A 339,182-nucleotide genomic window follows, 5' to 3' on the forward strand; every position below is an offset into this window, starting at 1 on the left:
GCACCGAGCGGCAGTGCCCCCGGCGACGCGGGCTCGGTCAAGGGCATCAACGGGAGCACCGTGGCGCTGCCGTTCGGCCTGGATGCGGCGCGCACGCCGATCCTGGGCAGCTACGCGACCGGACAGCGGCAGCCCGCCGGCCTTACCACGCAGTGGTATCGCTTGGATCTGGCTGCCGCGCAGCAGGATTCCGCGTACCGGGTGCTGGTGCTGACCGTGGCGGGCAAGACCGCACCGGCCGAGGACGACGGCGATGCGGCCGTGGCCCCGCCGTTGCGCGTCGAATTCGCGCACCGCGCGGACGACGGCACCGTCCAGCCCCTCGGCGATATGACCCCGCCGAATGTCGGCGGCGCACCGATGTGGCGCGACCTGCCGATCGCCCTCGATCGAATGCCCGCCGAGACCAACGCGATTCGATTGGTGGCGAGGGCCGACGACCCGACCGGCAAGCAGTGGCTGGCCCTCACCCCGCCCCGTCTCCCCCGGCTCGAGACGCTCAACACCGTGGTGGGCAACACCGACCCCGTCCTCACGGATTTCCATGTGGGCCTTGCCTTCCCCTGCCAGCGTCCCTTCGACCACCACGACGGCGTAGCCGAACTCCCCACCTGGCGAATCGAACCCGACAAGCTCAATGCCCAGGTGGCGCACACCTGGCAGGGCGACACCGGCGGCGGCCCGCTCGGCTGGATCGATCTGCTGACCCAGCCCCACACCGTCCCCGCCTACCTGGACAACGACTGGACCCGCGACTGGGGCGAACTCCAGCGCCTCACCCCCGTCACCGAAGCGCCCGCCGCCACCCTCACCGTCGAGGTCGAAAACCGTTGGGGCTGGCGGAACGACACCCCGATCAAGACCCGCTAGGCGGCGGTTGCCGCCGCGTCGGCCCGGCGCACCCGGTCGGAGCCTTCGTGGCGCGGCCACCGCTGATCGCATGCGCCGCAACAAGGCCTGTATCCGCAACCGAGTGCTGCCTGCCCCGCTCCGGCCTTCCCGGGTGCGGCTCTCTCACGCCACGTGGTCGTGGGAGCCGAGCCGGAACGCGGCTCCGCCCCTGTCCGGAAGTCCGGGCAGGGGCGGAGCTTTCAGGTGTCGGCGCACTGGATGTTCAGTGTGACAACGGCTTCGGTGGAGACCTCAGTTCTGCGGAGGAGGGGCCTGGCCGGCCGCGGGGGCCTGGCCGTCGCCCGGAGGGCCGCCCGCACCCGGGGGCGGGCCCGCGGGGGCCTGACCGGCGGGCAGGGGTGTGCCGATGTGCTGGGCGAGGTCGGGCATCAGGCGGTTGGCGACCTGTTCCCAATTGCCCCAGTTGTGCACGCCGATGCTGGGGTAGTCGTAGGTGACGTTGTCGTAGTTCTGACCGTCCAGCTTGGACTGGAAGGCGCGGGTATTCGCGAGCGCGATGCCCTCCAGCGGCATGCCGAGGGTGATGGCATCGGTGTTGGACAGGTCCTGCTGCGCCGGGACGGCACTGCCCGCGGCGATGTACAGCCGGGTGTGGTTGGCGATCAACTGCGGAATGAATCCGTAGGGATCCATCCGCGCCCACTTCTCGCTGCCGGCCGCCGCCATCGAGTCGATGTTGTAGCCGCCCGCGGCGAGCATGGCCAGGCGCAGCGCCTCGCGCATACCGGGGGCCGAGGTGTAGAGGTAGCCGGAGAGCGAACCGGCGTAGGTGAACTGGTCGGCGTGGTACGCGGCCAGCATCAGCGCCGCACTGCCGCCCATGGACAGCCCGAACACGCCGTTGCGGCTGGTGCTGAAGCCCAACCGATCACGCAGCGCGTCCCGCAGGGTCTGGGTGAGGAACGTTTCCCACTGGTACGTGTTGGTCTTGCCGATGGTCTCGTCGAACCCGGCGATCGCCGAACCGGAGTCCGCACCGGGCAGACCGTTCGCATCGGGGTTGTAGCCGGCGAAGCTGCTCGGCTCGTTCCAGTCGGCATAGAAGCTGGACATGCCGCCGACCGGCATCACCACATTGATATTGAACTTGGTCAGCGCCGCCGGAATGGCGGTGTGCAATTCCCAGCCGTTGAGCGTGCTCAGCGCGCGCTCGCCGTCGAGCAGGTACACCACGCGGTCGGTATTACCGTCCGCGGCGCGGAAGACCCGCGACTTGATCGATCCCATGCTGGAGTCGACGAAGAAATCGAAGCCGGACGGGTCGTACCCGCCGGAAGGTCCATCGGCCACTGCCACCGACGCCCCGAACGGCAGCAATGCGACAACGACGGCGCCGATCACGCCGCGCCTGAAGCGCCCACCCCGAGATCTGTGTCGGCGCTCCTGCGCCTGTCGCACAGCCACGCCACGCATATCGATTTTCGGCCTTTCCGTTGTGCGGCCGACTCGGCCGCGTCCCCACGACGATCCACGCAGCCTCGAACGGGCGCGACGGATCTCGCCGTGCAGCATATCCGCATCCGACGTGGGGGTCTGCCTGAACGGGCATGCGGGACAGGCTGGTTCGCCGCCCGATCCGGACAACAGTGACGAGGCTCACCATCGCGGCACGACCGGAGTGAAATCACCTGGTGAGGACCCGCTTCGGCCGCCGAGGGGCGATGTTCGAGGCAGAAAACTGGATGATTCCTGTCACCGTCGACCGGAATACTGACGCGCGACCGATGAGTTGAGCGAACGGTTTCCGTCCTGTCTGGTGTAGCACCCGGATAAAGAACGCCGTCCCGGCCACGGTCCACGACTTACGACACCTGGGCTGCTCGACAGCTCGCGAACCGCCCGACAGCCCACGAATTGCCCCGGAGGTACCCCGATGTCCGCCGTTAGATCCGACAGTCCCACGGGGCAGCGGACCCCGACAGTCATCCGCCTGTTGGTGCTCGCGACCTTCGTGGTGATTCTCAACGAGACCATCATGATCAACGCGATCCCGCGTCTGATGACCGATCTGGACGTCACCGAGCGCTCCGCGCAGTGGGTGTCCACCGCGTTCATGCTCACCATGGCCGCGATCATTCCGGTCACCGGCTGGTTCCTGCAGCGGGTCAGCACCCGCCGCGCGTACTCGGTCGCGATGGGCGTCTTCCTCGCGGGCACCGCGGTGTCGGCCATCGCGCCGACCTTCGCGGTGCTGCTCGCGGGCCGCGTCATCCAGGCCGGCGGCACCGCGGTGATGATGCCGCTGCTGATGACCACGCTGATGACGGTGGTCCCGGAGAGCGATCGCGGCAAGGTGATGGGCAATGTCACGCTCGCCATCTCGGTCGCGCCCGCCATGGGCCCGGTCATCTCGGGTCTGGTGCTCCAGATCGGTTCGTGGCGCTGGCTGTTCGTGCTGGTGCTGCCGATCGCCGGTGTCGTCACCTGGCTGGGTCTGCGTCAGCTGGAGAACGTCGGCGAACCGCAGTCCGGCGCCATCGACTGGCTCAGCGTAGTGCTGGCCGGCTTCGGTTTCGGCAGCCTGGTCTACGGCCTGAGCCACTTCGAGATCGACTCGATCGCCACACCCGCGCTGATCGTCGCGGTCGGCGTGCTGCTGATCGGCCTGTTCGTGTTCCGCCAGATTCGACTGCAGCGCAACGGGACTCCGCTGCTGGATCTGCGCGTGCTGCTGGCCGGTGCGTACGCCAAGGCGCTGGTCCTGATGTCGGTCGCGTTCCTGGCGATGATGGGGTCGATGATCCTGCTGCCGCTGTACCTGCAGAACCTGCGCCACCTGAGCCCGCTGCAGACCGGTCTGCTGGTCATGCCCGGCGGTCTGGCGATGGGCCTGCTCGGCCCGACGGTCGGCAAACTGTTCGACCGCTTCGGCGGCCGGGTGCTGGTGATTCCGGGTGCGCTCGGCATCACCGCCGCACTGGCCGGGTTCACCCAGATCTCGATGTCCATGCCGTACATCGCGCTGATCGCCCTGCACGTGCTGCTGATGGTGTCGCTGGCCGCGACGTTCACCCCGGTCTTCACGCTGGGGCTGGGCGCGCTGCCGCCGCAGCTGTACTCGCACGGCAGCTCGATGCTGGGCACGCTGCAGCAGGTGGCGGCCGCGTTCGGCACCGCGCTGGTGGTGACGGTGATGTCCTCGCGCAGCACCTCGCTGATCAAGGACGGCACCGAACCGCTCACCGCACACCTGGACGGTATGAAGTTGGCGTTCGCGGTCTCGGCCGGGCTGTCGCTGATCGTGATCGTGATGGCGGTTCTGCTGCCCGCACGATCCACCGCGCCCGCGCACGAGGATCTCGACGCCGAGTTCGAGGCGTACTCACCGGTTCTGGCCAAGGACTGAGCAGGCGGGCCGGAACCTCGGCCCGAACGCACGAAAGGGCCCGGCATGTCGCCGGGCCCTTTTTCGTCTGCCGGTCAGCGGCCGATTCCCGCTTCCCCGGCGATCGTGAACGGATCGCTGCGCCCATGTGCCTCGAGCCGCCCGTCGCCCCAGCTCGAGCTGCCGTACGCGTCGACTTCGATCGTGTACTCCCCCGCGATCACGGTCTCGGGCAGGCGCAGCGCGACCGAGGGCCGCCCGTCCACGATGTCCAGGTACATCCGCCGCACTCCGGTTCGCGTGCCGGCCAGGAAGATTCGCGCGCACTCCAGCCGCCGGTGCGCAGCCGTTTCGGCATCCATGGACCATTCGACACCGAGCGCCCGATGTCCGTCATCGGTGAACTCGACAGTGACCACCAGTGCCGCCACGCCGTCGAGCCCTGGCCGGTGCCTCACGATTCCTCCTCGAGTATTCGCTCGTCCCCGCACCGATCGTGCGTACCGGCGAGCCACTGCCCTCGAACCAGGCTGGCACGCGCATCCCGGCGAGGCAATGCGGCGATCCGACATCACGCGTGCCCGCGCCGCCCCGGTGCGCGACGCCGAGGTCTCCGAGCGGCGAGGCCCTCACACGTACGCTGGCATATGGAGTTTTCTCGGCGGCAGTTGCTGCGGTTCGGCGGTGCGGGGTCGGCCGCCGTGCTGGTGGGGACGGCCGCGGTGAGCAGCGCGCGGTTCGCCGCACCACGCAGGCTGGGCGATGATCCGTTCACGCTGGGCGTCGCCTCGGGGGATCCCACCTCCGACGGCGTGGTGCTCTGGACCCGGCTCGCACCCGATCCCCTCGCACCGGACGGACGCGGCGGGATGATGTGGGATCCGGTCTCGGTGGACTACGAGGTCGCGCACGACGAACGGTTCCGGCAGGTGGTGGCGCGCGGCAGCGCCGTCGCGACCCGGGAGCTGGGGCACAGCGTGCATCCGGAGATCAGCGGGCTGGAACCCGATCGCTGGTATTTCTATCGCTTCCGCGCCGGATCGGCGATCTCGCCGACCGGACGCACCCGGACCACGCCCGAGCCCGGAAGACCCACCGCGCGAATGCGTTTCGCGTTCGCCTCCTGCCAGTCGTTCCCGTCGGGGTACTTCACCGCCTACGACCACATGAGCGCCGAGGACCTGGATCTCGTGGTGCATCTGGGCGATTACATCTACGAGCGCGGCTGGCAGTGGGGACGACTCGAATCACCGCTGGACCCCGCCTATCGTGACGAAGTCACCGATCTGGCGGGCTACCGACTGCGCTACGCCCAGGCCAAGAGCGAAAGTCCTTTGCGCGCGGCCCATGCCGCGTTCCCGTGGCTGATCACCATGGACGATCACGAGGTCGACAACAACTGGGCCGGTGATCATCCCGGCGCCGGCATCGACATCTACCGCGTTCCGGCGCTGTTCCGCCGGCGCCGCGCGGCCGCGTTCCAGGCCATGTATGAACATCAGCCGCTGCGACTGACGCAATTGCCGTCCGGATCGCACATCACGCTGCATCGCCGCTACGCGTACGGCGACCTCGGTGAGATCACCATGATCGACACCCGGCAGTACCGCAACGAACCGGCCTGCGAAGACGGTATTCTCGGCGGCGGCTGCGATCGCGATTCGGCCGATCGGACGATTCTGGGTGCGCGGCAGCGGAATTGGCTGCTGGACGGCTTCTCCTCCTCGCCCGCCCGGTGGCAGATCATCGGCAATCAGGTCGCCATGGCGCGCTCGGACTACGACCCGGGCCCGGGTGTCGACCTGAGTGGTGACGCCTGGGACGGGTACGTCGCCGACCGCGATCTCGTGCTGGGCGGCGCGGCGGATCGGGGCGTGCGGAACCTGGTGGTGATCACCGGCGACCGGCATCACAATTACGCCGCCGATCTGCGCCGTGACTACTCCCGGCCCGACTCCCCCGTCGTGGCAACCGAATTCACCGGCACCTCGATCACTTCCGGCGGGGACGGCTCCGATATGACCGACACCGGCCGCGCTCTGCTCGCCGCCAATCCGGACCTGAAATTCTTCAACGGCCAGCGCGGGTACGTCCGCGTCGAACTCGATCAGCAGTTGTTGCGCAGCGACTTCCGGGTCGTGCCCTATATCCGGCAGCGTGGAGCACCCATTCGGACCCGGGCGAGCTACGTCGTGCAGGATCGGATCCCCGGGGTGATCGAGGCCTCGCATCCGGAGACCCCCTCCGACGCCCGGCCTGGCAGTCCGCCGCCGGGCTCCGGGCCGCGGTGACTTCGAGATCGCCTGTGCGAGAAGCCCAGCCGCCTCGACATCAGTCGGGCAAGGTCACGCACGAGGACGCGGGCGGGAGATCCTCGGCCAGGAAAACGGTCTGGGCCATCATCTTGAAGTCGGACATCTGCTCCCGGAAAACTTCGATCGACTCCTCGGGGTGCACCGAATCGATGACCGCGTGCGGGCCGATGGCATTGAACTGGTGGCTCACCCCGCGCGGAATCTGCATGTCGACGAAGGAGCAGGGCGGCACGATCAGGTTGTATCTGGTGCGCTGCACGCCCGGCGGCGTGTCGGGCAGGTCGTCGGTGAATTGCTTCGGCGCGAAAGGGGTTATGCCGGGCACGGCGGTCACCGCGAACGGGGACAGGCTGCCGACCCGGATGTGGGTGCCGGGTCCGGTCATCATGCGAACGAACCGGAGGCCGGTGTGCAGGTGCATGCGGGAGCAGATACCGCGTTCGCGCGCATCGTAGAAGTCCATGATGTAGCGGTCTGCGTGGAAGCCCTCGAAGGGGGTTTCGATCATGTAGACGTCACCCTCCTCGAAGGTCTGGGCGCGCACCATGCCCTCGGCGTCCGGGGTGGTGGCGACTCGACTCGCCTTCGCGGTCCGCACGATTCGGGCGAAGGTCTGCACGATGATCAGCGCGACCTCCGGGGGAAACCGGGCCACCGGGGTGACGACGTTCCGGTTCGCGTCCTGGAAGGTCGCCAGATCGTGCACCTCGTTCTCGTCGTCGGCACTGATCTTGATGCGTAGGTCGGACATTCGGTGCGGGCTCCTCGATACAGCGCTACGGGAACGTCTGCGCTACTGGCGGATCGGACGGTCTCACGGTGCCACTCCGAAGGAGCGCAGCCACAACTCCAGCGACAGCACCAGCCACAGCTTGCCGCCCTGCCGGGGCAGCAGTGCGCCGTCACCGCGCAGCCAGGCGCGGATCGTGTCCTCGCGGAACAGCCCTCGCGCCCGGGCGGATTCGCCGAGCAGCAGGTCGTGGCCGAGCTCGCGCAGCGGGCCGGAGAGCCACTGCTGCACCGGAACTCGCATGCCGCTCTTGGGCCGATCGACGATCGTCGAGGGAAGCAGGTCGCGCACCGCCTGCTTGAGAATCCACTTCTCGTCGACGCCCGAGAGTTTGTGGCGGGGCGGGATGCGGAAGGAATGGTCGATGACGGCGCGGTCGAACAGCGGCGATCGCCCTTCGAGTCCGGTTGCGGCGGTGAGACGTTCGACCTTGGTGAGTATGTGGTGAGCACCCTTGGTGCGCAGGTTCGTGTGCAGCAGTTGATTGAGCAGGCTGGTCATCTGCCCCTGGCGCAGGTACGGCGCGACCAGATCGGTCACCGGGTCCGCACCGGCGAGCTCGGCGAGTGTCGCGGGGGTGAGCAGCATCGGCAGATCGCCGTGACACTTGCGATAGCTGTCGATGTAGGCCGCGGCCCGGGCCCGCGGATCCGGATCGTCGCGGGTCAGTTCGAAGATGAGCATCGGCAGATTCTTGGGGCCGCCGAACACCGGATCGCCACCCTCACCGTTGAGGACGACGTCTATGCCGTCGGCCCGGACGGCTTCGGCGAGAAGGAGATTCGGCACCGTGAGCGGGTCACCCACCGGGCAGTCCAGTAGTGCGACCGTCTCCGCGAGCCGCGCCGCGACGGTCTCACCCGGCACCGTGAGCACCCGGTGCTCGGTACCGCAGTGGGCGGCGACGAGTCCGGAGTAGGCCAGCTCGTTCGGCGTGGTCCCGCCGAAACCGATGGAGTAGGAACGGACGGGGTGATCGTGGCGCTTCGCCGCCAGTGCGGTGACCAGACTGCTGTCGACACCGCCGGACAGCAGCACCCCGGCCGGTCCGCCGCTCGGCAGCCGCCGGCTCACGGCATCCTCCAGCAGCGCGCGCAGTTCGAGAACATGCTCGGCCTCCGAGCGCGGATCATCGATTTCCGCGGGCTCCCAATAGGTTTCCTCCGTCATGGTGCCGTCGGCGCGCAGCCGGACGATCCGCCCGGGCAGCACCTCGTGAATGCCGCGCAACAGCGTCTCCCGGCCCGGGAGGTAGGCGAAGGTGAGGAAGGAGCGCACGGCGGGCAGATGCAATCCGGTCCGCAATGCGGGCCATCTCCGCAGGGCGCGCAGCGATGTCGATGCCGCCCAGGTGTTTCCGGCGCGCGTGTGGAACAGCGTGCGGGTGCCGACGTGATCGCGAATCAGCACCAAGTCCGGTCCGTCCGCGATGGCCAGCGCGAACATGCCGTCGGCCGCGGCGATACCCGCCGGTCCGAACCGGGCGTAACTGCACAGCAGCAGCTCCCCGTCCGGGCATCCCCTCTCCGGCGCGTCCCCACCGAGCCGCGCCCGCAGCAGATCGGCGTTGAACAGCGTGACTTCGCCGACCGCGGCGATCCGGTCGTCGGTCTCGAAAAGCGCTGCGATGCCGGGACCGTCGACCACGCCGAGGGCACAGTCCGCCGTGACCGCCATCGGTCGGCCACCCACCGACCGGAGGTGAGCCTCCGGGGCATCCGGGGTCAGGAACGCACACCAGCGCGACATCTGTTGCCCCTCAGCCGAAATCGCCGTCGTCGTCCCCGCCGTCGCCGTCCCACCCGCCGTAGTCGGAGGAACCGCCACTGCCGGAGGAGGACTGGCTCATCGCCTGGGTGCGCAGCTCCTCCTCCTGCGCGTGGGTCAGGAATTCCGGCGGCGAGATCAGGCCGCCGAGCAGCGCGCCCCCGGCGATCGCGGCGAGAATGCCGCCGATGCGGCCACCGAACGAGGACCGATTCACCGTGAGCACACCGTCGCTCCACAGGGTGCGCCCGAAGCCGCCTTCGCGGCCGTATACGGTGCGCCCGTTGCGGTATACCCGCTTGACGATGTGGCGGCCGAGCGGCTCGTCGACGCCGGTGTATCCGCGCTCGTCACGCCAGTGCACCAGGCCGTCACCGCCGCGTGTGCGCCATTCCTGCCGACCATCGGAGTATCGCCTGTGCACCGTGCCGTCGGCGAGCAGTTCGTCGCCGTAGTTCACGTGCCGCTGCGGCGCCGGTGTCCCCCTCATGCGGCGGGCCAGGTGAGGAAACCCGCTGTGCGTACGCGTCGCAACTCGGCCACCGCCGATCGGGTCGGCGGCACCTCCCGCACCAGCCGATGCACCGTCCGCAACAGCGCGGCCGGGCGCACCGCCTCCAACTCCACGACCCGCCCCCTGTGCAGCCATACGGCCTCGCTCGAATCCACCCGGCCCCCTTCGACAATTCCGTGTTCGAGCGTTCGCTCCGGCGAGATATGTTGTGCAGCAGTAGCTGTCGGCGCTACGGAGCGCTGATGAGTCAGGTGCAGAGCGCGGACTTGGCGCGGGCGCAGGCCGAGCGGCACCACTCGGATTCCCGGCGGGATGTCGGTGAGTTCGCGCAGGCGGGCGGGGAAGGTCAGTCCCTCGGTGCTCGCGTCGTGCAGCAGGTACACGGCCGATCTTCCGGTTCGGGTGAGCATGCGCGTGATGCCCGGATCGAGTGGGAGTTCGGACGCGCTCAGGACCGGGCAGGCCGATTCCATGGGTAAACCGTTGGCGCGCAGCATCTGTGCGACGGCCTCCGATTCGCAGACGAGCAGGCGCGGCAGGCCGTAATCGAACAGATCGGGTTCGGGGGTGTGCCGACCGGCCGGACGAATTCGGGGTGGGGTGAGGGTGAGCAGGCCCGGCAGCTCACCGCAACGGCGCAGCGCGGCTTCGAAAGCCGGATAGCTCACCGGCGCGGGCAGCGTGCCCGGGAGCCTCGACGGCATGCGGTGCAGCGGCGATACCGTGCGGCAGAGTTCGTAGTAGAGCTGGCGTTCGGTGAAACGGATACCGCTCGGCGCGCCCGCGCGGTCGGCGGCGATGCGCAGCAACCGATCCAGCATGCGGCGCCTCACTCGGTCGGCCATGTCAGAAAACCTACCTGGCGGGCCGCCTGCTGGTCCGGATCGTCGGCCTTCGGGAGGCGGCCGAGCGCCCGGTTCAGCGCCGCGACGAGTTTCGCGGGCGGTACCGCCGCGATCGGCGACCACCAACCGGCGGCGAGCCAGTCGATCTCTTCCTGCGACAGCGCTTCTCGCCGCAGGAAATCCAGCTCCTGTGCTGCCGGTCGCGGCTCACGCAATCGCAGGATCGACGCGTTGGCGAGCACGACGCGCGGCAGCAGACCCACCGTGACCGCGCGCTTGCCGAGCACCGATCGCGCCTTCGCGGCGAAGGCGATTCCGGCGAGACTGGCATCGTGCAACACGAACACCGGAATGTCCGGCGGCAGCGCACCGGTCCGATTCGTCGCCATCATCGCCCAGATGACCGGTGAGTTGTTCGCCTCGAGGCAGGCGATCACCCCGGGGTCCGAGCAGAGCACGGCGAATTGCGGTGCACCGTGGAACGAGCGGGCCACGGTGCCGTCCACCGCGCCGGACGGCAGTCCGCCGTAGATCCCCGGCCAGCGATCGAGCAGTTCGCGACGGAACACCTCGTACGGCGCCGGCATCCGGATCCGCGATCGAGCCTCGAACCACGGCCGCGCGGCCATGAGCCCCACATTGACCAGCACCAGCAGCACGACGGCGACCGCGACGCCCGGCCCGGGCGACACCGCCCCGCCGACCATGAGAACGAAGGAGAACAGGACGATCGTGATCGAGGCGCCGATTCGGGCCGCGCGATAGGACCCCATGCCGTCGGAGAGTTTGCGGCGGCCAGAGGCGTACCAGAGCTGAGCGAGCGTGTACCGCAACCCCCGGCCGTCCCCGAGGCGTTCGACCAGTCGGTGTATCCGCAGGTCGTGCAGGCCGTGTGGGCTCTCTTTCGGTTCGAGCGCGAACTCTCGCCGACATTTCGAGCACGTCCGCCCGGTGCGCTCACGACGTAGCAGGTTCTGGTCGCAATGCGGACAGATCACGATTCACCGCCCCCTGGAAGGCGTGGAACCGCGCGTTCGCAGCGGTAGTCGAACCTTCACATCTATGGAATACCGGATTCGGACCCGCGACGCGACCCCGTATCGCCGTTGTTCATCGCTCATGCACCCCGGCGATTCCGGCGGAACCGGTTCGAGTGCGGCGAACCCGCCGCGATCGGCCCCCGCTGATGGCACGATCGTCGAATGACCGCCGATTACTACGATCTCGGCACGTACACCAGGCCCGTCACGACCGCGTCGCCCGCCGCGCAGCTATGGTTCGACCGGGGATTGATCTGGACCTACGCCTTCAATCACGAAGAGGCCGTGCGCTGTTTCCGCCGCGCGGCGGCCGCGGACCCGGAACTCGCCATGGCGCACTGGGGTGTGGCGTACGCCCTGGGACCGAACTACAACAAGCCGTGGGAATTCTTCGACGAGACGGAATTGGCGAGCACCGTGCTGGGCGCCCACGAGGCGGTGCGGCAGGCGCTCGCACTGGCCGAGTCGGCGTCACCGGTCGAGCGCGCCCTGATCGAGGCGCTCACCGCCCGGTATCCGCGGCGCGAGCCCGAAGCCGATGTCTCGCACTGGAATCAGGCGTACGCGAGCGCGATGTGCACTGTGTACCAGCAGTTTCCGGACGATCTGGATGTCGCGACGCTCGCCGCCGATGCGCTGATGAACCTCGCCCCGTGGTCGCTGTGGGATCAGCACACCGGTGAACCGTCCGCCGACGCGCACACCGTCGAGGCCGAGGCGATTCTGGAGCGAGCGCTGAGAACGCACGAGAGCCGCACACACCCCGGTGTGCTGCACCTCTACATCCACCTGATGGAGATGTCCGCGACGCCGGAAGCCGCTCTGGTCGTGGCGGATCGGCTGCGCGGCCTGGTGCCCGATGCCGGTCACCTCGAACACATGCCCTCGCATCTGGATGTGCTGTGCGGGGACTATCGCGGTGTGGTGGCGGCGAATTCGGCCGCCATCATCGCGGACCGCAAGTTCGTGCTGCGCGAGGGCGAGCTCAATTTCTACACGCTCTATCGCGCCCACAACTATCACTTCAAGATCTACGGCGCGATGTTCCTCGGCCAGTGCGCCACTGCGCTGGAAACCGTTGCGCAACTGGAGGACTCCATTCCCGAAGCGCTGCTACGGGTGCAGTCACCGCCCATGGCCGATTGGCTCGAGGGCTTCGTGTCCATGCGGGTGCACGCGTACATCCGATTCGGAAAGTGGCAGGAGCTCATCGACCTGACGCCGCCGAAGGATCCGGACCTCTACTGCGTCACCACCGCGATGCTGCACTACGCCAAGGGCGTCGCGTACTCGGCCACCGACCGCATCGAACAGGCTCTCGCGGAACAGCGTCGGTTCACCGCCGCCGTCGCACGCGTTCCCGAATCGCGAACCCTGTTCAACAACACCTGCCGCGACATCCTGGCCATCGCCGCCGCCATGCTGGAGGGCGAACTGCGCTATCGACGTGGTGACTACGACCGGGCTTTCGAGGCGCTGCGGCACTCCATCGAGCTGGACGACAATCTCCCCTACGACGAACCGTGGGGCTGGATGCAGCCGACTCGCCACGCCTACGGCGCGCTTCTGCTCGAGCAGGGACACCTCGCCGAGGCCGAGGCCGTCTACCGCGCGGATCTGGGTCTGGACCACACGCTGCCGCGCGCGTCGCAGCACCCGGGCAATGTGTGGAGTCTGCACGGCTATCACGAATCCCTCACCCGCCTCGGCAAATCCGAAGCGGCGCAGATCGTCGGGCAGCAGCTCGAGCTCGCCGCCGCGGTGGCGGACATCCCCATCCACTCCTCCTGCTTCTGCAGGCAGGGCCCCGCCACGCCCTGCTGCTCCTGAGCTCTAGGCCGGTCCGCGGCAGATCTTCATCGCGCCGAGCGCGGATCCGCGGCGGGCGAGCACGGGTTGCCGTGCGACGACCGCTCCGTAGATCAGGGCCACGAGGTAGACGATGACGTGGGAGTTCTCCAGGATCGGCTCGGTGTGCCAGGGCTTCGGGAGCAGGAAAAGTCCTATGGAGAGGTAGTTTTCGCTCCACTGGTAGGCCCAGGCTCCGGTCGAGACGAACAGCGCGGCCGCCGCGAGCCACCAGCGGCGGTCGGACTGGGCGCGGTGCACCAGGTACACCAGCAGCGGGACATACCAGACCCAGTGGTGCCCCCAGGCGAACGGAGACACCGCGCACGCCGTCATTCCGGCCAGGGTTACCGCCAGCAGCCGCTCGCCACAGCGCTCCAGCGCCGACGTGATCACCATGCTCGCCCCGGCGACCATGCCCGCCAAGACCATCCACAGCCACAGCGGCGCTCGGCCGCCGCTGAGGTGGGCGAGCATGCCGCGCACCGACTGATTGGCCGGATTGGTGTCGAGCGCGATGCGATCGGAGTGGAAGAACGTGGACAGCCAGTACTCGCGCGAATCGTCCGGCAGCACGATCCAGGCCAGCACGACCGTCGCGAGCAACACCATCGCGGCGACGAATGCCGAACGCCATTGGCGCAGCACGAGATACTGCACGATGAAGTAGCCGGGAACGAGTTTGATCCCCGCCGCCAATCCGACGCCGACGCCCCGCGTCCGGCTGCCCTCGGGGCGGGAGAAATCCCACATCACCAGCAGCATCAGCACCAGATTGATCTGCCCGAAGAACATGGTGGTCCGCACCGGCTCCAGAAACAGGGACGTAATCGCCAGCAGGGCACTGAGTCCCAGGAGTCGCGGAGTGATGCGGTAGCCGATCATCTTCCAGGACAGCAGGATGCAGGCGTAGAGCACGCTGATGTTCAGCAGCAGTGCGCCGTTGGTCAACCACGACCACGGCAGCAGGGCGACCGGAATGAACGCGAGCGCGGAAAACGGTGTGTACGTGTACAGCAACCCGAAGAAGGTCGGATCCTGATAGAGCGGTACCCCGTGCAACGCCCGCTCCGCTCCGTCGCGGTACACGTGGGCATCGAGGCCCCCGGTGAGCAGGTCAGACCAGGGGTCGACCGTCGCGAAAAGCAAAATCATGGCCACCACCGCACCTGCCGACAGCGCGAAAAGCGTTGACCTCGAACGTCTGACCTCCATCGAACGCACATCACCCACGGGTTGTTACCCTAGTTAATGATTTCCGGTGGGGCACGACCCCACATCCGGGGTGCCGGGGTGTGGTTGCTCACGTGCGGCCGGAGGAACTCCCGCTCACGCCCGGGCGGGGTGGGTTAGATTCTCCCGGGGCCACAGCGCGGCGTCGGGGCACTCGGCCCGCTGCGTGCCGGGGAGGATCGTCGTGAATTTGCAGTCGGGGGCGCAATTCGCCGGGTTCACCATCGAGCGCCGGCTCGGCGCGGGCGGCATGGGCACGGTGTATCTGGCCGCGCATCCGCGCCTGCGCAAGCAGGTGGCGCTGAAGGTGCTGGCCGAGCCGTTCACCGCCGACCCGAAGACGCGCGCCGCGTTCGATCGGGAGGCGACACTCGCGGCGGCGCTGGATCATCCCAACATCGTCTCGGTGTACGACCGCAGCGCGACCGATGATCCGGCGCTGTGGCTGGCGATGCGGTACATCGGCGGCGGGGACGCATCGGCGCTGTTGCGCGAACATCCCTCGGGACTCGATCCCGAACGTGCGGTCCGGCTGCTCACCGATGCCGCGCACGCACTCGATCACGCGCACGCGCACGGAGTTCTGCACCGCGACGTGAAACCGGCCAACCTGCTCATCGAGAACGACCTGCGGCACGGGGAACGCGCGGTGCTCACCGATTTCGGGATCGCCCGCACTCTCGACGACACCGTCACGCTCTCGGGTATCGCGGCCACCTTCGCCTATGCCGCACCCGAGAGGTTCAGCGATATGCCCGCCGATCATCGGGCCGACATCTATTCGCTGGGCTGCACGCTGTTTCAATTGCTGACCGGGCAACAGCCGTTCCCTCGCAAGGATCAGGCGGCGGTGATCGGTGCGCACCTGGTCGTGCCGCCGCCTTCGCCGCGCGACGTGCGGGCCGAACTCTCCGCGGACTTCGACGCCGTGATCGCCACCGCCATGGCGAAGTCACCGCAGGACCGGTACGCCAGCTGCGCCGCCCTCGCCGAGGCGGCGGCCCGCGCCCTGCCCGCGCCGCCGACGGTCGTGTGGCGAACCGAATCGCCTTTACCGCAGCCTGTTTCGAACGATCGCGCACCCGATGATGCTCGGTCCGGCGGCGATCACCCGGTGGCGGCGGAGACGACCGTTGCTCACCCGGCAGCACCGGACGACCGCGCCGCGGACGCAGAACCACCGGCCGATCCCCTCGAGGCCGGGCCCGCCCCCGAGCCTGCGGTCGATCTCCGCAAGGCCGGTTCGGTCGCGGAGCCACCCGATCACGCGGACGTGCCGATCGTGATCACCGATTCGACGTCGCCGCCGGATGTTCCGGCCGCGCATGGATCCACCGGAACCCGTCGACGCCGGTTGGCGGGGGTGTCCGCACTGATCGTGGCCGGGGTCGGCGTCATCGTCGGCGCGGCGTTCACCATGGGCGGGGATATCGGATCCTCCGGAACGACGCCGGATACGCCACCGGCGACCACGTCCACATCGCAGCGGCTCACGCAGACCACCACACCGGTCCCGACCACCACCTCGACTCCGCCGCCTGCCCCGATTCCGGCTCCGGACACCGAGGCCGAAATCGCGGAGCAGCCGCCGGTCGAGCAGCCGGTGGCCACGGTTCCGGTGTACCGGCCGCCCGCGAACACCGTCCCGCCCGCGAACACCGTCCCGCAGCAGGCGCCCGTGATCCCGCAGACGCGCTCGCATCAGTTCGGTGAGTGAGCGGAAACACTTCCGAGGCGTCGAGCGCAACACCACTACCAGCGTCGTGGCACGGATCTGCGGCCGAGGCTAACCTCGGTTTCGGGACAATTACGGCGCTCCCCCGTCGCTACACCTGCGACAAGCTGCCGCCCACGTCACTCATCGGCGCGTGACTTGTGTTCGAAAGGCCTTAGTACACAAAGCTTTTGGAGTTCATCGGATGACGGCACCGCAGCAGCTCGTACCCACGGCGACCTTCCACCCCCAGCCCTACACGCCGCCCGGCGCGCCCAGCACCTGGCATTCCGGCTCGCTGTGGTGGGACGCGAAGTCGGTCCTCGTCACCCGCCCCCTCGCCCCCGGCCGCATCGCCACCACGCCGCATCTGGTCGTGCCGTCCGAGCGTGGTCAACTGGCCTTCCTGCTCTCCACCCATTCCGCCGAGGCGCAGCAACTCGACCAGGACCCCCGCGTGGTCGTCCAGGCCGGGGATTGGCGAGGCCGCCCCGCGCTGGGCTCACGCCAGCACTACGGGACCGCCCGCATCATCTGCAACGACTACCTCTCGGCCCAGATCCGCGACGGCATGCGCATCAAATACGGCGCGAAAACCGTCTTCGCGCGGATGGCGCATCGCATGGCCCACGGCGCGGTGCCCTACGGCGACCTGGTCGCCATCGTGGAACTGCACCCCCAGGGCCCGCTGATGATCGGGTCCTGAGCGCCCGCCGCGGCGATCGTGGCGCACCCCCGAACGCACGGTGCCCCCGATCGCCGAATCCGGATCGGGGGCACCGCGGGTGCTCAGTTGTTCGGGCAGAGCTTGAGCGCATCCCCGGCGGGCACGCCCTTCTCGATGCAGTTCAGCGAACTGCCGAGGTCCACCGGCTTCCATCCACCGTCGGTCGCCACGTAGTGGAACAGCACCTGGGCGCGGGTGATGGTGTTGTTGTGGGTTCCGGTGCGAGCCAGCGCCCAGTCACCGACACAGCCGATGCTGTCCTCGAGTTCGACCGGCTTCGCGATCCGCGCCTCGACGTCCGTGCCCTTCAGTGCCGCGAGCAGGACGGACTTGGATACCGGGCACTTGGACGGGGTTCCACCCGAGCTGGGATCCGTTGCCTGCGAGGGGAAATCGCGATCCGGTGTCACCGTGCGGCCGTCGGAACCCAGGGTGAGCGTGACGGTCACCGGTCCGCCCGAGGGGCAGCAGCTGGCATCTTCGCCCGCCAGCCACTTGTACTGCACCTGAACCGTCCGATCGGACGAGCCGACCACCGAGGTGTAGGCGGTCGAGTTCTTGGTCGCGGTGCCCAGATAGCCGGCGTGATTGAACAGCATCACCTGCCAGGGCGAGCTCGCGGTGCCGCGCGGCGTGCCCGCGAGCACCCACATCAGGCTCGGGCAGGAGCCGACCGCGGCCTCGGTCCCGCTGTCCGCGTAGAAACCGTCCCCGCCCACATTCGCTCCGAGCCTGCCCAGCGCCGCGGTGACCACACCCGAGGTCAGATCCATGCATTTGCCGTTGCCCGCGGTGGCGGGGGCGGTGTTGCCGTCGGGCTTCGTGGTGTCCGTCGCCTGCGGCGAGTCGCTCTGCCCACCCGAGGGCGCACCCGGTCCGGGCGCGACCGTGACGGTTGACGACGCCGACGACCCCCCGGCCGCAGGCGTGGTCGCGTCGTCCTGACAGGCCGTCGCCAGACTCATGACGGCAAGCGCCGCCATGATGCCGATTAGTCGTTTCACTGATGTCCTTCCGTTCGGTACTACCGGGTAAGTCGCGCTCCGACCGGAAACCGTTCCGCCCCCGGTTCCTGGGGCATGCCGAACACCTCACCGGCGGGTACAACAGGCGACCTACCGCCCTCGCCACGGTCGGAGTTCGGGTCCGGCCCACCAGGATTCGACGGGATCGCCGGCGTGGAACTCGGGCGAGGGCCGGTAGCCGCCGGGAAGATCGAAGGTGGTCGCGCCGGTTCGCACCGCGATCGCGTGGAAATCGGTCAGGGCGGGGATATCCCGGGGATCCGCCATCAGCGGGATGTCGTGAATGACGGTGTATCCCAGGGCGTGCCAGATCGCGATCGTCTCGATATCACCGGAGCGTTCCGCGGCGCGTGCGACATCGCGGACGACGTCGGCCAGCGGTGGCCGGCGCAGGGGTTCGGCGGCGGCGCCGGTGAGGCGGCCCGCGTCGATCATGTTCTGCCACAGCGTGGTTCCGGCATCGCAGTACAGGTGCGGCGGGTCCACGTAGCCGCGCTCGAGCCAGGCGAGGTCGTCGAGGTGGTCCTGCTCGGGATCGGCGCCACCGGAATCGGGTTCGGCCTCCGACAGCGCGGTGAAGGTGTCCAGGCCGTCGAAGTAGCACGAGCGCGCCGCGTAATCGGGGTGTTCGGCGAGCTCGAAACGATGGCTGAAGCCGCGCTCCAGCAGGATGTGCATCACCCGGAAGTGGGTGAAGGAGCAGTCGTACCCCGATTGGAAGGTGTACAGCGCGGCGATCCGGTCCCGCACCCCTCGATCCCCGGGTTCGGCCGAATCGTGCAGCAGTCGGATCGAGTACTCGACCAGATCCTCGATCTCGTGCATGGACACCGGGGTCTCCTGTTCCTCGGTCCGCGACCGAACCCTGTCGATAGCCTCGAGATCGCCGCGTGAGTTCGGCGACAGTGTCAGCTATCCCCGCGGCGACCGCTCGGTCATTCTGGAGTGTGGACCGTTCGCCTGCTCGTTCCCGGTCACAGTGCGGGTTCGGCGCACCTGATCGGGGTAGGAAACCATAGGGACGATCCTGAGGGAGAATACGGACATGTGCGACACGATCAGAAAGAAGTTCAGACATCGGCCCGAGGTATCCGCGGTGGTAGAACCGTCGGGTACCGCCTCTTCTGACGGCGACTAGTTCGATGCCCAACCGAGAAGAGCCCGGGCCCGAGTCGCTGCCGGGACCAGGCCAGAAGCGGTTCGACGCCGTGGAGAGGCTGCGCAAGAAGCTCGAGAGCATGAAGCCCCCCGAGGCCGCCCCCGCGCCCGGCACCGACGAACCGAAGGTCATCCGGCTCCCCCGCGCGCCGCGCCGCGCCCTCGACGAGGACGCCGAGCGCCCCGCGAAACCGTGGTGGCCCGAGGGCGGGTCCATCTACGACCCCGCCCCGACCCGACCCGTCACCCGATCGGAACTGCAGCGCGAAACCGGCTGGTGGCTGGCGGACCCCCGCCCCGAGCTACCCGCGTCCGACGACAGCGGACCCGAGCACGGCGCGAACGTCCTGGACTTCGGCGCCCAGCGCCGACAACGAGCCGGTGCGGACACCCCGGCCAGATCCGGTCGCCGCATGGCCCGCCCGCGCAGAGTCGGACCCACCCCCGCCGAGGGCTCCGACACCGCACGGGAACCGAAAACCGACCGCGACGACACGCCCGACTCCCCGGGACCGAAGGGACCCACCCGGAAATCCTGAGACCGCGGCGGGCTCCACCGACCACCGCGGCAATCTCGCGGCAGCGGCCGCGTTCCCGGCGCGACGGCACGAACACACCTGCCGAGACCGCCAGGGAACTGGAGCGGGTCATCCCCCATGCCCGCACGACGCCCCGCCGCCGGCCGCCCGCACCGCCGAGCCCGCGCGCCCGGCTAATCGGCAGCGCATCGAGACGGAATCGCGCTGTCGGACATGCGATTCCACGCCTGAATCACGATGTGACCAACCATGTCTTGACTTGGGTGAATCGAGATGATTCTATCTGAATCATTATGAATCAACCGGCAGAGGGCGCGACCGCGGCGGAGGCATCCGTCGCGAATTCGGTTGCGCACCAGTCGCGCCCGCGCCAGCAGTTGGCGGCGGAGCTGCGCCGGTTGCGAGATCTGGCCGGAATCTCCGGGCGGGAGCTGGCCAAACGGGTCGGAATCAGTCAGTCGACGCTGTCCCGGATCGAATCGGGTCAGGTGGTTCCCCCACTGCCGCAGGTGCTCGACTGGGCCGAAGCGGTTGGGGCGCAAGCCGATTCCCAGCAGTCCCTGCGCGCGCTCACCGAAGCGGCGCACTCGCCCGAGGTTCAGGACTGGGCGGCCTCGCTCGCCGAGCGCCCCCATCTGCAGGACGACGTACGGGCCTTCGAGCAGGATGCGCACCTGGTGCTGAACTTTCAGCCCGCACTGGTACCGGGCCTGCTACAGACCGCCGATTACGCCCGCCGGGTTTTCGCCACGTTCGATCCGCCGTACGCACCGGACGCCCTGGCTGCCGCGCTCGCCGCGCGCCTGGACCGCCAGCGGGTGCTGTACGACCCCGCGAAGCGCTTCGAGTTCCTGATCACCGAAGCGGCCCTGCGCTTTCGCCCCGGACCACATCGCGTGCTGCTCGCCCAACTGGACCGGATCATCTCGATCGAGACCCTCGAGTCGGTCTTCATCGGCGTGATTCCCCAGGATATCGAGGCGAGCACCACGATCCCGCACGGTTTCGTCATCTACGAGAACGAGGACCACGCACTCGCCTCCGCGGAACCGATCCCGGGCAGCATGGTGACCCGCGGCCCCGAACTCGTCGAGGCTCATCGCCGCCGCTGGGTGGCTTTGACTCGAATGGCCCTGTTCGACAACGATGCCCGTGAATTTCTCGCCGCGCTCCGCGACGAGATTCACCGCGTCACAACCCAATGACCATTTTCCAGCGGCCGTCGAGGGGTCGGCCGCACGTGGGGGTGGTGGTGTCGCAGCGAATTCGCTGCGACACCACCACAGCACGTCAGTCCCCGAAATCGAATTCGCCGGCGCGCACACCCGAAGTGAACGCTCTCCATTCGGATTTCGTGAACCACAGCGTCGGGCTGTTTCGATCCTTGGAGTCACGCACCGCGATCTGATCGTCGTGGTACGCGACCTCGACGCAATCGCCGCCGCCGTAGCTGAAACTGGCCTTGCGGAACCGCGGACCGCGGTTCTCCTCGCGAAACGTAGTGCAGTTCATGACATTCATTCCTTCCCCCCGGAGGGTCACTCCCCATGACCCTGCTCGTGAATCGCTTACGCCCAACACAGTGCTATCCGAACCACCAGCCGCGCAACTGATTTCATCCGGCCCCGCGCGCCGGCACATCGAAATGCTCATAAGCGCACTCTACGGCGACCCACCGACAAATACGCGAGCCCGGACGCGGCCCCATCCCCGCCGCCACCAGGCGATCCAGGCCCCTGCGGACACCCGCGAAGCATCCACAAGCGTTCCCCAAGGTTTCGTTAACGCGCACCTGCCAGAGTGGTCTCACGAGACTGTGAATGGGAAACCGACGGAATAGCGAACGATGTACTCGAAGCCCGGCACGGACCCGCTCGACGGGTCACTTTCGAATGCCTCGGCCGAATTCACGACCACGCCGTTTCGCGGCGCGGATAAATCAGTATCGCATTCGAGCGCAATGCCTTTTCGGCGCTGTGGAGAGATTCGGGCGGCCGCGATGAGGAGCCCGGAGCCGGAGACCCGGCCTTCGAAATGGGTGGAGCTAAGGGGATTCGAACCCCTGACCCCCTCACTGCCAGTGAGGTGCGCTACCAGCTGCGCCATAGCCCCTGGTGGTTGCGGACGGTTTCCCGAGCGCGCAACAGAAGTTACACAGGGGTGGGCGCCGAGGGCAAATCGGGGTCGCATCGCGGGTGGGCACGGCGGTGTTAACAGCTGCGGGATGTGTTGTGGGGGACGGAAATATCAGGGTTGCCCGGGTTCGGGCGGGCGTACACTCGGCAGGGATTTCGCTGTCGTCCGGGGTGGTTGAGGCAAGTGATTTCCCGGCTGGAAGGATCGCGCGGGTTGAGGCTGATCAATGGCCGGTACGAGCTCAGAGAGCTGGTCGGCAAAGGCGGTATGGCCGAGGTCTGGGGCTCCTGGGATCTGCAGTTGCGCAGGCAGGTTGCGGTCAAGGTGCTGGATTCGGGAAGTTTGCTGCCGTTGGAGAAGGATGCGCGGCTGCAACAGGAACGGTTCATGCGCGAGGCCCATATCGCGGCGCAGATGTACTGCACGAATATCGTGATGGTGCACGACGCGGGCGTATTCCTGGAGAACGGGCGCCGATCACCGTTCCTGGTAATGGAATTCATTCATGGTGAGAATCTGCGCCAGCATATGCGTGATCCGGACAATTGGTCGCTGCCGCGAATCGCCGGCATCCTGGAGGACGCGCTCAACGGGCTGGTGTACGCGCACTCCAAGCAGGTTGTGCACCGCGATATCAAGCCCGAGAACATCATGATCTGCGCGGACGGCACCGCGAAACTCGCCGACTTCGGCATCGCCATCGAGATGCGCGAGACCATCCAGCGCCTCACCCATGATCAGCGCGCACTGGGCACCCAGCGGTACGCCGCCCCCGAGTATCTGCGCTCGGGTCAGATCACCCACCTCAGCGATGTCTACTCCTTCGCGGTGGTGTGCGCCGAGGCACTGGAGACGGTGTGCGCACCCGAACCCGTTCCACCGCAGCTCAGAACCGTACTGGATCAGGCCCTTTCACCCGATCCCGCACTGCGCCACCAGTCCGCGGAGACCTTCCGCTTCTACTTCCACACCGCGCTGGAGGACTGCTTGCGGACCACCCGGGCCTTCCGCCCCGCGAACAACACCCAGGGCCTGCATCACACCAGCGTCATGACGCCGGGCCCGGACCAGCACGACACCCAGTTCCGGCGCGCTCCGCAGCAGACCCGCTCCACGTGGGAGTTCTACCTCGCGCCGGTCATCGACTCGCGCCAGCGCATGCTGGCCGGGCTGGATCGGAACGAACCGCGCTACATCGCCGGCCTGCTGGCCACCACCGCACTGCTCGGAATCGTGCTGGGCGGCTTGGCATTCCTGGTGATCACCTGGCTGATCGTCGAAATCGCGAAATTCGTCTGAGGGGACTAGATGAGAGACCGGCCCGTGGGCATGGCATGGCAGCAGTACGTGTATCCGGGATCGCAGGCCTCGAAGTGGCTGCTGCGCGCGATCCGGGTCGGGCAGGGTTTCTTCGTCGCCACGGTGGTGCTGCTCGCCATCGCGGTCCTGACCTGAGGCCGCCGGAAATGCGCACCGTCTGCCTGAACTGCCTGTCGGAGTTGAAATTCGACCGCGCCAGCAAGAATTGGATCTGGGTGATCCGCCAGCCCAACGGTCATGCCGCGACGAAGGTTGCCGGATATACGGCGAAGCTGAGTCAGCGCTGCCCGAACGGCTGCGATATCGACGAGGAGACGCTCAACCACCCGACGAAGGTGATCGGCTTCGTCGGCGAATCCGCCTCGTCCAAAACACATCTCATCGCGTCGATGATCTACTCCATGATGAACGATCCGGTGATGAGCCAGGATTGGTCGATCATCCCGTCGCGCAAATCGGTGAAACAGTGGTCGGCACTGGAGAATCTGCTGATCAACCGGCGCGCGATCGGCGCCACCGAGAAGCGGCAGTTCACCGGCGGGCAATTGCAGCGCATGGACGCCGTCGCGGCCAACGCGATGCAGCGCCCGATGCCGCCGCGCCCGTCCACGCCGGTCCACCCGTGGAGCGGTCTGGAACAGCGCGCGCCGATTCTGGTGAAGGCGTCCTCCGTGCACACCAGGCGCACGGTCAATCTGGCCTTCGTCGACGTCGCGGGCGAGGACGTCGCGGACGGCAAGACCGCGGCACAGGTCAGCCCGCATCTCGCGGTGGCGGATTTCCTGTGGTTCGTGGTGCCCTCGACGCTGAACAAGCAGTACCTGGCGATCATGCGCGAGCATGCGAACGACGCCAACGAGGAAAGCCTGGGCAACGACGTCGAGCACTCCCAGACCGTAGGGCGCACGGTCCCGATGATCGATCAGATCGCCACGCTGTGGCGCGAGGCCAACAGCTACCCGGTCGATCTGCCGATCGAACCGCCGCGCCTGCACGTCTCGTCGATCGTGGCGAAGTCGGATCTGTTGTCGCTGCTGAACTTTCCCGAGGTGAGCGTGGTCGCGCCGCCGGCGAACTGGGCGGATTCGCCGTACAGCACCAACGGTTCGGGCAACCTCTACAGTCGTGACCAGATCGACTACCGCTCCGACGCCACCCGCAGCCTGGTGCGAAAACTGTTCCCGCAGATAGACAACACGCTGGCGCTGCACTTTCCGTGGAATCGGTATTTCCCGGTCTCCGCGGTCGGCTGCGGCAAGCGAGCCGACAATTCCTACCCGGTGTTCAAGCCGTACGGCGCGGTCGATCCGATGCTCTACATGCTGAGCCTGTTCGAAGAATTATGGATCGACAGATGACACGATTTCCGCAATTGCTGTGCGGCTGGGCCCTGGTCAACCTCGAGGATTCCGGCACCGGCGTGGGTGTGGTCTCCCGCTCCGAGAACTGGCCCGCGGCAGTGGGATCCACCGCGCGAGAGCTGGGACCGCTGGTGACCATGGCCGGGGACAACCAGCCGGGTGAGGTGTTCGCGCTGGACTTCACCCTCGTGCGCGGAACCGCGATCGCGAGCCTCAAGACCCCGTCGAGCGCGCGCCCGGGCACCTGCATCACCCACCTGATCGCGGGTGAGCCGGGTCAGCTGGACGGCTCCGCGGCTCTGTGGCTCTTCGCCTCCGGCGATTTCCTGACCGCCCTGGACAGCAAGGCCGCCCCGAACGACCGCTGGGAGCCCGTCGTCTCCGACGAGCCCGCCGACCACGACGCCTACGCCACCGCGCTGCTGGATGAGATCTGGCTGCCGGTGCTGATCGGCCGCACCCTCGCGCACCTGTCCGGACAGGGGCCGGCGATCGCCCTGCACGTCAACAATGCCGAGGACGCGATCACCATGCTCCGCGCGCTGTACGGCAGTCTGCCCCGCAATGCGCTGCGGGAGTTGACCTTCTCCACCTACGCCGAGCAGGCGCCGGATCTGCCCGCGATCGTCGCGGTGCTGGGCGCGGACGCCGTGCCGTCCGACGCGCGCCACGTCGTGACGCCCAGCAGCCGCGCCGAGGGCAGCACCGACCCGTATCTGAGTCTGGGTCTCGCCATCGTGGAGCAGCGCAAAGCCGGTCTCGCACCCCCGGATTCGCTCACCGGCGTGCACGAGATCCGGGAGTGGCTGCATCAGCAGCAGCTGCGCACGGTCGAGCCCGCGCTGCTGGACGATGCCCAGCTGGCGAAGGTGCTCACCGGTCACGAGCTGAGCCCGGACTGGTTCACCGATGAGGTGGTGGCCCGCCGGGCGATCCACCTCGCGCTCGAAAAGCCCAGCGTGGCACGAGCACTCGCGCGAATCGAACACAAGCCCGAGACCCGCGCTACCTTCGAGAAGACCTTGACCGAGCACGTCATGTCCGACGAGCACGGCCCCGGCCGCGCCACCCAGGTGGCGGCGCAGCTCGGCGTGGACATCAGTGACGTGGTCGCCGCGGCGGCATGGCAGCGGGTCGATTCCGGCACGCTCTCGGCGAGCGATGCCAGATCGGTGTGGCCGCGGATCAAGAAGGAGTGGGCCACCGGCGATTCCGCGCGCCGCGGCGTGGTGATCGAACGGCTGCGCCGCCACCGCGTGCTGCGCGAGTACGCCGCCGACTCCCGGGATCGATTCCTGGTCTACGAGACGGTGCTCGCCGAGATCGAGGATCCGGCGGTGCGCACCGGGGCCAGCGCGCTGGTGCGGAACGCCGTGTTCGCCAATCTCCCGATCGTGGCGCAACTGGTGGTGAACATGTCCGGCGCGGGCCGGGATCACCGTGCGCTGGAGGAGATCATGGCGTGCGCACCGGGTGATCGGCTCGGCACGCTGCTGGCCGAGTGCGCGCGATATCCGGCCGTGGACGCGACCGAGTTGCTCCGGGCGGCCGCCGCCGTGCGCCCGGAACAGGCGCAATTGGTGGCCGCGCTCACACCCGCCTGGCCCGCACTGCGCGGTTGTCTCGGACTGCCGGAACCGATCGAGATCCTGGTGGCGCTGGACGCCACCGCGACGGACCCGCTCGCCGACCAGGATCGCAAGGGCGGATTCCGGTTGCCCCGCAAGCCGTTCCGGCGACGGGACAACCAGGCGCGCAACGAGGTGGCCGCGATCGTGCGCCTCGCGCTCGAGGATCCCAGAGCCATCGAGGAGGCGCGCGACGTGCTGGCCGCTGCCGTCGAGTCCGACACCGAGTTCGTCGCATCCTGCATGGCCGACATCTCCCGGCTGCCCGGCGGCGCGTCGGTGCTGCTGCGGATCCTGGGAAACGCACCGCGCGAACAGGTTCCGGCGCTGATCGCGGCGTGCGCGCAGCAGCCCGAGGTGGAAACCCCTGTGCTGCTGCGGGCCACGGCCGCGCTGCGACTGGATCCCACCGAACTGGCGGGCCTGCTGGCCGGTGGCTGGCCGTGGCTCCGCGCCGGTCTGGGTCTGCCGGACCGTGTTGCCGCCCTGCTGGTTCTGGACCCGTCCGCGACCGAACCCCGCCGACTGCGACCGCTCAGCGCGGCGCAGAAACAACAGCAGACCCGTTGGCAGTTCTGGCGATGACGCGCGAGTTCCCGGCCCGGCGCACGGCCGCACCGCGCACTTCGCCACGGCCGCTGCCGAATTCCTCGTCCGGACGGCACCGCGGACTCGTCGCGACACACCCGATTTCGCCGCACGACCGGGCGCGTCCGCGGTGGACTTCGCCGCGACCCCGCGGCCCCGTCCCGATCCGCGCTACTTTGGTCGGGTGAGCGGATTTCGGCACCCTCCTCCCGCGGCGCAGTCCGGTGGGCGGGTTCCGCGCAATGCCGAGTTGCTCCTGTGCGTGGCGGCGCTGGGTCTGATCGCCTTCGCATACATGGCGATGACCTCCGCGACCGGCGGCGGGATCGACGGCCGGGCACTGCGCGCATTGGGCGTATTCACGGTTTTCGTGCTGGTCACCCATCTGGCCGTGCGCCGGTGGGCGGCGGCGGCTGATCCGGTGCTGCTGCCGTGCGCGGTGCTGTTGAACGGGCTCGGCCTGCTCATCATCGACCGGCTCGATCGCGCCGAGGCCGCGCTGGCCGCCAATTCCGGTACCGCGGCGCCCTCCTCCGATGCCCCGCATCAGCTGGTCTGGACCGGCCTGGGCATGGCGCTGTTCATCGGAGTGCTGGTGGGGGTGCGCGATCACACCCGGCCCGCGAAATTCGGTTACACCTGCGGGCTGGGCGGTGTGGTGGCACTGCTGATTCCGGCGCTGCTGCCCTCGCGATTCAGCGAGGTCAACGGCGGCAAGAGCTGGATCATGTTCAGCGGGTTCTCGATTCAGCCCGGCGAATTCGCCAAGGTGCTGCTGATCATCTTCATCGCGGCCTTCCTGGTCGCCAATCGCGACCTGTTCACCACCGCGGGCAAGCGGGTGCTGGGCATGACGCTGCCCCGGCTGCGCGATCTCGGACCGCTGATCCTGGTCACCTTCGTCGCGGTGCTGGTGCTGGTGTACGAGAAGAACCTCGGTTTCTCGCTGCTGGTGTTCGGCACCGTGCTGGCCATGATGTACATCGGCACCGGGCGGGCGAGTTGGCTGCTGATCGGCGTGGCCATGTTCGCGGTCGGCGCGATCATCGCGTATCAGCTGTTCGGTCACGTCCGGGTCCGGGTCGAGGTCTGGCAGGACCCGCTGGCCACGTATTACACGACCGGATACCAGATATCGCAGGCGCTGTTCGGCATGGCCACCGGCGGTATCGGCGGCACCGGGCTCGGTGGTGGCCGGCCGCAGGACGTGCCGTTCGCCAAGACCGACTTCATCATCTCCACCATCGGTGAGGAGATGGGTCTGATCGGGCTCGCCGCGGTGCTGACGCTGTTCCTGATCATCACCGTGCGCGGTTTCAGCGCCGCCCTCACCACCCGGGACGCGTTCGGCAAACTGCTCGGCGGCGGACTCGCCTTCTCACTGGGCTGGCAGCTGTTCGTGGTGGTCGGCGGCGTCACCAAACTGATTCCGCTGACCGGTCTGACCACGCCGTTCATGTCGTACGGTGGATCGTCGCTGCTGGCCAACTACATCATTCTGGCGCTGCTGCTGCGGATCTCGCACGATGCGCGCAGTGCCCCGCCGCCGCCTCCGCGACCGGTGACGCCCATTGCCGAGGACATGACCCAGCACGTCTCCCGCAAGTCCCTGCCCGGCCACTGAGCGGAACCGGGTTGCGGCGCGATCCGACACCACCCGGTCCGGGGTTCAGGGTTCCGGATCGGCGGCGTTCAGGCGGTCGGCCAGCGGTCGCAGATACGGGCGCAGGGTCAGGCACAGGGCGAGCCAGCAGCCGCCGATCAGCCAGCCGCCCAGCAGGTCGCTCGGCCAGTGCACGCCCAGATACGAACGCGACAGGCTCACCGCCAGGATGAAGCCGATGCCGATCGTCAGGACCGCGACGCGCGCGAGGGTGCGCAGGGGCGGCACGGCCAAGGCGAGCAGGATGCCGAGCACGACCGTGACGCCGAGCGTGTGGCCGGATGGGTAGGAGTAGCTGGACTCGGTGACCAGGTGATCCACGACGGGCGGTCGATCCCGGCCGACGAGTCGTTTGCCGCCCAGCACCAGGACTGCCGCGCCCATCGAGGTGATCGCCACCAGCAGCAACTGTTCCCAGCGCCGCCACCATGCCAGCAACAGGCAGGCAATCACCGCGACGGCCGTCATCGACTGGGTGTCGCCGATATCGCTGACCGCTTTCGCGAGGGTCGTCATGGTGCTCGTGCGATGGTCGACGATCGTTTGCAGCCATGCGGTATCGGGTCCGATCGGACCGTCTATCCAGACGACGTTGCAGGTCAGGATGAGTGCGGCGGCGGCCAGCACCAAGGTGCTCAGGACGCCGGACACGGGGAGATCGGGGAGACGGGGACGCCGCGTGGTCGGTGGCGTCCGGTCCTGCTGCACGGGCGACTGCGGAGTGGACAGCATCCTTCGACCCTCGCACAAGGTCGCTGAGAGGACGTTGAGAGACGGCATCGGCGCGTCGCGGCGGCAGTCCGATACGGCATGCTGATCCGGTGCGAGTGCTGGTGATCGAGGACGAGACGCGACTGGCGCAGACCATCCGGCGCGGGCTGGAGCTGGAAGGTTTCGTGGTGCAGCTCGCGCACACCGGAACCGACGGGCTGTGGCACGCGACCGAGGACAGCTTCGATGTGATCCTGCTCGACATCATGCTGCCCGGACTGAGCGGATACGAGGTGCTGCGGCGACTGCGCGAACGCGACGTGCTGACACCGGTGCTCATGCTGACCGCCAAGGACGGCGATTACGAACAGGCCGACGCGCTCGATCTGGGGGCGGACGACTATCTCACCAAACCGTTCTCCTTCGTGGTGCTGATCGCGCGGGTGCGGGCGCTGCTGCGCCGCCGCGCGCCACAGCGGCCCGCGCTGCTGAAGGTCGGTGACCTGGAATTGGATCCGGCCCGGCGATCGGTCCGGCGCGGCGCGCGGGCGATCACCCTGACGCCCCGCGAATTCGGGCTGCTGGAATTTCTGATGCGGCATCGGGAGATCGCGCTCACCAAGCCCGAGATCCTGCGCAATGTGTGGGACGCGCACTACGACGGACCGGAGAACGTGGTCGAGGTGTACGTGGGCTATCTGCGCAAGAAGATCGATACGCCGTTCGGGCGCACCAGCATCGAGACGCTACGCGGGGTCGGGTACCGGCTGGTCGAGGACGCCGGGTCCGGCGATCGGCAGGTCGATGACGAATCGGGCTCCGCCCCAGGGTGATTCGCCGATGGTGACGGAACCGCCGTGCGCGGAAACGATTTCCGCGACGATGGCCAGCCCCAGCCCCGCCCCGCCGGTGGCCCGGCCACGACCGGGATCGAGCCGGACGAAGCGGCCGAACACCCGCTCTCTGTCGGCCGGCGGTATTCCGGAACCGTCGTCGTCCACGATCACCCGAGCGCGAGTGCCGCTGTCCTCGAGCGTGATCGCCACCGCCGAACCGGCATGGGCGGCGGCGTTCTCGACGACATTGCGCAGCGCCCGGGCCAGCCGGGGCCGATCGCCGATCACCCGCACCGGACGGATGTCGGTCCGCACCGCGCAACCGCCGCGTGCCCGCAGCGCGGCTGCCGCCTCCTCGGCGAGGTCGTCGAGATCCACATCGCCCGTGCGCAATTCGAGTCCGTTCTCATCGGCCGCGGCGAGCGTGAGCAGATCGGCGATGAGGGTGCGCATGCGCTCGGCCTCGGGCAGCAGTGTCCCGGTGACGAGTTCGGCGTCGAGCACCTCGGGGCGGTCGCGCGCCAGTTCCAGGGCCGCGGTCAATGCCGCGAGCGGACTGCGCAATTCGTGGGAGGCGTCGCCCACGAAGCGACGCTGCGCCACATGCCCCGCCTCGATCCGCGCGAGCATGTCGTTCATGGTCTCGGCGAGGCGGGCGATCTCGTCCCGGGCCACCGGCACCGGCACCCGCCGTGAGAGCCGTGCCGCGCCGATGCTCGCCACCTGGCTGCGGATCGCCTCCACCGAGCGCAGCGACCGCCCCACCAGCAGGTACGTCGCCATCGCGGCCGCGGCCACCACCACGGGTCCGCCCAGTGCGATCAGGACCGCCACCCGCCGCACCGCGTGCTCCGCGGCCTCGTCGTCCGACGCCACGGCCACGGTGAACGGGCCCTCGCGGGTCGCGACCGTGCGCGCGGAGACCCGCAGATCGTCGTCGTAGTCCCCGTTCGGCTCCACGCCCGACACCTGGTTCCCCACCGTGCCCGGATCCAGCAGTGGCAGCACCAGTTTCGGGTCCGAGGCGCGAACCACCCGCCCCTGCCCGTCGATCACCTGCACCGCGTCGACCTGTCCATCGGTGCTCAACAGCGATCCCGGCAACTCCCCCGCCGAGGTCCGCGTCAGCTCTCCCGCGATGGTGTCCACCCGGGCCATGGTCGCGGAATCCATCTCCCGTTCCAGCGAGCGATCCAGGAACCACAGCATTGCCCCGGACGCGACCAGCAGCACCGCACCGAGCACCAGCGCGGCCACGATCGCCGACCACGTCCGCACACCCCACCGAGAAGGCGGCAACCACCGCGAGAGCCGATTCACGCCCTCATCATGGGCTATCGGCCGGGCGCGAACGCGTGCGACGCTCGCGCCACTGCATCGGGGGCGGGACGGCATCGCGGGCGGGACGGCATCGGGGGCGGGACGGCGCGAATTCCGTTCTTCTCGGTCCAGCCCACGTCGACGCGCGATGTCGCCGACTCCGCCCGGTTCGTATGGTCCCAGCCGCGCAACGCCCCTCCGCCCCGACGCAGCTGTGAGCCGGGACCCTTCGACGATCTGCCGGACAGGATCGGGTCGGGCAGGGCCGAGCCGGGTTCAGTGGGAGGTGGTGCGGTAGCGCGGGGTTCGGCGAGGGCGGCGGCGAGGAGTGTGGGAGATCAGCGGGGCGATCGGGCCGTCGTAGCCCGATGCGATGAGTTCGACGGTGGCGGTGAACTTTTCGACGAAGCGCACGGCGGTGTCGCGGTCGAAGCGGGCCATCGGATAGAGGAACGGGCCGGTGATGCCCGCGGGTTCGCCGGTGTGGTCGTAGTTTTCGGTGAGGCCGAATTCGAGGTCGTGCTTGGCCCGGACCACACCGGTGGGGATTTCGGCGATGCTCAGACCGCCGGGTTCGGCGCCGGGCGGGGCGGCGTCGGCGCGCTGCAGGATCAGGGTGGCCTGGAACAGGGGGTGCGAGGGGTCCTGCGGGAGGCTGCGCTGCAGGCGCGGATTGGAGGTGTCGGGATTCGCGAAGGCGGCCAGGGCAACTCGGCGCACCTGGTCGATCAGATCGGTCATGTCGGTGGCGCGATCGAGGCGAATCCGCATCAGGACGTCGTCGGCGAGGTTGCCGACCAGATCGGCGAGCAGCGGATCGTCGCGACCGGAGACGGCGGTGGCGACGGTGACGTCGGGGGAACTGGCGAAGGCCGCGACGCCGATCGCGAACGCGGTCTGCAGCAGCATGAACATGCTGGCCCCGGCCTTGCGGGCACGCTGGTGCAGAGCGCGGTGCAGCGCCGGATCGAGGTGCACCTGGATCAGGTCACCGGCCGCATCCGGCGTCGGCCCGGATGATTTCGTGCCACAGGAGGATTCGGCGCGATGGTCGTAGGGCAGTTCCATCGGCGTCGGGCGACCCACCAGATTGTTGGCCCAGTAACGCAATTGCGCGTTGGCGCGACTGCCGGGATCGTCGTACGCGCCGAGATATTCGTGCTTCCACAGCGTGTAGTCGATGTAGTCCACCGCCAGCGGCGTCCAGACCGGGGCCTGGCGGGCGGCGCGAGCCAGGTACGCGGTCACCAGATCTCGCATGAGCGGTCCGATCGACTGCCCGTCGAGGGAGATGTGATGCACGACGAGTGCCAACACCACATCGCGCGCCCCGAGCCGGTACACCCGAGCCCGGATCGGCAGATCGGTGGCGAGGTCGAAGGCGTCCGCGCTGAACTCGGCGATCCGATCCTCGAGCTCACCGGCGAAGCTGTCCACCACGTGCACCTCGACACGGGCGACGTCGGCATCGAACACCACTTGGATGGGGCCGTTGGCAGTGGCCGGATAGCAGGTGCGCAGCGGTGCGTGCCGACGCACGACGTCCTCGATAGCGGTCGACAATGCCGAGATATTCACCGCAGCGCCACGAATTCGAAACGCGCGAGCAACATTCCAGTCAGCTGAATTGCCTAGCGCCGCGGCGTGCCACATTCGTTCTTGCGCGGGAGCCAGCGGAATCCGAGGCGAGCGGGTCATGCGGCGCAGGGGTCGTGGCTCCGCCACGATCTGGAGGAATTCGTCCATGTCAGAGGGCCGTCGACGGTCCATCGGGCTCGTCCAGGTAGCGACCGGTACGAGCATCGAGGCCAACCTTTCAGCTGCCGCAACCACACGAAAAGAACCGCCGCCCAAGGATCCGGCAGCGCTGCGGGACGACAGTGCGGCAACCGTAGCAAAGCGATGGCAATGCCGCTGACCCTACGAAGGAGAGCCAGGTCACCCGTCCAGGAACGACGACAGGGCCCTCGCTGCGGTATCGGCCCCGGAACGAGAGGCGCGATACGACGGCGAGGGCCTGAAGGTTGTTCCGATATTCAGCGGGTGTTCAGAAACGGCGCCGCGCCTCAGCGCGTGGTGACCGTGGTCGGCAGACTCGCGAACCCGCGGTTGTTGGAGGAGTGGATGCGCTTGGCCTTGTCCAGGTCGATCTCGAAGTCGCCGACCTTGTCCGCGATCTCGGTCAGGGCGATACGCAGTTCCAGCAGCGCCAGATTCGAGCCGAGGCAATGGTGCCTGCCGCTGCCGAAACTCAGTGAGGCTCCGGTGTCACGATCCAGATCGAAGGTGTCCGGATCGGTGAAGACCTCCGGATCGCGGTTGGCCGCACCGGTGAGCAGCAGGATGCGCTCCCCCGCCGGAATCGTGACGCCGTGCAGTCGGACCGCCTCGGTGGTGGTGCGCAGGTTGCTCTGGGTGGACGGATCCCAGCGCATGGCCTCGCCGATCCACTCGTCGATGCGCCCGCCCAGCGCCTGCTCGCGCTGCGCCGGGTGCAGGGCCGCCGCGTTCCAGGCATTGCCGAAGGTGAGCATGGCGGTTTCGATGCCCGCGCCGACCAGCAGGATCAGCACGCCCACGATTTCCTCGGGGGTCAGCCGGTCCGTGCCCTCGGCCGCACCGAGCAGCCCGGACAGCAGATCGTCCTGCGGATCGCCGGCCCGCGCGATGGTCAACTCGGTGTAGTAGCCCACGAGCGCGCCGATCGCCTGCATGGCCTCGGGCCGCAGATCGGTGGACTCCTCCTCGGTGTACATGATCTCCATGCCGAGCTTGCGGATCATGCCGCGATCGCTCTCGGGCACGCCGACCAGCTCCGAGATCACCTCGGTCGGGAACGGACCCGCGAAATCGGTCATCAGGTCGAAGCTCTTGCGCTCGAGCAGCGGCTCGAGCAGCCCGCGTGCGATCTCCCGCAGCCGCGGCGCCAGCCCCTGCACGCGGTGGGCGGTGAAGGCCCGCATGACCAATCCGCGCAGCCGGGTGTGCTTGGGGGGGTCCATGGCGACGAAGGAGAAGAAACGCTCGGCCTGCGGACCCCAGAACGCCGGTTCCATGCGAATGCCGTTCACGCTGGAGAAGCGCTCGGAGTCCCGCAGTGCGGCCAGCACGTCCGCATGCCGGGACAACGCCCAGAAGTCGTCGGTCTCGTTGCGGTAGACGGGGGCCTGTTCACGCAGCCTGGCATAGTAGGCATACGGGTCGGCGTGCACTTCGAAGTCGTAGGGGCTGTAGCGCAACTGCATGACGGGACCTTCCAGGCGGTGCGTCGCGGCCGGGCTGTGCCGCGCATGTGAAACAGTAGTCGAGAAGAATTGGGGGCGTTGTGAACTCGGATTCCGCGGCAGCGCGCATAGATACCACGAAGCCGCATCCGGCCCGTCGATACGACTACTGGCTGGGTGGGAAGGACAACTTCCCCGCCGATCGGGAATCCGCGGACGCGGTCGCGGAGGCCTTCCCCACCGTGCGCATGGCCGCGGTGGAGAATCGCAGCTTCCTGCGCCGGGCGACGGCCTATCTGGCCGGTGAGGCGGGAATCCGTCAGTTCCTCGATATCGGGACCGGATTGCCCACGGCCGGAAACGTGCACGAGATCGCGCAGGGCATCGCCCCCGAATCGCGCATCGTCTACGTGGACAACGACCCCATCGTGCTGGTCCACGCGCGCGATCTGCTCGACAGCTCCCCCGAAGGCGCGACGGCCTATCTCGACGCCGATCTACACGACCCCGAGCGCATCCTCACCCATCCGGATCTGCTCGCGACGCTCGACCTGACCCAGCCGGTCGCGCTCATGCTGGTGGCCGTCATGCACTTCATCACCGATGACCAGCAGCCGTACGAACTGGTGCGGCGACTGTGCGCGGCCCTGCCGTCCGGCAGCCACCTGGTGATGACCCACGCGACCAGCGACTATCTCGAGGCCGAGGACGTGGCCCGGACCACCGAGGCCAACCAGCGCAGCGGCGTCCCCTTCCGGCTCCGCTCGGGCGCCGAATTCGCGCGGTTCTTCAGCGGTTTGACCATGGTCGCGCCGGGCGTCACCTCGGTGACCGCGTGGCGGCCCGAGGAGTGGCGTCCGCATCCCCGCGCGGAGGCGGTGTCCATGCTCGGCGCGGTGGCGCGAATCCCCTAGGGGCGTAGGACAATCGAACTCACAACGTGACAATCGGATTCACAACGTGCCGATGTCCTTCAGCACCCGGCGGGTCTGCGCGAAAAGCATGCCGACGTTCACCGCCTTGCGGCAGACCACCACGATCACCACATCGTCGCGACTCTCGGTGCGGACGAACAGGTGCGTCAGGTTGTCACTGTTGACCAGGATTTCCTGAAAGTAGTGGCTCTCCTGCTGGACTCCGCGACGCTCCTTCCAGATGTCTTCGATCATCACCACATTGCGCCCCTGGAAAAGATCCAGGGTGGCCGCGGCGAGCAGATCGAGCACCTCCTGCGGATGGTTGTCGACGGTCTCCACCGCCAGCAGCATTCCGGTGGACATATCGATCGCACCGGCCGCCAGACATTCGGGCACGTCGGCGCGCAGTGCTTTGACCAGCACCGCGATTCTGTCGGTCAGGCTGGCAGACCCCATAGGGCTGGATGTGTTCATTGTGTCCTTTCCGATGTCCGCACGAGGGCGGTGCGCTGGGTGCCGCGGGCGGCGGGCTGCGCGGCCCGCGGCGGGATGGTGTCGTTGATGCCGCTGGCGCCACGACGCCGGCGCGGCAGCATGGAGCGCGGCGCGGCATTGCGCGCGGGACCGTCCGGTTCTTCCGGCCCGCCGGACGCGCGTTCGGGCGGGACGACCCGCAGCAGGTCGGCGTCCAGCATGCGGACGACCTCGACGGTCACCGCGTAGAGACTGCGGCTCAACAGCATCGCGATATCGCGGCAGCTGCGCCGCCCGTTCACCCACACCAGGATCTCCTGTTGCTGCGAGGAACTCGGAACGCTCAGCGCCATCCGTCCGGAATCGTTGAGCACCAAAAGATTTCGGTGCGGAGACACCCGGCCGTGCGCCAAGGCGCGCAAACGCCGCTCGGTCTCGAGCAGCAGCCAACCCGGATCGATGCCCGGAACCCGGGGCGCGGGGTCGCCGGTCCCGCTGGGCCCCGCGGGCGGATCCTGCCAGAAACAGCTGCCGATCCAGCCCACCGTGATGGCGAACAGGCCGTCCATCGCCGCCATCATCGCGACCACGCGCAGATCCGCCGCGCCGGTGCTGGTGCGCCCGGGACGCGAAAGCAGTTCGCGCACACCGGGTGCGCCGGGTGAGTCCACCGCGACGATGCGGCCGTGCTCCACATGCAGATCCCCACCGGGTTCTCCGGTGACCCGCAGCACGCCGCTGCGAGCGGTGGCGTCCGCGTCCGCCAATTCCCGGATCAGCTCCTGGGCCGATTCGCGCCCGAGTGCCGGCAATCGCCCCGGATCGGTGAGGGATTCGGTCGTCATGCTCGAACTCCTGAAAATAGGCGTGCGGAAGCAAACGTTTTCGCGGTCGGGAGCGCACAACGGGTGAGACGGGGCCGGTTTCGGAAAACGACACGCCTGGTGCGCATTTCAGCGACGGACCCGTTCATCGGAGTTCGCCGTGCGGGAATATCCTGACAGCACAGCAGTTTTGGAGCAACAGTTTCCGGGCAATTGATTACCTAAGTCCCAATGGGAACCGGCCGGTCGACATTGCCGCCCGGAAACTTCTGGCGACCGACCGATTCCTCGGTCGGCGATCGCGATCGATGTCGCGGTCCGCGAGCGCCGCCGATCCGGCGAGGCGAGCCGGATCACCCCGAATGCCGATGATGCCGTCGACCAGCCGCAGGACGTTTCCGATCTCGCGCCCGAACCGCTCCACGGCCGCTGTCGTCGCGTTCGAGCGACCACGGATCCCGCACCCGCGCTAGCCTGTGCGGTGCGCCGATCGGCGCCGCGAGTGGACCAGCGCCACTCCCGGCCCGGCCCCGGCCCCGAGTCCGAAACCACCTGCAGGAGGCCCGTCCATGCCGCGTCCCGACCTCGACCGCACCTCGATCCTGCGCCGCCTCGGCGAGCGTGGCGAGGTCCGTGTGATCGTCGCCGGCGGCGGCACCGGCGGGCACACCTACCCGGCCGTGGCGGCCGTGCGCGCGCTGCGTGACCTGGTCGCCGAGGCGGGGGCCGGCGCGGAGGTGCTGTGGGCGGGCGTGCCGGACAGCCTCGAGCAGCGCGTGGCGGCGGAGAACGACGTCGAGTTCACCGCAATCAAGGCGGGCAAGCTGCGCCGCGATCGCAACCCGCTCAAGATGCTCAATGCCGCCAATGCCCGCGATGCCCTGCGCGTGCCGGTCAGCGTGCTGGCCGCCCAGGGTGTGGTCCGGCGGTTCCGCCCGGACGCCGTGCTGTGCACCGGCGGGTACGTGTGCGCGCCGATCGGCATGGCGGCCGCGCTGCGGCGGCGGCCGCTGGTGATTCACGAGCAGACCACCGGCATCGGCAAGGCGAACCTGCTGCTGGCCCGGATGGCCGATCGCATCGCCCTCAGCTCGGAGGCGTCGGTCGATCTGCTGCCCGCACGGGTTCGCGAGCGCGCGGTCGTCACCGGCAATCCCATTCGTCCCGCGCTGACCTCCGGTGATCCGGCCGCCGCCGTCAAGGCGCTGGAATGGTCGGGCTACGTTCCGGGACTGCCGACGGTGTACATCACCGGCGGCGCCCAGGGCGCGGTGCAGATCAACGAGCTCATCGCGGAGCTGCTGCCCGAACTCCTCAACGCCGCCAACGTGATCCACCAGTGCGGCAAGCTGTCCTACGGGCGCGTCAGCGAGCAGGCGGCGGCCCTTCCGGCCGAAGTCCGGGACCGCTACCTGGTGCGCGAATTCCTCGGCGCCGAACTTCCGGACGTGCTCGCGCTCGCCGATGTTGTCGTATCACGTTCCGGCGCGGGCACTCTCGCCGAACTCACCACCCTCGGCAAGCCCTCGGTCCTGATTCCCTATCCGCATTCGGTGGGCGGTGAGCAGATCCGCAATGCCCGCATCCTGGCCGACCACGGCGGCGCGCGCGCCCTCGTCGGCCAGGACGCCACCGCCTCGAATCTGAACACCGCACTGAGTGAGCTGCTCACCGAACCCGCCACCCGCGCACAGGTTTCCGAGGCCGCGCGCGCGATGGGACATCCCGAGGCCGCCGAAGAACTCGCCCTGACCGTCCTGGATCTGGCAGTGCGCTGACGACCCCGTGTTTGCCACCGGATCGCGCGGGCATACCACGGGTCACACGGGTGACGGGGTGAGCTTTCCGACCCCACACCGCCCGTGAATACGGGTAGTGTCGAATTTGCCAGCTAGTCCTCGGCAATTCCGAGAGAATGGAGATGCCATGCAAATCCAGGTCTTCGCCGACAAGCACATCGGTGGCGGCGCGGCGTTCATCGAACACGCACAGGACACCATCGGTTCCGTGCTCGATCGATTCGCCGAGCACCTCACCCGGGTCGAGGCCCACGTCACCGACGTGAACGGTCACAAGGGCGGCCCGGACGACAAGCACTGCAACCTGGAGGCGCGCCCCAAGGGCCAGCCACCGGTCGCCACCACCCACAAGGCCCCCACTGCGGAAGAGGCCTACATCGGCGCCGCGGAAAGCATGGCCAACCTGCTCGACAGCCGCTTCGGCAAGCTGCACCACGCCAAGGGCGGCGAATCGATCCGGCATCTACCGGTCGAGGAATCCGTCCAGCAGCTACCGGTCGAGTGAACCGGGGGGCCCGCCGTGACCGCACGGCGGGCCGGCCCCGGGTCCCGTACTCAACCTGTGCCACAGCCTGATTCGTGAATGTCCGAGCCTGAGTCGTGAACAACCGACCCCATGCCGCACACCCGGCGAGTTACGGGAGCAGGCCGAGTTACGGGAGCAACCCGAGGCGGCGAGCCCGGGCCACGGCTTCGTGCCTGGTGTGTGCGCCCAGCTTGATCATCGCACTGCGCAGGTAGCTCTTGACGGTTTCGGCGCGAAGCGAAAGTCGCTGCGCGGCTTCCATATTCGTGCAGCCCAGGGCGATCTGCGACAGCACGTCCAGTTCACGCGGGGCCAGGACGATGGATTCGTCCGGAAACGGAGTACCGGAGATCAGCCGGGCGAGCTTGTCGGACACCTCGCGCAGCCGCAGCCGTGACTGCGCGTCCGACAGCGATTGGCCGATCCCCCGCAGTTCCGCGTGCAGGTCCCGCAGTTGTTCGGTGAGCACCGCGTCGATCGGGGCCCGGGCCTCACGGGGAGCCTCGAGCCGGAGCCGTCGATCCACCTCGTCGCGCACGGCGAGTTCCACCCCGAGCCGATGCCCGGCCCGCACCATCTCCTCGGCGATGCGATCCCCGAGCGGCCCGGTTTCCCGATTGGCGACGTACAGCACCGCCCGGGCCTCACCGCTCACCACCACCGGGACCGCGACCACCGCGCGCAGACCCTCGCCCAGCACGGGAGTGTCGTAGTGGTGGGTGATGGTGGAGGCCGAGCGGTAGTCGGCCACCGAGCGAGGCGCGCGCGTCGCGACGGCGGCCCCGCCGAGCCCCGAACTGGGCGCGACGATCAGACCGCGCATGCCGTTGGTGCGGGTGCCCACGAATTCGCTCAGGACCAGCGATCCCCGGCTCACCTCCCCACCGAACACCACCTGGGCCCTGGATACCGTGGCGATATGGCGCAGCTCGGCCCGCAGCGCGTCGGCGTCGCGGGGACGCAACAGGCCGTCGGGGGCCGGGGTCATCAGGTACCCCTTTCCGGGGGTGGCGGTCGGGAACTGTGACGTAGATCCTATCGAAGTGAGCATAAGCACGGGTCGGCCTCGGCCGGCAAGCTATTCCTTCGGGGTCTGGAACGCTCCCCTGCTCGGTGACACCATCGGAGCGAATCTGGACCGCAGCGCCGCCGCACATCCGGATCGGGACGCGCTGATCGACTACACCACCGGGCTCCGATGGACCTATCGGGAGTTCGTCGCGGAGGTGGACGCGCTCGCACTGGGAATGCTCGCAGCGGGACTCGGCAAGGGCGACCGGGTGGGCATGTGGGCCCCGAACTGCCCGCAGTGGACCCTCACCCAGTACGCGACCGCCAAGATCGGCGCGATCCTGGTGAACATCAATCCGGCCTATCGCGCGCACGAGTTGCGATATGTGCTGCGCCAGGCCGGGATTCGAGCGCTGATCGCCGCGCCGTTCTTCAAGACCTCGAACTACGCGGCCATGATCGAGGAGGTGTCGCCGGACTGCCCGGACCTCGAACAGGTGGTGCTGCTGGACAGCACCGCGTGGCGGCGGCTCTTCGAATCCGGTCACGCCGCTGACCCCGAGCAGCTGGCCATGGCGCAGGCGGGACTCTCGGCCGACGACCCGATCAACATCCAATACACCTCCGGCACGACCGGATTCCCCAAGGGCGCGACCCTGAGCCACCACAACATCCTCAACAACGGCTGGTTCGTCGGTGAGCTGTGTGGATACACCGAGCTGGACCGCATCTGCATACCGGTGCCGTTCTATCACTGCTTCGGAATGGTCATGGGCAATCTGGCCGCCACCAGCCACGCCGCGGCCATGGTCATCCCCGCACCGGCCTTCGACGCTCGTACGACCCTGGAAGCCGTTGCCGCCGAACGCTGTACGTCGCTGTACGGGGTGCCGACCATGTTCATCGCGGAACTGGCCGAGCCGGAATTCGACTCCTACGACCTGTCGAGCCTGCGCACCGGGATCATGGCCGGATCACCGTGTCCGGCCGAGGTGATGAAGCAGGTCATCGAGCGAATGGGCATGCGGGAGGTGAGCATCTGCTACGGCATGACCGAGACCTCACCGGTGTCCACGCAGACCCGCGCCGACGACACGATCGCGCAGCGCACGGCCACCGTCGGGCGGGCCGGGCCGCATATCGAGATCAAGATCGCCGATCCGGTCACCGGGCTGACCGTGTCGCGCGGCGAACCCGGCGAACTGTGCACACGGGGCTACTCGGTCATGCTCGGCTACTGGGGCGAGGCCGAGAAGACCGCCGAGGCAATCGATTCCGCTCGATGGATGCATACCGGCGATCTGGGCACCATGGACGAGGACGGCTATGTCGCCATCACCGGCCGGATCAAGGACATGGTGATCCGCGGCGGGGAGAACATCTACCCGCGCGAGATCGAGGAATTCCTCTACACCCATCCGGACATTCTGGACGCACAGGTCATCGGGGTTCCCGATCCGAAATTCGGTGAGGAACTCATGGCATGGATTCGTATGCGAGCGGGTACGAAAGCACTGACCGCGGCGTCTCTGCGTGAGTTCTGCTCCGGACAGCTCGCCCATTTCAAGATCCCGCGTTACGTACACATCGTCGACGAGTTCCCCATGACGGTGACCGGAAAGATCCGCAAGGTCGAGATGCGCGAGACCGCCGCGCGCCTGCTCGGCCTGTCCGCCCAGGAGGATGCATGACCAGCGTTGCCCGCGGCAGCAATACCGAGCGCTACCGTGCCGCGCGTGATCACCTGCTCGCGACCGCCACCGACTACGACGCCGCCGCGCGCACCTTCACCTGGCCGGAGCTCACCGGCGTGTTCAATTGGGCCACGGATTGGTTCGACGTCATCGCCCGGGGCAACGATCGCCCGGCGCTGTGGATCGTCGAGGAGGGCGGCGGACAGCAGCGAATCAGCTTCGACGACATGGCCACTCGCTCGGATCGCGTCGCGACCTGGCTCTCGGGCCTCGATGTCGGCAAGGGCGACCGCGTCATGCTCATGCTGGGCAATCAGGTCGAGCTGTGGGAGGCCATGCTGGCGGTCGCCAAGCTCGGCGCCGTCATCATGCCGACCACGGGCGCACTGGGTTCGGCCGATCTGATCGACCGAATCGAGCGCGGCGGCGCGGTGTACGTCATCGCGAACACCGCCGACATCCCGAAGTTCGACGATGTGCCGGGCGACTACACCCGAATCGCGGTGGGAGAGAACATTCCCGAAGGCTGGCATACCTACCGCGACGCCGCCCGCGTCGAATCGGCCGGGCCGTTCGCCGCGGTGACCGACGTGAGCGATCCGCTGCTCGTCTATTTCACCTCCGGCACGACCAGCAAACCGAAAATGGTGCAGCATTCGCAGACCAGCTACCCGGTCGGACACTTGTCCACGATGTACTGGATCGGCTTGCGCCCCGGCGATATTCACCTCGCGATCAGCGCGCCGGGCTGGGCCAAACATGCGTGGAGTTGCTTCTTCGCCCCGTGGCTGGGCGAGGCGACGGTATTCGTCTACAACTACACCCGTTTCGACCCCGAGGCCTTGCTCCAGCAGCTACGCTCCGCAGAGATCAACACCTTCTGCGCCCCACCTACGGTGTGGCGCATGCTCATTCAGGCCGACCTCGGCGACCGCCCCGCCGGTCTGCGCGAGATCCTCGGCGCTGGTGAGCCGCTCAACCCCGATGTCATCGCCCAGGTCGAGAAGGCATGGGGGCTCACCATCCGCGATGGTTTCGGACAGACGGAAACCACTCTGCAGGTGGGGAATACGCCCGGCCAAGCCGTCAAACCAGGGTCGATGGGCCGTCCCGCGCCCGGCGTACCGGTGGTACTCGTCGATCCGCTTACCGGGGAACTGTCCGACGAGGGTGAGATCTGCCTCGACCTGGCGGCGTCCCCGGTCAATCTGATGACCGGCTACCTCGGCGATCCCGAGCGCAACGCCGCGGTCATGGACGGCGGCTACTACCACACCGGCGATGTGGCCAACCGGGATTCGGACGGCTACATCAGCTACATCGGCCGCACCGACGACGTCTTCAAATCCTCCGACTACAAGGTGTCGCCGTTCGAACTGGAGAGCGTGCTGATCGAGCATCCCGCCGTGGTGGAAGCCGCGGTCGTACCCCAGCCCGACGACACCCGGCTGGCGGTGCCCAAGGCGTACATCACCCTGGCCGCTGGATGGGAGCCGAACCGCGAAACCGCCCGCAGCATCCTGGAATACGCTCGCGATCAGCTGGCGCCGTACCTGCGCGTACGACGGATCGAGTTCGCCGAGCTACCCAAGACCATCTCCGGAAAGATCCGCCGGGTGGACCTGCGCCGGCAAGAGGAACAGGCGCACGCCACCGGCGACCCGCGCTCCACCGAGTACCGCTACGAGGATGTTCTCACCGATAAGTAGACCTGAGCCCACCGCACCTACCACGACAGACCGGAGCCCGAGAGTGCCACACACCCTGGAGACCGCCACCGCTTACGTGATCGATGCCCTGGAAGCCAAGGGCACGGCGAGCCGTGAGGATTTCGATGTTCGCGGCATCGTCAGCGCGACGCACAACCTCGCGGAGACCTGGGATTTCCGAGCGGTCTGTCACAGCAGGTTCTGGGGCATAGCGGCCACCTTCCTCCGGCCCTGATACCCGAAGCAAGCAACCGATCGGGTCGGAGCCAGCAAACTCGAGCGGACATTCGAGCGGGCTAGTGAAGCGAATTCCTGGCGTTAGCCAGGGATTTCGCCGCACCATTGCTTATGCCCACCTCCGACACCGTCCTGATGTCCGGACTCATCCTGTCTCGCGCGGCGGCGGCAGGTATCGACCCGAATCGCCTGGCGGGCGAGGCAGGGATGACGCCGGCGACGATCCACGCCCCCGGGCACCCGCTACGATGATCTTCCGGCCCGAGTGTGCCGACAGTATTCTGCTGCCCCGCTTCGTACTTCGGCGCGCGGAGCAGGCGGGACTCGATCCGGATCGGCTGGCCGGCCTGGCCGGGGTACCCGGCTGGCGGGAGGGTGGTGAGGCCACCCGGGTGTCGAGCAGGTGCTGCACCCGCGTCTGGGAGTTGTTCGAGCAGGCGACCGGTGATCCGAATCTCGCCCTGCACAGCGCCGAGAGCACCGTCGGGGAGCTCGGGCTGCTGGAGTATCTGTTCCTGGCCTCGGGCACGCTCGAGGCCGCTCTCGCCGGGGTGGTCCGTCATTGCGGCACTCTCACAACGGGTTACAGCCTGCGAATCAGCGAGAGCGTCGAGACCGAGGCCACCTACGAGATCCGATCCGGCGTCGAGGAGGGTCGCGGGCGAGATTTGATCATGCAGGCCTTCTTCGCCCTGCTCGTCGGGCGGACCCGCTGGGCCACCCGCTCCCCGGTGGATCCGGTGCGGCTGAGCTTCCGGCAGGCCGCGCCCGACTCCAGGCACGCCTTCGAGCGGTTGTTCCGCAGCAAGACAATCGATTTCGGCGCACCGGTGGACTCCATCACGCTGCGCCGCTGCGATCTGGGGCTGCCGCTGAAGACCGCGGATGCGGATCTGGCCAGGGTGCTGCACGACTACGCGGCCACCCTGCCCGGACCCGCCACCTTCGCCATCACCTGGACCGACCGGCTGGCGCCGCTGCTGGACGCGGGTTTGGCGGACGGCACCGCCACCCTCGACGCCGTCGCGCGGCGGCTGCTCATGTCGCCGCGCTCGTTGCAACGGCGGCTGGCGGAGGCGGGAACCAGTTGGCGGCGCGAGATAGAACTCGCCCGACGGCGCAGGCTCGAGCGCGCCGGGCATCTTCCCCGAACCCAGCAGGCGGAGTACCTCGGGTACGCCGATCCGGCCAGCCTGCGGCGTGCGGTGCATCGCTGGCGAGAGAGCGGGGATCAGTGAAAGTCTCATGCCGCGGCCTCGTTTCGCAACCCCGCGGCGAGAGTTGGCGTGTGGGTGGCGGAGTTGGCGTATTCGGAACTCCCGGCGGCCGGGCACGAAAACAAAACTGGGCGGAAAGGCCGTAACGCCCTGGCGCGTTCGCCCAGCTCTACCCACCTCGCCCAGCTCTGCTCAACCCCCAACTCTGCTCAACTTCATCTGGCCTCCGACACTCTCCGCACCACACCGCTCGACCCTGCCCGGCTCGGTACTCGATTGGAGCTCAACCCATGCCCCACAGCGCCGCCACCGCCACCGCCTTCGTCATCACGGCTCTCGAGGCGAAGGGCACGGCCACCCGCGACGACTTCGACATCCCGGCCATCGTGACCACCACGTACAACCTCACCCAGACCTGGGATTTCCATCACGTCGATCGGACGCTGTTCTGGAATATCGCGGCCACGTTCCTCGAACACTGACAATTCGAATTCGCTCGGCTATCGAGCAATTGACAATCGCGTGCGCCTTCTCTAGGTTGGAACCGCACCTCGATAGGCGAGGCTCCTGCACGAACACAGGCCACTGATCTGACGACGTCGAGAGACGCCCAAGGTTAGGACAGATATCTCCGGATTAAGGGGTTATCCAAGGTGGCTTTCCGACGCCGTCGGAACACGTCGTGCAGTGCCGAAGCTTTGACGAGAGGGGTGTTCGTGGCCCGCTTCCGCCGGGCGACCTCCCCCGCGTGCGCTGGTACACAGTTCGCAGCAGTCGATTCGGCAGGAGGTGAGGGCGCTCTCATGACATCAGAGGACAATCCGGAGCCTCCCGGATCCACCCCTGCCCTCCTGTCCGATCCGCCGCATTCGCGCTGACGGCAGGACCTCATCCCGACGCGACGCCCGATAATTCGGCGCGCGTAATTCCACGATAATTCGGCAGCTCGGCGCTGCCGAATATTCGCGTGTGCAATTCCGGATGACATTCGGCAATTCGCGATAACGGTACCGTCCGCACGACCGTGCGAGTCGGCAATCGATGCTGCCCGCAGAATCTGCGTGTGCGGCCGTTTCCACAGTCATGACCGCCCCGCCGTCCCCCGAGGCGGCCGCGCAGAACGACCGAGCCTCGGCGGCGACGCCGCCCGGTCAGAGGAACTACAGCAATGACTCTCGAACTGGCAATTCCGAACAGCCCCAAGACGACTCCGCGAGCCCGCACCGGCCTCCGCCCGGCGGACTATCTGCTGATCACGGCCGGTGTGGTGCTGATCATCGTGGTACTGCGTCTCTTTCGCGACATGTCCGTGCCGTGGACGCCCGGCGCCGGATCGGACACGGTGTCCACCGATCCGTCCGACCTGCCCTACTACGCGGCCCGCACCCTCATGCGCATGTTCCTCGGACTGGTCGCCTCCCTCGTGTTCACCCTGATCGTCGGTCAGTGGGCGGCACGGTCGCGGCGTGCGGAAAAGGTGCTCATCCCGATGGTCGACATTCTCCAGTCGGTGCCCGTGCTGGCTCTGGTCTCGATCACGGTGAGCGCGTTCGTGGCCATGTTCCCGGGCTCCTACCTGGGCGCGGAGGCGGCGTGCGTGTTCGCCATCTTCACCGCGATGGCCTGGAACATGACCTTCGCGTACTACCAGGCGCTGCGCAATATGCCACGTGAGCTGGACGAGACGGCTCGCGTCATGCGGCTCACGCGCTGGCAGCGACTGTGGCACTTGGAGATTCCCACCTCCGTGGTGCCGATGATCTGGAACGGCATGATGAGTTTCGGCGGAGCCTGGTTCATGCTGGCCTCCTCCGAGGTGATCAGTGTGGCGGGCAAGGATCAGGCGCTGCCCGGGATGGGCAGCTTCATCGCCGCCGCCACCGCCGACGCCCAGGTGGGCACGCTCATGCTGGGCGCGCTCGTCATGGTGGTGACCATCGTGCTGGTGAACGTGCTGTTCTGGCGGCCGCTCACCGCGTGGTCGGAGCGGTTCCGGGTGGAGAACACCGAAAGTGCGCTGACCCCACGCAGTCTGGTGCTCGATCTGCTGCGGCGGGCCACCATCCCGTCCCGGATCGGGCGGCGGCTGCGGCCCGTCGGCGAGAGGATCGATCACCTGATGCGGGTGTTCGGGCGCAGCACCCGGTCCGCGTACGACGAGAGCCGCGACAGCCGCCTCGGCGACATCGTGTTCTTCGGACTGGTGTTCGGGGCGGTCGGCGGGCTGATCTGGGCGCTGGCCAGCTACTTCGAGCGCACCGTCGGATTCGCGGAATTCGGTCCGGCCTCACTGATGGGCCTGGCGAGCCTGAGCCGCGTCATCGTGCTGCTGATCTTCTCCACCATCGTGTGGGTGCCGATCGGGGTGTGGATCGGCATGAACCCGCGCATCTGCCGGTTCGCCCAGCCCGTCGTGCAGGTGCTGGCGAGCTTCCCGGCGCAGTTCCTGTACATATTCGTGATCGCCGCGCTCACCTACACCGGCATCTCGCTCGATATCGGCGGCACGGTGCTGATGGCGCTGGGCGCGCAGTGGTACGTGCTGTTCAACGTGATCGCGGCGGCCGGGCAGATTCCGACCGATCTGCGCGAGGCCATGGACGATCTGGGCGTGCGCGGCCGGGAACGCTGGACCGCGCTGATCCTGCCCGCGATCGCACCCGGCTACGTGGTCGGCGCGATCACCGCCTTCGGCGGCGCGTGGAATGCCACGCTGGTCGGCGAGGTGGTCGATTCCGGCGGAACCCATCTGGAGGCGTTCGGGCTCGGCGCGTACATCACCAACGCCACCGTGGACAACGACTTCGCCAAGGTGCTGCTCGGCACGGTCGTCATGAGCGTGGTGACCGTGGCCATCAACCGGCTGGTGTGGCGACGACTGCAGGTCCGGGCCGAGAGCCGATTCTCGCTGACCTGATTCACCGAATCTCCTGATTTACACCACTTTTCGAATGGAGGACACGACATGTCCGCTCCCGTCATCACCGTCGACCGCGTCACCAAGACCTTCACCAACCCGTCGGGCGAACAGCTTCCGGTGCTCTCGGAGGTCTGCCTGGAGCTGCGCGACGGCGAAATCGTCGCACTGCTGGGCAAATCCGGCTCCGGCAAGTCCACGCTGCTGCGCATCATCGCCGGGCTGGTGCGGCCCTCGGCGGGCACCGCCCGGCACGGCGACGACCCGATCACCGAGCCGAGCGCCGGCACCGCCATGGTCTTCCAGACTTTCGCGCTGCTGCCGTGGCTCACCGTGCGCCAGAACGTCGAACTCGGGCTGCGCGCCCAGGGCGTTCCGGTCGCCGAACACGACGAGCGCGTGCTGCGGGCGATCGACATGATCGGCCTGGACGGCTTCGAGAACGCCTATCCCAAGGAACTTTCCGGTGGTATGCGCCAGCGGGTCGGGTTCGCCCGCGCGCTGGTGGTGCAGCCGGAGGTGCTGCTCATGGACGAGCCCTTCTCCGCGCTGGACGTGCTGACCGCCGAGAACCTGCGCGGTGAGTTGATCCGGCTCTGGGCACAGGCGGCGTTCCCCACCAAGACCGTGCTCATGGTCACCCACAATATCGAGGAGGCGGTTCAGCTCGCGGACCGAATCCTGGTGCTGGACAACAATCCGGGCCGGATCAAGGGCGAGATCAGGGTGAATCTCGAGCATCCGCGCGACACCCGCGGGCGGCACTTCCTCGCCGTGGTGGATCAGGCGTATCGGCTGCTCACCGACGCCGGCTTCGACGGGGACCGCCGGGGGATCTCGCCCACCCCCACCACCCTGCCGCTGCCCGCGGCCGGCGTGGACGGCATCGGCGGCATGCTCGATCTGGTCGCCGCGATGGGCGGGCGGGCCGATCTGCCCGAACTGGCCGGTGGACTGCGCTTCGAACTCGACGACATCATGCCGCTGGTCGACGCCGCCGCCCTGCTCGGATTGGCCACCGCCGCGGGCGGGGATCTCGAACTCACTCTCGACGGTCGCGATTTCGCCGAGGCCGATATCGATACGGCCAAGCGGATCTTCGCCCGCGCGGCCCGGTCCAGGGCGCCGCTGGTCGCCGCAATCGATCACGCGCTCGAGAGCGCGAAAGGTCATCGGATACGGGACGGGTTCTTCCTGGACCTGCTGCGACGCGGCTTCACCGAGGACGCGGCCCGGCAACAGCTGCGCACCGCCATCGACTGGGGGCGCTACGCGGAACTCTACGAATACGACGCCGGCGAACACCTGCTGATGCGCGCACCCGCGTCGGTCTGACCGGTTTCCGGGAAATCGGGCGAACTGATTTTCCGGAATCATCGGCCGATCCCGTCAAAACGCAAGCCTCTACGCTGCCGGACAAGGAAATTCACAGCCCGTTAACCGAAATCCCACCGAACGCACGCCTCCGCGGTGAAACGCGATTACCGTTCCGCAACAATAGTTTTCGCATATCGGTCGCATCGTCGGCGTAGAATGGGCGAGACTCGAAGCCCGCTGACCCCCTCCTATTCGCGGATGGATCTATCGATTTCGAGTTCCACGCCGCTTCAGACCCCGGCGGTGCGTTCGAGTGAAGAACCCAGCGCAGGGGGCAAAGGTGAGCGAGGAAATGACTCGGTCCATGGCCGAGTCCGAAATCGACGACTCGATCACGCCATGGTTGCGCCGGTCGAATGCCGAGTGCGGCAGCGGCACAGTCGATTCCGTACGGCTGCGAAATCCGGGCCGTGATCAGGTCCCGCAGCAATGGATGGTGCGCGCCGTGGCCCTGCTGGACACCGACGCGGTCGTGGCCCTCCCGGCGGGGGTGGTGGTCGCGGCGGATCTCGATCTGGCGGCCGCGCAGGTGTACGACCGGCTCCCCGAACCCGTGCGGGTGAGGGGTCACTGCTATCTGGTCGCCACTCCGAGTACGGTGCGAGTCGATCCGGAATCGGGGCGGCTCATCACCGAGACGAGCCCCGACTGGGTGCAGCACCTGTGGCACACCGACGGCGGGTGGACCAGCGGCAGCTGGGTTCCGGCACACAGTGTTCCACGCATCGCGGATCCGGATCCGGGGTGATCGATCCCTGTGCGCGGCGGGTCGCGTGCCGGATCGGGGCGTCGGCAACGGCGCGCCGCGCCTGTCCGACGGGCGCGCCCATCACAGCCCGGCGACAGACGCCTGACGCGCGAATTCCCGGCGTACCATGGAGTTCCTGTCCTGTGTGAGTCCGGTCCCCCCTGACTCTCGGCCTGCGACAGCGGTTCTTCGGGGAGGACATCTGATGGCACGGGTATTCGATCTGGTTGCTTCCGATCCCGGATGATCACGGCCGCCGGGAAGACGCATGCCACCCTTCGTGGATCGCAATGACGCGGGACAGCAGTTGGCACAGCTGCTGGCGGCCTTTCGCGGGGACGACGTGGTGGTACTCGGATTGCCCGGCAACGGAGTTCGGGTCGCCCACGGCATAGCCGTCCGGCTACGGGTGCGCGTCGATGTTGTGCTGATCCGGCCACTCACCGTGACCCGGCCGACCGAGATGACCTACGGAATCCTGGGCGAGGACGGCGCGCGGATCATCGATTCCACCGCGATCGCGCACTGCGCGGTGCACGCCACCGAACTGGCCGATGCCGAACTCGATCACGCGGAGTCGTTGCGCAGCAGCGCGATCGCATGCCGCGGTGAACGCGCACGGGTGGATCTGTACGGCCGCACGGTCGTCATCACCGACGACGGACTCACCGATATGCGGGCCATTCGCGACGCCTGCATGGTCGCGACGCAACTCGGGGCCATCCGCGTCGTGATCGCCGTCCCCGTCGCCAGCCATCAGACCCTGGGCGCGCTGCGCACCTACGCCGACAAGGTGGTGTGCCCGAACCCGACGCCGTCCGCGCCCGTCGCCGAGAACTGGTACCAGCGCATCGACGCCACCACCGAGTCCGATATCGCCTGCCTGCTCAACACGAAACCCGAACCGGCGCAGGGCTGTTCGGAGGTATCCGGCTAGTCGGTGCGGTCGGCGTAGCCGAGGGGAAGTTTGTTCGGCGGGCGATCGATGACGGTGTCGTCGTCCTGCGCGCGGGAGGCGAGGAAGGTGATCCGGCCGGTCGAGGCGACCAGGGTCAGCGGGTAGGTCGGGCCCGCGTCGCGTGCGCGCAGGATCTCCTCGAGGCTGTCCTCGTACCGGACCAGCGTGAACTCCGGATGATCGAGCATCCACTGCGGATAGCTGATCGTGGTGTGCACGCGCCGCTCGCCCAGCCACGCGATGACGACGGTGGTCGTGCCCGTCGGCTCCACCCATGCGAGCTTGAACAGATCGTCGCGCAGCTGGACGATCTTCGCGGCCTGACCGGTGGACCAGCGGCCGAACATGGGGCCCATCAGGCAGCGGAAGGCGATGGTCTGCGAATTGCGTACGTAGAGCTCGTACTTCCAGCCGTTCTCGTAGGCATAGATGAGATGCATGCCGACTATTCCGGTCAGATCCCCATACAGGGCCGTGCTCATTCAGTCACTCCCGTCGGTCACACCGTGTCGGTCAAGCCCTGAGATACATCGGCACTCGATGAGCGCATGATCAGACTAGTGGAAAAGGCCAGGCCAGGTGGTCACCTCACCCAGTTGACGCCGGTCCGGGTCGGTGAGTTGATCGACGATGAGCGTCGGCATTCCGACCTGTGCGGCGGCCCCGTCCCGGGACGGACGGTCGCCCACCATGAGCGTCTCGCCGGGTTCGGTGCCGAGCCGGCGCACCATCTCCAGGAAGATTCGCGGGTCGGGTTTCTGCATCCCCACCTCGTGGGACAGGACGAAGGCGCCGATCGCGTCGAACGGCGGCACGCGGAAGCTCGGCCGGATGTCGAAATGGATATTGCTCAGGACGCCGATCGCGCACTCGCGTTCCCGCAGGACGGAGACGACGTCGGCGGCATCGGCGGCGAACCTGTTGTGGCTCATGTCCGAATCCACATCCCAGAGTGCGTGCGCCAGCTCGTCATCGAGACCGGCGTCCCGGAACACCCCGAAATAGGTCGAGCGGTGCCGAGCGGCGCTGGTATTGCCGTCCGGAGCCTGCAACCGGCTCAGCAGTTCGGGGGTGTGGATCGCCCGGAGCACGGCATCGACCGCCGGCCCGTCACATTCGCGCCGCGCCAGGCGCAGGGCCTCCCGGACCCAGCCCCGCGAGTCCAGTTCGGTGACCAGGGTGCCGCGCCAGTCGAAAACGACCGCGGCGATCCTGGGCGCGCGCGAGCTGTGCGATGTCGACATGATGGCCCCAGCGTAGATGCGTGGGCGAAGGGGAATCCCTTGCCGTCGGCCCACTCTCGCATTTGACCAAACGACATCGCGAATTATCGGCAATTCGCATATGGCATCGCCGGTCGCGGCACTGGAAGCTGAATCATCATGAACAGTGTGGTTCGGTCGGCGCTGCGCCGACGTGGTTCTATCGCGATGCTCACCTCGGCATTACTCACGGCCGGGCTGACGCATCCGGGGATGGCCGCGGCCGATCCCGAACCGTCCAGCGCGGCAACCGATCGTCAAGAGCAAGTCCTGTCCACTCGCGACGGGGTCATCACCTCCTATGTCAGCTATGCGCTGCCGCTCGCCGCCGATGCGGCTCCACACCCGGCGAGCTGCGATCGCGTCGGGCTGCTGCGGTATCGGCCGGTGGACGGGCCCGCCGCGTCGGCGGACGCGGAGCACATCGTCATCCAGCAGCAGGGACTCGGCGGCGGAGCGGAGAACTCCGACAGCGTCGCGTTCAATACCGTGCACTCCGCGCGGGCGATGGGACAGAAGATCGAATTCTGGGCCCTGGCGCGCCGCAGCGCCTGCCTGGACGAGACCGAGGGCTTCGATTTCGCGCTGAAGAGCGGCAACTACCTCGACGCGGTCGACTACTACTTCAACGGAAAACCGCTCGACGGCAAGGTGTTTCCCGGCTTCAAGAATTCGAACGACCTCACGATCCTCGACTCCATGGGGCTCGAACGCGTCGTGCGCGACCAGTACGAGGTCATGCTGCACGAGGTGCCCACACAGGCCGAGCGTGCACGCCGGTTCGTCTGCACCGGGATCTCGCTGGGCGGACTGGTCACCGGACTCTTCTCGGACTGGGACTTCGACGGTCGCCCCGGCTCGGATCAGTGTGCCGCCTTCGCCGCGCAGGATTCGATGGTGTCCTCGGATCCGGCGGCCATTCAGAACACTCCGATCCTGCACGACCTCACCAATGCCCTGGTGGCTCCGGCGGATACGGTGGTGCAGGCCGGATTCCGGGCCGGAGTCCTGCCGCGCACCCTCGGTTCCCTGCCGGTGCTGGGCACCAAGGGGTTCATGCTGCTGCGGCTGGCCGGACTCGCCGCGCATCTCGATCCGGACGGGGAGAGTCAGGTGCTCGCCCATATTCCGCACGATTTCGAGATGGACGCGACGCTGAACTATCTGTTCGCGCACAGTGCGAGCGCGTTCGCGACGAACGGCGCGGACGGCTCGGGCACCATGCGCGACTACCGATTCACCAATACCGCGCTGCTCGGCGAACTCATCGACAACAACTCCTCCAATTTCGAACTGTTCCAACAGGGATTGGGCGCGCTGAGCGGTGGACCCGTGCGGGAGAAGACCTTTCCCACTCCCGGTTCCGTCACGCAGATCCCGTTCATCGGCAGCTTCCTGCGACTCAGCGCCGGTCCGCAGACCCGGGTCGCGCCCAGCGACCGCAACGTCCTGTACACCTGGCGCAATTACGACGACGTGGCCGGGATCCCCTACACCTCGGCCGGCCACGAGGTCGCCGACATCCACGACGCCGCCCGCCAGCTGGCCATGGGAGCGCCGTACGCGTACTGGGAGACCTACTTTCCGCTGCGCGTCGTGGTGGACATCGGCGCCGGTTACGGCGGCGCGCGCAGCGGCGAGATGGCCGGACTGCGGTATCACGGGATGAGCCGCACCAAGCCCAACTACGTCGCCTTCGCCGCCGACAGCGTCGTGAAGGCGGGCGTCGGCACCTTCTTCCCCGCCCCGGCCTCGGCGACGGTCGTCGAACTGCCCGGATACAACCACGTCGACACCATCGGGGCGGCGCCCGTGCAGAACGACGGAAGCCCCGACTACAGCGGCGAGACGCTGGCTCGATTCATCCGGACGCTCGGCTGAGGCACGCCGCACCGGCAATTCCGTGAGAGGACGCGCGGACCACGCATCACGCCCGGTACATGGTGGTGCGTGGTCGCGCGAGGACTGTGGGCTCGACCCGTCCACGTAGCATCACCGATTCGCCGAGGCACCAGTGCTCGCCTTCCTCCGAATGCGCGGCGCCGAGGATCGCGGCGGAGGCCAGCACTCGACTCCGGTCGTGTTTGGCCAGTTCACACAGACGTGCGGCCTCGTTGACCGCGTCGCCGATCACCGTGAACTCGTAGCGGTTCCTGGCACCGATATTGCCGGCCACCACACGGCCTGCGGCGACGCCGATACCCGCGGTGAAGTCCGTGGCCGATGCGCTCAACCGCCGCTGAATGGCACGGGCACAGGCCAGCGCCGCGTTTTCGGCGCACTCCAGCGGCGCGGGTGCGCCGAAGATCGCCAGGGCCGCATCGCCCTCGAATTTGTTGAGCAGTCCGCCGTGCCGTTCGACCTCATCCACCACCAGATCGAAGAAGCGGTTCAGAATCTCCACGACCTCGGTCGCGGGCCGAGTCGCGGTCATCGTGGTCGACCCGATGATGTCGACGAACAACGCGGCGGCCGAGCACTCCTGACCACCGAGTTCCGGTTCCTGGGTGATGGCCGCCGCGGCGACATCGTGACCGACATGCCTGCCGAACAGGTCCTGGATTCGATCGCGATCGCGAACCCGCTGCACCATTCGATTGAATCCGTTCTGCAGCTCCCCCAGCTCGGTGCCGTCGAACACGGTGACGCGTGCGGTGAGATCGCCGTCCTCGACCCGATGCAGCGCCCTGCGCACGCTCCGGATCGGCGCCAGCGCGGCGGACAGTGCCTGGGTCATCAGGACAATGCCGAACACGAGGGTCGTCGCGCCGAGGACCAGCACGCAGGCGGCGAGCCGGGCGGTGCTCACCGTCGGTTCGAGCAGGGCCAGGACCGCCACGATCATCGACAGCGTGACCGGGGCGGCGGTGCCGAGTATCCAGGCCAGCACCGAGCGCCCGAAGACACCGATCCCCTGATGACGCTGGGACTCCGCCGCGTCCAGCACCCGGGCGGTCACCGGTCGCAGCGCGAACTCGGCGGCGAGGAAACTGTTCGCGCAGACGACGATCGCACCGAAAACGATGCCGAGTATCACCTTCGCGATCAGTCCCCGGTCCGCGTGCCCGTACAGCGGCGTCATCAGCACCAGGCCCCCGAACCACAGGGCCGCCTCCACGATCACCAGATGCGCCGGGACCGATGTCGTCGCGGCCTGTTCGGCCTCGTCCGGCACCCGATCAGGATCGATCGCCCAGTGCAGCGTGCGCAGACACCATCCGGTGCCCCAGACGACGCCGATCACGACAGCCAGGAAGGCGTAGAGCGGAAAGACCACGAAATTCAGCGTCAGCAACTCTTTGGTGAACAGCGGTGGACCGGGCAGCACGAACCCGACCAGCACCACGACCAGCGCAATGCCGAAACAGTTGGTCACCACGATCGAGCTGGTGAGCAACAGCTGAATTCGAATGCGCCGGACCCCGGACTGCTCTGCCGTCGTTCCCAGCAGCCGCGAGCCCCACGGTGTCGGATCCAGCGCCTCACGTGCGACGTCGAGGTCGACCATGGGTTGCAGCGTACGCCTGGCTATTCAGGGCCTGCGATGGCGAAGTCCTTACCCGCGGCATCGAGCGGGCGTCCGGTATCGCCCGGATCACCGTCGCCAGAACAAGTGGTGCGTGACGCCGCTGGGGCTCGGGACCACCTCGAGGTGGAAGCGGTCACGAAGCTCGTCGGGTGAGTCCCACAGCCGCAGACCGGACCCGAGTTCCACCGGCGCGACCGCCACATGCAGGGTGTCGACGAGATCGGCATCGAGGAACTGCCGGACCGTCGTGACCCCGCCACCCAACCGCACGTCCTTGCCCCCGGCCGCCGCGCGCGCCTGCGCGAGAACCGCTTCGGGCTTCCCCTCGACGAAGTGAAAGGTGGTGTCGGACAGCGTGAACGACGGACGCGGGTGGTGAGTCATGACGAACACCGGCGTGCGGAACGGGGGTTCCTGCCCCCACCACCCCTGCCACTCATGGTCCTGCCAGGGACCGCGCTGAGGTCCGAACTTGTTCCGACCCATGATCTCGGCGCCGATATCGCGCGCGAAATCCCGGGTGAAGTAATCGTCGAGCCCCCGGCTCCCGCCCGGATCGGTCCGATTGGGCCAGCTCGCCGTTGCCCCGGCCCACCCGAACAGCCGCTCCGGATTGTCACACCCGAACGGCCTCTCGAAGCTCTGCTCCTCCCCCGCCCCGATCCCGTCACTCGAGACATTGAAATTCATCACTCGCAGTAGTTGTTCCATCTGCTCTCACCCCTAGGGTTCGACCTGCTCATCGTGGTGGAGCGACGCCCCACACCATCACCTCGAACGAGCAGCGGATGAATCGACACCCGAACGCCGATGAAAATCCGCGCCGGACCGCACAACGCGAAAGCCGGGTCTGACGTGATGTCGAACCCGGCGTTCGTGGGAGTGGACGCTTGGCGGAGCGGCCCGCGCGATGACGGCCGCGATCTCGCTATCTCGTTCCGTCCCGAGGTTGCGCATCGAGGTCGAAGATCTGCTCGGCAGATTCCACGACCAGGGCCAGATCCAGCCAGCGGGTCAACTGATCCAGATCCGAGCAGTCGGTGACGCCTATCCGGACGGCGTCGGCGACCACGAGTCCCCGGCGATCCAGAATTCGCAGGACAGACCCGGCCAGCGCCTGTGCCCGACCTTCAGCCAAACCCTCGGATCGGCCGATGGCCTGGTGTTCGTGCGCGAAGTCGCTTTCCCAGTGGTAGTTCTCGATTGCCATGGCCACGAGTTCCTCCCACTCCTTCCGGTACCGGACAGGTACGCATTTGCTGATGTAGTCATGGTAGTGGACGCGCAGGTCAGGCTCGAGGTGTTGCAACGGTGCTCAATGTCTCTGAGCCGGTGTCGTATTCGAGGAAGAACCGCACGGCGTGGCCGCCGTGCTCCCAGCATCCGGGACCCGTCGGGACGGATCTGGGGGTCGCGATCGATCGGTGAAGTCCAAAACTGTTCTGCACGTTGCTTTTCCGACCACCACTGCGTCAAACCCTCCAAGGTAGTGGCGGCACCGTGGCGGGCTGGGTTGCAGGGTGCGGCCAGGGCGCAGGAGAAGCCGTTGACGCCCAGCCGGTGTCCAAGGGTCGGTGAGCATGCCAGGCGCTCGAGGGATAGTGCGTGGGCGGCCGGGGTGGGTGGTTTCTGGGCGCGCTGGGCGCGATCAGGCGTGCGCCGGCCCGCCTATGTCACCCATGTACGCCAACGGTTGGGCTGTCCGGTCGTTCTGCTGGCATTCTGTCCCGACGAACGAACCGCCCGCATCGTCTCGGTTCCTATCGAAACCGGGCACCCCGAATTCGTGTTCCGGCCGCGCACCTACCTGCCCACCACAGCACCCCCAACCGGGTGCTCCCTCGAAAACCCTTATCCAACTAGCGATAACGACATCGAGATCGAAACCCCGCGCAAAACAGCGAATATTCCATTGACGTGAGCAAGCTGATAGACCAGCCAGGTGGCGCCCGCCACCCGGAACGAAGACCTTGTCCCTCCGCGCACCCACGTCGATTGCCGGATACTGCGAACCGAGGCCCTAGGCTCAGCCCAGCAGTTCTCCACCCTGAATTCTGTCGAGAACCGCATTCGACTGCAGTTCGTAGCGATCATCAGGATGTTGTTGATAGAACCGCACCAGGTACAGCAGTAACGCGGGGTCGACGCCGAAGGCCAGTGCGGGAAGGTCCATCCATCGATCGGTTCGCTGCCGCCCCCAGCGCGCCATTCTGCTGTTGCCGGTGTCGACGTGGAAGGCCGATCCGGTCGTGGGGACGATTCGTACCATTGCCATCTCGTTCGCCACGCGCGGTGAGACGAGGGCGATATCATCCCAGGATATCGATTTCGTGACCGGTCCGGACACGCGCACAACACCCCCATGGCCAAGAGTCACGTGGTTGTCGCGGTGTCCGGCAAAGAGATACACGATGAGGAAAGCGAACGCGACGATAACAGCAAGAGCGACAACCAATTGCAGGACGTCGAGCCCCACGCGGGGGTCGTCTCCCGTGAACAAGTCCTCACTGACCATCACCGCACGAGCGGCTATGAAGGCGATACCCACAACCAGCCACACGGCCAAGGTTGCACGCGAGTATCGGACTAATGAGAATCGCAGCCCTGCTGCACCATCGAGGATGATTTGTTCCGGAAGGCGCTTGCGGCGTACGCGCAGACTTGGCAGTGCAATCCCTACGAAGGTGAGGCCGACGAGAACGCCAAGTACGCCGTAGACGGCCCGGGTGGTGTTTCCCGATGCGGCAGCATCGACGGTGAACGGCACGAAGACCAGCGACGCGATTCCGAAGAAGATCACGATGGCGACCGTGGCTGGTCGTGGACGCGAGCTGCCCCATTCGTCTGGCCATGGCAGCAGCCGGGTTTCGACCCCCTCGGTTATCGATCTCTGGTTGTCCCCACTCTGCTGCATCTCATCCTCTAATTCTTGAATGGCTGCTCGGCAGCGTAAGCGCCGGCGGATCCACCGAGGAAGCCGCCGATCGCCGCGCCACCAGCAGCGCACAGCACGGGCACGATCCCTGTTTCCACGAACGGTGCACATGCCAACGCGCCCGCTTTCGCGCCCAACAACGCGCCGCCCATCCCGCCGAAGGTTCCGCCAGCTGCGTTGGCGATGGCTTCGCCGCCCGGTTTGTCGTGGTACTTGAAGTCGTCCCAGTTTGCCCAGGCATTCACACCGATCGTCGCGGGCCAGCCGAGCAGCTTGCCGCCCGTCTTCAGAACGTTTGCCCCACCGTACTTGCTCGCGGCATCGCTGGATGCGTCGAGTGCCTCGATGGCAAGGCGATTCGCCCCTGGAGTGCCTCCGTCGATCATCGCGTTGGCGAGGATCTGCTTGGCGGCCGCTTCTCCGGCTGCTCCGGCGGCTTGGCTCGCCATAGTCTGTCCAAGACGGGATGCTGCCTCACTGCCCGCGCTGGCCGTCATGCCATCCGCAGTCAAGATTGGATGCCCGTCCATAGTGCTGAGAGTCGAGGAGACGAAGCCAGTGGCATGGTCGCCGCTCCAGGACTTCACCATCTCCCACGGAGATTGCGCATCGACGCCTTCCGCAGCCCTGCCGGGATCGTAGGAGAATATCGAGCCGTCCTCGAACTTCGTGACCACCCGACCATCTGTTAGCTGGACAGTCTCGGCGGTACGGCCGTCGGGATAGGTTGTCTGGATACTGCCATCGGGCTGCAGTTCCGACCGCATTCCTGCCGAGTTCGAAGTGCCGATCGTTTGCTGTTGTCCGTCCGGTCCGATAGCGAAACGCTCGTTGGAGGTGAATCCGTCGGGACGCTGCGATTGCCGGTCAAGTACGCCGTCACCGTAGACGTCGGTGACGACCCACCCGCTGTCGTCCCGGTATGTCTCCGACAGCTTGCCCCCCAGCGATCCGTCGGCGTTCACAGCGAAGGTGGCGCTCCGGTTATTGCCTTGGGGAATGGTCTGTAATTGCTGGGTCTTGCCGTCCGGGCCAGTTACCTTCAAGTCGATGATGCCTGAACCGTCGGTTCGAGGAGTTGACTCAGTGGTGGTTGGCGACCCGCCGTTGGTGGTCGAGGTGGTGATGGTCGACCCGTCGGGTTGTTTCGTCGTAGAGCTGACGGTGAGCGTGCCGTCGGGGTTGGGGGTGATCGTTTGGGTGGATCCGTCGGGCAAGGTGGTGGTGACCGGAACCCCGTTCTGCAACAACATCATCGCGCCAAGTGGGCTGAACTCTGGAGGCAGCTCAGATGGTTGCGCCGTCTCCGGGTTCAGCAATCCGGGAAACAGCGTCCGCACGACCTTGTTGGGTGCCTCGGTCAACACCAGTCGCGACATTTGGGAGGTCGCCAGATCGATGGCAGCCTTGGCGGTGACTGCGACGTTGCCAGCGTTCTGCAGCGCCCCTTTCATGACTGGACGTTGCTCTGCGGCAGCGTAATCCAGCTGCAGGATGGCGGCGGCCACGTACGCGGGAACTCCGTCGTTGTTTCCGTTGTCCTTGGCGGTCGCGATGAGCGCGTTGCGCATCGTGTTGGCGTTGACGTTGCCGTCGTCGTAGACGTCGAACCCCATGTTCTTGATGTTCGTGCGCGTGTTGAGGACATTGTCCTTGGCGGTGGACAGCTGGGTCTTGTGCGTCGAGTAGAGCTGTTGAATTCCCTCGATCTTGTCCACGATGTGAGTCCCGGCGGTGTTCTCCTTCACCACCCGCGCGGCGGCGGCACTGGAACCGGGGCCGTTCCAGGACTCGGCCAGATCGTCCTGTTCGGTGAGCATCGACTGCAGCAGCGACCGTCCCTCGGTTACGACCGTGGTCAGGTTGGTGGCGTCGGTGCCGAGCGCGTCGGGGTTCCACTGCTCGACTTGCGAGATCAGCAGAGCACCGCTCACTGCAAGCCGCCCATCGCCCTGAATCCGGCGGCGAGTTCGTCGTCGGTGATTTCGTAGGTGTCGCTCGCGCCGCGGGCGAGTTCGGCCATCTCGTCCGGGCGGGACGCGAAACTCCTCAACGCCGACTGCACCCCGTCTCGAGAGCTGGTCACGCTGGTACCCAGTTCCGTACCGGGAAATGCCTCACTGGCGTCGGCCGTCGCCTTGCCCGCGACATCGATGACATCGTCGGCAAGCCCTTCCAGCCATTTCGCCCAGGACCGCAAGGCATCTGGATCAACTTTGAACGACACGACTCCCCCTACGAGATGACGATCTTGGGCCGACTATAGCCGGTCACCGAACCGATTCCCGGCCGACAACTCGTCGCTGAACGCCATCGTGGCTTCTACCACTCAGGGGCGGCGATTCGGGACCTGCCGTGGAGATACTCGATGTCGGGGTCGTACTCCGGGTCGGCGGGTGCGGTCGTTCCAGATACTTCTAGGTCCGGCGCATCGTGAATCTGCTCGACCATGCGTGCCACGCGGGGATCGGACTCGACTTCGCGCGCAATGTCGCCGACCTGAGCCTGTGCCTGTTCGCGCGCTCTGTTGATCATGTCAGCGAGCACGGTGCCAAGTCGGCTGTCTCCGGGGAGGACATGATCGTCGAGTCGGATCGCGACTACATGACCACTGGCTTTCACATCCACGGCAATGCCATTCTCGTGAATGACCGCGTGACTGTCGGTCACCGCTTTCGCAAGCCGATCGACCCGCACAACGAGCGACTCCGAGCGCAGTTGCGAAGGCGACAGGTGCTCTTGCCTCGTAGCCGGTGACGCGGCAGACAGCGGCGACGAGTCGTCATCGTCGTCGAATCTTCCGAATTGCGCGTGATTGATCACCATTGCAGTGGATAACACCCCCTACCACCGATTTTGGTCAGTGCAGTGGACGTTATCAGCAATCGAACGGTCGGCCAATCTCAAACAAGGCTGCGCATTACGCGCGGCGTGCTTCAGGGGCCGCGATGGCAGATCGCCTGAGCCGCCGATCGGAAGCATGGCGATTACGGCCTGCGCAGCGCTTTGGGCCGGGCGATTCAGTTGGCGAGGTCGCCGAATTCGCCTGCCTTGCATCCTTTCACCCATGTGCTGAATTCATCGCGGGTGAACGCGACGGTTCCGGCGTCGCGGGCGTTGCTGTTGCGGACCAGCACACCGTCCGGGGTCGCGGCGACCTCCACGCATGTGCCGTTGTCGGTGAAGCTCGAGGTCCGCCAGATCGGTTCGTTCATCGTACACTCCATGCTTCTGCTAGTTCTTGTATGAATTCTCGAGATTCATTCGGGGACAGCGCGATCCGGCAGGCGTGATCGAATGCGGCGGCGAAGTACGCGACGTCGTCCGCGTCGGCGACGAAGCGCCCACCGCCGCATCCCTCGACATGCACCCGAGGATTTCCCCACGGGCGTTCCATGGTCGCGAAGTCGCCGAGCCGCCACGCTTCGTACTGGCCTGCGTCGTAGGTGGTGACACGGACCGTGACGTTAGGCAGCTGCGAGAGTTCGACCACCGTGCGCAATTGCTCGACCATAACCGCACCGTCGCCGACGCGTAGGTGCAGCGACGATTCCGGCTGAATGACATCGAGGGTCATGTCCCCGTTGCGGACTCGTTTCTGTCGGTGCATCCGCTGATTGACCGCGCTTTGCAGATATGTGTCGGATACCCCGGAGATACCCACCCGGCTGACGAGGTGCTCCACGTATCGGGCCGCATCCCCCAACCCGGAAACGACATTGGGGCTGGTACCGCTTCCGCGGTACCAGCCCCAATGGAGTCGGTTCGTGCAATGACACGATCGGTGGAGCTAAGGGGATTCGAACCCCTGACCCCCTCACTGCCAGTGAGGTGCGCTACCAGCTGCGCCATAGCCCCGTGCTTGTTTTCGCTTGCGGGGTGTGCCCCGCTTGCTTGAACGAAGTTACACGACTGCGTTCTAACAAACCAAATCGCCTGGATGGAGGCTGGCGTCCGCGATCTTCGGGGCGTAGTGTCGAACGTATGTTCGACAGGCGAGAGGTGGAGGCGATGGGCGAAGAAGAGCTGGTCGACGCGCTGCGGCGGGCACATGGCGCGGCGGCGTTCGCGCAGGCGGCGGAGGTCACCGCGATCCGGGAGCTGTATCGCCGGCATCGCGCCGCGAACGCCGCGCCCGGGGTCGGCGGGGTGCGCGCCGGAGAGTTCGCCGCGGCGGAGATCTCGGTGGCCGTGCATGTCTCGGAGGGCGTTGCCGCCGCCCTCATAGATATCGGCCTCGCGCTCGACTCGCTACCCCGGACCAAGCTGGCCTTCGCGGCGGGACGGATCGATCTGTCTCGCGTTCAGGTCATCGCCGACAGCATGCGCGGTCTCACCCGGGAGCTACGAGAAGCGCTGGAGCCCCGGCTCATCGACGCCGCGCAGCGCTCGGATCCGGCGCGGCTGCGTCAGACCGCGCAGCGCTGGGTGACGCGGCTGGATCCGCACGGCGAACAGCGTCGTCGCGAGGAACGCGAAACCGATCGCGATGTCCGCATTCGCGCCGTGCAGGACGGCATGGCGGTCTTCGACGGACTGCTGCCCGCCGCCGGTGCCCAGACCCTTGCCATGCGCCTGCGCGAAATGAGCCTGCAGGTCTGCGACGACGACCCGCGCACCATGCCTCAGCGTCGCGCGGACGCCCTCATCGCCCTCGCCGACGGGTCCGCCCGCCTGCACTGCGGGTGCTCGCACGGTCCCGCCTGCCCCAAAGCCGATGTACCCGCCACTCCGCGCCGCCCGCTCATTCAGGTGGGCGTCTCCGCCGAAACCCTCCTCGGCCTGCGCGATGACCCGGCCTACCTCTCCGGGTACGGGCCGATCGACGCCGCGCTCGCCCGGACTATCGCCGAACATGCTCGGTTCCAAGTGATTCCGGAGTACTTCGCCGCGAGTGATGCTCCGGCCTCGGAGGCCCCTCGGCCGGAAAGCGTCCATCCGGAGGAACTCGGCACCCCCGGTAAGACGTCTATTTCGACCTCGCCCGGAGCTCCGGACCCCGAGATCCCGGATTCGACGAAACCGGATACACCGGACGCCGCAGCGACAACTCCCGCCTCCCGGGATCGCGGCCCCACGACTCCCGACTCGCGGACCACGCGTTCCAGCGTGACTCGGCATCGCGGCGCTGGGACCCGTCAGAAGCGCACCTCCGGCGCATCCGGCAGTAGCTCTGGGACAGCCTGCCCCGCCCCCGAGGTGCAGCCGCCCGCCGGCGCTCCGAGGCCAGGCTTCTCCTCCAGCGCCACAGGTTCCGGAGCACCGGGCGCCGCGCCCTGGGAACGATCGATCGCACGAGCAGCGAACCAGCGGGTGCCGGGCCCCGGCACATCGGATCCGGCCAGCGCCGGAGCGACGTTCTCCGAATATTCGAATTCGGTTGTGGTGGAGTCTGTCTCAACTCCCGCGGGAGCGGATTTCGTCGGTGTGGTGCCGACCGTCGTTCCCGAGGACGCCGAACTCGTGCGGGGCATCGCGGTGCGGCCGTTCACCGCGGCGCCGGCGCGCGAGGTGCGTGCCATCGACGGAATGTGCCGCTTCCCGGGATGCACCGTCCCCGCGTCCGAAACCGTTGTCGCCCACTTCGACCCCTCCGAAACCAGCCGTGCGAACCCCGCTACGCCGGGTCCCCGCGCCGCGCTCTGCAGCCATCACCACCGCCTGAAGACACTGGCGGACAATGGAAAACACCCGTGGCGGGTATACCTGGCCCAAGCCGACCGCATGCGCTGGGTGGACCCCACGGGCGAACCTCATGAGACCCGCCCCGAGGGCGCGCGATACCTCTTCCCCCACACCGATATCGACGCCCCCGCCCGCCCGCGCCTCTCCCAGAACAGGCCGTTGCGCCCCGTTCCCACCGGGGCCGACCCGGGCCCGCTGTCCCGCGCGTACCCCGCAGACCTCGCCTACCCGGTCGACAGCCACATCCTCATCCACCCCCAGCTCTCGCACTCCACCCCGGACAACGACATCCCCGAATCCCCCGTGCGAGCCGCAACCCGCTGATCCCCACCCCCTATCCAAGGAGCCGTACGTCCAGTACGGCTCCTCGCCAGGGGTGCGGCTCACTACCGGAGCCCCCGACGGGCCGCACCCCGCCCACACTCCCAGCACAATCCGCCGTATCGGTGAATCGGCGGCCGAACTCGACACGGCGACATTCAGGCGGCCGCACCTCGATCAGAGGCAATCCACCGTTTCCCGCCGACGATGTCCGCTGAAGCCTGATGTGCCGCATTGTGTTCGTCTCCGACGAATCGTCATCGACAGTGCAGGGCGGTGAAGTCGGACTCCACTGCTACAGGGTCAGCACACAGCAATCCAGCCGCGCAACCGAGAGAAGGATGATGGCCGTCCTGGGCGCCCCCGCTCGTCCTGGGCTTCGACCTCACCGACGCCGTGCATCCTCTGCCGCAGGCGGAGTCCTTCCCTCGTCAGGCCCGCGATCAGCAGTCGTTCGCGGTGAAGCCGATCGGGAGCAGATCACCCTTGCCGCCGGACGCGGCACGGGCGAGCAGAGCGAGAGTGTCGGCGCCGAAGGGGGTGCTGTATTCCACATCCGGGGCGCACCCGCCCTGTTCGGGACCGCCGATGACGCCGACGAGCCGGCCGTCCTGGACCCACGGGCCGCCGCTGGTTCCGTCACCGAAACCGTTGCAGTGGATGGCGGAACCGTCGGGGATGGTCTCCAGGGGCGCGGTGCAGGTGAGGGGCCGGCCGCGGGTTCCGATCGGGTAGCCGCTGACGGTGACGGGCTCACCGGCGCGCGGGAGGCCGAGCGGGATGCCGGGGACCACGTCCTCGATCTTCTTGCCGTCGCGCGGGGCGATGCGAAGCAAGGCCAGGTCGTGGCGGGGATCGAAGGACTTCTGCCAGGACGGGTCGATGTACATCTCGGTCACCGTCCAGACACCCTTCGGCAGTTCGTCATCGTGCAGCAGCGGCGCGAATTCGATGAAGGCGCCGGGACCGAGGACGCAGTGCGCCGCGGTCGCCAGCAGGTCACGCGAGGGTGAGTCGACGACGCTCGCCGAGCAGAAGTGCGGTCCGCCGAGTCGGGGAAGCAGACCGAACGCACTGGGGTAGAAAAGCGCACCGGCGGACGGCACCGTCTCGACCTGCTGTGCCGTCGGCACGTCCGCGTACGCCGCCTGGGGCGCCACGAAACCGAGAAGAACACCGAATACCAGAGCCGCAGTCCGTCGCACCTGTCGGACCGTAGCGAAAAGTGCGGGAATCGTGAAGCTTTCGCGGTATTTGTCTCCGGGGGTGTCGCGAGGACGGGGATCGCGGTACGGAACCGGTGAATTCGCTGTACCGCAGCGCGATAACGGTCAGCTCCGCACGCCGGAGTCCGGCGGCCCCTCCGGAACCGAGCGGGCATCCCGAGTGTCGATGGCCGCCTGGACGAAAGCCCCTATCCCCTGCGTGAATCCGGTAGTCAGCCAGCCGAGCCCGAATTCCAGTGGCGGAGCGTCGGGAACCGGAACATAGCTGATATCGGAGCGCAGATAGAACTTCGGAGCTTGTTCGGTGGTCAGGTAGACGCCCCTGCCCGCACCGACGAGCGCCAGGATTTCCTGGAAGGTCGAGCCGACGGGTCCGAGCGCGACGGGCCTGCCGGACGGGGTTTTCTTGGGGTGGTGATAGTCGTCGAATTCGACCGGAAGCTCCGGAGGGTTCTGAATCATCGTGACCTCGGCCAGATCCTCGAGCGAGAGCCAGGAGCGGTTCGCGAAAGGGTGCGTGGCGGGGACGGCCAGCATTTTCGCCTCGCCGTACAGGGCCGGGCTGATGGTCAGGTCGGGTTCGAGCATCGGAAAGCAGCACATTTGCAGGTCGATATCGCCGTCGCGAAGCCGGAACGCGCCGTCGCTGAGTTGCAGTTCCCGGATCCGGACGGTGCAGTCGGGGTAGCGCGCGTGGAATATCTCGCTGACCCGAAGCGTGAATTGTCCACCGGCGGAACCGAAATAGCCGACCCGCAGGGTGCCGTGGATTCCACGCCCGGCGTCTTTCGCGTTACGCACACTCTGCTGAACCTGGTCGTAGGCTGGGCGAAGTTCGGCGCGCAATTGCGAACCGACCGCGGTCAGCGCGACCCGGCGGCTCGTTCGCTCGAAGAGCGGGACGCCCACCCGGCGCTCGATTTTCTTGATGGTCTTGCTGATGTGCGCGGTGGACACGCGCAGTCGATCCGCGGTGCGGCCGAAATGCAGTTCTTCGGCGAGGGTCAGGAACGCCTCGATCTCGTATCGCTCCACATCCGCCTTCATCATCGTCAACCACCGGTTAACGAAGCGTGGGTGATTCGTCGTTGATCTTGCCCGGCGGACGGCTGAGCATAGTCGGCGCAGGTGAACGCGTATCGGAAAGGTCGGGGACGTCATGGCGGTTGTCAATGTTCCGCACGTCAGGCACAGGTTCGCGGAGGTGGACGGTGTGCGGGTGTTCTATCGGGAGACGGGGCCCGCGCATGCTCCGGTGCTGCTTCTGCTGCACGGATTCCCCTCGGCGTCGCACCAATTCCGGCGGTTGATGGACGCGCTGGGCGGGCGGTATCGCATGATCGCACCCGACTACCCGGGCTTCGGGCACACCGAGGCGCCGGAGGGATTCGTCTATTCCTTCGACCGCCTCGCCGACATCGTCGAAGGCTTCGTGGAATCGCTCGAGTTGAACGGTTTCGTGCTGTACGCCTTCGATTTCGGGGGGCCCGTGGGCTTTCGGCTCGCGACCCGGCATCCGGAATGGATCGCCGGGCTGATCATCCAGAACGCCAACGCCTATGACGACGGCATGTCCGAGATGGCGCGCGGCATGGCGGCCAATATGCCGGGAGTCGCCGGCGCAGCGGAGAACGTGCGGCAGATCCTCGAATTGCCGGTCACCCGAAGCCAATACGAGGGCGGCACCTCCGATCCCGAACTCATCGCCCCGGACGGGTGGACGCTGGATCAGCATTTCCTGGATGCGTTGGGCCGCAAGGACGCTCAGGTCGAGCTGGCGCTGAACTATCACAGCAACGTGGAGCTCTATCCGGTCTGGCAGCAGTGGTTGCGCGATCATCGGCCGCCCACGCTCGTTCTCTGGGGACGCAATGACGCGTTCTTCCCGGAACCCGGCGCGCACGCCTACCGCCGCGACCTCCCGGACGCGAGGGTTCACCTCTTCGACACCGGGCACTTCGCGCTCGAGGAAAATCTGCCCGAAATCGCCCCGCTCATAGCGGATTTCGTCGATTCACTGCCGCAGGAGAAGACCATGAAAATCGCCGTCATCGGTGCGCGCGGGAACCTCGGCAGTGTCGTCGCCCGCGCGGCGCTGGCCCGTGGATTCGAGGTCACCGCGTTGGATCGCGGCACCGTGGACGTCACCGATCCGGCCTCGGTGAAGGATGCCGTCGCCGGACACGATGCCGTGGTCGTGGCCATCAAGGGCGCGGATCGGCTGGTGCCCCGGGGCGCGGCCGCTCTGCTCGACGCGCTTCCGCTCGCCGGGGTGGATCGACTGGTCTTCCTCGGCGGCGGTGGCAGCCTGCAATACGCTCCCGGACAGCGCTTCGTGGACTCCCCCGACTTCCCGGACCAGTATCTGGAGACCGCGCGCGATCAGTCCGAGGCGCTGGAGATCTTCCGCGCCTCCGATGCCCCGGTGCGGTGGTCGTATGTGAGCCCGCCCCCGGTGCACCTGGTCCCGGGCGAGGCGACGGGAAGCTATCGGGCCGAGGCTCGCGACACCCCGATCACCGACGGCGACGGCGAAAGTCGGATCAGCGTAGGCGATTACGCGCACGCCATCGTGGACGCACTGGAGCGCGGGTCCTTCATCCGCGAACGGTTCACCGTCGCGTACTGAGCCGGAACGATCACCGCCGGCGGGCGCGCCTCCTTGCGGTTCGTAAGGCAATGTGGTTGAGTCGCAAGGACTTCAAGCAGGTGCTCCCGGAGAATTACGTCGCGAATGGGAGCCCGCATCTCGGGTCGGCGGGGTGGTGAAGGGGCGGCAGTTCAATTGCGCACCCTATGGAGGTTTCCTCATGCACTTCGGCATCGGTCTGCCGATTTCCACTCCCACTACACTGCTCGACTGGGCTCGGCGCGCTGAAGCGGGCCCGTTCGACACACTCGGACTACTCGATCGTCTCGTCTACGACAATCCTGAGCCACTGATCGCGCTCGCCATGATCGCCGGAGCCACCAACCGGGTCCGGCTACAGACAGAGGTGTTGATCGCACCCCTGCGGGATCCGGCGCTGCTGGCCAAACAGGCCGCGACGTTCGATGTCATGTCGGGCGGGCGGCTGGCACTCGGACTCGGGGTCGGTGGGCGCGAGGACGATCACATCGCCTCCGGCACCGATCTGCGCACCCGGGGCAAGCGCCTGGACGAACAACTGGAGATCATGCGACGGCTGTGGGCGGGAAAGCCCTTCAACGAGGAATGCGGGCCCATCGGTCCTGCACCCCGGCACGCCGAGGGTCCGGAAATCCTGTTCGGCGGTTTCCAGCCCGCCGCCATCGACCGCGTCGGACGCTGGGGTGGCGGGTTCCTCGCCGCCGCCGCGCCGTCGTGGGCGGGCAAACTCTTCGATACCGCCCGGGCTTCCTGGACTGCCCACGGCCGCAGCGGTTCTCCGCGCATCGTCGCCCAGGTCAATGTCGTCCTCGGCGACCAGGATCTGATCGACGACGCCCGCGCGTCCATCGGCGCCTACTACGAATTCTCCGGTCGCGCCGACTACATGGTCGACGGGATGCTCACCGACAAAGACCAAATCCGCACCACCATCACACAATTCGATGATCTGGGCGCGGACGAGATCATCTTCTACTGCTACGGCCGCGACGCCGACCAGGTGGACCGACTGGCCGACACGATCGGCTGAGAATATCCGTGCCTACCGATGCGGATGATGCGCTGGGGCGAGCCGGGGATTACACGACTCGCCTCAGACGGCCCGCTTTCGATTGAGCGGAAGCGGGCGGTCGGCGTCTTCGGTGTGGTTGCGGGCGAAAGGGATCGTCCGCAACCCTCGGACCGACGTCAGGACATCGCTGCGCAGCTGGCGATTTCGGCGAAGCCGTTGACGATTTGTTCGTCCTTCACCACTCCGTCGACGGTGATGCGGCAGGAGAGCGCACCGGATCCGGTGTTCTGAACGTTCATGTTCCATACGGGGATCGAATAGGTCGAGGTGATCGACTTCGACCAGGGGAGTGCGACTTTGGTGTCCTGCTGGACATCGACGTCCGCACCCACGTAGGTGACGGCATCGGTCGTGGCGGCGGGGCCGCCCCACACCTCGTAGAGAACCTGGTGCGATTCGTCCGCCCCCGAGATCCCGGCGCCGACGCTCAGGAGCGCGGCCCCTGCGAACGCCACGGTCGCGATCTGCCGAATCAATGTCATCGAATGTCCTTGTCTCACACAGGCGAGCGAATTTCCCCCGCCGAATTCGGACATTAACCGAGTACACCGACAGGCGTGAAATCCACACCCCAGGTGCGAATCGGCGCATTGCGTGGCGTCATCGCGATGGGTAGCGTGTCCGTTCGGGCGGGGGATCGCCGGGAATCATCGAGTCCGTCGGTGGCGCGTCCCGAAATCATTGTGAGCTCGGAACTCATTGCGCTCCTTGGCTATTCACCCACCTTATGCTGCGACCATCTCCGCGCGCCGATCGGCGCGCGGTGCTGTCGGCAGTACCCCGGCTCGAGATCGATCAGGAGTGTATCCAGTGGCTTTGTCCCGCACCGTTCGTACCGTGACGACCAGCGTCGTCCTCATGTCCGCCGTGATGGCGACCGCGGCCGCCCCCGCGACCGCCGAAGCGCCCGCCGCACCGGTGGCGAGCACGCCGGACTCCGGCTCGGCATCGGGCAGCGCGAGCGCCGTGCAGACCCTGTTGGATGCCCTCACGTGCCCGTTCGTCAAGATCCACTGCTGAACCGAACCGCGCCGCGCCGGACCACCCGCACCGACAGCTCTGGCACCCAGCCCGATCCGGTGAGACGGGGCGGAGTGCCAGAGGTGTTGTGGTCGAGGCGATTTCGCTGACCAGGGTCAGGCTGCGGCCTTCTGGACCCAATCGTTGTCGTTCACGTCGACCTTCTTGCCGTCGAGGAAGACCGAGGGGGTCGCGGCGCGGTCGCCGAGGGCGGTGCTGAGAGCCTTGTTGGCCGCTTCGGCGTGATTGCGGGCCGAATCGAGGCGGTCGCCGGTGGTGATGCACTGGACGGCGTCGGCGGGGGCGCCGGCGTCCTTGGCGATGGCGCCGAGTTCCTTGTTGTCGTGGTCGGAGCCACCCTCGCTGGGCTGCTCGGTGGTGAACAGCAGCGAATGGAACTTGGCGTAGACGGGTCCGTCACCGGCCTGGGCCACGCATTCGTTGGCGGCAATCGCGCGGGTGGAGTAGTCCTTGCTCCCGGAGCGGGGGTCGAGGAAGTTCACCAGGCGGTAGCGGACCGCGAGCTTGCCCTCATCGACCTTCTGGGCGATCTCCTGGCCGTAGGTCTTCTCCAGCTGACCGCACGCGGGGCACAGCGGGTCCTCGTACACCTCGATGGTCTTGGGGGCGTCCGGCTTGCCGAGCACGATCGCGCCGTCCGAATCGAGCGCGACGCTCACGGACGGATCGTGGGAGGAGCCGTAGCCGTCGTTGCGGACCTCGTCTCCGCCACCGCGATTCCACTGGAACACCGCGAACACGATCAATGCCACCACGACCACGGCCACCCCTCCCAGGGCGTAGGTGGTCTTGCTCGAAACCGGCTGCGGAGTGTGCTTCGAAGTCGAATTGCTCACATCGCACACTCTGCCTGAACCACCCACGCCGCGCCCTGGCGGGGCCGGAATTCCAGCGTGCCGCAGCGCCGTACCGGGTAACGCCCGAGGTGGCCCGCACACCGGATACGGCCGGTCAGCCCACCTGAACCACGGCTTCTTTGCGGCGCAACGTTTCCGGCGCGATCATCCACGCGACGGAGGCCGAAGCCAGCAGCACGCCGGTCACCCCGAGCGCCAATCCGTACGACACCTGATCGGCGAGCAGGCCGATCAGATACGGACCCAGAAAGGTGCCGAGGTCGGCCGACATCTGATACCCCGCCAGGACCGGTCCACCACGCGTGCCGGGCCCGACGATATCCGCGACGGCGGCTTGCAATGCGGGCGAGAACATCCCCGAACCCACACCGGCGACAGCGGACGCGACCAGCAACCAGGGCAGGTTGGGAGCCAGCCCGAGACCCGCGGTGCCGATCGCGCAGATCAGCGTCCCGGAGATCAGGAAGGGTCTGCGCCCCAGGGTGTCCGACCATCGTCCGGACAGGAACAGCACCGCGGCATTACCCGCCGCGAACACGGTCAGCGCGACACCGGCCACGGCGGCGTCCCGGTGCAGGACCTCCACGACGATCAGCGGAACCAACGCCATGCGAACCCCGAAAACCGCCGCGCCGTTACCGAAGTTGGACCACAGCGCCGCCCGATAGGACGGCCGCGCCAGCCCCTGCCGGAAGGTCATCACCGGCATGCCCGTGGCCGATTCGGGCACCACCAGCGGTGAATCCCGCAGCGCGACATACACGATCAGGCTCGCGATCAGCAGCGCCACGCAGTAGATGAGGAACGGCGCGCGCAGACCCAGGAAGGACAGCGCGCCACCCACCAGCGGACCCATGATCGAACCGATCAAAAAACTCGTGCTGTACACACCCGATACCCGCCCCCGCTCGGTCGGCGGCGACATGCGGATCACCAGCGCCAGCGAGGACACCGTGAACATTGTCGACCCGACACCGCCGAGCGACCGCAATACCAGCAGCTGCCAGTAGGTCTGGGCGAACGCGCACGCACCGGTGGACACCGCGACGATGACCAATCCGGTCAGGTAGACCGGCCGCTCCCCCAGCTTCTGCATCAGTCGACCGCTCACGGGCGCGAAGAGCAACCGCATCAACGCGAACGCGCTCACGATGAACGAGGCCGCCGCCACCCCCACCCCGAAGCTGCGGGCGAACTGCGGCAGTGCCGGTGCGACGAGACCGAATCCGATGGCGATCGTGAACGCCGACCCCACCAGCACCCAGATCTCGGCCGGCAGGGCTTTGGACCTATTCACCGGATAGAGCCCGTCCCACCATTTCCTCCGCGGCCGCCTGCACCTGGGCGAGATGCTCGGGGCCCTCGAACGATTCCGCGTAGATCTTGTACTTGTCCTCGGTGCCCGAGGGCCGCGCCGCGAACCACGCGTTCTCGGTGGTCACCTTGACCCCGCCCAGCGTCGCCCCGTTGCCTCGCGCCCGGGTCTGGATGCCCGTGATGGGCTCCCCGGCGATCTCCTTCGCGGTAATCATGTCCGGCGTCAACGCCGCCAGACGCGCTTTCTGTTCCGGAGTCGCCGTGGCGTCCACCCGGTTGTACGCCGGAGAGCCGTAACGCTTTTCCAGCTCGCTGTACCGCGTGGACGGACTCTGCCCGGTGACGGCGGTGATCTCCGCGGCCAGCAGGGCGAGCAGAATGCCGTCCTTGTCGGTGGTCCACACGGTGCCGTCCATCCGCAGGAAGGACGCGCCCGCGCTCTCCTCACCACCGAAAGCCAGGCTGCCGCTGAACAATCCGGGCACGAACCATTTGAACCCGACCGGCACCTCGTAGACGTCGCGGCCGAGCACGCCGACCACCCGGTCGATCATGGACGAGGTCACCACCGTCTTGCCGATCTTGGTGAGCGCGTCCCAGCCCATCCGGTTGGCGATCAGATACTCGATCGCGACCGCCAGGTAATGGTTCGGATTCATCAGTCCCCCATCGGGAGTGACGATGCCGTGCCGATCCGCGTCGGCGTCGTTGCCGGTGGAGATGTCGTAGTCGTCGCGAATGGCGACCAGCGAGGCCATGGCATACCGCGAGGACGGATCCATCCGGATCTTGCCGTCGGCGTCCAGGGTCATGAACCGCCAGGTGGGATCGACGAACGGGTTGACCACCTCGAGTTCGAGGTCGTATCGCAGCCCGATCTCCTCCCAGTAGTCCACGCTCGCCCCGCCCATGGGGTCCGCGCCCAGGCGGATCCCGGCGCCCCGAATGGCGTCCAGATTCAGCACATTGGGCAGATCGGAGATGTAGCGGTCCAGATAGTCGTAGCGCTCGACCTTGGTGGCCAGCGCGTTCGTGAGGCTGGTGCGCCGGACGTCGGCGAGGCCACCGCGCAGCAGTTCGTTGGCGCGCGCGGCGATCGCGTCCGTGGCGACGGTGTCGGCGGGTCCACCGTGCGGCGGGTTGTATTTGAAGCCACCGTCGCGCGGCGGATTGTGCGATGGCGTCACCACGATGCCATCGGCCTGATGGCGGGTGCTGTCCCGATTGTGGCGCAGCACGGCGTGACTCAAAGCCGGTGTGGGCGTATATCTGTCGCGGGCGTCGATCATGGCGGTGACATCGTTGGCGGCGAGCACCTCGAGGGCGGTCGTCCAGGCCGGTTCGGACAAAGCGTGTGTGTCACGGGCCAGATACACCGGACCGGTGATGCCGCGAGAAGCGCGGTACTCCACGATCGCCTGCGTGATGGCGAGGATGTGTGATTCGTTGAACGCGCAGTCCAGACTGGAGCCGCGATGCCCGGACGTCCCGAACGCCACCTGCTGCGCGGGATCCGACGGATCCGGGATCTGGCTGTAGTACGCCGTCACCAGATGCGCGATGTCCTCGAGGTCCGCGGGCCGCGCCGGACGCCCGGCACGATCGTGAGCCAAGTTCGTGCCTCCCTTACGAATCGCCTGTGCCCGGCTGGTCATGAGGATCATGACCGCACCCATTGTTCGAGGCAGACACCGGAATACGCCGGGGCCTGGTGTGCAACGCCGCCGATCACGAGGTTCGCCACCACATAGCTGTCAGCGCCCTCCTCAGCGAGTCGAACCGTGCCATAGCCGAACGTGGCCAGTGGGAACACCGTATCTAATGGACCGGGCACAGCGCGATCCACCAGATAGCGGGCGGGGATGCCGACCGCGCCACCATCGATCATCGGCCGCGCCGTCACCGCCGCACCGCATCACTCATCGTCTACCCCCGTCCGTCCTGCCGTACACGAAATCCACCGCGCCGCGCCCACCCCGGAGCACGAGTCCCGCACGCGATGCCGGCATGGTCCCCCCGTGGCGGCCGCTTTCGGAAACCGTCCGGCCCGATTCGAGCAGTGTACGAACTTCCGGGGCCGCTGGGGAGGCGGTAGTCGAGCCGATCGACTCCATCACACCTCCGCGCCAAAGTTTGCCAATAAGTAGCCGTTCGGCGTGTTGCTAGGCCTGAACCGCACCCCGGAACTGCGAGGATAGGGCCGCTTGCCCGGTGTTGTCCCATCGGCCTCGAGGAGCCAAGTTGGCGATCAGCCAATCGATCAGAAGGATGCTGGTCCGGAGCGCCGGGGCGGCCGCGGTGATCATCGCCGCATGTTCGACCGCACCCGCCGCGCACGCGGGAGCGGTCTACCCGATTCCGGAACAGGACGGGTTCTACTTCGCACCAGGGAATCTGGCCGCCGCCGCTCCCGGCGACGTGCTCAATTCCCGCATCGTGCCCGCGCATCAGTTTCCGGGAGCGACGGTCTGGCAGTTGCTGTTCCGCTCGACCGATTCCCAGGGCGGCCCCATCGCCGCCGTCACCACCCTCATCTCGCCCGGACCCGGTGCGCGACCACTGGTCTCGTATCAGCCGTTCGTGAATTCGCTTGGCGTGCAATGCGCGCCGTCGCACACGCTGTTCAACGGCGGCGTCAAGGAAGCCGCCGCGTTCCCGCTGATGCTCGCCCGCGGCTGGGCGATCTCGGTACCCGACCACCTCGGACCGAGCAGCGCGTACGGTGCGGCCCGGTTGGGCGGGCAGATCACGCTGGACGGTGTGCGCGCGGTGAAGCGCTTCGCGCCCGCCGGTCTCGCGGACGGCCCGGTCGGCCTGGCCGGATACTCCGGCGGTGCGATGTCCACCGGATTCGCGGCCGCACTGGCCCCGTCCTACGCGCCCGAGTTGCCGATCGTCGGCGTCGCCCAGGGCGGCGTCCCGGTGAACCCCGGCAAGATCGCCATCCAGGCCGGTGACACCCCGCAGGCGCTGTTCGGACTCGGCTTCGCGGTCGGCGTCGGCCTGCAGCGTGAATACCCCGCCCAGCTGCCGCTGGATCAGGCACTGACCCCGGCGGGCTTCGCACTGCGTGACCGCATCGCGAATTCCTGTGTGGACGACATCATTTCGGCCGGAGCGAACCATCGCATCGGCGAGATGTTCAATCCCGGCATGGAGAACGATCCGGCGCTGGTCGCCACGTTCCACGAGAACGCGCTGGAGATCGCGCCCGAGCTCATCCGGGCGCCGCTGTACCAGTGGCACGGCGGCAGCGATCAGGTGCCGCTGGATCTGGCTCTGAACACGGCGGGCCGCTACTGCGCCGCCGGAACCCCGGTGCAGTTCGACATCATTCCGGGCGCGGATCACCTCGGTGCGATCCTGCCCGGATCGATCAACGCTTTCGGGTACCTCGGTGATCGGTTCGCCGGTCTCCCGGCGCCGTCCAACTGCCGCTAGATAATTCGCTCGGCTGACGCGAAGGGCCCTTCACCTGATGGTGAAGGGCCCTTCGCGTGCGAACTCAGTGCGCCAGAACGGGTTCGCCCTCCGACGGCACCGGCGCCTTGTTCGGCATGACCACACCGGTCAGGATCGCGCCGACCAGGAAGATGGCGGCCGCCCACCAGAAGGTGGTGGTGTAGCTCTCGACCGCGGCCTCGGCCAGCGTCTGCGGCGACGGGGCTCCGGCGGAGTGGTCGCTCACGTAGTCACCGAAGGCGGTGGCGGCCAGCGTGCTCAGCAGCGCGGTGCCGATCGAGCCGCCGACCTGCTGGCTGGTGTTCACCATCGCCGAGGCGACGCCGGCGTCGGTGTGATGCACCCCGGAGGTCGCGCCGATGAACGCGGTCGACATCGCGGTACCCAGGCCGAGACCCATCAGGATGAGGCTGGGCAGGATGTGCGAGGCGTAGGCGGTGTCCACGCCGATCCGGGTCAGCAGCGCCATACCCAGTGTGGCGAGCAGGAATCCGGACACCACGGTCACCTTCGGACCGACCCGCGGCACCAGCAGCGACGGCACCGTCGTGGAGGAGGCCACCATGCCCGCGACCATCGGCAGGAAGGCCACGCCGGTGATGATCGGCGAGTATCCCAGCGACTGCTGCATGTAGTAGGTCAGGAACAGGAACATCGCGAACATGCCGATGGCGGTGGTGAACACGGCGATGTAGGACGCACCGCGCGTGCGGTCCAGCACGACGCGCAGCGGCAGCAGCGGATGCGCGACCCGCTGTTCGAGCACCACGAACGCGGCCAGCAGCACGACGCCGCCGATGAGGAAGCTCAGCGTGGTCGAGTCGCCCCAGCCGTCGGACTCGGCCTTGGAGAAGCCGTACACGATGGCGAACAGCGCCGCGGTGACCGTCAGCGTGCCGGGGATATCGAGTTTGGGACGCTGCGTGCCGGTGTGCTTGGCCAGCAACAGGATCGCGCCGACCAGTGCGATGGCCGCGAAGACCAGGTTCACGTACATGACCCAGCGCCACGACGCCCACTCGGTGAGCGCGCCGCCCAGCAGCAGGCCGAGCGCACCGCCCGCACCGGCGATGGCGCCGAAGATGCCGAAGGCCTTGGCTCGCTCGCCGGGTTCGGTGAAGGTGACGGTCAGCAGCGAGAGTGCGGCGGGTGCGAGCAACGCACCGAACACACCCTGCGCGACACGCGCACCGACGAGAACCTCGAAGTTGGCGGCGGCGCCGCCGACCGCGGAGGCGAGCGCGAAACCGATCAGACCCACGATGAAAGTGGTCCGGCGGCCGAAGAGATCGGAGAGTCGTCCGCCCAGCAGCAGCAGGCTGCCGAAGGCGAGGGCGTATCCGGTGACCACCCATTGGCGGTCCGCATTGGAGAAGCCCAGGTCGAGCTGGGCTTCGGGTAGCGCGATGTTCACCACGGTCGCGTCGAGAACGACCATCAACTGTGCGACACCGAGTACGGCGAGCACCCACCAGCGCATCGCATGCGACCCGCGCCGACCGGCAGCGGCCGACGGGGTCACCTCTTTCTCCAGAGCTGTGGTCATGGTGTTTTCCTCGTCCCCTAGGATTAGCGGAGAAGCAGCCTCCGCATTGCGATTCAAGCTATCATCTAAACGGAGCTATCTCCTCCAGTTAATCCCGAATACTGCTAGGATTACCGTGTGAATCCCGTCACCACCGCTCCCCCACCTCGGCGTCTGCGCGCGGACGCCGCACGCAACCAGCAACGGATCATCGCTGCCGCCCGGGAGCTTTTCGCCGACCGCGGCCTCGAGGTCACCCTCGACGACGTGGCCGAGCGGGCCGGCGTCGGCGTCGGCACCGTCTACCGCCGATTCGCCAACAAGCAGGAGCTGATCCTCGAGGTCTTCGACCAGATGGTCACCGAACTGGCCCAGGCCGTCGAGACCGCACTGCACCATCCGGACCCCTGGCAGGGCCTGGTGGACCTGTTCGAGTACTCCTGCATGCACATGGCGGGCAATCGTGGCTTCGGTGAGGTCATCCTCGAAATGCACGACAGCATGGACAGATTCGTCTGCATGCGCGAGCGGGTCCAGCCCGGCATGCAGGCTGTGATCAATCGCGCCAAGGACGTCGGCGCGCTGCAGCCGGATATCGAGAACGGCGATTTCTTCGCCATGGTCAACATGGTCGATGCGGTCGCGGGTTTCGCCCGGCCGGTCAACACCACGGTCTGGCGGCGCTACATGACGCTGATCCTCAACGGCGTGCGCGGCGACGGGGTGGCGCGCATGCCGCTGACGGAACCCGCCTTGACCGAGCAGGAAGTGGAACAGGCCAAGTCAGCGATGTCGGCGTGCCGGAAACGGTAGCGCGGCTCACACTCATGTCCTAAAGTTGGTCGCATGACCAACTCTTGGGCGAACTGGGCCGGGGATCAACGCTGCGCCCCGGCATCCATCGCCGAACCCGGCACGCCCGAGGAAGTCGCCACCGTGCTCGCCGAAGCCGAGGCGAAAGGCCATACCGTCCGGGTCGCCGGCTCGGGCCACTCGTTCACCGATACCGTCCTGACCGACGGCACGCTGATGCGCCTGAACAAGCTCGACCGCATCCTGTCGGTGGACAGCGAGAGCGGGCTGGTCCGCGTCGAAGCCGGGCTCACACTCAACGCCGCGAGCAATGCGCTGCATCCGCTCGGGCTGGCCTTTCCCAACCTCGGTGACATCGACGTGCAGTCCATCGCGGGCGCGACCGCCACGGGCACCCACGGCACCGGCTCGAAACTGCAGAACCTCTCGGCCGCACTGCAATCGGTGGAGTTGATGCTGGCCGACGGCAGCCGTGTGGAGCTCAACGAGCAGACCGATCCGGACGGCTGGCGCGCCGCGCGCGTGAACATCGGCGCCCTGGGCGTGGTCACCGCGGTCACGCTGCAGATGGTGCCGTCCTTCGTACTCGAGGGCGTCGAGCGCCCGGCTCCCGTCGAGGAGGTCCTCACGGACCTGGACGCCCTGGTGGACGGCAACGAGCACTACGAGTTCTACATGTTCGCGCACAGTCCGCTGGCCATGACCAAGCGCAACAACACCGTGACGCTGCCCGAACAGCCGCGCGGCGCGGCCGTGGACTGGTTCTCCGACGTATTGATGACCAACTACATGTTCGACGGCCTGTGCCGCCTCACCCGCCGCTACCCGGGGGCCATTCCCTGGGTGCAGCGCGGCGCGGCCTACGCGGGCAGCTACCGGCGTCAGGTCGAGCGCAGTTACCGAGTGTTCGCCAGCCCCCGCCTGTTCCGCTTCACGGAGATGGAATACGCCATCCCGCGCGAACATTCGGCCGACGCCATCCGCGAGATCAAGGACGTGGCCAAGCACTTCGACACGGCCATGCCGATCGAGGTGCGCTGGGTCGCGCAGGATGACGCGTTCCTGTCCCCGGCCGGCGGCCGCGACACCTGCTACATCGCGGTGCACCAGTACACGGGCATGAGCTACGAACCCTACTTCCGCGCCTGCGAGCGGGTTTTCGATCGCTACAACGGCCGCCCGCACTGGGGTAAGCGGCACTTCCAGTCCGCCGAGACGCTGGCGGAGCGGTATCCCGAGTGGGACAAATTCGCCCAGGTGCGCAAGCGCTTGGACCCCAAGGGGCGCTTCACCAACGCCTATATCGAGAACGTGCTCGGCCCGGTCGGCTGAGTCCGGCGTCGAATTGCGCACCGCGGGCCGAGGGTCTCCCCCGGCCCGCTTTCGCATGCTGGGCACCCTCGCACCGGACGGCTATGATCGGTTGCTGATAGTTCGCTGAATCTGCGTTTCTGCTCGTCGGACTGCCCTGGATACGCGCCCGGACCCGGGCGCGGCCCTATGCGAGGAGGATTCGATGTCTTCTTTCGGTGACAACATCAACGACGCGGCCGACAAGGCCGAGCACGATGCCAAGGACGCCGGCGACAAGGCGCGCGGTGCGGCCGAGCGGATGGAAGACAAGTTCGAGCACGCGGCGGACGACGTCAAGGAGAAGGTCGGCGGCTTCGTCGACAAGATGAAGGACCGGCTCGGCGGCGCGAAGTAGGAGCGCCCGATGCCGACCAACGACTCGACACCGTCAGAGAACATCGGAGACTCCGCCGAACGACTGGCCGACGACGTGGGCAGCACCGCGGGCGATCTGGCCGGCAGGGCCGGTAGCGCGGCGGGACAGCTCGCGGAGAAGGCCAGTGCCGCCTCCGCCGAACTCGCGGACCGGGCCACCAATGCCGCCGCGGATCTGGCCGATATGGCCAAGGCGTTCGCGGACCGGTTCAACACCGAGGACATGCAGGGCACCGTCGAACAGGTCCGGGCGAATCTGGAACACGCCGCCCAGGACGTGATGGCGGCGGTCAACGAGATCATCACCGCGCTCAAGGACAGGGTCGGCGGAAAGTAGTTCGGGCGACCCCGATTCCGGATCCACGGTCCGGAATCGGGGTCGTTCCGCATGTCGGCCCGCACCACTCTCCTACGACAGCGACATACCTCCGACACCGCAGCGGACGACCTGTCTCCCACACCGCAGAGGACATAGCCCGTGAGCGCACCGAGCACGCCGCCCGCCGGGCAGGTTCCGGATCATCACCGAAGTGCCGTGGCGCCCAGGGTTTTCTGGCCCGCCGCCATCGTGGTGACGGCATTCACGGTGTACGCCATCGTTTTTCGTGATCTGGCGTATCGGCAGGCGCGGGCGCTGCAGGACCATGTGATCGGCGGGCTGGGCTGGTACTACATCGTCATCGTGACGCTGTTCGTGGTGTTCGCGATCTGGCTCGGGCTCGGCCGCTTCGGCGATATCACCCTGGGCGAGGACGGCGAGCGGGCCGAATACACCATCGGCGCATGGCTTTCCATGCTGTTCGCGGCCGGCATGGGCATCGGCCTGGTGTTCTGGGGCGTGGCCGAACCGCTGTTCCACTACGACGATCCGCGCCCCGGGGTCGGCATCACCTCCGCACAGCGCGCCGACGCCGCCATGGTGCAGACCTTCCTGCACTGGGGCATCCATCCGTGGGCCATCTATGTGGTGGTCGGATTGGCCATCGCGTACTCGATTCATCGCAAGGGCCGGCCGGTGTCGATTCGCTGGTCGCTGGAATCGCTGGTGGGCGAGAAGATTCGAGGCTGGCGCGGTGATGTGATCGACGTGGTGGCGGTGATCGGAACGGTGTTCGGTGTCGCGACCTCGCTGGGCCTGGGGATTCTGCAGATCTCGGCCGGGCTGAACTACCAAGGCTGGCTGCATGAACCGGGCAAGGGCCTGCAGGTGGTGCTGATCCTCTCGGTGACCGTGCTGGCGACCATCTCGGTGGTGACCGGGGTGGACAAGGGCATCAAGGTGCTGTCGCAGACGAACATGGGCGTGGCCGGACTGCTGCTGCTTTTCGTCCTGATCGCCGGGCCGACGCTGTTCATCGTCAACGACCTGGTCCAGAATCTGGGCGCGTACCTGCAGACCCTGCCCAAGATCAGCCTCTATACCGGCGCGACCGAGGGCCCGAACGGCACGGCCTGGACCCAGCAGTGGACCGTTTTCTACTGGGGCTGGTGGATCTCCTGGGCCCCGTTCGTCGGCGTCTTCATCGCGCGCATCTCGCGCGGGCGCACCGTGCGCGAATTCGTGGCGGGCGTGCTGCTGGTGCCGACACTGCTCACCTTCGTCTGGTTCGCGGTGTTCGGCGGCGCGGGCCTGCATCGCGAGATGTTCGGCGGCGGCGGACTCGTCGGCCCGGACGGCCCCGATCGCGACAGCGCGCTGTTCGCCCTCCTGGACACACTGCCCGGCGGCGCGATCACCGCGGGTCTGGCAATCCTGGTCATCGTGCTGTTCTTCGTCACCTCCGCCGATTCGGGCGCGCTGGTGGTGAGCATGCTGACCTCCGGCGGCAATCCGAACCCGCCGACCTCCAGCCGCGCGTTCTGGACCTTCATGCAGGGCGCGGTGGCGGTCGCGCTGCTGGTGGCCAGCGGTACCGGCACCGCGGCGCTGACCACCGTGCAGACCGTGGCCATCCTGGTGGCGCTGCCGTTCAGCGTCGTGATGCTCGGCATGTGCGCCGCGCTGGTGCGCACCTTCCGGGCCGAACGCGCCGCCTCGACGACCCGCCGATCAGTCACCAGAAATTAGCTGAACAGGGCGTACGCCACCCCGGCGCGCCCGTGTGACGGTGATCAAGCCTGGTGCGCCGGGTTCCGCGAGCCGCGCCACCAGCCCCTAGACTCCGACGCGAACCAATAACGGAATCGTCTCGGATTGGATTTTTCAGCGCCATGTTCAAGGGCTTCAAAGATTTCCTGATGAAGGGCAACGTCCTGGATCTCGCGGTGGCCGTGGTGATGGGCACGGCCTTCACCGCCATCGTGACCTCGATAACGAAGGGCCTGCTGGAGCCGCTGCTCGCGGTCCTCGGCGGCAACAGCGAGTTCGGATTCGGTGTGCAGCTGATGGCCGGCAAGCCGTCCACGTTCATCGCTCTGGGCCCGATCATCACCGCCTGCATCAACTTCGTGACGGTCGCGGCGGTGCTGTACTTCGTTCTCATCCTGCCGATGAAGACGCTGCAGGCGCGGCTGGTCAAGCCCACCGCGGTGAAGGCCGACCCGACCGAGCTCGAGCTGCTGACCGAGATCCGCGATCTGCTCGCTCGCCAGCACATCGCCGATATTCAGGCCAGGGCCGAGACCTCCGGTATCGGCAAGCCGGACGATGCGGTGCCGGGCAACTCACAGGCCATCCGCCCGAACAACGCCGCCAACCAGCGCACCGGGGCCTGATTCCCGAATTGCTCCGCCCGGCGGGCGACCGCTCCGGCGGACTCGCCCGATACGGCCGCGCCCACCGCGAACCATGCGGCGAGCGCGGCTTTCGCCTATCGGCCGGTACGCTTGCCAACTGATTGCTGCGCACCGTGATCGCGAGCCAAGGAGGCGGAACGTGGGCTCGATTCCACCCGGGGAGGGCTCCGGCCCGCGAGCACTCGGCACCGCTCCACAGCCCGCGAGCCGCTGGGTGATGCTCGCGGTGCTGTGCGCGAGTCTGCTGCTGGTCGCGATGGACGCCACCATCCTCAATGTCGCGCTGCCCTCGCTGATCGATCACATGGATCCCAGCCCGATGGAGCAGCTGTGGATCGTCGACCTCTACGGTCTGGTGCTCGGCGGCCTGCTCATCACCTGCGGTGCGATCGGCGATCGATACGGCCGCAAGCGCCTGTTCATCGCCGGGTTCGTCCTGTTCGGCCTGGCCTCGGTGGTCGCGGCCACCGCCCACGATCCGGCGCAGCTGATCGTGGGCCGGGCACTGCTCGGCGTCGGCGGCGCGATGGTGATGCCCTCGACGCTCTCGCTCATCCGCAATATCTTCCTCGACGATCACGAGCGGACCATGGCCATCGGCATCTGGGCCTCGGTCGCGGGCGCGGGCGCGGCCATCGGGCCGCTGATCGGCGGACATCTGGTCGAGGCCTTCGGGTGGTCGGCGGCTTTCTGGCTGAACGTTCCGGTCGTCCTGCTGACCGTGACCGCCGGGCTTTGGCTGCTGCCGGAGTACCGGTCGCCGCACAGCGGGCGACTGGACTGGTTCAGCGCGGCGCTGTCGGTGCTGGGCATCGTGGCACTGGCGTGGGGAATCAAACACGTGGCCAAGGGCGCTCCGGCGGCGATCGATCTGCTCGTTCTAGTGGCGTCGGCGGTGCTGCTGGGCCTGTTCGCCTACCGTCAGCTGCGCTCGCCCGATCCGCTGCTGGATGTGCGGCTCTTTCGCAATCGCGCCTTCAGCGCGGCGGCGCTGGCGACCCTGGTGGCCATGCTCGCCATCGGTGCGGCACTGTTCCTGATCTCGTTGTGGCTGCAGTACATTCACGGCTACACGCCGTCGGAGGCGGGGTTGCGCACGGTGCCCGCCGCCATCGCGACCCTCGTCGGCTCGCTCGCGACGCCGTGGCTGATGCGGCACGTGGGCGTGCGGATTCTGATGACGGCCGGATTGACCGCTCTCGCAACGGGTTTCCTCGTGCTGGCCGCCGTGCCGGCCACCACCTACCCGGTGGTGGCGCTGGTGCTGGTGTCACTCGGTATCGGCGACGGGATCGCGATCACCACCGCGGCGGCCGTACTGGTCTCGGCCGTGCCCGCCGAGCGGGCGGGTATGGCGGGCGCGGTGGAGGAAACCAATTACGAACTCGGCATCGGGCTCGGCGTCGCATTGCTCGGCAGCATTCACGGCCGATTGTTCGTGAGCCACATGACGAATCTGCCCCTGGACGGCGAACAGCTCGATACCGCACGGGGTTCGGTCGGCGGGGCCGCGTATGTGGCGGATCGCCTCGGCGGCGCGACCGGTGCGCACGTCCTCGACATTGCCCAGCACGCCTACGATTCCGCGCTCACCACGACATCGTGGATCTCCGCGGCGCTGGTGGGCACGATCGCCGTGCTGACAGCCGTGCTCGTTCCGCGAGATTTCACGGCAACCTCAGCGCACTGAGCCCGGTCGGCCCACGATGCGCTATTTCGCGTCCACCGCGACGGCGGGCTCGCTCCGGTGCGGCACCCCGAGGCGGTACAGCCCGCGCAGGTCGTAGGTGTGGGTGGCGACGGCACCCAGCAGCAGTCCCAGCGCCAACCCGAACACCGTCATCCAGAGTCCGGTTCCCAGGCCCGATTCCAGGTGACCGTCGAAGAACAGGATGGCGCGCACCGCCAGATAGATCTGATGCATCGGCTCGAAGTGCGCCAGGTTCGCGATGTAGCGGGGCGTCGCCTCGATCGGAATGGTGCCCGAGGAGGACGGCAGTCCGAGGATCACGAACACGATCATGTTGATCAGCAGTCCGGCGGTGCCGAAGGCGGCCAGGATCGAGAGCCCGGTCACGCAGACCGCCGCCACGGCGAGCGTGCCGTAGAGGAACAGCGTCAGCGTGTGGTCGATCGGCATGTCCAGCAGGGTCGCGATGCCCAGGAATATCGCGGACACGATCGGCGCGGTCACCACCGCCATCGCCCACTTCACCAGCAGCGTTCGCCAGCGGCTGATGGCCACGGGCTGGATGTGCCGATACCAGGGGCCGTATTCGGCCGGAACATAGCCCAGCGCGTTGTCGACCATGGCGTGGATGATCATCGCGCCGCTGAATCCCGCGAACAGCAGGATGAGGGTGTAGAAGAAGGCCGAGAGGCCTTGCCCGGTGCCCTCGGGCAGCGGGTGGTACGGACTCACCACGATGTCGATCGGCGTGGCCAGTTGCAGGCGCGCCGCGCCGGACAGCTCGGTGGGAGCCACCCCGGGCGCGGGTTGCAGTTTGGCCCTGACCTGATCGGTCAGCTGCGTGCCGACGTTCGAATTGACCTGCGCCATAGCGCGATCGGAGACGCGCTGCACGATCTGCGCGGCGTAGGTCCCGGCGCGCGGGTTGGTGTGCACGGTGATGAACGGCCGCTCGACATCGCCGGGCACCACCGAGGCGGCGGCGAGGATGGAGAGTCGCTTGCTGAAATCGCTCGGGATGACGATCGCGCCGTAGACCTGACCGTCCTGCAGCAGGCGGCGAGCCTCGCTGTATCCGACCGTGCGCAGATCGATCTTGTCGGCGGGGATCTTCTCGGTCAGCGCGGCGCTGATCTGATCGCCGATATTGATCGCACGCCCGTCGAGGCTGTCCCCGTCGTCCTGATTGACCAGCGCGATCGGGAAGTCGTGCAGATTCTTCTCGGGATCGGAGGTGTAGCCCAGGTACATGGTGCCCAGCAGGGCCGCGAGCAGGGTGACCACGAAGACGGGCGCGATCCACCTGCGCAGTGGCACACCGGTTCGACTGATCTTCCCGCCGGTGGTCGCGGTGCCCGTCGGGATGCCCGAGGACGCAGTGTCTTTCACCATGCAGGTCAATGTAGGCATCGACAACAAAGTAGTCAATGCCAACATAAGGCGGTGTGTCCGATATCCTGCAAAGACCATGACCATCATCAAGCGCCGAGAAGTGGAGCGGCCGCGGTCGTACCATCACGGCGACCTGCGTGCGGAGCTGCTGCGCCGGGCCGAGGCCACCCTGCGCAGCTCCGGGGCGGACGGTCTCTCGCTGCGCCAGCTCGCCCGGGACACCGGCGTCAGCCACGCCGCGCCCAGCCGGCACTTCCGCGACAAGCAGGCGCTGCTGGACGCCCTGGCCGTGGCCGGATTCGAGCGACTCGGCGGCGCGTTCGAAACCGCCGCGGCCACCGGCGATTTCCTGGATCGGCTACGGGCCATGGCGCGCGGCTATCTGCGCTTCGCCATCGACAATCCGGAACTGCTGGCGCTCATGTTCGTCCGCAAACACCGCCAGACGCCCGAGATCGAAGCGGCCGTGACGAACGCCTTCGCGACGCCGTTCCGCATGATCGCCGACGGCCAGACCCGCGGTGAAGTAGTTCCGGGCGACCCGCGCCGCATCTGCCTCTCGGCCGTGGCGGCCCTGCAGGGCCTGGCCGCTTTCGTGAGTTCCGGCTTCGTGCCCGCCGAGGAAGCCGACGGTCTTTTCGAGGACACGGTGACCCATATGCTGGACGGTTTGCGTCCCCGTCGCTGAATCTCGCGGCGACTCCCGATAACGTGGAGCCGTGACGTTCGAGGGCAGACAGTGACGATCGCGGGCACACGGTGACCATCGCAGGCAGGCAATACGGCGGCCGGGCCGTCACCGAACGCAAAGCCGAACGCCGACAGCGGTTTCTCGATGCCGCCATTCGCATCTTCGGCGAACTCGGTTATGCCAACTGTTCGCTCGCGGACGTGTGTGCGGCCGCCGGGCTGTCCAAGCGCCAGTTCTACGAGGAGTTCGAGACGCGCGAGGACATCCTCGTCGCGGCCTACGACATGATCCAGGACGAGGCCTCGGCCGCGCTGGCGGCGGCCCTCGCGAACGTGGGGTCGGATCCGGATCCCACTCGGACCGTCACCCTGGTGCTGTCCGCGTTCCTGTCCTCGATCGGGTCCGACCCGCACCGCGCCAAGGTCGCCTTCGTCGAGGTGGTCGGGGTCAGCGAGCGCATGGAGCAGCATCGGCGCGAGCGCCGCCACCGCTGGACCGCGATCATCCTGATGTCGGTCGAACCGCTCGCAGGCGCGGGCGCACACGCCCGGGTCAACCCGGAACTGGCCATCAGCGCCCTGATCGGCGCGGTCAACGGCCTGGCCCACGAGTGGCTGCTGTCCGCTCCCCGGCCGCCGGTGTCGGATCTGGTGGAACTGCTGGTGCCGATGGCACTGTCGCTGATCACCCGGCCCTGAATCCGCCACGGCGAACCCGGCGCGGGCCTCGGAACCGCCGCCGCGCCCGCGGGATCGCCGTCGCCCCTTGCCCGCCAACCGATTCCGCCCGCGATCGCCCATGACGCGCCCGTCCGGATCATCCGCACGTCTCGTGTGAGACGTCTCGAGCGACTCACCGCGTGGGACCGACGGAACTGTCGGTGCGCGAGGGCAAGATCTTCGGCATGACGGACGAGGACGCATGGTCGGTGCCCGCCGACTGGTCGGTGAAGGGAGAACCGTTCCGCGGGATGAACGAGGTGCGCTCGCGCCCTGTCGATCCCGAGGCCACCGCGGCGCTGGCGAAGTTCCTTCGACGCTACCGCCCGACCATGGATCCTATCCTGGCCACGGTGCGCGCCGACGGCGCCGACGCCCTGGCCGATGCCGCACACGAATACACCCAGGCCCCCGACACCTTCGATTCGGCGGTCGGCGCGGCGATCGTGTTCGCCATCGCGCGCTTCATCTACACCTCCTACCACCCGAACGAGACCGAGCAGCAGGAGTTCGCCGACCGCTTCGTGGACAGCTGGATCGCCTGTCACGGTTACGCGTTCGCCGCCGAGGCCACCGTGTGGCAGCGGGCCTTCGCGGTGCATCCCCGCAATCCGGCCGGGGGTCATCCCACGCCCCGGGTGGTGACGGCGGAGCCGCACGAACTGCCCGGCACGGCCTTCGACACCCTGGCGCGCCGCGTGCGAGGACAGCTGGCCACGGCCCCGGAGCACGAATACCGCGCGGCGGTCCGGTGTCTGTCGCGACTGCGCACCGATCCCGGTGGCGTCTGGTCGCGATTGGCCACGTCGTATCTGCTTCCGGAACAACAGGATTGGGTCGAGGAAGATCTGGCGCTGGAGGGCTTGCCCGCCCAGGCCGCGCCGCTCACCATGCTCGTCACCGCGCTCACCACGCCGGAGCAGCTGAACCGCTTCCTGGAGATCGCGAATCCGCCCCGCGGGGGGCGTCCCGAGCAGCGCTACAGCCTGCTCTCCCAGGTCGGCCCGGCTGCCGCGCCGCTGATCGTGCGGGAGTTCGCCGAGCTGCGCGGCGGCGACGATATCCGCTGGCTCGCAGGCATTCTCGGCCAGCTTCCCAGCGACGAGGCGTACCTGGCTCTGCTCGATCGCCTCGACAACCGGCATGCCGCGGCGGCGTCGAGCGCGGCCTCGGAGCGGTTTCCGCGCCGCGCGATGCGGCTGCTGTCTCGACGGGCCACCGAGTCCGGTTCGATCCGGATCTCCCGACTGCTCCGGATCCACGCTCACGAGTACCCGGAACTTGTTGCCGCCCATGCCGATCCGGCGACTATGGCGCTCTTGGAGGAGCCCGATCGGGGGCCCGAGGCTCACCCGGACCAGCTGCCCGTGATCCGTCCGGCCGCTCTGCCCGCCCGCTCCTCGAAGCCGCCGAGGTGGCTCGCACCCGCCCTGCTTCCGCGGATCCGGCTGTGCGGGACCGATACCGTCCTGCCCGAATCCACTGTGGTGCAGTTCATCACGATCCTGATGGCGAGCGGTCCCGGTGGTGATCATCCCGATGTGGGGACGGTCGCCGACGTCACCGATCCCGGCTCCCTGGCCGAGTTCGCGTGGGCGATCTTCGACGCGTGGCACTGTGCCGCGTATCCGAGCACCAGCGGCTGGGTGCTGAACGCCCTGGGGCTTCTCGGCACCGAGGACACCGTGCGACGGCTGGTCCCGTTCATTACCGCGTGGTCGGCCAAGCGCGGACACGCACGCGCGGTCGAGGCGCTGCACGCGGTGGCCGCCATCGGCGGTGAGGCCGCGCTGCAGCATCTGCACACCATCGCCAGGCGGACTCGAGCGGAGAGCGTTCGCGCCGAGGCCGAGCAGCTGGTGGCCGAGATCGCGCAGGCGCGCGGACTGACCGAGGAGGAGCTGGCGGATCGGGTCGTGCCGGATCTGGGCCTGGCGCGCAGGAGCACGCTGCTGCTGAATTACGGTGAGCGCCAGTTCCATATCGGGGTGGATCCCACCCTGCGCCCGAGCGTCACCGCGGCGGGCATCCGGCTGGCCACCCTGCCCAAACCCGGGAAGTCCGACGATCCGGCGCTCGCTCCGGTGGCGTATCAGTCCTTCCGGGATTTCACGCAGGAACTGAAAACCGTGACCTCCGATCAGATCCGGCGCTTCGAGGCCGCCATGGTGGACGGCCGGCGGTGGCGCGCGAGCGCGCATCGCGAGCTGGTCATCGAGCATCCGGTACTCGGGCAGCTGGCCCGCCGCCTGGTCTGGGCCACCTTCGCCGACGACGGTTCGGTGACCGGCTCGTTCCGGGTGGAGAGTGATCGCAGTCTCGCCGATATCGACGACGAGCGTGTCGACCCGGCCCCGCACACCCTGGTCGGGGTCGCGCATCCGCTGCATCTCGGAGACAGCCTCGCGCCGTGGCGGGAGCTGTTCCAGGACTACGAATTGCATCAGCCGTTCGATCAACTCGATCGCAGCCTGCACACCTTGACCGCGGAGGAAGCGGCCGCGAACCAGTTGTCCCGCTTCGTGGATCGGCAGGTGCCGACCGGCAAGCTCTACGGCCTGCGCCAGCGCGGCTGGGAGCTGTCCCACGACGCGCTGCGCCGCCGCTTCGGGCGCACGCGCGAACTCTCGGTCACGCTGGACCCCGGCATCCAGGGCGGCTACCGCTACGAGGCGGACAAGCAGCGGATCGCCGGGGTCGAGCTGCGCGGCGGCACGTTCGGCGCGTTGGACGCCATCGCCGCCTCCGAACTCCTGCGTCAGCTGGAACGGCTGGCCGCGTGACGTCCGGCGCGGCGGCCGAAGAACGAACCCGCGCCCAACTGGGTGCCGCTGGCGTAGCCCTTGCCGTCCTGCGCGAGGGTGGAGGAGGTCGCTCCGGCCGCGTACAGGCCCGGTACGGGTGATCCACTGTCCCGCAGCACTTCTCCGTGCACCGAGGTCCGCAGGCCGCCGAGGGTGAACCCGGCGTAGAGCGCCTTGCCCAGGGTGAGGTCGAACGCGCCCCACGGCCCGGTGCTCTGCGGCTCGAGCCACTCCGCGCCCTTGCGGAAGTCGGGATCCTCACCGCGCGCGGCGTGCTCGTTGTACCGATCCAGGGTGGATTGCAGTGCGGCGGGCGGAATTCCGAGCGCCTCCGCCATTTCCTGGACGGTCTCCCAGCCGTCGATGAACGGCGCGAGCGGGAATTCGGGCCGCTCCATGTGCTCGGAGTCCACGATGAGATACGCTGCCGCGCCGGGCTGTTCGAGCACGAACGCCGAGGTGCGCGAATGGTAGGAGTCCTCCGCGACGAAACGCACACCGGCGCTGTTCACCACGAGTCCGGTGAGCAGCGTCGAGGGCGGGTAGACCGGTGCGGTCACGAACGCCTGGTCCATATTGCGCACCGCGCCGCCGGCGGAGACGCCGAGCCGGATGCCGAGCCCGTCGTCGTAGGTGGTGCCGAGCACGAAAGGCTTCTCGCTCAGCCACGGCACATGCTCGCCGACCATCTCGGCGTTCATCACGAATCCACCGGCCGCGAGCACCACCGATTTCGCCCGCACCGCACCGGTTTCGCCGGGTCGCCGCCAGCGCACGCCCGCGACGCCGCCGTCCGAGTCGGTGACGATATTGGTCGCGCCGGTCTCGTACCAGACCTCGACGCCGAGCGCCGCGGCCCGCTTGACCAGCAGTTCGATCACCATGCCCGCGCCCTGCGTCTCACCGGGCACCGGCACCTTGTGTCCACGCGGCGCGGGGATCGCCTGATCGCGGTAGGGCCAGACCTTTTCGTTGCCGGTGTACATCAGCCCCTGGGTACCGGGCTGGATCACCGCCTTCTCCTTGTAGTAGCTGCGCTCGAATTCGAATCCGAGCGCCTCGATCCAGTCGAAGTGCTCGACGCTGCCGTCGCAGTAGGCGCGGATCTTGTCCGGTTCCGGATCGCGCGAGACGGCGAGCAGATACTTGTACATCTCCTCGGACGAGTCCTGGTGCCCGGTGGCCTGCTGGACCGCGGTGCCGCCGCCGAGGTAGAAGTGCCCGCCGGCCAGGGCGGTCGTGCCGCCCGCCACCCCGGCGCGTTCGAGTACCAGGACCCGAGCGCCGTGCGCGGCGGCTTCCACGGCGGCGCATCCGCCCGCGATTCCGAACCCGGCGACGACCACGTCATAGTCGCCGCTCCATTCGGTGATCGATTCCGCGGCAACGATTTCCGGTATCTGCGTGCTCACACCGCATCCTTCTTGATCTGTTCGAAGAACTGTCGCATATTCGGTCCGACCTCGGCGAGTTCGATGAACGGGACCCCGGCGGCCGCGCCGTCGAGGTAGGCGAATCGCATCTCCCCGCCCATGTTTCCCTGCTGCACGATGTCGATACCCTGCGCCGCAGCGTCTTTCAACGCCGCGTCGAAGTCCTCGGGCTCGAAGCAGATGTGGTGCAGACCCGCCCCGCCGCGCGCGAGGAATTCGGTGTAGATGGAGTCCCCGCGCACCGGCTCGATGAGTTCGAGCTGAGTCTCGCCCTGGTAGCCGAGCGATACGTGCGCGGTGAAGTCCGCGGGTTCGCCTCGGTACGTGCAGTTCTCGGGCCCGAAGTGGACCTCGGGCATGCGCATCCAGGTGCGCACGCCGAGCATCGCGCCCAGGAATTCCTCGCTCGCCCCGATATCGGTCACCACCCAGGCGATCTGGGTCACCGGTCCGCCCGCCACACTCATCGCTTCTCCGCTCGCCGCTCGAGTGCAGTTAATCACAGTCGCTTAAATCCCGGCTAGCCCCGGACACCGGACCACGCACACGAAAAGGGCCCGGTCCGCATGGACCGGGCCCTTCTCCGCCGTCATCAGACGCTCTGCCGCTTGAGACGCTTCACGATCTGCGCGGTGACCACGACCATCACGCTGATCGTGCCGACCATCAGCACACTCGAGAGCCAGGCCATGGTGTGCACCGGCAGCTGGTAGGCCAGCACGACCCGGAGCGCGGCCTCACCGGTCAGCGCGACACCCCACAGCACCGTGGAGACGACGTGCAGCCGGCGCGCGGCGGGATTGGTGCGGTACGTCTGCTCCACGACGGCCAGCTTGGCCGGATCGGTGGCCGCGAGGGTCTTGCGAATCGCGGCGTAGGTCAGCGGCTTTCCGAGCATCGCGCTGATCAGGAAGGCCAGACCGACCACCGCGGTGCCGAACGAATCCCGCACGATCAGCGTGCGGGCGTCGCCGCTGATCAGCGAGCCGATCAGACCGACCGCGAAGCCGCCCAGCACGATGACCCCCATGGCGTCGATCTTGCGGGCCTGGATGACGCCGGTCAGCACCATCACGCCCGAGACGACGGCGCCGGCCAGCAGCGCGGTGAAATCGGAGGCGCCCAGCGCGTGCAGTCCGAAGTACGCGACGACCGGCACCGCGATGTCCCGGATGGTCGGTGCGAGCATGCGCAGCACCTGCATCCGGTTCCCGGTCTGCGTGCCCTGCCCCTCGGTTGCCGAGCCCGCGAGGGCGGAACCGGTGATCGCCGAGCCTGTGGTCGTGGCGGTGGTGGTCGGTGTGGTGGTCATGGCCCCTCCTTGTGATTCGTCCGTGCGCTACAGGAAATGACGCTACGGACGAGCGGGCCGCACCAGATCTGCCAACCATCACGTCCTCGCCATGACAACTGTCATGGCAGCCGCCCCGGCAACGGATCTCGGGCTCAGGCGACGCGTTCGACCGCCGTATCGGTGGTGGCCAGCTCGAACACCGCCTCGGCCAATACCTCCGGCGCCACCCGGACCACCTCGCCCACATCCACCCCGTCGAAGTGACCGGAGTCGAAAAGCGCTGCGGCAGCGCTGTCTTCGATGAGGCTGCCGATCTGCAGACTGCTCAGCCGCACGCCGCGCGCCCGCGCCCGGGCGTCCAGCCCCTTCAGATGGTGGACCAGGGCCGCCTGCGGGATCCCGACGCTCGCCAGCACGTCGAGTGGATTCGCCGCGGCCGCACCGTGCGCGAAAACGACCGCACCCGAACCACGTTCGGTCATGGCGGGCAGCAGTTCGTGCAGCAGTTGCACCGGCGTCAGCAGATGCAGCGGCAGCCAGCTGCGCAGGGTTTCCGCGTCCAGGGACGCGGCGTCCACCGGCAGACGGGTGACGTCCCCGGGGCTGTACAGGATCGCGTCCGGCGTGCCGTGCCGGGCGTGCAGCTCACGCAGGGCGACGCCGACCTGATCCGCGTCGGCGAGATCGGCGAGCAGCACGTCGGCGCTCACGCCGTCGGCGGCGAGTTTGTCGTGCAATTCATCGACGGTGGCGCGGTGGCGACCGATCAGGGTGACCGAGTAACCGGCGCGCCCGAAGCGCTGGGCGGAGGCGAATCCGAGGGCGGGACCAGCGCCGAAGACAGCGAGGTGCGGCATGGGAGTGACCTTTCGAAACAAGTTGAGTGCCCACTCAATTTTGAGGGCCCCCTCAATTTAGGCATAAATCGAGGGGTTCCTCAAGTTGTAGAATCAGGCGATGTCCACCCGCGCCGAGACCGGCTCCAGCCCGTCGGGCGGTGCGCCTCGCCGTCGCGACGCCCGCGACAATCAGGAGCGAATCCTGACCGCCGCCCGCGCCCGCTTCCGGGTCGACGGCCTCGAAGCCTCACTCACCGCCATCGCGCGCGAGGCGGGGGTCAGCATCGGCACGCTGTACAACCACTTCCCGACCCGCGACGCGCTGATCGGCACGGCACTGCACGACCGCGTGGCCGAATCGGTCCGGCACGCCGAGACCGCGCTGAGCAATCCCGACCCGTGGACCGGACTCGTCGACCAGCTGACCCTGATGGCCGAATGGCAAGCCGCGGACCGGGGTTTCACCGATATCTGCGTGTACTCGCTCCCCGCCGACTCGCCGATCGAGCAGACCAAGGCTCGCGGTCACCTGCTGACCCACGAACTGGTCACCCGCGCCCAGAGCAGCGGCGCCCTGCGACCGGATGTGGACCTCACCGACATCGGGCTGCTGCTGTGGTCGGCCGTGCGCGCCACGGAGCGCATCCACGAGACCGCGCCGGACGCGTGGCGACGCCATGTCGCGATCCTGCTGGACGGACTGCGGACCGCGGCGGCCCGGCCGCTACCCGGCGCGCCGCTCGATCCGGAACTGGTGCGCGACGCAATGTCGCTGTCCTGACGGCGATCACACCCACCGGCCGCGATTCCCGTTGCCTTCGAACGGGATTCACCCCGCGGCGGACTCCAGCGACTGCCCCTTGGTCTCCGGTGCGCCCCACAGACAGATCCCGAACCCGATCGCGGTGAGCAGCGCGGCGTACAGGAATGTCGGCCCGAGCCCCAGATGGTCCAGCGACCACGGCAGCAGATAGGTGCCCAGCGCCGCGCCGACCCGGCTGACCGAGGTGGTGAAACCGACCGCGGTGGCGCGAATGTGCGTGGGGAACAACTCGTTCGGGTAGGTCCAGTCCAGCACGTTGGGGCCGCCGCAGAAGAACGCGTACAGCAGCAGCATGCCGAAGGCCAGCAGCGCGGGCATGGCCGGCCAGATACCGATGAGCAGCACCGGAATGATCATCAGCCCGAAGCACCAGACGATGGTGGGCCGCCGCCCGATGGTGTCGATCAGCCGCAGCGCGGGCAGGCAGCCGATCAGGAACACCAGGCTGATCACCGCGACGCCGAGGGTGTCCATCCAGGTGCCGGTCGGTGTGCCGAAGGCCGCCAGAATCTGCGGACCGAAGGTGAGCATGGCGAAGAGCACGGCCACCTGACAGATGAAGAACCCGCAGCAGAACACGATCTTCTTGCGATACGCCGGCGCGAAGAGCTCACGGATCGATCCGTGCGGCGGCGGCTGACCGTTCACCTGTTCCTCGATCAGATCCTGCGGATCGACCCGCACGTGCAGGAACTTCTCCACCAGCCGAGCGGCCTTGTCGGCCTTGCCGTGCTGCGCCAACCAGCGCGGCGATTCCGGAGCCGTGCTCTGCCGGATGATCAGGAAGAACAGGCACAGCACCGCACCGCTGGCGAGCTGCCAGCGCCAGCTGCCGTCACCGAAGAAGGTCAGGCAGACGTAGCCGACCACATAGGCCAGCACCGACCCGGCATACCAGGCGATGATCTGGAATCCGAGCAGTCGCCCACGTTGCTTGAGCGGCAACCACTCCCCCAGCAACGAGGTGGCGATCGGATAATCGGCGGCGACGGCCATGCCGAGGACGAATCTCAACAGCACGATGAGCCAGATGGATTCGGCCCAGAACGAGCCGATCGAACAGGCTCCCATCACCACCAGGTCCGCGGTGTACATGAACTCGCGGCCGATCTTGTCGGTGAGGACGCCGAACAGCGCGCCGCCCACGAACATTCCGATCAGCGCCGACGCACCGATGAGCTGGATGTCGAGAGTGCTCAGCGAGAGTTCGGGTTTCATCCCGATCAGGGCGGTGCCCACGATGCTGAGGATGTAGCCGTCCAGCAGCGGTCCGCCCGAGCATGCGATGGCGAGCCGCTTGTGGAAGGAGGTGAAGGGTGCGTCATCGATGACGGTGCTCATGAAATGCTCTCCTGACCGATCCCCCGGAACAGATGGCGCGCAAACAAGAAGCAACCTCGCGAACCTACCCGGATGGGACCGGGTCGAGCGCCCCTGACACGCATCGGCGGCCATTCGTTCGCTTTCCTCGATGCCACCACTGCGCGCATATTTGGCATACGATCGGCCGTATGGATAGTTCGGCGGCCGCGCACACATCGGACGGTGACGCGGAGAGTCCCGACGGCCGACTGCGCCGCGGCGCGCGCTCGCGCAAGTCGGTGACCAGGCGGGCCGTCGACATCGCCTCGGCGGAGGGCCTCTACGGACTGAGCTTCGGCCGCCTGGCCGACGAGCTCGACCTCAGCAAGGCGGGCATCCAAACCCTGTTCCGCACCAAGGAACAGCTACAGCTGGCCACGGTCGAGGAGGCCGGGCTGGTCTTCCTGGACGCGGTGCTCCGGCCGGGATTCGAGGCGCCCGCGGGCGCGGCCCGGGTACGGTCGCTGGTCGAGCACTGGCTCGCGTACGCCGCCGAACCACTGCTGCCCGGCGGATGCTTCTGGACGGCGAACCTCGCCGACTTCGACAGCCGCCCGGGACCGGTGCGCGACGCCTTGGCGCGGCAGCGCCAGGAGTGGGTCGCCGTGCTCGCGCGCGAACTGCGAACCGCCGTCGAACAGCACGAGATCGCCGATCTGGACCCGGATCTCGCCGCGTTCCAGATCGACGCCGTGCTCAATGCCGCCAATATCTCACTGCGCCTGGGCAATCCAGGCAGCGTGCCGATGGTGCAGCGGGTGGTGGACGGCCTGCTCGCACCGCCCGCCACCCGCAGGCGCGCTCAGAGGACTTCGAAGACCCGATAGGCGACGCCGCCGTCGATCAGATACCCCGAGCCGACGCAGACGATGTCGTTCAGCCACGCGTACTCCGGCGCGCCGGTCTCGAACATCGGGGCCGTGCGGAAGTAGTACCGCGCCGGGTCGACCAGCGTCTTCGCCGCCGGATCCGCGATCTCGGAGCGGACCTCGGCGGGCACCTGCCAGCGCCCGCCGTACGACATGTGCAGCAGCGCACCGTCGTCGGTGCGCAGGGTCAGCCGCACATCGACCTCCATGGTTCCGTCCGGGCGGAACACCGCCCAGTCGCCGCCACCCGGCACCACCTCGCCCCGCAGCTTCGGCCCCTCGAACGATCCACTCGCGGCGCCGAAAAGCACGCGCCCCGTGCCGAAGTTCAACGGCGAGTTCAGATCCACCACCACATCGAACAGATGCCGCGTCTCGATCCCGGCGATCTCGCGCACTCGAGTATCCATATCAGTTCCCTTCGAACAACTTTCGACGAACAACATCGGTGGAGACGCCCGACTGGTCGCACAGCTCGGACAGATCGAAGAAGAAGTGCTCACCGGCGATGAGATGCGCTCAGCGAGCTCCCGCGCCAACTCCAGCATCCGCACGCCATCCATTCCCAAACTATACGGTCGGCCGTATGTATTTGTCGATGGCGGATTCGGGCCACATCACCGGTCCGGTCGACCCACGAGCCGTGCGAGGCCGTGGCGCAGCGCATTACGGATGCGACGCCGATGCCGCGTGCCACCCGTTGATCAGCCCCTGAACTGCACAGACTCCGAACGAGCCCGCGAACCTACCCGCAATTCGCGTGGCCGTTCCCGGTTCCCGCGCCGAGTCGGGCCGGAACCCGCTGTGCCATGGCGCGAACCGATGCGCCGCGATCCGGTTAGCACCGCGAAGTAACGCTTCCTTCTCCGTTTCCGACGTCACCTCTGAATCACGGCCCGTCGGGGGGCTCGTCCATCCGTTAGTCGACATTGGAAATAAGGATCGGGACATTGGCTCTTCGAGAGTTTCTGGCGCGCCACCGCATCGCTTCGTCCATTGCCGCGCCCGCAGCGCTGGGAGTGGTCGCGGTGGTGGCTGCCTCCTGGGGTTTGACCACTTCGGAACCACGGACGATTGAGACACAGCTCACTTCTTCGGTCACCGAATGCCATGACATGGTGACCATTTCGGTCGCCGGCCGAAACGACTCGCCGAATTCGCAGACCACCAAAATGCTGGTCGACGCGAATGGCAACGAATTGCCGGCGGCATTGTCCGGCGATTACAGCAGCCACTGGGTCGACCCCGTGGTCAACGCACCGAACGACCCGAACGACCCGGACAAGTACGCGGCGGTCTACATCGCCTACCCCGCGAACCTCAATACCTATGAGGACGCGGTGAACACGGGTGTCGCGAACACCAAGCAGGTGATGCGCGACATATCCGCCGCCTGCCCCGACACCAAGTTCTCCATCGTGGGATACAGCGAAGGCTCCGATGTGGTGCGCCGCGTCGCGATGGACATCGGCAACGCACCGGACGGTTCGACCGACACGGTCGACGCGGACAAGGTGCTCGGTGTCGTGATCCTCGCCGACGCGGGACGCAAGGCGGGCGAGGGCCAGTTCATCGGCGCGAAGGATCCGTTCAGCAACCCGGACAACTTCGATCAGAAGTACCAGACCGGAAACAACACCGCCGGCGGTCAGGGTGCGCTGCCCGGAACCAGCGGCGGCTTCGGCAAGCTGAACGGCCGGATCGCATCGTTCTGCTCCGACGGTGACCTGACCTGCGCCGCGCCGCAGAACATCTCGCTGCTGCAGTTGGCGATCAACGTCGGCCGGGGAATCAATGTCGACGCACTGCAGAACGAGGGCCTGACCCCGGCGACCGGACAGGACGTCGCGGTTCAGCTCGGCAAGACCGCGATGAGCGCCTTCTCCTACATCGCCACTCAGCCGAACTGGATGGCGAGCAACGAGACCTTCCTGCAGGTGCTGCTGAAGGTGTCGGACCCGAACTACAAGCCGGGCGAGGTCAAAGCACCCACCAGCGGCGCGGATTCGATCGCGACCGAGCAGATGTCGCCGCTGGCCTACCTGCCGCAGAAGATCTTCAACGAGATCGTCGGCCTGATCGTCACGAACCAGAACACGATTCCGGTGATCATGAGCGACCCGTACCAGCTCACCCTGGGCCCCAACGGAACCGGTCACCACTTCGACTACTGGCGTGACAACGGCGACGGCAAGCCGCTGACCTCCGCCGAGTACGCGGCGGCCTGGCTCACCGCGATGTCGAAGCAGGCGCAGTCCGGCGAGAAGGTCGACACCACCGTCAAGCCGCAGGATGCGGATTACGCCGATGCGGCGAAGTCGGCCGCGGTCGTCAAGGCGTCCCCGACGCTGGACCCGCCCACGACCACCACCAAGCCCAGCACCACCACCAAGGCCTCGACGACCAAGCCGACCACCACCACCGGTACGGCCCCGGTCAAGGACGTCGCCGGTACCGGACCGAGCGTGACCAAGTCGGGCGCCACCGACTCGACCACCACCGCCCCGGGCACCACGGTCCCGAGCACGACCGTCGCGCCGACCACCACAGTCGCGCCGACCACCACGGTGGCGCCGACGACCACGGCGCCGAGCACGACCGTCAAGCCGGAGACCACCACTCCCCCGGCCACGACGACCACCACCACGACGACTCCCTCGAACTGAGGAAGTCGGGGCGCTGACGAGCCCCGCGTAGTACTCGGCAGCACCCGAAGGCTCGGTCCATACGGACCGGGCCTTCTTTCGTATGGCCGTCGCGCCTCCGACTCGCCGGACCGTCCGGAGACGCTGACGCGTTTGCGACATGCGCGCGGGCAGCCCACCTCCCTGTGGCGCCACTCACATTTCGACCTTCCGCAGCAGGTCGGAGTGCCCGCGACAACGACCTCCGCGCTGTTGCCGCTGTTTGCTGGCCGGCGCACCTGGGTAGTTCCTCCCTTTGTACGAAGGATTCGGCGGCGAGGGACCGAAACCGGAACCGAGTCCGCGGTGCGGGCTGGGAAGGAACAGGCCGTGACGGATCAGGCTGGGACGGACCAGGGGCCGGAGGTGACCGCTCAGGAGCCGACTCGACTACGCAGATCGGTCATCGCCTCGGCGATGGGCAATGCGACCGAGTGGTTCGACTACGGCGTCTACGCGGCGACGGCGACCTACCTGACCGACGCCTTCTTTCCCGGCGACCTCGGCACGCTGGGCACCATGCTCGGCTTCGCGGTCTCGTTCCTGCTGCGGCCGCTCGGCGGCATGGTGTGGGGTCCGATGGGAGACCGCATCGGCCGAAAGGCCGTGCTGGCCATCACGATCCTGCTGATGGCGGCCTCGACCGGAGCCATCGGCATTCTGCCGACCCACGCCACGGCGGGTGTGCTCGCGCCGATCCTGCTGATCGGGCTGCGCGTGGTGCAGGGCTTCTCCACCGGCGGCGAATACGGCGGCGCGGCAACCTATCTCGCCGAATGCGCGACCGATCGCAAGCGCGGATTCCTGGGCAGCTTCCTGGAATTCGGCACGCTCGCCGGCTTCGTGGGCGGCTCCTCGGTGGTGCTGGCCTGCCAGCTGGCACTCGGCTCGGACGCCATGCACGACTGGGGTTGGCGAATCCCGTTCCTGCTGGCGGTCCCGCTCGGCCTGATCGGCTGGTACCTGCGCGAGAAGCTCGACGAATCACCCGTGTTCACCGAGGTCGCGGAGGCGGAGACGAAGACGCCGCCGACCGGGCTGCGCGAGCTGTTCACCAACTACCGCCGTGAGATCCTGACGCTGGCCGGGCTGGTCGTGGCGCTCAACGTCGTGAACTACACGCTGCTGACCTACCAGCCGACCTATCTTCAGAAGACCATCGGCCTGGGCGAATCCTCCACCACCGCAATGATGTTGATCGGTCAGCTGGTCATGATGGTGACGCTGCCGTTCTTCGGCAGGCTCTCGGACCGGGTCGGCCGCCGCCCGATGTGGCTGGTCTCGCTGGTCGGCCTGGCCGTCCTGGCCGTGCCGATGTACTGGCTGATGGGTCAGGGAACCGGCTGGGCCATCACCGGTTTCATCGTGCTGGGGCTGCTCTATGTCCCCCAGCTGTCCACCATCAGTTCGACCTTCCCGGCGATCTTCCCCACTCATGTGCGCTACGCGGGCTTCGCCCTGGGCTACAACGTCTCGACCGCCGCGTTCGGCGGCACCGCTCCCCTGATCAACGAGGCCGTCATCGAGAAGACCGGCTGGACACTGTTTCCCGCGATGTACATGGTGGCCGCGTCCCTGATCGGGTTGGTGGCGTGGAACTTCCTGCGCGAGACCGCCGGAACCTCGTTGCGCGGCACCGAGGTTCCCGAGGCGGAGTCCGAACCGGTCCTGGCGGGCGGTCGCCTGCCGGCCTGAGCCACGGACCCGAACCTCAGCCCTGGACCGCCAGGTAGGTGAGGTAGCTCGGGTGCTCCGGATCCAGAACGATGCTCTGGCCGTTGATCTTTCGCTTCATCGACGGCGTGAGCAGATGACGCGGTGAGCTGCCGGGCGCGATGGCGACGCGCAGGCGATGACCGGCCCGCAGCACCGCCTCGGTGGGGTTGATCTCGATGTCGAGATCGAACGGTTCACCCGCGACCACCGGCAGGACCGAGTCCTGCCGCAGCGTGTGCAGCGCGAAGACGAGTTCACCGTCGAGGTAGGTGCTGCCAGACTCGTCGGTCGCCCGCAGCGAGGACAGCAGCGCACCGCGGGTGAGCGCGGCCGACGCCCCGTCGGGTTCGACATCGGTGACGGTGACCGACCAGAAGGCCTCCGTACCACCGGTTTCCACCCGCAGGTGCAGGTTCATCGGACCCGAGAGCACCAGGTCCCGCGACAGCGGCGCGGTGGTGAAGGTGACCGCGCCGGCCTCGGCCCGGCGATCGTCGGACCCGTAGTGGCGACCGAGCAGGGTCAGCGCGCCCATGGTCATGAGCGCGGTATTGCTCGAGGCCATCCCGGCCGGAACAGTGGGAAGCGGAAGGGATTCGGCTCCCCCGTAGGGTGTGTCCCGCAGCGAGCCGTCGGTCCCCGCGTGCTCGGCCGAGCCGCTCGGTTCGGCCGTGAGGTAGAGCCGTCGCACCGCGGCGGCCGGATCGGGAAAACTCGGGCGCGTGATCCATCCGCCGCCGCCCTGCCGCCGCACGGTCACCGGCCCGTACCGATCGATTCCGTTGTCGATTCCCTTGAGCCACTTGTCGAACCAGGCGCACTGCAATTCGTCCAGGGCCGGCGGGTTGCCCGCTTCGCCGAAGCCGCTGCCGATGCTGATGTGGTACCCGTCGTCGACGAGGACCTGTTTCGCGCCGCCGCTCAGGCCGACGCGGTCGAACATCCGGAAGTTGGAGCGGTTGTACACATCGTGCCAGGCGCCGTGGATCCAGGTCGCCGCGGTGATGCCCTCGAAATCGGGTAGCCGCGCGGCCCAGCGGTCGTTGAGGAAGCCCTCCGGATGCCCGTCCGTGGTCGCGATGTCCGCAGCCAGTCGCAGCCCACTTACCGGGTCGCGCAGGCGATCTCGCAGATACGGGCCCAGGACCCGATTGCGGATCATGCCGCGCGGGGAGGGCAGGAACTTCGCGATATCGACCAGGCCCATCCAGCCCGCGATCCCCGGCGTCGGCACCCCACCGGTCAGGCCGAGTTCCCGGACCGGATCCTCCCCCGCGACGATCGCGAAGACGGCGTCGAGCCCTTCGGGCCGCCGTCCCGCCGCGATCAGCGCGGCGATCGCGCCGTACGAGATGCCGGTGACCGCCAGATGCCCGTCGCACCAGGGCTGTTCACGAATCCAGTCGAGCACTTCGGCGTAGTCCAGGTGTTCGCGCTCGCTGAAGAAATCCCAAGCCCCCGTGGAGGATCCGGTGCCGCGCACATCCACCACGACGTTCACATATCCGCGCGACACGAGAGTTCGGTTGGTGGAGAACACATCGATCGCGCCCGAGGCCAGGGTGTGCAGCAGATCCCGCCCGCGGAACCGGCGCCGATCCGACGGCTTCACCAGTCGCCCGACCCAGCGCGCCGGCTTCGCGACGCGCGCACCGGAGCGATTACCCATCCGGTTGTAGGGGGTGAAGTTCACGACCACCGGAAACGCGTCGGCGGCCGGTTCACCGCGCCGATAGGCGGGCCGGTTGACGTCCGCGCACAGCACCACACCGTCGGACATCGTGATGGTGACCGTGGTGTCGATGTGCACCGCCGGGTATTGCTCCGGCCCGATATCGAATCGAACGTCCGCAGGGAGCGGGCCTGCGGTGGGAGTCAGCGGCGATGCCATGCCGACAAAAATAGCCCCGCGCGAACACGCATGTCCACGGTTTCGAGCATAGTGTCCCAGACAGAATTCGGCGCAGAATTTTGGCATCGGCACCAACCACGCAGCCGCACAGTCCCCCCGGCACGCGAATTCGGCGGAAACGGCTATTTACATAGCTAGCAGTCGCTCGCTAACATTCTCGGGCCCGCGCACCTGTCTGAGATGGATTTCAATGTTGAGAACCTGGCGATCTCGCCTTGTCCGCGGCTCGATGTCGGCCGGCGCCCTCGTGCTGCTCACCGCCTTCGTCGCGCCGATCACCACTGCCACACCCGCCGACTCGACGCCCGAAGGCGGTGCGGCAGCGGCGGAATGGACCGCCGCCGCGGACGCGCCGCCGCAGTATCCGAATGTCGTCATCGAGTGGGACGTCCCCATCACCATGAGCGACGGAACAGTGTTGAAGGGCAACGTCTATCGTCCGGCCGATGCCTCGGGGCACGCGATCGACACCCCCACACCGACCGTCCTGAATCTGACCCCGTACACGAAACTCGGTTCCACCCTTGCCAGTACGGCACTGGACATCCCGGTGCTGTCCGACGCGGTCCTGCGGATAGCGGGACAGCTCGATCTCAGCGGGACGCCACTGAGCGGGGTCACCGATTCGACCCGCGCGCTGGCCAACGGCTGGGCGCGCAATTTCGCCGCGGATCACAAACTGATCCGCAGCGGCTACACCCAGGTCGTCGTCGACGTGCGCGGAACCGGTTTCTCCCAGGGAGTCTGGGATGTCTTCCGTGATCGCGAACAACAGGACACCGTCGAGGTGATCGACTGGGTCTCGCACCAGCCGTGGTCCACCGGCGAGGTCGGGATGAACGGCATGTCCTACTCCGGGATCAACCAGTTGCAGGCCGCCGCGAAACAACCGCCCGCGCTGAAGGCCATTTTCCCGATGGTGCCCAGCGAGGACCCCTTCCGCGATCTGGTCGCCCCCGGCGGCGCGCTCGGCGTCACCTTCATGCCCGCCTGGCTGGGCGCGGTCAACGGCGCGAAACTGCTGCCCGATCTGACCGCGCTGACCCGCGGTGATTTCGACCTGCAGTGGCTGTTCGATCGTGTGCAGAATCCGATGGTCTTCCTCGACGTGCTGCTCAACGCGGTGTTCTCCCCCCGCGTCGAGGATCTGAGCCCGCAGGTGCAGCAGGTGCTCGACGACCAGAGCGTCATGCGCCGGTCCTGGTCCGGACATCCGGAACGAATCCAGGTGCCCACCTTCATCGTCGGCGGCTGGCACGACGTCTTCGTGGACTCACAGGTGCACGCCTACAACGAGATTCCGCTGCCGCCGGGCCGCAAGCAGCTGCTGATGTCGAGCACCTATCACCTGAATCCGGGCGCGAACGCCGGTTCGCCCGGCAGCCCGCCGCGGATCGACGTGCTGCAGCGCGCGTGGTTCGACAAGTGGCTCAAGGGAATCGACAACGGCATCGACTCGTACGGCCCGATCAACGTGCAGCAGCAGGGCGGCGGCTGGCTCACCACGCCGAGCATGCCGCAGCCGGGTGTCGAGTACCGCCGGATGTATCTGTCGGCCGCGCCCAGCGGCACCACGGCCACCAGCGTGCACGACGGCTCGCTGCTGCCGGATCCGAGCCCCGGCGAGGATCGACTGACCGTCGCCCCGGGAGTGCTGTCGATCTGTTCGCGCGATTCCGCGCAGGAGACCGCGGGCGCACTGTCCCTCATAGATATGTGCGCCAAGGACTCTCGCATCCAGGAGGCGAACGGCCTGACCTTCACCAGCGCCGCGGTGGCCGAGCCGACCACGGTGTCCGGCCCGATCACCGTGCACCTCGAGACCGTGCACGACGCCACCGACGGCTTCTGGACGACGACGGTGAACGATGTCGCTCCGGACGGGCAGTCCCGGGTGCTGGCCTCGGGGCAGCTGGTCGCCTCGCTGCGCGCGATCGACGAGTCCCGCAGTGCGCGTGATGACAAGGGCGACTACACGCGCGCCGTGCCGTTCCTGTCGCTGGCGCAGCGACAGGTTCTGGTGCCCGGCGCTCGCACCGGCCTCGACATCTCGATCAATGCGACCGATGCGGTGCTGCAGCCGGGCCACCGGCTCCGCGTCGACGTGTACGCGAGCAATCTGCTCAAGGCGCTGCCCGTCGGTCCCATGCTCGTGGACTCCGGCCTCTCTCCGCAGCACGTGCAGCTGCGCCCGGACGCCCCGAGTTTCGTCAACCTTCCGCTGCTCGGCCGCTCCGGCTGGTGACCACACCGGGTGTCGCGGGCCGCTCGCCGAGCAGGCCGCGACACCCGGCCATACTGGACCGCGACACCCGGCCATACTGGACCGATGCCCCAACCCTCTGCTCGCCCGACCCGCCGCACTCAGCGGGAACGTCGCGAGGCCAGCATCGAGAAACTCGTCGACGCGGCCATCGAGACGATTCAGGAGGACGGCTACTACCGCACCACGGTCGCGGCGATCAGCGAACGCGCCGGATTGTCCGGCGGCGGGCTGTTCCGGCACTTCGATTCTCGGCTCGCGCTGATCAGCAGGGTCGCGGAGGAAGTCAGCGACCGCATTCTCGACGCCTACGCCGCGAGCAAGGACCATCTGCGCGCCCAGCCCGCTCCGCTGCGGGCCGGGCTCGGGTTCCTGGCCCAGGCGGTGGCCTCCCCGCTGGTCGCGGTCTGGCACGAACTCATGGTCGCCGCCCGCACCGACGAGGAACTGCGCGAGCTGATCGCGCCCGCCATCGCGAAGTTCTACGAGGGCATTCTCGAACACACCCGCGCCAACGGCCTGCTCGACGACGTTCCGGAGGAAAGCCGGGAACTGGCGCTGTTCTCGATGGTGCACATGTTCTCCGGAGCGGCCCTGACCGGGAGCGTCTACCCGCGCCCGGATCTGGACGACAAGCGAATTCCGCTGGCGGAGTACTACACCCTGCACACCCCGATCCTCTGAACCTCAGACGACGGCCTCCTCCAGCCTGCGCCGCAACACCTTTCCGGTGGCATTGCGGGGCAACTCCTCGACGAAGACGACATCGCGCGGCACCTTGTACCGCGCCAGATTCGCCTTCACATGGTCCTTGATCGCCTGCGGCTCCAGGGCGACCCCGGCACTCGCGACGACGAAGGCCCGCAGGCGTTTTCCGAACTCGACGTCCGGAACGCCCACCACCGCAACCTCTTCGATGCCGGGCAGTTCCGCCAGCAGGTTCTCCACCTCGAGCGGATAGACGTTCTCACCGCCGGACACGATCATGTCGTCGTCACGGCCGTCGACGAAATACAGTCCGCGTTCGTCGAAGTGGCCGGTGTCGCCGGTGGACATGTAGCCGTCGATGATCTGCTTGTGTCTGCCGTCGGTGTATCCCTCGAACGGCGCGATCGTGCGGGCGAAGATGCGCCCCAGCGTATTCGGCGTCGTGACGCGCTTGCCGTCGTCGTCGAACAGCGCGACCTTGGCGGTCACCGGCGGGCGGCCCACGGTGCCGGGCGCGAGCCGCAGTTCGTGCGGCTGGGCCACCGTCGCGATGGCCACCTCGGTGGAGCCGTAACCGTTGTAGAGCACGTCGCCGAAGACGTCCTGGAAGCGCCCGGCCAGATCCGGGGAGAGCGCCGAACCGGCCACCAGCACCGTTCGCAGACACGAGGTGTCGTATCGCTCGATGATCTCCGGGCCGAGGGCGAGAATCCGATGCAGCTGCGTCGGCACGGCCACCAGCATCTCGGCGCGATGCGCGGCGATGGCCGCCAGTGTCGCCTCCGCGTCGAAGCGGCGCATCAGCACGATCTTGTTGGCCAGCGCGGAACCGATGCTCCAGGTGCCGAATCCGGTGGTGTGGAAGATCGGCGACACGATCACCATCGTGCCCCGGCGCGGGAACGGCACCCGATCCACCACCAGCGCGGTCGTGAACGGCGACACCTTGGTGCGCGGCGCGCCCTTGGGCAGCCCGGTGGTGCCGCTGGTGAGGATGATGAAACCGGCGGGCTTGGCCGGAGGCGGCAGTGGCGCAACGCTGTTGGCGGCGATCAGCGCCTCGATGGTCACCGCCGCGGCGGGCAGCGCATGACCCTCGTCGACCCAGGTCAGTACCCGCGGCATGCTGTCCGGCAGCGCGCCGAGCAGATCGGTGAACTCGCTGTCCGCGAGCACCGCCCGGACCCGCTCGCGCTCGGTCACCTCGGCGAACTGTGGTTTGGCGAAGCCGGTATTCATCAGCGCCAGTCGCAGACCCGCCTTCCCGGCGGCCGCGGTCGCCAGCGCCATGCCGCGATGGTCGCGGGCCAGCAGCCCGACCACGTCGCCCTGCGCCAACCCGAGCCCGAGCAGCCCCCGCGCCAGGGCATTGGACTGCTCGTGCAGGTTCCGATACGTCAGTTCGCCGCGTTCGTCGGCGATCGCGGCGCCGTGGGGGTGATCCATGGCCGAGGCGATGACCACCGCCGCCTGCGGTCCGTAGGTCCGATTGAGGGTGGCCAATCGCACGATGACGTGCGGCCGCCGCAGCTCGATGAGCCCGCGCTCCCGCAGTCGCACAGCGGCTTTCGCCATTTCGAGGATGTCGTCGAGCCGTTCGCCGAGCACCGTGGGCAGCAAAGTCATCGCCCCACCCGCTGCGGTTGCGCCGTATCCCCGAGGGCGAGGACCGCTCCTCGTTCGGCCGACAGCCGCGCGGTGGCGGCCCCGATTCCGCGCGCGCCGCCGGTAACGGCCACTCGCTTCCCGGTGAGGTCACCCTTGCTCATACTTCGACATCCTCGATGTGATCTGCCCGATGCTGTGGTCTCGCTCATATGCGAAGGTAGGGCCTCTGAACTGGGGCAACCATCCGAGACAGGGCCAGCAACTTGCGAAATTGGGCCATCTGATCGCAAGATGGGCCGATGGCCGACATGTGGGCGACGTTGCGTTCGATCACCAGCGCCGCATTGATGGCCGACTTCGCCGCCGAGCACGGCGTGTCCACCGCGCGGATCATCCGGGGCACCGGAATCAGGGCCGCACAGCTGATCGACCCGACGGCCGAGATCACCGCGGGGCAGGAATTGGCGCTGATGCGCAATCTGGTCACGACACTCGGCGACGCTCCGGGACTCGGTCTCGCGGTCGGAGCCCGCCACCATGCCTCCGGTCACGGCGTCTGGGGGTTCGCCGTGCTCACCAGCCCCACGGTGGGCAGCGCACTCGAAGTGGGCGTCGGCTTCGGAGAACTGTCCGCATCCTTCGCACGGATCACCCTCGACCGATCCGCCTCCGATCCGACGATCGTCTACGACGACACCGCGATACCCCCCGAGGTCCGCCGCTTCCACGCCGAACGTGACCTGCAGGCGACCTTCACCGTCCAGCAGGACCTGATCCCCCGGCGCCTGCCCATCCGCCGCGTGGAATTCCCCTTTCGCGCCGAGCCCGCCTACCGCGTGTTCTTCGACTACGCCCCCGATGCCGAGATCGTTTTCGGCGCACCGCTTCTCACCATCGTGGTGGACCCCGCCGCACTCGATCAGCCTCTACCGCAAGCGAATCCACACGTCGCCGCCATGTACGAGCGGCAGTGCGCGGAGCTGGTGCAGCGCCGGCGGGAACGGCTCGGCGTCAGCGGCCGGGTCCGCGAGGCGCTGGTCCATCGCGGCGGAATGTGCGGCCAGCCCGACATCGCGGCCGATCTGAACCTCAGCGTGCGCACCCTGCGCCGCCGACTCGCCGATGAGGGCACCACCTTCCGCGAGCTGAGCGAGGAGACCTTCGGACTGATCGCCGGGGAACTCCTGCGCGCGGGACTGACCGTGGAGCAGACCGCGGCCCGCCTCGGCTACTCCAGCGCCTCGGCCTTCACCCACGCCTTCAAGTCGTGGCGCGGCGAACCGCCGGGGAGCTATTCGCGCACCCTGAGGCAGGTCTCCCACCGGCCGATGTGACGCCCGCACCGCCGAGGCGAGCGGAACTCGACGATGCGGCCGTGCGAGCTGTTCCGCTAAGAGGCGCCGGTGACCACGGCCGCCTGGGCGCGGACGCGGGCGTTGTGGTCCAGTCGTTCGCGCAGGGTCATCCCGCCCCAGATTCCGTACTGCTGGTTATGGGTCAGCGCGTATTCCAGGCACTCCGCCCGCACGAGGCAGGTTCCACAGATTCGTTTGGCTTCCCGATTGGATCCGCCCTGGTCGGGGAAGAACGATTCGGGGTCGGTCTGGGCGCATATCGCGCGGTCGTACCACGACTCCGCACCCAATTCGTAGAGCTCACGTCGTATGTGCCGGTCCATCTGATGTCGCTGCATCTGTACGCCTCGATCGCTGTGCCGAAAGAACGAATGGAATCGAACGCGGATCGTCCGGATTCCCCTGATCCGCACGTCGATTCGACGAACCTACAACGTCCGCAAACATTCAGCAACCTGAACGCATATCGACCTTTCGGAACATCCCGGACCATGAACCCCGAATGCCCGGTCCGAATGGACCGGGCATTCGCACGAGCGCAGGCGGGAGCGGCATTACGCCGGTTACCGGGCGGGCGGTTACAGGGCGGGCAGATTCTCGCCCTGCACCAACTCGATATCGAGCTCCACCTTGACCGTGGTGCCGACCGCGGCGATCCCCGCGCGCACGACGGCGTGATAGTCGATGGCGAAATCATCGCGATGCAACAGCGTTTCGGCATGGAAGGCGGAGCGGGTTCCACCCCAGGGATCGGGCCCGTAGCCACCGTAGGTCACCGCCAGATCCACCGGCCGGGTGTGACCGTGCAGGGTGAGATCGCCGGGCATCACCCAGGTGTCGGCCCCGGTGCGGCGAAAACGCTTGCCGGTGAAGGTGATCAGCGGAAAGTTCTCGACATCGAGGAATTCCGCCGAGCGCAGGTGCGCGTCGCGCATGCCGATTCCGGTGTCCACGGTGGCCGCCTTGATCTCCGCGTATCCGGTGGACTGGTCGAAGGATTCGGCGATGTCGAGCCGCCCGCCCACCTCGGCGAAGCGGGCCCTGATACCGGCGATGCCGAGATGACGCGCGGTGACGATGACCGTCGAATGCATCGGATCGATCGTCCACGGCCCAGGCGGTGGGGTGCTCACCGCATCCACCTCGGGCACCAGCCAGATCTCGCCGAGCGATCCGGTGCCGCCGGCGGAGATGCGCGCCAGCTGCGCGACCGGCTGATGCCCGGGCGCGGTGACCACGGCCGTATGCGTGCCCGGCGGCAACGGTTCGGTGGCCGCGTCCCCGGTGGTACCGGCCATCGCGCGGGCCAATTGCCGCCCGCTCAGATCGGTGACGGTCAGCACCGCCCCCGGTACCGGCCAACCCTCCGCGCTGCGGATCCGTGCGGTGAGACCATTCATGACAACTCCGTGAACCGTTCGGCACCAAAGGGTTCCAGCGACTCCGCGTCGTATCCGAGTTGGATGTCGTGCTCGGCCTCGCCGCCGGCGAGACGCACCCGGCTGGTCATCGGAGGATACCCGCGGGCAACGATCGTGTACCCGCCCTCGGCCAGATCATTCACCGCGTACCGCCCGTTCTCGTCGGTCCGAGTGGTGCCGATCGGGGTGCCGTCCTCGTCCAGAATCGTCACCGAGGCGTCCGGCACAGCGCGATCGTCGGCCCGGACGGTGCCGGTCAGTACCGCCATCGGGGTCAGTTCGAGATCGAAACGCAGCAGGCCGCTTTCGGGCACCACCAGCGTCGTGGCGGTCGGGCGCACGTGCGCCGCCGCCGCGACGAGCGTATAGGTCCCTGCCCCGATGCCGTGGCAGAGGTACCCGCCGTCGGCCCCGGTGACCGCGGCACCGACCACGTCTCCCAGCAGATCGGTGAGCGTGATGGACGCGCCCGGAAGCGGTTCGCCCGAACCCGCGGTGCGCACGGTCCCGGACAGTTCCCCCGAACCCTGCAGGACCACATTGCGATGCTGGGCGCCCTCTTGCACGGTGATGTTCTCCGCGGTCGGCAGATTCCCGCTCGCCGAGACGATCAGCACGAAGCTGCCGCCCGTGGGCGGCTCGATCAGATATCCGCCCTCGCTGTCACCGGTGGTGCGCGAAACCTGTTGCCCGCGTTGATCGATCAGCGTCACCGCCGCATTGGGCACCGGCCGGCCGTCCTCGCGCTGAATCCGCCCGCCGATCGAGCGACCACCGCTCACCGCGCTCACCACCGGCAACGTCGCGGTCGCGGAAACCCCGGAAACATGATGTGCGCCATTGCCGTTGACCCCGTTCACTCCCGAGACAGCTCCCATCGAGCTGTCGACAACCATTGCGTGCGAACGATCGGCCCCGGCACTGTCGGCCGCCGTCTCGGATCGAGGGTCGTGTACACCGGCGACACTGCGGTGTTCCGCGGCCAGTACCGGTTCCGGCTGCGAGATCGCCTGCGCCGCACCCTCCCACACCTGCTCCTCGGCCCAGTCCGCCTCGGCCGCGCGCTCGGGATCGGCGGGCGCGGGTTGGGCGGGGGCGGAGTCCTGCAGCGGAATCTCCTTCATGAACAGCAGCACCACGCAGGCCACCAGCGCCACCCCGGCCGTCGCCCAGAACACGCCGTGCATCGAATTGGTGAAGCCGATCAGGATCGGATCGCGCACCGGCGCCGGAAGTGCCGCGATACCAGCCGTATTCGACTGCACGCTGCTGAGCTTCGAGGTGTCGAATCCCGGCGGCAACTGACCGCCGAACGCCTCGGTGATCTTGCGCGGCAGCAGGTTGAACAGGATCGTCAGGAACACCGCGACGCCCAGCGTGCCGCCGACCTGACGGAAGAAGGTCGCCGACGCGGTCGAAACGCCCATATCGGTGCGCGGCCCGGCGTTCTGCACCGCGATGATCAGCGTCTGCATACAGAAGCCCAGCCCGAGGCCGATGAACCCGCCGAACAGCAGCGGCTGCCACAGCGCGGTGTCGAAATGCACCGTCGCGTACAGCACCGCGCCGCACGCCACGATGAAGGTCCCGATCACCGGCAGGATCTTGTAGCGCCCGGTGCGCTTGGTGACCTGGCCCGAGGTCAGCGAGCCGATCATGATGCCCGCCACCAGCGGCAGCATCAACAACCCGGCCTTGGTCGGGGAGAAACCGCGCACCACCTGCATGTACAGCGGCACCATCGAGATCGCGCCGAACATGGCGATTCCGACGATGAAACCGCCCACGATGCACACCGTGAAGGTGGAATTGCGGAACAGCCGCAACGGAATCAGCGCCGAGTCCTTCATCAGGTGTTCGACGAACAGGAACAGCACCAGCCCGACCACGCCGATGGCGTAGCAGGCAATCGCCCGGCCCGAGCTCCAGCCCCAGCCGCGGCCCTGTTCGGCGACGATCAGCAGCGGCACCACGCAGATGGCCAGCGCGACCGCACCGCCCCAGTCCACCTTCAACTTTCGCCGCTGATGCGGCACATTGAGCACCTTGGCGACGACGACCAGCGCGAGCACGCCGATCGGCACGTTCACCAGGAACACCCAGCGCCAGCCCTCGAGTCCCCACAGCCGATCGAATCCGGAGAGCCAGCCGCCCAGCACCGGCCCGAGCACGGTGGCGATGCCGAAGGTCATCATGAAGTAGCCCTGGTATCGCGTGCGTTCGCGCGGCGCGACCAGATCACCGATGATGGTCATGGCCAGCGACATCAGGCCGCCGGCGCCCAGTCCCTGGAACGCGCGGAACCCGGCCAGCTCGTACATCGAGGTGGCGAAGGTGCAGGCCGTCGAGCCGATGACGAACAGCGCGATCGCGGTGAGATAGAACGACTTCCGGCCGTAGATGTCGGCCAGCTTGCCGTAGAGCGGCGTGCTGATCGTGGCGGTGATCAGGTAGGCCGTGGTGGCCCAGGCCTGCTGATCGAACCCGTGCAGGCTGTTGGCGATCTTCACGATCGCCACGCTCACGATGTTCTGGTCCAGCGCTGCCAGGAACATCCCCAGCAGCAGTCCGGACAGGATGGTGAGGATCTGCCGGTGCGACATTTGCGGCGGCGGCGCACCCGCCTGCACGTCCGGCGACGCCTCGATGGTCGCAGTTGCCATGTGTCGTTGACCTATTTCGATTCGATTGGTGCGGTGGTTGTTTCGATGTCACCGGCGAGTCGCTCCAGCAGTCCGACCAGCGTCGATCGGTCGGTCTCGGGCCACTCGGCCAGCACTCCGGCCAGCCACTGAGTGCGCAGCCGACGGTTCTCGGTGAAGACCCGCTCCCCCTCCGCCGTGGCGGTCAGCACGCACACCCGGCCGTCGATCGGATCGGCTCCGCGCTCGACCAGCCCATGTGCGACAAGACTTCTGGTCTGCCGGCTGATCGTCGAGATTTCCGCGTGCAGCAGTTCGGCGAGCTTCCCGGTGCGTTGCGGGCCCTCGTGCACGAGGCAGAACAGGACCGCGTACGCGACTTGTTCGAGCCCCTCCGGGCCATGCTTGAGCACACGGTGTTTCGCTCGGCCGATCGCGCGCATGAGCCGAACCAATTGGGCGCCCAGAAGATCGGCGTCCGACTCGGTGGTGGTACCGGGATCACGGGCGTCTACGGCCATGATCGGTGTCCTTCTCCGTGCCAATTATTTACTTAGCTACTACAACTACTTGCTGTTGCCAACTATACACACGGCCGCGGCCGCCGTGAAGTAGCTGGTGCATTTGCGAAGTTTTCTCGAAACGGCTTGTCATGCAGCAACTCCCGGCCACCAGCGGTGACCGGGAGTTGTCCAGGGTATCGACTATCGCTTCTCGGTGAGCTCCGAATCCGCTCGCGGCGGATCCTCCGGCGCCATGACCGCCTCACCGCGCGCGACCATGCCCGCCTGATCGGACAGCGTCACCTGCGGAATGAACAGCGCCAGCACGAAGGCCAGGACCGCACCCGGAATCAGGTACCAGAACCCCGGCACCAGGGCATTCACGTAGGCATCCACGATCGCGTCGTGCAGACCGGCGGGCAGATGCTTGACCACCGACGGCACCAGGTTGCTCGGATCCAGACCCGCGCCGACCGCGTCGGCGCCGTGCGCGCGGAACGCGTCGGTGAGCCCCTCGGTCAGCCGATGCGTGAAGATCGACCCGAAGACCGCGACACCGATCGCGCCGCCCATCTCGCGGAAGTAGTTGTTGGCGCTGGTGGCCGTGCCGATCTGATCCGGCGTCACCGCGTTCTGCACCACCAGCACGATGATCTGCATGATCAGGCCCAGACCCGCGCCCATGGCGAAGAGCATGCCGCCGATGATCCACATCGAGGTGCCCGCGTTCAGCGTCGTGAGCCACAGCATGGCGCCCACGATGACCAGCGCGCCCAGCGGCGGATACACCCGGTAGCGGCCGGTCTTGGTGATCGCGGCCATGGAGGTGATCAGGGTGGCCATCATGCCGACCATCATCGGGATCAGCAGCAGGCCCGAGACCGCGGCGGACGCGCCGGTCGCCATCTGCAGGTAGGTCGGCAGGAAGCCGAGCGCGGCGAACATGACCAGGCCGACGATCAGGCCGATCGCGGAGGTCAGCACGAAGGTGCGATTGCGGAAAAGCCACAGCGGCAGCATCGGTTCCTGCGCCCGCGACTCCACCACGATGAACGCCGCGACCGCGAGCACCAGCGCCGCGATCATCGCGACGATCACCGTCGAACCCCAGGCGTACTGCTTACCGCCCCAGTCGGTGATCAGGATGAGCAGCGCGGTCGCCGAGGACATCAGGACCACACCGAGGTAATCGGGCTTGGTCTTGGGCCGATGGCTGGGGATCGAGAGGTAGCGCGAGGCGATCACCAGTGCGGCGATGCCGATCGGCACGTTCAGCCAGAAGCACCAGCGCCAGCCCGGGCCGTCGGCGAAGAAGCCGCCGAGCAGCGGGCCCGCGACCGAGGTGATACCGAAGATCGCGCCCATCGGGGCCATGTATTTGCCGCGATCCTTCGCGGGCACCACATCGGCGATGATGGCCTGCGCCAGGATCATCAGACCGCCGCCGCCCACGCCCTGCAGACCGCGGAAGGTGACGAACTCCCAGAAACCGGTGGAGGACGCGGCTCCGACCGAGGCGACCGTGAACACGGTGATGGCGAAAAGGAACAGCCAACGCCGGCCGAACAGGTCGCCGAACTTGCCGTAGATCGGCATGACGATGGTGGTGGCGAGCAGGTACGACGTTGCGGTCCAGGCCATCTGGGAGACGCCGCCCAGATCACCGACGATGGTCGGCATGGCGGTGCCGACGATCGTCTGATCGAGGCTGGCCAGGAACATCCCGGCGATCAGCGCCGAGAATATGAGCCAGATCCGCTTCTGGGTCAGGACGATCGGCGGCGCGGATCCCGTTGCGGCGGTGCCCGGTTCGGCGGTCGCGGTCATCTCTTTCTCCTGTCATCGGGACGGCGGAACAGGTCCGCGGCCATGGCGCCCTGCGCACGCAGGGCCTCGGCGAGCGTGCGGTCGGGATCCGCGGCCAGGGACCAGGCGGCCCGCGTGGTGAGGGTCGACATGATTCCGGCGGCGAGTCCGGCGAATTCGGGCGCGACGTGCCCGCCCGCGCGCGCGGCCAGCAGTTCCGCCAGCGTCGACTCGTGCTGCACCCCGGCCGCCACGAAGGCCGCCAACACCCGGGGCTCGGTCATGACGAGCTGGGTGACCAGCGAAATGCTTTCGCGTGCTTCATCTTCCGGCTCGTACGAGGAGACGTACAGCGCCGTCAGGTCGTCGATCAGCACGCCGGTCGGACCGCCCGCGATGAACTCCCGCTGTGCGGGTTCGGTGCCGATGTCCTCCACCGGACCGACCACCGCGTCCATTTTCGTGTCGTAGTAGTTGAAGAAGGTGCGCGGGGACACGCCGACCGCCTTGGCGACGTCGTCGATCGTCATGGCGTCGAGACCGTGCTCGAGCGCGAGGCGGCGGGCGGCCACGCACAGGTCGAGCCGGGTGCGCCGCTTCTTCTCCTCCCGCCATCCGACGGGCGTCTCGCCCTGCTGCTGTGGGGACATATCCAGAATTTAGCAGAAACTGCAATTTTTCAGTAATTGCAATTATATCTGGTTCGCCACACCTCGCTCGGCCGGCGCGACCCTGCCCTCGCGAGTCGGACCCGGCTCGGACATCCACGACGAATCGGACCAAAACTGTTGATTCACAGCATATTCGGAGGAAGGACCCGCCGTGCGAGGCCCGAAATCACCGATTCGCCATGCGAAACTCGTTCGCGATGCTCACTTACTTGGAAGCGACCGTCATCGGCGCGGTGCAGGGAGTCACCGAACTTTTCCCCATCTCCAGCCTCGGGCATTCGGTCCTGGTCGCCGCATGGCTGGGCGGCACCTGGACGGAACTGATCCACGACGACGAAACACCCCAGGACACACCGTATCTGGCATTCATCGTGGCCCTGCACGTGGCCACCGCGCTAGCGCTGCTGTGGCACTATCGGCACGACTGGTACGCGGTGATAACGGGATTCATGGAATCGCTGCGCACCCGCCGGGCGGAAACCGTCCCGCAGCGGATGGCCTGGCTGATCGTGATCGCCACCATTCCCGTCGGCATCCTCGGCCCGCCCCTGCAACACCCTCTGCACGAGCTGTTCTCCTCGCCGCTGGCCGCCGGAATCTTCCTCACCCTCAATGGCGTGGTCCTGGTGTTCGGCGAGGTCTTCCGGCGGCGCAACGCCCCCACCCTGGCCGAGTACGGCCGCCGATTCGCCCGCCACGAGAGTAGGCGGGCCGCGTTCAACACCGCGGAACTTCCACTGCTGCAGGCCGATCGGCCGCTGGCGGCCCTGACCGCGTTCGACGCGCTGGCCATCGGCCTGCTCCAGGCCGGCGCCCTGCTCACCGGATTCAGCCGCGCCGGGCTCACCATGGTCGGCGGCCTTTGGCGGGGGCTCAGTCACGAGCATGCCGCCAAATTCGCGTTCATGCTCGCCACCCCGGCCATCCTGGGCGCGGGCGTGCTGGATCTGCCCGACCTGATCGGCCCCGGATCACCGGGCCTGTCCGGTCCGATCCTGCTCGGGGCCTCGGTGTCCGGGTTCTCCTCGTGGCTGGCCGTGCGATACCTGGAGCGGCACTTCCGAACTCACACCCTGCTGGTCTTCGCGCTCTACTGTCTGATCGCCGGGACGCTCTCGATCCTGCACTTCAGCTGACGAGAGGTACAGCGCCGAGGTTCGTCCCGGCCTTGGCGCTGTACTCGAGCCGCTCGCGCGGATTCATGCCGCCCCAGATGCCGTGCCGCTGGTCGTTGGCCAGCGCGTATTCGAGGCATTCGCCCTGGACCAGGCAGGACCCGCAGACCTGCTTGGCCGAGCGGCTGGAGACGCCCTGGTCCGGGAAGAAGGCATCCGGGTCGGTCTGCGTGCACACAGCGAGCGCGTGCCAGCGCTCGAACCCGAGTCGGTGGTCACCGCGCTGTGGTGCGCCATCGATCTGCTGCTGGTTCATCGTCTTCCTCGATCACTAGCCCCTGAGCGTTCGCCAGTGGACGAACTTGTCGGGCTATACCCACAATTCGCGAGTTTCACCGCATGCGCCGATTCGGCTCGATGGCGTCATCGACGAACACGGGTCTGCCGGGACCGAGGGCGATCGGCGCAATCCCGACAAAGACCGCTCAGACGCGGCGACGACCCCAGCCTCTGCGCGAGCGACCCGCCCCTGAGGTCTGGATCCTCGAGCTGAACCCCGCCGAGTGCAGCGCCAGGGCCAGCAGACCGGCGATGACGAGCGCCTGCACCCCGATGGTCGTGGCCCATTTCACGAGTTCGATCAGTAGGGCGATGGCGAAAAGTACTGCGGCAGCGATAGCGAACATGTCCGGGCGATACCCACGATCGGCCGGTTACACCAGGATCGGCGCGACGGGTTTCGACCCGCCGCCGAATCGAGTTGTGTTGCTCGTGAACAACGGGTTGGCTGAAGCGCGTGGGTCACATAGAGGTCAGCGAGGTCGAGTACTTCCTTCCCGACGGGCGACAGCTGCTCGGCGGTGTCAGCTTCCGAGTCGGGGAAGGGGTCAAAGCGGCGCTGATCGGGCCGAACGGCACCGGCAAGACCACCCTGATTCGGATCATCGCGGGTGATATCGCCGCCGATGAGGGCGCGGTGAACAGGTCCGGCTCGCTGGGGATCATGCGGCAGTTCGTCGGTCAGGTGCGTGACGAGTCGACGGTGCGGGATCTGCTGCTGTCGGTGGCCCCGGCGAACATCGGCAAGGCGGCGCAGGCTTTGGATGCCAGCGAGAACGCGATGATCGAGAACGATACCGAGCGAACGCAATTCGCCTACGCGCATGCTCTCTCGGACTGGGCCGACGTCGGCGGCTACGAGTTCGAGGCGTTCTGGGACAAGGTGACCATGGCGGCGCTCGGCGTCCCGTTCGATCAAGCGAAGTGGCGCGCGGCGACCGCGCTGAGCGGCGGCGAGCAGAAGCGTCTCGTGCTCGAGGCGCTGTTCGCGGGCCCCGACGACGTGCTGCTGCTCGACGAGCCGGACAACTACCTGGACGTGCCCGGCAAGGAGTGGCTGGAGCGGACCATCGCCGAGTCGAGCAAATCCGTGCTGTTCATCAGCCACGACCGGGAGTTGATCGCGAACGCCGCGACCCGCATCATCACCCTCGAGCCCGGGATCAACGGTGCGACGGCCTGGGTGCACGGCGCGGGGCTGGGCACGTATCAGCAAGCGCGCGAGGACCGTAACGCCCGACTGGACGAACTGCGCCGCCGCTGGGACGAGGACCGCGCCAAACTCCGCGCGCTCGTGCTGCGCCTGCGGGAGAAGGCGAAATTCAACGACGGCGTGGCCGCGCGCTATCACGCCGCGCAGACCCGGCTCGCCAAATTCGAGGAAGCCGGTCCGCCGGAGGCGATTCCGCTGCTGCAGAACGTCACCGTCCGGCTGCGCGGGGGCCGCACCGGCAAGCGGGCTCTGGTCTGTTCGAACCTCGAGCTCACCGGGCTGATGAAACCGTTCGACACCGAGATCTGGTACGGCGATCGCGTTGCGGTACTGGGCTCCAACGGTTCCGGGAAATCACACTTCCTGCGCCTGCTCGCCGCCGGTGGCACCGATCCCGAACCCGAGCACCGCCCCATCCAGGCACTGGACCTGAGCCCGGTTCCACACTCCGGCACCGCCGTGCTCGGCGCCCGGGTGCGCCCCGGCTACTTCGCTCAAACCCACTCCCGCCCAGACCTTTCCGGCAAGACACTGCTGGAGATTCTGCACATGGGCAACGAGCACCGCGAGGGCATGGGCCGTGAGGCCGCCACCCGCGTCCTGGATCGCTACGAACTCTCCCGCTCCGCCGAGCAGCGCTACGACACCCTCTCGGGCGGTCAGCAAGCCCGCCTGCAGATCCTGCTGCTGGAACTCTCCGGCGTCACCATGCTGCTGCTGGACGAACCCACCGACAACCTCGACCTGCACTCCGCCGAAGCTCTCGAACACGGCGTGGCGGGCTTCGCCGGCACCGTCATTTCGGTCACCCACGACCGCTGGTTCGCCCGCACCTTCGACCGGTTCCTCGTCTTCGGTTCCGACGGAGCGGTGTACGAGTCGCCCACTCCGGTGTGGAACGAGAAACGCGTGCAGCGCGCCCGCTGAGGTCTGCCGCCTCCGGGGCTGACCGGCCCCCTGGTCGGCAGCTTCAGCGGCGGCTCGTGGACTGGTTCAGCGCTGGTCTCGAGCCGCGTTCGAGCCCGCGTCGCCCGAGGCAGCGCGGGCACAGGCTTCGGCGGCGGGGTCTGGTTTCGCTGGACACACCAGCGTAGATTCGGATAGCCGCAGTTCAGGCCGTTTCTTCGACGGAGGGGCCGCCGTGATCAACGCATCTCGATGCCGAGCGAGCACGATCCTGGTGATCATGTGCGCCGTGGTCGCGTGTGCCTGCGGATCGAGCACCAGCTCGGACACCTCCGATGCCGAGTCCCCGCAGGCGGTCGCGATCACCGACATCGTTCGCGCGAAGCTGGCCGAGCTCGGTCTCAGCGCGGCGGTGTACGGCGTGTGGCGCGATGGAAAGCAGGTCGCCGTCGGCGCGGAGGGCGGGTCACCACTGGGCGTGCCCGCCACCACCGATATGCGACTGCGGGTCGGTCAGCCGATGGAACCGATGCTGTCCACCGTGCTGTGGCAGCTGGACGGCGCCAGAACCCTCGGCATGGACGAGCCGATCGCGCGCTGGCTACCGGACTTCCCGCGCGCGGACAAGATCACCCCGCGCATGCTCGCGAACAGCACCACCGGCATCGCCGATTACGTCACCGACCCCGAATTCCTGAAACGCTTCGGCGACAACCCTTTCCACAGCTGGACCGCCCAGGAACTCCTCGATCTGGCCAATGCCCGGCCCCCACTCTTCGAACCGGGAACCAGCTTCGCCTACGCCCACAGCGACCTGGTCGTGCTCGGTGAGGTCCTGCAGAAGGCAGCCGGAAAACCACTGGGTGAGCTGATCTCCGACTACGTGCTGAGTCCGCTCGGCATGAAGAACTCCCACGTCATGGTGACCGCGCAGATGGACGAACCGATCCTGCACGGCTACACCGACGAGCGAAAAGTCTTCGAGGACGCCACCTTCTGGAATCCCACCGCATTCCTGCACAGCGGCAATATGAACTCCACCGTCACCGAGGTCGGCCGCTGGGTCCGCGCCCTCGGCAAGGGAGAACTTCTGCCCGACAGCCGATTCCAGCAGATGATGGCCCCCTCCACCGCCGGTCTCGGCCCGCTCACCGTCGACAAGTACTTCGCCTTCGGCGTCCCGCACCTGGGCCGCTGGCTCTTCATGAACCCGTCCTACGGCGGCTACAACGGCGTCGCGCTCTACGACACCGACACCGCCACAACGGTCGTCGTCTACGCCACGCTGGGCGCTACCTCCGACTCCGCGGTGAACAACGCCATCCCGATCGGCGTCTCCATCGCCACCCTCCTGGTCCCCGACAGCCCACCGCCGGTCCCCTGAACCGCGTCGGCAGTGCCTGGACCGCGGCGTCACGACCGTCCGGTCGGCGGCGAGGTGACCTGTCGCCCGGCGATTTGTTGCCCGGGGCGCGGCCGCCGATCACGCCTCGGACCGAGAACTCGCAGGGGCACCGATGAGTTCGCCGGGCGAGCACCGTCTAACCACTCAAGGACGACTCCGTGATCAGGTTCGGGAGGACCTCATGAGCACCGACGCACTGCCATCCGTAGTAGACGCCGCCACCTGGCAAAAAGAACTCGACGCCCTGCGTATCCGCGAGAAAGCCGCCACCCGCGAGCTCGACGCCATCGCCGCCCAGCGCCGCCGCCTGCCGATGGTCGAACTGCCCGACTACACCCTCGAGGGCGAAGAGGGCGAGGTCCGCCTCGTCGACATCTTCGAAGGCAAGCCCCAGCTCATCGTTTACAACCACATGTGGTTCCCCGGCAAGACCTGGCAGTGCGGCGGCTGCACCGGATTCACCTCGCAATACACACGATTGGAGTTCCTCGACAACTACGACGCCCGCTTCGTCATCGTCACCCAGGGCCCCATCGACGAGGCTCTCGCCTACAAACGCCGGGTGGGCAACAAGATGACCTGGTACTCCACCGCCAACAGCCCCTTCGGCGCGGACGTCGGCGCCCCACCCAACGCCGGCTTCGCCGTCAACGTCTTCCTCCGCCACAACGACACCGTCTACCGCACCTGGCACACCTCGGGCCGAGGCACCGAACAACTCTCCCACTCCTTCCCCCTCATCGACCTCCTCCCCTACGGCCGCCAAGAAGAATGGCAGGACTCCCCCACCGGCTGGCCCCAATCCCCCACCTACTCCCGCTGGAGCGACTCCGAAGACATAGCCGCCGCCTACGGCGACCCGAACGCCTAGTACACGAGTTGCAGCGATCCGCAGCGCGGTCTCGTTAACTCGTACCGGAATCCGGTACCATTGCGAGTGACACTGCGAAAGGGCCCGCCATGACCACCTTCTCCGCCAGCGAGGCACGCGCCAAGCTATATCCGCTCATCGAGCAGGTCAACGATGATGCCGTGGCAATCCACATCACCGGCCGCAAAGGCAACGCCGTTCTCATCTCAGAGGACGAATACAACGCCCTTCGCGAAACGCTCTACCTGCTGCGTTCCCCCGCGAACGCCGCGCGGCTCGCCCAGGGCATCGCACAGGCCGAAGCGGGTGACGTGGTCGAGGTGGACACGGATCGGCTCGCGAAAGAGCTTGAATGAAAGTGACTTTCGTCAAGGTCGCGTTCGAGGACTTCGAGCATTGGGTCAGCACCGACCGCAAGATGGCGTTGCGGATCATACGGTTGATCGGCGATATCCAGCGCGACCCGTTCGACGGACTCGGCAAGCCCGAGCCCCTGAAAGGCGACAAGTCCGGTTATTGGTCGCGGCGGATCAACGACGAACACCGCATCGTGTACTCGGTCGCAGGCGACACCATCACCGTCGTGCAAGCCCGCTACCACTATTGACCGACACGACAAAGGCCCGGTCCTGAGGGACCGGGCCTTTGTCGAGTGGAGCTGCCGGGAATCGAACCCGGGTCCTCCGCCGTGTTTCCAGGGCTTCTCCGTGTGCAGTTCGCGTCGTCTCTACTCGGATCTCTCAGTCATGCGAACAAGCCGAGATGACGATCCCAGTCGCTGTTCGATGTCCCGCCCGACGCCGCGACCGCGCCGGACGGTAGAGCCCTCTAGCTGATGCCAGGGACCGGGTCGAGGGCGAACCCGGGCTGACAGACACGCTTCGCTGCTTAGGCGGCGAGAGCGTAGTCGCGCTGATTGGAATCGGCGCTTATAAGGTTGCAGTGACGCTTACGGTGGTCTCCTGCCTGCACCGACACGCTTCCCCTGAATCAACGTACGCAGTCGAAACCGTTCAGCCCCGTACTGTTTCATCGATACAGATAAAACCGCCCGGCTCTCACCGGGCCACCCATACTAACACCGGGTTAACTGGAGATCATCCCGATATCCCGGCCGGGTCCCGCGCCAGGCGGGACCTGGACTTTCAGCGCGACATGCCCTTGATCCGGCGGCCGACCTCACGCGTGACCTCACGCTCGGCGGTGCGACGGGCCAGATCCTGACGCTTGTCGTAATCCTGCTTACCCTTGGCGAGCGCGATCTCCACCTTCACCTTGCCGTCGGCGAAGTACATCGACAGCGGAACCAGCGTCAGGCTGGACTCCTTGATCTTGCCGACCAGCTTGTCGATCTCACGACGGTGCAGCAGCAGTTTGCGGGTGCGTCGCGGGGCGTGGTTGGTCCAGGAGCCGTGCGAGAACTCGGGGACGTGCAGGCCGCGCAGCCAGATCTCACCGTCGTCGATGGTGGCGTAGGCGTCGACCAGAGACGCCTTGCCCTCCCGCAGGCTCTTCACCTCGGTGCCGACCAGCGCGATCCCCGCCTCGTAGGTGTCCAGGATCGAGTAGTTGTGCTTCGCCTTGCGGTTGGTGGCGATGACCTTGCGACCCTTTTCCTTCATAACGACCAACAATAATCAGCCGCGCCAACCGTTTATTCCGCGCGTATGCTCCAGGCCCGGCTGAGCGCGCCACGGTCCGACGCGACGCCCTTCGCCCTCGCTCACATCGGCATCTCCAGCAGATCCCGGAACCGCTCGGACACCGCCACCGTCACCGACACTCGGGCAGGTAACGCGTCGAAGGATCCGACCAGTTCGACAGCAATGCGGGCAGCTTCGGTTCCGGCAGCTCCCGGATCGCCTCGCGTCCCGCGCGACCACGGGCGCGCATGCGAAAGGCCCCCAACCGAATCGGTTGGGGGCCTTTCGAAGTAGTCCCGACGGGATTCGAACCCGCGCTACCGCCTTGAGAGGGCGGCGTCCTAGGCCTCTAGACGACGGGACCATGGTCACTGCGATCCGAGGACCGCTGCAGCTCCGAAAGCTTAACGCGCCGACGTCCAGCAACCAAATCCGCTGCGTACGACCCGAAGATCTCCGGGCGGGCGCACCCAACGAAACCCGGGACCGACCGGGCCTCGGACACACGGACAACCGAGGCACCGAGGCACCGAGGCACCGAGGCACCGAGGCACCGAGGCACCGAGGCACCGAGGCACCGAGGCAAGTCTGTCGACTACAGCAGCGCCCGCAACTCGAGGCGACTCACGCGTAGTCGGGCGGCATCTCGTCGAAATCCGGCGGAGCCTCGTCCGGCCACGGAACATCGTCGACGGCGGGCGCGGGCTGATTCCGGCTGGGCGCGGTCGCGCGGCCGGTGGAAGCAGTCCGCGACGACGGTGCGGACGTGGACGACTCGGATGCCGCCCGTGACCGCGAAGGCGGCAGGTCACCACCTGCGAGCCGGGATTTGCCCGGCTCGGCGGCCTGACGAGCTTTGACAGGCGCGGCCGTGCCGGCGGCGGCGCTCGCCGCCCCGGCATCACCCGCACCGCCCGTGATCACCTCCAGCACGCCCTCGCCGTACTTGGCCCGCTTGTTCTCACCGATCCCGGAGATCCCCGCCAGATCGCTCAGCGAGGCGGGCTTGCGCGAGGCGATATCGCGCAGCGTCGCGTCGTGGAAGACCACGTACGCGGGCACGCCCTGCTCCTTGGCGGTGGCCGCACGCCAGGCCCGCAGCCGCTCGAACAGATCCGCATCACCGGGAGCCAGATCAGCCGCGGGCCGAGAAGCCTTGCCGGACTTGGGCGCTCGCACCGCCTTCGTGCGTTCGGGCTCACGCCGCAGCATCACCTGACGGCCCTCGAACAGCACCTCGTTGCTGGCATCGGTGAGCGTCAGCACGCCGTAGTCGCCGTGCACCGCGAGCAGTCCCTGCGCCAGCAGCTGCCGCGCCACACCACGCCATTCGATGTCGCGCAGCTCGGTGCCGACGCCGAAGGTCTTGATCTCGTGGTGCGAATGCTGCTCGACCTTCGGATTGCGCTTGCCGACCAGGATGTCCACGATGTGCCCCGCGCCGAAGCTCTGTCCCCGCTCACGTTTGAGCCGCAGCACGGTGGAGAGCATCTTCTGCGCGGGCACGGTGCCGTCCCAGGATTCGGGGGCGTTCACACAGGTGTCGCAGTTTCCGCAGGCCTCGGCCGTCTCCTGGCCGAAGTAGGCCAGGAGCTGACTGCGGCGGCAACGAACGGTTTCGCAGAGCGCGAGCATGGCATCGAGATGCAGTTGCAGCTGACGCCGGTGCGCCGCGTCACCTTCGGAGGAGTCGATCATCTTGCGTTGCTGCACAACGTCACTCAGGCCGTACACCATCCACGCCGTGGAGGGCAGTCCGTCGCGCCCGGCGCGGCCGGTCTCCTGGTAGTACCCCTCCACCGATTTCGGCAGATCCAGATGCGCGACGAACCGCACATCCGGCTTGTCGATGCCCATGCCGAACGCGATGGTGGCGCACACCACCAGCCCGTCCTCACGCAGGAAGCGGGCCTGGTTGGTGGCGCGGGTCCGATTGTCCAGACCGGCGTGGTAGGGCACGGCTTCGACGCCGTTGGCGCTCAGGAACGCGGCGGTCTTCTCCACGGAGTTCCGCGAGAGGCAGTAGACGATGCCCGCCGCCCCGGGATGCTCCTCACGAATGAATGCCAGCAGTTGCTGCTCGGGCCGGTTCTTGGCCTCGATCCGGTACTGGATATTGGGCCGGTCGAAGCTCGCGACGAAATGCTTGGCCCCGCGAGTCGAACCCGCCGGCGCTTCGCGCAGGTCGAGCCGCTCGGCGATCTCCTTGCGTGTGGCGCCCGTCGCGGTGGCGGTGAGCGCGATGCGCGGCACATCGGGCCAGCGCTCGTGCACCATCGACAGCGCGAGGTAGTCGGGCCGGAAATCGTGTCCCCACTGCGAGACGCAGTGCGCCTCGTCGATCGCGAAGACCGAGATCTTGCCCTTGTCCAGCAACTGCGCGGTGGATTCCAGCCGCAACCGCTCGGGTGCGAGGTAGAGCACATCCAGCTCACCGGCCACGAATTGCGCCTCGACCGTGCGCCGTTCGTCCAGGGTCTGGGTCGAGTTGAGGAACCCGGCCTTCACACCGACGGCGTTCAACGCGTCGACCTGGTCCTGCATGAGCGCGATCAGGGGCGAGATCACCACGCCGACGCCGGGCCGCACCAACGCCGGAATCTGATAGCAGAGCGATTTACCGCCGCCGGTCGGCATCAGCACCAGCGCGTCGCCGCCGGCGATGACCTGCTCGACGATCGCCTGCTGCGGCCCACGGAAGCTGTCGTACCCGAAGGTCTTACGCAAAACCTGGTGTGCCGCATCACTTCCGACGGTTGCGTCGCCGACTCTGGTCTCGACCTCCGGTGCACTCACCCGCGCAATCTTACGGATGCCGCCCGACACCGCACCCGCCCTGGCGAACCTTCGCACCCCCGATGCCCCGGCGTGTCTGCCGAGCGTCGCGCCACGGATCTCACACGGGGAGAGCACGCCACCCGAGCGCATCGAGCGGGAACCGCCGGTGAGGGCAACGCCGCCGAATCCGTTCCGATCTCGATCGGCGTGCGCGACGCCCCCGCGACATGCGAGAGGGCTCCCGGCTACCGCGCCGAAAGCCCCCTTGCCCGCACACCCGCAACCCGCGGGCACACGATCACTCCCGCACGTAGAACCGCAGCGCCGCGTACGCCGCCAGGGCCGCGAACCCGATGCCGATCGGCGTCACCACCAACGCCACGGCGGCGATGTCATCGCCCGTGATCCGGGGCAGCACCTGATCGTTGAACAGACTCCCCAGCGCCCTGTTGATCACCAGCGGCTGCGCGATGAACAACCCGCCGACCGCCAGGACCGAACCGAGCAGCGCCGCCAGCACCGCCTCCAAGAGGAACGGCAGCTGCGTGTACCACCGCGTCGCGCCGACCAGCCGCATGATCCCGACCTCGGTCTTGCGAGCGAGCGCCGCGACCTGAACCATATTGGCGATCAACAACAGTGCCGCCAGCGCCTGCAGCGCCGCGAGCCCGAAGGCCGCGTTGCGCAATCCGACGAAGAAGCTGACCAGCCGGTCCACGATGTCCATATCGTTGAGCACGGTCATGACGCCCTCGCGTTTGGCGAAGTCGTCGTAGATGGACCGATACTCGGTGACGTCGTCCAGCTTCACCCGGAACGACGCGGGCAGTCCGTCCCGGCTGACCTCGTCGGCGAGCCCGGGCTGATCCTTGAAGGTGGTCTCCTTGACCTCCTTCACCGCGTCCTGGCTGTTCACGAATTGCACGCTGGTCACGTTGTCGTGCTTCTTCAGATCCGCGAAAAGCGATTTGCACGGATCCTGGGTGCAGTCCAGATCGGCCTTCGAGACATCGTCGTTCAGATACAGCCGGATCTCGACGCGCTGGACGTAGTAGTCCTGGATCTTGTCCGCCATGCGCACCGCGAGCAGACCGCCGCCGAGCATGGTCAGTGAGACAGCCGTGGTCAGCACCATGGCGATGGTCATGGTGATGTTGCGGCGCAGTCCGGTGAAGACCTCACCGAAGAGGAATCCGAAGCGCATTACCGGTTCACCCCGTACACACCCATTTCCTCATCGCGCACCAGACGGCCGCGGTCGAGTTCGACCACGCGACGGCGCATGGCGTCGACGATGGTGTTGTCGTGGGTGGCCATGACCACCGTGGTGCCCGTGCGATTGATGCGTTCGAGCAGCGTCATGATGTCCTGACTGGTTTCCGGGTCGAGGTTGCCGGTGGGTTCGTCGGCCAGCAGCACCAGCGGCCGGTTCACGAACGCGCGCGCGAGAGCCACGCGCTGCTGTTCACCGCCGGAGAGTTCGCCGGGCAGCCGGTCGGCCTTGCCCGCGAGCCCGACCATATCGAGCGCCTCGGGGACCGAACGCTCGATGAACGACCGAGATTTGCCGATCACCTCCAGGGCGAAGGCGACGTTCTGGTACACCGTCTTCTGTTGCAGCAATCGGAAGTCCTGGAAGACACAACCGATGCGCTGGCGCAGCTTGGGCACCTTCCGCGCGGGCAACCTGTCGACCTGGAAATCCGCGACCCAGACCTCGCCCGTGGTCGGGTTCTCGTCTTTGAGCAGCAAGCTCATGAACGTCGACTTGCCCGAACCCGAGGGCCCGATGACGAAGACGAACTCGCCTTTTCCGATATCGACGGACACGTTGTCCAGCGCGGGACGCGTCGAGGTCTTGTAGGACTTGGTGACGTTCCGCAGGGTTATCACGGCGAGTCAGTGTAGTCAGCACGGCGCGCCACGCCGCCACACCGCGCGGACAGCCCGTCAGCGCTTGGGCGGTTCGGCCTCGTTCGGCAGGTAGTTGCTGAGCATCGTGTTCACAATCGGCGTATAGCCCGGGTTGTCGCGTGTATCGGGCTTGACGAACATGTACAGCACGAACGTCGAGAGCCAGACCGTGATCAGGATCGCCGTGGACTTACGTGTTTTGTTATTCCGCACCAGCACTCAAACCCTCCCGGCGCAACGCCGCGGCGACTCGCACCCGCAACTCGCGACCGACTTCGAACTGTTTGCCCGGTAGCGTCCGGGCCACCATCTTGATGTTCATCTGATTGACGGTGAGATCTTCCACACCCATCACGCTGGGCTCGTCCAGCAGCAGCGACTTCAGCTTGCGATCGGCGAAGGCCTTCGCACCCACGTCGCGCAGAATCTCATTGATCTTGTTGATATCGGCGGTCGCGGGCACGGGGATATCGATGGCGGCACGCGCCCAATCCTTCGACAGATTCGTGACTTTCACGATCTGACCGTTCGGCACGATGATCACTTCGCCGTCCGCGCTGCGCAGAGTCGTGATGCGCAACGTGACGTCCTCGACGGTACCCTCGGCGTCCACCGAACTTCCAGTCACAGCGATGCGCACCACATCACCGAATCCGTACTGCCGCTCCGTGATCAGGAAAAATCCGGCCAGTAGATCCTGCACTATGCGCTGCGCGCCGAAACCCAGTGCGGCGCCGAGCACCGCCGCCGGGGCCACCAGGCCGCCGAGCTGGAATCCCAAGCGCTGCAATACTTCCAGCGATACCAGGAAGTACACCAGCGACAGCACGACCCAGGTGATCACCTGAGCCAGTGCGTGCCGATGTTTGGCCGCCTCCGTCCGCACCAGCGAATCGCTGCTGCGGAAGGAGGAGTCGATCCTGCGGGTGATCCGGTCGCGCACGAAAGTCGCTGCGCGCGAGAACAGCATCGCGCCGACGATCAGCAGCACGATCTCGAGACCGCTGGACCGGAACCAATTACCGAAATCGGCGCCGGTGCCCGCGGCGATGGTCGAAGTCATGCGTGATTACCCCTGGGTGGTCTGCTGCTCCCGCATCCGCCAGCGAATACCTGATTCGATGAATGCGTCGATGTCGCCATCCAGTACAGCGGTCGGATTGTTGACCTCGTAGGTGGTCCGCAGATCCTTCACCATCTGATAGGGGTGCAGGACGTAGGACCGCATCTGGTTGCCCCAGGATGCGCCCTCGTTGGTCTTGAGCGCGTCCATGGTGGCGCGCTCCTCCTGCCGCTTGCGCTCCAGCAGTTTGGCCTGGAGCACGCGCATGGCCGAAATCTTGTTCTGCAGCTGCGATTTCTCGTTCTGACAGGTGACGACGACGCCGGTCGGAATGTGCGTGAGGCGCACCGCCGAGTCGGTCGTGTTGACGCTCTGGCCACCGGGGCCCGACGAGCGGTACACGTCCACCCGGATGTCGCCATCGGGAATATCGATGTGGTCGGTGGTCTCGACCACGGGCAGCACCTCGACCTCCGCGAAGGAGGTCTGGCGACGGCCCTGATTGTCGAACGGGCTGATCCGCACCAGGCGGTGCGTGCCCATCTCGACCGAGAGCGTGCCGTAGGCGTAGGGCACCTTGATCGCGAAGGTCGCGCTCTTGATGCCGGCCTCTTCGGCGTAGGACGTGTCGTAGATCTCGACGGGGTACTTGTGCCGCTCGGCCCAGCGCACGTACATGCGCATGAGCATCTGGGCCCAGTCCGCGGCGTCCACGCCACCCGCGCCGGAGCGAATGTTGACCAGCGCCTCACGCTTGTCGTATTCGCCCGAGAGCAGGGTGCGGACCTCGAGGGCCTCCACGTCCGCGTGCACGGAAGCCCGCTCGGCATCGGCGTCGGCGAGCGCGGAGGCTTGCGCCGCGCCCTCCTCGTCCTCGGCGAGCTCGTACAGCACGGGCAGGTCTTCCAGGCGCTGACGCAGCTCCCGGACTCGGCGCAGTTCACTCTGAGCGTGGGACAACTCACTGGTCACCGCTTGCGCGTGCTCCTGGTTGTTCCAGAGCTCGGGGTCCGCTGCCTGGTGTTCCAGTTCGTCGATGCGACGAACGAGCTCCTCGAGGTCGATCACCGACTCGACCGTCTTGAGAGTCGTGTCGAGTTCGGCCAGATCAGCGGAGACGTCAGGATGCACGGTGCTCAAGGCTACCGTTCCTCTCTTCTGTGATGAAACAAAGGCGGGCCGAGCGCAGTCGCGGCGGCCGGGCGAGGCGTGCGGCTACCTGCCGCGGCGGACCGCGTGCGCGCAGGTGACAGCCGCACCCTGGTCAAGTCGGCGCGGCGGACGCGACGTCATACCTCGGAGCGGACCGAATTCGGAAGGTCGGCGTGCGCGCCCGCACAAGCCCGGGATCGGATGACCGTTCGGCCACCGAGATGCGTGAACGACCCTCTGCGCAGAGCGAATTGCGGAAGGCCGGGAAAAGCGGCCGGAGCGGTGCTCTTCAACCGGCGACGGCGCGAAGGCTTCCCGGTGTGCGGCCGATCAGGGCATCCAGGGCCGTGGCGCTGGCGTCATCGGCCGGGAGCTGAATGATCAAGCGCTGGTCGTCCTCGGCGGAGAGCTCGAGGCTCTCGTGCGCGAGGCGCAGCACACCGGCTTCCGGATGCACCAGCCGATCGACGCCGGTGGCCGGCGGAATTCCGGGGATGCGGGCAATCCGTCCGCTGAACTCCTCGCCGGCGACGAGAGTGAGTTCGTCGATGAGCGCGACCACGGCCGGGTCCGAACGGAACGGTCCCAGCTTGAGCGTCGCCACCACCTTGTCGGCGGTGTGCTCCCAGTCGGCGTGCATCTCCCGGGCGCGCGGTTCGGTGAAGATGTACCGCGCGTAGTTCGCGGGCAGTCCGTGATCGAACAGGCCCGCCGGGCCCATCAGGCGGCGGTAACCGTCGGTGCAGGCCAGCACCTCGCTGACCCGGTTGATCACGGCGGCGGGCGCGGGTTCGAGCTGCTCGAGGATGGCCGCGATGGCGGGGCGCACCACTCGAATGGGTTGCACACTGCCGTTGCAGGCGAAGCCGGGCGACTGCGATTTGGCCAGGCGGTGCAGGTGAACTCGTTCGCTGGGGGTCATGCTCAGCGCGGTGGCGAGCGCGGTCAGCACGGCCGAGGACGGATGCCGATCGCGGCCCTGCTCCATGCGGGTGATGTATTCGACGCTCACGCCCGCCAGCGTGGCGAGCTCGGAACGGCGCAAACCGGGCGTGCGGCGACGTGCACCGGTGGGCAACCCCACCTCGGCAGGTGAGACCGCCTCGCGCCGAATGCGCAGGAACAGGCCCAGCTCGTTGTCACTCACTCCTCGAAGGTACCAAGGCGCGCAAGTGTGAAAGTGGCCCTGCCACTACCACTCTCGAGGTGGTCTCCCTACGGTCCGGCGAACCCCGCAGAGTCGTTGTCGGCGGCCGTCCCGGTCGCCGGAAATTCTCGAAGGAGACCCTCATGACCAGCACACCTCTGCGGCTCGCGGTGATCATCGGCAGTGTCCGGGAGGGCCGATTCGGTCCCGTGGTGGCCGAGTGGTTCGCCGGGCAGGCCCGTGGGCACGGCGCGTTCGAGGTCGATCTGATCGATCTGGCCGACTATCAGCTGCCGCACGCGCTGCCCGCGGTCTCGCCGCTGATGGATCCGAATCCGGTGCGTCCGGGTCGCGGCGAGGAATTGGCGCAGCGGCTCAGCGACGCCGACGCCTTCGTGATCGTCACCCCCGATATCAATCGGAGCTTTCCGGCATCGGTGAAGACCGCCATCGACTGGCATTTCACACAGTGGAGTCGCAAGACCGTCGGTTTCGTCGGCTACAGCGGGCGTAGCGGCGGCCTGCTCGCGATCGAGGGGTTGCGCGCGGTGTTCAACGAGCTGCACGCGCACACGCTGCGTGAATATGTCTCGTTCCCACGCTTCTATCAGCTGTTCGGCTCCGATGGGCAGCTGCTGGAACCGGCCGAGCACGAGGCCGCGGCCACCGAGATGCTGGATCAGTTGCAGTGGTGGGCAACCGCACTCACCGGTGCGCGCACCGAAGCGGTACCTGCCTGAGTATCGGGCTCGCGCGGCAGGAAGATCATTTACCGACATCAGCCGCCCCGGCCCATCCGTCCGAGTTCGCGCACCCATCGGTCGGTACCTGCTCACCGTCGGAGTCGTGTTCACTCGCCGGGTGAACGGCGCTCGTGCCAGGCGGGACCGACTGCCGACAACGGCACGGCTGCGGGATGTTTGCGGCCGACACGCGGGGTTAACCCGGAGCCGCTAACGTCTGTGCGCGTGACCGCCTACTCCGCTGATCTCGAACTCGCCCTCGCGCTCGCCGACGCCGCCGACATCATCACTCGTGACCGGTTCGGCGCCCTCGATCTGAAGATCGACGCGAAACCCGATCTGACGCCGGTGTCGGATGCCGATCTGGCTGTCGAGCAGGTCATTCGGAAGGCCCTGGGCGAGGAGCGGCCCGATGACTTGGTGCTGGGCGAGGAGTTCGGCGGGGACGTGCAGTTCTCCGGGCGGCAGTGGGTCGTGGATCCGATCGACGGCACCAAGAACTTCGTCCGGGGCGTGCCGGTGTGGGCCTCGCTCATCTCGTTGCTCGAGGACGGCGTGCCCGTGGTCGGTGTCGTGAGCGCCCCGGCGCTGTCGCGGCGCTGGTGGGCGGCGTCCGGTTCCGGTGCGTGGACCACCTTCGAGAAGTCCGCGCCCAAGGCCATTTCGGTGTCCGGCGTGGCCGAGTTGGGTGCGGCGAGCCTGGCCATGTCCAGCTTGTCGGGCTGGCGAGCGATCGGACGGCGGGACAAGTTCATCACCCTCAGCGACGAGGTGTGGCGGGTGCGCGGGTACGGCGACTTCTTCGGCTACACGCTGCTGGCCGAGGGCGCGGTGGACATCGTGACCGAACCCGAACTCTCGCTGTGGGATATGGCCGCGCTGGACATCCTGATTCGTGAGGCCGGCGGTACGTTCACGTCGCTGGACGGCAAGCCCGGGCCGCACGGCGGCAGCGCGGTCGCCACCAATTCCCATCTGCAGGACCAGGTTCTGGCCGCGCTCGCGGCCTGAGGGTCGATCCCGGACCACACGAAAAACCCCCGACCGGCCGGTCGGGGGTTTTCGCTTTTTCCAATAGGAGCAAGCAACTCTTTCCGGGCGCGTCCGGCGCGGGTCTGCGGTCCCCGGCACCGAGGCGCGATCGACTAGGACGAGCCGGGGCTGACCTGAACCGAACCGAGGCCGACGCTCGAACCGGTCGAGCAGCCGGGGCTGATCGATACCGAGCCGAGGCCGAGGCTCCAGCAGGAGTTCGGGCCGGGGTTGGCCGGGCTGACCGAGCCCGCGTCGATGCCGACCTGAGTCCCGATCGGCTCGAGCGGGATGCCCGCGGCGGTGGCATTGGGGGCGGCGCTCAGGAACAGTGCGGCGGCGATCAGGCCGGTCGTGCCCAACACAGTTTTCATGTCAAGACCTCCGAAAATGGGGGTGAGTGATGCGCCGCCACCGTAGCCCAATCGGGAGCCGTTTGAAGGAGGTTTGTTTCACTATTTGGCGTTCCCCTACTCCTCCGCCGGAAACCACCGCCCCCACCTGCCGATTCGACAACCCTCGACGGTTGTTCTTACTCTGGAGTAAGATAGTCTTACTCTGGAGTAAGATTGCTGGGCAGGATCACCCAACAAACCGAGAAGAACTGGTGATTATGAGCACTCGAGACACCGCAAAGAAGCGACGTCCGGATACTTCCGCCGTTGGCCTGAACCCGGTCAAGCGCGACTGGATGGGCGCGGCCATGCGGGTCATGACGACCATCACGGGGTCCGAACTCGCCGAGAAGTACAACCTGCGCAAGCCCATCGAACGCATCACGTACGAGGGCACCAAGACCGGTTTCCGCACCCTGGGTGCCGCGACTCGCGTCTTCGAGCAGGTTTCCGGTGGTGGGGCCCCGAAGCGGCTGCCCGCCAACGAGTCCCGTAAGAAGGACTACTTCGACCTGACCCCGTCCGACGAGCAGCAGATGATCGTCGAGACGGTCCGTGAGTTCGCCGCCGAGATCCTGCGTCCGGCCGCGTACGACGCCGACGGCGCCGCCAAGGCTCCGCGCGATCTGCTCGAGCGCGCCGCCGAACTCGGCATCACGCTCATCAACGTGCCCGAGGAGCTCGAGGGCGCCGCCTCCGAGCGTGGCGCGGTCACCAACTCGCTGGTCGCCGAGGCGCTGGCGCACGGAGACATGGGCCTGGCGCTGCCGATCCTGGCGCCCAGCGGTGTCGCGGTCGCGCTGTCGCAGTGGGGCACCGAGGCGCAGCAGCAGACCTACCTGCCCTCCTTCACCGGTGAGAACGTGCCGCAGGCGTCGGTGGTCATCGCCGAGCCGCAGGCGCTGTTCGATCCGTTCGCCCTGAAGACCAAGGCCACGCGCTCCCCCAGCGGTTTCCGCCTCAACGGCGTGAAGACCCTGGTGCCGGCCGCCGGTGACGCCGAGTTGTTCATCGTCGCCGCCGAGCTGGATGGCCGTCCGGCGTTCTTCATCGTCGAGTCGAACACCGAAGGTGTCGTCGTCGAAGCGGATCCGAGCATGGGTCTGCGCGCCGCCGGCCTGGGCCGGCTGCTGCTGAACAACGTCGCGGTCTCCGCCACCGCCATCCTGGGCGATGCGGACTCGGTCGAGCGCGCCGAGGATTACGCCGACGCCGTGCGTCTGGCTCGACTGGGCTGGGCCTCGCTGGCCGTCGGCACCGGTCAGGCCGTGCTGGACTACGTGATTCCGTACGTGAAGGAGCGTGAGGCGTTCGGTGAGCCGATCGCACACCGTCAGGCGGTCGCGTTCATGGTCGCCAATATGGCGATCGAGCTGGACGGTCTTCGTCTCGTGACCCTGCGGGGTGCGTCACGCGCGGAGCAGGGCCTGTCGTTCGCTCGCGAGGCCGGTCTGGCTCGCAAGCTGGCCACCGACAAGGGCATGCAGATCGGTCTGGACGGCGTCCAACTGCTCGGCGGCCACGGCTTCACCAAGGAGCACCCGGTCGAGCGGTGGTACCGCGACCTGCGCGCCATCGGTGTTGCCGAAGGCATCGTCCTCATCTGACCCGACTTCTCAACGGAGAGACCACTCATGATCAATCTCGAACTCCCCAAGAAGCTCCGGGCCAGCGCCAACCAGGCCCACCAGGTCGCCGCGGAGATCTTCCGCCCGGTGTCCCGCAAGTACGACCTGGCCGAGCACGAATACCCGATCGAACTCGACACCATGGCCGCCATGATCGAGGGCTTGTCGGACTCGGGCACGCAGGACATCTCCGGCGCCACCGGTGGCCGCAAGGCCGAGGGCGCCGAGAGTGACGAGCACGCCACCGAGTTGCTCGGAAACAGCAACGGCGGCAATATGTCCGCGCTGCTCAACGCGCTCGAGACCTGCTGGGGCGACGCGGGCCTGATGCTCTCGATTCCCTACCAGGGTCTCGGCAACGCCGCCATCGCCGCGGTGTCCACTGATGAGCAGCTCGCGCGGTTCGGCAAGGTGTGGGCCGCCATGGCCATCACCGAGCCGTCCTTCGGTTCGGACTCCGCGGCCGTGACCGCGACCGCGACCCTCGACGGCGACGAGTGGGTGCTCAACGGCACCAAGATCTTCGTCACGGCCGGTTCGCGCGCCACCCACATCGTGGTGTGGGCGTCGGTGGATCGCTCCGCCGGTCGCGCCGCCATCAAGTCGTTCGTGGTGCCGCGGGATGCCAAGGGCCTGACCGTGTCTCGCCTCGAGCACAAGCTCGGCATCAAGGCCTCCGACACCGCCGAGATCCGCTTCGAGGATTGCCGCATCCCCGCGGACAACATCCTCGGCAGCCCGGAAGTCAACGTGGAGAAGGGTTTCGCGGGCGTCATGCAGACGTTCGACAACACCCGTCCCCTGGTTGCCGCCATGGCTGTCGGCGTCGGCCGCGCCGCGCTCGAGGAGCTCCGCACGGTGCTCGAGGACGCGGGCGTCGAGATCTCCTACGACAAGCCGGCCAACAACCAGCACGCCGCCGCCGCGGAATTCCTTCGCCTGGAAGCCGACTGGGAGTCCGCCTACCTGCTGTCGCTGCGCGCCGCCTGGATGGCCGACAACAAGAAGCCCAACTCCCTCGAGGCCTCGATGTCCAAGGCCAAGGCCGGCCGCATGGGCACCGACGTCACCCTCAAGGCCGTGGAGCTCGCCGGTGCCACCGGCTACTCCCAGCGTCCGCTCCTGGAGAAGTGGGCCCGCGACTCGAAGATCCTGGACATCTTCGAAGGCACCCAGCAGATCCAGCAGCTCATCGTCGCCCGCCGCGTCCTCAACCTGTCCTCGGACAAGCTGAAGTAAGCACTGGCACAACGAAAAACCGGTGTCGGTCCTCAGTGGGACCGCACCGGTTTTCTCGTTCCCGGACCACGGTGATTCGACCATCACCGGCACTCAGGCCGTCGCCAGGCCGTCAGCACCGGAAACCCAGTCCGTCCAGGCCGCCTCCACCGCGAGACGCGCACGCTCGTGACTGTCCTCCAGCAGATGCGCGTACACCTTCAGCGTGAACCCCGGATCGGTATGGCCCAGGTAGTCCGCGACTACCTGGATTGATCTAGCACCGAGAAAGGGCCCCTGAGCTGCTGCTTCGGGGGCCTTTCTCATTTCTAGTGACAGGCACAACGCTCTCAGTCAAGATATTGGGATGGGGCGAGATCGCTCAATCGATCTCGCCGCGCTCCTGCCCTCTTGGGAACTGACCCTTCGTGCAGAACGTAAGTCCGGCGCGACCGTCAGGTCATACGGTCGTGGCGCTCGCTTGTTCCTAGAGTGGTGCGAAACCAACAGCGAGCCACCGATCTTGGAGCGAACGAGGGTGAATGCCTTCGTTGCCGACTTGCTGGACTCCGGCCTGGAGGCATCCACGGTTCGCGCGCGCCAGCTCGCGCTGCGCCGGTTCTCGGCATGGCTGACCGAAGAAGACGAACTCGACTCCGACCCCCTCCTTGGCCTCAAGGCACCCAAACTTGACGAGAAGGTGGTTCCATCCCTCACGGATGACCAACTTCGCCAGCTCCTGAAAGCGTGTAGCGGCAAGGATTTTCGAGATCGACGTGATGATGCGATCACCCGACTAATGGTCGAGTCCGCCATGCGAGCAAGTGAATGCGTCGGAATCCTGCTGCCAGACTTGGCCCTTCAGCACGGAACCGTCATCATCCAGCGAGGCAAGGGCGGCAAGGGCCGCGTCGTCCCATTCAGCCCCCAAACGGGACGCTCCATCGACCGGTACATCCGAGCCCGCCGCACCCACCGCCTCGCCGACTCCCCCAAGCTGTGGCTCGGCGACCGCGGCAAAGGCTTCGGGTACTACGCGCTATACGACACACTCACCTACCGAGCCGAATTAGCCGGTATCCCCGACTTCCACCCTCACGTCCTACGGCACACAGGCGCATCCCGCTGGCTCGGCGCTGGCGGCACCGAAGGCGGACTGATGGCCATCGCCGGTTGGAGCACCCGAGACATGATCGATCGCTACACCAGATCGACCGCAGCAACACGTACCGCCGAGGAAGCACGCGGTCTCAATCTTGGTGATCTGTAGCCTCGGACCCCACCGACCACCGTAATGAAGCCGCAAATGAGGCTCGCTACATGATGTTGTCCGCGAGTCCACACGATATAGGGCAAGGCCTCCGCTGCTTCCGAAGATCGTTCTGTCGAATCTCGGACTGCTAGGTGCCAGTGATGCCAAGTCCTCCGCTCTTAGCGCTTGAGGCGTCCTTACTTCGAAGCCTGAGCCTTGCAAGTAATCGGCTAGCTCACTCCATCTAGTAGTGCTATTCTGTAGTACTGCACATGGGTGCTGTATTCCGAGAAAAATTCCCGGATGATCATCTATCAGGTGCAGGGTGTCGTAATTGGCCACTCGAAACCTGAAGGTGTTAAATGACGGATGTTGACGCGCCACCCTTTATCAAAAACGAATTTGTAGACAATCTTCGAACATTCGCAATTAACGCACTGGACCTATTGAAGGCCCAGTATGAAACGCCAAGATTTTATCGTCCTCGATATCCTCTCCACTACTCATGGCGTCGCGACTCCAAAGATCCGGAACGACTGCACCGCGTTCCACGATCTGCGGTATGGAAAGTTGTTAGCGACTCGTTTCAGTGGCCAGATTGGAATTCAATTCGCAAGATCTCCTCATATGATTCCATGCGGATATTTATTGACAAAGATCAGGGTTTGCAGCGCAGACTGCGGATCGCATATATCGCGCCGTATGAGGACATTGAACTGGGCGATTTAAGTCAAATGTCCGCACTGGACTTCCTGCTTCAGGATGCACTTCTACTTCCAATGATCAACTCAAACCAGAATTTCGACTTCACCGACTCGGGATTCGCATCAGCCTGCAAAGGCGTATTCGATAGCTTGTCTAATAAGACGGTTTCATGGCGCAAAATTACGCCACTCCGACATGTTCAATCCGTGGAATCCGTGGCTCTATCTCCCGGTTGCGTTCTGCGATATCTGTCAGAGAAGGAGATCTCCGCAGGAGACGGATTCGGCTCACTCCCAATCAGACATACCGCCACAGGGTCCACATACCTTCCCCTGATCTATCAATTTGCGATCGTTCAGTCGGTGGACATCGAGATCGACGTAGATGCAGATCAGGAGGTGTTTGAACGTCAACTACAGCAGGCTTTGAAAAATAGGCGTGACGAACTTTCGGATACAATTGTTTCAGCCATAAATATACTTTCGAAGGGCGTATGCGCAAGAGGAGAAGGGTGGACGTCGATCACAACATCGTCGGCTAGCCAAAGGATGCGTGACGGGGTCGAGTACCAAAGCATTCGCAAGGAAGCATGGCGGACACCCACCTGCGATCTTGATGAGATCCCTACCCAGCAGCTTTCCGATTTGGTGTCCAATCTCAGCGAACCGCGGATCAGAAAAAAGCTTGAGGTGGCAGTCGAGCGACTAAACAATGCCGTCAATCGAATATCAGACGAGGAGGCTGTCGTCGATCTAGCAATTGCAGCTGAATCACTTTTCGGCACGCGGGACCCTGGCGAAACAACGTTTAAAACGTCACTCAATGCCGCATTGTTTCTTGGCGGAACAGAATATTCGGCATCGTATGTGAGAAAGTTTTTCAGAACAGTCTATACAACACGGAGTAAGATAGTACACGGCCATAGCAAGCTCCCCAAAGAAGTCGCAGGAGGAGGACTTCCGAGCCTTCGAAACGAGCTAACCGGACACATAAAATCGGCACTCAAGAGGGCTGCGCATGATTTGCGAAGCAATGCAGACGCACTCGAATGGGAACAACGACTCGATGATCTATTAGATTCATCGAGTTAGAGTTTCCTGTTGCACCTGTGAGACGCGAATAAAACCCAGTACTGCAGACCAAGGGAAATAGATAAGAGAAAGTCAGCCCCGGTTTCACCGGGGCTTTCTCGCACCATGAACTCAAAGTGAACTGAGGGTCATGACTTCGGTGTGAACTGAGGTAGGGCCAGGCTAATCAAATCAGCCCGTACCTGTGCCACGACGACAATGAAGCCGCGCGGCTCCTGTATGCCCTCACCGAAGCTGTTCCCTTGGGGGCAGGCCATCGACTCAGGCTCGGCGAATGGCGTCGCTCGCCAGCCCCAAGCAAATCGCAGATGCGTGGGGTTTCGCTTGCGAGGCACTCTCGGACGCAGGCGGCGGTCATCTAACTCGACCCCCTTGGCTGCACCTACGAAAGCTTCCATTCCCAGCCCACAATTTCCTCCAACCTGTGACGACGTTCGGCGCTCAGCTTTCCCTTCGCATAGTTGTTGCGCTGGAGGCTTACCCAGTTGCCGAGCTTCGCGCCCTTGTAGGTGCGGTCGTAAGGCAGTCGAGTGGTTCCGTGCTCCTCCAGGTACTGACGAACGAGCTCATACATGCTGTCCCACTTTGCATCGTGTGGGCTCCACACCCAGCCTGGAAGCTTCTCCAACTGCGCCCGCTGCTCCGGTGTCAGCGCTTGCTGTTTCTGCCGCTGCACCGCGACCCAGCTACCGAGTGCCACTCCATCTTCGAAATGCCCCTGTGGCACGCGCGAGTGTCCCTCCCGCGCAGCGAACTTCTCTACCATTTCGTATCTTTCGCCCCAGACATCCTGGAAGAGATTCCAGGTCCAACCTGGCAACACTTCGAGTTTGGATCGCCGCTCGGCGGAGAGCTTCGACCTCTCTGCTCGTTGTTCTCGTACCCACCCTCCGAGCTTCACACCGTCGTGGACGTAGCCGTCGGGAACGCGCGAATGACCTTCTCGGGCTACGAACTTCTCGAGTAGTCCGAGCTTCTGACTCCAGATGTAGTCCTGCTTGGTACCCCAGAACCAGCCTGGAATCGCTTCCAACAGCGCCTTCCTCTGTGGTGTGAGCTTGAGATGCTCACTCCGTCGCAGCCGTGTCCACTGTCCGAGTTTCAAACCGTTCTCGCTGTGGTCGACAGGAACGTTGGTGTGTCCCTCTCTCGCGGCGAAAACCCGCAACTGCTCAAGGCTTTCCATCCATGAATCTTCGACGGAGTTCCAACTCCACCCGGAGATAGCTTCGAGCCTCGCCCTGCGGTCCTGGCTCATTGTTTCTCGGTTTGCGCGCTGCTCGCCCACCCACACACCGAGCTTCACCTTGCCCTCAATATGCCCGGCGGGGACGCGTGCGTGTCCCTTTCGATCGACAAATTCGACCAACTCGCAGTACCCGCGGTCCCACGCCGCTGTGTGCGGATCCCAAGCCCAACCAGGCACGGACTCCAGCAGTTCGCGCCGCTCGGCACTGATCTCTTCTCTTCTACTGCGTTGCTCATTAACCCATGAGCCGAGCTTGATGTGGTCTTCGACATGTCCCTGCGGAACGAGCGCATGTCCTTCTCGTCGCTGAAACTGTTGCAGCAGAGCAAATTTGCGGTGCCACATGTCCGACCGTACGTCCCAGTTCCAACCCGGCAGCGTTTCCAATCGCGTTCGCTGTTCGACGGTTAGCTTGTCCCGCCTGCTGCGTTGATGCGTAACCCATTTCCCCAACGGAAGGTTGTTCTCACAGTGTGAAATAGGGACGCGAGCGTGTCCCTCACGTTTGGTGAACTTCACCAATTCCGCGTATGACGCCTCCCAGCGGTCGGCCAAGGGGTCCCATGACCATCCGAGGAGGGCCTCCAGGAGTGCCCGTCGCTCGGGAGACATCTCCTCGCGGGTCCTTCGTTGCACCACCACCCAGGTCCCGAGATTGAGCCCATTCTCCATGTGCCCTGGTGGGGTTCGCGAGTGGCCGAGGCGTTCGGCGAACTGCTGGAGGGCGCTGTAGTTCTGCTGCCAGAGGTCCTCGTGCACATCCCACAGCCAGCCCGGCAGCGCCCCGAGTTCCCTGATACGGCCTTCAGACAGTCGACCTCGACGAAACAGCCCGCGTTGGGTAGCAACCCAACTCCGGAGGTTGAACTCGCCGACCCTATAGGGAAACGGCACATTGGCATGACCGTGTTCGGCGACGAACTCGTTCATCAATCTGATCCAGACGTCCCACTGGTCCGAAAGAACATCCCACGACCAGCCGGGCAGCGACTCCAACTTCTCGCGCCGGTCCTCGCTCAGGGTCCCCTTCGCGTACTGGCGACGCTGCACACTGGCCCATTGACCGAGCGGAAATCCCTCCACGACAAGATCAACGGGAACCCTCGCCGTGCCATTCTCGCCGGCATACTTCCCCAGCAGCCCGCACCAGAACTCCCATCTCGCGCTGGTCTTCTCGACCAACCGAACGTCAAAGGCCTTGGCGAAACTCGCACTCACCCTTGTTGATACGTCGAGGTGAATCTTCTCGGGAATCCTTGCGAGACCACCCGTCCTCCCGAGCTCGCGGCGCATGGAGTCGATCTGCTCAGCGAGATCCTCATCGTGTGCCCGCAACGCATTGATGACATCCCACACCGGCTTGAAGGAGGAATCATCGAGTGCCGATTCTGGATCGGTCTCGGTGTCGATGAACACCGGCAAGACGATCGTTCCCACGGTCTTGTCTGACGCGAGCCGGATCGCCCTGCCGACCGCCTGCACGATATCTACTTCGCCGCGGCGGGGGTCGACGAACGCGACGCCGTCGAGGGTAGGGACATCGATCCCCTCGGACAGGCACCGGGCGTTCGCCAAGAGTCCGCGCTCACCCTCTTCGCACTGACGCAGCTGGCGAAGCTTGAGGTGGCGTTCACCAGCGGTCATCTCTCCCGAAACGTATCCAGTCCACAACATGCCGGTCGGGCGCTGAGCAGGCGGCATCCAGTCAATGACCTCCGACATCTCAGCGGCGAACTCACGCGCCCCGGCGACCCGGGAGTGAAAGCTGATGATCCGGCGCAAGTCATACTTACGCATCGCCTTGGCCAGACCGATCTGACCCGCGAGAGTGCGGGCGTTAGTGGACTTGCCTCCACGCACAACCAGCTTGCCCCGCTCGACCCACTGCTGGTATGTCGCATCGTCTACGCCCACGACGACGACCTGATAGTCCGTCAGCAGTTTCCGACTGATCGCCTCACCGAAACTCAATCGATGCAGCACCTCCCCGAACCTGGTCGGATCGTCCATCGATGCGACTTCCAGTTCCGCCTCGCTTGCGGCCTTCCGGACGCGGCCGGTGTGATATCGCGGGGTGGCGGTCATGAACAGGCGGCGATGAGCCTTGATGGCATCAGCATCGAGAACTGTCGCGAAAACACTGGATTTGTCACCGGCGATCCTGTGCGCCTCGTCGGCAACCACCAGATCGAACACGGGCAGTTGCTCCGATGCAAAGGCAGCGGCAATCCGCGGAGACGACTGATACGTCGAGAAGACCACGCACGGCCCCGACTGCTGACGCAGGAAAGCCGCGATCTGAGCGGGCTCTGTTGTCACTGGCACACCCAGCTCACTCGTGTGCATTACCGCTTCGTCGGCATTCTGGGCGACGGTCGCGTCAGAACAAACCGGCAAAGCCACGAATGCCTTCGTCTTGTGTGTTTGCCAGACCTGCATCGTCTGCTTGAGTAGCGACAGCGACGGCAGCAGTACGAGAGTGCGTTTCGGGTCCAGCGTCTCCTTGATGAACAGGGACGTGAGGGTCTTGCCAGTGCCGCACGCCATGAGTAGCTGCCCCCGGTCGGCCGTCTCGAATCCCAGCACGACGTTGTCAATCGCTTCTTGTTGATAGTCGCGCGGCGTGGCCGGATTTCGAGTCGGCGACGGCCTTAGGTCACCAGGATCACTCGGCCAGTCCACCTCGGAGGTCAGAAGATCACTCAAGCCCACAAAGCTGACATGCTTTTCCTGGTCGTTGATCGTTCGACGAGCGATGTGATGCAGTTTGTCGGTGGTGGCGATCAGGAGACGAAACGAGAAGGTCGCACGCGACGACTCGGCGAGGAACTTGTTGACATCATCTTTGGTGACCGCACGATCTGACGAGTACGCCTTGGCCTGGATGGCCCAGAGTTTTCCGTCGCAATCCTCAGCGACCAAGTCGATTCCAGCATCAGCAGCCCACCAACCGTCCCAGTCATCCCACAACCACACCCGTCGCAGCACGGCTTTATACGTCGGGTCATTGGTCAACCACCACTGACACAGATGCTCGAACTGCTTGCCCCGCACCGCGGCCCGAGTGTCCAACACATCAAAGAGTTCGATGAAGGTCCCCATGTCCACGCACAGTAGATCAGGCATCTGACACTCGGACTCGATAGCGGCGTACCCGCGCCCGATCACTTGGGGCTTAGGGAGTCAGCCTGAACAGATTCCCCAAGTCTCCCCCCTGGGTGAGAATTTCGGCTCGTTGAAGGAATTCGTTCCGCTGGCCTGATGCGTAGCGGCCGACCGGCTCTCCGGCGACCAGTGCGCGGATGACAGTATTGAGCGCCTTGCGCCCCATGATCAATGCGAAATCGGCAACGGTTTCGCACGCCACAACCGACAGGGTCCCTCCGTGGATCGCGGAGTTGCGTGATCGCGTCAGCCGTTTCACTCGCGCGTCCAGTTGCTGACGTTCGGAATCGAAAGCAGCGCGTAGAGCCGCAGACGAAGAAACGGTGTCGTCGGTTTCCTTCAGTTGTCGCACCAACCAATGTTCGGCATAGATCTCCTTCAAGGCACTCACGTGCTCAAGGGCCTTGCTCGAATCGATGGCTGGACCTCCACCTACCGTGATCTCGTCGCGGATCGCGCGCAGTGTTGGTTGTGCCGGAGCCCCCGGGGAACGGTCTGGGAGGTACTGGACCACGGCCGAGAACACCTCGCCGGCTACACGATTGGCGAACCCGGTGACGAGGTATTCGTCGAACAGATACTGCTCGACAAACCCGTACCAGCGATACTTCTCGAGCGGGGCGATCCAGGTATTGCAGTGCTCGATCGCCCTGACCGCGGCCATGACCACCGCTTCCGGATCCGACCTCGGCACACTCAACAGCGCCGCCTGAAGACGCAGGACAGGTTGTAGCCGCCGCGCGGTCTCGACAGTGAAGGTGTGGCCTGCCGCAGTCAACTCGCGCAACGTCTGGGTGACGGTGTCGTTCTCGGAGAAGACCGCTGCGGGCAACGGCGCCTTCAGCCCCCACTCGACAGCTGAACCATGCGAAGGTGAACCATCGAAAAATAGTGTGCCGTCGAGGACTTGCCACATCCCTGGAGCGATGTCGACGACCGCCAGCACGGTGTCCAAGTACATCCGCGCGGTCTCCTTGGCACGATGGCCTTCGATCTCGCGGACGGTGACGCGCGCATAGACCAGTTGCGGCACATGCTCAAACCCCTGGACCTCGTCGACCTCGGACGAGCGTTGCAGCTCACGGATTTCCTCGGTCAGAAGCTCCTCTGGCACGACCTCGAACAACTCGCGCGCCCGCTCGTGATCGATGAGTGCACTCGCGAGCGTCTGTGCGTCATAAAACGTGACCGCGCCAAAGGTCACGCACGAGAGGCTCTTAACGAATGCAGGCCGCAATCGAAACCAGACCACGCACGTTCCGGTTGACGGTCGCTGGACGAGGCAGCGCTCAGCGAGATCGAAGAGTTCTGCTTCGCTCATATCCGCGGCCGCGGTGGGGTCGAACAATGTGGCCGTGTCGACAGTGTCGCCGACCGTCGCTCGCGCGTACCTGACGGCTGCCTCCGTACCGCGCAGTACCCTGACCGCGATCGATACTGGACTCCAGTGCTGCCGATCCTGATTGCGTAGTTCGCTCAACGCGATCAGCGTGTCGCGCAGATAGGCAACTCGTTCGCGCGGGTAGAGGGTGTGATCGATATCGCGGCATGCGGTCACCAGATCGCGCCACGCGGCGACAAGCAGAAGATCACCACTGAGGATTCCGGTGACAGCAGCGATCTTCGCCGCTACCGCTGGCCGTTGGCTGTCGTCGACAGCCAACGCGCCATTCTTCGTGGACACCAGCAGGTCTGCGGTGATGGTCGTGTGAACCGCTCGAGAAGTCGAGTCCACGAGCGCAGACAGCTCCGGACCGATCCACCCGAGGGCCGCCTTGAGATCCGATGCCATCGACTGCCAGTCGTAAGTGCGCTGTCGGTCATGTACGCGTGGATCGGAACAAGCCTCGGCAATTTCTGCCACGATCGCGGTCAGCGGCATCCGGCCAGCAGTACACGTGATCAGCTCTTTCCGACCCGTGTACAGCATCAACTCCTCGAGCCAACGATCTTGCTGATCGAACATCGACGTTACTTCCTGTGTCAGCGAATCCGGTTCGGCGCAGACCAACGATCAATTGCCTCCCCGGAATCGAAGCCGAAACAACCCCTGCGCTTTGGATCTCGACATTAGCCCGGCGTGTCGAAGACGAGTGTTCGGGTCAGCTCTACCTGACAGCGGCGCGGCGCGGCGGCTGAATCTCCCACGTGTTGTGGCCGTTGATCCCAGAATCCTGTCGGGAGAGGACCGGACCATCCAGCTACGTTCGGGGCGATACCCAGGAGGAGGCACGGCGTCGGGCGGTTCGTGAGTGCCGGAGCAATCTATTCGGAATCCGCCTCCGGAATCAATGCCCCAGGCCAGGTATACCCATCCCTGAACTCCACGGACAACCTGAAGTTCAACCCGACGGCTGGTCACCTTCCACGTCGGGACGAATCCGCCCAAAGGCGCACAGAACTGGCTCAAGACCAACCCCGGCAAAGGCTGGTCAGCCTCATCCACTGGAACGGCCACACCGAGGCGTTCTTCGACCGGCAGTACAAGCTCGGCGATTTCGTCAAACAGTAAAGCGTCGCGCACTCTAGAGCGACTCAGAGTGACGATCGAGCCGCCTCCGATATCGCGAAGGAGGCCCAATTCTTTCGGTCCACTGTCATTCTCGACGACACCGCACGGAGTTCCACCCCTCCAGCGATCCCGCCCAATCGTAAGCCGAACACCGCGTCATGGTCGGCATGAGCGTGTGCTCAGTCGGTTGCTGATCGATGGGGCCTCTCTAGCTCTCAGTCACAGATATTGGGCGCGTTCACGCTCACGAGTCACCTCGGTGACCTCGGGTAAGCACAGTGTCCAAGCAGTTGTAGTGCGCGAGCTCCTTCACCGACACCCCGCGCGCCAACAGCGTCGAGGCGAACAGGTGCCGCAACGCGTGCATCCCGTCGATCCTGTTGCGGTACTCAAGATCCGCATTGCCGAACGCCGGTTTCCAGCCGACCTTGGTGAACAGGTCCCCGCTCAGCGGCTCACCACTCGGGCGAGTGATCAACAGCGGCACCGTCACCGGGACACTGGACGAGTACGTCGCAGGTATCGGCGATGTGGACCGGATAGTCAACACGCTCGTCGGTGACACCCAGCGACGCTGGGTCTACCCAGCAAAGGGCTGGGCCACCGAACAGGATGTGCCCGACGAAGTCCACGAAGCCTACTAACACCTCGTAGCCGCCGGATACACTCGCCGCCTGCTCCCCGAACCCTCAGGCTGAGAATCGCTCGCGCCCTCCGTTTCTGGACGACATCAAAGTCGTTGCCGAATTTGCCTATATAGGTTCAAGGCGCGCCGCGCGGGCGACGGCGCTACGTGCCGCCGCCACGCAGCGACGCGCGACGGGGCTGATGTAGCGTCGCCCCGGCACGTCGGGGCGCGTCGGCAGCACATAACGCCAAAAAACCGTGCGGCGCGCACGGAACCCATTGAGGCACTTCGCCTCCGGCACCGATGCGAGCATCAAGCAGGCCCCGGGCCGATTCGATCGGCCGTCCTGCACTCGGGGCCGATTCGGCCGGCACTGCGGATCGATCGGACTGTTCGCTCTCGCCGCGGTTGCCGAACGGTGCTGTCATAGAATTTGGCAGAGCTCGGGAGAGACAACCACCCAGCTCAGCGGCATGATCACTCGTATTCGTGGAGGTCGGCCAGGCTGCCCGCGAGATCCTGGACATCTTCAAAGGCACCCAGCAGATCCAGCAGCTCATCGTCGCCCGCCGCGTCCTCAACCTGTCTTCGGACAAGCTGAAGTAAGCACTGGCACAACGAAAAACCGGTGCGGTCCCATGGGACCGCACCGGTTTACTCGTTCCCGGACCGGCTTCGGCCCGTCCGGTTCTCGCTCGTAGCGGTGAGGCTAGGTCGGTGACGTACCTGGTGAAGCGGGCCTTGTGAATCGGATGCCGTTGAACGTGCAGGTGCAGCATGCGCATACGGGGTCAAGACTCGTTTCGTCGATGTCTGGATTCACAACCTGCAGTGTTCCGTCGGAAGCGACGTACAACCCGCTGTAATAGGTCGACTCGCTGACCCGCACGTAGTCCTGACGGTCGAATTCCTGCACCGCCACAAGCCAGAAGATCGGTTCGTCCTGGTCGAGTCGGGACTTGGCTTCGGTGAATGTCGCCTCCCAGTCCGATCCGACCCTCGAGAGCAGGAACCGGAAAAGCGGCGTGTAATCACGCCCCCGGCCCGGTGTCCGTCCCATACCCTCGTGCGTCACATCGGATTTCGCGGTCCGCTTCGTGTTGCGGCGATGCCGATACTCACCACCGCGTGGACGAGACCCCCGCGCGGTGGTGTTGTCCTTCCGATACAGCGGCGGCTTGTCCACATCACAAGCGTATGGCACCTGTTGTATCGTCTCGGCAGATGCCCCGTTAGAGGATCTCGACCGTTCACGGGACACTGATCGATACCGACAGCGGCGCTGAATCATCAGCCAAATGTTCGGAGAGAACGTGCATATCGCCTTCGTTACGGTCAGCATCCTCGGTGTGCTCTTCAACGGCGCCGCCGCCGTCACGTATTTGATCGGCCACGACTACCCCAAGACCCAAGCGGACATGAAGGGCATTCCCCGCAAGTACGTTCCCGTGCTCGGCACCTTGCTGGCCGCGGGCGCTATCGGGCTGCTGGCCGGGCTTGCCGTGCCGATCCTCGGAACGCTGGCCGCCACCGGCCTGGTGCTGTACTTCATCGGAGCCATCGCCGCGCACCTGCGGGTGGGCTCTCGCAACATAGTCGGCGGAATCGTCTTTCTGGCCACCGCGGTCGCTGCCCTCGTGTTGGGCGTGAGCTACCACGGCGCTTGGTGACACGACGCCGAGTGCGGCTGGCGGCCAACCCTTCCGGTGCCGGGTGATCGACTCGCCGCGATCCACGCCGCAGTGAAGGCTCGAAACAGTCTCGCGCAGTATGCCTTCCGCCGGTAAGCGCTGACCGATTCGGTCAGCGCGGTATGCGGTTCGGGCTCAGGCGGTTTCCGGGAAGCCGATGGCCGGCGAACCCCGGGGTCTCCTGTCACGATCGAATCCGTGCCGCCGAATTCGATTCTGAGATCGAGGGCGGCCGTCGAGTGCGCGGGGGCTGTCATCTCATCGGGGTGGCCGAGCTCGGTACAGTGCGGAGCCATGGGACAGCGAGAGCGCGAACGCGCACTGTGGGACGCCTTCTTTCCCATGAACGCCGAGCTCTGGCAGGCGCTGACCCGCAGGCTCCAGCAGGACACCGGGCTGTCCGAGCCGGACTGGCAGGTCCTGAACGCGCTGGGCAACACCGACGGCCACACACTGCGCGCGTTCGAGCTGGCGAAGGTGCTGATGTTCGGCAAGAGCCGGCTCCATCAGCACGTCGGGCGGATGGAGCAGCGTGGCCTGGTGGAGCGCGGCCCGGTGCCCGGCGATGCCCGCGCCACGGTGGTTTACCTGACCCCGCAGGGCCTTTCGACGTTCCGCAGGGCGCAGGCCCACCGTGCCCGGCACATCCGCGAGGAACTCGTCGGCGCTCTCACCGCCGACGAGGTGGAGCAGCTCACCACCCTCTCCTACAAGATCCGCGCCCATGTGCGCCGTGACCGGCCGAGCTGAGAGTCACTCCCAGACGGTGGTGGGAATCTCGCTCCGGAGCGTGGGCGCGACCTCGGCGAAGAACCGTTCGAGGTAGTCGCGGGTGACCGCCAGTTCGGTCGTGTAGGTGGAGAAGAACCCCTCCACCCCGACACCGAACACCTGGTTGCCGAACTTGCGCTGCAGAATCAGGAGCTTCTCGGTGATCTGCTCGGCGGTGCCGACGAGCGCGGATCCGTTCTCGATGAAGTCCTCCAGGGACGCGAACGGGAAACGGGCACGCACCCGGAAGTGCTCGGCCGCTGAGGCTTCGAACATCGGCCGCGCGATCGCCAGCGCGTCCTGGGAGCGGTCGGTGATGATCGGGGAGTGAACTCCGACGGCGACCAGCGCCGCGGCGGGGTCGTGGCCGTGGAAGGCGAGCCGCTCGCGATAGTGGGCGACCAGATCCAGATAGTGATCGAGGCGGTCCAGGCCATTGGCCGAATACAGCGGATCTCCCCAGCGCGCAGCCAGTTCGGTGGAGCGCTTGTTCGTCGCAGAGCCGTGCCACACCCGGGGTGCCGGCTGCTGAAGCGGGCGGGGCTCGAGGGACGCCTCGGTCAACTTGGGCCGGTAGCGCCCCTCCCAGGTGACCGTCTCCTCTCGCCACAGCCGCCGCAGTAGCTCGTAACCCTCCTCCAGCCGATCCCACAGGTCGGCCGGTTCGATACCGAAGAGGCTCGGCGCGACCGGATCACCGCCCTTGCCGATGATCAGATCGAGTCGTCCCGCGCTGAGATGGTCGAGCGTGGCGTAGTCCTCGGCCGAGCGGACCGGATCGGTGAGTGACAGCACCGCGACCGTGGTCACCAGGCGAATCCGGGACGTGCGGGCGGCGATATTCGACAGGATCACCGCGGGTGACGCCGACAGCAGGTCCGGATTGTGCCGCTCGCCGACCCCGAACGCGTCGTACCCCACCCGCTCGGCCCACAGCGCGAGGTCGATCAGCTCCGCGAACCGCTCGGACCGGCTCAGTGGCGGACTCCCCGACCCCCTGCTCTTCCTGGGAACCAACGTACTCGCCAGGAATTTCATGACCGCACCCCTCTCGATGAGTTCACATGTGAACTCTGCTCGGGATGATCTCCGGTGTCAAGACCGCACGGAAACCACGATTCCGCAGGTCGTTGCCATCGCGACAGCGAAGGCTTAGCGTGGATGAGTGGCAGGAACCGTGTCAGGCCGGCAGGCGCCCGCGAGGGTGCGGCTGGCCGGGGTGCTGGTGGCGCTGCAGGGCGCGGTCGGCGCGGGAGTGGTGGTTCGGCTGATCGTCCTGGGGTTTGCCGGGTCCGGCGATTCGACCGCGGGTTCGGCTTTCACGACGCTGTTCCTGTTGGCGCTGGCAATCCTGACGTTGGTCGCAGGCATCGCCCTGTACCGGGGGCGCTGGTGGCCGCGGCCGGTGGCGGTGCTCGGGCAGATCCTGCTGTTGACCGGAGGTCTACTCCTGCTGGCCACCGGTCACCTCTGGTTCGGGGTCCCACTCACCCTTATGGCGGTCGGCGTCCTCGTGGGTTTGTGCTCACCCAAATCGAACCAGTGGATGGCCGTTCCTTTCGACCTCACTTCGCGTTCCTCGCATTAGGCCTGGAATCGAGGTGGAATCCGGCCTGAGCCTCCACTGGACGCACGCTGGGGGCGGTTTCCCGTCAAAACCACGTCGACAGTGGACGATCAGGCCGGGTATACCCTCCCCCACCTACTTCCCATCGAGCGCCGCCACCACAGGAGCGAACCGCTCCGCGAAGTCGGCCCCGAAGATGAAGTAGGAGAAGCCCATCTCTTCGCGGCGGCGCTGGATTTCCTCGATGGCGGCGGCCGGGTCGTCCGGCAGGATCGTCACCGCGTCGACCGCGCGCAGCGCGGCGGGGTCGGTCCACGGCGGCGCCATGTGCGCGGCCAGGGCGTCGCCGATGACCGGGACGGCGAGCGCGAGCTCGATGTCCGGGACCGCGCGGAAATCCTCGGCCAGTCGCGCTACTTCGGCGCGGGGCTGCGGCCCCAGAGCGAAGGTGACCGTATCCGCGATCTCGGCCGCCAGCGCCCGGGCCTTCGGACCGAGTACGGCCATCGCCACGGGTGTGTGGCGGCCGGGGCCGTCGAGCTCCCGCAATGCCCGGACAGCCTCGCCCACCTGCGTCAACCGCTCACTGGGCGGCAGGACGGGCACCCCTTTCTCACGCAACTCGTCCTCGATGCCGGGTCGGCCGGTGCCGATGCCGAACTCGAAGCGACCTTCGGTCAGCACCGACAGCGAATGCGCCTCCCATGCCGTCATCCACGCCGGGCGCAGCGGAGAGGCGTAGACCCAGGTGCCCACCCGCAGGTCGGTGATGGCGGCAACGGTGGCAAGCATGGGAGCGGGCGCCGGTTGCGTCTGCGGGAAATCCGCCACCAACAGCGTCGAGTACCCGCTGTCCGCGACGCGGTGCGCGCGATCCCGCCACGTCGGCACATCACCCATGAGCGGGGCGACGACCCCGAATCGGAACGGCTTGGTCATGCCTGAATCCTCTCTGTCAGCGAGATCCGCACCCGGCAAGCGGCGCACGATCATCTGCTTCGACACATCCAAAGGCATTGACTCCCTGCGCATCAGAAATTCATCGGTGCGAACCTGCGGTACCGCCGGGCCTGTGGCCGAAGGCGCGGAACCCGTCAGCAAAGGTAAAGATCAACTGACGTTCACTTGGCAATTTCTTTACCTTTGCCCGCGATCCCGGTAGCCTCGTGACCACGGAGGGGACATATCCCGCGCTGGCCTGGCCGCTGCGGAGACCTCTGGCTACGAGTCGTTGGTCGTGTTGGACTGATCCGCCGGAGGCGCGCGCTGTGGATGTTTCGTTGACCCTTTGGGTGCTGACCATCGTCGGGTTGGGTGTGCTCATCTCCGTCGACTTCTTCATCGGGCGCAAGCCCCATGACGTGTCGATGAAGGAAGCCGGCATCTGGACCGTGGTGTGGATCGCGCTGGCGGCGCTGTTCGGCCTCGGACTGCTGGTCACCGGGCACTCGCAGTCCTCCACCGAGTTCTTCGCGGGCTTCATCACCGAGAAGTCGCTGAGCGTGGACAACCTCTTCGTCTTCGTGCTGATCATGGCGAAGTTCTCGGTGCCCTCACACCTGCAACAGCGCGTGCTGCTGTTCGGCGTGCTGATCGCCCTGGCACTGCGCGCGGTGTTCATCGGCGCGGGCGCGGCGATCATCTCCAACTTCTCGTGGGTGTTCTACATCTTCGGCGCGTTCCTGATCTACACGGCGTGGAAGCTGATCAAGGAGGCGCGGTCCGAGGAGGAGGACGAGGAGTTCGAGGAAAATCGACTCCTGAAGTCCATCGAGCACAAGTTCGGCGTCGCCGACAGCTACCACGGCACCAAGCTCTTCATTCGGAACAACGGCAAGCGCATCATGACCCCGCTCATGGTGGTCATGCTCGCCATCGGCACCACCGATGTCCTGTTCGCCCTGGATTCGATCCCCGCGATCTTCGGCCTCACCCAGGATCCCTACATCGTCTTCACCGCGAACGCTTTCGCCCTGATGGGCCTGCGCCAGCTCTACTTCCTGCTCGGCGGGCTCCTGAAGAAGCTCATCCACCTCAGCTACGGCCTGTCGGTCATCCTGGGCTTCATCGGCATCAAACTCGTCCTGCACGCTCTGCACGAGTCCGGAGTCGACACCCCCGAAATCTCCACGCCCGTCTCCCTCGGCGTCATCTGCGTGGTCCTTGTCATCACCACCATCACCAGCCTGACGGCCTCGAAGAAGTTGGCGCAGAACGAATCCGACGCGGCGGACAAGACGACAGCGGAGAAGGCGCCGGAACCCATCGACCCCTCGGCTCAGAACCTGAAGTAGCAAGCGGCACAACGAGCGATCGGCGCGGGCCTGTTCAGGTCCGCGCCGATCGTCTGTGGCCGAGGTACCAGCCGGACCGATCGCCTCGGGTTGGTCGCTGCGGCCGACTCACTCGCGCAGCAGGTCGATGATCTTGGATTCGTTGAGGTCGGCATGGCCGGATCTGATCAGATCGTCGAACAGGTGCAGGGCCGCTCGGCCCAGCGAGGTGGGCGCGGAGAGCGACTCGGCCAGGTCTACGCCGACACGAGTGTCTTTGCGGCGCAAGGCGGCGGTGAAGGCTATGTCATCGGTGTGGTTGCCGGTGAGCATGAGGTGAGCCAGGCGGATGACGGTGGGGCTGGCGGCGCCGCTGCGGGAAAGCATGGCGACCACCGTGGGCAGGTCGAGGCCGGAGAGTTCGGCGGTGCGCAGGGCCTCGGCGGTGGAGGCGATCTGGATCGATCCCATGAGGTTCTGGATCAGTTTGTAGGCGGTGCCCGCGCCAGGGTCACCGAAGTGGACGATGTCGGCGCAGAGCGGGGCCAGGAGGGGCCGGGCGGCGTCGAGGTCGACAGAGGCGGCGCCGATGAACAGGATCAACTCACCTGCGGCCGCGGCCGACGGAAGACCGGTGACGGGTGCGTCGAGGTAGCGGAAGCCTTGGGCGGCGGCGAGTTTCGCCAGTTCCAGCACCCACGTGTGGGAGAGGGTGGAGCATTCGATGGCGAACGCGCCCGGTGCGGTCCGAGCGGCCAGGGCTCCGGTCTCGCCGAGCCAGACCGTCCTGGAGGCGTCGTCGTCGGCGACCATCGCGATGATCGCGTCCGCGCCCTCGGCCGCCGTGCGCGCGGTGGCGGCGAGCATCGCGCCCGCGTTCACCAGAGGTGCGGCCTTTTCCGGTGATCGGTTGTAGACCTTCACCTCGTGTCCGGCGGCGAGCAGCCTGCTCGCCATTCCCACACCCATTCGGCCCGCGCCGAGAAAAGCAATCTTCGCCACCCGCGCACCCTAGCGAGCGTCGGTGCATCGCCCGCCTTCGGACGCATGCGCCCAAGACGACTTTCCCAGCATTCGAGACACAATTCGCCGGAATCAGGTGTGCGGACAACGGATTCGGGACTTGCGGGGCGAAGGTCGGCGTCAGTAACAAGCCCGGCGGTTATCTTCACCCCATGGCCCTCCGGGAAGAGCAGCGCGCGGCGCTGTTCGAGATTGTCGGACTGCTCGCGCCCGATCTCGAGAAGGCGTGGGCACGGTTGGCGGACGCGCTCGCGCGCGGCGGACCGGAACCGATCACCCCCGAGGAGGCGCTGATCGAAGCGCTGTACGACGAGGGCAGCGGACTGGCCTACTGCGGGTGGGAGGCCCGGCCGTCGGAGGTCCGCGACTACCTCGAAGAGCTGCCCACCTTCCCACCGGGACTCACCTGGGAATGGTACAAATGGACCGCTCAGGAGGCGTGGGACCCGGAGGAAGACCTCTACGAATTCCTGTGGCCGCTGGCCGACCGTTGCCTCAGGCTCGGTGTGGCGCTGGTCGGCGTCCTGGTCGATGGCGAGGGATACACGCTGGGCTTCCTCCCGGCCGATGACCTCGCGAAGTTCGTCGAACTGGCCGGGGTGGCCCACAGCACCATCTACGTCCACCGCACGGGCGCACCGACTCCCTGAAATCGGCGCCCCCTCACGCGAGCGCACTGACCCACGCCGCGCGGCATTTCAACCCACACAGCACGCCGACCCCACTCGCCGCAATTCCCGACAGGGATTGGACCCGCCCACGGCGTGGTCGCATACGATCGTCCGAGTGAAGGTTCTCGGGGCTTGCCCGCTCGACTGCCCTGACGCGTGCTCCTGGGTCGTGACCGTGGAGGACGGCGTCGCGGTCGGACTGCGCGGGAACAAGGACCATCCGGTCACTCGGGGCGCGCTGTGCGTGAAGGTGAACCGATACCTCGAGCAGGTGGACTCACCGGAGCGGATCCGGTATCCGATGCGGCGAGTGGGCCGCAAGGGCGAGGGCAGGTTCGAGCGGATCAGCTGGGACGAAGCACTCGGGGAGATCGCCGAACGGCTCGACGGCATCGTCCGGGAGTACGGCGGCGAAGCGATCTGGCCGTTCCACGGCACCGGAAGTCTCGGGTACATCCAAGGGCTGGAAGGGTTTTCGGGACGGCGGTTCTTCAATACCCTCGGAGCCTCGCTGCACGATCCGACGATCTGCTCGATCGCGGGCGCGGTCGGCTTGAAGTACACGCTCGGAACCTCCGGCGGTATGGACCCCGAGCACTTCGCCCAGTCGAAGCTGATCCTGCTGTGGGGCACCAATCCGCTCACCTCGGGACATCACGGCTGGAAGTTCATCCAGGACAGCGGCGCGTACACCGTCGCGATCGATCCGGTGCGCACGCGCACGGCCGAACGCTGCGACGAGCATCTCGCTCCCCTGCCGGGAACGGACGCCGCGCTGGCCCTGGGACTCATGCACGTGATCCTCTCGCTCGGGGCCGAGAACGCGGACTACATCGCCGAGCACACCGAGGGCTTCGACGAATTCAAGGGCCGCATAGCCGAATTCACGCCGGAGCGGGTCGCCGAGATCACCGGATTGCCGGTCGAGAAGATCACCGCGCTGGGTGAGCGCATCGCCCGCACCCGGCCGACCGCGATCAAGGCCTCCCAGGGCATGCAGCGGCACGCGGGCGGCGGCATGGCGCTGCGCACCCTGGCCTGCCTGCCCGGCATCACCGGCGACTGGGCGATTCCCGGTGGCGGACTGCACTATTCGACCAGCGGTCATTTCGATCTGAACCTGCCCGAACTGATGCGCTTCGACCTGCTGCCGCATCCGGTGCGCACGCTGTCCCAGACCAGGATCTCCGACGGCTTGCTCGACGCGGACGGCCCGCCGGTCAAGGCACTGTTCGTGATCGCCGCGAATCCGGTGGGATCCAATCCGAATCAGTCCGGCGTACGACGCGGATTGGCTCGCGAGGACCTGTTCACCGTTGTGCTGGAACACTTCCCGACCGACACCGTCGACTACGCCGATATCGTGCTGCCCGCCACCATGCAGACCGAGCACCTCGATGTCCTGGCCGCGTACGGGAACATGTACCTGGTGTGGAACGAGCCCGCGGTGGCTCCGCCCGGCGAATGCCTCTCCACCACCGAGACTTTCCGCCGTCTCGCACATCGCATGGGGCTGACCGAACCCGCGCTCTACGACTCCGACGAGGACCTGGCCGACCAGCTGCTGAAGGGCTTCGACGTCGAACGCCTGCGTGCCGACGGCTTCCTGCGTGTGGATCCGAAGCCGGTGCCGAACGGAAAACTCCGATTCTTCTCTCGCCGAGCCGAACTGGCCGGTCACGACCCCCTGCCCGCCTACACCCCGCCCGCCGACCCCGGCGAGGGCTTGGTCCTGATCTCCGCCGCATCGCACTTCTTCCTGAACAGCACCTTCGGCAACAACCCCGAATTGCTGCGCCGCTCAGGCGATTCCGCTGTCACCCTGCATCCGCTCGACGCGGCGGCGCGCGGCATCGAGAACGGCGCCCCCGTCACGGTCCACAACGACCGCGGTTCCTTCGAGGCGGTCGCCGAGGTCTCGGACCAGGTCCGCCCCGGCGTCGCGGCGACCACCAAGGGCCGCTGGGCCAAATTCACCGGCGGCGCGACGGTCAACGCCACCATCGCCGAACGTGATTCGGATTTCGGCGGCGGCGCGGTGTTCCACGACAACCGCGTCGAGGTCACTCCCCGCTGAGCGGGCCGGGAGCGGTCGGTCCGCCGCAATCGCAGTGGTCATTCCGCCGCTACCGCGCCGGCGCCCTCCTGCTCCGGCGTCACCTCGGGCCGCGGCGCGGTGAGGAGCGCGCGCATGGCGGTGAACACCTGCGACGCGCCGCCGAGCGACCAGCCGCCGTCGACCGGAATGATCGCGCCGGTGATGTACGCGGCGGACGGACTCGCCAGCCAGAGGCAGCAATCGGCGATCTCCCGAGTGGTCCCGTATCGGCCCAACGGCACGGATTCGGCGACAACCCGCGACAATTCGGGCGTCGGAGCGAGCCGGGCCATACCCTCGGTCTCGGCGATCGGTCCGGGAACGACAGCGTTGACCCGGATCCCCTCCGAGCCCCATTCCAGGGCGCAGACTCTGGTCAGCATGTCCACTCCGGCCTTCGCCGCACACGCGTGGGATTGCAGTTCCATCGGGATCGAGGACTGCGGGGCCGAGATGTTGATGACGGCCGCGCCCGGCGTGCGCAGATGCTCGTGGGCCGCGCGCAGCACATTGAAGGTGCCCTTGAGATCGATGTCCACCACGGCCGCGAACGCCCGGGGTGACATGTCGCGCGCCGCGGCCGGGAAGTTCCCCGCCGCGCCGGAGATGATCACGTCGAGCCCGCCGAGTTGGTGCCGGGCCGCCGCCAGCGCACCCGCCACCGAGTCGTAATCCCGGACGTCGCCCACGAATCCGATGACGGGACTGCCGGTTTCACCGATGGCAGCCACCGCCGAATTCACTTTGTCAGGATTGCGAGACAGGACCGCGACGGCCGCACCCGCCTCGGCGAAGGCCTGTGCCACCGTCAGATTGATACCGCTGGTTCCGCCCGCCACGAAGACGGTGCGGCCGGAATAGTCGAAAGGGACGCTCATCCCAAGATTTTCCTGCTGTCCGGGCTCGCGCGGCGCGGTTTCGACAGGACCGATGCCGACCTCGGGCCGCGCCGGCGAACCGCACGGCGAGTCGGGTGCGGGTGGGATCTGTCAGCGCACCCCTCACGCCCGCGCTCTTCCACCTTCGGGCAATACCGGGCCACGCGTGTACCCGGCATGCTGATCATCAGCACCCGGGCGGACCGTCCGGGGCACAGCGAAAAGGATCGACCATGAGTGCACAGAACGCCCCGCGCCGCTGGCTGATCACCGGAGCCAACAGCGGTTTCGGTGCAGCGTTCACCCGCGCCGTGCTGGCCGCCGGCGACCACGTGATCGCCGCGGTCCGCCGGCCCGAAAGTATGGCGGAAGTCGTTGCCGCGCAGCCGGATCGGGTGCAGGTGATAACGCTGGACGTGCGGGATCCGCAGGCCGCCGAGCGCGCGGTGAAGGAAGCCGGGCGGGTGGACGTGCTGGTGAACAACGCCGGATACGGAGTGATCGGCGCGGTCGAGGAGACCGGTGAGGACGACGTGCGCGACGCGATGGACGTGATGTTCCACGGCCCGCTGCGCCTGACCCGGCTGGTGCTGCCGCAGATGCGCGAACGCCGCGGCGGCGCCATCGTTCAGGTGTCCAGCATGGGCGGCATCATGTCCTTCGCGGGGGTCGGCATCTACAGCGCGGCCAAGGGCGCGTTGGAGCTGGCCAGCGAAGCCCTTGCGCAAGAGGTGAATCCGCTGGGCATCCAGGTTCTCATCGTGGAGCCCGGCGCGTTCCGCACCAGCTTCGCCGCGCCGGCCGCGCTGCGGATCAGCGGTGAGATCGAGGATTACGCCCCGACCGTGGGGCCGACCCGGGTGGGTCTGCCTTCGTACCATGAGACCCAGGAAGGCGACCCGGACAAGGCCGCCGCCGCGGTGATCGCGACGGTGGGCCAGGCGAATCCGCCGCTGCGACTGGCGCTGGGCGCGGACGCGGTCACCGCGATCCGGGGCAAACTCGCCTCGGTGGCCGCGGATCTGGACGCCACCGAGCATCTGGGGCTGAGCACCGCGATCGACGCCGGACAGCGGCCCTCGCACTGAGCCCCGCTGCTCGAGACCTCTCCTGAACACCAGAACGGCCCGCCGTACCCGGCGGGCCGTTCGTCACGAATCAGGCCGCCGCACTGCCGCTCAGTGCACCGAGGCCACTGGTGAGAAGGTTGGCGAGAACTTCGAGCAACTCCATGTGGAAATACCTCATCAGGTCGGTTATCGAATCACGAGACGGATGCAGCCTGGGCGATCCGGGTGTCCGGTACATGTCTCGCCGGTGAAGAACCGGCGACGTATTGCACACAACCAGCAACTGTCCGTTGTGACCGAATTTGTGTAACGGCGATCACACCCCGCTGCTACGGTGGCGCTACCTGCCTGAATACGCGCGGCAGGCAGCACATCTCACGGAGGTGGTCGGCATGGCCTCGGTTCTGGACTCGGCGCAGCGACGGGTGACGCACACTCTCGAGACCGTGAAGGGTCTGCGGCGGCTGCGCGAACTGGGACTGACCGACCCCCGCGATCCGATGGGCACGGTGCGAACTGCCTTGGAGGGCAGGGTTTTCGGGCCGCCCGCCACCGCGATCCGCCGCGCCGCCCGACTGTGGCCGGACCGGCCGGGACTGGCCGACGAACGCGGCGAACTCACCTATCGCGAACTCGACGAGCGGTCGAACGCGCTGGCGCGCGGCCTACAGCGGATGGGTGTCAAACCGGGCACGGTGGTCGGTGTGCTGGCCCGCGACCATCGCGGATTGCTATTGACCATGGTCGCGCTCGGCAAGCTGGGCGCTCGCCTGGCGCTGATGAACACCGGCTTCGCCAAGCCGCAATTCGCGGCCGTGTGCGAGCGGGAGAACGTGAAGGCCGTCCTGCACGACAGCGAGTTCCTCGGACTCCTGGACGCCCTGCCCGCGGATCTGCCCCGCGTACTCACCTGGGTCGACGAGGGCACCGAGATCCCGGACGGCACAACGACTCTCGACGATCTGATCGCCGCGAACACGAAGACCCCGCTGCCCGCACCGAAGAAGCCGGGCGGATTCATCATCCTCACCAGCGGCACCACCGGCCTGCCCAAGGGCGCACCGCGCGACAAGACCGGGCCGCTGTCCACGGTGCAGATGGTCGATCGCATCGACTTCCCGCAGCTCGGCACGATGGTCATCGTCTCGCCGATCTTCCACTCCACCGGCTTCGGCACCTGGTTGGCCAGCACCGCGTTCGGCAACAAGACCGTCGTGGCGCGCCGCTTCGACGCGGAGCAGACGCTGCGCCTGATCGCCGAGCACGGCGCGCAGATGCTGATCGCGGTGCCGACCATGCTGCATCGAATGGTGGAGCTGGATCCCGCGATTCGCGAGAAGTACGACACCTCCTCGCTGAAGGGGATCGTCATCGCGGGCTCGGCGCTCTCGCCCGAGCTGAGCATCCGCACCGCCGAGGCCTTCGGACCGGTGCTGTACAACCTGTACGGCTCCACCGAGTGCGCGGTGGCCACCGTGGCCCGCCCCGAGGATCTGGCCATCGCGCCCGGCACCGCGGGTCGCTCCCCCACCACGTGCGAGGTGGTGCTGTTCGACGACGACGGCAAGCGCATCCTGGCCAAGAACGTGCGGGGCCGGATCTTCATCCGCTCGGGCGCGCCGTTCAAGGGCTACACCGACGGCCGCCACAAACAGATCATCGACGGCTATATGTCCAGCGGCGATGTGGGCCATTTCGATGACAGCGGACTGCTTTTCGTCGACGGCCGCGATGACGACATGATCGTGTCCGGCGGGGAGAACGTCTTCCCCCAAGAGGTCGAGAACCTGCTGCTCGAGCGTCCCGACATCTTCGACGCCGCGGTGGTCGGGGTGGACGATGTGGAGTTCGGAAAGCGTCTGCGCGCCTTCGTGGTTCCCGAACCCGGCCACACCCTCGACCCGGCCGAGATCAAGGCGTACGTGAAGGGCAATCTGGCCCGGTACAAGGTGCCGCGCGACGTGTTCTTCCTCGATGATCTGCCTCGCAACGCGACGGGCAAACTCCTGCGCAAGGTTCTCCTGGACTACCCGGGCTGAGTGCCGCAGCCCCATGTCAACGGCTCGAGTCCCGCACTCGCTGCCGCCGCGGGCACGGGTCCGGAGGCTCTACCAGCGACACTGTGGCAATTCTGCGATCTACCCCACGACCTGGGAACTCTATACGCTACCGCCGGTCACAGAGACCTCGGCCACACCACCGCGCCCCCTGCTTGCTAGGGTTGGCACCGCACTGGATCTCGAGGTTGCGGTCCGAGCGCCGACTCGTCCGGCGGGGGATCGCGGAAGGTTGTACCCATGTCACTTGCCCTTCCATCGGCAGGCACGGTTCTTCGCAAAGCGGGCGATACGGCGCTCAGCGTCAATGCCATGGTCCGAGGGGGACTCTTCAATCCGCTGCGCCCGGATCAGGCGCTGCGCTCGGCCGTCAACGTGCTCAAGTTCGGCCCGTTCGCGGGTGCGGTCGTGCACGCGGCCAAGACCAATCCGAAGGCCCCCGCGATCGTCGACGAACGCGGTGAGCTGACCTTCGAGCAGCTGGACAAGCAGTCCAGCGCCTTCGCTCGCGGCCTGGCCGCGCAGGGCCTGGGCCCCGGCGACGTGATCGGTGTGCTGGCCCGTGACCACCGCGGCATGGTGCTGAGCCTGGTCGCCGCCGGCAAGCTGGGCCTGCGCGCGGTGCTGATGAACACCGGTTTCGCCAAGCCGCAGTTCGCCGACGTGTCCACCCGCGAGAAGGTCAAGGCGGTGCTGCACGACAGCGAGTTCTTCGACCTGATGAGTGCGATTCCGGCCGAGATCCCGCGCATCCTGACCTGGGTGGACGAGAAGGACAACGCCGATCCCTCGATCCCGACCATCGAGTCGCTGGCGGCCGGGCAGTCCACCGCGCCCGTCGCTCCGCCGGAGAAGCCGGGCGGCATGGTCATCCTGACCAGTGGCACGACCGGAACCCCCAAGGGCGCGCCGCGCGACAAGGTCAGCCCGTTCATCACCGCGCAGTTCCTGGACCGGATTCCGACGCCGCGCAACAGCACCGTCGTGATGGCCGCGCCGATCTTCCACGCCACGGGCCTGTCGCAGTTCACGCTGTCGATCGCGCTGGGCAATCGAGTCGTGTTGCAGCAGCGCCGTTTCGACCCGGAGCACACCCTGGCGAACATTCAGAAGTACCGCGCGCAGGGCCTGACCGTGGTGCCGACCATGCTGCAGCGCATCCTGGATCTGCCTGCCGAGACCCTCGCGAAGTACCAGCCGGGTGAGACCCTGCGCGTGCTGTTCGCCGCCGGTTCGGCCATCCCGCCGGACGTGGTCACCCGCACGCTCGACTACTTCGGCGACAGCCTCTACAACGTGTACGGCTCCACCGAATGCGCCGTCATGACCGTGGCCACGCCGGCCGAGCTGCGCAAGGCGCCGACCACCGCGGGCAAGGCGCCGGTCGGCATCCGCGTCGCGCTGTACGACGAGAACCGCAAGCGCATCACCGCGCCGAACGTGACCGGCACGATCTTCATCGAGAACGGCCACTCCTTCAAGACCTACACCGACGGTCGCACCAAGGAGAACGTGGACGGGCTCATGTCCAGTGGCGATGTCGGGCACTTCGACGCCGACGGTCTGCTGTTCATCGACGGCCGCGATGACGACATGATCATCTCCGGCGGCGAGAACGTCTTCCCGCAGGAGGTCGAGCACCTGATCTCCAACCGGCCCGATGTGCTCGAGGCCGCGGTCGTCGGTGTCGAGGACCGGGATTTCGGAACGCGCCTGCGCGCCATCGTGGTTCCCGGCCCCGAGTCCAAGCGGGACGTGCAGGAGATCAAGGACTTCGTGAAGGACAACCTGGCCCGGTACAAGGTGCCGCGCGAGGTGATCTTCCTCGACGAGCTGCCCCGCAATGCCACCGGGAAGCTGCTGCGCAAGCCGCTCATCGAAATGTCGGTTCCCACCGAATAATTCCAGCTGGAATTGGGTTGTGCGGCCGTTATTCGGGTCGCACACCTCGGCTATCATCAGCGCGTGAGTTTTCTGTCCGGCCGGTCCACGGCGCAATCCCGCAGTGATGCTGCGGTATTGCGTGGTGGATCGGCCGGACTGCTTTCCGGGGCGCTCGCGGTGGCCGCGCACGGATTCATCTCGGGGGCCGCGCCCCTGGAATCGGGTCCGCTGACGCTGCTCGTACTCGCCTCGGCGACGATCGGCGCGTTGGTCACCGGGGTCGGCGTGCTGCGCACGACCTGGCTCGGGTTGGTCACGGCCCTGGTCTGCGGGCAATTGCTCGGGCACTTCGCCATGATGTGGGGTTCGCCGGGCAGCAGCCATATGCATCATCACCAGGCGTCGATGTGGAGTCCGGCCATGCTGGCGGCGCACATCACCGCGGCGGTGGTCGCGGCCGTGATGATCCTCGGCGCCGAGGCCGCCTATCGGATCGGCACCACGGTGCTGTCCTGGGCATTGCCCGCATTGATCGCACTTCCGGTCCGGTCCGGGCCGCCCGCGTTGCCGATCCGGCATCGTGATCGCGTCGTGCTGCGGGTTTTCGCCGCCGATGCGCTGCACACTCGCGGGCCGCCCGCTCTCGTTCGAGGCTGACTTCTTCCTTTCACCCGGCACATGGTCGTTCGCGGCCGTGTGTGCTCGCCCTATGCCCCTGCGCACCGTGAGGGGTTCCGGCATACGCGAAAAGCGCGCTGCCCGGTGTGAGTGCCGCATACCTCTGCGCGCTCCGCCGAGCGTCGTCGTGGCGTCTGCCGAAACAGCGCACCGAACAATTCGGTAGGCGACGGCACGGGTTCCTCGAACATCGGAAAGACCGCTCGTGACAATCACTGAACGCGGTGCCGGTACGGCACCGCCGCCCTCCCCTACCATTTCCACGGAACCGGCTTCGGAGCCCGAATCCGCGCCGCAATCCACCAAACGCACCGTGGGCAATGCCTTTCAGGCGCTCATGCTGCGACTGCATTTCTATGCCGGTGTCTTCGTCGCACCGTTCATTCTGATCGCGGCCGTCACCGGTGCGCTCTACGCCGTCGCCCCGACGCTGGAGACGTTCACCGATCGCGCTCTGCTGCACACCGATTCGACCGGCCCGGCCAAGCCGATCTCGGAGCAGGTCGCCGCGGGCGTGGCGCGGGAGCCGAAGCTGGCGCTGGCCGCCGTGGCTCCCGGGCAGAACGCGGGCGACACCACCCGCGTCATCTTCACCGATCCGTCCCTCGGAGAGTCCGAGCGCCGGGCGGTGTTCATCGATCCGGTGACCGCGCAGCCCGTGGGCGACAGCGTGATCTACGGCAGTTCCGGGGCTTTGCCGACTCGCACCTGGATCGACCAACTGCATCGGGATCTGCATCTCGGCGATGTCGGTCGCTACTACAGCGAGATCGCGGCCTCCTGGCTGTGGCTGATCGGCCTGGCCGGGCTGGTGCTGTGGATTCGACGGATTCGCGCGCGGCGCGACAAGCGGTCCGCGGGCTGGCTGCTGCGGCCCGACCGTTCACGTCCGCGTGCGCGGACGATGAATTGGCATGCGGCGGTGGGTGTCTGGATTCTTCCGGTGATCCTGCTGCTGTCGGCCACCGGTATGACGTGGTCCAAATACGCGGGCGAGAACGTCACCAAGCTGCGCGAGGAGATGAGCTGGACCACGCCCGCGGTCAGCGCCAAGCTGCCGGGTGCGACGGGTCCGGCCATGCCCGCCACGGGTGACCATGCCGGACACGGCGGATCCGCACCCACCGCGTCTCCGGCCGCCGACAAGGCGAAACTGGTCGACACCGTGTACGGGGTGGCGCGCGCCAACGGGCTGGAAGGTCCGCTGGAGATCAGCATTCCGGCCAAGGACGGTGCGGCCTTCGTCGCGCAGGAATTGCGGCGGCCCAATGTCTTCACTCGCGATGCGATCGCGGTGGACGGCACCACCGGCAATGTGACCGACCTGCTGCGGTATTCGGACTGGCCGTTGATGGCCAAGCTGACCAATTGGGGCATTCAGTTCCATATGGGCCTGCTGTTCGGCCTGCTCAATCAGTTGCTGCTGCTGGTCATCATGATCGGACTGGGCACCGTGATCGTGCGCGGTTATCTGATGTGGTGGCGTCGCCGCCCGACCAAGGAGACGAAATTCGCGGCCGGTAAGGCGCCGCGTCGCGGTGCGCTGCGGCAGACGCCGCTGACGGTTCTGCTGCCGTTCGCGGTGGCCGCCGTGGTAGTCGGCTGGTTCGCGCCGATGATCGGCTATCCGCTGCTCGCGTTCCTGATCGCGGATGTGCTGGTGGGCTTGGCGGCTCGCCGCCGCGCCACCGCCTGATCTCGAATCCCACCGAGCGGCACGGCCTTCCGGTCGCGCCGCTGGATCTCTGCACCCTTTTCCGGATCCCATGCGCGGGATCCCCCACGCCGTGCGGAAACCCTGATCCGCACCGACGCTTAGGAATTCACCTGATGAAGCTCTCCACGTTCGCCATGTCCGCAGCCGTCATGTCGAGCGCGCTCGCCGTCTCCGCCGGGACCGCGCACGCCGGCCCCGCTCAGGACGCGGGCGCCATCAACTTCACCTCCACCAACACCGAAACCCAGACCATCATCCGGACCGATGCCGGTTCCATGCTCGTCGAAGACGGTGTGTTCAAGGTGAAGGCCGCCGACGGCACCACTGTCGCGGGCACCGAATTGTCCTTCCGCGTAGACGATTTCGTCTTCCCTGTCGCCGCCGACATCACCGACCGCACCGCGGTGCTCACCCCGCAGTTCGACCTGGCCCACGCGGCCTACCAGCCGGTGGCACTCCCCTTCGAGAACTCCGCCCCCTGGAAGTCCGAATACGACCGCGAACAGGCCGCCTGGAGCCGCATGACCAGCACCATCGGCATGGGCGCGACCATCGGCACCCTGGTCGGCGGCCTCGGCGGCGCAGCCGTCGGCTGCCTCCTCGGCGGCGCCACCCTCGCCACCGTCACCGGCGCCCTCACCGCCATGTTCGGCGCCCTCGGCGGCGCGGTCCTCGGCTGCATCGTGGGCATGAGCGTCATCGGCTTCCTCGGCACGGTCGCCGGCCAAATCCTCGTCACCGCCCCCGTAGCCATCCTCGCCGCCGCCCAATACTTCACCACCATCAACCAGCCCTTCGTGGCCCCGGCGAAGTAATCCCAAGGCCTCCCGTCCGATCAACCCAGGCGGGAGGCCTGTTCCGCCTGTGGATACTCGGACGGATCGATGCAGCTCCTCGACATCACATCGAATGTGTGATCCGCAGCGGAGTCAACTCCTCCCACTCCCCCTGAGAGCTCCGAGGTGCGTCATACGAGCTTGCAGAAACTCGAGTGCTGCTCAGCGCGGGCGACTGTACCGAGGTGTCGTATCGGGTCAACAGCTCGGGCAGATTGAACATCTCCGCGTATATCTTCGTGGCAGCCTCCTGCGCATTGCCTCTGGCTGTTTCATGACACTGCGAAATGGCCTTCGCTAGCCGAGCAGGTTCCACGGTCATCGCCGCCACTGCGATCCGAAGTTCAGTGATCTTCCCATTGATATCGCTTTCCACGACCACCGCGCCGCCTGGCGTCTCGCCGCGGCCTCGAACCTCGGCAATGGCCCGTTGAATTCGAGAGTTACGCTCAGCGATCTGTTCTCGATCAGTAACCATATCTAACCTCTTTTTTGTTACCAGTTCCCTACTGTCCCCATTTTGATCGAAGATAAGAAAACAGCGGCCGCAGATCAGAAATTGCCTCTTCCGCGAAAACTGGATCCTCGACTCCAACAGCGTGATAAATCTTCTTGGCATCCGCGCCTGGCGACTTTGCCACTTCATCCATCACTCGCTGGGGAAGAAGGACCCAATTTCGACCGGGTTTATCTATCGTCCATTTAACTTTGCCAGCGAAACTTGATACTGCACTTCGAACCCACTCATCGAACCCTGGAGGCTCGGTCTTGTACCGCCAAATCATGTGAGGTGGCGTCCTTCGCGCACTGATGTCGTCATATCCGACGTCAAGGCCGAACCACTCGATATCTCCCATAATATCCAGCGTCCGCAACGCTTCCTCCGAAGGCTTTCCCCATTCGGAACGGGTCATTGGAACCACCATTTCAGGTCAGGATTCAGACTCTCTATCATACGATAGTAATCCCCCTTCGGAACCGGGGAGCTCGATACGAATGGATCGTACACATATCGACCATCCGTATAGACCTCATGATAGTAATAGTTCTCCGTTCGGGCGCCACCCTCTTCGAGAAGTTGCATCGTGGTGTATTTCCCTCCCCCGGGCTCGAATCTGATGACTCGCCCTTCGTCACCCGCGGTCCTCAACATTTTCTCGGCGATCTCCGAGCAGTCGACACCCTGCGGCGGAGGCTTGCTCAGGATGGAATCGAGCGCTGAATTGGGCGGGAAGTCTGGATTCGGCGACCTGAAATCGAGCAGACCACGCGGCGCCGCGGTCTCCGAAGCTGCAAGGGCTTCATCCCCGACAGTGGCGGCCTCGAGCGCAGCTACTTGATCCAGGCCGGTGCCCGTACCCACGAGAACGTTCTCTGCCTGAGCCGCCCCGGAGAGAAGTGCATCCATGTCTGCCGCGACGACGGCCTCGGTGATCTCTCGAGCAGTTGCGCCCACCTGCAACTCGATCAGGGCCAGTTGCGCCGGGGCGAGCATGACACCGATTCCCGCTGTGATCACATCAGCGAAGAGTGTGACCGCCAAGTGCACTGCGACAGCCACTTCGAGCGCGGTGATCGCGCTAATGATGAGCTTGCGCAATGCGTCGAGATGCTTCTTGTGGCCATCATCGCAGTAGCTGGCGAGCTGGCCCGCTGCGGTATGAAGCTTTCCCGCGGATCCACGGAGTACCGCCATATTTTCGAGCACATCACCCATTTCGGGCGAATCGATGGCGAGTAGGGTCTTATTGACACCGTTGATGCACGACTCCGCACGCGCCACTGCATCGTGGGCGGCGAACGCACGCCAGCCATTTGCCGCGTTGCCGAGCTTGTCGGTGTCGCCGTCCGGGATGTGAACGTGGATCTTCTCCATCAAGGAAGCAACCGTGGATACCAATCCAGCACCGGGCCCACCTGCCGAGGGCGGCCCCAACCAGCAGAGTTCCGTCGGCACTTCCACGTCAGCCGGCTTGGCCGGCTCATCGCCCTTGCCGGGGTTCATATCAGCCCGATAGTTCGCCAAAGCATGGTTATGGCCGGCAACATTCAACAGACCCGCGAAGTGTTTCAGGGTGCGAGCAAGTTTCCGGCCGTCGTCGATAGCGTCAGTGGCCCGAGTGTCGTAGCTTGCGCCCCATTGCTTGGCGGCATCACTGGATCCCGACATGGACCCTGTATTTGATAGCGATTTTACGAGAACAGTAGTCGCAGCATCGATATCTACGCCGAGCTTCGCAAGTGTGGTAGCGGCGTTGTAGAACGTCTGCGGATCGATTGTGACAGCCACTGAATCACTTACCGCCGAACATTCGAGTATTTGCACCGATGGCTGCGGTGTAGTGACCGTGAGCGTTTCGCGCCACTACGCCCATGTCGGTGACACCTTCCGCGAGTTCTTTTGCACCACTGAGCCATTCACTGTGCGCGTCCGCGTAGGCGACAGCTCCTGCACTGTCCCAGCTGCCAGAGCGCACGGCCGCGACCTTCCGATCCAGATCCGAGAGTTGGTCTCCGATAAAATTCGCGAGATCCGACAGCCGAGTTACGATCGCGTCCAAGTCATTCAGATCTACTGAGAATTCCTCGCTCACAGCAGATCCAGGTTTGTAAATTTGTCGGCAGACAGTAAGTCTTGACCTACATAGGTTTGGGCCGTTACTCCCAGCTTGTCGGCCATGGTGGTGAGAGCATCGATGATGCGCTGCCCACCCTCGGAACACTCTCCCCAACCAGCACCAAAGGAAGCAGCCGCTGAACCCGTCCATCGTCCAGTTGTCAGCGAATCGACGTCTTGCCCTACCGATTTAAGCGCCGACCGCAACGTTTCGGCTATATCCAATGCAGATTTTCCCAACGATTGAACATCCTCAGGAACGACGAAAACGCCTCCCGAGCCCCCCACTCCGCTCATGCCGCGAGACGTTACCACCAGCAATCAGTTGCGGCCCATTGACGTTTCACAGAGTGAGCTCAAATCGGTCAAATAGTACAAAACGGACCTAAATCTTCGGCTGATCAGCAGACAAGTCGTCAGCGTCGGCGAACTGGTCGTGGACGGGGCGGAGGAGGACCCAGGCGAAGAAGGCCAGGCCTACGGCGGTCATGGCTATGCCGGACCATAGGTTGATGTCTATGCCGCCGGTTTTGATGCGCTGGAATTCGGAGTCGTAGGTGAGGGCTACGACAATGAGGATGATGCCGTAGCAGGCGAGGAGGGATCCTACGATGGTGCGGATGTCGAACAGCATTGTGCGCCTTTCTTATCCGATGAAGATATTGAGGGCGATGACCAAGACGAGGGCTATGCCCGCGAGGGGGGCGGGGCGCCGGTACCAGGGCAGGGCGTCCGCGTCGGGGTCGGTACGTAGTTCCGCGGGGGTTTCGGAGTAGACCAGGCCGACGAGTTCGGCGGCCGGTCTGGGGCGGGTGTAGCCGCTGACGAGAACGCTGATCGCGATGTCGACGACGAAGGCGGCGCCCGCGGCGACGAAACTCACGCCCTGGCCGGACAGCTCGAAGACGTGCGCCTTGCTCAGGGCGAAAACTGTTATGGCGGTAGCGGTTCCGGACACCAGCCCGATCCACCCCGCGGCGGGCGTCATGCGCTTCCAGAACATACCGAGGATGAAGGTCGCGAACAGCGGTGCGTTGAAGAAGCTGAAGAGGGTTTGCAGGTAGTCCATCATGTTGGCGAAATTGCCTGCGATGAAAGCGGTTCCGACGGCCGCGGCGGTCGCGCCGACGGTGGCGAGGCGGCCGACCCTGAGGTAGTAGTGATCGGGGCGGTCCTTGACCGCGTACCGCTGCCACAGGTCGTAGCTGAAGACGGTGTTGAAGGCCGAGACGTTCGCGGCCATACCCGCCATGAACGCGGCCAGCAGCCCGGCCAGCCCGACCCCGAGCAGACCGTTGGGGAGCACGTCTTTCATCAGGTACAGCAGGGCCTGGTTGTAGGTGACGTCACCCTTGTAGTCCGGATCCGCCGCCAGGTGAGTCTTGAAGTCGGCGATCTGCGGCACCAGAACGGCGCTGATCATGCCGGGGATCACCACGATGAACGGAATGAACATCTTCGGGAACGCGCCGACGATGGGGGTGCTCCGCGCGGCGGAGATGGAGTGGGTGGCCAGCGCGCGCTGCACCTCGACGAAATTCGTTGTCCAGTAACCGAAGGACAGCACGAACCCGAGCCCGAACACCAGGCCGATGACGGACAGGAAGTTGTCGGTGAATCCGGTCAGTTCGTTCCCGGGCCACGCATGCAGTTGCGCCTGCCCGCCGGGCCCCTCGATCACCCTGCCGCGCAGCCCCTCCCACCCGCCGACCTTGTGCAGCCCGACGATGGTGAGCGGCAGCAGCGCCGCCACGATGACGAAGAACTGCAGAACTTCGTTGTAAATGGCCGCTGACAAACCACCCAGCGTGATGTACGACAGCACGACCGCCGCCGCCGCGAGCACCGACACCCACAGCGGCCAGCCCAGCAGCACGTTCACGATGGTGCCGAGCAGGTACAGGTTGACCCCCGCGATCAATACCTGCGCCACCGCGAAGCTCAACGCGTTCACCAGGTGCGCGCCCGGGCCGAAGCGGCGCAGCATGAACTCCGGTACGCTGCGCACCTTGGAGCCGTAGTAGAACGGCATCATCACGATGCCCAGGAACAGCATGGCCGGAACCGCGCCGATCCAGAAGTAGTGCATGGTCGGCATGCCGTATTGCGCGCCGTTGGCGGACATTCCCATGACTTCGACCGCACCGAGATTGGCGGAGATGAACGCCAGCCCGGTCACCCACGCGGGCAGCGAGCGCCCGGACAGGAAGAAGTCGAGGCTGGAGGAGATCCGCCGACGGGCCAGCAGGCCGATACCCAGCACGAACACGAAATACAGTGCTACCAGCGCGTAGTCGATCGGATCGGCATCGAGCCGCAGCGTCTGCGCCGCGGCCGGCACGGTGGCGCTCAGGGCACTCACCGTGTCCGGCACGTTGGCGTCGAACGGCATACGAGCTCTCCTGTCGAAAGAACGAAATCCGGCATGCGCGCGAAGTCGGCGGCGATCATGAGCTGACGCGAGGCACGACTGTGAGAGGCGATACTAGCCGCGCGTTCGCTGGCGTCCGGGATGCGCGTAGCGATCCGCGAACGTGTCCGTCGACTACCAGGTCCAGTGCGGAACAGACCGCAGCGGATGTAGTTGCTCGTCGGTGTCGGCATGCGAGTTCTGCTGCGCGACCTGCGCACCGAACTCGACGTGCTGAGCGAACGCCTCGCGGAATTTCTCGTCCTGTCCGAGACCTGCCTCGTCCAGCGTGGCCAGGTACACATCGACGAAGCGCTGCCGCTGCTCGTCGGTGATCCGCAACCCGCGATGCACGTCGATGATGTGGGCGAAACCCAGATTCTCGGTGAAACGCGCTGGGCCACCGAAGGATTCGGCGGTGAACCAGGTCAGGTGTTCGACGTGGTCCGGCCTTCGCTCCGGAAACAGTTCTCGCAGGACGGGATCGGCCAGGGCTTTGTCGTAGAAGAGTTGCTCCAGGCGGTGCAGTGCTTCGTCACCGCCGGCGAATTCGTACAGACTCACCATGTGCCCTCGCTCGTTCCCTGTGCGCGAGTGGATCGTTGCGAGTCCAGATTAGTCCGCGGCACGCCGGAGCGTCGGCTAATCCAGCCGATGCGCTCCCGCCGAGGGGGTCACCACGAAATCACGGGGCGCGTCGAAACCGCTGCGGGCGAACGCTTCTCGTACCGCATCCGTCACGGTGGCGACCTGGTCGACATCCACGAGAGCGATCACGCTGCCGCCGAATCCCCCGCCGACCATCCGGCTCCCGTACGCGCCGGCGGCCAGTGCGGCGTCCACCGCGGTGTCCAATTCCGGCGCCGACACCTCGTAATCGTCACGGAGAGAGATGTGTCCGGCGGTGAGCGTCGGCCCGATCGAGCGCGGGTCCGCGCCCTCACGCAATTCTTCGGCAACCAGCAGCACCCGGAAGTCCTCGCTGACCACATGGCGCGCGCGGCGACGCAGCAGCGGATCGCCGAGCCGCTCCACATCGGCGGAATCACGCACGTCCCGCAGGAACGGCACCCCCAGTGCTTCCGCCGCGGCGGCACATTCGGCCCGCCGCGTCGAGTACTCCCCCTCGACCAGCCGGTGCGGGCTGCCGGTGTCGAACACCAGCAGCGCGAGCCCGAATCGATTCAGGTCGAAGGGAATCTGCTCGGTCGCCCCGGTGCGCACATCCAGGAACAGCAGATGCCCCTCGGTGCACAGGATGGAGGCGGACTGATCCAGCACGCCGGTGGGCACACCGACGTAGACGTTCTCGGCGGTCCGCGCGATATCGATGATCTCGGCATCGGACACGCTGGGCGCGTACAGATCTCGCAGCGCGATCGCCACCGAACACGAGAGCGCCGCCGAGGAGGACAGTCCCGCGCCGAGCGGCACCGTTCCGTCCAGCGCGAGTTCCACCCCGGGCAGCTCGTACCCGCGGCGTTCGAATTCGCGGATCACCCCGAGCGGATAGTGCGCCCAGGTGGGCAATTCGGACCACCCTCCGGAGCCGAGGCCGGTCATCGTCGTCTCGACCTCGTCGCACGGCGCCTGGACCGAGCTCACCCGCACCGCACCATCGGTGCGGATACCCGCGGTGCAGGTCACGCCCAGTGGCAGTGCCATCGGCAGCACGAAGCCGTCGTTGTAGTCGGTGTGCTCGCCGATCAGGTTCACCCGTCCCGGCGCGAGCCACCGTCCCACTGTCCAGTCCACCGCGAACTCCTGTCGGGAAGGTCGTGCAGGCCGTACGGTTCGATTCGGAGCGAGCATATCGAGTCTCTCGTTTCGCGATCCTGCGGGTTCGCCGAACTCCGCTACGAAGCGCGGCATTTCATGCCATGATCGACTCGATTGCCCAGTTCATCGATGGCAGCGTAGTTCGCCGTTCGACTGGGACTTATGCTCGTACAGCAACACTCGGTTCGCGGTTACCGGTGTCCTTACAGACAGAGCCTTGCGGCAAGCACCAGGCCTTGCGCAGGAGGATTTGCTCGAGTGCCCTTCGAGCGCCGGCGGTCGGGGACCCGTGAAAGAGGATGCGGAGAACTGCCGGGTCGGACTCCAGGACCGGCTGATCTCCCTGCGACGCGGACAAGGGGGGCTGGTGGTACGAGAAACAGAGCCGGCCATGTGGTCCGTGGGGCGTTTCAAGATCTGTATGCAAACCATGTTGACGCTGTGCGGCCTGCTGATTCTCGCACTGCCGCTCGTTGTCGACTCGCGTCCGCTGGCGCTGGCGGCGCTCTTCGGTTCGGTCACCATCAGCCTGGTCATGATCGGGCTGGGCGTGCGCCGGTACGAACCCCGGTATCCGCTCCCCTGGTACCTGCTCTCCGCCTCGGCGGTGCAGTTCACCATCGGCACCACCTTGCGCGCGGTCACCGACTGGCACAGCCATCCGTTCGACGATCTGTTCACCCTCGGCGGCTACTGCTGCATCGGCGCGGCCGCCGTGCTGTGGCTCAGACCGAGACAGAACAGCACCGACCACGATCTCCTCCTCGATTCCGGACTTATCGGGCTTGGCGCGCTGCTGCTGTCCTGGACCTTCCTCATCTCGCCGATCCTGCATCGCTCGGGCGGGCTCAGCTTCACGACCATCACGGCCGTGACCTACCCGATCGTGGACGCGCTGCTGTTGACGGTGATCGCGCACTCGGTGGTCACCTCCGCACGCTCCGCGCCCTCGCTGCGGCTGGTGTACGTGGCCATGCTGGTGATCCTGGCCGGCGACATCGGCTACAACCTGGAGACCGCGGGCTCGGCCGAACTGGGCCGCCAGATGCAGCTCATGCCGTTGCAACTGGCGTACACACTGGTCGGCGCCGCGGCGCTGCATCCCACCATGGTCGAACTGGGCGGGCCACGCGAGATCCACGCGCATCGATCGCGCCAGCGGGCCAGCATCATCGCCATCGTGATGATCGTGGCCGCCCTGGTGCCGGTGGTCGGCTCCAGCCTCGACACCGTGGATCGCATCGTGGTGTCCTCGCTGTTCGCCCTACTACTAGGCGGGGTCCTCCTACGCAGCGAACGAGCCATCGAACGCAGCGCCCGTAGCGAACGCCGCGCGCAGTACCAGGCAGACCACGACATGTTGACCGGACTGCTGAACCGCGCCGCATTGCTGCGGGCGCTGCATCGTAATCGGGACCGCTGGGCCGGACAGCCGATGGCGCTGCTGTTCATCGACCTGGACGGCTTCAAACGGGTCAACGACAACTACGGTCACGCGGTCGGCGACGAGCTGATCGCCAACGCGGCGGCCAGAATTCGACGCATCATCCGCCGCGACGACGCGGCCGCGCGCTACGGCGGCGACGAATTCGTCGTGCTCGCCCCGCTGGCCCGGCAGCAGGCGACGCTGCTGGCCGAACGCCTGCTGGCCACCATGGGCGAACCGTTCGAACTCAGTGCGGCCGAGGTGCGCATCGCGGCCAGCATCGGTATCGCGTGCAGCGGGCCGCGCGGTGCGGAGACCACGGTGTACGAGTTACTGCGAGAAGCGGATTCGGCCATGTACCACGCCAAGGAATTCTCGCTCGGGTACGTGTTCCACGACGATCTGCGGCGTTCGCATCCGGGGCGCTCGCATCCCGAGGCCGGACCGCGTACCTGGCACCGGGAGTCCGCGGTCTGAGCAGGCACGAGAAGGCCCGCGCGACTTCGAAGTCCGCGCGGGCCTTGATATTCCTCGACCGGAGTCGAGTGGCGAACTAGCCCGCCAGCTCGTCGAGCAGACGGCGGGCGTTCTCCAATTCCGCCTGCAGCTGTTCGACTTTGGCGCGCTGGGTGAGCCGGACGGCCTCCAGCACTCCGTCGACCACCTCGGCGGCCTCGGGGTGCAGCAGCTTGGCGGCCTGGGACACCACGGAGCCCGGAATGGACAGCCCCTTGATGGTCCGCTTCTTGCCGTTGACGAGATCCATCGTCCACTCGCCATCGGCGGTGCCGCTCAGCGTGACGGTGACCTCCGCGGCCTTCGGCTTGCGCGCGGCCGCCGCGTTGGCGGCATTGCGGGCAGGCTTGGACGCGGAAGCCGGCTTGGCCGGTGCGGCCGCCTCGGCGGGAGTGGTGCTGCCCGTAGACGCCTGCGGCGCTTCGGGTTTCCGATCCGCGGCCGCACCCTCGAGCGGTGCGGGCGGCGTGATCGGAGCGCTCGGCTGAACGGCCGACACGGGCGACGGCATCGTCACTGTGGAGTCCTTCCTGGTTGCCGATCTTGGATTTGCACTGGCCTGCTTGGCGCCGGCGGCGGGCTGGCGAGCGGGCTTGGTCAGGGTTACCTCGGTGGGGCCGAACGACAGCACATCTTTGGAACCGGCGGGCTTGACCTGAAGGAAGTCTCCCTCGGATGGATCACCGAGTGAGAGCACCTTTCCGGAACGGCCCTCCGGCACGCCGACCGCCGCCGCCGTGAACCACACCATCGGAGGACGGCCTGCATCGATCTCCGCGGCGATCTGCCGAATTTCGTTATCCGACAACGGCTGTGGCTTGGTGGTACGGGACGACATTGCATACTCCGAGCGGACGGACGGACACTTGCGTGCCAAGAGCATGCCCCATGGCACCGACAAATCCACATCCGGAGATTTCGCACCGTTATCGCCGCGCAGGTCAGCGAACGTTCAGCAATACAAGCATGGTCTTCGCACGGGCCATGAGCATGACCAGCGGAGTCGATCGTAGGCGCTCGATACTGTGCGCGCACAACTTCCCGACCGTGCGTGCACAACTTCCCGACCGTGCGCGCAACTTCGGGCCTCTCGCGCGCACAACTTCAGACTCCGCGCGGGCACGACGTCAGAGCTGTTCGACCCCGCGTAGCACGCAGCGCACCGACTGCGGCCGCTCCACCGGATCCAGCACGGTCTCGGCGGTGAAGTCCTGGGTGGCGCCGGGCGGAACCACCACCTCGGTGCGCGTGCGTTCCAGCACGGTCGATTCCGGAGTCATGAAGCTGATCACCACGAGGTACCGATGCTCGACCGCGTCGCGATTGCTCACCACCGCGGTGGCCTGCCAGCCCGACGAGGTGCCCGCGCAGGCGGTGACGAACGCGCTGCGCTGCATCTCCGCCGTATCCGCGGGCGTGATCTCACGCTCGGTCCGATCCGAATGGCTACAACCGGTCAGCAGGGCCACACATCCCGACACCACTCCGACGAGCCTCAGGCAAGGGGCGATCATGAATCTCCCTTTCCACCGCGCACTTCCGCCCCCGCAACTCTGTTGCCGCCAGTTAGCTGCGCGCAGAGAGTACCGCACCAGCGCCGCGTGTCGTCACATGACGAGTCAGGCGTGTCGCGGCGAGAGATGAGCATTTCGCCTGGTGGACGGGCATTTACGCGCCCGAGGACCGAAAATTAAACCGCCGCGTCGCGCATCCGATATCGCTCTTCGAGCGCATGGCGCAGCTTGGATTCGGTGTGCCGTATGGCAATTGCGACAAACGGCTCAATAGCGGCGCCCAACGCACGCCCCGCCAGACCACCGGGCAGCTGGTAGTCCACGTCCACGATCAACGCACCGCGTTCGGGTCCGAGCTCCTGGAACTCCCACCGCGACTGAAAGCTGAACCCCGACACCGATTCGGTGGCCAGGAAGCGATTCTGCTCGATCTCGGTGATCCGCACCTTCGCTTTGAGCGTCGCCCCGATTCGCGCCGCACCCTCATAGGTCGCGCCCACCTGCTTGTGTGGCACGTCCCCGACCAACTTCGCGTTCTGCAGCCCGTACAGCCAGTCCTTCAGATGATCGAAGTCGGACATGTACTCGAACGCGAACTCGATCGGCACCGCCGCCTCGCCGCGATGATGAATGTGAACCATACTGGGGCCTCCCATTGAATTTTACAGTACTGTATTCAATCGGCGGGCCGGGCGGGAAGAGTGCCCGTGGTCACAGCGGTGCGGGTCAGCTACCGAGTGCCTGCAGCACCCGTCCGGCCTGGTAGTCCGCCCCGAGCTGATTGGGATGGAAGGGCACCGCGAGCCCGATCGGGTTGCCGGAGTACGGAAGTAGACCCTCCACCCAGCGGGTGCCGATCGGCTTGCAGGCATCGTGACCGGCACTGCCGGTGTAGGTGTCGATCAGTTCCACGCCGGTGCGCTCGGCGGCACGGGCCAGCATGGCGTTCAATTCGACCAACTTGCTGCCCAGCCAGATCGCGTCGGCGTCGGAGATCGGGATCTCCGGGAAGCAGCCGCCGTCCACGCCTATGCCCTCGAAGTAGTTCACCAGCAGAATGCGCGCGTGCGGGGCCCGCTCCCGCACACCCTCGATGGCCGCGACGACCTTGGGCTCGGAAGCGGCGATATCCACCGACATCCGATCGACGCCGCCGACCACCTTGGTGGCGAGACAGGGACTCACCGCCGGGTCGAGGGTGACGCAATCGGTGACCGTGGCGGCCAATCCCGCGTCGTTGCCGCCGATTCCGAGGGTGACCAGATCCGTGGTGGGCGTCAGGCTGTCGAATTGCGGCGCGTTGCTGCCCAGCAGAGTCGATTGCGGAGCAAGCATGTTCCCGGTCTCCGCGCCGCCGCAGGTGGCATCGCGAAAGACCGGAATCGACAACGCCCGCGCGACCTGCTTGGCGTAGTCGCGCGCGCTCTGTACGCAATTGAACGGCGTGAAGACGGTGCTCACCTGGCTCAGAGTGGCATCCGCGGCCCACGAATCCCCCAGGGCCACATACTCGTTGTAGGAGGGGGTGCCCGGATCCGGATCCGCCGAGGCGGCCCCGGCGGGTAGCAGGACGCCGATCGCGGCGGCGGTGATCAGTGCGCGCGAGAACTTCATGGCCGTCTCCCCTGGATCTGCCCGAGCAAACAACTGGACGATCGATCAGTTCAGAAAGTAGCAGGCACGACCGCTGATCGTCGGGGAAACGCGGAAAACTCACCCGCGCGGCGTAGCCGAGAGAACTCCGTCGCAAACCGCGAACGACCCTCGCCCGCATCACCGTCCGATGGGGCGGCGATGCGGGCGACTGCGCTCAGATCTTGTCCGCGCGCTCGTAGCTCAGCAGAACATCATGGGCCACTTCACCATCGGCGACGGTGATCCGGCTGAACGACGGCGGATACCCGCGCGCCATCACCGTGTAGCGCCCCTCCGCCAGATCCGGCACCAGATAGCGACCGGTGTCGTCGGTGTGGGTGACGGCGATCAGATCGCCCGATTCGTCCATGACGGTGATCTGGGCGTCGGGCACACTGCGTCCCGCATCGGTGGACGCGGATCCGGCCAGCACCGCGCGAGGGGCCAATTCGATGTCGTGGTGCAGCATTCCGTTGTCCGGCACGGTGAGCGTGGTGGCGACCGGACGCATGTGTTCCGCGACCGCGACCACGGTGTAGGTGCCCGCCAGCACGCCGTGGCAGGTGTACACGCCCTCGGCGGTGGTGACCGCCGAACCGACCACATCGCCGAACATGTCGGTGAGCGTGACCGTCGCGTCCATCAGCGGCGCACCGCGCACGGCGGACCGCACGATGCCCGAGACCTCGCCGGAACCCACCAGCGTGATGTCCAGAACGTGCGGCTTGTGGCTGACCGTGATGGTGACCGCCGTGGGCTGATAGCCCGTCGCGGACACGATCAGCACGTAGCCACCGGCCCTGGGCACGCCGATCGCGTAGATGCCGTCGGCCTCGCCGATGGCACGCGAAACCTGGCGTCCCCGTTCGTCTATCAGGGTCAGGACCGCGTCCGCGATCCAGTGCCCGTCCTCGCGCAGCACGCTGCCCGAGACCGACAGGCCGGACGGCTTGACGATGCGCAGCTCCTCGACCGGCTTCGGGATGACCTCGGGCTCCGGTTCCGGTTCGAATACAGGTTCGGCCACCAGCTCCTCCAGGATCGGCATCGGAACATCTTGGAGTGGAATCTCTTTCATGAACACCAGCACGAGCGCCGCCGCCGCGGCCACCGCGGCCGCCACGAAGAACACCCCGCTCATGGCGTCGGTGAATCCGGTCAGGATCGGAATCCGCAGTTCGTCGGGCAGTGCCGCGATACCGCTGGTGTTCGTCTCGACCTGCGACATCTGACCGGCGTCGAAACCCGGCGGCAACTGTCCGCCGAAGGCCGACATGATCTTGTCCGGCAACAGGTTGAACAGGATGGTCAGGAAGACAGCGACACCGAGCGTGCCGCCCATCTGCCGGAAGAAGGTCGCCGACGCGGTCGAGACGCCCATATCCGAACGCGGACAGGCAGTCTGGGCGGCGATGATCAGCGTCTGCATGCAGCCGCCGAGTCCGAATCCGATGATGCCGCAGTACAGCAGCGGCAGCCACAGCGGAGTGTCGTAGTGCACCAGCGCGAAAAGCACCGAGCCGGCCGCGATGATCAGCGAGCCCAGCACCGGCAGAAACTTGTAGCGTCCGGTGTATTTGGTGACCAGGCCCGCCAATTGCGCGCCGACCATGATGCCCATTACCAACGGCAGCATGAAAAGACCCGCGCGCGTGGGTGAATAGCCGCGCACGACCTGGAAATACAAGGGCACCAGCACGATAGCGCCGAACATCGCGATTCCGACGATGAATCCGCCGAGAATGGCGATGCTGAAGGTGCCGCTCCCGAACAGCCGCAGGGGAATCAGCGCGGCGTCCTTCATGAGGAATTCCACGACCAGGAACAGCAGCAGTCCGGCCGCGGCGATGCCGTAGCAGAGCAGCGCGCGATGCGATTGCCAGCCCCACTCGCGGCCCTGCTGCGCGATGATGAGCAGCGGCACCGTGCCGGCGGTGAGCATGAGCGCGCCGAGCCAGTCGGTGCGCTGGGCCCGGCGCTCGAACGGCACGTTCAGCACCCTGGCGACCACGATCATGGCCAGTACGCCGATGGGCATGTTCACCAGGAACACCCAGCGCCAGCCCTCCAGGCCCAGGAGGTGATCCGCGTCCGAGAGCCAGCCGCCCAGCACCGGGCCCAGCACGGTGGCGATACCGAACACCATCATGAAATAGCCCTGGTAGCGGACCCTTTCACGGGGCGGGACGATATCTCCGATGATGGTGAAGGCCAGCGACATCAGCCCACCCGCGCCGAGCCCCTGCACCGCGCGGAAGCCCGCGAGCTGGTACATCGAGGTGGCGAAGGTACATGCCACCGAGCCGAGCACGAAGACTCCGATGGCGATGAGGTAGCAGGGTTTGCGACCGTAGATGTCGGCCAGCTTCCCGTACAGCGGGGTGCTGATGGTGGCGGTGATCAGGTATGCCGTAGTGGCCCATGCCTGTTGGTCGAAGCCGTGCAAGCTGTTGGCGATGCGCACGATCGCCACGCTGACGATGTTCTGATCGAGCGCGGCCAGGAATACGCCCAGGAGCAATCCGGACAGAATGGTCAGAATCTGCCGATGGGACATTTCGGGTTCCGCGACCGGAATATCTACGGGCACGCTGGGTTCCACGCGCACGGGTCTTGCTCGGGCATCAACGGTGGCGTTCGTCATATTTGCGACCCTTGTCGGTTTTCGGCTGTCCGTTTTGTGCGGTACTACTCGAAAAGACCTCGCGTTGAAGCAATTCGGGCAGCTTACAGTGCCGTTGACCTGGGCCGTAAAACGGGAGGCTAAGCCTCCATTTGCGCGTAGAGCGGAATTCCGCTGTGGAAGAAGCGGATCAGCTGACCGATGCGCACCGAGTGATCGGCGCAGTGGCCGTAGTGGTGCGCGAGCATGGCGATATCGATGGCCATGGCGGACCCGTGCGCCCAGCCCGGATCGGCGGCCTTGTCGACCACCTGCGCCCGGAGCCGATCCATGGCGTCGTCACGCGTGATGAGCGTCTGATCGCGGGGCGGGTTCTGCGCGGCGATCACGCCGACCACACTCGCCACCAGATCGGCGGCAGCATCGGCGATCTCGGTCAGCACCGCCGTGATCGGTTGCGGGGCGACCGATTTCGGATACCGCCGCACCACCACCTCCGCGACCCGGCTCAGCGCGGTGCCGATGCCGAGCAGATCGTCCGCGATCTGCATCGCGGTGACCACGTGCCGCAGGTCGCGCGCCACGGGGGCCTCCAGGGCCAGCAGGATGACCGAGCGGTCCTCGCACTTGGCGTGCTTGACCTGTACCTGCTCCTCGAGCGCGAAAACCTCGTAGGCAGCGGTGAGATCGCTGCCGGACAAGGCCACCGAGGCCCGCTCGGCTGCCTCTTGGGTCAGCCGTGCCATATGTGCGAGCTCATGGGTCAATGCCATGAGCTCGGTCGAGAATTTGGTCCGCACCCGCATAGTCTGTCCGGCGACAAGCACCCCTGCACACTATCGCGGCAAAACCTTTCCCTCCGAATGCCTCTCGGTCTCGATTCGTCTCAATAAAACCGACCGTCCAGATTTCGAAGTGTGAACCCCGGGTGCGTCGCGCCGGAATTCGCCCGGCGCATGCACGAGACTGTGGCGGTGACCGACCGAACTTCGGAGCCGGGCGAGACCGAGGAGAGCGACGCCGGCTCGGACGCAGACCACACGGTGTCGTTGACCGACGTGCCCCCGGACGGGCGGATGCCGGCCTGGCTGCCCCGGGCCATGGTCCTGGCATTGGCCCTGCTCGGACTGTTCGAGCTGGTCAACTGGGCCGCGCACCAACTGATCGGCATCGCCGTCATGCTGACCGTTGCCTTCTTCATCTCGCTGGCGATGGAGCCCGCGGTGGACGGCCTCGCGGCGCGCGGCGTGCCGAGGGGGCTCGGTACCGGGATCGTATTCGTCGTCGTGTTCGCCTGCGCCGCCGGATTCGTCGCGACCCTCGGCGTACTTCTGGTCGAGACGGTGGGCCACATTCTCGACGAATTGCCCGGATTGCTCGATCGATCGATCGATTGGGTGAACCACACATTTCATCAGGACTTCACCGTGCATCAACTCAGAGACCGGCTCTTCAAGGACTCCGATGTCATCAGCGGTTACGCCGAACGGGCCGCGAACAATGTCTGGGGTCTGTCGAGCACGGTGCTGGGCGGGCTTGCCCGATTTCTCACGATCGCATTGTTCAGCGTCTACCTGACCGCGGACGGGCCGAAACTGCGGCGCGCGGTGTGCTCGCTGCTGCCGCCGCCGAAACAGAGTGCGGTACTGCATGCCTGGGACCTCGCCATCGACAAGACCGGCGGCTATCTGTACTCGCGGGCGCTGCTCGCGGTCATCTCGGCTATCGCGCACTGGGCGTTCCTTGCCCTGCTCGGTCTGCCGAACTCCCTGGCCCTGGGCATCTGGTTCGGCGTGGTCGCGTCCTTCGTGCCCACCATCGGCACCTACATCGCCGGAATCCTGCCGATTCTGGTGGCGCTGACGATCCGGCCGATCGACGCGGTGTGGATCGTGATCTTCGTCGTGGTCTACCAGTGGATTCAGGACTACGTGCTGCAACCGCGCATCACCGCGCGCACGGTGGACGTGAATCCCGCTGTCGCCCTGCTGTCCGTCATCGTCGGTGCGGCGCTGCTCGGCGCGGTCGGGGCGCTGCTGGCGATTCCCGCGACGGCGACCCTGCAGGCGTTCTTCAGTGAATACGTCAAGCGCTACGAGGTCGCGGCGGACCCGCGCCTGGAACGCCGATCGCGAATCCCCAAGGGCGGCAGATCGAATCGTGCGGCAACGACGAAATAAGTTGATGCCGAGCCGCATTCCGGCCCCTCCGGCCCGCCGTGCGCGGCACGGCGGGCGAGAGAGCGGCTGTCACTCGGGCGCGTCGAGCGGATCAGTCTCGAACCGCGATCGCGTCGACTTCGAACAGCATCGACGGCAGCGCCAATGCGGCTACGCCGGTGAGGGTCTGGGTCGGCGGGCGCTCGCCCCAGATCTCGGCGATCTTCTTGCCGATCACCTCGAGCTTGCTCGGATCATGGCCGACTATGAAGGTGCGCAGCTGGGCCACCTGCGCGTAGTCGACCCCGGCGGAGCGCAGTGCGATGCCGAGGTTGGCGAAGGCGCGGTCCACCTGGACGGCGAAATCATCACTGGTGGTGTGGCCCTCGCCGTCGGAGTCGTACTGCCCCGCGACGAGGATCAGTTCACCGGACACCCGGGCCACATGGCTGTAACCGAAACCGGTGGGGTCGTGCAGTTGCGCGGGGTTGCTGATCTCGATGGGCATTGCTCGTCTCCTTGGTCGTCGACTGCTGTGTGCTGCAACCAAGGAAGGACGAGACAGCTATCCGGACTGTGACATGACACCGGTCACAGGCGTGCCGAGCGCTAGTCGAACCATTCCGGATCGCCCGCCGCGAGCAGCTCGTCGAGCGTCGAGCGGTTCTCGAAGGCCTCGCGCATGATCGAGCCCAGCCGGCGCAGGGCCTCGGCGTCCTCGCCGTACGCGACGAACATTCCCGCCTCGGGATCGAAACCGATCCGCGCGGCCGCCTCCGGAAGCCGCGACTCCACCGCGGTCCGGGCCACCCCGGCCCAGCCGTAGCCGTTGCCCTCGTAGCCGCGCTCGGCGAACGCCTCCTCGACCTCGACCATGTGGTTGTCGCTGAGCATCAGGCAATAGTTGCCAGGTTTGTGGTCGTACTCGAAGAACACCAGCGGGGCGAAAGTCTCACGATCGGTCACGGGAGGGGACCCTATCGCTCCGGGGTGACAGATCGGCCGGCGAAGTTCCGCGGATCCGGACACGCCGAGCGGGTCGATCCGTACAGAACGGGCAGGTGCGGCGAACTAGAGTCCGACAGATGCCGACATCGGGTGTCAGAGCCGGAGTGGACAGCGCGCGGGCCTCGGCCGAGGCCGGGAAGGCCGCGCGAAAACTGGCTACCCGGTCCAGTCACGGGAAATGGGAGCCCGCCGCGGATCGGGTCGATCCGATCACCGTGCTCGAGCAGCAGGCGAGCACGCGGGTGCCGCAGCTGGTGGGCATTCGGTACGCGCGGATGGCGGCGGGGCGGTTCCCGTTCTACCGGGGAGCGCCCGCGATCATGGCAGGCGATCTCGCCGCCGTGCCGAACACCGGGCTCACCGTGCAGCTGTGCGGGGACGCGCATCTGTCCAACTTCGGGCTGTTCGCCTCGCCGGAGCGGTCACTCGTGTTCGACCTCAACGACTTCGACGAAACCCTGCCCGGCCCGTTCGAATGGGATGTCAAGCGGCTGGCGGCCAGTGTCGCGGTCGCCGCGCGCGGCAACGGATTCAGCGACACCGAGGCCGGTGCGGCGGCGGTGGCCGCCGCCGGGGCCTACCGGGAGACGATGAATCGGCTTGCGGCACTGGGTGAGACCGACGTCTGGTACGAGATGGTGGACGCGGCGAAAGTCTCCGAACTGCTGGGACCGGCCGAGCGCAAGCGCACCGAGAAGGCCATCAGCAAGGCCATGAACCGCACCAGCCTACAGGCTCTGGACAAGCTCACCGAGCCCGGAGCCGATGGTCTGCCGTGCATCAAGCACGACCCGCCGCTGGTGGTGCCGGTCACCGATATCGAACAGACGGCACTGGATTCGGTGCTCGCGGACTACCGCGACACCCTGCCCGAAGAACGGCGGGTGCTGCTGGACCGGTACGAGGTGCGCGACACCGCGATGAAGGTCGTGGGCGTCGGCAGCGTGGGAACGCGCTGCTTCATCGTGCTGCTCAGCGGCCGAACCACCGGCGATCCGCTGTTCCTGCAGGTGAAACAGGCGGAGGAGTCGGTGCTCGCGACACACCTGCGCGCCAGCGATTTCCGTCATCAGGGCCACCGCGTGGTGCACGGTCAGCGTCTCACCCAGGCCGCCGGGGACATCTTCCTGGGCTGGGCCACCGGTCCCGAGGGTCTGTTCTACTACTTTCGGCAATTGCGAGACATGAAGGGCTCGGCCACCGTCGACGCCATGAACCCCACCGAACTGACCACCTACGCCACCCTGTGCGGCCACACCCTCGCCCGGGGCCACGCCCGCTCCGGTGATCGCGGCGCCATCTCCGCCTACCTCGGCGGCAGCGACCTTTTCGACCGGGCCATCGGCGAATTCGCTCTCGCGTACGCCGATCAAACCATCGCGGACCACGAAAAGCTGCTCGCCGCAATCGATTCCGGACGGGTCGTCGCCACGCAGGAGTAGGGAGACCCGGACAGCGAAGCGGCCCGGAACCCCAACAGTTCCGGGCCACTTCCCTCTCCCGCGCACGCCCTAGAGGCGGGGCGCGGGTGCTGCGGGGCCGGGTGCGGCATCCACCACCAAGGCCGTCGTATTGTCCCTGCCGCCACCGTCGAGGGCGGCGTCCACCAGCGCGGTCGCGGCGTCGCTCGCCGTAATCCCGGCGGCGAGAATCGCTTTCACCTCGCCCAGGTCGAGCCGCTTGCCGACGCCGTCGGTGCACAGCAGCAGCCTGCCCGCGCTGGAACCGGTCGAGGCCTGCCCGATCTCACCGGGTCGGGTGGTGCGCGCGGAGGTGGTCACCAGATGCCCCATCCCCGGCATCGGCTCCTGACCACGAGCCCGGAAGTACTCCGCGACAGTGTGATCGGTGGTGATCTGGTGCAGTACGCGCCCGTTCCATCGGTACGCGCGGCAGTCGCCCACCCAGGCGATGTCGCAGGGACCGTCCGGCTGCCCGCTCGCCGGGAGCACCGCCACGACCAGCACGCTGTCGGCCGAGGAGTCCGGCAGTTGACGCAGCAGTTCCCTTTGCGCGGCGAGGATTCCGGCATACGCGCCCTCGGCCACCGCGACCCGAGCCGCCGTCCGGGCCACGATCCGCGCCGCCCGAGCCGCGCCGAGATGATCGCCCACCCCGTCCGCGACCACGAATACGCTGCGCCCCAGCCGCTCATCGGTGAGGGTCGCGACCGCGTCCGCGTTGAGCGTGCGGCTGCCCACCCGGCTCACCGCGGATCCCGCGACGGCACCGAGCCGTGGCGCGTCCCCGCTCGGCACGATGGGCACGGCGGATCCGATCTCGATGGCTGCGGTGTGCATTGGCCCGACCTCCTCGGACTAGCGCGACGAGTGCTGTCGAGCAGCACTCCCCTATTCAACGATCAGAACCCGTGGGATGCTCCCGAATCTCCTGTGGAAATGCTGTGGACCTGCGACGATGAGGTCGCGATTCGATCACGGCGAGAGCACCCGAATCACTCTGGTGACGAAGTGGGCGACTCCGGTGACGATGCGGTCCGAGCGACAACGAACACGCGGCGGAACGGCAGCCAGGTGGTGCCGTCGGTCTGGGCCGGGTAGGCCTCGCGCAGCAGCGGGGCCAATTGCGCCCGGAACTCCTGCCATTCGGCCTCGTCCAGGGCATCGCGCACGGGCGTGAGGGCGGTACCGCTGACCCATTCCAGGACCGGATCCGGGCCCTCGAGTCGCTGCAGATAGGTGCTCTCCCAGGCGTCCACCGTCGCGCCGGCGGCGGTCAGCACCCGGGCGTAGCCCTCCGGATCGAGCACCGCGCGCGGCTCCAGAAGCCCTGCCGGACCCAGCTTTTCGCGCCATTGCTCGGTGGCCGCGAGAGTGCGGATCGAAATGTGCGAGGGCGCATCGAAATTCCCGGGCACCTGAAAGGCCAGCCAGGCCCCGGCGGGCAGCTCCTGCGCCCACCGCAGCAGCAGTTCCTGATGGCCGGGCACCCACTGCAGCACGGCGTTGGACACCACGACATCGGTGTCCGCGCTCGGCCGCCAGGTCCGCACATCCCCCAGCGAGGCGGCGATGCCCCGGGAGCGCGCCGCCGCCACCATCTCCGGCGAGGAATCGGATGCCTCGAGCTCGGCCTCGGGCCAGCGCTCACCCAGCGTCACGGTCAGATTTCCCGGCCCGCAGCCCAGATCCACCACCCGCCGCGGTTTCTCGGCCCGCACCCGGTTCACCAGATCGAAGAACGGGCGAGCCCGATGATCATCGAACGCCAGGTACTGCTGCGGATCCCACATGCTGCGCCACCTTCCACCGGTCACTGCCGCTTCGGTCGATCGCAGCGTAACCCCGGGGTGTCCCGGTAAACCCGGACCGGACCCACGTCACACGACCGATCCAACCGAGCGAACGGACTGTTGACCGAGTCATCGTGTCCCATTAACGTGTATGAGACATCACGTCCCATGAAAGTCGTGCAGGCAAGGACCAGGACCATGGCAGACGCTGTCGATTCCTCCACGCAACCCGCACCGGCGCACCCTTCGCGTTTGCATCCCCCGCGCTGGGCGCCGACCTTCGTGCGATGGCACCGAACGAAGGTGACCTGGCGCGAATCGATTCGCTTGGCGGTGGGAATCCTTCCGCGCGTGCGCGACCACACCGTGCTGGACTACGTGTCGAACCTGCCCGGCCAGGACGACGTCCTGGTAGCGCGGGTGCCGTTCGCGAAGTTCGTCGTGGTGCGCAGTCCCGAACTGGCGCGACAGGTGCTCGTCACCAACCAGAACAACTACACCAAGAGTCCCGAGTACGACATGCTCGCGGTCGCCTTCGGGCGCGGGCTGGTGACAGATCGGGACGAGCAGCAGTGGCAACGCAATCGGCGGCTCGTACAACCGATCTTCGGCAAGCGCAATGTCGACGGCTTCGCACCCGTCATGGTGGCGGCGGCACGCGATGCCGTCACCAGGATCCGCACCCTGTCCGAGTCCGGCGGCGCGATCGACATCAATGCCGAAATGAACCGCCTCACACTGGATATCACCTCGCGAACCATGTTCGGCACCGATATCACCGGGCCGATGTCCGAAGTCGTGCTCGGCCGCCTGCTGAAGTTCTTCGGGCGCGGTTTCATGACCAATGCCAGTCGCCCCGTGTACAACACAGCGGTCCGGCTGCACCGGCGTTCGGGTCGCGACGGCGAACCGGCCAACTCCCGGCTGCCGATCCGCATCATGCGCGCGGCGGGCTGGATGGTCGAGCCGCGCGCCATGCGCGATCTGCGCCATGCCGAACACGTGGTGGACGGGCTGATCGCCGATCATCGCGGCGGGCGCATCGACCGCAGGGACAATCTGCTCGCCCTGCTGATGGACGCGTCGGATCCCGAAACCGGTTACCGCTACAGCGATCAGGAGATCCACGACGAGCTGATGACCTTCATCGGCGCCGGAATGGAAACCACCGCAACGGCATTGACGTGGGTCTGGCAGCTGCTCTCGGAACACCCCGCCGCCCGCGAGCGACTGCGTGAGGAGGTGCGAACGGTACTGGGCTCACGCGCGGCGACCGCCGCCGACATCGAGAATCTGCCGTGGACCCAGGCGGTGGTCTCCGAGACCATGCGACTGCTGCCACCGGTGATCGGATTGGCAAGGACCGCAAAGGATCACGATGTGCTCGGCGGCTATCCGATCAAGCCCGGCACCACCGTCGCGATCGTCCTGCACGGGCTGCACCACCATCCCCGGGTGTGGGATCGTCCCGAGGAATTCGATCCGGCCCGCTTCCTGCCGGAGGTCCTCGAGCGCACGCAGAAACGCGCCGCGATCCCGTTCGGCGCGGGCAAACGCATGTGCGTCGCTTCGGGTTTCGCCAGCATGGAGGCCACGCTGGTGGTCGCCACCTTCGCACAGCAGCTGACCTTGGACGCGGTCTCCGACAAGCGGGTGCGGCGGCAGATCTCCTTCACCGGCGGCCCCGACGGCCCGCTGCCCATGCGCGTCCACTTCGCACCGGTGACCGGGCCCGGCGATGCCCCTGCCGATTCCGGTCCCGCCCACGATTCCGGCCCCGCCCACGATCGCGGTACCGCCGCCGAATCCGGCCGCGCCGTATAGTTCGACGCCGTGAACCACCCCATCGACAGGCGCGCCCATCGTCGGCGGTCGAGCGGAAGTCGCTGGCAGGAGCATAATTCCGCGCGCCAGAACTTGATCATGTCCGCCGCCGCGGATCTGATCGAGGAACACCGGCCGGGTGCGGAGATCTCGATCCAGCAAATCGCCCAGCGCGCCGGACTGGCGCGCTCGGTGGTCTACCGCCAGTTCGACAATCGCGAGGATCTGGACGCGCACGTGCGCGAGTTCATCCTCGGGCGGTACCTGGCGGAGTTCGAATCGTTGCTCGTACTCGACCCCACCGGCACGATCGAGGCCATCATCGCGGACGTGATGCGGGCCGTGGTGCGCTGGGCGGCAGCGCATCCCACGCTGTACCGCTTCGGCCAAGCCGGGCCGGTGCACGGGCACGCCGCCGGTGAGACCAGTCTGTCGATCGCCCGGCACCATATCGCCGAACTGCTCTGGCAACGACTCTCGTCGTGGACGGCGGTGCTGGGCATCGACGTCGAACCGTTCCATCCGCTGGCGTACGGACTGGCAGGAATGGTCGAGGGCGTCGTCACGCACTACATCGATACGCCGGCGGCCACCCGGTCGGACGAGGAGACCATCGTCGCCATGCTGAGCGGTTCGGTCTGGCATCTGTTCTCGGGGCATGCCGCCGAACACGGCTTCCGGTTCGAGCCCTCGGACAATGCGGCCGCGCTACTGGGCGAGTTGTTCGCCGAGGCCGCGAAGGGGCGACAGCACACAGACGACTGAGCCACTCCACCACTGCATCCCGATCACCGCGAACAGCACTACTCGAATCGTGAGCGCCCGGTGTCCATACCGGACGATCAGCCCTGTTCGAGACGAGCAACCCTGTCCGAATTGTCCGTAAATCTGGCCTCACAGTCTCGGCTCGGTGGACGAACGGTGTCGGTTCCGCGACGGATCGGCGGCGTCGCTGTCCGGTATCGCGATCGCGACGAAGCACGGCGGCATGCTGAGGCCACCGGACGACAGCGAGTCCGAAGCGAAGGGAGCGCGCGATGGGATTGCGGCGTCGTCAAGTACTGACCGGGATCCTCGGTGCGAGTGGCCTGCTCGTGGCCGGAAGCGCCGCGCGCCCACCCACACCCGCCGAGATCCCGCGCGCCGCCGTCCTGGCCATCACCCCCGCGCCGAACCTCGTCGAGGTGAGCGCGCGCCAGCTCGGGACGGTCGCGGTCACCGACGGAACGCTGAAATCAGTGCGGTGGACCGACGAGACGGGCCGCGCGCTGCCGGGCCTGACCAACGCCGACCGCACGGCCTGGACCAGCACGGAACCCTTCGGATACGGCCACACCTACACGGTGACGGCGATCGCCGAGGGCGGCACCGGCGACATCACGGCCGCCACCACCTTCAGCACGCCCGCACCCGACGAGCTGACCGATGTCACGTTCCGATGGAACAGCCTCGACGATCTGATCGACAACGAAACCTACGGCGTGGGCCTGGTATTGGTCGCGCACTTCGACGACGTCGTGGACCGAGCCGCGGCCGAACGCGCCCTACAGGTCACGGTGCAGCCGCCGGTCCAGGGCGCCTGGTACTGGATCGACGACCGCAACGCGCACTGGCGGCCCGAGCACTATCACCCCACCGGAGCCCGAATCACCGTGGAAGCCAACCTGTTCGGGGTCCATCTCGGCGAGGGCCGGTACGGCAGCGCGGACAGACGGGCCTCGGTGCTGATCGGTCCCGCACACGTCGCCATCGCCGACGACAACACCAAGCACGTCGAGGTCTTCGAGAACGGCGTCCTGATTCGGACCATGCCCACCTCGATGGGCATGGGTGGGTCCTCGACTGTCGGCGGCAAGACGCTCTCGTTCTGGACCCGCCCCGGCGTCTACACCGTGCTGGACAAGAAGAATCCCGTGCGCATGGACTCCTCCAGCTATGGTCTGCCGGTCAATTCCGGCCTCGGCTACCGCGAGCTGATCAACCATGCCGTCCGGATCAGCCACGACGGCATCTACCTGCACGAACTCGCCTCGACGGTATGGGCGCAGGGCAATACCAACGTCTCACACGGCTGCCTCAACCTCAGCCCCGACGACGCGGGCTGGTTCTACGACTTCGCTTCCCCCGGTGATGTGGTCGAGGTCCGCAATACCGGGGGCGAACCGCTGGATATCTGGGTGGGCGGCGACTGGACGATCCCATGGCCGGACTGGCAGCGCGGCAGCGCGTTGGCCTAGCCGGGGCTATTTCGAATTCGCGGCGCGGCGCAACTGCCAGATGCGCGCGCCACCCGCCAGCGCCATGAGCAGAGTGCCCGCGATCACCGCGAACAGCAGCGCCACCCCGAGCGGCCACTCGAAATCCCATGCCAGGAACGAGATCACGACCTTCTGGGTGTTCTGCAGGATGAAGATCAGCAGCACGATCAGCACCAGCGCACCCGAGGCGAGAGCCAGCCAGACACGGCCGGTTCGGGTGCTCTTGATGCCGGTGCGACGGTGCGGCGCGGTTTTCGGAGGCGGCGATTCAGGAGGCGCTGCCGTGGGAGGCGCGGTCTCGGGAGGTGACAGGGTCTTCGGCGGCGTGAGGCCGGGCGGCGGCGTCACCGCGCCGGGCGGGGACTGCCGCACAGGTGGCGCGGCCGATCCCCCGGCAGGTGGCGTTCCCGGAGCGTGCGGGGTGGTCGGCGGTTCAGGCTGGCTCGTCATGCTGTTCGGGTACCCCGCCTCCCGCAGAAGAATCAAGGTGTGACGCAGGGCCGGTGGAGGAGCGCGTGATGAGGGTACGCACACCTCCACCGAACGGCGCCGGTCCCACGGCGCCCCCGTGCGGCGGCGGATGCACACACGAGCCTTCTACGTATCTACTTAGTAGATACGTAGAAGGTAGCAAGACCGCCGGAGATTCACAAGGGAAGGTTCGGGCCTGATTCGCACGCGCCCGGTATGCGCGGACCGATACATCGCACACAAGTTTGTTAGCGTACGAACATGCAGGACAGTGTGACAGTTCGAATGGCCGCGCCCGCCGAGCAGATCTGGGGGCTCGTCAGCGATATCACCAATACCGGGAAGTTCAGCCCGGAGACCTTCGCCGCCGAATGGCTCGGTGGCGCAACGGCGCCCGCCGTCGGAGTCAAGTTCCGCGGTCATGTCGATCGCAACGGCTGGGGCCTGAAGTACTCGACCGTGTGCCGGATCATCGCGAGCGAGCCGGGACGCGAATTCGCCTTCACCGTGCTTGGCCCCGGCGGAATGGGCATCAACACCTGGCGGTACCGCTTCGAGCCGGTCGAGGGCGGCACCGACGTGACCGAGTCGTTCCAGCTGCACACCGACACCCTTCCGGTGCGGATCTACTGGCTGCTGGCCGGGCGATCGCGCGGCAAGACCAATGTCAAGGGCATGCGGGAGACGCTCGAGCGGATCAAGGCCGTCGTCGAATAGATCTCTCGGACGGCGTCACTTCAGTGGCAGGGCGCCGTCCATACCGCCGACGTCGACGACCTTCCAGTCTCTGCCGCTGTCGATGGTCACCGTGTAGGTGACCGTGGTCCGGGCGCCGTCCGCGGACTGCGAGCTCGCGGATTTCACGTCCACGAACACGTCCGCCTTGTAGACCCCGCCCGATCGCGATTCCACCTTCGCCGCGATCGGAGTCGCGGTGGAGGTCCATTTCAGGACGGTCAGGATCTCCTGCAACTTGGCGACCGTGGCGTCGAACTTCGTGGCGAGTTCGGGCGAGGTGTTCGACTTCAGCTTGCTCATCCAGGCATTCATGTCCTGGTAGTTCACAGTGGCGGCGCCGACGGCGTAGTCGGTGGCCACCTGTTCGGCGTGCGCGTCGTCCACTGCCTGTGATTGCAAGGCGTGCAGATCATCTCGGGTCGAGAGCCAGGCGAGCGTGGAGGTTCCGACCGAGACGACTCCGACGATCACGCCGAGCGCGAGCAGAAGCGTCGAGAGCCGGATCGCGACCGTGCGCCGGGGCGCGCCCGCGGTCTCGGTCTCGGTCGGTGCGGCATCGGCCTTCGGCGGTGCGGGTTCGACGATCGTCATGGGAAACTCCCTCTGTTGCTGTCTATTTGAGATTCACGCGCAGGTGCAGCGCACCGGCCGGATCGGTGGAGCGCAAGGCGGCGCTGATCAGTGCGCTCAGATCCACCGGCGGAATCGACTCGGCTGCCGAGGCGGCGAGCGGTCGCAGCGCCGGGAGCAGGGGCGCCAGCTCCGGCCCGAGTGCGTCGAGACGTTCGGTCAACCGGTCCAGGAACGGCACCAGCCCATTGCCCTGCTGGTACATGGCGGGAGTGTCACCGGTGCGGACCAATCGCTCCACCGACTGCGCGATCTGGTCCACGCGCTGTCCGAACTCGACGAACGTGGGCGTGGCCCGATCGAAAGACGGTGCTGCCCAATCCATATCGGGCGCGATCGTCTGCAGATCGGTGAGCAGCCTGCCGAATTCCGGCGAGCGGCTCAGTAGCGCCGCCGCCAGTAGATCGGTGCCGCGCGCCAGGCCGGGGATCACCGCGTCGGTGCCGCGCAGCGCGGTCCCCGCGGTGTCCACCAGTCCACGCATGGTTCCGGGATCGAGCTGGTTCATGCCCTGGGTGACCAGCCGCGCCACCTGCGGAATCGACAGTGGCGCACGGACTTTGCTACCCTCGAGGACCTGGCCGCGCCGCAGGTACGGACCATCGTCGTCGGTAGTGGGGGCGAATTCGATATAGGGCTCGCCCAGCGCCGACAGGCTCTCGACAGTGACCTCGCTGTCGATCGGCACCCGGTACGGATCCCGCACGGTGAACCGCACCTCCACCCGGGCCCGACCACGGTTGATCTCGCTGACCTGACCCACCTGCACCCCGGTGAGCAGCACGCGCGAACCCACCTCCAGCCCCGCGGAATTCGGCAGGATCAGGGTGGCGGTCAGATCGTCGCGGAACGGTTCGACCCGCACCACGCCGAAGGTCAGATAGGCGATGCCCAGCACCGAGATGGCGGCGATACCCGCAAGGGAGAAAAGCGAATTCAGCTTCACCGCACCGCTCCGATCATGCGCAGGGTCCGGACGATCCCGTCGATCTGATCTCCGGTGGAGACCTCCGCCGCGGCATCGGGGGTCACCGTCGCTCCCACCACGTTCACCTTCGGCCCGCGTTCGACGAACGGAATGATCCGGTCGCGGATCAGGGCGACCAGCGCGTTCAGATTCGACGGCGCGCTCACGTCCAGCGGATGCGCGGTGAAGGCCAGCGGGACGAAGGCCCGTGCGGTGGCATCGCCCGCCTGCGCCAGGGGCGCGAGCCACACCAGCGAATGCGCAACGCCGCCCAGCGCACCCAGCACGCCGACCACCCCGACGATCGACTCCACCGCCGCGGACACCTGGGCCACCGCCGGATCGGTGAGCAGTTCGGCGAGGGTGTCCCCCGCCGCGTCGACGGCACCGCTGGTGTCGGTGAGACCGTTCAGGAACAGATCGGCCTGATCCAGATTCGCCGCGAGATCCTGGGCGTTCGCGCCGATGGACTGGGCGATCCTCGCGGTCTCGCGAGGATCGGACGGAAGCACCTTGTTGAGCCGGTTCACGATGTCCTGAAAGTTCGTGATGGCGCCGCCCTGGGTGAAGGTCGCGATCCCGGCGAGGGTGTCCTCGATCTGGGTGGCCGGTCTCGTCTGTGCCAGCGGAATCGTCGCTCCCGCACCGAGAGCGGTGGCGGATCGGACCGCCGGCGCGGTCAGTTCCAGGTGGATGTCGCCCAGGACCGTGTTCTGCCGCAGCTCCGCGGTAGTGGTCGCGGGCAATCGGACCGACTGCTCGATCTCGGCGTCCACCACCACGTATCCCGCGCTCGGACCGACCGGGTCGACGACCGACATCCCGGTGACGGTGCCGATCCGGGCGCCGTCCGCCATCACTTTGGCGCGGGCGGGCAGATTGAGCGCGTTCGCGAACTGGATGTGGACCGTGAAGCTGGGCCCCGACGTTCCGGTCCCCGGCACCGGAATCGACGACGGATCGAAAGCGCAACCACCACAGGCGATCACGACCGTCGATGCCAGTACCGCGAACGCCTTCGAAGCCATCCCACCTCTTCGGATACTCATCGTGCCCCCGTCGACCCGAGTACGAGACCGGCCAGCGGCACCTGCACGGAGCCACCGTCGCAGGCGGCGACAGCGCACAGCTGCTGCGATATCTCCTGTGGCACGCCGACATTCGGCAGTGCGACGCTGATTCCACCGGCCGGGTTCAGCGCCGCTGCTCCGGTAGCGGCCAACAGCGGCACCTTGGTGACGATGTCGCGCAACGTGTCGGTATTGGTGTGGATCAACCGCACCAGGGGCACGGTCGCATCGAGCAGCTTCAGGATGGGATCGCCGAACATGCTCGTGATGTCGTTGAGCATGGGCAGCACCCGCTGGAATCCGTCGATGATCTCGACCGCACGGCTGAAGAGCTGATTGTTGACCTGATCCAGCACGTCGGCCAGGCGGATCATCATGTCCTTGATGTCCCCCCAGTGCGCGGCGACGCTGCCGGCCACGGCCGAGAGCGAATCCAGCAGCCCCGCCAGATGACCGATGGCGGCATCGGGGGAATCCATTGCGGAGCCGAGCTTCACGATGATCTCGTTGAGCTGCGGTCCGGTGCCCGCGGTAGCCGTGTTCAGGGCGGTCAATCCCTGCCGCAGGGCATCCTGACCACCGGATTCGGGGCCGAGGATCTGTGCCGACAGTTGCGCGAGCGCGTCGAGGGTCTGCGTCATGCTCTTGGGCGTGAGCGTCTTGGTGATGCACTGCCCCGGATCGCGATGCCGGTCCCGGTTCCCGATGCCGAGCACCGCCAGCTGACGGTCCGCCACGATGGTGTCCGAGACCGTGGTGGCGGAGGCGTCCTCGGCGACCGGGAAGCGCGAGTCGACGGTGAACTCCACTCGGACCGTGCGACCTTGGGGCCGAATGGTTTTCACCTCCCCGACCGGCATGCCACGCATCGTGACGTGGTTGCCGACGTACAACCCGATGCTGTCGGGCAGCAGTGCGCAGTAGGACTCGGTCCTCACCGGCGGGCGCAGACCCACCAGGTACACCGCGACCGCGACCACACCGATGAGCACGGCGGCCGCCGCGGACATGAACCCTCTGGAGCCCAGCAGTTTTCGCAGCATCAGCAGGACTTCCCCGCTACGGGCACGCAGAAGCTCAGTGCGGTGTCCGCGGGTGCGTCCCCCGGGGTCGGCAGCATTCCCCGCATACGCTCTCCCAACTGGTGGACCGCATCGATCAGCGGCTGCAGGCGAGTGCCGAGCGCCTCCAATTCCGGTGCGGTGGCGACGAGTTTCTCGGCCATCGGACGCAGCGTCGACTGCCAGGACGGCTGGAGCGCGGCGATCCTGGCGATCACCCGATCCAGGGTGTCCACGGCGGTGCGCACCTCGGTGCGCTTGTCGCCCAGCACCGTTTCCAGCAGGTTGATCTTGGTGACCAGCGTGCCCAGGACCGCTCGGGCATCATCGATCGTGCCGATGTACTCGTCGGCGATGCCGATCGCCCGCGAGACCTCGGCGCGCTGCTGATCCAGCACATCGACGAAATGCTGAACGCCGTCGAGCATGTCGCGAATACCGGTCGGACCGGCGGTGAGCGAATCGGCGATGGCGGTGAGATTTTCGCGCCACCCGTTCCCGTCGATTCCACGCACCGGGGTGACCGCGTCCTGGAAGGCGTCGGACAGGCTGTAGGGCAGGCGAACTCGATCGGCGGGAATGTGACCGCCGCCCAATGCCGCGGTCCCCGCCGGGAACAACGCCACGTAGTGACCGCCGACGATGGTGAGCATTCGAACGTCCAGCGAGGTCTCCCGGCCCACGAAGACCGAATCGTCGACGGTGAAGGTCATGATCACGTGATCGGCGGTCAGTTCCAGTGAGCGCACCGTGCCGACCGAGATTCCGGCCAATCGCACATCGTCACCGGTCCGCACGGACTGCGCCTCCGGCAGCCACGCGGTGTAGGTCCGCTTGCCGAACGGCACGGCGTACAGCACCGCCACCGCGACCAGCATGCTCACCACGAGCGCGACTCCCAGTGCGCCCAGGCGGATTTCACGTCGCCGCTCCGCGGCCGCGTCCCGGCGCGGGCGTGATCCACGCGAGAGCCGCCTCGAGATCAGGGTTTGCATATCGACACCTTCTGCCCGGCCACCAGCACCGCGAACGGGGCGGGCAACTCCGCCGAACCGTGGCTACAGCGCAGATCGAGATTCGAACCGGGTTGCGGCAGCGTGGCAGCGAGGCCGGCCAGTAGACCGGGCAGCGTGCCGAGCTGATCGACGAGATCCTGAGGATTCGGGAACAGCCGGTGCACAACGTCTTCCAGATCGGGATTGACGTTCTCGCTCAGGCCGAGAGTGGCGAGCAGATCGTCGATGGGATCCAGGACCGGCGGCGCGGTGAGGGCGAAGTCGATCAGCCCGTCCACCTTGATCTGCAGCGAGGTGAACACATCGCTCAGTTTCGACAACAGGGCCACCAGGTTCCGGGATCGTCCGCCGATCTTGTCCGAGATCTCCGACAGATTGCGGATCAGTGTGGTGATCAGCCGCTGCCGGTCCGCCACGTACGAACCCAGCTTGCCGATCGATTCGAGCGCCGGGCCGATCCCGTTGCCGTCACCCTCGATGACCGCTAACAGGCTGGCGCCGAACTGATTCAGCGCCTCCGGAGACAGCGTGGACAACACCGGCTTCAACCCGTTGAACAGGGCTGTCACGTCGAATGACGGGACGGTGCGGTCCACGCCGATCATCGCGCCGGGCGGCGTCTTACCACCCGGTGTGGCCTGCTGCTGCAGATCGACGTAGCGCTGGCCGGTGAGGTTCTGATAGCGGATCGCGAGCCGGCTGTTGTCGTAGATCGACGCGGACCGGCGCAACGAGAAGCCGACGAGCGCTTGTTGTCCCTGCAGCGCAATGCTTTCCACCTTGCCCACCTGCACTCCGAACACCCGCACGTCGTCACCGGTGCGCAGCCCGCCGGCATCGGTGAACAGCGCTCGGTACTCGTCGGTGTCGCCCGAGACCGGGCGCTGAATGGCGGTGATCACCAGGGCGAGCACCCCGATCATCGCGACGGCGAAAAGGATCAGGCGCAGCGCGGAGCCGCGAACCGACGTCATCGCGGCACCCCCGCACCCAGCAGCGGAACGGCCACGCCGGGTACGCCGCGCAGGTCCACGTCGAGGTTCAGTACTGGGCCCTCGGGGGTGTCGGGCATGGCGGCGCGGAGCCGATCGAGCAGCTCTCGCAATTCATCGCCGGACTGCTCGGGCGTCGGCACCGTCTTGGCCGCGGCGCTCAGAATCGGCACGAGAAGCGCTGCGTAGCCGGAGAACGCGGCATCGGCGTGGTACATGGTGCGTTGCAGACCGGGGAACAACTGCTGCACCACCATCTCGATGGTGGCGTCGAATCGCGGCCTGTCATCGCGCAGCGCATCGATCTTGTAGGTCTGGTCGATGACCGCGATCGTGGCCGCGGCGAACCCGCTCAGACCCGAGAGCGCGGTCCCGTACGCACCGAGCTGCTGCGACAACGGGATTCGTTGCGTATCGGCGAAGGTGCGCGCGGTGACCACCAATGCCTGCAGCAGTGGTGTAAAGGCGCGCACGTCACCGGCGAGCTGGGCCAGCACATTCGACAGCTCCGGGGTCAAGACCTGACCACCGACCTGACCGAGACTGCGCAGCAGGCTGCCCATGGTGGCGTCGTAGGCGTCCGCGGCCCGCGCGCCGGTCAGCTCGACCACCGAGCCGTCGCGCAGCGGAGCACCGCCCGGACCGGATCGCAGCTCGATCTCGCTGATACCGAACAGATTCGAGGTCGCGTAGTCCACCCGCAGGCTGTCGTCGAGTCCGTCGAGTTTCGCGCCGTCCACGCGCACCGAGATCGACTGGGTGCCGACGCTGTCAGGCTCGATGGCGGTCACCTCACCGACCCGCACACCGTCGGCGCGCACCTGGGTGCCCACCACGATGCCGTCGCCGACCTGGGCGGTGTGGAGCCGAATCGCCAGTCCCCCATCGGAAGTCGTGGCTACCCGGACCCGCCATGCAACGATCGCCACCATGATGACCACCAGTGCGGCGGCACCGATGAGCAGTGCCCGCCGCCGATCCAGGCCCACCCCGGCCATTGCGTAATTCGGCATCCCCTACCCCGTGAAACTGATCGCGGCGTTGAATCCCCACAACGCGATGGACAGGACCATGTCGATGCCGATGATGGCGACGAAGCTGGCGCGCACCGCCTTTCCCGAGGCGATGCCGACGCCCTCGGGACCGCCACTGGCGAAGAAGCCGTAGTAGCTGTGCACCAGGATCACCACGGTCGCGAAGATGGACACCTTGATCACCGCGGCGACCACGTCGAACCCGGCGACGAACTGGAAGAAGTAGTGGTCGTAGACCCCCGCGGACTCACCGTGCACCAGCGTGATCAGGCCGCGGCAGGCCAGGTACGACAGGATCAGCCCGATCAGGAAGGTCGGCACGATCGATATCGCGCCCGCGATCACCCGGGTGGTCACGACGAACGGAACCGAACGCAAGCCCAGTGATTCGATGGCGTCGATCTCCTCGGAGATGCGCATGGAACCGATCTCGGCGGTCATCCGGCAACCGGCCTGCGCGGCGAATCCGATGGCCGCGGCGATCGGGGCGAGCTCGCGGGTGGTGGCGAAGGCCGAGACCACGCCGGTCACCGGGCCCATGCCCAGCATGCTCAACGTGGAGAACGATTCGACGCCGACCGACGCGCCCATCGCCAAGCCCAGCACGATCATCATCGGCACGGTGCCGCCGCCGACGATGACCGATCCGTTGCCCCAGGTCATATTGGTGATCGAGCGCATGGTCTCGGCCCGGTACCGGGTCAGGGTCAGCGGTATCGAACCCAGCGCCTGGGCGGCGAAACCCAGTGCGAAACCCAGGTTTTCGATCGGATTGACGGCTTTGCCGCGAGTGCGCGCGGCCAGCCAGCGCAGCCCGCCCGGAACGTACGAGGAAACCGTCACGCCAGCCTCGTCGGCAGGAACATCGCGGTGATCTGCGTGATCACCAGATTCGTCAGGACGATGGACACCACCGAGAGCACCACCGCGGCATTGACCGCGTCGGCCACCCCGCGTGGTCCGCCCCGCGCCTCGAGCCCGCGCTGGCAGGCGATGACCACCACCAGGAATCCGAAGATGATCGACTTCAGCAGCGACACCCACACGTCCGCGACCGTGGTGAACGAACCGAAAGTGGCCCAGTAACTGCCGGGCGTGACGTTCTGGCCGCTGATCGCGACGGCATAGCCCGCCAGCACGCCGACGAAGATGATGAGGATATTGAGCAGCGGGGCGATCAGCACCATGGCGACCAGGCGCGGAATCACCAGGCGGTGAATCGGGCTGATGCCCATGGTGTGCAGCGCGTCGATCTCCTCGCGGATCGTGCGCGCGCCCAGGTCCGCCGCGATGGCCGCCGCGCCCGCACCCCCGAGCAGGAAGCCGGTCGCCATCGGCGCACCCTGTTTGATCACGCCCAGTCCACCGGTGGCTCCCAGTAGCGAATCCGCACCGAGAGTGTGAATCAGATTGCCCACCTGCACCGAGACGATGACACCGAACGGAACCGCCATCAGCACAGCGGGAATCGCGGTGACAGCGGTCAATCGCCAAGCCTGCGAGATGGTTTCACGCCCCTGGAAGGACCCGCGGGCGATGTCGGTGACGGCGCCGCCGACGGCCTCACCGGCGAGCCCGACCGCACGACCGAAGGTCCGCACCGCGGAAACCACCGTGGTGGAGAAATTCTCGCCGAGCACCCGAGGCAGCGACGGGCGCACGGCACTCCCGGATTCGCCCGGGAGGGTTTTCATCGACATTCGTACCTCCCCCTGAACGACTGTGACTCCGGCCATATCGGACGGCCAGTGACCGAATCTAGGAGGTGGGCGAGTTCGGTGTCACTGCACGGAAGCGAGAACATGAAGCGTCATCATTTGTCACGAGAGACAAATCGCGTCCGGAAATGCCGATCCGGAAGTTGAACAACCGTCCACTTGGCGCGGGATAAGCAGCCGCGACAGCGAGGACTCCTTCGACCGCGCGGGCACAGGGTTGCGGCCGGACCTGTTACTGGTGACAATTCGGCGATGCCCGCCACGCCCCATCAACTCACTCTGGACTCGCCGATCATCACCCGGCTGCTGCCACGGATATCGAAGCTCGGCGATGAGCTCTTCGACGCGGCACTCGCCACGGTGCCGGGTGCGGAGTTCTTCCCGCCCGGTCATTTCACCGACGATGTCGCGTCCCGGATCATCAGCGGCGTGGTGAGCGTGCTGAACGCGATCGAGGACGGACAGGATCTCGATGAGCAGCAGTTCGCCGAACTCGTGGCACCGGTCGTTCAGCGGCGCGCCGAGGAGCGGATACCGCTGCGATTGCTGATGATCGCCTTCTTCGGCGGCGTGCGCCGACTGTGGAGCGAGATGACCGAACAGGCCGAACACGCAGACCTGCCTGATCTGATCGCGATGTCGAACATCATGCTCGACGTGATGATGCATACGACCATCACGATGGCCGAAACACACAGCGAAGTCGAACGTTCGATCTATGGCAGTGAACGCGAGGCACGCCGCGAATTGTGCGCCGCGCTGCTGCGGGGCGCTCACTCCGAGGACCTCGCCGCACGCGCGGACACCGCCATCACCGCCGCGTACGACATGATCGCGATTCAGGTGATGCCCGCCGATCGCTCACTTCCCATGGCCGACCACGCCATTGCTCGCCGACGCATGGTGCAGGCTCAGCAGGTGCTGGACGAGCTGGCCGGCGGAACCTCGGCGCTGCACACCTTCGACGGAACCGCGGGCATCGCCCTGCTTCCGCCGACCTCCGGTGAGCTTCGCTACGAGAAGCTCGCCGAGGAACTCGCGAGCCGTTTCGGCCTGGAGGTGGTGGTCATCGAGTTCGGCACGGTGCCGCGTGCGGAGCTCGCCGAATCCGGAGCGCAGATCAAGGAATTCGGCATTCTCGCGCGAAAACTGGGGCGGCCCACCGGAACCTACGGGCTCGACGATCTGATGCTCGAATATCAGCTCACCAGGCCCAGTCCCGCGCGGGACCGGCTCGCTTCCCGGATCGTCCCGCTCATCGACCATCCGCATCTGCTCGAGGCGCTGGAAACCCACATCCGATTCGGCTCGGATCGCAAGAGCGCGGCGGCGGCGATGCATCTGCACCCCAACAGCTTCAGCTATCGGCTGCGCCGGGTCGCCGAGCTCACCGGATTCGACCCCTCCGATCCCTACGATTCGCGCATGCTCGCGGCGGCGCTGACCGTGCACCGGCTCGCCGAGCCCGATCCAACACGGCTCGCCGAGCCCGATCCGGCACGGGTCGCGGAGCCCGATCCAGCACGGCTCGCCGAGCACGATCCAGCACGGCTCACCGAGCCCGGCCCGGCTCCGACCGGTTCGTCGTCGGAGACAAACCCCGACGCGAGCATTCTCCACAACATGCAGTGACACCCGGCCGCACCGACTCCGATACTTGTCTCCGAGCACATCGACAGCGTGAGGTCGGACGGCAATGGAGCCGAAGAGGCGCAGCCATTCCCGTCGTGCGCGGACCGCGTTCGGGTCCGCCTGGACACCGCACCGACCGGGGAAGGCAGCACCTATGACCGCCCAGAATTTCACCCACCGAACCGATTTCCCAGGCGGAAGTCTCGGATCCCGGCTGGTGTCGGCGATGATCCGCACGCTGATACGGCCCATCATCTCGCTGTGGGCCAGGTATCCGGATGTGCGGTGGCCCTACCGGGCCGTCGACTGGCTCGGGCGGCCGCTGTCGAGCCCCCGGGGCTTGGTTCGCGAATCCGTGGCGCTGCCCGAATGCACCGGGCAACTGACGATTCCGCGCGCTTTCGATCCCGAGCGCTTCGTGCTCTATCTGCACGGCGGGGGATTCGTCGTGGGTGGTCTGCACCTGCACCGGCAGATGACCGGACGCTTCGCGACGGACCTGCGCAGCCGGGTGTTCGCCGTCAACTACCGCAAGCTCCCCGGACACGCTGTGTCCCTGGCGGTTTCGGACTGCGTCGACGGTTACCGCCAGGCGCTCGCGTGGGGCTACAGCCCCGACCGCATCACGCTCATGGGCGACTCGGCCGGGGGCTACCTGGTCCTGATGACCGCCGTGGAGATACGCCGCCAAGGCCTGCCGATGCCCGCGGCCATCGTATCCATGGCGCCGCTGACCGACTGGGACTTCACTGCCAAACTCGCCGCGCCGACGGCGGCTACCTGCGATATCTTCCGCGCCACCGCCATGCCGTCCTTCGAGCGCATGGCTCGCGCCGCCGCGGCCGGAATCGCACCGGAGTCCCCCGCCCACGTGGACCTGACCGGCCTGCCGCCTACCCTGATCCAGGCCAGCTCCTCGGAATTCCTCTACCCGGACGCCGTTCTGATGGCCGATCGCCTGCTCGAGCACGGCGTGCCCTGCCGCCTGCAGATCTGGGCGAACCAGGTCCACGTCTTCCAGGCCGCCGCCGCGATCGCCCCCGAAGCCGCGGCCGCCGTCAGCGAGATCCGCCGCTTCATCGACGAAACCCTCGCCACCCCAGCTGAATCCCGCTCCGCATGAGCCTCGGCATCCTTCGTGGTCGCGGCCATCCGTTCGGCCTGCAGTAGCCGCGACCACATCTTCATCGCCGAAACGCCCTGCCCGGCAGGGCCATCCGGGTCATCCGATGAGTTCCGCGTGGCGCTCGAGTACCTCGTCGAGGGTTCCGGGCAGAGCGGCGGGATGGATGACGAGCTGTTCGACGCCGAGGTCCTCGTACTGTCGCACCACCGAGGGGGTCAGGGGTTCGGCGGCGGCGACCGTGATCGCGAGTTTGCCGAGATGTTCGGGGCGGTCCACGGTCTCGGCGATCTCGGCGAGGCGGGTGAGGTTGGCGGCGGTCTCGGCCACGGTGCCGATCGCGAACCAGCCGTGTGCCCACGTCACGGCCCGGCGAACCGCGCCCCGACTGTGCCCGCCGATGTACACCTGCAATCCGACCGGGCGCGGATACGCATCGACTCCGGCGAACTCCACGTACCTGCCCGCGAACGACGGATTCTGTTCGTACCACAGTGAATTCATCGCATCGAGGTATTCGTCGGTGCGGGCGCCGCGATCGGCGGTCGGCACGCCGATCGCCGTCAGCTCCGGCTCCAGATATCCCGCGCCGACACCGAGGCGGAACCGCCCCTCGCTCAGAACCGACAGGCTCGCCGCCTGTTTGGCGAGAACCAGCGGATTGCGCTGCGGCAGGATCACCACCCCGCTCCCGAGTTCGAGGCGGGTGGTCGCGGCGGCCACGAACGCCAGATGCACCAGTGGATCGATGATCGGCTCGGTCGCCTCGACCGGTGATCCACCCGAGCGGGGCGAGGGCAGCACCACATGATCCGAGGCCCACCAGGACCGATACCCCAGCGACTCCACCACTCTGGCGAGCCGCTGTGTCTCCCGCGCTCCCACGGTTCCACCGGTATTGAGCGCCTGCACTCCGAAATCCATACTCAGCCGAACCCCGACGCGGGTCGCGCCATTCCGCCGGACGAGAACGGCAGGCCGAGCCGCGGGGGCGCGTCCGATCTCAGGATTCGATGAAATGCGGTGCGAGCGGCTTCGTACCGGTGACTCCCTCGATGATTTCCGCGGCGAGGTCCGCGACTTTGATGTTTCGCCGCTGCGACATCTCGCGCAGCATGGCGAAGGCGTCCTCCCTCGGGCATCGTCGCCGGCCCATGATGACGCCGAGGGCCTGATCGATGCAGGACCGCGAGACAAGGGTGGCTCGCAATTGCGTGGTCAGTGCTGCCGTCCGGGCAATGCCGATCCCGGCCGCGAGGAGCGTACCGATGTGTTCGGCCGTCAGAACGGCTGCCCGCCCTGCCTGTTCGCTGATGCCGTCCGTGTCGGCCGCGTAGAGGGACAGCGTGCCGATGGCCTTGCCTTCCATCGGAAGCGGTTGGACCACAACGGATTGAATCCCGTGATCGAGCATCCTCGCCGAGTAGCCGCCCCAGCGTCGCTCGACCGAGAGGTCCGGAATCGCAATCCCGTGCATAGTGTCGATCACCTGCGCGGAAGGATGGGCTCGGCCGTTGTGTCCGGGTTCCTCGCTGAGCATCGTCCGCACGCCGGCAGAGCCGCCGACCTCGGCCCAATCCTCGTGGGCCACAGCAACTCCCACCATGAGATCGCCCGGCAGCATCCGCGCCACGATATCGGCTATATCGGACAGTGACGGAGCGACATCATCACCGCTCAGCAGCAATGCGGCCAGCTCCGCCATCCCTGTCGCGAGCTCATCAGTCATGAATCACCGTGCTCGTCACCATAACCGGTACCCCTCCTCTACGACGCGGCGGGAAATCTCGTCCACCGGCACGCCCGCGGTGAAAGCTCGCGCACGCAGCAGCGCCAGAGCGGCGTTGATGTCGCACGCGTATTGCACGGCCACCTTGCCGGCGGCTTGATGCACGTTGGACAGGTAGTCGGCATCGTCGAACAGGGCACCATACAGGGTGAGATCGTCGGGATCCGCGCGATCCGGAGCCAGCAGGACAGCGTTGGCGAGCGCATCCGCCACGCGGCCGGCCACCGGGGCGACTGCCGCGTCCAGATCCGTTCGGCCGGCGAACGCACACATGGCACCCAGCAGTATCGACGAGTGCAGCGGAACCGCGATGACGGACCGGATGCCGAGATCGGCTACCGCCGGGCCGTAGAGCGGCCAGCGTTCGACCAGATCCGCGGCCGTGACGAGGACGAATTCCTTGCCGTCCAGGACATCTCGAGCCGGACCTTCGCCGATCGTCATCTCGAGATCGTGCGCCGCCCGTGCCGTGCGGTCCGAGGTAGCGACCAGCAACTCCTCGCGTTGGGGACCGAACAGGGTGATCGCGGCACTGTCCACTCCCAATTGCTGGGCGACCGCGGCCATGAAGACCGGCCGAACAGCGGATCGACCGGCGGCCAGCCAGCGTTGCAGACGTCGCGCGTGCAGCTCGTGCAGGCGCGCGCACGCCAGGTGGCGCGCCTCGATCCGACGGTGCAATTCGGCCATTCGCCGGCGGAACGGCTGCATCGACAGCGGCGGACGCGTGTCCTGCGCTTCGTACTTCGTGGCGAGGGCCGCCGACCGGGCGGCGCGCTCCCGCTCGGCACTGTATTCCTGCCATTCACGCGTGATCTCCGCGTGGGTATCCGGATGAATGGGCACAGGACAAGCCTACGTGCACTTCGCCGACGTGGCGGTCAATCGCCCTCTACGGCAACGGAGTTGGTGCAGACTCCTCCATCAGCAGCACTACGCCGCCACGAACCCCGTCCAGCGGTGAGCAGGTCACCGCACAGGTGATGGAACGCCCGATCCGATTGACGGCCGGAATCTCCAACGGCTCTGTGCGCCTGTCAGTTTTGAGGCACTGCTGAATTCTCTCGTGTATCCGTTCGGTCGGCAGTCCGAAATCCAGCGCGAAGAAGGTCTTGTTCTGGACCTCCTCGACGCGCAGTCCCCACAGCTCTTCGGCGCCCCGGTTCCAACTCCGGACTCGCAATTCGGCATCGAGCACCACCACGCCGGCCGCGACGCTCGCCAACACGCCCTCCAGAAAGTTTCTGGTCTCGTCCAATTCGTCGCTGCGGATCCGCATCTCTTCGTTCATGGTTTCGAGCTCTTCATTGCCCGACTGGAGCTCCTCGTTGGTGGTTTCGAGTTCCTCGTTGGTGGACTGGAGCTCCTCGTTGGTGGTTTCGAGCTCCTCGATGCTGGATTGGAGCTCCTCGTTGGTGGTTTCGAGTTCCTCGTTGGTCGATTGGAGCTCCTCGTAGGCTGTCTCGAGTTCCTCACGTTTGACCTTGACTTCCACTGCGAGCCGGGTGGAGACGGTGGTGTCGACAAAGCTGACCGAGACGCCGGCACTCGACCCGTCAGCGGTCCACAGAGGTTGGATATGCAGGTCGAAGTACTGGACTTCGTCCGGGCCGAGCTTGCGCTGTGCCGAGGTGACCCGAATACTGCGGTGTTCGGCGAGGGCCTGCTCGATCAGTGATCGCAATTCGACCGGCCGATAGGAGATTTCCAGATCGCTCAACTGCCTGCCGACGTCGTGGACCGTCATCCCGAACTGGCTGCGCATCTGGTTGTTGACGATGGTCACCTTGCCGCCGGTGTCGATACCGACCATCGCGAACGGAGCAGTCTCCAAGGCCAGCTCGCTGAGCTGCCGCCGCCGGGCCAGGCCCTGAACCTCCTGTCCCAGACCGAAATCCGGGCGGACCTGGACCGGCAGATACGGCAGCCCGGACTGCCCGGTCCGGCGACGGAACATGCGCTGACGCATATTGGCGACCTCGAATCGCTCACCGTCGGAAACCAGCAGCTCCGCCTTGCCCAGAAACAAGACCCCGCCCTCCCGAACGGCGAACTGGAAGCGGTCCAGGATCTGCGATTGCGCCTCCACATTGAAGTACATCAGGGTGTTTCGGCACACCATCAGATCGAGGCGCGAGATCGGTGCGTCACTGGTGATGTCGTGACGACCGAAGATGACGCGACGACGGAGATCGGATCGGAAAACGAACTTGTCACCGACCGGCTCGAAGTACTTGTCCCGTTGTCCACGCGAGAGATGCGACAGTGTTCGGGCCGGGTAAGTGCCCGAACGGGCCTCGCGCAGAGCCTCCTCGTCGACGTCGGTGCCGTAGATCTTGACCCGTTTGACGGCCTCATCGAGGCCGAGCACCTCGGCTAACGCGATGGCCAGCGAGTAGGTCTCCTCGCCACTGGAGCAGCCCGCGCTCCAGACCCGGATCTCATCGTTCTCCTCGATGTCCGCGATCAGCCCGGGCAGGATCTCGCTTTGCAGGTATTGCCACGCTTCCATATCGCGGAAGAAGCTGGTCACATTGATCAGAATCGTGTTGAAGAGGTGGCGGAACTCCTCCGCGTTGCTCTCCAGCAGATCCTGGTAATCCCTGTACTCGGCGATCCTCACCTCGTGCATGCGTTTGCGGATCCGCCTGGTCAGCGACGAGCGCTTGTAGCCGGTGAAATCGAATCCACGCGAATCACGAATGAACACCAGCAGGTCCTCGAACGCGTCGTCGACGGGATCGATGTCGGCGCCGGATTCACTCAGGATCTCCGCATCCGGATCGGTCACGCTTCCGCCACCCCCACCAAGCCCTCGATGGCAGCGGCGATCTCACCCAGGGGCAGCACCAGGTCCGCGACCCCGGTCGCTTCGGCTGCGGTGGGCATGCCGCTGAACTCGGCATCCTCGGGGTCCTGCACGATCACCGTGCCGTCGCGGGACTTGACCGCGGTAACCCCCATCGCGCCGTCGCGGCCGGTCCCGGTGAGCACGCAGGCGATCGTCCGCGCACCGTAGGCAGCCGCCACCGACTCGAACAGCAGATCGGCCGAGGGGCGCACGAAATGGACGAGCTCACTGCTCGACAGGTTCAGAATGCCGTGTGGATCCACCAACAGGTGGTAATTCGGCGGCGCGATGTACACCATCCCCGGAACGATCTTCTCGCCTGCCGTGGCTAGTTTCACGTCCAGTTCCGTTCTCCGAGCGAGCAACTCGGCGATGACTGTTCTGTGCCGAGGATCGAGATGCTGCACGATCAGCACCGGCACCGGTAGCGTGGCGGGAAGCGCGCCGAGGAGACGGATGAGCGCGCCGATACCACCGGCCGAGGACGCGATCGCAACCACCGCGTACTTGCCCTCGGGGATCACGGTCGACACCGGCCGATGAGACGGACTCGCGGGACCACAGAGTCGGGCGGGCATCCGGTCACCGCCTCAGGGTAGTCCTTACCGCGCTCGTGCATGCGCCGCCTCCTTCGTGTCCCCGGGGTGCGACCCACACCTGCTTCACCGCCCTCGTCGGCGTGTGAGCCTGGACATCGGCACCGCCGAGGTCAGTTCGAGCATGGCCAACCCGGTATCGCGGATCATGGTGTCCAAGCCGTCGAGAATTTCCTCCAGGGCGGCGCGCAGCTGCAGGATCTCGGCAGCGGTCGGTGCGCCGCAGTCGAACGACGAGCGGGCTCGGTCGACGCGCAGACGGGCGTCGAACAGGTTTCGGACCAATTCATCACTGAGCGCGGCGAATTCGGCCATCTCGTATGGTTCGCGATCAAGGGTTGGTTCCCGCCGGTGTATTGCCCGGTCGACAAGCTCTGCACGCGAGTCGAGGGTCATCGATTCTCCAAACCACTGCCGAAGGATTCGGAGCCGCGCTTCGGGACTCGGGATACAGGCGCAGTGTACTCCCCCGAGGTTCCGGTCCGGCGCCGCGCGTGACCGGCCGGAGTGGCGACAGCTGCGATTTCCCCTCGGGCAGAGACGGTTTCGCCGACGGCGCCGCACCGGGCTCGCCGCCGTGACGGTGGACTCACCGCTCTGCCGGGTCGAAATGCTCTGGAGCCGGATCGGGTTCGGTTCCAGAGCATTTCGACCCGGCGCATCACCACCGTTCTCGAGCTTTCGTCGCTATCGGGGTTCATGCCTCTGAAGACCCGGTCGCGCGCGTAGACTTGGACCAATCTTCTCGAGTCCCGCAGCGTGGCTCCCGGATACGTGTCATCGAGGACTCCGGAGGATCAGATGGTCGACGCCGCGCGACCCTCGCCGATGTCCGGCTGCGGCCGGTTTTCGGCGACGCACACCCCAACCAGACGAACACCGCGACAGGACGCTCGCGGTAGCAGTCATCGATGCTTCACAGCGGCACTGCCGCAATGGCCGGTCACGAAATTCTCCTGGTTCCGCAGACTCACCCGGTTGCCTCACCATCGGCGAGCCGTGGCAAAACGCAAGCGGCACCGGCGATTTCCATCAGCAGTCCCACATCCGCCTTCTGCTCGGGGTGACCACAATGTTGTTCCTCGATCGCCGTGACGCAGGCCGTCAACTCCTCGACCATCTGTGGGCGTTCCGCGGCCCGGACGTGGTGGTCTTGGGGATCGCGAGAGGCGGGGTGGCGGTCGCCCACGAGATCGCCATGGGACTGCGCGTTGCCCTCGACGTGATCGTGGTGCACGAACTGCACACTCGCGGCGGCCCCGATCGGGTCGTGGGGGCCATCGCCGAGCACGGTGTCCCGGTCACCGATGACGACACTGCCGATTCGGTGACCGGTGGCCACGCCGAACTCGCCCGGATCGAACAGACCGAACGAGATCGGTTGCGCCGGCGGGCCGAATACCTCCGATGTGGCCGCCCATCGACCTCGTTGATCGACCGCACCGCGGTCATCGTCGCGGACGCCGTGCAGACCGCGGCCGTACACCGCGCCGCCTGCCGGTCCGCGTACGCCCAGGGCGCGGTGCGGGTCGTTTTCGCCGCACCGGTCGGTCGTCACCGCGTCATCCACGCCCTCGCCGCGGACGCCGACAACATCGTCTGCCCACACATTCCACCCCAGCTCGCCACCCTCGACGGCTGGTATCAGCACTTCGCACCCCTGACCGATACCGACGTCGGCGTTCTCCTGCAACGAACCGCATCACCCCGGTGCCGGATACAGCCGCGGCATCCGGAGAACGGGGTCGCGGTCCCACCGCGCGCGAAAAGCGCACCCGCCTCGAAGACGCCGACGGCCGAACCGCCGGATCGGTCCGATGATCTCGCGATCGTCGCTCAACGATTTCCCTTGACCTGCACGGTGCCGCACTGTCACTGGGGCCTGTAGCCGAACGCCGGAGCGAGGGTCCACCGACTTCTCGCTTCGGCGTCGCAAACGAAAACAGGCTCCGGAACCAATGGTTCCGGAGCCTGTTTCCTACATAACGCGTAGTAGCGGGGACAGGATTTGAACCTGCGACCTCTGGGTTATGAGCCCAGCGAGCTACCGAGCTGCTCCACCCCGCGTCGGTGTGAACACAACATTACACACGGGGGTGCGGAACATGCAAATCCACCCCTGACGTGGGCATATCCCCATGATGGCGATCGGTCGGATAGGTTCGCAGCAGGCACGATCGACCACTGAAGGGGGCCATTGTGGGCCGCATCATGACCGTATCCGACAGCATTCATGTCGCGGCGGATCCGCTGACGATCTACCGGCAGGTGAGCGATCCGACCCTGATGGGGCGATGGAGCCCGGAGAACCGGGGAGCGAAGATCACCGAGCCACGCGACGCCTCGTACGTCGGCATGGAGTTCGAGGGTTTCAACAAGCGCGGCCTGGCACGCTGGGTGACCCGCTGCGTGGTGATCGCGGCCGAGCCGGGCGAGCGCTTCGCCTTCCGGGTCGAGGCGATCGGGGCGCGCCGACCGTGGCTGCGCGGCGGCATCGCGACCTGGGAGTACCGGTTCGCAGCCGAGGACGGCGGCACTCTGGTCACCGAATTCTGGACCGATGACCGTCGCCGGTGGCCCGATTTCACGGTCGCGGTGTTCGACCGGATCGTCACCAGCGGGAACACTTTCGTTCAGTTCCAGCGCAAGAACATCCACCGGACACTGCGCAATCTGAAGCAGGAGCTCGAGCAGGCGGCCTGAATCCCGTTGGCATGCAGGATCCGATGCCGAGGAAGTGCTCTCCGGGCGCTAGCCTATGAGCTCCCCCCGTACGGACGGCCCACTACCGCGCAGCGCGGCGGTCTGCGACCAGATCAGCATCGCGATCGGTCCGCAGACGAAAAGCTCTGCGATAAAAGGCCGTTCGGGATATTTCCGGTTCATCACATGAGCCTTTCGGGACGGCTATCGCTCGGCGATTGCAGAGCGAGTAGAGAGAGTGTCGGGACAGTCAGTTTCGGCAGGTCAGCGCAGGCGACGGTATGGGTGTGCTCATCGCTCGACATGTCTTGCATTCCGGACGAATGCTGCGAGCACGTCCTTCGATCCGGGCCGATCGGCGTGCGCGGCGGCGAACTCCTGCAGCCGCCGCCCGGCTTCCGATAGAGCCGGTCGTAAGTGATCATTCGTCTCCTCCCGCTGTCATGGCCGGGACTCGGCGCTGCGCTGTGGTCGTCGTCATAACCCGACGCTGAATCCGTGACGCCCGGGCGGCGAGCGTCGAATGACGTAATCAACGGCGCTCACCCGACGCCCTTGCATACCGGCGACTATGCCTTCGCACGCTGGTCCCGATAGGTCTCGAGCAGCCGCAACCACACCTCGCTGATGGTCGGAAACGAGGGCACCGCGTGCCAGAGCCTGTCCAGAGGGATCTCGCCGGCGATGGCGATCGTGGCCGAATGCAGCAGTTCTGCAACACCCGCTCCGGCGAAGGTGGCCCCGACGATCACCCGGCGTTCGGGATCGATGAGGATGCGCGCCCGCCCGCGATACTCCGGATCATGTTGGAGCGCACCGGCGACCCTGCCGATGTCGTAGTCGACGACGTCGACTGTCCGGCCCACTCGTGCGGCATCTTCGGTGGTGAGGCCGACGGCGGCGATCTCCGGATCGGTGAATACGACCTGTGGGACGGCGAACAGATCGGCGGTTCCCGTGTGCTGCCCCCATGGGGAGGTGTCGAGTACCCTCTCGAATGCCCGATCGGCGATGACCGTGCCCGCGATTCGCGCTTGATACTTGCCCTGATGGGTGAGCAGCGCCCGGTGGTTGACATCGCCGACGCCATAGAGCCATTCGCCCTCGACCGCGGTCACCGTGTAGCTGTCATCGGTGGTGAGCCACTCCCCCGAAGCCAAACCGACCGTCTCCAAGCCGATGTCATCGGTGCGCGGCGCACGACCGGTCGCGAGCAGCACCTCATCGACGACGATCCGAGTACCGTCGTCCAGGCTCAGATGCACGCCGTCATCGGGGCCGCCCGCCCGTTCGGCGGTCGCGATGCCCGAACCGAAGCGCAACTCGACACCCGCCGCGCGGAGCCGCTCGGCCACCAGGTCCGCGGCGAAGGATTCGACACGAGTCAGCAGCCGTGACTCCCGGGCGATGAGGACCACCTCGGAGCCGAGAGCCCGCCAGGCCGTGGCCATTTCGACCGCGACCACACCCGCACCCAGGATGGCGAGCCGGCGCGGCACGTCCGGGGCGCTGGTGGCTTCGCGACTCGTCCACGGCCGCAACGTGTCCAGACCCGGCAGCGGCGGCAGCGCCGCGCGAGTGCCGGTGCAGACCGCGACCGCGTGCCGGGCGTGCAGGCGCACGATGCCGCCGTCCGGGGTGTCGACCGTGACCTGCCGGACGCCGTCGAGTCGCCCGTGTCCGCGAACGAGTGCGATCCCGGCGGATTCGAGCCAGTCGACCTGGCCCTGATCGTTCCAGTCGGCCACCATGCGGTCACGGTTCTTCAATACGGCACGGGCATCGAGCGGGCCGGTCACCGCGTTCGCAACGCCGGGGAACCGCGCGGCCTCGCTGTACAGCAGGGCCGGTCGCAGCAGCGCCTTGCTGGGTTCGCAAGCCCAGTAGGAGCATTCGCCGCCGACGAGTTCGGATTCGACGATGACGGTGCGCAGTCCGGCGGCGCTGGTGCGGTCGGCGACATTCTCACCGACCGGCCCAGCCCCGAGGACGATGACGTCGTAGATGTGGATGTTCTCGTCAGACATGATGTGGTCTCCGGGCTCCGAGGGTCAGCGGCCGGGGGCGCGCTGCGTGATTTCTTGCAGGAACCAGCCATTGCCGTCCGGATCGTGGAAGGCGGCGAAGGAGCCGTAGCTGCGACGCTCGGGGTGCATGCCCTCTATGCGGCCGGTGGTTCCGGCGTGATGGAAGACGCCGGTCGTGTCCCGGAACGGTCCTGCAACGGCGACGCCGCGTTCGGTGAGTTCGGCGATGGCCTTCTCGATATCGGTGACGATGAGATGCAGGCCTTCCAAGGAGCCGGGCGCGGCGGCGGTGACGCCGGTTCCGAAGATGAGCGAGCACTCCGAGCCGGGTGGGGTCACCTGGATGACGCGGTAGCCCTCGTCCACCGTGAAGTCGGCGTCGAGGCGGAATCGGAGTTGCTCGCCATAGAACGCCTTCGCGCGCTCGACATCCGCGACGGGCAGCACGATGACTTCCAGTTTCATATCCATGATCGTGTTCTCCTGTGGTGGTGAGGGTTTCGGGTCAGTGCGCGGCCGCGGCGGCCTGTTCGATCACCTTGGTGACCACATCCGGGTGCGAGACCGCGACCGATTGCGAGGCCTCGACCTCGGTGACCTGTGCGTGGGCTCGCTCGGCCATGAAGCGCTGTGCCGCGACCGGGATGTTCAGGTCCTGGGTGGTGACGATGTCCCAGCTGGGCTTCTCGTTCCAGGCCGCGACCGTGGCCTTCTCCTCGAGCGCGGATTGCGCGATCGGTCGCTGCACCGCGGCGGCGCGAGCGGCGCGATCCTCGGGGACGTCGGCCGCGAATTGAGCACGGAATTTGTCCTGCTGGATGTAGAGATCGGTGCCGGCGCTGCCGTCGGCATTGGTGAACGGCACCGGATTCAAGGTGCCGGGCAGAGTGGAGCCGGGGTACTTGGTGGTCAGTTCGAGTGCGGTCTCGCCGGGCGCGGGCAGGAACGCGGCCACGTAGACGAGCCCCTTGACCTTGTCGTTTCCGGCTGCCGCGGCACTGATGACCGAGCCGCCGTAGGAATGACCGACCAGGATGACAGGCCCGTCGATGTGACCGATCACGCTGCGCAGTGCGGCGGCGTCACTGCCCGGACCGCGCAGCGGATTGGCCGCCGCCACCACGGTGTACCGGTCCTTGCTCAGCTTCGCGATCACGTCGTTCCAGCTGGATCCGTCGGCGAACGCGCCGTGCTCCAGCACGATGGTCGGTCGCGGCGCATCCTCGTCGGGGCCCGCGTGAGTGACCGTGTTCGCGCTGCAGGCGACGGCGAGGCCGAGGCCCGCGACACCGGCCACGAATGCCGCGACAGCCCGGGTAGTACGTCGCTTGTTGCGGCCATTCCCGTTGTGGACCATAGGATTTCGTCCTTCTAGCAGGTGGATGCGAGTTGTACGATTTCACTGTCGTCGCCGGCGCCGGGCAGCACATCCGTCAGATGACGCCGACATCGACGTACGCGTCCCCGCGACCCGATGACCTACGTCGCGATCACCGTCAGCTGGTGCGGGGATACCATCGCCCGGCGCGAGGGTGGTGTCCATGAGACTGCACGGCAAGAAGACCCTGATCACCGGCTCCACCAGCAATATCGGGCGCGCCATCGCGTTCGCCTTCGCCGCCGAAGGAGCGCACGTCATCGTGTCCGGGCGCGACAGGACGCGCGGCGAGGCGGTCGCCGAAGAGATCCGCGCGGCGGGCGCCTCCACCAAGGGCGCGATGGAAACCCTCACGCGCGCATGGGCATCCGAGTTCGGCGACCGCGGCATCCGGGTCAACACCATCTCCCCGGGCGTCATCGTCACCCCCGACTGGGATTCCGCCGTCGAACACCCCGGCGAAACACTGATGCTCGGCATTCCCGCTGGGAGTTCCGGTCACCCCGATGCCATCGCGGCCGCCTATCTCGCCTCCGACGACGCCGGCTTCGTCCACGGGACCGTCATCGATGTCGACGGTGGCCGAACGGGTGTCGCGGTCGTGGCCGACAGCAGAAGTTCCTGATCGACGGCGCCCGAATTACGTCGGCCATGCGTCATCTGACTGATGTGCCGGTGGTGGCACACCGGACACAGTGGGTGCGATTCCAACTGAGGAGAGATCTTGAAGCGACAAATACTGGCCCTCGCAACCGTCGGTGTCACGGTGGCAGGCGCCGCCGCCATCTACGCCCTGGTGGATAGGTCGAACGATTCCGCCGCCGCTCCATCGAACGCGAATGCGTTCAACTGCAGTACATTCCAGATACCCGCACCGACTGGTGCCACTGTCGAGTCCCTGACCGCGACCGCCGTACCCGCGGGAACATTCCAGGTCCCAGGGACCCCGCCGCTGGGCGGCTACCCCGTGCCCGACGTCCCCGCGCACTGCGAAGTGACGGTCACCGTGACCCACCCCGGCGCGAATGACCATGCCAAGGTGCAGGTTTGGCTGCCGGAGTCGGGCTGGAACGGCCGCTTCCAAGCGGTCGGTGGCGCCGCCTACGCCGCCGGGAACATCGGCAGCGTGGCCGCGGCGGTCAAGCAGGGATACGCGGTGGGAACCACCGATGCCGGCGTGGATACCAGTGGCCTGAACAGCAGTTGGGCACTGAACCCGGACGGCCGGATCAATACCGCACTGCTGGAGAACTTCTCTTCCCGCTCGGTGCACGAGCTGGCCGTCGTCGGCAAGCAGGTCGTCAACGACGTCTACGGGCATGCCGCGTCCTACGCCTACTGGAACGGCTGCTCCACCGGCGGACGGCAGGGCTACATGGAGGCCCAGAAGTACCCGACCGACTTCAACGGCATCAACGCCGACGCCCCGGCCATCAACTGGAATCAGTTCGAGGTCGCCACGCTTTGGCCGCAGGTGGTGATGAACCAGGCGCACACCTACCCGACCACGTGCGAGTTCAACGCGTTCAACCAGGCCGCGGTCAAGGCTTGCGACCCACAGGACGGCGTTGCCGACGGCCTGATCAGCGACCCGAGCCACTGTAACTTCGACCCACGCAGCCTGATCGGCACCAAGGTCGCATGCGACGGCAAGGAGTACACGATCAGCGAGGCCGTTACCGAAGTGGTCCGCAAGATCTGGGACGGTCCGCGCGACGGCAACGGCCGGCGCCTCTGGTACGGCCTGCCGATCGGCGCCGACTTCAGCAACCTGACGGCCAGCACCACCGGCCCCGACGGTGTCACCGTGGGCGCGCCGTTCCCCGTCCCGGCCCAGTGGGTCGCCAACTTCGTGGAGAAGCAGCCCGCCTTCGACACCGCGAGCCTCACCTACGCGCAGTTCGATCAGATCTTCCACCAGGCCCGCTCCGAGTTCGACTCGGCCATCGGCACCGCCGACCCGAACCTGTCGGCGTTCCGCGATGCCGGCGGCAAGATCATCACCTGGCAGGGTGACGCCGACCAGCTCATCCCCACCGCAGGCACCGTCGACTACCGCAACCGCGTGGACGCGCAGCTGGGCGGCACCGCCGAGGTCGACGATTTCTACCGTGTCTTCCTGGCTCCCGGCGTCGCACACTGCGCCCTCACCGGCAGCAACGACATGACTGCCCTGACAGCGTGGGTCGAGCACGGCCAGGCGCCGGATGTCCTGCGGGCCGATTTGACCAACGCCACCGGCCAGACAGTCTCGCGCGACATCTGCCGTCTTCCGTTCGTCTCTCATTACAACGGCGACGGCGACCCGGCGTCCCCGGCCAGCTTCCGCTGCGTCGCCCCCACTCCCTGACCCGAGGGTTGGTGCGGGCCCGCCCCTCGACGGGAACCGCACTCGGACCCTCACTCCAGACGACTAAGACGAAAGGCGTTCCAGGATCCGGGGCCACACCTGGGCATGCGAACCGGCCCCGTCGACCGCGACCGGGCGGACCAGCCGCATTCCCGATGGCCGGCCGGAAATGAAAATGGTCCGGAACCAAAGGTTCCGGACCATTTCACTAGTAGCGGGGACAGGATTTGAACCTGCGACCTCTGGGTTATGAGCCCAGCGAGCTACCGAGCTGCTCCACCCCGCGTCGGTGTGAGGACAACATTACACAGGTCGCGTCCGAGAGTTAAATCGCCTGGTCAGAGCGCTTATTGCACCTGCGGTGAGTTGATCATGGACCGGGGAGGCAGCGCGATGCGCCCGGGAACGTGTCCGTTTCATGGAGATCTGCGGACACTCGAATCGGCGACGGAGAGGCGGTCGACGCGCGCGTCTCCACCGAACCATCCATGAAAACGTGACTCGAGTCACTTTTCAAGAGTGAAACGAAGTGACTTATGACACATCACGGTGCTATAACAGACCGATCGGATTCAGCAATTGCAGCATAGCCAGCCTGCATGAATGCTTTTTTCGGGTTATTCGCTTCATGCAATTCTGGAGTTATCAAGACGTGATCTGCCGAGATTTCCTCGTTATCGTCTGTCTCGGCCCGGATCAAACCGTGACGGGCTTCGAACCGAACCGCCGCATGCCGGAAACCCTGTCCCGCGGTTAGGTGCCACGAACCCCTGGGGACAGGGACACGGCGGAGCACACGCGCCTGGCTGGTGAGCGCAGGGAGGGACATCGCTATGAAACAGAACCGGAAGCTCAACACCCGCGTCCTCGGCCTCGCTGCCGTGACCGGCGCCCTTGTTGCCGTCCCGTTCGGCTTCTCCGCAACCGCTTCGGCCGCACCGGCTCACGACTGGGACGGCGTCGCCCAGTGTGAGAGCGGCGGCAACTGGGGGATCAACACCGGCAACGGCTACTACGGCGGTCTGCAGTTCTCGCAGAGCACCTGGAACGCCCACGGCGGCGCCGGCTCCGCGAGCAACGCCAGCAAGGCCGAGCAGATTCGCGTGGCCGAGAACGTCCTGGCCAATCAGGGCGTCGGCGCCTGGCCGGTGTGCGGCCAGTACCTGCGCGCGGGCGCCTCCGAGCCCGAGCCCGAGGCCGCCCCCGAGCCCATCGCCCCCGCTCCCGTCCCGGTGAGCGACAAGCAGGCAATGATCGATCAGGCCAAGAGCGTCGCGGGCGATCTCGCCCAGCAGTTCGGCGTCGAGGGCCAGTACACCCAGATCTTGGATCAGAACGCCCCGCTCATCGAAGCCTGGGGTCGCTGACAAGTACCTCTTCCTCATACCGGAAGAACAGGAAAGGCGCTGCCGTCGATGACGGCAGCGCCTTTCTCTTGCTCGTGAAACCCTTTGCGCTACAGGCTGATTACCCGCGCAACAGGCCGATTACCGCACGACAGGCTAGTTACCGGCCTTCTCGTAGGCGTTCACCGCGTTCTGCAACTGCTCGAGCGCCTTGCCCAGCGAGCCCAGATCACCGGACTTCTGCGCGTCGGTCACGGCCTTGAGCGCGTCGTCGAGCTGCTTGACCGCCACGTCCTTGCCGGACGAGCCCGTCGCGGGTGGATTCGAGGGCGGATTGGCGCCCTGATTCCCCGGCGGCTGAGACTGATTCGGCTGATCGGTGGCCGCACTGCCGGTACCGGGCAGCACCTTGTCCAGCGCTTCCTTGAGGGTCGAGCCGTAGCCGACCTTGTCGCGGTAGCTGGCCAGCACCTTCACCAACTGCGGGAAGGTCGGTGCGTTCGGGCCGCCGGTATTGCGCTCCAGGTACCAGGGCTCCACATAGAGCAGACCCCCGTCTCCGACCGGCAGGGTCAGCAGATTGCCGTACTTGATCTTGTTGACATTGCCGCCGGTCAGCAGGTTCCGGTCGCGTGAGACCTCGTCGTTGGTCGTCATCGACGTCTGTGCCTGCCCCGGCCCGGGCGTCTGGGAATCCGGTGGCAACTTCAGCACGGTGATCTTGCCGTAGTTGTTCGGATCCGAGCTCGCCTGGATGTAGGCCGAGAGGAAGTTGCGCTTGTAGCCGACCATGACACTGGTCAGCGTGAAGGCCGGCTTGCCGCCGTTCTTCGGATCACCCACCAGCACGTAGTACGGCGGCTGATGCGCGCCACCGGCCGCACCCTCCTGGGTCGGATCGTTCGGCACCGACCAGAAGGCGTTGTTGGTGAAGAACTCTCGCGGATCGTCCACGTGGTACTTCGCCAGCATCTCGCGCTGCACCTTGAACAGGTCCTCCGGATAGCGGAAGTGCGCCCGCAGATCCGGGCTGATCTCGCTCTCGGGCTGCACCGCGTTCGGGAACACGCCCATCCAGGCGTCCAGGACCGGATCCTTCTTGTCCACCTGGTACAGCTTCACCGTGCCGTCGTACGCGTCGACGGTCGCCTTCACCGAGTTGCGGATGTAGGAGACCTCCTTGCGCGGCAGCAGCCGTCCGGTGGTCTGATCGATGCTGTCCTCCACCACGCCGTCCAGCGAGGTGCGCTGGGCGTACGGGTAGTTGTCCAACGTCGTGTACGCGTCCACGATCCAGACGATGTGCTTGTCCACCACGGCGGGGTAGGCATCGCCGTCGGCGGTCAGCCACGGCGCCACCTGCTGCACGCGATCACGCGGATTGCGATTGAAGATGATCTTCGAATCCGAGCCGATCGCGCCCGAGAACAGGATGTTGCGCTCGGCGTACTTGGCCGCGAACGCCAGCCGGTTGAACCAGTTGCCGATCGGCACGCCGCCCGAGCCGGTGTAGCTGTATTGCCCTGTGGGAGTGTCGTATTCGCGCGCGGGCTGACCGTTGCTGCCCACGATGGCGTAGTCCGAATCACCCTTGGAGATCAACTCGCCGTAGTAGATGCGCGGGTTGTCGACCGGGATGGCCTGCTTCGCCTTGTCGCTGAACAGGTCGCTGACGGTGGACAGATCACCGACGTTGAACACCGGATAGCCGTAGCCGCCACCGGATTCGCTGCCCGCCGCCTGCTGCGCCGAGGTGGAGTCCTTCGGCGGAGCCTCGTTCACGCGGTTCGCCGGCGAGGCGACGAAGCCGTTGCCGTGCGTGTACACGGTGTGCTTGTTGATCCAGTCGGTCTGGTTGCCGGACAGGTTCTGCGGCTGCAACTCTCGCGCCGCCACGATGTAGTCGGCGACCTCGCCGTTGATCGTGTAGCGGTCGATGTCCAGCGGATCCGGGAAGCCGTAGAAGTTCTGCAGCTGCTGATTGCGCTGAATGAAGGTCTGCGTCAACAGGTTCGGGTCCAGCAGCCGGATATTCTTGATCGTCTGCTGATCCGCGGGCACGGTGACCGGATCCTTGGTCGCCTCACCCTTGTAGTTGACGTACTCCACCTTGTCCGGGGTCAACCCGTACGCGTCGCGAGTCGCCTCGATATTGCGCTCGATATAGGCGCTTTCCTTGGTGGCCGCGTTCGGGCGCACCGAGAACTGCTCGACCAGCAGCGGCCACACCGCGCCGACCAGGATCGAGGACAGCACCAGCAGGGCCGCCGCCATCGCCGGAATCCGCAGGTCGCGCAGCACGAATCCCGCGAAGAACGCCAGCGCGCAGATGACCGCGATGGACAGCAGGATCAGTTTGGCCGGCAGCACCGCGTTGATATCGGTGTAGGAACCACCGGTGAAGGTCGGCTCCTTGCGGGTGCTCGAGAGCAACGCGTATCTGTCGAACCAGTACGCGATCGCCTTGAGCAGCACGAAGAGTCCGGCCAGCACCGCGAGCTGGATGCGCGCGGAATTGCTCAGCGAGCCTTCCCGCCCGGCCAGCCGCAGTCCGCCGAACACGTAGTGCGTCACCAGATTCGCGAAGAACGCGATCACCACGGCGACGAACAGCCAGTTCAGGACCATCCGATAGAACGGCAGATCGAAGGCGTAGAAGCCGACGTCCAGATGAAATTGCGGATCCGTCTGTCCGAACGATCCGCCGTGCAGGAACAGCTGTACCGTCACCCAGCTCGACTGCGCCACCAGACCCGACAGCAGACCGATCAGCAGCGGAATCCCGATGCCGAACAGCCGAAGCCGGCTCATGACGGTGGTGCGGTAGCGCGCGATCGGATCTCCCGGACCCGAGGTCGGCACGAATACCGGCCGTGACCGATAGGCCATCAGCAACGCCAGCCAGATGATTGCCGCCACCACGAGCGTGACAACGAGGAAGAGCAGGACCCTGGTCAACAGCACCCTGTGATAGACACCCCGGAATCCCACCTCCCCGAACCACAGCCAGTTGGTATAGGCGTCGGTGAGCCGCGGCCCGACCAATAACAGTGCCGCCAGCGCCAATGCCGTAACCAGCAGCACACGGCTGCGGCGGGACAGTGAAGGTAAGCCGCTAGGGGGGCGCATGCCCACGATGCCACTCTCCCAGTGTCCGGCGACGCCCGCGCCGTGAATGACCGGCCGGTGCGCCGCAGTCCGATGATGCGAGTTGGTCCCAGGGGACCATTCGCGCCCCACTCTACGTAAAACGCCCGCAGTCCGGCCCAACACCCGCCAGGTCACCCGCTCGGCAAGTTCGCGCCGGCCGTTCGGTGAAGCCGCCACGCGGCCCGCGCGACCCCCGGACCGGAGTGTTCGACGGCCCTGCGAGGATTGCGGGGTGAACCCTGAGCAGTGGGCCGCCTCGGCCCTGTACCGGTGTATCCGCGAAGTAGCCGAGTATGTCGACGGTGAAGGCTGGAGCCGTCCGCCGCAGCTGTTCGCGCTGGTACCGACCGCCGATCTGGTGGCCGCCGAGCCCGGGCTGATCGATCAGCTCGACGCCCAGGACGCACTCACTCCCATTGCGCAGGAACCGCTCCCGGAGGACGTCGCCGGGTATTCGATGGCCCTGGACCAGTTCCTGGCCACCACCAGCTGGCCGCCTTCGGTCGAGGGTTGCGTGCTGGTGCAGCAGATCGTGGTGCTGCCGCCCGAGGCCGAGCAGACCCTCGACGACGCCATCGAACCGCTGCTCGCCGATCCCGATGCCGCCGACGCCGCCGCCCGCACCGCGGCGGTCGAACATCCCGAGCGCCGCGACGCGCGACTGTTCGTCGGCGTGCTGCGCGACGGCACCTCGCTCTCGCTGCTGCAGGTGAGACCGTCCGAGGCCGAGGAGGATCCGTTCGGCGATCTCGAACTGCGGACCACGCCGAACCTCGCGCCCAATCTGGTCGAGGCGCTGCTGCAGACCATGGAGAACGACCCGGACGACTTCTGAGCGGTCGCGCGCGGGACTAGCCGCAGCCCTGAACTTCCTTGCCCGCGTTGATGTCGTCGAGCGCGTGCACCGCGGCGTCGAGGTTCTCGACCTTCACCAGGCGCAGGCCGTCCGGCGTGCGCTGCGCGGCCTCGTTGCAATTGGCGGCCGGGACCAGGAAGGTCTCCGCACCGGCCTCGCGGGCGGCCTTCATCTTGTATTGGATGCCGCCGATCGGGCCGACCTTGCCCTCGGGATCGATGGTGCCGGTACCCGCCACGAACTTGCCGCCGCTGAGCTCGCCGGGAGTGAGCTTGTCGATCAGCGCCAGGGTGAACATGAGACCGGCGGAGGGACCGCCGATTTCGGCCAGGTTGAAGTCGACCTGGATGGGACCGCTGGCGTATTCGCCCGGGGTGATGCCGAGGTAGCCCTTGGCGGCGTCGTCCGGCCGCGCGCCGAGGGTGATCTCCGCGGTCTGCTCGACGCCGTCCCGGCGGAACACCACGGGAAGGGCGGTGCCGGGCTTGGCCGCGGACACCGCGGTCACCACATCCTTGGCGAAGGTGATCGGCTTGCCGTCGACGCTGACCAACTCGTCGTTCTTGCGCAGCACGTCCTTGGCGGGCCCGTCCTCGCTCACGCCGCGCAGGCGGACCACGGTGGGCAGCTTCAGATAACGCAGCGCGGCCAATTCCGCATTGTCTTCGGAGTCCTTGAAATCCTGCTGGTTCGATTTGTCGATTTCGTCACGCGAAACCCCGGGCGGATACACCTCGGCACGCGGCACGAGTCCGTGATCGCCATCCACCCACAGGCCGAATGCCTCGAAGATATTCAGCCGATCGCGAACGGAGACCGTCGTCATATTCAGATTGCCGGTGGTCGGGTCGATCTGCGCGTTTCGCACTTCGACCACCTGTTTTCCCTCGACAGTGCCCAGGGTATTGAAAGTCGGCCCGGGTCCGAGCGCCACGAACGGGACGGTGACGACGCTGCCCACGATGCCGAGCACGAGAATCGGGATCAGGGCCGCGATCAGGGTGAATATCCGACGGTTCACGCGGCCAAGGGTACTGGTGATCACTGTGAATGCCGCGCTCTGCTCGGCGGTTCGTGGTATCCGGCGCTCCAGTACCGTGGTGGGTATGAGTGACTCCCCGTTCGGATTCTCCAACCGCGACGACGACCCGGAGCGTAAGCCCGGTGACAAGTCCAGCGGTTCGGGTGACGGTTCGAGTGGCGGTCCCGGTGCAAACGACGACCCGTTCGGTTTCGGCATCGGCGGACCCGGCGGGGGCGGCTTCGATCCGTCCCAGCTGGGCCAGATGCTGAGCCAGCTGGGGGCGATGTTCAGCACCATGGGACAGCCGGGCGCATCGGGTGGCGGTCCGGTCAACTACGACATCGCCAAGCGGCTCGCCCGCCAGCAACTCGGCACCAGCGTGGCGCCGGTCGCCGCCGGCACGCAGCGGGCCGTCACCGATGCCGCGCACCTTGCCGAACTCTGGCTGGACGCTGCCACCACGCTGCCCGCCGGCGCGACCAAGGCCGTGGCGTGGACCGCCAACGACTGGATCGAGGAGACGCTCCCCACGTGGAAGCGCCTGTGCGATCCGGTGGCAGAACAGGTTTCCGGCATGTGGACCTCCGCGCTGCCCGCCGAGGCGCAGCAGTTCGCGGGCCCGATGGTCGGCATGCTCAGCCAGATGGGCGGTCTCGCCTTCGGTTCGCAGCTGGGCCAGGCCCTGGGCCAGCTCGCCAAGGAGGTGCTGACCTCGACCGATATCGGCCTGCCGCTCGGCCCCGACGGCACCTCGGCACTGCTGCCCGCGGCCATCTCCGAATTCAGCGCCGGGCTCGAACAGCCCGAGAGCGAGATCCTGGTGTTCCTGGCCGCGCGTGAGGCCGCCCACCAGCGGCTCTTCGCGCACGTCCCGTGGCTGCGCCAGCAGGTGCTGGGCGCGGTCGAGGATTACGCGCGCGGCATCAAGATGGACTTCTCGGCGATCGAACAGGCCGCGGCCGGGCTGGACCCGATGACGCTCGCCGCCGATCCGTCCAAGCTCGAGGAACTGCTCTCGCAGGGCACCTTCGAACCGCAGACCACGCCCGAGCAGAAGGCCGCCCTGGAGCGCCTCGAAACGCTGCTGGCGCTGATCGACGGCTGGGTCGAGGTCGTGGTGACCGACGCGGTGACCGACCGGCTCCCGGGTGCGGGCGCATTGGCCGAGACACTTCGGCGTCGGCGCGCGACCGGTGGTCCGGCCGAGCAGACCTTCGCGACGCTGGTCGGGCTGGAGCTGCGGCCCCGCAAGGTGCGCGAGGCCGCGGCGCTGTGGCGGCGACTGACCACCGACGCGGGCATGGAGAAGCGCGACGGCGTGTGGGCGCACCCGGATCTGCTGCCCGATTCGGGGGATCTGGATTCGCCGGCCGGGTTCATCGACTCCATACTGGGCGGTGGGACAGCGGTTTTCGATGATCCGCTGGCGCAGCTGGCCGAGACCGAGGCGCGCGAGCGTGCCGAGCGGGAGCAGGCGGAGGCCGGCGGCAAGGCCGACCTCGGCAAGGGCGAGTCCGGGAAGTCCGACTCGGCCGAGGACAGTTCCGACGCAGGTGGCGCGGACGGGCCGAAGGACGCCGATAAGCCCGGTGAGGGCGACTCCCCCGCCTGATTTGCGGACGGTCCGGGTCTGTGGATAACGCGGATCCACTTTTTCCGACTTGTGGATAACCCGGGAAAGCGCTGATAGACGAGCGTTTTCCCGGGTTTTTTCGGGTTCGGCGGCGCGCAGACTTCTGTCATGACCACGCTCACGCGGATACGCGGACCGCTGCTGCACCCTCGAATCACGGTGCTGCTGCGACCGAACGGCGAGATCCAGCTCGGCTGGCATTCGGGCACCACGCTCCGGTTGAGTCCGGCCGGTCCGGTCGAGGCGGCGCCGGCGCTGCTGCGGCTACTGGACGGGCTTCACACCACGCCCCAAATACTTTGGCAGGCACGGGCATTGGGGTTCGGCACCGAGGACACGCAGCGAATGCTGGACGAATTGGCGGCCGCCGGGTTGTTCGCCGACGACGAGCCGCGCTCCCGGCTGCGGGAGGTGCGGGTACACGGGCGCGGGCCGCTGTCGGACGCACTGGCCGAGGGTGTGCAGCGAATAGGCCTGCGGCCCAGCCGGTCCCGCGATCAGGACTTCGCTCAACGGGGTGGCGCGGGAGCCGAACCCGTCGATCCCGCCTCACCCGGGCTGGTGGTGCTCGCCGATGCGCTGGTGCCCGAACCCGCGGTGGTGGCAGATCTGATGCGGCGCGGCGTACCGCACCTACAGGTGCGGATCCGGGACGGTTACGGGGTGGTCGGGCCGCTGGTCCTGCCGGGGGTGTCCAGCTGCCTGCGCTGCGCCGATCTGCACCGCTGCGATCTGGACTCGGAGTGGCCGCAGTTGAGCGCCCAACTACTGGGCCGGGCGGGGTACGCCTCCCCCGCCGGAATCGCCGCCACGGCGGCTCTGGCGCTGAAGGATATCGAGACCATCGCGCACGGCCGGGCCGAGAATCCGCCAGTGACGTTGAACACCACACTCGAACTCGATCTCGAATCGCCGCATATCGATTATCGGCCGTGGCCCGTTCACCCGCGATGCGGCTGCATTCCGTGCGGAAATAGCGAAAGTGACCGACTGTGATGGATCCCACTATCATGCGCGACCTGAAAGAAGTCCCGATTTTCATGGCGCACCGTCTGGGACATCGGCATGATGGGAGCGTGTCAGAGATTGTGAGCAAGCGCTCCAGCCGCAATGCCAAGTTGGCCAAGATTCCGCTCGGTATCGCGGGGCGGGCGGCCGTGGGATTCGGCCGCAAACTGGCCGGGGGCGACAAGCAGGAAATCAACGCGGACCTCAATCAGAAGGCCGCGGAACAGCTCTTCGCCGTACTCGGCGAGCTCAAGGGAGGGGCCATGAAGTTCGGGCAGGCGCTGTCCGTCATGGAAGCGGCCGTGCCGGAGGAATTCGGCGAGCACTATCGCGAGGCGCTGACCAAGCTGCAGGCCGCCGCGCCGCCCATGCCGGCCGCCTCGGTGCACCGGCAGCTGGATCAGCAGCTGGGAACCGGCTGGCGGCAACGATTCCAGGAGTTCGACGACCAGCCCACCGCCTCGGCGAGCATCGGTCAGGTGCACAAGGCGATCTGGTCCGACGGCCGAGTGGTCGCGGTCAAGGTGCAGTACCCCGGCGCGGACGAGGCGCTGCGCTCGGACCTCAAGACGCTGAACCGGATGGCCGGGATGATCGGCGCGCTGATCCCGGGCGCGGACGTGAAGCCGGTGCTGGCCGAGATCAGCGAGCGCACGGAGGAGGAGCTCGACTATCGCATCGAGGGTGGACATCAGCGTCAGTTCGCCAAGGCCTTCGCCGAGCACCCCCGGTTCCTGGTGCCCAAGGTGGTGGCCAGCGCCCCGAAGGTGATCGTCACCGAGTGGCTGGACAACGCCACCCCGGTCTCCAAGATCATCCAGCGTGGTAACGAGGATCCGGCGGGCACGGTCGACCTGCGCAATCGGGTCGCGGGGCTGATGGGCGAGTTCCATTTCAGCTCGCCGTCCATCGCGGGCCTGCTGCACGCGGATCCGCACCCCGGCAACTTCATGATGCTCGAGGACGGCCGCCTGGCGGTCATCGACTACGGTGCGTGCGCGCCGCTGCCCAATGGCTTCCCGCCGATTCTGGGCCAGATGGTGGCCCTGGCGGTCGAGGAGCGTTTCGACGAGCTCACCGAGCTCATGCACACCAATGGCTGGGTGATTCCGGGCAAGCAGGTGAGCCACGAGGAACTGCAGAACTACCTGCGCCCCTTCACCGACCCGATCAAGACCGAGACCTTCCACTTCACCCGGCGCTGGATGCAGCGAGTGGCGGGCAAGGCCACCGACATCTCCGCCCCGGAGATGAAAACCGCTCGCGCCCTGCAGCTTCCGGCCGAGCACGTGATGATCTTCCGCGTGCTGGGCGGTTCCATCGGCATCTGCGCTCAGCTCGACGCGGAAATGCCGTTCATGAAGCTCATGCAGGACTGGGTGCCCGGTTACTCGGAGTACCGGACCGCCAGCTGAGAGCTGTCACCGAAATCCGGTGAAAAACCACACTCTGACAACAAGAGCCCGGACTGTCCGACAGTCCGGGCTCTTGTTGTCACACCCTTCGTTCGCGATGACTTTCACGCTGCGTCGATCTGGGCTGCGTCGATCTGGGCTGCTTCGATCTGGGCCACTTCGACCTGGCTCGGTTGTCATCACACAGACTCCGCCCGATCCGCTCAGCTGCTTCGGGCACCCGGCCGCTCACGCGCTGCGGTGGCCAACCGGTCGACGACGGCCGACTGGGTCCGTTCCCGGCTTCGGCCCCGACTCGGGCGGTCGGAACGTCGGCACCCGTGTCAGGAACAACAGGGACACAACGACTCCGACCACCGCCGTCATCGTGACTCCACTGCCGAGCAGCAGTCGCAGGTCGGCGGGAAAACTCTGATAGAGCCCCGGGGTCAGGATCGGCAGCAGTCCGGCGGTCAGCGCGGCCGTCGCCGTGATCAGCGCTCGGTCGGAGGTCAGATCCACGCGATCGAACATGCCCAGTCCGGCCACGATGATCATGGCGAACGCGATGGCCGCGGTGCCGCCGACGACCGGGCCGGGCAGGGAGTTCACCAGACGGCCGATCGGCGCGAAAAACGCTGCCACCGCGAGCAATACGCCGGTCAGCGCCGTGACATAGCGGCTGCGGACGTCGGTGAGCCGGATGAGCCCGATGTTCTCGCCGCTGGTCACCATGGTCGCGCCGCCGAGCATTCCGGACAGCAGTGAGGTCACCGCGTCGCCGCGGATAGTGCGCCCCACGGTCACCCCGGTGTCGATCCGCTTACCGACGACCTCCGCGTTGAGCACCGTCTGCCCGGTCGCCTCCGCCATCGAGCCGAGTCCGAACACCAGCAGTGGAATCGCCGCTATCAGATCGAAATGCGGTGTGCCGAAGGGGAACAGCTCCGGGGTCTGTACCAGCGCGGATCCGGGTTGCAGGTGGAACCGGCCCATCCCGGCCGCGACCACGCCGCCGACCGCCATGCCCAGCAGTACCGACAACCGCCGCCACCCCACCGGCAACACCCGATGCAGCACCACCGTGCTGCCGATGGTCACCGCCGCGAGCCCCACCGCCCACATGGGCGCGGGACCGCCGGTCCCGACGATCAGACCACCGGCCACCTTCACCAGATTCACGCCGATGACCACGATCATGCATGCCATCACCACCGCGGGCAGCCGCGTCACGAACCGCCGCGCGAGGGGAACCAGCACGATCCCCACCACCGCCGTGATGATCACCGCCCCACTCGCGGTGGCCGGATTCGACTCCTGCGCAATCTGAATGAACAGCACCACCGCCGCCCCGCCGGGCAGCATCACGAACGGCAGCCGAGCCCCGAGCCCGAACCTGCCCACCGACTGGAACAACGTCCCGATCCCACAGCACAGCAGCGTCGCACTCAACAGCGCCCGCGCGCTCGCGTCGTCCAACTGCAGACTCCGGCTGATCAGCAACACCGCCGCGATCGGCGTAGCCGCCATCACCACCAGATGCTGCACCGCACCCGCCACAGCCCGCCCGACCGGCGGCACCTCGTCCACCGGATGCACCACCGCGTCGACCGCCCGCTTCTCGGCCGCCGCACCCGACAAGCCTGTGACAGTCGCGGATCCGCTGGCGCGGTCGGGTGGGGCAGCACCGGCCGGACCATCGAGCGAGTCGCCTTCGGCCGCCGATCGCGGTGCCGTAACAGCGGACCCGAAGGGCTTCTCGCCGTCCTGATGCACAGCCGCGTCGGCGTCGACCGGATGCGGTACGGCACGGGAGGCCGCCGGGCTCCCCGTCCCGTCGCGCGCGGAACCGCTCAGCGAGCCGGCCGTTGCGCTTTCCCCTGCGGCGAACCGCGCTGCCGCCTCGGTTGATTCGTCTCCCGCGGCATCGACCGCGCCGGGACCGAGTGAACGGTCCGCTGAGGCATCGACATCGCTCATCGTGCGGTCAACCACGGAATATCCTCTGCGCCATAGCGATAGGCGCGGAAGATGGCGTTGGAGATGCCGGGGAACACCTCGACGGTGTCCCGGTCCGGGTATTCGGTGAACCACGGCACCACGTATTCCCAGACGATCCGGGATTCCCGGGTCACTTCGAAGATGCGGCCGAACGCCGCCTCGGTGATGAGGGTGTTGCCGTTGGGCAGGCGCTGGGCTCCGCCCATGAAGGGGGTGAAGAACGCTTCGCGCGGGGAGTCCTGGTATTTCCAGGTGATTTCGCTTGTCGCCAGGTCGATTTCGACGACTCGGCTGTAGGTGACCGACTCACCGGTGCGGAAGGTGCCGTTGTCGAACACCAGGACCTTGCCGTCACCCAGCGGGGTGGCGTGGTGCTGCTGGGCGACCGAGGCGCGGTCCGACAGCGTGGTCGCCGCACCGGTGCGCCGGTCGATGGTGATCACCGCGGAGACGCTGCGGAGGCTGGCCACCACGGTGTGCTCGTCGACGGGGTGCACACTGTTGATCAGCGGCCAGTGTTCGCGCCAATAGTGCGGCTGTAGACCGAATTCGGCGGGGTTCAGCCGCTCGGCGGCCTTCCACTCCCACAGCGGGGTGCCGTCGGGCGCGACCTCGCGGATGACATCCGACCACACGATGCCATCGGCCTCGGTGCCGGGGACGCCGCCCTGGATCCGGGCCGCCTCGGCGCCGGTCAGCGGTTCGACGGCGGTGTACAGAATCCGTCCGTCGTCGTAGTGGTGGGCGTCGTGGTGCTGGTAGTCGTCGCGGAACTCGCTGAGCCGCACGCCGTTCGGGTCGTACCTGCCCATCGAGCCGCCGCTGTATTTGCGCCACATGGCGAACAGCGGCGCGATCTCCAGCGTCGCGCCGTTGTACGCGAGAACGCCCTCGTCCAGGATTCGCGCGTGCCGACCCGGCCGGTAGGGCAGGTTCCAGCGATGCACCCGCTCGCCCTTCTCGTCGACCAGGTCGACCACGCCGTTCCCGGCCAGCGGCGCGTACAGCGTGTAACCGGGCGACACCAGGTCAGGGTCGCTGCCGATCAGGCCGGTGCCCCGGCGCTTGAGGGTGTTCTGCTCCACCACATCTCCTAAACATTCAGTGGTACTGAATATTCAGTAGAATCGGGCACCGGTGAAGACTTCGGTTCACCGTGATGCAAAAGGTGGGTTTCACCCCTTCCACGCCGATAATGGGGCCGGACGAGCGAGAGGCTGGGTGTGCGGACCGAGAACGACACGGCACAGGGACCGCGCTGGCACCGCCTCGGCGATGTGGTGCACCATCGGCGACTCACCGCGAAACTGACCCTCGCGCAGCTGGCCGAGCAGACGGCGCTGTCGCAGTCCTTCCTCAGTCAGCTGGAGAACGGCCGCACCAACACCAGCCTGCGCTCACTGCAGCGCATCGCCGACGCACTGGACACCACGGCCACCGACCTGCTCGCCGAAGCCGATACCGGCACCGCCGCCGTGATCGTGCGCGCCGGCGAGGACACCGGGCTGAGCCAGGCCGAACGCGACGGCTCGGTCCGCGCCCTGGTGCACGGCTCCCGCGATCTGCGCGCCCTGGAATTCACCGGCGGCACCGATCGCGGCGAACGCGAATTCACCCACGACAACGACGAATTGATCTACGTGGTGCGCGGCACGATCACCGTCGCCGACCCGCACACGGAAACCACCCTCACCACCGGCGACACCTACTACTGCGAATCCGGTGTGCGACACCGCTGGTGGGCGCACACCGACGACACGGTAACCCTCGTCGTCGCCGTCGCCGACGGCCTCGCCGTGCGCCGCAGGCCGCATCGCACGCGCGGCTGACGTACCCGCGCATCCGAAACCGCCTGCGACGAAGGCGAAAACGCTTGTCGTACACAACAAACGACCCGCCTACCAACGAGGTAAGCGGGTCGTATGTGTTCAGGCCCCCCGGCAATCAGGCCGGTCATGCCGCCACGATCTTGCGCGGGCGGCCACGGGGGCGCTTGCGGGCGATGACGATGCCCTGATCGAAGATCTCGCCACCCCAGACACCCCAGGGCTCAGCGCGATCGATCGCGGCGGTCAGGCAGCCCTGCCGGATCGGGCAGCTGGCGCACAGCACCTTCGCCTCTTCCAACTGGGCAGGGTTCTCGGCGAACCACAGATCGGGGTTGCCGACTCGACAGGGCAGGGACATGGCGACCCCCCGGCGAACGCGGGTGGTCGGGGCCACGATATTGCGGCATGTCGCGCGGTCATCGATAACCGTGGTGGACACGTCGTGCTCCTTCAGCTCGTGCAGCGGTTTGTAGGTAGTACGCGAAACCGGTGCCATTGGGCTGAAGGCCAAAAAAATATGGCCACGGTTTCGCTTTGCGCGATCCGTGGCCAGAAGGTCTGGGAGTTGTCCCTTACCTGTGTCGACTTCGGTGTCGACTCCTGGTGTTCACGGTCGCTGGGTGGGTGGTGCGGTGGCGGTTGACCGGTCGCAGGTCTGCCGGGTTGTCTCCGGTTTCGACTGCGAACACCTCGGTAGCCGCATAGGCGACTGCCGGGTGCCAACCACCGACGGGCTTGTCCTGCTCGATCACAATGTGCGAGGCCGCTTGGGCTTTGGTTGCAAAACCCTGAAGACCAAGATCACTGATCTGGCTGGACACACGAATCCCCTGCATGGCGAGGACTCGCTGGGAGGCGGACATGACGAAGACAGCGTCGGCCGTCATCGAGGTGCCGGTCCCGCCGGTTGCGATGATGTTCGCGATGCCATTCATTGGTCTGCCTCCGTCCTGCTGCTCGTGCCGATAAGTGCGATGCGCACCGGGATTCCTCCCGGGTGCATGTGAACCACCTTAGGAAGATATACAAAACCGCACAACCCATTTTTGACCAGCGGTTTTAGGGGGTTGCGATCTTTCCCGCGAAGCCCATGTCAATCCCGTTGGCGGGCACGGACTATGGCGAGCACGTCCGCGCCGTAGGTCTGCAACTTCTTCGCACCGATGCCCGGGATAGCCACCAGGGCTCGATCGTCGGCGGGACGCTGCTCGGCGATGGCGGTGAGAGTGGTGTCACTGAACACCACGAAATGCGGCAGGGACAGCTCGTCGGCCTTCTGCTTGCGCCAGTCGTGCAGAGCGTCGAGCAGCTCTTTGTCGATGTCGGCGGGACAGCGCGAGCAACGCCCGAGCATGGTCGCCTGGGTGTTGAGCAACGGCCGCCCGCAGACCCGGCAGGTCGGGTGCACGCGCTTGGGTCCGCGGCGGTCGGTGGTGTGCTTGGCGATGCGCGAGGCCGGGGAATCCTCGGGGACCAGACCGACCAGGAAGCGGGAGCGCCGACGCACCTTGCGCCCGCCCTCGGCGCGGGCCAGCGCCCAGGACAGATGCAGATGTTCACGGGCACGGGTGACGCCGACGTAGAGCAGGCGGCGTTCCTCCTCCAGCGCGGCCTCGTTGGAAACCGTTCCGTCCGGACCCAATACATGCTGGATCGGCATGGTGCCGTCGGCCAGGCCGACCAGGAACACCGCGTCCCACTCCAGGCCCTTGGCGGCGTGCAGCGAGGCCAGCGTGACGCCCTGCACCGTCGGTGGGTGCCTGGCTTCGGCGCGGGCGGACAGCTCGCGCAGCAGGGCGGTCAAATCGAGTTCGGCGTCGTGTCCGGTGAGTTCCTCGGTGAGCGCGACCAGCGCGACCAGCGAGGCCCAGCGTTCGCGCGCCTGCACACCGGCGGGTTCCTCGTTGGTCAGGCCGAGCTTGGCCAGCACCGCCCGGACCAGGCTGACCAGATCCGCGCCGCGGGCGTCGGGCAGATCGTCGCGGGCGCAGGCCTGCCGCAGCGCCTGCACGGCCTGACGCACCTCGGGCCGCGCGAAGAAGCCTTCACCGCCGCGCACCTGATACGCGATTCCCGCCTCGGTGAGCGCCTGCTCGTAGGCCTCGGACTGGGCATTGATGCGGTAGAGCACGGCGATCTCCGCGGCGGGCACGCCGTTCGCGAGCAGCTTCTTGATGGCCGCCGCGGTTGCCGCGGCTTCGGCCGGCTCGTCGTCGTATTCGGCGAACAGCGGTTCCGGACCGTCCGCGCGCTGCCCGACCAGTTGCAGCCGGGTGCCCGCGATACGGCCGCGCGCCGCGCCGATCACCCGGTTGGCCAGCGAGACCACCTGCGGGGTCGAGCGGTAGTCGCGTTCGAGGCGGACCACGGTGCCTTCGGGGAAGCGACGGGAGAAGTCGAGCAGGAACGTGGGACTCGCGCCGGTGAAGGAGTAGATGGTCTGGTTGGCGTCGCCGACCACGGTCAGATCGTCGCGATCGCCGAGCCAGGCGTCGAGCACACGCTGCTGCAGCGGGGTGACGTCCTGGTATTCGTCGACCACGAAACTGCGGTAGCGACCCCGGAATTCGTCCGCCACGGACGAGTAGTCCTCGAGCGCGGCGGCGGTGTGCAGCAGCAGGTCGTCGAAATCCAGCAGCAGACCCTCGGGGGTGTTCTTGAGCGATTCGTAGCTCGAGTACACCGCCGCGACCTTCGCCGCGTCGTACGGAGCCTCGCGTTGCAGGCGCGCCACCGCGGCCGGATAGTCCTCCGGTGCGATGAGAGAACCCTTGGCCCATTCGATTTCGCTGGTCAGATCGCGCAGCGCGTCGGTGTCGGTGGACAGTCCGGCCCCGCGTGCGGCCTGCGCCACGATCGGGAACTTGCGATCGATCAGCCGCCACGGCACGTCCCCGACGACCTGCGGCCAGAAGTACTTGAGTTGCCGCAGCGCCGCCGCGTGGAAGGTGCGGGCCTGCACCTGCCCCGCCTCACCGCCCAGTCCGAGCGCGCGCAGCCGCCCCCGCATCTCCCCCGCGGCCCGCGCGGTGAAGGTCACCGCGAGCACCTGATCGGCCCGCACATGCCCGGCCGACACCAGATGCGCGATCCGATGAGTGATGGTCCGGGTCTTACCGGTTCCCGCCCCGGCCAGCACACACACCGGACCGCGTGGAGCACGCACGGCCGCCGCCTGCTCGGCGTCGAGGGCATCGAGCGCGAGCTTGGGCGGCGGAGTCGTCGCGGCAGTCACGCGCACCATCATGGCAGTGCCGACCGACAGTGCACCCCGCGCCGTCCGTGCGGACAGCCGAATCGATGACACTCCGCCGGACACTCCGGCACGGCACAACCCCACACCAGCGTGCGCCGCCCCCGGGCCGCCGTCCTCCCGCCGCGCGGGCTCCGTGCCCGCGCGGCGATTTCGGGTTAGCGTGCCTCGTGGCAAACCAGACACCCGCCGAACCAGGCACCACAGGCGCGAACCCGGTGCACGAGCGGCATGCCAGCTGGATCGAGCTGTTCTTCGATCTGGTCGCGGTCGCGGGCATCGGCCAGCTGACGCATCTGCTGCACAAGGGACCGTCACCGGCCGACTTCGGCGTGTATGTGGTTCTGTACCTGGCATTTTGGATGGTGTGGGCGAGTATCACCATGTACGGCAACACCGCGCGTGGTCACGCGCGGGTGCCGTTGATGCTGGCGGCCATGCTGGGGCTGGGCGTGATGGCGGCGGCGGTCGCCGGCATACCGGAGCGGCACGCCACCGCGTTCGCGGCCGTCTACGTCATCGTGCGCCTGAGTTCCGAAAAGCTGTGGGGCCGTGGCCGGATCGTCGTGGACTGGCCGACCGTGCAGCTCACCGTCGGTGTGCTGCCGTGGATCGCCTCGCTGTGGGTGGACGCGCCGTGGAGGTACTGGCTGTGGGCCGCCGGTATGGCGCTGGATCTGTGGGTGATGTTCGCGGTCAGCGGTGAGGAGTATTTCGCGAGCGCGCAACAGCGACTCGACAAGCGGATGAACAAGATGCGCGAGAAGATCGAGATCGATCCGGCGCGGGTGCCCACATTCAAAGCGGTGCATGCCGATCCGGCACATCTGGGCGAGCGGCTCGGGCTGTACGTGATCATCGTGCTGGGCGAGGGCATCATCGCGATCATCGGCGCGGTGGGCGTGCTGGACTGGAACGTCCGGGTGCTGGGGCTGGGATTCGCGTCGTTCGCGATCCTGGCCGGGCTGTGGGCCCTCACGCTCATGTTCGGTTTCGTGCCGCGGCTGCTGTCCGAGAGCGATTCGCCCACGCACATCCCCTGGCAGCACATCATGCTGGGGCACTGCTGGATGACCGGGGCCATCGCGACGATCGCGGCAGGCCTGGGGCTGACTATCGAGCATGCGGAGGGCCATCTGACGACCGGCGTCGGCTGGGCGCTCGGCGGCGGGGCAGCCGCGTACTTCGCCGTCTCGGCGATCGGAGGGATGCGCAGTGGCTCGGGATGGCGGTGGCTGCTGGCCTGGCCGGCGCCTTGTGCGCTGGTCGCGATCCTGCTCGGCGCGTTCGCCGCACATCTCGGGCCGCTGCCGACGGTGTGCGTTCTCCTCGCGCTGATCCTGTGGCCGCTGCTGTGGGAATCCTGGTCGGCGGGCACGTGGCGGCGAGGCCGCGACGGCTCCACCCCCGCTCGGCCGCACCGGACTCCGCGCACGCACGGCCGTGCCGACGCATCGGAGACTGCGTGAACTCAGGCGGCGACCGCGAAATTCGCACGTGAGTCACGCGGTGACGGGCGACCCGAAGATCAGCCGCCGCAGTGCGTGTCCAGCATGGCCGAGCATGTGATCTGATTGCGGCTCAGCAGGTTTCGCAATTCGGGGCACTGCCGCAGCCGGGAACGCCCGCGGTCCGAGGCCTGTCGCACTCCTTGATTCTTCCGCGCGGAAGCCGCTGTGACTCAGGGTGTTTCGCGGTCGCGGAGCGCACGCAGGGAAGCGCCGAACCGGGTGACGTCCGTGAGCGGGGCGAAGAATTCGCGGTCGCAGGCCTCGACGGCGACGATGGCCCGGTTCACCAGGGCCGCACCGTCTTTGGTCGGGACCAGGGATTTGGCCCGGCGGTCCGTCGGATGGTCGCGGCGCTCGACCAGGCCCTTCTGCTCGAGCGCGCGCAGCACCTGGGAGGTCATCATCGGATCGGTGGCGGCCTGTGCGGCGATATCGCGCTGCATCACCGGCTCGCCGCCCGAGCGGCCGGTGAGCCAGGTCAGGGAGGCGAGCAGGACGAATTGCACGTGGGTGAGGTCGAAGGGGGCGAGGGCGGCCCGGATGGCCGCCTGCCACCGATTGGTCACCTGCCAGAGCAAGAGTCCGGGACTTTCGTCGGCGTCGCCGAAACCGGTGGCGAGTGCGGCGGCGGTGGCCGATCCGCCCGGGCCGGACGACTCGGCCGGGTCGGCATCAACCTCGGAGACCTCGGAGACCTTGGAGACCTTGGAGACCTCGGAATCACCACCGTGCCCATGCGCCCTCACTCGCCGACCATAGCGCGGGAGATGACCTCGAAATCGTGCGCGGTGAGTTCGACCAGGCCGCGGCGGAGCACGATGCCCCAGTTGGGTGTGCTGGTCAGGTCGAGGTCGCCGCGCAGGTCGTCGATGGGGGTCTGCCGGGCGGTGGGGTCGTAGGTGACCGCGCGCCGCCAGGGGCGGAAGCAGCCGCCCTGATCCTCGGCCTGCCAGACCGGACGGTCGTCGATGGAACCCAGCGCGGTGAACGCCTTGATCGGCTCGCCCTCGCGCATTCCGGTGCGGGGTGAGTAGTACACGAAGCCGTCACCGGCGCTCATGCGCTCGACGGGAGCGCGCTTGCCATGATTGACCTGGGCGATTCCGAGTTCGACGCCGCGCTGGACATGGTCGCGCGAGACGACGGCGAGCCAGTACCTCCTCATGACCGCACCCCCTCGGCGACGGCGATCAGCGCGGCCAGATCGGGCTGGACGGACTTGGCGAGGTCGGCTCCCATGATCTTGGTCCAGAACCAGCGCAGCGGGCCCTCGATCCGGACGCGGACGGTGAGCGTGGTGAGGCCGTCGGCCGCGGTGATCTCGTGGTCGAACACGAGTCGCGCGCCGATGAGCTTGGACACATCGACGAAGGCGGTGTCGGTGAGTTTCTCCACGACGAAACCGACCTTGGGACCCCCCTTGGGCTTGAGCGTGCCGGTGGCGCCCTGGACGAACGGGCCGTCCAGGCGCACCCATTCGGTGTCCTGATTCCATTCGGGCCAGGTGGCCATGTCGGCCCAGCGCGCGAAAAAGGCGGCGGGCTCGGCGGTCGAGGTGGCGGTGGCGGTAGCGATGAAGTTCATGTATTTAGTATGCGCGCATACTAAATAGTCGTCAAGACCCGACTTCCGGGAACACGAGCCGCGAGGTCGACGTTGCACGATCCGTGACTGCAACGGACCTGACCATGTACTCGACCACCTGGTGTGGATACTGCCGTCGGCTGAAGACTCAGCTCGACGAAGCCGGTATCACCTACGAGGTGATCGATATCGAAGACCACCCCGAGGCCGCCGACTTCGTCGGCAGTGTCAACAACGGGAACCATGTGGTGCCGACGATCAAGTACCACGACGGCTCCACTGCCACGAACCCCACCCTCGCGCAGGTCAAGCAGGCCCTCGCCGCGATCGGCTGAGCTCGCCTCACCGGTCGCTCGTAGACGCACTGCTCGGTCGGCACGGCCGCCGGTCAGGGATCGCCCTCGGACAGCGCCGCTGCCGAATCCACCGCGCGGGGACGAGCAACAGCGTTCGACAGCGAAGCCGCACACCCGGATCGACCAGGTGTGCGGCTTTTTCGCGCCTTCAGGGAACTATTGCACCCGAGTCAGCCTGCGGCAGCCCAGGATTCGACGATGGTGCGGGCGATGGAGATCGAACCCGGCAGCAGCAGCCGGGCGCCGGGGTCGCTGCCCCACTCCCCCGCCGACAGTGCCGCGCGCACCTCGTCACGGGAGAACCAGTGCGCTTCGACGATCTCGCCGTCGTGGAAGGTCAAGGGCTGCTCCGGATCCGCGACCGCGGTGAAGCCCAGCATGAGCGAGCGCGGGAACGGCCACGGCTGGCTGCCCAGGTAGCGGATGTCGGTGACGTCGACGCCGACCTCTTCGCGCAGTTCGCGTTCGACGCACCGCTCGAGCGATTCCCCGGCCTCGACGAAACCGGCGAGCAGCGAGAACAATCCGTTGGGCCAGGAGTTCTGCCGGCCGAGCAGAACCCGGTCCGCGCCGTCGGTGATCAGGCAGATGACGGCCGGATCGATGCGCGGGAACTCCTCGTGCCCGCCCTCGCTGGTGCGGGACCAGCCGGCATTGGTCGCGTGGGTCGGCGTGCCGTCTCCGGCGCTGAAGCGGGCCTTGTCGTGCCAGTTCAGCAGGGCGATGGCGGTGGAGAGCAGGCCGGTGCCGAATTCGTCGAGTTGCAGGGTGGACCCGAAAGCACGCAGATCGAGCAGGGTCCCCTCGATCTCGTTGTCGCGCACCGCCCACAGGTGTGTGCTCTCACGCACCCCCAGGAAGACCACGTCCGGCGACGGTTCGGCCGATAGCGCTGACGCCTCGTCCAGCACCACGGTCTCACCGTCGAAGCGCACCTGACCACGGCGGTTCATGCGCAGCAGCTTCGCGTGCGCCCAGCCCTCTTTCAGAGCCTGCTCGTCCGAGCGGAGGTCCTCCGCACGATCGAGGGTGGAGCGGGACAGAACCGGGACCGCGTTCAGCTGAAATCCAGACACAGGTCGAGACTAGATCAGCTCTGTACGCGACGGACGTACAGCACCTTGTCCGTGGTCTCCAGCGCGTCCACCTCGGGCTCGCCGACCCGGATCAGGACGCCGTTGCGCACGACGCCGAGCACGATGTCACGCAGGTGCCGCGGCGATCCGCCCGCTTCCTCCGGTTCCACCTCGCGTTCGGCGATGGCGAAACCCGCCTCGGGGGTGAGCAGATCCTCGATCATCTCCACGACGGTCGGGGTGGTGGTGGCGATGCCGAGCAGGCGGCCCGCGGTCTCCGACGACACGACCACCGAATCCGCGCCGGACTGGCGCAGCAGATGCGTGTTCTCGGCCTCGCGGACGGCGGCGGAGATTCGCGCCTTGGGGTTGATCTCGCGAGCGGTGAGGGTGACCAGGACCGCGGTGTCGTCGCGGTTGGGGGCGATCACGATCGCGGAGGCGTGCTGAACTCCGGCCAGCCGCAACACATCCGAACGCGTCGCCGAACCCTGCACGGTCACCAGGCCCGCGTTGGCGGCGGCCTCGAGGACGTTGGCGTCGGTGTCCACCACGACGATATCGCTGGGCTGCACACCGTCCCCGAGCATGGCGTCGACCGCGGTACGGCCCTTGGTGCCGTAGCCGACGACCACGGTGTGATTGCGCACGGTGTGCCTCCATCGCTGAATCTTGAAAGCCTGCCGGGACCGTTCGGTCAGCACCGACAGGGTGGTGCCGACCAGGACGATGAGGAAGAGGATCCGCAGCGGCGTGACGACGAGAATATTGACCAGCCGCGCGGACGGCGTGACCGGAGTGATGTCGCCGTATCCCGTGGTGGAGAGCGACACCGTGGCGTAGTAGGCCGCGTCCAGCAGCGACATCTCTTCGCGAGCGTTGTCGTGGTACCCGGCGCGGCCGAGGTACACCACCCCGGTGGCGATCGTCAGCAGCACGACGGCCATGGCCAGGCGGCGGGCCAGCGACGTCCACGGACTCATCTGCACGGTCGGGACTCGAAGGATGCCCACCAGGGCGAAATCGGGACGGTCGGTCAACGTGGCCAACCCCCGCGACGAATCACCGAACATAGGACCCACCGGACATCTCTGGGACTGCTGGCTGCGGCACAGGACCGGAGCGTACCGCCAGAACCGCCGAAACGCGCCCTCGACCAGCGCGCGTCGCCGAGTTGCCTCGCGCTCGACCCCGCTGACACAGGATCGGGAACGGCCGTCGGAGGATGTGCGCGTGGACCCTGGGCGACGGGGAGTGAAGCGGCAGAGCCGAATTCGGACAGCCGGTGCGGGTGGACGAGATGCGGGCAGATGCCGCTGCGCGCGCACCGGTGTCCGGGTTCCGATGCGGCGACTACCCAGCCGGGATCCGGCGGCACCGATTCGGGTCGGGTGCGGGCCAGTGGAGGCGGACCCGAGTCATAGACAGCAAGACCGACGGCGAAACACGGACGGGCACGCCCCCAGCGAGACCTGCAAGCACCCCGCACAGCGTGCCGAGCAGGTCGGCCTCGGCGGCGGGGTCAGCCGAGATCCGGCGGCACCGATTCGACGTCGGGTGGGGGCTCGAAGTCCGGTGGGGGCTCGGGGTCGAGTGACGGGGGCTGCGCTCGGTCATCGCCGGGGGGATCGCCTGCGGTGCCGCGGCTCCGCAGGGTGCCGACGTCGATTCCCGCATCCGAGTCGTAGTCATCCGGGTCGCCCGGGTCCTCCGGGGTGCTCCGGTCGTTCGGCTCGCCCGCGATGCCCGGGTCGCTCGGGTCGTACGGCTCAGCCGGGTCGTCCGGGATGCCCGGGTCGTCGAGCCGTGGGGGCGTGGGGGCTTCGCGCACGGGGGCCGCGGTGCGGATCAGGTCCTCGAGTTCGGCGGGGCCCGCGAGGTGGTCGGGGGCGATGGTGCGGCCGGTGCGCACGTAGTGGAAGGCCGCGCCGGTGCGGGCGAGCAGCTCGGCCTCGGGGACGCCGGTGCGGGCCGATTCCAGACGCGCCCAGGCGAGGCGGTAGACGGCCAGCTGGATGGCGACCGAATCCTCGTCCGCGCGTTTGGGTTCCGCGCCGGTCTTCCAGTCCACGACGATCCAGCCACCATCGGGTTCACGGAAGATGGCGTCCATGCGGCCGCGAATCACCGTGCCCGCCAAGGTGGTCTCGAAGGAGACCTCGACCTCGATGGGATTGCGGTCGGCCCACTGTGAGGCGAGGAACGCCTCCTGCAGGCGGACGAGTTCGGCGTCGCGATCGGTGATGTCCTCCGCGCCGGGGAGTTCGTCGAAGCCGAGCAGGCGGGCGCCGCCGAACCAGCGTTGCAGCCAGGCGTGGAATGCGGTGCCGCGGCGGGTGAACGGGCTGGGCGGGTACGGCAGCGGACGACGCAGGCGCGCGGCGAGTTTCGCCGGGTCCGCACGCAGGTCCACCAGCGAGGTCGCGGCGAGCTGGCCGGGCAGTTCCACCTCGCGCACCGATCGTTCGGCGGCCAGGTGTTCGGCCAGCAGGGCGTCCACGTCGGTCTCCCAGCCTTCGGGGTCCGGGTCTTCGTCCGGGTCGTCGCGATCCGGGTCCTCGGACGGATCGCCCGAATCCCGCGGTGGCTCGGCGAATTCCGGGCCGAAGTCGAGTTCGGTCTGGCGCGGGCGCGCCTCCTCGTGCAGGGCGAGCAGAGCGGATTTGACCAGAGTCGCTCCCTCCTCGACGAATTCGCGGCGCGAGCCGAGCGGGTCGCGTGGCCACAAGGCGGTCTGCGGGTTGTCCGTGAAGGGGTTGGCGGCATCGGCTTCGGGCGGATCGTCCCAGCGGTCCATGCGGACGCCGCGAGACAGCGCCGAGCCCGGGATTTCGGCGGCGTGCTTGAGCTCCAGCAGAAAGTCCGAGGGGCCCTTGGGTTTCGAGCCCGTCTCGGCCCAGTGGTGGGCCGAGACGAACAGCACTCGCTCGGTGCGGGTGAGGGCGACGTAGAACAATCGCCGATCCTCGTCCAGCCGCCGGCGGCCGAGGGCCTTCTTGTGCTCGTCGAGCGCCCGTTCCAGATCCGTGCGGTCGTAGATGTCCGCGAGATCCAGGACGGGAACGCCGTCGGTGGCGTCGTCCTGCTGCCGGTCGCCGCGCAGCTGAGTGGGAAGTTCGGCGAGCGCGCCCATCCAGGTGGTGGTGCCGGTACCGGACGGGAACGTGCCCTCGACCACGTGCGGGACGGCCACCACCTCCCATTCCAGGCCCTTGGCGGCGTGCACCGTGAGCACCTGCACGCGGTCGTGCGCGACCTCCACCTCGCCCGGTTCCAGCCCGTTCTCGACTTCCTCCGCGGCGGAGAGGAACTCGAGCAGGCCGGACAGCGAGGCACGGTGGTCGGCGGAGTACCCGGCGACGACCTCGGCGAAGGCGTCCAGGTGTTCGCGGCCCGCCGTGGCCACCGTCCGGCGCGCCTGGGTTTCCACGCCGACGCCGATGGTGCGCTCCACATCCGCGACAAGTTCCGGCAACGGTTGCCCACCGCGTTCGCGCAGCGCGCCCAACTCCTGCCCGAGCAGGCCGATCCGCTCGAACCCCACCGCCGAATACTCTTCCGCCTCACCGGGATCGGCGATGGCGTCGCCGAGTCCCGCCCGCTCGGCGGGCTCGGGAGCGACCTCCCGCAATGCCTCGTCCAGCGAGCCGGTATCGGTGATCTCGGCATTGTTTCCGGCCGGTCGCCGAATCGACAGCTCGCGCGCCCGACGAGACAGCGCCGCGATGTCCGCCAGGCCGATCCGCCAGCGCGCGCCGGTGAGAATCCGCATGGCCGCGCTGCCCGCCGACGGGTCCGCGATCACCCGCAGCGTGGCCACGATATCGGCCACCTCCGGGGTGTGCAGCAGCCCGCCCAGCCCCACGATCTCCACCGGTAACCCGTGTTCGCGCAACGCCTCCGCCAGCGGGGCCGCATCCGCGTTCCGCCGCACCAGCACCGCCGAGGTGGGCGGCTCGCGGCCCTCGTCCGCCGCCGCCTGCCATTCCGCAGCGATTCGCTCCGCCAGCCAATCGCGTTCCTGTACAACTGTTTCCGTCAGAGCCAGCGCAACCACACCGGGCGTCGCGCCCGGCCGGGGCCGCAGCGCGTCCACCGTCACGCCCCCGCCCTCGATCGCCCGCAGTCGCAGCGGATCAGCCACCAGATTCGCCAGGTCCAACGCCTCGGGCGGATTCCGCCAACTGGTCAGCAATGGCAGCACCGGCGCGGGAACCCCGGGCGCCCAGGGAAAGTCGGTGGCGAACCGAGGCAGGTTCGCCGCCGAGGCGCCGCGCCAGCCGTAGATCGACTGCATCGGATCCCCGACCGCCGTCACCGCCAGCCGCTGCGCTGTGCCACCGACCCCGGCAGGCTCTGCCGAACCGGCCGGCTGTCCCGGCCTGGCCTGCTGTCCCGACTCAACCGGCCGTTCTGACTCAGCCGGCAGTCCTGACTCAGCCGACCGTCCTGACACAGCCGACCGTCCTGACACAGCCGACCGTCCTGACTCAGCCGACCGTTCCGGCCGGGCCGACCGTTCCGGCCCGGCTATCTGCCCAGACGTCTCGACGCCGAAGGCCCGCTCCGGCTCCGCACCACTCTCCGACATCTGCGGTTCGCGCAGCGCGCCGCCGCCGACGGGAGGCCCGGCACGTTCGGTGATCGCCTCGCCGACCGGGCTGCGGTCGGGGTTGTCGTGTTCGTGGGCATCCGCGGCTCGGGGGTTGTGGGGCTTGTCCACGTGGGGCCCCGGGGTTATGTGCGCCGTCGTGTCGCCCGCGCCGAAGAGCGACGAGAGCAGGATGCGCTGGGCGTGGCCGGTGTCCTGGTATTCGTCGAGCAGGACCAGGCGGAAGCGGGTGCGTTCGGCCATGCCGACTTCGGGGTGCAGGGCCGCCAGGCGGGCCGACAGGGACATCTGCGCGCCGAAGTCGAGAGCGCCTCGGCGGTGGAGTTCCTCGGCGAGGCGGGCCACCAGCGGCAGCAGGGCGACTCGTTCGTGCTGGGCTTCGAGCAGGTCCAGCAGCGCCTTCTTGGGGCCGCCCTTCTGACGAGGCCCGGCCGGAAGGGTGTGCACGAGACGGTCGAGTTCCTCATGGGCACTGGCCAATTGCTGGGGTTCGACCAGGTGCTCGGCGAGCTGGCCGGACAGGGCGAGCACGGCCTCGGTGACGCCGACGGGGCTGCGGTCGGTGTCGAGATCCCCGTCCCAGCTGGACACGACGCGATAGGCGAGCTGCCAGAGCTGGGTCTGGGTGAGCAGGGTGGCGGTGGGTTCGACGGGGAGCAGCAGGCCGTATTCGGTGAGCAGGCGACCTGCGTAGGAGTGGTAGGTGCTGATCTCGGGTTCGGAGCCGGTGAGCAGCGCGCGCAATCCGCCGGTGGGGTCGATGTCGCGCAGCAGCGGGGCGCCCGCCAGGCGAGCCAGGCGGGTGCGAATGCGAGTGGTCAACTGCTGGGCGGCTTTTCGAGTGAAGGTGAGGCCGAGCACCTGTTCGGGTTCGACCAGGCCGTTGGCGACCATCCACACCACGCGGGCGGCCATGGTCTCGGTTTTGCCCGCGCCCGCCCCGGCCACGACCAGGGTCGGTCCGGGCGGCGCGGAGATGACAGCGGCCTGCTCCTCGGTGGGCGGAGGCAGGCCCAACGCGTCGGCGAGCTGACGCGGGGTGATTCTCACTCCTCGGTCACCTGCCGACCGGTGTCCTGAACAGGGCAGCTCCCGGCGACCTTGCAGTGGCGGCACCCGTCATTGCGCATGGCCAGATAGCTGGGGCCCTTGGACGATTCGGCGGCTTCGTGAATGACATTGCGCCACTGGTCGATACCGTCGGCATCGAGCGGCTGTTGCAGACGCTGGGTCGCGCCCTCCTTGGAATTGGGCTTGGCCACGTACACCAGTCGCGCACCGCCGGGCTCACCCTCGCCGAGCGCGCCCTCGGCGGCGGCCACCTGGTAGGTCGCGAGCTGGGCATGGTCCTGCGCGGCCTGCTTGGAGATCGGCGTCTTGCCGGTCTTCACGTCCACGATGACGAAGCGCCCCAGTGCGTCTCGCTCCACACGGTCCACCCGGCCGCTGATCCGCACCGGCATCTCACCGGCGGTGCGGGCGGGCAGTACGCAGTCCACCGGCACCTCGACGCCGATCGAGGTGAGCTCGTCCCGGGTATTGCGCAGCCATGCCAGGAAGGTGTCGACCATGGTTTCGGTGCGGCGCAGCTCCGCGCGCGAATGCCAGTTCTCGCCGTGCTGCGCGCTTGGATCGACCTTCTTCCACGCCTTGGCCAGCGCGAGTTTGACCTGTGCCTCGCTCACCTGCCCGGCCAGCGCCTGCACCAGCGTGTGCACGAGATTTCCCTTGAGCGCGTGCGGGTTCTCGCCGTCCCCGCCGCCGTGCCGTTCCAGCGCCCAGCGCAGCGGGCAGGTCTCGAGCTGTTCGACGGTGGACGGGGACAGCGAGATGGACCCGTCCTCGCTCATCCACAGCGGATCACTGCTGGACAGCTCGGCGATGCCGTACCAGTCGTCCGGGTGCGCGCCCCGCACGCCCGCCCGCGCCAGACGCGCCAGCTGCCGGGCCGCGCGCGCCCGCCGGTCCGGGGTGGTCTCGGGATCGCAGGCGGCGGTGCGCAATTCGGCGATCAGGGCGTGCATGGCCAGCGCACGGCCCGGATCCACCGGCGGCGGGATGCGACCGGGCTGCCCGTCGGCGGCGTCCGCGTCGAGTTCGGCCAGGAACCGCGACGGCATCAGATCCTGGTCACCCGTGACGGATTCGACCGCGGTCACCAGCAGCGACCGCCGCGCCCGGCTGCACGCCACCAGCAGCAGCCGCCGCTCCTCGGCGAGCATCGGCGCGGCTCGGCTCAGCCGCTCGCCCGTATCCCCCACTCCGGCAAGCAGATCCACCAGGTTCTCGACCCCGAGCAGGCTGCCGCGCGCCCGCAGATTCGGCCAGATGCCCTCCTGCACGGCCGCCACCGCCACGGTGTCCCACTCCCGGCCCGCCGCAGCGTGCGCACTGCAGATGATCACCGCCTCGCCCGGATCGGTCTGCGGGGCAGTGCTGTCCTGCGGAATCTGCTGCTGCTCCAGGTATTCCACGAAACCCTCGATGGTCGCGCGGGGCAGCCGGTCCACGTAGGCTCCGGCCGCCTCGAACAGTCCCACCACCGCGTCCAGATCCCGATCGGCCTGCATCCCGACCGCTCCCCCGCGCTCGGACTGCCCCACCCAGCGCCGCTCCAGCGTGGACCCGCTCCACACACCCCACATGACGTCCTCGAGCCCGCCCCCGTCCCGCCGCACCTTGTGCGCCCGGCCCAGCGCCTTGAGCACCCGCCGCAGCGGTGCGGACTCCACGTCGGTCAGCCGCTGCAGAATCGCCTGATTACCCGCCCCCACCAGCAGATCCCGCAGGATCTCCGCCGAGGACCGATCCAGATCCGCGAACCGATCGGCCGACAGTTCGTCGAACTCGTCGCCACGCCATGCCTCTCGGGCCGCCGAGGCCGGAGCCTCGGCGCCGGTGGCGGCGCCCGCATGTGCGGAGGTCGGACCAGTGGGGTCGGCACCCGCCGCGCCATCGCCCGGTTCGCCGGTCGTGTGCGAATCGCCGGCGCCCGGAGCAGCGGCCGCGCTCGTTCGGGCATCGCTCGCGTCGGAGCTGTCGGTGCCCTCCGCTACGATCGCTCTATTGCCATGAATGTTGTTGGCGGCGTTGACAACCGGCTCGTCACCGTCGTGCTCCTGCGGACTGCGCTCCGGGTAGCCGAGCTCCAGCACGGTGCGCCGGATACCCCGACGCAGCCGCCGGAGGCTGATCTGGTCGGCTCCGCCGAGTGGACCGGCGAGCAGGTCGAGCGCGTCGTCGGCCGTGAACGGAATGGGGCGGGGATTTCGGATACTGGTGGGTTCACCGGCGGTGACGGCCCGCAGCGCCAACAGCATCCAGGTCGCGCCGCGGCGACGGGCGAGCGGAACATCGGCGGGCGGCTGCCGCACCGGCACACCCGCGGCCAGCAGCGCCCGGCGCAGCGGGGGCAGCGACAACGGCACCGAACGCACGACGACCGCCATCCGCGACCAGGGCACGCCATGACTGAGGTGCGCCCGGCGCAGGTGGTCCGCGATCAGCGCGGCTTCCTTGGCCGGAGTGGTGAGCACCTGAATGCGCACCTCCCCGCGCCCGGGCCCCGCACGGTCGTCGCCGCGATCGTCGATGTCGTACCCGGTGCGGCCGGATTCGAGGCCCTCGTCTCGGCGGCCGAGGTCGAACCCCGCATCGTCGCGACGGTCGCCGCCGTGGTCGAGATCCGCTCGGCCGTCCGAGCCGCCGAGCTGCTGGATTCCCTCGACGAGTTCGCGAAGGAAATCCGTTGGCTCCGAAGTGTTCCGGAGGTACCCGGGCGGGGTGCGATGCGCCTTCGCGCCCGGCAGGCGGGCCGCTATTCGTGCACCGATCTCCTGGATGTCCGTGGCGGAGCGGTGGTTTCGGCGCAGGATGACGCGACGTTCGGGGGTGGTGTCGAGATCCAGGGCGAAGCGGGAGTCAGCGCCTCGAAAGGTGAACACCGCCTGGTCCGGGTCGGCGGCTATGACGGTGGTGGCCCCGCCACTACCGAGAGCGCGAATCAGTTGGGCGGCATGGGGATCGAGGTGCTGGGCATCATCGACCAGGATGGTGCGCAGGCGGTCGCGTTCGGATGCAAGGAGATCGGAGTCCAGGGCGAAGGCGTCCAGGGCCGCGCCGACGAGTTCGGCGGCGTCCAGGGCGGGCGCGCTGGCTTCGGGCACGTCCATGCCGACCGACCAGCGCAGCATCATGATCTGCTCGTAGCGTTCGGCGAAGCGACCGGCGGCCACCCATTCCGGATGACGATGCTCGAGGCCCAGATCGATCAGGTCTTCGGGGCCGAGTCCGCGTTCGGTGGCACGAAGCATGAGATCGCGCAATTGTTCGGCGAATCCGGAAGTCGCCAATGCCGGATGTAAACGTTCGGGCCATTCCGTCGCGCCGTCGGCGAGTTCGCCGCGCAGCATTTCCCGAACCACCATGTCCTGTTCGGAACCGGTGAGCAATCGCGGCGGCGGATTTCCCTGAGCGGCCGCGAACCCGCGCAATAATCCGAAAGCGTAGGAGTGCACGGTCCGCACCAGCGGTGTGCGCGTCGCTCCGGGCACGCCCCCCAGCACCTCGTCCGCGCCGGCGATGCGCGCGGTGATCGCGTTGCGCACGGCCGTGGCGGCCCGCTTGGAGTAGGTGAGCAGGAGGATCGATTCCGGATCGACCCCGGACAGGATGCGACTCGCGGCCAGATCGACCAGCAGCGCGGTCTTGCCGGTGCCCGGCCCGCCCAGGACCTGCCACGGCTGCCAGCCCGCTCGTTCGAATAGTCCCCCCGCGCCGATCTCGTCGAACAGCGGGCGCACGGCGGCGTCCCACTCCCGGATGGGAGCGTCGGCGCCGCGCGCTTCGAACGCCGCCCGACGCACCAATTGCATCGAGCTATCCGATCGCATCACGTCGGCTATTTCAACAGACCGCTCCGACAGGTCCGTGCTCCGCCACGGCAAGGCGGCCTGGCGCGCAGGTGGGCAGCACTCCTGCCGACGGCAGGACGCAGAATGGGTACGTGTCCGATCTTCATATTCATCGCTTCGGTCCGTCGACGGGTCCGGTCGTGCTGGCTCTGCACGGGCTGACGGGCCACGGCAAGCGCTGGCAGGCCCTGTCCGAGGAGTTTCTGCCCGATGTCCGGATTATCGCGCCGGATCTGCGCGGACACGGGAGGTCGACCGGCGTGCCGCCGTGGGATTTCGAAACGATCGTGGCCGACCTCGCCGAGCTGCTGCGCGCCGAGACCAGCGAACCGGTGGTAGTGCTCGGGCATTCGTTCGGCGCCGCGGCGGGCGTACATCTGGCGCGGCGGCATCCGGAGCTGGTGCGCGGGCTGGTGCTGCTGGACCCCGCGATCGGGCTGGACCCGGATTTCATGCTGCGCATCGCGACGTCGATGCTGGAGTTCCCGGATTACGCGAGCGTGCAGGACGCACGGTTCGACAAGCTGGAGACCGCGTGGGCGGAGATCGATCCCCGCGTGCTGGACGCCGAACTGGCCGAGCATCTGGTGCCGACCGAGAACGGTCGCTTCGGCTGGCGGCTCACGTTCCCGGCGATCATTTCCTACTGGGGACAGCTGGCCCGGGACTTCGTCCTGCCACCGCGCGATCTGCCCACGATCGTGGTGCAGGCGATGAAGGTGAACCCGCCGTTCGTGACCCCGGCCTTCCGCGCCGCCCTCACCGAGCATCTGGGTGAGAATCTCACGTTCCACGAATTCGACTGCGACCATATGGTGCCCCAGGCCCGCCCCGAGCACACGGCGGCGCTGCTTCGCACGGCTCTCTGAAATATCCAGCCCTCCGAAACACCCAACCCTCCGACTCCGGGGAGGAACCTCCCGTGCCCACTACCGACGCCGATATCGAACGTGTTCGCGAACTCGTCGCGGCCATTCCGCCCGGCCGCGTCGCCACCTACGGCGATATCGCCGCGGCCGCCGGACTGTCCACTCCCCGGACCGTCGGGTGGATCATGCGGACCGATTCGGCGGATCTGCCGTGGCATCGCGTGTTGCGCGCGAACGGCACTCCCGCAGCGCATTTGGCGCACAAACAACTGGCCGAGCTGATGGCCGAGGGCTGCCCGATCACCGACGGCAAAGTCGATCTGCGCCGCGCGCGGCATGCGTTCTGACAAGTCCCGGGTTCATCGAAACGTGATGCGGGGTACCCCGGGCGGCGGTTACCGTTGAATCCATGTCCACCCGTCTGGCATGCGTGGTGTTCGACTCCGTAGAACCGAGGACCGTGTCCCGGTTCTGGTCCGAGCTGCTCGGGTGGGAGGTGACGGTGGACCGCCCCGGCGGGGTCGACGTGGCCGCATCCGATCCGGACGGGCTGGAGGTGGCGCTCACCTTCGTACCGGCCCGGCACGCCAAGGCCGCCAAGAACCGCATCCATCTGGACCTGGCGAGCAGATCGCTCGACCATCAGCAGGTGCAGGTGGATCGGGCCCTGTCCCTGGGCGCACGGCCCCTGGACATCGGCCAGGGGTTGGTGCCGTGGACGGTGCTGTCCGATCCGGAGGGCAACGAGTTCTGCGTGCTGGAACCGCGTGAGCACTACGTGGACACCGGCGCGGTGGCCGCGATCGTGGTGGACACTCAGGACCCGCTGTGCCTGGCCGAGTTCTGGTCCGAGGCGGCCGGTTGGCCGGTCACCCATGACACCGCCGCGTATGCCGGAATTCGTTCGGCCACCGGGCAGGGTCCGTGGCTGGAATTCCTACGCACTCCCGAGGCACTCGGTGAGCGCAGTCGACTGCATCTGGATCTCATCACCTTCCCCAGCGATGACCCGGCCGAGGAGGCCGCGCGGCTGCGTGCCGCGGGCGCCTCTCCCGTGAATGCCGGCGCCGCCCCGGCCGACGTGGTGACCCTGGCCGATCCGGAAACCAACGAATTCTGTCTGCTGCGATCCGCGACGGACTGAGGTTATGCCGCGCCGCGTTCGTGGCGGCGGCGTTCGCGCGGTGAGAGACCGCCCCAGATTCCGAATCGCTGGTCGTGCGCCAGCGCATAATCCAAGCATTCCTTGCGCACCTCGCACGAGGAGCAGATGCGTTTGGCCTCGCGGGTCGAGCCGCCCTTGTCCGGGAAGAACGCCTCGGGATCGGTCTGGGTGCACAGGGCGCGCAGGTGCCATGCCTCGGACTCGGCTCCCTCCGGGCGGGTGAGGGATTCGAACATCGCGTCGAAATTCGTGAATAGCAGTTTCACTTTCGTACACCCCTTCGAATGATTCGCAACATGAAAATCGGTGATATGAATCGGTTTACGCGTGCGTCGTCGAGTTATGCCTGACCCATCGCGCAGTCGCCGACGGCGGCGAGGCGGGCCTGTTCACCGGTGACGAATATGCGCCTGGCGTGTACCGCGGCCGGGGCCGCGGACCACGGCGCGAGAGCGGTGGTGAACATGAGTTCACACCAGCTCAGGGCCGGTACATCGCCGCCCGCAAGGGTATTGAGCATCGACAGCTCGCTGTCGGATTCCTGCCAGGCGGCGAACAACCACGAGGCGTCGAGCCGGCCGATGAACTCCTCGGCATCCTCCGGCGGTCCCATCGGGGTGTCCACGGCCAAATGCACGACCGCGGTGATCGCGTGTCGCATCCGAGCATCCAAACCGACGCCGTCGTGCAGCAGCAGCCCTTCCAGCGACTCACGAAGTCCGGCTACCTGATCGATTCGGAACTCATTGCGAGGGGCTGCGGTGGTGACGTCGAACATTTATTTCCTCCCTGACCGTTTGCGCTTTACCAAAAGCGCCACGGCCTGATTTAAAAGGCCGAAAGGTCTTGTTGTCCAGCCGTAGGCACATTTGGGGCAAACCCCTAGCAGTACTGACACTGGCCAGTGTTGGTACCCGTCGGGAACAGCACAGAACGGTGTCGGGCACTACTCGGGCAAACATCTGTGGACGAACGGTTCCACCGTTTACGGTCTGACCATGCCTTATGTGCGATCGGGTTCAGCCTCAGTTCATTTCGTCACCAGCGACATTGCCGGTCCGACCCTGTTGCTCGCCCACGGATTCCTCATGGACGAATCGATGTTCGAGCCGATGCGCGAACCTCTGGCAGCGGAAGGGATCAATCTCGTAACAATCGATGCGCGATGCCATGGACGCACTCGGACACCGGACGGGGAATCGTTCAGCTATTGGGATCTGGCGGCCGATTGTCTTGCCGTGCTCGATGAACTCGGCATCGAGAAAGCGGTTGTCGGCGGTATGAGTCAGGGCGGATATGCCGCACTGCGGACAGCGCTGCTCGCACCCGACCGCGTTCAAGGTCTGGCCCTGCTCGACACCGAGGCCACCGGATGCAGCCCGAGCGAGCTCGCCTTCTATCGGGAATTCTTCGAACGCTGGTGCGGGCAGGAGCCGATGGCTCCGCTGGTGGCCGAATTGGCGCCGCAACTCATCGGCGGCACCGATCCGCGACAGTGGCGGGAATGGACCGGCCGCTGGTACTCCGGCGATCGCCGAGCCGTCGCGCCGGCCGCGCAGTGCCTGATGGATCGCCGTTCGGTGCTGCACCGGCTACCCGAGATCACCGCGCCGGCCCTGGTCGCGCGGGGCAGCCACGACGGCAACAGCACCGCGCAGAAATCCGAGGCACTGGCCTGCGGACTCGAGGGCGCGGACGGGGTGGTGACGATTCCCGGGGCCGGGCACGGTGCGGCGTGGACGCATCCGGAGGTGGTGGCCCCGCTGCTGATTCGATTGATGCGGCGGGCCGTGCCACGGAACGAGAGCGTGCTTCGCGTGAGCTGAAGCGCTAGTCGTCCCGGGTCATCCGCAGGTGACCCGGATCGAGGATTTCGGCATCCGAGCACCAGGTCGGAATTCCGAGGAAGATCTGAATCTGATTGGGGTAGGCGGCGCTGAAGACGCTGAACATCTGCACGGCGATGGCGCGGCAGCGACCGGCGATGGTGTCGTTCAGATGCATGATGGAGCGGGGTCGCCCGTACGCGGCGATACCCTCGTCCCACATTTCCCGGAACAGGCCGAAACGTCCGAGTTCCGAGAGGAATTCGAGGGACCACGCGGTATCGCCGGAACCCGCGATGAGTCCGCGCAGCCAGTGCACGGTGACGCGGACTTCCTCTTCCCAATCCTTCATCACCTCGCGAGCGAGCGGATTGCCGAGCAGCCAGCGCAGAATGTTGACATCCTGCTGCAGGCCCGGGAACGCCTGCGCGTAACTCGCGTTGCAGGCCAGCACATTCCAGCGGGTATCGACATACGCGGCGAGGTTGGGTTCGTGTAGATCGAGCGCGCGCCGCATGTCCTCGGTGATTTCGGTGCGAAGTTGTTCCACTGTCGGAAAATCGGTGACGCCCAGGCCTGCCAGGTCCAGCAGATGGCGGCGTTCGACGGCCGACAGCGGGTCTATTCGGTCCAGATATCGCAGCAGCGCGTCGACCACCTCACGGGTGGGATGGCCGCGGTCGCCCTTCTCCAGATGGCTGATGTAGCTGGCGCTGACTCCGGCGTTGAACGCGAGCCTTTCTCGCGAGACACTGCGGGCGTCGCGGAGCTTGCGCAGCAGCAGGCCGAAAGTGGGCGGTCTCAGGTCGTCGAAGTCTCTATTCGGCTTCACGCTCAGCACCACGTCGTTCCCTCTCCACAAACATTCAGCAAACCAACCTTCATCGCGCTGGACCCCGGTTCCCGAGGGAGGAATCGCCCTGTACTCCGCCGGTTCTCGCCCCGGATACTGCCATATGTGATTGTTCGGAAGTTCAAAACATGGTCATTTCTACTATGTGTCGCAACACATTGCATAAGGGAGCACAGATGAGCAATTGCTTAGCAAGCGAAGGAATCCGACACCGCGCCGCACCGCGAACGCCGCGCTGAAAGTCCTGGCTACTACGCTCTTCAACCATGATCAACGCCGCCCCGGAACGCGCCTCGTGACAACCCTCGACGCGATCGTGCTCGCGGGCGGCCGGGCGAGCCGAATGGGCGGCGTGGACAAGCCCGCCATCGTGGTGGGCGGGCAATCCATGCTGGACGCCGCCTTGGCCGCGGTCATCGACTGCGACCGGACGGTGGTGGTCGGTCCGCATCGTCCCGAACTGCCGCCGGAAATCCTTCAGACGCAGGAGATACCGGCCGGCGCGGGCCCGGTGGCCGCCATCGCGTCCGGACTCGGCGCGCTCACGGGCGCGACGACCGGGCTGGTCGTGGTGCTCGCGGCGGACATGCCGTTCCTGAACGCCACCGCCGTGCGCGAACTCCTTTCCCAGGCAAAAGAATCCGGAAGCGACGCGGTCTTCGCCACGGACGCCTCGGGGCGGCCGCAGTACCTGGTCGGCGTCTGGCGGCGAACGGCGCTGCTGGAGGCACTGAATCGGCTTGACTCCCTGGTGAATCGACCGATGAAGGCTCTGGTTCCGGTGGACACCGCCACGGTGGCGCTGCCCGGTGTGGAGGACTGCGACACACCCGACGATATCGGCCGGGCACGCGTGGCGGCCGACCGTTCCGCGATCCCGGTATCGGTGGACGAGGCACGAGATGCGTTGCGCCAAAATATCACCCGGCTCCCCGCCCGGCGGCTTCCGGTGCGCGCGACGCGCGGCGCGGCGCTGGCGGAGCCGCTGCGGGCCGCGGACGCGCTCCCCCGTTTCGACGTCTCGGCCATGGACGGCTACGCGGTCTGCGGCGACGGCCCCTGGACCGTGCGCCGCGATATCGGCTTCGCGGGCGGGCAGCGTCCGGTCGGCCTGCTGGACGGCGAGGCCGTGCGCATCGCCACCGGTGCGCACGTGCCCGACGGGACCAGCACGGTCGTACGCGACGAATTCACCACCCGCGACGGCGACGACCGACTACATCGCTTGCCCGACACGCCGATTCGCGACGATGTCCGTCGGCGTGGCACAGAATGGAAGCTCGGCGATGAGGTCGCGCCGGTCGGCACCCCGGTGACTCCCGCCCTCGTCTCGGTCGCGGCCAGCGCCGAGGTGGGTACGGTGAGCGTGCGCGGGCCGGTCCGCGCGCGAATCGTCATGACCGGTGACGAGATTCGCGGCGACGGCCCCCTGCATCCCGGCCAGACCCGCGACTCGATCGGCCCGGTCCTGCCGGACCTGCTGTCCCGCTACGGAATCACCACCGTGGACCGGGTCCATCTGCGCGACACCGCCAATGCGTTCGACGAGGTGCTCGGCGCCGCCACCGACTGTGACCTGTTGATCGTCGTCGGCGCCACCGGCGGCGGCGCGGCCGATCAACTCCGCTCCACACTGGACCGCGCCGAGGCCCGCGTGCTGCTGCGACGCCTGCGGCTGCGGCCGGGTGGGTCCACCATCGCCGCGCAGCTGAGCGGCGGGGCGGCAGCGGACACGGGCCCGGAATCGACATCGCAAACGGCTTCCGGCCCAGTGGTTCTCGGGCTGCCGGGCAATCCGTACGCCGCGGTGGCCACACTCCTGGTGTTGCTGGGCGCGGTGGTGGAGGGGCTCACCGGAGCGATCCCGGCTCGGCCCGTGCTGGGGCCGCTGATCAACGCGGCCGAGATCTCCGGCCCGGTCGCCCGGATCGTTCCGGCGCGGGCGCTGCCCGAGGGCGGCTGGATCGGCGACGTCCACTTGCGCACCGCACATCTGGCGGGACTGCTCGATCGCGACGGCCTGGTGCTGGTGCCCGCCGACGCCGTCGACGGATCGCTGGTCGAATTCGTGCCGCTGCGCTGAGGGCTCAGGGGCTCAGGGTTCAGAGCTGAGAACGTTCGGGCTGAGGACGTTCAGGCGGGCAGTCCGAGTATCGCGAGCAGATGCCCGGGATAAGCCGCGCCGTCCAGTCGGCCGGTCTGCGCGAAAACCTTGCGGCGCAAGCCCGTTACCGGGTTACGCAGATGCAATGTGAATACGTGCGGTGCGAACTCGACGCCGCCCTCGGACCAGGACTGCCGGAAACTCGGGAATTCACCGAGTTCCAGGAGAAGATCGGCGAAGTCGGCGACATTGCCGGACCTGCCGATCAATCCGCGCATCCAGCGAACGATGCGTCTGCGGTCCACATCCCAATTCACCATGACGCGGGTTGCCAGTTCATTGCCGAAAAACCATCGGAGCATATTGCCGTCCTCGGCGAGACCGGGGAAAGCGTCGACCCAACTATCGTTGCAGGCCAGCACATTCGCGCGGGTATCGAGGTAGGCGGCCAGGTTGGGGCGGTACAGCTCGAGCACCTGAGCCATCTCCGGGGTGATCGCCCCGCGGAGTTCGTCCAGGGTGGGAAAGCCCTCGACCACCAGACCCGCGAGATCCGACAGCTGCCGGTGGTCGGCGATGCTCATCGGGACCAGTCGATCGAGATATCTGGTGAGCGCCTCCACGACCTCTCGGGTCGGGTTCCCGCGGTCACCCTTCTCCAGATGCGTTATGTAGCTGGCGCTCACACCGGCATTGAACGCCAGGCGTTCGCGGGAAACTCCGCGATCGTCGCGCAGCCGTCTCAGCATATTTCCGAAAGTGGGGGCTTCCAGCCCTCGCGAATCACGTCCGTACGCTACGTGAGCAACCACCGCAGTCCTCCTTCGTCAGATATCCCAGCACCCCCCTCGTCCTCGAATACCGGCCGAGTTCAGCTTCGCGGTGGATGCTTCCACAGGTGATCGGACGACTCGGTACTGGCGAGTTTCCCTATCTGCATCACTGAATAATCCTATTGGTATCAGTGACGTGAACCACGCTGGCGCGGCCGGGAATCCGCTGATGAGAACGTTACTGAACCCCTCCTCACGCCCTCCCGGGCGGAATGGACCCGAATTCTCGAGTCACGCAAAGTTTATGGCACGACTCGCGAATCGTGTATGGAACCGACCAGTTTGTATGCCGGTAGTTATCGGGGCTGGCATCGCGCGAGGAAACGGTGTCTCACGCACCGAGCGCGAGCGGAGTAGGCGCGAGCGCGGCCCTCGGTGCGGGTTCCGGCGCCGGAACGGCCTCGAGCAGCCGACGGGTGTACTCCTGCTGCGGGTTGCCGAACACCTCGCGGACCGGCCCCGCCTCCACGACCGAGCCCTCACGCAGCACCACCACGCGGTCGGCGATCTGATTCACCACGGCGAGATCATGACTGATGAACAGGCAGGCGAATCCGTACTCCTCGCGCAGATCGGTGAACAGATCCAGCACCTGCGCCTGCACCGACACATCGAGGGCACTGGTCGGCTCGTCGGCCACCAGCAGCCGCGGCGCGAGGGCCAGCGCCCGTGCCAGCGCGACCCGCTGCCGTTGCCCGCCGGATAGCTCACCGGGCCGGCGCCCGGCATAGTCGCGCGGCAACCGGACGGACTCGAGCAGGTCACCCACCTTGGCGCGCAGCAGCGCACCGGACGCCACCCGGTGCACCTGCAGCGGCTCGCCGATGGAGTCCTCGACCGTGCGGCGCGGATCCAGCGATGCGGTGACATCCTGGTGCACCAGTGCCACGTTCTTGCGCAGCCCGCGCAACTCCCGCTGCGAGAGGCCCGTGAGCGGCAGCCCCTGCAGCACCACCTCACCCTCCGTCGCGGGGACGAGGCCGAGCGCGGTACGGCCGAGCGTGCTCTTGCCGGAGCCGGATTCACCGACGAGGCCGATCACCTCGCGCGGGCCGACGGTCAGCGAGACCTGCTTCAGCGCACGGAATTCGCGACGCCGGCTGCGGTAGACCACGCTGACGGCGTTCAGCCGGAGAACGGGCGCTGCCGCAGAGTGACTGGTCGGTGCGGACTCGGTGGTTGCCACAGACGGAACTGCCGCCTCCGACTGGCCGGTCGCCGCCAGCGCACCCGCCCCCTCCGACCCACCGGTCGCCGCCGCCACGCTGGTTGCCGCCGACGGACGTGTCGCTGCTGTCCGGCCGGTCGCTGCCGATGCATCGCCGACCGGCTGGACCGGTGCGGCGGGCTCGCTCGCGGTGACCGCGTCCAGTGTCGGCACCGCCGCCAGCAGCGTGCGCGTGTACTGCTCCTTCGGCCGCGCGAAAAGGTCGTGCACCGCTTGGGTTTCGACCACGCGCCCGGCGTTCATCACCACCACCCGGTCCGCGATGGCGGCCACTACGCCGAGGTTGTGGGTGATGAACAGGATTGCGGTATCGTTGCGGCGCTGCAGGTCTCGCAGCAGGTCCAGGATTTCGGCCTGCACCGTGACGTCGAGGGCGGTGGTGGGCTCGTCCGCGATCAGCAGGTCCGGCTCACCGGACAGCGCCAGCGCGATGACCACGCGCTGCTTCTGCCCGCCCGAGAGTTGATGCGGGTACCAGTCGATCCGCTTGGCGGGCTCCGGAATATCCACCTGGGTGAGCAATTCGATCGCCCGGCGGCGGGCCTCCTCCTTGCCGACGGCCCGATGCGCGCGCAGCGCCTGCGTGATCTGGGTGCCGATCTTCTGGACCGGATTGAGCGCGGTCTGCGGCTCCTGGAACACCATGGCCGCGCGCGTACCACGCACCGGGCGCAACTCCGCATCGCTCGCACCGACGATCTCGGTGTCGCCCAGCCGAATCGAGCCGACGGCGCTCGCTCCGTCGGGCAGCAGCCCGAGCACCGCACGCGCGGTCAGCGACTTGCCCGATCCGGATTCGCCGACCAGCGCGACTGTTTCGCCACGCCCCACTGTGACGGCCACACCGTCGACCACCGCACGATCGCCGAACTTCACGACCAGATCGCGAATCTCCAACAGCGGCTGTGTATTTCGAGGCTCTTTCTCAGTGCCGCTGCTCATCCGATCCTCCGGGCGCTGCCCAATGCCTGGGCGATCAAAAGGAATCCGAGGGTGAGGCCCGAGACCACCAGCAGGGGTCCGACCGCGAACGCCGGGTTGGCGTCCAGATTCCGGATGGACTGGGCGATGATCGATCCCAGCGACGGATCCGGCGGTCGCACGCCGATGCCGATGAAGCTCATGGCGCTCTCGACGAACACCGCCAGCGACAGCGACAGCGCGGCCTGCACCGCGAGCGGTTCGATCACGTTGGGCAGCAGGTGCTTTCGCAGCGTCCACCAGGTGTTCGCGCCGATCACCTCGGCGGCCTCCACGTACGGCTGCTCGCGCACCGCCAGGATGGCGGTGCGGATCTGGCGGCCGAAGATGGGGATCTCGGTCGCGACGATCACGATGATCACCGCGTGCGCGCCCGGTCCGGTGACCGCCGAGAGCGCGATGGCGAAGATCAGTGCCGGGAAGGCGAGGATCAGGTCGAACACCCGCTGGGTGATCACATCGGCGACGGCGTTCACGCTGGCCAGCAGCCCCGCGAGCGATCCGAGCAGCGCGCCCAGCGGCACTGCGATCAGGCCGATGATCAGGTCGATGCGAATGCCGTAGAGCACGCGGGAGAACACGTCGCGATTGAGATTGTCGGTCCCGAGCCAGTGTTCGCCGCTGGGGCCGAGCAGGTTTGCGCCCGGGATCTGCTCCAGCGGGGCATACTTCGACAGCGCACCGGCGAACAGACCGGCCAGCGCGATGACCACGACCAGGATGACGCCCGCCAGACCCTGTCCCCTGCGCAGCGCGGCCGACATCGAATCGGTCGACTTCGGCCGGAGTGCAACGGCTTTCGCATCGGCGAATTCACTCACCACGTCGGTCATGACCGCCCTCCGATGCGGATGCGTGGATCCAGATACGCGTGCACGACGTCGGTGATCAGCTGAATCGCCACGAACACCGCCACGGAGAACAACAGCAGCGCCTGGACGACCGGATAGTCCCGGCGGTTGATCCCCTGTTCGATGAGCTGCCCGATACCCGGCCATGCGAACGCGGCCTCCACCAGCACCGCGCCGCCGAGCAGTTGGCCGGTCTGAATGCCCAGCACCGTCAACATGGTCGGGAGCGCGTTGCGCAGCGCGCCACGGGTCACGATCTGCCGGTGCGAGACGCCCAGCGCCCGTGCGGTGAGCACGTAGGGCTTGCGCAGTTCGGTACGCAGGGATTCGGTGAGGAACCGCGTGAGCGCGGCGGTCACCGGCAGCGCCAGGCAGATCGCCGGCAGCAGCAGGTACTGCACGGTGATGTCCGGGCGCGCGAGGAAACCGTCCGGTGGGATACCGCCCGCCGGGAGAATCGGGATCGCGATGGCGAACACCAGGACCAGCAGCACTCCGGTCACGAAGGCGGGCACCGCGACCGCGACCGTATTGGCGGCGGCGACCAGCGCGTCGAGCCAGCGCTTGCGCCAGAGCACCGAGGACACGCTGACGGCAAGACTCACCGCCACCGCCAGGACGAGTGCGGAACCCGCGAGCACGAGGGTATTGGTGAGCCCGCGCCCGACGAGATCGGAGATCTGCCCGCCGATGATGTACGACCTGCCGAGATCCCCGGTGAACACGCCCTTCAGCCAGCTCAGGTACTGGGCCGGAATGGATCGGTCCAGTCCGAGCTGATGCCGGATGGCGGCGATGGTTTCCGGGGTGGCGTCCGGTCCGGCCAGGGTGGTGGCCGGGTCGCCCGGAACCAGACGCAACAGCAGGAAAATCAACACGGAGGCGGCGAACAGCACCGCCACCGCGGAGGGGACCCGGCGCAGCAGGTAGGCGATCATGCCAGGAAGGCGTCGGTGAACACGGTCTCGCGGCGCTTGGTCCAGTTGAAGCCGTGCAGCTTGCTGCTGGAGGCGGCCTGGGCGAAGCGCACGCCGATCTCGATCAGGAACAGTCCGTCCAGGAGCTGATCGCTGAGTGCCTGGTACGCCCTCACCGCGTCCGGGCCGGTGCTCTGCGGCAGCTTCCAGGCCGCGTCGGCGGCGGCAACGTAGTCGGGCGAGTCGTAGTGCGAGGCGTTCTTGCGAGCGTTGAACGGGTACGCGCTGACGGTCAGCGTGGACGGGACGAACTGCGCCCAGGAGTGGTCTGTGATCCACAGGCCCCGGAACTGCGCGCCGATAAGCTGTTTCACGAAGTTCGCGTTCTCCACCGGATCGAGTTCGACCTCGATGCCGATCTCGGCGAGGTTGGCCTGCACGATCTGCGCGGTCGCCTCGAACGTCGCGAAGGAGGTGCTGTAGGTCAGCGGGAGCTTCGGCGGCTTCGGCAGGGTCGAGAGAATCTGCTTGGCCTTGTTGACGTCTCGTGTGTAGCGGGAGTTCCGGGAGGCGTCGTAGGCGGGAGAAGACTTGGGCCACGGCAGGTTCAGCGCGTAGCCCGCACCACGGAACACCTCGGTCATGATGCGATCCCGATCGAGCGCGTAGGCGATGGCCTGGCGCACGCGCACATCGGCGAGGGCCGGATCCTGCACGTTCGCACCGACATACAGTTGCAGCTCGGCGCCCTCGTAGCTGATGACCTTGTAGCTGTCGGACTTGGCGAGGTTCTCGTTGTCGCGGTACGTGACGCCGTCCGCGAGGTGGATCTGACCCGACTTGAGCGCGTTGAGCTGAGCGTTGTTATCGGAGATGACGGTGAACTCGACGCGGTCCAGATACGGCCGCTCGGGGACCCAGTAGGCGGGGTTCTTCTCGAACACCAACTGCGAGTTGGGGATTCGGGAGACGAAGGTGAACGGGCCGGTACCGACGATTTTCTCGCCCGTGTACAGCTGGTCGATGGATTCGCTGTCCAGGATGGGCGCGGTGTCGAGCAGGTCGAAGATATTGCTCAGCGGGCTCGCGAAGGTGAGCCCGATCTTGTGCGGATCGCTGGTGTCGAACGCGGTGATGGCGGCGGCGGTGCTCTTGAGCTGCGCGGACCACTTGGGGTCGGCGTAGGTCCGCAGCGAGAACTCCACGTCCTTGGAGGTGAAGGCACGGCCGCTGTGGAACTTGACGTCGTCGCGCAGGTCGAGGCTCAGGGACTTGCCGTCCGGCGCGAGGGTCCATTTCTTCGCCAGCGAGGGCTGCGGTTCGAGCTTGTCGTGCGGGTAGCGCACCAGAGTCTCGAAGACGAGGCCGACCACGTACGGGGTGGTGCCGGTGTTGGTGAGGAAGTTGGCGGGAACCAGGTCCAGCGCCACACCGTATTTGAGGGTGCCACCGCGCACCGGCTCGGCGTTGTCGCCGCCGCCCTTCTGCTGGTTGACCGCCGAGGTGCAGGCAGCCAGCGCGCTGCCGCCGACGATGGCGAGGGCCGCGACGGCGGAACCACGCAGGAAACGACGGCGATCGAGTCCACCGGGGGACGAATTCATCAGAAAATCCTCGAGATACGTGCCGCAGCGCGCGGCGGGTGCGTGAGAAGCACCGGGGGACTCCAGAAATGGTGACGCGCGGGCCTGCGCGTCGAGCAACGGTCGAGCTCGAAGCCGTGCTCAGAGACAGCGACGACAGCCCTGAGCCCGCGATGAGCAGGGCGCGCAGGGTCGGCTGATGTGCATGGCGGTGACGCTAACAGCCGATAAGCGGACGATCAGCGGTTGCGCGCACCGTGCGTGAAACTCTGGCGAGCGGGCATACCCGGACCTTTGCTGGACCGATGCCAGTTCCCCCTCATGCCCGCGGATACGAGAACTTCGCCGGCGATATCGGCCGCACCACCGCCGACTCGACGCCGGAGTGGATCTACCCGCCGTCCGCGCCCGCCGGGGCGCCCAACATCATCGTGGTGCTGGTCGACGATATGGGCTTCAGCGATATCGGCCCCTTCGGCTCGGAGATCGACACTCCCACCCTGGATCGGCTGGCGGCGAACGGCCTGCGGCTCACCAACTTCCACACCACTCCCCTGTGCTCGCCCTCGCGCGCGGCACTGCTGACCGGAATCAACTCGCACCGGGCGGGTTTCGGCTTCGTTGCCAACGCCGACCCCGGCTACCCGGGCCTGCGGCTCGAACTGGCCGACGACGTGCTCACGCTGCCGGAGATCCTGCGCGCCAATGGATACGCCACCTACGCGGTGGGCAAATGGCATCTGGTGCGCGACGCCACGCTGCACCCCGCCGCGCAGCGCGACTCCTGGCCGACCCAGCGTGGATTCGACCGCTATTACGGCTCGCTGGAGGGACTGAACTCCTTCTACCACCCCAATCAGCTGATCTCGGACAGCTCGCCGGTGAACGTCGAGGAGTACCCGCAGGACTACTACCTCACCGACGACTACACCGATCGGGCCATCGGGTACATCAAGGAACTGCGTGCGCACGACGCGGACAAGCCGTTCTTCCTCTACTTCGCGCACACCGCCATGCACGGTCCGCTGCAGGCCAAGCCGGAGGATCAGGCCAAGTATCGCGGGCGCTACCGGGAGGGCTGGGATCGCCTGCGGCAGAGCCGTTTCGCCGAACAGCTGGCGCAGGGGCTCTTTCCCGAGGGCACACAGCAGAAGCCGCGCAACACCGAGCCGGGTTACGAAGCGCAGGAATGGGATTCGCTGACACCCGAGCAGCAGTCCCGGTTCGAACGGTACATGGAGGTGTACGCGGGGATGGTCGACAGCATCGACCAGAGCCTCGGCCGCGTGGTGGACACGCTCGAGGAGTTCGGCGAGTTCGAGAACACCATCATCGTTTTCACCTCGGACAACGGTGGTACGGCAGAGGGCGGGCCCGAGGGCACGCGTACCTACTTCGCGCAGTTCGCGCAGGTCGACGAGCCCGACTGGGAGCGGGATGTTCCGCACGACGACGAACTGATCGGCACCGCCAAGCTCGGCGTCCACTACCCGCGTGGGTGGGGGCAGGCCTCGAACACTCCGTTCCGGTTCTACAAGGGGCAGACGTTCGCGGGTGGGGTGCGCGTGCCCTTCGTGCTGTCGTGGCCGAAGGGGCTTCCCCGGACCGAGGCCGAGACGGGCGTGCGCCAGGAGTACGTCTACATCACCGATCTCGCGCCGACGCTGCTGGAATTGGCGGGTCTCGACCGGCCGAGCGTTCGTAACGGGTTGCCCGCCAAAGACTTCGACGGTGTGTCGGCGGTAGAGGTGCTGCGCGACTCCGAGGCGGTCTCGCACCATGTCGAGCAGTACTCGGAGATGACCGGGCATCGGGGCTTCTATCGCGACGGGTGGAAGTTGCTGGCTCTGCACGAGCCCGCGCGCGGCGTCGACGACCCGCACTGGCAGCTCTTCGACGTGCGCGCCGATCCGACCGAGCTGCACGACCTTTCGGAGCAGTTTCCGGAGAAGGTCGCCGAGTTGTCCGCCGCATGGGACGAAGCCGCCTGGCACAACACGGTTTTCCCGCTCGTCACCCGGCAGGCCCTCGCCACACGGCGGCCGGAGGAGTCCCGCTTCGGCGAGCAGGTTCGCATCCTGCCGGGCACTCCGACGTTGGAGCGCTATCGGTCGCAGCGATTGATCGCCTATCGCGACTTCACGATCGCCGTGGAGCTCGACGGTTACCAGCCCGGAGATGAGGGGGTGCTGGTAGCGCACGGGGATCCGCAGGGCGGGTACCTGCTGTTCGTCGAGAACGGGCGGCTCGTGTTCGGGTACAACGGGTACGGGCGGTACGCGACCGTGGACGCGGGTTCGATTCCGGAGGGGAGCCGGGATATCTCGGTGTCGGCGGTGGTCCGGCCGCATTTGCGGTGGGACTTCACCGTCGAGGTCGACGGGGTTCGTGCGGCGGATCTTCCCGACCAGGTGCAGTTGGCGGGGATGGCTCCGTGGACCGGTATCTCCGTGGGGCTCGACGCGCGTGGGCCGGTTGATTGGGAGCTTCGGGAGCGGCGTGGGGTGTTCCGGTACACCGGGGGGCTGCGGGCGGTCACCTATCGGCCGGGTGCGGTCGGGGTTTCCGAGGAGACGCAGCAGGCGCTGGACTCCGAGGCGGAGTTGATCGCGGAGTAAGGGGCCTGGTCCTCGGTTCGGTCCGGCTGGAGGTTGTGGTCACCTTCGGCCGGGCTGAACAGGGGGCTCTAAGGTGCAAGGGCTTAAAGACAAGAGATAAAAGATGCCTGGAAGAAGAAGGGCAAAGACGAAGAGCAAGAACCAAGACTCTCACTGTCCGGGAAACCTCAACTTCTAAAACGGCTGGTCGTGCGAATGGGCTCGGTGGCGGTTTCGAGGTCGTTGTCTCGGGAGGCGACCACAGCCTTTCAGCCAGGCTGGGACAAGAGATCACGGCTCCCAACGGGGGAGCCAAGGTCGGGTACGGCAGGCGAAATGACCAGCACTGCCATCTTTTCCGCCCTTCATACCCGAGGGCTACACGATCAGAGACCGGAACCTCGCCGGACCTCGAATCGAGAAATGCCCGCATGAGCCCGACAGGACATGAAAGGGCACGGCAGAGCACGAGAACAACCCAGGCAGCACCGAGCCCCCGAAGGGAACCGGTGTACCTGGGTTTTCGTGGAGCGCGAACGCTCTAACTGCGCGGGAAGGGTTTCGCCCGGTGAGCCAACAACCCCTGGCGGCACACCTTCTCACGCCGCTTACGCTCGAGACGGCGTGCTTGAGCAGCCGCGAGCATCTCCCCCGGATGATGACGGTGGTTCACCTTCGGAGTCCCGGTCGGATCGATGTGCTCCGGTGCGATCCAGCCTGTGCGCCCCGGGAACTCTGAATCCTCGCCCATCACAATGGTTTTCCAGCCACCGGAACCGTCGTGCACCAACGCATGGCAGGCATCGCACGCCAATGTGAGGTTCTCGATGTCGGTGGGGCCGCCCTTGGAATGCTCGGTGATGTGATGCGCTGCCGACAAGGTCGCCGGAGCGTTGCACCCCGGGCGAGTGCAGCCCCGCTCGGACGCGATCAACGCCATCCGCTGGTATGAATTCGCCAAACGCTTCGAACGCCCCAGATGCAGCGGCATCCCGTGGTGGTCGAACAACGCCAGGAACGGCTTGGACCGCTCCGCCAACTTCAACGCTTCCGGGATCGACACGGTGCCACCCGAGGCGGTGGTGACCACACCGGCGGCGTCCTCGAGTTCGGCGATGCTCATCGTGAAGATCGCCGAGACCGGAACACCGCGATGCGAACCCAGCTTGCCGGGGCCTATTTCCGGGCGCAGGAACGCCAGCAACGCATCATGATTGCGTTGCGCCGCTGAACGGCTATCGCGCTTGGCGGCTGCGTCCAGCACCTCCCGACTCACGTGATCGGTGTCGGCGAAGGGGCTGTGCGGGTCATCGGGATTGCACATGCCGGGGCGGGCGAGTTTCGCCAGGACCGGTTCGAACATCGCCCGCAAGGCCGGGGTCATCTCCCCGGAGATCCTGGACATCCCATCCGCGCGCACATGCCCGAAACTGATACCGCGCATCCGCGCCCGATCCAGATCATCAGTGAGCGAGCCATCGGGGTCGACGTACGCGAAGATGCCCTGACCGATCGTGGGCAGGTCATCGGGGGAGCCGATGCGGGAGTGCTCGGCCATGAGTTGTTCGGCTTCGGCTTTGAGTTCCGGGCTGAGTCCATGCGGCAGGCGCGTGTAGATCTTGCCGATCATGCGTGCGTGATCACGTGAGATCTCCCCTGCTTCTTGGGCTTTCGCGGTGTGCGGCAACAGGGGTGGGAGTTCCCGGCCCGAGACTTCGTGCCAGGTGCCGAGTTGCTGAGCGGCTTTGAACCGGGAGAACGCTTCGATATGCGAGATCCGCAACGTGTCTTCCAGGAACCGCACCGCACTGCGCACACCAGCTTGTTGAGGCATGGAGCGTTCTTCGACCTGCACGATCAACCGGTTCCACATGACCGCGAGGCGTCGTTCACTGGTCTCGATCTCCCGCATCATTTCCACGATGGAGGTTTCGGGGAGTTCGGACAAGGTGGTGCACAGGAGCGCATCGACCGCGGCAGCCAATGCGGCCCCAGCGGTGGTGCTCACCGTTCCCATCCCGTTCGAATGCATGTGCTAATTCTATCGCGAACGATCACGAAATGGAACCAAAAACAGTATCTGATCTGCAGTTATTCAGACCAACTACCGATTCGGATTAACTTCCCAAATACGTTGATACAGCACAAACTGGTACCAACTAGCACCGAACGCACGGAACGGCGTCCGGGTCACAGCCATCACGCTCGCGAGCATCGAGGGGCTGATCGGCCTGGGTGGTACCTCCGCGAGGATCCCTACCAGGATTCCCGAGGATCCCTCCCAGGATTCCCAGGACGGCAGCCGCGCTCGCGGTAGTCACCCTGCTGTCGCAGGAGGCGCGCGGAGGCGTGATTCAAGCGGCCTGGATAGTCCTTCCACGACGGCGGCCGACCGCACCGCGTCGTTGAATCGTCGAATTACTGCGTGAATGCACGGTATTCGGCCATGATGAGAAACGGCCGAATATCCGTTCGCGATCTTCCAGCAAACTCAGACCGCAGTGATACAAGCGCGGTTGCCGGGGGCGGGTGCGCGATTGCCGGTCTGGCGGAAAAACTCGTGCAGCCACCTTCCGGAAACGTGTTAACAAATGTAAACCGTCGAAGAACCAGCCGTTTCCAAAGCATCACCGCGGGGGGTGTGAAATGGCTTCGGGTGGGAGTGTTTCGGCGGTTCACACGACATAGCTCCAGGTCGCCACCTGATGTGGTCGGTGGGGCCGCAATCGTGCAGTGACCATCGTGTTGCGGCCATCTCACAACTCACAACTGCCTTCAGCGCATTGTGAGAGAATCGTTTTGACGCCCGGTACGACGTCCTTACAGTCGACTCAGCAGCCCGGTTATTGAGCTCGAAGGGGGCGTCATGGCAAACACGCAGACGGGGCACTCGTCCGCCGATGCACTGCTTCGACTCGGCAAATACTTCAATCGTGGTGAGGTATCGGACGACCTGCGCACCCTGCACAAGACGGGTGGGCGCGACGCGGACGAGTTCTATCGCGATCGCTGGGCGCACGACAAGGTGGTGCGCTCCACCCACGGGGTGAACTGCACCGGATCGTGCTCCTGGAAGATCTACGTCAAGGACGGCGTGATCACCTGGGAGTCGCAGCAGACCGACTATCCCTCGGTCGGCTCGGACAAGCCGGAGTACGAACCGCGCGGCTGCCCTCGTGGCGCCTCGTTCTCCTGGTACACCTACTCCCCCGCTCGGATTCGATACCCCTACGTGCGGGGCACGCTGCTGGAGTTCTATCGCGAGGCCAAGGAGCGGCTCAAGGATCCGGTGCTGGCCTGGGCCTCCATCGTCGAGGATCCGGAGAAGGCCGCCGAGTACAAGTCGGCTCGGGGCAAGGGCGGGTTCGTTCGCGCCGAATGGTGGGAAGCCGCCGAAATCGCCGCTGCCGCACACGTTTACACCATCAAGCAGTACGGTCCGGACCGGGTCGCGGGGTTCTCTCCGATTCCGGCCATGTCGATGGTCTCGCACGCGGTGGGCGCACGCTTCATCTCGCTCATCGGCGGGTCGATGCTCTCGTTCTACGACTGGTACGCCGACCTTCCGGTGGCCTCTCCCCAGGTGTTCGGTGATCAGACCGACGTGCCGGAATCGGCCGACTGGTTCGATGCCGGCTATCTGATCATGTGGGGCTCGAACGTCCCGGTGACGCGAACCCCGGACGCGCACTACATGACCGAGGCCCGCTATCGCGGTCAGAAGGTCGTGGTGGTCTCCCCGGACTACGCCGACAACACCAAGTTCGCCGACGAATGGGTGCCCGCGGCTCCCGGCACCGACGCCGCCCTCGCCATGGCGATGGGGCATGTGGTGCTCAAGGAGTTCTTCGTCGAGCGCACCACCGATTACTTCACGAACTACATCAAGCGCTACACCGATCTGCCGTACCTCATCACGCTCGAGGAGCGGGACGGGCTGTTCGTGCCCGGAAAGTTCCTCACCGCAACGGATCTCGCGCGCGATGGGCTCGCCGGTCATGACGGCGAGGGCGCCGACTTCCAGACCGTACTGCTGGACTCGGACGGAAACCCGCACGTGCCCAGGGGTTCCCTGGGCCACCGCTTCACCGAGGCGGGCAAGGGCAAGTGGAATCTGGATCTGGGGGACGTGGATCCCCTGCTGACTCTGCACGGCCGTACCGAAGACGCTGCGGCCGTGCAGTTCCCCCGTTTCGACGGGCCCGCCGCCGAGGTCCTCACTCGCGGCGTGCCGACCACCGTCGTGGCGGGTAGGACGGTGACGACGGTGTTCGATCTGCTGCTGGCGCAGTACGGTGTGGCTCGCCCCGGTCTCCCGGGCAGTTGGCCGACGGGTTACGACGATCCGAGCGAGCCCTACACCCCTGCCTGGCAGGAGTCGATCACCGGCGTCCCCGCCAAGCAGGCCGAACGCATCGCCCGCGAATTCGCCTCCAACGCAGAGCAATCCAACGGCCGGTCCATGATTCTGATGGGCGCGGGGACCAACCACTGGTTCCATTCGGACCAGGTGTACCGGGCGTTCTTCACCCTCACCCTGCTCACCGGCTGCCAGGGCGTGAACGGCGGCGGCTGGGCGCACTATGTGGGCCAGGAGAAGTGCCGACCCGTAACCGGCTGGTCCACACTGGCTTTCGCGGCCGACTGGCAGCGCTCGCCCCGTCAGATGCAGGGCACCGTGTTCTGGTATCTCACCAACGACCAGTGGCGGTACGACCCGTTCACCTCCGAGGCCTTCTCCTCTCCCCTGGGCAAGGGCACGTTCGCCGGACGGACGGCGGCCGACAATATCGCTCTCGCTTCGCGGTTGGGCTGGATGCCGTCCTATCCGACGCTGAACCGCAATCCGCTGGATCTGGCCGACGAGGCCGAGGCGGCGGGCAAGAGCGCCGCGGATCACGTGGTGGACGGGCTCAAGTCCGGCGATCTGCGGTTCGCCTGCGAGGATCCCGACGCTCCGGAGAACTTCCCGCGCGTATTGACCGTGTGGCGGGCGAACCTGCTCGGCTCCTCGGGCAAGGGCAACGAGTACTTCCACCGGCATCTGCTGGGCGCGGACTCCAACCTGCAGACCGGTGAGGCCACCGGCGTCCGGCCGCAGGAACTCGAATGGCGCGATCAGGCGGCCACCGGCAAGCTGGATCTGCTGCTGTCCCTGGACTTCCGGATGACCAGCACCACGCTGTTCTCCGATATCGTGCTGCCCGCCGCCACCTGGTACGAGAAGCACGATCTGTCCTCCACCGATATGCACCCGTTCGTGCACGCCTTCACCCCGGCCATCTCCCCGCCGTGGGAGGCCAAGACGGACTTCGAGGCGTTCCATCGGATCGCCCGGGGGTTCTCGTGGCTCGCGGAGAAGCATCTGGGCACCCGCAAGGACATCGTCCTGCTCCCGCTGCAGCACGATACGGCCGACGCGCTGGCGCAAGCCGGTGGCCGGGTGCTGGATTGGAAGAAGGGCGAGTGCGAGCCGATTCCGGGCAGGACGATGCCCAAGATCGTCGAGGTCGAGCGGAACTACGCGCAGGTCGCGGAGAAGATGGCCGCGCTCGGACCGCTGATCGACACGCTCGGGGTGACCACGAAGGGCGTCACCACCTTCCCCGACGAGGAGGTGGACTACCTGCGGGGCATGAACGGTGCGGTGGTTTCCGGTGTGGGGCAGGGACGTCCGTCACTGGCCAAGGACACGCACGCCGCCGAGGCGATCCTGTCGCTGTCCGGAACCACCAACGGGCGGCTGGCGGTGCAGGGGTTCCACGCGCTGGAGAAGCGCACCGGCACCGAGCTGGCGGATCTGGCCGCCGAGCACGAGGGCAAGCGAATCACGTTCGCGGACACCCAGGCTCGGCCGGTGCCGGTGATCACCTCGCCGGAGTGGTCCGGCAGCGAGACCGGCGGGCGCAGGTACTCCCCGTTCACCATCAATACCGAGCGGCTCAAGCCGTGGCACACGCTGACCGGGCGGCAGCACTTCTATCTCGATCACGACTGGATGGTGGAGCTCGGCGAGCAGTTGCCGATCTACCGTCCGCCGCTGGACATGTCGGCGCTGTTCAGTGAGCCGGGCATCGGCAATGTGAACGAGAACGGCGTCACCGTGCGGTATCTGACGCCGCACTCCAAGTGGTCCATCCACTCCGCGTACCAGGACAACCTGCACATGCTCACGCTCTCGCGCGGCGGTCAGGCCATCTGGATGTCGGAGATCGATGCCGCCAAGATCGGTGTGGCGGACAATGATTGGATCGAGGCGATCAATCGCAACGGCATCGTGGTCGCCCGCGCCATCGTCTCGCACCGCATGCCCGAGGGCACCGTGTTCATGTACCACGCCCAGGACCGCGCGGTGAACGTGCCGCGCATCGAAGGGGCGGCGGACACCACCGCGGGCAAGGGCAAGCGCGGCGGCATCCACAATGCGCTGACCCGCATCATGATCAAGCCCTCGCATCTCATCGGCGGGTACGCCCAGCAGTCCTTCGCGCTGAACTACCACGGCCCCACCGGAAATCAACGCGACGAGGTGACCACCATCCGGCGGCGCTCGCAGGAAGTGCGGTACTGACATGCGCGTCATGGCACAGCTCGCCATGGTCATGAACCTGGACAAGTGCATCGGCTGCCACACCTGCTCGGTCACCTGCAAGCAGGCGTGGACCAACCGGGCCGGCACCGAGTACGTCTGGTTCAACAATGTGGAAACCCGTCCGGGACAGGGCTATCCGCGCCGGTACGAGGATCAGGAGAAGTGGAAGGGCGGGTGGGTCCGCGATCGCAAGGGGCGGCTCTCGCTCAAGTCCGGGTCCCGGCTCAAGCGGATGCTGAACATCTTCGCGAATCCGGATCTGCCGACCGTGTCGGACTATTACGACCCGTGGTCCTACGACTACGACAATCTGCTGTCCGCGCCGAAGATGGACACCACGCCGGTCGCGCGGCCGAAATCGCTGATCACGGGCGAGAATACCGAGGTCACCTGGGGCGCGAACTGGGACGACTCGCTCGGGTCCGGTCCTGAGCAGGTCGGTAGGGATCCGCTGCTGGCCAAGCTGTCGGAGAAGGTCAAACTCGAATTCGAGGAGACCTTCATGTTCTACCTGCCGCGCATCTGCGAGCACTGCCTGAATCCCTCGTGCGCCGCCGCCTGTCCCTCGGGCGCGATCTACAAGCGGTCCGAGGACGGCATCGTGCTCGTGGATCAGGACAAGTGCCGCGGGTGGCGGCAGTGTGTGAGCAGCTGCCCCTACAAGAAGATCTACTTCAACCACAAGACGGGCAAGGCGGAGAAATGTACCTTCTGCTACCCGCGGGTGGAGGTCGGGATTCCGACCGTGTGCTCGGAGACCTGTGTCGGGCGGCTGCGGTACATCGGCGTCATGCTGTACGACGCGGACAAGGTGCTCGAGGCCGCCTCGGTCGAGGATGACAAGGATCTGTATCCGTCGCAGCTGGAGGTGTTCCTGAACCCGCACGATCCGCGGGTGGTGGCGGCGGCCGAGCAGGCCGGGATCTCGCCGGAATGGATTCAGGCGGCACAGGATTCGCCGTGCTACAAGCTCATCGTCGACTATCAGTTGGCGCTGCCGCTGCATCCGGAGTACCGGACCATGCCGATGGTCTGGTACGTGCCGCCGCTGTCACCGGTGGTGGACGTGCTGGCCGAGACCGGGCACGACGGGGAGGATCACGCCAACCTCTTCGGCGCGATCGACGCGCTGCGAATTCCGCTGGAGTACCTGGCGGAACTGTTCACCGCCGGTGAGCTCGGACCGGTGCGGGCCGCGCTGCAGCGGCTGGCGGGGATGCGCTCGTTCATGCGGTCGATCAACCTCGGGCAGGAACCGGATATGTCGATTCCGGAGCAGATCGGGCTGGAGCCCGAGGAGATCGAGGCGATGTACCGGCTGCTCGCCATCGCCAAATACGAACACCGGTACGTGATTCCGCCGGCGGCGACGACCCGGGCGCACGAACTGGATTCGCTGGCCACGGGATGCAGTCTCGACACCGACGGCGGGCCGGGGATGACGGCGTTCGACTACATGGCGGAGAAGTTCCACCTGACCGGCGGGGACGGGCCCTCGGATACCAATGGGGCTGCGCCGGAGCGGAAGTCGAACCGGATCAACCTGTTGAACTGGGACGGGAAGAACACGACGGGGCTGTTGCCGGTGGCGAGCGGGTCCAATGGCAACGGGGCGAACGGCGGTGAGGGCAAGGCGCAGAACGGCTCCGGAGCCGACGGCCGCGGGGTGGACAGAGGCGGGGTGGACGGCAGCGGGATCGACGGCAACGGGATCGACGGCAACGGCGCCGGGCGGCACGACGATGTGCCCGACGATCTCACCACCTCGGCGGGTGCGGGCCGATGAGTCTGTTGAAACTGCGGCGACGGCCCGAACCCGCCGTCGCCATGGCCGAGCGGGATCGGCGGTTGGTGTGGCGGCTCGCGGCGCTGCTGCTGGACTATCCGGGCGAGCAGTTGCTCGCCATGCAGGACGAATTGGCTTCGGCCGTGGGCGAATTGCCGGTGGCGGTGCGCCCGGGGCTGGAGGCGTTCCTGCTGCATCTGCGGACCACCGGGGCGATCGCGCTGGCCCAGGCGTATGTCGAGACGTTCGATATGCGGCGGCGGGCCAGCTTGCACCTGACGTTCTACGCGTACGGCGACACGCGCAAGCGCGGGATGGCGCTGTTGCGGTTCAAGCACGCCTATCGGCAGGCGGGGGTGGAACTGGACGACACCGAGCTGCCCGATCACCTCGCGGTGCTGCTGGAATTCGCGGCCACCGTCGATCCGATCGGCGGTGAGCGGCTACTCGGGGAGCATGTGCCGGTGCTGGAGCTGCTGCGACTTTCCCTGTCCGACAGCGACTCTCCCTATGCGGCCGTGCTGGCCGCGGTCACCTCCACGCTGCCGCCGGTCACCACCGCCGACCGACGCCGAATCGCGGAGCTGGCCGCGCAGGGGCCACCCGAAGAGGAAGTGGGGCTCGAGCCCTTCTCCATGGATCCGACGATGTTCAACGGAGCGGAAGGCCGCCGATGACCGCCACACTCTGGCTGACGCTGCCGTATGTCGCGTTCACCTCGTTCGTGCTCGGACACCTGTGGCGCTATCGCACCGACCAATTCGGCTGGACCACACGGTCTTCGCAGGTGTACGAGTCACGACTGCTGCGGCTGGGAAGTCCGCTGTTCCACTTCGGGATGCTCGGGGTGATCGGCGGACATGTGCTGGGGGTGCTGATCCCGCAGTCGTGGACCGAGGCCGTCGGCATTCACGAGCACGTGTATCACCTGATCTCGGTCTCGGCCGGATCGGTGGCGGGGCTCGCGGTGATTCTCGGGATCGGGATCCTGCTGTATCGGCGGGTCACGGTGACGGCCGTGCGCAAGGCCACCACGACCAATGACACGCTCATGTACGTGCTGCTGGCGGGTGCGCTGATCACGGGGCTGCTCAACACGGTCGGCAGTAATCTGCTGTGGGGCACGTACAACTATCGCGAGACCGTATCGCCGTGGTTCCGAAGCCTTTTCACCGCTCATCCACAGCCCGAGCTGATGGTCGGGACGCCGTGGACGTTCCAGGCGCACGGGTTGATCGTGCTCACGCTGATCGGGGTGTGGCCGTATACCCGGCTGGTGCACATGTTCAGTGCGCCGATCGGGTACTTCGTCCGGCCGTACGTGGTGTATCGCAGCCGGGAGCTCGACGCTCCGGACAAGAAGCGGTATGCGCGGGCGTGGGACGCGCCGGTGCTGCCACCGCGCTGAGCCGGGTTGCGCCGGGGGTTGGTTCGCCGCGGGCCGGTTCACCGCTGAGTCGGTGTGCCGCTGGCCGGACTACCAGCGGGCGGCTCGGGCCAGGCGGTGCGCCTCCTCGTTGAGGACGTGACCGTCGTGGCCCGGCACCCATTCGGCGCGGAAGGGCAGGGTGCGGCACAGGGCGTTGCGCACGTGTCGCAGGACGCCGCGAGACACCGTGAACGGCAGGGCATCCGGGGATCGGCGGCGCAGGACGGCATTGACCGCGACGACGGCCTGTTCGCAGTCGGACAGGATGCGCAGTTCGCGGCCGCTCAGTTCGGCGGCCACGGCGGTATCGCAGATGGCGATCAGCTCCGATTCCACCGACGATTCACCGTCCACGCACCGGCCGCCGCCGCTGCGCCCGTCGGCGGCGGCCCAGCCGAAACCACCGACCTGGCCGTAGCCGGAGGCATCGGTGGCGACGGTGAGCGGGCCGGACGGGATGTGCTCCGAGCGTGCGGTGGTGCGGGTCGCGAGCTCGGCTCGATCGTCCGCGGTGGTCCTGATCGCGATCCGCAGGCGGTCCGCGAGCGCGCCGCCGTGTACCTCGAAGTCGAATTCCGCTCGGTCCCAGTCTTTTCGGTACCGCCAGACGACAACCCGGACACGCTGCCACAGGGCCGGGTAGGCCGCGGCGACCTCGTCGGCCGCGACCGCGCTGCACCACTGGCGCAGCGAGTTGCCCTCGGCGTCGACGGCCTCGATGATGCGCTCCCGCAGTGCGAGATACGCGCGGAAGGCGATGCTGCGGCGCACCCGCAGCTCCGCGAGTTCCTCGTAGCGCTCGCGAATTCGGTCGAGCGCGGGCTCGGTCCGGTTCCCACGGGCTTGCCGGGCATGGGAGACCGCGTGATCGAGGTCGGCGCGCACCCGCAGTTCGATTCCCTTGAACGCGCGGTCCCAGCGCTCCACGACGGCCGGGGACTCCGATCCGGGGACCTCCTGCCCCGCGACGGTACGGCGGACCTGGTCCGCGAAGTGTTCGTCGTCGAGCGAAAGCAGGTGTATCGCTTCGGGTGTGGGCGTGTCCTGCATCCAGCCGCGCTCGACGGCCCAGCGCCACCACCCGGTCGAGGGCAGCCTGGTCCGCTCGGGCTCCAGACCGCATCCACGCATGGCCTTCGCGAAGGCGTCACCGTACTCGCGGGGCAGCAGCAGGCCGAGCAGCCAGCCGCACATCTGCTCGAAACCCTTCGGGCCCTTGGCATCCGGCCGTGCCGTGCTCTTGGCTTGCGCCCGCGCCTCGGCCTTCGCGGCGATCCGAAGGCCCTGCACCCGGTTCTCCAGCGCGGCCAGCTCGCCCCGCTCGCGCTTGCCCGCTCCCGTCAGCTTCGCGATGCACAGGTCGCGCATCACCAGGGTCTCCAGGTAATACAGGGCGTCCGTGCGCGCGGCCCGCAATCTCGGACCGTGCAGGGCGGTGAGCACCTCGCGCGAGGCCGTGCCCTCCACCTCCGCCCAGCACGCATCCAGCAGGGCCTCGAAATCGTTTCCGAGACAGTCGATCAGCGTCGCATCCGCAGTGCCTGGACCCACCCGGGGGAGGTTAGCCGCACCCTATGACAAGTTGCCAGGATTCACGGCCGCAGGTCTGGCGAACGGTCGGCGCGGGTACACGAATCGGACGGGACGGCCGCCGCCGACACGTGGTCGACGACGGCCGTGTACGACACGTGATCGAAGGCTGCCGCCCGGGTCGGCCGCCCTCGGGGCGTGGCGGGTCTCAGCCCGCGAGTTTGGCGAGGTTGGGGAAGTTGCTGATCTCCCAGCCGCCGTCCACCACCAGTTCGGTGCCGGTGATGTACGAGGCTTCCGAGCTGGCCAGGAAGAGGCAGGGACCGGCGATCTGCTCGGCGGAGGCGGCCGCGCCCAGCGGGATCCGTTCCAGGAACATCTGTTTCGCGGGCTCGTAGCCCATGACGGCGGCCACGAGGGGGGTGTCGACCAGACCGGGGAGGACCGAGTTCACGCGAATTCCGTACTGGGCCAGCTCCAGTGCGGCGTTCTTGCCGAACATGACCACGCCCGCTTTGCCGGTGGCGTACGGACTGCCGCCGGGCATGGGGATGCGACCGTCGAGGGAGGAGATGTTGACGATCGCGCCGCCGCCGGAGTCGCGCATGAGGCGGGCCTCGTGTTTGGTGCAGAGGAAGACGCTCTTCTGGACCAGATCGACGGTGAAATCCCAGTCCGCCTCGGTGAGGTCGGTGATGGCGCCGATGCGGGAGCCGCCCGCCACGTTGAAGGCCGCGTCCAGACCGCCGAAACGGTCTGCGGCGGTGGCGATTCCGGCCTCGATCTGGGCTTCGACGGTGACGTCGGCGACCACGGGGACGAAGGCGTCGCCGAGCTCGGCCACCTTCTTGCCCAGGCCGGGCTCGTCGATGTCGAGGCCGACGACGTTCGCACCCTCGGCGACGAGGGCGGTGGCCAGAGCCGAACCGATGCCGGAGGCGGCTCCGGTCACCAGGGCGGTCTTACCGGTGAATCTGCTCATGCGGGCTGTCCTGCTTTCGATGCGTAGCGGCCGGCGCGGAGGAATTCGCCGGAGCGTTCGGAGCCCAGGCCCGGGGCCTTCTCGCCGAGGCCGAAGACGTACTCGCCGTTGACGAGTACCGCGGTGACGGTCGCGTCGTTGCGGTTGACCATGCGCGACAGGCCGTCGAATTCGGGGATCGGGTTCTCGGCGTAGTCCTCGAGGGATTCGTCCAAGCGTTCCGGATCCAGGACCAGCACGTCGGCGCGATCGCCCACGCGCAGATGGCCGGCGTCCAGGTCGTACCAGTCGGCCAGTTCACCGCTGAGGCGGTGCACGGCGTGCTCGACGGTCATGAACGGGGTTCCGGCGCGCTGGGCGCGGTGCACGCGCTTCAGCAGGCGGAGGCCGAAGTTGTAGAAGGCCATATTGCGCAGATGCGCACCCGCGTCCGAGAAGCCCAGCTGCACACTGGGATCCGCGGCCAGCCTGTCCAGCACCTCGGGGCGGTGGTTGGAGATGGTGGTGCGCCAGCGCACCTTGTCGCCGTGCTCGACGACCAGGTCCAGGAAGGCGTCCACCGGATGCAGGCCGCCGCGGTCCACGCCGACCTGGCCGAAGGTCTTGCCGAGCACGCTCGCGTCCGGGCATTCGGTGATCTCCGCGTCGAAGAAGTCACGGTGCCACACGCGCGGGCCCCACTTCTTGTCGTAGTCCTTGCGGAACCAGCGGCGGTAGTTCTCGTCCGCGAGCAGTTCACGGCGCGCGCCCAGCTCGTTGGTCAGGTGCAATGCGGCCGCGCCGGAACCGAATTCCTCGAACACCGGCAGGTCGATGCCGTCGGAGTAGACCTCGAAGGGCACCGGCAGGTGCTGCCAGCGGAAGTCGCCGCCGAGGCCGTTCATGATCTTGCCGATCAGGGGGAAGACCTTGACCACACCGGGAATCGCCTTGATGTCCGCCGCGGACAGCAGGCTCACCTTCAGCTTCGGGCGGAAGACGCCGAGGCTGCTCAGGGCCATCGCCACCAGGCTCTGCGGGCGCGCCACGTCGGGACCACCCTGCAGGGCCCGCTTGCGGTCGCGCAGAATGCGATTGAGGCGCCTGCGCTCCCTGGTGGTGGCGTAGGTCGAGGGCAGGGTGCGCGAGCGGCAGACCTCGCCGTCGAGCTTGTCGAACAGCAGCTGCTGCGAGGACATGCCGATGAAGCCCGCGTCCAGGGCCTCGGTCAGCTTGTGCTCCATGGCCTTCAGTTCGGATTCGGTGGGCCGCACGTCCGGGCGGGTGGCGCGCTCGAGGCCCAGCTGCGCGGCGCGGATATCCGAATGTCCGATGAAGGCGGCGATATTCGGGCCCAGCGGCAGCGACTCCAGCGCCCGGACGTAGCCGTGCGCGCTGTTCCAGGTCTTGGACACGTCCACGGCCTCGACCACGTGTTTGCGGGGAATGGCCTCGACCCGGCCGAACAGGTCGCCGGCGTCCTGACCGCCGACGTGCACGGTGGAGAGCGAACAGGATCCGAGCAGTAGCGTGGTGACGCCGTGCCGCAGCGATTCCGACAGGGTCGGATCCAGCAGCACCTCCACGTCGTAGTGGGTGTGGATGTCGATCATGCCGGGTACGACCCACTGGCCGGTCGCGTCGATGACTCGGCCGCAACCGGTTTCGTCGATGGGCTCGGCGCTCACCAGCGCGACGCGGCCGTCCCGGATGGCGATATCGCGCAGGGCCGAGGGTCCGCCGGTGCCGTCGAACCAGCGACCGCCCTTGATGATGGTGTCGTACACGGTTATCGGTCCCCCAGGGAGAGTTCGCGGCGCAGCACCTTGCCGGTGACATTGCGCGGCAAGGGATTCGAGGTGATCAGCCAGCGAGCCGGCACCTTGAAGTAGGCCAGGTGCCCGGCCACGTGCTCACGCAGTTCGTCGGCGGTCACCGACTCCGGTTCCGCGACCACCACGATGGCCGCCACCTCCTGGCCCAGATCCTCGTGCGGCACACCGATGACGGCCGATTCCTGCACCAGCGGATGTGCGTCGAGCGCGTTCTCGATCTCGGTCGGGTAGACGTTCTCGCCCCCGCGCAGGATGAGATCCGAGCGCCGGCCCGCCATGAACAGCCTGCCCTCGGAGACATAGCCGAAGTCACCGGTGCGCAGCCAGCGGTTCGCGTCGATGGAGGCGGCGGTGGCGGCCTCGTCGTTCCAGTAGCCGAGCATGACGTACGGGCTGCGCACGCAGATCTCGCCCTCGACGCCGTCGGGTTGCACGACGCCCTCGGGATCGCGGATCTCGACCGAGACGCCGATGATCGCGCGGCCCACGGTCTCCGGGAAGGCGGCCAGCTCCGGCGGGGTCGCGACGGTCGCGGCGGTGCCGCTCTCCGTGCAGCCGTAGCTGGTGGTCAGGGCGACCTGAGCGACCGGAAGGCGGTCCCGCAAACGCTGCTGCAGTGCGGGCGAGGAGGGCGCGGCATTGAGGGAGAAGGCGGCGAGCGAGGCCAGGTCGTACTTCGCCAGATCCGCCTCGAGCAGGCGGCTGGCCATGGTCGGCACCGCGCCCCAGTTGGTGATCCGCTCGGATTCGATCAGCCGCAGCACCTTGTCGGCCTCGAACCCGCCGGTCAGGAACACCACGGTGTCACCGGTGGTGATGCGCGGGATGACCAGGTTGTGCAGGCTCGCGATGTGGAACAGGGGCGAGGTGGTCAGGAAGCGGCGATTCGAGGGGGAACCGTCCCAGGGCAGACCGCGGAAACCGGCGGAGAGAGCGTCGGTGAAACGGTGATAGTCGCTGACCGCCACCATGTTCCGATGCGAGTGCACCACACCCTTGGGGCGGCCGGTGGTGCCGCTGGTGTAGAGAATGCAGGCCGGGTCCTCCTCATCCACCTCGTTGACGGGATACTCGCCGCGGTACTCGCGCACCAGTTCGGGCAGGTCGCCCTCCATGGTCAGCACCGGGATGTCGGTGCCGGTCGCGGCCAGCTGCTGCGCGCGCTTGGCATCGGCGATCACCACCACGGGCCGGGTGTGCTCGAGCCCGTAGGCGATCTCACGCGGGGCCCACCAGGCGTTGTAGCCGACCGGCACCGCGCCCAGGCGCTGCGCGGCCCAGAAGGTCAGCACCCACTCGGGGGTATTGGCGGCCAGGATGCCGACCCGATCACCCTTGCCGATGCCGTAGCGCTGCGCCAGCGCCGCGGCCAGCGCTCCGGCCGCCTCGTAGTGCTCGGCGAAGGTCATGCGGTTGTCGTCCGCGACCAGATAGTCGCGATCGCCCAGATCACGGGAGGCCTCGAGCAGGCCCTGCAGCGAGCGGTGACGGTTGCGGAACACCGGGATCGTGGCGCCCAGGACCGGCTCGACCGTCATTTCGAAGGGTCCGCCCGGACCGGTGAGGCCCGCGGCTATCTGCGCGGCCAGCGCCTGGAGATCAACGGCTTTCGTCATGAATCAAGTCCTCGAATAATCGTTAGCGAACCTTCGCAGCTTGCCCGAGCCGGGCGTTCCGCGGAGGTGAACCAGGTATTTACTGCTCACGGCCGCGTACGGCGGCGAAGGTCGCCTTCAGGTAGGCGTCCGCGCGATCGGAGCCGATCAGGCCCGGGGCCATCCGGTTCATCGCGTAGGCGAAGGTGACGCGGTGGTCCAGATCGTTCACCACGAACGCCCCGCCCAGCCCGGCCCACCAGCACACCCGGCCGTCCGGCACATGCGGTGCGGTCTGCGGCTGCGGCAGGCCGTAACCGAGACCGAAGCGCAGCGGCAGCATGATGGCCAGATCCACGCCGTCGGACTGCTGCTCGAAGATGCGGTCGATGGTCTTGTCCGACAGGTACTTCCGGCCGCTCAGCTCACCGCCGTTGCTGATCAGCGACTGCACCCGGGCGATCGAGCGGGCGTTGCCGTGACCGTTGACCCCGCCGATCTGCGCCTGCCGCCAGGCGGTGGTGTTGCACTCCTGGAATTCCAGCATGGGCTGGAACAGCGTCTTGAACATGACGCTGTCCTGCGGCAGCAGCGAGATGTCGAACTCCGGCATCTCCGGGGGAACCAGATCCGCCACACGATCGAGATGCTCCGCGGGGGTGCCGATATGGAAATCGGCGCCCAGCGGACCGGCCAACTCCTCGGCGAAGAACTCACCGAGGGTGCGGCCGGTGATCCGGCGGATGACCTCGCCGACCAGGTGTCCGTAATTGATGGCGTGATAGCCCGAGGCGGTGCCCGGCTCCCACCACGGGGCCTGCGACGCCAGGCGCGCGGTGGACGCCTCGAGATCGTAGATGTCGGGCAGCTCGATGGGGGCGTCCCAACCCGAGACGCCGGAGGTGTGCGAAAGCAGGTGCCGCACTTCGATATCGGCCTTGCCGTTGGCCGCGAACTCCGGCCAGTAGTGCGCCACCCGCTGATTCGGGTCCAGCTCACCGCGATCCACCAGCAGCAGCGCGCTGAGCGAGGCCATGGTCTTGGTGATCGAGAAGGTGTTCACCAGGGTGTCCGCGCCCCAGCGCCGGGTTTGTGCGTGATCGGCCCAGCCGCCCCACAGATCGACCACGGCCACACCGTCCACGGTGACACACAGGGACGCGCCGAGTTCGGCCCCGGATTCCACCTGCTCGGTGAAAGCCGCACGGACCTCGGCGAATTCGTCGGTACAGAAACCAGCGACGTTGCTCATCTGCTCCACTCCCCTACTTGACCCGGGCCGCCGCGCGCGGCGACACCGGCAGGGCGTGGTTGTAAGCGGCGGCACGCTTGGCTCCGCGCGCCAGCTCGCGCTGCAGATCCCGTACGTACGGCTCGAATTCGATCTGGATGGTGTGCCGGGGCGAGTCGTAGTAGCGGCCCGATCGGCTGGCCTCGGCCGTGCGCATGGTCTCGCGCATCTCCACCTCCGAGGGCAGCCGGTAGTTGCCGCTCAGATAGGCCGCGACCAGCTTGGACTGCTGCTCGGCGAAGTTCACCAGCGTCGGCATCGGTTGTGCCAGACCGAGATAGAAGAGGTTGTCGATGCCGGGCTTGATCATCTGCCGGTACAGCGGAAGCATGTTCCGCGAATCGGGAACCAGCTCCGGATCGTCGAAGAACGGGAAGCTGATGTGATACCCGGTGGCGCACACCACCACATCGACCTCTTCGACGGTGCCGTCCGCGAAATGCACCTTGTCACCGTCCAGGCGGGTGATCGCGGGCTTGAAAGTGACGTCGCCGCAGCCGGCCCGGTGCAGGAATTCCTCACTGGCCGAGGGATGCGCCTCGAAGGGCAGGTGGTCGGGCTTGGGCAGGCCGTAGTTCTCCATGTGGCCGCGGTTCTTGACCACGAAGCGCTGCTTGAGCTTGAGCGCCACCTTCGACGGAATCCACGGCGGCACAGAGGATTTGTCACCCACCGCGCCGTTGACGTACTTGGGCAGCACCCAGACGCCGCGACGGGCCGAGAGATAGAACTTCGAGGCGATGAAGCGCTGGGACAGCTCGGTCGCGATGTCCAGACCCGAATTGCCCATGCCCACCACGACGATTCGCTTGCCGCGCATATCGATCGGGTCGAACGGATCGTTGTAGGCGTGCGAATGCATCAGGACGCCGTCGAATTCACCGGGATAATCGGGGGTGCGCGGATCCCAGTGGTGGCCGTTGCACACCAGCAGCGCGTCGTAGACCTCGGTGCGACCGGTATCGGTGGTGACAACCCAGAGTCCGTCGGCATCACGTGCGGCCGAGATCACCTTGGTGTTCAGGATGATTCGATCGGCCAGGCCGAAATGCTCGACGTAATCCTTGAAATACTGATGCAGCTGCGTGTGATGCGGAAAGTCCGGCCATTCCTCGGGGGCGGGGAAGTCCTCGAACGCGAGCCGGAACTTCGAGGTGTCGATGTGCAGGCTCTGGTAGCAGGCCGACATTCCGTTCGGGTTCTTGTAGTACCAGTTGCCGCCCACCTGGTCCGAGGCTTCGTAGCAATCGAAGGGGATGCCGTATTCGGCGAGGCGTTTCGCGACGGTGATTCCCGAGGGGCCCGCGCCGATGACGCATACCCGGGGCAACTCGCGTGCGCCTGCGGTCTGATCGGTCAATTCACTCTCCTGGTTCGGCGATGGGTCACATTCCACTGCCGGACGTGATCTGACACACACGCTAACATTCGCTAGACAGTGTGTCTAGTGAGTTTACGTACGTCTATCATCAACCCATGCAGACCGAACCGGCAGCACCCGAGGCCCGCCGCACCTCCCTGCGCGAGGAACAGAAGCGGCAAACTCGCAGCCGGCTCATCGACGCGGCCAAAGCGCTGTTCACCACCCAGGGCTACGCACCGGTCCGGGTGGACGACATCGCCGCCGCCGTCGGATGCAGCCGCGCCACCTTCTACCTGCACTTCAACAGCAAGCCGGATGTGTTGCGCGCCATCGCCGAACAGGGCACTCTGCCCAGCGTCCAGCACTTCTACGAGGACCTCGACCACGTGCTCGACAGCGGCTCGCGCGAGGAATTCGGGGCGTGGATGCGACGGGCCATCGACTGGTTCCAGGAGTACAAGGACCTGCTCCCGGCCTGGGACGAGGCGACCGCGCTGGAACCGGAGTTCCGGGAGGTCGCGCGCGAGGGGATCCTGGCGCTGCCGAACGTGATGACCTCGTACCTCTCGCGCTGGCCGGACGGGCAGCAGGACGAGGCCAGATTGCGGATCGAACTGCTGGTCGCGCAGCTGGAGCGGTTCTTCACGCGCTGGGCCATGCAGGGCACCATCGACGTCACGGCCGAGCAGGCCGCGGCGGTGCTGACCGATATCTGGTTCCCGGCGCTGCAGACACCCGGGGCGTGAAAGCCGCTCGGAATCGGAGCCCGGGTCAGACCGTGCGGGCTCGGGCGAGTTCCCAGAACGCCCGCAGCGCGATGATCTTGCCCGCTGCGTTCACGCGGTAGGTGGCCACCAGGTCCACCTCCACGGACACCTCCGGGCGGGAGCTCGAAATCGTGCCGGTGAAGGCCACTTCGGAGCCGCAGGCGAACGAATCGGACCAGCGGAAGTCGATCACGCTGGGGGCGATGGCCAGGTCCCAGAAGGCGGCGATGGCCTCGAGCCCGAGGTGACCGTGACCCGCCGGGTCGTAGGGCGAGACGCCGATCGGATCCTGCACGCGCGCATTCGCGGCGAACAGCGCCAGCCACTCGTCCTTGCGCTTGGCGCGCACGGCGGCCTGGGAGGCGAGTCCGGCACGGCGAGCGGGATGTTCGGTCGGCATGCGGTCATTCTGACCGCGCGCCCGCCGTTACCGGAGTGTGATTCCGCCTGTCGGACAATGGATTCGATTCAGCGGAATCGGCACTTGACTACCGGAGACCGGTATTTCCGGCCTCCGGGGAAATGCGAGCCGCCGGAATCAGTGGCTTGCCGCGGAACCCGAAACCCCGAATACACCGAGATCCTGCTGGTTCGGCTCGAGTTCGTTCCGGCCGTCGCCGTGGCATTCGGCCTCGGTCTTGCCCAATGCCTTGCAGGAAGCCCACGGGTCGAACAGCGGGACCGCGTTGGCGGGCACGTAAGTTCCGGCCGCGACGGCTGCCGCGAGACCGGCGATGACAATCAGCTTTTTCACAGAAACAGGCTGCCACGGACACGCCGAATTCACCAAGCGATCGGTGAATCAGGCGTTTCCGGTCATGCCGCCCGCGCGGCGAGAAGTGAATTCGCGGCCGTGCGATAGCGATCGATCAGCAATCGGACCACCGCGGGATGCACGCCGATGGGGTCCGCGACACCGTCCGCACCCGCCGCATGCAGCCGCTCGTGGAACAGGCCGTGCGCGAGCAGGTAGGAGGCGACGAACACCCGGCGGGCGCCGGAATCGCGCAGTCCGGCAACCACTTCCGGAACTCGCGGCTCACCGGTCGCGATGTAGGCGATGCGCACCGGAGCGCCGATCTGCCCGGCCAGCAGCCCCGCCGCACGCCGGACATCCTGGCGCGCACGGGCATCGGAGGAACCCGCGGCGGCGAAGACCACCGCGTCGCCCGGACGCCAGCCCGCGGCGCGCAACCGCATCCGCATGACCGCGGCCAACGCCGGATCCGGGCCCATGGCCTGGGTGACCGCGACCGCCTCGTGGGCACTCGCGGCCACCTCTCGCGGCACATCCTGATAGACGTGATAACCCGAGGCCAGGAACGCCGGAACCACCACCGCCGGAACGGGATCCAGGTTCCGCAGCACCTCGGCCGGGGACGGGCCCAGCACATCGACGAACGCGGTGCGCACCGCCGGAACCTCGGACGGCGGCGTCGATGCGGCCCCGAACGCCGCACCGGCGCCGGTCCGGGGAAGCGCGTGCGAGCGGGAAAACTCCTGCGCCACAGCCTCGGCCAGATCGGCGATCATCTGTACGCCCTTGGCGCTCCGGGTGCCGTGTGCGACCAGGACCAGGGCGGGGGTGCTCACCAGACCCCCGAAACCGGAGCCGGGCGGGTCGCCCGCACGGGCGCTCCGGAGCCGGTCACCGGCGGACGCGGCAGATCCGCGTGGCGAGCGGGAAAACCTTCGCGGGCGATCGCACCGGGGACCTGGGTGGCTTCCGGCGCGATCGGACGAGCGGGCACCGTCGGGAAGGCGCGCCGCGCACCCAGGCCCGGAGACCTCGGGAACGGCTGGGACACGATCGGTTCCATCGGCCGCGAGTTGTCGGTGCATTCGGCCGGGTCCAGGGCCAGGCGGTAGCCACGCTTCACCACGGTCTGGATGGCCTTGGGCGTACCGAGACCCGCGCGCAGCCGGGCGATGGCGGTCTCCACGGCGTGGGTGTCGTCACCGCCACCGGGCAGCGCCGCGAGCAGATCCTCGCGCGAGACCACGCGGCCGGGCTGGCGGGCCAGCGAACGCATCAGCGCCATCGGCGCGGGCGCGAGCTGCCGGACCTGGCCGTCCACCACGACACACGCGCCGCGCACGCTCAGGATGTGCCCGGCGGCCTGAATCCGGCTGGCGCGCCGGGGAAGTTCCTCGGCCACGTGCCGGGCCAGCGCACCCAGGCGGGCGCGGCCGGGCATGGAACAGGTGACCCCGAGCTCCTCGAGCGGGGCGGCGGTGATCGGGCCGACGCAGGCCGGGAGGACCCGGGTGCGCATGGCGTGCAGGACGGCCTCGAGCAGGCCGGTTTCCTTGGCGCGCATCAGCAGTGAGGCCACCGCGGGCGCGCTGGTGAAGGTCACGCAGTCGATGCCCGCGGTGACGATCGCCTCGATGAGACGGTCCATCGGGGTGCGATCGTCCGGCGGCACCCAGCGATAGACCGGAACCGGAACCACATCGGCTCCGGCACAGCGCAATACCTCACAGAAATCCGGAACCGGCTCCCACTCGGTGGTCGCACCGTGCAGCTGCACCGCGATGCGCACACCCTCGACGCCCTGTGCCAGCAGGTGATCGAGCACCTCGGCACTGGATTCGGAAGCGGGAGACCACTCTTCGCGCAGTTCTGCGGCGCGGATGGCGCCCTTGGCCTTGGGGCCGCGGGCCAGCAGCCTGGTGGTGCCCAGCGCGATTCGCAGGTCCTCGGCCAGACCCCAGCCCTCGGCGGCCTCCATCCAGCCGCGGAAGCCGATACCGGTGGTGGCCACGGCGATCTGCGGCGGATCGGCCACGAGCCGGCGCGTCACGCGCTCGAGCTCGGTGTCGTCCGAGAGCGGAATGATTCGGATGGCCGCGGCGGTGACGACGTTCGCGCCGCGCCGGGTGAGCAGGGTGCCGAGTTCGTCCGCACGCCGCGCGGCCGTGATGCCGACGGTGAAGCCGGCCAGCGGGGTGCCCGCGTCGAGCTCGGTCATGCCGTACCACCGGGGACGTCGAGTGGGTCGTTCGCGACCGCGACCACGCCATCGACGACTCGGACCGCGTACACCGGCACCGAGGTGGACTCGTCGTCCAGGCAGCGTCCGTCGATCAGCGAGAAGGCCTGCTTGAGCAGCGGGGACGCCACGACCGGCACGCCGGCCCGATCACCGACTATGCCGCGGGACATGACCGCCGCCCGGCCGAACGGATCGATGTTGCCGAGCGCGAAGAGCGTGCCCTCGGTGGTCAGGAACAGGGCCGCCTGGCGGCCGCCCTTCAAGAGAACCGCAACACCGCGGCCGGGAATCAAGTAATCCAGTCGGCAAGCCTGCGTCCAGCCGGTGGTGCTGGTGGCGGTGCCTGGTGTGTCGATCACGGTCATCGGTCTTCTCCTCCGAACGCCTTACCTATTGGTACCGACGTCCTGTTTCCAAGCGGTTAAGCAGTCATTTCCCGTGCGTGGCGGCGTCCACGTTCTTCGTCACACCGACCGGAAGGTCTGGAATGCCCAGCAGGACCGGAACCTTGCGTTCACCGCTGTCATCGAAGGAAATGGTGGGGTCGGTCTCCTCCGGCGCGTTCACGAAAGTGACGAAGCGCGAGAGCTTCTCCTCGTCGTCCAGGACCGCGGCCCACTCGTCCCGGTACCCCGCGACGTGGCGTTCCATGCTGATCTCGAGATCCTGCGCGATACCGAGGCTGTCCTCGCAGACGACCTGCTTGAGGTAGTCGATCCCGCCTTCGAGGGCCTCCTGCCACGGCGCGGTGCGCTGCAGCCGGTCCGCGGTGCGGATGTAGAACATGAGGTACCGGTCGATGTAGCTGATCAGGGTGTCGTCGTCCAGCTCACCGGCCAGCAGCACGGCGTGCTTCGGGGTCAGACCACCGTTGCCGCCGACGTACAGGTTCCAGCCGTTCTCGGTGGCGATGACGCCGACGTCCTTGCCGCGCGCCTCCGCGCACTCGCGCGCACAGCCCGACACGCCCAGCTTGAGCTTGTGCGGGGAACGCAGACCACGGTAGCGCTTCTCCAGCAGCACGGCCATGCCGACCGAATCCTGCTGACCGTAGCGGCACCAGGTCGAGCCGACGCAGGACTTCACCGTGCGCAGCGACTTGCCGTACGCGTGACCCGACTCCATGCCGGCGTCGACCAGGCGCTTCCAGATCGGGGGCAGCTGCTCCACGCGGGCGCCGAACAGGTCGATGCGCTGACCGCCGGTGACCTTCACGTACAGGCCGAATTCCTTTGCCACCTCACCGATCACGATGAGCTGCTCGGCGGTGACCTCACCACCGGGCATGCGCGGCACCACCGAGTAGGTGCCGTTCTTCTGCAGGTTGGCCAGGAAGTGATCGTTGGTGTCCTGCAGGGCGGCCTGCTCGCCGTCCAGGATGTGATCGCTGGAGGTCGAGGCCAGCACGGAGGCGACCGTCGGCTTGCAGATATCGCAGCCGGATCCCTTGCCGTACTTGGCGATCAGACCCGAGAAGGTGCGGATGCCGGTGCTCTGCACGATGTGGAACAGCTCGGCGCGCGACTGCGAGAAGTGCTCGCAGAGCGACTTGGAGACCGCGACGCCCGACTGCTCCAGCAGCTTCTTGAGCATGGGAACGCAACCGCCGCAGGAGGTTCCGGCATTGGTGCTGCTCTTGATGCCCGGGACGTCGCAGGCGCCCTCGGCGATGGCCCCGCAGATCGAGCCCTTGGACACGTTGTTGCAGGAGCAGATCTGCGCGTCGTCGGGCAGCGCGTCCGCACCCAGTTCCGCACCGGCCGGGGAGATCAGCGCCGCCGGATCGGCGGGCAGCGGACGCCCGACCAGCGGGCGCAGCGCCGAGTACTGGGTGGCGTCGCCGACCAGCACGCCGCCGAGCAGGGTCTTGGCGTCATCGGAGACGACGAGCTTGGCGTAGGTGCCCTTGGCGGCGTCGTGCAGCACCACCGACAGCGCGCCCTCGGTGGTGGCGTGCGCGTCGCCGAAGCTGGCCACGTCCACCCCGAGCAGCTTGAGCTTGGTGGACAGATCCGCGCCGGGGAACTCCCCCGCGCCGCCGAGCAGACGGTCCGCGACGATCTCGGCGGTGGTGTAGCCGGGAGCGACCAGGCCGTAGCACACCCCCTCCACCGCGGCGACTTCGCCGACCGCGTAGATGTTCGGGTCCGAGGTCCGCATGCCCAGATCGGTGATCACCCCGCCGCGCGGGCCGACCTCGATGCCCGAGGTGCGGGCGATCTCGTCGCGCGGGCGGATGCCGGCGGCGAAGATCACGACCGCCGCGCGCACCTGCGACTCGTCGGAGAAGGAGACCCGCAGCCGGTCCGCGAGCGAGGCGCCCTCGACCGTCTCGATGGCGGAGGTGCCGACACCGGTGTGCACGTGCAGGCCCAGCTCGGTGACCAGCTGCTCCAGGATCGCGCCGCCGCCCTCGTCGATCTGGGCGGGCATCAGCCACCTGTTGTACTCGACCACGTGCGGGGTCATGCCCAGCAGCCGCAGCGCGTTCGCCGCTTCCAGGCCGAGCAGACCACCACCGACCACCACGCCGACCGCGCCGGGACCGGCGGCCTCGGCCGCGGCCCGGATGCCGTCCAGGTCCTCGAGCGTGCGGTAGACGAAGCAGCCCTCGGAGTCGTGGCCCGGCACCGGCGGCACGAAGGCGTAGGAACCGGTCGCGAGAACCAGTGCGTCGTAACCGATCACGTCTCCCGAGGAGGTGGTGACCTTGCGGGCGTTGCGGTCGATGGCGTCGGCCTTCACGCCCAGGCGCAGGTCCACCAGCGCGTCGCCGGCGTACTCGTTACCGGGCAGCGCCAGGTGCGCGGACTCCCAGACTCCCACGTAGCCGGAGAGACCGACGCGGTCGTACGCGGGCAGCTTCTCCTCGCTCAGCACCACCACCTGCCAGGTCGCGGCCTCGTCGCGGGCGCGCAGCGCCTCCACGAACCGGTGCCCGACCATGCCGTGGCCGATGACAACCGCTGTCTTGCGTTCGATCCGGTTCATGAGAGTCCCTTTCGCAGGTGGACGGTTCAGGCCCGTGCGGACGAGGTGGACGAGCTGGAGGAGGAGGCGCGATCGGCGGATTCCGCTTGCAGCACAAGGGCTTCGGCCTCGACGACAACCTCGTTGTCGGTGTCCGCGGACAGCGTGCGCAGGCTCGGGCGGCGCATGAAGACCGCCCAGCAGACCAGGGCGCACACCACGTAGAAGGCCATGAACACCCAGAACGCGGTGGTGGCGGACTTGGTGGAGGCGTAGGAGGAGCGCAGCACCAGGTTGATGCCGACCCCGCCCAGTGCGCCGATCGCGCCGACGAAGCCGATCAGCGCGCCGGAGGTGTTCTGCGCCCAGGCGGCGCGGGTGGCCGAATCACCGTGCAGGCTACGGGATTTCGCCTCGAACACCGACGGGATGATCTTGGTGACCGCGCCGTTGCCGAAGCCCGAGATGACGAACAGCGCGGTGAAGCCGATGCTCAGCGCGACCAGCACGCCGCCCTTGGGGCTGCCGGTGCCGTCGCCCATGGTGCTGGACACCGCGACCACCGCGGCGGCGGCGGTCATGGCTCCGAAGGTGTAGAGGGTGACCCGGCTGCCACCGATGCGGTCGGCCCACTTGCCGCCGTAGGGGCGAGCCAGCGAACCCAGCAGCGGGCCGATGAAGGCGATCTGCGCGGCGTGCAGGGCGGCTGCGGCGGCGCTCGCGCCACCGGCCTTGAAGCTGATCTGCAGGACCTGACCGAACGCGAAGCTGTAGCCGATGAAGGAACCGAAGGTGCCGATGTACAGGAACGCGATGGCCCACGACTGCGGCACGCGCAGCGCCTCGAGCATGTAGGTCAGGTCGGCCTTCTGGTTCCTGACGTTGTCCATGAACAGCGCCGCACCCGTCGCGGCCAGCACGATCAGCGCGAGGTAGATCGCGCACACCACCGAGGCGTTGCCGTACGCGTTGCCCAGGGTCGCGATCACCGCCAGGCCGATCAGCTGAATCACCGGCACGCCGATATTGCCGCCGCCCGCGTTCATGCCCAGCGCCCAGCCCTTGAGCCGCTGCGGATAGAAGACGTTGATGTTCGACATCGAGGAGGAGAAGTTGCCGCCGCCCAGGCCCGCGAAGGCCGCCACGATCAGGAACGTGGTGTACGAGGTGCCCGGCTGATTGATGAAGTACAGGGTCAGCAGCACCGGGATCAGCAGCGCCAGCGCACTGAAGATCGTCCAGTTGCGACCGCCGAACTTCGCCGTGGCGACGGTGTACGGAATCCGCATGAGGCCACCGACCAGGGTGGGCACCGCGCCCAGGAAGAACTTGCCCGCGGTGTCGATGCCGAACACATCGGTCGGCATGAACAGCACCATCACCGACCAGATGGACCACACCGAGAAGCCGATGTGCTCGGCGAACACCGACCACACCAGATTGCGGCGAGCGATGTCCTTACCGCCGGCTTCCCAAGCCTGGACATCCTCGGCATCCCAGTGCGCGATGTCGTGATTGCGCTTCAGCGTCGTGAACAAGGGTCCTCCTGAAATCGGATGACCCAAAGGTAGAAAACCGGTATTGCGGCAATGCTGCGCGAAATGACCGCTGAATCAACGGTTGCTCACGGGACGCCGGAATCCACGGTGAGAACGCACCCTATGTTTCCGCGGTGTGACACAACGGTTTCCACGCGTCACGAACGGCCGAAAACGCCGAATGCCGACCGTGAGGTGAGAGCGTCGCCACACAGCATGGCGCGTGCCTCACGGGTCGGCAACTCGGGCGGTGAAATCAGTGCCAGGTGTCCTCGAGCATGCGCGGCTTGCACGCCTGCCAGGCTCCGGCCAGCAGCACCAGCACCGCGACCACGAGGAAGCCGAACGGCGCCAGCCAACCTCCGGTCATCGAGTGCAGCGTGCCGAACAGCAGCGGGCCCACACATGCCACGAGGTAGCCGACGCCCTGGGTGAAACCGGACAGGGCGGCCGAGCCGGCGGCCGAACGGGTACGCAGGTTGATCAGCGTCAGCGCCATCGGGAAGGTCGAGGGCCCAAGTCCCAGGAGCACCACCCACAGCAGCGGTGCGCTCATCGGAGCGATCAGCAATCCCGCGAAACCCGCGAAAAAGAAGACCGCACAACCGATCACGACGGGGAACGGATTGCGCATGCGGCCGGTGACGATGGGCGCGGACAGCGCCGCCACCAGACCGATCAGGGCGAAGATGCCGACCATGCTGCCGCCGTACGCGGCGCTGGCGCCGGCGTCGGAGAAGATCGAGGGCATCCAGGCGAACATGGAATAGGTGATCAGCGAGGTCATGCCGAACATCAGGGCCATGCCCCAGGCCAGCGGCGACCGCCACACCTGACCGGTGGCCTCGACGGGGGCGACGGGAATGTCGGTGCCGTCCGCGAGCGCGTGCTGACGACGCACCCGCAGCACGGCCAGCCACGGCAGCACGGCCAGGATCGGCAGCAGCGCCCACACGCCCAGCGATACGCGCCACCCGTGCGACTCGGCGATCGGCACCGCGATCAGCGCCGGAACGACCGTGCCCAGCTGCACCATCACGATGTAGACCGAGGACAGCAGCGCCAGTCGATCGGAGAAGTACCGTTTGACCAGCGGCGGGATCACCACGTTTCCGATGCCCATACCGGTCAGCGCCAGCGCGGAGAACGCCAGCAGCGACCAGGTGTCCGGCACGATCGAGCGCACCGCGGAACCGACCGCGGTCAGCACCATGGCGGTCAGCGCGGTGGCCTCCAGGCCCAGGCGGCGGGTCAGGAGTGGGGTGAGCAGGCCCGCGGCGGCGAACATCAGGGTCGGGATCATGCCGAACACGCCGACGACGGCGGTCGAATAGCCGATGTCGTCGCCGATGCGGGCCGCCAGCGGGGAGAAGGCGGTCACGGCGATGCGCAGGGTGAGCGCGGACATCAGGATCGCGGCCAGCACCAGCAGGCGGCCCTCGATCAGCGAACGCTTGCGCCGGGTGAGTGCTGCGGTCGATGCCGGATCCTGCGCGGTACGCGGGGGCTCCACGGCATGTCGCTGCTCGACGATCGCGTTCTTCCGGGAGGCAGAAGAAAGGCCCCCGGTGGGGGCCCCGGTCTCGTTCAAGGTCGCAGTCACCGGGAAATCATAGGATGACCCGATGATGTGACGCAATGGAAATGTGAGGCACGGTACGCTGTTGCTCGTGCAACCAGTCCGGCGCACGAGCCTCATCGCCCAGGTGACAGAGCAGCTTCGTGCCGAAATCCGTTCCGGCCGTTGGCCCGTCGGCTCGCGTATCCCCACCGAGCCCGAGCTGACCGAACTCACCGGGACCGGTCGAAATACCGTCCGCGAAGCCGTCCAGGCGCTCGTGCATGCAGGCATGGTCGAACGAAGACAGGGTTCCGGGACGTATGTGACCTCCACGTCCACCCTCGGCGGCACGCTGACCGAGTACTTCGCCGACGCCCAGCAGCGCGACATCCTCGAACTGCGCCAGGCACTGGATACCACCGCGGCCTCGCTCGCGGCCAGTCGGCGCGACGAGACCGATATCGCCGAGCTACGACGGCTGCTGGAGGAACGCCGGCTCACCTGGGACGCCGACTTCGACACCGCCATCGCGGCCGACGTGCAACTGCACCGCGCCATCGTGGTCGCCAGCCACAACGCGGTGTACCTCGAGTTCTACGACTCGCTGCTGCCCGTCATCGAGGCCGGGATCCGCTCCCGCTCCGAACGCGCGGGCGAGGCGTACCACGCCGAGCACACCGAACTCGTGCAGGCGGTCATCGACGGGGACCCCGAGCGGGCGGCCCGCACGGCCGACTGCTTCCTCGGCTCGCTCATCGCCGAATACCCGGACGCGCGATAGTAATTCCGGGTAACCGAAAGGTCACCGCGCGAAAGTCCCGGAGGTGAGCCGGAATTGCCCCGGTCGTCACCGAAAGCCATGCCGGCGTAATCAGCACTTCGTACGGTTGTCTCGACCGCAGCGACTCCCCGGTACACATTTTCGTACCGGGAGATCGCGATGAGGGCGGTAGACAGCTCGAGAGGAAAGCTGCTCATGGCAACCGTGGCGACGCCGGAAACGACGATGGACTATCAGAAGCGCGGGCGCTGGCTCGATCGCTGGGAGCCCGACAATACGGAATTCTGGGAAAACGGGGGAAAACGAACGGCCCGCAAGAATTTGATCTTCTCCGTATTCGCGGAGAATCTCGGATTCAGCATCTGGGTCATCTGGGGCAGCGTCGTCACCGCCATGGGGGCGGCCGGATTCGCGTTCCTCAAGGGACCGGACGCGGTCAGCAACGCTCTGCTGCTGACCTCCACGCCCACGCTCGTCGGTGCGGCACTGCGCATTCCGTACACCTTCGCCATCCCGCGCTTCGGCGGGCGGGCGTTCACCGTCTTCAGCGCGGGCATGCTGCTGTTGCCCACGCTCGGCCTGGCCTACTTCATCAATCAGCCCGATACGCCCATGTGGGTGTTCATGCTGCTGGCCGCGACCGCGGGCGTCGGCGGCGGTAACTTCTCCTCCTCGATGGCCAATATCAACTTCTTCTTCCCCGAGGGCAAGAAGGGCACGGCGCTGGGCATCAATGCCGCGGGCGGCAATCTCGGTGTGGCACAGACGCAGTTGTTCGTGCCGCTGATCATCACCCTCGGCACGCACATCCTGGCCAAGGATCCGGCGGGCTACCGCTTCGGCATCACCCTGGCGGTGCTCATGTGGATCCCGCTGATCCTGATCGCCATGGTCGGCGCGCTGCGCTACATGGACTCCATCTCCGGCGCGAAATCCGATGGCAAGTCGTACAAACTGGCGCTGACCAACCGGCACACCTGGGTGATGGCCGTGCTCTACATCGGCACCTTCGGCTCGTTCATCGGCTTCTCCTTCGCCTTCCCGACGCTGCTCAAGGCCAACTTCCCCAGCCTCGCCAAGATCGGCTGGATGGGCACGCTCGGCAATCTCGCCTTCCTCGGCGCACTCGTGGGATCCATGAGCCGGCCCTTCGGCGGCTGGATCTCGGACAAGGTCGGCGGCGCGAAGATGACGCTGTACGTGTTCGGCGGCATGGCCGTGTCCACGCTGCTGATCATGGCGTCGCTCTCGGTGAAGAGCTTTCCGCTGTACCTGATCTCGTTCCTGCTGCTGTTCGTCCTCACCGGCATCGGCAACGGCTCCACCTATCGGATGATCCCGACCATCTTCACCGCCGAGGCGCGGCGGCGCGCCTCGGAAACCGGGCAGGACATCGGCGAGGCGCTGGCCTCGGCCAAGCGGCAGGCCGGTGCGGCCATCGGCGTGATCGGAGCGGTCGGCGCGTCCGGCGGCTGGATCGTGCAGCAGGCACTGCGGCTGTCCAATGTGCACTACGGCAGCATGAGCCCGGCCTTCTGGGGATACGCCGTCGTGTATCTCGCCATGGCCGGGACGGTGTGGTGGTTCTACCTGCGCTCGTCCTTCGCGGCGGACCGGTCCCCCTCGCTGGCCTACGCCAACGTGTAGGAGCGACGCTCGGGCTAAGGGAGATCTGCCCGAAACCGCTGTCCCGCAATGACATAATTCTCTGCGCCACCGAAAAACGCTGTCGCGCCGGACGATTCGATTCGTCCGGCGCGACAGCGTTCGTGGTGCAGGGCTTATCGCGATGCGGTCCTGGCAGCTGCGCCGAGCGCTAGAGCATCAATCGGATCATGTCGGCGGTGTGCGCCAGGCCGGGAAACGCCTCTTCGGTGGATCGAGGGTGCAGGGCGTGCACCGCGAGGCGGAACATGACCGCGCGCACCAGCATCTGCGGCCACTCGGGCAGGTCACCCCAGCGTTGCAGCAGGCCGTCGTCGCCACCGCCCCAGGACAGCGCATCCACCACGATCACGGCGGCGGCCCACGGCGCGGGCCGCCAGTACGGGGTGATGTCGGTCAGACCGGGCGCGAAAGCGCCTGCGAAGAGCACTGTTCCGAACAGATCGCCGTGCACCAGCTGCGCGGGGGTGACGACGGGTTTGCGCAGCGTCGAGAGCTGGGTGATCAGGTGCAGACTGCGATCTCCGTCCGGAGAGGTGGACGGGAGCAGGCCGCCCATCTTGAGGCTGCGCAGCGGAACCGCCTCCCACGCGGCACGATCGGCCGCCGCGAAGACGTCCACATCCACCCACGGCGCGACCGGAGCCTGCGCGAGGAAGCGCGGCCGCTCGAGCGTGGCCGTCACCTGATGCAACCGCAGCGACACCGACACCACCTCGTCGTGCCGGGGCTCGGGCACGCCCTCGAGATAGGTGTCCGCACGCCAACCCGATACGACATAGCGGCCGTCGGTGGCCCGGACCGGCCGGGCCAGCCGGATGCCGTCCACACGCAGCGTCTCGCGCACCTTCGCCGACCACGCGGCCCGCGCGTGATCGGTCACCGGGCTGAGCACGACATCGCCGCACCGCCAGCCACCGTCCCAGTTCCCCAATGGAACCGGCACGATTTCTCGCAACCCGAATGTCGAGCGCACGTGTTCCGGAGGCTCCACAGCAATCATGGTCACGGGCGTACCGTACCGCTCATCCGGCTCTGCGGGACTTAAGGCGAGACTCGTGTGGCGCAAAAGTAACGTTGGCGACCGGCGGTCGGGTACAGCAATTATTCGCCCGTCCCCGGCGAGTTACCCGAAAGTTTCGAAATCAGTTCTTGCCGATCGGCATCAGTACACCGGCAGCGACGGATCCACCTGGTTCGCCCAGGCGACGATTCCGCCCTGCAAATGTGTGGCATCGGAGAATCCGGCGTTCTTCAACGCCGCCAATGCTTCCGCCGAACGTATACCCGTCTTGCAGTGCAATACGATCGGAACATTCTGGGGCAGCTCGGCCAACGCGTCACCGGTCAGGATGCGGTCCTTGGGAATCAAGGTCGCGCCCTCGATGCGGACGATGTCCCACTCCACAGGCTCGCGCACGTCGATGATCGCCACGTCCTTACCCGCGTCGAGCATGTCCTTGAGCTCGCGGGCGGTGATGGTGGACCCGATCGCGGCGGCCTGGCCCTCCTCGGACACCACACCGCAGAAGGCGTCGTAGTCGATGAGCTCGGTGATCGGCTGACGCTCGGGATCGCGGCGCAGCTTGATGGTCCGGTAGGTCATGTCGAGTGCGTCGTAGACCATGAGCCGGCCCAGCAGGGGGTCACCCATGCCGGTGATCAGCTTGATCGCCTCGGTCACCATGATCGAGCCGATGGAGGCGCACAGCACGCCGAGCACGCCGCCCTCGGCGCAGGAGGGGACCATGCCCGGCGGCGGCGCTTCCGGGTACAGGTCGCGGTAGTTGAGGCCGCGCCCGTCCGGGGCGTCCTCCCAGAAGACCGATACCTGGCCCTCGAAGCGGTAGATCGAACCCCACACGTACGGCTTGTGCGCCAGCACCGCGGCGTCGTTCACCAGGTAGCGGGTGGCGAAGTTGTCGGTGCCGTCGACGATCAGGTCGTACTGCTCGAAGAGCTCGATCGCGTTCTCGGGTTCGAGCCGAATCTTGTGCAGTTCCACGGTGATTCCGGAATTGATCTCCAGAATCGAATCACGCGCCGAATCGGCCTTGGAGCGGCCGATATCGGATTCGCCGTGAATGATCTGCCGTTGCAGATTCGAGGCGTCCACCTCGTCGAATTCCACGATGCCGAGCGTCCCCACACCCGCGGCCGCCAGATACAGCAGCGCCGGGGAGCCCAGCCCGCCCGCGCCGATGACCAGCACGCGGGCATTCTTCAAACGTTTCTGTCCGACCACACCCAGATCCGGGATGATCAGATGGCGGCTGTAGCGGGCGACCTCGTCCCGGGTCAGCTCCGCGGCCGGCTCCACCAGGGGCGGCAGGGACTGATGCGATGCTGGCATCGTTCGCAGACTCCTCATTCGAATTCGCCGACAACGGTGCTTCGCGAGCCGGCTCGGTGCGACCACACGTGCAACACCGCCGCCCGGATCGTTCTTCCCCATTGCGGCGCGGACCTGTCCTGCAGCCTAAAGCAGCAGGCTAGGCCCGCGGATACGGCCAGGGGTTGAACTTGCAGGTCTTGCCGTCCATGGGCACCACGCCGTCCGGGTCCAGCTTCGCGATGTCGTTGTTCCTGGTGCCGAAGGTCTGCTGCATCATCACCGGGGCCAGGCTGCCGTCGGTCTCGCACGGCTGATGCTCGTGATAGCCGATCGCGTGACCCACCTCGTGGTTGATCTGGTACTGCCGATACGACCCGACATCTCCTTCGAAGGCGACCGCGCCGCGCACCCAGCGCACCTCCGAGAGCATGACGCGGCCGAGATCGGCGTTGTAACAGGAGGAGTCGATCGGGATCTCGAAACCACAGGCCTTGCGAGTGGAGTCCCGCGAGGTCAGCGAGATGCGGAAATCCGGGTTGCCGTTGTCGATGCGGCGGAACGCGAAACGCGAATCATGGGTCCAGCTCTTGGGATTGGAGAGGGTCGCGTCCACCATCTTGCCCACCGCGTAGTCACCGCCGAAGTCGGAGGTGTCCACGCCGTCCTCGATCTCGACGGTGTAGTTGAAGATGTGCTCGGTGCCGATGCCGAACTGCGCGCCCGCGCCGGGCACCACATGCCAAGCGCCCGTTCCGGTATCGGTGAAGGGCCCGCCGCCGGGCACCGCGCCGCTGGCCAGATCGACGGGGAACTTGCCGTCGCCCCGGGGCGGGGCGCCGCCGATGATTCCGGCCTTGTCGTTGTGCTCGCTCAAGCGCCCGAAGCCCGGCATACCGGTGACGGTGTCGGCATTGCCGCTGAACACGTCCACACCGACCAGCACGGTGATCATCAGCAGCACCGGCAGCGCGTACGCGCGCCAGCCGTACGCCGAGACGAAGCGGCCCAGGGCGCTCTGCTTCTTGGTCTCGCGGTCCGGGCGGGGCCGGGCCGCGCCCTCGGGCGGGGCGGTCGGATCCCAGCGGGCTCGCAGCGGCTGATCGGACAGCGGGATCGGGAGCCGATCCTCGGCCAGGACCGGGAGTCCCGCTCCGGGCGTCCGGGATTCGTCGCTTCCGGCGGCCGGACCCTCGTCGGCGTACATACCGAGGGGGTCGTAGATCGGTCCGGTCGGTCTGCCTCGTCGCTTGGCACCGTCGGTCACACCCACCAGACTCTCACAGAGCGGCCCCGCTCACGCACGTGCTGGGGAAGGTCCGGGATTGCTGCGAGATATCTCACCGGCAAAGCGGTAGATCTCACAAATTCGGACAACCGCAGCGAGATTGTGACCGGACTCGCATAATGGTGCGGTTATCAGCACATCGAATTTCGGAACCGGGATCGGCACCGGGCCCGCGAGCGAGTATCGTTCGTGGGATACCCGACGACATGAATCCCGCTGGGCTGGGTATATCTGGCAAGAATCGACTGGGAGATTCGGAAAATGACTGACCTCGTGGACCGGATGACCGCGCCCCGCACGGCATCCGAGGCCATGGCGCCGAGCAAGCGCGGCACCCGCCTGCCCCGCGAGGCGCGCCGTGCACAGTTACTCGCCGCCGCCGGAGAGGTCTTCGTGATGCGTGGCTATCACGCCTCCGGCATGGATGAAATCTCACAGTGCGCCGGTGTCTCCAAACCGGTTCTCTATCAGCACTTCTCGAGCAAGCTGGAGCTGTACCTCGCGGTGCTGCAGAACTATGTCGACGCCCTGGTGTCGAGTGTGCGCCAGGCGCTGCGCTCCACCACCGACAACAAGTTCCGCGTGCGCGCCGCCGTACAGGCGTACTTCGACTTCGTGGATCACGAGACCCAGGGTTTCCGCCTGGTCTTCGAATCCGACCTCACCAACGAGCCGCAGGTACAGCGTCGCGTCGAACAGGCCACCGAGGCCTGCGTGGACGCCGTCTTCGATCTGGTGGCCCACGACTCCGGGCTGGACCCCTACCGCGCCCGCGTGCTCGCCGTCGGCCTGGTCGGCGCGAGCCAGTTCAGCGCCCGCTACTGGCTCGAGGCCGATCGCCCGATCCCCAAGGAAGAAGCCGTCGACACCACCGTCGCGCTGTGCTGGGGCGGGCTCAAGCACATCCCGCTGCACCCGATCGACTGACTTCGCCGTAGTCCGGTCGAGAGAAGCATCGAAAGAACTGCCCCGCCGAGATTCTCGGCGGGGCAGTTCTTTCGGGCCTGAAGCTCGTTCGGCCGTGAATTACACGGCGGCGAAACCGACGCGGCCCGCGGAGGCGGGACCGATCTCGACGTAGGCGACCTTGGTGGCCTGGATCAGGTACTTGCGGCCCTTTTCGTCGGTCAGCGCCACGACGCCGGTCTCACCACTCAGCGCGCCGGTGACCAGTTTCTCGACCTCGTCGGGCGTCTGCGCGCTGTTGATGATCAGCTCACGCGGGCTATCCGAAATACCGATCTTGACCTCCACGGCCAACCTCCGAACCTAGAGTCCTGTGCTGTCTTGATCAGGCTAGTGCAGGGTGAGCGATGCCCGGCAGGGAGCGCCCTGCGCTCTCAGCGAACGGGAACGGCCCGGCCTAGCCCAGACCCAGCACTCGCATGCGCTCGGCGTGGCTGTCCTGCATGCGCTCGAACAGGGTCGCGATGCCGTTCAGATCGCCGGTGGCGCTCAGCACCAGGTCGGTGAGTTCGTCGCGCTGCGCCATCACGTACTGCGCCTGCGTGATCGCCTCGCCCAGCAGGCGGCGACCCCAGAGGGTGAGACGGTCACGCTCGGAGCGGTTCTGCTCGACCGCGGTGCGCACCTCGTCGATCACGAACTCCGAGTGCCGGGTCTCGGCGAGCACATCGCGGACCACTTCGGCGACCTCGGGAGCCAGGGCGTCGGCGATCTCGGTGTAGAAGTCGGCGGCGATGCCGTCACCGACGTAGAACTTGACCATCGACTCCAACCAGGTGGAGGGGTCGGTGGAGGCGTGATACGCGTCCAGTGCCCGCACATAGGGGGCCATACCGTCGAACACGTCCACCCCGCGGTCCGAGAGCGCCCGCTCGAGGGTCTTGAAGTGGTCCATCTCGTTGGCGGCCATCTTCGCGACGGCCACCTTGCCGCGCAGCGTCGGCGACAACTTGGCCTCTTCGGCCAGACGGTAGAACGCGGAGATCTCACCGTAGGCGAGAACCGCGAACAGATCGGTGACGCCGGCTTCGGCGGCGTCGGGCGACCCCGCCTCGACGCCGAACGCGGTAGACGAATTTGCTCCCATGACTCCCCACAGTAGTCCGCCGCCGAGAGACGCATCGAGCCATCGGCGGCTGTGCACGCGGCGCGGTCAGGCCAGGTCGCGCAGGAACTTCTCGAGATAGGTCCAGGTGCTCTCGCGGGCGATGAGAATGCCGAGGTGAGAACCGGGCGCGGTCTCGTACCGCACCTGCGGCGAACCGGTCAGCGTGGTCAGACCGTGCTCGACCGCGGCGGCCGCGGTGATCACATCGGACGGGCCACCGACCAGCAGCACCGGCACGGTGACATCGGCGAGTTCGATGCGGCGATCACCGAAATGCACCACGCCCTTGCCGATGTCGTTGTTGAGCATGAACCGGCCCCACAGCTGGTTGTAGAACCGGCCCGGGTAGCCGGGCAGCGAATTCTGGAAACGGTCGATCGTCTCCATCCGGCCCAGGGTCGCGGTATCGGTGAGGTTGCTCGCAATGAAGAAGGGGCGCTTGAGTTCTCGATCCCAGGCGGTCGCGCGGTAGGCGATCCGGGTCAGTCGCGCCGAGACGCCGCCCGCCGCGCGAATGGCGGCGGTGGCGGTGCGGCCGCCGTCCACGCGGGCCAGCGCGCGCAGTTCGCGCACACCGACCATGTGGTTGTAGCTCAACGGCGCTCCGACCGCGGTCACCGAGCGGATCGGCAGCGTCGGATCGGCGGCGGCGGTCAGCAGTGCGAGCACGCCGCCCAGGGACCAGCCCACCAGATCGACCGGACGGCCGCCGCGATCGGCGGACACCTGGCGGATCGCCTCGGGCAGGATGTCGTCGATCCAGTCCTCGAACCCCATGCGGCGGTCCTCGAAACCGATGTCGCCGTAGTCGACCAGGTAGGGGGCGTGGCCGGTTTCCAGCAGGAAGCGGGCCATACTCTGATCGGGGCGCAGATCGAAGCAGAACGCGGGAGCGGCCAACGGCGGCACCAGCAGCACGGCCGGGGCATCGTCGCTCGCGCCGTCGTAGCGGCGTAGCTCCCGATGCGGTGCGTCCGAGATCACCGTCGAAGGTGTCGGTTCGGGGGCTTCGATGCCGTCGCCGAAGGTCAGGGCCCACGCGTTGCGGGCCGCGGTGCTCACACTGTCTGCCAGACTCACACGCACAACTTCGCATATACTGCTACACCGTGTAACAGTTATGTGAGCAATCCAACTGTCAACGGGGGCCGGCAACACCCTGCCCTGCGCAATTGTGTTGCGGCCCAGGCATTGACGCACGTGCGAAGGCACCGGAAATCCCCTGAGATCTCCCCGGAATCGCGCCTACCTGCGCAATAGCTGCCCACGATTGCGGTGGCGGGGAATAGAGCGAAGACGGTATCACGCTACAATCTCCGCGGACAGCGTAAATTTTGCCCGATCGAGTTTGCTTGATTACCGCGCGAACCCGGGCTCGACGACCGCCGTCCATGGAAAATGTGCGCGCACTCAGATCCCTGCATTGCACGCCGCGCCAGGTAGATGCCTTCCCGCGAGAGCGGATGCATCCCGCAGCGGCGAACACGGATCAGTGTGGTCGTCGCGGACCGACCGGTCCGCCCCACACCTCGTGCGCGCGAGACGCGATGACGAGGAAAGGCAATACCCTGAGCAAGATCACCGTAGAGCAGGAACCCGGAGTGGCCGACACGCTACTGACCGCGGAGCTCGACGACACACATACCGCCCCCACTTTCGCCGAACTCGGCGTGCGCCCCGAAATCGTGCGCGCGCTGAACGAGATCGGCATCGAACGCACCTTCGCGATCCAGGAACTCACCCTGCCGCTCGCGCTGGCCGGCGAGGATCTGATCGGCCAGGCTCGCACCGGCATGGGCAAGACCTTCGGCTTCGGCGTCCCGCTGCTGCACCGGGTCAGCACCACCGGCTCGGGCACCCTGGCCATGGACGGCACGCCGCGCGCGCTGATCATCGTGCCGACCCGCGAGCTGTGCATGCAGGTCACCTCCGACCTGGAGAACGCCGCCAAGTACGTGAAGGACGACCACGGCACACCGCTGCGCGTCACCTCCATCTACGGCGGACGCCCATACGACACCCAGATCGCGGCGCTGCGCGCGGGCATCGACGTCGTCGTCGGCACCCCGGGACGGCTGCTCGACCTGGCCCAGCAGGGACACCTGATCCTGGGCAAGGTGCAGGTCCTGGTCCTGGACGAGGCCGACGAAATGCTCGACCTGGGCTTCCTGCCCGACATCGAGCGCATCCTCACCATGGTTCCGACCCAGCGCCAGACCATGCTGTTCTCGGCCACCATGCCGGGACCGATCATCACCCTGGCTCGCACATTCCTGAACCGGCCCACGCACATTCGCGCCGAGGAGCACCACGAGTCCGCGGTCACCGACCGGATCTCGCAGTACGTCTACCGCGCGCACGCGCTGGACAAGACCGAGCTGCTCGCGCGCATCCTGCAGGCCGAAACCCGCGGCGCCAGCATGATCTTCGCGCGCACCAAGCGGACCGCGCAGAAGGTCGCCGACGATCTCGCCGAGCGCGGCTTCGCCGTCGGTGCGGTCCACGGCGACCTCGGGCAGATCGCTCGTGAGAAGGCGCTCAAGAAGTTCCGCGAGGGCAAGATCGATGTGCTGGTCGCGACCGACGTCGCCGCCCGAGGCATCGACATCGACGACGTCACGCACGTCGTCAACTACCAGTGCCCCGAGGACGAGAAGACCTACGTGCACCGCATCGGCCGCACCGGCCGTGCGGGCAAGACCGGTGTCGCGGTGACCCTGGTAGACTGGGACGAACTGCACCGCTGGGCCTCGATCAACAAGGCCCTCGACCTCGGCATGCCCGAGGCGGTGGAGACCTACTCCCGCTCCCCGCACATCTACGAGGAACTGGGCATCCCCCAGGGCATCAGCGGTGTGCTGCGCAAGACCAAGCCCGTCGCGGCTCGCGACGAGGATGCCGTCGTCGTCGAGCGTGAGCCTCGCGCGCCGCGCAACCGCAACCGCCGCCGCACCCGCGGTGGGCAGGCCGACGCCGTCGAGGCCACCGTGGTCACCACGAATTCGCCTGCGGTGGAAGCCGATTCGGCTGCCGAGGGTGAGCGCACCGGTCGGCGCCGTCGTCGCCGCGGACGCGGAGGCGCGGACCGCGCCGTGACCGGCGAGAACACGAATACCGTTGCCACCGGCGATGTTTCGACTGCGGCCGAGCCTTTCGAGGCGCTGGCATCCGCTGCCGGTTCGGCCCCCACCGCCGGTCCGTCGGGCTCCGCCGACAACGCGGGCGACTCCGAGGGTCGCCCGGGTCGCAACCGCCGACGCCGCAATCGCCGCAACCGCGGCGGGAACGACGCGGTGAACGGTTCGGCCACCGGCAATTCGGTGAACGGCAACGCACCGAGCGACTCGGCGACCGCTGTCGCGAACGGCTCGGCGACCGCGGTTCAGGGCGCGGCCTCGGCCAACGGCTCGGCTCCCTCGAACGGCTCGGCTCCCGTGAACGGCACCGCCGCTACGAACGGTGCGGTCAGCGTGAACGGCTCGGCCGCGACCGTCGCGGTCCCGCAGTTCTCGGCCGCCGACACGGTCCCGGCCACCACCCCGGCGGCGACTTCGACCGTCGAGGCAGTGACCACAGCCGAGGCATCCGAGGCCCCGAAGTCCGGCGCGCGCAAGCGAACCCGCCGCGCCAAGGGCGACTCGGCCACGGTGAACGATGCCGCCGAGACCAACGGCGCGACCACACCGGCCGGGCCGTCCGGCGGATCCGACCCGAACGCCACCACCGCACCGCAGGTCGCGGCCGCCGGGTCCGATGACGGCACCGAGGCGCCGAAGGCGAGCACCCGCAAGCGCACTCGCCGCACCGCCGACGACGTCGCTTCGTCCGAGCCCGGCACGGCGAGCGACGCGGTCATCTCGACCGGCGCCGTCGCGTCGAGTGATGCCGTCGCGGCGGACAGCGCTGTCGCGGCGAGCGAAGCCACCGCGGCTCGTACACGCTCGCGTCGCAGCACCCGGGCAGCGGACGGAGCCGATACCGCCGCTTCCGAGAGTGGAAGCAGCGCAAGCGAATCCGCCACCGAAGCCGCGGCAGAGGTGGCACCGGCCCGGACTCGGTCGCGTCGCAGCACGCGACCGGCGGGCACGTCCGACGGGACCGTCGGTGAGGCGGGCGAATCCGCCGCGACGGTCGAGGTCGCGGACGATTCCGCCGCGACTCCGGCTCGTACGCGGGCTCGGCGCAGCACTCGCGCTGCCGGCATCTCGACTACCGCTTCTACCGAAACGGTAAGCGCCACAGCCGAATCCGAGGCGACGGAAGCTGCAGCCCCGGCGAAGGCCCGCAGGTCCGCGAAGGCTGCCGCGGTTTCGGGTGTGAGCACCGGCGACTCGGCGGAAGCTGTTGTCGAGGGTGCGGCACCGAAGAAGGCGCGTCGCACCACCAAGGCCGAGAGTCAGATCATCGCGACCGACGGCGGTTCGAGCGAGCACGAGGTCGTCGCTACCAAGACGGCGCGGCGCGGAGCCAAGTCCGCCGGTGACACGGCCGAGGGCTGGTCGGGTGACGCCGTCGCCATCACGGCCGAGGCCGAGAAGCCGGCGCGCAAGCGGACCGCCAAGGCCGAGGACGCCGGTGCGGCGGACGCCTCATCCGCCGACCTCGTCGCGGTCGAGGCCGAGAAGCCCGCGCGCAAGCGGACCGCCAAGGCCAAGGATGTCGCGGCCGAGCCTGTTGCGGTGGAGGCTGACAAGCCTGCCCGCAAGCGCGCCGCGAAGGCGGAGGTCGCCGCCGAGGTCGAGGCCGAGAAGCCCGCGAAGGCGCGGCGCACCAAGGCTGTCGACAAGGGCGCGGCCGCGGAGGTCGAGAAGCCTGCTCGGAAGCGGGCTGCCAAGGCCGAAGACGTGGTGGCCGAGGCTGTCGTGACGGAAGCCGAGAAGCCGGTTCGCAAGCGGGCCGCCAAGGCCGCGAGCGTCGAGGCCGCGGTCGAATCGGCGGAGCCGAAGAAGGCCGTGCGCAAGAAGGCGGTGAAGGCCGAGGCCGAGGTGGCCGAGGCCCCCAAGAAGGCGGTCCGGAAGAAGGCGGCCGCGGCCGTCGAGGCGTCGGACGGTGTGAGCCAGGCGGATTCGACGGAGGCTCCGGCTCCCGCGAAGAAGCGGGCGAGCCGGGCGAAGGCGGTGGCCGAGACCCGCAACGACTCGGTCGACACCGCGTCCGCGCCGGTCAAGCGCACTCGTCGCAAGGCCGACGCCACCGGTTCGACCGTCACCGCCTCGGCGTAGCCGGACAGATCGGCTAATCTCGCTGTCGTGCTCGCACCCGAGCGGCGGACGCGCGCCGATATCCTGACCGCTGCCGCGATCGCCGCTCTGGTGGCGATCGCGGCAGTGGTGGTCTGGTGGCAGAGCGATGCTCGCGCAACGCTGTCGGAGACCGCGACGCAATCGCTGTCCGCGCCGCCCACTCCCGAGCAGCTGCCGTCCCAGGTGCGCGAACTGTGGCAGGCCCCGGACGACGCGGCCGCGCGGGCGCTGGCCGTGGGCGGGGTGGTCGTCACCGCCGACGGCGGGACGGTCACCGGTCGCAATCCGCGCACCGGGGACACGGTGTGGAAGTACGAGCGGGATTTGCCGTTGTGCGCGGTGGAATCCCAGTTCGGCACGGTTGTCGCCACGTATCGGGATCAGCGCGGATGCAGTCAGACCACGCTGCTGAACGCCGAGACCGGGTCGCGGCTGACCGCGCGATCGAGCTATATGGACGACCAGGTGCGGCTGTCGGTGGACGGCACCTACGTGCTCGCGCTGGGAAGCGATCGCCTGGAGATGTGGCGGTCGGATCTGGTGCGCACCTTGGAATTCGGTTACGTCGACGCCCCGGTGAATCCGCGCACCCAGCCGCGCGAGGGCTGCACGCTGATCTCGGCCTCCTCGGCCTCGAGCCGCCTGGCCGTGCTGGAGCGCTGCCCGAACGACACCGCCGACCGGCTCAGCATCATGAATCCGGCGCCCAAGGATGCCACCACTCCCGAGGAATACAGCTCGCACGTGCTCACCGAGCCCGGCGGCGCGCTGGACGGCGCTCGCGTGCTGGCGGCGTCCGACAGCCGGGTGGTGCTGTTCCTGCCCGGAACCACCTCCAGCACACCGCAACTCGCGGTCTACGATATTTCCGGCAATCTCATTGCCACGCACCAGCTTTCGGCTCCGCTGGCCGACAATGCCACCGTGACCCACCTGTCCTCGGCGTACTTCGTCTTCACCGGCAACAGCCTGATCGCACTGAACGCCACCACGTTCGACCCGCTCTGGGCCATCCAGAACGTGCTGGGCACCCCCACCCTGCTCTCGGGCAAGCTCCTGGTCCCCGTCCCCGACGGCATCGCCGCCCTGGACCCCGCCACCGGCGCCCAAACCTCCCGAATCTCCGTGCAGCGCACCGACTACCACGGCGACCTCATCACCCTCACCTCCATCGGCCCCACCATCGTCGAACGCCGCGGCACCACCCTGCACGCCCTCGGCACCGACTGACCCCGCCCACACGAAGCCCGGCCGCCGATCACGCGCACAGCACGCCACATTCCAGGCGACCGTCGCGCCCAGCCCGCACCGGCAGATCGATCCACCCCGGCGACAAGACTGGCCTATTCCGCCGCGCTCGAACCAAGGCGAACAGCGGCGCGGGTGCAGCGCGCCCCTTCCGGCGACCGTGGCGCCCAGCTGGTACACCACCGCCACTGACCGAACGATTCGCCGTTGGGGGCGGTCACGGCCGGTGGATTGCTCGCGCCGGGTGCGACCGGCGTTATGGGACGGCCGGACTTTCCCTGGTGAGCACTGTGGGCGGGTGTGATCACGGTGGGATGTGCGGCGGTTCGGGGGATTCGTCCGGCATGATCGGAGGATGAGCGCTTCCGAATTCAGGCTGGTGTTGCTGCGACACGGGGAGACGGCGTGGTCGGCGTCGCGGAAGCATACGGGGCAGACCGATGTGCCGCTCACCGAGAACGGTGAGGAGCAGGCGTTGGGGGCGGGGAAGTTGTTGGCGGGGTTGGGGTTACGGGATCCGCTCGTGCTGAGCAGCCCTCGGCAGCGGGCGCTGCGCACGGCCGAGCTGGCCGGGTTGCAGGGCGTGCGGGTGGACGACGACCTGGTGGAATGGGATTACGGCGAGTACGAGGGGCTCACCACGGTCGAGATCCAGGAGACGTCGCCGGGGTGGACGATCTGGACCGGGGTGACGCCCGAGGGTGAGACCGCCGGACAGGTTCAGGCGCGCGCGGATCGGGTATTGGCCACTGTGGAAACGGAATTGGCGAACCGGGACGTGGTGCTGGTCGGGCACGGGCACTTCTCGCGGGCGCTGATCGCGCGCTGGGTGGAGTTCGACGTGATCGAGGGGCGACGGTTCTTCCTGTCCACGGCCGCCGTTACCGTGCTGGGGTACGACTATCACGCTCGCACCGTGCTCGCCCACAACCTGGTAGCCCGGTTCGACGCCTAGGAAGGGGCCGTCCGATGATCCGCCGCGCCACACCCGCCGACGTTCCGGCCCTGGTGGAACTGGTGTACGACCTCGCCGACTACGAGAAGGCCCGGCACGAGTGCACGCTCACCGCCGAGCAGCTCGACCTCGCCCTGTTCGGCCCCTCCCCCAAGCTGTTCGCCCATGTGGCGGAGAACGATCAGGGCGTGGCCGGGTGCGCCATCTGGTTCCTGAACTACTCCACCTGGGACGGCGTGCACGGCATCTACCTGGAGGATCTGTACGTCCGCCCGGAGGCGCGCGGCCTGCACCTGGGCCGCGATCTCCTGGCGGCGCTGGCCCGCGAGGCCGTCGAACAGGGCTACAGCCGGGTCTCCTGGGCAGTCCTGAACTGGAACACCCCGTCGATCGACTTCTACAAGGGCCTGGGCGCGGAGGCGCAGGACGAGTGGACGGGCTACCGCCTCACCGGCTCCGCCCTCGCCCGGCTCGCCGGTCGCGCCGACGACTGAGTCCGTCTCGGCCGAGTCCGCGACGACGGCGGGGGCCGTGGCAACGGCAGGGTTTCGAGACAACAGCCAGGTCGGCGAAGACGCCCGGGGTTCCGGAGAACAGCAGGGTTTCGAAGCAACGGCCCGGTTCGCGACGCAACGGCCACGCTCGCACACACTTCTGCAGCGCCGGGACTACGACCGGCGTGCGAGTGCCTCCGCTCACCACTGATGAGACCCTGACCGGCTCGCCGCGTTCGGCGTACCGATGGGCACCGCGTGATTCGCGGCGCTGCGGGGTCATGACGCCGTGCGCGCCGAATCCCCTGGGCAACCGTCCAGCAAGCTGCCTGCGGGGCGACCAGCAGGGTTTACGAACCCGCGTACGCGACCTGCGACCAGTTCGCGAACATCCGGACGCCGCCGGTTCTCGTAGCAGAGGGTCGCGGACATCCGGACGCGGCCAATCCTCCACGTAAAGGCCGCGGATGCCCGGACGGGGCTAGCCCCTAGTCGCAGAGGTTGCGGACGTTCGGCCGCGGCTAGTCCTCGTCGCCGAGGTCGTAACCCTCGGCCATCCAGCGGCTCGACGCGGGCGCGAAGAGGCATCCCAGCGCGAGGGCCGCGACCAAGCCCAGGGGTATGCCGTACAGCGCCTGGTGCGAACTGATCACGTACCAGGCGACCGGCAGGAGCAGCAGTTGCGCGAGCATCACGATGGCACGCCCCCAGCGCTTGCCCCGCCACAGCGCGATACCGGCCGCCAGCACGGCTCCGGCCAGGATGATCAGCCAGACGGCGGTGGCGTAGCCGTTCACCACCTTCTGGTCCGCGCCGCTCATCGCCCGCACGATCAGCACGATCGCGCCGATCACGCCGACCGCGCCCTCGAAGGCCGCCAGCGCGCCCGCCGTCCGGATCGTGTTCGGCGGGAGCGTCGTAGCGTCCACACCACCGTTGTTCTGCTCAGCCACCCGCTCAGCCTACGACCGAGCGTCGTTGGGCACTGCCCGGGATCGGGACGGCGGTCGGCCGGGTTCGCACTCGCCCCGGTCTCGTGTGCGCGCACTCGGTCACCCGTACGCAACGAGGCAGCGACGCAACCGAACACAGTAGGCTCCACTGCGTGCGGACGTTGCTGATCGTGAACCCCAATGCCACCTCGACCACCCGGGCCACTCGCGATCTGCTCGCACACGCACTGGAGAGCCGCACCCAGCTGACCGTCGCACAGACCGAGCATCGCGGCCATGCGGCGGAGCTCGCGCGGTGGGCCGCGGATAATCGCATGGATTTGATCGTGGTGCACGGTGGGGACGGCACCGTGAACGAGACGATCAATGGTTTCCTGCCACTGCCCGGCCGCACACAGCGCGAATGGCTCCCGCGGCTGGGAATCATTCCCGGCGGCTCGGCGAATGTGTTCGCTCGCTCGCTGGGTATCGAACAGGATCCGGTGACCGCCGCCAATCAGTTGATCGATTTGCTGGCAGATGACGCGGACCGCCGGATCGGCCTCGGAGTCGCCCGATCGCCGGAAGCTCCGAAGGACGATCGCTGGTTCGCGTTCAGCGCCGGCGTCGGCCTGGACGCCGATGTGTGCGAAGCCATAGACGCCAAGCGCGCCAAGGGCAAAGCCGCCACCCCCGCCCGGTATCTGCGCACGACGGTCAACCAGTTCTTCCGGGCTCGCCGCCGGGATCCCCAGGTACGCCTGGAGATTCCGGGTCACGAACCGGTCACGGACGTGCACTACGCATTCGTGACCAACGCCAGTCCCTGGACCTACCTGGACAGCACGCCGGTTCGCACCAATCCGGGCACCAGTTTCGAGTCCGGTCTCGGAGTGTTTGCCATGCGCACCATGGGCGTGGTGCCGACCCTCCTGATCGCTCGACAGTTGCTGGCGGCGGACGGAAATCCCAAGGGACACAAATTGTTTCGCGAAGACGACGTACCGGGCGTACAGGTCGAAGCGACCGAGCCGCTCGGGTTGCAAATCGACGGCGACTTCATCGGTCGGCGCAACATGGTGAATTTCACAGCGGTACCGGATATCCTCGACGTGGTCGCGCCGAAGCCTTAGGGGCTTCGACACACCTGAGGAACATCCTGGTTGTGCTGCGAAAACCGGCTCGACCGAGTAGAAAAGACACGGCAGGCCTTCGATGTAGGGGCCTTACAGCGTGAGCTTCCCCACGGTGCACCAAGTATCTATTGACATCTACGGTGTTCGTGAAAGCATTCACAAGCAACCGTGCGGAAACATTCGAGTCGCACAAGTGAACGGACCACAAACCACTAGGGCTGCGACATGTGCGCGCCCAAGCAAAGGAGCAGAGGAATGGACTGGCGCCACAAGGCCATCTGTCGCGACGAGGATCCCGAACTGTTCTTCCCGGTGGGTAACAGTGGTCCTGCGCTCGCTCAGATTGCCGATGCCAAGCTGGTCTGCGCTCGCTGCCCTGTCACCGCCGATTGCCTGTCCTGGGCTCTGAAGTCCGGGCAGGACGCTGGTGTTTGGGGTGGTATGAGCGAAGACGAGCGCAGGGCTCTCAAGCGTCGCAACGCTCGCACGCGTACCCGCACCGTCGTCTAACTGCGGTTTTCCGCAGCTTCGGCGACACGGCGTTACGGTCGATCCCAGCCTTCGCGGCCATAACGCATTTCGGCCCGGCACCGCTATTGGTGCCGGGCTTCATTGTTTTCTCAGAGAATTCACAGAACGCAATTCCGGTGATCGAGATTGCACATTGTGGACAAGCGATCGAGCACGTTGTGGAACAACACCAATCGGGCACGTTGTGGAACAACACCATCGGGCACAGCATCGAACAAATGATCGGGCGCGGTTTTCGAGCACGCCAATAGCGTTCGGCAATTACCACATGTGATGGCTCAGCGCGCGGAACGACGCCCCAGCGGAACCCGCAGCACAGCGTCCGTGCCGATGTCCGAACCCGGGTGCAGGCCGATCGAACCGCCCAGTTCCGCGGTCACCAGCGTGCGCACGATCTGCAGGCCCAGGCGGTCCGACGCCTCCAGGCTGAAGCCGTCCGGCAGCCCGCGCCCGTCATCGCTGATGATCACATCGAGCCAGCGTGCGGACCGTTCCGAGCGAATCGTGACCGTACCGTTCTCACCCGGATCGAAGGCGTGCTCGATCGCGTTCTGTACCAGTTCGGTCAGCACCATGACCAGCGGCGTCGCCCGCTCGGCGGAGAAGACGCCCAGAGATCCGGTGCGGCGCACCTTGATCCGCGCGGTGTGCACGGTCGCGACATCGGCCATTATCGGCAACAGGCGATCGACCACCTCGTCGAGATCGACCTCTTCGTCAACCGACATCGACAACATTTCGTGCACCGACGCGATGGAGGTCACGCGGCGCACGGACTCGGTGAGCGCCAGTCGCGCTTCCTCGTTCTCGGTCCGGCGCGCCTGCAATCGCAGCAGCGCGGCCACCGTCTGCAGATTGTTCTTCACCCGATGGTGGATCTCGCGAATGGTCGCGTCCTTGGACAGCAGTGCCCGATCGCGGCGCTTCACCTCGGTGACATCGCGCACCAGGACCGCCGCGCCGGCGAGTTCCCCGTGCGGGCGCAACACCAGCGTGCGCAGCAGCACTGTCGCGCCGCGCGCCTCGACTTCCATTCTGCGCCCGGCCTTTCCGGCCAGGGCGGCCTGGATATCGCCGACCACCTCCTGCGCGTCGAACGGGTCGGTGATGAGCGAGCGCGTGGTCAGCGCCAGATCCTGACCGACCAGATCGTTCTGCAGACCCATCCGGTGATACGCGGAAAGTGCGTTGGGACTTGCGTATTCGACCGTGCCCTGGGTATCGAGCCGGATGAAACCGTCACCCGCGCGCGGGCTGGAATGCGAACCGGTCCGATCCTCGAGCGCCGGCCAGGTGCCGTCGGCGACCATCTGGCACAGGTCGTCCGAGCACGACATGTACGCGATCTCCAGACTGGAGCGCATCTTTCGCCGCTCGATGTCGGTGTCCCGCCCCAGAATCGCGATCACATCGTCGCCGACCCGCACCTGGATCGCCTCGCGAACCGCATGCACCGGGCGCGGGTGATAGACGCTGGTGATCTCCGAATCGGCGTCCATGCGCACGATCTGCCCGGTGATCAGCGCCTCGAAGACATGCGGATGCGTCTCCTTCGAGGCGAGCGAACCGACCAGATCCTCCGGATGCACGGTCGGCGCGGTGGTCGGGCGGCACTGCGAGACACACACGATGTCCGCACCCTCGGACACCAGACCGGTGCCCACCCACAAGGTCAGATCAGCGAACGACAGATCGGCCAGCAGTTGCCAATCCCCCACCACCCGCTGCAGATGATCGACGGCGGCACCCGGTAGATCGGTGTGCTCGGCCAGTAGATCGCTCAGTGTCGACATTCACCCACGCTCCTCTTATCCCACGTCGGGTGTATGTTCCCACGGCGCGGCGCAGGCGGTTGTCGAGAGTGACGGTGACGACGCCGCCGAGACGGACGGGCGACCTCGTCGGTGCCGAGGCGCCGACGAGGTCAGGAGATGACTGCGATGAGGTCGCCCTGCTTCAGGACGTCGCCCGGCTTGACGTTGATCGAGGTGACGGTGCCCTCGGTCTCGACGATCACGGGAATCTCCATCTTCATGGACTCCAGCATGATGACAGCGTCGTTGACCTTCACCTTGTCGCCGACGGAGACCAGGATCTCCTGGACGGTCGAGACCATCTCCGCCAACACTTCCTCAGCCATGCACACCTCTCGCGATTTCACAGTGACCTCCAGCCGCTGAAGGTACAGCCAACCACACATGAAAGAATGGGCTCAACAGAAGGGAGAATACTCATGGGTAAGCGTGGACGTAAGAAGCGCGCACGGAAGAAGAACGCAGCCAATCACGGCAAGCGTCCGAACTCCTGAACCGAGTTCCACTGCGCCAAAAGCACTGAGCGGCACCACTTCCCACGGGAAGTGTGCCGCTCAGAGTGTTTTCGGGGGTCTACTCCGCCGGTTCGATCCGGGTCTCCACCGCGGTGTAGGTGGTTCGGATCTCCAGGGTCAGGCGCTGGCGCAGCGAGGCGGGCGCGCGATCGCCGCCGCATTTGCGGGTCAGCAGCGACTTGAGCTTCTCCTCGAGACCGTAGGCCTCGATGCACGGCGAGCAGCGGTCGATGTGCTCGCGCAGACGGGACTTGGTGGCCTCGTCGCACTCGTTGTCCAGGAGCAGCCAGACGTCGGCGAGCACGGCCGAGCAGTCCATGTCCATATCGTCGCTCACTGGGTGACCTCCTGACGCGAATCGCTACCGGACCGGTTGAACCCACGCTCGCGCGCGACGTCGGCCAGCAGACCCTTGAGCTGCTTACGACCACGGTGCAGGCGGGACATGACGGTTCCGATGGGAGTACCCATGATCTCGGCGATTTCCTTGTAGGGGAACCCCTCGACGTCGGCGTAGTACACCGCCATCCGGAATTCCTCCGGCAGTTCCTGCAGCGCCCGCTTGATGTCGTCGTCCGGCAGCGCCTCGAGCGCTTCCATCTCGGCCGAACGCAGTCCCTGCGAGGTGTGCTCGGCGGTAGCCGCGAGCTGCCAGTCGGTGATCTCGTCGGTCGGATACTGCGCCGGCTGACGCTGCTTCTTCCGGTACGAGTTGATGTAGGTGTTGGTGAGGATGCGGTACAGCCACGCCCGCAGGTTGGTGCCCTCACGGAAGGACTTGAAGCCCTGGTAGGCCTTGGCGAAGGTCTCCTGGACCAGGTCCTCCGCGTCCGCCGGATTGCGAGTCATCCGCAGGGCGGCGCCGTAGAGCTGGTCGAGGAGCGGAAGTGCGTCGCGCTCGAACCGCCGGGAGAGTTCTTCGACGGATTCGGTGCTGCGCGCACCCTTTTCGGCCTCACCGACCTCTAGATGGTCACCGGCGTCGATGCCCTGACTCGTTTCCGAGTCGTCGTCATCGCGCAGGCGATCGACTTTATCGTCGCTCGTCACGCTAATCCCTTCGATCGCCGTAGCACTCGAATCTACCGCGAAAGGGATACCCATCCGGAAACCGGCAGGGTCGACGGGCACGAGGCCGTCCTGTGGAACGGTCGTGCGGAACAACAGCGGCCCGGTCCGCACCGGGTGCTCTTCGACCAAGACGGTCACCGACTCCTCCTATGTCATGGATTCCGGCGGCTCGCCCCACCGTGGGCCCTGCGGTAGCTGCGAGACGCGTATGGCGTGCAACAGGCCCCGCGCGTGTCGTGTTCCCGGACGGATCCCGATCGCCGGAAAAGAGCTTGCGGCGGCTGTTTAGGGTGGGCGTATGGCTACCGCTTCGACTCCGGCGATCAAGGCGCTCGTGCAGGCGGCGGTCGAGCATCGGGTGCATGCGTATTCGCACGATCCGCGCAGTGACTCCTACGGTTCCGAGGCGGTCGAGGCGCTGGCCGGGGAACTCGGTGTGGGCGCGGCGCAGATCTTCAAGACGCTGGTGATCGAGTTGTCCTCGGGTGGGCTCGCGGTCGCGGTGCTGCCGGTGCCGAACAAGCTCTCACTCAAGGCGGCGGCCGCGGCGCTCGGCGGCGGTAAGGCCGAGATGGCGGACAAGGCGAAGGCCGAGCGGACCACCGGGTACGTGCTGGGCGGGATTTCGCCGCTGGGCCAGAAGAAGCGGCTGCCGACGGTGATCGACGACTCGGCGCTGGAGTGGGACCGGGTGCTGTGCAGCGCGGGCAAGCGCGGCTTGGAGATCGAACTCCATCCGGCCGAGCTGATCCGCCTCACCGAGGCTGTGACCAGCACAATCACGGCATGAGCGCGACGGTCCGATCGGACCCGTCTGTAAGTTGAGACACCCCCTCCGGAAATAACTTGCCTTCATGCAACTATGTGGACATACTTGCGCAGTACAACTAGTTGATTTCTACAAGTAGTTGATTGATGCAAGGAGGTGAGCAGGCCCGTGACCGACGACCCGGCGACAACCGCCATTCCCGACGGCGTGCTCGACACCATCGGCTTCCAGATCACCCGGCTGACCAAGCTGCGTGACCGCACCAACGCCCAGATCGCGGCCCTCACCAACGGCGAGGTCGAACCCGGCGCGTTCGCCATCCTGTTCCACCTGATCCACCAGGGACCGGTCCGCTCCGGGGTACTGGCCGAGGGCCTGTTCTCCGACGCCTCGACCATCAGCAGGCAGGTGGCCACGCTCGTCAAGCGCGGACTCATCGAACGCCGCGCCGATCCAGCGGACGGGCGGGTCAGCGTATTGGCGATCACCGACGCGGGCCTCGCGGCGGCGGCGGAGATCCGCGCCCGGCGCAACCAGTCGCTGAGCACGATCCTCGGCGCCTGGACGCCGGACGAGCGCGAGAGCTTCGCCGAACTGCTGCATCGCTTCGTCGACGACTACGAGGTCAACCGGCAGGAAATGCTGGCGAATCTCGCGACACACAAAGAACTTCACCCGTATTTCCGAGCCCCGGAGAAGAATTCGTGACCACCGCAACCCAGAACGAACCACAATCCGCCGCCGGGTTCACCCACAAGCAGATCATGGTCGTGCTCAGCGGCCTGCTGCTCGGCATGCTGCTCGGCGCGCTGGATCAGACCATCGTGTCCACGTCCATCCGCACCATCGCGGACGACCTGAGCGGCTACTCCATGCAGGCGTGGGTCACCACCGCCTACCTGATCACCGCCACCCTCTCGACCCCGCTGTACGGCAAGCTCTCGGATATGTACGGCCGCAAGCCGTTCTATCTCGCCGCCATCACCATCTTCGTCGTCGGCTCGCTGCTGTGTACGTTCTCGCAGTCGATGTACGAGCTCGCCGCGTTCCGCGCCTTCCAGGGCCTGGGCGCCGGTGGTCTGATGTCGCTGGCGCTGACCATCCTCGGCGATATGGTCGGGCCGCGTGAGCGCGCCCGCTACCAGGGCTACTTCCTGGCCGTGTTCGGCACCTCGAGCGTCGTGGGCCCGGTGCTGGGCGGCATCATCTCCGGACAGGACGAGATCCTCGGCATCACCGGCTGGCGCTGGGTGTTCCTGGTGAACGTGCCGCTGGGCCTGATCGCCCTGGCCGTGGTGTCCCGCGTGCTGCGCCTGCCGAAGGTCGAACGACCCAAGGTCGCGGTCGACTGGTTCGGCGTGCTCACCATCGCCCTGGGCCTGGTGCCGCTGCTGGTGGTCGCCGAGCAGGGTCGCGAATGGGGTTGGACCAGTACCAATTCCATCGTCTGCTACGTGGTCGGCGCGCTCGGCGTGGCCAGCTTCATCGCCATCGAGGCGAGGCTCGGTGACGCCGCGCTGATCCCGCTGCGCATGTTCAAGAACTCCACCTTCGCACTGGGCGTGGTCATCTCGGTGGTGGTCGGCTCGGCCATGTTCGGCGGCATCACGCTGCTGCCGCAGTACCTGCAGGTGGTGCGCGGATCCAGCCCGACCCTCGCGGGTATGCAGATGCTGCCGCTGGTGCTGGGCATGATGAGCGCCTCCATCGTTGCCGGACAGCTGATCTCGCGCACCGGCCGGTACAAGATCTTCCCGCCGATCGGCGCCGGACTGCTGGTGCTGGGCCTGTTCCTGCTGCACTTCGTCACCGCGGACACGCACCTGTACTGGACCATGCTGTTCATGCTGGTCACCGGCCTCGGCCTCGGTAATCTCATGCAGCCGCTGACCTTGGCCATCCAGAACGCGTTGCCGCCCAAGGACATGGGCGTCTCGACCGCGGCGGCCACGTTCTTCCGGCAGATCGGCGGCACGCTCGGTGTCGCGGTGTTCCTGTCGATCCTGTTCTCGCAGGTGACCCCGAACATCTCCGACGAGATGAAGGTCGCGGTGACGCAGCCGGAGTTCCAGCAGGCACTCGCCGACGCACCGCACAGCGGCAATCCGGCCGATCTGGCTCTGGCACAGAGCCTGGCCTCGCCCAACCCGTCGGCGGCCGGCGACGTGCTCAAGGACAGCTCGATCATCCAGCAGCTGAGTCCGGCGCTGGCGCACCCGTTCAAGGTGGGCTTCGCCAATGCCATGGACACGGTGTTCCTGGCGGCGGCGGGCGTCGCGCTGATCGCACTGCTGCTGGTGTTCTTCTGGAAGGAGGTGCCGCTGCGGACCGCGGGCGGCATCCAGGCTCGGCAGGAGAGCGCCGGGGAAAGCGAGAAGGCCACGGTCTGACCGATACGGCTTTCTAGACAAAAGACCAGGTCCGGGCGCGACACGCCCGGACCTGGTCTGCTCAGCCTGACACGCACACATCCGGGCGCGATTGCGCGTTTCGCGCCCGCAGGTGTGCGTTACTTGTCTGAGCGTGTGCTGTGGAGTTGCTGTGATCGAGAACCGACTTGCCCTGCTCGTACGATTCCCGAGGATGTGATGCGGTTATGTCCCCCCATCAGCGTTCCAATCGACGGTGTTCCGCGAAACGGTGTTCTCCGAAGAAGTACGGCCGCACGATGGTCGTCGCCGGTTCCGCGGCGCTGCTCCTCGCGCTGGGATCCGGTCCGCTGACGATCGCGACGGCCGGCGCGGCCCCCGGCCCGAACTCGAACTATCCGCTCGCCACCGACCCGGGCACACCGGGTCAGCAATCCGGCCAGCAACCCAAGAAGGACGACAAGGTGGACAAGGCCGAGAAACTCGGCGGCGGCATCACCACGAAGGTGATCGACCTCGCCTCCGGCGTCGTCAAGTGCGGGCTGAACATCGCCATGCCGACCGTGAAATGCGAGTTCTGAGACAGGAATCGCCCAGCGTGCCCCGCCGTGCTTCGCGGCGGGGCACCGCTGTTTCGTCGGGCACCGCTGTTTCGTCGGGCACCGCTGTTTCATCGATCGCGGTCTCAGATCAGGCTGATCTGCCCGGCCTCCGCCTCGTCGAGCTGATCGAGCAGCTCCGGACCGTTGTTGCGGACGCTGTTCACCAGCGATGGCACCGCGCGGATCAAAATGTCCGAAACCGCTTCCGGCGCAGGGGTTTCCAGAAGTTCCTCCGGAGCCGGATGATCCGGATCCAGCCAGGCGGCCCAGTGCTCGCGGGGCATGGGTAGTGGCATGCGGTCGTGGACCTTGGTCAGCTCGCCCACCGCGTCCGTGGTGAGAATCGTGCAGGACAGCAGGGGCTTCGCGTCCTCCCCCTGACCGCGATCGCGCCAGACCGACCACAGACCCGCCATGTAGAGCAGGCCGCCGTCCGACTTGGACATGAAGAACGGCTGCTTGACCGCCTTGCCGGAGCCGCCGGATTCGGTGACCCACTCGTACCAGCCGTCCATCGGCACCAGGCAGCGCCGCTTCTTGACCGAGTCGCGAAACGAGGGCGCGGTGGCGGCCTTGTCCGCCCGGGCGTTGAACAGGGGTTTGCCCTTGGCTGGGACGCCCGGTTCGGATGCCTTGCTCCAGGCCGGGACCAGACCCCAGCGCATGGCGCGCAGGCGCAGGCTCGCCGGGTCTTCCGGATGGTCGCGGTCGTGCCGCTCGACCACCGTGAGCACCTGATTGGTGGGGGCCACGTTGTAGTTCGGGTCGAAACCCTTGTCGCCGGTCTCGTCGATGGCATCGAGCTCGACTGCCAGCGTGGCCGGATTCGTCGTTGTCGCGTACCTACCGCACATGGCCACCATGCTGCCACCGGATACCGACAGATGTGCGCGAGCCGCTCGGAACCGTACCCTTGATACTGTGACCCACATATCTGATGGCAATTGACATCAGTTCAAGGGTGTGAGACGTTCCTCCTATCAACCTCTCATCAAGGGATCGCCGCCAATCATGACTGCCACCGACACCGCTCCCCTCGATCAGGCCGAGTCGCTGACCTCGGTCAACCCAGCCACCGGCGAGACGCTCGCCACCTATCGGATCGACAACGAGGACGCGGTGCGCGCCGCCGTCGCCAAGGCCCGCATCGCCGCCGCCACCTGGGGCGCGCTCACCTTCGCCGAGCGCAAGAAGCATCTGCTGCGCTGGGGCAGCAAGCTCGTGGAGAAGTCCGACGCGCTGTGCGAGCTCATCCACGCCGAGAACGGCAAGCCCAAGGACGACGCCTACCTGGAAATGATGCTCGCGCTCGAGCACATCAAGTGGGCGGCCTCGAACGCCGAGAAGGTGCTCAAGCCCAAGAAGGTCTCGCCCGGCGCGCTGATGTCCAACTTCGCCGCGCACCTCGAACAGCGCCCGCTGGGCGTCGTCGGCGTGATCGGGCCGTGGAACTACCCGGTCTACACGCCCAACGGCTCGCTCGCCTACGCCCTCGCCGCCGGTAATGCCGTGGTGTTCAAGCCGAGCGAATTCTCCACGGGCATCGGCAATTTCGTCGCCGCGGCGTTCGCCGAGGCGAACCCGGAACTGCCCGACGGGGTGTTCACCGTCATCAACGGCTACGGCGCGACCGGTGCGGCACTGGTCAAGGCGGGGGTCGACAAACTCGCCTTCACCGGATCCACCGCGACCGGCAAGAAGATCATGGCCTCCGCGGCCGACACCCTCACCCCGGTCCTGCTCGAGTGCGGCGGCAAGGACGCGGTCATCGTGGCCGCCGACGCCGACGTGAAGGCCGCCGCGGACGCGGTCGCCTGGGGCGCCACCTCCAACTCGGGCCAGACCTGCGCGGGCGTGGAGCGGGTGTACGTGGACAAGTCGATCGCCGACGAGTTCGTGGCCGAGGTGAAGCGAATCCTCACCGACATCAAGCCGGGCTCGGACGACAAGGCCTCCTACGGCCCGATGACCATGCCCAGCCAGATCGACATCGTGCGCCGCCACATCGAGGACGCGATCAAGAACGGCGGCAAGGCCGTGCTGGGCGGGCCGGAGTCGATCAAGGGCCCGTACATCGAGCCGGTCATCCTGGTCGACACCGACGAGTCCTCGGACGCGGTGTGCGAGGAGACCTTCGGGCCGACCGTCACGATTCGCACCGTGAACGGCGTCGACGAGGCCGTCGAGCTCACCAACAAGAGCAAGTACGGTCTCGGATCCGCGGTGTACTCGCGCAAACAGGGACTCGAGATCGCCCGCCGCCTCAATGTCGGCTGCACCTCGGTGAACTCGGTGCTCAGCTACGCGGCCATCTCCGGACTCCCGTTCGGCGGCACCGGAGATTCGGGCATCGGGCGCATCCACGGCGCACCGGGGCTGCTGGAGTTCTCGCGCCCGCATTCGATCGCGGTGCAGCGCTTCGCGATTCCGGGCATGGCACTGCTGTCGTACTCGCGCACCGAGAGCACCATGAAGATGCTGCGCAAGATCGTGCCGTTCATCCACGGCCGCGCCAAGTAGTTCACGAGGCGGGTGATCCGCCGACGCTCACCGCATGCCGGTCCCTCGGGGCCGGCATGCGGCGTCTCGGGCGAAGTCCCCGGCCGATCAGATGTCTCCTCGGCGTTCGGGGGTCGATGTTTCGGCGCCCGCGATCTCGGCGCCGAAGGGCAGCCGACGGTTCGCGCTGGACGTCAAGGATGCTTGGCCGCTCGGAGGTTCGGCGTTTCAGATGCTCGGCGGCAGCGTGGGCGGGGCGAAGAAGTCTTCGATCGGGGTCGGTCCGGTGTAGCGGCGGCACTTGCAGCTCGACCATTCCTTCATCCCGTAGCCGGTCTTGCGGAAGGTCTCACCATGGCACCGGCCGTTCTCGCGATCGTGCACGGCCAGGTCGTGGCCGCAACCGCACCGGGCGGTCTGCTGCCCGCCGGTCGGTTTGCGCGTGGGGCGGGAGCCGAACCGGCCGAGCGCCCAGCCGCCCACGACGAGTCCGGCACCGATGGTGAGGCTGAGGGGATCGATCACGAGCCCACTATACGTACCTATATACGTATAGGACCAGACCGGTTCGTTGCATCGGAAATGGACACGGACCCCCGGAACGTGACGATCGTTTGGGAGGATGGACCTCGTGACTTTCTGGCCCGCGCCCCATGTCGAGATTCCCGTGCACGCGACAGTGACCCTGCCCGGGTCCAAATCCATCACCAACCGGGCCCTGATCCTCGCCGCCCTGGCAGATCAGCCGTCCACCCTCACCGGCGCGCTGCGCAGCCGGGACACCGACCTCATGATCGCGGCACTGCAGGCGATGGGCGCGAGTATCGACGGCGACGGTGAGACTCTCGTCGTCACCCCGCCCGCCGAATTCGGCAGCGCCGTAGTCGATTGCGGGCTGGCGGGCACCGTCATGCGCTTTCTGCCCCCGGTCGCGGCGCTGGCCACCGGCGATGTCGCCTTCGACGGGGACGAGCAGGCCCGCACCCGGCCGCTGGGCATCATCCTCGACGCGCTGCGCACGCTGGGCGTCGACATCGACGGGGACACAATGCCTTTCGTCGTGCACGGCACCGGCCGGCTGCGCGGCGGGCCGGTCACCATCGACGCGTCCGGATCCTCGCAGTTCGTCTCGGGACTGCTGCTGTCGGCGGCGCGCTTCGAACAGGGCGTGACGGTGAACCACGACGGCGCCGCGCTGCCGTCCATGCCGCACATCGAGATGACCGTGCAGATGCTGCGCCAGGCCGATGTGCAGGTCGACGCGCCGAAGGATCCGCGCAAGGCGCAGACCTGGACGGTGTCGCCCGGACCCATCCGCGCGGTGGACTGGGAGATCGAACCGGATCTGTCCAATGCCACCCCGTTCCTGGCCGCGGCCGCGATCACCGGTGGGGCGGTGAGCATTCCGCACTGGCCGCGCTACACCACCCAGCCCGGTGACGTGATCCGCGAGATCCTGGTGCGCATGGGCGCGGAGTGCCGCTTCAACGAGAACGTGCTGACCGTGCAGGGTCCGGACCGGCTGGCCGGGATCGATATCGACCTGCACGACGTGGGCGAATTGACCCCGACCGTGGCAGCGCTGGCGGCGCTGGCGGATTCGCCGTCGCGGCTGCGCGGTATCGCCCATCTGCGCGGACACGAGACCGACCGGTTGGCAGCATTGTCCACCGAGATCAACCGCCTCGGCGGCAAGGTCACCGAGGCCGAGGACGGGCTGATCATCGACCCGACCCCGCTGAGCGGCGGCCAGTGGCACTCCTACGCCGACCACCGGATGGCCACCGCGGGCGCCATCATCGGGCTCGCCGTACCGGGCGTGAGCATCCAGGACATCGGCACCACCGCCAAGACCCTCCCGAATTTCGTTGCCCTGTGGGAGGAAATGCTCGGCGGAGCCGGCCCGGGGGCAGACCTCTGAGGCGCCGCGAGTACGACGAGACCGACGTCCGGGTCCGCCCGGGCCGAAGTTCTCGACCCCGCACCAAGAATCGGCCCGAACACAAGGACGCCGAGGCGGCCATGGTCGTCGCGGTGGACCGGGGCCGCTGGGGCTGTGTGCTGGACAACGACCCCGAACAGCGGATCGTCGCCATGCGCGCCCGCGAACTCGGCCGCACCCCCATCGTGGTCGGCGACCAGGTGGATCTGGTCGGCGACCTGTCCGGCAAACCCGATTCGCTGGCCCGCATCGTACGAGTCGGCGAACGGCGAACGGTGTTGCGCCGCACCGCCGATGACACCGATCCCTTCGAGCGGATCGTGGTCGCCAATGCCGAACAGCTGTTCATCGTGGTGGCGCTGGCGGATCCGCAGCCGCGCACCGGATTCGTGGAGCGCGCCATGGTCGCCGCGTATGTCGGTGGGCTGCAACCGGTCCTGTGCCTGACCAAGCACGATCTGGCGGCCGAATCCGAATTCGCGGAAGCCTTCGAGGATTTGGACCTCACCATCGTCTACGCGGGCATCGAGGATCCCGTCGAACCGGTGCTGGAGCTGCTCGACGGCCGCCTCACCGCCTTCATCGGCCACTCCGGCGTCGGCAAGTCCACCCTCGTGAATCGCCTTGTGCCCGATGCGGATCGGGCCGTCGGGGTGGTGTCCGGCGTCGGCAAGGGCCGGCACACCTCCACGCAGTCGGTGGCGCTGGCGCTGCCGAACGGCGGCTGGGTCGTCGACACCCCCGGTGTCCGCTCCTTCGGACTGGCACACATCACTCCGGACGATGTGATCAGCGCCTTCTCCGATCTGGCCGACGCCATCGAGGACTGCCCGCGCGGCTGCACCCACCTCGGCCCGCCCGCCGATCCCGAATGCGCCCTGGACGATCTCCCCGGCAAGGAACGCCGAGTCGCCGCCATCCGGCTGCTGCTCACCGCGATCAACACCAACGACCCCTGGTTCCGGGGCGGCCAGACCACGACCATCTGAGTGCACGCCGGCGCTCTTCCCCGAGCAAGGCGGTCGATGCCACGACGGTGCGGCCCCGGTCACGCCCCCGCGTGACACGCCTTCGGCAAGTTCGTGGCAAAGCGGGGCGGCAAAGGGGTGCGGGCATGGCCGGAACTCGCTAGCCTTCGCTGGTGCAAGACCATGAGCGTGATGATTTCCCACCGCTCCTCGACGATGCCCTGGGGCCCGGCGCCCCGGTGGTCCCCGAGGTGCGCATCGCCCGCAACGACGCGGCCGCCCCACTCCCGGCCTGCCTCCGCTGCGCCGAACCCGCCCCGCTCAACGTGCGGGCGGTCTGGCTCTCCGCGCGCGCGGTCATGAACGGTGACATCGACGTGGACAGCCACATCAGCGTGCACTCGTGTCGCGCGTGTACCGGCCTCGTGGTCGACATGATCCTGATCAACCAGGACCCTCGCTTCCGCGGCGAATCGATCGGCCTGGACTGAGCCGCCGCCCGGCAGCGACACCTCCGACGTCGCTCGACCACGACCGGGTCACCGGCGATCACTCGCGACACACCTTGTCGCACAACCCGGATCGGCTCGTGCACAGGCGAATCGCCGGGCACGTGCACGGCCGGACCCGGTTCGTCGCGCGCACCACGGCTGGACGACACGATCGTTCCGGACGATACTTCCGCGCCCTCCGAAAACGACTGTGCCCCGGGTCAATTCACCCGGGGCACGGTCGACCGTTCAGTGTGTCGCCGAAATCAGCGGCGGCGCTTGGGCTTCGGAGCCTTGTCCAGCTTGCCCTGACCGCGAGCGGCCTCACGGCGTTCGCGACGGGTGCTGGAGTCACCGGAATCGGTGCCGTACTCCTCGGCGTCGCTGTGGACGGCGCGGTGACCGCCCTCGTCCGGGCCCGAGTAGGACAGCGCGCGCGAATTGTTGGAGTCGTCGATGCCGCGGGCGCGCAGGGCGGCCGGGGCTCCGTTCGGGGCGGCGGCGCGGGCCTCCTCGGTGGGGAGGGGGCGGTTGCCGACCGGGGACTGCAGTCCCGCACCGACATTCACGCCGGTGGGCTGGGGCTGCTGCACCTCGACCTGCAGGTTGAACAGGAAGCCGACCGACTCTTCCTTGAGGCCGTCGAGCATGGCCAGGAACATGTCGAAGCCCTCGCGCTGGTACTCGACCAGCGGATCGCGCTGCGCCATGGCACGCAGGCCGATGCCCTCCTTGAGGTAATCCATCTCGTAGAGGTGCTCACGCCACTTGCGGTCCAGCACGCTCAGCAGGATCTGACGCTCCAGGTTGCGCATGCTGCCCTCGCCGGCCAGGCCGTCGATCTCGCTCTCGCGCTTGGCGTACGCGTCGTGCGCGTCCTCGAGCACCGCCTCGAGCAGCTCGTCGCGGGACAGGTCGCCGATCTCGCCGTCCTCGTTCTCACCGGTGAGATCCCGGTAGTCGAGGCCGATCGGGTACAGCGTCTTGAGCGCGGTCCAGAGCTTGCCCAGATCCCAGTCCTCCGCGTAGCCCTCGGCGGTGGCGCCGTTGACGTAGGCGGTGATCACGTCGGTGATCATCTCCTGGACCTGACCCTCCATATCCTCACCGGCGAGGATGCGCGCGCGCTCGGCGTAGATCACCTTGCGCTGCTGGTTCATCACCTCGTCGTACTTGAGGACGTTCTTGCGGATCTCGAAGTTCTGCTGCTCGACCTGGGTCTGCGCGGACTTGATCGCGCGCGAGACCATCTTGGCCTCGATCGGCACGTCGTCCGGCAGATTCAGACGGGTCATGATCGACTCGAGCGCCGCGCCGTTGAAGCGCCGCATCAGCTCATCGCCCAGCGACAGGTAGAAACGGGACTCGCCCGGGTCACCCTGGCGGCCGGAACGACCACGCAGCTGGTTGTCGATACGACGCGACTCGTGCCGCTCGGTGCCCAGCACGTACAGGCCGCCGGCCTCGCGCACCGTCTCGGCGTCCTCCTCGGTCTGCTCCTTGACCCGTTCCAGGGCGGGCAGCCACTGCGCCTCGTACTCCTCCGGAGTCTCCACCGGATCCAGGCCCTGACGGCGCAGCAGGATGTCGGCGATGATGTCCGGGTTGCCGCCGAGCACGATATCGGTACCGCGACCGGCCATATTGGTGGCGACGGTGACCGCGCCGGGCCGACCGGCCTCGGCGATGATCTGCGCTTCCTGCTCGTGGAACTTGGCGTTGAGCACCGAGTGCGGGATACCACGCTTGGTCAGCTGCTTGGACAGGTACTCCGAGCGCTCCACCGAGGTGGTGCCGACCAGCACCGGCTGGCCCTTCTCGTGCCGCTCGACGATGTCGTCGGCCACGGCCGAGTACTTCGCCTCTTCGGTCTTGTAGATGAGGTCGGACTGATCGACGCGGACCATCTCCCGGTTGGTCGGGATGGGCACGACGCCGAGGGTGTAGGTCTGGTGCAGCTCGGCCGCTTCGGTCTCGGCCGTACCGGTCATACCGGAGAGCTTGTCGTACAGACGGAAGTAGTTCTGCAGCGTGATCGTGGCCAGCGTCTGGTTCTCCGGCTGGATCTCGACGGATTCCTTGGCCTCGATGGCCTGATGCATGCCCTCGTTGTAGCGGCGGCCCACCAGGATTCGGCCGGTGAACTCGTCGACGATGATGACCTCGCCGTCGCGGACGATGTAGTCCTTGTCGCGGCTGTACAGCTCCTTGGCCTTGATGGAGTTGTTCAGGTAGCTGACCAGGGGCGAGTTCGCGGCCTCGTACAGGTTCTCGATGCCGAGCTGATCCTCGACGAACTCGACGCCCGCCTCGTGCACGCCGATGGTGCGCTTCTTGATGTCGACCTCGTAGTGCAGGTCCTTCTTCAGCAGCGGCGAGATGCGCGCGAACTCCGCGTACCACTTGGACGCGGTATCGGCCGGACCCGAGATGATCAGCGGGGTACGGGCCTCGTCGATGAGGATCGAGTCGACCTCGTCGACGATGGCGAAGTTGTGGCCGCGCTGCACCAGATCGTCCAGCGAGTGCGTCATGTTGTCGCGCAGGTAGTCGAAGCCGAACTCGTTGTTCGTGCCGTAGGTGATGTCGGCGTTGTAGGCCACGCGGCGCTCGGCCGGGGTCATGCCGCCGAGGATCACGCCGACCTCGAACCCGAGGAAACGGTGCACGCGGCCCATCCACTCGGAGTCGCGCTTGGCGAGGTAGTCGTTCACCGTGACGACGTGCACGCCGTCGCCGCTGATGGCGTTCAGATAGGCCGGGAGCACACAGGTCAGGGTCTTGCCCTCACCTGTCTTCATCTCCGACACATTGCCGATGTGCAGCGCGGCGCCGCCCATGATCTGCACCTTGTAGTGCTTCTGGTTCAGCACGCGCCACGACGCTTCACGGGCGGTGGCGAAGGCTTCCAGCAGCAGCTCGTCCAGGCTTTCGCCCTCGGCGTAGCGGTGCCGGAACTCGTCGGTCTTGGCTTGCAGCTCGGCGTCGGAGAGGGCCGTGAACTCGTCGTCCAGGGCGATGACCTCGTCCGCCAGGTTCGCAAGCCGCTTGACCGTGCGACCCTCACCAATCCGTAGCAACCTCGAAAGTGTCAGCGCAGGCACGGTTGTTGTCAGTCCTCTGGTCGGTGTGATCGTTGGCCCCCACCACAGCAGGGAAACGTGCGCGCGGACGCGCAACCTTCAGCCATGGTAATCCGACGCCCATCGTAGGTGCTGAGGTGCACATGTGAGAGTTGGCCGAGCTTGTCCGGGCCCCGGATGGCGGCGGCTCCCGGCAGATAACTGCTAGTCAGCCAATCATTGTGCGTCCGAAGCTGTTTCGAGCCCCGCTGGCGTAGCATGTAGGGGATCCGGCGTGCGGAGGCTTGCGCCCGCACCCGGGCAGGGGGCGTCGAAAGACGCATGGACACGGGCAGCGGCGCCCGCTCGGAACCCGGCGAAACGCCGATTGCGATAACTTGCGACATACCGGCGTGTGACGCCGAGATGCCGACGCCTCGGTGGGGATTCGATACGGGCAGATCCGTTACGGGCGCAGGCAGCGGCTGTTTTTACGTGAGCAGGGAGTAGCGGGCAGCGTGATCACGAGACTGACGCCGCAGGACCGGTCGTTCTACCGGCTCGAATCGAGCACCAACCCGATGCACATCGGATCCCTCGCCATCCTGCGTAATCGGGCGCCGGCCGGAAACTCCGGGCACGCACCGCTGGATTACGAGAGCCTGCTCACCCTGGTGGAATCGCGGCTGCCGCTGGTGCCGCTGTACCGCCGCAAGGTGCGGGAGATCCCGTTCGCGCTGGGCCGTCCGGTCTGGGTGGACGATGCCCACTTCGACATCACCTATCACATCCGGCGTTCCGCGCTGCCCGAACCGGGCACCGACGATCAACTGCTCGACCTGGTCGCGCGGCTGGCGTCCCGGCCGCTGGACCACACTCGCCCGCTGTGGGAGATGTATCTGGTGGAGGGTCTGTCCGAGGGACGGATCGCGGTGTTCACCAAGACCCATTCGGCGCTGGTCGACGGTGATTCCGCCCTGGAGATCGGGCATGTGATCCTGGACACCTCCCCCGCTCCGCGCGAGCTGGCCGACGACGCCTGGATCGCGCATCGCGAACCCGCCGACCTGGAACTGCTGATCGGCGGCCTGCTGCATCTGGCCACCCAGCCGCGCGAGGCGCTCGAGGTGGCCCGCCATCACGGCGCGGAGGCGTTCGCCATGGTCGACGCCGCAGGCAAGGCGCTGCGCACACTCGCCTCCATGGTGCGCGCCGCGACGATCGGCGTGCCCGACAGTCCGCTCAATATCCACACCTCCCGCAATCGCCGGGTGGAGGTGGTGCGCACCGATCTCGAGGACTATCGCAAGATCCGCAAGCGCTTCGACTGCTCCATCAACGACGTGATCCTCGCGGTGATCACCGGCGCGCTGCGCAATTGGCTGCTCTCGCGCGGACAGGTGCTCACCGAGGCGGACACGCTGCGGGCGGTGGTGCCCATGTCGGTGTACGCCGACGGGCCGTCCGGCGAGCTGAAACCCGCGGGCGAGGTGACCTCGCTCCTGGTGGATCTGCCGGTGGGCGAACCGAATCCGGTGATCCGGATGTCGCACATCACCCATGCCACCGAGGCGCATTCGCGGCAGGAACGCGGGGTGCGCGCCCGCACCCTCGTGCATATGGCCGGATTCGCACCGGCGAGCCTGCATGCGATGAGCGTGCGGTCTGCGAGTACCTTCGCAGAACACACGTTCAATCTGGTGATCACCAATGCGCCGGGTCCGCAGCAGCCGATGTACATCGGCGGCGCGCGGATGCTGGAGATGTATCCGGTGTCGCCGTTGCTGCGCTTTCAAGCTCTGAGCATCGGGCTCACGTCCTACGACGGACGGGTGTTCTACGGACTCACGGCCGATCGCGACGCCATGGCCGATATCGCGGTGCTGACCGCATCGGTGCACGAGTCGATGGAGGAGATGCTCGGTGCCTGCGTCCAGTGAGTCGTCCCACGTATCGAAGAAGCTACGTGTCTACGTTCCGGCGACCGTCCCGATGCTGCGGGAACTGGTGGCGGACCGTGAGATCCGAGCCCTGAACGACACCGCCTTCGCGGTGACCCCCGCACTGCGCGAGTCGTACGCCTCCGGCGATGACGAGGAACTCGCCGAGGTCGCCATGGCCGAGGCCGCGCGCGCCTCGCTGCGCCTGCTGGCCGAGGAGGGCGCGCTCGAGGACAGCCGCGGCGCGGCGCCCGCCGACGACGCCGAGTCCGGTGGCGCCGAGTCCGGCGATGCCGAACCGCCGCGCGGGCCGATCTTCCGGCGGGCCGTCATCGCCGCCGACGTGGACGGCGCGGCCCTGCGCCCGGATCTGGACGATGCCGTGGTGCGGCTCTCGGGCCCGATCCCCTACGACAGCATCGCCTCGGTGCACGTGGATCTGGCCGAGGCCGAGTCCGAGGTGGCCAAGGCCGTGGACGTCATCGATGCCGCCGACATGGGCGATCCGGACGCCGAATTCGTGCTCGGCGACGCCGAGGATCACCAGCTCGCCTGGTATGCCGCGCAGGAGCTGCCGTTCCTGCTCGACCTGCTCTGACCTGGTTTTACACTCGGTCTGCCGTCGAGCGACGAACGTCTCCCCGAGCAGCGCCGCCGCGCTAACCTACGATGCCGTAACCTTGCCTTGACGGCCGTGCGTCACTCGAAAAGAGAACCACGGCGCCTACGCACGCATGTCGCGCTCCCCGCGCGCAGGACGATAGGAAAGCGTTCCGGATCATGGCATCGAACAAGGCGGGTTTCTCGGTTCGGGGACTTCGCGAATGGCTGGAGTCACCGGTCGCCGACGGCGCGACCGCGGGACGAACCCGGCTGAACACGCTTCGAGGCGCGGCCGCGCGGATCACCACTCCCCTGCTGCCGGACGATTATCTGCATCTGGTCAATCCACTGTGGTCGGCACGCGAACTGCGCGGCCGCATCGTGGAGGTGCGCAAGGAAACCGCCGATTCGGCCACCCTGGTGATCAAGCCGGGCTGGGGATTCGACTTCAAGTTCGAGCCCGGCCAGTACATCGGCATCGGCCTGCTGGTGGACGGCCGCTGGCACTGGCGCTCGTATTCGCTGACCTGCCCGCCGGATTGGAGCCACCCCGAGCATCGGGGCAAGCGGCTCATCTCCATCGCCGTGAAGGCGATGCCGGAGGGCTTCCTGTCCAGCCATATGGTGTCCGGCGTGCAGGCGGGCACCGTCGTGCGCCTGGCCGCGCCGCAGGGCGGATTCGTACTGCCGGAGCCGCCGCCGTCGAAGGTGCTGTTCCTGACCGCCGGTTCGGGCATCACTCCCGTGATGGCGATGCTGCGCACCATGGATCGGCGCGGCGTGGTTCCCGATGTCACGCACCTGCATTCGGCGCGCACGGCGGATGACGTCATGTTCGCCGCCGATCTGCGCGAATTGCACGACAAGCACCCGAGTTTCACCGCCGACCTGCATTTCACCGGCGAGCACGGCAAGTTCGCACTCGCCGATCTGGACGAGCGGGTCCCCGATTGGCGCGAACGCGAGACCTGGGCGTGTGGCCCGGCCGCCATGCTCGACGAGATCGAGAAGCATTGGGCCGCCGCGGGAATCGCCGACAAGGTGCACGTCGAGCGATTCGAGATCGAGCGTTCGGCTTCCGGTGAGGGTGGCACCGTCACCTTCGCCAAGGCCGGCCGCGTCGTCGAAGTGGACGGCGCCACCACGTTGTTGCAGGCCGGCGAGGGTGTCGGAGTGCAGATGCCGTTCGGTTGCCGGATGGGCATCTGCCAGACCTGCGTGGTGACCGTCACCGACGGCCACGTTCGCGACCTTCGTAACGGCACCGAACATCGTGCCGGTGACAAGGTGCAAACCTGCATTTCAGCCGCCGCCGGCGACTGCACACTGGATGTCTGACGCGACACCGGGTCACCCCTCGAGCGCCCGGATTCGCTACCCTCGGTAGTAATCGAGCCCGACCGTCGCCCCATTCAGGGCCGGCGAATCCGCCGCAGCGGTGCGAGGCAGATAAAACCACGGAAGGATCGCCGGTGGCCATCACCGACATCAAGACGTTCGCCCACCTCACCGAGGCGGATATCGAGAACCTGGGTCGAGAACTCGATTCCATCCGCCGCGACGTCGAGTTGTCTCTCGGCGATCGCGACGCCAAGTACATTCGCCGCGTCATCCGGGCGCAGCGACTGCTGGAAACCGCGGCCCGCGCCACGTTGTTCGGCAGTCGCAACAAATGGGCCTGGCTGGCCGGCACCACCATGCTCTCGGTGGCCAAGATCATCGAGAACATGGAACTCGGGCACAACATCAGCCACGGGCAATGGGATTGGATGAACGATCCCGAAATCCACTCCACCAGTTGGGAGTGGGATATGACGGGTACGTCGCCGCAGTGGAAACGCGCGCACAACTACTCGCATCACACCTACACCAATATCGTCGGCATGGACGACGATCTCGGCTTCGGCATCCTGCGCATGACGCGCGACGAGGAGTGGAAGCCGATCAACCTGCTCCAGCCTGCCGCGAATCTGGTGCTGGCCGCGCTGTTCGAGTGGGGTATCGCGCTGCACGATCTCGACGCCGCCAAGGAGCAGATGGGCGAGGCGGGCAAGGGCTTGTTCTCCGAGCCGAACAAGGCGTTCTGGAAGAAGGCGGGCAAACAGGTCGCCAAGGACTTCGTCATCTATCCCGCGCTCACCGGCCCGGCGTGGAAGTCGACCCTCAAGGCGAACGCGACCGCGAATCTGGTCCGCAATCTCTGGGCGTACGCGGTGATCTTCTGCGGCCATTTCCCGGACGGCGCGGAGAAATTCGCCGAGGAGCAGTTCGAGAACGAGCCGCAGGGCGAATGGTATCTGCGGCAGATGCTCGGCAGCGCCAATTTCGAGGCGGGCCCGGTCATGGCGCTCATGAGCGGCAATCTCAGCTTCCAGATCGAACACCACCTGTTCCCCGACCTTCCGAGCAATCGGTACGCGGCGGTATCGGTGAAGGTGCGCGAGTTGTGCGACAAGTACGACCTGCCGTACACGACCGGTTCGCTGGGCAAGCAGTATCTGCTGGCATTCCGCACAATTCACAAACTGGCGCTGCCCGATCAGTGGCTCAAGCGCACCGCGGACGACGCTCCGGAGACCTCCTCCGAGCGCAAGTTCGCCGGAATCACGCTGCCGGCCATGCCCGCGATGCCGTCGATGCCCGCCATGCCGGCAATGCCGAACAGCGGTGAATGGAAGGCGAAAGCCACCAGCAGCGAATGGCTCGCCGCCAGCAGCGAATGGCTCGCCAAGCATCACCTGGCCGGCGTGGACCCCGAGACGGGTCAGCGTCGCGGACTGCGGTCGGCGATGCAGGAGGCCAAGGTGGCGCTGAAGGAAAAGGCGCAGCACGAGAAGGAAGTATTGCGCGAGGCGAAGGCCGCGCTGCAGGAAAAGGCCAGGGCGGAAAAGGCTTTGCTGCAGGAGAAGGCGGGCCGCAAGCGGACGCTTCCGCGCTTTCGGCGAGCCATTAACTAGCAGATGATTATCACGAACGCAATGCGGCGTTCGACACGTCCAGGATTCGATCAGCCGTAACCTACGGAGCCGTAACCTACGGTACTGTAACCCGCATGGCAATCTCGGATGTCAAGGAATACGCACACCTCACCCCGGAGGACGTCGAAGCGATCGGGGCGGAACTGGACGCCATCCGCCGCGAGATCGAATCCGCCAGAGGTGAGGTCGACGCCAGATACATTCGCAATGTGATCCGCCTGCAGCGCGCGCTCGAGATCAGCGGACGCGGTGTGCTTTTCTTCAGTCTGTTCCCGCCCGCATGGCTGGCCGGTGTGGCGTTGCTCGGCACCGCCAAGATCATCGAGAACATGGAGATCGGCCACAACGTCATGCACGGCCAGTGGGACTGGATGAACGATCCCGAAGTCCACTCGACCAAATGGGAATGGGACAACGCCGGCCCCTCCGAGCACTGGAAGATCACCCACAACTTCCTGCACCACAAGTACACCAATGTGCTGGGCATGGACGACGACATCGGTTACGGCCTGCTGCGCGTCACCCGCGATCAGCGGTGGTCTCCGTTCTATCTCGGCCAGCCCGTGTACAACCTGCTGCTGCAGATGTTCTTCGAATACGGCGTCGCCATCCAGCATTTGGAATTGGGCAAGGTCGCCAAGAAGAAGTGGGCCGCGGACAGCCCCGAGCGCATTGCGTTCGAAGCGGATCGTGCGCTGGTCCTGAAGAAGATCGGCAAGCAGGCCGCCAAGGACTACCTGATCTTCCCGCTGCTCACCGGACCGTCCTTCCTGGGGACGCTGACCGCCAATCTCGCCGCCAATGTGGTGCGCAATGTGTGGACCAACGCGGTCATCTTCTGCGGCCATTTCCCGGACGGCGCGGAGAAGTTCACCAAGGCCGATATCGACGGGGAAACCCAGGGCCAGTGGTACCTGCGCCAGATGCTCGGCAGCGCCAATATCTCCGGTGGCCAGCTCATGCACTTCATGACCGGCAACCTGAGCCACCAGATCGAGCACCACCTGTTCCCCGACCTGCCCTCGCGCCGCCTGGGCGATATCGCGGTGCGGGTGCGGGCCATGTGCGACAAGTACGACCTGCCGTACACCACCGGCTCGCTGCCGGTGCAGTACTTCAAGTCCTGGCGCACCATCATGAAGCTGTCGCTGCCCAACAAGTACCTGAGCCGCGGCACCGACGACGCTCCGGAGACCAAGTCGGAGAAGGTGTTCGGCGGCGTCGCGGTGATCGATCCGGCCACCGGTCGCCGCAAGGGCCTGCGCACCGCGCTGAAGGAAGGTCGTCGCCGCCTGACCCGCCGCGACGACCACGCCCTCGTCGGCTGATCTCTCGAACCGAGCACCCGCGTCCCCCGTCGGAATTCCGACGGGGGACGCGGTCTTTCACGCACCGGGCCAGGGTGCCAGGAGCGCGTGCGAGCCCGCCTGGTTCACTGGGGGCCGTGTGTGCCGATGGTCCGATAACCCCTGGTGAGTGTCTCAGCGTCTACGACGCGATCCGATTGCGCCGCGACGTCCGCGCGGAGTTCTCCGGCGATGTCGTGGACGACGCCACCCTGCTGCGGATTCTCGAGGCCGCGCATCGCGCCCCCAGCGTGGGCAACTCGATGCCGTGGGACTTCGTGGTGATCCGGGATCCGGCCACCCTGAACAAGTTCGCCGATCACGTGGCGGACAAGCGCCGTGAATTCCGGGACGCGCTGCCCGAGGATCGCGCGGAGACGTTCACGCCCATCAAGATCGAGGGCATCGTCGAATCCGGGACCGGGATCGTGGTCACCCACAACCAGTCTCGCGGCGGAACGCACGTGCTCGGCCGGGCCTCCGTCCCGGAGACCGGCATCTACTCCACGATTCTGTCGATCCAGAATCTCTGGCTGGCGGCCACCGCCGAGGGCGTCGGCGTCGGCTGGGTCAGCTTCTACGACACGCCTGTGCTGGCAGACCTGCTGAATCTGCCCGAGCACGTGCGACCGGTGGCCTGGCTGTGCGTGGGCCCGGTGCGCGAATTCCAGTCGGTCCCCGATCTGGAGCGTTTCGGCTGGCGCACCCGCCGCCCGCTAGAGGCTGCCGTCCACTGGGAACAGTTCGCTTCCCGCCCCTGAAACCCGAAGCCCCTGAAACCCGAAACCCCGATCCGCGCAAGCGAATCGGGGCGCACGAGCGGGAGCCGGGTTCGGCTCAGAGCGAGCTTCCGGTCACGGTGATCTGATCGACCTGCAGGATCGGGTCGCCGGATTTCTCGCGGCCGGTGACGGTGACCGTCGCGGTGAAAAGGTCACCGTAGTGGACGTTGTCGAGCGCCTGCCCCTCGAGACCCACGCGATCGCCGTCGAGAATGGCGTATCGACCGGGGTCCGCCGTGACGAAGGCGACGAAGCCACCCGGGGCGGTGGAGTACACCTCGCCGTAGACCACCGACTGCGCACCGGCGTGTTCGGTGTGTTCGCAGACCATGCGGGTGAAGTCGTCGAACGGCAGGGTCGAGCGTTCCACACCGGCGATGCCCCGGCAGCCGGCGGTTCCGGTGAGATCCAGTGGCGCGGCGTGCGCCTGGGCGGAGACGCCCACGATGAGCGATGCGGCGGTGATGCCGATCAAGACGGTCAGGACGGGCAAAACAGAGGTTCTGGCATTCATGATCGAGTCCCTGATGTAGGAGGCTCTACTTCGGGTAACCGAAATAGGGGGCCCGCAAACGCCCGCCCCGCCGATCCGGGGCTCTCCGGGACACCGAATCGACCCGCCCCGGCCTGCCGACCAGCGGATTCCCGGTCGCTCGACAAACCGAGAATCCGATGCGCCGACGGCCGGGAATCGAGCGGAAATCAGACCCGCTCGAGAACCGCGGAGGCGCCGATACCGCCGGCGGCGCAGATGCCCAGCAGTGCCGTGGACTTGCCGGAGCGAGCCAATTCGTTGGCCATGGTGGTGACCATGCGGGCGCCGGTCGCGCCGAACGGGTGCCCGAGGGAGACCGAGCCGCCGTGGACATTGAGCTTGTCGATGTCGATGCGCCCGACCGCCGTATCGCGGTCCAGGCGGGTCTTGGCCCACTCGTCGCTGGCGAGGGCTTCCACGACCGAGAGGGTCTGCGCGGCGAAGGCCTCGTGGATATCGACGAAATCGATATCGCTCAACGACAATCCGGCCTTGTCCAGGGCCCGGGGCATGGAGATGGCCGGGCCGATCAGGACCTGATCGCGCGGGTCGACGCTGACGAAACTCCAGGAGCGGAACGCGGCCAGCGGCGTGTAGCCGAGTTCGAGGGCCTTCTCCTCGCTCATCAGCAGCACCGCGGACGCGCCGTCGGTGAGCGGGCTGGCATTGCCCGCGGTGACGGTGCCGTTCTTGGCGAAAACCGGTGCGAGCCCGGCGAGTTTCCCGACGCTGGTGCCGGGGCGGACCAGGCCGTCGCGGCCGATGGTCTTGCCCTCGGGAGTGGTCACCGGCACCACTTCGTCGTCGAAGCGTCCGGATTCGATGGCCGCGGCGGCGCGATGGTGTGAGCGCGCCGCGAACTCGTCCTGCGCGGCACGCGAAATGCCATGGATGCGAGCCATTTTCTCGGCCGACTCACCCATCACCTCGCCGGTGGTGCGCTCCTGGATCTTGGGACGACTGGGCAGGATGTCGGTGAACGGGGCGAGCTGCGCGACCGCGGACAAGTAGTCCTTCGGCTTGGGCTTGCCCAGCGCCAGGGGCGCGGCGGCGTGCACGATCTTCTGCGGCAGTTTCACTTCCGCGTTGCTGGTGGAGTCGCTGCCACCGGCGATCATGACGTCGTATTCGCCGCGCTCGATGGCCGCAGCCGCCGAGGTCACGGCCTGCAGACCGGAGGCGCACGCGCGCGTCACGGTGTAGCCCTCACACCCCGGATCCAGTTGCAGGTCCAGGGCGATCTCGCGCGCGATGTTGGGCGCGCCGCTGGGCAGGATCACCCCGCCCCACACGATCGACTGCACGAGCGATGCCGGTAGCGCGGTCCGCTCGAGGAGTCCGCGCACGGCGGCGTCCGCCAGATCGATGGAGTCCATCCGCGTGTAGTCGGTGAACGCCCGCACGAACGGGGTCCGGACACCGGACACGATGACAGCACGGCGGCGAGCACCCTTGGTAGCCACGCGATTTCCTTCCAGCAGAGGAGTTCGGGGCACCAAACCTACCGCGAAGCCGGAAGAAAGGCGATACGCCGTGTAACAGAAAAGGGCGACCGGGGCCCGATGAGCCCCGGTCGAGCGGGGGTCCCGAATCTACCTACGCGAGCCGGATGAGGCCGTAGTCGAAGGCATGGCGACGATAGACGACCGACGGTCGGTCGGTCTCCTTGTCCTGGAACATGAAGAAATCGTGACCGACGAGCTCCATCTGGTAGAGGGCGTCGTCGATCGTCATGGGGATCGCGGAGTGTGTCTTGGTGCGCACGACATGGCCGGGACCGGCGTTCTCGCCGTCCAGATCGGAATCGGTGAGGTGATCGTGCGCGTCGGCGGATCCGTTGCTCGACATGAACAGGGATTCGTCGATCAGACCGGCGGTCGCTTCGGACACCGAGATCGGTGTCTTGTCCCCATGGTGAACGCGACGGCGGTCCTTCATCCGGCGTAGCCGGCTCTCCAGCTTCTCCACGGCCATCTCGAGGGCGGCGTAGAAGCTGTCCGCGCACGCTTCGGCTCGGACCACAGGGCCCTTGCCGCGGGCGGTGATCTCGATTCGCTGGCAGTTCTTGCGTTGGCGACGGTTGCGCTCGTGGGTGAGCTCCACGTCGAAGAGGTAGATGGTCGGATCGAAGCGTTCCAAGCGAGAAAGCTTGTCCGCCACATGGATTCGGAAATGATCGGGGACTCCACCCTCACCGAGGGTTCGTCCCTTGACCACGACTTCGGCGTGGGTCTCCTGGCCGGACGAATCGTCCGCGATGAACTCGTCATCGAGCAGCACCGCGGTGTCTGCGTTTTTCATTGAAGGTCGTGAAGAAGTCGTCACGCGTACCTCCCGGATCTGGCCGCACAAGCCGCTCGTGCGGCGGGAAAAGAACGTGTGCCGATCGATGAGCTCGCATCGGCACATTCGGTCCGAGGCGCCACCTCCAAACTTGCGGTTCGGGTGTCTGATCGCGACGCTAGTACGCCAGCGACCTGTCCGCCAGTGTTCACGCAAATTTTGAAGAATCAAGCCGCGCAGGTTACCAGCGCGGCACGAACCATCACTCTCGCCTCAGCCAGCACTCGTACCGATTCACTCACTGTGGCCCCGGTGGTCAGCACGTCGTCGAGGAGCACTACCTCGGCGTTTGCCGGAAATGACCCGATCGGCGGGCAGTGCGGAGCCAGCATGATCCGGCCGCGCAGATTGTGCTGGCGATCGCTCACTCCGAGGCCGACCGAATCGCGCACACCCGGGCGCGTGCCCAGCATTCGCGCCGGTCGGCAATCGGGCAGCCAACTCGCCGCGACGCTCGCGACACGCACG

The 339,182-nt window shown here is 66.9% G+C and carries 293 protein-coding genes, 5 tRNA genes, 1 other RNA gene, 6 pseudogenes and 1 riboswitch; of the genes and pseudogenes, 133 read left to right on the forward strand and 172 right to left on the reverse strand.

Annotated features, from left to right (window positions below; all coding sequences use genetic code 11):
* Nucleotides 1-870: arabinosyltransferase C-terminal domain-containing protein (locus tag NJ1_RS03480; protein ID WP_174557039.1), on the forward strand; the 870-nt coding region annotated here is incomplete at its 5' end.
* Nucleotides 871-1,143: 273 nt separating this feature from the next.
* Here NJ1_RS03480 and NJ1_RS03485 read toward each other — a convergent pair.
* The gene (locus NJ1_RS03485; RefSeq protein WP_067687429.1) at nucleotides 1,144-2,253 is read right to left on the reverse strand and encodes an alpha/beta hydrolase; all 1,110 of its coding nucleotides are present in this window, start codon (nucleotides 2,251-2,253) and stop codon (nucleotides 1,144-1,146) included.
* A gap of 532 nt (nucleotides 2,254-2,785) precedes the next feature.
* On the opposite strand from NJ1_RS03485, the gene NJ1_RS03490 reads away from it, so the two are divergent.
* Nucleotides 2,786-4,258: an MDR family MFS transporter gene (locus tag NJ1_RS03490; protein WP_067687431.1), complete on the forward strand. Its 1,473-nt coding sequence runs from the start codon at nucleotides 2,786-2,788 to the stop codon at nucleotides 4,256-4,258.
* Nucleotides 4,259-4,332: 74 nt separating this feature from the next.
* Here NJ1_RS03490 and NJ1_RS03495 read toward each other — a convergent pair whose 3' ends face one another.
* Nucleotides 4,333-4,695 (reverse strand): hypothetical protein, encoded by a 363-nt coding sequence (locus tag NJ1_RS03495; RefSeq protein WP_157573721.1) that lies wholly within the window; start codon nucleotides 4,693-4,695, stop codon nucleotides 4,333-4,335.
* A 189-nt stretch (nucleotides 4,696-4,884) separates the two neighbouring features.
* Between NJ1_RS03495 and NJ1_RS03500 the strand changes: the two genes are divergently transcribed.
* Nucleotides 4,885-6,528 (forward strand): alkaline phosphatase D family protein, encoded by a 1,644-nt coding sequence (locus NJ1_RS03500; RefSeq protein WP_067687434.1) that lies wholly within the window; start codon nucleotides 4,885-4,887, stop codon nucleotides 6,526-6,528.
* Nucleotides 6,529-6,568: 40 nt separating this feature from the next.
* Here NJ1_RS03500 and NJ1_RS03505 read toward each other — a convergent pair whose 3' ends face one another.
* From NJ1_RS03505 to NJ1_RS03525, 5 genes are all read right to left on the reverse strand, one after another.
* The gene (locus NJ1_RS03505; protein WP_067687436.1) at nucleotides 6,569-7,303 is read right to left on the reverse strand and encodes a hypothetical protein; all 735 of its coding nucleotides are present in this window, start codon (nucleotides 7,301-7,303) and stop codon (nucleotides 6,569-6,571) included.
* A 63-nt stretch (nucleotides 7,304-7,366) separates the two neighbouring features.
* Entirely contained in the window at nucleotides 7,367-9,019 is a 1,653-nt protein-coding gene (locus NJ1_RS03510) for an asparagine synthetase B family protein (RefSeq protein WP_245717193.1), read from the reverse strand.
* Between the two features lie 82 nt (nucleotides 9,020-9,101).
* On the reverse strand, nucleotides 9,102-9,599 hold the full coding sequence (locus tag NJ1_RS03515) for a hypothetical protein (protein WP_067687440.1): 498 nt from the start codon (nucleotides 9,597-9,599) through the stop codon (nucleotides 9,102-9,104).
* Nucleotides 9,596-10,468 (reverse strand): hypothetical protein, encoded by an 873-nt coding sequence (locus NJ1_RS03520; RefSeq protein WP_067687442.1) that lies wholly within the window; start codon nucleotides 10,466-10,468, stop codon nucleotides 9,596-9,598. The genes NJ1_RS03515 and NJ1_RS03520 overlap by 4 nt, the downstream gene beginning before the upstream one ends.
* The gene (locus NJ1_RS03525; RefSeq protein ID WP_067687444.1) at nucleotides 10,453-11,301 is read right to left on the reverse strand and encodes a hypothetical protein; all 849 of its coding nucleotides are present in this window, start codon (nucleotides 11,299-11,301) and stop codon (nucleotides 10,453-10,455) included. The genes NJ1_RS03520 and NJ1_RS03525 overlap by 16 nt, the downstream gene beginning before the upstream one ends.
* A 369-nt stretch (nucleotides 11,302-11,670) precedes the next feature.
* On the opposite strand from NJ1_RS03525, the gene NJ1_RS03530 reads away from it, so the two are divergent.
* The gene (locus tag NJ1_RS03530; protein WP_067687446.1) at nucleotides 11,671-13,338 is read left to right on the forward strand and encodes a tetratricopeptide repeat protein; all 1,668 of its coding nucleotides are present in this window, start codon (nucleotides 11,671-11,673) and stop codon (nucleotides 13,336-13,338) included.
* 3 nt (nucleotides 13,339-13,341) lie between these two features.
* Here NJ1_RS03530 and NJ1_RS03535 read toward each other — a convergent pair whose 3' ends face one another.
* On the reverse strand, nucleotides 13,342-14,511 hold the full coding sequence (locus NJ1_RS03535) for a glycosyltransferase 87 family protein (RefSeq protein WP_084477751.1): 1,170 nt from the start codon (nucleotides 14,509-14,511) through the stop codon (nucleotides 13,342-13,344).
* 262 nt (nucleotides 14,512-14,773) lie between these two features.
* On the opposite strand from NJ1_RS03535, the gene NJ1_RS03540 reads away from it, so the two are divergent.
* Both NJ1_RS03540 and NJ1_RS03545 read left to right on the forward strand, forming a co-directional pair.
* Entirely contained in the window at nucleotides 14,774-16,306 is a 1,533-nt protein-coding gene (locus tag NJ1_RS03540; RefSeq protein ID WP_067687448.1) for a serine/threonine-protein kinase, read from the forward strand.
* Nucleotides 16,307-16,508: 202 nt separating this feature from the next.
* On the forward strand, nucleotides 16,509-17,009 hold the full coding sequence (locus NJ1_RS03545; protein ID WP_067687449.1) for a hypothetical protein: 501 nt from the start codon (nucleotides 16,509-16,511) through the stop codon (nucleotides 17,007-17,009).
* Between the two features lie 83 nt (nucleotides 17,010-17,092).
* On the opposite strand, the gene NJ1_RS03550 is transcribed toward NJ1_RS03545, so the two are convergent.
* Together NJ1_RS03550 and NJ1_RS03555 are read right to left on the reverse strand one after the other, a co-directional pair.
* The gene (locus NJ1_RS03550; RefSeq protein WP_157573723.1) at nucleotides 17,093-18,034 is read right to left on the reverse strand and encodes an LppP/LprE family lipoprotein; all 942 of its coding nucleotides are present in this window, start codon (nucleotides 18,032-18,034) and stop codon (nucleotides 17,093-17,095) included.
* 111 nt (nucleotides 18,035-18,145) lie between these two features.
* Nucleotides 18,146-18,886, reverse strand: a complete 741-nt coding sequence (locus NJ1_RS03555; RefSeq protein WP_157573724.1) for a hypothetical protein — start codon at nucleotides 18,884-18,886, stop codon at nucleotides 18,146-18,148.
* 311 nt (nucleotides 18,887-19,197) lie between these two features.
* On the opposite strand from NJ1_RS03555, the gene NJ1_RS03560 reads away from it, so the two are divergent.
* Both NJ1_RS03560 and NJ1_RS03565 read left to right on the forward strand, forming a co-directional pair.
* Complete coding sequence (locus tag NJ1_RS03560; RefSeq protein ID WP_157573725.1) at nucleotides 19,198-19,752, forward strand: hypothetical protein; 555 nt, start codon at nucleotides 19,198-19,200, stop codon at nucleotides 19,750-19,752.
* A gap of 293 nt (nucleotides 19,753-20,045) precedes the next feature.
* Nucleotides 20,046-20,957 (forward strand): helix-turn-helix domain-containing protein, encoded by a 912-nt coding sequence (locus NJ1_RS03565; protein ID WP_084477707.1) that lies wholly within the window; start codon nucleotides 20,046-20,048, stop codon nucleotides 20,955-20,957.
* A gap of 85 nt (nucleotides 20,958-21,042) precedes the next feature.
* Here the strand turns inward: NJ1_RS03565 and NJ1_RS40340 are convergent, their stop codons facing one another.
* Nucleotides 21,043-21,405: a DUF397 domain-containing protein gene (locus NJ1_RS40340; protein WP_245717194.1), complete on the reverse strand. Its 363-nt coding sequence runs from the start codon at nucleotides 21,403-21,405 to the stop codon at nucleotides 21,043-21,045.
* A gap of 386 nt (nucleotides 21,406-21,791) precedes the next feature.
* Nucleotides 21,792-21,864: transfer RNA gene (locus NJ1_RS03575), tRNA-Ala, on the reverse strand.
* A 237-nt stretch (nucleotides 21,865-22,101) separates the two neighbouring features.
* Between NJ1_RS03575 and NJ1_RS03580 the strand changes: the two genes are divergently transcribed.
* The 5 genes from NJ1_RS03580 (at nucleotide 22,102) to NJ1_RS03595 (ending at nucleotide 28,409) form a co-directional block, all read left to right on the forward strand.
* Nucleotides 22,102-23,187 carry a serine/threonine-protein kinase gene (locus NJ1_RS03580; RefSeq protein WP_157573726.1) on the forward strand — a complete coding sequence of 362 codons (1,086 nt, stop codon included), beginning with the start codon at nucleotides 22,102-22,104 and terminating at the stop codon, nucleotides 23,185-23,187.
* Between the two features lie 9 nt (nucleotides 23,188-23,196).
* The gene (locus NJ1_RS38695; protein WP_157573727.1) at nucleotides 23,197-23,343 is read left to right on the forward strand and encodes a hypothetical protein; all 147 of its coding nucleotides are present in this window, start codon (nucleotides 23,197-23,199) and stop codon (nucleotides 23,341-23,343) included.
* 11 nt (nucleotides 23,344-23,354) lie between these two features.
* Nucleotides 23,355-24,566 (forward strand): hypothetical protein, encoded by a 1,212-nt coding sequence (locus NJ1_RS03585; RefSeq protein ID WP_067687459.1) that lies wholly within the window; start codon nucleotides 23,355-23,357, stop codon nucleotides 24,564-24,566.
* Entirely contained in the window at nucleotides 24,563-26,782 is a 2,220-nt protein-coding gene (locus tag NJ1_RS03590) for a GAP1-M domain-containing protein (RefSeq protein WP_067687461.1), read from the forward strand. Before NJ1_RS03585 ends, NJ1_RS03590 begins: the two co-directional genes overlap by 4 nt.
* Nucleotides 26,783-26,969: 187 nt before the next feature.
* Nucleotides 26,970-28,409, forward strand: a complete 1,440-nt coding sequence (locus tag NJ1_RS03595) for an FtsW/RodA/SpoVE family cell cycle protein (protein ID WP_067687849.1) — start codon at nucleotides 26,970-26,972, stop codon at nucleotides 28,407-28,409.
* Between the two features lie 45 nt (nucleotides 28,410-28,454).
* Here NJ1_RS03595 and NJ1_RS03600 read toward each other — a convergent pair whose 3' ends face one another.
* Nucleotides 28,455-29,180 (reverse strand): phosphatase PAP2 family protein, encoded by a 726-nt coding sequence (locus tag NJ1_RS03600; RefSeq protein WP_067687464.1) that lies wholly within the window; start codon nucleotides 29,178-29,180, stop codon nucleotides 28,455-28,457.
* Between the two features lie 89 nt (nucleotides 29,181-29,269).
* Here NJ1_RS03600 and NJ1_RS03605 point away from each other — a divergent pair, with 89 nt between their 5' ends.
* The gene (locus NJ1_RS03605) at nucleotides 29,270-29,992 is read left to right on the forward strand and encodes a response regulator transcription factor (RefSeq protein ID WP_067687466.1); all 723 of its coding nucleotides are present in this window, start codon (nucleotides 29,270-29,272) and stop codon (nucleotides 29,990-29,992) included.
* Here NJ1_RS03605 and NJ1_RS03610 read toward each other — a convergent pair.
* The 3 genes from NJ1_RS03610 to NJ1_RS03620 all read right to left on the reverse strand — a co-directional run bounded on the left by NJ1_RS03610 (nucleotide 29,906) and on the right by NJ1_RS03620 (nucleotide 34,560).
* The gene (locus NJ1_RS03610; RefSeq protein WP_245717195.1) at nucleotides 29,906-31,315 is read right to left on the reverse strand and encodes an ATP-binding protein; all 1,410 of its coding nucleotides are present in this window, start codon (nucleotides 31,313-31,315) and stop codon (nucleotides 29,906-29,908) included. The two genes, NJ1_RS03605 and NJ1_RS03610, sit on opposite strands and share 87 nt — an antisense overlap.
* A 276-nt stretch (nucleotides 31,316-31,591) precedes the next feature.
* A complete protein-coding gene (locus tag NJ1_RS03615; protein ID WP_084477710.1) occupies nucleotides 31,592-33,118 on the reverse strand; it encodes a condensation domain-containing protein in 1,527 nt (508 codons plus the stop codon).
* Between the two features lie 263 nt (nucleotides 33,119-33,381).
* Entirely contained in the window at nucleotides 33,382-34,560 is a 1,179-nt protein-coding gene (locus tag NJ1_RS03620; protein WP_067687470.1) for a cytochrome P450, read from the reverse strand.
* 80 nt (nucleotides 34,561-34,640) lie between these two features.
* On the opposite strand from NJ1_RS03620, the gene NJ1_RS03625 reads away from it, so the two are divergent.
* On the forward strand, nucleotides 34,641-35,453 hold the full coding sequence (locus NJ1_RS03625) for an SAM-dependent methyltransferase (protein WP_067687472.1): 813 nt from the start codon (nucleotides 34,641-34,643) through the stop codon (nucleotides 35,451-35,453).
* 39 nt (nucleotides 35,454-35,492) lie between these two features.
* Here NJ1_RS03625 and NJ1_RS03630 read toward each other — a convergent pair whose 3' ends face one another.
* Both NJ1_RS03630 and NJ1_RS03635 read right to left on the reverse strand, forming a co-directional pair.
* Complete coding sequence (locus tag NJ1_RS03630) at nucleotides 35,493-35,912, reverse strand: hypothetical protein (RefSeq protein WP_157573728.1); 420 nt, start codon at nucleotides 35,910-35,912, stop codon at nucleotides 35,493-35,495.
* A gap of 14 nt (nucleotides 35,913-35,926) precedes the next feature.
* Complete coding sequence (locus NJ1_RS03635; protein ID WP_067687476.1) at nucleotides 35,927-36,775, reverse strand: DUF4388 domain-containing protein; 849 nt, start codon at nucleotides 36,773-36,775, stop codon at nucleotides 35,927-35,929.
* A 548-nt stretch (nucleotides 36,776-37,323) separates the two neighbouring features.
* On the opposite strand from NJ1_RS03635, the gene NJ1_RS03645 reads away from it, so the two are divergent.
* Nucleotides 37,324-38,532 carry a UDP-N-acetylglucosamine--N-acetylmuramyl-(pentapeptide) pyrophosphoryl-undecaprenol N-acetylglucosamine transferase gene (locus NJ1_RS03645; protein ID WP_067687480.1) on the forward strand — a complete coding sequence of 403 codons (1,209 nt, stop codon included), beginning with the start codon at nucleotides 37,324-37,326 and terminating at the stop codon, nucleotides 38,530-38,532.
* Nucleotides 38,533-38,680: 148 nt separating this feature from the next.
* Nucleotides 38,681-39,058 carry a ribosomal subunit interface protein gene (locus NJ1_RS03650; RefSeq protein WP_067687482.1) on the forward strand — a complete coding sequence of 126 codons (378 nt, stop codon included), beginning with the start codon at nucleotides 38,681-38,683 and terminating at the stop codon, nucleotides 39,056-39,058.
* A gap of 148 nt (nucleotides 39,059-39,206) precedes the next feature.
* Here NJ1_RS03650 and NJ1_RS03655 read toward each other — a convergent pair whose 3' ends face one another.
* A complete protein-coding gene (locus NJ1_RS03655) occupies nucleotides 39,207-40,067 on the reverse strand; it encodes a helix-turn-helix transcriptional regulator (protein WP_067687484.1) in 861 nt (286 codons plus the stop codon).
* 55 nt (nucleotides 40,068-40,122) lie between these two features.
* Between NJ1_RS03655 and NJ1_RS03660 the strand changes: the two genes are divergently transcribed.
* The 9 genes from NJ1_RS03660 (at nucleotide 40,123) to NJ1_RS03700 (ending at nucleotide 50,926) form a co-directional block, all read left to right on the forward strand.
* Nucleotides 40,123-41,781 carry an AMP-binding protein gene (locus NJ1_RS03660; protein WP_281202085.1) on the forward strand — a complete coding sequence of 553 codons (1,659 nt, stop codon included), beginning with the start codon at nucleotides 40,123-40,125 and terminating at the stop codon, nucleotides 41,779-41,781.
* Complete coding sequence (locus NJ1_RS03665; RefSeq protein ID WP_067687486.1) at nucleotides 41,778-43,493, forward strand: AMP-binding protein; 1,716 nt, start codon at nucleotides 41,778-41,780, stop codon at nucleotides 43,491-43,493. The genes NJ1_RS03660 and NJ1_RS03665 overlap by 4 nt, the downstream gene beginning before the upstream one ends.
* A gap of 43 nt (nucleotides 43,494-43,536) precedes the next feature.
* The gene (locus tag NJ1_RS03670) at nucleotides 43,537-43,728 is read left to right on the forward strand and encodes a hypothetical protein (RefSeq protein WP_067687488.1); all 192 of its coding nucleotides are present in this window, start codon (nucleotides 43,537-43,539) and stop codon (nucleotides 43,726-43,728) included.
* 250 nt (nucleotides 43,729-43,978) lie between these two features.
* Complete coding sequence (locus NJ1_RS03675; protein WP_067687490.1) at nucleotides 43,979-44,968, forward strand: AraC family transcriptional regulator ligand-binding domain-containing protein; 990 nt, start codon at nucleotides 43,979-43,981, stop codon at nucleotides 44,966-44,968.
* A gap of 269 nt (nucleotides 44,969-45,237) precedes the next feature.
* Entirely contained in the window at nucleotides 45,238-45,429 is a 192-nt protein-coding gene (locus NJ1_RS03680; protein WP_067687492.1) for a hypothetical protein, read from the forward strand.
* Nucleotides 45,430-45,490: 61 nt separating this feature from the next.
* Nucleotides 45,491-45,664, forward strand: a riboswitch (M-box (ykoK) riboswitch).
* Nucleotides 45,665-46,115: 451 nt separating this feature from the next.
* A complete protein-coding gene (locus tag NJ1_RS03685) occupies nucleotides 46,116-47,864 on the forward strand; it encodes an ABC transporter permease (protein ID WP_067687494.1) in 1,749 nt (582 codons plus the stop codon).
* Nucleotides 47,865-47,912: 48 nt separating this feature from the next.
* A complete protein-coding gene (locus NJ1_RS03690) occupies nucleotides 47,913-49,199 on the forward strand; it encodes an ABC transporter ATP-binding protein (RefSeq protein ID WP_067687497.1) in 1,287 nt (428 codons plus the stop codon).
* Nucleotides 49,200-49,533: 334 nt separating this feature from the next.
* Complete coding sequence (locus NJ1_RS03695) at nucleotides 49,534-49,989, forward strand: hypothetical protein (RefSeq protein ID WP_157573729.1); 456 nt, start codon at nucleotides 49,534-49,536, stop codon at nucleotides 49,987-49,989.
* Nucleotides 49,990-50,257: 268 nt separating this feature from the next.
* The gene (locus NJ1_RS03700; RefSeq protein WP_067687501.1) at nucleotides 50,258-50,926 is read left to right on the forward strand and encodes a phosphoribosyltransferase family protein; all 669 of its coding nucleotides are present in this window, start codon (nucleotides 50,258-50,260) and stop codon (nucleotides 50,924-50,926) included.
* Here NJ1_RS03700 and NJ1_RS03705 read toward each other — a convergent pair.
* Complete coding sequence (locus NJ1_RS03705; RefSeq protein ID WP_067687503.1) at nucleotides 50,923-51,429, reverse strand: phenolic acid decarboxylase; 507 nt, start codon at nucleotides 51,427-51,429, stop codon at nucleotides 50,923-50,925. The genes NJ1_RS03700 and NJ1_RS03705 overlap by 4 nt on opposite strands.
* A gap of 75 nt (nucleotides 51,430-51,504) precedes the next feature.
* Entirely contained in the window at nucleotides 51,505-52,191 is a 687-nt protein-coding gene (locus tag NJ1_RS03710) for an HAD family hydrolase (RefSeq protein WP_157573730.1), read from the reverse strand.
* Nucleotides 52,192-52,329: 138 nt separating this feature from the next.
* On the opposite strand from NJ1_RS03710, the gene NJ1_RS03715 reads away from it, so the two are divergent.
* Entirely contained in the window at nucleotides 52,330-54,090 is a 1,761-nt protein-coding gene (locus NJ1_RS03715) for a hypothetical protein (protein WP_084477711.1), read from the forward strand.
* A 46-nt stretch (nucleotides 54,091-54,136) separates the two neighbouring features.
* Here the strand turns inward: NJ1_RS03715 and NJ1_RS03720 are convergent, their stop codons facing one another.
* From NJ1_RS03720 to NJ1_RS40935, 4 genes and pseudogenes are all read right to left on the reverse strand, one after another.
* Nucleotides 54,137-55,717, reverse strand: a complete 1,581-nt coding sequence (locus NJ1_RS03720) for an adenylate/guanylate cyclase domain-containing protein (protein ID WP_067687506.1) — start codon at nucleotides 55,715-55,717, stop codon at nucleotides 54,137-54,139.
* Between the two features lie 87 nt (nucleotides 55,718-55,804).
* The gene (locus tag NJ1_RS03725) at nucleotides 55,805-56,449 is read right to left on the reverse strand and encodes a dihydrofolate reductase family protein (RefSeq protein ID WP_067687508.1); all 645 of its coding nucleotides are present in this window, start codon (nucleotides 56,447-56,449) and stop codon (nucleotides 55,805-55,807) included.
* Between the two features lie 217 nt (nucleotides 56,450-56,666).
* A complete protein-coding gene (locus tag NJ1_RS40345) occupies nucleotides 56,667-56,954 on the reverse strand; it encodes a hypothetical protein (protein ID WP_245717196.1) in 288 nt (95 codons plus the stop codon).
* 233 nt (nucleotides 56,955-57,187) lie between these two features.
* Nucleotides 57,188-57,325 (reverse strand): annotated as a pseudogene (locus NJ1_RS40935) (replication-relaxation family protein); the annotation flags it as partial.
* Nucleotides 57,326-57,356: 31 nt separating this feature from the next.
* Between NJ1_RS40935 and NJ1_RS38700 the strand changes: the two are divergent.
* On the forward strand, nucleotides 57,357-57,659 hold the full coding sequence (locus tag NJ1_RS38700; RefSeq protein ID WP_157573731.1) for a hypothetical protein: 303 nt from the start codon (nucleotides 57,357-57,359) through the stop codon (nucleotides 57,657-57,659).
* A 105-nt stretch (nucleotides 57,660-57,764) separates the two neighbouring features.
* On the opposite strand, the gene NJ1_RS38705 is transcribed toward NJ1_RS38700, so the two are convergent.
* The 3 genes from NJ1_RS38705 to NJ1_RS03755 all read right to left on the reverse strand — a co-directional run bounded on the left by NJ1_RS38705 (nucleotide 57,765) and on the right by NJ1_RS03755 (nucleotide 60,900).
* Nucleotides 57,765-58,538: a hypothetical protein gene (locus NJ1_RS38705; RefSeq protein WP_157573732.1), complete on the reverse strand. Its 774-nt coding sequence runs from the start codon at nucleotides 58,536-58,538 to the stop codon at nucleotides 57,765-57,767.
* A 122-nt stretch (nucleotides 58,539-58,660) separates the two neighbouring features.
* Entirely contained in the window at nucleotides 58,661-60,607 is a 1,947-nt protein-coding gene (locus tag NJ1_RS03750; protein WP_067687515.1) for a WXG100 family type VII secretion target, read from the reverse strand.
* Entirely contained in the window at nucleotides 60,604-60,900 is a 297-nt protein-coding gene (locus NJ1_RS03755) for a type VII secretion target (RefSeq protein ID WP_157573733.1), read from the reverse strand. Before NJ1_RS03755 ends, NJ1_RS03750 begins: the two co-directional genes overlap by 4 nt.
* A gap of 206 nt (nucleotides 60,901-61,106) precedes the next feature.
* On the opposite strand from NJ1_RS03755, the gene NJ1_RS38710 reads away from it, so the two are divergent.
* A complete protein-coding gene (locus NJ1_RS38710; protein ID WP_157573734.1) occupies nucleotides 61,107-61,430 on the forward strand; it encodes a hypothetical protein in 324 nt (107 codons plus the stop codon).
* Nucleotides 61,431-61,693: 263 nt separating this feature from the next.
* On the opposite strand, the gene NJ1_RS03765 is transcribed toward NJ1_RS38710, so the two are convergent.
* The 3 genes and pseudogenes from NJ1_RS03765 to NJ1_RS03775 all read right to left on the reverse strand — a co-directional run bounded on the left by NJ1_RS03765 (nucleotide 61,694) and on the right by NJ1_RS03775 (nucleotide 62,531).
* A complete protein-coding gene (locus NJ1_RS03765) occupies nucleotides 61,694-61,888 on the reverse strand; it encodes a DUF397 domain-containing protein (RefSeq protein WP_067687521.1) in 195 nt (64 codons plus the stop codon).
* Nucleotides 61,885-62,388: pseudogene (locus tag NJ1_RS03770) on the reverse strand (DUF5753 domain-containing protein); the annotation flags it as partial. The pseudogene NJ1_RS03770 and the gene NJ1_RS03765, both read right to left, overlap by 4 nt.
* Nucleotides 62,389-62,458: 70 nt before the next feature.
* Nucleotides 62,459-62,531: transfer RNA gene (locus NJ1_RS03775), tRNA-Ala, on the reverse strand.
* A 126-nt stretch (nucleotides 62,532-62,657) separates the two neighbouring features.
* Here NJ1_RS03775 and NJ1_RS03780 point away from each other — a divergent pair.
* Entirely contained in the window at nucleotides 62,658-64,682 is a 2,025-nt protein-coding gene (locus NJ1_RS03780) for an HNH endonuclease signature motif containing protein (protein ID WP_067687525.1), read from the forward strand.
* A gap of 440 nt (nucleotides 64,683-65,122) precedes the next feature.
* On the opposite strand, the gene NJ1_RS03785 is transcribed toward NJ1_RS03780, so the two are convergent.
* On the reverse strand, nucleotides 65,123-65,884 hold the full coding sequence (locus tag NJ1_RS03785; RefSeq protein ID WP_067687526.1) for a trypsin-like serine peptidase: 762 nt from the start codon (nucleotides 65,882-65,884) through the stop codon (nucleotides 65,123-65,125).
* Between the two features lie 126 nt (nucleotides 65,885-66,010).
* Nucleotides 66,011-66,955: a LysR family transcriptional regulator gene (locus tag NJ1_RS03790; RefSeq protein ID WP_218025125.1), complete on the reverse strand. Its 945-nt coding sequence runs from the start codon at nucleotides 66,953-66,955 to the stop codon at nucleotides 66,011-66,013.
* A 109-nt stretch (nucleotides 66,956-67,064) separates the two neighbouring features.
* Here NJ1_RS03790 and NJ1_RS37770 point away from each other — a divergent pair, with 109 nt between their 5' ends.
* Nucleotides 67,065-68,534: an alpha/beta fold hydrolase gene (locus tag NJ1_RS37770; protein WP_084477714.1), complete on the forward strand. Its 1,470-nt coding sequence runs from the start codon at nucleotides 67,065-67,067 to the stop codon at nucleotides 68,532-68,534.
* Nucleotides 68,535-68,715: 181 nt separating this feature from the next.
* Nucleotides 68,716-69,564 carry an LLM class flavin-dependent oxidoreductase gene (locus tag NJ1_RS03800; RefSeq protein ID WP_067687529.1) on the forward strand — a complete coding sequence of 283 codons (849 nt, stop codon included), beginning with the start codon at nucleotides 68,716-68,718 and terminating at the stop codon, nucleotides 69,562-69,564.
* Between the two features lie 158 nt (nucleotides 69,565-69,722).
* Here NJ1_RS03800 and NJ1_RS03805 read toward each other — a convergent pair whose 3' ends face one another.
* Nucleotides 69,723-70,088: an MmpS family transport accessory protein gene (locus NJ1_RS03805; protein ID WP_067687531.1), complete on the reverse strand. Its 366-nt coding sequence runs from the start codon at nucleotides 70,086-70,088 to the stop codon at nucleotides 69,723-69,725.
* 355 nt (nucleotides 70,089-70,443) lie between these two features.
* Between NJ1_RS03805 and NJ1_RS03810 the strand changes: the two genes are divergently transcribed.
* Entirely contained in the window at nucleotides 70,444-70,626 is a 183-nt protein-coding gene (locus tag NJ1_RS03810) for a hypothetical protein (protein ID WP_157573735.1), read from the forward strand.
* Nucleotides 70,627-70,742: 116 nt separating this feature from the next.
* Here the strand turns inward: NJ1_RS03810 and NJ1_RS03815 are convergent, their stop codons facing one another.
* The 4 genes from NJ1_RS03815 to NJ1_RS03830 all read right to left on the reverse strand — a co-directional run bounded on the left by NJ1_RS03815 (nucleotide 70,743) and on the right by NJ1_RS03830 (nucleotide 74,724).
* Nucleotides 70,743-71,483 carry a DsbA family protein gene (locus tag NJ1_RS03815; RefSeq protein WP_067687864.1) on the reverse strand — a complete coding sequence of 247 codons (741 nt, stop codon included), beginning with the start codon at nucleotides 71,481-71,483 and terminating at the stop codon, nucleotides 70,743-70,745.
* 115 nt (nucleotides 71,484-71,598) lie between these two features.
* On the reverse strand, nucleotides 71,599-72,801 hold the full coding sequence (locus NJ1_RS03820) for an MFS transporter (RefSeq protein WP_067687535.1): 1,203 nt from the start codon (nucleotides 72,799-72,801) through the stop codon (nucleotides 71,599-71,601).
* Nucleotides 72,794-74,434 (reverse strand): phosphoglucomutase (alpha-D-glucose-1,6-bisphosphate-dependent), encoded by a 1,641-nt coding sequence (gene pgm / locus NJ1_RS03825; protein ID WP_067687866.1) that lies wholly within the window; start codon nucleotides 74,432-74,434, stop codon nucleotides 72,794-72,796. The genes NJ1_RS03820 and pgm overlap by 8 nt, the downstream gene beginning before the upstream one ends.
* Before the next feature lie 47 nt (nucleotides 74,435-74,481).
* Nucleotides 74,482-74,724, reverse strand: coding sequence for a hypothetical protein (locus tag NJ1_RS03830; RefSeq protein ID WP_245717197.1), 243 nt, complete (start codon nucleotides 74,722-74,724; stop codon nucleotides 74,482-74,484).
* 338 nt (nucleotides 74,725-75,062) lie between these two features.
* Here NJ1_RS03830 and NJ1_RS03835 point away from each other — a divergent pair, with 338 nt between their 5' ends.
* Complete coding sequence (locus NJ1_RS03835) at nucleotides 75,063-76,262, forward strand: lipase family protein (protein ID WP_245717198.1); 1,200 nt, start codon at nucleotides 75,063-75,065, stop codon at nucleotides 76,260-76,262.
* A 64-nt stretch (nucleotides 76,263-76,326) separates the two neighbouring features.
* On the opposite strand, the gene NJ1_RS03840 is transcribed toward NJ1_RS03835, so the two are convergent.
* A complete protein-coding gene (locus NJ1_RS03840; RefSeq protein WP_067687539.1) occupies nucleotides 76,327-77,829 on the reverse strand; it encodes an MFS transporter in 1,503 nt (500 codons plus the stop codon).
* A 117-nt stretch (nucleotides 77,830-77,946) separates the two neighbouring features.
* On the opposite strand from NJ1_RS03840, the gene NJ1_RS03845 reads away from it, so the two are divergent.
* The 7 genes from NJ1_RS03845 to NJ1_RS03875 all read left to right on the forward strand — a co-directional run bounded on the left by NJ1_RS03845 (nucleotide 77,947) and on the right by NJ1_RS03875 (nucleotide 84,775).
* A complete protein-coding gene (locus NJ1_RS03845; RefSeq protein WP_067687541.1) occupies nucleotides 77,947-78,621 on the forward strand; it encodes a TetR/AcrR family transcriptional regulator in 675 nt (224 codons plus the stop codon).
* A 33-nt stretch (nucleotides 78,622-78,654) separates the two neighbouring features.
* Nucleotides 78,655-79,953, forward strand: coding sequence for a D-arabinono-1,4-lactone oxidase (locus NJ1_RS03850; protein ID WP_067687542.1), 1,299 nt, complete (start codon nucleotides 78,655-78,657; stop codon nucleotides 79,951-79,953).
* A 184-nt stretch (nucleotides 79,954-80,137) separates the two neighbouring features.
* On the forward strand, nucleotides 80,138-80,329 hold the full coding sequence (locus NJ1_RS03855; RefSeq protein ID WP_067687543.1) for a hypothetical protein: 192 nt from the start codon (nucleotides 80,138-80,140) through the stop codon (nucleotides 80,327-80,329).
* Between the two features lie 9 nt (nucleotides 80,330-80,338).
* Complete coding sequence (locus tag NJ1_RS03860) at nucleotides 80,339-80,686, forward strand: hypothetical protein (protein ID WP_067687544.1); 348 nt, start codon at nucleotides 80,339-80,341, stop codon at nucleotides 80,684-80,686.
* Nucleotides 80,687-80,827: 141 nt separating this feature from the next.
* Nucleotides 80,828-82,417, forward strand: a complete 1,590-nt coding sequence (locus NJ1_RS03865) for a BCCT family transporter (RefSeq protein WP_218025126.1) — start codon at nucleotides 80,828-80,830, stop codon at nucleotides 82,415-82,417.
* Between the two features lie 170 nt (nucleotides 82,418-82,587).
* Nucleotides 82,588-83,064, forward strand: a complete 477-nt coding sequence (locus tag NJ1_RS03870; protein WP_422615730.1) for a large conductance mechanosensitive channel protein MscL — start codon at nucleotides 82,588-82,590, stop codon at nucleotides 83,062-83,064.
* 160 nt (nucleotides 83,065-83,224) lie between these two features.
* Complete coding sequence (locus tag NJ1_RS03875; protein ID WP_245717199.1) at nucleotides 83,225-84,775, forward strand: MFS transporter; 1,551 nt, start codon at nucleotides 83,225-83,227, stop codon at nucleotides 84,773-84,775.
* Nucleotides 84,776-84,796: 21 nt separating this feature from the next.
* Here the strand turns inward: NJ1_RS03875 and NJ1_RS03880 are convergent, their stop codons facing one another.
* The gene (locus tag NJ1_RS03880; RefSeq protein ID WP_084477716.1) at nucleotides 84,797-86,167 is read right to left on the reverse strand and encodes a YhgE/Pip domain-containing protein; all 1,371 of its coding nucleotides are present in this window, start codon (nucleotides 86,165-86,167) and stop codon (nucleotides 84,797-84,799) included.
* A gap of 76 nt (nucleotides 86,168-86,243) precedes the next feature.
* On the opposite strand from NJ1_RS03880, the gene NJ1_RS03885 reads away from it, so the two are divergent.
* The 3 genes from NJ1_RS03885 (at nucleotide 86,244) to NJ1_RS03895 (ending at nucleotide 90,360) form a co-directional block, all read left to right on the forward strand.
* A complete protein-coding gene (locus NJ1_RS03885; protein WP_067687553.1) occupies nucleotides 86,244-86,855 on the forward strand; it encodes a TetR/AcrR family transcriptional regulator in 612 nt (203 codons plus the stop codon).
* A 71-nt stretch (nucleotides 86,856-86,926) separates the two neighbouring features.
* Entirely contained in the window at nucleotides 86,927-87,556 is a 630-nt protein-coding gene (locus tag NJ1_RS03890; RefSeq protein ID WP_067687554.1) for a TetR/AcrR family transcriptional regulator, read from the forward strand.
* Between the two features lie 161 nt (nucleotides 87,557-87,717).
* Nucleotides 87,718-90,360, forward strand: a complete 2,643-nt coding sequence (locus NJ1_RS03895; RefSeq protein WP_067687555.1) for a DUF4132 domain-containing protein — start codon at nucleotides 87,718-87,720, stop codon at nucleotides 90,358-90,360.
* On the opposite strand, the gene NJ1_RS03900 is transcribed toward NJ1_RS03895, so the two are convergent.
* From NJ1_RS03900 to NJ1_RS03915, 4 genes are all read right to left on the reverse strand, one after another.
* Nucleotides 90,336-91,793: an FAD-binding protein gene (locus NJ1_RS03900; protein WP_067687556.1), complete on the reverse strand. Its 1,458-nt coding sequence runs from the start codon at nucleotides 91,791-91,793 to the stop codon at nucleotides 90,336-90,338. The genes NJ1_RS03895 and NJ1_RS03900 overlap by 25 nt on opposite strands.
* A complete protein-coding gene (locus NJ1_RS03905) occupies nucleotides 91,790-92,281 on the reverse strand; it encodes a VOC family protein (protein WP_067687557.1) in 492 nt (163 codons plus the stop codon). The genes NJ1_RS03900 and NJ1_RS03905 overlap by 4 nt, the downstream gene beginning before the upstream one ends.
* 125 nt (nucleotides 92,282-92,406) lie before the next feature.
* Nucleotides 92,407-93,126 (reverse strand): VC0807 family protein, encoded by a 720-nt coding sequence (locus NJ1_RS03910; RefSeq protein ID WP_067687558.1) that lies wholly within the window; start codon nucleotides 93,124-93,126, stop codon nucleotides 92,407-92,409.
* A gap of 134 nt (nucleotides 93,127-93,260) precedes the next feature.
* Nucleotides 93,261-93,965 (reverse strand): SDR family NAD(P)-dependent oxidoreductase, encoded by a 705-nt coding sequence (locus NJ1_RS03915; RefSeq protein ID WP_067687559.1) that lies wholly within the window; start codon nucleotides 93,963-93,965, stop codon nucleotides 93,261-93,263.
* Nucleotides 93,966-94,065: 100 nt separating this feature from the next.
* On the opposite strand from NJ1_RS03915, the gene NJ1_RS03920 reads away from it, so the two are divergent.
* Nucleotides 94,066-94,728: a TetR/AcrR family transcriptional regulator gene (locus tag NJ1_RS03920; protein WP_067687560.1), complete on the forward strand. Its 663-nt coding sequence runs from the start codon at nucleotides 94,066-94,068 to the stop codon at nucleotides 94,726-94,728.
* A 48-nt stretch (nucleotides 94,729-94,776) separates the two neighbouring features.
* On the opposite strand, the gene NJ1_RS03925 is transcribed toward NJ1_RS03920, so the two are convergent.
* Nucleotides 94,777-96,111, reverse strand: a complete 1,335-nt coding sequence (locus NJ1_RS03925) for an MFS transporter (RefSeq protein ID WP_067687561.1) — start codon at nucleotides 96,109-96,111, stop codon at nucleotides 94,777-94,779.
* Between the two features lie 170 nt (nucleotides 96,112-96,281).
* Here NJ1_RS03925 and NJ1_RS03930 point away from each other — a divergent pair, with 170 nt between their 5' ends.
* Entirely contained in the window at nucleotides 96,282-96,959 is a 678-nt protein-coding gene (locus NJ1_RS03930) for a TetR/AcrR family transcriptional regulator (protein ID WP_067687562.1), read from the forward strand.
* On the opposite strand, the gene NJ1_RS03935 is transcribed toward NJ1_RS03930, so the two are convergent.
* Nucleotides 96,935-97,411 carry a DUF3237 domain-containing protein gene (locus NJ1_RS03935; RefSeq protein ID WP_067687563.1) on the reverse strand — a complete coding sequence of 159 codons (477 nt, stop codon included), beginning with the start codon at nucleotides 97,409-97,411 and terminating at the stop codon, nucleotides 96,935-96,937. The genes NJ1_RS03930 and NJ1_RS03935 overlap by 25 nt on opposite strands.
* A 540-nt stretch (nucleotides 97,412-97,951) precedes the next feature.
* On the opposite strand from NJ1_RS03935, the gene NJ1_RS03940 reads away from it, so the two are divergent.
* Entirely contained in the window at nucleotides 97,952-99,667 is a 1,716-nt protein-coding gene (locus NJ1_RS03940) for a cutinase family protein (RefSeq protein WP_067687564.1), read from the forward strand.
* Between the two features lie 435 nt (nucleotides 99,668-100,102).
* Nucleotides 100,103-101,380, forward strand: coding sequence for an MFS transporter (locus NJ1_RS03945; RefSeq protein WP_157573752.1), 1,278 nt, complete (start codon nucleotides 100,103-100,105; stop codon nucleotides 101,378-101,380).
* A 16-nt stretch (nucleotides 101,381-101,396) separates the two neighbouring features.
* On the opposite strand, the gene NJ1_RS03950 is transcribed toward NJ1_RS03945, so the two are convergent.
* Nucleotides 101,397-103,292, reverse strand: a complete 1,896-nt coding sequence (locus tag NJ1_RS03950; RefSeq protein ID WP_169813079.1) for a CocE/NonD family hydrolase — start codon at nucleotides 103,290-103,292, stop codon at nucleotides 101,397-101,399.
* A gap of 250 nt (nucleotides 103,293-103,542) precedes the next feature.
* Between NJ1_RS03950 and NJ1_RS03955 the strand changes: the two genes are divergently transcribed.
* Entirely contained in the window at nucleotides 103,543-105,558 is a 2,016-nt protein-coding gene (locus tag NJ1_RS03955; RefSeq protein WP_067687566.1) for a CocE/NonD family hydrolase, read from the forward strand.
* Nucleotides 105,559-105,642: 84 nt separating this feature from the next.
* A complete protein-coding gene (locus NJ1_RS03960; RefSeq protein WP_067687567.1) occupies nucleotides 105,643-106,260 on the forward strand; it encodes a TetR/AcrR family transcriptional regulator in 618 nt (205 codons plus the stop codon).
* Nucleotides 106,261-106,263: 3 nt separating this feature from the next.
* Here NJ1_RS03960 and NJ1_RS03965 read toward each other — a convergent pair whose 3' ends face one another.
* The gene (locus tag NJ1_RS03965; RefSeq protein ID WP_084477719.1) at nucleotides 106,264-107,910 is read right to left on the reverse strand and encodes an AMP-binding protein; all 1,647 of its coding nucleotides are present in this window, start codon (nucleotides 107,908-107,910) and stop codon (nucleotides 106,264-106,266) included.
* 26 nt (nucleotides 107,911-107,936) lie between these two features.
* A pseudogene (locus tag NJ1_RS38715) lies at nucleotides 107,937-108,053 on the reverse strand (short-chain dehydrogenase); the annotation flags it as partial.
* 138 nt (nucleotides 108,054-108,191) lie between these two features.
* Here NJ1_RS38715 and NJ1_RS03970 point away from each other — a divergent pair.
* A complete protein-coding gene (locus tag NJ1_RS03970; RefSeq protein WP_084477720.1) occupies nucleotides 108,192-109,226 on the forward strand; it encodes an AraC family transcriptional regulator in 1,035 nt (344 codons plus the stop codon).
* Between the two features lie 56 nt (nucleotides 109,227-109,282).
* Here NJ1_RS03970 and NJ1_RS03975 read toward each other — a convergent pair whose 3' ends face one another.
* The 6 genes from NJ1_RS03975 to NJ1_RS04000 all read right to left on the reverse strand — a co-directional run bounded on the left by NJ1_RS03975 (nucleotide 109,283) and on the right by NJ1_RS04000 (nucleotide 116,269).
* On the reverse strand, nucleotides 109,283-109,585 hold the full coding sequence (locus NJ1_RS03975) for a WhiB family transcriptional regulator (RefSeq protein WP_067687568.1): 303 nt from the start codon (nucleotides 109,583-109,585) through the stop codon (nucleotides 109,283-109,285).
* A gap of 240 nt (nucleotides 109,586-109,825) precedes the next feature.
* Nucleotides 109,826-110,647 (reverse strand): YceI family protein, encoded by an 822-nt coding sequence (locus NJ1_RS03980; protein WP_067687569.1) that lies wholly within the window; start codon nucleotides 110,645-110,647, stop codon nucleotides 109,826-109,828.
* Entirely contained in the window at nucleotides 110,644-113,331 is a 2,688-nt protein-coding gene (locus tag NJ1_RS03985; protein WP_067687571.1) for an MFS transporter, read from the reverse strand. The genes NJ1_RS03980 and NJ1_RS03985 overlap by 4 nt, the downstream gene beginning before the upstream one ends.
* An 11-nt stretch (nucleotides 113,332-113,342) precedes the next feature.
* Nucleotides 113,343-113,831, reverse strand: coding sequence for a MarR family winged helix-turn-helix transcriptional regulator (locus NJ1_RS03990; RefSeq protein WP_067687573.1), 489 nt, complete (start codon nucleotides 113,829-113,831; stop codon nucleotides 113,343-113,345).
* 183 nt (nucleotides 113,832-114,014) lie between these two features.
* Nucleotides 114,015-115,640 (reverse strand): MDR family MFS transporter, encoded by a 1,626-nt coding sequence (locus NJ1_RS03995; RefSeq protein WP_067687575.1) that lies wholly within the window; start codon nucleotides 115,638-115,640, stop codon nucleotides 114,015-114,017.
* Nucleotides 115,637-116,269: a TetR/AcrR family transcriptional regulator gene (locus NJ1_RS04000; protein WP_067687577.1), complete on the reverse strand. Its 633-nt coding sequence runs from the start codon at nucleotides 116,267-116,269 to the stop codon at nucleotides 115,637-115,639. The genes NJ1_RS03995 and NJ1_RS04000 overlap by 4 nt, the downstream gene beginning before the upstream one ends.
* 218 nt (nucleotides 116,270-116,487) lie before the next feature.
* Here NJ1_RS04000 and NJ1_RS04005 point away from each other — a divergent pair, with 218 nt between their 5' ends.
* Nucleotides 116,488-117,426 (forward strand): undecaprenyl-diphosphate phosphatase, encoded by a 939-nt coding sequence (locus NJ1_RS04005; protein WP_084477753.1) that lies wholly within the window; start codon nucleotides 116,488-116,490, stop codon nucleotides 117,424-117,426.
* Here NJ1_RS04005 and NJ1_RS04010 read toward each other — a convergent pair.
* Both NJ1_RS04010 and NJ1_RS04015 read right to left on the reverse strand, forming a co-directional pair.
* Nucleotides 117,419-117,721, reverse strand: a complete 303-nt coding sequence (locus NJ1_RS04010) for a WhiB family transcriptional regulator (protein ID WP_084477721.1) — start codon at nucleotides 117,719-117,721, stop codon at nucleotides 117,419-117,421. The two genes, NJ1_RS04005 and NJ1_RS04010, sit on opposite strands and share 8 nt — an antisense overlap.
* Before the next feature lie 169 nt (nucleotides 117,722-117,890).
* Nucleotides 117,891-118,091 carry a hypothetical protein gene (locus tag NJ1_RS04015; protein ID WP_067687581.1) on the reverse strand — a complete coding sequence of 67 codons (201 nt, stop codon included), beginning with the start codon at nucleotides 118,089-118,091 and terminating at the stop codon, nucleotides 117,891-117,893.
* 110 nt (nucleotides 118,092-118,201) lie between these two features.
* Between NJ1_RS04015 and NJ1_RS04020 the strand changes: the two genes are divergently transcribed.
* The 5 genes from NJ1_RS04020 to NJ1_RS04040 all read left to right on the forward strand — a co-directional run bounded on the left by NJ1_RS04020 (nucleotide 118,202) and on the right by NJ1_RS04040 (nucleotide 122,746).
* A complete protein-coding gene (locus NJ1_RS04020) occupies nucleotides 118,202-119,884 on the forward strand; it encodes an ABC-F family ATP-binding cassette domain-containing protein (protein ID WP_067687583.1) in 1,683 nt (560 codons plus the stop codon).
* 217 nt (nucleotides 119,885-120,101) lie between these two features.
* The gene (locus NJ1_RS04025) at nucleotides 120,102-121,247 is read left to right on the forward strand and encodes a serine hydrolase domain-containing protein (protein WP_422615733.1); all 1,146 of its coding nucleotides are present in this window, start codon (nucleotides 120,102-120,104) and stop codon (nucleotides 121,245-121,247) included.
* Nucleotides 121,248-121,449: 202 nt separating this feature from the next.
* Nucleotides 121,450-122,139, forward strand: coding sequence for a DUF899 domain-containing protein (locus NJ1_RS04030; protein ID WP_067687585.1), 690 nt, complete (start codon nucleotides 121,450-121,452; stop codon nucleotides 122,137-122,139).
* An 89-nt stretch (nucleotides 122,140-122,228) separates the two neighbouring features.
* Nucleotides 122,229-122,495, forward strand: a complete 267-nt coding sequence (locus tag NJ1_RS04035) for a type II toxin-antitoxin system Phd/YefM family antitoxin (protein ID WP_067687586.1) — start codon at nucleotides 122,229-122,231, stop codon at nucleotides 122,493-122,495.
* Nucleotides 122,492-122,746 (forward strand): Txe/YoeB family addiction module toxin, encoded by a 255-nt coding sequence (locus NJ1_RS04040; RefSeq protein WP_067687587.1) that lies wholly within the window; start codon nucleotides 122,492-122,494, stop codon nucleotides 122,744-122,746. Before NJ1_RS04035 ends, NJ1_RS04040 begins: the two co-directional genes overlap by 4 nt.
* Nucleotides 122,747-122,789: 43 nt before the next feature.
* Here NJ1_RS04040 and ssrA read toward each other — a convergent pair.
* The 10 genes from ssrA to NJ1_RS04090 all read right to left on the reverse strand — a co-directional run bounded on the left by ssrA (nucleotide 122,790) and on the right by NJ1_RS04090 (nucleotide 131,836).
* Nucleotides 122,790-123,160: a transfer-messenger RNA gene (ssrA, locus tag NJ1_RS04045) on the reverse strand.
* A gap of 124 nt (nucleotides 123,161-123,284) precedes the next feature.
* Complete coding sequence (smpB, locus tag NJ1_RS04050; RefSeq protein WP_067687589.1) at nucleotides 123,285-123,761, reverse strand: SsrA-binding protein SmpB; 477 nt, start codon at nucleotides 123,759-123,761, stop codon at nucleotides 123,285-123,287.
* Between the two features lie 312 nt (nucleotides 123,762-124,073).
* Nucleotides 124,074-124,146, reverse strand: a tRNA-Glu gene (locus tag NJ1_RS04055).
* Between the two features lie 260 nt (nucleotides 124,147-124,406).
* The gene (recQ, locus tag NJ1_RS04060) at nucleotides 124,407-126,578 is read right to left on the reverse strand and encodes a DNA helicase RecQ (RefSeq protein WP_067687881.1); all 2,172 of its coding nucleotides are present in this window, start codon (nucleotides 126,576-126,578) and stop codon (nucleotides 124,407-124,409) included.
* 280 nt (nucleotides 126,579-126,858) lie between these two features.
* Nucleotides 126,859-127,764 (reverse strand): permease-like cell division protein FtsX, encoded by a 906-nt coding sequence (gene ftsX / locus NJ1_RS04065; RefSeq protein WP_067687591.1) that lies wholly within the window; start codon nucleotides 127,762-127,764, stop codon nucleotides 126,859-126,861.
* On the reverse strand, nucleotides 127,764-128,453 hold the full coding sequence (ftsE, locus tag NJ1_RS04070; RefSeq protein WP_067687593.1) for a cell division ATP-binding protein FtsE: 690 nt from the start codon (nucleotides 128,451-128,453) through the stop codon (nucleotides 127,764-127,766). Before ftsE ends, ftsX begins: the two co-directional genes overlap by 1 nt.
* A 57-nt stretch (nucleotides 128,454-128,510) precedes the next feature.
* Nucleotides 128,511-128,687, reverse strand: a complete 177-nt coding sequence (locus NJ1_RS04075; protein ID WP_157573737.1) for an Rv3103c transmembrane domain-containing protein — start codon at nucleotides 128,685-128,687, stop codon at nucleotides 128,511-128,513.
* A complete protein-coding gene (locus NJ1_RS04080) occupies nucleotides 128,677-129,537 on the reverse strand; it encodes a mechanosensitive ion channel family protein (protein ID WP_067687597.1) in 861 nt (286 codons plus the stop codon). The genes NJ1_RS04075 and NJ1_RS04080 overlap by 11 nt, the downstream gene beginning before the upstream one ends.
* Nucleotides 129,538-129,543: 6 nt before the next feature.
* Nucleotides 129,544-130,668, reverse strand: coding sequence for a peptide chain release factor 2 (gene prfB / locus NJ1_RS04085; RefSeq protein ID WP_067687882.1), 1,125 nt, complete (start codon nucleotides 130,666-130,668; stop codon nucleotides 129,544-129,546).
* Nucleotides 130,669-130,978: 310 nt separating this feature from the next.
* Nucleotides 130,979-131,836 (reverse strand): helix-turn-helix domain-containing protein, encoded by an 858-nt coding sequence (locus NJ1_RS04090; RefSeq protein ID WP_067687598.1) that lies wholly within the window; start codon nucleotides 131,834-131,836, stop codon nucleotides 130,979-130,981.
* Nucleotides 131,837-131,979: 143 nt separating this feature from the next.
* Between NJ1_RS04090 and NJ1_RS04095 the strand changes: the two genes are divergently transcribed.
* Entirely contained in the window at nucleotides 131,980-132,576 is a 597-nt protein-coding gene (locus NJ1_RS04095) for an NADPH-dependent FMN reductase (RefSeq protein ID WP_067687599.1), read from the forward strand.
* Nucleotides 132,577-132,804: 228 nt separating this feature from the next.
* Nucleotides 132,805-133,590: a histidinol-phosphatase gene (gene hisN, locus NJ1_RS04100; protein ID WP_067687884.1), complete on the forward strand. Its 786-nt coding sequence runs from the start codon at nucleotides 132,805-132,807 to the stop codon at nucleotides 133,588-133,590.
* 134 nt (nucleotides 133,591-133,724) lie between these two features.
* Here hisN and NJ1_RS04105 read toward each other — a convergent pair whose 3' ends face one another.
* Nucleotides 133,725-133,985, reverse strand: coding sequence for a hypothetical protein (locus tag NJ1_RS04105; protein WP_067687602.1), 261 nt, complete (start codon nucleotides 133,983-133,985; stop codon nucleotides 133,725-133,727).
* A gap of 233 nt (nucleotides 133,986-134,218) precedes the next feature.
* On the opposite strand from NJ1_RS04105, the gene NJ1_RS04110 reads away from it, so the two are divergent.
* A complete protein-coding gene (locus NJ1_RS04110; RefSeq protein ID WP_176580405.1) occupies nucleotides 134,219-135,613 on the forward strand; it encodes an acyl-CoA dehydrogenase family protein in 1,395 nt (464 codons plus the stop codon).
* 27 nt (nucleotides 135,614-135,640) lie between these two features.
* Nucleotides 135,641-136,873 (forward strand): acyl-CoA dehydrogenase family protein, encoded by a 1,233-nt coding sequence (locus NJ1_RS04115; RefSeq protein ID WP_067687606.1) that lies wholly within the window; start codon nucleotides 135,641-135,643, stop codon nucleotides 136,871-136,873.
* Nucleotides 136,874-136,966: 93 nt separating this feature from the next.
* Here NJ1_RS04115 and NJ1_RS38720 read toward each other — a convergent pair whose 3' ends face one another.
* Nucleotides 136,967-137,179 (reverse strand): hypothetical protein, encoded by a 213-nt coding sequence (locus NJ1_RS38720; protein WP_157573738.1) that lies wholly within the window; start codon nucleotides 137,177-137,179, stop codon nucleotides 136,967-136,969.
* 40 nt (nucleotides 137,180-137,219) lie between these two features.
* Here NJ1_RS38720 and NJ1_RS04120 point away from each other — a divergent pair, with 40 nt between their 5' ends.
* On the forward strand, nucleotides 137,220-138,122 hold the full coding sequence (locus tag NJ1_RS04120) for a tyrosine-type recombinase/integrase (RefSeq protein WP_084477722.1): 903 nt from the start codon (nucleotides 137,220-137,222) through the stop codon (nucleotides 138,120-138,122).
* A 344-nt stretch (nucleotides 138,123-138,466) separates the two neighbouring features.
* Complete coding sequence (locus NJ1_RS38725) at nucleotides 138,467-139,900, forward strand: HEPN domain-containing protein (protein WP_157573739.1); 1,434 nt, start codon at nucleotides 138,467-138,469, stop codon at nucleotides 139,898-139,900.
* A gap of 382 nt (nucleotides 139,901-140,282) precedes the next feature.
* Here the strand turns inward: NJ1_RS38725 and NJ1_RS04125 are convergent, their stop codons facing one another.
* From NJ1_RS04125 to NJ1_RS37775, 3 genes are all read right to left on the reverse strand, one after another.
* On the reverse strand, nucleotides 140,283-144,251 hold the full coding sequence (locus NJ1_RS04125; protein ID WP_067687888.1) for a DEAD/DEAH box helicase: 3,969 nt from the start codon (nucleotides 144,249-144,251) through the stop codon (nucleotides 140,283-140,285).
* A gap of 73 nt (nucleotides 144,252-144,324) precedes the next feature.
* Nucleotides 144,325-146,280 (reverse strand): hypothetical protein, encoded by a 1,956-nt coding sequence (locus NJ1_RS40350; protein WP_245717200.1) that lies wholly within the window; start codon nucleotides 146,278-146,280, stop codon nucleotides 144,325-144,327.
* Between the two features lie 790 nt (nucleotides 146,281-147,070).
* A complete protein-coding gene (locus tag NJ1_RS37775) occupies nucleotides 147,071-147,304 on the reverse strand; it encodes a hypothetical protein (RefSeq protein WP_174557040.1) in 234 nt (77 codons plus the stop codon).
* Between NJ1_RS37775 and NJ1_RS38730 the strand changes: the two genes are divergently transcribed.
* Both NJ1_RS38730 and NJ1_RS40355 read left to right on the forward strand, forming a co-directional pair.
* Nucleotides 147,297-147,470: a hypothetical protein gene (locus NJ1_RS38730; protein ID WP_157573740.1), complete on the forward strand. Its 174-nt coding sequence runs from the start codon at nucleotides 147,297-147,299 to the stop codon at nucleotides 147,468-147,470. The genes NJ1_RS37775 and NJ1_RS38730 overlap by 8 nt on opposite strands.
* Before the next feature lie 497 nt (nucleotides 147,471-147,967).
* Nucleotides 147,968-148,060, forward strand: a pseudogene (locus NJ1_RS40355) (hypothetical protein); the annotation flags it as partial.
* A gap of 103 nt (nucleotides 148,061-148,163) precedes the next feature.
* Here the strand turns inward: NJ1_RS40355 and NJ1_RS04140 are convergent.
* Entirely contained in the window at nucleotides 148,164-148,640 is a 477-nt protein-coding gene (locus NJ1_RS04140; RefSeq protein ID WP_067687608.1) for a hypothetical protein, read from the reverse strand.
* A gap of 112 nt (nucleotides 148,641-148,752) precedes the next feature.
* On the opposite strand from NJ1_RS04140, the gene NJ1_RS04145 reads away from it, so the two are divergent.
* Nucleotides 148,753-149,124, forward strand: a complete 372-nt coding sequence (locus tag NJ1_RS04145) for a DoxX family protein (protein ID WP_067687610.1) — start codon at nucleotides 148,753-148,755, stop codon at nucleotides 149,122-149,124.
* A gap of 315 nt (nucleotides 149,125-149,439) precedes the next feature.
* Nucleotides 149,440-149,895, forward strand: coding sequence for a MarR family winged helix-turn-helix transcriptional regulator (locus tag NJ1_RS04150; protein ID WP_067687612.1), 456 nt, complete (start codon nucleotides 149,440-149,442; stop codon nucleotides 149,893-149,895).
* A 3-nt stretch (nucleotides 149,896-149,898) separates the two neighbouring features.
* Here the strand turns inward: NJ1_RS04150 and NJ1_RS04155 are convergent, their stop codons facing one another.
* On the reverse strand, nucleotides 149,899-150,954 hold the full coding sequence (locus NJ1_RS04155) for an LLM class flavin-dependent oxidoreductase (protein WP_067687613.1): 1,056 nt from the start codon (nucleotides 150,952-150,954) through the stop codon (nucleotides 149,899-149,901).
* Nucleotides 150,955-151,081: 127 nt separating this feature from the next.
* On the opposite strand from NJ1_RS04155, the gene NJ1_RS04160 reads away from it, so the two are divergent.
* Complete coding sequence (locus NJ1_RS04160; protein ID WP_067687614.1) at nucleotides 151,082-151,504, forward strand: hypothetical protein; 423 nt, start codon at nucleotides 151,082-151,084, stop codon at nucleotides 151,502-151,504.
* A gap of 114 nt (nucleotides 151,505-151,618) precedes the next feature.
* Here the strand turns inward: NJ1_RS04160 and NJ1_RS04165 are convergent, their stop codons facing one another.
* Nucleotides 151,619-152,422 (reverse strand): LLM class flavin-dependent oxidoreductase, encoded by an 804-nt coding sequence (locus tag NJ1_RS04165; protein WP_067687894.1) that lies wholly within the window; start codon nucleotides 152,420-152,422, stop codon nucleotides 151,619-151,621.
* Between the two features lie 329 nt (nucleotides 152,423-152,751).
* On the opposite strand from NJ1_RS04165, the gene NJ1_RS04170 reads away from it, so the two are divergent.
* On the forward strand, nucleotides 152,752-153,777 hold the full coding sequence (locus tag NJ1_RS04170) for a TerC/Alx family metal homeostasis membrane protein (RefSeq protein WP_067687615.1): 1,026 nt from the start codon (nucleotides 152,752-152,754) through the stop codon (nucleotides 153,775-153,777).
* Nucleotides 153,778-153,885: 108 nt separating this feature from the next.
* Here the strand turns inward: NJ1_RS04170 and NJ1_RS04175 are convergent, their stop codons facing one another.
* Nucleotides 153,886-154,758, reverse strand: a complete 873-nt coding sequence (locus NJ1_RS04175; RefSeq protein ID WP_084477724.1) for an NAD(P)-dependent oxidoreductase — start codon at nucleotides 154,756-154,758, stop codon at nucleotides 153,886-153,888.
* A gap of 173 nt (nucleotides 154,759-154,931) precedes the next feature.
* Here NJ1_RS04175 and NJ1_RS04180 point away from each other — a divergent pair, with 173 nt between their 5' ends.
* Together NJ1_RS04180 and NJ1_RS04185 are read left to right on the forward strand one after the other, a co-directional pair.
* A complete protein-coding gene (locus tag NJ1_RS04180) occupies nucleotides 154,932-155,429 on the forward strand; it encodes a DUF6630 family protein (RefSeq protein WP_067687618.1) in 498 nt (165 codons plus the stop codon).
* A gap of 136 nt (nucleotides 155,430-155,565) precedes the next feature.
* Nucleotides 155,566-157,527: a molybdopterin-containing oxidoreductase family protein gene (locus NJ1_RS04185; protein WP_067687620.1), complete on the forward strand. Its 1,962-nt coding sequence runs from the start codon at nucleotides 155,566-155,568 to the stop codon at nucleotides 157,525-157,527.
* A gap of 38 nt (nucleotides 157,528-157,565) precedes the next feature.
* On the opposite strand, the gene NJ1_RS04190 is transcribed toward NJ1_RS04185, so the two are convergent.
* Nucleotides 157,566-158,426, reverse strand: coding sequence for an SDR family oxidoreductase (locus NJ1_RS04190; protein WP_067687621.1), 861 nt, complete (start codon nucleotides 158,424-158,426; stop codon nucleotides 157,566-157,568).
* 233 nt (nucleotides 158,427-158,659) lie between these two features.
* Between NJ1_RS04190 and NJ1_RS04195 the strand changes: the two genes are divergently transcribed.
* The 6 genes from NJ1_RS04195 (at nucleotide 158,660) to NJ1_RS04220 (ending at nucleotide 166,647) form a co-directional block, all read left to right on the forward strand.
* Nucleotides 158,660-159,514, forward strand: coding sequence for an SDR family NAD(P)-dependent oxidoreductase (locus NJ1_RS04195; RefSeq protein WP_067687622.1), 855 nt, complete (start codon nucleotides 158,660-158,662; stop codon nucleotides 159,512-159,514).
* Nucleotides 159,515-159,888: 374 nt separating this feature from the next.
* A complete protein-coding gene (locus tag NJ1_RS04200; protein ID WP_067687896.1) occupies nucleotides 159,889-161,535 on the forward strand; it encodes an acyl-CoA synthetase in 1,647 nt (548 codons plus the stop codon).
* Nucleotides 161,536-161,793: 258 nt separating this feature from the next.
* Entirely contained in the window at nucleotides 161,794-163,455 is a 1,662-nt protein-coding gene (locus tag NJ1_RS04205) for an acyl-CoA synthetase (protein ID WP_067687624.1), read from the forward strand.
* Between the two features lie 63 nt (nucleotides 163,456-163,518).
* Nucleotides 163,519-164,094 carry a hypothetical protein gene (locus NJ1_RS04210; RefSeq protein WP_245717201.1) on the forward strand — a complete coding sequence of 192 codons (576 nt, stop codon included), beginning with the start codon at nucleotides 163,519-163,521 and terminating at the stop codon, nucleotides 164,092-164,094.
* Nucleotides 164,095-164,428: 334 nt separating this feature from the next.
* The gene (locus tag NJ1_RS04215; protein ID WP_245717202.1) at nucleotides 164,429-165,811 is read left to right on the forward strand and encodes a PepSY-associated TM helix domain-containing protein; all 1,383 of its coding nucleotides are present in this window, start codon (nucleotides 164,429-164,431) and stop codon (nucleotides 165,809-165,811) included.
* Nucleotides 165,812-165,945: 134 nt separating this feature from the next.
* Nucleotides 165,946-166,647, forward strand: coding sequence for a DUF8020 domain-containing protein (locus NJ1_RS04220; protein ID WP_067687627.1), 702 nt, complete (start codon nucleotides 165,946-165,948; stop codon nucleotides 166,645-166,647).
* Between the two features lie 85 nt (nucleotides 166,648-166,732).
* Here the strand turns inward: NJ1_RS04220 and NJ1_RS37780 are convergent, their stop codons facing one another.
* The 9 genes from NJ1_RS37780 to galK all read right to left on the reverse strand — a co-directional run bounded on the left by NJ1_RS37780 (nucleotide 166,733) and on the right by galK (nucleotide 173,450).
* Nucleotides 166,733-167,146, reverse strand: a complete 414-nt coding sequence (locus NJ1_RS37780) for a YbaB/EbfC family nucleoid-associated protein (protein WP_169813080.1) — start codon at nucleotides 167,144-167,146, stop codon at nucleotides 166,733-166,735.
* 28 nt (nucleotides 167,147-167,174) lie between these two features.
* On the reverse strand, nucleotides 167,175-167,582 hold the full coding sequence (locus NJ1_RS39645) for a hypothetical protein (RefSeq protein WP_169813081.1): 408 nt from the start codon (nucleotides 167,580-167,582) through the stop codon (nucleotides 167,175-167,177).
* Nucleotides 167,579-168,958 (reverse strand): hypothetical protein, encoded by a 1,380-nt coding sequence (locus NJ1_RS04230; protein WP_157573741.1) that lies wholly within the window; start codon nucleotides 168,956-168,958, stop codon nucleotides 167,579-167,581. Before NJ1_RS04230 ends, NJ1_RS39645 begins: the two co-directional genes overlap by 4 nt.
* A gap of 4 nt (nucleotides 168,959-168,962) precedes the next feature.
* A complete protein-coding gene (locus NJ1_RS37785) occupies nucleotides 168,963-169,262 on the reverse strand; it encodes a WXG100 family type VII secretion target (protein WP_084477726.1) in 300 nt (99 codons plus the stop codon).
* Entirely contained in the window at nucleotides 169,259-169,582 is a 324-nt protein-coding gene (locus NJ1_RS37790; RefSeq protein WP_084477727.1) for a WXG100 family type VII secretion target, read from the reverse strand. The genes NJ1_RS37785 and NJ1_RS37790 overlap by 4 nt, the downstream gene beginning before the upstream one ends.
* An 88-nt stretch (nucleotides 169,583-169,670) precedes the next feature.
* Nucleotides 169,671-169,919, reverse strand: a complete 249-nt coding sequence (locus NJ1_RS04240; RefSeq protein ID WP_067687635.1) for a hypothetical protein — start codon at nucleotides 169,917-169,919, stop codon at nucleotides 169,671-169,673.
* Nucleotides 169,920-169,931: 12 nt separating this feature from the next.
* On the reverse strand, nucleotides 169,932-171,677 hold the full coding sequence (locus NJ1_RS04245; RefSeq protein ID WP_084477728.1) for a sodium:solute symporter family protein: 1,746 nt from the start codon (nucleotides 171,675-171,677) through the stop codon (nucleotides 169,932-169,934).
* A 153-nt stretch (nucleotides 171,678-171,830) separates the two neighbouring features.
* Entirely contained in the window at nucleotides 171,831-172,262 is a 432-nt protein-coding gene (locus tag NJ1_RS04250; RefSeq protein ID WP_067687642.1) for a group II truncated hemoglobin, read from the reverse strand.
* Between the two features lie 75 nt (nucleotides 172,263-172,337).
* Nucleotides 172,338-173,450: a galactokinase gene (gene galK, locus NJ1_RS04255; RefSeq protein ID WP_245717203.1), complete on the reverse strand. Its 1,113-nt coding sequence runs from the start codon at nucleotides 173,448-173,450 to the stop codon at nucleotides 172,338-172,340.
* 445 nt (nucleotides 173,451-173,895) lie between these two features.
* On the opposite strand from galK, the gene NJ1_RS04260 reads away from it, so the two are divergent.
* Entirely contained in the window at nucleotides 173,896-175,377 is a 1,482-nt protein-coding gene (locus tag NJ1_RS04260) for a GGDEF domain-containing protein (RefSeq protein ID WP_245717204.1), read from the forward strand.
* Nucleotides 175,378-175,453: 76 nt separating this feature from the next.
* Here NJ1_RS04260 and NJ1_RS04265 read toward each other — a convergent pair whose 3' ends face one another.
* The 6 genes from NJ1_RS04265 to NJ1_RS04290 all read right to left on the reverse strand — a co-directional run bounded on the left by NJ1_RS04265 (nucleotide 175,454) and on the right by NJ1_RS04290 (nucleotide 181,988).
* Nucleotides 175,454-176,167 (reverse strand): DUF6319 family protein, encoded by a 714-nt coding sequence (locus NJ1_RS04265; protein ID WP_245717205.1) that lies wholly within the window; start codon nucleotides 176,165-176,167, stop codon nucleotides 175,454-175,456.
* Between the two features lie 376 nt (nucleotides 176,168-176,543).
* Nucleotides 176,544-176,930: a hypothetical protein gene (locus NJ1_RS04270; protein WP_157573742.1), complete on the reverse strand. Its 387-nt coding sequence runs from the start codon at nucleotides 176,928-176,930 to the stop codon at nucleotides 176,544-176,546.
* Between the two features lie 176 nt (nucleotides 176,931-177,106).
* Nucleotides 177,107-177,571: an SRPBCC family protein gene (locus NJ1_RS04275; RefSeq protein WP_067687649.1), complete on the reverse strand. Its 465-nt coding sequence runs from the start codon at nucleotides 177,569-177,571 to the stop codon at nucleotides 177,107-177,109.
* Nucleotides 177,572-177,656: 85 nt separating this feature from the next.
* Nucleotides 177,657-178,544, reverse strand: coding sequence for an SGNH/GDSL hydrolase family protein (locus tag NJ1_RS04280; RefSeq protein WP_067687650.1), 888 nt, complete (start codon nucleotides 178,542-178,544; stop codon nucleotides 177,657-177,659).
* Nucleotides 178,545-178,740: 196 nt separating this feature from the next.
* Nucleotides 178,741-181,209, reverse strand: coding sequence for an MFS transporter (locus NJ1_RS04285; RefSeq protein WP_084477730.1), 2,469 nt, complete (start codon nucleotides 181,207-181,209; stop codon nucleotides 178,741-178,743).
* Nucleotides 181,210-181,328: 119 nt separating this feature from the next.
* Nucleotides 181,329-181,988 carry a phosphate signaling complex PhoU family protein gene (locus NJ1_RS04290; RefSeq protein WP_169813082.1) on the reverse strand — a complete coding sequence of 220 codons (660 nt, stop codon included), beginning with the start codon at nucleotides 181,986-181,988 and terminating at the stop codon, nucleotides 181,329-181,331.
* 174 nt (nucleotides 181,989-182,162) lie between these two features.
* On the opposite strand from NJ1_RS04290, the gene NJ1_RS04295 reads away from it, so the two are divergent.
* Nucleotides 182,163-183,368: an AI-2E family transporter gene (locus tag NJ1_RS04295; RefSeq protein WP_245717206.1), complete on the forward strand. Its 1,206-nt coding sequence runs from the start codon at nucleotides 182,163-182,165 to the stop codon at nucleotides 183,366-183,368.
* A 91-nt stretch (nucleotides 183,369-183,459) separates the two neighbouring features.
* On the opposite strand, the gene NJ1_RS04300 is transcribed toward NJ1_RS04295, so the two are convergent.
* Together NJ1_RS04300 and NJ1_RS04305 are read right to left on the reverse strand one after the other, a co-directional pair.
* On the reverse strand, nucleotides 183,460-183,855 hold the full coding sequence (locus tag NJ1_RS04300; RefSeq protein WP_067687654.1) for a RidA family protein: 396 nt from the start codon (nucleotides 183,853-183,855) through the stop codon (nucleotides 183,460-183,462).
* Between the two features lie 101 nt (nucleotides 183,856-183,956).
* A complete protein-coding gene (locus NJ1_RS04305; protein WP_067687656.1) occupies nucleotides 183,957-184,313 on the reverse strand; it encodes an immunity 51 family protein in 357 nt (118 codons plus the stop codon).
* Nucleotides 184,314-184,432: 119 nt separating this feature from the next.
* Between NJ1_RS04305 and NJ1_RS04310 the strand changes: the two genes are divergently transcribed.
* Nucleotides 184,433-185,797: a DUF2252 domain-containing protein gene (locus NJ1_RS04310; protein WP_067687660.1), complete on the forward strand. Its 1,365-nt coding sequence runs from the start codon at nucleotides 184,433-184,435 to the stop codon at nucleotides 185,795-185,797.
* A 69-nt stretch (nucleotides 185,798-185,866) separates the two neighbouring features.
* Here the strand turns inward: NJ1_RS04310 and NJ1_RS04315 are convergent, their stop codons facing one another.
* Nucleotides 185,867-186,655: a PP2C family protein-serine/threonine phosphatase gene (locus tag NJ1_RS04315; RefSeq protein ID WP_084477731.1), complete on the reverse strand. Its 789-nt coding sequence runs from the start codon at nucleotides 186,653-186,655 to the stop codon at nucleotides 185,867-185,869.
* Nucleotides 186,656-186,810: 155 nt separating this feature from the next.
* Nucleotides 186,811-187,608 carry a trans-aconitate 2-methyltransferase gene (locus NJ1_RS04320; RefSeq protein ID WP_067687662.1) on the reverse strand — a complete coding sequence of 266 codons (798 nt, stop codon included), beginning with the start codon at nucleotides 187,606-187,608 and terminating at the stop codon, nucleotides 186,811-186,813.
* Between the two features lie 198 nt (nucleotides 187,609-187,806).
* Between NJ1_RS04320 and NJ1_RS04325 the strand changes: the two genes are divergently transcribed.
* From NJ1_RS04325 to NJ1_RS04335, 3 genes are all read left to right on the forward strand, one after another.
* A complete protein-coding gene (locus NJ1_RS04325) occupies nucleotides 187,807-189,432 on the forward strand; it encodes a cytochrome P450 (protein WP_084477732.1) in 1,626 nt (541 codons plus the stop codon).
* A gap of 99 nt (nucleotides 189,433-189,531) precedes the next feature.
* Nucleotides 189,532-190,197: a TetR/AcrR family transcriptional regulator gene (locus NJ1_RS04330; RefSeq protein WP_157573744.1), complete on the forward strand. Its 666-nt coding sequence runs from the start codon at nucleotides 189,532-189,534 to the stop codon at nucleotides 190,195-190,197.
* A gap of 272 nt (nucleotides 190,198-190,469) precedes the next feature.
* On the forward strand, nucleotides 190,470-191,669 hold the full coding sequence (locus NJ1_RS04335; RefSeq protein ID WP_067687667.1) for a L,D-transpeptidase: 1,200 nt from the start codon (nucleotides 190,470-190,472) through the stop codon (nucleotides 191,667-191,669).
* A 6-nt stretch (nucleotides 191,670-191,675) separates the two neighbouring features.
* Here the strand turns inward: NJ1_RS04335 and NJ1_RS04340 are convergent, their stop codons facing one another.
* Entirely contained in the window at nucleotides 191,676-192,140 is a 465-nt protein-coding gene (locus NJ1_RS04340; RefSeq protein WP_067687669.1) for a LapA family protein, read from the reverse strand.
* 282 nt (nucleotides 192,141-192,422) lie between these two features.
* Here NJ1_RS04340 and NJ1_RS04345 point away from each other — a divergent pair, with 282 nt between their 5' ends.
* A complete protein-coding gene (locus NJ1_RS04345) occupies nucleotides 192,423-192,878 on the forward strand; it encodes an SRPBCC family protein (protein WP_067687671.1) in 456 nt (151 codons plus the stop codon).
* Between the two features lie 15 nt (nucleotides 192,879-192,893).
* Here the strand turns inward: NJ1_RS04345 and NJ1_RS04350 are convergent, their stop codons facing one another.
* The 9 genes from NJ1_RS04350 to NJ1_RS04390 are packed head-to-tail and all read right to left on the reverse strand — an operon-like array spanning nucleotide 192,894 to nucleotide 201,369.
* Nucleotides 192,894-193,490, reverse strand: coding sequence for a hypothetical protein (locus tag NJ1_RS04350; protein ID WP_067687673.1), 597 nt, complete (start codon nucleotides 193,488-193,490; stop codon nucleotides 192,894-192,896).
* 22 nt (nucleotides 193,491-193,512) lie between these two features.
* Nucleotides 193,513-194,475, reverse strand: coding sequence for an MlaD family protein (locus NJ1_RS04355; protein ID WP_067687675.1), 963 nt, complete (start codon nucleotides 194,473-194,475; stop codon nucleotides 193,513-193,515).
* Nucleotides 194,472-195,524: an MlaD family protein gene (locus tag NJ1_RS04360; protein ID WP_157573745.1), complete on the reverse strand. Its 1,053-nt coding sequence runs from the start codon at nucleotides 195,522-195,524 to the stop codon at nucleotides 194,472-194,474. Before NJ1_RS04360 ends, NJ1_RS04355 begins: the two co-directional genes overlap by 4 nt.
* 17 nt (nucleotides 195,525-195,541) lie before the next feature.
* On the reverse strand, nucleotides 195,542-196,609 hold the full coding sequence (locus NJ1_RS04365) for an MlaD family protein (RefSeq protein WP_067687679.1): 1,068 nt from the start codon (nucleotides 196,607-196,609) through the stop codon (nucleotides 195,542-195,544).
* On the reverse strand, nucleotides 196,609-197,622 hold the full coding sequence (locus NJ1_RS04370) for an MlaD family protein (RefSeq protein ID WP_067687681.1): 1,014 nt from the start codon (nucleotides 197,620-197,622) through the stop codon (nucleotides 196,609-196,611). The genes NJ1_RS04365 and NJ1_RS04370 overlap by 1 nt, the downstream gene beginning before the upstream one ends.
* On the reverse strand, nucleotides 197,610-198,617 hold the full coding sequence (locus tag NJ1_RS04375) for an MCE family protein (RefSeq protein WP_067687683.1): 1,008 nt from the start codon (nucleotides 198,615-198,617) through the stop codon (nucleotides 197,610-197,612). The genes NJ1_RS04370 and NJ1_RS04375 overlap by 13 nt, the downstream gene beginning before the upstream one ends.
* Nucleotides 198,614-199,648, reverse strand: a complete 1,035-nt coding sequence (locus tag NJ1_RS04380; protein WP_067687685.1) for an MlaD family protein — start codon at nucleotides 199,646-199,648, stop codon at nucleotides 198,614-198,616. Before NJ1_RS04380 ends, NJ1_RS04375 begins: the two co-directional genes overlap by 4 nt.
* A gap of 3 nt (nucleotides 199,649-199,651) precedes the next feature.
* The gene (locus tag NJ1_RS04385) at nucleotides 199,652-200,512 is read right to left on the reverse strand and encodes an ABC transporter permease (RefSeq protein WP_067687686.1); all 861 of its coding nucleotides are present in this window, start codon (nucleotides 200,510-200,512) and stop codon (nucleotides 199,652-199,654) included.
* Nucleotides 200,509-201,369 (reverse strand): MlaE family ABC transporter permease, encoded by an 861-nt coding sequence (locus tag NJ1_RS04390; protein ID WP_067687915.1) that lies wholly within the window; start codon nucleotides 201,367-201,369, stop codon nucleotides 200,509-200,511. Before NJ1_RS04390 ends, NJ1_RS04385 begins: the two co-directional genes overlap by 4 nt.
* A gap of 270 nt (nucleotides 201,370-201,639) precedes the next feature.
* Here NJ1_RS04390 and NJ1_RS04395 point away from each other — a divergent pair, with 270 nt between their 5' ends.
* Both NJ1_RS04395 and NJ1_RS04400 read left to right on the forward strand, forming a co-directional pair.
* Nucleotides 201,640-203,019 (forward strand): PucR family transcriptional regulator, encoded by a 1,380-nt coding sequence (locus tag NJ1_RS04395; RefSeq protein WP_067687689.1) that lies wholly within the window; start codon nucleotides 201,640-201,642, stop codon nucleotides 203,017-203,019.
* Nucleotides 203,020-203,173: 154 nt separating this feature from the next.
* The gene (locus NJ1_RS04400; RefSeq protein ID WP_067687690.1) at nucleotides 203,174-204,142 is read left to right on the forward strand and encodes an alpha/beta hydrolase; all 969 of its coding nucleotides are present in this window, start codon (nucleotides 203,174-203,176) and stop codon (nucleotides 204,140-204,142) included.
* A 99-nt stretch (nucleotides 204,143-204,241) separates the two neighbouring features.
* On the opposite strand, the gene NJ1_RS04405 is transcribed toward NJ1_RS04400, so the two are convergent.
* The 6 genes from NJ1_RS04405 to NJ1_RS04430 all read right to left on the reverse strand — a co-directional run bounded on the left by NJ1_RS04405 (nucleotide 204,242) and on the right by NJ1_RS04430 (nucleotide 209,693).
* A complete protein-coding gene (locus tag NJ1_RS04405) occupies nucleotides 204,242-205,066 on the reverse strand; it encodes a TIGR03619 family F420-dependent LLM class oxidoreductase (RefSeq protein ID WP_067687691.1) in 825 nt (274 codons plus the stop codon).
* Nucleotides 205,067-205,145: 79 nt separating this feature from the next.
* A complete protein-coding gene (locus tag NJ1_RS04410) occupies nucleotides 205,146-205,766 on the reverse strand; it encodes a GAF and ANTAR domain-containing protein (protein WP_245717218.1) in 621 nt (206 codons plus the stop codon).
* Between the two features lie 120 nt (nucleotides 205,767-205,886).
* Entirely contained in the window at nucleotides 205,887-206,777 is an 891-nt protein-coding gene (locus NJ1_RS04415; RefSeq protein WP_084477735.1) for a GAF domain-containing protein, read from the reverse strand.
* Between the two features lie 46 nt (nucleotides 206,778-206,823).
* Nucleotides 206,824-208,722, reverse strand: a complete 1,899-nt coding sequence (locus NJ1_RS04420; RefSeq protein ID WP_245717207.1) for a CheR family methyltransferase — start codon at nucleotides 208,720-208,722, stop codon at nucleotides 206,824-206,826.
* Nucleotides 208,719-209,315: a chemotaxis protein CheB gene (locus NJ1_RS04425; RefSeq protein ID WP_067687693.1), complete on the reverse strand. Its 597-nt coding sequence runs from the start codon at nucleotides 209,313-209,315 to the stop codon at nucleotides 208,719-208,721. Before NJ1_RS04425 ends, NJ1_RS04420 begins: the two co-directional genes overlap by 4 nt.
* 129 nt (nucleotides 209,316-209,444) lie before the next feature.
* Nucleotides 209,445-209,693, reverse strand: a complete 249-nt coding sequence (locus NJ1_RS04430) for a hypothetical protein (RefSeq protein ID WP_067687694.1) — start codon at nucleotides 209,691-209,693, stop codon at nucleotides 209,445-209,447.
* A 757-nt stretch (nucleotides 209,694-210,450) separates the two neighbouring features.
* On the opposite strand from NJ1_RS04430, the gene NJ1_RS04435 reads away from it, so the two are divergent.
* Nucleotides 210,451-211,266 (forward strand): phosphoribosyltransferase, encoded by an 816-nt coding sequence (locus NJ1_RS04435; protein WP_067687696.1) that lies wholly within the window; start codon nucleotides 210,451-210,453, stop codon nucleotides 211,264-211,266.
* A 105-nt stretch (nucleotides 211,267-211,371) separates the two neighbouring features.
* On the opposite strand, the gene NJ1_RS04440 is transcribed toward NJ1_RS04435, so the two are convergent.
* Nucleotides 211,372-211,445 (reverse strand) — tRNA-Met (locus tag NJ1_RS04440).
* Nucleotides 211,446-211,589: 144 nt separating this feature from the next.
* On the opposite strand from NJ1_RS04440, the gene NJ1_RS04445 reads away from it, so the two are divergent.
* Nucleotides 211,590-212,081: an SRPBCC family protein gene (locus NJ1_RS04445; protein ID WP_245717208.1), complete on the forward strand. Its 492-nt coding sequence runs from the start codon at nucleotides 211,590-211,592 to the stop codon at nucleotides 212,079-212,081.
* A 569-nt stretch (nucleotides 212,082-212,650) separates the two neighbouring features.
* Here NJ1_RS04445 and NJ1_RS04450 read toward each other — a convergent pair.
* Genes NJ1_RS04450 through NJ1_RS04460 form a run of 3 tightly spaced genes read right to left on the reverse strand, consistent with a single transcriptional unit; the run spans nucleotide 212,651 to nucleotide 215,465 of the window.
* Entirely contained in the window at nucleotides 212,651-214,108 is a 1,458-nt protein-coding gene (locus NJ1_RS04450) for a dihydrolipoyl dehydrogenase family protein (protein ID WP_067687700.1), read from the reverse strand.
* 24 nt (nucleotides 214,109-214,132) lie between these two features.
* Nucleotides 214,133-214,579, reverse strand: a complete 447-nt coding sequence (locus tag NJ1_RS04455; RefSeq protein ID WP_067687701.1) for a VOC family protein — start codon at nucleotides 214,577-214,579, stop codon at nucleotides 214,133-214,135.
* A 34-nt stretch (nucleotides 214,580-214,613) separates the two neighbouring features.
* Nucleotides 214,614-215,465 carry an alpha/beta fold hydrolase gene (locus NJ1_RS04460; protein WP_067687703.1) on the reverse strand — a complete coding sequence of 284 codons (852 nt, stop codon included), beginning with the start codon at nucleotides 215,463-215,465 and terminating at the stop codon, nucleotides 214,614-214,616.
* Between the two features lie 184 nt (nucleotides 215,466-215,649).
* Here NJ1_RS04460 and NJ1_RS04465 point away from each other — a divergent pair, with 184 nt between their 5' ends.
* Both NJ1_RS04465 and NJ1_RS04470 read left to right on the forward strand, forming a co-directional pair.
* The gene (locus NJ1_RS04465; protein ID WP_218025128.1) at nucleotides 215,650-216,111 is read left to right on the forward strand and encodes an SDR family NAD(P)-dependent oxidoreductase; all 462 of its coding nucleotides are present in this window, start codon (nucleotides 215,650-215,652) and stop codon (nucleotides 216,109-216,111) included.
* A gap of 99 nt (nucleotides 216,112-216,210) precedes the next feature.
* A complete protein-coding gene (locus NJ1_RS04470; RefSeq protein ID WP_067687708.1) occupies nucleotides 216,211-217,836 on the forward strand; it encodes a tannase/feruloyl esterase family alpha/beta hydrolase in 1,626 nt (541 codons plus the stop codon).
* Nucleotides 217,837-218,048: 212 nt separating this feature from the next.
* On the opposite strand, the gene NJ1_RS04475 is transcribed toward NJ1_RS04470, so the two are convergent.
* Nucleotides 218,049-218,122 (reverse strand) — tRNA-Met (locus tag NJ1_RS04475).
* A gap of 547 nt (nucleotides 218,123-218,669) precedes the next feature.
* On the opposite strand from NJ1_RS04475, the gene NJ1_RS04480 reads away from it, so the two are divergent.
* The gene (locus NJ1_RS04480) at nucleotides 218,670-219,203 is read left to right on the forward strand and encodes a transglycosylase family protein (protein ID WP_067687711.1); all 534 of its coding nucleotides are present in this window, start codon (nucleotides 218,670-218,672) and stop codon (nucleotides 219,201-219,203) included.
* Between the two features lie 135 nt (nucleotides 219,204-219,338).
* On the opposite strand, the gene NJ1_RS04485 is transcribed toward NJ1_RS04480, so the two are convergent.
* The gene (locus NJ1_RS04485) at nucleotides 219,339-222,317 is read right to left on the reverse strand and encodes a UPF0182 family protein (RefSeq protein WP_067687712.1); all 2,979 of its coding nucleotides are present in this window, start codon (nucleotides 222,315-222,317) and stop codon (nucleotides 219,339-219,341) included.
* A 247-nt stretch (nucleotides 222,318-222,564) separates the two neighbouring features.
* Here NJ1_RS04485 and NJ1_RS04490 point away from each other — a divergent pair, with 247 nt between their 5' ends.
* Nucleotides 222,565-223,167, forward strand: coding sequence for a PPA1309 family protein (locus tag NJ1_RS04490; RefSeq protein WP_067687714.1), 603 nt, complete (start codon nucleotides 222,565-222,567; stop codon nucleotides 223,165-223,167).
* A 16-nt stretch (nucleotides 223,168-223,183) separates the two neighbouring features.
* On the opposite strand, the gene NJ1_RS04495 is transcribed toward NJ1_RS04490, so the two are convergent.
* Nucleotides 223,184-224,209, reverse strand: coding sequence for a YlbL family protein (locus NJ1_RS04495; protein WP_084477737.1), 1,026 nt, complete (start codon nucleotides 224,207-224,209; stop codon nucleotides 223,184-223,186).
* A gap of 85 nt (nucleotides 224,210-224,294) precedes the next feature.
* Between NJ1_RS04495 and NJ1_RS04500 the strand changes: the two genes are divergently transcribed.
* From NJ1_RS04500 to NJ1_RS04510, 3 genes are all read left to right on the forward strand, one after another.
* The gene (locus tag NJ1_RS04500; RefSeq protein ID WP_084477757.1) at nucleotides 224,295-225,824 is read left to right on the forward strand and encodes a zinc-dependent metalloprotease; all 1,530 of its coding nucleotides are present in this window, start codon (nucleotides 224,295-224,297) and stop codon (nucleotides 225,822-225,824) included.
* Nucleotides 225,825-225,953: 129 nt separating this feature from the next.
* On the forward strand, nucleotides 225,954-226,841 hold the full coding sequence (locus tag NJ1_RS04505) for a hypothetical protein (RefSeq protein WP_067687717.1): 888 nt from the start codon (nucleotides 225,954-225,956) through the stop codon (nucleotides 226,839-226,841).
* A gap of 44 nt (nucleotides 226,842-226,885) precedes the next feature.
* Nucleotides 226,886-228,268, forward strand: coding sequence for an ABC1 kinase family protein (locus tag NJ1_RS04510; RefSeq protein WP_067687921.1), 1,383 nt, complete (start codon nucleotides 226,886-226,888; stop codon nucleotides 228,266-228,268).
* A gap of 228 nt (nucleotides 228,269-228,496) precedes the next feature.
* Here the strand turns inward: NJ1_RS04510 and NJ1_RS04515 are convergent, their stop codons facing one another.
* A complete protein-coding gene (locus NJ1_RS04515; RefSeq protein WP_157573746.1) occupies nucleotides 228,497-230,242 on the reverse strand; it encodes a solute carrier family 23 protein in 1,746 nt (581 codons plus the stop codon).
* Nucleotides 230,224-231,333 carry an arylsulfotransferase family protein gene (locus NJ1_RS04520; protein WP_067687923.1) on the reverse strand — a complete coding sequence of 370 codons (1,110 nt, stop codon included), beginning with the start codon at nucleotides 231,331-231,333 and terminating at the stop codon, nucleotides 230,224-230,226. Before NJ1_RS04520 ends, NJ1_RS04515 begins: the two co-directional genes overlap by 19 nt.
* Nucleotides 231,334-231,471: 138 nt before the next feature.
* On the opposite strand from NJ1_RS04520, the gene NJ1_RS04525 reads away from it, so the two are divergent.
* A complete protein-coding gene (locus NJ1_RS04525; protein ID WP_067687721.1) occupies nucleotides 231,472-232,077 on the forward strand; it encodes a helix-turn-helix domain-containing protein in 606 nt (201 codons plus the stop codon).
* 124 nt (nucleotides 232,078-232,201) lie between these two features.
* Here the strand turns inward: NJ1_RS04525 and NJ1_RS39960 are convergent, their stop codons facing one another.
* The 3 genes from NJ1_RS39960 to NJ1_RS04540 form a co-directional block, all read right to left on the reverse strand.
* Nucleotides 232,202-232,435, reverse strand: coding sequence for a WhiB family transcriptional regulator (locus NJ1_RS39960; RefSeq protein WP_174557042.1), 234 nt, complete (start codon nucleotides 232,433-232,435; stop codon nucleotides 232,202-232,204).
* A 214-nt stretch (nucleotides 232,436-232,649) separates the two neighbouring features.
* Complete coding sequence (locus NJ1_RS04535) at nucleotides 232,650-233,012, reverse strand: hypothetical protein (RefSeq protein WP_067687726.1); 363 nt, start codon at nucleotides 233,010-233,012, stop codon at nucleotides 232,650-232,652.
* A 158-nt stretch (nucleotides 233,013-233,170) separates the two neighbouring features.
* Nucleotides 233,171-235,321: an ATP-dependent DNA helicase UvrD2 gene (locus tag NJ1_RS04540; protein ID WP_157573747.1), complete on the reverse strand. Its 2,151-nt coding sequence runs from the start codon at nucleotides 235,319-235,321 to the stop codon at nucleotides 233,171-233,173.
* Between the two features lie 179 nt (nucleotides 235,322-235,500).
* On the opposite strand from NJ1_RS04540, the gene NJ1_RS04545 reads away from it, so the two are divergent.
* Nucleotides 235,501-236,799: a low temperature requirement protein A gene (locus tag NJ1_RS04545; RefSeq protein WP_067687730.1), complete on the forward strand. Its 1,299-nt coding sequence runs from the start codon at nucleotides 235,501-235,503 to the stop codon at nucleotides 236,797-236,799.
* A gap of 212 nt (nucleotides 236,800-237,011) precedes the next feature.
* Here NJ1_RS04545 and NJ1_RS04550 read toward each other — a convergent pair whose 3' ends face one another.
* Genes NJ1_RS04550 through NJ1_RS04560 form a run of 3 tightly spaced genes read right to left on the reverse strand, consistent with a single transcriptional unit; the run spans nucleotide 237,012 to nucleotide 238,425 of the window.
* On the reverse strand, nucleotides 237,012-237,587 hold the full coding sequence (locus NJ1_RS04550) for a MarR family winged helix-turn-helix transcriptional regulator (RefSeq protein ID WP_084477738.1): 576 nt from the start codon (nucleotides 237,585-237,587) through the stop codon (nucleotides 237,012-237,014).
* Nucleotides 237,584-238,006, reverse strand: coding sequence for an EVE domain-containing protein (locus NJ1_RS04555; RefSeq protein ID WP_067687732.1), 423 nt, complete (start codon nucleotides 238,004-238,006; stop codon nucleotides 237,584-237,586). Before NJ1_RS04555 ends, NJ1_RS04550 begins: the two co-directional genes overlap by 4 nt.
* Nucleotides 238,003-238,425: an SRPBCC family protein gene (locus NJ1_RS04560; RefSeq protein WP_067687733.1), complete on the reverse strand. Its 423-nt coding sequence runs from the start codon at nucleotides 238,423-238,425 to the stop codon at nucleotides 238,003-238,005. The genes NJ1_RS04555 and NJ1_RS04560 overlap by 4 nt, the downstream gene beginning before the upstream one ends.
* 83 nt (nucleotides 238,426-238,508) lie before the next feature.
* Here NJ1_RS04560 and NJ1_RS04565 point away from each other — a divergent pair, with 83 nt between their 5' ends.
* Nucleotides 238,509-238,760 (forward strand): mycoredoxin, encoded by a 252-nt coding sequence (locus NJ1_RS04565; RefSeq protein WP_084477739.1) that lies wholly within the window; start codon nucleotides 238,509-238,511, stop codon nucleotides 238,758-238,760.
* 191 nt (nucleotides 238,761-238,951) lie between these two features.
* Here the strand turns inward: NJ1_RS04565 and nudC are convergent, their stop codons facing one another.
* From nudC to NJ1_RS04585, 4 genes are all read right to left on the reverse strand, one after another.
* The gene (gene nudC, locus NJ1_RS04570; protein ID WP_067687735.1) at nucleotides 238,952-239,857 is read right to left on the reverse strand and encodes an NAD(+) diphosphatase; all 906 of its coding nucleotides are present in this window, start codon (nucleotides 239,855-239,857) and stop codon (nucleotides 238,952-238,954) included.
* Between the two features lie 14 nt (nucleotides 239,858-239,871).
* Nucleotides 239,872-240,930: a potassium channel family protein gene (locus NJ1_RS04575; protein ID WP_067687736.1), complete on the reverse strand. Its 1,059-nt coding sequence runs from the start codon at nucleotides 240,928-240,930 to the stop codon at nucleotides 239,872-239,874.
* 449 nt (nucleotides 240,931-241,379) lie between these two features.
* A complete protein-coding gene (locus tag NJ1_RS37795) occupies nucleotides 241,380-245,519 on the reverse strand; it encodes a UvrD-helicase domain-containing protein (protein WP_084477740.1) in 4,140 nt (1,379 codons plus the stop codon).
* Entirely contained in the window at nucleotides 245,516-249,343 is a 3,828-nt protein-coding gene (locus NJ1_RS04585) for an ATP-dependent helicase (RefSeq protein WP_245717209.1), read from the reverse strand. Before NJ1_RS04585 ends, NJ1_RS37795 begins: the two co-directional genes overlap by 4 nt.
* Before the next feature lie 131 nt (nucleotides 249,344-249,474).
* Between NJ1_RS04585 and NJ1_RS04590 the strand changes: the two genes are divergently transcribed.
* The 3 genes from NJ1_RS04590 to NJ1_RS04600 all read left to right on the forward strand — a co-directional run bounded on the left by NJ1_RS04590 (nucleotide 249,475) and on the right by NJ1_RS04600 (nucleotide 251,395).
* Entirely contained in the window at nucleotides 249,475-250,251 is a 777-nt protein-coding gene (locus tag NJ1_RS04590; protein WP_067687740.1) for an alpha/beta fold hydrolase, read from the forward strand.
* 53 nt (nucleotides 250,252-250,304) lie between these two features.
* Nucleotides 250,305-250,598 carry an MGMT family protein gene (locus tag NJ1_RS04595; RefSeq protein ID WP_067687743.1) on the forward strand — a complete coding sequence of 98 codons (294 nt, stop codon included), beginning with the start codon at nucleotides 250,305-250,307 and terminating at the stop codon, nucleotides 250,596-250,598.
* Between the two features lie 62 nt (nucleotides 250,599-250,660).
* A complete protein-coding gene (locus NJ1_RS04600) occupies nucleotides 250,661-251,395 on the forward strand; it encodes a VOC family protein (RefSeq protein ID WP_067687745.1) in 735 nt (244 codons plus the stop codon).
* A 2-nt stretch (nucleotides 251,396-251,397) separates the two neighbouring features.
* Here the strand turns inward: NJ1_RS04600 and NJ1_RS04605 are convergent, their stop codons facing one another.
* Both NJ1_RS04605 and NJ1_RS04610 read right to left on the reverse strand, forming a co-directional pair.
* Entirely contained in the window at nucleotides 251,398-251,652 is a 255-nt protein-coding gene (locus tag NJ1_RS04605) for a WhiB family transcriptional regulator (protein WP_067687926.1), read from the reverse strand.
* A 104-nt stretch (nucleotides 251,653-251,756) separates the two neighbouring features.
* A complete protein-coding gene (locus tag NJ1_RS04610; RefSeq protein ID WP_174557041.1) occupies nucleotides 251,757-252,194 on the reverse strand; it encodes a hypothetical protein in 438 nt (145 codons plus the stop codon).
* Between the two features lie 220 nt (nucleotides 252,195-252,414).
* On the opposite strand from NJ1_RS04610, the gene NJ1_RS04615 reads away from it, so the two are divergent.
* The gene (locus NJ1_RS04615; protein WP_067687747.1) at nucleotides 252,415-253,242 is read left to right on the forward strand and encodes an alpha/beta fold hydrolase; all 828 of its coding nucleotides are present in this window, start codon (nucleotides 252,415-252,417) and stop codon (nucleotides 253,240-253,242) included.
* A gap of 4 nt (nucleotides 253,243-253,246) precedes the next feature.
* Here NJ1_RS04615 and NJ1_RS04620 read toward each other — a convergent pair whose 3' ends face one another.
* Nucleotides 253,247-254,074 carry a helix-turn-helix transcriptional regulator gene (locus NJ1_RS04620; protein WP_245717210.1) on the reverse strand — a complete coding sequence of 276 codons (828 nt, stop codon included), beginning with the start codon at nucleotides 254,072-254,074 and terminating at the stop codon, nucleotides 253,247-253,249.
* Between the two features lie 316 nt (nucleotides 254,075-254,390).
* On the opposite strand from NJ1_RS04620, the gene NJ1_RS04625 reads away from it, so the two are divergent.
* Complete coding sequence (locus tag NJ1_RS04625; RefSeq protein ID WP_084477741.1) at nucleotides 254,391-256,178, forward strand: NTP transferase domain-containing protein; 1,788 nt, start codon at nucleotides 254,391-254,393, stop codon at nucleotides 256,176-256,178.
* 50 nt (nucleotides 256,179-256,228) lie between these two features.
* On the opposite strand, the gene NJ1_RS04630 is transcribed toward NJ1_RS04625, so the two are convergent.
* The 5 genes from NJ1_RS04630 to NJ1_RS04650 form a co-directional block, all read right to left on the reverse strand.
* Entirely contained in the window at nucleotides 256,229-256,948 is a 720-nt protein-coding gene (locus NJ1_RS04630) for a helix-turn-helix domain-containing protein (protein ID WP_067687749.1), read from the reverse strand.
* Nucleotides 256,949-257,363: 415 nt separating this feature from the next.
* Entirely contained in the window at nucleotides 257,364-259,202 is a 1,839-nt protein-coding gene (locus NJ1_RS40360; RefSeq protein WP_067687750.1) for a dipeptide ABC transporter ATP-binding protein, read from the reverse strand.
* On the reverse strand, nucleotides 259,199-260,074 hold the full coding sequence (locus NJ1_RS04640) for an ABC transporter permease (RefSeq protein ID WP_084477742.1): 876 nt from the start codon (nucleotides 260,072-260,074) through the stop codon (nucleotides 259,199-259,201). The genes NJ1_RS40360 and NJ1_RS04640 overlap by 4 nt, the downstream gene beginning before the upstream one ends.
* Complete coding sequence (locus NJ1_RS04645; protein WP_067687751.1) at nucleotides 260,071-261,030, reverse strand: ABC transporter permease; 960 nt, start codon at nucleotides 261,028-261,030, stop codon at nucleotides 260,071-260,073. The genes NJ1_RS04640 and NJ1_RS04645 overlap by 4 nt, the downstream gene beginning before the upstream one ends.
* On the reverse strand, nucleotides 261,027-262,613 hold the full coding sequence (locus NJ1_RS04650; RefSeq protein WP_067687933.1) for an ABC transporter substrate-binding protein: 1,587 nt from the start codon (nucleotides 262,611-262,613) through the stop codon (nucleotides 261,027-261,029). Before NJ1_RS04650 ends, NJ1_RS04645 begins: the two co-directional genes overlap by 4 nt.
* 284 nt (nucleotides 262,614-262,897) lie before the next feature.
* Between NJ1_RS04650 and NJ1_RS04655 the strand changes: the two genes are divergently transcribed.
* The gene (locus NJ1_RS04655) at nucleotides 262,898-265,210 is read left to right on the forward strand and encodes an arylsulfatase (protein WP_067687752.1); all 2,313 of its coding nucleotides are present in this window, start codon (nucleotides 262,898-262,900) and stop codon (nucleotides 265,208-265,210) included.
* Between the two features lie 520 nt (nucleotides 265,211-265,730).
* Here the strand turns inward: NJ1_RS04655 and NJ1_RS04660 are convergent.
* Nucleotides 265,731-267,221 carry an HNH endonuclease signature motif containing protein gene (locus NJ1_RS04660; RefSeq protein WP_067687753.1) on the reverse strand — a complete coding sequence of 497 codons (1,491 nt, stop codon included), beginning with the start codon at nucleotides 267,219-267,221 and terminating at the stop codon, nucleotides 265,731-265,733.
* A gap of 834 nt (nucleotides 267,222-268,055) precedes the next feature.
* On the opposite strand from NJ1_RS04660, the gene NJ1_RS04665 reads away from it, so the two are divergent.
* Genes NJ1_RS04665 through narI form a run of 4 tightly spaced genes read left to right on the forward strand, consistent with a single transcriptional unit; the run spans nucleotide 268,056 to nucleotide 274,975 of the window.
* Complete coding sequence (locus tag NJ1_RS04665; RefSeq protein WP_067687754.1) at nucleotides 268,056-271,760, forward strand: nitrate reductase subunit alpha; 3,705 nt, start codon at nucleotides 268,056-268,058, stop codon at nucleotides 271,758-271,760.
* Between the two features lie 10 nt (nucleotides 271,761-271,770).
* Nucleotides 271,771-273,567: a nitrate reductase subunit beta gene (gene narH, locus NJ1_RS04670; RefSeq protein WP_157573760.1), complete on the forward strand. Its 1,797-nt coding sequence runs from the start codon at nucleotides 271,771-271,773 to the stop codon at nucleotides 273,565-273,567.
* Nucleotides 273,564-274,244 carry a nitrate reductase molybdenum cofactor assembly chaperone gene (gene narJ, locus NJ1_RS04675; protein WP_067687758.1) on the forward strand — a complete coding sequence of 227 codons (681 nt, stop codon included), beginning with the start codon at nucleotides 273,564-273,566 and terminating at the stop codon, nucleotides 274,242-274,244. The genes narH and narJ overlap by 4 nt, the downstream gene beginning before the upstream one ends.
* Entirely contained in the window at nucleotides 274,241-274,975 is a 735-nt protein-coding gene (narI, locus tag NJ1_RS04680; protein ID WP_067687760.1) for a respiratory nitrate reductase subunit gamma, read from the forward strand. The genes narJ and narI overlap by 4 nt, the downstream gene beginning before the upstream one ends.
* Nucleotides 274,976-275,044: 69 nt before the next feature.
* Here narI and NJ1_RS04685 read toward each other — a convergent pair whose 3' ends face one another.
* The 6 genes from NJ1_RS04685 to NJ1_RS04710 form a co-directional block, all read right to left on the reverse strand.
* The gene (locus tag NJ1_RS04685) at nucleotides 275,045-276,547 is read right to left on the reverse strand and encodes an RNase H family protein (RefSeq protein WP_067687762.1); all 1,503 of its coding nucleotides are present in this window, start codon (nucleotides 276,545-276,547) and stop codon (nucleotides 275,045-275,047) included.
* 187 nt (nucleotides 276,548-276,734) lie between these two features.
* Nucleotides 276,735-277,508: an SDR family NAD(P)-dependent oxidoreductase gene (locus NJ1_RS04690; RefSeq protein ID WP_067687764.1), complete on the reverse strand. Its 774-nt coding sequence runs from the start codon at nucleotides 277,506-277,508 to the stop codon at nucleotides 276,735-276,737.
* Nucleotides 277,505-279,274: an N-acyl-D-amino-acid deacylase family protein gene (locus NJ1_RS04695; protein WP_067687765.1), complete on the reverse strand. Its 1,770-nt coding sequence runs from the start codon at nucleotides 279,272-279,274 to the stop codon at nucleotides 277,505-277,507. Before NJ1_RS04695 ends, NJ1_RS04690 begins: the two co-directional genes overlap by 4 nt.
* Before the next feature lie 2 nt (nucleotides 279,275-279,276).
* Nucleotides 279,277-280,938 (reverse strand): steroid-24-oyl-CoA synthetase, encoded by a 1,662-nt coding sequence (gene casG / locus NJ1_RS04700; protein WP_067687766.1) that lies wholly within the window; start codon nucleotides 280,936-280,938, stop codon nucleotides 279,277-279,279.
* A gap of 79 nt (nucleotides 280,939-281,017) precedes the next feature.
* Nucleotides 281,018-282,169 (reverse strand): serine hydrolase domain-containing protein, encoded by a 1,152-nt coding sequence (locus tag NJ1_RS04705; RefSeq protein ID WP_067687935.1) that lies wholly within the window; start codon nucleotides 282,167-282,169, stop codon nucleotides 281,018-281,020.
* Nucleotides 282,170-282,182: 13 nt separating this feature from the next.
* Entirely contained in the window at nucleotides 282,183-283,568 is a 1,386-nt protein-coding gene (locus NJ1_RS04710; RefSeq protein WP_067687768.1) for a flavin-containing monooxygenase, read from the reverse strand.
* Nucleotides 283,569-283,684: 116 nt separating this feature from the next.
* Here NJ1_RS04710 and NJ1_RS04715 point away from each other — a divergent pair, with 116 nt between their 5' ends.
* Nucleotides 283,685-284,317 carry a TetR/AcrR family transcriptional regulator gene (locus NJ1_RS04715; protein WP_067687770.1) on the forward strand — a complete coding sequence of 211 codons (633 nt, stop codon included), beginning with the start codon at nucleotides 283,685-283,687 and terminating at the stop codon, nucleotides 284,315-284,317.
* A gap of 25 nt (nucleotides 284,318-284,342) precedes the next feature.
* On the opposite strand, the gene NJ1_RS04720 is transcribed toward NJ1_RS04715, so the two are convergent.
* From NJ1_RS04720 to NJ1_RS04755, 8 genes are all read right to left on the reverse strand, one after another.
* Nucleotides 284,343-284,738: a nuclear transport factor 2 family protein gene (locus NJ1_RS04720; RefSeq protein ID WP_067687772.1), complete on the reverse strand. Its 396-nt coding sequence runs from the start codon at nucleotides 284,736-284,738 to the stop codon at nucleotides 284,343-284,345.
* Nucleotides 284,739-284,876: 138 nt separating this feature from the next.
* Complete coding sequence (locus NJ1_RS04725) at nucleotides 284,877-285,092, reverse strand: hypothetical protein (RefSeq protein ID WP_067687774.1); 216 nt, start codon at nucleotides 285,090-285,092, stop codon at nucleotides 284,877-284,879.
* 62 nt (nucleotides 285,093-285,154) lie between these two features.
* Nucleotides 285,155-285,931: a sirohydrochlorin chelatase gene (locus NJ1_RS04730; protein ID WP_067687776.1), complete on the reverse strand. Its 777-nt coding sequence runs from the start codon at nucleotides 285,929-285,931 to the stop codon at nucleotides 285,155-285,157.
* Complete coding sequence (locus NJ1_RS04735; protein ID WP_245717211.1) at nucleotides 285,928-287,313, reverse strand: uroporphyrinogen-III synthase; 1,386 nt, start codon at nucleotides 287,311-287,313, stop codon at nucleotides 285,928-285,930. Before NJ1_RS04735 ends, NJ1_RS04730 begins: the two co-directional genes overlap by 4 nt.
* Nucleotides 287,310-287,702, reverse strand: coding sequence for a nitrite reductase small subunit NirD (nirD, locus tag NJ1_RS04740; RefSeq protein WP_067687778.1), 393 nt, complete (start codon nucleotides 287,700-287,702; stop codon nucleotides 287,310-287,312). Before nirD ends, NJ1_RS04735 begins: the two co-directional genes overlap by 4 nt.
* A 64-nt stretch (nucleotides 287,703-287,766) precedes the next feature.
* The gene (gene nirB, locus NJ1_RS04745; protein WP_067687783.1) at nucleotides 287,767-290,328 is read right to left on the reverse strand and encodes a nitrite reductase large subunit NirB; all 2,562 of its coding nucleotides are present in this window, start codon (nucleotides 290,326-290,328) and stop codon (nucleotides 287,767-287,769) included.
* Between the two features lie 26 nt (nucleotides 290,329-290,354).
* Nucleotides 290,355-291,845: a nitrate/nitrite transporter gene (locus NJ1_RS04750; RefSeq protein WP_084477744.1), complete on the reverse strand. Its 1,491-nt coding sequence runs from the start codon at nucleotides 291,843-291,845 to the stop codon at nucleotides 290,355-290,357.
* Between the two features lie 256 nt (nucleotides 291,846-292,101).
* The gene (locus tag NJ1_RS04755; protein WP_067687937.1) at nucleotides 292,102-293,253 is read right to left on the reverse strand and encodes an MFS transporter; all 1,152 of its coding nucleotides are present in this window, start codon (nucleotides 293,251-293,253) and stop codon (nucleotides 292,102-292,104) included.
* A 262-nt stretch (nucleotides 293,254-293,515) separates the two neighbouring features.
* On the opposite strand from NJ1_RS04755, the gene NJ1_RS04760 reads away from it, so the two are divergent.
* A complete protein-coding gene (locus NJ1_RS04760; protein ID WP_067687939.1) occupies nucleotides 293,516-294,187 on the forward strand; it encodes a FadR/GntR family transcriptional regulator in 672 nt (223 codons plus the stop codon).
* A 195-nt stretch (nucleotides 294,188-294,382) separates the two neighbouring features.
* Nucleotides 294,383-295,834, forward strand: a complete 1,452-nt coding sequence (locus tag NJ1_RS04765) for an MFS transporter (RefSeq protein WP_067687787.1) — start codon at nucleotides 294,383-294,385, stop codon at nucleotides 295,832-295,834.
* A gap of 169 nt (nucleotides 295,835-296,003) precedes the next feature.
* On the opposite strand, the gene NJ1_RS04770 is transcribed toward NJ1_RS04765, so the two are convergent.
* From NJ1_RS04770 to NJ1_RS04780, 3 genes are all read right to left on the reverse strand, one after another.
* On the reverse strand, nucleotides 296,004-296,855 hold the full coding sequence (locus NJ1_RS04770; protein WP_067687789.1) for a TIGR02569 family protein: 852 nt from the start codon (nucleotides 296,853-296,855) through the stop codon (nucleotides 296,004-296,006).
* Between the two features lie 162 nt (nucleotides 296,856-297,017).
* Nucleotides 297,018-298,205 carry an adenylyltransferase/sulfurtransferase MoeZ gene (gene moeZ / locus NJ1_RS04775; RefSeq protein ID WP_084477747.1) on the reverse strand — a complete coding sequence of 396 codons (1,188 nt, stop codon included), beginning with the start codon at nucleotides 298,203-298,205 and terminating at the stop codon, nucleotides 297,018-297,020.
* A 139-nt stretch (nucleotides 298,206-298,344) separates the two neighbouring features.
* A complete protein-coding gene (locus tag NJ1_RS04780; protein ID WP_245717212.1) occupies nucleotides 298,345-299,451 on the reverse strand; it encodes a DUF3152 domain-containing protein in 1,107 nt (368 codons plus the stop codon).
* Between the two features lie 282 nt (nucleotides 299,452-299,733).
* Between NJ1_RS04780 and fasR the strand changes: the two genes are divergently transcribed.
* Entirely contained in the window at nucleotides 299,734-300,399 is a 666-nt protein-coding gene (fasR, locus tag NJ1_RS04785; RefSeq protein ID WP_067687792.1) for an HTH-type transcriptional activator FasR, read from the forward strand.
* A gap of 99 nt (nucleotides 300,400-300,498) precedes the next feature.
* On the opposite strand, the gene NJ1_RS04790 is transcribed toward fasR, so the two are convergent.
* The 3 genes from NJ1_RS04790 to NJ1_RS04800 all read right to left on the reverse strand — a co-directional run bounded on the left by NJ1_RS04790 (nucleotide 300,499) and on the right by NJ1_RS04800 (nucleotide 302,626).
* Nucleotides 300,499-300,726, reverse strand: a complete 228-nt coding sequence (locus NJ1_RS04790; RefSeq protein ID WP_067687793.1) for a DUF3107 domain-containing protein — start codon at nucleotides 300,724-300,726, stop codon at nucleotides 300,499-300,501.
* A 109-nt stretch (nucleotides 300,727-300,835) separates the two neighbouring features.
* A complete protein-coding gene (locus NJ1_RS04795) occupies nucleotides 300,836-301,525 on the reverse strand; it encodes a ferritin-like fold-containing protein (RefSeq protein WP_067687795.1) in 690 nt (229 codons plus the stop codon).
* Nucleotides 301,526-301,591: 66 nt separating this feature from the next.
* Nucleotides 301,592-302,626, reverse strand: coding sequence for an alpha/beta fold hydrolase (locus tag NJ1_RS04800; RefSeq protein ID WP_067687943.1), 1,035 nt, complete (start codon nucleotides 302,624-302,626; stop codon nucleotides 301,592-301,594).
* A 467-nt stretch (nucleotides 302,627-303,093) separates the two neighbouring features.
* On the opposite strand from NJ1_RS04800, the pseudogene NJ1_RS04805 reads away from it, so the two are divergent.
* The 4 genes and pseudogenes from NJ1_RS04805 to NJ1_RS04820 form a co-directional block, all read left to right on the forward strand.
* Nucleotides 303,094-304,692: pseudogene (locus tag NJ1_RS04805) on the forward strand (DEAD/DEAH box helicase); the annotation flags it as partial.
* Between the two features lie 2,103 nt (nucleotides 304,693-306,795).
* A complete protein-coding gene (locus NJ1_RS04810; protein ID WP_067687797.1) occupies nucleotides 306,796-308,019 on the forward strand; it encodes an Rv3212 family protein in 1,224 nt (407 codons plus the stop codon).
* 373 nt (nucleotides 308,020-308,392) lie between these two features.
* The gene (locus tag NJ1_RS04815) at nucleotides 308,393-308,992 is read left to right on the forward strand and encodes an acid phosphatase (RefSeq protein ID WP_067687799.1); all 600 of its coding nucleotides are present in this window, start codon (nucleotides 308,393-308,395) and stop codon (nucleotides 308,990-308,992) included.
* Between the two features lie 14 nt (nucleotides 308,993-309,006).
* Nucleotides 309,007-309,486: a GNAT family N-acetyltransferase gene (locus tag NJ1_RS04820; protein WP_067687801.1), complete on the forward strand. Its 480-nt coding sequence runs from the start codon at nucleotides 309,007-309,009 to the stop codon at nucleotides 309,484-309,486.
* Nucleotides 309,487-310,007: 521 nt separating this feature from the next.
* Here NJ1_RS04820 and NJ1_RS04825 read toward each other — a convergent pair.
* The gene (locus tag NJ1_RS04825) at nucleotides 310,008-310,439 is read right to left on the reverse strand and encodes a hypothetical protein (protein WP_245717213.1); all 432 of its coding nucleotides are present in this window, start codon (nucleotides 310,437-310,439) and stop codon (nucleotides 310,008-310,010) included.
* 152 nt (nucleotides 310,440-310,591) lie between these two features.
* Here NJ1_RS04825 and NJ1_RS04830 point away from each other — a divergent pair, with 152 nt between their 5' ends.
* The gene (locus tag NJ1_RS04830) at nucleotides 310,592-311,551 is read left to right on the forward strand and encodes a diacylglycerol/lipid kinase family protein (RefSeq protein WP_067687803.1); all 960 of its coding nucleotides are present in this window, start codon (nucleotides 310,592-310,594) and stop codon (nucleotides 311,549-311,551) included.
* A gap of 258 nt (nucleotides 311,552-311,809) precedes the next feature.
* On the forward strand, nucleotides 311,810-312,064 hold the full coding sequence (locus tag NJ1_RS37800; protein WP_011211115.1) for a WhiB family transcriptional regulator: 255 nt from the start codon (nucleotides 311,810-311,812) through the stop codon (nucleotides 312,062-312,064).
* A 299-nt stretch (nucleotides 312,065-312,363) separates the two neighbouring features.
* Here NJ1_RS37800 and NJ1_RS04835 read toward each other — a convergent pair whose 3' ends face one another.
* Both NJ1_RS04835 and NJ1_RS04840 read right to left on the reverse strand, forming a co-directional pair.
* On the reverse strand, nucleotides 312,364-313,878 hold the full coding sequence (locus tag NJ1_RS04835; RefSeq protein WP_067687805.1) for a sensor histidine kinase: 1,515 nt from the start codon (nucleotides 313,876-313,878) through the stop codon (nucleotides 312,364-312,366).
* A gap of 131 nt (nucleotides 313,879-314,009) precedes the next feature.
* Nucleotides 314,010-314,225: a biotin/lipoyl-binding carrier protein gene (locus tag NJ1_RS04840; RefSeq protein ID WP_067687807.1), complete on the reverse strand. Its 216-nt coding sequence runs from the start codon at nucleotides 314,223-314,225 to the stop codon at nucleotides 314,010-314,012.
* 93 nt (nucleotides 314,226-314,318) lie between these two features.
* Here NJ1_RS04840 and NJ1_RS41100 point away from each other — a divergent pair, with 93 nt between their 5' ends.
* The gene (locus NJ1_RS41100) at nucleotides 314,319-314,393 is read left to right on the forward strand and encodes a 50S ribosomal protein bL37 (RefSeq protein WP_370452957.1); all 75 of its coding nucleotides are present in this window, start codon (nucleotides 314,319-314,321) and stop codon (nucleotides 314,391-314,393) included.
* A gap of 79 nt (nucleotides 314,394-314,472) precedes the next feature.
* Here the strand turns inward: NJ1_RS41100 and rsrA are convergent, their stop codons facing one another.
* Both rsrA and NJ1_RS04850 read right to left on the reverse strand, forming a co-directional pair.
* Entirely contained in the window at nucleotides 314,473-314,739 is a 267-nt protein-coding gene (gene rsrA / locus NJ1_RS04845; protein WP_067687949.1) for a mycothiol system anti-sigma-R factor, read from the reverse strand.
* Nucleotides 314,740-314,747: 8 nt separating this feature from the next.
* Nucleotides 314,748-315,464 carry a sigma-70 family RNA polymerase sigma factor gene (locus NJ1_RS04850; RefSeq protein ID WP_422615731.1) on the reverse strand — a complete coding sequence of 239 codons (717 nt, stop codon included), beginning with the start codon at nucleotides 315,462-315,464 and terminating at the stop codon, nucleotides 314,748-314,750.
* 319 nt (nucleotides 315,465-315,783) lie between these two features.
* On the opposite strand from NJ1_RS04850, the gene ybaK reads away from it, so the two are divergent.
* From ybaK to NJ1_RS04870, 4 genes are all read left to right on the forward strand, one after another.
* Complete coding sequence (gene ybaK / locus NJ1_RS04855; protein WP_067687809.1) at nucleotides 315,784-316,275, forward strand: Cys-tRNA(Pro) deacylase; 492 nt, start codon at nucleotides 315,784-315,786, stop codon at nucleotides 316,273-316,275.
* A 147-nt stretch (nucleotides 316,276-316,422) separates the two neighbouring features.
* Nucleotides 316,423-316,962 carry a MarR family winged helix-turn-helix transcriptional regulator gene (locus NJ1_RS04860; RefSeq protein ID WP_245717214.1) on the forward strand — a complete coding sequence of 180 codons (540 nt, stop codon included), beginning with the start codon at nucleotides 316,423-316,425 and terminating at the stop codon, nucleotides 316,960-316,962.
* Between the two features lie 56 nt (nucleotides 316,963-317,018).
* On the forward strand, nucleotides 317,019-318,644 hold the full coding sequence (locus NJ1_RS04865) for an MDR family MFS transporter (protein WP_084477759.1): 1,626 nt from the start codon (nucleotides 317,019-317,021) through the stop codon (nucleotides 318,642-318,644).
* 278 nt (nucleotides 318,645-318,922) lie between these two features.
* Nucleotides 318,923-319,204: a hypothetical protein gene (locus NJ1_RS04870; protein WP_067687816.1), complete on the forward strand. Its 282-nt coding sequence runs from the start codon at nucleotides 318,923-318,925 to the stop codon at nucleotides 319,202-319,204.
* A 104-nt stretch (nucleotides 319,205-319,308) separates the two neighbouring features.
* On the opposite strand, the gene NJ1_RS04875 is transcribed toward NJ1_RS04870, so the two are convergent.
* A complete protein-coding gene (locus NJ1_RS04875) occupies nucleotides 319,309-320,079 on the reverse strand; it encodes an SOS response-associated peptidase (protein ID WP_067687953.1) in 771 nt (256 codons plus the stop codon).
* Between the two features lie 157 nt (nucleotides 320,080-320,236).
* Between NJ1_RS04875 and NJ1_RS04880 the strand changes: the two genes are divergently transcribed.
* Entirely contained in the window at nucleotides 320,237-321,745 is a 1,509-nt protein-coding gene (locus NJ1_RS04880) for an aldehyde dehydrogenase family protein (RefSeq protein WP_067687818.1), read from the forward strand.
* 207 nt (nucleotides 321,746-321,952) lie between these two features.
* Here the strand turns inward: NJ1_RS04880 and NJ1_RS04885 are convergent, their stop codons facing one another.
* Nucleotides 321,953-322,249, reverse strand: coding sequence for a hypothetical protein (locus tag NJ1_RS04885; protein WP_245717215.1), 297 nt, complete (start codon nucleotides 322,247-322,249; stop codon nucleotides 321,953-321,955).
* 97 nt (nucleotides 322,250-322,346) lie between these two features.
* On the opposite strand from NJ1_RS04885, the gene aroA reads away from it, so the two are divergent.
* The 3 genes from aroA to NJ1_RS04900 all read left to right on the forward strand — a co-directional run bounded on the left by aroA (nucleotide 322,347) and on the right by NJ1_RS04900 (nucleotide 325,125).
* Nucleotides 322,347-323,645 carry a 3-phosphoshikimate 1-carboxyvinyltransferase gene (aroA, locus tag NJ1_RS04890; protein ID WP_067687820.1) on the forward strand — a complete coding sequence of 433 codons (1,299 nt, stop codon included), beginning with the start codon at nucleotides 322,347-322,349 and terminating at the stop codon, nucleotides 323,643-323,645.
* Complete coding sequence (gene rsgA, locus NJ1_RS04895; RefSeq protein WP_084477749.1) at nucleotides 323,600-324,655, forward strand: ribosome small subunit-dependent GTPase A; 1,056 nt, start codon at nucleotides 323,600-323,602, stop codon at nucleotides 324,653-324,655. The genes aroA and rsgA overlap by 46 nt, the downstream gene beginning before the upstream one ends.
* A gap of 152 nt (nucleotides 324,656-324,807) precedes the next feature.
* Complete coding sequence (locus NJ1_RS04900) at nucleotides 324,808-325,125, forward strand: hypothetical protein (RefSeq protein WP_067687821.1); 318 nt, start codon at nucleotides 324,808-324,810, stop codon at nucleotides 325,123-325,125.
* A 266-nt stretch (nucleotides 325,126-325,391) separates the two neighbouring features.
* Here the strand turns inward: NJ1_RS04900 and secA are convergent, their stop codons facing one another.
* Complete coding sequence (gene secA / locus NJ1_RS04905; protein WP_067687824.1) at nucleotides 325,392-328,229, reverse strand: preprotein translocase subunit SecA; 2,838 nt, start codon at nucleotides 328,227-328,229, stop codon at nucleotides 325,392-325,394.
* A 476-nt stretch (nucleotides 328,230-328,705) separates the two neighbouring features.
* On the opposite strand from secA, the gene NJ1_RS04910 reads away from it, so the two are divergent.
* The 6 genes from NJ1_RS04910 to bluB all read left to right on the forward strand — a co-directional run bounded on the left by NJ1_RS04910 (nucleotide 328,706) and on the right by bluB (nucleotide 335,815).
* Nucleotides 328,706-330,127: a WS/DGAT/MGAT family O-acyltransferase gene (locus tag NJ1_RS04910; protein WP_067687826.1), complete on the forward strand. Its 1,422-nt coding sequence runs from the start codon at nucleotides 328,706-328,708 to the stop codon at nucleotides 330,125-330,127.
* Nucleotides 330,111-330,725, forward strand: coding sequence for a DUF6912 family protein (locus NJ1_RS04915; protein WP_422615732.1), 615 nt, complete (start codon nucleotides 330,111-330,113; stop codon nucleotides 330,723-330,725). Before NJ1_RS04910 ends, NJ1_RS04915 begins: the two co-directional genes overlap by 17 nt.
* A gap of 182 nt (nucleotides 330,726-330,907) precedes the next feature.
* Nucleotides 330,908-332,068 (forward strand): ferredoxin reductase, encoded by a 1,161-nt coding sequence (locus NJ1_RS04920; protein WP_067687828.1) that lies wholly within the window; start codon nucleotides 330,908-330,910, stop codon nucleotides 332,066-332,068.
* A gap of 134 nt (nucleotides 332,069-332,202) precedes the next feature.
* Nucleotides 332,203-333,687 (forward strand): fatty acid desaturase family protein, encoded by a 1,485-nt coding sequence (locus tag NJ1_RS04925; RefSeq protein ID WP_067687829.1) that lies wholly within the window; start codon nucleotides 332,203-332,205, stop codon nucleotides 333,685-333,687.
* 95 nt (nucleotides 333,688-333,782) lie between these two features.
* Nucleotides 333,783-335,036, forward strand: coding sequence for a fatty acid desaturase family protein (locus NJ1_RS04930; protein ID WP_067687831.1), 1,254 nt, complete (start codon nucleotides 333,783-333,785; stop codon nucleotides 335,034-335,036).
* 116 nt (nucleotides 335,037-335,152) lie between these two features.
* The gene (gene bluB / locus NJ1_RS04935) at nucleotides 335,153-335,815 is read left to right on the forward strand and encodes a 5,6-dimethylbenzimidazole synthase (RefSeq protein WP_245717216.1); all 663 of its coding nucleotides are present in this window, start codon (nucleotides 335,153-335,155) and stop codon (nucleotides 335,813-335,815) included.
* A 76-nt stretch (nucleotides 335,816-335,891) separates the two neighbouring features.
* Here the strand turns inward: bluB and NJ1_RS04940 are convergent, their stop codons facing one another.
* The 4 genes and pseudogenes from NJ1_RS04940 to NJ1_RS40110 all read right to left on the reverse strand — a co-directional run.
* Nucleotides 335,892-336,350 (reverse strand): hypothetical protein, encoded by a 459-nt coding sequence (locus tag NJ1_RS04940; protein ID WP_157573749.1) that lies wholly within the window; start codon nucleotides 336,348-336,350, stop codon nucleotides 335,892-335,894.
* Between the two features lie 188 nt (nucleotides 336,351-336,538).
* Nucleotides 336,539-337,834 (reverse strand): acetyl-CoA C-acyltransferase, encoded by a 1,296-nt coding sequence (locus NJ1_RS04945; RefSeq protein WP_067687837.1) that lies wholly within the window; start codon nucleotides 337,832-337,834, stop codon nucleotides 336,539-336,541.
* Nucleotides 337,835-337,967: 133 nt separating this feature from the next.
* A complete protein-coding gene (gene hpf, locus NJ1_RS04950; RefSeq protein WP_067687839.1) occupies nucleotides 337,968-338,672 on the reverse strand; it encodes a ribosome hibernation-promoting factor, HPF/YfiA family in 705 nt (234 codons plus the stop codon).
* A 209-nt stretch (nucleotides 338,673-338,881) separates the two neighbouring features.
* Nucleotides 338,882-339,182: pseudogene (locus NJ1_RS40110) on the reverse strand (ComF family protein); the annotation flags it as partial.

Origin of the sequence: Nocardia jejuensis NBRC 103114 (assembly GCF_001613145.1) — a bacterium.
Taxonomy (GTDB): domain Bacteria; phylum Actinomycetota; class Actinomycetes; order Mycobacteriales; family Mycobacteriaceae; genus Nocardia; species Nocardia jejuensis.

What these genes read in the sequence shown, in the direction of transcription:
- NJ1_RS03490 (WP_067687431.1), top strand. Translation starts at nt 2,786, where the DNA reads ATGTCCGCCGTTAGATCCGACAGTCCCACGGGGCAGCGGACCCCGACA.
- NJ1_RS03500 (WP_067687434.1), top strand. Translation starts at nt 4,885, where the DNA reads ATGGAGTTTTCTCGGCGGCAGTTGCTGCGGTTCGGCGGTGCGGGGTCG.
- NJ1_RS03505 (WP_067687436.1), bottom strand. Translation starts at nt 7,303, where the DNA reads ATGTCCGACCTACGCATCAAGATCAGTGCCGACGACGAGAACGAGGTG.
- NJ1_RS03510 (WP_245717193.1), bottom strand. Translation starts at nt 9,019, where the DNA reads ATGGCGGTCACGGCGGACTGTGCCCTCGGCGTGGTCGACGGTCCCGGC.
- NJ1_RS03515 (WP_067687440.1), bottom strand. Translation starts at nt 9,599, where the DNA reads ATGAGGGGGACACCGGCGCCGCAGCGGCACGTGAACTACGGCGACGAA.
- NJ1_RS03520 (WP_067687442.1), bottom strand. Translation starts at nt 10,468, where the DNA reads ATGGCCGACCGAGTGAGGCGCCGCATGCTGGATCGGTTGCTGCGCATC.
- NJ1_RS03530 (WP_067687446.1), top strand. Translation starts at nt 11,671, where the DNA reads ATGACCGCCGATTACTACGATCTCGGCACGTACACCAGGCCCGTCACG.
- NJ1_RS03535 (WP_084477751.1), bottom strand. Translation starts at nt 14,511, where the DNA reads ATGATTTTGCTTTTCGCGACGGTCGACCCCTGGTCTGACCTGCTCACC.
- NJ1_RS03545 (WP_067687449.1), top strand. Translation starts at nt 16,509, where the DNA reads ATGACGGCACCGCAGCAGCTCGTACCCACGGCGACCTTCCACCCCCAG.
- NJ1_RS03560 (WP_157573725.1), top strand. Translation starts at nt 19,198, where the DNA reads ATGCCCAACCGAGAAGAGCCCGGGCCCGAGTCGCTGCCGGGACCAGGC.
- NJ1_RS03565 (WP_084477707.1), top strand. Translation starts at nt 20,046, where the DNA reads ATGAATCAACCGGCAGAGGGCGCGACCGCGGCGGAGGCATCCGTCGCG.
- NJ1_RS40340 (WP_245717194.1), bottom strand. Translation starts at nt 21,405, where the DNA reads ATGAGCATTTCGATGTGCCGGCGCGCGGGGCCGGATGAAATCAGTTGC.
- NJ1_RS38695 (WP_157573727.1), top strand. Translation starts at nt 23,197, where the DNA reads ATGAGAGACCGGCCCGTGGGCATGGCATGGCAGCAGTACGTGTATCCG.
- NJ1_RS03585 (WP_067687459.1), top strand. Translation starts at nt 23,355, where the DNA reads ATGCGCACCGTCTGCCTGAACTGCCTGTCGGAGTTGAAATTCGACCGC.
- NJ1_RS03590 (WP_067687461.1), top strand. Translation starts at nt 24,563, where the DNA reads ATGACACGATTTCCGCAATTGCTGTGCGGCTGGGCCCTGGTCAACCTC.
- NJ1_RS03600 (WP_067687464.1), bottom strand. Translation starts at nt 29,180, where the DNA reads ATGCTGTCCACTCCGCAGTCGCCCGTGCAGCAGGACCGGACGCCACCG.
- NJ1_RS03615 (WP_084477710.1), bottom strand. Translation starts at nt 33,118, where the DNA reads ATGCTCGTACCGGTCGCTACCTGGACGAGCCCGATGGACCGTCGACGG.
- NJ1_RS03620 (WP_067687470.1), bottom strand. Translation starts at nt 34,560, where the DNA reads ATGCAGTTGCGCTACAGCCCCTACGACTTCGAAGTGCACGCCGACCCG.
- NJ1_RS03630 (WP_157573728.1), bottom strand. Translation starts at nt 35,912, where the DNA reads ATGGGGTCTGCCAGCCTGACCGACAGAATCGCGGTGCTGGTCAAAGCA.
- NJ1_RS03635 (WP_067687476.1), bottom strand. Translation starts at nt 36,775, where the DNA reads ATGACGACCGAATCCCTCACCGATCCGGGGCGATTGCCGGCACTCGGG.
- NJ1_RS03645 (WP_067687480.1), top strand. Translation starts at nt 37,324, where the DNA reads ATGCCGCGTCCCGACCTCGACCGCACCTCGATCCTGCGCCGCCTCGGC.
- NJ1_RS03650 (WP_067687482.1), top strand. Translation starts at nt 38,681, where the DNA reads ATGCAAATCCAGGTCTTCGCCGACAAGCACATCGGTGGCGGCGCGGCG.
- NJ1_RS03655 (WP_067687484.1), bottom strand. Translation starts at nt 40,067, where the DNA reads ATGACCCCGGCCCCCGACGGCCTGTTGCGTCCCCGCGACGCCGACGCG.
- NJ1_RS03665 (WP_067687486.1), top strand. Translation starts at nt 41,778, where the DNA reads ATGACCAGCGTTGCCCGCGGCAGCAATACCGAGCGCTACCGTGCCGCG.
- NJ1_RS03675 (WP_067687490.1), top strand. Translation starts at nt 43,979, where the DNA reads ATGATCTTCCGGCCCGAGTGTGCCGACAGTATTCTGCTGCCCCGCTTC.
- NJ1_RS03680 (WP_067687492.1), top strand. Translation starts at nt 45,238, where the DNA reads ATGCCCCACAGCGCCGCCACCGCCACCGCCTTCGTCATCACGGCTCTC.
- NJ1_RS03685 (WP_067687494.1), top strand. Translation starts at nt 46,116, where the DNA reads ATGACTCTCGAACTGGCAATTCCGAACAGCCCCAAGACGACTCCGCGA.
- NJ1_RS03690 (WP_067687497.1), top strand. Translation starts at nt 47,913, where the DNA reads ATGTCCGCTCCCGTCATCACCGTCGACCGCGTCACCAAGACCTTCACC.
- NJ1_RS03695 (WP_157573729.1), top strand. Translation starts at nt 49,534, where the DNA reads ATGACTCGGTCCATGGCCGAGTCCGAAATCGACGACTCGATCACGCCA.
- NJ1_RS03700 (WP_067687501.1), top strand. Translation starts at nt 50,258, where the DNA reads ATGCCACCCTTCGTGGATCGCAATGACGCGGGACAGCAGTTGGCACAG.
- NJ1_RS03705 (WP_067687503.1), bottom strand. Translation starts at nt 51,429, where the DNA reads ATGAGCACGGCCCTGTATGGGGATCTGACCGGAATAGTCGGCATGCAT.
- NJ1_RS03710 (WP_157573730.1), bottom strand. Translation starts at nt 52,191, where the DNA reads ATGTCGACATCGCACAGCTCGCGCGCGCCCAGGATCGCCGCGGTCGTT.
- NJ1_RS03715 (WP_084477711.1), top strand. Translation starts at nt 52,330, where the DNA reads ATGAACAGTGTGGTTCGGTCGGCGCTGCGCCGACGTGGTTCTATCGCG.
- NJ1_RS03720 (WP_067687506.1), bottom strand. Translation starts at nt 55,717, where the DNA reads ATGGTCGACCTCGACGTCGCACGTGAGGCGCTGGATCCGACACCGTGG.
- NJ1_RS03725 (WP_067687508.1), bottom strand. Translation starts at nt 56,449, where the DNA reads ATGGAACAACTACTGCGAGTGATGAATTTCAATGTCTCGAGTGACGGG.
- NJ1_RS03765 (WP_067687521.1), bottom strand. Translation starts at nt 61,888, where the DNA reads ATGAACGAACCGATCTGGCGGACCTCGAGCTTCACCGACAACGGCACA.
- NJ1_RS03780 (WP_067687525.1), top strand. Translation starts at nt 62,658, where the DNA reads ATGTTCGACAGGCGAGAGGTGGAGGCGATGGGCGAAGAAGAGCTGGTC.
- NJ1_RS03790 (WP_218025125.1), bottom strand. Translation starts at nt 66,955, where the DNA reads ATGATGAAGGCGGATGTGGAGCGATACGAGATCGAGGCGTTCCTGACC.
- NJ1_RS37770 (WP_084477714.1), top strand. Translation starts at nt 67,065, where the DNA reads ATGGCGGTTGTCAATGTTCCGCACGTCAGGCACAGGTTCGCGGAGGTG.
- NJ1_RS03800 (WP_067687529.1), top strand. Translation starts at nt 68,716, where the DNA reads ATGCACTTCGGCATCGGTCTGCCGATTTCCACTCCCACTACACTGCTC.
- NJ1_RS03805 (WP_067687531.1), bottom strand. Translation starts at nt 70,088, where the DNA reads ATGACATTGATTCGGCAGATCGCGACCGTGGCGTTCGCAGGGGCCGCG.
- NJ1_RS03840 (WP_067687539.1), bottom strand. Translation starts at nt 77,829, where the DNA reads ATGACCACAGCTCTGGAGAAAGAGGTGACCCCGTCGGCCGCTGCCGGT.
- NJ1_RS03850 (WP_067687542.1), top strand. Translation starts at nt 78,655, where the DNA reads ATGACCAACTCTTGGGCGAACTGGGCCGGGGATCAACGCTGCGCCCCG.
- NJ1_RS03855 (WP_067687543.1), top strand. Translation starts at nt 80,138, where the DNA reads ATGTCTTCTTTCGGTGACAACATCAACGACGCGGCCGACAAGGCCGAG.
- NJ1_RS03860 (WP_067687544.1), top strand. Translation starts at nt 80,339, where the DNA reads ATGCCGACCAACGACTCGACACCGTCAGAGAACATCGGAGACTCCGCC.
- NJ1_RS03870 (WP_422615730.1), top strand. Translation starts at nt 82,588, where the DNA reads ATGAAGGGCAACGTCCTGGATCTCGCGGTGGCCGTGGTGATGGGCACG.
- NJ1_RS03880 (WP_084477716.1), bottom strand. Translation starts at nt 86,167, where the DNA reads ATGGTGAAAGACACTGCGTCCTCGGGCATCCCGACGGGCACCGCGACC.
- NJ1_RS03885 (WP_067687553.1), top strand. Translation starts at nt 86,244, where the DNA reads ATGACCATCATCAAGCGCCGAGAAGTGGAGCGGCCGCGGTCGTACCAT.
- NJ1_RS03905 (WP_067687557.1), bottom strand. Translation starts at nt 92,281, where the DNA reads ATGAGTGTGGCGGGCGGACCGGTGACCCAGATCGCCTGGGTGGTGACC.
- NJ1_RS03910 (WP_067687558.1), bottom strand. Translation starts at nt 93,126, where the DNA reads ATGACCACCACACCGACCACCACCGCCACGACCACAGGCTCGGCGATC.
- NJ1_RS03915 (WP_067687559.1), bottom strand. Translation starts at nt 93,965, where the DNA reads ATGCCGCACCTCGCTGTCTTCGGCGCTGGTCCCGCCCTCGGATTCGCC.
- NJ1_RS03920 (WP_067687560.1), top strand. Translation starts at nt 94,066, where the DNA reads ATGTCCACCCGCGCCGAGACCGGCTCCAGCCCGTCGGGCGGTGCGCCT.
- NJ1_RS03925 (WP_067687561.1), bottom strand. Translation starts at nt 96,111, where the DNA reads ATGAGCACCGTCATCGATGACGCACCCTTCACCTCCTTCCACAAGCGG.
- NJ1_RS03930 (WP_067687562.1), top strand. Translation starts at nt 96,282, where the DNA reads ATGGATAGTTCGGCGGCCGCGCACACATCGGACGGTGACGCGGAGAGT.
- NJ1_RS03935 (WP_067687563.1), bottom strand. Translation starts at nt 97,411, where the DNA reads ATGGATACTCGAGTGCGCGAGATCGCCGGGATCGAGACGCGGCATCTG.
- NJ1_RS03945 (WP_157573752.1), top strand. Translation starts at nt 100,103, where the DNA reads ATGGGCAATGCGACCGAGTGGTTCGACTACGGCGTCTACGCGGCGACG.
- NJ1_RS03950 (WP_169813079.1), bottom strand. Translation starts at nt 103,292, where the DNA reads ATGGCATCGCCGCTGACTCCCACCGCAGGCCCGCTCCCTGCGGACGTT.
- NJ1_RS03955 (WP_067687566.1), top strand. Translation starts at nt 103,543, where the DNA reads ATGTCGGCCGGCGCCCTCGTGCTGCTCACCGCCTTCGTCGCGCCGATC.
- NJ1_RS03960 (WP_067687567.1), top strand. Translation starts at nt 105,643, where the DNA reads ATGCCCCAACCCTCTGCTCGCCCGACCCGCCGCACTCAGCGGGAACGT.
- NJ1_RS03965 (WP_084477719.1), bottom strand. Translation starts at nt 107,910, where the DNA reads ATGACTTTGCTGCCCACGGTGCTCGGCGAACGGCTCGACGACATCCTC.
- NJ1_RS03970 (WP_084477720.1), top strand. Translation starts at nt 108,192, where the DNA reads ATGGCCGACATGTGGGCGACGTTGCGTTCGATCACCAGCGCCGCATTG.
- NJ1_RS03975 (WP_067687568.1), bottom strand. Translation starts at nt 109,585, where the DNA reads ATGCAGCGACATCAGATGGACCGGCACATACGACGTGAGCTCTACGAA.
- NJ1_RS03980 (WP_067687569.1), bottom strand. Translation starts at nt 110,647, where the DNA reads ATGAATGGTCTCACCGCACGGATCCGCAGCGCGGAGGGTTGGCCGGTA.
- NJ1_RS03985 (WP_067687571.1), bottom strand. Translation starts at nt 113,331, where the DNA reads ATGGCAACTGCGACCATCGAGGCGTCGCCGGACGTGCAGGCGGGTGCG.
- NJ1_RS03990 (WP_067687573.1), bottom strand. Translation starts at nt 113,831, where the DNA reads ATGGCCGTAGACGCCCGTGATCCCGGTACCACCACCGAGTCGGACGCC.
- NJ1_RS03995 (WP_067687575.1), bottom strand. Translation starts at nt 115,640, where the DNA reads ATGACCGCGACCGCCGAACCGGGCACCGCCGCAACGGGATCCGCGCCG.
- NJ1_RS04000 (WP_067687577.1), bottom strand. Translation starts at nt 116,269, where the DNA reads ATGTCCCCACAGCAGCAGGGCGAGACGCCCGTCGGATGGCGGGAGGAG.
- NJ1_RS04005 (WP_084477753.1), top strand. Translation starts at nt 116,488, where the DNA reads ATGCTCACTTACTTGGAAGCGACCGTCATCGGCGCGGTGCAGGGAGTC.
- NJ1_RS04010 (WP_084477721.1), bottom strand. Translation starts at nt 117,721, where the DNA reads ATGAACCAGCAGCAGATCGATGGCGCACCACAGCGCGGTGACCACCGA.
- NJ1_RS04015 (WP_067687581.1), bottom strand. Translation starts at nt 118,091, where the DNA reads ATGTTCGCTATCGCTGCCGCAGTACTTTTCGCCATCGCCCTACTGATC.
- NJ1_RS04030 (WP_067687585.1), top strand. Translation starts at nt 121,450, where the DNA reads ATGAGCACCGACGCACTGCCATCCGTAGTAGACGCCGCCACCTGGCAA.
- NJ1_RS04035 (WP_067687586.1), top strand. Translation starts at nt 122,229, where the DNA reads ATGACCACCTTCTCCGCCAGCGAGGCACGCGCCAAGCTATATCCGCTC.
- NJ1_RS04040 (WP_067687587.1), top strand. Translation starts at nt 122,492, where the DNA reads ATGAAAGTGACTTTCGTCAAGGTCGCGTTCGAGGACTTCGAGCATTGG.
- smpB (WP_067687589.1), bottom strand. Translation starts at nt 123,761, where the DNA reads ATGAAGGAAAAGGGTCGCAAGGTCATCGCCACCAACCGCAAGGCGAAG.
- ftsX (WP_067687591.1), bottom strand. Translation starts at nt 127,764, where the DNA reads ATGCGCTTCGGATTCCTCTTCGGTGAGGTCTTCACCGGACTGCGCCGC.
- NJ1_RS04080 (WP_067687597.1), bottom strand. Translation starts at nt 129,537, where the DNA reads ATGACTTCGACCATCGCCGCGGGCACCGGCGCCGATTTCGGTAATTGG.
- NJ1_RS04095 (WP_067687599.1), top strand. Translation starts at nt 131,980, where the DNA reads ATGACCAGCACACCTCTGCGGCTCGCGGTGATCATCGGCAGTGTCCGG.
- NJ1_RS04105 (WP_067687602.1), bottom strand. Translation starts at nt 133,985, where the DNA reads ATGAAAACTGTGTTGGGCACGACCGGCCTGATCGCCGCCGCACTGTTC.
- NJ1_RS04115 (WP_067687606.1), top strand. Translation starts at nt 135,641, where the DNA reads ATGATCAATCTCGAACTCCCCAAGAAGCTCCGGGCCAGCGCCAACCAG.
- NJ1_RS38720 (WP_157573738.1), bottom strand. Translation starts at nt 137,179, where the DNA reads ATGAGAAAGGCCCCCGAAGCAGCAGCTCAGGGGCCCTTTCTCGGTGCT.
- NJ1_RS04120 (WP_084477722.1), top strand. Translation starts at nt 137,220, where the DNA reads ATGGGGCGAGATCGCTCAATCGATCTCGCCGCGCTCCTGCCCTCTTGG.
- NJ1_RS38725 (WP_157573739.1), top strand. Translation starts at nt 138,467, where the DNA reads ATGACGGATGTTGACGCGCCACCCTTTATCAAAAACGAATTTGTAGAC.
- NJ1_RS04125 (WP_067687888.1), bottom strand. Translation starts at nt 144,251, where the DNA reads ATGGGGACCTTCATCGAACTCTTTGATGTGTTGGACACTCGGGCCGCG.
- NJ1_RS40350 (WP_245717200.1), bottom strand. Translation starts at nt 146,280, where the DNA reads ATGTTCGATCAGCAAGATCGTTGGCTCGAGGAGTTGATGCTGTACACG.
- NJ1_RS04145 (WP_067687610.1), top strand. Translation starts at nt 148,753, where the DNA reads ATGTTCGGAGAGAACGTGCATATCGCCTTCGTTACGGTCAGCATCCTC.
- NJ1_RS04150 (WP_067687612.1), top strand. Translation starts at nt 149,440, where the DNA reads ATGGGACAGCGAGAGCGCGAACGCGCACTGTGGGACGCCTTCTTTCCC.
- NJ1_RS04155 (WP_067687613.1), bottom strand. Translation starts at nt 150,954, where the DNA reads ATGAAATTCCTGGCGAGTACGTTGGTTCCCAGGAAGAGCAGGGGGTCG.
- NJ1_RS04165 (WP_067687894.1), bottom strand. Translation starts at nt 152,422, where the DNA reads ATGACCAAGCCGTTCCGATTCGGGGTCGTCGCCCCGCTCATGGGTGAT.
- NJ1_RS04180 (WP_067687618.1), top strand. Translation starts at nt 154,932, where the DNA reads ATGGCCCTCCGGGAAGAGCAGCGCGCGGCGCTGTTCGAGATTGTCGGA.
- NJ1_RS04190 (WP_067687621.1), bottom strand. Translation starts at nt 158,426, where the DNA reads ATGAGCGTCCCTTTCGACTATTCCGGCCGCACCGTCTTCGTGGCGGGC.
- NJ1_RS04195 (WP_067687622.1), top strand. Translation starts at nt 158,660, where the DNA reads ATGAGTGCACAGAACGCCCCGCGCCGCTGGCTGATCACCGGAGCCAAC.
- NJ1_RS04200 (WP_067687896.1), top strand. Translation starts at nt 159,889, where the DNA reads ATGGCCTCGGTTCTGGACTCGGCGCAGCGACGGGTGACGCACACTCTC.
- NJ1_RS04205 (WP_067687624.1), top strand. Translation starts at nt 161,794, where the DNA reads ATGTCACTTGCCCTTCCATCGGCAGGCACGGTTCTTCGCAAAGCGGGC.
- NJ1_RS04220 (WP_067687627.1), top strand. Translation starts at nt 165,946, where the DNA reads ATGAAGCTCTCCACGTTCGCCATGTCCGCAGCCGTCATGTCGAGCGCG.
- NJ1_RS37780 (WP_169813080.1), bottom strand. Translation starts at nt 167,146, where the DNA reads ATGGTTACTGATCGAGAACAGATCGCTGAGCGTAACTCTCGAATTCAA.
- NJ1_RS39645 (WP_169813081.1), bottom strand. Translation starts at nt 167,582, where the DNA reads ATGACCCGTTCCGAATGGGGAAAGCCTTCGGAGGAAGCGTTGCGGACG.
- NJ1_RS37790 (WP_084477727.1), bottom strand. Translation starts at nt 169,582, where the DNA reads ATGAGCGGAGTGGGGGGCTCGGGAGGCGTTTTCGTCGTTCCTGAGGAT.
- NJ1_RS04240 (WP_067687635.1), bottom strand. Translation starts at nt 169,919, where the DNA reads ATGCTGTTCGACATCCGCACCATCGTAGGATCCCTCCTCGCCTGCTAC.
- NJ1_RS04245 (WP_084477728.1), bottom strand. Translation starts at nt 171,677, where the DNA reads ATGCCGTTCGACGCCAACGTGCCGGACACGGTGAGTGCCCTGAGCGCC.
- NJ1_RS04250 (WP_067687642.1), bottom strand. Translation starts at nt 172,262, where the DNA reads ATGGTGAGTCTGTACGAATTCGCCGGCGGTGACGAAGCACTGCACCGC.
- NJ1_RS04260 (WP_245717204.1), top strand. Translation starts at nt 173,896, where the DNA reads ATGCAAACCATGTTGACGCTGTGCGGCCTGCTGATTCTCGCACTGCCG.
- NJ1_RS04265 (WP_245717205.1), bottom strand. Translation starts at nt 176,167, where the DNA reads ATGGTGTGGTTCACGGCGGCGGCGGTCGGCGTGCCGGAGGGCCGTTCC.
- NJ1_RS04270 (WP_157573742.1), bottom strand. Translation starts at nt 176,930, where the DNA reads ATGATCGCCCCTTGCCTGAGGCTCGTCGGAGTGGTGTCGGGATGTGTG.
- NJ1_RS04275 (WP_067687649.1), bottom strand. Translation starts at nt 177,571, where the DNA reads ATGGTTCACATTCATCATCGCGGCGAGGCGGCGGTGCCGATCGAGTTC.
- NJ1_RS04280 (WP_067687650.1), bottom strand. Translation starts at nt 178,544, where the DNA reads ATGAAGTTCTCGCGCGCACTGATCACCGCCGCCGCGATCGGCGTCCTG.
- NJ1_RS04285 (WP_084477730.1), bottom strand. Translation starts at nt 181,209, where the DNA reads ATGACGAACGCCACCGTTGATGCCCGAGCAAGACCCGTGCGCGTGGAA.
- NJ1_RS04300 (WP_067687654.1), bottom strand. Translation starts at nt 183,855, where the DNA reads ATGCCCATCGAGATCAGCAACCCCGCGCAACTGCACGACCCCACCGGT.
- NJ1_RS04310 (WP_067687660.1), top strand. Translation starts at nt 184,433, where the DNA reads ATGCCGACATCGGGTGTCAGAGCCGGAGTGGACAGCGCGCGGGCCTCG.
- NJ1_RS04315 (WP_084477731.1), bottom strand. Translation starts at nt 186,655, where the DNA reads ATGCACACCGCAGCCATCGAGATCGGATCCGCCGTGCCCATCGTGCCG.
- NJ1_RS04320 (WP_067687662.1), bottom strand. Translation starts at nt 187,608, where the DNA reads ATGTGGGATCCGCAGCAGTACCTGGCGTTCGATGATCATCGGGCTCGC.
- NJ1_RS04325 (WP_084477732.1), top strand. Translation starts at nt 187,807, where the DNA reads ATGGCAGACGCTGTCGATTCCTCCACGCAACCCGCACCGGCGCACCCT.
- NJ1_RS04330 (WP_157573744.1), top strand. Translation starts at nt 189,532, where the DNA reads ATGTCCGCCGCCGCGGATCTGATCGAGGAACACCGGCCGGGTGCGGAG.
- NJ1_RS04335 (WP_067687667.1), top strand. Translation starts at nt 190,470, where the DNA reads ATGGGATTGCGGCGTCGTCAAGTACTGACCGGGATCCTCGGTGCGAGT.
- NJ1_RS04340 (WP_067687669.1), bottom strand. Translation starts at nt 192,140, where the DNA reads ATGACGAGCCAGCCTGAACCGCCGACCACCCCGCACGCTCCGGGAACG.
- NJ1_RS04345 (WP_067687671.1), top strand. Translation starts at nt 192,423, where the DNA reads ATGCAGGACAGTGTGACAGTTCGAATGGCCGCGCCCGCCGAGCAGATC.
- NJ1_RS04350 (WP_067687673.1), bottom strand. Translation starts at nt 193,490, where the DNA reads ATGACGATCGTCGAACCCGCACCGCCGAAGGCCGATGCCGCACCGACC.
- NJ1_RS04360 (WP_157573745.1), bottom strand. Translation starts at nt 195,524, where the DNA reads ATGGCTTCGAAGGCGTTCGCGGTACTGGCATCGACGGTCGTGATCGCC.
- NJ1_RS04365 (WP_067687679.1), bottom strand. Translation starts at nt 196,609, where the DNA reads ATGCTGCGAAAACTGCTGGGCTCCAGAGGGTTCATGTCCGCGGCGGCC.
- NJ1_RS04370 (WP_067687681.1), bottom strand. Translation starts at nt 197,622, where the DNA reads ATGCAAACCCTGATCTCGAGGCGGCTCTCGCGTGGATCACGCCCGCGC.
- NJ1_RS04375 (WP_067687683.1), bottom strand. Translation starts at nt 198,617, where the DNA reads ATGACGTCGGTTCGCGGCTCCGCGCTGCGCCTGATCCTTTTCGCCGTC.
- NJ1_RS04380 (WP_067687685.1), bottom strand. Translation starts at nt 199,648, where the DNA reads ATGCCGAATTACGCAATGGCCGGGGTGGGCCTGGATCGGCGGCGGGCA.
- NJ1_RS04390 (WP_067687915.1), bottom strand. Translation starts at nt 201,369, where the DNA reads ATGTCGATGAAAACCCTCCCGGGCGAATCCGGGAGTGCCGTGCGCCCG.
- NJ1_RS04395 (WP_067687689.1), top strand. Translation starts at nt 201,640, where the DNA reads ATGCCCGCCACGCCCCATCAACTCACTCTGGACTCGCCGATCATCACC.
- NJ1_RS04400 (WP_067687690.1), top strand. Translation starts at nt 203,174, where the DNA reads ATGACCGCCCAGAATTTCACCCACCGAACCGATTTCCCAGGCGGAAGT.
- NJ1_RS04405 (WP_067687691.1), bottom strand. Translation starts at nt 205,066, where the DNA reads ATGGATTTCGGAGTGCAGGCGCTCAATACCGGTGGAACCGTGGGAGCG.
- NJ1_RS04410 (WP_245717218.1), bottom strand. Translation starts at nt 205,766, where the DNA reads ATGCTGCCGGGCGATCTCATGGTGGGAGTTGCTGTGGCCCACGAGGAT.
- NJ1_RS04430 (WP_067687694.1), bottom strand. Translation starts at nt 209,693, where the DNA reads ATGGCCGAATTCGCCGCGCTCAGTGATGAATTGGTCCGAAACCTGTTC.
- NJ1_RS04435 (WP_067687696.1), top strand. Translation starts at nt 210,451, where the DNA reads ATGTTGTTCCTCGATCGCCGTGACGCAGGCCGTCAACTCCTCGACCAT.
- NJ1_RS04445 (WP_245717208.1), top strand. Translation starts at nt 211,590, where the DNA reads ATGACCGTATCCGACAGCATTCATGTCGCGGCGGATCCGCTGACGATC.
- NJ1_RS04450 (WP_067687700.1), bottom strand. Translation starts at nt 214,108, where the DNA reads ATGTCTGACGAGAACATCCACATCTACGACGTCATCGTCCTCGGGGCT.
- NJ1_RS04455 (WP_067687701.1), bottom strand. Translation starts at nt 214,579, where the DNA reads ATGGATATGAAACTGGAAGTCATCGTGCTGCCCGTCGCGGATGTCGAG.
- NJ1_RS04460 (WP_067687703.1), bottom strand. Translation starts at nt 215,465, where the DNA reads ATGGTCCACAACGGGAATGGCCGCAACAAGCGACGTACTACCCGGGCT.
- NJ1_RS04465 (WP_218025128.1), top strand. Translation starts at nt 215,650, where the DNA reads ATGAGACTGCACGGCAAGAAGACCCTGATCACCGGCTCCACCAGCAAT.
- NJ1_RS04480 (WP_067687711.1), top strand. Translation starts at nt 218,670, where the DNA reads ATGAAACAGAACCGGAAGCTCAACACCCGCGTCCTCGGCCTCGCTGCC.
- NJ1_RS04500 (WP_084477757.1), top strand. Translation starts at nt 224,295, where the DNA reads ATGAGTGACTCCCCGTTCGGATTCTCCAACCGCGACGACGACCCGGAG.
- NJ1_RS04505 (WP_067687717.1), top strand. Translation starts at nt 225,954, where the DNA reads ATGACCACGCTCACGCGGATACGCGGACCGCTGCTGCACCCTCGAATC.
- NJ1_RS04510 (WP_067687921.1), top strand. Translation starts at nt 226,886, where the DNA reads ATGGCGCACCGTCTGGGACATCGGCATGATGGGAGCGTGTCAGAGATT.
- NJ1_RS39960 (WP_174557042.1), bottom strand. Translation starts at nt 232,435, where the DNA reads ATGTCCCTGCCCTGTCGAGTCGGCAACCCCGATCTGTGGTTCGCCGAG.
- NJ1_RS04535 (WP_067687726.1), bottom strand. Translation starts at nt 233,012, where the DNA reads ATGAATGGCATCGCGAACATCATCGCAACCGGCGGGACCGGCACCTCG.
- NJ1_RS04540 (WP_157573747.1), bottom strand. Translation starts at nt 235,321, where the DNA reads ATGGTGCGCGTGACTGCCGCGACGACTCCGCCGCCCAAGCTCGCGCTC.
- NJ1_RS04555 (WP_067687732.1), bottom strand. Translation starts at nt 238,006, where the DNA reads ATGAGGAGGTACTGGCTCGCCGTCGTCTCGCGCGACCATGTCCAGCGC.
- NJ1_RS04560 (WP_067687733.1), bottom strand. Translation starts at nt 238,425, where the DNA reads ATGAACTTCATCGCTACCGCCACCGCCACCTCGACCGCCGAGCCCGCC.
- NJ1_RS04575 (WP_067687736.1), bottom strand. Translation starts at nt 240,930, where the DNA reads ATGTTCGGTGATTCGTCGCGGGGGTTGGCCACGTTGACCGACCGTCCC.
- NJ1_RS04585 (WP_245717209.1), bottom strand. Translation starts at nt 249,343, where the DNA reads ATGCAATTGGTGCGTCGGGCGGCGTTCGAAGCGCGCGGCGCCGACGCT.
- NJ1_RS04600 (WP_067687745.1), top strand. Translation starts at nt 250,661, where the DNA reads ATGTCCACCCGTCTGGCATGCGTGGTGTTCGACTCCGTAGAACCGAGG.
- NJ1_RS04605 (WP_067687926.1), bottom strand. Translation starts at nt 251,652, where the DNA reads ATGTTCGAATCCCTCACCCGCCCGGAGGGAGCCGAGTCCGAGGCATGG.
- NJ1_RS04610 (WP_174557041.1), bottom strand. Translation starts at nt 252,194, where the DNA reads ATGTTCGACGTCACCACCGCAGCCCCTCGCAATGAGTTCCGAATCGAT.
- NJ1_RS04615 (WP_067687747.1), top strand. Translation starts at nt 252,415, where the DNA reads ATGCCTTATGTGCGATCGGGTTCAGCCTCAGTTCATTTCGTCACCAGC.
- NJ1_RS04630 (WP_067687749.1), bottom strand. Translation starts at nt 256,948, where the DNA reads ATGCTGAGACGGCTGCGCGACGATCGCGGAGTTTCCCGCGAACGCCTG.
- NJ1_RS40360 (WP_067687750.1), bottom strand. Translation starts at nt 259,202, where the DNA reads ATGAGCAGCGGCACTGAGAAAGAGCCTCGAAATACACAGCCGCTGTTG.
- NJ1_RS04640 (WP_084477742.1), bottom strand. Translation starts at nt 260,074, where the DNA reads ATGACCGACGTGGTGAGTGAATTCGCCGATGCGAAAGCCGTTGCACTC.
- NJ1_RS04645 (WP_067687751.1), bottom strand. Translation starts at nt 261,030, where the DNA reads ATGATCGCCTACCTGCTGCGCCGGGTCCCCTCCGCGGTGGCGGTGCTG.
- NJ1_RS04650 (WP_067687933.1), bottom strand. Translation starts at nt 262,613, where the DNA reads ATGAATTCGTCCCCCGGTGGACTCGATCGCCGTCGTTTCCTGCGTGGT.
- NJ1_RS04655 (WP_067687752.1), top strand. Translation starts at nt 262,898, where the DNA reads ATGCCAGTTCCCCCTCATGCCCGCGGATACGAGAACTTCGCCGGCGAT.
- NJ1_RS04660 (WP_067687753.1), bottom strand. Translation starts at nt 267,221, where the DNA reads ATGCATTCGAACGGGATGGGAACGGTGAGCACCACCGCTGGGGCCGCA.
- NJ1_RS04665 (WP_067687754.1), top strand. Translation starts at nt 268,056, where the DNA reads ATGGCAAACACGCAGACGGGGCACTCGTCCGCCGATGCACTGCTTCGA.
- narH (WP_157573760.1), top strand. Translation starts at nt 271,771, where the DNA reads ATGGCACAGCTCGCCATGGTCATGAACCTGGACAAGTGCATCGGCTGC.
- narJ (WP_067687758.1), top strand. Translation starts at nt 273,564, where the DNA reads ATGAGTCTGTTGAAACTGCGGCGACGGCCCGAACCCGCCGTCGCCATG.
- narI (WP_067687760.1), top strand. Translation starts at nt 274,241, where the DNA reads ATGACCGCCACACTCTGGCTGACGCTGCCGTATGTCGCGTTCACCTCG.
- NJ1_RS04690 (WP_067687764.1), bottom strand. Translation starts at nt 277,508, where the DNA reads ATGAGCAGATTCACCGGTAAGACCGCCCTGGTGACCGGAGCCGCCTCC.
- casG (WP_067687766.1), bottom strand. Translation starts at nt 280,938, where the DNA reads ATGACGAAAGCCGTTGATCTCCAGGCGCTGGCCGCGCAGATAGCCGCG.
- NJ1_RS04705 (WP_067687935.1), bottom strand. Translation starts at nt 282,169, where the DNA reads ATGAGCAACGTCGCTGGTTTCTGTACCGACGAATTCGCCGAGGTCCGT.
- NJ1_RS04715 (WP_067687770.1), top strand. Translation starts at nt 283,685, where the DNA reads ATGCAGACCGAACCGGCAGCACCCGAGGCCCGCCGCACCTCCCTGCGC.
- NJ1_RS04720 (WP_067687772.1), bottom strand. Translation starts at nt 284,738, where the DNA reads ATGCCGACCGAACATCCCGCTCGCCGTGCCGGACTCGCCTCCCAGGCC.
- NJ1_RS04735 (WP_245717211.1), bottom strand. Translation starts at nt 287,313, where the DNA reads ATGACCGAGCTCGACGCGGGCACCCCGCTGGCCGGCTTCACCGTCGGC.
- nirD (WP_067687778.1), bottom strand. Translation starts at nt 287,702, where the DNA reads ATGACCGTGATCGACACACCAGGCACCGCCACCAGCACCACCGGCTGG.
- nirB (WP_067687783.1), bottom strand. Translation starts at nt 290,328, where the DNA reads ATGAACCGGATCGAACGCAAGACAGCGGTTGTCATCGGCCACGGCATG.
- NJ1_RS04755 (WP_067687937.1), bottom strand. Translation starts at nt 293,253, where the DNA reads ATGTCCGCGCTCACCCTGCGCATCGCCGTGACCGCCTTCTCCCCGCTG.
- NJ1_RS04765 (WP_067687787.1), top strand. Translation starts at nt 294,383, where the DNA reads ATGGCAACCGTGGCGACGCCGGAAACGACGATGGACTATCAGAAGCGC.
- NJ1_RS04770 (WP_067687789.1), bottom strand. Translation starts at nt 296,855, where the DNA reads ATGATTGCTGTGGAGCCTCCGGAACACGTGCGCTCGACATTCGGGTTG.
- moeZ (WP_084477747.1), bottom strand. Translation starts at nt 298,205, where the DNA reads ATGCCAGCATCGCATCAGTCCCTGCCGCCCCTGGTGGAGCCGGCCGCG.
- fasR (WP_067687792.1), top strand. Translation starts at nt 299,734, where the DNA reads ATGACTGACCTCGTGGACCGGATGACCGCGCCCCGCACGGCATCCGAG.
- NJ1_RS04795 (WP_067687795.1), bottom strand. Translation starts at nt 301,525, where the DNA reads ATGGGAGCAAATTCGTCTACCGCGTTCGGCGTCGAGGCGGGGTCGCCC.
- NJ1_RS04815 (WP_067687799.1), top strand. Translation starts at nt 308,393, where the DNA reads ATGAGCGCTTCCGAATTCAGGCTGGTGTTGCTGCGACACGGGGAGACG.
- NJ1_RS04820 (WP_067687801.1), top strand. Translation starts at nt 309,007, where the DNA reads ATGATCCGCCGCGCCACACCCGCCGACGTTCCGGCCCTGGTGGAACTG.
- NJ1_RS37800 (WP_011211115.1), top strand. Translation starts at nt 311,810, where the DNA reads ATGGACTGGCGCCACAAGGCCATCTGTCGCGACGAGGATCCCGAACTG.
- NJ1_RS04835 (WP_067687805.1), bottom strand. Translation starts at nt 313,878, where the DNA reads ATGTCGACACTGAGCGATCTACTGGCCGAGCACACCGATCTACCGGGT.
- NJ1_RS04840 (WP_067687807.1), bottom strand. Translation starts at nt 314,225, where the DNA reads ATGGCTGAGGAAGTGTTGGCGGAGATGGTCTCGACCGTCCAGGAGATC.
- rsrA (WP_067687949.1), bottom strand. Translation starts at nt 314,739, where the DNA reads ATGGACATGGACTGCTCGGCCGTGCTCGCCGACGTCTGGCTGCTCCTG.
- ybaK (WP_067687809.1), top strand. Translation starts at nt 315,784, where the DNA reads ATGGCTACCGCTTCGACTCCGGCGATCAAGGCGCTCGTGCAGGCGGCG.
- NJ1_RS04865 (WP_084477759.1), top strand. Translation starts at nt 317,019, where the DNA reads ATGGTCGTGCTCAGCGGCCTGCTGCTCGGCATGCTGCTCGGCGCGCTG.
- NJ1_RS04870 (WP_067687816.1), top strand. Translation starts at nt 318,923, where the DNA reads ATGGTCGTCGCCGGTTCCGCGGCGCTGCTCCTCGCGCTGGGATCCGGT.
- NJ1_RS04875 (WP_067687953.1), bottom strand. Translation starts at nt 320,079, where the DNA reads ATGTGCGGTAGGTACGCGACAACGACGAATCCGGCCACGCTGGCAGTC.
- NJ1_RS04880 (WP_067687818.1), top strand. Translation starts at nt 320,237, where the DNA reads ATGACTGCCACCGACACCGCTCCCCTCGATCAGGCCGAGTCGCTGACC.
- aroA (WP_067687820.1), top strand. Translation starts at nt 322,347, where the DNA reads ATGGACCTCGTGACTTTCTGGCCCGCGCCCCATGTCGAGATTCCCGTG.
- NJ1_RS04920 (WP_067687828.1), top strand. Translation starts at nt 330,908, where the DNA reads ATGGCATCGAACAAGGCGGGTTTCTCGGTTCGGGGACTTCGCGAATGG.
- NJ1_RS04930 (WP_067687831.1), top strand. Translation starts at nt 333,783, where the DNA reads ATGGCAATCTCGGATGTCAAGGAATACGCACACCTCACCCCGGAGGAC.
- NJ1_RS04940 (WP_157573749.1), bottom strand. Translation starts at nt 336,350, where the DNA reads ATGAATGCCAGAACCTCTGTTTTGCCCGTCCTGACCGTCTTGATCGGC.
- hpf (WP_067687839.1), bottom strand. Translation starts at nt 338,672, where the DNA reads ATGAAAAACGCAGACACCGCGGTGCTGCTCGATGACGAGTTCATCGCG.